The organism is Nonomuraea fastidiosa, from assembly GCF_042751225.1.
In the GTDB taxonomy this organism is placed as follows: Bacteria; Actinomycetota; Actinomycetes; order Streptosporangiales; family Streptosporangiaceae; genus Nonomuraea; species Nonomuraea fastidiosa.
The window spans coordinates 2,741,793-3,194,119 of record NZ_CP170570.1 but is presented as its reverse complement, the minus strand read 5'-3'; the positions used below and the strand labels follow the sequence as shown (position 1 = coordinate 3,194,119).

Genomic DNA, 452,327 nt, shown 5'->3' with positions numbered 1-452,327 from the left:
GTGGAGAGCACGAGGTCGAAACCAGCGTCGTGGAGTGCCTTTGTGAGGCGGCCCCCGGTGGGCAGCTCCGGCTTACCCTGATAGGTGATCTCCGGGAAGCGTGCGAGGACCCGGTCGTGAATCTCCGCTACCGTCAGCCCCGGCTGGCGCCCGTCCGGCACCCCGGGAATGAGACGTACCAGGCCCGCCTGCGTAAGCCGTAGTGCTCGCACCAGGGACAGGTCACGGGGGTAGATCTCCAATCGCGGCGTGACGGCGGCATTGCGAGAGGCCCCAGCCGCCACGGCTACCATGCGGCGTTCATCCCAGTCGATAGTGCCGGGTGGCAGCGTGATCGCGCCCAGTTCGCTCAACACCAGGGCAGCGGTCGGGAGTGTGTCGAGCCTGGCCAACCGATCGGCCGCCTTGCCGAGGCGCTGAGCATAGTCGAGCAAACCTGGTGCGGAAGGAGTGTCGGGTCCGTCCTCCTCGCCTACCTCCAGTGCCAGCAGGCCGGCGCCCAACGCCTCGTCCTTGGCAGCGCGGTTGGGCAGATGCCGGAACTGGCTGGATGCGGGGTCGAGCTGCTCGACTTCGACCACGGCACGGATGGCGGCCAATGCCAGTGCGCGGCGCCGCTCGCGCCCCTGAAGCCGAGTGCCCCGCCGTACGACCAAAGCGTCGGCGATCTCCGCGGCCGAGGCGAGACGCCCAAGATCGGCCAGCAGCTCCAGTATTTCCTCGCGGAGTGCGGCAATGACCGGAAGCTTCTTCCAGCGCAGCCGCTGAGTTTTCAGCATCTGGGGGATTCGCCCGGCGCTGAGTCCCAGCGCCTCGGCGACGTCCTTCTGTTTCGGCCAGACTCCGACGGCCGAAGGCAGCTCGCCCCGCTCGTTGGGGAGGCGCAGCAGCAGCCGCACCATCTCCACCTCGTTACCGTTGACGCCCCCCCTCTTCAGTTCGGGCACCAGGAGGGAGGCAAGGGTGTCGAGGCTGACCGAGCGGAGGGTCCGCTGCGGGAGCAGATCCACGTTTCCGCCTGCGGCCAGGCTGTCGATGAGGGCGGCTTCCGCTTGGCTGAGCCGCTGCAGCTCCTCGTCGGCCTGACGGCGGCCTTCTGGGCTCAGGGGGGAGATTGGGGCGACGCGCAACCGCTCTCCCCACTCGCGCTGGCGTCGCTGGATCTCACTGCGGGTTTTGGCGCCCAATCCGGGAGCGTTGACGAGGCCTCGCTGGCTGAAGTCGAGCAGCTCACCGACAGTGGTGATACCAAGGCCGTAGAGGAACTGTTCAGCTGCCGGGGTGAGGCCTGCTGCTGACAGGTGGGTCTCGCGAGTGGCGGCGGCGGCAAACCGATCGCGCTGCTCCGCTGCGGATACCGGCTCGGCTTCGTTGATCGTCGCCGCCGTCGAACGAGCGGCAGCGGGATGCTTGGAGGCTCGCAGAACCGGAGCAGCCTCCGCCAAGTCCAAAAAGATCTTTTTCCAGGCGTCCCGCATCGGCTTGAGTTCAGGGAAGCGCTGGGATACATCGCGATGAAGCGCCTTGCGGAAGAAGGCCGCCAGACCGTCACGTATAGCCGGGTCGAAGGCGTCGATGGCGATCGTCGGGTAAGGGTGCTCCTGCGCGTCGGTCTGCCGGGGTGAGACCTTGCCGTCCCCCCATTGGGGAAGCTCACCCGAGGCCATCTCGTGAAGGGTTACGGCCACGGCATAGCGCTCGGCATGGGCGTCGTAGACCGACCGGGTCAGCGTGCCGATGAATGGGTCGAGGTAGCCGTCAGTGCCTGCCTCGACTTCTTGGACCGGGTAGCCAGCCAGCGAGAAGTCGATCAGCACGAGCTCGCGGGTGCGGTTCGGTCGCACTCTGATCGCGATGTTGTCCGGCTTGATGTCCCGATGCCAGACGCCCTCGCCTTCCAGGAAGTCGACGGCGCCGAAGAGGTAGTCGCCGTAGGCCTCCAACTGGTCGATCTGGAGCCTCCCGCCTTCACGGAGTTGCCGCGCGACGGTCTCCTCCCTGCGGCGGCTGACGGCGCCGCCCGGTTCCGAGATGGTCCCGGGATCGCGTTCGTCGCCGACGTATTCCAGGGCGAGCGTGATGCGGCCACCGATGATCAGCGGCTCTTTCTCCACAAGTTGGATGATTCGGGAGTCGGCTCGCAGCCGTCTCATCACCTCGGCCTCGCGGATCAGCACCTCGCCGCGGCTGTCCGACAGGGACACTTTCAACACGGCTAGGCCGCCGCGAGCTTTGCCCTGGAGGTCGTGTACGAGAAAAGCGCGGCTAGTGGAACCGGTGCCCAGCCTTCTGCGCACTTCCCAGCGGCCGCCCAGGACATCACCTGAGACAGCTTCCAGCGGGTCTTTCTCCTGAGCATGAAGGTGAGCGGCGTCCGTTGGACCGGGCTCCGGCTCGGTCAGCGAATCCTCGACGCATTCCAGCATCTCCAGAAACTCGTCAACCGACGAAAGCCTCTGGCTCGGCCGGTAGGCCGTGGCCGCCTGCACCAGTTCGTCGATGTCCTGCGACAGGCCGTCGACCACCGCGCTGGGGCGTAGTCCTTCTCCTACTTCGAGCTGGGCCAGTACCTCGGCCTGGCTGGCTGCCGGCGGCTGGCCGGTGGCCAGCAAGTAGGTGATCACGCCGAGCCCGTAGACGTCCAGGGCGATGGGGTCGGGCTTCTGCGCGGTCAGTTCGGGGGCTAGGTAGGGATCGGAGCTCTCCGCCACATGCATTGTCGACAGGGCGGTGGGCGCGAATCTGGTCCCGCCTTGTGATTGCCCGCTGCTCCGATGCGCGATCTGCCAGTCGGAGATCTCCAGTCGAGGTGCAAGCCAGGCGGCCTCCTCACCGATGGCTTGACCTTCGGGCCCTCGGTTGCGGGGAATCACATGGATGGAGTGAGGAGCAAGAGCGCGGTGATGAAGGCGACTGGCATGCGCCGAGCGCATGGTCTCCGCGAGCTGCCGCACGAGACCCATGCGTGCCAGGATGTCAAGCTTGTCGCCGTACTGGACGAGGTATTCGTCCAGGCGCAGCGTGTGCGGGTGATAGTCGAAGATCAAAGCCGGGCCAGCCGAGTGCCCGGACGGGTCATACTGCTTCAGCTGGACGACCCCTGGGTGCTTGAAGCGCCGTAGGACGGCGGCCTCGCGTCGCGCCGCGTTCTCCACGGACTGGCGGATCGATGCGTCCGAACCGCGTTCACGAAGATAGATACGAACCCTCGCCAGCTCAGGTAGCTCGCTATGGCGTGCCAGGTAGTCCGCCCAGGTAGGGCCGGTGTCGAAGGACTTACGTTCGAGCAGGAAAGGACCAACCTTGTACTCAGCGTCGCTCCGTCTGATCCCGACCTTGTCCAGCGCGGTCTTGATCTCGCGCGAGTCGGTGAGGGTGATCCTTCGCTGTTCGTAGCGGGCAGGCTCCTTCAGCATCTGCACGAGCTCGTTGACCGTGTAGACGCCGTTCTGATCGTTCGGGGACAAACGCACTCGCAGGGACGAGTCCGTGAAGCAGACCGCCGCGCCAACCCAGACGCGCTTACCGTACTTGCCCAGGAGTGACGCGAGTTCCTTGGCCTTCTTGTCGGCCAGGTGATACGGGTTGCCGTGTGGCACCCGGCGGCCACTGGGTGTGGTCTGCACCCATGCGCCGTTCTCGGTGGTGACGCTGCCGTGCCAGTCCTTCAGTTCGATCAGGTGAACGCCGCCGGGGGCGACGACCAGCAGGTCGACCTCGCGGACGTGCCCCGCCTGCGCGGTGAAGGTGAAGTTGGACCAGGCTCGCCAGGGCTCGGAGTCGGGCAGCCTGTCCCGGATGGCTTCCAGGCCACGACGCTCATGGTCGAACTCAGACTCGGTGACAGTGGTCCACCGGCCTTCGAGCATGCCTTACTCCGATGTCGATGTTTCTAGCCGACCGCCCACCGGAGGCCGGATCGTCGGAGCAAAGCTTATCGGCGAGGTACGACAAAGGAGGACCTCGTGATGGCACATCCTGCCACCTTCCGCTGCCTGTCGTCTATCGGACGACGCGTGACTCCTGCTTGACCTCTGCCATGAGGGGATACTCGGATTTACCGCGTATTTTCCGACCTGCTTCTGTGCCCTTTTCTTGGAACGCTTGCCAAGCCGCTTGCGGAGTTCCTGGGGGAGACGCTCGCGGATCTGCTCCGGAACCTTCATCTCCGATTGCTGAATGCGCCCACGGGTTACGCCATCTGGCGACCTCGATCGAGGGTTTGGGGTTCGTCACCGTCAGGCTTAGTATTACAACAACACTTCGTTAATTATGATCGTGGGCTATGTCGGAGTCGGTGACTGCGCAAGATCTGCATGTCTGTCTGGCTGGCGGGCTTTGATGAGCTGTTCGCGCGGGTGGCCGGACGGTTCGGGCGGGTGGAGCCGCGCCGCCGGGCCCGGGGCTATCTTCTGGGGTTGCTGGCTCCGGTGGAGCGCAAGAACGGCTGGCAGCTGGCCGAGGCGGCGGGGGATGACGGGCCGGAAGGCATGCAGCGCTTGCTCAACTTCTACGCCTGGGACGCTGATGCCGTCCGCGATGACCTGCGGGCGTATGTGGTGGAGCAGCTGGGCGGCCCCGATGGCGTGCTGATCGTGGATGAGACCGGCTTCCTCAAGAAGGGCGACCAATCGGCGGGGGTGCAGCGCCAGTACTCCGGCACGGCCGGCCGGGTGGAGAACTGCCAGCTGGGGGTATTCCTGGCCTATGCGTCGGCGCGCGGACGAGCCTTGATCGACCGCGAGCTGTATCTGCCCAAGTCGTGGACCTGCGATCCGGTCCGGTGTGCGCGTGCCGGGATCCCGCCTGAGGTCGAGTTCGCCACCAAGCCGGCCTTGGCCCGGGCGATGCTGGCACGCGCGTTCGCGGCCGGAGTGCCGGCCCGGTGGGTGACGGCCGATGAAGCCTACGGCCAGGATTCGAAGTTCCGCCGCATGATCGAGCAACACCGGCTCGGCTATGTGGTGGCGGTACCGCGTAACCAATCCGTGGGGCTGGGGCTGGGAGGCAATATCCGCGCCGACAGCCTCCTGGCCGACATCCCCGGCCAGGCGTGGAAGCGCATGTCGGCCGGTCAGGGAGCCAAGGGGCCGCGCTGGTACGACTGGGCGGCCGGAACGCTTCACTGGGAGGCCGAGCCCGGCTTTGCCCGCTGGGTTCTCCTGCGCCGCAGCCTCACCGATCCCGACGACATCGCCTTTTACCTGTGCTACGGCCCCATCGGCACCAGCATCGACGATCTGGTCCGGGTGGCCGGCGCCCGCTGGGCGATCGAGGAATGCTTCGCCTCAGCCAAGAACGAGACCGGCCTGGATCACTATCAAGTACGGCGCTACAAAGCCTGGTACCGGCACATCACGCTGGCCATGCTCGCCCACGCCTATCTTGTCGTCACCGCTGCTCACGCCCCAAAAGCCCGAGCGGCCTGGTCCGCCTCACACCAGCAGAAATCCGTCGTCTCCTGGCACATCTGATCCACCTGACCGCCCGTCCACTCACTCACGCCTTGGCCTGGTCCCAACGCCGACGCGTCTCCCAGACGCGAGCACGCAGCAGCCACTACTGGAGACGCTGGCTCAAGAACAACGAAGTGTTGTTGTAATACTAGACCGTCGACAGCCAACGCGGCCAGGACGACGAGCAACGCGGTCCAATTCGCCGAGGTGTACGGACGGAAGAGCCGCAAGGGGTGCCACCGCACACCCGGCCCTCCTCGGAGATGAGCGGCGAACAGTGAGGCTTTTCCAACCTGACCGCGCAGTTCAGCAGAAGCGGTGCCGGGGCCGGTTGGCATGAGAAGAGGCTCTCCCGGTAAGACAGCAGTCGACCAAGATCCGATGCCTCTACCGGAGAGCCTCGTTGCTGTCTTATCGTGCCTCGATTCCGCTGTCCAATCACACCCTGGTCCGCTTGGCCGGGCTCATCCGCGCGCAACGGGCCGAACGAGGCTGCTGGTGGCGGAGGTTAGACCCGGCACAGCAAGCGCTGCTGGTCCTGGCCCATCTGCGTAACGGCGATACCTACGCACGCCTGGCCGCCGGCTTCACCATCGGCACCACCACCGCTTGGCGCTACGTGCGCGAAGCCGCAGACCTTGTGGCCGTCCTGGCCGATGACGTGCACGCCGCCATGGCACGAGCACGCCGGTTGGCCTACGCCATCTTGGACGGCACCTTAATCCCGATCGACCGCGTCGCCGACGAGCGGCCCTACTACAGCGGCAAACACAAGCGGCACGGGGTGAACGTGCAGGTTCTAGCTGATCCGGCAGGCCGGCTGGTGTGGGCCTCACCCGCGCTTCCGGGTGCCGTTCACGACGTGACCGCCGCTCGTACGGCCGGTCTGATCGACGCCCTGACCAGCGCCGGCGTCAAGACCTTCGCTGACAAGGGCTATCAAGGTGCGGGCGGCACCATCCGCACGCCGTTCAAGCGGCATCGCTACCGTCGCCGGCTGTCACGCGGGCAGCGAGAGGTCAACCGCTCCCATGCTCGCATCCGCGCCATCGGCGAGCGCGCCGTCGCGACCTTGAAGGCATGGAAGGTCCTGACCAAGCTGCGCTGCTGCCCGCATCGCGCGACCAAGCTCGTGCAAGCGATCCTCGTGCTGCAGCTCATCGAAGAGGGCCGTTACCCAGGATGAAAAAGGCTCTGTGATTGGACAGCGGAATCGAGGCACGATAAGACAGCAACGAGGCTCTCCGGTAGAGGCATCGGATCTTGGTCGACTGCTGTCTTACCGGGAGCCTCTTGTCATGCCAACCGGCCCCGGCACCGCTCCTGCTGAACTGCGCGATCAGGTTGGAAAACCCTCAGTGATCCTACGGACATCGAGTTCTTCCTGGCCCACGCCCGCATCGGCACGCCGGTGCCGGAGCTCATCGCGGTGGCCGGGCTGCGCTGGAAGGTCGAGGAGAACAACGAGGCCGGTAAGGACCTGCTCGGTCTGACCGACTACCAGGTCCGCACGTGGGTCGGCTGGCACCGGCACGTCACCACCGTCATGCTCGCCCTGGCCTTCTTGGCCGTCAGCCGCCGCCCGGCTCGAGGAGCCTGTCCCCAGCGAGCAGGCGACGTCCACCATATCCCCTGCCGACCAGGGAAAAGACCACCTGCCCCAGGAGAGGGCCGGCTGACTGCGCTGGGGTTGATCCGGCCGTCCCTGGCCGAGATCCGCCGCGTTTTCGCCCGCCTCGTCGTCCCCGCCAACAACCTGATTGACCATGTCCTGGCCTGGTCCCAATTCCGGCAAGAGCACCAAACCCGTGCTCTGATCAGCCATTACCGGCAGCGAGGCGACCCGCCACCTCAAGACCTACGAATGTAGTACAGGTCAAGGGATTCGTCGTCGCAGAGCAACCTTCTTGACTCCCGACTTGTCGTACTTTAGCCTGCTGTGCGATTGAACGGATGTATGGCAACGGGTACCCGACGTGAAACAACCGCTGGGCCGGAAGGACTGTTTGGTCGATATTTCTGCGTAGCCATGACTTGGCCGCGCCCATGTAAGTCAGACAGTCCAGCGATAGAAGGTTCAGCCGTCCAAAGAGAATACCTGTACCTGGAACGGAAGGTCGTCTCGAGCACGGCTGGCCCTGCATCGGCGGCCTAAGTCCATTCATGCATGTCGGGCCTCTGCCGGGCGATTTAATGGGAGCTCGCCGAGAAGGCGAATCACGCTGCTAGGCATACTGGCGTAAGGTGCTGCGGCCGACGAGGTGAGTGGATGGGTATTTTCCTATTCATTCGCGCTATAGGTCGGCAGCAAAAGGCTGTATGCCGCGATTGTTATGCTAGGGGAGCCACTTGCTGATCCATATACCCAGTATCCAGACCTCGTCACGCCAGGACGGCGGAGCATGACTACGAGCCATAACCATCAGGGGCTGTTCCTGGTGCTCGAAGGGGCCGACGGATCAGGTAAGAGCGCCGTGGCTACAGAGTTGGTGACCCTAGGGCGTGATGCCGGATTGGATATTCGTCGCGTCCTGCGTGGTTCGCCGCGCGGAGATGAAGCACACGCATCTTTGATTCGCACAGTAGGCCGACTATTCGCTGAAAGCGATGAAATAGGCGCGCGATGGGACTTGCTCAGTCTAGCTGCAGCCACGCAGTGCCTAGCGCTCCTGCAAACAGAGGTGGAAGATAGTGTGCTCGCCGGTGGCGTGGTCATTGCTGAGAGTTGGTGGCATAAGACACAGGTGAGGCTGGCGATAGAAGCTTCGATCTGTGGTTACTTGGACCCTTCGCAGGAACTGGCGTTCAGCACTTGGCAGCAAGGGCTCATGCCGTCCTCAACCAAGCTTTCTCAAGCCCAGCAAATGACTGTGCTGATTGACACCGATCTGGATACTCGGGTCAAATGGTATGAAGCTGGTGGCTGCGTCGAGCCGGTATACGATCCACAAGGGGTGGTCACCCGTGACCCTATCCATTTCGGCAATTTTACCGAAAGAATAGCGATAGGACTGCGCCGGCGAGCTCAGGAGGAGGGTTGGCCGACGATACGTAACGGGATAGAAAGGCAGCCTGTGGAACTTGCGAGAGAACTGATAGAGCTAATCCTTACGAGACCCATAATCGAGTGAGGCCTTGCATAGGCACGATTGAACATTGCCGATGTGCAATCGACTGCATCCGCTCGTTGGGGTACCCCGCAATTACGTTCCCGTATAAGGAAGAATAGAATGCCGTCTAAAGAATCTGGATGCTCTGAGTGAAAAAACTGGGGCCCGGTCTTCATCGAGCTGTCCTTAACCCGGCGACGCCCCAGTAGCCGGGCCTCATTGCGGCGCGTCACACCAACTCCGCGTCGCTGGGGATCGGGTGTCACCCGGCCTCAGTAGCCGGGCCTCATTGCGGCACCCAGTACGCCTGCGGCAGCACGTCCAGCACCGGCATCTGTCCCCCGGCCTCAGTGGCCGGGCTCCATTGCGGCTTGCCGACCACGACGGCCTTGGCACGTTGGATATCGTGCCACCCAACCCCAACGGCGGGCCTCATTACGGCAACGGGTGCGCGCACGACGAGAACCTTGAGGACGGGGCGTCTCTCGGGCCAGGGCGCAGCCACTGAGCTCAGAACACGCGCAGTTGTGCCCCTTGGCCCGTTCACAGATCACAGGGTGCGTCATCCGCCCTCCGCCCCATCCGGCAGGCAGTGAATTGAGCGCTTCGCTGGAAGCCCTCTTCTTTTGAATCACAAGCAGCGAAAAGCGAAATGACCACCGTAGCCAGTCCGACATATCTCTTCGGCTAAGACGGGGTCCGGTGCACACACATAGGCCCTCTGGGATATCCCCAGAGGGCCTATGTTGTAGCACTGAGGGATTAGTTACATATCGCTTGAACGGTCGAGGCTCCGGTTGAGCCGGTCAAGCGCCTTACGGGTTTCAGGACTGGGAATCTGCGTGTAGACGTCCATGGTCATCGAGATCTGCGAGTGGCGCAGGATGCGCATGGCCACGCGAGGATGAACGTCGAGGGCGGCCAGAAGCGAGGCACAGGTGTGGCGGGTGTCGTGGACGCGGATGCGCGGGACACCCGCTCGCCGGCAGTGGCTCTCAAAGGCGCGGTTGAAGTTCCGCGGCTCGATGGGTGTGCCCGTCCGCGTGGTGGGGGCCAGGTCCGAGGTCCGCAGCCCGCCTCAACGCCGCCGACGTAGCCGCCGCCCTGTCCGTAGCCTGAAAACCGTCAGCAGATGGCTCAACGGCCGCATCCCGTATCCCCGCCGGCCGTCCGACGGCTCAGCGGGCGTCGCGCATCACCTGCTCCTCGGCCTCGTCCAGCCAGCGCCGGTACCACCGCGCGAACCCCATACGCCTCCCATCGTCGTCGACGAGCGGAAAGAATCCGCCGCCGTCGGCGGTGTGGTCGCCCCACATCTGCCCCCGCGCAGGCCCGCTGACCACCAGCGACGCCCACCGGGCGCACCCGAGGTCGCCGAGATACAGCAGGCCGGTCGAATGCCGGAGGGCGTAAACGACCGCGTGGTACTGCTCCCTACGCTTCATCGGCCGCGTTGTACTCCTCGATGGACGCGGCCAGCTCGCCAGGGTCAGGGGCGGCTCGGGCGTCCAACCGTTGGCCCGCAGCGCCGCTGACCTCGGCCGGCCGTGCGAGCCTGTCGCGTACATCCGACCAGTCGGAGTGGATCGTGTCGCAACGATACAAGCGAGCCGTCAGGACGTCGGCTGGTCCTGGTGGCGCGGGTACGTGCTGCGCATCGCCCGGTAGCGGCGCGGCGTGACGCCGATGCACTGGACGAACGCGTCGCTGGCGCGGCTGCGGCTGCGCCAGCCCACCTGCCGCCCCGCCTCGGCCACGGTGAGGTCCGTCTCGCGGAGCAGCCGCGCCATCTCCTCGACCCGCAGCATCGTCAGGTACGCGAGCGGCGTCTTGCCGAAGGTCTCGGTGAAGATGCGGCACAGGTGCTTCGGCGATAAGTGGACCATGGCGGCGAGCCTGGGCAGCGTCCATGACTCGGCGATGTCGGCCCGCATCGCGTCGCGGACCTGGGCGGCCTCGGCTCTGAGGGGCGCGAAGCGGCGGTCGCGCGGCAGCGTGGGCCGGGTGGTGGCCCGCTGCGTGGGCGTGCGGCGTACAGGAGAGATCCGGATGTACGGCGCGACGACGTCGACGATCGAGAACCACAGCGCCTGCATCCGGTGGAACGTGGAGGTGTAGTCGCCGGCGATGGTGAGCGCGACGAGCTCGTCGAGCCAGGGCATCATCATGCCGGTACGCTGCTCGCCGACCCGCAGGATCTGGGCGGGCTCGCTGTAGACGGTCTCGGCGAAGCCCTGGGCGTCGAGCCGGTCCTGCAGGACTCCTGCGTACTGCCAGAAGATCTGGTCGACGAGGTAGTCGGTGTCGAGGTACACGGTGGTCGTCGTGAAGTGCCCCTCGGGGTCGCTGCCGCACAGGACGTTCGAGCCGAGGAGTACGACGTCGCCCGGCTTGACGGGCTTCTCGCCGAACTCGCTGAGCAGGATCGCCGAGCCCGACCGGGGCACGACCAGGCGGACGCAGTCGTACGCGCTGGGGCAGACCGGCTGGTGCCAGGTCTCCGTCCTAGCGATGATCGGGGAGAACTGGGGAGTCGCGTCCGGGTCGATGTCCGCCGGCTTCGGCGTGTAACCGTAGGTCGCGAGCGGGCTCACCCCTCACCCCCAGCCGGCGGGAGCGCGCCGGGGTCGGGGCGCCACACGCGCCGTGGACGGGTCCTGCAGGTCTGCGAAGCGGTACGAGCATTGTGCCAACCCCCTGTCATGAGCACGGATGTCGTCAGCGCGGACCGAACCGAGAGAGCATTCAGGATCCGAACACCAGGCTCCTGATGTAGTCGATCACCTCGTGCAGTTCCTCATAGTCGCGGACGGCCGGGTCGACGATGAGGAAGTTCCACAGCGTGGCGACGCTCGCCGTCAGCCCGAACACCACGACCGAGACGATGAGCCCCGTGAGCGCGAGGCCGGTGCCGTGGTCGCTGCGCCGCAGCCCCGCCCACGCCACCGCGACCCCGGCCGCGGCCATGAGCGCGGGCAGGAAGCCGAGCAGCGGAATCAGCAGCAAGAACGGCGAGAACACGAAGGCCGCGGCCGCCAAGCAGAGCGCCAGGACGCCATGGAACCTGGCCGAGCGCCGCCCGAGCTCCCCAGCGGGTTCCGGAATGTTCTCGTATGACATCGTCGCTCCTTCAGCACTCGTGGAAGGTCAGGTACGGGTGTCGCGGCGGTCCAGGATCGCCGTGGTGGCGGTGAGCAGGGCCGTGGTGAGGACGAGCGCGGCGGTCACGATCGAGACCACGTCGCCCCCGGTGATGGCGCCGGTGTCGCTGAAGGTGCCGGTGCCGAGCTGGGTGGCCCGGCTGATGAGCGCGTACGGGACGACGAAGATCGCCGCGTCGAGACCGGCCAGCAGCAGGACGACGGCCGCGCCCGCGCCGAGGAAGGCCACCGCGATCGGCGCGGCGAAGGAACGCATGAGCATCGACAGCCCCGACTGCAGCACGGCCACGGGCAGGCAGGCGATGATGATGAGCAGGCTGACGGCCGCGTACCGGCCGGGCGGCGGCCCGGGGATGGCGAAGACGAACGAGCCGATGACGGTCACGGTGAGGAACAGGACCGCCTGCATCGCGGCGGCGAGCACGGCCACCACGACCGCCTTCGCGGCGACGATCCGCATCGAGGACGTCGGGCCGCTCATGAGCGCGTTCCAGTTGCCGCCGCGATGCTCCACCCGCCACACCAGGGAGGCGAGGATGCCGATGCCGATGGCGAGCGGGAACAGCCCGTAGAACACGACCGACCGCAGCCACATCGTGGGCCAGCCGTCCTCGGGGCTCTCGCCGGAGACGAGCGAGTTGACCGCGCCCGCGATCACCATCGCCACGGGGAGCAGCACCACGACGGTCCAGCTCAGGGAGCGCTTGAGCTTGATGAACTCCGCGCGTACGGCACCCATGTCAGCCCTCCTTCCAGCCAGAACGGCCGGTGATGAACAGGAAGAAGGCGGCGGCGACCACCCCGAGCGCGGCGATGCTGCCGTACGCCGGCGTCATGGCCACGAGCCGCTCCCCCTCGTAACCGGCGGCGGCCGCGAGCGCGTAGTAGCCCCATGGGGTGACGTGCGCCGCGGCGGGCGGCAGCGCGGTCGCGAACACCGCGACGATCGTGCCGAGCACGCCGATGCCCAGCCCGACGAGCTGGTTGTCGATGCGGGCCGACAGCAGGATGTGCAGGGCCAGTACGACCAGGTTCGCCACCGACACCGAGGCCGTGTATCCCGCCCACAGCCCGGCGGGTACCGGGTCGGGCACGCCCAGCAGCAGCCCGGCGCCGAGCAGCAGGACGCTCTCCAGGACGGTCGCGGCGGCGACCACGATGCCGACGGCGAGGAGCTTGATCCGGCACAGGCCGCCCGGCGTGAGCCCGGACGTCTGGGACAGCAGCCAGCCGTTGCCCTGGTGCTCGATGTCCACCTGCCGGCTGGCCATGACCGCGAGCAGCAGCGGCGAGGCGAGCGGCACGGCCAGCGACATGCCCGCGAGCAGCGCCTCCCAGGAGCGGCCCGCCGCCTCGGCGAACGCCGGGCTCGTGGCGGCGCTGCCGACCGACAGGCCGACCACGATGATCACCATGACGGACGCGACCACGCCCATCCGCAGGTGCCGCATCTTGGCGAACTCGTTCGCCACGGCCGCCCACCTGTTCGCCAGGGTCCCCCACCCGTCCGCCCTGGCGAGCGCGCCCACAGCCCGCGCCTCGTTCGCCCCGGCGCGCCCGTTCACAGCCCGCCTCCACTCGTGAGGGCCATGAACACGTCCTCCAGCGACTGCTCGTCCCGCCGCACGCCGTAGATGTCCACCCCGGCCCCGACGAGGTGCGCCACCACCCGCGCGGTCACCGGGTCGCCGATGCCGCTGACGCGCACAGAGCCGCGGTCGAGGCGGCTCACCACCATGCCCTTGAGCTGCGCGTTGGCGTACTCCGGGTCCGGGGTGTCGATGAGCACGTCGGGGGTGGAGGCGGCGAGCAGCTCGTCGCGGGTGCCCTGGAAGATCAGCCGCCCGCCGTTCAGGATGCCGAGCATGGTGGCGGTCTTGTCGATCTCGCCGAGCAGGTGGCTGGAGACCATCACCGTCACCCCCGCGCCGGACAGGCGGCGGAGCAGGTCGCGGATCTCCTCGATGCCGGCCGGGTCGAGCCCGTTGGTGGGCTCGTCGAGTATCAGCAGGCGCGGCCGCCTGGCCAGGGCCATCGCGATGCCGAGGCGCTGCTTCATGCCCAGCGAGTAGTCGCGCACCTTCTTGTCGAGCTGGTCCTGCATGCGCACGGTGCGTACGGCCTCGTCGACGTACCGGTCGGGCAGGCCGAGGAGGCGCTGCACGAGCCGCATGTTCTCCCGGCCGGTGAGATGGCCGTAGCCGGGCGGCGACTCGATGAGGGAGCCGATGCAGGCGAGGAGCCCGCGCCGCGTGGCGGGGTTCATCGGCTGTCCCATGATGTGCACCTCGCCGCTGGACGGCCGGACGAGGGACAGCAGCATCTTCATGGTCGTGGACTTGCCCGATCCGTTCGGGCCGAGGAAGCCGTAGACGCAGCCAGGGGGGATGCGCAGGTTCAGGCCGTCCACCACGGTGCGGCTGCCGTACCGCTTGGTGAGCTGCTCGGTGGCGACGATGTAGGACATGGCTCAACCGTGCCTGGAAGGGCGGGCGCGGATCGTCTCGCCGCAGGCATATCTTTCGCGTATGCCTCAGGCGATAGGCGCCGTGCCGCGTATGCCTCAGGGCATAGACGCGGTCAGTGGTCGCCGGCCGTCACCAGGCCCGTCTCGTACGCCAGCACCACGGCCTGGACGCGGTCGCGCAGGCCGAGCTTGGCCAGGATGCGCCCGACGTGGATCTTGACGGTGCCCTCGGTGAGCACGAGTTCCCGCGCGATCTCGGCGTTCGACAGCCCTCGGGCGATCAGGAGTAGCACCTCGCGTTCGCGGGGCGTCAGCCCGGGCAGGCGGCTGCCCTTCCGTAGCAGGTCGGCGGGCGGCCGGCCGCGTACGAAGTGGTCGAGCAGGCGGCGGGTCGTGCTCGGCGCCACGACCGCGTCCCCGGCGTGCACGTGGGCGATCGCGGCGGCGATCTCCTCCACCGGGGTGTCCTTGAGCAGGAAGCCGCTCGCCCCGGCCTGGAGCGCCTCGTAGGCGTACTCGTCGAGGTCGAAGGTGGTGAGGATGAGCACGCGCGGGGCGTCGTCGCGGGCCCGGATGCGCCGGGTGGCCTCGACGCCGCTCATGCGCGGCATGCGTACGTCCATGAGCACGACGTCCGCCTCGACGGTCTTCAGCGCCTCGATCGCGGTGTCGCCGTCGTCCGCCTCACCGACGACCTCGATCTCCGGACGCGACTCCAGCACCATGCGGAAGCCCATCCGGATCATCTCCTGGTCATCGACCAGCAGGACGCGGATCGTCACAGTCGCCTCCGATCGGAAGTTCCGCCACCACCTCGAAGCCGCCGTCCGGCCGGGGTCCCGCGCGCAGCGTGCCGCCGTACGCCGTGACCCGCTCGCGCATCCCGACCAGGCCGTGACCGCCCGGACCCGTCTCTGGGACGCCCTCCCGAACGCCGCGGCCGTCGTCGGTGACCCGGACGCGCAGGCTCGTGTCACCGTAGTGCAGCTCCACCTCGACCTTGCCGAGCTCCGGCCCGGCATGTTTGCGTACGTTGGTCAGCGCCTCCTGAACCACCCGGTAGACGGCGAGGTCCAGGCCCGCGGAGACCTCCACCCGCCGGCCCCGCACCGCCAGCTCGACCGGCAGCCCGACCGCCTTGGACTCCTCGATCAGGTGGTCGAGGTGCGCGATGCCCGGCTGCGGGGCGTGCGAACCCGGCTCTCCGTCGCGAAGCACGCCGAGCATGCGCCGCATCTCGGCCAGCGCCGTACGTCCGGTGTCGCGTACGGCCAGCATCGCCTGCCGGGCGCGGTCCGGCTCGCTGTGCGCCTTGGCGGCCGCCCCGTCGGCCATGACCACGACGACGCTCAGGCTGTGGGAGACGATGTCGTGGATCTCCCTGGCGATCCTCGCCCGCTCCCTGGCCGCCGCGACCTTCGCCTCGGCCGCGCGCTCGCGTTCGAGCCAGCGGGCGTGCTCGCGCAGGCTGTCGATGTACGCCCGGCGGGTCTTGACCAGCGTCCCCCAGGTCCACGCCCAGATGATCACCACGACGAGCACGCCGATGTCGCCGACGCTCGTGTACCCCTGGCGCATCACCGGCACGGACGCGACCAGCAGCCACCCCACCACCGACGCGGCGGCCGGGACGGTGACCGTCCACCGCAGCCTCGTCGCGAGGTTGTAGAGGGCGAACAGCAGCATCACGTCCGCGACCAGCAGGCCCACGCCGAGCAGCACCTGCACCACGGCCGTCAGCAGGATGGCGCAGAACACGCCGAGCGGATGACGCCGCCTGGCCAGGTAGGGCGCGCACAGCGCCACGGACACGACCGCGCCGGTGCCCGGCCACAGCCCGCTGGGGACGAAACTCGCCTGAATCGGCAGGTTGTAGGTGAAGACGGCGAGCACCACGACCAGCTCCACGACCCAGGGGCGCTCCTGGAACCACGTGCCGGAAGCACCGGCCGGCGGGCGCCCGATGCCCGGGGCATCGTCGCTCGTGCTCACGCGGGCTGATGCGTCAGTCATCCGCCCTCCATCGTACGGCGGCACCCCGGACGGATCACGGGTCGCCGTGACGCCGGCTGATCGGGCTGCCCTCCCGTGCCCGGCCGCCCGCGGCCGCGATCCCGCGGCGCGGTGCGACATCCTGCGCAGGGCGAGCAGCGCCAGCGCGGTCGCAGCCGCCGCCCACAGCCCCAGTACGGCCGCCGTCTCCACCGGCCGCCACGACCCGCCGATCTCGGTGGCGGCCAGCTCGGCGGGCAGCATCGCCGACCGCATGCCGAGGCCCAGCCAGTACAGCGGGAAGAGCTGCCCGGTGACCTGCAGGTACGGCGCCTGCAGCGCCAGCGGGTAAAAGATCCCGGATACCGCCGTCATGCCCATCAGCAGCAACGAGACGAAGCTGAGCTGCCGGGGATGCCGCACCACGACGCCGAGGATCACGCCGATGGGCAGCATCGCGACGATGCCGAGCGGCAGCACCCAGCACAGGGTCACGAAGCCGCCGATCGGGTCGGGGCGCCGCCGATCTTCGTGGTCCGCCGCAGATAGTCGTCGGGCAGTAATCCCGTCATCGCGGCCTTCATGAGCGGTTTCCACTCGATCGGCGAGTCGCGTTCCTCGTATCTGACCTGGAACACGGCCTCTACCACGTGGTCGTCAAGCAGCGGCGCGTCGTACGAGACGCCGAGCGACTGGCCGACGAGTCCCATGCTCCTGGCCAGGCGGCCGGCCTGCTGCACGGTGAAGACATCGAAGTGCCTGGCCAGGCCGGTGCCGAGTGGTGTGGCCTCGGCTCCGAGCCGCCGTAATCGGTCGAGCATCGACGCCCGGGCGTCGGCCGTGAGCCAGTCCGGCAAGGAGAGCGGCACCGACCAGTCGTTGATCCTGGGCAGTTCGGGGGGCTCGACGCCGCGTGCCGCGTCGCGCACCGTGGCGAGGTACCACTGCCGGTAGGTCCGGCGGTCCATGAGCTGCCGCAGCGTGGAGAGCGGGCCGATCCCCATGGGCGCGTCCTCGGCGCGGGAGCGCGACCACGCGGTGAACGGCCTGGCGCGCATCAGGGTGTGGTTCCATGCCTTCACCCCGCGTAACAGGTGGTCGCCGCCGAGACCGTTGATGTGGATCGTCACGCCGCGCTCGACGTCGTCGGCGAGCATGTGCCTGATCCGCGGTATCGCCGCCCCGGCCTGCGTGGGCTCGTCCATGGGGATGGCCAGGTCGTACAGGCCCTCGTAGAAGCCGGGCAGGCCCTGGGCGGAGAACACGTCGTGCGTGTGCACTCCCGGCATCGCGGGCAGCGCGCGGCGCGCCCATTCGAGGTCCTCGCGGCCGCCCGGGTCGTCGGTGTAGAACGTCCGGGCGATGACTCCTTTGGGGCCTCGGGCGGCGAAGTAGCACAGCGGGGTCGAGTCGAGCCCGCCCGACAGGTCGCACGCGATATCGGCCTCGGTTTCCGTACGAACCCGGACGGCGGTCTCCAGCGCGTCGCGCAGCAGCGCGGCGCCGTCCGCTCTCGTCAGGCGCGGCTCCGGCCGGCGCCACCAGGTCCGCTGCTCGGCCTCCCGCCCGTCACGCCGAACGAGCACGTACTGCGGCCCGGGTACGGCGCTCACGCCCTGCCACATGGGCAGCCTGTCGGCGGGGTACGGCAGCCCGCGGGCCAGGCGGAGCCCCAGCGCGATCTCGTCCAGAGGCAGCCCGCAGAGTTCGCTCAGCACGTCGGCCCGGTCGCACAGGACGCGCACGCCGTCGATCATCGCGTGGAAGACCTGCCGTGTCTGCATCGCGGGGCCGTTGGCGAACAGAACGCCGTCGAGCGAGCCGAAGACGCAGAAGCTTCCGTCGAAGCGGCGGGAGATCTCGGCGAGCTCGTGCGGGGCGCGAACCCGCCGCGAGATCTCTTCGAGGTCCTCGGTACGCGCCGAGGTCGGCCCTGCGACGGCCAGCGGAACCGGCTTGCAAAAGAGGCGTGTACGTGGTGGCCGTGGAGGCGGGCGATCCGGGGCTCAGTGCCACCGGTGATCGCCTCTTCTACCGTGGCGAGCCCTTCACCGGGAAGGTCATCGCGTCCCTTTCCGACTTCACCGGCTGCGGCGGCGCAGGCGGTGGGACGACGCGGATCACCCGGCGGGCTGCGCGGCCGGGTAGTTGCGGAGCAGGCCGGCGCTGTTCAGCCGCCACACGCCGTACAGCATGGCGAGCAGGGTCAGGGCGCCCGAGCTGATGATGGCCGCCCGCGCCTCCAGGATCACGCCGGGCGTGCCGACCAGATAGCCGACGGTCACGCAGGTGTTGGCCAGCACGCGCCAGTACGCCCAGGCCCGCCCGTGCATGTCCGGCGGCACGTGGTGGTGGATGACGTTGCGCAGGCCGACGTTGTGGGCGCCGTTCCCGAAACCGCCCAGGACGAAGACGACGGCGATGACCAGGGCGACCGGGACGAGGCCCTCGACGAGCAAGGCGCCGCCCATGAGCGCCGCGCCGCCCAGCACCAGGACGAGGTGCTGCCTGCCGAGCCTGCCCCAGCCCGCGACGAGCGAGCCCGGCAGCGAGCCGAGCGCCCACGCCGACAGCAGGAAGCCGTAGAGCGTGTCGCTGCTGGTGATACTGCGCAGGTAGAAGACCCCGGCGACGCCCTCAAGGGCGGTGCAGAAGACCACGGCCGCGAGGATCGGCAGGAGCGGGCGGATGACCGGCGACCGCCACATCACCTTCATGCCGTCGAGCGCGCCCGCCATCGAGCCGCCGCCCACGGACAGACGCTGGTCCTTGCCCGCGGGCACCACGAACCAGACGACGAGCGAGACCGCCACGAACGTCACCGCGTTGAAGCCCAGCAGCCACGCGTTCCCGTACGCGGTGTGCAGCGCGCCGCCCAGGCCGGGACCCACCAGCGTGGAGAGCGACGTGGCCGCGGTGAGCCAGCTGTTGGCCTTCTCCAGCCCCGCCCGGCCGGCCACGGCGGGCAGCAGCTTGAAGCCCGCGGCCGAGGAGATCACGCCCAGCACGTTCGCCAGCGCCACCATGAGCACCCGCGCGTGGAAGAACGGGGTGGCGGCGGCCCCGGCGAACAGCGCCGCCTGGACGAGCACCGCCACCAGCCAGGCGCGCTTCGCGTCGGTCCGGTCCACGAACGCGCCGAGCAGCGGGGCGAGCAGCAGCGGCGGTACGAGCTCGGCCAGGTAGACCTCGGTGACCCACCACGACGGGCCGCTGTCGGCCGCCTCCAGCACCAGTGACAGGGTCGCCATGCCGTCGCCGAGTGTGGAGACGGTGGTGCCGGCGAGCAGCATGATCAAGGCGGCAGGGATCTCGCGCCCTGACGATCGTGGCCCGTCCTGTCGAAGCTGCGCCGGATCTTCCGGATCATTTCGCATCAGGAGCAGGACCCTAGGCTCGCCCGGCATCGCCGGGCAATCGAATTTCTCCTCCGGCTGATCTCCCGGGAAGCCCGCCGCCCGTCCGGCGCGGCCGCCGGCTCAGCTTGCTTCGAGGGCGCCGTGTGCCTCGATCGCGAGCTCCTGCCAGTCGGACCAGGTCTTGAGACGGTCGGCGTACGCCCGCTCGATCATCGGCTGGAACCCCTTGCCGAACAGCACCCGCAGCGGCGGGTTCGCGGAGTCGACGAGCTTCAGCAGCGCCTGAGCCGCGGCGGCCGGGTCGCCCGCGGGCATCTTGCCGGTCATGGCCCCGAGCCGCTGCCGCAGTCCGTCGTACGCCGGGTCGGTCGTCGCCATGTGGCCGTTGGCGAGCGGGTCGGGGTTGTTGCCGTCCCGGGTGGCGAACCCGCCGGGCTCGATGATGGTCACCTTGATCCCCTGGACCACCCACACCGGAAACCCGCCGCGCCCGCCCGGCCCACGAAGCGGACCCCACCTCCTGACGCCTGAGCCCGGCTGCGCGCGACGTTGTGACGCCTCCACCCCGTCGCGCGCATCCCCGACGCTTCATCCCGCCGCGCGCGACCCCCTCCCGGCGCGCGCGACCTCTGCGGCCTCGGCCCGGCACCGCGACGCCGCGTGAGCGGGTCAGCCCGGGTTGCGCAGGAAGCGCAGCTCGTCCATGGCGAGGTCCCAGAAGGACCGGTAGCGGCCGGCCCCGGGCTTCCACGGCGCGAGGTACCACGCCTCCCACTCGCCCTCGGCGGTGCGGACGTGCGGGTTGAGCAGGGCGGCTCCGTCGTCCCAGTACCCGATCAGCAGGGTGTCGGGCACGTACTCCCCGCGGAAGTGGATGGAGTCCTGCTCCGGCCCGTAGACGAAGTAGAGCTCGTCGGGCACGCTCCACCCGTGCTCGGGCTTGGGCGCCGCCCAGCTCTCTGCGAGCGTGGGATCGATCTCACGCAGCCAGCCCGCCTCGGCGGCGCGCAGCAGGCAGCAGTCGTCGTCCTCGCGCCAGCGTCGGCGAACAGCAGGAACTGCCGGTAGCCCGGCGGCAGCCCCACCCCCAGGCGCGCTTCGAGCTCCCGGACCTCCGCTTCGGCGGCCGGAGGATTCAGGCCGCCCGGCGTGCCGTGGGGGCGGGCGGAGAAGTGGTCGGGCCACGCGTACCGGACGGTCACCGCGCAACGATATCCCGGGTCAGCCGTCCCAGCCCGGCGGTGGGCCGAGCGGGGCCTCGTCGCTGTCCACGAGCGTGCAGGGCTCGACCGGGCCGTTCGAGATGTTCGCCCAGATGCCGGCCACGCGCTCGTCATCGGAGACGCTGAACTCCAGCACGGCCGTCTGTCCCGGCTTGACCGCGCCCGGGTCGATCTGGAAGGCCCGCTCTTCGGTCTTGGGCGGCCAGATCAGGAACGGCCGGCCGTCGGCCGGGTTCTGCGCCTCCTCGCGGGACAGGAAGGCGGTGCTGCGCGGCTGCGGCGAGCAGCGCTTGCCGCTGGGGATGTAGTCGACCACCGCGTTCACCCCCATGGACCGGAGCGTGGCCTCCAGCGGCTTGGGGTCCTTGGCCTGCTGGATGGTGATGGTGAGGGTGCCGTCGGGGTTCTTCGACACCGCGTACGCGGGCGTGCCGCCGCCGAGCGCCAGGGGAACGCCCACGGCCGCCGCGAGACCGAGGGCCAGCGCGGGGACCAGGAGAGCGGGGCGGGGCAGCCGCCTGGGGCGCGGCCTGCGGATCTCCGACATGACGAACTCCTTGAGTTGATGGTGCCGGCCGTCGGGAAGCCGCGGTTCCGCCTCGAATGGCAGCAGCTCGGCCAGCGTGTCGCGCTCGTCCGCGTTCATCGCCTCTCCTCCCGTACGGACCGGGCCACGTGTTCGTGGTCACCCGTTACCTGTCGCCGCGCGGCGGGGCGTTCCCGTTCTTCTGCGGCGAGTTTCTCCAGCTTCTTGCGCGCCCGCGACAGCCGGGACCTGACGGTGCCCACGGCGACGCCCAGCGCCTCGGCCGCCTCGGCGTGGTCGAGCCCCGACCAGACGCACAGCGCGAACACCTCCTGCTCGTGGCGGCGCAGCGCGCCGAAGGCCCGCCGGACCGCGGCCAGCCGTTCGGCGGCCTCGATGCGGCCGACGATCTCGTCGGTGAAGTCGGGGATGCGGTCGCCTCGCGGCATCCTGGCGAGCGCGTCCTCGTACCGGCGGGCCGCGCGGCGGAGGTTGCGGGCCACGTTGGTCGCGATGCCCAGCACCCATGGCCGCAGGCTGCCGCCGTCGGCGTCGATGCGGTGCCGCAGCCGCCAGGCTTCGAGAAACGTCAGCGACAGCACGTCCTCGGCGGCCGACCAGTCGCCGGTCAGGCGGAAGGCGTGGGCGAACACCGGCCTGGCCGTCTCCTCGTAGAGCGCCTCGAACGCCTCGGCATCCCCGTCCCGTATGCGGGCGCGCAGTGACATATCCACACACAAGCACTGTCCGTCCGGCGGTGGCCGTTCCCGTTGACCGCGCGAAGGCACCGCCCCTAGCATCCTGTGGGAACGATGCCACAACCCCGTTGAAAGGCGCCATGTCCTCCGTGTCCTCCGCGTCATCTCTACGCGTTCTCAACAAGGGCTGGGAGCTTCGGGGTTTCCTCGGGGACGACTGGCAGCTGCACCGCGCGCAGTTGCACGCCCGCGAGGGCGCCACCGGCGGCTGGGTGCCCGCCAGAGTGCCGGGGAGCGTGCTCGCCGACCTGCTGGCGGCCGGTGAGGTGCCGAGCCCGTACGTCGGGCGGCAGAGCATGCTGTCGGAGTGGGTGCCGCAGCGGACCTGGGTGTACCGGACGCGGCTGGTCACACCGGAGCCGGGACCCGGGCGGCGGGCGTTCCTGGAGTTCGACGGCATCGACTACGCGGCGGCCGTCTACCTCGACGGTGAGCGGATCGCGCGGCACGAGGGCACGTACGTGCCGCTCGTCGTGGAGGTCACCGGCCGCCTGGGCGGCGAGCACGCGCTGGCCGTGGTCATCGAGCCGGCGCCCGTGAGCGAGCCGCAGGTCGGCTACACGGAGAAGGTGAAGGTCCACAAAGGGCGCATGGGGTACGGCTGGGACTTCTGCCCCCGCCTCGTGCACCAGGGCCTGTGGGGCGAGGTCCGGCTGCGGACGACGGGCGCGCTGCGGCTGGCCGACGTGTGGGCCCGCCCGACACTGCACGGGAGCACCGGGAAAGTCGCCGTCCATCTCACAACGGACGGAGACGGGCAGGGCAGCGCCGAGCTGACCCTGCGTACGGCGGAAGGCGAGGTCGTCGCCACCGCCACCGCCCCACCCAGCGGCACCGCCGAGCTCACCGTCGACCACCCCCGCCGCTGGCACCTGAACGGCGACGGCGACCCCCACCTCTACACGCTCACCACGGTCCTGCGCGACACGACGGGCGAGGTCAGCGACCGGCGCGAGACCCGGATCGGCTTCCGCGACGTGCGCTTCACCCGCGACCCGGGCGCCCCCGAGGGCTCGCTGCCCTACCGCCTCACCGTGGACGGCCGCCCTGTCACCATCAAGGGCTGGAACTGGGTCCCCGCCGACGCTCTCTACGGCGCCATCGACCAGGGGAAACTCCGCCACCTCCTCACGCTGGCCCGCGACGCGGGCGTGACCATGCTGCGCGTCTGGGGCGGCGGCCTCATCGAGACCGAGGCGTTCTACGACCTGTGCGACGAGTACGGCATCCTCGTCTGGCAGGAGTTCGCCCAGTCGAGCTCGGGCATGCGGAGCCTGCCCAGCGACGACCCGGCGTTCGTGGCGAGAATGGTCGCCGAGGCCGAACGCATCGTCCCGGTGCGGCGCAACCATCCGAGCCTGGCGATCTGGTGCGGCGGCAACGAGCTGCAGCGGGCCGACGGCGTGCCGCTGACCGACGACGGCTCGCCGGTGCTGGCGGCGCTGCACGAGGTGGTGGCCAGGCTCGACCCCGGCCGCCACTGGCTGCCGACCTCACCGACGGGGCCGGTGTTCGGCAACACGCTGCAGAGCGTGCGCAGCGGCCCCGAGCACCACGACGTGCACGGCCCGTGGGAGCACCAGGGGCTCGACGACCACTACCGCCTCTACGACGAGGGCCGGGCGCTGCTGCTCAGCGAGTTCGGCGTGGAGGGGATGAGCAACCTGCGGGCGATCGAGTCGGTGGTGCCCGCGCCGGAGCGCCGCCTGCCGACCTACCGCAACCCGGTCTGGGACCACCTCGGCCGCTGGTGGAACAACGAGCCGCTGGTGCGGGCCGCGTTCGGCGGCGCGATCGAGGACCTGCGGGCGATGTCGCGGGCGAGCCAGTTCCTCCAGGCCGACGGCCTGCGCTACGCGATCGAGGCCAACCGCCGCCGCCCCGCGAGCTGCGGGGTGCTGCCGTGGCAGCTCAACGAGTCGTTCCCGAACGGCTGGTGCACGTCGTCCGTCGACTACTTCGGCGAGCCGAAGGCGGCCTACCACTACGTGCGCCGCGCGTACCGGCGGGAACACGTGTGCGCGGCGCTGCCCGCGCCCCGCGTGGACGAGCTGCGCGCGACCGTATGGGCGTGGTGGGAGGGCGGTCCCGCCGAGGTCGAGGCGCGGGTGCTCGGCCTCGACGGAGGTGTGCGCGCCGAGCGGCGCTGGACCGCCACCGTTCCGGGCGAGATCGGCGTGATCGCGTGCGCCCCGGGGGCGGGAAGCTTCCTGCTCGATCTGTCCGTACGCGGAGACACCGGCCGTACGATCACCAACCGGTACGTCCTGACCGGCGGCCCCGGCTTCGCCGACCTGCTCACGCTGCCCGAGGCGAGCGTCACCGCCGAGCTGGAGACCGGCGAGGACGCGTGGACCCTGCGGCTGCGCCACGAGTCGGGGCCCGTGGTGCCGTTCCTGCGTCTGCTCGACGACCGGCCCGCGCACGCGCCCGGCTGGGTGCGCTGGGACGACAACGCCTTCGACCTGCTGCCCGGCGAGGAACGCGTACTCCGCGCCACCTGGGACGGCGTGCCGCCGCAGGACCGCAGGATTCGGCTCGACGCGTGGAACCTCCCGCCGACGACCCTCATCGAGAAGGGCTGACGCGCAGGACCCGTACGGCCGGCCGTGCCGTCTCTGTCACCCGCCACGTGAGCGAACGGGTGGACATCGGCCGCCCGCTTCTGTCACCATTCCACTCATGATCATGCGAAAGGAGGGCGCCTCCGCCCGCGCCCGGTGAGCTACGTCCTGCAGCGGGAAGCTGCTGTCAAGCTCCGTGACCGATGGATGGGCCGCTCGCTCTCGACACGGCCCGCGGACCGCCCGGCCGCCGAGGCCGCCATCTCCGCCCTCTACCGGCACATCGGTCTGTCTCCGCCCCGATTCCACTGGGTCACCTCGCCTGCCGCCGCGTTCGCGACCGTGCCCGCCGGGCTGCCGCCGGGCCGCCTCCTTGAGCGGGTGGACGAATGGCCGCTCGCGAAACGCTTCATCGAGCTGCGCGACCGCCTGTACGGCGCGGTCCACGCCCACATCCGCGGGGGGCAGCACAAGGTGGACTGGCGGATGCGGGACGAGGTCTGCCAGCCGCTCCTGGGCACCACCAGCCGCTGCCTGCTGCCGGCCGTCCGCCGCGCACACAACGTGGGCTCGCCTACCGAGGTCTGGTACCGCACGCTGTGCGTCTCCTGGATCGCCCACTGCGACGCGCTGCGCCAGGTCGCCGGCGTCGAGCTGCCGGCAGAGCTGTCGAAACGGCTCGGCCTGTGGACCGCCGTGGCCGCCGCGTCCCACTGGTGGTGGCCGTCCGAGCACGTGTGCGTCGTCTCCGAACGTCCCGCCGAGCTGCACACCGAGGCATGGGCGCAGAACGGCGAGCGCCGCCCGCACCGCGACGACGGCCCGGCCATCCAGTACGCCGACGGCTGGGCCGTGCACGCCTGGCACGGCACCGTGGTGCCGTCCTGGGTGATCGACGATCCGACCCCAGAACGCATCTCCGCCGAGCCCAACGCCGAGGTCAGGCGCTGCGCGATCGAACGCATCGGCTGGCCCGCCTACATCGCCAAGGCCGGGCTGCGGCTGGTCGCCACCGCGCCCGATCCCGGCAACGCGGGCTCCGAGCTGCGCCTTTACGACACAGCCTTCATCGACAGGGGCCGGACCACGCGGGTGCTGCTCGCGGTCAACGGCTCGGTCGAGCGCGACGGCCACCGCAGGCAGTACGGCCTCCTCGTGCCCGGCTCCTTCGACGATCCGCTCGCCGCCGCCGGCTGGACGTACGGGCTGTCCGGCGAGCAGTACGCCCAACTCCTACGCAGAACCTGAGGTGATGTCCATGACAGTGACGCTGGCTTCGCTGGCCCGCCAGACCGGGATGACCGTGCTCGACCACCTGGAGCAGGAGATCCAGATCCCCGTGCTCGACGGCCCGCAGGCCCAGGGCGACCTCATCGTGGTGCCGCTGCGGCTGGTGTCGGCGGCGGTGCAGATTCGCGACGATCCCCGATGGCAGGCCGTACCGCCGGAAGGCATCGAGCTGCTGCGCGGCGAGGCCGGCGGCAACCCGCACACGCTGGTCGCCGAGCCGGGCAGCTGCCGCTGGACGGTGAACGTGACCGACGCCGACGGCCTGGCCATCGGCGTGTTCTCCGCCTCCGCCCCCGTCTACCTGCTGCATCCCGAGCACGGCGGCTCAGGCTGCGCGCCCGGCACGTACGTGGTGCGCCGCCAGCGCGAGCACGACGGCCACCGCCGCGCCCGGCTGGTGGCCGACTGAGGGACCGGCGCGGCAGGACCGGCTAGAGCGACCAGGCTTCGGCGAGCAGTTCGGCCGAGCGCAGCCACACCTTCCTGTCGACGGCGGAGAAGGCCACGATCAGCTCGTCGGCCCCGGTGTGCTCGGCGAACCGCTCGACGTACGCCTTGACCTCTGCGGGGTCGCCGACGGCCGAGTATTTGGTCATCTGCACGATCTGCTGCCCCGCCGGGGATTCGAGGATCATGTCCGCTTCCTCGGGCGTGAACGTGCGCCCGCGCCCGAGGAACCTGGTGACCCGCAGCCGCTTGGAGGCCAGGAACTGCTCCTGCGCCTCCTCGCTGGTGTCGGCGGCGATGACGTTGAGCGCGGCGATCACGTACGGCCGGTCGAGCTGCGCCGATGGCTTGAACTCGCGCCGGTAGAGCGCGATGGCCTCCTCCAGCGCGGCGGGCGCGAAGTGCGAGGCGAACGCGTACGGCAGGCCGAGCGCGGCGGCGAGCTGCGCGCCGAACAGCGACGACCCGAGGATGTAGAGCGGCACGTTCGTGCCCCTGCCAGGGGTGGCGTGCACGCCGGGGATGCGGGTCTCGCCGGTCAGGTAGCCCTGCAGCTCCAGCACGTCCTGCGGGAACGAGTCCGCCGACGACGGGGTGCGGCGCAGGGCGCGCATGGTCTGCTGGTCGCTGCCCGGCGCGCGGCCGAGCCCGAGGTCGATGCGGCCGGGGTGGAGGGTCTCCAGCGTGCCGAACTGCTCGGCGATGGTCAGCGGCGAGTGGTTCGGCAGCATGACGCCGCCTGCCCCGAGGCGGATCGTCCGAGTATGAGCGGCCACGTGGGCGATGAGCACGCTGGTGGCGGAGGAGGCGATGCTGTCCATGTTGTGGTGCTCGGCGTACCAGATGCGCTTGTAACCGAGCTCCTCGGCCCGCTGGGCGAGGGCCACGCTGGCGGCGAAGCTGTCGGCCGCCGTCTCGCCCTCGCCGATGTGCGCCAGATCAAGGATGGACAGCGGCAGAGCCATGAGTACGAGCCTTTCGCAGAGCGGAATCGACCTGGTCGTGGTCAACAGCCGCGCCTGCGCGGTTATTTCATCCCGTAGTGAGGGGCCCGTTGTGAGAGGGGCTTATGGGGGCCGCAATGGATGACCGCAATGAGCGGCCCGTAACGAGAGGCCGAGCCCCCGCAGGCGTCGCGCGGGGGCTCGGCGGGGTGCGCGCGCAGGCCGGAGGCGCGCGCTAGGAGGCGGTGCAGGTGAGCGCCGACGGGTCGCCCGAGCCGCCGCTCGCGATGAAGCCGAACGAGGTCGTCGCGCCGGGTGCCAGCGCGCCGTTCCAGCTCAGGTTGGTGACGCTGACCGTGCCTCCGCCTGTGGACAGGGTGCCGTTCCATAGCTGCGAGATCGTCTGGCCGCTTGGCGGCGTCCAGGAGACCTTCCAGCCGCTGATGGGCGCGTCGCCGGTGTTGGTGACCGTGATCTCGCCTTGCAGGCCGTCGTTCCACTGACTGGCCACCTTGTACGCCGCCGTGCAGCCCTCGGTGCCCGGCGTGGGCGTTTCGGTGGGGTCGGTGGTCGGCGTGATCGTGGGGTCGGGCGCGGCCATGGCCAGCTCGTACGCCCGCTGCGGCACGAACTGCCCCGCCTGGGCGATGCACCCGTCGGCCTCGCCCGGCGGCTTGACCCACAGGAAGGCGTCGATCGCGGAATCGCCCGTCTCGGTGGTGCTCCAGGTGCCGGTGGCGCGGCCTGGCGGGTCGCACCACTCGCTGCCGGACGGGCCGTTGCCGTTGCGGCTGGTGTCGATGACCGCCTTGAGCGTGGACACGCCGGTCGCGGCGATGACGCTCTTCGCGTACGAGATCAGGCCAGGTGTCGAGCGGTAGTTGGAGGTGTTGACCGCGATGCCGTCGGCGCTGTTGGCGATGTCCGCGCCGACCAGCCTGGAGGCCGCCTCCGACGCCGACAGCCAGGCGTCGTGCCCGATGTCGAAGTACACCTTGACCTGCGACGACGTGGCCTTGAGCCGCTTACCGGCGTAGGCCATCGACGCCTTCACCTCGGCCTGCTCCGAGGCGTTCATGCAGTTGGTCATGATGGCCAGGGCATCGGGTTCCAGGACGATCGTGGCCGGTCGCCCGCCGAGCCCGGCGGCGATCTGGTCGATCCAGGCGCGGTAGGCGGCGTGGTCGGGGGCGCCGCCCGCGCTCGGGCCGCCGCAGTCGCGGTTGGGCATGGCGTACACGGCCATGATGGGGATCTTCCCGGCCGCCGCCGCGGCGCCGACGTACGCGTCCACCTGGGCGCGCACGGTGTCCGGGTTGTAGGTGGCGAACCAGCGGCCCTGCGGCACGGCGGCGATCCTGTCCCTGATCACCGGCGTACGGCTGTCGTCGGGGTTGGCGGCCACCCATTTGGCGGCGTTGGTCTGAGGATCCACGTAGAAAGCGGAGTCTGCGGCCTGGGCGGTGGAGGACGAGGCGGCGATGACCGCCCCCGCCGCGGCCGTGGCGATCGCTGTGAGGAGCGCCGCCAGTGCGGGCTTTCTGCGAGACATGAACGATCTCCGTCCGTCGTGTGGGAGCGCTCCCACCGGCTTTCAGGATGGTAGGGAGCGGCCCCCGTCAGGACAAAGACCTCCGATCGCTGCCCACGCCGTCATCGCAGGTCGGCGCGGCTGCGGACGGTGAAACTTTCAACCGCCGCACGGAAAGCGCCGGCCCGGCGCTTGAGGCCGAGCCGGGGCCTGAGGCCATGTCGGGAGCTGAGGCCGGTCCGGCGCTCAGCGTCGAGCCGGGGCGTTCAGACGCCCAGGCACGCTTTGAAGACGGCGGTGAGCCGATCGACGTCGGCCGGCGTCGGCTCCTCGGGACCCAGGCGGCGGCGCGTGGCGCCGACGCCGAGCAGCACCGCGGTGGCCATGCGGGCACGGGCGTGGGCGTCGGGCCCGGACAGCCTGGCTTTCAGCGGCTCGATCACCGCGGTGATCAGGCGCTCCCTGGCCACCGCGTGCACCTCGGGGTGGCCGGCCGAGCGTTCGAGAGTGCGCAGGATGGGGCTGTCCGGCGGCCGGTGCATGCGCTCGGCGGTGTACTCGGCGAGCTTGCGCGGCAGGTCCTTCTCGTCGCCCTCGAACAGCGCGCTGAACGTCGGCTCGCCCTGCAGCACCGCGCCGAACAGGCCGGCCTTGGAACCGAAGTAGCGGCCGACCAGTGCGATGTTGGCGTCGGCCGCCGCCGCGATCATGCGTACGGTCACCTGCTCGTAGCCCTGCTCGCCGAAGAGCGTACGGGCCGCCTGCAAGATCCGCTCCCGGGTGGCCTCACGGTCGCGTGGCCTGGCCTCAGTCACCTGGGGACTCATGCCCGCACTCTACTGAACGGACACCCGACTTACCGCCCGGCTAGTAAACAGTCGTATACTCCTGGTGGATAAAAAGTACGAAGGGGATGTGGTGTTGTCTTGGTAGCGCACGCACCGGCCGCGTCCCCCGCGAAGCGGCACTACACCCACCGCGAGATCCTCGAAGTCCTGTCCGGGCTCATGCTGGCGATGCTGACCTCGATGATCTCGACTTCCGTGGTGGGCACCGCGCTGCCGACGATCGTGGGGGAGCTAGGCGGTCAGGATCAGTACTCATGGGTCGCCAGCGCGACCATGCTGACGATGACGGTCTCGACGCCGTTGTGGGGCAAGCTGTCCGACCTGTTCGGGCGCAAGCTGCTCTTCCAGACCGCTCTGGCGCTGTTCGTGGCGGCCTCGATGGTGGCCGGCATGTCGCAGAACATGGGACAGCTGATCGCCGCTCGTGCCATCCAGGGCCTCGGTGTCGGTGGGTTGTCGGCTCTGTCGCAGGTGATCCTGGGTGACATCGTCTCCCCGCGCGAGCGGGGGCGCTACTCGGGCTATATGGGCGCCGTCTTCGGCATCTCGACGGTCGCGGGGCCGTTGCTGGGCGGCTTCATCGTCGACACCGAATGGCTCGGCTGGCGCTGGTGCTTCTACGTGGTCGTGCCGTTCGCCCTGGTGTCGTTCATCGTCATCCAGAAGGTGCTCAAGCTGCCGCGGGTCAAGCGGAACACCTCGATCGACATCTGGGGCGCCACGACGATCACCGCCAGCGCGAGCGCGCTGATGCTGCTGCTGACGCTGGGCGGCAACGAGTTCGCGTGGAACTCGCCCTGGACGTACACCCTCGCCGCGATCGCCCTGCTCATGCTGGCCCTCGCGGTGCTGTCGGAGCGGACCGCGGGCAACCCGATCCTGCCGCCCCGGCTGTTCCGCAACCGGACGTTCGTGCTCACCAGCGCCGCCTCGCTGTTCGTCGGCATGGCGATGTTCGGCGCGATGATCTACCTGCCGCAGTACCTGCAGATCGTCAAGGGGCTCAGCCCGACCAACTCGGGCCTGATGACGCTGCCCATGGTCGTGGCGCTGTTCCTGTCCGGCGTGATCTCCGGGAAGATCGTCACGCAGACCGGGCGGTGGAAGATCTTCCCGGTGGCGGGCCTGCTCATCGTGGCCGTCGGCCTGTTCATGCTGTCCAAGCTGCACGTCGACTCCAGCGAATGGCTCATCGGCTTCGACGTCGCGGTGCTCGGCATCGGACTCGGCCTGTCCATGCAGATGCTCATCCTGGCCGCGCAGAACGGCTCCGAGCTGCGCGACATGGCCTCGACCACGTCCGGCGTGTCGTTCTTCCGCTCCCTGGGCGGCGCCGTCGGCGTGGCCGCGTTCGGCGCGATCCTGACCAACCGCCTCAAGGACGAGATGGCCGAGATGGTGCGGGAGGCCGGCATCAAGCTGCCCGGTGGCGGTGGCGACGTCAAGCTCGGCAGCCCCGACGCCATCCACCATCTGCCGGGGCCGATCAAGAACATCGTGCTTGAGGCGTTCACGCGGGGCCTGGAGACGGTGTTCCTGGTGGGCGTGCCGATCGCGCTGCTCGGCTTCCTCGCCACGCTCCTGCTCAAGGAGCTGCCGCTGCGCAGCACCGCCGCGCCGGCCGCCCCCGAGCCCAAGCCGCTCAGCAAGGACGACCTGGTACTGGCGGGCCTGCTGCTCGAGCTCATCGCCCAGCGCATCGAGCGGGCCAACGGCGAGCACTCCGCGCTGCTCACCGCGGTCGCCAAGATGGCGCCGCCCGACGACCGCACGGAACGCGAGCGGGCCAGGTCGGTGGCGCAGAACGTGCTGCGGCCCACCTCACGGGCCCTGATCGCGCAGGCCACGCCGCCGCAGAAAGACCTTGTCACAGGAGGAATCACGCAATGATTCGCAAGTTCGTGGGTGCCGTCACCGCGGCCCTGGCCGTCATGGCCGGGCTGTGGCTGATGCTCGCGCCCTTCGCCCTCGGCACCCAGCCGGAGGACGCCGACTGGATGAACGCCACCAAGTCGGAGTTCTTCACCGGCCTGGGCGTGGCCGTCGTGGGCGTCGTGGCCGTGATCGCGTTCGTGTCGGCCATCTACGAGGAGCTGGTGGCACGCGGCCTGGTCGTGCCCAAGCCGCGCCGCGTCGAGCCGGAGCCCGAGCCCGTGCCGGTCGCCGCGCCGCAGTCGTCGTCCGCCGAGCTCGCCACCCTGCTCGCCCCGCTCGTGGAGGCGCTGCGCGAGGACCTGAACGCCCGTAACGGCGGCGGCGAGCACCGCCAGAACGGCAAGGCTTCCCTGGTCGGAGTGGAGGAGAACCGATGAAGGCCAAGCTGGGCGTGGGCGCCCTCGTGCTGCTGTTCCTCGGCGGCCTGTGGCTCATCGCCGCCCCGTTCGCGGTCGGCTACCAGCCGCGCGGCGCCGAGTACGTCGACGCCACGGTCAACGACCTGTGGCTCGGCGGCGTCATCGCCGGGATCTCGTTCGTGTCCCTCGTGATCTACGCGGCCGACGCCCTGCGCGAGCTGGCCCGGCGCGGCAAGCACGCGGACGCCTGACGCCGGAACATGCCGTGTCCGGCAGTGATGTGGACCCGCGGTGGGAGCCCGCCTCCCGCAGGCTCCCCGAAGGGCAGTTCGAGATCGGCAAGGACGGCGCCGGTCTGCTCGTCGTGGGCTTCGACGGATCGGGCCCGAGCCGCAACGCGCTCGCGTACGCGGCCGGGCTCGCCCGCAGGGACGACGCGGTCCTGCTCATCGCCTTCGTCGAAGCGCTCAACACGGCCACGCTGTGGTTCTTCGCCGGGGCGCCCATCGTCCCCGACTCGGCGGCCGACCTGACCGAGGACCTGAGGGACGAACTGCGCGGCTGCGGGGTGCCCTGGCAGTTCGTCAGCGTGCGCGGCGACGCGGCCCGCGAGCTTGAGGCGCTGGCCGACACGTACATGGCGGACGCCATCGTGGTGGGCCGCTCCCGGTCCTCGTGGCGGGGCTCGGTGGCGGCCAAGCTCGCGAAACGCGCCAGGCGAACGGTGCTGGTAGTGCCCTGACCTGGCCTGACGTCGCATATGGTGGCGAGATGAAACGTGTTGCCGCCATGGCGTTCGTGGTGCTCGCGTCCGTTTCGTGCGCGGAGTCAGGCGCGGGGCAGCAGGCCGCCGCGCCCGCCGACCGGCCGCGCTCGTCCACGCCCGTGACCGCCACGGCAGAACAGACCGCATCGGATCGTTCCACGGCGACGCCCAGCCCGACGGCGCCGCCCCCGTTCACCTCGAAGGTCTCGCGGGTCTCCCGCGACCGTCTGCCCTACTCCTGGCGGCCCGGCTGCCCCGTCCACTACCGCGATCTGCGGCTGGTGACGCTGTCGTACTGGGGGTTCGACGGCAAGCCGCACATCGGCGAGCTGGTCGTGCGCAAGACCGTCACCGGCGACATCGAGAAGGTCTTCAAGAAGCTGTACGACCGGCGCTGGCCGATCCGCAAGATGAAGCTGGTGGACGCCTACAAGGCCGACGACTACGACTCGATCGACAACGACAACACCTCGGCCTTCAACTGCCGCCGGGCGACCGGGTCCAGCAACTGGTCGAACCACGCGTACGGGGAGGCCATCGACGTCAACCCGTTGGAGAACCCGTACGTCACCGCGAGCGGGAGCACCGCGCACCGCAACGCCAGGAAGTTCACCAAGCGCCCGATGAAGGGTAAAGGTGTCATCAACCCCGGTGATCGGGTCGTGAAGACGTTCGCCGAGGTCGGCTGGGAGTGGGGCGGCTACTGGTCGGGCGCCAAGGACTACCAGCACTTCTCCAAGGGCGGAGGCTGAGAGGATCCCCTCATGACGGCTAAGGACGGCGACGGCTGGACCGAGTGCGCCCAGGGCCACCGGCATTGGGGCGTCCACGGCGCCTCCGGGCTCCTGGTCGTCCACCACGACGATCGGGGCATTCCGTACGTGCTGCTGCAGAAGCGCTCGCTGCGCTGCCACCACGGCGGCACCTGGGGGCTGCCCGGCGGGGCGCGCGACAGCCACGAGGACGCCCTCACCACCGCGCTGCGCGAGGCCCGCGAGGAGGCCGCCCTTGGCCTTGACCGGCTCCGCGTCCAAGGCGTCTACCTCGACGACCACGGCGGGTGGGCGTTCGAGACCGTCATCGCCGAGTCGCCCGAGCTGTTGGCCGCCGCGCCGGCCAACAACGAAAGCGACGAGCTGCGCTGGCTCGCCCTGCCCGAGGTCACCGGGCGCGAGCTGCATCCCGGCTTCGCCGCCACCTGGCACGAGATCCAGGGCGCGATCAAGCCCGAGACGCTCGTGCTCGACGTGGCCAACATCGTCGGCGCGCGGGCGGAGCACGGCTGGTGGAACGACCGCCTGGGCGCGGCCACCCGGCTGCTGCGGGCCGTCTCCGGGCTGCGGCTGAGCCACCCGGTGCTGGCGCAGTGGTATCCGCGCATGGTGGCCGTCGTGGAGGGCGCGGCCAAGAGCGCGCCCGAGGTGCCGGGGATTCAGGTGGTCGCCGCCATGGGAAGCGGCGACGACGCGATCGTGGGCGTCGTACGCCGGGCCAGGCCGTGGGAGCGCGTGCTCGTCGTCACGGCCGATCGGGGGTTGCGCGAACGCGTGGCGGAGCTGGGAGCGGAGACCGTCGGGCCCAAGTGGCTGCTGTCGCAGCTACCCGCATGAGCGTCCCGCCGCGGCTGCCCGCATAGGCGCAGCCGCCCGCCTGAACGTTCATGGTTCGGCGACGGTCACGTGGTCGAAGGCGGACTTCAGGCCCGTGACGTCGAGCACCCGCCGTAAGACCCCGTGCACGCCCACGATGCCCAGCGACCCCGCCTGGGCCGCGACCCGGCGCCGGTGCTCGACCAGCACCCATAACCCGCTGGAGTCGCAGAACTCCAGACGCTCGGCATCGACCACCACCCGCACTCGGCCCTCAGCGAACAACGCGAGAAAGGTGTCCTTGAGCAGCGGCGCGGTGGACTTGTCGAGGTCGCCGGCGAGGCACACGCGCACGTCGTGGCCACCCCGCTGCACCTCGACGTCGAGATCCGCCACCACCTGAACGTACACCGCCGCCATCACAGCCGCTATCGTGGTTTCCGCACAGGAGGGTTCGCATAGTGGACGAGTGCAGCCGCCTTGAAAGCGGCCAGGTCAGCGATGGCCTCGTGGGTTCGAATCCCACACCCTCCGCTCAGTCGCGGATCCCCGCGAAACCGTCGCCTACGCTGGCGGCGAGCTGCAGGTAGGCGTCCCTGGTCGCCTCCTGCAGCCGGTCCAGGTCGATCTCCGCGCCCTCCTCCAGGTGCGGGTCGTACGGCACCCTGATCACCTCGCGGCAGCGCGCGGCGAAGTGAGCCTCCAGCTTCTTGATGTCCACCGCCGACTTCGACCGCGGCCGCACGCTGCACAGCACCACGGTGGCGTTCTTCACCAGGTCGCCGTACTGGTGCGCCTCCAGCCAGTCGAGCGTCGCCGACGCCGCTCGCGCGCCGTCCACCGACGGGGAGCTGACCAGCACGATCTGGTCGGCCATGCCCAGCACGCCGCCCATCGCCGAGTGCAGCAGGCCGGTGCCGCAGTCGGTGATGCAGATCGAGTAGAAGTTCTCCAGCACCTGGGCGACGGCCTGGTAGTCCTCGCCGCTGAACGCCTCGGAGACCGCCGGGTCGCGGTCTGAGGCCAGCACCTCGAGCCGCGACGGCGCCTGCGAGGTGAACGCCCTGATGTCGACGTACCGCTTGACCTGGTCACGCTCGTTCAGCAGGTCGCGTACGGTGGCCGAGGTCTCCAGCTCCACCTTGTCGGAGAGCGTGCCGCGGTCGGGGTTGGCGTCCACCGCGATCACGCGGTCGCCGCGCACCTGCGCCAGCGTCGCGCCCAGCCCCACCGTCGTCGTGGTCTTGCCCACGCCGCCCTTCAGGCTCAGCACCGCCACGCGGTGATGCCCGGTGGTGACCGGGGTGCGGGCGCGGGTGATCAGCTCGCGGCGGCGCCGTACCTCCGGCGGCTCGCCCGGCTTGATCCAGCCGCCGGACGCCTTGTACACCAGACGCCGCCAGCCCTTGGACGGGGCGTTGCGCCGCCCGCGCAGCAGCGTCTCCGGGTCGAGGCTGTCGGCCGTGGGACGGCCGGTCACCGGCGGCCTGGGCGGCGCGCTGAACACGGGGGCGGGCGCCGGGCGGCGGTTCTGCCGCACCTGCGGGATCTCCCGGTCGGCCGGGCGCCACTCGGGCTGCTCGGCCCACTTCGGGCGTTCTTCTGGCCGCTCGGCCCACTGCTCTTCCGGCTGGTCGCGTACCCACTGGGGGCGCTCTTCCGGCCGCTCCTGGCTCCACGACGCGGCCTCGTCACGCCGCTCCTGGCCCCAGCCCGGGGTCTCGTCCCGCTGGCTCACGCCCCACGGGGATGTTTCGTCCGGCTGAGTTCCACCCCATGTGGACGTTTCGTCCCGCTGAGGCCCGCCCCATGGGGAAGCCTCATCGCTGCGCGCCCCGCCCCACGACGGCGAGGTCTCGTCACTGGAACCGTCGCCCCACGGCGAGGCCGCTTCGGGACCGTCTGCGCCCCAGCGCGGGCCCTTGCCCTCCTCGGCCCCCTGCGGCCGGTCCTTGCCCCAGTGCGGGGTCTTCGCCGCCGGGTCCTTGCCCCACTCGAAGTGCTCCGGCTGGTCGGCCCAGGCGGCCGGCTGCTCCTGCCGCTCCTGGGGCTCGCGGGCCGGCTCGCGGGCCGGTGCGTCGGCGTCATCGGCCTGCGCGGCCTTCCCGGCCTGCGCGGCCTTCCCGGCCCTCGCGGACTCACCCGACGCGCCGGACACGCTGGATGCGCCGGACGTGCTAGACGCGCCGGACGTGCTAGACGCGCCGGACGTGCTGGACGCGCCGGACGTGCGGTCCCAGCGCGGGAGCGACTCCGCCTGCTCCCTGCTCCACTGGGAGCCCTCCTGCGCCCACTGCGGGATACCGGTGGCGGGCGTGTCGGCGTTCGGCGCGGCCGGCTCGTCCTCCGGCTCGGCGGCGTCCCAGCGGGGGCGCTCGGTGCGCGGCAGGGTTTCGGACACGTCCGAGGACCATTCCTGCCGTTCGTCGCGCGCGGCGGGCTGCTCCTCCGGCTCCTCGGACGTCTCCTTCGCCGGCTTCTCGACCGTCGTCTCCCGGGCCTTCGCCGGCTCGTCGCCGCTCTCCCGGTCGGGCGCCGCCTGCTTCTGCGGCGTCGGCGGCTCGGTGCGCGGCTGGGTGTCGGCCGCCCCCGCGTCCTTGACCGGCTCCTGGTCGCCGTCGCTCCGCGTACCGGCGGCTTCGGGCTCCGCGCGCAGCGGCTCCACGCGGACCGTGTCATTGGCGGAAGGACCGTCGTCGGGGCCGGGCCAGTCGGAGGCGGGCGGCCACGTGGCGTCCTCCGTCTTCCCCGCAGGCTGCGGCGGGGTGAACGGCAGCGCGTACGTGTCGGTGTCGTCGAGCCTCGGCAGCGGCTTGAGCGGCGCCAGGAACGGATCGTCCACGCTCGGCGCGGCACTCGCCCGGGATTCGTCCACGGCAGGGCCCGCCGGCCACTCGCCGGAGCCGCTGCGGCTCGCCGGAATGTCGTCGGCCGTCACGGAACCGCCGTACACCTCGGTCGCGGCGGAACCGCCGTACGCCTCAGCGGGGTACGCCGAGTCGACCGCCGCCCTGAACACCGGCGGCGGGGTCGTCTCCTGCTGCTGCCGCACCAGCGCCCACGGGTCCGCGGGGTACGGGGACGCGACCGGCTCGTCCACCGGAGCTGACGACGCGCTGACGGAGACAGGGGTCTCCTCCGTCTCTTTGATCGCGTCAAGCCAGGCGAGCTGTTCCTCGAGAGATTCTTCTCGATCGTGTCTTGCCACCGTGTTCCCCCTCGGGTGGGTCTAAAGGGGCAGCAAACACATTGCAGGGTAACGCCACCTGCTCCCATGCAGCCCGGCAACCCACAAGTTCTTTGCCCGGCTACCGTGGTTCGCATGCGAGCCATTGAGATCGTCAAGCCAGGCGGGCCAGAGGTGCTGGAATGGCGCGAGGTGCCGGAGCCGCACGTCGGGCCGGGAGACGTGCTGATCGACGTCACGGCGTCCGCGGTCAACCGTGCCGACGTGCTGCAGCGGCAGGGATTTTACGATCCGCCGCCCGGGTCGTCGCCGTACCCGGGGCTTGAGGTCTCCGGCGTGGTGGCCGAGGTCGGAGCCGACGTCGAGCAGTTCAAGCCGGGCGACGAGGTGTGCGCGCTGCTCGCCGGCGGCGGTTACGCCGAGCGCGTAGCCGTGCCCTGGCAGCAGGTCATGCCGGTGCCCGAACGCGTGTCGCTGCGCGAGGCCGCGGGGCTGCCCGAGGTGGCGTGCACGGTCTGGTCCAACGTCTTCATGATCGGGCGGCTGCGCAGGGGCGAGACGCTGCTCGTGCACGGCGGGGCCAGCGGCATCGGCACGTTCGCGGTGCAGCTCGCCAAGGCGCTCGGCAGCCGCGTCGTCACCACCGTCGGCTCGGCGGCCAAGGCCGACCGGGTCAGGGAGCTGGGCGCCGACGAGGTGATCAACTATCGCGAGGAGGACTTCGCCGACAAGGTCCAGGCCGACGTCATCCTCGACATCATGGGCGCGAAATACCTGGACAGGAACGTCCGTTCCCTGAAGACGGGCGGCCGGCTCGTGGTCATCGGCCTGCAGGGCGGCACCAAGGCCGAGATCAACCTCGGCGTGATGCTGGCCAAGCGGGCCACGGTCCACGCCACGACGCTGCGCGCGCGCCCCGTCGACGAGAAGGGGGCCATCGTCCGCAGCGTCGTCGAGAACGTGTGGCCCCTGGTCGGCGCGGGTGCCGTGCGTCCCGTCGTGCACGCGGAGGTGCCGATGTCCGAAGCCGCCGAAGCCCACCGAATGTTGGATTCGGGAGAGCACGTCGGCAAGATCCTGCTAGTACGGTGAGTGTTATGAATGCTGAGGACAACAACACCCCCCACGTCGTGGTGGTGGGCCCTGATTTCCAAGGTCACGGCGATGGCGGCGAAGACGATCGCTCGGTGACCAACCTGGTCGAGCAGCCCGCCAAGGTGATGCGCATCGGCAGCATGATCCGCCAGCTCCTTGAGGAGGTGCGCGCGGCTCCCCTCGACGAGGCCAGCCGCAAGCGGCTGAAGGAGATCCACGAGTCCTCCATCAAGGAGCTCGAGGACGGTCTTGCGCCGGAGCTGGTCGACGAGCTGGAGCGGCTGTCGCTCCCGTTCACCGACGACAACGGCACGCCGCCGAGCGACGCCGAGCTGCGCATCGCGCACGCCCAGCTCGTCGGCTGGCTCGAAGGGTTGTTCCACGGCATCCAGACCACGCTGTTCGCGCAGCAGATGGCCGCCCGCGCCCAGCTCGAGCAGATGCGCAGGGCGCTGCCCACCGGTGTGCCCCAGGGCGAGGAGGCACAGCGTCCGCACGGCGGCTCCGGCCCCTACCTGTAGGCCCGCTTCAGGGCCTACAGGGGCCCAGTTCTCAGGCGCAGAGTTTCGTTGGTGCGCCGAGTTTCGTTGGTGCGCCGCCCGCAGGCACGAAGCGTTATTGGGTCGCCGCCCTCAGGCACGGCGCCTGCGGGACCGGGAGCCCGTCCTCAGACATGAAGCTGCCTGCCCAGGGCACCGCAGGCGCCAAGCCTGCCCAGGGCACCGCTTTGATCGGGGCGCCACCCACAGACGTCAGATGTCAGGCGGGCGATGAGCGTCAGATGTCAGGCGCGTGTGTTGGGCCGTCAGGCGCGGGCGTTGGCCGTCAGATGTCAGGCGTGGGCTTTGGGCGTCTAGGCGTAAAGCTTCTCGATGACCTGCGCAACGCCGTCGTCGTCGTTGGTGGCGGTCACGTGATCGACCGCCGCCAGCACGAGCGGGTGCGCGTTGGCGACCGCGTACGACGTGCCTGCCCAGCTCAGCATGGGCAGGTCGTTCGGCATGTCCCCGAACGCCACCGCCTGCGACGGCTTGATCTCATGCTGCTCGGCGAGCGCCGCCAGGGCGGTCGCCTTGGTCACGCCCCGGGCGCTCATCTCGATCAAACCCCTGCGACTTGAGTGCGTCGCGGTCACCAGATGGCCGACCAGCTCGTGCACCGTCGCCTGCAGCTCGTCGGGGTCCATACGGGGGTGGAGGGCGAGCAACTTGGCGCATGGGCGGGAAGTGACCGAATCCACACGTGTCGCGTCCCGTGTCCGGTCCAACCCACCTGGGAGGAAATCCGACTCATGCGCAAAACCGGCTTCATACTCGACCGAAAATACGAGTTCAGGCACGTTCGCTCTTAGCTGAGCGACGACTTCCTCGAGTACATCGACGCTGATCAGGTGAGATTCCACTATCCGTTCGGTATGGAGGTCGTAGATCAGCGCCCCGTTAGCACAGATGGCCAGCCCACGGTGACGTACCGCACTCGCCACCCCGCCCATCCACCGCGGCGGACGCCCCGTCACGAACGCCAGGACCGCCCCCGATTCCTCGACTTTGCCGAAGGCGGCGACCGTGCGGGGAGACACGGTTCCGTCCGTACGCAACGCGGTACCGTCGAGGTCGGTGGCCACTAGCCGCGGTGAGGGATCGCTCTGCATAACAGGTTCCAGTTTGCCCGGTGATGCCGGCTGACAGAAATCTTCGTTGGGACGGGAACACCAACGCTCCAGAATGGTGTTAGATGTGATGGCGTTGTATTAGCTGATCCCGTAGTGAAAACCAGCATGACTTTGTCTGAGCCACCCCGGGGTGCTTGCTGTACGACACACCGGGACCCACGAGGTGTGGGTCCCATAGATTCACATCCTGAGGGAGAGCTTTTATGGCTCAGGGAACCGTCAAGTGGTTCAACGCCGAAAAGGGCTTCGGCTTCATCGCCCCGGACGGCGGTGCGCCGGACGTGTTCGTGCACTTCTCCGAGATCGTCGGCAACGGCTACCGCAGCCTTGAAGACGGCCAGCGGGTCGAGTTCGAGATCACGCAGGGCCAGAAGGGGCCGCAGGCCTCTCAGGTCCGTGCCATCTGACCTGTAGCAGCGAGACAGGCCGGAGTCCGCTTCCAGCGGACCCCGGCCTTTCGCTTGCCCAGGAAATCTTTCGCTCGTCCAGGGGATGACGCCGCTCCCGCCCGAGCACTCCCTACCGGTCCCCGGCACTTCCCGCTCGTCCCCTGCTCACCCAGGCACTCCCCGCCCAGCCCAGCACACTCCTTGCTCGGCCCAGGCACTCCCGCTCGGCCCAGCACACTCCTTGCTCGGCCCAGGCACTCCCGCTCGGCCCAGCACACTCCTTGCTCGGCCCAGGCACTCCCGCTCGGCCCAGGCACTTCACAACCGTCTCGTCGTCAGGTGCATGCGCAAGCAGGGCATCACCATCGACCCACCCGCCGAGAGCGCGGCGCAGATCGCCGCGATCGATCCCGGCAACTCCCGCCGCTACGGCGTCGCCGACCCGGACGCGGCCAAGACGCACGGCTATCACCTGGCCAGGCCGCCGTCTCCCGACACGACCGGCGCCTGGGCCGGCAAGCTGCCCAAACGCGCCCAGTCCCTGCTCCTGCCGAGCGCTCCTGTTCGTGCCGGGGATCCGCCCTCGTGCGCCGGGCGCTCTCTGCTCGCTGTCGGAGGTACTGGAGGTCGGTCCTCCGCTCGCATCAGAGCTCCCTGGCTCACTCCGAGGCTTGTCCACTCGTCTGCCCGCCCAGGAGCCTCTGCACCAGCGCGCCGTAACCCTCCGCCGACGCCAGAACCGCCGTGGTTTCCGCTCATGCCAGGGTGCCTCCATGCGCCGAGGCCGGCGAGCAGGGTGACCATGCCGGTGGTGGACCAGGACGCCACCGCCGGCACCGCGAGTCCTCCGCCCACGCCAAGAGCCCACCGCCCGTGCCGGGATCGCACCACCCCATGCCAGGGCATCCGCTCACGCCAGGACTTCCGCTCGCCGGGACTTCCGCTCACGCCGGGACTTCCGCTCGCGCCGGGACGTCACGCATGCCGAGCCCGCCGGCCACACCAGCACCCGACCGTTAGCGCCGGGAATCCTCCATCGGCGCCGGGAGGCCACCGCCGCGCGCACCAGGACTCCATCGCCCAGACCAGCACCCTCGCTCGCGCCCAGCACCCACCGGTGCCGGGAGCCCCCGCCGCCCGCACCAGCACGCCACCGCCCACACCGAGGCGCCAGCCCTAATGTCCGCGGTCTTCCGGTGGTGTCGGGTTGGTCACGGCTGTGACTCGACTCACATGCGCTTTGAACCGCTCCCACCGCGCAGCGGTCAATGGGGGTATGAGGTACGCGTGGTTGTGCCACCCCGTGACGGTTGCCGGGGTACTCCTCCTCCTGATCAACGACCACCTGCTCAAACCGGCCTTTCCTGGGGTCGTGACGGGCAAGCTCAGCGACGTGGCGGGGCTGGTGATGGCCCCCGCGCTGGTCGCCGTCCTGCTCACCCGCCCGGCGGCGGCCCTGGCCGCCCGCCTCCGAGCCGCCTTCCCCCGCGCGGAGCGTCGAGCCCGCACTGCCGGGCGACCTTCCGAGGCCGACCGGCGTAGCCGGGCTTTCCGGTTCGGGCGGCCGGACTCCTGGTCCAGGCAGCCGGGCCCCTGGTCCAGGCAGCCGGGCCCCTGGTCCAAGCGGCCGGGCGCGAAGCCCGAGCTGCGGTGGCTGCGGAGCGACGTGACAGCGGTCGTACTGACCGGGACGCTCTTCACGCTCGTGAAAACGACGGAGGCGGGCGCTGAGACCGCCTCCCAGGTGTGGACCTTCCTGGCGGGCCCGTCGCGCGTCCTGGCCGATCCTACGGACCTGCTGGCACTGCCGGCGCTCGTCATTTCCTGGTGGGCACGGAACCACAGCCTGCGCAGACCGCCCGCCGCCCGGTGGCGGGTCGTGGTGACGATGCCGCTCGCCATGGTGGCGGTGACCGCGACCTCCGCCATGCCGGTCCACTCGTACGCAAGCGACGTCACGGTGGACGACCGCGGCCGCCTCCTCGTCCAGACCTCGGCAGGCAGCTCGTACGTCTCGGAGGACGGCGGCATCACGTGGTCGCTCGACTCCTTCACCCAGGAGGGCAAGAAGGGGCAGAGCGCCCAATGCGTACCCAAGCAGGCGACCCGCTGCTACCGGGTCACCGACCATCGCACCGGCGTGGACCAGTCGGACGACGGCGGCACGACGTGGCGTCCGTCCTGGCGGCCGTCCGCGGACGACATCAAGCGCCTGCGCCGGCTGTACGAGGACAGCACCGACCTCGTCACCACCCTGGCCGTGCAGGAGCGCCCCGGCGGTCACGTCGTGGTCGCCGCGAGCGGGCCCGACATGGTGCTGGTCCGGGACACCTCAGGGACGTGGCGGCACGTCCCTCTGGACGGCGACCTGCCGGCGGTGCCGCTGACCACCGAGCTTCTCTGGGCGTGGCTGCTGGCGGCCTGCACGCTGCTCGGGTTCGTGGGGGCTGGGCTGCGCCGCCTCGTCCGTTCGTACCTGTGTGTGGCCGCCGTGACCTACGCCGGGTTCGCGGCGTTCGTCACCTTCAAGGTCGATCCGTCGTCCGGCCCGTCGGACGAGGTGGTCGGAATGATCATGGCCATGGGCGGACTCTACGTGACCCTGATAGGCGGCGCGAGCTGCCTCGGTCTCGCGGCCGGCGGGCGGGCGCGCGCCCTGCCCGTCTCCGTCGGCCTGCTCGGGGCGCCCTTGGTCTTCACCTCCATCTGGACGCCGTTCCAGGCCTGGTCGAGCGGGGCTTTGGCCTCGTACCAGGTCGCCACCGCCCTCGCGGCGCTCCTGGCCTCGGCCGTGCTGGTCACGAGCGTCCTCCTCGTACGGCGCGCCGCCCGGGACACCGTCCCCGCCGACGTCCTCGTACAGCCCGCCACCGGAGAACCGAACCCGCTCACGTGGCACGACGCTCAGGACGCCGAGACGCCGGGCCCTCACGTACGACGCGACACGACCCCCACCGAAGGGCAGGGGTCGTGACGGTTACTCGGACAGTGCGAGCCGCACCCAGGTAGCGGAGCGGCTCGAGCCACAGGCTTACTTGGGCGGCTCGAGGACGTCGAGCCCCACGTACGGCCGCAACGCCTTGGGTACCACCACCGAGCCGTCGGCCTGCTGGTGGTTCTCCAGGATGGCCACGATCCACCGGGTCGTGGCCAGCGTGCCGTTGAGGGTGGCCAGGTGCTTGGGCTTGCCGTCCTTGTCGCGGTAGCGGATGCCGAGCCTGCGCGCCTGGAACTCGGTGCAATTGGACGTCGAGGTCAGCTCGCGGTAGCGGCCCTGGGTCGGAATCCAGGCCTCGCAGTCGAACTTCCTCGCCGCCGACATGCCGAGGTCGCCCGCGGCCGTGTCGATGATGCGGTACGGCACCTCGATCTTGGCCAGCATCTCCTTCTCCCAGTCGAGCAGCCGCAGGTGCTCCTCGTGGGCGTCCTCGGGACGGACGTAGGAGAACATCTCGACCTTGTCGAACTGGTGCACCCGGATGATGCCCCTGGTGTCCTTACCGTACGAGCCGGCCTCGCGCCGGAAGCAGGACGACCAGCCCGCGTAACGCAGCGGCAGAGCGTCGGCGCTGAGGATCTCCTGGCCGTGGTAGCCGGCCAGCGACACCTCCGAGGTGCCGACGAGGTAAAGGTCGTCCTCGGGCAGCCGGTAGATCTCGCTGTCGTGGGCCACGGCGAAGCCCGTGCCCTGCATGGTCTCCGGCTTGACCAGCACCGGCGTGATCATCGGCGTGAACCCGGCCTCGATCGCCTGCTGCATCGCCATGTTGAGCAGGCCGAGCTGCAGCCGCGCGCCGACGCCCTTGAGGAAGTAGAACCGCGCGCCCGACACCTTGGCACCGCGCTCGGTGTCGATGGCGTCGAGCGCCTCGCCCAGGGCCAGGTGGTCCTTCGGCTCGAAGTCGAACTGCCGGGGCTCGCCGTGCGTCTCCAGCACGACGTAGTCGTCCTCGCCGCCGGGCGGCGCGCCCTCCTCGACGAGGTTGGGGATCGTACGGAGCAGCTCGTCGAGCTCGGCGCCGAGCTTCTCCGCCTCGGACTCGGCGGCCTTGACCTGGCTCGCGAGGTCTTTGGCCCGCTGGAGCAGCGCGGCCTTCTCCTCACCCTGCGCCTTGGAGACCGACTTGCCCATGCTCTTCTGCTCTGCGCGCAGAGACTCGAACGAGGTCAGCGCCGATCGGCGGCGCTCGTCGAGGTCGAGCAGCGTGTCGACGACCGAGTCGTCCTCACCGCGGGCACGCTGCGACGCCCGTAGCCGGTCAGGGTCCTCACGAAGGGTACGCAGGTCAATCACAAGGAAAGGCTACCGGCGTACGGCGCCTGACCGCCCCCGGTTATCCACCGACGCCGAGGAAACCTTCGCCCCGGCCCGCTCACCTGCCCGTTCACACGGAAATCCCGCCAGGTCGCATGCCCCGGCCAGCCGGACGCCTCAGCACTCCGGACAAGCCGCACGCCCCGGCCAGCCGGACGCCTCAGCACTCCGGACAAGCCGCACGCCCCGGCGCATTCGACGAGCCGGAGAGCCCGCGACCGCCGGCGTCAGATCTTGCCCGCCCGCACCTTCGCCAGCCACTCGGCGGCCTCGGAGAAGTCGGAGTCGGCGGTGCCGCGCTTGATCTGCGGCTTCAGCCCGTCGGCCCGCGGATAACTGCCGAGGAAGCGCACCTCACCGCAGATCCGGTGCAGGCCGGCGACGGCCTCACCGACCCGCGCGTCGGCGATGTGGCCCTCGAAGTCGAAGTGGAAGAAGTAGCGCCCGATGCCGTCGCCCGTGGGCCGGGACTCGATGCGGGTGAGGTTGACCCCGCGTACGGAGAACTCGGTCAGCATCTCCAGCAGCGCGCCCGGGTGGTCGTCGGCCAGGAAGACCACCAGCGTGGTGCGGTCGGACCCGGTCGGCTCGGGCAGCGGCCCCGGCCGTGCGACCTTGACGAACCTGGTCACCGTGTCGGACCTGTCGCCGATGTCGGAGGCCAGCTCGACCAGCCCGTAGTGCTCACCGGCGATGCGCGCGGCGATGGCCGCGTCGTACGGCGACCCCGGCAGCGCCACCTCCTGCGCCGCCGCCGCCGTCGAAGGGGCGGACACCACGACCGCGTCGGGCAGCTCGCGGGCGACGAAGGCGCGGCACTGGGTGATGGCCGCGGGATGGGTGTAGACCCGCTTGATGTGCGGGATCTCGGTGCCCGGCCGCGCCAGCAGCGAGAACTGCACCGGCAGCAGCAGCTCGGCGTTGATCACCAGCGGCTCGCCCCATGCGAACTCGTCGAGCGTCGTGGTGATGGCACCTTCGATGGAGTTTTCCAGCGGAACCACGGCGCCGTCGGCCTCGCCGGAGCGGACGGCGTTGAGCGCGGCGCTCACATTGGCGCAGGGCAGGCGTTCGGCCGTGGGGTCGAGGAGCCGCAGGGCCTCTTCGGTGAAGGTGCCTTCCGGCCCGAGATAAGCGAGCTTGGGCATGCGTCCAGGGTAGCCCCAGGCGAACGCGCCCGCGGCGGTTTCACCCCGAGGCGAATCCGCAGGTAAGAGCCCCTGCTAGAGAGTCTCGGAGATCGGAGCGGCCACCAGGGGCCCCAGGCCGAGCCTCGCCGCGCGCACCGCCTCTTCCTCCTCGGGCGACAGCGGCTCCTGCCCCTTGCCGCCGACCACGGGCCGCACATACGTACGGGTCTCGCTGCGCCCGTTGATGGACGTCAGCACGATCCCGTCACCCAGCCCGTTGATCATCGCCACCGAGAACGACAGCCGCCCCGACATCTCCGACAGCGCGTCGTACCGGCAGACGGCGACGTCCCTGATGGCCCTGAGATCGCCCCGGCCCTCGCCGAGCTGCTGCCTGACGAGCATCCGCCGGCAGTCCTCGACCGTGGCCCTGGCCTGCCGCAGCGCCGAGCAGCCGACCAGCACGCCGCTGAGTCCGGCCACGACGCCCACGATCACCCAGATGGTAACGAGCACGCCACGAAGAGTAACGGCAAAGTCAAGCGAGCCGCCGCCGTTTCGGCAGCCAATGCACGAGCAGCCACACCAGTGCCAGCGCGCCGAGCCCGAACCCGTTCTGCACGATCTTCCCCAGGACGAGGCTGACGCCCGGGATCTCCGCCGCCTTGAGCGACACCCCCCACCACGGCACCGGCACCACGTAGTACAGCCACACGCCGGCCGCCACGCGCAGCCGTACCGGGTCGGTCCCGTCGCCCACGATCGCGGCGAGCACCACGACCACCCAGGCCAGGTGGTGGATCCAGGCCACGGGCGACAGCAGCACCGCCATCAGCCCGACCAGCGCGACCGCGGTCATGTGATCGCCCGCCCGGTACGCGTCACGCGCGCCGCGGAACCCGTACCAGCCGACCCCCGCCACGATGAGCACCCACAGCACCGAGGTCAGCGCGTCCGGCCAGTAGAGCCGGATCAGCATGCCGCGGATCGACTGGTTGGTGGTGGCCGCGTTCGCGCCGAGACGCTCGGGGTCGAGCAGCGCCCCGAACCAGAAGTCCACCGCGTCCTGCGGGATCACCGCGAACGGCAGCAGCGTCAGCAGCGCGGCCGTGAAGCAGGCCATGAAGAACGTACGCCACTGCTTGGTGATCAACAGGTAGATGAGGAAGACGCCCGGTGTCAGCTTCACCGCCGTCGCGAGGCCGATCAGGAAGCCGCGGGGCCACCAGGGCCGCCGTGCCACGCAGTCGGCGACGCACAGCGCGACCAGCAGGATGTCCACCTGCCCGAACCTGACCTGGTCCCTGATCGGCATCAGGTACGTGCACATCACCATGAGCAGGGCGAACACCCACGGCGCGTACTTGCGCAGCGTCTCCCGGGTCAGCAGCGGCCGGAACGCGAACCCCACGGTCACGCCCAGCGCCACGAAGATCCCTGCCGTCCACGCCCACTGCGCGGTCTCCCACGACATTCCGGCCAGCGCCACCGCCAGCATGGCGGCGACGGGCGGGTAGGTGAACGGCAGCAGTTGCGGGGCCGGGGTGAAGTAGTCGTAGACCGGCTTGCCGTCGAGCAGCATCTGCCCGCCGGTACGGTAAACGTCCAGGTCGACCAGGCGTTGGTCGTCGGGGTTGGTGAGCCATTCGTACACCAGCGGCGCCGCGGCCGCCGCGACGAGCAGGGCCGCGATCGCCCACGCCCACCACTGCCGCCGTCTCACCCGTACCTCGCCACTTGTCACGGTGTGGCACGTTACCGTGGCTGTTGTTTGATCGAGGGGCAGACTACTGGGGGTCCGTACATGCCGAACGCCACGCCGTGCCCGGATCGGCGCGGGAAGCGGCTGAACGCGCGTGTCCGCCACCTCACGGCCCTCCTGGCCCTCGCATTCCCCTTGGCCCTCACCACCCCCGCGTCCGGCACCACCACCCCACCCGCGCTGGAGGGGCCGGCCGCCGCCCCCGAAACCCCGTCGAACACCGCCTTCCCACCCGGTTTCGAAGGGCGAGCCGCCGCGCAGGAGAGGCCGGCCACCGCCCCGGTGCCGTCAGGACCGGCGACGGCCGCCGCCGGACAGCCAGTCCCCGCCCCTGCCGACACCACGGGAGCCGCACCCACCGACACCAGCGGAACCGCACCCACCGACACCACAGAGACCACCCCCGCCGAAGCACGGCCGTCAGCCCCGCCGACCTCACCCGGCACGCTGGCCGCCACCACCGTCACCAGCGGCGACAAAGATGCGACCGCACTCCGGGGACGAGTGGCCTTGATAGGCATCCCCGGACTGGAGTGGAGCGACATCGACCAGGCCCAGACCCCCAACCTCTGGCGCCTGATGTCAGAGGGCTCATCGGCGTCGCTCTCCACCCGCACCGTGCCGCCTTCAGGCCGCGGCATCACCTGCCCCATCGCCGGCTGGCTGACGGTCTCCGCAGGCCAGCGAGCCGGTACGCCGGACGAGGGCTGCCCTGCCCCGCCCACCCCGCAGCAGAACGGCGAGGGCGCCACGATCCCCGGCTGGAACGCCCTGGCCGCCTACCAGCCGAAGACCGGGTACGCCGCCCGCATCGGCACGCTGGGCCAGATCGTCGCGGACGGAGGCGGCAAGGTGGCCGCCATCGGGCCGGGCGCCGCACTGGCCGCCGCCGACAAGTCCGGAAATATCACCAAATACGCCCCCACCCCTTCCGCGCTCGGCGACCCGGCTCCGTACAGCCTGATCGTCTTCGACGTCCCCGACCTCGCCACCGCCTGGGCGAAGCAGCCCCGCGACGAGTACGGCATCCCCACCGGCCTCCCCGTCGCCGCCCGCAAGACCGCCGCCGCCGAGGCCGATCGGCGCATCGGCGACCTGCTCGCCCTGCTCCCTCCCCGCACCACGATCCTGCTGGCCGGCATTTCCGACATCACCCCGAACGCCCACCTCCACGTCGCCATCGCCACCGGCCCCTCCCCGGACGGCTCCGCGTACCGCCACGGCTATCTCACCGCCACCTCCACCCGCCAGGACGCCCTCGTCACCATCAGCGACCTCACCGCGACCGCCATCCAGGCCCTGGGCCTGACCGCCCCCCGCGAGGTCGTCGGCCGCCCCTGGCAGTCCGGCGCCCCCGCCCCCGCAACCCCCGCCGAGGTGGTCACCGAGCTGGCGGGCGAAGACCTGGCCAGCCAAGTGCTCCGCGAGGTCCGCGGCCCGTTCTTCACCGTCCTGGTCACCGCCCAGCTCCTCTTCTACGCCCTGGCCGCCCTGACCCTCCGCCGAAGGAGGCCCGCATCGACGCGAACCACAAAGGCACGCCCAGGGCTTGAGGGGCCGAAGCGATCCCCGATCGCGCCCGAACCCACACCCCCGAGCCCGGCCCCAGCCCAGCCTTCACCCGCAGAAGCATCACAAATCGACACCCCTGGGGAGTCGCCTGGCTCTCTGAAAGCCCAGCCATCCCCTGCCGGCATCCCGGCCGACCAGGCGCGCCCCCGCCCCCAGCGCACAGACAGCACCCGGGACGAACCAGCTCCGGCCGAACCGACAGGACCAGCACAACCCACCGGCACGACCGAACCGACAAGACCAGCACAACCCACCGGCACGACCGAGCGGACCTCAACCTCGGCCACCACCGGCAACCCGGCAAGCGGCTCGAAACTCCTGAAGTCCGTCCAGGTCGTGGCCGTGGTCAGCGGAGCGATCGCCGTCTCGACGTTCCTGGCCCAGCTCATCCCCTGGTGGACGTTGCCGGTGCCCATGCTGTCGGTGATCGTCACGATCCTCGGCATCGCCGTGCTCATCACCGCCGTGGCGTTCGCCGGCCCCTGGCGCGCTCACGTGCTCGGCCCGCTGACCACCGTCGCCGCCATCACCTCCGTCGCGCTCCTCCTCGACGTCATGACCGGCTCGACGCTCCAGGTGAACGCCGTGAGCGGCTACGAGCCCGTGACCGGCGGACGCTTCTACGGCTTCAGCAACATCGCCTTCGCCATCTACTCCACCGGCACCATCCTCGGCCTGGCCGGGATCGCCCACTGGCTGCTCGGCAAGAGGATGCCGAGGGCCGTGGTCGTGACGCTGTGCGCCGCGTACGGCGGATTCGCGGTGTTCGCGGACGGATGGCCCTCCTGGGGTGCGGACTTCGGCGGCGTGCCGGCGTTCGTGATCGGCCTGGCCGTCTTCCTGATCCTGCTCTCCGGTAAGCGGGTGTCGCCGCTGCGGCTCCTGCTCGTGGGGCTGGCCGGGGCGGCGCTCGTCGGCGTGCTGTCGGTGATCGACTGGCTGCGTCCGGAGTCCCAGCGCACCCACCTCGGCGCGTTCGTCCAGCAGATCATCGACGGTGAGGCGTGGACCGTCGTCGGCCGCAAGTTCGCCGCGATGGTCGGCGTGACCGTCGGCAACTGGTCGCTGACCCTCCTCTCGCTGGTGGCGCTGGCCTTCCTCTTCCTGGTGCTGGCCCGTCCTTCGCGCTGGGGCGTCGCGGCGCTCGGCCTCACGTACCAGATGGCGCCGACGCTCAGAGCGGGCCTGTTCGGCGCCCTCGCGTGCGCGCTGATCGGCTTCCTCATGAACGACTCCGGCATCGCCATCCCCGCCATGGCCCTGACCGTCGCCGTGCCGCTCACGCTGGCCGCCTGCGTTCGCGCCCTGCAGCTCGCCACGCCCACACCACCAGCGCCACCGTCAGAGCCAGCAGCGCCCAGCCGATCTGCGGCCTGACCACCGTGCGCAGCCATTCGAGGTCTTCGGGCTGCCCTTCGACCCTGGCGGGCAGGTACGCCAGCGACAGCGCCAGCAGGTGCGCCACCACGAGCCCGTCCAGCGCGGACGCCCCCACGAGCACCAGCATCCCGAGCGCCAGCCCGTCGTACCAAGGCAGGATGTAGGGCGTCGCGAACAGGTACGCCACCACCAGCGCCATGGCCACAACCGGCGCCTCCAGCCCTCCACCCGCGGAGACCACCTCCGGCCCGGCGGCCCGAGACGACCACCCGAGAAGGCGAGGGAACGAAAGGCGGCCGGCCAACGACCCGTGCCGCCGCGAAGTCGCAGCAGAACCCTCCGACGGCTGCGAAGGCACCACGCCGTCCTGCGGAGACGAGGCCGGATCCGGCGGAAGCGCAGCAGACTGTTGCGGGAGCGCAGCGGCGTCTTGAGACGGCGGCGCGGCAAGGCCGTCCTGCGGGGGAAGAGCAACGGCGCCTTGAGAGGGCGGCGCGGCAAGGCCGTCCTGCGGGGGAAGGGCAACGGCGCCTTGGGAGGAGGCCGGAGCAGGGGCTTGCGAGGCCGGAACAGGGGTCGGCGGGGACGGAGCGAGGTGCCGTGGAAGCGGACCACCGGCGCTCGTCCATCCCGTACGTACGGCCAACCGCAGCAGCGACCAGGCGATGAGCGCGAGCACCAGCAGGGACCCGACCTGGATGGGCCCCCGATACGCGCTCCCCGTGCCCACGATGGCCTGTAGCCAGCCCTGCACGAGCTTCCAGAACGACGCGTGGGAGATCGCCTTGCTCGTACGGGTGATCGGCGCGAGGGCGTCGAGGCCGACGATGGCGTACCCGATGACCACCACCGCGACCGCGCAGCCCGCCATGAGCGCCAGGCGGCCGGGGCGGCGGCGGAGCTCCCAGGCGGGGCCGAGCGCGACGAGACCCGCGTTCACTTTGATCGCCACGCCGAGCCCGAGCAGGACCCCAGAGCTTGCGGGACGGCCTCTGGCCAGCAGGGCCGCGACCATGCACGCGATGGCGAGGGTGTCGACGTGCATGCCGGCGACGAGGTGGTAGAGCAGCAGCGGGTTGGCCGTCCACAGCAGCGCCGCTCGCAGCCGCCTGCGGGGGTCGTGCCGGGTGAAGCGGTCGATGAGCAGCCCGGTCGCGATGAACGCCGCCGCGTTGAACAGCGCCAGGACGAACATCGTCAACCGGACCGAGTCGCCGCCTATCCAGCTCGCCACCGCCTGGAGAGCCGTGGCGACCGGCCCGTAGACGCTCGGCTCCTCCCTCCAGGGCTCCTCGACGGCGTCCGCTATGGGATCGCCCGGGAGGTCCGTCGCGCCGTGTGTGTACGGGTTGAGCCCCAAGGTGACCATGCGGCCGTAAGCGGCGTAGTTGAGGTGGTCACCGGAGCCCGATGGCGGCAGGAACGCCAGAACGGCGGCCGCCACGCACCCGATGATCACCAGGGTCTTCGGGCTGGGGAACGCCCCCAGAGATCGAAGCACCCCCTTGGACGGACGCTCGGAGCTGGGAGCGGACGGTGACCCAGGGGCGGGAGTGGATGGGTGCCCGGCGGCTGGAGGGCTGTGGGAGTCGCCGCTTTCCGAAAGCGCCGGCAGGGCCGCCAGAAGCCCCAGGCCGCCCAGCGACAAGGCCGCCACCGCCAGGACGATGACGAGGTGGGGCTCAGGGGCCGCCGCCAGGGAGTAGGGCGGCTGCCAGGCAGGGCCGGTGAGCGCGGGGACCATCGCCGACGGGCCCAGGAGCCCGATGGTGATGGTCAGCAGGATCGAGGCGGCGATCGCCACCATGGCCGGCCCGGCCAACCGGCCTCGTCCCTGTCTGCGCCGCGCATCCGAAGTCACCGGGAAATTCCAGCACACCCGCAGCACGGCTCCCGCCCGCACGGCTCCGTCTGTGGATAACACCCACCCTGTGGACAACCCCCACCCCGGCAGGAGACCACGAGGGCTACGGCGGTGCGCCGCTCGCCGACAAGATCGGGGTGCCGCCGAACACGAGCGGCGCGGACCACGGGCGGTCGGACCCGCGGCAGGCTACTCGCCCGTCAGACCGTCCACAGCCTCCCGGATGAGATCCGCGTGCCCGTTATGCCGCGAATACTCCTCGATCATGTGCACCAGAATCCACCGCAGGCTGGGCGCCCGCCCGTCCGGCCACTTCCGCCGGGCGAGCTGGTCGAGCCCGCCGCCACCGGCCAGCGCCTCGTCCAGGAGCTTCCTGGAACGCTCGACGGCGTCCTCCCACAGGCTGCGGAGTTCCTCAGGGGAGTCGGAGGCGGCCGAGTTCCAGTCCCAGTCACGGTCGGCCTTCCAGTCGACCGTGCTCCACAGCGGCTGGCCCTCCCGGTCGTGCAGCATGCGGGCGAACCAGTGGTCCTCCACGTACGCGAGATGCTTGAGCATCCCCCGAGCGTCATCGTCGACGCCCCCACGGTGGCGTTCAGGCCCGCGGAGTCGAGGCCGGCGCACTTCCAGGCGAGGGTCGCGCGGTGGAACTCCAGGTAGCCCACCAGCATGCCGAGCTCGTCGCCGGCAAGGGGAGGTTCGGGACGGCCGTGCTCGTCTGTGTCGGTCATGGGCGGCAAGTGTAGGGGTTACGCCAGGCCGACCGCATTTCAACGCTTGGGACGAAGTTTGTCCAGATTTTGAACGACCACCGGCTCCCTCACCGCGAGCGCCCGCGCGACGTCACGGAGCTGGCGTGCCCGGTGGAGCTGGGAGCGCCAGTCGGTGCCGGTGGCGCGGTGGGCCATGTCGACCTCGACCTCCTTGACGCGGAACCCCTTGCGCAGCAGGTCGATCGTCAGCGCCGTCTCCACCCCGAACCCATGCGCCAGCGGGCGCGCCGCCTCGAAGGCCGCCCTGGTCAGGCAGCGCTGGCCATTGAGCGGCTGGGTGGCGTCGAACCCGGTGGCCCGGCGGATGCCCTCCTTGGACAGGCGGACGACTAACCCGTGACCGCCCAGCTTCACCCTGGTGGTGAAGACGGCGATGGTCATGTCGGCCTCGCCCGCGCGTACGGGCTCGATGAGCGGCGCGGCGGCCTGAGCGGTGTCGCCCAGATCGGCGTCGAGGAACAGCAAGTGGCGGGGGGAGTCGTCCTCATCGAGGAGGCGTACGGCCTCGGCCCCCGTCTCCATGGCGGCGGCCTTGCCGCGGTTGCGGCTGTGCCTGACGACCCGCGCGCCGGCCGCGCGCGCGATCCTGCCGGTCTGGTCGCGCGAGCCGTCGTCGACGACCACGACGAGATCGACGCCGGGCAGGGCCGCGGCGGCCTTGACGGTGGCGGCGATGCGGTCCGCCTCGTCGGCGGCCGGGATGATGACCGCCGTGTCACCGCTCATCGAGCCGCACCTCCTTCGGACGCGGCGCAGCCGCGATCGCGTTCTCTCATGATCCCTCGGTGATGAGGAACTCCTGCGGCACCTCTTCGTGCACGGTGAAGACCGAGTCGAGCCCGGTGACCTGCAGAATCTTCCGTACGGCGGGACGCGGCGCGGCGACCTCGAGCGTCCCTCCCTGCTCTTTCATCCGCTTGAGCGCCGAGAGCAGGACGTTCATCCCCGTGGAGTCGCAGAAATCCACGGCGGACATGTCGATGACCACCCGGCTAGGCCCCTCCTGCAGCAGCCGAGTGAACTCGGACTGCAGGTGGGGCGCCGTGTAGAGGTCGATTTCCCCGGTGACGGCGACGAGCGCGCACCCGGCATGTGATCGAGTCGAGACCTTGAGCTCCACATGGGCAGGCTAGCGGCGCTGAGGCTTCCGGTCACGTTGTCACGCCGATAGGGCAAGCACAGGTTTTTGTCCTCCGTTTGGGCTCCATGAAAACGGAGAGTACGCGAAGCTTGACAGCGTGACACCGGAACCGCCACCGCTTCACGGAGAGGGAGGGGCTGGGGCAGCAGCGACGAGCCCCGGATCGATGAACGCCGACGAACCCGAAGATCCTCAGCGTCAGGGCCTCCGCGAACGCCTGGAGACCATCCTCATCACCACAGAGAAGGCGACCTCATGGCAGAAGGAAGCAGGGCACCTGCGCGGCCTGGTGAACCATGAGGGCTACGTCCCCATCCGCGCCCGCCTCGCGCTCGAGGACCTGGAGTTCCTGGCCGGGGCGCGTACGGAGCTGCTCAGGTTCGCCGAGCTCGGGCTGAGGCTGCTCGACCTGCATCAGCCGCGTGATGCGGGGGGCATCACGAGCGACGCCGCGCATCCGATCCTGCGCTGCAGGAGCTGCATGTGGCGCTGGCCTTGCCCGACGTTCCGGGCGATGTCGGAGTCGTTCGGCCGCGACCTCTTGGACGGCGCCTGAAGCCGGGTGCCCGACATGCCCGAGCCGGGGTCGAACGCCCGAACCGGGCCGCGGAATGCGCCTGAGCCGGGCGAGCGTCCGGCAGGCGGGTCGCAGCGGCATCCGACGCGCCCGTGCGGTCCCGGCCTGTCGAGGGCTCAGCCGACCAGAGGGAGGCGGATTTCGAAGCGGCAGCCCGGTCCGTCGTTGACCACGCCGATCTCCCCGTCGTGCGCCTCCACGATCCCCTGCGCGATGGCCAGCCCCAGCCCGGCGCCGCCGTCGGCGGTGGGCGTACGCGCGGCCTCCCCGGAACGCCACCTCGAACACCCGCGGCAGGTCCTCCTCGGGGATCCCGCCGCAGCAGTCGCTGACCGACAGGCAGGCCATCCCCGACTCGACCGCCGCCCTCAGCACCACGGGTCGGTCGGACGGGGTGTGCCTGATGGCGTTGACCACGAGGTTGCGCAGGGCGCGTCCCAGGGCTCCGGCGTCGGCCTCCACGGGCACGGCCTCCGCGGCCTCGGCGGTGAGCACGACCCCCTTGGCCCTGGCCAGCGGCTCGGCCACGGCGAGCGTGTCGGCGACCAGGTCGGCGAGGCCGATGCGCGACCGCGACAGCCGCAGCGCCCCGGCGTGGATGCGCGACAGCTCGAACAGGTCGTCCACCATCGCCGACAGCCGCTCCACCTCCACCTTGATCTGCCGGTGGTAGCGCCTGATCGTCTCGGGGTCGGTGACCACGCCGTCCTCAAGGGCCTCGGCCATGGCGCGCATGCCGGCCAGCGGCGTACGCAGGTCGTGGCTCACCCACGCCACCAGCTCCCGCCGCGCCCCTTCCAGTGCCTGCTCCCGCGCGTACGCCTCCTCCAGCGTGTTGGCGATCGTCTGCAGTTCGGCGGGCAGCCCGCTCGGCGCGGCGAAGGGCAGGTCGCGTACGGCCGCCACCAGCCGCCTGCTCTCCTGGACCACCCGCCGGGCCAGCACGAACGCCACCCCCAGCCCCACGAGCCCGCCGACGGCCACCACGCTGAGCACGAAGTCCTTGGTGGGCCCCTCGATGATCATCATGTCGATGATCGCCACCACGCCCGCCAGCGTGGCCGCCACCGCGACCACCACGACGACGGCCATCATCACGCCGATCGACCGGGTGCGCAGCCGCCACATCAGCCAGATGCCCGCCAGCGCGATGAGCAGCCCCAGCCCGGCGGTGACCGCCATGACCATGGGCAAATCGCCAGGACGAGGCATCAGGGGCCCTCCAGGGGCTCACAGCCGGGCATCGCGGGCTCGGCGCCTCGCCGGGGCATCAGGGGCCCGTAGCCGGACATCAGGGACTCTCCAGAGGCTCGTACCGGTACCCGACACCCCACACCGTGACGATCCTCCGCGGTTCCGTCGGGTCGGGCTCGATCTTCTCCCGCAGCCGCCGTACGTGGACGGTCACGGTGGACGAGTCGCCGAACGACCACCCCCACACCTGGTTGAGCAGCGCCGCGCGGCTGAACGCCTGCCGCGGGTTGCGCATGAGGTAGGCGAGCAGGTCGAACTCGCGGGCGGTGAGCAGCACCTCGTGGCCGCGCAGCCGTACCTCGTGAGCCCCGACGTCCACCACCAGGTCGCCGTCGCGCAGTACGCCGGTGCCGCCGGTGACGGAGGCGCCGCGCGCCCGCCGCAGCACGGATTGCACGCGCAGCGCCAGCTCGCGGGGGCTGAACGGCTTGGTGACGTAGTCGTCGGCGCCGGTCTCCAGCCCCACGACCCGGTCGATCTCCTCGCCGAGCGCGGTCAGCATGATCACGGGGACCGGCCAGCGCTCCCTGAGCCGCCGGCACACCTGGAGACCGTCGATCTTGGGCAGCATGAGGTCGAGGACCATGAGGTCGGGCGGGTTGGCGAGCGCCCTGCGCAGCGCCTCGGCGCCGTCGCCGACGCACTCCACCTCGTGGCCGTTGCGCTCCAGATAGCGCGCCACGACCTCGGACACCGTGGGATCGTCGTCCACCACCAGGATGCGCGTGTTCACGCCTTCACGGTAAGGCCACCCTGCCGGAAACAGTGGGGTACGTCATGGCTTCGTAAGGGTCGCGGATCATGCCCTGAAGACGTACCGTAACTGCATGGGTAAAGTCGTGATGCTCGTTCTGGGCACCCTGCTCGGTCTCTTCGTGCTGTTCACCTTCATCCTGCCGATGCTGGTGGGCCTGATCAAGCTCGCGCTGATCATCGGGGTGATCGCCCTCATCGTGTTCGTCGCCGTCACCGTCGTCGGCAAGACCTCGCGCTCCACCTGATGCAGCTGCTGTTCGACCCGTGGCTGGTGGGGATCACCATGGTGGTGATCCTGCTGCTGGCCACGTGGGCGGCCGCGCTGCTGCCCGCCCTGCACGGGGAGCCGCTGGGCTTTCCCCTGTCCTACGCGCGCCGCACGGCCTTCCAGCGGCTGCGCGATCCAGACGCGGCCGGGCGTCCGCGTCCCCGCGCCCCTTAGGCGCGCCCCGCTTCTCGACGTGCACACGTCGGACGGGGCTTTCGGCGCTTCTCCACGCTTTCGGCGCATGTAAGCGCTTCTCGGCGCTTCTCGGCTTCCCCGCGCTCTCGGCTTTTCGGCGCTTCTCCGCGCTACTCGCCGCGTTTCCGCGCTTTCCGCGCCTTCCGCGCTTCTCCGCGCTCCGCGACCCCGTCGAGCGGGGCTTGCTCGGCATGACGAGCGAGCCCGTCGTCATCACCCCGCTGCAACGGGCCCTCTTCGCTGATGGGAAACCCGCCGAACGGAGTCCCTTCTGCCGAAAGGAAACCCGTCCAACGGGGTCCCCTTCGCTCAAAAGGAATCAGGGTTCATGATCGACTCTCTTGTCACGCTCATCATCGACGCCTCAGGCGGCAGTGCCGCGCTCGGCATCGTGCTGTTCACCCTGGCCGTACGCCTGACGCTGCTGCCGCTCAACGTCCGCCAGGCCCGTACGGCGAAGATCCGCGAACGCCTCGCCCCCAAGCTCCGCGAGCTGCGCGAGCGTCACCGGCGCGACCCCGAGCGCCTGCACAGGGAGATGACCGCCCTCTACGCCAAGGAGGGCTCGTCGCCGTTCGCCGGCATCCTGCCGTCGCTCGCCCAGCTGCCGTTCCTGTGGCTGATGTACCGGGTGGCCACGCATCCCACGGCGCTCGCCGGGCACACCCTGTTCGGGGCTCCGCTCGGGGAGCAGCTGGCCGGAGTCATCGCTCATTTCGGTCTGGTCAGCGCACCGGTTTTGGTCTTCGTATCGGTCATCGCGCTGGTCATCGTGGTGGCGTGGCTCTCCGCCCGCCAGATCAAGATCACAGAGGAGCAGCCGGAGCCGTTGAGGAGGATCATGCCGCTGCTGCCGTACGGCTCTGTGCTGGCCGCGCTCGTGCTGCCGCTGGCCGCCGGGCTCTATCTGCTCGTCTCCACGGCGTGGGCCACGGGCGAGCGCGCCGTGCTGGCTAGCCGGCCTCTCTGAGCGCCGCGACCTGCCCGTTCACCTTGTTGCTCGGTGCGGGCAGGATCGCCCACACGGTCGTGGTGTCACCGTCGTGCCTGACCCCCCAGCTCTCGGCGACGTACTCCACGATGCCGAGCCCCCGCCCCCCGAGCGAGGACAGCGTCGGCAGGCCCGCTCGGGGCTCGGTGGCCGCGCCGCCGTCGCTGACCGCCACCTCGATGTGATCGTCGCTGCACAGCCACGCCACCCGCACCATGCCCGACGGCAGCGGATGCGCGTGCCGCAGCGCGTTGCTCAGCAGCTCGCTCACCACGAGCACGGCATCGTCGATGGCCGAGGTGAAGACCCCACTGTCCTGCAGATCAGTGCTCAGACGCTGGCGGGCAACGGCAACGCTGGACGGCGCGTACGGCAGCAGCACCACGCTTGACACACCCACCTCCCCGTTCCCTGTGCCCCCCGCGGGAACACTCCCCGGTACGACCGAAATGCCCCGTTACTCGATCCCAGAAACCGCATCTCGATCACAGCTTGTACACATTGGAAGATAGATCAGCGCAACCGTGACCACCTCGTTACCGCATCGGTGTGTCGGATCCGATAGAGGAAGAGGCCCGCAGAACGAGCCGCATTCTGGTGCCCCCTCCCGGTCTCGGATGCGCGCTCACATCTCCCCCCTGTGCACGAGCGAGGCTGCGGACGATGTAGAGACCGAGCCCCACTCCACCAAACCGTCTCCGGTCGCCGCTGTCCACCTGGACGAAGCGTTCAAATATGCGTTCGCGGTCAGGAGGGGCGATTCCCACTCCCTCGTCGTCCACGACGACGACCACGTTGTCGTCCTCAGGCCAGGCCGCCACACTGATCAGCCCGCCCTTCGGCGAGTACTTGAAGGCGTTCTCCAGCAGCTGCCCCAGCAGGATGTCCGTGGCCAGCGCGTCGCCCAGCACGCGCGGCAGTCCTTCGGGGACGTCCACCTCGACCCGGTGCCGGTCCGACAGCTCGGGCAGCCCCAGCGTGGCCGCCACGATGCGCTCCCGCAGGTCGAACTCCTCGATGCGGACCTTCAGCTCGTCGGCGCCCGCCCGCGCGCCGAGCAGCAGGTGGTCCATGAGCACGCCCAGCGACTTCGCGCGCTCGGCGATCGTGTGCACGGCCGAGCGGCGGGCCTGGTCGGTCATGGCGTCCCAGCGCGAGTCGAGCGTGCTGGCGAAGCCCCGCACGATGGTGATCGGGGTGCGCAGCTCGTGGCTGGTCGTGGCCAGGAACAGGTCCTTGGCCTCCTCCAGTTCCTTGGCCGCCGTCACGTCGCGGAAGTCGACGACCACCTCGCCGGTCTCCTCGATCTGCGCGCTCACCACGTCGAGCCAGCGGCCGTTGTCGAGCTGGAAGGTGCCCTTCTCACCGGCCTTGGGCAGCGGGAACGGCGGCGGCCCCCCGATGACGGACTCCGCGGGCAGCGCTGTCAGCTCGGCGGCGGCCGGGTTCCAGCGCACCACGTTGCCCTCCTGGTCGAGCACCGCGATGCCGTCGGCGCTCGCGTCGAACACGGCCCGCTCGTGCGCCCGCTGCCGCACCGCCTCCTGGTAGGCGACCGCGTTGCCGACCGCGATGCCGGCGTGCCCGGCCAGCAGCTCCAGCAGCTCCAGCTCCAGGTGTCCGGGGGTGCGCCGGGCGAACAGGGCGTACAGGGCGCCGTACGGCCGCCCGCCCACGGCCGCGAGCCCCAAAGCGATCGTGTGCAGCCCCTTCAGCCGCGCCCACACCAGGTCGTCGAGCCCCTCGGACTGCAGCAGCACGGTCTTGCCGGTGCGTAAGAGCTTGTCCACCAGGCTCGTCCGCAGGTCGGTGGTGATGCCTCTGATCGCCTCGGGAAGCTGGTACGTGCTGACCAGCCGCAGCTTGTCACCCTCGATGAGGACGAACCCGCCCGCGTCCGCCCCGGTCAGCTCGGTCAGGCTGGCCGAGATGCGGTCGAGCACGGCGGGCAGCTCAAGCTCGGAGTTGATGTCGCCCACGACGTCGGTGAGCCGGGCGACCAGGCGGGCCCTGCGCGCCATGCGGTGCTCGGCCACCTCGTCGGCCCTGGCGGGGTGGTAGGCGCACACGTCGCCGGCCACGGCGCTGCCCAGGCGCAGGGCGCTGATGTCCACCCGCAGGTCGAGCACCCGGCCGTCGGCGTGCAGGCGCTTGGTGCGCAGCGAGACGGGCTCTCCCGTGCGTACGCGCTCGAGCACCGCGTTGTGCTCGGCGGTCAGCTCCTCAGGCACGATCGGCGCGCGGCGTCCGAGCAGCTCGTCGGCGCTCCAGCCGAACATGCGCTCGGCGGCGGCGTTCCACACCAGGACGCTCTGGTCGCGGTCGAGCGCCACGATGGCGTTGGGCGAGCTGGCGAGCGCCGCACGAGCGATCTCATCGTCACTACCGGCCCATTCGTCCCCCACCACTCCATAGTGCATGTGGCGCGGTGGGTGCGTCGGGCGATCCGTCCGATACGCTGCGGTCACGGTGATTCCCGGCAGGTGGGAGGGTGAGGGGTATGTCGAGCAACGATCTCGATGCCCTGTTGCGAGTGACCTCCAGCACCTATCGGGGCGAGACCCCACCCGACATCGCGTTCGGCACCTACGACGGCGCGGTGGGCAGGCTGGTGCTGGCGGTGACCGCCAAGGGCATCGTGGCGTGCAGCTATGAGGCGGAGAACGACGTGTTCGAGCGGGTCACGCGGCATCTGGGCCAGTTCATCGGGCCCGACTCGCGCCGGCTCGACCCGGTGCGCAGGGAGCTCGACGCGTACTTCTCCGGGCGGCTGCGCGCGTTCGCCACGCCGGTGGACCTGACCCTGGCCACGCCATTCGCGCGTACGGTGCTGCAGAAGACCATGGCGGTCCCCTACGGCACCACCACGACGATCGAGCGGATCGGGGAGAGCATCGGCAGGCCGCGCGCGCTGCGGGCGATCGGCAACGCGCTGGCCTCCAACCCCGTCTGCGTGATCGTGCCCTGCCACCGGGTGCTGCGCGAGGACGGCGAGCTCGGCGACTACCCGGGCGGCGCGGCGGCCAAGCAGCATCTGCTCAACGTCGAGCGGCGCGCGATCGCTGGATGAGCCCGATGAGCAGCGTGATCAGGGCGGCCACCAAGGCGCCGCCCAGCGCGCCGTTCATCCACGGCTCCCGTACGAAGCCGAGCGCGTCGCGCACACCGGCCCACCAGCCGTCCCACGCGGGGAAGGTCGGCGTCGAGGTGGTCAGCCAGTACGCGGCGAAGCCCAGCGCCCACGGCACCAGCATCGACCAGCGCGAGGGGGCGTCCTCGGCGGTGTTCCAGCCCTCGCCGCGGCGCAGCACGAAGTAGTCGACCGCGAGCACCGCGAACATCGGCACGAACACGGCGCCGATCACGCCGAGGAACACGCCGTAGGAGTTCACGTCCGCGAACAGCGCGATCACGATCGTGACCACGCCGATGGCGGTCGACAGGATGCGCCGGTCCACCCGCGGCATGAGGTTCTGCAGCGACATCGTGGTGGAGTAGACGTTGGCGAACGACTGGTCGGTCTCGCGCAGCACGAGGATGCCGAAGAACAGCGCGCCGAGCGGCACCGCGACGAACGGGTTGAACACCGTCGTCTGGTCGGCCAGCACGCCGTCCGCGCCCGCCAGCGCCACCGCGTAGACGCCCAGCCCCAAGCAGGCCACCTGGGCCAGCGTGTAGCCGCCGACCACGCCGGTGAACGCGGCCCGGCCCGAGCGCGAGTGCCGGGCGAAGTCGGCCGCCATCGGCACCCACGACACCGACAGCGCGATCACGTAGTCCACGGCGGCGGGGAAGGCCGTCCAGCTCCCGCCCTCGGGCGACGGGGCCTCGCGCAGGAAGAACACCGTGAACCAGATCATCGCCACGATCACGCCGACCGTGACGTAGCGGCGCAGCAGCCGGATCGAGCCGAGCGGCCAGATGGTCAGCGCCGCCGTCAGCACGCCCGCCACGATCACCCACACCTGGTACGGAACCGCCGGGAAGATCGCGCCCGCGCCCTTGGCGATCACCCAGAGCTCGAAGGCGCCCCAGCCGATCATCTGGATGATGTTCAGCACCGTGGGCACGTAGGAGATCCGGGCGCCGAACAGCCCGCGCAGCAGCACCATCGCGGGCTTGCCCGTCCGCGTGCCGGGGACGGCCGACAGGCCCACCATGGCGGTGCCGATGAGGCTGCCCACCACGGTGGCGATCAGCGCCGCCGCCAGCGTCAGCGGGGCGTTGCCCAGCGGATCGAGCAGCAGCAGGGCTCCGGAGAAGCCGAGCAGGCTGACCCCGAGATTGGCCCAGAGCGCGCCCTGATCGAGCACGCCCAGGGTCTTGGGGGCCTCTCCATCAAGGGTCAGCGGCACTTCTTCGACGCCGTGCGACATCGCACACTCCCTACGCCGGCATTACCCGGACAGGTTCAGGCGGTCGGCAGCGGATGGTTGTGCTGCCCTCTCAGCCCGGCGACCCCGAGCTCCCGCGACGATCTGTAGTTTGCGCCCCAATGATGCCTCAATGGCGACTAATTCGCCATAGTGGGCGACTTATGCCACAAAAGGCTCCTGTCCCGTCTCGCTGACCATCGGCCGCCGCGCCGCCTCCCACGACTGCATGCCGCCGCCGACGTTGACCGCCTCGCGCCCGAGCTGGTTGAGCCAGGCCGCGACCTGCAGGGAACGGCCGCCCACCCGGCACACGACGTAGATCGTGCGGTCGTCGGGGACCTCGTCCACGCGCCCCTGGATCTGCGTCATCGGGATGTGAACGGCCTGCGGCGCGTGGCCCGCCAGCCATTCCTCCTGCTCGCGGACGTCGAGCAGGTAAGCGTCTGCGGGTACGGCACTGGCCTCGATCTCAGGAACGGTCATGACTCCATCATGGCCTGCGCGAGGCGGTGCACCCGCCGCCTGTCCCGCCTACTTGAGCAGGCGGGACAGGCGGCGGTCGGCCAGCGGTTTGCCGCCGGTCTGGCAGGTCGGGCAGTACTGCAGCGAGGAGTCGGCGAACGACACCTCCCTGATCGTGTCGCCGCACACGTCGCAGGACTGCCCCGTACGGTTGTGCACCCGCAGCCCCGACTTCTTCTCCGCCTTGAGGTCCTTGGCCGCAAGGCCGCGAGCCCGCTCGACCGCGTCGCGCAGCGTCGTCACGATGGCCTCGTGCAGGTCGGCGATCTGCGCGTCGGTCAGCGTGGCGGCGATCTTGAACGGCGACATCTTCGCCGCGTGCAGCACCTCGTCGGAGTAGGCGTTGCCGATGCCGGCGATCACCTTCTGGTCGCGCAGCAGGCCCTTGATCTGGGTGCGCTTGCCGCCGATGATGCGCTTGAGCGCCTCGACGGTGAACGACTCGGCGAGCGGGTCGGGGCCGAGGGCGGCGATGCCCGGCACATCGTCCGGATTTTTCGTGACATAGACGGCTAGGCGCTTCTGCGTCCCCGCTTCCGTCAGCTCGAACCCCGGCGCCAGGCCCTCCTCGTCGGGCGCCAGCCGCACGCGTACGGCCAGCGGCCCCTTGCCGGGCCGCACCGGCTTCGCGCCCGACAGGTCGTCGCGCCAGCGCAGCCACCCCGCGCGCGCCAGGTGGATGACCAGGTGCAGCCCGTCGCAGTCGAGGTCGAGGAACTTGCCGTGCCTGGCCACGCCGGTCACGGTCAGCCCGTTGAGCGCGGTGACCGGCGGATCGAACGTCTTCAGCGCCTGGATGGCCACCACATCGACCCCCGCGATCGCGCGGCCCACCGCCCGCTCGCGCAGAAAGTGAGTGAGGGACTCCACCTCGGGAAGTTCGGGCATGCCCCCAGCGTACGTCCCGCCCGGGGCTGTCCCCGGCACGCGCGGAAAACCGTCGGTCCACGTGGTGGGGACCTTGACGCCGTACGGCTGCCCCGGCACGCGCGGAAAACCGAAGAGACCACACGGCCCTCCGGCCCCGGAACCTGAGCACGGCACCCCGGGCTTCGGCGGTTGAGGGCGGCGCCCTGAGTCCGGGACCTGAGCGCGGCGCCCTCAGCCCCGAAGCCCGGACGGGGGTGCCCGGGGTCCCGGACCTGAGCGAGGTGGTCAGTTGGAGTCGACGACGTCCTTCGGCACCGGCCGGTCTTCCTTGATCGCGTTGAACAACGCCAGCGCCTTGGGCCGGTCCCACTTCACCGCCGCGCCGCTGGGCACGGTCTCGTTGCCCCCGAACGGCACCACCGTGGTCACCGGGCTGTCGCCCATGGCCAGCCCGAGCGAGAGCATGTCGAACGCGCCCGTGCCCGTGTCGACCTCGACCGCGTCGGTGGCGCTGGCCGCCAGCGGGATCGCGGTGAACGGGTTGAACAGCACCCCGGGGCTCGCGGCCTTCTTCACGACCGCGCTGAGGAACTGCCGCTGCCGCTTGGTGCGCTCGTAGTCGGGTAGCGCGCCGCCCTTGCGGGTGCGCACGTAGCCGAGCGCCTGCGCGCCGTTGAGCGTCTGCACGCCCTTCTTCAGCTTGAGCCCGGCCTTGGGGTCGTTGACGGCGGCCCGTACGTTGATCTCGACCCCGCCGACGGCGTCGACGATGTCGACGAACCCGGCGAAACCGATCTCCATGTAGTTGTCGATGTGCACGCCGGTGGCGTTCTCGATGGTGCGCACCAGCAGCTTGGGCCCGCCGAAGGCGTAGGCCGCGTTGAGCTTGTCGCGCCCCCTGCCGGGGATGGTGACGGCGGAGTCGCGCGGCAGGCTGACCAGCGTGGGCGGGTCGTCGGTCTCGGGGATGTGCAGCAGCATCATCGAGTCCGTACGCTGCCCCGCGGCCCGCCCGGTCGCCAGCTTCTTGCGCTGGGCGGCGGTCAGGCCCTTGCGGCTGTCGGACCCGACGAGCAGCCAGTTGGTGCCCGGCGTGTCGGCGGGCCGTCCCTCGTAGTCGTCCAGCACCCCCTCGATGCCCGTCAACCGCGAGTCGATCCAGAAGTACATCCCGATGCCGGCGATCAACAGCACCACAAGCAAACCGGCGATGATCGCCAAAACGGTCTTGCCGGAGAACCGCGGGCGCGGCACCAGCCCCCAGGGCCGCCGCTCGTCGGAGCCGGAACGCGACCTGAGCGGCCTGATCGGGCTCCTGCCCGACCGCTCACGCCCGTAAATCCGCGAGGACGCCCTGCGCGGCTCGTCCTCGGCGGGACCGGGAGGCACGGGGGCGGGAAGCTTCTGTGTGGGCGCCCCTCCGGGCGGAATGCGCCCTCCAGGCGGAGTCGGCCCACCAGGCGGAGTAGGCCCTGCGGGGGGTATCCGGTGCGCCGGCGCGCCCCCAGAGCGGAGACGGCCGTCACCGGGCCGTGGTGGCAGCGGGCGGCCGTCGCCTGGCGAGCGCATTGCCCGCGTCCGGTCGTCCTCAGACACTTCGCCTCTTCCCTTCACTTGTCATCAACGCTACGTCCCAACCCCGGCAGTCAAGACCTTCCGCCAAGGATTTCCTACGGAAAAGTACGCGGAACCAGCAGAGAGTCACCGCGGAAACATAGATGCCACCCACCATCGTTACGGTTATGGACGACCCCTATCGAAAGGAAGATCGTGTCCGACTCGGACCCGTGTAGTCCCCGCCCGTGCTCGGGCACGGGTTCATCTGAGGACTCACCACGGTGAGCGCCTATCTCGGGCTGCTGGCCCTCCTGCTTCTGACCGCGGCGACCGGCTACTTCGTCGCCCAGGAATTCGCTTTCGTCGCCGCCGACCGCAGCGTCCTGCGCGAGCAGGCCGCGGCCGGCGACACCTCCGCGGAAAAGGCCCTCCAGGTCACCTCCCGGCTCTCCTTCATGCTCTCGGGCGCCCAGCTCGGCATCACGGTGACGGCCCTGCTGGTGGGCTTCCTCGCCGAGCCGGCGATCGCCGCACTCGTACGCCCCTGGCTGAGCGGCCTCGGCCTCCCCGACGCCGCGATCACCGGTGTCTCCGTGGCCACAGGCGTGTTCGTGGCCACGGTCGTGCAGATGGTGTTCGGCGAGCTGGCGCCCAAGAACCTCGGCATCGCCAGGCCGGAGCCGGTGGCCAAGTTCCTGGCCCGCTCGACGCTGGCGTACCTCGCGGTCGTGGGCCCGGTGGTCAGGCTGTTCGACTCGGCCGCCACGGGCCTGCTGAGGCGCGTCGGCATCGAGCCCGTCGAGGAGGTGGAGCACGGCGCGACCCCCGAGGAGCTGTCGCGCATCATCGCGGAGTCGACCCGGGCGGGCGAGCTGCCCGCCCGGCTCTCCGACCTCCTGGAGCGGGCCCTGGAGTTCGGCGACCGCATCGCCGAGGAGATCATGGTGCCGCGCCCCCGCGTGGTGGTGCTGCGCGCCTCACAGCCCATCTCCGACCTGTTGGACGTCATGCGCGACGGCGGACATTCCCGCTATCCGGTGGTGACCGACGACGGCGACGTGGCGGGCGTGACGGGGGTGCGCGAGCTGCTGACCACCGGCGTGGAGGACGGCACGATCGCCGCCATCACGCGCCCCGCGCTGCTGGTGCCCGACTCGCTGCCGCTGCCCGCCGTCCTCGACCGCATGCGCACGGCGCGCGACGACATCGCCTGCGTCATCGACGAGTACGGCGGCCTGGCCGGCGTCATCACGATCGAGGACCTGGCCGAGGAGCTGGTGGGCGAGCTGGTGGACGAGAACGACCCCGAGCCGCAGGGCGCCGTCGAGCACCCGGGCGGCGTCTGGGAGGTCCCCGGCCGGCTGCGCCTGGACGAGGTGGAGCGGGCGACGGGCTTCGCGCTGCCTGAGAGCGACGACTACGACACCCTGGCGGGCCTGGTGCTGGCCAGGCTGGGCCGCCTGCCCGACCCGGGCGACACGGTGACGGTGCCGGTGAGCCAGGACACCGACCCGTTCGCGGACGAGACCGAGGAGCAGTTCGCAGAGCTGACGGTCATCTCGCTCAACCGCAGGGTGCCCGAGTGGGTGCGGCTGACCCCGCTCAACAAGCACGCGGAGGCCACGCCCCGATGAGCCTCATCATCCTCAGCGTGGCCCTGCTGGCCTTCAACGCGCTCTTCGTGGCCGCCGAGTTCGCCTTCGTCTCCTCGCGCCGCCACCGGCTTGAGGAGATCGGCGCGAGCGGCAACCGCCTGGTCAGGATGGCGGCGCGCTCGGCGGCGGGCGGCAGCCGCAGGCTCTCGCTCATGCTCGCGGGCGCCCAGCTCGGCATCACCCTGTGCACGCTGGGCCTGGGCCAGGTGACGGAGCCGGCGATCGAGCACTACCTGGAGCCGGTGTTCGCGGCCGTGGGCATCCCCGAGGCGATGCGCATGCCGATCGCGCTGACGTTCTCGCTGGCCCTGGTGACGTTCCTGCACATGGTGGTGGGCGAGATGGCGCCGAAGAGCTGGGCCCTGACCCACCCGGAGCGCGCGGCCCTGCTGCTGACGTTCCCGTTCAGGGCGTTCACGACGGTGATGCGCCCGCTGCTGTCGGCGCTCAACGCCCTGACGAACGTCACTCTCCATCTCTTCGGCGTCCAGCCGAGAGACGAGCTGGCAACGACGAGAACTCCTCGCCAGCTAGCGATCCTGGTAGGGGAGTCAGGCCGCATGGGCCTGCTGGACAGGGAGGAACACGACCTTCTGACCAGGGCCCTGCGCCTGGGGGACGAGGGCATCGAGCGCCTGATGGTCCCCTTGGAGAAGGTGGTCAAGGTCAAGTCGGAGGCGACGGCAGCCGAGATCAAGAAGACGGCGGCGGGCAGCGCCCACCTGAGACTCCTGGTGGAAGGCCCTAACGGCATAGAGGGCGCCCTACACGTACGGGACGCCCTGCTGAACCCGGGGAGCAAGGCAAAGGACCTCCTCCGCAAGCTCCCCTCACTGCCCTGCACGACACAGGTGCCGGAGGCGGTAACGGCCCTACAGGAACAACGATCCCATTTGGCCCTGGTGACGAACCAGGACCAGAAAATCATCGGAATGGTGAGCCTCACCGACCTGGTGGGCGAACTCTTGGACACAAGGGCCACAAGTGTGACGTAGCTCACAAGAGAGGCAAAGGATACGACTTGGGGCTTGCAAGCACCTTGCAAGCCCCAAGTCGTACCGTGAAGCAGAAAAGAAGACCGGTTCCCCTTGCGCAGAGAGCACCCCTGAGCCAGGGTGAGCACAGCAAAACCAGAGAAGACCAAGCACCGAACCCCGAACTCCGGCCCAAAAGGCCCGCAAGCATCAACTGGGGGTCTGGTGGCGACAGCCCCCAGAAGCGAAGCGTCGGCTGGGGGTCTGGGGGCAAAGCCCCCAGGAGCGCCAGCGACCCCCTGGGGGTCCGGGGGTTACCCCCCGGGCAGACATGACGAGGGGACCCAAGGGAGCAAGCCGATCAAGGCTTGCGACCAGGGTCCCCCAGTCACCGAGTGGGCGAGGAGGGATTTGAACCCTCACGTCCTTTCGGACACACGGACCTGAACCGTGCGCGTCTGCCGTTCCGCCACCCGCCCTTGTGGGTGCGGAAAGAACAGTAGCACGGAACAGCCACTGGTACTGAACCCGGATACGATCGCATAAGACACGGGAGCGGAGGAGCTGGGCGCGGCCGCCCGACGAGCGCCTGTGACACCGTCACGTGGAACGAGCGGAGACCGGGCGCCGATGCGTCTACGGGGCCGCGATCATATGCACGGAGGAAGGGAGGTACCCGGTGGGAGTCCTTCAGCGCTTCGAGCGAAGGCTCGAAGGCCTGGTTGAGGGAGCCTTTGCGCGGGCGTTCAAATCTGACCTTCAGCCGGTCGAGGTCGCCAGCGCGGTTCAGCGGGAGATGGATGAGCGTGCGGCGATCGTCGCTCAAGGTCGCACGCTCGTGCCCAACGATTTCGTGGTGGAGCTGTCCACGACCGATGCCGAGCGGCTTGAGGTGTACGCCGACAGCATCAGCCACGAGCTGGCCAACCTCGCCAGGGAGTACGCCAAGGAGCAGGGCTACTCCTTCGTGGGACCGGTCCGGGTTCGCTTCGAGACCGCCGGCGATCTGGCTGTGGGCTTGTTCCGCATCCGGTCGGGGGTCATCCGCGGTGCGACGGTGGAGCAGGACGAGATTCGCCAGCCGGCGAGCGACCTGCCTCCGTCGAGGCCCCATGCGTTCGGCGGGCGGCCGCGGCTGCTCGTCTCCACTCAGGACGATCCGCAGGGCGACCGCTCCTACGAGCTCACCACTCCGGTGACCTTGCTCGGCAGGGGCACCGACTGCGATCTTCGTCTCGTCGATCCCGGTGTCTCGCGGCATCATGCGGAGCTGCGGGTCGAGGGCCAGAATGTGGTCCTCGTCGACCTGGGTTCGACGAACGGCACTTTCGTCAATGGCCAGCCGGTGCGCAGGATCGAGCTCCAAAACGGCACGCGAGTGACGCTGGGGCGTACGACTCTGGTGTTCCGGCGCGATTAGGGGTAGACAGACGGTCCATGTCCGAGCTCACGCTGCTGCTGATCCGGCTCGCCTTTCTGGCGGTGCTGTGGTTCTTTGTCATTGCCGCAGTCGGCGTGATCCGGACTGACTTGTTCGGTTCACGCACCGCGCCGGCGGGTGGCCGCAAGGCCATGAAGCCCGCCAAACCCGTGGCGAAGCCCAAGAGCAAGAAGGGCGAGCCACGCCAGCTCATCGTCACGGGTGGGCCTCTCCAGGGCACCACCATCAACCTCACGGAGCAGCCCATCACCATTGGCCGGGCCAATGACGCCACGCTGGTGGTCACCGACGACTACGCTTCCAGCCGGCACGCCCGGCTCTTTCCTCAGGACGGTCAATGGATCGTGGAAGATCTTGGGTCCACCAACGGCACGTATCTCGACCGTTCGAAAGTCACCCGCCCGACCCCGGTGCCGCTCGGTGTTCCGATCCGCGTCGGCAAGACAGTCATTGAATTGCGCAAATGACCATCGCACTCCGCTACGCCGCCCGCTCGGACGTCGGCCTCCTCCGCGAAGGGAACGAGGACTCGGCGTACGCTAGCGGCCGCCTGCTCGCCGTCGCCGACGGCATGGGCGGGCATGCACACGGCGAGGTGGCGAGTTCCGTCGCCATCGCCGCCATGGCCTCTCTGGAAGAGGCCCAACAGGGGGGTGACCTGCTCAACGCCATCGAGGCAGCGGTGCGCGACGCCAACCGCAGGCTGCACGAAATGGTGGGGCGGGATCCCAGCCTCAAAGGCATGGGCACGACGCTCACCGCCATGCTCTGGAACGGCACCCAGGTCGCCCTGGTCCATGTGGGCGACTCGCGGGCCTACCTCCTGAGACGTGGTGAGCTCTACCAGATCACCCATGACCACACGCTGGTGCAGCAGCTCGTCGACGACGGGCGCATCACGCCGGAAGAGGCGGCCACCCATCCGCAGCGGTCGATCCTGCTTCGCGCGCTCGACGGCAGCGGTGAGGTCGATCCCGATCTCACGCTGCGCGAGGCGCAGGTAGGCGACCGCTATCTGCTGTGTTCCGACGGCCTGTCGGGCGTGGTCAGCGCGGAGACGCTGCACGCCACGCTCACCAACATCGACGATCCTGAAGAGGTCGTCCGTCAGCTCATCGATCTGGCGAACCGGGGCGGCGGGCCTGACAACATCACGTGCGTTCTCGCCGACGTGCTGGAGATCGCCGACGATGAACAGCTGCCCGCGGAGGCCGCCATCGTCGGCGCCGCGGGGATGAACCGGCTCGACCCGACCAAGGACATCCAGCCGGGGCGAGCAGGCGCGGTGACCGCACCCCAGCCGGTGCTCTCCGGCGACGACTTCGATGAGCCGGTCGCCGAGGCCACGTCCCGGCGCTCGCGGAAGCGTCGCAGGTTGTGGCCCGTGCTGGTCACCGTGCTCGGCGTAGGCGTCGTCGGCGTGGCCGTCGGCGGCTACTTCGGTTACCAGTGGACCCAGGACCAGTTCTTCGTCGGCGCTAGGGGCGGCGAGGTGGTCGTGTTCCAGGGGGTCAAGAAGGAAGTGGGTCCCTTCCAGCTCTTCCACGTCTCCAAGCCCACTGGCCGCAAGCTCTCCCAGCTCTCCGAAGCCGATCAGGCTCTGGTCAAGGACGGCATCCCCGTCACCACCGTCGACGAAGGCATCACCAAGATCAACAGTCTGTCGTTCGCCGACGACGAAGAGGCCGACAAGGCCGAAACCGAAGATCAGCAGCCCGAGACGGAGGCGAGCGCCACTCCCACCGCGAGCGCCTCCGCCACCAAGTCCAAGACGAGACAGCAGTAGATGAGCGAAGTCGCCGTCACCCCCGTCCCGATGCCGGCCAAGCGGCGCGTGGCGCAGCTGCTCATGCTCGCGCTCGCCGTGGGCATCGTCATGGGCGCCTACGCGAACGTGGGCCTGGCCATGGACGGTCAGATCCCGGCCGGGATGCTGACGTACGGGCTGAGCCTGGGCGGCCTGATGCTGGCCGCGTACCTCGTGCTCGCGAAGTTCGCCCCGTGGGCCGACCCGCTGATCCTGCCGCTGGTGACGCTGGTCAACGGCATCGGCCTGGTGATGATCTACCGGCTGGAGAACGCCGGCATGGCCGGCGCATCCGCCACCACTCAGATCGTCATGACCGGCGCCGGTGTCGTGCTGTTCTCCGTGACGCTGCTGGTGCTGCGCGACCATCGCATGCTGCAGCGGCTGACGTACACGGCGGGGCTGGTCGGCGTGGTCCTGCTGATCTCGCCGCTGACCCCCGGGCTGGGCCAGGAGCGCAACGGCGCGCGCATCTGGATCGGGTTCGGCTCGGCCACCATCCAGCCGGCCGAGTTCGCCAAGATCGCGCTGGTCGTCTTCTTCGCCGGCTACCTGGTCGCCAAGCGCGACGTGCTGGCGCTGGCGGGCCGGCGGCTGCTCTTCATCGACCTGCCCAGGGCCCGCGACCTCGGCCCGGTTCTGATCACCTGGGCCGTCGCCATCGGCGTGCTGGTGCTGCAGAAGGACCTGGGCTCGTCGCTGCTGCTGTTCGGCGGGTTCGTGGTGATGCTCTACATCGCCACGCAGCGCACGTCGTGGGTGCTGATCGGCCTGCTGCTGTTCGTCGGCGGCGCGTTCGTCGCCGGGCAGATCTTCTCCCACGTCGGCGACCGCTTCGACGTCTGGCTCGACCCGAGCAACCCCGAGTACTACGACCGTGAGTTCGGCGGCAGCTACCAGATCATGCAGGGCCTGTTCGGGCTCGGCGCGGGCCGCATCCTGGGCACCGGGCTCGGCCAGGGACACCCCGACCTGATCCCGCTGTCGTTCTCCGACTTCATCTTCAACGCCGTCGGCGAGGAGCTCGGCCTGACCGGGCTGATGGCGATCCTGATGATCTACGCGCTGATCGTCGAACGCGGCCTGCGCACCGCGCTCGCGGCTCGCGACCCCTTCTCGAAGCTGCTCGCGGGCGGCCTGTCGTTCATCCTCGCCTGGCAGGTGTTCATCATCGTGGGGGGTGTGACGAACCTCATCCCGCTGACGGGCCTGGTCACGCCGTTCATGTCGCAGGGCGGCTCGGCGCTGCTGGCTAACTGGATCCTTATCGCGCTGCTGGTACGAACGTCAGACGCCGCCAGACGCCCCCCACCCCAGGCGATCCAGAACGAGGGACTGACGCAGGTGTTCCAGCGATGAACGGCACCCTGAAGCGAGTGGCGGTGGCCGCCCTCGCCATGTTCGCGCTCCTGATGGTGAACGTGAACTGGCTGCAGGCGGTCAAGGCCGACGAGTACGTCTCCGACGCGCGCAACCGCCGCAACTTCTTCGACCGTTACGCGATCGAGCGCGGCCGCATCACGGCGGGCGGGAAGGTGCTGGCGGAGTCCGTCGACACCGGCGACAACAACTTCCGCTTCATCAGGAAGTACCCCGACGCGAAGCTCTACGCGCACGTCACCGGCTTCTTCTCGCCGGAGAGCGCCTCGGCCATCGAGGCGGCCGAGAACAAGCTGCTCGACGGCTCCAGCGCCGACCTGCTGCTGCGCAGGAGCATCGACCTGTTCACCGGCGAGCCGACCAAAGGCGCCAACGTCGATCTCACGATCGACCCCAAGGCGCAGAAGGCGGCCTACGACGCGCTGCGCCAGAGCGGCAAGCGCGGTGCCGTGGTGGCGCTCGACCCGAAGACCGGCGGCATACTCGCGATGGTCTCGCTGCCCACGTACGACCCGACCGAGCTGTCGGGCACCGACAAGGGGACGGTGTTCAAGCGGTACGACGAGCTGGCCAAGGACAAGAGCCAGCCGCTGCTCAACCGCGCCATCGCCCAGACGTACCCGCCGGGCTCGACGTTCAAGGTCGTGACGGCGGCGGCGTACCTGGAGGACGACTCCTCGCGCGGCCCCGAGACCACGGTGCAGGCCCCGCAGCGGCTGCCGCTGCCCAACACGAACATCAGCCTGCCCAACTACGGCGGCGCGGCGTGCGGCAGCGGCCAGGTCACGCTCACCTACGCGCTGGAGCGGTCGTGCAACACGCCGTTCGGCGCGATCGGCATGGAGCTGGGCTACGACAAGATGCGGGAGCAGACCGAGAAGTTCGGCATGGGCGAGCAGATCGGCGTGCCGATGTCGGTCGCGCAGAGCGACTTCGGGCCCAAGGAGGACCAGGCGGCCGTGGCGATGGCCTCGATCGGGCAGCGCAGCAACCGCATGACGCCGCTGCAGATGGCCATGGTCGCGGCGGGCATCGCCAACGACGGGACGGTGATGAAGCCGTACCTCGTCAACAAGATCACCGACTCCAAGGGCGACACCATCGAGGAGGCCGACCCCGACGAGCTCAGCGAGGCGGTCAGCTCCGAGACGGCGGCCAAGCTGCGCGAGATGATGGTGAGCGTCGTCTCCAACGGCACCGCCAACCTCGCGCAGATTCCAGGCGTCGAAGTAGGGGGAAGACGGGCACCGCGGAGACCACCGACGGCCGGCCCCCGCACGCTTGGTTCATCAGCTTCGCGCCCGCGGACAACCCGAAGGTGGCCGTCGCGGTCATCGTCGAGTCCGGGGCGGCCAAGGTCGGGGCCGAGGCCACCGGTGGTCACACCGCCGCGCCCATCGCCAGAGCCGTGATGGAGGCGGTGCTGAACAAGTGAGTGACGGTAACCTGCTGGGTCATGCGGCTCCGTAACCGCTATCTCCTGGTCTCCCGCATCGCCACGGGCGGTATGGGGGAGGTCTGGCGTGCCCGCGACGAGCTGCTCGGGCGCGAGGTGGCGGTGAAGATCCTGCGCAGCCACATGCACGCCGACCCCACGTTCCGCGAGCGGTTCAGGAACGAGGCGCGGCTCACCGCGGCGCTGGCCGACCCGGGCGTGGCCCAGGTCTTCGACTACGGCGAGCAGAGCGACCTGGCCTACCTCGTCATGGAGCTGGTGCACGGCGAGCCGCTGTCGGCCATCCTGGGGCGCAACGGCGCGCTCGGGCCCGAGGTGACGCTCGACGTGGTGCACCAGACGGCCAAGGCGCTGCACGCGGCGCACTCGGCCGGCATCATCCACCGCGACATCAAGCCCGGCAACCTGCTGGTCACCCCCGAGGGGGCGATCAAGGTGACGGACTTCGGCATCGCGCGGGCGCTGGAGGCCGCGCCGGTGACGCAGACCGGCACCGTGCTGGGCACCGCCCAGTACGTCAGTCCCGAGCAGGCGCAGGGCCTCCCCCTGACGCCTTCGACGGACCTCTACTCGCTGGGCGTGGTGGCGTACGAGTGCCTGGCCGGGCGCACGCCGTTCCGTGCCGACAGCCAGGTGGCGATCGCGCTGCTGCACCTCAACGAGCAGCCGCCGCCGCTCGGCGCCGACGTGCCGGCCGCGGTGCGCGAGCTGGTCATGAGCCTGCTCGCCAAGGAGCCGGAGCAGCGGCCGGGGTCGGCGATCGAGGTCGCCGACCGGGCGTACGTGCTGCGCGAGTCGCTGGCCGGGGCTGTTCAGGGCCCGGCCGAGCTCAGTATGCTGACCGACCCTGCGGGCTTCCGCGTCCGCGAGCCGGCCCCTGAGGACGAGCTCGTGACCGACGACCTCCAGCCGGCCACGCTCCAGGAGGGCACGGGGAGGAAGCGGCGCAGGGGCGCGCGGACGCTGGCGCTGGTCGCCACGGCGGGCTGCGCGGCGGCGGTGGGGCTGACCGCCATCACGTTCGCCGACCCGCAGCGGCCGCAGGCCACTCCGCAGGTGGCCGAACCGACACAATCGCCTACCGTGAAGTCGACGCCGACCCGGCCAAAGCCGCGGCCGTCGAAGACGAAGACCACGCGGCGACCGCCGGTTGTTACGGTGAGGACACCGAGGCCGATACCCTCGCGGTCGGCTACGGTAAGCACGTCGGCTACTCCCACCAAGAAGCCGACGCCGAAACCACCCCCGACCACCCGGACACCCACCCCCACCCCGACCCCAACGCCCACCAGGACTCCGACAACTCCGACACCCACCACGACCAGCACCTCGCCGGACCCGGGTGAGACAAACCCGCCCAATGAGGAGACGTGACGCGCCATGGGGTCGATGATGGACACCGGCGGCCCCGCGAGCCGGCCGGTACCCAAGATGAACGGTAAGGGACAGTGCAGGAAATGACTCAGCCTCGGCTACTCGGAGGTCGCTACGAGCTCGACGGTGTCGTCGGGCGCGGCGGCATGGCCGAGGTGTATCGCGCCAGAGACATCCGGCTGGACCGCGTAGTCGCGATCAAGACCCTCCGGTCTGATCTGGCGCGAGACCATACCTTCCAGGCCCGGTTCCGCCGTGAGGCGCAGTCGGCGGCCTCACTGAACCACCCGGCCGTGGTCGCGGTCTACGACACCGGCGAAGACGTCACCGACGGCACGCCCGTGCCGTACATCGTGATGGAGTACGTCGACGGCAGGACGCTGCGCGACCTGCTGCGCCAGGACCGCCGGCTGCTGCCCGAGCGCGCCGTGGAGCTGGTCGACGGCATCCTGCGCGCGCTCGACTACAGCCACCGCGGCGGCATCGTGCACCGCGACATCAAGCCCGCCAACGTCATGATCACCCGCTCCGGCGACGTCAAGGTGATGGACTTCGGCATCGCCCGCGCGATGGCCGACTCGGCGGCCACGATGACGCAGACCGCCCAGGTGATCGGCACCGCGCAATACCTGTCGCCCGAGCAGGCGCGCGGCGAGCGGGTCGACGCGCGCAGCGACATCTACTCCACCGGCTGCGTGCTGTACGAGCTGCTGACCGGCCAGCCGCCGTTCACCGGCGACTCCCCGGTGGCGATCGCCTACCAGCACGTGCGCGAGGAGCCCATCCCGCCGTCCCAGATCGACCCCGAGATCCCGCAGTGGGCCGACGCCATCGTGCTCAAGGCCATGGCGAAGGACCCGAGCCAGCGCTACCAGAGCGCGGGCGAGATGCGGGCCGACATCCAGCGGGCGATGTCCGGCATGCCGACCGACGCCCAGACGATGGCGATGACCGGTCCCATGCACCAGGGCACCCGCATGATGACCGCGACCCAGGCGGCCACCGGCCCGGCCACCCAGCGCACCAGCGCGATCCCGCCGTACGAGTACGACGACGACGGCGGTGGCCGCGGCGGCGGTGGCCGGCGCAGGGCGTCGAGCGGAGGTGGCGGCAACAACGCGCTCAAGACCGCGCTGTGGATCATCATTCCGCTGCTCATCATCGGCGCGTTCATCACGATCGGCTACACCGTCTTCAGCGGCAAGGACACCCCGTCCGACACCAAGGTGACGATCCCGTCGCTGGTGTCGCAGGAGCGCTCGTACGCCGAGGCCGAGCTGAAGAAGCTCGGGCTGGTGCCCGACGTGGAGCTGAAGGCGAGCTCCGACGTCGAGAAGGGCGCGGTCATCGAGACCGACCCGCCGGCCGACACCCAGGTCGAGAAGGGCGCCACGGTCAAGCTGGTCGTGTCCAAGGGCCCCGAGAAGATCAAGGTGCCCGACGGCCTGGTCGGCATGTCCCAGGAGGACGCGCAGCGGGCGCTCGAAGAGGTCGGCCTGCGCGGCGTCATCAAGACCCGCAACTCCACCAAGCCGCAGGGCACGGTCATCGCGACCGACCCGAAGGCCGGTGCCGAGCTGGAGAAGGGCGGCTCCGTCACGCTCTTCGTGCCGAAGGAGATGCGCGAGGTCCCGAGCGTCATCGGGCTGACCCAGGAGGACGCGACCGCCCAGCTGAAGTCCGCGGGCTTCAAGGTCAAGGTCTCGCAGCAGCCCGCGCAGGAGCCCGAGGGCACCGTCGTGCAGCAGAACCCGGGTGAGGGCACCAAGCTGCTGCCCGGCACCACGATCACGATCACGGTGTCGACCGGTCCCCAGCAGCAGGAGGACTCCCCGCCGCCGGCCGACGACTTCCCGACGGAAGACGTCCCGAGCGACGACCAGCCGAGCGACGACTTCCCGTCGGAGGAGGAGCCGCCGGGCGACAGCCCGATCGAGGACGGCCTCGGCGGCGGCCTGCACAACCGAGGCCCGAGGCACTGACGAGAAAGCCGCCCCTTCCGCTCGGGAAGGGGCGGCTTTTCGCTGCTCATATCCGCCGCGCGGCCTGGTCCCCGCGCACGGGAGCCCCCGTGCGGCAGGAGGTCCGCACACGAGAACGCCCCCGCCGCTCGGGGGCAACGGCGGGGACGCTCACTGGTACGTCGCTCTTCGCGAGCCGTTTGTTACACGGTTTTCCGCCACTTTCCGCCACCAATTCCCCAGCAGCCGGTGGCCGTGCTCGGACAGCACCGATTCGGGGTGGAACTGGATGCCCTCGATGGGCTTCTGACGGTGCCGCAGGCCCATGATGACGCCGTCTTCGGTGCGCGCGGTCACGTCGAGCTCCGGGGGCACGGTCTCGGGCAGCACGGCCAGCGAGTGGTAGCGGGTCATGCGCACGGGCGACGGCAGGCCCTCGAACACGCCCTTGCCGTCGTGGACGATCTCGCTCGTCCTGCCGTGGAACAGCTCGGGGGCCCGCGCCACCGTGGCGCCGAAGGCGACCGCGATGGCCTGGTGGCCGAGGCAGACGCCGAGCAGGGGCAGGCCGGTCTCGGCCGCGTGGTGGACCAGCGGGACGCTGACGCCCGCCGCCTCCGGCGTGCCGGGTCCCGGGCTCACGAGCACGCCGGCGAAGCCGTCGGCGTCGTACACGCGGACGTCGTCGCGGGACCGGACGTCGCAGTCGGCGCCCAGCTCGCGCAGGTACTGCACGATCGTGTGGACGAAGCTGTCGTGGTTGTCCACGACGAGCACCCGGCTCATTTCCTCACCGTCACCTCGTCGAGCGTCACCGCCGGCTCCATCAGCGGGAACACGACGTACCAGAGTACGGCCCCCGCGAGCAGCACCAGCAGGGCGGCCGTCAGCAGCCGGACGGGCGGGCGGCCGGGCAGCTTGCGCCAGAGCCAGGCGTACACGGGTCACTCCTCTCGCGGTTCGCTGTGTTTGAGCACGCCGTAGACGATGAGCCGCTCGGCGGCGGAGTACTCGGGGTGGCAGGTGGACAGCGTGATGAACGCGCGGATGGGCCGGATGTCGGGCTTGCCGGGCACGGGGGCGAGCACCTCGACCTCGTCGGGCCGCACGATGTCCTGGGAGGTGACGCGGTAGGTGTGGCGGGCCTCGCGGGTCTCCACGATGATCTCGTCGTCGCGTTCGAGCTCGTCGATCTCGTTGAACGGGGCCGCGTACGTGGTGCGGTGGCCCGACAGCACGAAGTTGCCGACCTCGCCCGGCATCGCGCTGTCGGGGTAGTGTCCTGGCCCCTTCTTGAGCTGCTCAGCGCCGACGCCCTCGACCACCGCGTACTTGTAGTCGCGGCCCAGCTTGGGGATGCGCAGCAGCGCGAACGCCTGCCCGATGGCCGGCTGCGGCGGACGCCGCGCGCCGCTCTCCTTGGCCGCCAGCTCGCGCTGGAGCAGCAGCTGCTGCCGCTGCGTGTACGCGCCCGTCCCCCAGAGCAGGTACGCGCAGAACAGCATGAGGATCAGGCCCGCGGTGATGCTGAGCTCCCCGAGGGCCCGCAGGGCGGCCCGCATGCGCTCAGGGTAATCCGCGGCGATGCGGCCCCCTGGGATCGCCATGCGATGCGCGTGGCGACTATCCTGGGCCTCACTTCAACTACCCTTACCGAAGAGCCTGCGGACGATCCGGATGCCCAGGCCCTCAGCAGGAGTCATCCAGTGCCCAAGTCCAAAACTCGCAAGAAGGCGGTCTACACCCCGCCGCAGCGGTCGCAGCAGGTCAAGGTCAGCCCGCGCTGGCTCGCCCCCACGATGGTGGCCGCGTGGGTCATCGGCATCCTGTGGATCGCGACCTATTACGTCGCTCCTCAGGCGCCGTTCTTCAGGGACCTCCAGAACTGGAACCTGCTGATCGGGTTTGTTTTCATCATCTTCGGTGTGGTTCTTTCCACCCGCTGGCGTTAGTTCTTTCCACAGTCTTTTCCACAGCCTGGGGAAGCTCAGCCGCCGAGCATGCTGACAATCGCTGGGACGCGTACGAGCACGAGCACCACCATGAGCGCCAGCGCTCCAGCGATCGCCAGCCACTGCACCCGCGCCCTGTTGGCCTTCGGCGCGTAGACCAGCGCCAGGGCCAGGAGCGTGCCGGTGAGGAGGCCGCCCACGTGGCCGGTCCAGCTGATGCGCACACCTGAGATCGCGGGCAGCACGAACGTGATGGCCAGGTTGAGCGCGATGATCAGGCCGATGCCGCGTACGTCGAGGTTGAGCTTGCGCCCGACCACGAAGACCGCGCCGAACATGCCGAACACCGCACCCGACGCGCCCAGCGTGAGGGTGTTGAGCGGGTCGAGCCAGAGGCCGAGCACCGAGCCGCCCAGCGCGCTGATCAGGTAGAGGGCGGTGAAGCGGGCGTGGCCGAAGGCGCGCTCGAGATAGGGGCCGATGACCCAGATGGCCCAGCCGTTGAACAGGATGTGGATGACGTCCTGGTGCAGGAACGCCGCGGTGATCAGGCGGTAGTACTGGTCGAGGACGGCGACCCCGATGGGCGACATCCCCAGCTCCGCGGTGACGACGTAGGAGCCGCCCAGGAGGAAGTCGGCGGCGAGCGTTGCGAGGAAGACCAGAACGTTGAGCGCCAGGATGGCGTAGGTGACGATCGGGGTGCGCACCACGCCGCCGCCGAAGGCGGTCTTGGCCTGGCGGATGGCCTTGTTGCCCTCGGCGACGCACTCGGGGCACTGGAAGCCGACCGCGGCGTCGCGCATGCAGTCGGGGCAGATGGGGCGCTCACAACGCTGGCAGCGCACCCACGTCTCCCTCTCGGGGTGTCGGTAGCACGTGGGGACGGCTTCAGCGGGCTGCTCGGGCTGCGGGGGCTGGCTCGGCGGCTGGCTGGTCATGACCGAAGCCTAAGGCTTACGGAGGCGTGCTGCGTGAGCCTCCTGGACCGGCGGCCCCGGCGCGGCCGGAAGGGCTCTGAGAACGGCCATCCGGCCCCGCGAGGCCCGCCTCCGGTGTGCGCGCCCCCTGACGCTGCACGCCGGCGTTGCGGGCCTCCCTGCGGCCGGATGTCAGGCGGCCTGGCGCTCGATGGTGACCGACTCCAGGATGACGTCCTCGACCGGGCGGTCCCGCCCGTCGGTGCGGGTCTTGGAGATCGCGTCCACGACCTCGTTGCCCTCGATGACCTCGCCGAAGATGGTGTGCTTGCCGTTGAGGTGCGGGGTCGGCGCGACCGTGATGAAGAACTGCGAGCCGTTGGTGCCCTTGCCGAAGCGCTTGCCCGCGTTGGCCATGGCCAGCAGGTACGGGCGGTCGAAGCGCAGCTCGGGGTGGATCTCGTCGTCGAACTCGTAGCCGGGGCCGCCGATGCCCTGGCCCAGCGGGTCACCGCCCTGGATCATGAAGCCGGCGATGACCCGGTGGAAGATCGTGCCGTCGTAGTAGCGGGCGTTGCTCTTCTCGCCGGTGCCGGGGTGCGTCCAGGAACGGGTGCCCTCGGCGAGCTCCACGAAGTTGCGCACCGTCTTGGGTGCCTTGGTGGGGAAGAGCTCCACCTTGATATTGCCGTGATTGGTCTGCAGGTTCGCGATCAGCTTCTCAGCCACGAGACAGCTGCCCCCCTCTATGAACAGGGTTCGATTGTGGTGTTTTGAGGACTATGGCCGTTCGGCCTACCGAGCCATCCTCCCATGGACGGCCATGATTGAGCCGCCTTGTCCAGGGAAGGTCAGGCTCGGGGCCCCAACGACAGGGGAGGTTGTCGTGTCCCTGACAATGAAGAGACGCCGCGTGGTCATAGACGTGCCCACCACGTGGATGGGTCAAGTGAAGACCCGGGCCGCTGAAACCGGCCAGCGCCTCGCGCCGATGGCAGACCAGGCCAAGGTGGTCGCGGCGCAGCGTATCGAAGAAGCCCGTCACTGGGCGGCGCCGCGGCTGGAGTCCGCGGCGCACGGGTTCGAGCAGCAGGTCGCTCCCAAGGTCAGCTCGATGCTGACCGCCGCGGCCAAACGCATCGACCCCAAGCCGACGCCATCGCGGCGATGGCCGACGCTCGTGCTGCTGACCGGCCTCGCGGTGGGGACGATCGGTTACATGTTCTACCGCCGCAACGCTCAGCAGTGGACCGAGCACATGAAGGACTCCGCCTCCGATGCCACACGTTGGGTCAATGAGAAGGCGGACAGGGCTGCGGAGTCCGCGGACCAGGTTGCGGCCACGGTGTCCAGCAGGACGGACGAGACCTCGCACAAGACATCGTGAGCGCGTTCGTCCTGGGAAGCGCGCCCCCGTCACACGACGGGGGCGCGCTTCGCGTTACGGGCGCCGGCGTCCGGTCTACGCTCCCGGCACCCGCGACGTCGTCAAGGCTGTGATCACGTTCGCGCCGCCCGGCAAGCCGTTCGACGTGCTGTACGCCGCTGCCGCCTGTGCACCTCATGGTCGGTACCGGCTACGGCCTGGAGCAGGACTGGCGGCACGGCATGCACTGGGGTCCGGGGCCGGTCGTGCAGGGCGTGAGCGGCGCTCTTAGTCGTCGAGCCCCGCACCGCCGATCGTCTTGCAGACGAGCTCGATGGTCTCGGCGGGCTTCTCGGCCTGGGTCTCGGCGGTCTCGGACGGGGTCACGACGCGGACCTTGGCCGGGGCGTCGGCGGTGGGCTCGCCGCTCTCGGCGGCCCTGGTGGCACGGAACTTCACCCCCTCGGCCTTGCCCTCACCACTGCCCGGGGACACGACCTGCGGCTTGCCGTTCGGGTCCACCGACTCGGCGCGCTGCGGCTGCGTGATCACGCCGGACGGGTCCGCGGGCTGGGCCGGGCGGGTCTCGGCGACCGCGCCGCCGTCGGCGGGCTTCACCCTCGCCAGCTCGATCACCTTGCCGTCGGAGGTCTTACAGGTCAGCGTGCCGGCCCCTGGGACGGCGACGGAGGCCACCGAGGCCGCGACGGGCTCGGGCGGCGAGGACGGGGTCCCGGCCAGCGCGGACCCGGTCAGACCTGCGACGGTCAGCGCGACCGCCGCGCCGAGCACCGCGAAACGCCGCTTGAACATGAAGTTCTCCTCTCTCGGAAACGATCGGACGGCTCCGAGGGTGGCCGCACGGACCTGAAGTGATCCTGAAGAGAGCCCAAATGATCTTCAGGTTCGCTTTAGGTGCGCTGAGGCAGGCTGGACGGCGTGCGAGTCTTACTGGTGGAGGACGAGGAGCGGCTGGCCGACCTGATCAAGGGTGGGCTGGCGGGCGAGGGCTTCGCGGTGGACGTCGCCCACGACGGGCGCGACGGCTTGTGGCTGGCCACCGAGAACACCTACGACGTGATCATCCTGGACGTCATGCTGCCCAGGATGAACGGCTACGCCGTGTGCTCCCGGCTGCGCGAAGCCGGTAACTGGACGCCGATCATGATGCTCACCGCCAAGGACGGCGTCTACGACGAGGCCGAGGCGCTGGACAACGGGGCCGACGACTACCTGGCCAAGCCGTTCTCGTACGTGGTGCTGCTGGCCCGGCTGCGCGCGCTGGTCCGGCGCGGCGGGCGGGAGCGGCCTGTCTGCATCACCGTGGGCGACCTCGTCATCGACCCGGCGGGGCTGCGCTGCCGCCGGGGCGAGGTGGACATCGCGCTGACGCCGAAGGAGTTCGCCGTGCTGCACGCGCTCGCCCGGCGGGCCGGCGAGGTGGTCTCCAAGAGCGACCTGCTGGCCCAGGCGTGGGACTTCAGCTACGACGGCGACCCGAACATCGTGGAGGTCTACGTCAGCGCGCTGCGCCGCAAGATCGACGTGCCGTTCGGGAAGACGACGCTGATCACCGTACGCGGTGCCGGATATCGGCTGGAGGCGGCATGATCGCCCGGCGCTCCCCCGAGAACGGGCGACGCTCCCCCTGGTTCACGCGGCACTCCCCCTGGTTCGCACGGCGTCCGCGCATCACGATCCTGTCCGGGAAGCTCGCGCGCGGCCCGAAGGCGCTCTGGCGGCGGCTCTCCCCCGGCCTGTCCTCGGTGCGGGTGCGCGCGACGGCGGCGGCCACGCTCGTCGTGGCGCTCGCGCTCGGCATGGCGGCGCTGGTGCTGGTGGTGTCGCTGCGCGGCACGCTGGTCAGCAGCGCCGACGCGGAGGCGGCGAGGAGGGCCACGGCGGCGGTGCCGTACGCGCGGACGCTGGAGATCCCCGAGCACTCCACAGAGCGCATCGCCGAGCCGGACGCGAAGGCCCCGGCGGAAGAGCCCAAGCTGGTGAAGGGGGCGCAGCGGGCGGCGGTCCCGGAGGAGGGCGTGGCGGTGCGCTTCGCCGACCCCGACGTGATGGTGACCAAGGAGGACGGCGCCGCGGAGCTGGTCAGGGCCAGCGGGTACGCCGTCGCCGCCGTCGAGGTGACCACCGCCGACGGTCCCGCCACGCTGCTGTCGCGGGTCCCGCTCGACGGCGTCGAGCAGGCGCTGCGCACCGTCTACGGGGCGCTGCTGCCCGGCGTGCCGGCGCTGCTGGCGGTGGTGGCGGCGATGACCTGGCTCTCGGTGGGCCGCGCGCTGCGCCCGGTGGCCGCGATCCGCGCCAAGGTGGCCGACATCACGGCCCGTGACCTGCACCAGCGGGTGCCCGTACCGCGCTCCAAGGACGAGGTCGCGGCGCTCGCGACCACCGTGAACGGCACGCTCGACCGGCTGGAGACGGCCGTCGAGCAGCACAAGCGGTTCGTGGCTGACGCCGCGCACGAGCTGCGCAGCCCGATCGCGACGCTGCGGGCCAGGCTGGAGCTGGCCGAGCCGAGCGAGCTGACCGCCGAGGCGCTGGCCGACGTCGAACGCCTCCAGTCGCTGGCCGCCGACCTGCTCATGCTGGCCAGGCTGGACGCGGGCGAGCCGCTGCGCGCCGCCGAGCTGGACCTGGGTCAGGTGGCGGCCGAGGCGGCGCTGCGGGCCAGGCGGCGGCCCGGCGTGCGGGTGGAGCTGGACGTCGCGCCCGACGTGGTCATGTCAGGGTCGAGCGCGCATCTCGACCGCCTGGTGACGAACCTGGTCGACAACGCCGTACGCCATGCCGCCTCGACCGTGAAGGTGCGGGTCGCCGCCGAGGACGGCGCGGCGGTGCTGGTGGTGAGCGACGACGGCCCCGGCATCCCGCCGGACCAGCGCGAGGCGGTGTTCGGCCGGTTCACCCGGCTGGACGAGGCGCGGGCCAGGGACGCGGGCGGCGCGGGGCTCGGGCTGCCCATCGCCAGGGACATCGCGCACCTGCACGGCGGTTCGCTGGTGTACGACGACTCCGGCTTCGTCGCGCGCTTCCCCCTCGGCTGACCTCTGCTGACCTCTGCTGGCCTCACCTCGGCTGACCTCTGCTGACCCGGGCTGACCGCTCGGCTGACCTCAGCTGACCGAGGCGTCGAGCTGGTCGAGCTGCATGAAGGCGCGCTCGATGGCCTGGCGGGAGATCGGCTCGGGGTAGGGGAAGAGCTTGATCGAGTCGCGCAGCCCCTCCACGTGGGCCTTTCTGGCCAGGTCGGCGACCAGCGCCAGCTCCTCCTGCTGCCCCTGCACGTACGCCCGGTCCACCACCGCGCCGTGGCCGGGCACGATCACCTGCTCGGGCATCTCGGCGAGCATCGCGGCCGTGGTGACCGGCCAGTCCAGCGGGTAGGAGTCGCTGAACGCGGGCGGCGCGCCCTCCTCCACCAGGTCGCCGGCGAACAGCACACCCGCGTCCGGCACCTGCACCACGATGTCGTTGCTGCTGTGGCCGAGCCCGAAGTGCCGCAGGTGCACCATGCGCCCGCCGATGTCGAGGCTGGCCGCGGCGGCGAACGTGTGGTCCGGCGGCACGATCGTGACCTCTTCCCACTCGTCGCGCCGCTCGGGGCGGCTCTCGATCAGGTGGGCCCGCTGCTGCTCGCCGTACTGCTCGATCTCCTCGGCGCACCTGACGTGGCCCCAGATCTCGGCGGGGCCGAACGCCGCGTTGCCGAAGAAGTGGTCGAAGTGGGAGTGGGAGTTGACGATCGTCCAGGGGGCCGGGGTGATCCGCCGGACGGCCTCGACCAGGTCCGCGCCCTCACGGTGGGAGCCGCGCGTGTCCAGCACCAGGCAGTGCCCGTCGCCCACGATCAGGCCCGTGTTCACGTCGTACGACCGGTGGCGCCGTACGTAGACCCGGTCGCCGACTTCCTGCCACTGCTCGTTCATGCCACCGAACCATACTGAGCGCGCCGGGTCATGACATATGCCCCCATGAACCATCAGCCCCTCACGCCGTGCTGACCACGGTGTTGACGTCGGGCTGCACGACCGGCGTGAGGATGAGCAGCACAGGGCCGCCGGCCGTGAACGCGAGCATGATCAGGTCGATCCACCACAGCGCCAGCACGGTCATGAGCGCGAGTCCCGCCTCCCGCTTGCGCCGGTCCGGCGGCTTCGGCACGGCGATCCGGTCGACGAGGCGCAGGCGGAGGCGTTCGAAGGCGGCGACGAGCGGCACGCACAGCGCCAGCGCGGCCAGCCCGGTCGCGACGCCGAGATACGGCGTCAAGCCGAACCCGGCGGCGGTCGCCGCAACCGTGACCCCCGCCGCCGCTCCGGGGACCAGGCTGGCCAGCAGGTACGCGGCGCCGCGCCACGGCCAGGCGGAGGCGAGGAACGGCAAGGGCCGTCGGGTGAGGGCTTCCAGCGCGGTCCTGTCGAGCATTCTGCGACCGTAACCGCTGGTGCGAGGCGTGGTCAGTAGTGCTGGGTCTAGCTTTTCACCGCACGCTCAGGCCCTTTCACCGAAGGCTCAGGCCCTCGGACGCGCTTCTCAGCGCAACGCCCGCCCCTCGCAGGCGCTCCTCAGCGGAACGTCAGCCCTTCGAAGTCGCCCGAGCTCCGCCAGCGGTCGATGTAGGCGAAGTAGGCCATCGCGCCCTGCGGGTGACCGACGTTCAGCCAGGACTTCAGTCCGAGGTCGCGGCCCTCGTTGTTGTAGTAGCCGGGCGTGCAGTCGAGCGAGCCCATGATCCGCCCCTTGCCCGACAGCAGCAGCTCGATCCAGGCGTCCTCGGCCTCCCGCGTGGCCTCGACCTGGGTGTGGCCGTGCTCGATGGCGTGCTTGACGATCGCGGCGATGGTCTTGCCGGCCTCGGTGAAGTTGTGCGGGATGTTGGAGATGAGGTTCGCGCCCTGGGCCGGCTGGACGATGAAGACGTTGGGGAAGCCGTGCACGTGGATGCCGTGCAGGGTCCGCATCCCGTCGGCCCAGCGCTCCGACAGCCGCACCCCGCCGCGCCCCCTGACCTCGTAGCCGGCGCGGCGGGTGTAGTCGGTGCCGACCTCGAAGCCGGAGGCGTAGATGACGCAGTCCACCTCGTACTCGTGGCCGGCCGCCACGACGCCGCGCTCGGTGATGCGCTCGACGCCCTTGCCGTCGGTGTCGACCAGGTGGACGCCGGGCAGGTTGAACGCCTGGAGGTATTCGTCGTGGAAGCAGGGGCGCTTGCAGAGCTGGCGGTACCACGCCTTGAGCTTCCCGGCGGTCTCCGGGTCGCGGACGACGGCGTCCACGCGGGCCCTGATCTCCTCCATCTTCTCGAAGTCGGCGTCCTCGAACGCGGCCTGCACGCTCTCCGGGGTGATCTGGCCGGGCGGCAGCGCGCTGATCTTCGCGCGGAAGCGGCGGGCGATGTCGGTCCAGCCGTCCATCACCAGGTCCTCGTCGGCCAGGACGCCGGTCTGGTTGGCGGTGAAGTTCTCCAGCCAGCGCTGCTGCCAGCCGGGCGTGGCGATCGAGGCGAACCACTCGGGGTCGGTCGGCCGGTTGTCGCGTACGTCAACGGATGAGGGCGTGCGCTGGAAGACGTACAGCTCGCGGCAGGCCCTGGCGAGGTGCGGCACGCACTGCACGGCGGTCGCGCCGGTGCCGATGATCGCCACCCGCTTGTCGCCGAGCCGGTCCATGGGTGCGCCGGAGGGGTCGCCGCCGGTGTAGGCGTAGTCCCAGCGGCTGGTGTGGAACGAGTGCCCGGCGAAGTCGTCGATGCCGGGGATGCCGGGCAGCTTGGGCACGTGCAGCGGGCCGATGCCCATGGCGACGAACCGAGCGGTGAACGCGTCGCCCCGGTCGGTGCGGACGATCCAGCGGGAGCGGGCCTCGTCCCACTCCAGGTCGGTGACCTCGGTGTGGAAGAGGGCGTTGTCGTACAGGCCGTAGTGCTTGCCGATGCGGCGACAGTGTTCGAGGATCTCCGGCGCGTGCGCGTACTTCTCCGACGGCATGTGGCCGGTCTCTTCGAGCAGCGGCATGTAGACGTACGAGGCGGTGTCGCACTGCGCGCCGGGGTAGCGGTTCCAGTACCAGGTGCCGCCGAAGTCGCCGCCCTTCTCCACGATGCGCACGTCGTCGATGCCGGCCTCCTTGAGGCGCGCGCCGGTGAGCAGCCCGGCGAAGCCGCCGCCGATGAAGGCGACCGTCACGTGGTCGGTCTTGGGGGCGCGTGCCGTGACCGGGGTGTACGGGTCCTTGAGGTAGCGGGCGAAGCGGCCGGTGAGGCGGATGTACTGGTCGTTGCCGTCGGGGCGCAGCCGCTTGTCGCGCTCTTCGCGATATTTCCGGCGGAGGGCTTCCTTGTCGATCGCGGGACGGTCGGCGACGGTCATGCATCCCTCCGGCGGCGTACGGCATGTCCGGACCTCATTTTCAGAATGTCATTCGGAAATAGTCGCGGCAAGCCCGGCCCCGATGCGCTGACCAGCTTGTCCACTATTGTGTGGTCCCGGGACTCACGAGGAAGCGGATTCGTCTTGGCCCATCGCGCACTGGTCATCGCCATGTTGCCGGCGATCGGGCTGCGCGTGCTCGCCGTGCTCGGCTTCCCTCCGGCCATCCTCTTCTACGGCGACTCCTTCGCCTTCCTGCGCGAGGAGCTGACCCCCGGCACGACGCGGCCCTCCGGCTACTCCCTGCTGCTCGCGCTGCTGCGCCCCGCCCACAGCCTCACGCTGGTCACGGTCCTGCAGCACCTGCTCGTGCTGGGGCTCGCGGTCGCCCTGTACGCCCTGCTGCGCCGCCGCGGCCTGCCCGGCTGGGGCGCCACGCTGCTCGTCACCCCGCTGCTCTACGACGAGTTCATGATCCTGCTCGAGCACATGATCATGGCCGATGCGGTCTTCATCGTGCTCGTCACCGCCGCGGTCGCGCTGCTCGTCCGGCGGGTCACCCCGGCCACCGCCGCCACCGGCGGCATGCTGCTCGGCCTGGCCGGCATCACCAGGACCGTCGGGCTGCCGCTGCTCATCCTCACCGCCGCCTACCTGCTCATCCGCCGCTACGGCTGGCGCCCCCTGGTGGCGCTGCTGGTCGCCGGGGCGATCCCGCTGGGCGCGTACGCGACCTGGATGAAGGCCGAGAAGGGCGTCTTCGCGCTGACCGAGGCCGACGGGAACTTCCTGTGGTCGCGCACCATGAGCTTCGCCGACTGCGACGTCATCAAGCCGCCCGAGCGGCTGAAGGTGCTCTGCCCCGACATGCCGGTCGAGGAGCGGCCCTACCCGCCCCACTGGCTGTGGGAGGACTTCTCGCCGCTGCCGAAGGTGCCGGGCACGGCCAACCGCAACCGGCTCGCCGGTGAGTTCGCCCGCGCCGCCATCCTCGCCCAGCCGGGCGAATACCTCGGTGCCGTGCTGACCGACCTCGGGCAGCTCTTCCGGTGGGAGCGGACGGCCGTGGACGAGAAGACGCCGTACAAGTTCCCCTCGTCCGAGCGGCCCATCAGCGAGTCGGTACGGGGCGTCGCGGAGTCGTACGAGATGGGGCCCGCCGCCACCCGCGTGGTCGAGCCGTACGCCGGCTGGCTGCGCGCCTACCAGCGCTTCGGGTACGTGCCGTTCCCTGTGCTCACGCTGGTCCTGGCAGGCACCCTGGTCGCCGCGCCGCTGCGGCGGCGCTGGGACGCGCTGCTGCCCGCGCTGGCCGCGCTCGCGCTCGTCGCCTCGCCGCCGTTCCTCGCCGCCTTCGACGTCCGGTACGTGATCCCGGCCATCCCGCTGATCTGCCTGGCCGTGGGGCTGGCCTTCGGGCCGCCGACCCCGTTCCTCGCCCGCCGGCAGGCGACGGCGAGCCATGACCTCCTCAGCGCCGGGCTCCACCGGTGACGCCCTGGCCGCGATGCCGGCGGCGCCGGCCAACCCGCTGCGCCTGCGCATCTTCGCCAGGCTGAGCACCGGGCACGGCCACGATCGGGCACAGCTTACGGACGGTCGAGTGACGGCGGCTCGCCGCGAGCGCGGGCTTGCGGGGTCGGGTCGACGGTCGGCCGCGAGCGCGGGCTCAGGGGCGGTCGGGTGACGGCTGGGCGCTGAAGCGGGCGACGTAGCGGCGCTGCCAGGGCGTCTCGACGGCGTGGCGGGAGTAGTGCTCCCGCACGTACGCGACCGCCTGATCGGCGGGGACGCCGTCGATCACGGCCAGGCAGGCGAGTGCGGTGCCGGTGCGCCCGCGTCCGCCGCCGCAGGCCACCTCGACCCGCTCCGACGCGGCACGCTCCCACACCTCCCGCAGGTCGGCGGCGGCCTTACGCCGATCGGACGGCAGCCAGAAGTCCGGCCAGCGCACCCACCGCTGCTCCCACGTGGTGGGCGGCGGCTGCTTGCCGAGCAGGTAGAGGCCGAAGTCGGGCTCGGGGCCCGGCGGGAGCGGATGGCGCAGGCCACGGCCGCGCACCAGCCGCCCGGAAGGCAGGCGCAGCACGCCCGGGGCGTCGGGATCCCACGTCACGCCGCCGAGCGTAACCCGGTCCGGCCGGCCGCGACGGCGACACGGCAGGCGTTCAGCGCTGGGCGATCAGGACTCGCCGGCGAGCCAGGCGGTCGTCGCGTTCGCCCGCACCCTCCTCGGCTCACTTACCCCGTGACCACGCGACGGGGCCGCCTCCGAACCAGGGCAAACCCAGCGGAACCCCAAGTTATCTTTGAAGCGACACTGAAATTGCATCGTTCATAAACTTGTATCGTTCGCCTTTAGGTGAGTAGGTTAGTCGCCATGACCGCACCCAGGACGCCGACCGGCGCCGAGGAGCTGCGCAGCGTAGGGCTGCGGGTGACCGCCGCCCGGGTCGCGCTGCTCGAGACCGTCCGCGACGGTGACCACCTCGACGTCGAAGCCATCGCCGCCGGGGTGCGCGAGCGCGTCGGCCACATCTCGCTCCAAGCCGTCTACGAGGCGCTCAACGCCCTCACGGCCGCCGGACTCGTCCGCCGCATCGAACCGGCGGGCAGCCCGGCGAGATACGAGGGACGGGTCGGCGACAACCACCACCACGTCGTGTGCCGCGTCTGCGGCGCCGTCGCCGACGTGGACTGCGCGGTCGGACACGCGCCCTGCCTGCACGCGTCCGACGACCACGGCTTCACCATCGACGAGGCCGAGGTCATCTACTGGGGTCTGTGCCCCGACTGTTCCACAGCCACCAGCTCATGAGCATCTTGCGTCAGATAGTCCGGAGGGATTCCCATGTCTGAAAACCACGACGCGATCGTCACGGACCCGAAGCCGGAGGATGGAGGTGGCTGCCCGGTAGCCCACCGCGCACCCCACCCCACCCAGGGCGGCGGTAACCGTCAGTGGTGGCCGGACCGGCTCAACCTGAAGATCCTGGCGAAGAACCCCGCCGTGGCCAACCCCATGGGCGAGGACTTCAACTACGCCGAGGAGTTCAAGACCCTCGACCTCGCGGCGGTCAAGCGTGACATCGCCGAGGTGCTCACCACGTCGCAGGACTGGTGGCCGGCCGACTTCGGCCACTACGGGCCGTTCATCATCCGGATGGCCTGGCACAGCGCGGGCACGTACCGCATCAGCGACGGCCGCGGCGGCGCCGGCTCCGGCCAGCAGCGCTTCGCCCCGCTCAACAGCTGGCCCGACAACGCCAACCTCGACAAGGCCCGCCGCCTGCTGTGGCCGGTCAAGAAGAAGTACGGCAGGAAGCTCTCCTGGGCCGACCTGCTGATCCTCGCCGGTAACGTCGCGCTGGAGTCGATGGGCTTCAAGACCTTCGGCTTCGCCGGTGGCCGCGAGGACGTGTGGGAGCCGGAGGACGACGTCTACTGGGGCCCCGAGACCACGTGGCTCGGCGACGAGCGCTACACCGGCGACCGCGAGCTGGAGGAGCCGCTGGCCGCCGTCCAGATGGGCCTCATCTACGTCAACCCCGAGGGCCCGAACGGCAACCCCGACCCGCTGGCCGCCGCCCGCGACATCCGCGAGACGTTCCGCCGCATGGCGATGAACGACGAGGAGACGGCCGCGCTGATCGCCGGTGGTCACACGTTCGGCAAGACCCACGGCGCCGGTCCGGCCGAGAACGTCGGCCCCGACCCCGAGTCCGCGCCCCTGGAGGAGCAGGGCCTCGGCTGGCGCAACAGCTTCGGCACCGGTAAGGGCGCCGACACCATCACCTCGGGCCTTGAGGGCATCTGGACCCCGACCCCGACCAAGTGGGACAACAGCTTCCTGGAGACCCTCTACAAGTACGAGTGGGAGCTGTACAAGAGCCCGGCGGGCGCCTGGCAGTGGCGGCCGAAGGACGGCGCGGGCGAGGGCACCGTTCCGGACGCCCACGACCCGAACAAGCGCGTCCACCCGACGATGCTCACCACGGACCTGTCGCTGCGCTACGACCCGATCTACGAGCAGATCACGCGGCGCTGGCTCGACCACCCCGAGGAGTTCGCCGACGCGTTCGCGCGGGCGTGGTTCAAGCTGACCCACCGCGACATGGGCCCGGTGGCCCGCTACCTCGGCCCCGAGGTGCCGAGCGAGGTGCTGCTCTGGCAGGACCCGCTGCCCGAGCGCACCTACGAGCTGATCGACGCCGACGACATCGCCACGCTCAAGAGCCGCGTCCTCGCCTCCGGCCTGTCGGTCTCCGAGCTGGTCTCCACCGCGTGGGCATCGGCCTCGTCCTTCCGCGGCAGCGACAAGCGCGGCGGCGCCAACGGTGCCCGCATCCGCCTGCAGCCGCAGGCCGGCTGGGAGGTCAACGACCCCGACAGGCTCGCGAACGTGCTCGGCACCCTTGAGGGCATCCAGAAGGCGTTCAACGGCGAGCAGACCGGCGGCAAGCAGGTCTCGCTGGCCGACCTGATCGTGCTGGCCGGTTGCGCGGCCGTCGAGAAGGCCGCCAAGGACGCGGGCTTCGAGATCGAGGTGCCGTTCACGCCCGGCCGCGTGGACGCCACGCAGGAGCAGACGGACGTCGAGTCCTTCGCCGCCCTCGAGCCGAAGGCCGACGGCTTCCGCAACTACCTGGGCAAGGGCAACCGGCTCCCGGCCGAGTACCTGCTCATCGACCGCGCCAACCTGCTGACCCTCAGCGCCCCCGAGATGACCGTCCTGGTCGGCGGTCTGCGCGTGCTGGGCGCCAACTACCAGCAGTCGCAGCACGGCGTCTTCACCACCAGGCCCGGCACGCTGACGAACGACTTCTTCGTCAACCTGCTCGACCTGAACACCACGTGGAAGCCGACCTCCGAAGACTCCACCACCTTCGAGGGCCGCGACGCCTCCACCGGCGAGCTCAAGTGGACCGGCACCCGCGCCGACCTCGTCTTCGGCTCCAACTCGGAGCTGCGGGCGCTCGCCGAGGTGTACGCCTGCGACGACGCCCAGGAGAAGTTCGTCAAGGACTTCGTGGCCGCCTGGGACAAGGTCATGAACCTCGACCGGTTCGACCTGTCCTGATCCTCCCGGCCCGCCACCACCTGCTGAAGGAGTGGCGGGCCACCTCCGGCCCTGTCACAGGGGTTTCTTCCCGGCCCGCTGACATGGCGGGCCGAAGCTTCGGGCCCGGCGCCTTCGCGGTGGCGGGCCCTTTTCTTTCTCCGGTCCGTACCTCCGACGCGGCCCGGTCAGTACGCGACGGCGATCTTGCCGATGCCCAGCGTGGTCTGCGAGGGCAGCATGCCCGACTCGAACACCGCGCCGAGCAGCGGCAGGTTCAGCTCGGCCAGCAGTGCGGCGCGTTCCTCGCCGAGCGCCCGCCAGGGTCCGGCGGCGAGCTGGTCGGTGTGGCGCTCGACCCGGTTGCGCAGGGCGCGCCCCTCGTCGGTGGCCACGCCGTCGGCGTCGACGAGCCCACGGGCGGCCAGCCGTTCGCGGGCCGCCGCCCATTCCTGCTCGCTCCACCCCCGGCTGTCGAAGGTGGCGGCGGGCGCGGCCCCGACGGCGGCGAACGACACCAGCGCCTCGCACCCGTCGAGCCCCGCCGCCTGCAGCGCCGTCAGGTGCCCGTCGCCGCGATGCTCGCGCAGCACCGTGTACGCCTGCCACAGCCGCAGGTGCGGCTCGTCGGGCCAGGGCAGCGCCAGGTTGGCCGCGGCCAGCGGCCGGTGCGCCACGTCGGCGCTCTCCGCCGCCCTGACCGCCAGCTCGGCCGCCTCCGCGAGCGCCGCGACATCGCCGGTGAGGGCGCGGACCGTCCGATCGACCGCCCGCAGCCTGGCCTCGAGCACCTGGTCGGGGGCGGCCGTCGCCCAGATCGCCGGCACGTACTCGGCGATCATCTTCGGGCTGAAGCTGTAGTACGCGGCGGCGACCAGCCCGCGACCGGCGGCGCCCAGGGGCGCCGTGCGCCAGGCGAAGTAGCTCGGCCAGCGCGGCTCGACGGCGTAGCCCAGCGCCGCGGCCTCCTCGTACGCCTCCTTGCTGTAGTAGAGCGTGGCGTGCACCGGCTCGATCTGGTGCCACATCTGCCGGGCGAGTTGCTCGAAGGCCACAATAATCCTCACTGTCTAGATAAGGTATGCCAGTGATGGTAGAAGCATGGCGAATCACTGGTCAAGCGGAAATAGACGGTTATGTCGGGAGCAGGATCGAGCTCGCCGTACGGCTGATCAACACCCTGGCCACGCCGTTCCAGCACGGCCGCGCCGTCACGCCGCCCGCGTCGGGAGCCGACCGGCTGGCCGCCGTGCTCGCCGCTCAGCAGCACCTCACGGTCCATCCGGCCGCGAACCTGCTCACCCCCGCGGACGCCGACCGGCTGGCCGAGATCGCCGCCGAGCTGCGGCCGGTGTTCGCCGCGGGCGACGGCCTCGCCGACGCCGCCGCCGGGCTCAACGACCTCCTTGTACGCCACCACGCCGTACCCAACCTGCACGGCTCCCCCGCGAACCCGCTCGGCCTGTCCTTCCACCGCCCCGACGCCGACCCCGTGGACGCCTGGGCGGCCGACATGGGCACCGCGCTCGCCATGGTGATCGGCGTCGGCCAGGCCGCCAGGCTGGGCGCGTGCCAGGCCGGCAAGTGCACGCTGGTCTTCTTCGACACCACCCGCAACGCCTCGCGCCGCTTCTGCGACCTGTCCTGCCAGAACCGCGCCAAGGCCAGCGCCTACCGCGCCAGGCGCCGCGCCTGACCCTCACCCGCATCCCAGCCCCTGAGCAGGGCGTTCACGGTTGACAGGCCCATGTGGTGATCATGTGGAGCTTTTGTGGAGTGCCGAGCGATCGTAGCCGGGAGGCGATCACCTGCCTCGCTGCGGAACTCCGCGGCGAGCGTCGATTGGAGGAACCTGTGATCCGTATGGGCCTGCGTTACGCCAGGTACGCCGTCAGCACCTTGACGACCGCGCTGTTCCAGATCCCCGCCACCTGATCGGACAGAGCCTGCCGGTCCCTCGCGGGCCTGGCCCCATCGCGCCGTCACGATGAATCGAGGTGCCATTGCTCGCCACTGCCGCTCGACAGCTTCGTTACGCCGCCACCGTCCTTCGCGGTGGCCGCTTCGATGTGGACGCACTACGGAAGATGGTGACCGACCTCCGCCTGATGCTGGCCGAGCTGGGCGAGCCGGGTGAGGGTGCGGGCGAGTTGCCGCCGGGCGGCGGTGTCGACGATCCGGAGATCCGGCGTTCGATGGCGGACCGCCGGCTGCGGCAGGCGGTCAAGCGCGCCGCAGAGAACACCGCGTACTACCGGTTGTGGTTCAGGGAGCACGGCATCGACCCGGCCGGGGTCGGACTCGACGAGATCACGCAGGTGGCGTCCACGCCCAAGTCGGCCCTGCGGGGCGCCGGCCCCGCGTTCGTGTCGGAGCAGAGCGAGCCGGTCCTGCTGGCGCAGACCACCGGCACCACGGGCATCCCGACCATCGTCTGGTTCTCGCGGTACGAGCTTGAGCTGGCGGCGGTGCTGTCGGCGATCTCGTACCTGATCGTCGGCGACATGCGCGAGCACCACGTGGGCCTGTCGTGCATCAGCTCGCGCGCGACCGTGGGCCTGATCACGGCGCAGCGGGCGCTGAACCTGGTGGGGTCCGGCTTCATCGCGCAGGGGCTGGTCGATCCCGGCATCGCGCTCGACCGGCTGGCCACGCCGCTGCACCTGCCCCGCAAGGCCCCGTACGTCACCGACCTCTACACCGTCCCCTCCTACCTGGGAGCGCTCGTGCAGCGGGCCGAGCGGGACGGCTGGCAGAAGAAGGACTTCGGGCTGCGCCGGATCTTCACCGGCGCGGAGATCCTCACCGACGCGATGCGCGAGCGCGTACGCGAGGTGTTCGACGTGCCGGTGTCCGACGTGTACGGCATGACGGAGCTCGTCCCCACCACCGGCATGGTGTGCAGCAAGCAGCACCTGCACCTGGCCGCCGAGCAGGCCCACTTCGAGGTCCTCGACGTGGACGCGGACACCCCGGTCGCCCCTGGCGAGATCGGCGAGCTGGTGGCCACCCCGTACGCGCCGTACCGCGAGACGACGCTGCTGATCCGCTACCGCACGGGCGACCTGGTGCGCCGCCTGCCCGACGAGCCGTACGGCTGCGAGCTCGCCCTGCTCCCGGCGACGTCCCAGGTGCTCGGGCGGGCCACCGGCTACGGCGGAGGACCGACCGCCCGCGACGTCCTGGAGGTGCTGCAGCGGGTGCGCGAGGTCCCGCTGCCGACCAGGTACGCGCTGACCGGCGACCCGGTCAAGCCCGACCTGCACGTGGTGGCACCGCCCGGCGCGCTGGGCCGGATCGAGGAGCTGGCGACCGCCCGCTCGCTCCAGGTCTCCAAGATCCTGCTCGTGGACGGCGCGGACGACCTGCCCAAGCCCTGCCGGGTCCGCGCCGACCTGTACGAGCACAGCTTCGAGACGTCGCTTTCCTAGCCGCCGCTTTCCCAGCCGCCGGAGACCTCCTTCATCATGCTCACCTTCCAGAACATCGCCCTGCTCGACGTTCTCATCGCCGGGATCGTGCTGGGCGGCCTCGGCTACGTGCGGCGCTTCACCCTGCCCCGGCCGCCGGTCGGGCATTCGACCGCCTCGGACGTGCTCATCATGAGCTGCCTGGTGGTCGTCATGCCCGTCGCGTACCTCTCGCTGCCGGGTCCCGCGGTCTCCGCCATCTTCGGGCTCCTGTTACTCGCCGGCGCCCAGATGACGCTCGCGCCGCTGGCCGGCGGGCGGTGGGCGACGCTGCTCTCGCTGCTGCTCGTCGCCGCCGACGTGGCCGCGGCCGCCGCCGGGTCCGGCGGCGCGGTGCTGGTGCTGAACGCGCTGCTCATCGTGATCGCCGTCATCGGGGTGAGCAGCCTGTGGGCGCAGACCGGCATGAAGGCGGGCCACGTGGCGGCGTTCGCCACCGTGCTCGCGGTGTACGACCTGTTCGCGACCGGGCTCGGCGACCTGACCGACCGGTTTCTCGCCCAGGTGGTGGGGCAGCCGTTCGCGCCGCTGCTGGCGGTGACGGGCGGGTCGGCGCCGGTGGCGGCGGGCCTCGGCGACTGCCTGATGCTCACGCTGTGGCCGCTGGTGGCGACGAAGGCGTACGGCAAGGCGGCCGGCTGGATCGGCGCGGCCGTCGGCATCGGCCTGATCGTGCTGGTGGAGATCGGGTTCGTCACCGGCGTGCTGCGCTCGGGGATGGCGTTCCTGACCGTGCTCGGCCCGGCGATCCTCGTCCAGTACGTGATCTGGCGGCGGCTTCGCGGGGCCGAGCGGCGTACGCACGAGTGGCTCGGCCTGCCGGCGTCGGAAGTGGACACCTCCGGCCGCGTCGAGCGGCTGGCCGGCTCGCTGCGCGCCGCGCGGTCCGCGACCGGCATGCCCGCGGGCACCTGGGTGGCCGTCGCCGGCGACGACAGCGTGGTCGGTCACGGCCCGACCCCGGGCACGGCGCTGCGTGCCGCCCGCCGCGCCGGGTACGAGGGCGCACCGTTCGTCAAGCAGGTGTGATCAAGCGCCACCGTGACGTGATCAAGCCCGGCCGCCGAGCAGGCGTGACCAAGCCCGGCCGCCGGGCGGGAGTGATCAGGACCCGGCGAGCAGGGCTGCGGCCTGACCCCGCTCGGGAGCTCCGGCTTCGGCGGCGATGGCGTGCGCGCGCCGCCAGGCCGACCGTGCCGCGTCCCGGCGTCCCGTGGCGTGCAGGGCGCGGCCGAGCGTGATCAGCGTTCTGGCGCGGGCGAGCCGCTGCCCGGTCCTGCGGAAGACCAGCAGCGCCTCCTCGCAGCTCCCCTCGCTGGCGGCCGGCTCGCCCAGGTCGAGCTGCGCGTCCGCGACGGCGGCGTACGCCTTGCCCAGCGCCAGCCCGTACCCCCGGCCCGCCAGGTGCCTGGCCTGACCGGCGAAGGCCAGCGCGTCGGCGGGCGCGCCCTGGGCGCGGGCCAGCTCAGAGCGGGCGAGCAGCAGCTCCACCTGGATCGGCCGGTGGCCGGTCCGCTCCGCGATCGCCGCGGCGGCATCGAGCCGCTCGCCGGACTCGGCGACGTTCCCGAGCCGCAGGTGGGCGAGCGCCAGCCCGATGAGCGCCCGCACCTCGATCTCGGGGCTCTCGGCGCTGCGCGCCGCCTCTGCCGCGTCCGACAGGACCGGCAGCGCCTCCTCGTTCCCGCCGGCTTCCAGGTGCACGCAGGCGAGCGACTCCAGCGCCATGGCCTCCACGTACGGCGACCCGGTCTCCCGCCCGGCCGACAGCGCCTGGCCGAGCGTGGCCCTGGCGTCGTCCAGCCGTCCCAGCTCCCGCCTGACCACGCCGAGGTTCACCAGGATGACGGCTTCGAGATGGCGTTTGCCGATCTCGGCGGCCGCGACGATGGTCTCCTGATGGCGGCGCTCGGCCTCGCGCAGCCGGCCGAGGTCGAGGGAGAGCGAGGCCAGGTTGGCGAGGCTGGTCGTCTCGCCGGCCCGGTTGCCCAGCCTCCTGTCGATGGCCAGCGCACGGCGGAACCTGTCGGCGGCCTGCTCTGGCTCCCCCACCTGCGCGAGCGCCACCCCGGCGGCCCGCAGCGCCGCCGACTCGCCCGCCCGCCAGCGGGCGCGGCGCAGGAACGGCAGCGCCTCCTGGTAGGCGTCGATGGCGGCCTCCAGGTCGCCGATGCGCCACCGCACGTACCCGATGGACATCAGCGTCGCGCCCTGACCCAGGCTGTCGCGCTCGGCGCGGGCGGCCTTCAGCCCCAGCTCGGCGATGCGCAAGGACTCGGCGACCGGCCGCCGCCAGGGCAGCACGTCTCTCAGCGCGTCGGCGAGCCGCCAGGCCATGGCGTACGGGCCGTGCTCGGCCGCGCGGGCGATCAGCGCGGCGATGGTGTCCCACTCCCGGTCAAGCCAGCTCTCCGCCTCGGCCCGGTCGCCGAAGGCGAGCGGTGTCGCCTCCGTCTCGGGGCAGCCCGGCGCGGGACCGACGACGCGTACGTCCACGTGCTCGCCCGCGGCCACGATCGAGCGCAGGTAGAAGTCGAAATAGCGGGTGACGGCGCTCTCGCGCTCGTCGGGCGGGTCCTCGGCCGCCGCCCGCTCCGCCGCGTACGTCACCACCAGGTCGTGGCAGGTGTAGCGGTCGGGTCCCGCGTTCATGAGGTGGACCCGCGCCAGGTCGTCGAGCAGCCCGGCCGCCTCCCCTGTCGGGTAGCCGGACAGCGCGGCGGCGGCGGGGACCGTGATGCCGGTGTTCGGCACCAGCCCGACCAGCCGGAACAGCCGCCGAGCCCGCGGGGTGAGCGTCTCGTGGGACCTGCCGACCGCGCCGCGCACCGCCGTACGCCGGTCGCCGGCCACTTCGAGCTTCGAGAGCAGGTCATGGCCGCCCAGCTCGGCCACGTACTCGGCGAGCGTCCTGTGCGGGCCCGCCGCCACCTTCGCCGCGGCCACCCGCAGCGCCAGCGGCAGGCGTGCGCACAGCTCGGCCAGGCGGGCGGCGGCCTCCGGCTCTCTTCGAACCCGCTCCGGCCCGGCGGTCTCGGCGAGCAGTGCCACCGCCTCGTCGAGGTCGAGCACGTCCAGCGTGACCGGCGCCGCCGACTCCAGCGCCACCAGGCCGCTCAGCCGGTCGCGGCTGGTGACCAGCATCCGCGAGCCGCTGCCCGGCGGTATCAGCGCCCTGATCAGGTCGGGATCGCCGGCGTTGTCCAGCACCACGAGGACTCGCTGCCCGGCCAGGATCGACCGGTACAGGCCGATCTGGGCCTCAAGCTCCACGGGGATGTCCTTGGCGGGCCAGCCGAGCGTCTGGAGCAGGCGTGGCAGCGCCTCGGCCGCGCTCATCGGCGGCGCCTGGTCGAAACCGCGCGCGTCCAGGAAGAGCTGGCCGTCGGGGAAACGGCCGGCGACCTGGTGCGCCCAGTGCACGGCCAGCGTGGTCTTGCCGACGCCCGCACCCCCGACCACCAGGATCAGCTTCGCGGCCGACACCGCTTCCAGCCGCTCCAGCTCCGCGCGCCTGCCCACCAGGCGGCCCAGCGCGGGCGGGAGCTGGCGGGGGACGATGCGGGGGGCGGCGGCGCGTACGGGCGGGGTCAGCGTCTCGTCGCCCGCGAGGATCGCGGCGTGCAGGTCACGCAGCTCGGGGCCGGGTTCGACGCCCAGCTCGGCCGAGAGCACCGCGCGTACCCGGCCGTACATCTCCAGCGCCTCCGCCCGGCGGCCCGACCTGTGCAGCGCCAGGATGAGCTGCCGCCAGACGCGCTCGTTGAGCGAATTGGCCTGGGCGAGCGCCCGCAGCTCGCCGATCAGCTCCTCGTGCAGGCCCAGGCGTAACCGGAGGTCCGTCCAGTCGCAGCGGGCGGACAGCGCCAGCTCCTCCAGGTCGGCGACGCGCGGCAGCACGGCGCCGGTGAGCTGCGCGTCCTCGGCCGGCCTGCCGCGCCAGAGCGACAGCGCCGACCGGTACGCCTCGTGCGCCGCCCCCAGGTCGCCCGCGTCGGCGCGGCGGCGTGCCTCGGCCAGCGTGTCCTCGAAGACGAGCAGGTCGAGTTCAGTGCGGTCGAGGGGGAGCAGGTAGTGGTGATCCTGGGTGACGAGGCGGGGCGCCACCGTACGGCGCAGGCGGGTGACGTAACTGTGGATGTTGGACACCGCCGAGGCGGGCGGCTCCTCCCACAGGCAGTCGATCAGCCGCTCGATCGAGATCGGCGTGTTGGGGTAGAGCAGCAGCACGCCCAGCACCGACCGCTGCTTCCCCGGGACGTGCACCGGCCCGTCCGCCGAACGAGCCTGCACCGCACCGAGAATGCCGAACGCGGTCACTGATGACCTTTCCTCGTCGATGGTGACAGGTTGTACACCGGCCACCGCGACCGCGCAAGGCGCTCACTCCTTGACGGGAGCCGCCCTGGAGGGAAGCAGCACGGCGGTGATGACCACGGCCACCGACAGCACCGCGCCGATGGTGAACGCAAGGCGCATGCCGCCGAGGTCGGCGAGCAGGTCGGTGACGCCCGACGCCCGCAGTGCGGCGCTGCGCGCGCTCATCACCGTGACCACCAGCGCCGTGCCGATGGCCGCCGCGACCTGCTGCAGCGTGCTGAGGATCGAGCTGCCGTGGGAGTAGAGCGACGGCGGGACCGCGCCGAGCCCGAGCGTGAAGACCGGGGTGAAGGTCGCCGCCAGACTGATCGACAGCAGCGCGTGCAGCGCGAGAAGCTGCCAGTAGGGCATCGTCATCGTGATCTGGGTGAAGCCCGCGAGCGAGAGCATGATGCCGATCGCGCCCGGCACCACCAGCACCCGACCGCCGAACTTGTCGAACAACCGCCCCACGGCCGGCCCCAGCAGCCCCATCGCCAGGCCGCCCGGCATGACCAGCAGCCCGGTCTCCAGCGGGCTGAACGACCGGACGTTCTGCAGGTAGAGCGGCAGCAGCACCATCGAGCCGAGCATCGCCATGAAGGCCACCGACATCATGATCAGCGCGATCGTGTACGTGCGGTGCCGCAGCGTGCGCAGATCGACCAGCGGCACCCCGCGCCGCTGCAGCACGAGCTGGCGGACCACGAACACGGCGATGGTGGCGAGCCCGGCCGCCACGATGCCCGCGGCGACCCCGACCTCACCGCTCTCGAACCTGCTGAGCCCGTAGACCAGGCCGCCGAACCCGGCCGCCGCCGTCACCACGCTGAACCAGTCGATCGTGCTGAAGCGCGGCTCCCCGACGTTCTGCAGCTGCGCGAGACCGCGCCAGGTGACCAGCGCCGCGATCGGCAGCACCACCGCGAACAGCAGCCGCCACGACCCGAAGCCGAGGATCAACCCGGAGATCGTCGGCCCCATGGCGGGCGCCACCGAGATCGCCAGGCTGACGCTGCCCATGACCCGGCCCCTGTTGCTCTCCGGCACCACATGCATCAACGTCGTCATCAGCAGCGGCATCATCACGGCCGTGCCCGACGCCTGGATGATGCGGGCGGCCAGCAGCACCTCGAAGGCCGGCGCCACGGCGGCCAGCGCGGTGCCCAGCAGGAACAGGCCCATCGCGGTGGCATAGGCGGCCCGCGTGGACACCCGCTGCAGGAACCACCCGGTGATCGGAATGACCGCCGCCATCGTCAGCATGAACGCGGTCGACAGCCACTGCGCGGTCTGCTCGCTGATGCTCAGCGCGGTCATCAGACGCGGGATCGCGTTGATCATGATGGTCTCGTTGAGTATGACCACGAATGTGGCCAGCACCAGCAGCCGGATCACCGGCGGCGTGCGCCTTTCGGCCTTCCCGGTATGGGGTGGCGCGTCCTGCTGGTGGTCTTGCGGGGAAGTGATCACGGAGCCTCGATCCCGGTCGTCAGTCAGAAGGTGGTCAGGGGCTTCGCCTGGGGGACGGCGCCGTCACAAGCGCTCATCGTCGTCATGCACATACTGACCGGCGCCACCGACGGAACTCATCGGCCGGCGGCGCCGGTCTTCTCCACCGGCGTACAGCGACGAACAGGCAGCACAAATTCCACAATCGCGTCACGAATCCGGGCGGTGAGCTCCGCATCCGTTAGCGTCGCTTCCATGCCTCTCGCCGCGATTCCCAGCCCCTCCCAGGGTGTCTGGCATCTCGGATTCATCCCGATCCGGGCCTACGCGCTCTGCTTCATCGCGGGGATCGTCGTGGGCGCCTGGATCAGCGAACGCCGCTGGCGCGCCCGAGGCGGCCGGCCGGACACGATCACCGACATCGCCGTCCCCGCCGTCGTCTTCGGCCTGATCGGTGCCCGCCTCTACCACGTCATCACCGACTGGCAGCTCTACTTCGGCCCGCGCGCCACCAAGGAGCCCTACCAGGTGCTGTTCATCTGGGAGGGCGGGATGAGCATCTGGGGCGCGGTCGCGCTGGGTGGCGTCGGGGTGTGGCTCGCCTGCCGCCGCCGCGGCCTGTCCCTGGGCGCCGTCGCCGACACGATCGCGCCGGGCCTCGCCGTCGGCCAGGCCATCGCCCGCTGGGGCAACTGGTTCAACCAGGAGCTGTACGGCAGCCCCACGACGCTCCCGTGGGGGCTGGAGATCGACCAGGCGCACGGCGGCGAGCCCGGCGTCCTCTACCATCCGACCTTCCTGTACGAGTCGCTGTGGGACCTGGCGCTCGGCCTCGCCCTGCTGTGGGCGGGGCGGCGCTTCGAGCTCCATCACGGGAGGTTGTTCGCCGTTTACGTCGCCGGATACACGTTCGGCCGCTTCTGGATCGAAGGACTACGGATCGACCCGGTGGGCGGGGTCGATCACGCGGTGACGTTCCTGGATCTCAGGATCAACCAGTGGACGTCGCTCGTGCTGTTCGCCGGGGCGATCGTGTACGTCTGGGTGACGCGGCGCAAGGACGCGCCGGAGGTCGTCGTACCGGCGGGTAAGGCCCCCGCCCCGGCCGAGTGACCGCTGCGCCGATGGCCGGGTGGATGGGCTACAGTCGTCCGCCATGGCCGGACCGTCCCCCTCTTATCTGACCGCCACGGCGGACGCTTATGACGCCGTAGCCGACCTCTACACCGACCTCATCAGGGACTCCCTCGACGCCCTGCCGCTGGACCGGGCGATCGTGGGGGCGTTCGCGGAGCTCGTACGGGCCTCGGGCCTGCGCCGCGTCGTCGAGGCCGGCTGCGGACCCGGCCACATGACCGCGCACCTTCGTGACCTCGGCCTGGACGCGTTCGGCGTGGACCTCTCGCCCGCGTTCATCGAGATCGCCCGCAGGGACCACCCCGATCTGCGCTTCGAGCTGGGCTCGATGGGCGCGCTCGACGTGCCGGACGGCGCGCTGGGCGGCGTGCTGTCCTGGTACTCCGTCATCCACACCCCGCCTGCGGAGCTGCCGCCGTACCTCACCGAGTTCCGCCGCGTGCTGGCCCCCGGCGGCCACCTCCTGCTCGGGTTCTTCGAGTCCGAGGGCGGACCGGTGACGGAATTCGACCACAAGGTCGCCCCCGCCTACCGCTGGCCGATCGACGAGCTGGCCGGCCTGGTCGGCAAGGAGGGCTTCACCGAGGTGGGACGCATGCTGCGCGAGCCCCTGGAGGACGAACGCTTCCGCCGCGGCCACCTGCTGATGCGCGCGGTGTAGACGCAGGACCGTCACCCCCAGGCCAGATCGAGCTGCTCGGCCAGGTCATCGGCCGTGCCGCCCCTGTTGAGCAGCGCCTTGACGGCCTGGGCCTGCGCGGTCGTCGGCAGCCGCCCGCCGAGGAGGTAGGGCAGCAGGAGCCGCCGCGCGACCAGCTCGTTCGATGAAAGCCCGTACGGCCTGCGCACCACCGACACGTTGACCCGTATCGCGTGCTCGTTGCCCGGTGGGACGCCGGGCCGGTCGATCTCGATGGCGACGTACCGGAACCCGTTGGCCCGATCGCACGTGCCGCACCCGGCGGGCCCCCTGCTCAGCCTGCCGCCGCACTCCTCGCAGGTGAGCCGGTCGTAGGCGGCGTCCACCACCCGCCACAGGTGCTTGTTGGGCTCGTCGACCACCATCGCGGCGACGTCCCGCTCCTCCTGGCCGTTCAGCGCCCCGAACTCGCTCGCGACGAACGCCCGCCACCCGGACTCGACGATCTCGTCCACGATGCCCGCGCACCGCCGGCAGTCCGGCGCCCCCGCCGGCTCCCACCACCCGCACTCCCCGCATCGCCGCATACCGGAACGCTATCCACCGCCTTGTCCGCGCCTCACCCGAATATCGGGGAGTGTCGGTGCTCCCCTGTACCGTCCGCCGGATGGGCGAAACCGTGACAACCCCCCACGTCGCGCACGCGTACGTCGCTGCCGAGCCTTGAACAAGAGCGGGCACGCGCGCCAGAATCTCTTGAGACTTCAACTATCCCGGTTGAAGAGACTGGACAAGGAGAGGCATGAAGCGCACCGTCTCCGCTCTCGTCGCCGGCGTCCTCGGCGCCACGCTGTTAGGCACCGCCCCCGCATCCGCGGCCACCTCCGACGTCGACTGCGCCGCACGTGACGACTACACGTGGGTCCGCAACAGCTACGTCCCCACCAACGTCGAGCGGCCCGCGATCGACGGCCGCAGCTACAACATCGGCGGCCCCTACACGTACACGTACGAGATCTGCCTCGACATCCCCGACGAAGCCTCGAAGTTCGCCATCGAGGTGCGCATCTACAACAACGGCGCCTGGAGCACGTTCACCGACGACCGGCCGGGCGACAAGATCTTCACGTACACGCTGCCACCCGACAGCTTCTGGCAGGTCTACGGCACGCTGACCGGGCCGGCCAGCACATACCTCTACTACACCTGGTACGAGAAGCGGACCTTGTCCTGACGCGACCGGGCCACTGAGGCCGCATCCCGCCCGCAGGGATGCGGCCTGTCGCCACTCGGGGGACGTCCGTGGCGACCTCGCCTCCGCACCGGACCACCTGACTCCGGACTTTTTCCGATCTTGCATTGAAGGTGAAGATCGCGCTCAATCAGTTGAGCGTTCAACCATCACGGTTGGGGACACTGATGGAGAGTGGCATGAAGCGCATCTATTCCGGGCTGGCCGCCGCCGGCGTCCTCGGCACCGCACTCGTCGCAGGCGGCCCCGCCTCGGCGGCCACGTCGTCGATCGACTGCGCCGCGAGCGGCCCGTGGGACCAGGTTCATGAGCTGTACGTGCCCACCAACGTGGAACGGTACGGGGTCAACAACGCGGCCTGGAATGCGAACGGGCCGGAGAAGACCACGTACGAGGTCTGCCTCGACATCCCGGACGGCGAGACGTTCACCATCCGCGTGAAGGACCTGACCGACGACGAGAAGGTCGTCTTCGAAGACGACCGGCCCGGTGACAAGGCGTTCAGCTACACGATGCCACCCAACAGCTGGTGGCGGATCGACGGCACGATGACCGGGCCCGACAGCACCTTCCTCTACTACACCTGGCACCAGAGGACCGTCCGGGACTGACCCGGCAGAGCGCGACGGCGAACAGGCCGCATCCCGCCGAACGAGATGCGGCCGCCGCGGCTCTCATCCGAGAGCACGGTACTCGGGCGGCGGGTCGGCGAGCTCGGGATGGGCGACCCAGTAGCGCTCGCCGTAGATCCCGAGCATCGCCCAGTGCCACGCCTCGTCGTGGAAGACCAGGCCGCGGTACGGCTCGCCGGCCGGCTCGTACGCGTAGAACTCCCGGGCCGCCGCCTCCGCCTCGGCCTCACCGAGCCCGCCGTACCTCCGCATCACCCAGGCGTACCGGCGCCGCTCACCCTCCAGGCACGCGACGTACTCCTCCTCACTGAACGCCATGGCCGCAGACTAAGAGACGTCAGCGCGCCCGCGCCCGCCGTGGGGTCAGCTGAACTGGTGGTTGGCGCCGTTGCGCCCGTCGTTCAGCATCGTCCTGCGCAGCTCACGCGTCCGGTTGCTAATCATCTCCTCGATCTTGCTGCGTGCGGCCAGGTCGGTCGCCTTCCGCTCCACATCGATCTGCTGCCGGGCCCTGCGACGTTCCTCAGCGGTCATGTACGCGCTCAGTTCGAGCCGGCCGATCTCGGCCTCCGCCGCGAGCCGCACCTGGTGTGCGTGGACCTCTTCCCTGCGGCGATTCTCTTCGCCGACCATGCGGTCGTACGTCGTCGTCCCGCCCATGAGCTTGACGAGCACGGGCAGGCAGTCGATCAGGATCAGGAACAGCCGGAGAAGCCAGCTCGCCGCCCCGAGGTAGGTGTTGTCCCGCGTCAGTTCGTGCAGTGCTTTGAGGCGTTCGAGCAGACCGACGGGGTCGTCCGGCGACGGCATCTCGGCGAGTCTCCGCTGGATCTCCGCGTCGAGGGCCTTCTGGTACGCCTCCCCCTTGACCGGAAGAGGCTCGCGCAGCTTGTCGATCCGCGCTTCCAGTTGCCGCAGTTCGGCGGTGTTCTCCTTGAGACGGCTGTTCGCCAGATAGCGCCGGGCCTCCTCCTTCAGGCGGCGGCACCGGGGCCCTTCGCCCACTCTTCCGCTCAGCCCCGGGCCCGACCTGCCGGCGCACTCGTCACTCGCCTGGTCCACGAGCTTGGCATGGCGGCGGTTGGCCGTGTCGATGCGTTTCCGCAGCTTCTCGGCGTCTTTTTGCAGATCGGCCAGAGCGGTGAGGTCCGCCACCGGTGTCGAAGCCATGAGGCTGCTCCCCTGGCAGTCCTGCCGCTTCGGGGTGGCGGGAGGCAGGGGATTGCACTCCACCCACCAGGCTCTGCGTACGTTCCTGAGCGTCTCGCGCTGGTCTTTGACGTGCTGGACCACCGCTGTCTCGAACACCCTCAGCACCAGCGGTTCCGCGATGACGACTCCCAGGACCACGGCGACGAGCAGCCGCGGGATGAGCGTGAGGAGGCGGCGCTGCCACATGCCCGTGACGGTGGAGACCAGCCACCGGTCGAGATTGAGCACAATGAGGGCCCAGATCAGGACCGGGACGGCCAGCAGCAGATGGGAACCTCCGAGCACCTGGCTCAGCGCGAACCACATCGAAAGCCCGGCCATCACCGCGGTGCCCAGAATGACGCCGCCAACCCCCGTGTAGCGGGTGCGTTCCAGCGGCACGCGCGCCAGCAGGGCCTCGTCGACGCCGGCGAGCACCCGCAGGCGCCGGCCCACATCGACCTTGCGCAGCCAAGACCGCCGACCGACGTGCGACGGCCCTGTATGCTGTGCGGACTCAGTCATCCAGATCCTCCAGCCCTATGGACCGTGGACCGTCGGTCTCACCCCGATCGCGCCCGTCGGGTAGGGCAGGCCGTTCCTCTGACCCCGGCACCTCGTCGAAGGGCTCGAAACCGGCCATCGCCTTCATCACCTTGCTGAGCAGCTGCTGGGAGTCGATGGGGAGGAAGTCCAGCGATCCTTCGGGCAGACTGTCGAGCACCTTCTGCAGCCGCTGCAGCCGTTCCTCGTGAAGCGCGCGGCTGGCCTGGACGACATCGTTCATCATGATCTGCTCCCGGCTGATGCCGAGGGCGGTCGCCGCCTCGACCCCGCGCTGGAGAATGCTCTCGATGCGCTCGACGTCCCGGTTCTCGATCGCCGCGCGCAGCTCCGCGCTCTCGCCGCCCCACTGGATCCGCTTGAGCCCTCTTCCGTGTACGGCGACGTCGTCCGGCATGAGCAGCTCGACGTTCTCAAGCGCGATCTCCATGCCGTCGATCACCGGCGGATGGAACTCCAAGAAGGCCTGCACCCTGGAGACGACGTCGGGAGCGAGGGCGTTGACGTCCTCGATCGGGCGGGTCGCTCCGAGCTGCATCAAGGTCGAGTCTTTGCGGAGATGCCCGGCCAGGATCTCGGCGACGTCCTTCACGTGATCGGCGACGACCGTCTCCGGGTTGGTCACCCGGCATCTGAAGTTCGCCCGCACGGTGAACTTGTAGCCGAGGTCGCGTGAAGGCAGCTCGACCTCGGCGGACACGTGGCGGGCCCGCACGTCCACGACGGCGACGGAGCGCGCCTCGACGACCGCCTCCTCGGTCCCTCTTGGGTGCCCGCGCTCCGCGAACGCGTGATGGCCGCCGTGAACTTCGAAGACCAGGACCGTTCCGGCACGCGGCTGGGGCAGCTGGGCGGGATCGCGGCGGGCGAAGATCCCGAAACGTCGCTGCGACGGGGGCAGGTCCTGTTCCTCGATGATCGGATATGAGGTGCTCACGGCATGACTCCTCTTGTTCGTGTGCTGCTCGAAAGCCCTCCTCCAGCGCTCGCCGCGAGCACCGCCAGAACGAGTTCCCGCGTCCTGCCGGCGTCTTCGCGGCCTTCCCGCAACGTGTTGCCCGCGCGCTCGATCGCGCGCTTGACCAGGGGAACCGTGTTGGGCGGCAGCGACGACCACACGACCTTCCCCAAGGCCATGGCGGCGGCGCGCGCTCCGTCCTTGCCGCAGAGGGCCCGCAAGGTGCGGTAGAGGGCCTGTATCGCGTCCCTCCGGTAGTGGCCGCTGCGCAGGGCCCACGCCCAGAGAGTGCCCAGGGGCCGGGCACTGTCGGGCTCGTTCAGCAGCAGCCAGGCCGCCAGAGGATCGTCCTCGGTATCGAGCCGGACGGCGTTGAGGACCTCCAGAGCCACGGCGAGGGCCTTGCGGGCGTAGCCGGGGTCGATGGGGCCGTGCAGCTCGAGCTCGATGTGCTTGGTGAGGAGCCGTAGTGCCTGTGACGCCCCTTCCTCGCGTTCGGCGGCGCCTTGGATCAGCAGGACGAGCGCACGTATCGCCACCACGCGGATGTCGATCGCGCGCAAGGACAGGAACCACAGCCAGTCGATGCTGTCGGCCGGGTAGCGGATGGACAGGCCGCCGGCGAAGGCCAGCGCCGCGGTCATGGCACGGCGCTGGCGGCGTCGACGGCCCACCCTAAGACCGTTCTGAGGGCTATCGGGGCCAGCGTGTCATTCGCGCACATCATCGACAGCAGCAGCGTGGCCATGATCTGCTCCGACGCCGGGCCCGCGGCCCACGGTTCGAGGAACGACTCGCGCACCTCTTGGGGGTTGACGGCGGCCAGCAGCGACAGCCCTTCCGCGACCTGAGCCTGTACCTCCGGCAGGTCGTCGGCCAGGGCACGGATCCACAGCCGCAGCGGCTCCCACAGGTCGTAGCTGTAGAGCAGCATCAGCTCGGTGATGACCTGCTCACGATGGCGGGCCGCGCGGAAGACGATCCTGCGCTCTCCCGCGAGCAGGTCCGACGAGCTGTCGACGGTGATCAGCGGGTGGTCACCGCTCCACTGCGCTCGATGCTGCGGCAGGGTGTCGTCATCGTTCTGCGCGCCCGGTTCCCTGCCGCGCAGCTTGACGTCCTCCGCTATGCGCTCGAAGTCGACCAGCAGGCGTTCGAAGATCCGCTCGGGGAGGTTGTAGGCGAAGGCGAGGGCGGCGACCACGAGGACCTCGGACCGCTTGGGCTGCCTCTCGAACCACTTGGTCACCTCGCTGTCGGAGATCTCCGCGAGCACGTCGGCCGGGGATCGCCCGCCTACGGCGATCTGACGTGCGAGACCGGCGATCTGGCCGGGTGAACGAAGCTCCGCCGCGTGGGCGCGCACCTCGGCGAGCTCGTCGGTGAGGACCATGCCGCCGAGGTGGGCGTCGAACAGCGCGAGAGGCTCCGGTATCTGCCAGCGCATGTGGAAGGGCCCCGGCGCGGCGGTCGCCGGGTCACGGTGGACGGTGAGCACCAGGTGGGCGTCGGCCTCTTCAAGCGTGCGAGCGAGCGTCTCGAACTCGAAGTGCTGCAGGGCCGGCGCGATGTCGTCCGGCGTCCATCCCTGGATGACGTAGCCCCAGCCGTTCCGATAGGCGGTCTTGCTCGCCAGGTCGTCGAGGGCGCGAGCGGGTGACAGCACGATGATCTTCGTGTCCGGCCGCTTGACCCGGTTCAGGAGCGCGACCGCGCTGGTCCATTTGCCGGTGTCCTCACGGCTGACGAGCACGAGCACGCGATGCTCGCATAACTTCGCCAGAGCGTCTTCGAAGCAAGGGGGAGGCACGAAAGAGTCGAGTGCCCGCTCGATGTCGGCGGGGCCGAGTGTGCCCGTCATCGTACGCGTGGAGCGCCGGGAGGCGACGCCGAAGACGGACTGCGAGGCGTCCACCGCGTCGAAGAAGTTGTTGATGACGGTGGCGCTCTGACCGAGTGCGCCCTCGTCGAAGGCGGCTTCTTCCTTCCTGTCCTGCTGCTCGGGCTTTTGCTCGCCCTTCTCGTCGTCCTTCTTCTCGTCCTTCTTCTCGTCTTTCTCTTCGCTCTTCTCCTCGGCCTTCTGCTCGCCCTTTTGCTCGGCGGTCTCCTTCCCCTTCGACGCCTTCCCCTCCTCGGATGCAGAGCCATCCTCAGGCGTCTTGGGATCGGCCGGCTCCTTTGCCGGTGATGCTTCCGCCATCGTCACTTCCCGCTCACGCCGAAAACAGCGTTGCGCGCGTCGACGGCGCCGTAGAGATTGGTGATGACTTCGGCTTTCTGGGTCATCGCTCCGACGACGTGGCGCGGCGACGGCCCGCTCGGTTCGGGTTCCGTTTCCGCGAAAAGCGAGCTCAAGTCGGAGACGTCAATACCGGCCACGCGGATCCAGGCCGATGAAACGTACTCCTTCTCCTGGACCTGCACTTCCCGAAACTCCGAGACCGAGTACGAGGTGTGCCCTTGCCGCACCGTCTCGTCGAAGACCCGCTGCGAGAGTATGAGGGCCAGATCCACCTCTGGCCTCCTGTCCAGCAGGAGTTTCAGCGGCCGGCACGACAGGAGCCGGCTGGCCTCCACGACCGCCTGGCCGGCATAGCCATTGGCGGCGGGATAGGCCGTGCCGAAGGCCATCGCCACCCTCAGCCGCAGCCGCTCCTCCAATGGAAGGTCCGCGTTATAGTCACGAAGCTGCTTGCCCAGCTCTCTGACGTACTGGTCGATGACACTTATCTCAGGTTCACCCGCGGGCAGCACCGCGAGTTCGCCGTCACCACCCGGCTGGCGCTCCCATGCGTCCCGGTTGAGACCTGCCGCCTGCGTGGCGGCCTGCTGGATCCGGACGAACTCCGCCTGCATGGTCTCATGACGCTTGTCATTGCCGCGCCCATAGCCTTTGAGGTCGCTCGAAACCACGAGAGCACGCCCGAAAGTTGTGCTTTCCACGACCATAGACCGCCTCTCTGCCTCTGACGCGGGTATCAGTATGAGCGCTTAAGCGCGCGCAGACTACCTATTAATGGGAAGAATCCGGCGGCACAATACACCCGCGATTCCGACAGATGGGGCGTATGTGACGTTCTGCTCTAAACGCCGCCAATGCCGGCCCGGTCAGCTTGCGCGTTCCAGGTCGTGGAGCCGGGCCGGGTCCGTGATGACGTACTGGCGGTAACCCGTACGCAGCACGCCGGTTTCCTTGAGGAATCGCATGGCCTTGCTCACGGCGGCGTCCCGCGCCCCGATGAGCCGCCCCAACTCCTGCTGGGACAGATTGACGCCGAGCTCGATCCCCGCCGGAGTCTCCACCCCGTGACGCCGGGCGAGCTCCCCGATGATGCGCGCGAGCCGTACGGGGATGTCGAAGGCGGCGAAATCGAGCCGCCGCTGATTCGCCCAGTCGAGCCGGTTGGCGAGCATGGCGGCGATGGCCGTGGCGACCTGGGGCCGCTGCTTGAGGTAATTCGTGAAGGACTTCGCGGTGATGCGGAAAGCCAGAGTCGGCGTGCAGGACGTCACCGTGGCCGAGCGCTCCGTGCCGCGCAGCACGCCCATCTCCCCGATGAGATCGCCGCTGACCCGGATACCGAGGAGCGTTTCGACGCCCGTTCCCCGGTTCGCCGTCACTTTCGCGCACGCGCACATTCCCGCTCGCGTCGAGCGCAGCAGATAGACGTGATCCACGCGCGGATCACCCTGGCGAAGGAGGACATCACCCGCATCGAAGTGCTGCGGCTCGCCCAGCGCGAGAATCTCCGCCTGAGTCTGCTGGTCGAGCCCTGCCATAAACGTGCCCCTGGGCCACGGCATGACCATCACCTTCGCATGTAAGCGGTATTCGTGATGATACGGAATTCAGACACCGCCGTCTCAGTGAAGAGGTATCACCACGGCTCTCGGCGATCTCCGTAATCGTCGGAGCCGATCAGTGTCGTTCGAAGGGCCGGTGAGATGTTCCTGAGCAAGATGCGCACCGCGCGACAGGCACCGGTGCCCGCCCCTCAACCGGACCGGTCGCGTGCGGGAGTGGAGGACGCGTGGAGGGCCCTCTCGCTCGTCGTCGATCTGGTCAAGCACGCGGAGAACAAGGCGGGGTTCACTCTTGCCGCTTCAGGAGTCATCGGCGGTCTCGTTTACACGCTGATCAGGACCACTGTGCGGCCGAGCGCGCTGTTCTCGATCGCTGTCGCGATCTGCGCGCTGCTGGTGATCGGTGCCGCCTGTTGTGCCGGGCTCAGCCTCCTGCCCCGCCGCGTGAACGTGAAGACCGCCGGCCTCCTCTACTACCACCAGATCGCCAAGCGCTACCGCGACCGGCCCGATGCGTACGCCGGCGACCTGGGCGGCCTCATCCGAGATCCCGACGCGCTCACCACGGCCGTGGCCGAACAGGTGTGGGCGAACGCCCAAGTGGCCTCGCGCAAATACCGGTGGAGCAGCCTGGGCATCATCGCCATGCTCGCGGCTCTGGCGGCTCTCACGATCACGGCCGTCATCGCCGTCGTGCAAGGCACGTGAACGCGTGAGGTCGCCCAGACGCTGTACGAGATGTGGGTGGGGGCGAGCGTCAGGGCGAAGATCCATCGGGATCCCGGGCCGCTCGACAGCGCCCTCGCCGCGACGTCCCGCATCCTCCGCCTCGCCTGACGGCACCCTCCCGGCTTCCCGCCGGCTCAGGGTCCCGCATCCTCCGCCTCGCCTGACGGCACCCTCCCGGCCCCGCCGGCTCAGACGCCTGGACTCGGTCTCGGTGGAGGACTACGACGCCGTCTTCTACCCGGGCGGCACGGCCCGCTGTGGGACCTCGCCGAGGACCCCGCCTCGATCCGCCTGATCGAGAGGCCGCGGCGCTGATCACCAAGCTGGCGGCCTGAGGTTCATGCGGCTGCAGGGCGGCGACGTCCGTCGTCGTCCTCGACGTCGATTATTCGGGAAACTCACGCGGCAGTAGTTGGATATTCGCAAGATCGTCTACGGGACGTATGAAGTTCGGCGATACTCGGCGTATGGCTGAGCTGGACGAACTCGATACGGCGATCCTGCGGGAGCTCATGCGCGACGCGCGGCGTACGAACCGTGACGTCGCGGCGGCGGTCGGCGTCGCACCGACCACGGCGCTCGACCGCACTCGCTCGCTGCGCGACCGCGGCGTCATCACCGGCGCGCGGCTTGAGGTCGATCTCGCCAAGATCGGCCGGGCCGTGCAGGCGCTCGTGGCGGTCCGTGTACGCCCGCCCACGCGGGCCAACATCGAGGGCTTCCGCGAGTGGGCGGCCGGGCTGCCCGAGGTGATCGGCGTGTTCGTGACCGCGGGCAACGAGGACTTCCTGCTGCACGTGGCGGTGCCGTCCAACGATCACCTGTACGCGTTCGTCATCGACCGGCTCACCGAGAAGCCGGAGGTCGCCGACGTACGCACCTCCATCGTGTACGAGCACATCCGCAGCTCGAACCTCTTCCCCGAGAGCGAACCGCGACGAGCGGGACGCGGCACCCCGAGCCGGCGCGGCCCGCGACGCTGACCCGTGCGAGCAGCCTCAGCGGTGCTGCTTCTGCCGCTCCGCCGGATGTGCTCGGCAGGAGGCGGATGGCGAGGCATGACGGCTGACGCACACCTGGCAGCCGGCAGGGCGGGCGCTGGGTCCCGCGCGCGGTGCCCGGGGCCGCGCTGACCGCGTACGGGCCGGACGCGTCGGGCGGCAGGTGGATCGCGGCCGGCCCCGGCAGAGGGGCGCCGGCCGTACGTGTGTCGCGGCTGTACGAGCCGGTGCGGTGAGCGGCCCCTCCCGGGCCTGGACGAACGGTCAGACGGCGCCATCTGCCAGAGCAGGTAGCTATGTTCGACCCGATACCTTGTCGCGCAAGGTATCGGGTCGTACTGTGCTTGTATGACTGAGGATGCCGAGACGATGCCGGGGTCGGCCACCATCGCACGGCTCCGCCGGGAGCTCGCGCGGGGCACGACCGAGCTGGCCGTGCTGTCCGTGCTCAACGTTCGCCGCCGATACGGCTACGAGCTGATGAAGGTGCTGCGCGACGCGGGCGAGGGCGTCCTCGAGGTCAAGGAAGGCACGCTCTACCCGCTGCTGCACCGTCTTGAGGACTCCGGCCACATCGTCGCGACCTGGGAGGCCGAGGGGCGGTCCAGGCCGCGGAAGTACTACGTCATCACCGAGGACGGGCGCGCGTACCTCGCCATGCTGCGCGAGGAGTGGAGCGGCCTCGTCGACGCGATGCGCCAGCTACTCAACACCCTGGGCGAGGTACACGAATGAGCGACGTACGACAGACCATCGACGACTACACCGACAAGGTCGCCCGCCACCTCGTCGGCGCCGAACGCGACAAGGCCAGGGCGGAGCTCGGCGATCACCTGGCGGAGGCGGCGGAGGCCGGCGAGCTCTCCGAGGCGTTAGAGCGGCTCGGCACCCCGGCCGAGGCGGCGGCCTCCTTCGCCGAACTGCGCAACGCCAAGCCCGCCCGCACCGACATCCGCTTCATCGCCGTGCTGATCGACAACCTGCCGCTGGTCGGGATCTCGATCGCGCTGTTCGTACAAGGGTTGATCAGGACCATCGAGGGCGGCAGCGGGTTCACGGTGTCGTTTCCGCCCGCCACGTACTTCAGGTTCGGCGAAGGCTGTGTCGCCTTCACACCCCTGAGGTGCGGCGCGTACGACGACTCCGGCCTCGTCTACACGCTCGGCTTCCCCATCGCGCTCGCCTGGTCGATCATCGGGCTCGGGCTGATCGAGGCGCGCACCGGCATGACGCCGGGCAAGCGCCTGATGAAGCTCCGCGTCGTCACCGAGAACGGGCTGCGCATCCACCCGATCACCGGCATCGTCCGCAGGCTATGCCTGCTGCTGGGGCCGTTCGCGTGGGTGGACTGGGTCCCGGCCGTGTGGGGCGACCGGCGCCGCATCCTCGACCGCCTGACGGAGACCAAGGTCGTACCGGTGGCCGGCGGCGAGAAGTCACAGTGAACGGGCCCTTGCGCTCACGAACGGGGCGGTGGTGGCCTTGGCCACCACCGCGTATGCCGCCTCGCGGAACTCCGCGACCCGCCGCATAGGCTCGTGAACCCTGCGCAGACCCCAAGCGGCAGGCATGGACTGGGCGACAATCGGTGAATGTTCGACTTCGGAGTCCCCGGATACCGGCCGGAGTGGCTGAGCGACCGCCGGGCGATCACGGCCACGCATGGAGCGCGCCTGGCCCGCCTCACAGGACGCCGGCTGACCCGCGCCCTCCTCGCGTGGGACCTCGATGCGGACGAGTGGTTCACGAACTGCCCGATCCTGCTGAACTTCGAGGGCGAACAGGTCGAGATCAACCACTGGAAGTTCGACGAGGTCTCCATCACCTGGAACACCATCGACCCGGAACGCGGCCTGGACTGGCAGGACTTCCACCTCGAATGGCGAGACGACGCGATCGACGAGCTCACCGCGCTGGTGGGACAGCCTTGCACGGCAGTGGAACTGCTGATGCTGCTCAACAGGGACGGCGTCGAGGGCACGATCGTGTCGCTGGGCTTCGGCTTCCCGAACGGCCAGGCGACGATCTGCAACGCCCTCGACGAGAACGGCCTGGAGTTCACACCGCCCGGCGACCGCTACGCGCGATACCGGCTCGAACCGTCCGCCTCGGGAACCTTCACAGTGTCCGGCCCCGCCGGCCACCGCAGATCGCGCCACTCGCCACGCGACTCGCGCTGAATTGTCAGTGCGAGATCGTACGCTTCCCTGCCATGACCGATACTCACACCGTGTCGTTCGACCTGGGCGTTCACTACGGCCAGGCCTACCTTCTCGACGACACCGACGACGCCATGGGCTTCGAGGACTTACCCGATGACCACCCCGAGCACCCGGTCGGGATCCTTCGGGTGGACGAGGGCGGAGCCTTCCTGATCACGGGCCTGCACACCGGAAAGGTCGGCTTCACCGTGACCGTGACCGACCACGACCCGGGGCCGGACACCGAAGGTTACGAGGACATCGTGGAAGTCAGCCTCGAGTCGGAGGCCGCCGGCTGTCCCTGCACGAATGGGGCGGCGAGAACGTCCACGAACTCCCCGCGCTGCCTGCCGGGCCGGGCTGGTACCGGCTCCGCTACCACGCGAAGAACATGGACGAGGCCGCGGAGACCGACACCTCCGACGAAGTCATCGACCGTTATCTCCTCCAGATCTGGCCGCAGGACGAGTCGGAACCGCGCGTGGTCAAAAGCACGAGCAAACAGCTCGCTCACTGGCGCGCACCACAGTGACGCCCAAAAGGCGGCCTGCAAGGACTTCGGACCGCGGTGAACGCGGGGCCGGAGACGTACGACCTTGAATAGCGTTCAGCCGAGCACGGCCACCCAAGCCCGCAACGGCCTGCCCGGCTGAACGCGCAGCAGGCGTAGTCCGGTTAGGCGACAGTACGAACGGCACGGGTTCACGGTCGAGACCGAGGACGAGGCGGACGTGTTCATGCCGGCGTCAGCCGATCCAGGCCGCGCCCGGCGATTGATCACACCCTTCCCGAGGCCGCTTCACGTCTCGCCGAGAGACTTCACGTCCCATGCCAGCCGGATCGTGGGCTTGGTCTGGAGCATGACCGGCTCCCTGAAGTCTTCCTGGAACCACAGCGTCAGCCCTTCATAGCCGGACCGCTCGCGCTCAACCGACAGTCTCCCGAGACGCCGCAGCCGCCCGAGGTAGGCGATCTCCTCGCCGTCCGCGTAGAGGCTGATGTACGCCTCACTCGCCAGGGGGTCGATGGAGCAAAGGACCGATGCCGAGCCCTGGGTCAGGCGAAATGAGTGCAGGCCGACCGGCCAGTGAACGTCCTCGTACTCGCTCTCCGGCTCGTCCTCGAAGAGCCGGATCAGTTCAGCCGGCTCGGGGATCTCCATGACGGGACCCTACGGAGAGCACCCCACGGTTGCTCACCGGCCTCACGGTACTCCGGGCCGGTCCGAGCTCCCATTGACAGATGTCATGCGACACCGATGATCTCCGTCTCTACTGCGCACGCGGCCTCCACGGAAGGATGTGAGCCATGAAGAACATGAAGACCCTCCCCAACTGGAAGTTCGGCCTCCCTTGCGGCCTGGCCATTGGCACAGGGGTCGGCATGGCATCGTCCAACGTTCTCCTGGGCATCGCGATGGCCGTGTCTCTCGGCCTGGCGCTGTCGTACGGGCACGGGGCCCAGCAGACGAAGCCTTCCGCCACCCCTCGTCCGTGAACCCGAGCAGCCGCTGTCCCGCATCACCGACGTCATCGAACACCGCCACTGGACGCTGATCCTGCCGGCCGGTTCGGTGAAAGGCGTCCCGCAGAATCTTGGCGCGGCCGCAGCACCAGGTGCTCGTTCGGCGCGATGAGCGTGATGCGCAGGTCCGCATCTCCGTCCGCGCGCTCGCGTGCCAGCGCCGCGCCCGCCGCGCTCCACACGCCCGCGAAACCGCCTCCAATGATCACAACGTGTGCCATCTCGTCTCTCTCAGTCTCACCCCTGGGGATCCGGGGCGACAGGGAGACAAGACAGCGGGTTCAGATGTGACCGATGTGGGGGAACTTCTCGGGATTGACCAGTCTCCGCAACGTCGTGATCCGCCCGTCGGCGATCTCCACGGTGTCGAGCCAGATCAGTTCGCCACCGTGGTAGGTCGCCAGGGCCGGCTGCCCGTTCACCTCGATGATCTGGAACGCGTCGGGACGCCTCATCTCGATCTGCCTGACCGTCAGCAGGGCGATCCGCTCGGCGCCCTGGACCGGCCTGCGCGCGGCGGTGACCTTGCCGCCGCCGTCTGCGACATAGACGGCATCGGGGTGCAGCAGCTCGACGAGCTCAGTCATGTTTCCCGCGTCGGCGGCCGCCTTGAACGCCTTGAGCAGGCGTTCGGTCTCGGCCTTGGACGCCCGGGGCCGCTCTTTGACCGCGGCGACTCGCGCTCGCGCGCGTGAGGCGAGCTTGCGGCTGGCGGCGGGCGTGCTGCCGAGCACCTCGGCGACCCGGGCGAACGGGAAGTCGAAGACGTCGTGCAGCACGAACGCGACGCGCTCGGCTGGGGTGAGCGTCTCCATGAGCACGAGCATCGCGGTGCTCACCGACTCGTCCATGAGGACCTGAGCGGCGGCGTCGGGCCCGGTCAGCAGCGGTTCGGGGAGCCAGGGTCCGACGTAGGACTCCCGCCGGACGCGCGCCGACTTGAGCACGTTGTAGGAGGCCCGGGCGGCCAGGGTCACCAGCCAGGCCCGCAGGTCGCGTACCCCGGACAAGTCGGCGGCGGCGGCGCGCAGCCAGACCTCCTGCGTCACGTCCTCGGCCTCGGCCACGCTGCCGAGGATGCGGTAGGCCGCCCCGAACACGGCGGGCCGATGCGACCGCCAGTCGGCCTCCGCCAGCGGACCTGTCGGCTCCACCCCCGGCCTCCTGTCCTTTCCAGATCAGCGCTCGACCGCCGAGTCTAAGAGCCCGGCGCCACCTCGGCCGCCGCGACCAGGCGTATCCCCGACCAGGCACTGCCCCTGGCCGGCCTCACCGACCCCGCCGAGCCGGCGACGAAGACGAGTCCCTCGTGAACGAAACGAGGCTGACCACGCCGGCCGCATCAACAAGGGCAAATGGCGCAAGTATGCGCTCCGACGGCTTCGTCAACGCCACTGGCCGGTCGGATGCAGCGCGTGAAGCCCCTCTTGCGCCCCAGGCCGGGCACATGCCCGACCCACGGCTCGCTGTCAGAGATCCATGTTCACGATCTCCGGCACACCGGCAATACCCTGGCCGCCAGCACGGGCGCGTCCACGCCCTCGCTCGGCTCCAAGCGGCTCGACAAGCTGACCGTTCGGGACGTCCAAACCTGGCTGAACAAGCTGCGCCGCTCCTGCCTCTGCTGCGACCAGGGCAAAGACGCCGCACGCCCCGAGCATCACAGCAACCCGAAGCGGCGTCGGCGCTGCTGCGCCATTGGTAAGTGCTGTCGGTCTCTGCCCTCGGAGTGGACGGTTCACGACGCGTACATGACGCTGCGGGCCGCCCTGAGCAACGCCGTACGGGAGGAGACGTTGACCCGCAACGTCGCCGCCAACGTCAAGATGTCGGTGCCGCGCAAGCGCAAGGTCAAGCCCTGGTCCGTCGAAGAGGCACGAGCCTTCCTGGAGTCGGCACGCACGAACAACGACCCGATGTACCCGGCTTACGTCCTGGTGCTCGTCCTCGGGCTGCGTCTGGGTGAAACGCTGGGGCTGCGCTGGGAAGACGTCGATCTCGACCGGGCCGAGATGACGATCGGCTGGCAGCTCCAGCGCGTTGGGGGCAAGCTGCTACACCGCCAGACCAAAACCGACGCGTCCGACGCCACTTTGCCCTTCCCAGAGGTCGTCACGACGGCCCTCCGCGCTCGTCAACGAGCACGCGACACCGCCCGAGAAGCGGCTGGAGACGACTGGCAGGACACGGGGCTCGTCTTCACCACCGCCAGTGGCCGACCGATCGAGCCGTCCAACTTCCGGCGCAGCTTCGCGAACGCCTGCGCCAAGGCGGGAGTCCGGAAAGTTCACGTCCACGCGACTCGCAAGACCTGCGCATCCTTGCTCGTCGCCCTCGACGTCCACCCTCGCGTCGCCATGCAGATCCTTCGCCACTCACAGATCGCAGTGACCATGAACATTTACAGCGAGGTGTCTTCGGAGGAGACGCGCAAGGCACTCAAGCGCCTCGGGGATCACCTAGACCGTTGAGACCGAAGATCGTTGCTGAGGCCATCCCTCTGGGGGTGGCCTTCGCGCAATCTAGGTCCCTCACCGCAGCGATTCCCGATCCTGCTGTCACCAAGCGCTCATAAGGTCATGGCCATGGCGCATGTCGTGATTTGAGTGAAGCCCTACGAGCGAGAAAACCACAACCCGGACACAGAAGGATACAAAGATCTCTGCGGCTGGCACGGGATGACTGAGGAACGGGGTCCGTGTCCGAACGAGCCGTACGCGAGCGTGAAGCTCCGGTACGCGGACTACCAGCCAGTGCAGTCAGCCTGCGTCGAGGCTCTCAAGGAGATCTCACAGCGCTACGGCTTCCCGATCCCCCAGGAGCAGAGCGAGCGTGTCGAGGCAAGTTGATGCTGTAGCTGTATTTTGCAGCTGTACAAGATCGAAAAGGCCACCTCCCGATCATGGGAAGTGGCCTTCTACGTGCAGTGGAGCCTAGGAGATTCGAACTCCTGACTTCCTGCTTGCAAATCGGCCCGATCACCAGGAAAAACGGCTCCTACCTGCGCAGAAAGCAGTCCACAAGTGACCGCGAGTACCCCCTGTTGACCGCTCTCAATGGCACGCTAATGGCACGACGATCACGCGACCCGATCTGCCCAAGCAAGGGGCCCGCGCCCCGCCTCCTGGTCCGCCCCGTCCTCCTCGTAGCTGCCGACCCCCAGGCCGGGGACCGTCGCGTCAAGGGTCAGCGGAGCTGATCGCGCAGCGACGCCGCAGGCGCCCTTGACTCGGCGGGCACGGCCGGGATACTCGGGGCAGCAAGGAGGACAAAGGACAATCGGATTATGAGTCCGACACAGCATCGCCATCGAAACGCCCGCTGCCCTGCTGCTGAGTGGGCAATGAAACCCGAGAAGGTGAAGATCATCCCGCGTATATTCCACGATGAGTCCTATCGGCACCTTCTGTTTACAAGGTGCCCAAACGATCTCCACGGTGGTTCGTGGGCGTTCGCCACCTGGGCTAACGGCATCTTCGCTGTACGCCACCGTTCACCGGTGTTCATGATCGTCTGTTCGGGTGGCTCCCAAGGTGGCTCCCAAATCGCGTTTCCGCCCTCCCTGTAGAGCCGCCGGAGTCCGTACCGTCACCGCAGCAATGATCAACCGGACCCCGGTAACCAGCATGACGGGAAGAAGGAAGAAGAGCCAGACTCCCCATCCCTCCCGATCCGTCACCCAGGCGACCACGAGGGCAACGGCCAGGGCGACAAAAGCAAGCGACAAGTAGACGACCTCGCGTCGAGGGCTACGGGACCTCACAAGGAGAGACGCACCGACGAGGACGACTGGCATCGAATACCAGAGGATTGTCACGAGCAACACGCCGGGCTCCTCGGCTCTCACGAGCACCGTCCGTACGGTGCTCACCCGGATGGTCCCACAGCAAAGTCCGGAGATCAGCCCCATGACCGGTGAGCCAGGGTGAGGAACGAACCCTGGCTCGGCGATCGCCCCCAAGCACGTACGGCGACCAGCCATGCTGTGGCGATCGTAAGGGCTGCATTCGTGCGGCGGCGTGGCAACTTCGGTCGGCGGGTTCGGTCGGTACGGCGGGGCCGGTGTGCGGTGCCCGGCCCGGTGTCCCGCCGCCGTTCGGGACCGGCCCCCAGGCCGCACGCCCGGATGGCGGGCGGGCGGAGGGCCGGGGTACGGCGGCGCGCCGCGCCGCCGCTTGATCCCTATGAGAACAATTCGGCAATGCCCGCCACAGCCAGAGTGGTAGAACGCTCGGTGTGGAGGATCGACGGGATCGCCTGCGGGCGTTGGGTGAGCTGCTGCGGAGATTGCGCAAGCGGGCAGGGCTGACGGGCAAGGAGCTGGCGCAGCGCGCCCAGATCGCTCAGCCCACCGTCTCCCGGATCGAGACCGGCCGGCTGCTTCCCACCCCGGAGACCGTTGAGCGCCTGGTCGATGCCCTGGCACTGGATGAGAACGAGCGGGCAGAGCTGGATGGCCTGCTAGCGCGGCTGCGTGATGAGGTGTCGAGGCTCAAGGGTGGGCTCGCCGGCCGGGAGGCTGCCAACGCGGCTCGGTTGCGTGCGGCTCGGCGGGTGAGGTCGTTCCAGTCGGCCATGATCCCGGCTCTCCTCCAGACGGCCGAATATGCGCGGCTGGCGCTCGCGATCGGTCGGGATGTCGATGAGGAGGACGCGGCCAAGGCGGCGGCCGTGCGTGTGGAGTCTCAGGCGGTGTTGTTCGAGGCGGGCCGGGAGTTCGCGTTCGTGCTGACCGAGGGAGCGGTGCGGACGTGGCCGGGGTCGCCGGCGCTGATGGTGGCGCAGATCGATCGGCTGGTTCAGGTGTCCACGTTGTCGCATGTGCGGCTGGGGGTTGTGCCGTGGACGGTGGAGGCGCCGGCCTTTCCGCTGCACGGGTTCACGCTCTTTGACGACGGCGTGAGCGTGGTCGAGTCCCTGACCGGTGATCTCACGATGACGCAGGCGCATGAGGTGGCGGCACACGAGGAGACCTTCGAGCTTTTCGGCAACGCCGCCGTGTACGGGGACGAGCTGCGGGACTTTCTCGGGCAGATCGCCCAGGACATGAAGGAACTGACAACCCGCTCTCACTAAGGCGCGCATTTATACGTCTAATACCTTGAGCTTGCTGCGATGCTGCTCATACGCTGGGTGCGCGGCGGCGTATAGTCCCCTAGATACCCAGGAGTGTCCCGTGTCAGCTTGGTGCATCTCCCGCTCCTTCCTCGGGTCCACCGTTTCGATCACGGAAGCTCGGCGCTTCGTCACCACGTTCCTCAAGGGCTGGCCGGACGTCGAGACGGCCGAGCTGATCGTGAGCGAGTTGGCCACGAACGCGATACGGCACTCGGCCAGCGGACGGTTCGGCGGTCGCTTCCATGTGACCATTCGCGCCGAACGCCGCCGAGTTTGGATCGGCGTCCTGGACGAAGGTGGCCCCGGCAGACCACAAATCTTCCCCGAGTATCCCGAGCTGGAAGGCGGGCGCGGCCTGCGGATCGTCTCCGAGATGGCGACCGATTGGGGCGTGCTGGGCGACCACAGGGGCCGCACGGTCTGGGCTTCGCTGCACGAAGCGCCGCAGCCTCAGCGCCGGGACTGCTGATGTGCATCTCGCCCCACGTGGGGCTTCCGCAGCCCACCTGCAAAGCCCTCCCCTGGCGGGCGCCTCGTGATGACGGCAGGCAGAGGGTCGTCCAGTGGACATGCGACTGCCAGGAGATCGTGTACGAACTGCGCGAGGCCGCAGGTCAGGGGTTCGTCAGACGGTACGTGCGGGCCGGCAAAGGATGGCGAGTGTCCGACACGTTCCGGATGCGGACCGGCGAAGCGCACGAGGTGTGGCAGGCTCTGTTGTCAGGGCATGCTCGATGAGCCCGCGCGGGGTTCCTCGACGACGCTCAGCAATTCGGGCAGTACATCCCAAAACCGGCGAACCGCTTGAATGCGTACCGTCGAGGGGGATAGACGCCATTCTGTCTAGGGGCCTAGACTCATCGGCAATGATCCGAGGGGGACCATTGCCATCGAACGACGTGGAGCGGATCGCCGCGATCGAAGATCCGTATCAACTGCTCAGAGTCGCCACCGAGCGCCTGAACGCCGCGCAGCAGGAGGTGACCGAGCTGTCGCGTCTTCGCCGGCGGGTCATCCAGGAGTTGCACGCACAGGGCATGTCGTACGCCCAGATCGCCAAGGAAGCCGGCCTCACCCGGGGCCGCATCCACCAGATCCGCCACACCGGCCCTGCCCCTGAGGGAGCGTTCTTCGGCCAGGGGACGATCACGCTCGTCACGCCCCTCAAGCGCGAGGCCCGGCAGGCACGCCCTGTCGTGGCCGTCGAGGACGTCGCGGCGGCGAAGCGGCTGGAGGATCTGGCGCGTGGGTTCGATCTGGCCGTGGAGCTGGAGCACGTACCCCTCGGCGGCGAGATCGACCTGAACCGGCCCAACCTCGTGGTGATCTGCGGGCCACGACTCTCGACGGTCATGGGCGAGCTGTACGAGCGGGACCCGGTGCTGGAGTGGGTGAAGGAGGACGTGTGGACCCTTCACGACACCCGTACCGATGAACGCTACCGATCGGGCTCCGACGACGACCCCGCACGGCCGGTCGACTACGCCTACCTGGGACGGCTTCCTCGCCCTGACGGGGCCGGCAACGTCCTGGTCTTCACCGGCATCCACCCGCAAGGGACGCTCGGCGTGGTCCGGCTCCTGCAAACCGAGCTGACGGCGCTGTGGGGTCAGGTGGCGGACAAGCCGTTCTCGACCATCGTGGCCACGGAGTACGCCCCGGACAGCGGGGAACCCGTGAAGGTCGAACTCGCCAGTCCGCTCTACCGGCACGAAGAGGAGTGAGCATGCGCGTCGCGCTGGCCACCGAGGCGGCACCGGGACGTCCCAATGAAGACTTCGCCGCCGTGACCGCGGACGCCGCAGTCCTCCTCGACGGGGCTGGAACACCCCCAGGCTCGGAGTCCGGCTGCTCGCACGGGGTCGCGTGGTACGCGCGCACCCTCGGCTCCTCGCTGCTGGCCGCTATGACGCAGAAGCCGAACGAGACCCTGCCCGAGCTGCTGGCAGGCGAGATCAAGGCGGTCGCCGGCCTGCACGAGGACACCTGCGACCTCGCCCACCCCGGCTCGCCCTCGGCGACCGTGGTCATGCTCCGCCGTACGGACGACGCCCTCGAATGGCTCGTCCTGGCCGACTCCAGCCTGATCCTCGACACGGGCGGCACCACAGACCCGATGGTCATCTGCGACGACCGCGAAGCCCAAGTAGGCGCCCGCTACCGCAAGGCCATGGACGCCCTCGACTCCGGCACCCCCGAACACCAGAAAGCCCACCGCGAATACGTCGAGACCCTGCGCGCCCACCGCAACCGCGACGGCGGCTTCTGGGTGGCCGCGACCGATCCCCTCGCCGCCGACCAGGCCCTCACCGGGACCGTCCCCCAGGAGGCCGTGCGCACGGCGGTCCTCCTCAGCGACGGCGCATCCCGTCTCGTCGATCGCTTCCACCTCGCCACCTGGCGGCAGACCCTCGACCTGCTCGACCAAGAGGGACCGGAAGCGCTGATCAGCCGCGTACGCGCCGCCGAACACAGCGACCCCACCGGAGCCCGCTGGCCACGGGGCAAGACCTTCGACGACGCCACCGTGGTCACGCTCTCAATGCCTTGAAACAGCAGAAACCGCCACTCGATCCATAACCGCTCGGCATTTTTGAGACCGACTCCGTTTACCCCCCTAGACAGTCCGGGAACACCGTCCGTATCTTCGTTTGCATAGCCCCCTAGACAGTTCGTCGAGCAGGACACCTGCCACTGTCTAGGGGGATTGACAGAAGGGACGCCACATGGCACTCCAAGGACCGATCCCGGTCACGTTCGAAATGGTCTTCCCCCACGGCTGCTACCTGGTCGGGGAGGTCGAGCAGGTCAAGGACTTCGACGCCTCCACCAACGGCCGGTTCGTCCAGGCACGCGACAAGGCCACCGGCGAACCGGTGTGGCAGGTCGCCGTCGTGGACGCCGACCCGACGCTCAAGCCCGCGCAGAAGACGGTGGCGGTCAAGATCCTGTCGCCGGTTCAGCCGGCCTGCCCGGCTGCGGTGCCGGGGATGCCGTTCACGCCGGTCGAGTTCGACCACATCACGGTCACGCCGTACGTCAACCAGGTCGGGCGGCTGGCCTACTCCATCCGGGCCCGCGAAATGCGAGCACCGGCCCCGCGCCGTACGGCCAAGCAGGCCCCGAGCGCAACGGACGCGGCATGAGCGGGCGGCGGCAGGCTCGGCCGACGAGCGTGATCACCATCAACACCGCCGAAGGCGCGGTGGCCGAGAACCACTCCTATCAGCTCAGAACGCCGGTCCTGATCATCCGGTTCGGCACCACGCAGGTGCAGATCGCCACTGCCCAGGCGGACCGCGTCACGGCTGCGGAAGTCGAGTTCGCCCGGCAACTGGCCCGTGAAGCGAACGACTTCGCCCGCAGCGTGGAGCGGACCTTTCGCGGCCGGCGGTCGGCCTGACATCCAGCGGGGCCGCTGGAAGCGGCAACTTCCTGCGGCCCCTTGATCTCCCGGACACACCACATGCTCGGAAGGACTTCCACTCTAATGTTCAAGAAGATGCCCGGCGAAGAGTCGCAACGCATCGTCTCCACCACCCCGGACACGGCCGTCGTGTTCAAGCCGGCCGTCGTCACGACCCCGGCCTTCATCACCCTCGCCGTCTTCGTCGCCCGCCTCGTCGCAGGTCTGGCACGCACGATCTGGCGGCATCCCGTGGCGGTGGCGGTGGCCGTCGCGCCGCTCGCGCTGTGCTGGCTGTACGGCTGGAGGGCCGGCCTCCTGCTGACCGTTCCTCCGCTCACGGGCCTGGCGACGTGGGCCGTTCTCGATCGGACGTCGTTCGCCCGCCTGGTGGGCCGGCGGCTGCTGGCCTGGTGGCGACTCGTCTGGATCTACCGCCGTCTCTGGCAACCCGTCGTGATCATCTCCGGGCTCGGCAAGCACCTGCAAGGCCGCGACTACCTCCCGCGTCTCGGCAAGGTCACCTGCACCGCATGGGCCGACCTGGTCACCGTACGCATGCTGAACGGCCAGACGGTCAAGGACTGGACCGACCGCGCCGATCACCTGGCGCACGGCTTCGGCGCTCCCTCCTGCCGCGTCTCGGTTCTCAAGGCCGGTCGGCTGCTGCTCACCTTCCCGCGTCACGACCCCCTCGCCGACCCGCTGCCGGCGCTTCCCATCCCGGACCGGACGAGCGTCGGACCGGTCGAGATCGGCAAGCAGGAGAACGGCCTGCCCTGGCGGCTCAAGGTCCACGGCACGCACATCCTGGTGGCCGGCGCGACGGGTGCGGGCAAGGGCTCGATCATCTGGTCCACCATCCGAGGGCTGCTCCCGGCCGTCCAGGCGGGGCTCGTCGAGCTATGGGCGCTGGATCCGAAGCTCATGGAGCTGTCCTTCGGCCGCGACCTCTTCGGACCTCGCTACGCCGCCACCCCCGAGGCATGCGCCGACCTCCTCGAACAGGCCGTCAAGGTGATGCAGGAACGGGCCGCCCGGTTCGCCGGGGTTCAGCGCTCGCACACGCCCACGACCCAGGACCCGTTCATCCTGGTCATCGTCGATGAGGTGGCCTTCCTGACCGCCTACCAGGCCGACAAGCACCTGCGGCAACGCATCACGGCGGCGCTGGCCACGCTCACCACCCAAGGCCGCGCGGTCGGCATCGGCGTCCTGGCGGCCCTCCAGGACCCGCGCAAAGAGGTCATGAACATCCGCAACCTTTTCCCCGACAAGATCGCCCTCCGGCTGGACGAGTCCGAACAGGTGGACATGGTCCTCGGCGACGGCGCCCGCGATCGTGGCGCACTGGCCGATCAGATCTCCCCCGACCCGGCCAAGGGCGCCGGCGTCGGCTACGTCCGCCTGGAGGCCAGTCCTGACCCGATCCGGGTCCGCGCCGCCTACGTCTCCGACGACGACATCCACGCCATGGTCAGCGCCTTCGCCCGCCCGAGGGCCTTCGGCATCGACGGAAGGGAGGCCCTATGACGGATCGCTCCGTGCCCAGGGCGGTGCGGCTGACCCGGCCGCTGGCCCGGGAGGTGGTCAAGGAGGTCGCCAAGCGGTACGGCGTGTGCATCCGCCCCGTGGCCTTCCAGCGCCTCGACACCCGCACCGGCCGTACGGAGATCGTGGACGTACCCTGCGGGGCGACCCTGGAGTCCGCCTGCCCGCCGTGCGCCAAGCGCAACCGTCAGCTCCGCATGGCCCAATGCCGCGAGGGCTGGCACCTCGACCACGAACCGGCCATCACACCCAACGAGCCGGACGAGGAACAGCGCCGGCTGGTCGAGTTCCGCGCCGACGTCCACGCCCAGCAAGAGGCCGCCGGACGAGCAGGCCAGGACAGCACCGGCCTCGACATCCTCGCCGAGGGCTTGGACGAAGAGATCACCAAGGCCGGGATGCGCGGTCACGTCACCGGTCGGACCACCGGCCGCCGTGTCCGTTCCACCAGACGACGCCAGGACGCCCCGGACCTGCCCAAGCGCAAGATGGCCGCCACCACGCTGGGCCGTACCTTCACCGCACCGGACGGCCGGGTCTACCGGCCCTCGATGTTCATCACCCTGACGCTCCCGTCCTACGGCAAGGTGCGCGACGGCGTGCCCCTCGACCCGGACACCTACGACTACCGGCGCGGCGCCCGCGACGCCCTGCACTTCTCCAAGCTCATCGACCGCTTCGTGCAGAACCTGCGCCGGGTGGCCGGATACGATGTGCAGTACTTCGCCACCGTCGAGCCACAGCAACGCCTCGCCCCGCACCTGCACATGGCCATCCGCGGCACACTGCCCCGCGCCGAACTCAAGCAGATCATCGCCGCCACCTACCACCAGGTCTGGTGGCCACCCACCGACACCATCCGCTTCGAGGGAGACCACCTGCCGCTCTGGCAGGACGGGACCGGCTACCTCGACCCCGACACCGGCGAAGTCCTGCCCACCTGGGAACAGGCCCTCGACCAGCTCGACGCCGACGATGATGCCCAACCCCTCCACGTGGTCGGCTTCGGCGAACAGCACAACATCCAAAGCGTGCTCGCCGGCACGCCCGCCGCCGGCAAGTGGCTCGGCTACCTCACCAAGTACCTGACCAAGAGCCTCGCCGACCCGCTCGACGCCGCCACCGACGACCAGGCCCGCCGCGACCACGCGGCCCGGCTCGTCGAAGCCCTCCGCTTCGAGCCGTGCTCACCCACCTGCGCCAACTGGCTCCGCTACGGCATCCAGCCTAAGAACGCCAGGCCCGGCATGCAGCCCGGCCGCTGCCGTGGCAAGGCCCACAAGCCCGGACACCTCGGCTACGCCGGACGCCGCGTCCTGGTCTCGCGCAAGTGGTCCAACAAGACCCTCGCCGAACACAGGCAGGACCGCCGCACCTGGGTCCTGGAAGCCCTCGGCCACCCCGACCAGCCCACCGACCCGCACCGCTACATCTGGAAGCCCGTCCCGGCCGGCGACGCGAACGTACCGCCCCTCGCCGTACGCCTCCTCCGCTCAGTCGCCGAACGCCAACGCTGGCGAGCCCACATGAACCGGCTAGAGCAAGATCTTTCGGCAATCGGAGAGGAGGCGGCGTAGTGGACAAGCTCCTGAGGGTGGATGAGGCGGCTGAACTCCTCAGCACCACCCCGCGCTTCGTCCGGCGGCTGATCGCTGAACGGCGGATCGAGTTCGTCAAGCTCGGCCGGCTGGTGCGCATCCGGGAGTCGGCCCTGATCGCCTACGTCACCGCCGGCACCGTCGCCCCCATGAACGCGGGAGACACCCGCCGGTCGCCGGGGAGGGCCGCCTGATGGCCAAGAGGGAAGGTCGCCGACGTTTCGGCAGCATCCGTAAGTTGCCCTCCGGTCGGTTCCAGATCCGCTATCCCGGCCCTGATGGCCGGCTGCGCACCGGGACCACGACGTACCGAACGAAGACCGACGCCGACCGGGCGCTGACGCTCATCGAAGCTCAGATGATCTCGGGCGAGTGGACGGACCCGGATCGAGGCAAGGTCCGGCTCGCCGACTATGCCCGCGCCTGGATCAAGGAACGTCCGGGCCTGCGCCCCAAGACGGTGGAGCTGTACACCTGGCTGCTCGAACGCCACATCATTCCGACGCTGGGCGACGTGGCGGTCGGCAAGCTGTCCGCGCAGGCGATCCGCACGTGGCGCGCCGATCTTCTCGCGAACGGCGTCTCCGTCTCGACTGCGGCCAAGGCGTACCGCCTGCTGCGCGCCATACTGATGACGGCCGTCGAAGAGGACCAGTTGATCGCGCGCAACCCGTGCAGGATCAAGGGCGCCGACAACGAGCACACTCCCGAACGGCCCGTCCTCACCGTGCGCCAGGTCTTCGAGCTGGCCGACCGGATGGCCGACAAGCGCTTCAAGGCCCTCATCCTGCTGGCCACCTTCGCGAGCCTGCGCTGGGGTGAGGTGATTGCCCTCCGTCGTAGCTCGATCGACCTCGACGCGCGGACGGTGACGATCCGCGAACAGCTCCTCGAACTCGACAACGGCGAGATGCGCCTGTGCCCGCCCAAGTCACGCGCCGGCAGGCGCACGGTCAGCATCCCCGCAGTCATCATCCCTGTCCTCGCCGAACACCTCGCCGCGTACGTCGATGAGGCCGACGACGCCTTCGTCTTCCTCGGCAAGCGCGGGGCGTTCCTTCGGGGCAGCAACTTCCGGCGCGAGGCCAGGTGGGCGGAGGCGCTGAAGGAGATGGGACTCCAGGGCTTGCACTTCCACGATCTCCGGCACACAGGCAACACCCTCGCCGCGCAGTCCGGCGCGAGCCTTGCCGACCTCAAGGCGCGGATGGGGCATGACAGCGACCGGGCGGCGCTGATCTACCAGCACGCCACGCGCGACGCGGACCAGCGGATCGCCGACGCGCTGAGTGCCCGCGTCGCGGCCGAACAGCAGAAGATCGCCGACAGCTAATGGCACGTGGATGGCACGAACGCCCCGCACCGAGATCGGTGGCGGGGCGTTTCGCCTGGTGGAGCCTAGGAGATTCGAACTCCTGACTTCCTGCTTGCAAAGCAGGCGCTCTGCCAACTGAGCTAAGGCCCCTTCGACGAAGATAGCTTACCGGGCCGATGAAGCCACCTGCGTCGTACCGAGATCATCACTGAGGACCAACCCAGGGAAGTCCTGGATGGAGTCGAGGATGTGGGTGGCGCCGCCCTTGAGGAGGCGTTCGCGGCTGTGGACGCCCGTCATGATGCCCGCGACGATGGAGGCGCCGGCGCGCTTGCCGCAGAGCATGTCGCTCTCCGAGTCGCCGAGCACGGCGACCTGGCGTACGTCGTCGACCCCCAGGCGGAGTACGGCGTGCAGGACCATGTCGGGCCAGGGGCGGCCGCGGCCGCCGGCGTCTTCGGGGGAGATGGCAAGATCGATCTTGTCGTGCCAGCCCAGGACGCTGAGGATGCGGCTCAAGGTGGTGCGGCTGAAGCCGGTGATCAGGGCGAGCTTGATGCCGTTGCCCCGGAGCTTGTCGAGGACCTCCAGGACTCCGGGCATGGGAGTGAGACCCGCCCGCTCGATCGCCCCCTCGTAGGAGCGTTCGAACGTCAGGTTCGCCGCCTGCGCTTGCGCCTCGTTCCCCGGGAAGATGCCGCGGAACACGTCGATCTTGGGGCAGCCCCGGGACCGGTGCACGTGAACCATGGCTCTCGCGTACGCTCCGGTCCCGGGCACTATGCCCTGAGTCGCGATCGCCTCAGCGAAGGCGCGCTCGACCATGGCGATGTCACCGACCGTGGTGCCGGCCAGGTCAAGGCACACCAGCTTGATGGGGACGATGTCACTCATCGCCTCGCCGGTCGGTTAGTTCTCGCTACCGGTCGCCTCGGTCCAGAGATCGAGCTCTGCGCGGTCGGCCTGCACCTTACGCCAGATCAGCAACCCCCCAAGGGCGATCAGCGCCAGAACGAGCAGCTTCTTCACGGTGTGACCCCACTTCTTCGACGGCCTCACCTGCCGGGGTGAGACCCAACGGTTGACAAGCAGCCTAGCAAGGTATGGCTGCGCTCCCTGTGTTGTGCGCGGACCAGATGGGTGGATTAGGCAAAGGACGGGCGTTCAATCCCTGGTGAGACCGCTATAACCCGTCACCTCGTGCGCGAAGACGGCGGCCGACGATGTCGGTCATCGACCCGTACGTTCCCCGTTCGTCGTCTACGTTCACGTCCACGTCCATGCGGCCGGCATCCTGTCGTTCTCCCATAACGGGCAACAGCTCGATCATGCCAAATATGCGGCCGAGGTGCGCAGGTCTCATTCCCCTTGCTTCCCCGGCCTCGGGCCGCGAGTGGCTCGCCTCCGTCCGGCGGTGACCGCATACACGGGAGGCCAGTGGGTACGGAGGGGCTGTATGTCATGGTTCGGGGGCGTACGGACGGTGTTGACATACCCCTTGGGGGTATATTACGTTCATCCGGTAACACACCGGAATGCCCAGACCCATACCTCGGGCATACCCTAGGGGGGTACGGTGTTAGACTCGCACCATAAAAGGACAGAAGCAGAGGGAGAGCCCGCCATGAGCACCGCCACCTACACCGTCAACGGCATGACCTGCGGCCACTGCGTGAGCTCCGTCAAAGAGGAGGTCAGCGAGGTTCCCGGTGTGACCGGCGTCGAGGTGGATCTCGCCACTGGCCTGTTGACGGTCAGCAGTGACGAGCCGGTGGCGCGCGACCTGATCGCCTCCGCGGTGAAGGAAGCCGGCGACGAGCTGGTGGATCGCCCATGAACGCCGCCGTCAAGCTCGGCTCCTACGTCCTGGGCCTCGCCGTCGTCTTCGGCGGCGCCCTGGGCGTGGGCAAGCTGATGGCCCCCTCCTCCACAGCGGCCGCGAGCAGCGAAAAGGCCCCGAGCAGCCAAGAGCCCGGCCAACAGGCCCAGCAGGCCCCCAAGAGCCACGGGCATACGACCGGCGAGCGCCAAGGGGTATCGGCCGAGGCAACCTCGGCGGCCCACGAGAACACCCCCGCGAAGGGCCACGAGCAGCAGACCGGCCATACCCCCGGGGGGCTCCAGGTGTCGCAGGACGGCTACACCCTCGACCTCATCGACTCGATCTCGACGAAGAAGGCCACCGACTTCACCTTCAAGGTCATCGGCCCCGACGGCACCCCCGTGACCGACTACGAGGTGGAGCACGACAAGAAGCTGCACTTCATCGTCGTCTCCCGCGACCTGACGAGCTTCCAGCACCTCCACCCCGAGCTCTCCCCCGACGGCACCTGGTCGGTACGCCTGAAGGCGCCGAAGCCCGGCCCGTACAAGGCGTTCGCGGACTTCATCCCCAAGGGCGGCGAGAAGCTGACGCTGGGCGCCGATCTGACGGCCGCGGGCGACTACGACCCCGACCCGCTGCCGGAGGCGAGCCGCACGGCGAAGGTGGACGGCTACACGGTCAGCCTGGACGGCGACCTGGCCCCGAACACCTCGACCAAGCTCACCCTCACGGTCAGCAAGGACGGCAAGCCGGTCGAGGACCTGGAGCCCTACCTGGGCGCGTACGGCCACCTCGTGGCGCTGCGCGCGGGCGACCTGGCCTACCTGCACGTCCACCCGGAGGAGAGCGACACGGCGGGCCCCGAGATCACGTTCTACGCCGAAGCACCGAGCCGGGGCGACTACCGTCTGTTCCTGGACTTCAAGCACAAGGGCGAGGTCCGTACGGCGAGCTTCACGGCGACGGCCGGCGGCGCGCCCGCCGGACACGGCGGCGACGGCCACACCCACTGACGGACACGAGGAAGGAGAGGTGACGATGACGTCTTCCCTCACCGAAGGCAAGTCCGTCGAACTCATGATCGGCGGCATGACGTGCGCGTCCTGCGCCAACCGGATCGAGCGCAAGCTCAACAAGCTGGACGGCGTGACCGCGACGGTCAACTACGCGACGGAGAAGGCGAAGGTCACCTTCCCCGTGGATGTCGACCCGCAGGTGCTGATCGCCGAGGTGGAGAAGGCGGGTTACACGGCCGAGCTGCCACCCCCGCCCACTCCAGCCCCTGACGGACAACAGGAGCAGAAGAAGGAACGCGACCCGCTCCGCGACCGGCTGATCACCGCGATCGTGCTGTCGGTCCCGGTGGTGGCGATGGCGATGGTGCCTGCGCTGCAGTTCGAGTACTGGCAGTGGCTGTCGCTGACGCTGGCCGCGCCGGTGGTGACGTACGCGGGCTGGCCGTTCCACAAGGCCGCGTGGACGAACCTGCGGCACGGCACGGCCACGATGGACACGCTGGTCTCGCTGGGCACGCTGGCGGCGTTCGGCTGGTCGGTGTGGGCGCTGTTCTTCGGTACGGCGGGCGTGCCGGGCATGACGCACCCGTTCGAGTTCACGATCGGGCGCACCGACGGCTCGGGCACGATCTACCTGGAGACGGCGGCGGCGGTGACCGCGTTCATCCTGGCGGGCCGCTACTTCGAGTCCCGCTCGAAGCGGCGGGCGGGCGCCGCGCTGCGGGCGCTGATGGAGCTGGGCGCCAAGGACGTCGAGCTGGCCGACGGGCGCCGCGTGCCGGTCGAGCAGCTCAAGGCCGGCGACAGGTTCGTGGTCCGGCCGGGCGAGAAGATCGCCACCGACGGCGTGGTCGAGGAGGGCACCTCGGCCGTGGACGCCTCGATGCTGACGGGCGAGTCGGTGCCGGTCGAGGTGCGGCCGGGCGACCCGGTGACCGGTGCGACGGTCAACGCGGGCGGCCGGCTGCTGGTGAGGGCCACCCGGGTGGGCGCGGACACGCAGCTCGCGCAGATGGCGAAGCTGGTGGAGGAGGCGCAGACCGGCAAGGCGCAGGTGCAGCGGCTGGCCGACCGCATCTCGGGCGTCTTCGTCCCGGTGGTGATCGCGCTGGCGATCGGCACGCTCGGCTACTGGCTGGGCAGCGGTGCGGGCGCGAGCGCGGCGTTCACGGCGGCGGTCGCGGTGCTGATCATCGCCTGCCCGTGCGCGCTGGGCCTCGCCACGCCGACGGCTCTTCTGGTCGGTACGGGCCGGGGCGCCCAGATGGGCATCCTCATCAAGGGCCCCGAGGTGCTGGAGTCGACGCGCAGGATCGACACGATCGTCCTGGACAAGACGGGCACGGTCACCGAGGGCAAGATGACGCTGACCGAGGTCCACCTGGCCGAGGGCGAGTCCCGCGACGAGGTGCTGCGGCTGGCGGGAGCGCTGGAGCACGCCTCCGAGCACCCGATCGCGCGGGCGATCGCCCGCGAGGCCGGCTCGAAGGCCACCGCCGAGGACTTCACGAACATCGAGGGCCTGGGCGTCCAGGGCGTCGTGGACGGGCACGCGGTGCTCGTGGGCCGGCCGCGGCTCCTGGAGGAGTGGTCGCAGCACCTGCCGGACAACCTCGTCCGCGCCATGGAGGAGGAGCAGGCCAAGGGCCGCACCGCCGTGGCGGTCGGCTGGGACGGCAAGGCCCGCGCGGTGCTCGTGGTGGCCGACGTGATCAAGCCGACGAGCAAGGAGGCCATCGCCGAGCTCAAGGCGCTGGGACTGACCCCGGTGCTGCTGACCGGCGACAACGAGGCCGTGGCGCGTACGGTCGCCGCCGAGGTGGGCATCGACGAGGTGATCGCCGGTGTGCTGCCCGCCGGCAAGGTCGACGTGGTCAAGCGGCTGCAGTCCGAGGGCAAGGTGGTGGCCATGGCGGGCGACGGCGTCAACGACGCCGCCGCGCTGGCCCAGGCGGACCTGGGCCTGGCCATGGGCACGGGCACGGACGCCGCGATCGAGGCCGGTGACCTGACGCTCGTACGCGGCGACCTGCGGGTGGCGCCCGACGCCATCCGGCTGGCCCGGCGCACGCTAGCAACGATCAAGGGCAACCTGTTCTGGGCCTTCGCCTACAACGTGGCAGCCCTGCCGCTGGCCGCTCTGGGGCTGCTCAACCCCATGATCGCGGGTGCCGCGATGGCGTTCTCCAGCGTCTTCGTGGTCAGCAACAGCCTGCGGCTGCGCCGCTTCTCGTGACAGCGACCATCTGGCGGCCGGCGCCATCGAGGCGCCGGCCGCCACGAACGCGGCGCCGGTCAGCAGCCAGCCGAGCGTGCCGCCGCCGAGCACGACCGTGGTGAGCACGGCGGGCCCGAGCATCCTGGCCACGGCCACGCCGCTGCCGAAGAACGCCTGGTACTGGCCCTGCCGGTCGTCGGGGGCGAGCCCGAAGCCGATCTCGAAGCAGCCGGCCGCCAGCCACAGCTCGGCGATCACCTGCAAAACCGCGGCGACCAGCAGGAACGCCCACCATGACGGGCTCAGCGCGAACACCGCGCAGGCGGCGAACATGATCAGCCCCGCCCGCCGTACCGCCGCCGCGGCGTCGTGCACCCCCTTGACCCGGCGGGCCACCCGCACCTGGCAGAGCAGCACGCCGCCGGTGTTGATCAGCAGCAGCACCGAAACGACCCAGGTGGGCGCGTCGGTACGGGCGGCGATCCACAGCGGCACGACCACGCTGAGCAGCGGCATGTAGAAGAGCATCACCGCGTAGATCAGCGTGACCAGCGCGTACGGCCGGTCCCTGAGCACGGCCAGGCGGGGCCCGGCAGGAGCGGGCTGCGGACGTACGGGGGACAGGCGGAGCAGCAGGACGGCGGCGATGAGGAAGGTCGCCGCGTCCAGCCCGAACACCGCCAGATACGCCTCCCGGGTGCCCGCGTGCAGCGCGAGACCGCCGATGGCGGCGCCGAGCGCCAGGCCGCCGTTGAGCGTGGCCTGCAGCACGGCCCGTACGACGGTCCGCTCCTCGGGCGGCGCCAGGGCGGCGAGCAGCGCCTGGCGGGCGGCCGACAGTCCGGTCTGCGCGGTGCCGTACAGGCAGGCGGCCAGCACGAACAGCGGGAACGTCCGTACCAGCAGGAACGACCCGACCGCGATGGCGGTCGCGAGCGCGAGCAGCACGGCGACGCCGCGCGGCCCGCGCCGGTCGGCGAGGTGCCCGAGCGGCACGCCGGCCACCGAACCGACGCCCCAGCCGAGGGTCAGGCCGATGCCGATCTCGGTGGGCGTGAGCCCGACGACGGTGGAGAAGTAGAAGGCGGAGGTGACCAGGAAGACACCGTCGCCGATGGAGTTCGCAAGCTGCGCCTGTGCCAGGATCCGCCGATATCTCATGAGGTGTACGCCCCCTGCCTCGCGTGCCGACGCCACCATCTTGGAGCCTGGCTTGTCCCGAGATAAGCTCCGATTTCCGGCGATTTGATTGGGCCAATCATGGACGTGCACATCACCCTCGAAGGCCGCCGTGACCTGGCCGCACAGGTGTACCGGCAGCTTCTCGACGCCATACTCGACGGCCGGCTCAGATCCGGCGAACGCCTCCCTCCGACCAGGGAGCTGGCCAGGCGGCTGGAGATCTCCAGGAACACCGTCGCCCTCGCCTACGACCGGCTGGTCGCGGACGGGTTCCTGGTGGGCAGGGCGGGCGCGGGCACGTTCGTGTCGGCCGAGCCGGTCAGGGGGCGGGCCGCGCCCAAGGGCGTCGTACGGCCGCGCCCGGTCTGGCGGGACCTGCGCCTCACCCCGAGCGGCATGCCGCCCGCCCGCTACGACTTCCGCGTCGGCGTCCCCGACGCCCGCCTGTTCCCCATGGAGACCTGGCGCCGCCTGGTGGCCCGCGAGCTGCGGGCGAGCGCCGCCGGTTACGCCGACCCGGCGGGCCACGAGCCGCTGCGCGCGGCCATCTCCCGGCACATCGGGCTTAGCCGCTCCGTGCACGCCGGCCCCGACGACGTGATCGTCACGAACGGCGCACAGCAGGCGCTCGACCTCATCGGCCGCGTGCTGATCGAGCCCGGCACGGTCGTGGCCGTCGAGGAGCCCGGCTACCCGCCGGCCCGGCTGCTGTTCCGCACGCTCGGCGCCAAGGTGGCCGGCGTGCCCGTGGACGGCGAGGGCATCGACGTCACCGCGCTGCCACGCCAGGCCCGCATCGTCTACGTCACGCCGTCGCACCAGTTCCCGCTCGGCACCCCCATGTCGCTGGCCCGCCGCGCCGCCCTGCTGGCCTGGGCCGAACGCCGCCGCGCAGTGATCATCGAGGACGACTACGACAGCGAGTTCCGCTTCGGCGACCGCCCGCTCGAACCCCTCCAGAGCCTCGACCGGGCCGGCCGGGTCATCTATGTGGGCTCGTTCTCCAAGACCCTGCTGCCCATGCTCAGGGTCGGCTTCCTGGTCGCGCCCGCCTCGCTCGCGCCGGCGCTGCGCGCGGCCAGGCAGCTCACGGACTGGCACGGCGCGCTGCCCACGCAGGCCGCGCTGGCCCGCTTCATCGACGAGGGGCTGCTCTCGCGGCACATCAGGAAGGCCACCCGCGAGTACGCCGCCAGGCACGCCATGATCGCCGAGGCGCTGGACGCCGACGAGCGGCTGCTGCCGGTGCCGTCCTCGGCGGGGCTGCACCTGTGCGCCCGCCTGGCTCCGGGCGTGCGCGTACGGCCGGGGGACGGGCTCGCGGTCGAGCGGCTTGAGTCGTACTGCGGGGAGGAACCGGCGCAGCACGGCCTGGTGCTCGGCTACGGCGCGATCCCCACCGACGCCGTGGCCGCGGGCCTGCGGCTGCTCAGGTCACGGATGTCGGCGGGTCCAGAAGCGGCGGTGGCGCTCTCCTGACATCTCCGAGTCGTCGGGCGGCGCGGGTTGCTGCACGATCACCACTGTCGTCCTCGCGTGCCGGGCGCAGTACATGCTGGTCGAGGGGAGGAAGATGCGGCTGAGCAGGCCGCGCCGCCCTCGCCCGAGCACCAGCAGATCGCCCTCGCGGGCCAGGTCGACAAGGTGGTAGCCGGGGTCGCCCACCCGTCCCACCGTCGCGATCGTCAGATCGTCGGGTACGCCGCCCGCCACGTCCTCGAACACGGATGTGATCACTTCGGAGCAGCGCGCCTCCTCGCCCTGACGCACCGCATGCTGCACGGGCAGCGCCTCAGGAAAAGGATGGACGGGCGCGCGGCTGACATGCACGGCCACCAGAGCCATCCGGTGCAGCCTGGCCGCCCCGATGGCCCAGGCCAGAGCCCAACGCGCGGCCGGGGACTCGTCGACCCCAACGATCAACCGCGGGCCGCCGGGCAGTTCCTGTTCCACGGTGCCTCCTGTTGAAGTACGACCATAGTGCGCCTACCCATCGGTTACCGGGAGGTGGCAGTTTGGGAACTCCGAAGTTTCCTTTGGAACGCGGATGGGACCCCAGGTCGGCGGCATGGCGGGTGGGGAGGCGGGATCTTTAGGCGGGGTATTTGTCCTGCCTTGAGAGGAACTTTTCTCTATAGCCCTTTAGGTGTTATTTGTGCACGTTTCCGGAGGGCTTCGCGGAAGGCTTTCAGATGAGCTTCAGCAGGGTCTCGTACAGGGTGTGGCGCTCACGCTCCGGCAGCGTCCGGTACGCCTGTCCCGCCCGGCGGTTCGTGTCCGCCTCGATCTCCGCGCGCAGCGGCCCGTCCTCCAGGCGTACGATCTCGGCCGCCGACAGCCCCGCCGCCTGCCAGGCCGCGGCGTGCGCGTCGGCGCGGTGGTAACGCAGCACGGCCAGCCGGTTGAACAGCAGCAGCCCCGGCGAGGACCCCTCCGGCTCGTACGGCGGTGACACCAGCTCGAACGCCCCGCCGGGCAGCCGGTCGGCGGTGTCCAGCACGCGGCCCACCAGCTCGGCGGCCTCGGTGAGGTCGCCGCCCGCCCAGACGCGTTCGACGGCGGCCTCGTGCAGCTCGTACAGGCGGTGGATGAAGGACCTGCCGGTGTCCGTCACGCGCAGTACGCCGTCGCCGTCCTCGGCCAGCGTGCCCTGGCGGAGATGCTCCCGGATGTCGGGCTCCGGGTCGGTGTACCGGAACAGCACGGCCAGCCCGCTGCGGGTCAGCGGGCGCAGCGGAAGGCTGAACCGCAGGTCGGACAGGAGCCCTGGAGTGAAGCCCGATGCCGCGGTGAGGCCGGCCACGGCTCTGACGGCGGAGGCGTGCACGTTGACGTGGGCGGCGTTGATGACCGGGGCGATCGCCTCAGCGAACTCCGACAGCTCCTGAAATTTCGGCATCGCTCCCGATTATGCGGCGACACCCCACGCCCCCGCACCCGTTCCCAAAACCCCCAAAACGCACGAGCAGGCCGCGGCGGCTGGTTTCACGTGAATCACAATCGCCCCCTGGGGCCACCCAAAGGCCCCCACCCACGACGGCGGAACAGCCCCACCCCACACACAACCAAGGATCGACACCCGGACCGCCAACACACCCCACCCAAAAGAACCCCCACCCACGACGGCGGGACAGCCCCACCCCACACACAACCGAGGATCGGCATCCGGACCGCCAGGGTCGCGTGGAATGCTAGGGACATGGCGCTGCCGTTCCGTCTTGCCCGCACTGCGGTGTTCGCCGCGGTGTGTCTGGGGCTGGGCGTCGCGGCGCACATGCTCGGCGGCGCATCGGTGCCGCCCGCGGCCGGGGTGTGGGCGTTCGGGCTGTCGTTCGCGGCGGCGTACCCGCTGGCGGGCCGCGAGCGTTCACTGACCGTGATCCTGCCGCTGCTCGCCGGCCTGCAGGTGCTGCTGCATCTGATGTTCTCGCTCTCTCACGCGGTGCTCGCACCGGACGGACCGGCCGCCCCGCAGCTCATGGCCGCGCACCTGCACTCGGGCCTGGTGCCGAACCTCGGCATGCTCATCACCCACGGCTGGGCGGTCGCGCTGACCGCGTTGTGGCTGGCGCGCGGCGAGGCCGCGCTGTGGGCGCTGCTGCGCCGCCTGGCCGTACGGCTGCTGGTGCTGTGGCTGCCGCTGCTGGTCACGCCTTTCTCCACGCCGCTGTGCACGACCGAGCCGCCCATCCTGCGCTCGGCCGTCCTGCGGCACGTCGTCAGCCGGAGGGGTCCGCCGCGGGCCGTCGCCGCCTGACCTACGTGGTCGGGCACGACGTTCCCCTCTCCATTCAGACGACCCACCGCCCGGCAGGGTCTATTTCGGCATGCCGGGCGGAGAAAGGCACTGCCATGTTCTTCCGTCATGCCCTCGTGCTCGCGGCCGCCGCGACGGCGCTGGCCGCCTGCGGCTCCTCGGCGGAGCCCGCCGCCGCACCGAGCCCGTCCCCGTCCGACTCCGCAGTGGCGGCGACCGGCGGGCTGAGCATCACCGACCCCTGGGTCAAGACCGCCGAGAAGGGGATGACCGCCGCGTTCGGCACGCTGGTCAACAACACCGACCAGCCGATCACCATCGTGTCCGGCAGCTCGCCGCTTTCCTCGGAGATCGAACTGCACGAGGTGGTGGAGAGCGGCGGCAAGATGGTCATGCGGCCCAAGGAGGGCGGCTTCGTGGTGCCCGCGCACGGCACGCACAAGCTGGAGCCGGGCGGCGACCACATCATGCTGATGGACGTCACCGAGGAGGTGCTGCCCGGGGCGCAGATCCCGTTCACGCTGCAGGTGCAGGGCGGCGAGCCGCTGGAGTTCACCGCCGTCGGCAAGGACTTCGCCGGCGGCGAGGAGGACTACCAGCCGGGGCACAAGTGATCACCCGGCGCGGGCTGCTCACCGGGGGCGCCGTCACCGCGGCCGGCGCCCTCGCGGGCTGTGCGAGCGACACCTCCGCCCGTACTCTCGACGTCGGCTCGCTGGTGCGCGAGGTCGCGACGGGCTCGCGCACCGAGCCCTTCTACGGCCTCCACCAGGCGGGGGTGGCCACGGAGCCGCAGGCGCACGCCGTGTTCATCGGCTTCGACCTGCGTCCTGGCACCCGCAAGGAGGCCCTCGTACGGCTGCTCAAGCTGCTCACCGACGACGCCGCCCGCCTCACCCAGGGGCGGCCGGCGCTCGCCGACACCGAGCCCGAGCTGGCCGCGAACCCGGCCCGCCTGACCTGCACGTTCGGGTTCGGGCCCGGGCTGTTCGACGCGGCCGGGGCGGACTCTCCGGTGCAGCCGCTGCCGCGCTTCGCCACCGATCGGCTGGACAAGCGGTGGAGCGGGGGAGACCTGCTCGTGCAGGTGTGCGCGGACGACAACGTGACGGTCGCGCACGCCGTACGGATGATCGTCAAGGACGCGCGGTCGTTCGCCCGCGTACGGTGGACGCAGCGCGGCTTCCGCTCCGCCACCCGGCGCAACCTGATGGGCCAGATCGAGGGCACCGGCAACGCCACCGACCTCGACAGAGCCGTCTGGATCGGGCAGGGCCCGCTGGCCGGCGGCACCACGCTGGTGCTGCGCAGGATCCGCATGGCGCTGGAGACGTGGGACGCCGTCGACCGCACGGCCAGGGAGTTCACCATCGGCCGCAGGCTCGACAACGGCGCCCCGCTCACCGGCGTCGCCGAGCGCGACGAGCCCGACTTCGCCGCGAAGAACCGGCTCGGGTTCCCGGTCATCTCCGAGTACGCCCACATCAGGCGCGCTCACGTGGCCGACCCGGCGCTGCGGCTGCTGCGGCGGCCGTACAACTACGACGACGGGCTGAGCCCGGAGGGCGAACCGGACGCCGGGCTGCTGTTCGCGTCGTACCAGGCGGACATCGACCGGCAGTTCGTCCCGATCCAGCGGATGCTGGCCGAAGGCGACCTGCTCAACGAGTGGATCACCACGATCGGGTCGGCGGTCTTCGCGATTCCGCCGGGGTGCGCGGAGGGCGGCTGGATCGGCGAGTCCCTGCTGTCCTGACCGGCCCGCCGGAGGGCCCCCACGAGGGGCCCTCCTCTCGGCGGGAGGCGGCGGCTGTCCTGGCGCTTCCGCGATCTTGCCCCCGTCGTGCTCGCCGTCTACGACCAGCGCGATAAAGCAGGTGCGTGACCCGGTAGCTCGCGGCTTATCCTGTATCGCCGATCTCGACGGCGTACCGCGGGGGTGGAATCGTACGCTGATCATCAGAGATGCCGCGACCGAGGACTGGCCGCACATCTATCCCTTCTATGCCGAGATCATGGCGGCGGGGCGCACGTACCCCTACTCGGAGCGGCAGACCCTCGAAGAGGCCCGCTCCTGGTGGATGGAGCCGCCTCCGGGCAAGACCGTCGTCGCGGCCGACGACGCCGGCACGATCGTCGGCTCGGCCAAGATGGGCCCCAACCGGCCTGGCCGGGGAGCGCACGTGGCCACCGCGTCCTTCATCGTCGATCCCGCGCACCAGGGCAAGGGCGCCGGGCGGGCGCTGGGGGAGCACGTCCTCGGCTGGTGCCGCGCCGAGGGCTTCCACGGCACGTGAGGCGGAACCTTTTCCGGTCCGCGTACGTGATGGAGGTCATGCGGAGCCTTCCCTTACTCGCCCTCCCCGCCCTGCTCGCGCTGACCGCCTGCGGCGGGGGTGACACGACGACCGCCGAGCCCGTCACGTACGCGGCCGACTCCGTCACCGTCCTGGAAAGCCCCGAGCACGGGCCGCAACTGTGCAGCACGGTGGCCGAATCGTTGCCGCCCCAGTGCAGCGGGCCCGACGTCGTCGGCTGGGACTGGTCCAAGGTGCGGCACGAGAGCCACGGCGGCACCACGTGGGGCCAGTACCGCGTGGTCGGCACCTGGGACGGCGCCAAGCTCACGCTCACCGAACCGCCGGGACCGGCGACCTCGGGGCAGAAGGAGGAGCCGCGCTTCGGCTCCCCGTGCCCGGCTCCCGAGGGCGGCTGGCGGCCGGTCGATCCCGCCAAGGCCACGCAGGCCGCGCTGGAGACGACCCAGCAGCGGCTGAACGAGGCGGACGGCGTGGGCGGGGTGTGGCTGGACCAGAGCTACCTCGACGCGATCCCCGGCTACGACGAGAGCGATCCCGACATGGCGCAGAAGTACGCCAACGACCCCACCAAGCTGGTGCTGAACGTGAAGTTCACCGGCGACCTGGCCGGCCGGGAGGCGTGGATCAGGCAGACCTGGGGCGGCGCGCTCTGCGTCAGCCAGGCCCGGCGCAGCGAGGCCGAGCTGCGCGAGATCCAGGATTCCCTGAGCGGCGAGCTCGGCTCGGACTTCGTCTCGGCCTCGGTGGACATCGTGAAGGAGCAGGTCGTCGCCGGCGTCCTGGTGGCCGACGAGGAGCTGCAGCGGCGGCTCGACGACAAGTACGGCGAGGGCGTCGTACGCCTCGACGGCGTGCTGAAGCCGGTCCGCTAGCTCACTGGGGGTGCGGGCGCGCATCGCCGGGCTCGCGGCGGGCCCGGCGGTGAAGACGTACGCGCGGCTGTCGTCCAGGCGGCGGCCGGTCTTCGCGTCTACTTCAGCCCCAGCCGGAGGTCACCTCGCCCCGAACAGACGACCGCTTTGCCATGGTTCGAGGTTTTTTGATCTGTGCTACGGCACGCGCCGTCATCGCTAACGTGCTGGCGGTGAGGAACATGAGGAGATGCGCACGGGCCGTCGCCGTCGTGGGGGCGGCGGCGGCCACGGGGCTCGCTGGGATCACGGTGCCCGCACAGGCGGCCGAGAACTACGGACAGTACTCGATGTTCGGCAAGCGCCGGGCAGGCCAGCACTGGTCGGGCGGGCAGGTCGGCGGGCAGTGGGCGTGGAAGCCGCTGTCGTCGACGACGTCCGAGATCAGCTGGGGCGACCCGAAGAAGTGGCCGCCGTCGTACGCGGAGAAGTTCGTCCGTTCGGGCGACTGGCTGATGCTCGACGGGTGGCGGGACAATGGAACGTACTACAAGCTCCGCGTCACCAAGGAGCAGATCGGCGACGTCAACTGCAAGAACCTGAAGACCTTCGCCACGTCGGGGCCGCAGCACTACGTCAAGTGGACCATTCCATCCACCGGCTACTGCCTGAAGGCGTGGGGCACGATCACCGAGCAGTCCTCGGGCAAGGTCGTGGACTTCGGGCACACCCAGATCTGGTATCCGCCGGCCTCCTGCTCGAACCGCTACCTGGGCAAGCAGACCTGCATCAAGCAGTGGGAGTCCTGGTGGGACAACAACGGCAGCCCCGGTAAGCCGATCAAGCGGAAGCTCGACCGGGATCAGTACATCGCCCGCGGCAAGGGGATGGCGTTCAAGATCCACCAGTTCTACCCGAAGACGTGGAACTCGGAGGCCAAGTCGTACTGGAACTGGTGACGTGAGCACGACCCGGCGTGCCGGGCTGTGGACGCCGCCCGTGAAGCGGCGGCCTGTGCACGCCGGGTAGGGCACAGCCGATTGCGAACGCTGTACGGGGGACAGCCGGCTGTGGATATCCGGGGGGGGAGACGGCCAGTACACATCACACAAAGTCGGACCCCGCGCAGACAGCGCGGGCGAGCTCGGACTTCGCACCCACAGTCGCGAGGCGCCACCCCCAGCGCCCGGCTGACCGGCCTGTTCACCGACTACGGCAAGGGGCGGACACCAGGTGGACAGGGCCGCCTGTGGACACCGGGTAGGCACGGCCTGCCGTGGACGCCGGGGCGACCGGCCGTTGCACATCGAGACGAGGACGACCGGCCGTGGACGCCGGGGCAGGAACGACCGGCCGTTGCACACGGGGGCGGACGACCGGCCGTGGACACGTAGGGACGGTCGGGTGTGACTCCGGTGAAGGACGGCCGCCTGTGAACGTCACACAGGGGAGCGGCTGCCTGTGGATGCCGGCCACCGGATGCCGAGCTGTGGCGGCCGCAGAGAGCGTATGGCGCGGAGAGCGTATGGCGCTGGGAGCGTATGGCGCGGTGAGCACCATCGCGCACAACGCCGGCGCTGGAGGCACTGAGCTGAGCTGGGGGCGGTGGGGTGTGGATGGCGGGCCGGGAACGCTCTGCGGGGACTCGGTCTCGGCCCGCCGTCCATTGGCTTGAGGGGGGCGACAGGAGCGACGTTCATCCACAGGGTGAGGGGTGCGGTGGACGGCGGCGGAACCCGCCCGGACGCCCTGGGCACAAGGGGTGATTTGGAACGTTATGTACCGGCGACTTTTTCAGTGTGGTATGGCCGGTCCTGGGCACTCTGGGTCGTCCGGTCGAGGCCGTACCGGTGACCTAGAACACACACCTGACCTGGGGAAATGTGGATAACCGCTGGTGAGCGCGGGGCTGCGGGACCGGCGGCGGGGACGGCGCCGAACGAGGGTGCGGGCAAGGGCGGCGAACGCGGGCGCGACGGGCTGTGGATGAGGCTCTCGCACGGGGGTGCGAAAACGGGTTATCCACAAGAGTCATTGGTTATCCACAGCTTGTGAGTCACCGGCTTCCTGACGGTCGCGGACGGCCATGATGCCCGTCAGGAGGTGCGGCGACGATGTTGCTGAGCGAGGACGGCGGCGTCCCCAGGAAGGTCACGGGCGGCCAGGCCGACGGCCACCCGATCACGCAGTTCGGCCGGCTTGTGATCGTCGTACTTGAACTTGGCCCGTACGTCGGTCACCCGCAGCCGCAGGCCACGCAGGCCGGAGAGCTGCCTGTGGTACGGCCCGGAGTCGGCCGCCACCTCCCCGTGGTCGCCGTCGGGCTGGTGGTGGGCGAGCTGGCGGCGCAGGATGTCGGCCTTGCCCTCCTTGTCGTCCACGATCTCGGCCTCGCAGATGAGCTGCACGGAGGCGTAATAGCTGGTGGGCACGCCCGTCTCGGGGGAGTCCGACCGCCAGCCTGTGGGGATGTAGGCGTAGTCGTCGTAGACGCTGACGACCGCCACCGGGTTGGCCTCAAGGGCGGGCCAGATCGGGTTGGGGCGGGCCAGGTGGAGCAGCACCTGATCGTGCCCGTCGTACAGGAAGTGGGTCGGCACCACCACCGGGGGCGCGCCGTCCACACCGTTGGCGGCGATCTGCCCGAAATCGCGCGTACGCAGCCACGTGCGCCACTCGTCGTCGGTCCTGGCCGCGTCCCAAGGGTGGATCAGCATGCGAACCTCTTTGTACTAGTACATAATGAGCATTGTGCCAGAAACATATCTGATCGCCGGTTCGACGGCCAGCGAGATAGCGGCCGGGGTCGAGGTCGCCGTGTCCGAAGGGCGGCTGCCGCCTGGGGCCACGCTCCCCCGGTGCGCGAGGTGGCGGCCATGGCGGGTGTCAGCCCCGGCACGGCGGCGGCCGCTTACCGCCTGCTGCGCGAGCGCGGCATCATCGAGACCGCCGGTCGGCGCGGCACCCGGGTCAGGGCGCGGCCGGCGAGCACGTTCAGGGAGGAGATCCGCGTCGAGGTGCCGCCGGGGGTGCGCGACCTGTCCCAGGGCAACCCCGACGCCCGCCTGCTGCCGTCGCTGCACGACGCTCTTGCCGCCGCCGCGCGGGCGCACGAGGAGCGGCCCGCCATGTACGGCACCGGCGACGACGACGAGCTCATGGCGCTGGCCGCTGAGCGGCTGCGCGCCGACGGGGTGCCGCCGGGACCGCTGGCCGTCACCTCGGGCACCCCCGATGCCGTCGAACGCGTGCTCGCCGGTCAGCTCCGGCCCGGCGACGCCATCGCCGTCGAAGACCCGGGCTGGACGGCGCTGCTCGACCTCGTCGCCGTGCTCGGGCTGCGGCCGGTGCCGGTGCGGGTGGACGACGACGGGCCGCTGCCCGACGAGCTGCGGCGGGCGTTGCGTGCGGGCGTACGCGCGGTGGTGGTCACCGCGCGAGCACAGAACCCGACGGGCGCCGCCGTGACGGCCGAACGGGCGGCGGAGCTGCGCGCGGTGCTAGGGGCGTCCCCTGAGGTGCTGCTGATCGAGGACGACCACGGCTCGGGCTTCGTGGACGTGCCGCTGCACCCGCTGGCCGGGGCCACGTCGCGGTGGGTGCTCCTCCGGTCGACCGCGAAGGCGTTCGGCCCCGACCTGCGCCTCGCCCTGGTCACCGGCGACCCCGTCACGCTGGCCCGGCTACGTGGACGGCAGCGCCTGGCCGCCGGCTGGGTGAGCCACCTGCTGCAGCGTACGGTCGCCCACCTCTGGCGCACCGGCGCGGTGGACCCGGCGGCGGTGGCGGCCTCGTACGGGCGACGGCGCGACGGCCTGGTCACCGCGCTCGCCCGGCGCGGCATCCGCGCCCACGGCCGCACCGGCCTGAACGTGTGGATCCCGGTGGCCGACGAGTCCACCGCCCTCACCCGGCTGCTGGCCCGCGGCTGGGCCTGCGCCCCCGGCGCCCGCAACCGCATCGCCACCCCGCCCGCCCTACGCCTCACGGTCTCAACGCTGGACGTGGAGGACCTGGAGCCCTTGGCCGACGCCCTGGCCACCGCCCTCACCCCCACCACCTCCGGCCGCTACGGCTAGCTAACCTGGGGTGCCGCGCGACCACCCCGCACGGAGCACAACCGCCCCCAGGGGCCGCGCAACCCCCCGCACGGAGCACAACCGCCTCCGCACCACCGCCCACGTACGACCGCCCCGAAAACCCGCACGCTCCCACCACCGCAAGGGCCTGCACCCGGGGCGGCGTCTCCGGCCGCCCTAAGCGCCCACGCGGGCGGGCCGACGCAGCGTCAACGACTGGAATCGCTGCTTACCCGCCCCCACCACGTGAAAATCCACAACCTCGAACAACCGCCGCCCGAACTCCTGCAGCTCCTCATCACCCCGGAACGAGAAGAACCGGGGCGGCTCATGGTCGTCCCCGTCGTAGGGCCCCTCACCCAGCAGCGCGCCCCCGCCGTAAACCCCGAAGAAGAACACCCCGCCGGGCCGCAGCAGCCCGCGCACGGCCTCCAGCACCGCCGGCAGGTCGCTGTCGGGCACGTGCAGCAGGCAGTTCATCGCGTACACCGCGTCGAACGACTCGGGCGCGAAGTCGAGGTGCAGGAAGTCCATGACAAACGCCTCAAGGCCCTTCTCACGGCACCGCGCCACCATGGCGGGGGACAGGTCCACGGCGACGACGTCCAGGCCGCTCTCCTTGAAGTACAGGCTGTCCTGGCCGGTGCCCACGCCGATCTCCAGCAACCGCCGCCCGTCACCGGACCGCACCAGATCGAGAAACGCCGATCGCAAAGGAAGCACGTGGGCGGACGACAGGTGATGCTCGTCAGATTCGACCCGGGGAAACGTGGTCACCCGGCCAGTCACGCAGAAAACCGAAAAGGCCACTTCCGATGCTTGGAAATGGCCTTCGAACTGGGTGGGGCTACCTGGACTTGAACCAGGGACCTCTTCCTTATCAGGGAAGCGCTCTAACCGACTGAGCTATAGCCCCGCTCGCACCCCGAACGTTATCGCATCCGCCTCCCGGAGGCGAACCGTTCGTTCGGGACGAGGTAAAGCTTACCGTGTCCGGCGGGCTGCTCGCACCGTACGGGCGGGCCGCACGGCGCGAGCAGCCGGAATCACTCGGCCTCGCTGAAGGTCACCTCGACACCGCCCACCAGGTCGGAGGCGATGTTGTAGATGACCGCACCCAGAGTGGCCAGTGCCGTGATCAGGACGACGTTGACCGCCCCGATCAGGGCCGTGTAGCCGAGGATGCGTACGGGCTCGAACCAGGAGGCGATGTCGATCGGGATGGAGCTCTGGCCCTGCTCGCCCTTGCCGAGCTGGTTGACCAGGTCGACGATCGAGTCGAACACACCCAGGCCCGACAGCACGCCGTACAGCACGGCGACCGCCACGAAGAGCACCACGAAGCAGACCAGGGAGACCACGAAGCTGAACTTCATGGCCGACCACGGCTCGATGCGGCGCAGGACCAGGTGGGCCTTACGAGGAAGCCGGCCCGAGGAGGCGGACGACTTCTTCTTGCTGCTGGACGTGTCGGGGCCGGCGGGGCCTCCGTGGCCAGCGACGGGCGCAGGCGCACGGTGTCGTTGCTCTCCGTCTGCGGGCCTGCAGGCGGCGCAGAGGGGCTCATGGAGCCCGCCGCGTGCGGCTGGGGCTCCTGGCCCGGCCTGGGTCTGCCCTGCGCGGGCGAGGTGTCCTTACCGTCGTCCGCCCTGTGGGAGATCTCGTTGTCTGTGGGCTTCTTCGGCTGTTGTCCGTTACCCGAAGCCGCCGTGGTCCTGGCGGTGCCACCCTGGGCGCTCATGGGTTACTCTCCTCCCCCGTCTTCCTCATTCTCGACCGAAGTCTCCCTGGACTCCGCGTTGCGGGCGAGGGCCACCACGCTGTCGCCTTCAGCGAGATTCATCAATCGCACTCCCATGGTCTGGCGGCCGGACTGCTTGATCTCACCGGCGCTCGTCCGGATCACGCCGCCTGCGGACGTGATCGCGAAGACCTCGTCCTCTGGGTTGACCATGACGGCTCCGACCAGCTTGCCACGAGATGCAACGATCTTCGCAGTAAGCACGCCTCGACCGCCACGTCCTTGGACCGGATACTGCTCCACTGGCGTCCGTTTTGCGTACCCGCCCTCGGTGGCGATAAGCACGTCTTGACCGTCGGCGATCCGATTCATGGAGAGAAGTTCGTCGCCTTCGAGGAACCTCATGCCGATGACGCCGCTGGTCGCGCGTCCCATGGGACGCAGCGTCTCGTCGGAGGCGGTGAACCGGATGGACTGCGCGCCCTTGGAGACGAGCAGCAGGTCGTCGGTCTCGTCGATGAGCAGGGCTCCGATGACCTCGTCGTCCTCGCGCAGGTTGATCGCGATCAGACCGCCCGACCTGGGGGAGTCGTACTCGGACAGGCGGGTCTTCTTGACCAGCCCGCTGCGGGTGCCGAGGACGAGGTACGGCGCGACGTTGTAGTCACGCAGGTCGAGGACCTCCATGACGGTCTCGTCGGGCTGCATGGCGAGCAGGTTCGCCAGGTGCATGCCGCGCGCGTCGCGGCCGGCGTCGGGCAGCTCGTACGCCTTCACCCGGTACACCCGGCCCTTGTTGGTGAAGAAGAGCAGCCAGTGGTGGGTGGTGGTGACGAAGAAGTGGTCGACGATGTCGTCCTGGCGCAGCTGAGCGCCGCGCACGCCCTTACCGCCGCGCTTCTGCGCGCGGTACATGTCGGTACGGGTGCGCTTGGCGTAGCCGCCCCGGGTGATGGTGACGACGACCTCTTCCTCGGCGATGAGGTCCTCGATCGACATGTCGCCGTCGTAGGCGATGATCTCGGTCTTGCGGTCGTCGCCGTAGCGGCCGACCAGCTCGGCCAGCTCCTCGTTGATGATCTCGCGCTGCCGGGTCTCGCTGGCCAGGATCGCGTTGTACTCGGCGATCTGCGCCATCAGGGCGTCGTACTCGTCCTGGATGGCCTGCCGCTCCAGGGCGGCCAGCTTGCGCAGCTGCATGTCGAGGATGGCCTGCGCCTGGACCTCGTCGATCTCCAGCAGCTCCATCAGGCCCTGCTGTGCGGCGGAGGCGGACTCGGAGGCCCGGATGAGGGCGATGACGTCGTCGAGCCGGTTGAGCGCCTTGAGCAGGGCGCGCAGGATGTGGGCCCGCTCCTCGGCCTTGCGCAGCAGGTAGCGCGTCCGGCGGACGATGACCTCGATCTGGTGGGCGACGTAGTGGCGGATGAACTGGTCGAGGCGCAGCGTACGGGGCACGCCGTCGACCAGCGCCAGCATGTTGGCGCCGAAGGTGTCCTGGAGCTGGGTGTGCTTGTACAGGTTGTTGAGCACGACCTTGGCGACCGCGTCGCGTTTGAGCACGATGACCAGCCGCTGGCCGACCCGCGAGGAGCTCTCGTCGCGGACGTCGGCGATGCCGGTCAGCTTGCCCTCGCGCACCAGCTCGGCGATCTTCAGCGCCAGGTTGTCGGGGTTGACCTGGTACGGCAGCTCGGTGACGACCAGCGCCTGCCGCCCCTTGTCCTCCTCGACCTCGACCACGGCCCGCATGGTGATGGAGCCGCGGCCGGTGCGGTAGGCGTCTTCGATGCCCCGCCGGCCCACGATGAGCGCGCCGGTCGGGAAGTCGGGCCCCTTGACCAGCTTGATCGCGGCTTCGAGCAGCTCTTCGTCGGTGGCCTCGGGGTGCTCGAGCGCCCACTTGACCGCCGCGGCGACCTCGCGCAGGTTGTGCGGCGGGATGTTGGTGGCCATGCCGACGGCGATGCCGCCCGAGCCGTTGACCAGCAGCTGCGGGAAGCGGGACGGCAGGACGTCGGGCTCCTGCGACTTGCCGTCGTAGTTGGGGCGGAAGTCGACGGTCTCCTTGTCGATGTCCCGCAGCATCTCCATGGCGATGGGCGCGAGCTTGCACTCGGTGTAGCGCATCGCCGCCGCCGGGTCGTTGCCCGGCGAGCCGAAGTTGCCCTGCCCGTCGACCAGCGGGTAGCGCAGCGACCACGGCTGCGCCAGGCGTACCAGCGCGTCGTAGATCGAGGTGTCGCCGTGCGGGTGGTAGGTACCCATCACGTCGCCGACGACGCGGGCGCACTTGAAGTAGCCGCGGTCGGGACGGTAGCCGCCGTCGTACATCGCGTAGAGCACGCGGCGATGCACCGGCTTGAGACCGTCGCGTACGTCCGGCAGCGCCCTGGACACGATGACAGACATCGCGTAGTCCATGTAGCTGCGCTGCATCTCGGACTGGATGTCCACCGGCTCGATGCGATCGGCCGGGGGAGTGGTATTCACGTCCGTCACAGGTAAAGGTCCTTCTGACTAAACATCGAGGAAGCGCACGTCGCGGGCGTTGCGGATGATGAAGTCACGCCGCGCTTCGACGTCCTCGCCCATCAGCACGCTGAACAGGTCGTCGGCCTGGGCCGCGTCGTCCAGCGTGACGAGACGCAGCAGCCGGGTCTCCGGGTTCATCGTGGTCTCCCAGAGCTGGCCCGCGTTCATCTCACCCAGACCCTTGAAGCGCTGGACGTTGTCCCGCGGCCTGGGGTCGGGCTTGCCGTTGGCGATGCCCTCGGCGATGATCGCGTCCCGCTCGGCGTCGGAGTAGGCGTAGGAGGCCTCCTCGCCCTTGCGGTCCCACTTGATCTTGTAGAGCGGCGGGCAGGACAGGTAGACGTGCCCGGCCTCGATCAGCGGCCGCATGAAGCGGAAGAGCAGCGTCAGCAGCAGCGTGTTGATGTGCTGGCCGTCGACGTCGGCGTCGGCCATGAGGATGACCTTGTGGTACCGCAGCTTGCTGATGTCGAACTCGTCGTGCACGCCGGTGCCCAGCGCCGTGATCAGCGCCTGGACCTCGTTGTTCTTCAGGACCTTGTCGATCCGCGCCTTCTCGACGTTGAGGATCTTGCCGCGGATGGGCAGGATCGCCTGGTAGCGCGAGTCGCGGCCGCCCTTGGCCGAGCCGCCGGCCGAGTCGCCCTCGACGATGAACAGCTCGCACTTTTCGGGGTCGTTCCACTGGCAGTCGGCCAGCTTGCCGGGCAGCCCGCTGCCCTGCTCCAGCAGCGACTTGCGCCTGGTCAGGTCGCGCGCCTGGCGCGCGGCGATACGGGCGCGCGAGGCCTGCAGCGACTTGTTGATGATGTCTTTGGCCTCACCGGGGTTGCGCTCGAACCAGTCGCGGATGTGGTCGTTGCACGCCTTCTGTACGAACGACTTCGCCTCGGTGTTGCCGAGCTTGGTCTTGGTCTGCCCCTCGAACTGCGGGTCGGACAGCTTGACCGAGATGATCGCGGTCAGGCCCTCGCGGACGTCCTCACCGGTGAGGTTGTCGTCCTTGCCCTCCTTGAGGAACTTCTGCTCACGCGCGTAGCGGTTGACGATGGAGGTCAGTGCCGCGCGGAAGCCCTCCTCGTGGGTGCCGCCCTCGGCGGTGTTGATGGTGTTGGCGAACGTGTAGACCGACTCGGTGAAGGAGTTGTTCCACTGCATCGCGATCTCGACCGCGATGCCGTCGCCCTCCTCCTCGAAGTAGATGATCGACGCGTGCGCCGGCTCCTTCTTGGAGTTGAGGTGCTTGACGAAGTCGGCCAGACCGCCCTCGTAGTAGTACTCCACCCGCTTGGGCTCGCCGTTGATGTGGTCGGGCCGCTCGTCGGTGAAGGTGATCTTGAGGCCCTTGTTGAGGAAGGCCATCTCCTGGAAGCGGCGCGAAAGCGTCTCGAAGTTCCAGGTCGTGGTCTCGAAGACGTCGGGGTCGGGCCAGAACGTGATCGACGTGCCGGTCTCGTCGGTCTCCTCGCCCTTGGCCAGCGGGGCCAGGGGCTTGGCCATCTCGTAGCGCTGGCGCCAGTAGTGGCCGTTCTGCTTGACCTCGACGTCCATGGCCGTGGACAGCGCGTTGACGACCGCGGAGCCGACGCCGTGCAGACCGCCGGAGACCGCGTAGGACTGGCTGTCGAACTTGCCGCCCGCGTGCAGCGTGGTCAGCACGAGCTCGACCGCGGAGATCCCCTCGACCGGGTGGATGCCCGTGGGGATGCCTCGGCCGTTGTCGACCACGCGTACGCCGTTGTCGGGAAGCAGTGTGATGTCGATCCTGTCGGCGTAGCCGGCGAGTGCCTCGTCCACCGCGTTGTCGACGATCTCGTAGACGAGGTGATGCAGGCCGCGCTCACCGGTGGAGCCGATATACATACCCGGGCGCTTGCGAACCGCCTCAAGCCCCTCGAGTACGGTGATTGAGCTAGCGTCGTAGGACAACTGCGAAATCCTCCTGCCGCGGACACGCGGCGGGGGAGGCGATCAACTCGTGAAGCTGCCCCTGCCGTGCCCGTCACCGTCGTGAGTGCCCCGATGCGCGGTCACCCAGGGGAGTCGGCTTGCTGCCGGGGTGACACGCAAGCGGACGTGTCCGGAATCCTTTTTCATTCTACCGCTTCCGGCGGGCCAAGGTGGCAATGAACGCGCCTGTGGTGCTCTCTAGCTCGTTTTGCCCCCAGGCAAGCATCCCCCCTCCGGAAAGGGGGCTTATCGCGTCTGCGGCTTTCTGGCCGCTCCGGGCGCCCAACCCGGACAGCCGGATTGCACCCGCCTGGAGGTCACCCATAGGTGTCGCGCGGACCTCGACTTCCGGTCACCCGCAATCCACCTGAAGGACGCGGAGCGTTCTGCGGGCCCTTGACCTTGACCCGCGTGACCGTGCCGTCGCCGAGCTCCTCGTTGAGCCTGCGTACGAGCGTGCGGGCGAGCAGCCGCACCTGCGTGGCCCAGGCCGTGGAGTCGGCCACGATGACCACCTCGCCGTCGTCGAACGACTCGGGCTTGGTGTGCGCGGCCAGGTCGGGGCCCACGATCTCGGGCCAGCGGCCGAAAACCCCGCCGACCGCGGCGTTGCGCTCCCAGCCGCGATCGGCGAGCAGCTCGGCGATCGCGCGTCCGAAAAGCTGAGGGTCGCCGCTCTCCCTGCGCGGGCCCTTCGCCTTGCGCCTGGGCTCGCGCCGGGGGAGCTGGCCGCGCTTGGCGGCGTCGGCCTTGGCCTGGGCGAGCTTCTCCCTGGCCAGCGCCACCCCCCTGGCGGTGGCGTTCTCGCCGCGCTCACTGCGCTCGCCGTTCTCGCGGGGCCGCTGGTCAGCGGACACGTGTGACACTCCCCTCTGCGACATCGAATCTGCCGCCAGAAAGCTCCGCGGGCACGTCGTCGGGCACCGCCGCGGTGATGAGCACCTGCTCGGCCGGGGCCACGAACTCGGCCAGGCGGCGCCTGCGCTGGCTGTCGAGCTCGGCGAACACGTCGTCGAGGATCAGCACGGGGTCGCCGCCGTCGGCCCGCAGCAGGTCGTAGGCCGCGAGCCGGAGCGCGAGCGCGAACGACCACGACTCTCCATGGCTGGCGTAGCCGCGCGCGGGCAGATCGCCGAGCCCGAGTATCAGGTCGTCGCGGTGGGGACCGACGAGCGTGACCCCGCGTTCGAGCTCGGCCTGGCGGACCTCCAATAGCCGCTCGCGCAGGCGCTCTTCAAGGGTTTTCCCCAAGTCTGTGGATAACGTCTGTGTATCGAAAGATCCCCGCTCAGCGGGGCCTTCCGCCTCGCCGGACGCCCCCGCGTCATCCCCACCTGTGGACAACGTGCTGCGGTAGGCGAGCGTCGCGGGTGCGCTCGACGGGGCCAGCGTCGCGTACGCGTGCGCCACCCGCGGCCGCAGCTCCTCGATCAGCTCGAGCCGCCCGCGCAAAAGCTCCGCGCCGTGCCTGGCGAGGTGGGCGTCCCACACCTCCAGCGTGCTCAGCACGTCGCCGGCGCCGGCCGCCGCGAACGCGGCCTCGCTCTCCCGCCGCCTGGCGCTCCGCGAGCCCCTGCGGGCCTGCGCGGCGGTGCGCAGCAGCGCGCCGCGCTGCTTCAGCACCCGGTCGTAGTCGGCGCGCACGCCGGCGAACCTCGGCGTCCTGGCCACCAGCAGCTCGTCGAGGAAGCGGCGGCGCTCGGACGGGTCGCCCTTGGCCAGCGCCAGGTCCTCAGGCGCGAACAGCACCGTGCGCAGCAGGCCCACGACGTCGCGGGCCCTGGACACGGGCGAACGGTTGAGCCTGGCGCGATTGGCCCGCCCGGGATTGATCTCCAGCTCGACCAGCGCCCGCCGGTCGTCACGCTGGATGGCGCAGCGCACGATCGCCCGCGTCGCGCCCTGGCGCACCAGCGGCGCGTCGCTCGCGACCCGGTGGCTGGATTGCGTCGCGACGTAGCCGAGCGCCTCGACCAGGTTGGTCTTGCCCTGGCCGTTGGGTCCGACGAACGCCGTGACGCCCGGCTCCAGGCCGAGCTCCACGGACGCGTAGGACCGGAAGTCGGTCAGCGAGAGGTGGGCGACATGCACCCCACGAAGGGTAGTGCGCCTCGACGGCCGCCGGGGTCACCGGCATGCGGCCTGTGGAAAACCGTTAGCGATCGGTCTCGCGCGGCGGCGCGACGTCGGCGCCGGGGGAGTCGGCCCCCTTGCCGGTGCTGCCCTCCGCCGAGGTGATGGCGTGGCCACCGAACTGGTTGCGCAGCGCCGCGACCACCTTCATCGCCGGCGAGTCGTCCTGGCGGGAGGCGAACCTGGCGTACAGGGCGGCGGTGATGACCGGCAGCGGGACGGCGTGGTCCACAGCCGCCTGCACCGTCCACCGGCCCTCGCCGGAGTCCTGTGCATAACCGCGCAGCTGCTCCAGGTGCTCGTCGTCCTCAAGCGCCCGCACCAGCAGGTCGAGCAGCCAGGAACGGATCACGGTGCCGGTGCGCCAGCTCCGGAAGGAGCCCTTGACGTCCTTGACGACGTCGGACGCCTCGAGCAGCTCCCAGCCCTCGGCGAACGCCTGCATCATGCCGTACTCGATGCCGTTGTGGACCATCTTCGCGAAGTGGCCCGCGCCGACGTCGCCGGCGTGCACGAAGCCGTCCTCGCCCTCGGGCTTGAGCGTGTCAAAGATCGGCATGAGCCGCTCGATGTGGGCCTTGTCGCCGCCGCACATGAGCGCGTAGCCGTTCTGCAGGCCCCAGACGCCGCCGCTGACGCCGCAGTCGACGAAGCCGATGCCCTTGGCCGCCAGCTCGCCCGCGTGCTTCTGGTCGTCGGCGTAGTGGCTGTTGCCGCCGTCGATGACGAGGTCCCCCGCGTCGAGCAGCTTGCCGAGCTCGTCGACGGTCGACTGCGTGGGCCTGCCCGCCGGCACCATCACCCAGACGGCTCGCGGCGCCTGCAGGCGCTCGACCAGCTCTTTGAGGCTGCCGACGTCACTGATGGCCGGGTCGCGGTCGTAGCCGATGACCTCATGACCGCCGCGGCGCAGGCGCTCGGCCATGTTGCCGCCCATCTTGCCCAGTCCGACCATGCCGATCTGCATGTTGTCTACCCCCTTGTCAGGCTTCCATCATCCCTGATGGCCGGTTCAGCCTGACAGCCGGATGGGCATGATCAAGTAACGGTAGTCAGTGCCGCCGCCGTCCTCCACAGGCTTGCCCCCGGTGAGGATAGCGGGCTTCGTGGACGTGGTCATCTGCAGCCTGGCCACATCGGAGTCGATGGCGCCGAGGCCCTCCAGCAGGAACTGGTGGTTGAAGGCGATGTTCATCTCCTCGCCCTCGTAGTCCACAGGCAGCGCCTCGACGGCCTGCGCCTCGTCGCCGCTGCCCGCCTCCAGCACGACCTCGCCGCTCTTGAACGCCAGGCGCACCGGCGTGTTGCGCTCGGCGACCAGGGCAACGCGCTTGACCGCCTCGACGAACGGGCCTGTGGACAGATCGGCGCGCGCGGAGAACTCGGTCGGCAGCAGCGAGCGGTACTTGGGGAACTCGGGGTCGAGCAGGCGGGTCGTGGTGCGGCGGCCGGCGCTGGAGAAGCCGATCATGCCCTCGCCGGTGCCGCCCGCGGAGCTGAGCGCGATCTCGACCTCGGCGCCGGTCGCGCCGAGCGCCTTGGCGGTGTCGGCGAGCGTCTTGCCGGGGATCATCGCGACGGCCGAGAAGTCGGGCTGTCCCGGCTGCCACTTCAGCTCGCGTACGGCCAGGCGGTAGCGGTCGGTCGCGGCGAGCGTCACCGTGTCGCCCTCGATCTCCATGCGTACGCCGGTGAGCATCGGCAGCGTGTCGTCGCGGCCGGCGGCGACGGCGACCTGGCTGACGGCGGAGGCGAACACGTCGGCGCCGACCCGCCCGGCGGCCGGGGGCATCGACGGGAGGGTGGGGTAGTCCTCCACAGGCATGGTGAGGAGTGTGAACCGGGCGCTGCCGCAGGTGACGACCGCCTTGGCGCCGTCCACCACGAAGTCCACAGGCTGTGCGGGAAGGGCGCGGGTGATCTCGGCGAGCAGCTTGCCGGAGACCAGGACGACGCCCGGCTCGCCGGTGTGCAGTTCGAGCGTGACCTCCGCCGAGACCTCGTAGTCGAAGCCGGACAGCTTCAGCCGCTGCTCCTCGGTGACCTCCAGGCGCATGCCGGCGAGAACGGGCACCGACGGGCGCGCCGGGAGGCTGCGTGCCGTCCATGCCACCGCCTCAGCGAGGACGTCTCGCTCGATTCGGAACATCACGGTGATCAGCCTCCTGGGTTCGTCGTTGATTGAAGGATCTCAAGGATCCACCCTCCCGGCCTCGCGCTCCGGGAGAACCCCTCTATGGGTCTTTGAGTTTCTTAGTTAGAGAGATAAGAGGTCATCACATTAGGGGCTGTGGAAACTGGGGACAACCGGCGTCCTTGCTGGTCAGCGCCCTTGTTTTTATCCACCGTGGGTGTGGGCGGCGCCTGGGGAGAACTCGCGCGCCTGGGGACGACGAAACTTCGCCCACAGGCCGTCCCCAGATCTTGGTGCCGTCATCCACGGCTGAGGCGGGGTTATCCACGAGGTTTCCACAGGTTATCCACGGGGTAATAAGGCCCCTTCTGGAGCCCCAGATCGACTGTTCACAGCCTGTCCACACGTTGTCCACTGGTAGTCCCCAGGTTCTCCCCAGGATGTCCCCAGCACTGTCCCCAACCGTTGTGGACGGATTTTTCCCAGCATTTGCGGGCAATCGGCCGCCCCGATTTTGCGTTTTCGCTGGTCCACAGCGTTTTCCACAGGCTGTGTACGACGTCACGACCCACGCTGTGTCTGCTTGATCCGCATTGTGAGCTCGTTGACCTGGTTGTACATCGAGCGGCGCTCGGCGATCAGCGAGCGGATCTTGCGTTCGGCGTGCATTACCGTGGTGTGGTCGCGGCCGCCGAACTGCTGGCCGATCTTCGGCAGCGACAGCTCGGTCAGCTCGCGGGCAAGGTACATGGCGATCTGCCGGGCGTTGACGAGCGCCCGGCTGCGCGAGGTGCCGCACAGGTCGTCGATGCTGATGCCGAAGTACTGAGCGGTCTCGCTCATGATCGAGGCGATCGTGATCTCGTTGTCGGACTCCGACGTGATGAGATCCTTCAGCACGACCTCGGCGAGCTGCAGGTCCACACCCTGCCTGTTGAGGCTGGCGAACGCGGTGACCCGGATCAGCGCGCCCTCCAGCTCGCGGATGTTGGTGGAGATGCGGCTGGCGATGTACTCCAGCACCTCGGGCGGCGCGGCCAGGCCCTCCTGGATGGCCTTCTTCCTGAGGATCGCGATGCGGGTCTCCAGCTCGGGCGGCTGGACGTCGGTGATCAGGCCCCACTCGAACCGGTTGCGCAGCCGGTCCTCCAGCGTGATGAGCTGCTTCGGCGCGCGGTCGCTGGAGATGACGATCTGCTTGTTGGCGTTGTGGAGCGTGTTGAAGGTGTGGAAGAACTCCTCCTGCGTCTGCTCCTTGCCCTCCAGGAACTGGATGTCGTCCACAAGCAGGATGTCGATCGCGCGGTAGCGGCCGCGGAACCCGTCGGCCTTGTGGTCGCGGATGCTGTTGATGAAGTCGTTGGTGAACTCCTCGGAGCTCACGTATCTGACGCGGGCGCCGTCGTACAGGCTCTGCGCGTAGTGGCCGATCGCGTGCAGCAGGTGCGTCTTGCCCAGCCCCGAGTCGCCATAGATGAAGAGCGGGTTGTACGCCTTCGCCGGCGATTCGGCGACCGCGACGGCGGCGGCGTGCGCGAAACGGTTGCTGGCGCCGATGACGAAAGTCTCGAATGTGTACTTCTGGTTGAGCCGGGCTGTTTCGCTGGGTTTGCTGCTCTTCGCCTCCCAGCGGTTCTGCGTCAGGTTCTGCGCCGGCTCCGCGGGCTTCTCCACGGGCGGCGTGTAGGACTGGCCCTGTTCAAAACCGAAGCTCTGCTGTGGATATTCGGTGGATATCTGCTGCTGCTCGGGCTGCGGCGAATAGTACTGTGGCGGCTCGGAAGGCTGGTTGTGCTGCGGCTGCGCGGGCTGTGCATAACGCGGCTGGCTCTCCACACCCTGGGGATAACCCTGACCCCCAGGCTGTTGATGAGCGTCACCTGACGGCTGCTCGGGCGCCGTCGTGTCGATCATCACGGCCAGCCGCATGGTCCGGCCGAGCTCCTGCGACAGCGCATGGGCCACCAGCGGGCGCAGCTTGCCCTCGATGAGGTCCTTGAGGAAGTCGTTGGGGACGCCGAGCACGATCGTGTCGTTGGCCAGCGCGATCGGGCGCACCATCGACAGCCACGTGCGCTGCTGGATGGGCACGTTCTCGTTGAGGAAGTTGCCCAGTGCCCTCGCCCATACCGTGCCGAGGTCGACACCGTTCACGATGCGGTTCCCCCTCCTCTCAGTCGCGGCCCCCCGCGATCGGTTATCCACATGCCACAGCCGATCACGATGATCGACGACTCCTTCGTCCACACGCGGCCGGCGGGCGTCCCGCCCACGCACTCCACAGGAGATCCACAGGCTGTCCACAGGCTTTGAGCGGCCCGGAAGGGCTGACAGTAGCTTTGTGCACAGCTGTGTTCAAGACGTTGTCCACAGCCTAGTGGCACCTGAGTGCACATACTGTGGACGTGGGGGCGGCGGTGGAAAAGTGGCCTGTGGATCAGTGGATAACCGCGTCCGGTTTGACCTGCGGGCGCCTTCCCTCGTAACGTACGACGGTCGGCTTGTCACGCGACGGCTATTTCGCGTGCCCTCGCTTCCCTGGCAGGCCATCCATGTGTGTTAGGCGCCCGTGCGGCGCACCATCAAGCCTGGAGCCCACCCGTGAGCAAGCGTACTTTCCAGCCGAACAACCGTCGCCGCGCGAAGACCCACGGCTTCCGGCTGCGCATGCGCACCCGGGCCGGTCGCGCCATCCTCGCCGCTCGCCGCCGCAAGGGCCGCGAGAGGCTGTCGGCCTGACCGTCCCGCGCGACGACAGCCCGCCGGCGCATCACGCCGGCGGGCGTTAGACGTATACGGTGCTGTCCCGTCAATCCCGCATGCGACGCGGGGAGGAGTTCGAGGCTGCGGTCAGGCGCGGCAAGCGCGCTGGGCGCCCCACCCTGGTGGTGCATTTCACCACTTCTGGGGAAGAGCCACCCCTTGTGGGTTTCGTGGTGAGTAAGGCCGTCGGGGGCGCGGTGACCCGAAACAAGGTCAAACGACGGCTCCGACACCTGATGCGGGACCGACTCCACCGGCTGCCGCGAGGTAGCCTGCTTGTGGTACGCGCCAATCCACCGGCCGCGTCCGCGCGATTCGAGCAACTGGCCGCCGAACTCGACGTCGCGCTGGATCGTTTGCTCAGGCGGCGCGAGTCCTCGACGGGTGGACGGAAATGACGGAGCAACCGCAAGGGGTCGCGGTGCCGAGCCTCGCCGCTCGCGCACTCATCCTCCCCATCCGGTTCTATCGGGCGTTCATCAGCCCGCTGCTCGGTCCACGCTGCCGGTTCTACCCCTCGTGCAGCGCATACGGGCTCGAAGCGATTGCCGTACATGGAGCACTGCGCGGCATTTGGCTGACTGTCCGGCGCATCGGGCGGTGCCATCCATTTCATCCCGGAGGTATAGACCCGGTGCCCCCACGCCCGGTCCCGTCCCACGAAACGCAAGGGAGATAGCTCGGTGGAGCTGTCCTGGCTCAACTGGCTGTACACAGCCGTCGCCCAAGTCATCACCTGGATCCATACCGGGTACAGCACGTTCCTCGACCCCAACAGCGGTCTGACCTGGGCGCTGACCATCATCACGCTGACCATCTGCATGAGGATCCTGATCTTCCCGCTGTTCCTCAAGCAGATGCGATCTTCGCGGAAGATGCAGGAGCTGGCGCCGAAAGTTCAGGAGCTCCGCAAGCGCTACAAGAACGACAAGCAGCGCCTGAACCAGGAGGTCATGGCGCTCTACCAGGGGGCGGGGGCCAACCCCCTGGGCGGCTGTCTGCCGATCCTGGCGCAGTTCCCGATCTTCATCTCCATGTTCACCGTGCTCCGCGCGATCGCGGCCGACGAGGCCAAGTTCGGGATGACGCAGGAGCTGGTCGACAGCGCCAAGCAGGCGCTCATCATCGGCGCGCCGCTGCCCGCCACGTTCTTCGAGGCTCCCGCCATCAGCGAGAAGGTCGTCATCGGCTGCTTCGTGGCGATCAGCTCGCTGACCACCTTCCTCACCGTCCGGCAGAGCGTCACCCGCTCCATGGCCCAGATGCCGGACAACCCCATGGCGCAGCAGCAGAAGATCCTCATGTACATCTCGCCGCTGTTCGCCTTCTTCAGCCTGAACTTCCCGCTCGGTCTGATCCTCTACTGGGTCACCACCAACGTGTGGACGCTCGGTCAGCAGCACTGGTTCTACAGCCGGCACCCCATGCCGCAGTACGACGCCAAGGGCAACCCCATCCCGGTCCAGCCCAAGCCCGGCCTGATCGCAAAGCTGCGCAAGACCACGCCGGAAGAACAGGCCCCTCCGCCCCCTCCGCAGCCTAAGATCATCAGGCAGCAGCCGAGCAGGCAACCCCGTAGCAAGCGCACCGGCAGCAAGAAGTCGTGAACACGAAGGAGAGGCCGGCCATGACCGAGGCCGAGCAGGAGAAGGCTCCTGATCTCACTCTGCTGGAGCAGGAAGGCGAGATCGCTGCCGACTACGTCGAGGGCCTTCTCGACATCGCCGACATCGACGGCGACATCGACATGGACGTCGAGGGCGACCGCGCGCTCGTCTCCGTCGTCGGGATCAAGAGCACCGAACTCGTGGGCCCCGGGGGAGAGGTGCTCGAAGCGTTGCAGGAGCTGACCCGCCTGGCCGTGCACCGGCAGACGGGCGAGCGCTCCAAGCTCATGCTGGACGTCGCCGGCTACCGCGAGCGGCGGCGGGCCGAGCTGACCAAGCTGGGCACCGAGATCGCCAACCAGGTCAAGGACCGCGGCGAGCCCAAGTCGCTGCAGCCGATGACGCCGTTCGAACGCAAGATCGTCCACGACGCGGTGGCGGCCGCGGGGCTGCGCAGCGAGTCGGAGGGCGAGGAGCCGAACCGGTACGTGGTGGTTCTGCCCGCCTGAGCGGCGGATTCGGCTCTCGGGCGGTGACCTCGGTCGCCTCCTCGGCGGCTTCGGCCGTACGAACCGGACCTTGACGAACCGGACTCCGTCGGATCGACCTTCGACGGAGTGGACTTCGATGGATCGCTGTCACGGACCGTTTTGACGGACCGCTTTGACGGGTCGGCCGCGGGTGTGGCCGGCCCGTTCGGCTGTCAGGACCAGACGGCGAGTCCTTCCGCTACCTGACCACCTGACCACCTGACCGACGACATCCAACGGCAGCCGACCGGACCATGGCTGCCGACAGGGGCCGACGGCGGACGACGGCAACCGACGGGCCGACCGCGGACGACGGCAACCGACGGGCCGACCGCGGACGACGGCAACCGACGGGCCGACCGCGGACGACGGCAACCGACCTGTCCCCGGACCAGCGGATGAGCTTGATCGGAACCGGACCCGCCGACGCATCGGTCCCATATGCCGCTTCCCGAGTGCCGCTTCCCGGGGGGCAGTCCTTTTCCCCGGTACGCTTCCTCAGGGCGCGTCCCCACCCCCGGTACACCGACATTTCCCCCTTTATCGGCCTGCGCGGTGTTGCGCTGACGGCGTGCTCACAGGCCACCTTCACCAAGGCCCGCTAGGCTTCCCTTGTGATCTCACCCCGTAGCCTTGGGTGGAGACCGGATCCGTCGCCGCGGCCTAAGCGCGCCCGGCGACCATCACCCCGATCACGGGCCACGAGCCCCAGAAAGGCCACCTACCAGTGAGCGATGAGCTTCCGGAGCCGCCGGAGATAGCGAGGGACGTCTTCGCGGGGGAGGCCTGGGATCGCGCCATCACGTTCGCAGACCTGCTGGCGGGTCCCGGTGTCGTCCGCGGGCTGCTGGGTCCGCGGGAGGTGCCCCGGATCTGGGATCGCCACATGCTCAACTGCGCCGTCGTAGCCGAGGCGGTGCCGCCGGATGTGCGGCTGGTGGACATCGGCTCCGGCGCCGGCCTGCCCGGTGTGGTGCTCGCCATCGTCCGGCCGGACATCACGGTGACGCTGCTGGAGCCGCTGCTGCGCCGTACCGTGTTCCTTGAGGAGTGCGTCGAAGCGCTCAAGCTCGACAACGTCGAGGTGCTGCGCGGCCGGGCGGAAGAGCTGGCGGGCAAGCGCGTGTTCGACGTGGCCAGCGCCCGTGCGGTGGCGCCGCTCGATCGGCTGCTCAAGTGGGCGATGCCGCTGCTCCGCGAGGGCGGCGAGCTGATCGCCATGAAGGGCGAGCGCGCCGCCGGCGAGCTGGCCGAGGCACAGGAGCAATTGCGCGCCGTCGGCGCCCGAACGGCCGAGCTCGTCACGGTCGGGCGCGGTAAGGTCGAGCCGCCTGCAACATTGGTTCGGGTGGTAGCGGGTCGCCCGCCGGAGCGAGCCAGGCGGCGACGAAGGAGGTGACGGTTGTGCCAGTCGCGTCAAGTGGTCTTGGCTGGCCGGACGGCCCTCCGTCTCAGAGTCCAACCGGGGTTGGCTGGCCCGAAATGGGCGTGTCGCGACAGCAAATTCCCGGCACCGGCACACCAGTGGTTGAAAGGATGGCCATCGTGACCCAGACCCCCCTGAACCCCGGTGATTCGCCGTTGGTACGAGAGGCGCTCAGCTCAGTGGTTTCACGTGAAACATCTGCAACCCCGACGGCCGCCCAGACTGGCGAGGCATCTGGCGATGGCGACGGCGGCTGGCCGCGTCCGCCCAAGACCCGAGTGATCGCAGTGGCCAACCAGAAGGGCGGCGTGGGCAAGACGACCACCTCGGTCAACATCGCCGCCGCCCTGTCGATGCACGGCCAGCGGGTCCTCGTGGTCGACCTCGACCCGCAAGGCAACGCCTCCACCGCGCTGGCGACGGAGCATCGTGGTGACGTCCCGGACGTTTACCAGGTGCTCGTGGACGACCTGCCGATGGCGGAGATCGTCAAGCAGGTGCCCGACATGCCCAACCTGTATTGCGCTCCCGCCACCATCGACCTGGCCGGTGCGGAGATCGAGCTGGTGTCCTTGGTAGCCAGGGAGGCGCGGCTGCGGCGGGCGCTGGCGGCGTACGATGCGATCAAGTTCGACTACATCGTGATCGACTGCCCGCCCTCCCTCGGTCTCCTCACCGTCAACGCGCTGGTGGCGGCCGACGAGGTGCTGATCCCGATTCAGTGCGAGTACTACGCGCTGGAGGGCCTCGGGCAGCTGCTGCGGAACGTGGACCTGATCAAGGCTCACCTGAACCCGACGCTGCGGCTCTCGACGATCGTGCTGACCATGTACGACGGGCGTACGCGGCTCGCGTCCCAGGTGGCCGAGGAAGTGCGGGCGCACTTCGGGGACACGGTGCTGAACACGGTGATCCCGAGGAGCGTGCGGCTGTCGGAGGCGCCCAGCTATGGGCAGTCGGTGATGACGTACGACCCGGGGTCGAGCGGGGCGATGGCGTACATGGATGCGGCCCGCGAGATCGCCCACCGCGCCACGGTCTCCTGACCACCTCCTCTGCCTTTTCCGGGCCCTTCTCGGCTCCGGACACCACTTACCCCGGGATCACGGTTTGCGTGCGGCGCGGGGTGCAGGAGCGCCTGCGCTCAGGGCTGAGCTGGGTGCGCCCTTGCTGGGTGCGCCACCGCGGGAAGCGTCGGGCGCGGGGAGCGTCGGGCGCCGGGGGCGTCCCGCCGTGGAATCATTGTGTCGTTCCGCGGGGTCGGGTTTCCGCGCGGGGATCTTCGAGCCGTGCCTCCTAGGGCCGCGGGGCTTTTGCCGTCTAGGCGTGGCTCCGCGCAGAGCAAACTCCGAGATCGGAGCTTTCGTATCACGCCGCCCGTGTAGCCATCGGCCCGTGTAGCCATCGGCCTGCGCGGCGATGGGCCCGTGCGGCGATGGTCCTGCGAGGGGATGGGTCCCGTACGAGGATGGGCCCTGCACGAGAATGGGCCCTGCACGAGAATGGGTCCCGCGCGAGGATGGGCCCCGCGCGAGGATGGGCCCGTGCGGCGATGGGCCCCGCACAGGGATGGGACCGCGCGGCAAGCGAACCCGGCACCGGGAGCTTCGACGCTGGAAGCTTCGGCCCTTGAGCGGTAGAGGACCCGTACGAAGCAGGCGCAGGGTAGCCATGTCGCGCGCCGACCCAGTGGTCACCGCCGGCACCGAATGGCTCTCTCGCACCGAGACGGCTCAGAGGCCGGGCGGGCCGAGGCGGCTCGGAGGCCGGGCGGGCCGGGATGGCGGGTTGAAAGCAGGGTGCAAAACGCGGATGGGCTGGGGCTCAGTCACGGGTTGGGCAGGTTTGTGACCGTGTCGGTGTAAATCCAACCGGACGGTGTGTGGCGAGGGGGCACTCGGTCCGGTCCACAACGGTAACCTCTCCTGGAGTGACCGGAATCGACCGGGTGGATGAGGAGACGCAGTGAGCCAGCAGCGGCGGGGATTGGGCAAGGGACTCGGGGCGCTCATCCCGACCGGTCCCATCGTTGACGGCACGGGGGCGGCGCCGGCCCCGGCCAACGGGTCGACGGGGGAGACGGGTCCCAAGCCGATTGCGGGGGCGTACTTCAAGGAGATCGCGCTCGAGGCGATCGTTCCTAACCCTCGGCAGCCGCGTGAGGTCTTCGATGAGGAGCGCCTGGAGGATCTGGCGACCTCCATCCGTGAGGTTGGGCTGCTCCAGCCGATTGTGGTGCGCTCGGTCGGCGGTGGTCAGTATGAGCTGATCATGGGGGAGCGGCGTTGGCGTGCGTGTAAGAAGGTCGGCCTTGACCCGGTGCCGGCGATCGTACGCAACACCCAGGACAACGACCTGTTGCGGGATGCGCTGATCGAAAACCTTCAGCGTGAGCAGCTGAACCCGCTCGAAGAGGCGGCGGCGTACCAGCAGCTTCTTGACGATTTTCAGGCGACGCACGATCAGTTGGCGAAGAAGATCGGCCGCTCGCGCTCTCACATCACCAACACCTTGCGTCTGCTGAACCTGCCTCCTGACGTACAGCTGAAGGTCGCCGCCGGGACGATCAGCGCCGGGCATGCGCGGGCGCTCCTCGGACTCGACGACCCGGAGGAGCAGATCCAGCTCGCCAAGCGGATCGTGGCGGAGCTGCTATCGGTACGGGCGGTCGAGGAGATCGTCGCCATGGGTAGTTCAAAGGCGGCCAAGAAGGCGCTACGCGACCGGAAGGCACCCAAGCCCACCGCCCCCGGACTCACCCACCTCGCCGACCGCCTCTCCGACCACTTCGAAACCAAGGTGAAGGTGGACCTGGGGCGGCGGAAGGGACGGATCGTGGTGGAGTTCGCGACGATCGACGACCTGGAGCGCATCATCGGCACCATGGCGCCGGAGGCAATCCAGGCGATGCGAGAAGCCGAGGACTGATTTCCGCACTTCCGAGCTCCCGCACTCCCGAGTTCTCGAGCTCTCGGGTTCCCGGGCTCTCGAGCTCCTGAGCTCCCGAGTTCTCGAGCTCTCGGGCTCTCGGGTTCCCGGGCTCTCGGGTTCCCGAGTTCCCGGGCTCTCGGGTTCCCGGGTTCCCTGCTCCCGTGCTTCTCAGCTCTCGTGGCTGATGAGCTCTCGCGCCTGAGCTTCAGCTTCGGCCGCTCGCCCGCACCTCGGCCGCTCGCCCGCGCCGCCAAGCCTCTCGCGCCGCGTGGTTCGGTTTCTCGCGCCGCGCGCTCCGGTCTTTCGCGCTGCGTAGTCTGGTTTCTCGCGCTGCGCCGTCCGGTCTTTCGCGCCGTAAGTTCGGTCTTTCGACAGAACCCAGCGGGTGAGCTGAGGTTCCGCCACGGTGACGACGGCTGGCGCGACTTAGCGCGGTCGGGCGTTCAGACGGTCTGGTGGCTGGTGTCGACCCGCCGAAGTCGGCGCGGCCGAGGGACGCAGCTGACCGTCCTTGAACAGCCGGCCGCCCGCCCTGATTAGCGTGCCGCCCGCCCGGTCGCTGTGGTGCACAGGAGCCTGGAACCAGGAGCCTGGAACCAGGATCCGGGCACGGTGGACGGGCGGCGCTCACTCACCACGCCCACCGCTCAGGCCCAGGTGTCCGCCGCTCAGACCAGTCGCCCGCTGCTCGGGCTAGTCGCCCGCTGCTCGGGCTAGTCGTCCGCTGCTCGGGTCGGTCGTCCGCTGCTCGGGTCGGTCGTCCGTCGCTCGGGTCGGCTGTCCGTCGCTCGGGTCGGCTGTCCGTCGCTCGGATCGGTCGTCCGCCGCGCAGGTCCAGCCGCCCGCCGTCGCCTGTCGTTTGGTCCAGTCGCTCACCGTTGCCGGTGACGGATGCTCGCTACAAGCGCGGCGGCGGTCGGGCTGGGGGAGCGGACGGTGGATCGGCGTCGAGGTGCGGCGGTTGGGCGCGGTTCGGCGTTTCGAGAGCCAGACGATTTCGTGGCGCAGGTGGCGGCTCGGCCGTGACGGCGCTGACGCGTCGCTCCGGGGCAGGCGATCTCATGGCACTGATAGCGGCGCGCCCCGTGACGGTCTTGATGCGCTGTGGCTCGCGACAGTGTTGATGCAGCGTTACGGGGAGGAGATCGCGTGGCTGGCTGGTAGCGACCCGGCTGCGGGGGTGGTGTCATGCTTCGCTGTCCGTGACGGTGCTCGTGCTGTGACTGCCCCTTCTGCACGGGCCGGCCGAGGCGGCTACCTGATTGAAGTCGGGCTGCGCCAATGCGGGATCGGCTGGGGAAACTGGGTGACCGGTCGTGGTGTTAGTTCGGCGCTTTTCCTGGTTTGCTTGGGAGCGCCGCGAGTTACGCGGAGATGTAGGGCATCTTCTGGCGAGCTGAAGGGACTAGCGGCGTAGGAACGGATCTGCGGGTGGGGGACGTGAGTCCGAAGTGGCTCAGGGAAGTCTCGACCGAGTAATAGCGACTCGGGCCGCGCGTCTCGCGTGGGGGCGACTCGAGTCGCAGGATGGGGGCACGCGCGGTGGTGCGGTTGGTGATCGGCGTGCGGCTAGTGGGCGGGCGAGCCTTCGATGTTTCACGTGAAACGTCACGCCAGCGGCGGGCCCTGTGTGCCCGCGTAGGCCTACGTGCACGCGCGGGTTGCCGGCGCGAGGTTTCCTGCGGAACGAGTCCCCGTTGGGAGTCGCTGCGCGCGTGGGCTACGCGTTCGATGTTTCACGTGAAACAACTCAGCTCGCAGAGGACGGCGGTGGCGCTCGTGCTGGAGCTCGGTGGCGATTTCGTCGGTCGGATGCCGGGCGGCAGGCCGTCCGTTCAAGCGTGAGGAACTGGCAACGCGCGAGAAGCGGCGGGCGCCGGAAGGCGTCGATGCGTACGTGAGGGTGGGCGTCGCAAGGCGGCGAGGCGTAGGAAGCGGCGGGTGTAGCAGGGCGGCGAGGCGTAGGAAGCGGTGGGCAACCGGAAGACGATGAGGCATTAGAAGCGGGGGTGCCGAAAGGCCACGAGGCGTTAAAAGGTGGCGGCACGCGAGGTGGCAGGTGCAAGTAGTGGGCCCGCAAGGTGCTGAAGCGCTGCGACTGTGGTGAGGCACGGAGAGGCGTTGCGCCACGGCAAGGCCCAGCGCACGGCGAGGCGCTGTGGCCATGGTGAGGTGCGGCGAGGTGCTGCACCATGGCGAGGCCCAGCACACGGCGAGGCGCCGCACACGGCGAGGCTCCGCACACGGCGAGGTGCTGTTGCGCGGTGGGGTGTTGCGGCGCGGTGAGGCGGGGGAGGCGCTGTAGCGCGGTAGGGTGTTGCGGCGCGGTGAGGCGGGGGAGGCGCTGCGGCGTGGTGAGGTGCTGTGGCGCGGCGTGAGGTGCGGAGGCGGCTTGGCGGTACGCGTCCTCGTCGAGGGCGAGGCTTCGCTAGACAGGGTGTTTCACGTGAAACCGTTGTCGTGATGCTGGAGGTCCTCGGTCAGGTGACTGGTGCGTTCGCCTCGGAGGGCGTGATGACGCTCGACGTGACGCGCTCGACGCGATGCGGTCCCACGCCCTGCTGTTGAGTGGACGCTGGCGGCGGCGGGGTGTCTGGCGAGGCTGTGGGTGCTGGAGGCCAGCACTCCAGAGGACGGGACGGGGAAGTGCGCCTCCGTGTTTCACGTGAAACACGGAGGCGGCCGTTTGGTCGCTCGGCGACTCGGAAACCCGTCGCAGCCGCGCGCCCGCAGCGGTCGTTGGCAAGGGGCGCCTGGGCCGCGTCAGCCGTCCAGCGCCTTGCCGGGCTCGCCGGTGGTCGGCGCGCGATGTTTCACGTGAAACCAGGGGAGTGCGTCTGCGGGGGAGTAGGCGGGCGAGGCAGTGTGAGAGTTAGCGCGTGGGTTACGCGGTGGCCGCCTTGCGGATGTCGTCCAGGAAGTCGTCTACGTGTTCCGGGGTGGTGTCGAAGGCGGTCATCCAGCGGACCGTGCCGGTGGTCTCGTCCCAGAAGTGGAACAGGTAGCGCTGCTGGAGAGTGTCCGCGACTGCCTTCGGGAGGGTGGCGAAGACGGCGTTGCTCTGCACCGGGTACGCCAGCGAGACACCGGGGATGTCCGTCAGTCCAGCGGCCAGGCGGTCGGCCATCTGGTTCGCGTGGGCGGCATTCCGGCGCCACAGGTCGTCCGTAAGGAGCGCCGTGAGTTGAGCGGAGATGTAGCGCATCTTCGAGGCGAGCTGAAGGGACTGGCGGCGCAGGAACGGGATGGCGTGAGACAGTGACGAGTCGAGCACCACCACGGCCTCAGCCGCGAGCGCGCCATTCTTGGTGCCGCCGAAGCTGAACACGTCCACGCCCACATCGGTCGTGATCGCCTTGAGGTCACAGCCGAGGTACGCGGCGGCGTTGGCGAGGCGGGCACCGTCGACATGGAGGCGCAGGCCGTGCTCGTGAGCCTTTTCCGCGAGGGCGGCGATCTCGGCGGGGGAGTAGCAGGTGCCGAGTTCTGTCACCTGGGAGATGGAGACGACGGTGGGCTGCGGCTCGTGGTGGCTGCCGACGCCGCCCAGGCGGGACTCGATGTCGGCCGGACGGAGCTTGCCGTCCTCGGTCGGGACCGTCAGGAGTTTCACGCCGAGCAGACGTTCCGTCGCACCTGTCTCGTGGGTGGCGATGTGGGCGCTGTCGGCGCAGATGATGCCGTCGTAGCGGCCGAGCATGGGAGCCAGGCCGACCATGTTGGCGCCCGCTCCGTTGAGGACGGCGAAGCCCTGCGCGTCCGGGCCGAACACCTCCTTGATCTTCTCCTCGAATATCGCCGTCCACTTGTCGTCGCCGTAGGCGGGTGCGTCTCCGTCGTTCGCGGCGGCCATGGCTTCGAGGATCGTCGGATGCACGCCCGCGTGGTTGTCGCTGGCGAAGCTCTTGGGGTACGTGGAATCGAACAGCACACGGTAAGGCTACTGATCCGGGTTTCGGGTGCTGTCACGCTCGCGCGCGTATCGCCCACACCGAGGTGTCCCGTTCTGCTCTCGGCTGGCTTCGGGGGTGCGGCGCGTCGGTGTCGCCGGTTGGGCGTCGTGTCGGCTCGGAGTCGTGCATCGTGCTGGACGTTGCATCGTGCTCGGTTCGGGGAGCGGCGTGCGCCCCGCTGGACGTCGCGCCGCGTTCGGTTCGGGGACGTGTGTCGCGCTGGACGCTGTAGCGCGGCTCGGGTTGGGGCGTGTGTCCTGCTGGACGTTGTAGCGCGCTTGGAAGGGGGCGGCGTGTGTCGTGCTGCTTCTGGTGGTGTCAGGCGGTCCGTCCTGTGCCGGGTCGCCAGGCAAGTTCGCTCCTCCGTGGATTGGTGGTGGGGGACGCGGTGGGGTGGTGCGGTGGGCGCGACGTTGCGACGGTGCGGGCCGTTGGCGCCGTGCGGGTGGCATGGCGGGGCGATCTGGCAAGCCAACGTGACGGGGTGGCGGAGGTGTGGCGCGTTGGTGGGCGAGGCGGGGCGGCGGTGCGGCAGAGTAGCGCGGTGGGCCGCCCCCGCCCCCCTAGCGGTGGGCCGCGCCCTAGCGGGCCGAGCGGGCGGCGGCGATGCGGAGGAGGGTGTGGCAGAGCTCGCCCAGGTCTTGCCCGGCGGCCTCGGCGGACATCGGCAGGAGGGACGTCTCCGTCATGCCCGGCGCCACGTTCACCTCAAGGAAGTACGGCACGCCGTCGGCGTCCACGATCAGGTCCGTACGGGAGATGTCGCGGAGCCCGAGTGCCGTGTGCGCGGTCACCGCGGTTTCGGCGCATGCCGCGGCGGCCTGGGCGGACAGGCGGGCCGGGGCGAAGAACTCGGTGTGGCCGGCGGTGTAGCGGGCGGCGTAGTCGTAGACGCCTTCGTCGGGGACGATCTCCACGGCGGGCAGCGCCACCGGCCCCTCGCCGAGGTCGACGACGGAGACCGCCACCTCGACGCCCTCGACGTACCGCTCGATGAGCGCCGTGTCGCCGTACGCGAAGCAGCCGACCATGGCGGCGGGCAGTTCCTCGGCCGTACGGACGAAGGAGGCGCCGAGGGCCGAGCCGCCGCGCGCGGGCTTGACGAACAGCGGCAGTCCGAGACGCTCCACGATGCGGCCGAGCACCACGGTGGCGCCGAGGTCGTGGAAGGTCTCCTTGGGGAGGGTGACGGACTCGGGAGTGCGCAGCCCGACGGAGCGCACGACGGCCTTGGCGGTGGGCTTGTCGAAGGCCACCCGGCATGCGTCGGGGTCGGCGCCGACGTATGGCACGTCGAGCAGCTCCAGCACGGAACGGATCGCGCCGTCCTCGCCGGCCCCGCCGTGGAGGGTGACGAACACGGCGTCCGGCGGGTCGGCCAGGATCGAGGGTACGAGCGAGGCGTCGGTGTCACGGGTCTCCACGGAGATGCCCGTGGCCCGCAGCACCTCGCTCACCCGGCGGCCTGAGCGCAGGGACACTTCCCGCTCGTAGGAGAGACCTCCGGCCAGCACGAGCACGTGGCCCAGATCGCTCATCACTTCTCCTCCGCTGACGACACGCTGTCCAACCGTACCGGCGCTGGGGATCAGGTGTGTACGTGAGGTGCTATGTGGGGCGATCCCATCCCATCTCAGCCGATCGGAAGGGGATCTCTTGGCGCTGGGATGAGAATGCCGAAAGGAGAACGGGAGGGCCGCCCGCCCTCCCGTCACGCCGCGTCCTGCGCGGTGCCCTCCGGCACCGGAGATGCGCGCTGAGGATCAGGTGCTTCCCCGGTTCCGGAGATGCGCGTTGAGTATCAGGTGCTTCCCCGGTTCCGGAGACGCGCGCTGAGGATCAGGTGCTCTCTCGGTTCCGTAGAGGCGCCCCTGAGAGCCGGGCGCCTCTACGGGCGAGGGGGCTAGGCCAGGTCGGGGCCGGGTGTGTCGACGCCCTGGTGGTCACGCGTGGACCCCGTGCCGAACGTGTCCCGCAGCTGCATCTCCTGCTCGATCACCCCGGCCAGCCGCCGCACGCCTTCGCGGATGCGGTCGGGCTCGGGGTAGCAGTAGGACAGCCGCATGTGGCGGGCGCCGCTGCCGTCGGAGTAGAACCCGGTGCCGGGCACGAACGCGACCCGCTCGGCCACGGCCCGCGGCAGGATCGCCTTAGAGTCGAGTCCTTCGGGCAGGGTGGCCCACACGAAGAAGCCGCCTCCGGGACGCGTCCACGTCACCTCGGGCGGCATCAGCGATTCGAGCGCGTCGAGCATCGCGTCGCGGCGTTCGCGGTAGAGCTCGCGGAAGGACTTGATCTGCTCGCGCCACGGCTGCGTGGCCAGGTATTGGCCGACCGCGAGCTGCGTGAACGACGAGTGCGACAGCACCGCCGACTCCATCGCGAGGATGAGCTTGTCGCGTATGGCGTGCGGCGCGAGCGCCCAGCCGACGCGGAAGCCCGGGGCCAGCGTCTTGGAGAACGAGCCGAGGTAGACGACGCCGTCGGGGTTGTCGGCGCGCAGCGCGCGCAGCGGCTCGCCGTCGAAGCCGAGCAGTCCGTACGGGTTGTCCTCGATGACCAGGATCCCGGCCCGCTGGCAGATGTCGAGCACCTGCTGGCGGCGGGCGATGTTGAGCGTGACGCCGGCCGGGTTCTGGAAGGTCGGGATGGTGTACAGGAACTTGACGGGCGCGCCCGCGGTCTCCAGCGCGTAGATCGTCTGGGCCAGCGATTCGGGCACGATGCCCTGATCGTCCATAGCGATGTGGACGACTTTGGCCTGGTACGCGGCGAACGTGCCGAGGGCACCCACGTACGAGGGCCCTTCGGCGAGCACCACGTCGCCAGGGTCGATGAAGATCCGGGTGATGAGGTCGAGGGCCTGCTGCGACCCGACGGTGACGACGACGTCGTTCGGCCCGGCGTTGATCCCCTCCAGCTTCATGACCTCGCAGATCTGCTCGCGCAGGTGCGGGTCACCCTGGCCGGAGCCGTACTGCAGCGCGACGGGGCCGCGCCGGGTGACGAGGTCGGCGACCAGCTCGCCGACCATGTCGAGGGGGAGCGCCGTGACGTACGGCATGCCGCCGGCGAGCGAGACCACCTCGGGCCTCGACGCGACGGCGAAAAGAGCTCGGATCTCGGAGGCGACCATCCCGGTAGCTCGCGCGGCGTACCGATCGACGTAGGCGTCGATGCGCGACCCTTGGGTCGCGGGTGTCTGACCGTGATCCAGCTCTTCTGTCACGGCCCACCTCCTAAGTGTCGTATATCGGACTGAAATACCAGATTACGCCAGACGGACATGTCGCCCGTGACCGGGCTGGACCGTCGTGGTGTCCGCTGACGACATCTGTACTGGGCTACGATGCCACCTGTGGACGCGGTTTTCGCGCGCTTTTCCGGGTCAACGATAGGAGCGGTAGTTGTCGCGCCGGCTGGTCAACATAACCCTGGACAATCTTGATGATCTGCCTCGCCGCTGCCGGCGGTGCGTGTTCTGGGAGCTGGATCCCGTCAACGGGGAGCGGGCGCTCGACGCCGGCGACCCGGCGCTGGAGAAGGAGGCGTGGCTGTCCAGCACGCTGCTGGAATGGGGCAGCTGCGGCAAGATCGTGTACGTCGACGGGGTGCCGGCCGGGTTCGTCCTCTACAGCCCGCCCCTTTACAGCCCGCGTTCGGTGGCCTTTCCGACCTCGCCGGTCAGCGCCGACGCGGTGCTGCTGATGACGGCCCACATCATTCCCGAGTTCTCAGGTGGCGGGCTCGGCCGCATGCTGATCCAGGGCGTGGCCAAAGACCTGACGCGGCGCGGGGTGAAAGCCATTGAAGCTTTCGGGGACTTGAAGTGGGAAGAGCCTAGTTGCGTAGTTCCAGCGGATTACTTGCTTTCTGTGGGGTTTAAGACGGTGCGTCCGCATTTGCGTTTCCCGCGGTTGCGGCTGGAACTGAAGACCGCCGTCTCGTGGCGTGAGGACGTCGAGGTGGCCCTCGAACGCCTTCTGGGCCATATGAGTCCGGAACGGGCTCTCCGTCCCGTCTGACGGCCCTCACAGCCCCGCAGAAGCCCCCGGCGGCGGTTGACCGTCCTCGGTCCTGGCCTCGCCTGACGCGGCCCCGTGACGTCCGACGCGGGCCCTCGCATGGGAAAGCCCCTCGCGGTTGACGACCACGAGGGGCTTTCGGCAGGGCGCAACGCGTCCCCCGAGCGGCGGACCACCGCCGAGAGCCGGCTGATGATGCCCTCGAGCTCGCGCAGCAGCATGGCCTTCGGCTTGGCGCCGATGATCTGCTTGACGACCTGGCCGTTCTTGTAGACGTTCATCGTGGGGATCTGGAGCACACCGAACTGGCGCGGAACCTCGGGGTTCTCGTCGATGTTCAGCTTGACGATCTCCAGCTTGTCGCCGTGCTCCTTGGAGATCTCCTCGAGGATGGGCGCGACCTGACGGCACGGGCCGCACCACTCGGCCCAGAAGTCGACCAGGACGGGCTTGTCGCTCTTGAGGACCTCGGACTCGAAGTTGGCGTCGGTGACAGCCTTCACGGTGCGCTCCTTACTTCTCGTTGTTGGCCAGCCAGCGCTCGGAGTCGAGCGAGGCGGCACAGCCGGTGCCGGCCGCGGTGATGGCCTGGCGGTAGGTGTGGTCGACGACGTCGCCGGCGGCGAACACGCCCTCGATGTTGGTGGCAGTGGAGGGGTGGGCGACCTTGATGTAGCCGTTCTCGTCGAGGTCGATCTGGCCCTTGACCAGCTCGGTGCGCGGCTCGTGGCCGATCGCGATGAACAGCGCGTCGGTCGCCAGCTCGCTCTCCTCGCCCGACTTGACGTTGCGCAGCTTGACCGCCTCGACCTTGGCGTCGCCGATCACGTCGGAGACCTCGGAGTCCCAGACGAAGCGGATCTTGTCGTTGGCGAACGCGCGGTCCTGCATGATCTTGCTGGCCCGCAGCGTGTCGCGGCGGTGCACCACCGTCACCATGCGACCGAACCTCGTCAGGAAGTTGGCCTCCTCCATCGCGGTGTCGCCACCGCCGACGACCACGATGTCCTTGTTGCGGAAGAAGAACCCGTCACAGGTCGCACACCAGGACACGCCGTGACCGGAGAGCCGCTTCTCGCTGTCCAGGCCGAGCTCGCGGTAGCGGGAGCCCATGGCCAGGATGACCGACTTGGCGTAGTAGGTGTCGGTGTGGGTCTTGATCACCTTGGGGTTGGCCCGCAGATCGACCTCGACGACGTCGTCCGCGATCAGCTCAGCACCGAACCGCTCGGCCTGCTTGCGCATGTTGTCCATCAGGTCGGGGCCCATGATGCCGTCGGGGAACCCGGGGAAGTTCTCCACATCGGTGGTGTTCATCAGCGCGCCGCCCGCGGTGACGGAGCCCTCGAAGACAAGCGGCTTGAGCTCGGCACGAGCGGAGTAGACGGCCGCCGTGTAACCGGCAGGGCCGGAACCAATGATGATCACGTTACGAACGTCGCTCAACGCTCCACGCCTTCCTCGTCTGTCGATGCCACCGGCGACAACAGATCCTAGGCCGCAGTGATTCCCGCCCCACCCCACAACGCCGGTGCAAACGAAAGAGCCCGCGAACTGCGGGCTCTGACATGGGGTCACGCGGCCAGGACGGTGAAACGACGCCGAGTGTCGCGGCCGGGCCCGCGAGCGGGGCCCGGCCGGACCTCAGGTCTACCAGCGGCCCAGTGCGGGCTTGCGCAGGTTCTTGCAGTTGAACGGATCGACGACGTCGATGCGGATCCTCTTGGTCGCCTGGTTCTTCCAGCTCGCGACCACCAGCGCCTCCTGGCCGTTGTACTGGCCCTGGTCCACGGCGAAGACGTCGAGCTTGGAGCGGTTGGAGACCGCGGCGACGCACTTGCTGACCTTGTCGGCGTCGTTGGAGTCGCCGTGCAGCGCAGGAGCCGGAGCCAGGAAGCCCTCAAGAGGCAGGCGCAGCTCGGGGTCGCTGTAGTTGTGGTCGCTGTTGGTCAGCGCGTAGCCCCGAGCCGACGGGGTCGCACGGATCGCGCTCCGCGTGGGCTCCGCGGCGGACGTCTGCGGCGGCAGCGCCACGGGCGCGGGCTCGGCGGGCGTCTGCCCGCCCGCGGCGAGCAGGCTCGTGCCCGCCACCACCGTGCCGGCCACGACGGCTGCGGCCGCGGCCGCGACCGCGGGCACCGCCCAGCGGCGCCGCCGGATCGACCGGCTCTTGGCCGGGACGATCGTGCCGTCGTCGGCGACCACGCCGAGCCGGACCGGCTCAGGGGCACCGGCGGGTTCGTCCCGCGCGGGCTCAGCGGTCTCCTCGAGCCGCGCGGGCTCAGGAGCCTTCTCCAGCCGTACGGGCTCGGAGACCTCCTCAAGCCGGGCAGGCTCGGGAACGAGCCGCACGGGCTCGGAGACCTCCGCCGGGCGCTCCCACGGGGCGTCCCGCATGAGCTCATCCCAGTCCGGTGGTTCCGCGAGGCCGACACCTCCGGCGCGCCGGGACTCCGCCTCGGCGGCGAGCGCCTTGTCGATGCGCAGTGCGACACCCATCGGCATGGCCGGTGTGGGCGTCGCGGCCAGCACCTCGCGAACCGCCGCCAGGTCAGCCAGTAGCTCCCCGCAGGGGTCGCAGACCGCGAGATGCCCGCGGACCTGGCGTGCCGTGTCGGCGTCCAGGAGACCCTCGGCCAAATCGGCGAGAGTGTCCAGATCGTAGTGCGTATCACCCGTCACGAAGTTCTGCTCCCTTCGCGGATGAGACGCGATTGAGGGTGGTTCGGTTCCGCAGATGCGAAAGAATTGGGGCAAGTTTCGCGCGCCCTCGGGCGCACCGGCTCTTCACCGTGCCACTCGGCACTTGCAGCACTTGAGCTGCGTCTTCGACTGAGTAGCCCATCATGTCCACCAGCACGAGCGCGGCCCGCTGGTCGGCGGGCAGCAGTTTCAGCGCGGCCGAAACCTCCATCGACACCTCGCGCTCGACGGTCTGGTCGGGCAGCGGGGTCTCGCGCTCCGCCGCCTCGATCAGCTCGTCGTCGGCGACGGGCCGTACGGATTTACGGCGCATCCTGTCAAGGCAGGCGTTGACCACGATGCGGTGCAGCCAGGTGGTGACGGCCGCTTCGCCGCGAAACGTGGCGGCCTTGCGATAGGCAGAGACGAAGGCGTCCTGCACGGCGTCGGCGGCCTCGTCGGGGTCGCCGAGCGTGCGCAGGGCGACCGCCCACATGCGGTCGCGGTGTCTCTTGACGATTTCGCTGAAGGCGCGTGGATCCCCGTTGATATGTGCGGCCAGCAGCTCGGCGTCTGTGAGCGCCTGCTGCTCCGCTGCTGAGGGTGTCTCGGGTGGGGAGTTCACAAGAGAGATTCCTGATTATGCCGATCCGGGAGAGTGCACCACTACCTCATAGATGGTGCCATGAAAAGTGCCCGCATCCGTCGGAACGCGCGTAAACCAGATCAAAACGTACTGGCCGGTTACCGGTTGTTCCGGGGCGAGGGTGGTCTTACCTGCGGCGTTCTTCTTCGTGGCCACCGTCTTGAGCGCACTGAGCTCGGGCGCGTCGCCCACCTTCAGCTCGACGGTCGCGCCCGGCGCGTCGGACAGCGTAGCGACCACGTCGCTGATCTGCAGGGACTTGCCCATGTCGAGCAACAGGCCCACACCGTCCTTGAGGCGGCCCAGGTCGGCGCTGGTGTAGGTCTCGGTCTTCCACAACGTGCTCGGCTTGCCGTCGATGGCAAGCTTGGCCAGGTCGGGCTTCTCGTCGCCGTCGCCGAGCGGGTCGAAGCCCTGAGCCTTCTCCGGCTTGACCGCCTGCACCTGCACGGTCTGCGACGGCGACGCCGAGGGGCTGGCGCTGGCCGTCGGGGACGTCGCCGGGCTGCCCAGGCTGCGGCCGATCGTCCACGCGCCCACGCCGACGGCGGCGATCACGAGCAGCACCACGAGCGTCATCAGCACGCGGTTGAGCTTGCTGCCGCCACCGCCCGCCGGGCGGTACTGCGGCACCGGCGGCAGGGGAGGAGGCGGGGCGGCCTGCTGCCGATGCGCGATGTCGAGGCCCTCGGTGTGGGTGGCGGCGGCCACCGCCGGGGTCGAGGGGTAGGTGATGGGGATCGGCATCGGCCTGGCGACGTCGGCCAGCGCGTCGGCCACCTCGGCGGGGCTGGCGAGCGCGCCCTGGCCCCTGCGCGACTCCGGCAGGCAGGCGCGCACGGTGACCGTGTCGAGGTAGCTGGGCACGCCCGCGGTGACCTGGCGGGGCGTGCAGAAGTGGCCGTCGGTCATCGGGGCGGCGGGCAGGCCGCCCTCCTCCTCGTCGCCCGGCCAGTGGCCGGTCAGGCCCGCGTACAGCAGGCGGCCGAGCCCTTCGGCGTCGTCGAGCGCGGGCTGGTCGGTGGTCAGGCCGTACATGGCGGCGTCGACGGCCACGCCGAGCACCTTGACCGTGTTGCCGGTCGTCCACACCAGGTGGGACGGGCGCAGGCACAGGTGGTAGAGGTGCGCCTCGTGGGCGTGCGCGAGCGCCTCGGCGGCCTCGGCGACCAGCCCGGCGGCGCGCTCGGGCTCCAGCGGGCCACCCGCGAGCAGGTCGGTCAGCGACTCGCCGGTGACCCACTCGCTGACGACGTAGGCGTGCTTGTCGTCCTCGGCCGCGTCGAAGACCTGGGTCAGGCGCGGATCGGTCAGCCGGCTCGCCGCGCGGGCGGCCGTGACGACCTCGTGGACGCGCGGGAAGTCGGGCGCGAACGTGTGGACGGCGACGGGACGGGCGAGGATCTCGTCGATGGCCTTCCACAGGGTGGCGCCGTCGGACTCGCTGACGCGGTCCTCCAGCCGAAAACGCTCGGCGAGACGGGTGCCGGGTGCGACGGCCGACGTGCTGCTCACTGGCTCACTCCGCTTGGCCGATCGGGCGTGCTCATGGTCTGACTCACCTGCGTGGTCGTGTCCCACGAAGGCACGCTATGCCGGGTGGATCCGCCCACGCCCCTCCTGCTTCCATTCGCGCGTGTCGGCCTCCATGGTAGTGCCGAGGAGATTCCGCCCGCGTTCTTTACCGACCTACCCGCCTTGCGACCATCCCAACGATCGAGTTGACCTCTGGGATGCGCATTCTGTGGGCTACGCCGAGATAGAGCAACAGCCCCAGGCCGCCGCCGACCGCCAGGACGATCACGGAGTTGAGGAAGTCGAGGCCGCCGAAGGCGGTCGTGATCACCCAGACCGTCGCGAGCGCCAGCACGGCGGTGGGCAGCGCCGCGAGGTACATCCTGGTCATCGCCATGCCGATGGCCCAGCCGTCGAGGCCCCGCACCCGGCGGGCGGCCAGCCACCACGCGAGGACCGCGCCCAGCGCGTACGCCACCGCGTACGCCAGCGCCAGCCCCATCACCGCGTACCGGGGCGGCAGCACCAGGTGGGCGATCACCATGAGCAGCGCGTTCGTCGCGGTCGTGCCGGCCCCGATGAAGACGGGGGTGCGGGTGTCGCCGAAGCTGTAGAAGACCCGCAAAAGCAGCTGGAAGATCGCGAACGGCATCAGCGCGAGCCCGTAGACCTGCAGCACGTTGCCGATGTAGACGGCGTCGGCAACGGAGTTGGCGCCGTGGCCGTAGATCGGCACGGTGATCGCCGGCCCGACCACCATGAGCAGCAGCGACACCGGCACCATCAGCGCGCAGACCAGCCGCACGCTCGACCCGAACTCGGCCCGCACGTCGTCGAACCGGCCGTCGGCCACGGCCCGGCTCATCCTGGGCAGCATGGCGGTGATCACGGAGACGCCGATCACGCCGTACGGTAGCTGGAAGAGCTGGAACGCCAGCGTGTACGGGCTGATGCCGTGCCCCTCGACCACGTCACCGGCGGCGCTGGCCAGGTTGGTGGTCAGCATGAAGCCGGCCTGGGTGACGACGACGTAGCCGATCGTCCAGACGCCGGCCTTGGCCATCTCGCCGAGCCGGGCGTTGCGCAGGTCGAAGCGGGGCACGAACTGAAAGCCCGCCCGCCGCAGCGCCACGATCAGCACCGACGCCTGGGCGACGATGCCCGCCGTGGTGCCGAGGCCGAGCAGCGCCAGGTCGGCGTTGGTGACGGCCGCGACGTCGTCGCCGGAGCCGACCGCCGCGTAGAGCGCGAACACGCAGATGACGACCAGGTTGTTGACGACCGGGGCCCACATGGGGGCGCCGAAGCGGTCACGGGTGTTGAGAATGGCGCCGGCCACCGCGCCCACGCCGAAGAAGGCGAGCTGCGGCAGGATGAACCTGGCCAGCATGACCGCGACCTCGAACTCCCTGCTGCCCGGGTCCCAGACCGTGTAGAGGTCGATGAGCAGCGGCGCGGCCAGCACGGCCAGCGCGGCGACCGCGGCCAGCGCGACGGTGGCGAGCGTCAGCAGCCGCTGCTCGTAGGCCCGTCCGCCGTCGGCGTCGTGCTGCTGGGCCCGGACGATCATCGGCACGATCACGCTGCTCAGCACGCCGAGCAGCAGCAGGTCGAGGATGCTGTACGGGATCGCGTACGCGGCGTTGTAGGCGTCGCCCAGCGCCTTGGTGCCGATGGCGTAGGCCAGCACCATGGTCCGTACGAAACCGGTGACCCTGGACACCATGGTGCCCGCCGCCATGATGGCGCCGGCCCGCAGCATGCGGCTCATACGGTCTCACTCTCCCGGGTCTTGGCACGTGCGAGCTTCCGTTCGGACCTGCGCCGCAGCAGCCGCGTCACGACGGCGGCGAGCATCACGGTCAGTGCCGCGCCCACGATGACCAGGGCGATGCCGGTGTAGCCGGTGGTGCGGATCGTCAGCCGCTGCGGCTTGCCGTAGGGCTGGCCGTCGGCGGTCTTGAGCTGCACCGTCACCGTGGCGTCTCCGCTGGTGTCGGGGGTGGCGTTCATCGTCACCTGGAACGTGGTGCTCTGGCCGCTGCCGATCGTCCGCGTCTCCTGCGTGAGGCTGACCTGCAGCAGCTCGGGATTGTCGGACTTGACGTCGATGTACAGGGCGATGGGGCGGCCCATGTCGTTCTTGACGCTGATGGGCACCACGCCGTTGCTGCCCGCGAGGGTGCGCGGCCCGCCCACGCCGAAGATCTGCACCTTGTCGGTGGTCTTGGTGACGGCGGTGCTGACCATCTTCGCCGCGCCGCGGGCGGTGCGGGTCCTGTCGCGCCAGGCCGAGGAGGTCAGGCGCAGCACGGCGGAGTCGTAGGCGGACGGAGCGCGGTCCGTGGTGACGCTGGAGAGCAGCTGCGCCATGCGCCACGACTTCTTGACGGAGCCGAGGTACTTGCCGGACAGCTCCTGCTTGCGGTCCTGATCGGTGTAGGTCAGCCCGGCCCGCGGCACGGACGTCTTGGCCGGCTTGAGCGACTCCAGCGTGGTGAGCTGCAGCCAGGGCAGCCGCCCCGCGGTCTTGATGAGCGAGGTGACGAGCGACGGGTTGGGGTCCCAGCGCCGGGAGGGGGCGATGACCAGCGACCTCGGCTTGGTCTGGCCCGGCTCGGTGGCGATCACCGCGGTCTCGGCGATGAACCGCTGCCTGGTCAGCGCCTGCGACGTGGGCGCGGCCGGCTCGAACAGCCGGCTCAGCCCGGGGTCGGCGACCAGCGCCTTCACCGGGCCGTTGACCGAGTCGAGCGTCGCGGCGGCGTCGGGCGTGATGGCGACCGCCTGCTGCGGCGGGAGATTCTTGGCGTCGAGCAGCACGGTGTCGACGCCGCTGACCGCGAGCAGGTCGAGCGCGTCGAGGTCGAGCACGCCGCCGGCCGGCCAGTTGAGGTTGGTCTTGGCCTTGGTGCTGAGCAGCTGCTGTGCCTTCTGCCCGCCGAGCTGGATGGCTCTGGCGGTCTGCGCGTCGAGCCCCTGGTGCGCGAGCGCGGCGACGTCGGGATCGGCGTACGGGAGCGCGATCACCGGCGAGGCGGCGAGCGAGGTGCGCATGCTCGTCAGCCACTGCGAGGCGGCGGCGCTCGGCGGCTGCGACCGCTTGCCGCCCTTCGTCCTGACCTCGTAGCCCTGGGTCATCGCGTGGAGATCGTCGAGCAGCGCGGGATCGACCACCCAGGTGACGCTGCTCGGCACGGACTGCGCGATGCGCAGCAGGTCGGCCAGGCGGCCACGGCCCGACAGCGCCTGGTTCAGCTTGTCGTCGAGAAAGAGCGGACCCTTGCCGGGCGCCTCCGGATCCTCGTCGGTGGCTCTGCGCGGCTGGTCGATGATGGGCAGCGCGATGGCCAGCTTGTTGCGCGGCGGCCGCGGCTCGGTGGGCGGCGCGTACGTCAGGAACGTGCGCTGCGCGCTGATCGGCACACTCCACTGGGCGACGTCGACCGCGATGGGGTAGACGCCGAACTCGCGCAGGCCGAGCTGCGCGGGCGTGGCGGTGATCTCCCAGCGCGCGGTGGCGCCCGCGTTGAGCGGCTCGAGGTTCTGGAACGAGTTGCGCGTGGAGACGTTGACCGGGAGCGTCGCGTTGTCCTGGCTGGACTGGTAGGCGGCCAGCGAGGCACGGTCGGTGAAGCGCTGCGCGCTGTAGCGCAGGCGCACCTGCAAGCCGGACATCGCCGCGCCGGTGTCGTTGCGCACGGTGCCGGTGATCTTGATGACGTCGGTCAGGCTCCTGGGCACCTCGGGCGTGATCGAGGCGATGGACACGGCGAGGGTCTGCCGCCTGACCTCCGTCACGGCGGGCGTCACGGCAGCCTCACCGGGCGTGACCGCCAGCGTGGGGGAGAGCAACGCGGCGGACAGCGCGGCGAGTAGCGTGGCCTTACGGATCACGCCGAGGCCCGGGCGGGACGAGGACGACACACGCCCGCAATGGTACGGGCTCAGTGCCGTCCCGCGACCGCCGCACGCGGTCCTCGGTGGCGCGCGCCCCGTAGATCCACCATCTTTCCCGGCAGGACGGCCAGCAGGTCGAGCGCCCTCATGGCGAGCGCGGTATGCCGCTCACCGGTGGGCGTGTAAAGGAGCTCACGATCCTCGCGGATCCGGTCGTCGATGAGCATCGGCAGCGAGGCGGGCAGCAGCAGCGGGCACACGAGCCCGTGCGCGTAGTCGGTGGCGGCGTTGACCACGTGGGCGGGCGCGGGACGCACCTGGCGGGCGCCGAGCAGACCGCCGACCACGCCGGGTCTCGGCGGCGCGGAGACGGGGGTGGTGACGGCGATGACGACCTCGCTGCCGACCCTGGTCGTGACCTCGAGCACGGTGACCATCAGGCAGCGCCCGGCCGCCGCGTAGACCGTCTCCGGCAGCTCTTCGGCGCAAGTCATGGGACGCGGAAGGCGTACGATCTCATGATGGACCTGGTGTGCGAGGAGCCAGCGGTGGAGCGCGAGGGCGTCCTTCATATAGTCCTCCTTGCCTGGTTCACGTGCCCCCGACGGTCCCAAGACCGACGGTAACCCGGACCTGGTGTGGCTCGGGGGATATGTTCCGGAAGCGCACAAGAAGGCCGATCTCAGTTTGTCCGACGCAACTCTGACCGAAAGCCAGCAGCAGGCCATGAACGACCTGTTCCGCAAGATCGCCCCCGTGGCCGACGAGCTCGGCCGCCTGTTCGCCGCCCAGGGCCACGAGCTCGCCCTCGTCGGCGGGCCCGTACGCGACCTTTTGCTCGGGCGCAGCGGCAACGACCTCGACCTGACCACCGACGCGCGCCCTGAGCGGGTGCTGGAGATCGTCAGAGACTGGGCCGACGCCGTGTGGACGATCGGTATCGAGTTCGGCACGGTAGGCCTGCGCAAGGGCAACCGGCTGATCGAGATCACGACGTACCGCAGCGAGTCCTACGACCCCAAGTCGCGCAAGCCCGACGTCATCTACGGCGACACCCTCGAAGGGGACTTGGAGCGGCGCGACTTCGCGGTCAACGCGATGGCGGTGCGGCTGCCGTCGCACGAGTTCGTCGACCCCTTCGGCGGCATGCACGACCTGCGGGCGCGCCTGCTGCGCACGCCGGGCACCCCGGAGCAGTCGTTCGGCGACGACCCGCTGCGCATGCTGCGCGCGGCCAGGTTCAGCTCCCAGCTCGGCTTCACCGTCGATCGTGCGGCGGTGGCGGCGATGACCGCGATGGCCGACCGCATCGAGATCGTCTCGGCCGAGCGCATCCGCGACGAGCTCGACAAGCTGATTCTCGGCGCCCGCCCGCGCGACGGCCTGCGCCTGCTGGTCGACACCGGGCTGGCCGCCCACGTGCTGCCCGAGCTGCCCAAGCTGCGGCTGGAGATCGACGAGCATCACCGGCACAAGGACGTCTACGAGCACACACTGACCGTGCTCGACCAGGCCATCGCGCAGGAGGAGGACGGCCCCGACCGCATCCTGCGCTGGGCGGCGCTCATGCACGACGTCGGCAAGCCCAAGACGCGCCGCCACGAGCCGGGCGGGCGGGTGTCGTTCCACCACCACGAGGTGGTCGGGGCGCAGATGACGAAGAAGCGCCTGACCGAGCTGCGCTTTCCGAAGGACGTCGTCGCCGACGTCTCCCGCCTGGTGGAGCTGCACCTGCGCTTTCACGGCTACGGCACGGGGGAGTGGACCGACAGCGCCGTGCGCCGCTACGTCCGCGACGCCGGCCACCTGCTCACCCGGCTGCACAAGCTGACCAGGGCCGACTGCACCACCCGCAACAAGCGCAAGGCGGCGGCGCTCTCGCGCACCTACGACCACCTGGAGGAGCGCATCGCCAGGCTGGCCGAGGAGGAGGAGCTGGCCAAGATCCGCCCCGAGCTCGACGGCAACGAGATCCAGCGGGTGCTCGGCATCGGGCCGGGCCCGGTGGTGGGCAAGGCCTACAAGTTCCTGCTCGACCTCAGGCTCGACAAGGGCGTGATCGGCAAGGAGGCCGCCACCGAGGCGCTGCTGGAGTGGGCGCGGTCAACCGACCTCGGAGCGCGCTGACGCGGTGACCATCCGGTAGGCGAGCGCCGCCAGCGGGTAGCCGAGCGAGATGATCGCGACGGCGGCGTACGACTTGCCGTCCGGCGGCAGGATCGCCGCCGACAGGGCCGCGGCGAGCACGTACATGCCGTTGAAGAGCATGTCGTAGATGGAGAAGGCGCGGCCCCTGTAGATGTCCTCCACGTCGCGCTGGACGGTGGTGTCGGCGCAGATCTTCACGCTCTGCCCGGCCAGCCCCAGCACGAACCCGGCGATCGGCAGCCCCCACTCCTGGAACGGCAGCACCAGCGCCGCGGTCAGCACCCCGGCCGAGACCAGCGCGATCTGCACCCAGCGCTCGATGCCGAACCACTCGGTCGTGTACGGCGTGACGACGACCGCGATCGCGGTGCCGACGCCGGCGGCGACCACCACCAGGCTGATCCCGCGCAGCGCGGCCTCGGCGTCGCCGTCGGTGAAGTAGTAGCGGTAGAGGATGATGCCGAGCGCGGTGCACATGCCGAACAGGAAGCGGTGTGTGGCCATCGCGCCCAGCGTCGCGGCGGCCACCCGGTGGTGCAGCAGGTGGCGGGCGCCGTCGATGAGGCCGGTGACGACGTTACGCAGCTCCTGGCGGGCCTGCGGCCGGTCGGGGTCGGGCCACGGGCCGAGCAGGTCGCGGTCCATCGTCCGCGCGACCAGGGCGCTCAGCGCGAACACCACGCCGGAGGTGACGAGCAGCAGCGCCACGCCCTTGTCATCGCCGCCGAAGATCTCGCGCAGCAGGAAACCGACGCCCGCGCCGACGAACGTGACGACCGTGCCCGAGGTGGGGACGACCGCGTTGGCCGAGATCAGCCGCTCCGGCGGCACCACGTGCGGCAGCGACGCGCCGAGCGCGGCCAGGAAGAACCGGTTGACTCCGAGCACGGCCAGCGCGGCCGCGTAGAAGGCGGGGTCGGGCACGTCGGAGGCCACCAGGGCGGCGGCGACGAGCAGCAGCGCGCCGCGCACGAACGGCGCCACCATGAGGATCTGCCGCCGCGACCACCGGTCGATGAAGACGCCGACGAAGGGTCCGAGCACGCTGTACGGCAGCAGCAGCACCGCCAGCCCGGCCGCCACCTCGATGGCGGTCGTCTGGTTCTCGGGGCTGAAGAAGGCGAACCCGGTCACCCCGAACTGGAAGATGCCGTCGGAGAACTGCGAGACCAGCCGGGTGCCGAACAGCCGCCTGAAGTCCCTGCCCCGCAGAACCGTGCGGAGATCGGCGACGAAAGACACGCCGTCAGCCTAGCCCGCGCCTGCCGGCCGGGTTTATGGGGTTCCAAGTGGTACTCATGATCACGTACGCTTCAAAGCGTGACGAGCGAGGAACACGTCGTGCTGGTCGACCGCGACGGTCACGCGCTGGGCACCGCGCCCAAGTCGTCGGTGCACGGCCGCGAGACCCCCCTGCATCTTGCCTTCTCCAGCTACGTCTTCGACTCGGACGGCCGGGTGCTGCTCACCAGGAGGGCCGATCACAAGCTGACCTGGCCCAGCGTCTGGACCAACAGCTGCTGCGGCCATCCCCTGCCGGGCGAGCCGCTCGACCGCGCGGTGGTGCGCCGGCTGTCGTACGAGCTGGGCCTGGTCGTCGAGAGCGCAGACCTCATGCTGCCCTCCTTCTCCTACCGGGCGGTGATGGCCAACGGCATCGTCGAGCACGAGCTCTGCCCGGTCTACCGGGTCACGGTCGACGCGCCCGTCACGCCGAACCCCGACGAGGTGGGGGAGACGTGCTGGATGCCGTGGAAGGAGTTCGCCGAGGGCGCCCAGAACGGCCTGCTGGCGATCTCGCCGTGGTGCAGGGAGCAGGTGCCGCTGCTGGTGGAGCTGGGCGCCGACCCGCTCGCCTGGCAGCCGGCCAGCCCTGAGGGCCTGCCGCCCGCCGCCAGGGGCTGAGCACGCGGCAGTCAAGCCGATCGGGCCTGAATGCCCGGGTGGCGCCGCGGGCCGGGGCCGTACATGGAGCGGCGCCGCGCCCCTCGATGTGAGGGGTCACGGCGCCGTCGGGAGCGTGTGACGGGTCAGCGCTCGACCTCGCCCCTGATGAACTTCTCGACGTACTCGCGGGCCTCGTCGTCGGAGTACTGCTGCGGCGGCGACTTCATGAAGTAGGAGGACGCCGACAAGATCGGACCGCCGATGCCCCGGTCGAGGGCGATCTTGGCGGCGCGCACGGCGTCGATGATGATGCCGGCGGAGTTCGGGGAGTCCCAGACCTCCAGCTTGTACTCCAGGTTGAGCGGCGTGTCGCCGAAGGAGCGGCCCTCCAGACGGACGTAGGCCCACTTGCGGTCGTCCAGCCACGGCACGTGGTCGGACGGGCCGATGTGGACGTCGGCCTTGGCCATCTCGTGCGGGATCTGCGAGGTGACCGACTGCGTCTTGGAGATCTTCTTCGACTGGAGGCGGGTGCGCTCCAGCATGTTCATGAAGTCCATGTTGCCGCCGAAGTTGAGCTGGTACGTGCGCAGCAGCTCGACCCCGCGGTCCTCGAAGAGCTTGGCCAGCACGCGGTGCGTGATGGTGGCGCCGACCTGCGACTTGATGTCGTCGCCGACGATCGGCACGCCCGCCTCGGTGAACTTCTCCGCCCACTCGGGGTCGGAGGCGATGAAGACCGGCAGCGCGTTGACGAAGGCCACCCCGGCGTCGATGGCGCACTGCGCGTAGAAGCGGTCGGCCTCCTCGGAGCCCACCGGCAGGTACGACACCAGCACGTCGACCTTGTTGTCGCGCAACACCTGGACCACGTCCACCGGGTCCTCGTCGGACTCCTCGATGATCTCGCGGTAGTACTCGCCAAGGCCGTCGAAGGTGTGACCGCGCTGCACGGTGACCCCGGTCGGGGGCACGTCACAGATCTTGATCGTGTTGTTCTCGCTCGCGACGATCGCCTCGGACAGGTCGCGGCCGACCTTCTTGGCGTCCACGTCGAACGCGGCGACGAACTCGATGTCACCCACGTGGTAGTCGCCGAACTTCACGTGCATCAGGCCCGGGACTCGCGTGCCCGGATCCGCGTCCTTGTAGTAGTGAACGCCCTGGACCAGTGACGACGCGCAGTTGCCGACGCCGACAATGGCCACGCGAACCGAACCCATCGCACTCGCTCCCTTACTCATCAGTTGACGTGGTATCTCTCTCGGGCCCGCCTTCCGACGAGGCCCGACGCTCAGTTGCGATCAGCTCGTTCAGCCAGCGCACCTCGCGCTCGACGGACTCGAGTCCGTGGCGTTGCAGCTCGAGCGTGTAGCTGTCGAGTCGCTCCCTGGTGCGTGCCAGCGCGGTGCGCACCGCGTCGAGTCGCTCCAAAAGACGGCTGCGACGGCCTTCGAGAATGCGCAGGCGCACCTCGGCCTCCGTGTGCCGGAAGAACGCGAAGTGCACGCCGAAGCTCTCGTCCTCCCAGGCGGACGGCCCGGCTTGGGTGAGCAGCTCCTGCAGCCGTTCCTTGCCCTCGGCCGTCAGCTTGTAGACGATCTTCGATCTGCCGCCGACGATCGTGGAAGGAGCCGGCTGCTCCTCGGCGATGAGGCCCTGAGCGAGAAGCGATCGCAGACAGGGGTACAGCGACCCGTAGGAGAACGCACGGAACATCCCCAGCAGGGCGTTGAGCCGTTTGCGCAGCTCGTAGCCGTGGAGCGGCGTCTCGTGCAGCGACCCGAGCACGGCCAGTTCCAGCACCCTGCCCTGTCCGCTGGCCACTGGAACCGCCCCCTCTCGCGTCGATGTATCGAGCCGATACATCACGAGGATACGTCGCGGCGCTATATCGCGGCAATCGGCGAATCGCCAAGTCGTTGGGATCAAGCTCGGAAACGCCGTAGTGTGGCGCTCATGCGGTCGCAGAGAGGGGTGGTGGATTACGGCCTGGCGAAAAGGGCGGTGGTCCGCTCCCTTCGCGCCGGCCGGTCGTCGCGCCGCGACGTCTGTGACGCGCAGCCCTACCTCCTTCGCGCCGCCCGCCACTTCGGCGAGCCGACCGAACGCCCCTGCCCGGTCTGCGAGAGCAGGAACGTCACCGAGGTGACCTTCGTCTATGGCGATGCGCTCGGACGGCATGCCGGTCAGGCAAAGGTCGCGGCAGAACTCGCCGCAATGGCCCATGATTACGATGAGTTCCGGGCGTACGTTGTCGAGGTCTGCCAAGGTTGTTCCTGGAATCACCTGACGGTTTCGTACGTCCTCGGGAACGGACCGCCTGACCTCGTCGATCAAGCGTGAAACCCGAGGGCGGCGAGCAGCCTCACGCCCGACCGCCGTTTTGTTCCGAACAAGGTTGCGAGGACGTGTGAGTAACAGCATGAATGAGGGGACGGCACGCCCGGGAAGGCGCCGTCGCTCCAGCTCATCCCGTTCTGTGCCCCCGGGTTCTCCTCCGCAAACCGGCGAGCCGGGTTGGAGTGCTGCGCAGCAGCCGCGTCGTCCTGAAGCCGCCTATGAGCAGACCGGCGCCATGGCCGCGCCGTCGTTCGACGACGACCCTCCGCCACCCAGACGGGCGAGGGCCGATTACGCCCGTGAGCGTGGTGAGCGCCCCCAGCGGGGCGGATATGAACGGCGTGGCGACTATGCGCACGCGCGCGGCGACGAACGGCGTGGCGACTACGCGCACGCGCGCGGCGACGAACGGCGCGGCGACTACGCGCACGCGCGCGGCGACTTCGCGCAGGAGCGCGGCGACCGGCCGCCGGCGCGTTCCCGCGCCCGCCACGACACGCGCGCGGCGAGCCACGAGGAGACGATCGTCAGCGACGGCCCCCGGCGCTCGCGCCGCCGCGGCTCCTCCGGCCCGCCGTCGGAGCCGCCCGAGCCGCCGGTCAAAAGAGGCGGCGGCGGTCGCGGCGGCTGGCGCAGGTTCCTGCCGAGCTGGAAGATGGTCGTGGCCGGCGTCGTGGTGCTCGCGGCCGGCGTCTTCGGCATGATCATGGTGGCGTACGCCAACACGCCCGTGCCCGACGAGGCTCAGGCCCAGGCGATCGCCGAGCAGAGCACCATCTACTACCGCGACGGCAAGAGGCCGATCGCCACGCTCGGCTTCAAGCGTGAGAGCGTCCCGATCACCGAGATGGCCGACACCGTCAAGGACGCCGCCATCGCGATCGAGAACAAGACGTTCTGGGAAGACTCCGGCATCTCCATCACCGGCATGATCCGCTCGCTGTGGAGCACGGTCAGCGGCCAGCAGCTCCAGGGCGCCTCGACGATCACCCAGCAGATGGCCCGTAACTACTACGACGGCCTCAGCCAGGAAGTGTCGATCAAGCGTAAGGTCATGGAGATCATGGTCGCGGTCAAGCTCGACGAGGAGCTGACCAAGGAACAGATCCTCCAGAACTACCTCAACACCATCAACTTCGGCCGCGCCTACGGCGTCGAGGCCGCCGCGAAGGCGTACTTCCCCGGCAAGAACGTCCACGCCAAGAACCTCACCCCCGAGCAGGGCGCCTACCTCGCCGCGCGCATCCAGCGGCCGAGCTGGGACCACGACGCGCCCGCGCTCAAGGCGCGCTGGAAGACCGTCATCCAGTACATGGCGGAGCAGTGGCCCGAGAAGTACGGGAACCTGCCGAAGACCGCGAAGTTCCCCAAGACCCGGGCGAAGGTGTCCGACAACGAGATGGGCGGGCTCAGGGGCTACATGGTCGAGCAGGTGCTGAAGGAGCTCGAGGGCCGCGGCCTGACCCGCGACAAGGTCAGGAGCGGTGGCTTCAAGATCATCTCCACCTTCGACAGAAAGCTCATGCTGCATGCGAAGACCGCGGTCAAGGAGACGATGAAGGCCTACAACATGTCCACGGAGTTCCACGCCGGCCTGGCCGCGGTGAACCCGAAGAACGGACGCGTGCTGGCCTTCTACGGTGGCGACGACTTCGTCACCGACCCGTGGAACGAGCCCTTCCAGTCGACCAAGCAGGCCGCGTCGGCGTTCAAGCCGTACGTGCTGGCGGCCTGGCTGCAGGCGGGCTACTCGCTCAAGAGCTACGTGCCGGGCAACGAGACGGTGCCCAAGGAACTGCCGGGCCAGCAAGTGGGCGGCTTCAGGAACAGCCACAACGTGGGCACCGCCGTCGATGTGATCAAGGCCACGGCGCAGTCGGTGAACACGGCGTACGTGTCGATGGCCTACGCGCTGCCCAACAAGCTCGACGACGTCAAGAACCTCGTCAAGGAAGCCGGCTTCAACGAAAAGCGCATGGATCAGGACGTCGAGGAGCACCAGTACCAGTTCGCCATCGGCAGCGCTCTGGTGACGCCGGTGGAGCAGGCGGCCGGCTACTCCATCTTCGCCAACGGCGGCAAGTACACCCCCTACCACGTGGTGCAGCAGGTCAAGGACCGCGACGGCAAGGTCGTCTACCCTGAGATGGCCCCGAGCAAGCGGGTCATCGACGAGGACGTCGCCGCGGACGCGACGGTCGCCATGCAGGAGGTGCTCAAGTCCGGCACCGCCGCCGGCAAGGGCCTCGGCGCCCGCCCGGCGGCCGGCAAGACCGGCACCAACAACGACGAGAAGGAAGCCTGGTTCGTCGGCTACACGCCGCAGATCTCCACGGCGGTCGGCTTCTACCGCGAGCAGTGCGTGACGAAGACCGGCAAGGTCGTCCCGCCCGAGCACTCCAACTGCCCGATCTACCGCAAGGGCAGCAAGAAGTACGGCCCGAACAACCCGTACACCAGGGTCAAGGAGGTCTCCCTGGGCTTCGAAGGCGCGGGCCCGCCCACGATCGTCTGGCAGAAGTTCATGCAGCTCGCCCACGAGGGCCTGCCGATCGAGAAGTTCCCCGAGCGGGCCGAGGTCGGCACGCCGGAGAACATCGTGCCGAGCCCGACGCCCACGCCGACCCCGACGCCCGAGGCCGACGACGAGCCGCTCGACACCGGCGACCCGTTCGGCGACCAGAACCAGGACTGCCTGGTCAACTGCGACGTCGACGAGGGCCCGACCCTCCCCGAGGGCGACGTCGACACCGGGATGGACGACAGCGACCAGCTCGGCCTGCCCGACAGCGACGTGGACACCGCAGGGGGCGGGGCGGTGCCGCACGCCAGGCCGAGCGGCGCCCGGCCCGCACCCGCCAGGCACGAGGACCAGTGACGCGGCCGGTGACGCAGCCAGCGACCGAGGCACGCGCCCCGTGGGTGGCGCGTGCCGTGCCGTACCTGCCCCTGGGGCTCATCGCGGCCCTGGGGGCGAGCCTCGCGTACGTGGTGCGCCTGCCGTGCCGTACGGGCGGCTGGAACGACCAGGTCACCACGTACACGAACTTCTGCTACACCGACATCTACCCCCTGTACTTCGACCGCGCCCTCGACAGGGAGAACCCCTACTTCGCCGCGGTGCCGTTCGACAAGCAGGTCGAATACCCGGTGGTGCTGGGCGAGGTCATGCAGGTCATGAGCTGGATCGCCCGCGCGCTGTCCCCCGACACGGTCACCCAGGCGGTGCGCTTCTACGACCTGACCGTGATCCTGCTCGGCCTCTGCCTGGTGGGCGGGGTGCTGCTCATGGCGGCGGTGGCCGGCCCGCTCAGGCGCTGGGACCCCCTCTGGTACGCGATCTCCCCGGCCGTGGTGCTGGCCGCGTACATCAACTGGGACCTGGTCGCCGGCGTGCTGTCCATGGGCATGCTGCTGGCGTGGAAGCGCGAGCGGCAGGTGCTCGCCGGCGTGCTGCTCGGGCTCGCGATCGCGACGAAGTTCTATCCGCTGATGTTCGTCGGCGCGCTGTTCCTGCTGGCGTGGCGCTCCGGCCGATGGCGGCCGTTCCTGGAGACGCTGGGCGCGGCGGCGGCGGCCTGGCTCCTCGTCAACCTGCCCTTCATGATCTTCGCGTGGGACGGCTGGCGCCGCTTCTACGTCTTCTCCCAGGAGCGCGGGGTCGACTGGGGCTCGCCGTGGCTGTTCTTCCAGACCAAGGGCTGGCCGATCCTCGGCGATACCGACGTGAGCACGCTCGGCATGCTCTCCCTGGCCATTCTGTGCCTGGGCATCGCGGTGCTGACGCTGGCCGCGCCGCGCCGGCCCCGGCTGGCTCAGATCTGCTTCCTCGCGCTGGCCGCGTTCATGATGACCAACAAGGTCTGGTCGCCGCAGTTCGTGCTGTGGCTGGTGCCGTTCGCGGTGCTGGCCAGGCCCAACTGGAAGCCGCTCGCGCTGTGGCAGCTCGCCGAGGTGTGGTACTTCGTGGCGATCTGGCTCTACCTGCTCTCGCAGCCGCCGCTGGGGCGTGAGGACCTGGGCATCGGCGACGACACGTACTTCACCGCCGTGTGGGGGCGGATCATCACCATCGCCATCATGATGGCGTTCGTCGTGCGCGACATTCTCAAGCCCGACAAGGACGTGGTGCGCGCGGCGGGAGCCGACGACCAGACGGGCGGCGTGTTCGACGGCGCCCCTGACCGGTTCACCTTGGCGTCCCTGGTCAGATGATCACGCGGTCTGCCGCACGGGACGCGCTGCTGCTCTGGTTCGGCTCGCGTGCCGGGCTGCTGGTGGCCACCCTGCTCGGCACCACCCTGGCCGGATACGCCGACAAGTGGCGCAAGTGGGACACCACGCTGTTCGTCACCATCGCCGAGTACGGCTACGACGGCGAGCCCGGCAGGCCGCCCGACGACGGCCTGCCCGCGTTCTTCCCCGGGCTGCCGATGGCGCTGCGGCTGGTGCACCTCGTCGTGCCCGACTGGGCGGCGGCCGGGCTGCTGGTCTCGCTGGTCTCCGGCGCGGTCGCCATGGTGGCGCTGGCCCGGCTCGCCGAGGTCGAGGGCGCCCCTGGGTGGATGGCGGTGCTGGGACTGCTGGCCTTCCCCATGGCGGTGTTCCTGGCCGCCGGCTACAGCGAGTCGCTCTTCCTGGCCTTCGCGATCCCGGCCTGGCTGGCCGCCCGCCAGGGCCGCTGGCCGGCGGCGGCACTGCTGGCGGCGGGCGCGTCGTGCGTGCGCATCACCGGGTTGTTCCTCGCCGTGGCGCTCGTCGTGGAGTACGTGGTGCGCAGGGAGCCGGTGCGCCGGGCCGCCTGGCTGGCGGTGCCGTTCCTGCCGCTGGCGGCGTACTCGTTCTACCAGTACCGCAGGACCGGCGACTGGCTGGCGTGGAAGCACGCGCAGGAGGCCGGCTGGGGGCGCGACTTCGCCTGGCCGTGGGAGGCGTGGCGGACGACCTGGCGCTCGGCGATGGGCTCCGACGACTTCGCGGTGGCGTTCCGCATGGAGATCGCCGGAGCCGTGGTGGTCGTGGCCGCGCTCATCTGGCTGCTCGTGCTGCGCAGGTGGAGCGAGGCGGTGTACGCGGGCGGGCAGGCGGCGGCGCTGATGACGTCGGCGTACTACCTGTCGATCCCGCGCTCGCTGCTGCTGTGGTTCCCGCTGTGGGTGCTGCTCGCCCGGGTGTCGGCCCGCCGCCCCTGGCTGATGGCGCTCTACGTGTTGATCTCTGGGCCGTTGATGCTGGTCAACACGGCCAGATTCCTCAGCGGCGCGTGGGCGGGCTGATCTTCTTACCCACTTTCTTCTCTGGGTAATCCAGGGAAGTTATCCACAGCCTGTGTGTATTCGCTGAAGGTTTTTCCTCAGGAACGTTCGCTAGAGGTTCTTCCTCAGGAACGCGATGTCCTCGGCCTGGCCCTCGCGCGGCGTCTCCACCACGATCGGCGCGCCCGCCGCCCGGCACACCGCCAGGATCAGCTCGGGGTCGATCTTGCCCTGGCCGATGTTGGCGTGGCGGTCCGCGCCGGAGCCGAAGTCGTCGCGCGAGTCGTTGCAGTGGACGAGGTCGATGCGGCCGGTGATGGCCTTGACCCGCTCGACCACGTCGACCAGCTCCTCGCCGCCCGCGTGCGCGTGGCAGGTGTCGAGGCAGAAGCCCACGTCGAACCCGTCGAGCGCGTCCCACAGCCGCGCGATGCGCTCCAGCTTGCGCGCCATCGCGTTGCCGCCGCCCGCGGTGTTCTCGATCAGCACGGGGATCGGGCACTCCATGCGCTCGAACACCTTGCGCCAGTTGTCGAAGCCCGCCTGCGGGTCGTCGTTCTTGTTGACGTGGCCGCCGTGCACGACCAGGCCCTTGGCGCCGAGGCTCGCCGCCGCCTTGAGGTGCTGCTCCAGCAGCTTGCGGCTGGGGATCCTGATGCGGTTGTTGGTCGTCGCCACGTTGATCAGGTACGGGGCGTGGATGTAGATGTCGACGCCCTCGACCGGCTTGGCGGGCAGCACCGGCTTGTCGTAGCCCTGCGGGTCGCCGAGGAAGAACTGCACCACCTCGGCCCCCACCTCGGCGCCCCTGGCGGCGGGATCGTCCTGATCGACGTGAGCTCCGATTCGCACCATGCGGTAAGGCTATCCGCCGCCCGAGCGGGAGGCGGCCGGGTTTGGCCGGTGTGCCCCAGGGCAGCCGGGAGGCCCCCGACACGAGGAGTCCCCCATGAGCCGCTGGCGCTTACGCGCGCTGATCGTCGCCGTCTACGTCGTCGTCGGCCTTTACGTCGCCTGGGTCCACGACTACATTACGCCGGGACTGCTGAGGGACGTCGCCGAGGCGCTGCTCGCGGTCTTCCTGTGGTTCCTGGTGCTCCTCGGCATCGACCTGCACATCGGTTGATCTCGGCCGTTTCCCTACAGAGCAGATCGTTTCTCTACAGAGCAGATACGGAACGGCCCCGGAGCGCGTACGCCCGGGGCCGTCCGCTCGTGCGCGCGGGGTCAGGGGTTCGGGAGGAAGCCGCCGTGAGCGATGCCGAGCGCGGCTCCCACGAACGACCCGACGAGACCCACCACGTTGAGCGAGCGCTGCGGCGTGGTCGCCGAGATGTACTGCGAGTACAGGCCCACGCCGAAACCGAGCGTGCCGAACCACGACGAGATCACGTGCGCCGAGGGCCAGAACGTCGCGACGAATGCCACCACGCCGCACACGAGCGTGATGATCGCGAAGGTGTTCTCGGCGCGATGCGGACGTCCGTCGGTGTTGAGCGTGAACCTGAAGCGCTCCCTGTCGGAGGGCTGAAGCACTTGTGGCACAGCCACCACCCCCTTGGTTTCCATAGGGCCTTCCCATCGAGCAGCGGCTGGTAACCTGGGGCACGCTGCGCTGCGACGGGTGACTCGTCGCCCCGGGGTGCCGAAAGGGGCCCGCCGGGCTCAGGCGTCAGCGTCCTCCTGTCACGGCAGAGCGTCGTGACCGCAAAAGTCCAGAGGAGGTAGGAGTCCGCATGCGTCGTTACGAAGTAATGGTCATCCTGGACCCTTCGCTCGATGAGCGCACCGTCGCTCCGTCCCTCGACCAGTTCCTCTCCGTGGTCCGCAACGACGGCGGCACCGTGGAGAAGGTCGACGTGTGGGGTCGCCGCCGGCTCGCGTACGACATCGACAAGAAGTCCGAGGGCATTTACGCCGTCATCGACCTGTCCGCGAACCCCGCGACGGTCAAGGAGCTCGACCGCCAGCTCAACCTCAACGAGGGTGTCCTGCGCACCAAGGTCCTGCGTCCGGACGTGCACTAACCTCCGGTTTTTTGTCGGGGAAGCCCCGTACTCTGAGCCGTAACCCAAGCGAAGGCGTGCAGGAAGGCGAGCGCTAGCCATGGCAGCAGGCGACACCGTAATCACCATCGTCGGCAACCTCGTCGACGACCCGGAGCTGCGCTTCACCCCGACGGGGCAAGCGGTGGCTCGATTCCGCATCGCGTCCACTCCGCGGTACATGGATCGGCAGACCAACGAGTGGAAGGATGGCGAAAGCCTCTTTCTGACCTGCAACGTCTGGCGGCAGGCGGCGGAGAACGTCGCCGAGAGCCTTCAGCGCGGCATGCGGGTCATCGTGCAGGGGCGGCTCAAGCAACGGTCCTACGAGACCAAGGAAGGCGAGAAGCGCACGGTCTACGAGGTCGAGGTCGACGAGGTCGGCCCGTCCCTGCGTAACGCGACCGCCAAGGTCAACCGCACCTCCCGTCAGGGCGGCGGCGGCTTCGGCGGCGGTCCGGTCGATGACCCCTGGGCCTCCGCGACGCCCGCCCCGCCTCAGGGCGGCGGCTACCAGGGCGGTGGCGGCGGCTTCGGCGGCCCGCAGGGCGGCGGTGGCTTCGGCGGCGGCAACGACTTCAGCGACGAACCGCCTTTCTAAACCTGTCCACAAGCCCGAGTCCATTCCCGCTTTGACGGCGGGGCTCTGAAAGGAGCACCACGATGGCTAAGCCGGCACTGCGCAAGCCGAAGAAGAAGGTTTGCCTGTTCTGCCACGACAAGATCTCCTACGTCGACTACAAGGACACGGCCCTGCTGCGGAAGTTCATCTCCGACCGCGGCAAGATCCGTGCGCGCCGGGTGACGGGCAACTGCACCCAGCACCAGCGCGACGTGGCGACGGCGATCAAGAATGCCCGTGAGGTGGCCCTGCTGCCTTACACGAGCACGGCGCGCTAAGGGAGGTTCGTCGACATGAAGCTCATCCTCACCAACGAGGTCTCCGGCCTCGGCACCCCCGGCGACGTCGTGGAGGTCAAGGACGGCTACGGCCGTAACTACCTCATCCCGCGCGGCTACGCCATGCGCTGGACGCGCGGCGCCGAGAAGCAGATCGAGGCCATCCGCAAGGCGCGCGACGCGCGCGAGATCCGCGACCTCGGCACCGCCAAGGAGGTCGCCGGCCAGCTCGGCGCGCTGCGCGTGCGCCTGGCCACCCGTGCCGGTGAGTCGGGCCGGCTGTTCGGCTCGGTCACCTCGGGCGACATCGTCGAGGCCGTCAAGGCCGCCGGCGGTCCCGAGCTCGACCGCCGCCGCATCGAGATCCCCAACCCGATCAAGAGCGTCGGCTCCCACCGGGTGACGGTCAAGCTCCACCCGGAGGTCTCCGCGTCGGTCGACGTCGAGGTCGTCGCGGGCTGACCTTCAGCAAGCAGCGGGCCCCCTTCTCAGGGGGCCCTTCTGTTTTCCCACCCTTCTTCGTACGAACGGCTCCCGCCCCGCACCACTCGCCCCCGCGCCACTCGCCCCCGCGCCACTCGCCCCCGCACCACTCGCCCCCGCACCACTCGGCCCCGCGCCGGTCTTACCGCGCCGCTCGATCTCCGCGCGCTGGCCCGGCCGCTTTGAGGCCCGGCCCACGCCACCTCGCGCCACCTCACGTCACCCGCGATCCTGCGTGTCACGTTCGCGATGCCGTGCGTCACCCCCGATGCCGCGGGGTCCGGTCTTGTGCCGGTCGGCTGCGGGGCGGTGGGGTGCCGGGATTGGGGTGGTGGGCGGCACCCTGGGGGCGGATTTCCGATACGAGCAGCGTAGAATCGCCTCGATCTTTCGCACGTTCCCCCTGGAGGCAGAGGCCATGGCCCGTCCCTCGATGCTGCTCGCACTCGGAGCACTGGCGGCGGCGACCGTCGCGTGCGCCCCGGTCGACGACACGGCGAGCGTCGCGGCCCCCACCACCTCCACCGCGTGCACCAAGGACCAGCTCGCGCTGAAGACGCCGGGCAAGCTCACCATCGGCACCGACAAGCCCGCCTATGAGCCGTGGTTCAAGGACGACGACCCGAGCAACGGGCAGGGCTTCGAGAGCGCGGTCGCGTTCGCGGTGGCGGGGGAGCTGGGCTTCGACCGCGACGAGGTGCAGTGGACGACGGTCAAGTTCGACAACGCGTACGCGCCGGGCGAGAAGACCTTCGACTTCGACATCAACCAGGTCTCGATCACCCCGGAGCGGGCCCAGGCGGTCGACTTCAGTAAGGGCTACTACACGGTCAAGCAGGCCGTGGTGGCGGCCGAGGACGGCAAGTTCGCCAAGGCGAAGAGCCTGGCCGAGCTGAAGGACGCGAAGATCGGCGTACAGGTCGGGACGACCTCGTTCAACGCGGTCAAGAACGTCATCAAGCCGTCCGCGGACCCGAACGTCTACAACGACCAGATCGACGTCGTGAACGCGCTGAAGAACAAGCAGGTGGACGCGGTCGTGGTGGACCTGCCGACGGCGTTCTACGTCACCGCCGCGCAGGTGGAGAACTCCACGATCGTCGGCCAGTTCGGCTCGTCGGGCGACACGCCTGAGGAGTTCGGCCTGGTCATGGCCAAGGGCAGCGCGCTCAAGCCGTGCGTGGACAAGGCCATCGACGCGCTGAAGTCCAAGGGCGACCTGGCCAAGATCGAGGAGCAGTGGCTGGGCTCGGCGGCGGGCGCGCCCGAGCTGAAATGAGCGAGTGGGTCAAGTCTGAGCGGCAGGTCGAGCGGGAGCGTGTCCGCAGGTCGCACGGCCGCCGCTCGGCCTCGATCGCGACGGCGTCGACGGTCGTCTTCCTGGTGCTGGTGGTCTGGGGCGTCACCAGCTCGCCCGGCTGGCCGGCCGTGCGCAGGACGTTCTTCGACGGTGAGCAGTTCGTCGCGGCGATACCCGACGTGCTGAGCGGGTTCGTGCTCAACATCAAGATCTTCCTGATCGCCGAGGTGCTGGTCCTGGTGATCGGGCTCCTGGTCGCGCTGGCCAGGGGCATCACCGCGCCCGCGTTCTTCCCGATCAGGATGCTGGCCACGCTCTACACCGACGTGTTCAGGGGCGTGCCGACGATCCTCGTCATCTACCTGATCGGGTTCGGACTGCCGGCGCTGCGGCTGCAGGGCATCCCGACGGACCTCGCGACGCTGGGCATCATCGCGCTGACGCTCTCGTACGGCGCGTACGTGGCCGAGGTGTTCAGGGCGGGCATCGAGTCGGTGCACCCGAGCCAGATCGCGGCGGCGCGCTCGCTGGGGCTGAGCCACGCCAAGACGATGAGGTTCGTGGTCGTGCCGCAGGCCACCCGCCGGGTCATCCCGCCGCTGCTCAACGACTTCGCCTCGTTGCAGAAGGACTCGGCGCTGGTGGCCACGATCGGGCCGCTGGAGGCGCTCAGGCAGGCGCAGATCCACAGCGCCCAGAGCTTCAACTACACGCCCTACCTGGTGGCGGCCCTGCTGTTCATCCTGCTCACGATCCCCATGGCCAGGTTCACCGACCATCTGGCCGCACGCACCCGCAGGAGGCGCGGCGCATGAGCGTCCTGACGATCGAGGGCGTGTGGAAGCACTTCCGCGGCAACAGCGTGCTGCGTGGCATCGACCTGGAGGTGGCGCCGCACGAGGTGGTGAGCCTCATCGGCGCGTCCGGTTCCGGCAAGTCCACGCTGCTGCGCTGCATCAACCTGCTGGAGACGGTGGACGACGGCGCCATCTACCTCGACGGCGACGAGATCACCGACCCCCGGGTGGACGCCGACCAGGTGCGCAAGCGGCTCGGCATGGTGTTCCAGGCGTTCAACCTGTTCCCGCACATGACCGTGCTCGACAACGTCACGCTCGCGCCCCGGCAGGTGCACGGCGTGGCCAAGGCGCAGGCCGAGGAGCAGGCGCATGAGCTGCTGAAACGCTTCGGGCTGGCCGACAAGGCCCGCGCCTACCCCGACCAGCTCTCCGGCGGCCAGCAGCAGCGTGTGGCCATCATCAGGGCGCTGGCCACGCAGCCCAGGCTGATGCTGCTCGACGAGGTCACCTCGGCGCTCGACCCGCAGCTCGTGGTCGAGGTGCTGGGGATCATCAGGGAGCTCAAGGAGTCGGGCATGACGATGATCCTCACGACGCACGAGATGTCGTTCTGCCGGGACATCTCCGACACCGTGTGCTTCCTGGACGGCGGCGTGCTCCTGGAGAAGGGCCCGCCGGAGAAGATCTTCAGCGAGCCCGAGCATCCGCGGACGCGCGAGTTCCTGCGCAGCGTGCTGGAGTCGGGCCGGTTCTAGCGGCGGTGGCGGCCGCCGTGGGCGGGCCTCAACGGCTCGGTGCGCGGGCGGGCGAGGAGGCTGTTGCGGCGGCCGTACACGAGGTAGACGAGCAGGCCGAAGGCCATCCACAGCACGAACCACGCCCAGGTGAGCAGGCGCAGGTTGACCATCAGCCAGAGCGTGGCGAACAGCGACAGCGCGGGCAGCAGCGGCGCGAGCGGCACCCGGAAGCCGCGCTCCAGGTCCGGCATGCGGCGGCGCATCACGATCACGCCGGCCGCCACGAATGCGAACGCGAACAGCGTCCCCATCACCACGAGCTCGCGCAGCGGCACCACGGGGACGAACTCCGCCAGCACGATCGCGATGAGCCCGATGACCAGCGTCACCCGTGACGGCGTGTGGTAGCGGCGGCTGACCTTGGCCAGCCCGCGCGGGATCAGCCCGTCGCGCGCCATCGAGAACAGCACCCGCGTCTGTCCCACGATCAGCACGAGGATCACGGTGGTGAGCCCGAGCACCGCTCCCGCGTCGATGACGTGGGCCATCCAGCCGAGCCCCGCCGCCTGGAACGCGCTGGCCAGCGGCGCCTCCTCGGAGATCTTGGTGTACGGCACCATGCCGACCATGACCAGGCCGACCGCGATGTAGATGACGGTGGTGATGACCAGGCTGCGGATCATGCCTTTGGGCACGGCCTCGCGCGGGTTCACGGTCTCCTCGGCCGAGGTGGCGACGATGTCGAACCCGACGTACGCGAACGCGATCGCCGAGGCCGCGGCGAAGATGCCGAACCAGCCGAACGCCTGCCCCTCCCCGATGAGGGTCTCCAGCACGGTGGCGGGCGGGGTGTCGAGGGTCTTGGGCGGTACGACGAAGCCGCCGAAGTTGGCCGGGTCGATGTGCGGCAGGCCGACGGCGATGACCGCGCCGATGGCCAGCAGCTTCGCCGCCACCATGATCCACAGTGCCCGCAGCCCCACCCGCGCCCCCAGCGCCACAATGCCGGTGAGCAGCACGAGGATGACGAACACGAGGATGTCCTGGACCAGCTCGGCGTTCGGGACGCGGATGCCGAAGTTGCCGATCGCGCCGACCGCGATCGCGCCCCACGCCCTGGCCACCAGCGCGGCGGCGAGCTGTAGCTCCAGGATCAGCGCCCAGCCGATGATCCACGCCCAGACCTCGCCGAAGATGACGTACGTGAACGTGTAGGCGCTGCCCGACGTCGGCATCGTCGAGGCCAGCTCCGCGTAGCACAGGCAGGCCAGCATGCAGGCGATGCCGGCGATCATGAAGGACAGGATCACGCCGGGGCCCGCCGTGGTCGCGGCCTGCTCACCGGCGATGCTGAAGATGCCCGCGCCGATCATCACGCCGAGTCCGAGCACGACCAGGTCGGCCGGCCGGTACACCTCGGCAAGGCTGTGCCGGGCGCCCGTACGCAGTCCGGTGGCCTCAGAAGGCGGCAGTCTTCGCAGAATCGTGGACAAAGCACACCCCGCTCAGGGAATGCGCCTACTCTGCTCCACCCCTTCGGTAACAGCAAGCACAATCCGGTTACGCGCCGGTTACCAGCCAGGCGGTGCCGGCCGCGCGGCGTACGAGGGTGACCAGGCGTGCCACCATCCACACGCCGAGCGCACACCACAGTGCGACCACACCGATCCCCGAGGCCAGCAGGGCGGCCGGCAGGTACGCCAGCGTCGTCCACACCCCGGCCCACGCCAGGTAGCGCTGGTCGCCCGCGCCTATGAGCACGCCGTCGAGCACGAACACGATCCCGCAGATCGGCTGGAAGAGCGCCACCGGCCACAGCAGGTCGAGCAGCAGCCCGGCCACCGCGGGCTCGGCGTCGAACAGCCCCGGCACCAGCGGTCTTGCCGCGATCACCAGCAGGCCGAGCAGCGCGCCCGACCACAGGCCCCACTGGACCATGCGGCGAGTGGCGTCCCTGGTGGCCGGCACGTCGCCGGCGCCCAGCGAGCGTCCGGTGATGGCCTGCCCGGCGATCGCGATGGCGTCGAGGGCGAACGCGAGCAGCGTCCAGACCTGTGTGGCCAGCGCGTACGCGGCCAGCTCGGCCTCGCCCATCCTGGTGGCGATCGCGGTGGCGGCGAGCAGCACGATGCGCAGGCATACGGTACGGATGAACAGGGCGACGCCCGCCGTGCCCGCCTGCCTGATCCCCTGGAATGACGGGGTGAGCGGGGTGTGGTGCCGCAGCGCGCCGCGCGCGACGACGACGAGGTAGACGGCCGCGCCCCCGCTCTGCGCGATCACCGTGCCCCACGCCGACCCCGCGATGCCCCAGCCGAGCCCCAGCACGAACCAGGCGTTCAGCGCGGCGTTCGCGGCGAACGACCCCACGGCCACCACCAGCGGCGTCACCGTGTCCTGCAGGCCGCGCAGCACGCCGGTGCCGGCAAGCACGACCAGCATCGCGGGCGTGCCGAGCAGGCTGATCCGCAGGTACGTCACCGCCTGCGCGGCCTGCGTACCGCTCGCGCCGAACCAGCTCACGATCTCCGGCGCGAGCGGCCAGCACGCCGCGATCAGCGCCACGCCGAGGCCGATGGCCAGCCAGATGCCGTCCACACCGCTGCGCATGGCCCGCGCGTGCTCGCCCGCGCCGGTCTGCCGCGCCACCTGCGCGGTCGTGCCGTAGGCGAGGAAGACGCACAGGTTCACCAGCGTCGTCAGTACGGTGCCCGCCACGCCCAGAGCGCCGACCGCCGTGGTGCCCAGGCCGTGGCCGACGATGGCATAGTCGGCGAGCAGGAAGAGCGGTTCGGCGACGAGTGCGCCGAACGCGGGCACGGCGAGTCGGAGAATCTCCCGGTCTCTGGATGTAATGGGCATTTGTCCATTATGGACATTACACGGCGTGTGAGGCCAACTTTCTTTTCTCCACAGCCAGTGGACACCGTTCGCCCTGCTCAGAGGGGCTTCGGTGGATATCTGAAACAGTTATCCCCAGCCCCGTCCACAGGCCGTTCACATCCTCAGGCCAGTCGTACACAGGTTGACCACAGGGTTGTCCACAGGCCACGTTGCCGAGCGACCCGGACTCCGCGAAACTGTCACACCGGTCGACTACAAGTGGGGGTGGTGCGACCACCTGCGAGTTGCACGAGGGGGCGCGGTGAGCATTGACGACGAGGCCGTCGGCGGTCCTGGATTCGAGCGCACACCTCCTCACAACATCGAGGCGGAGCAGTCGGTCCTGGGCGGCATGCTGCTGTCGAAGGACGCCATCGCCGACGTCGTGGAGATCCTGCGCTCCGACGACTTCTATCGTCCGGCTCATCAGATCATCTACGACGTCATCACCGAGCTGTACGGCCGGGGCGAGCCCGCCGACGCCGTCACCGTCTTCGACGAGCTGCAAAAGCGCGGCGAGATGGCCCGAGTGGGCGGCGCGGCCTACCTTCACACGCTGACCGCCGTCGTCCCCACGGCCGCCAACGCCGGCTACTACGCCAAGATCGTCCGGGAGCAGGCCGTCCTGCGCCGCCTCATCGAGGCCGGCACCCGCATCGTCTCCTACGGCTACGGCGGCCAGAACGAAGAGGTCGACGACCTCGTCGACCGTGCCCAGGCGGAGATCTACAAGGTCACCGAGCGGCGCACCTCCGAGGACTACGCGCCGCTGTCGGAGATCATGCCCGGCGCGCTCGACGAGCTGGAGGCCATCGGCAGCCGCGGCGGCCAGATGGTCGGTGTCCCCACCGGCTTCGCCGACCTCGACCAGCTCACCAACGGCCTGCACCCCGGCCAGATGATCGTCGTCGCCGCGCGGCCCGCCATCGGCAAGGCCCTCGCGCTCGACACGCCGCTGCCCACCCCGTCGGGCTGGACGACGATGGGCGAGGTCCAGGTGGGCGACCTGCTCATCGGCGCCGACGGGCGGCCCACCACGGTCGTCGCGGCCACCGAGGTGTTGCACGGGCGGCCCTGTTACGAGGTGGAGTTCAGCGACGGCACGGTGATCGTGGCCGACGCGCTCCACCAGTGGCTCACCGCCGATGACGGGGGCCGGCTCGGGTCCGTACGACGGAGGAGATCGCCGCCACCGTGCACACCGGCCACTCCGTCGCCAACACCCGCCCCCTGGAGCTGCCGGATCGCGACCTGCCGACGCCCCCGTACGAGCTGGGCACCCACCTCGCCACGGCCTTCGGCGCCTCCGGCGCGAAGATCGCTCCGGGCGCCTCCGGCGTGGATGCCGCTCTGGATGCCTCCGGCGCGGAGACCGCTCCGGGCGTTTTCGGCGCCTGTGGCGCGTTTGGCGCGTGTGGCGCGGACGGCGGTTCGCTGGGCGCGCAGGCCCAGGCGGAGCCGTGCGGGCGCATTCCCGGGGCGTACCTGCGGGCGTCGGAGGAGCAGCGCAGGGCGCTCCTGGCGGGCCTGCTCGACGCCGCCGCCACCATCGACGACACCGGCACGATCCGGCTCACCCTCGCCGACGCCGACCTGGCCGGTGACGTCCGCGAGCTGATCCACGGCCTGGGCTACTCGGTGTCCGCAGACGAGGCAGGCACCGGCCACACGATCACGTTCACGCCGCCTGACAAGGTGTTCCGGCGCAGCGACGCCAACGTCCACATCGACACCGCCGCCGATACCCTCCACCGCACGATCACCGGCGTCCGCCCGGTGCCGTCGGTGCCGGTGCGGTGCGTGGAGGTCGACAACGCCGACCACCTCTATCTCGCCGGCCGTACGCTGATCCCCACCCACAACTCCACGCTCGGCCTCGACTTCGCCAGGTCCGCGGCGATCAAGCACGGCATGACCACGGTCATCTTCTCGCTGGAGATGTCCCGCAACGAGATCGTCATGCGCCTGCTCTCCGCCGAGGCCCGCGTCGCGCTCCACCACATGCGCTCCGGCATGATGGGCGACGAAGACTGGACCCGCCTGGCCCGCAGGATGAGCGAGGTGGCCGAGGCGCCGCTGTTCATCGACGACTCGCCCAACATGTCGATGATGGAGATCCGCGCCAAGTGCCGCCGCCTCAAGCAGCGCAACGACCTGCGGTTCGTGGTCATCGACTACCTCCAGCTGATGAGCTCGCCGAAGAAGGTCGAAAGCCGCCAGAACGAGGTCTCCGAGATCTCGCGTGCCATCAAGCTGCTGGCCAAGGAGCTGGAGGTGCCGGTCATCGCGATCTCCCAGCTCAACCGAGGCCCCGAGCAGCGCACCGACAAGCGCCCACAGGTGAGCGACCTTCGCGAATCGGGATCGATCGAACAGGACGCCGACATGGTCATCCTGTTGCACCGGGAGGACGCGTACGAGCCGGAGTCGCCGCGGGCGGGTGAGGCGGACCTGATCGTGGCCAAGCACCGTAACGGTCCCACGGCCACGGTGACGGTCGCCTTCCAGGGCCACTACAGCCGATTCGTGGACATGGCCCAGCACTGACGCCCGCGCTTCGAGCGCGGCGAAGGGGGCGCACACGCGAGCGGCCCGCTTCTTACGCCGGGCGTTCTGTGACGGAACAGACAATCCGCTCAGGAATGGCCGATGATCGCTTCGGTGCTCTACGAGATGACCGAAGCGAAGGGAAGCAAGCCATGACCATCCTTGTCGCCTACGACGGCTCGGCCGACGCCCGCGCCGCGATCGAGTTCGCCGCCAAGCACCTCACCGCCGAGCCCACGGTCATCGTCACCGTCTGGGAGCCGCTGCTCGTTCAGCTCAAGAAGTTTCCGCTGGCCGTGAGCTCCATCGACACCAGCACCGAGGACGAGGCGCACGCCCAGGCGGAGCACCACGCCAAGGAGGGCGCCGAGCTGGCCATCGCGTCCGGGCTCACCGACGTCACCTACCGGGCGGTGGCCGACCACGACTCCATCTGGAAGACGATCGTGGACGTGGCCGACGAGATCGACGCCTCGCTGATCGTCACCGGCTCGCGCGGTCTGGCCGGTGTGCGGTCGGTGCTGCTGGGCAGCGTCTCCAACCACGTGCTGCATCACGCGCACCGGCCGACCCTCATCGTTCCGCCCGCCAAGAAGGCGTAGCCGAAGCCAAGGCTCAGGACGCCGTGTCGCAGCAGGGCCGGCGCTGGGGCGGTGGGCAGATCCGGGTGTCGATGCGCCGCGCGCCGGGCCCCTCGTCGCCCAGCCGGTCGTACGGGTTGGCGACCGGGCACCGGTCGAGCGACAGGCAGCCGCACCCGATGCAGTCGGTGAGGTCGTCGCGCAGCCGCTGGAGCTGCTCGATGCGGTCGTCCAGCTCGCTGCGCCAGGCGGCCGACAGCCTGGCCCAGTCCTCGCGGGTGGGGGTGCGTTCGTCGGGAAGCTCGCTGAGCGCGTCCTTGATGACCTTGAGCGGGATGCCGATGCGCTGCGCCAGCCTGATGAACGCGACCCTGCGCAGGGTGTCGCGCGTGTAACGTCGCTGGTTGCCGGCGGTGCGGCGGCTGCTGATGAGGCCCTTGCTCTCGTAGAAGTGCAGGGCGGAGACCGCGACGCCGCTACGTTCGGCGAGCTGCCCGACGGTCAGCTCCTTGGTGTTCCAGGCGACCTTCGACATACCTCGACATTACTTCAGGGACTGCGGGCCGGACCCCCGTAGGGTGGTCGCCATGACGGACACGATCCCCACTGAGTTCGAGGTGCTCGACGAGCGCATGGCCGCGGTCGGCGGCGACACGACTATCGAGATCCTGTACAGGGGCACCCGCTGGGGCGAGGGGCCGGTCTACTTCCCGGCCGGCCGGTTCCTGGTCTGGAGCGACATCCCCAACGACCGCATGCTGCGCTGGGACGAGATGACCGGCGCGGTGGGCCCGTTCCGGCGGCCGTCCCATTACGTCAACGGCAACACGCTCGACCGCGAGGGCCGGCTGATCTCCTGCGAGCAGGGCCCGCGCAGGGTCACCCGCACCGAGCACGACGGCTCCGTCACGGTGATCGCCGACCGGTGGCAGGGCAAGCGCTTCAACAGCCCCAACGACGTCGTCGTACGCTCCGACGGCTCCATCTGGTTCACCGACCCCCCGTACGGCATCCTCAGCGACTACGAGGGCGTGGCCGCCGAGCCGGAGATCGACGGCTGCCACGTCTACCGGGCCGACCCGGTGACGGGCGAGGTGCGGATCGTGGCCGACGACTTCGACCGGCCCAACGGGCTCGCGTTCTCGCCGGACGAGCGGCTGCTGTACGTGGCCGACACCAGGCGCAGGCACATCCGCGTGTTCGAGGTGCGGGACGACGGCACGCTCGGCGGCGGCAAGGAGTTCGCCGCAGGAGGCGAGCAGGACTCGTACGACGGCATGCGGCTCGACAACAAGGGCCGCGTGTGGACGGCGGCCGGCAAGGCGGTGCTCTGCTACGACCCCGACGGCACCCTGCTCGGCCGGTTGAAGCTGCCCGAGCCGGCCGCGAACCTGGTGTTCGGCGGGCTCAAGCGCAACCACCTGTTCATCGCGGCGGCGACCTCGCTGTACTCGCTGCTGACCAACGTCACGGGAGCGCGCCCGGTGTGGGCCACCGGACGCTGACCCGCCCCGCCGCGCCCCTGCTCCGGCGGGTGCGCGGCTCACTCCCATCGGAACAGCCGTACGGCCAGGCCCCCGAAGACGATCAGCCCCGCGCCCACCACCACCAGGTGGAGGAGCTGCGGCGCCTGTCCCGCCCAGCAGTCCCTGAGCGCCTGGGCGAACGGCCCGGCAACCGAGTAGTCGCTGATCATGCGCAGCACGTCCGGCATGACGTCGCGCGGCACCCACATCCCGGCGATGAACATCAGCGGGAACATCACGGCCGACCCGATGCCGGGCGCGACCTTGGCGTTCGGCGCGAGCGAGGCGATGACCAGCCCCATGGCGAGCAGCGCGGCGGTGCCGAGCAGGAACACCAGCACGAACCACCCCATGTGGCGCGGCGCCGCCGAGCCGAACACCAGCGCCCCCGTGAGGATCAGCAGTGTCGTGGTGACGATCCCGATCCCGAGGTTGATCAGCAGCTGTACGCCGAGCAGCCGCCCAGGCCCGACCGGCGTGGTGGACATCCGCCTGAGCACGCCCTGCTCCCGGTAGGTGACCAGGGTCGCGGGCAGCGCGCTGCACGACAGCGTGAGCAGCGACAGCAGCGTCATCATGCTCGGCCACTGGGCGTCCACGAACCGCTCGCCGCCCGCGTCCGCCCGGGTGAAGTCGGGGATGCTGAGCCCCAGCACGACCAGCAGCGCGAGCGGCAGCAGGACCGTGAACAGCAGCAGCGGCCACTCGCGCAGGTGCAGCTTGGTCTCCGTGACGAGCAGCTTCATGACAGCTTCCTTCCGGTCAGCGCGAGGAACGCGTCGTCCAGCGTGGCCTGCTCGATCCGCAGGTCTCCCGGGACGACCTGGTGGTGCGCCAGGGCGAGGGTGACGGCGGGCGCGAGGTTGCCCGAGCCGGTGACGACGACCTGCTCGCCGCTCCTCGACACCTCGCGCACCTCGGGCAGCGCCAGCAGCAGCGCGTCGTCGACCGGCGCGGACGGCCGGAACCGCAGCCGCTGCTCGCCGCCCACCTGCGCGATGAGCCCCGCTGGGGTGTCGGTGGCGACGACCCGGCCCGCGTCGATGAGCGCGATGCGGTCGCAGAGCCGTTCGGCCTCCTCCATGAAGTGCGTGACCAGCACGATCGTCACGCCGGACGTGCGTACCTGCTCGATCAGCTCCCAGGTGTCCCTGCGGGCCTGCGGGTCGAGCCCGGTCGTCAGCTCGTCCAGCACGGCCACGCGCGGCCGGCCCACCAGGGCCAGCGCCACCGAGAGCCGCTGCCGCTGACCGCCGGACAGCTTCTTGAACGCGGTGTCGCGCTTGGGACCGAGGTCGACCCGCTCAAGCAGCTCACGCCAGTCGGCCGGGTCGGGGTAGAAGGAGGCGTACAGGTCGAGCGCCTCCCACACCTTGATCTTCTCCGGCAGCGCGGCGCTCTGGATCTGCATGCCCAGCACGCGGCGCAGCTCGTCGCGGTCGGTCGCCGGGTCGAGCCCGGCCACGCGTACGGTGCCGCCGTCGCGCTCGCGCAGCCCGGCGACGCACTCGACGGTCGTGGTCTTGCCGGCGCCGTTGGGGCCGAGGATGCCGAAGATCTCGCCCTCGGCCACCTCGAACGACACGTCGGCTACCGCGAGGTGGTTGGGGTACTGCTTGCGCAGGTTCCTGACCTCGATGACTTTCATGCCATCGACGCTAGGAACGCGACCTCACGCGCGGAATCTCGCTAGATGCCCGGCAAGGGTGTACCTAGGTGCAGTGTGGCGACCCCGCCCGCTGTCGCAGACTGATGTCATGCTCAACAGGTACGGCCACGTCGCCGCGCTGCTGGCGCTCGGTGCCGTGCAGGTGCCCATGATCGTGGCGAGCGGCGTGCTGCTGCTGTTGTCGTTCGCGCTCGGCATGGTCTTCCTGTTCCCGCCGCAGGTGATGATGGTCAGGCGGATGGCCGAGCTGCACCGGCGGCTGGTCACTCGGCATGCCGGCATCGCCGTCGAGTCGCCCTACCTGCCGCCGCCCCCGCCTCCGGTGCCGCAGGCCGACGGCATGTACCGCTCCGATCGCACGCTCTACAAGACCCCTCGCGTGCCCGCGTGGAACAACCGGTGGCGGTGGCTGGTCAGCGACCCCGGCACGTGGCGCGACCAGAGCTGGCTGCTGCTCGACCCGCTGGTCAAGGTGCTGCTGCTGCCGGCGCTGCTGCTGGTTCCCGGTCGCGGCCTGCGTCTGTACGCCCGCTGGTGCCGGCTGCTGCTCGGCGCCACCGCCGCCAGCCGCCTGGCGGCCCAGGTCGGCCACCTCAGGCGCACCCGCAATCTGGCCGCCGACTCGCAGGCGGCCGAGATGCGCAGGATCGAGCGCGACCTGCACGACGGCACGCAGGCCAGGCTGGTCGCCATCGGCATGACGCTGGGCGCGGTCGAGCAGCTCGTGGACACCGACCCGGCCGCGGCCAAGGCGCTGCTCGCCAAGGCCAGGGAGGCGTCGTCGGAGACGCTCACCGAGCTGCGCCGGGTCATCCGCGGCATCCACCCGCCGGTGCTGGCCGAGCGCGGCCTGGCCGACGCCGTACGCGCGCTCGCCATGGACAGCCCGCTGCACGTCACCGTCGACGTGGACCTGCCGAAGCGGGCCGAGCCGCCGGTGGAGGCGGCGGTCTACTTCGCGATCAGCGAGCTGCTGTCCAACGCCGCCCGGCACGGCGGCGCGCAGGAGGCCACCGTGGACATCAGCGCCCACGGCCCCCACCTGCGCGTCACGGTCATGGACGACGGCATGGGCGGCGCGGACCCGTCCAAGGGCAGCGGCCTGGCCGGCATCGAGCGGCGGCTGGCGGCGTTCGACGGCGTGCTCGCCGTGCACAGCCCGCCCGGCGGCCCGACCACGGTCACCATGGACCTGCCCCACGTGCTGCCGGAGCCCGAGAGCGCGACCCGCAAGATGCCCAGGTGGAAGATGATCGTCGTCGGGCTCCTCTGGGCCACGGCCTGGTGCCCCACCTTCCCGCAGGGCGTGGTGGCCGCCATCTTCAAGATCTTCGACATCGATGAGAAGGCGTGGTTCCTCGCCCTTTACCTGCCGCCGCAGTGGCAATGGCCGACGATCATCGGCATGATCGTGCTAGGTGTCGTCATGCACGTCATGGCCATTCGCATCCCCGCCGCTCACGACAACCAGCGCTTCCTGCTTTACTCCAAGCCGCTCAATCCCTGGATTCCATGAACCGCGTTCTCGTCGCAGAAGACCTCTACCTGCTGAGGGACGGCCTCGTCCACCTGCTCCAGGCCCACGGCTTCACCGTCGTCGCCGCTGTCGAGAGCGGGCCAGAGCTGCTCAAGGGCCTGCTCGAACTGCGTCCAGACGTCTCCATCGTCGACGTACGGCTGCCGCCCACCCACACCGACGAGGGCCTGCAGGCCGCGCTCGCGGCCCGGCGGCAGGTGCCCGGCCTGCCCATCCTCGTGCTGTCCCAGCACGTCGAGCAGCTCTACGCCCGCGAGCTCCTCGCCGACGGCTCCGGTGGGATCGGCTATCTGCTGAAGGATCGCGTCTTCAACGCCGAGCAGTTCATCGACGCCGTACGCCGGGTCGCCGCCGGCGGCACCGCCATGGACCCCGAGGTGATCGCCAAGCTGCTGGCCAAGAACTCCAAGCGGCAGCCGCTCGACCACCTCACGCCGCGCGAGCGCGAAGTGCTGGAGGCCATGGCCGAAGGACGCTCCAATGCGGCGATCTCCCAGCGGCTCTACCTGAGCGAGAGCGCCGTGGCCAAGCACACGGCCTCCATCTTCGCCAAGCTCGGCCTGGCCCCGTCGGACGACGACAACCGCCGCGTGCTCGCCGTACTGGCCTACCTCAACAGCCGCTGACCACCCTGCCTGCACGCCTTCCACCGCCGCCGATCCCGTCGCACCGAGTCGCCGGCGGGACGAGCCGGCGCGCCTCCCGCCTCCTTCGACCTCAGCCCGCACGGACCTGCAGGTCCTCGCTGTGCTCGTGTGCTTCGGGGGCCTTTCGGGCCGGGCGCACCTCTACTTCCCTTTGGTCCTCGGCCGTGGGGGAGCTGTAGGCCGTCGCTGTGCTCGTGTGCCTCGGGGGCCGCTTCGGACCGGGGCGGAGTTGTCGGTTGCAGGGGGCCGCCACCCCCACTTCCCCTCTGGTCCTCAGCCCTTAGGACCTGCAGGTCGTCGCCACGCTCGCGTATCTCAGGGGCTACTCAGACCCGGGCGGAGTTGTCGGTGGCACCGGCTATTTTCATAGGGCAGGTGGCGGCGAAGAAGAGGTGGTATGAGGTGAAAATCCGGGTTAACCGCGATGTTCTGGCAGATGCTGTGGCATGGGCGGCCCGCATTCTTCCGAGCCGCCCCGTGGTGCCCGTCCTGTCCGGGCTGCTGCTGGAGGCGACGGACGACCTCCTGACGCTGTCCGCGTTCGACTACGACGTCTCGGCGCGCGCCGAGGTCGACGCCCACGTGTCCGAGGCGGGCCGGGTGCTCATCCCCGGCAAGCTGCTGGCCGAAATCACCCGCAGCCTGCCCGCCGACGACGTCGAGCTGGTCACCGAGGGCACGGAGGCGGTGCTGACCTGCGGCAGCGCGGAGTTCGGCCTCATCACGATGCCGGTCGAAGACTTCCCGTCGCTGCCCGCCATGCCGCCGGCCATCGGCGCGATCGGCGGTGGCGTGTTCGCCTCCGCGGTCGGCCAGGTGGCTCCGGCCGCGAGCCGCGACGACACGCTGCCCATGCTCACCGGCATCAGGGTCGATATCGAGGGTGAGTCGGTGACCATGGCGGCGACCGACCGTTACCGCATCGCCGCCCGCGACTTCACCTGGCGTCCCGCAGCCCCCGGCGTCGCGGTGTCGGCGATGGTGCCCGCCCGGGTGCTGGTCGAGGTGGCCAAGTCGCTGCGCGGCGGCGAGGTCTCCGTGGCGATGGGCGACGGGGTGGCCGGGTTCGAGAGCGTCGGGCGCAGGACCACCGTGCGGCTGCTCGACGAGCAGTTCATCGACTACCGCTCCCGGCTGACCACCGACTGGTCGATCAGGGCCGACGTCCCGGTGGCGACGTTCGTCAACGCGGTCAAGCGGGTGGCGCTGGTGGCCGAGCGCAACACCGCGGTGCGGCTGTCGTTCAGCCAGGGGCAGGTGCTGGTCCAGGCGAGCGGCGGCGACATCGGGCGCGGCGCCGAGGTGGTGCCGTGCGAGCTGCGCGGCGACGACATCCAGATCGCGTTCCAGTCGCAGTTCCTGCTCGACGGGCTCACCGGCATCGAGACCGAGCTGGCCCGCATCAACCTCGAATCGCCCACCAGGCCCGCGCTGATCCAGGACGTGCCGGGCGACGCCAACCCGGCGTTCCGCTACCTCGTCATGTCCCTGCGTCAGGTGTGAGAGCGGCCTGTGTCCCCGCGTCGGCCATGGTCGCCGTCTGACGTGCGGCGACCAGCCGGAAGACGCGCTTGAACTCCGCGTACGCCTCCTCGCCCACGGCCCGCGCGTGTGCCGCCTCCATGGCGGCGAGGATGGCGTCCGAGCGGGCGATGAGGTCGCGCCCCTTGCCGGTGGGCACGATCAGCTTGGCACGCCGGTCGGCGGGGTCGCGTCGCCGTTCCACGTAACCGAGCTCGACCAGCTCGTCCACGAGCGTGCCGATGACCTGCTTGTGCCGGCCCGAGCGGGCGGCCAGGTCCGTCGCCCGGGTGCCGGAGTCGTCGAGATAGGCCAGCACGGCGCCGTGGCGGGGCCGCAGCTTGTCATGCCCCTGCACGGCCAGCTCGGCGAACAGGGCGCGCTGCAGCGCGAACAGCGTGCGCCCGGCCAGCATCCCGAGATCGGGATCCTCGTGCGCACGCCGGCTTCTGTCCATGTGCGCCATCGCCCGGCAGCTTCCGCCCGTGCGAACGGCTCAGGACTCGGATTCGGACTCGGTGAGCGCGATGAGGATGTGCTCCATGCAGGCGTGCCCGGCCCGCTCGGCCGCCGTCGCGTCGCCGGCCGCGATGGCCCTGGCGATGGCGTCGTGCGGGATGTAGCTCTTGTTCAGCGACGTGCCCGCGGCCGTGATGCTGGCCCGCAGTGCCGCCGAGAAGTCCTCGTACAGGTCGATGAGAACGAGGTTGTGCGTGGCGTGCGCGACCGCCATGTGGAAGGCCAGGTCGGCCTCGACGAAGAAGTCGGGGTCGTCGAGCTGCCAGGCCCGCTCCCGCTCGGCCAGCGCCTCCTCGATGCGCCGGATGTCCTCATCCGTGCGCCGGGTGGCGGCCAGGCGGGCCGACTCGACCTCGAGCGCACGGCGTACCTCGAGGATCTCCAGCTGCTCGGCCTGGCGCAGCCGCCGCAGCATCGCGCCGGACAGCTCGCTCGTCGCGCGCACGTAAGTGCCGTCGCCCTGACGGCACTCGAGCAGCCCGGCGTGTGTGAGGGCGCGTACGGCCTCCCGGACGGTGTTGCGGCCCACCCCGAGTTGCTCGGCGAGCGCGGTCTCGGTCGGGATCTTGCCGTTCATCGGCCACGACCCTGAGGTGATCTGCTCTTTCAGCTGCTCGATCACCTGATCGACGAGCGAAGCCCGCTGCGCCGTACGCAGACTCACAGTCCGCCTCCTCCGGGGAAACCAATCATCCTATGAGTCAATGACTGGTAGACCCTCATTATTCCAGACTCACTAGGCCAATCTGGAAGCTCCCGGAGGTTCAGCGAGAAACTGTGGCGTCAATCGTCACCCCTGCCATGGCGGAGCGAACTCCGGCAGCTTCAAGGGCTTTACGATATGCGGCCGTCTGCAGTGCCTTGGACTCGCCCCTGCCATAAAGGTCGCCCAGCTCACGCCAGCACCGTGCGGCCTGGCGATCCGAGCCGAACACCGGCCGGTTGAGCGTGTCGAGCAGCTCGTGCGCGGTGCTCAGATGCGCGGTCGCGTCGCCGTCCTGCTCGAACGCCACGGTGGCCAGCACCAGGTGCGCCTCGGCCGCGGTGGTGCCCGAGCCGTCGTGCTCGAGCCCGGACGCCTTGACGGCCAGCTCGCCCGCGCCCATGAAGTCGCCGGCGCGCAGCTTCACCCGCGCGTGGACGATCAGGCTCTCGCCGTATTCGCGTACGGTGGACGGGAACACCGAGAACGCCCTGACGGCCTCGCCGGCCAGCCGCTCGGCCTCCTCGATCGGGCCCGCGCCCATCCTGGCCCAGTGCATCGCCGTGCGGGCCAGCAGCAGCGCGATGCGGTTCTCCCTGCCCGCCATGATCGCGTCGTCGGCGAGGCTGACGGCGAGCGCCGAGTCCTCACCGGCCGCCGCGGCCGCGCTGGCGTGCCACAACGCCTTGATCTCGGCGGAACGGTCCACAACCTCTGGGACACCCGCGGTGTCGAGCACCCGCTTGACGTACGCGAGCGCGGGGGAGTCGGTCTCGCTCTCGCCGCGCGCCTCGATCAGCGCGGCGGCCAGCTCGACGGCCACCTCGCCCTGCGTGATCTGCAGCCGCTCGGCCTGCCCCAGCGCCACGGCCGCCAGGTCGCGCGCCCGCAGCCGGTCGCCGGCCTGCTGGTAGCAGCGGCTCAGCGCGATGGTGATCGGCAGGTCCGCCAGCCGCTCGGGGTGCGCCGCCGCCTCCCTGCGCAGCCGTTCGAACGCCTCAACAGCCTGACCCAGACGGCCCTGCGCCTCGAGAGCGCGCGCCCGGCCGAACCGCGCCTGCGCGGTCAGCATGGCGTTCTCCTCGTCCGCGGCCTTCACGATGTCCGTGAAGCGGTCCGCCGCGGTGGCCGGGTCGCCATGCTGCAGCTCGAGCTCGGCATGACGGAGCCCGAGCTCGGTGTCGATGCGCTGGCGGGGCTCGATCCCATGCAGGAGGAACTCCGTCGTGCATCCCAGCCGCTCGGCCAGGAGCCGGGCAACCACAGGAGTCGGCGTACGCTTACCCGACTCAATGAGCGAGACATAACTGTCCGACAGGTCGGGTCCGGCCAGCTGGGCCTGAGACATCCGCCTGTTCAGCCGCAATCCGCGGACGCGGTCACCGATGGTTCCCTGACTCGGCATCTCATCTCTCAAGGCGGGGAAGGGTCAACAACACGCAATGATTGCATGAAGTAGCTGAATCTGGTATCCCCGCGTGAAATTTTGCCACGTCGAGATTAATCGTCCCCGTCGTCCTTGCCGGGGAAAAGCATCTGGCAGACCTCAAGGTAGAGAGTCTCCGGATACGGAATGTATTCGACCGTTGACAGAGCCTGGTCCTGACCAGCGGATTCGAGGATGAACTCACCGTAACCGAGCATGCGCCCCAGTAGAGATCTTTGGAAGCTCATGTCGGTGACCTTGCCCAAAGGCATCATCGCGACCTTGCGCGTGATCAGCCCGGTGGTGAGCAGCATTCGTTTGGACGTCACCACAAAGTAATCGACCGACCACTCGGCGACTTTCCAAACGAAGCGGATCAGCAGCAACAGCCATAGCCACCACACGACGACCAGCGCCGTGCCGCCCGCCTCGCCGCCGCCGAAGAACCGGCTGAGGAGCCCGGCGACGATGAGGCCGCCGAGCACCTCGGCGACCGGGCGCAGCAGAATGGCGGGATGCCGCCGCACCATGATGACCGATTGTTCCTGGGGGAGGAGGTAGCGGTTGACCGACGATGGAGCAGAGTCCCCGTGGGTCACAAGTCTCATGAGAGGCTGTTCACGAATTGGGCCAGCGAGTCGGCCGCGTTGAACACCGTGTCGAACGCTCCCTTCACCGCATCCGCGGCGTCAGCTGGTCGCGCGAACAGGTAGTACGCGACAAATGCGATACCACCGTATGTGAGGACCTTTTTGACCTGCACCGTCGCCTCCGTGCCACTTACCCACTCCACCCGCCCTCTACATTACCCACCCGGGTGCCCGGGTAAAGGTGACTTGGCGGGTTGATTTTGATCTTGCTTAGCCGCGCTCGCTGGCCACCAGGGCCAGCACGTGTAGGTGTTTGCGTGCGATGCGCTCCACGAGGCTCGGATGTGCGTAGCCGGTGACCTCCAGCGCGCCGTAGTGCGCCGCTTCCACGCAGCGCGTTACGGTGGTCGCGGAGTGTATGCCGGCGAACTCGTCGCACAACATCGACTCCACGTCGGCGTACGGAGTCGGGTCCGCCTCGGTGTGATCGCTCATCGTGCCCCCACGCGCATGCGGAAGTTGCCTTCCGGTTCTCTTCGTACCCACACAACCACAGTATGTAACGAAGTGATGACGTGTCGTGACGGGTCATGGACTTTTCCGAGGAGAACTTTCCCGCCCCGGCACGTCGAGGGGCGGCCGGGACGGGCCGCCGGACCGGAAGCGCGCGAACGGAGACGGGGCATCGCGAGGCCGACGGATACTCCGTCGGAGCCCGGAGCCCGGAGCCCGGAGCCCGGAGCCCGGAGCCCGGAGCCCGGAGCCCGGAGCCCGGAGCCCGGGAGCCGTCATGGTGTGGGGCCCGGGCTTGGGCGCCGATCGTCAGACGACGCCGTAGAGGCGGTCGCCGGCGTCACCGAGCCCCGGCACGATGTACCCGTTCTCGTTGAGCCGTTCGTCCAGCGCCGCCGTGACCACGCGGATCGGCTTGCCGGAGTTGGCGAACACCTTGTCCATGTACGCCAGCCCCTCGGGCGCCGCCAGCAGGCAGATCGCGGTGACGTCGACCGCGCCCCTGTCGAACAGGAACTGCACCGCCGCCGCCAGCGTGCCGCCGGTGGCCAGCATCGGGTCGACGACGTAGCACTGCCGCCCCGACAGGTCGTCGGGCAGCCGCGTCGCGTACGTCTCCGCCTGCAGCGTCGACTCGTTGCGGATCATGCCGAGGAACCCGACCTCGGCCGTGGGCAGCAGCCTCGTCATGCCGTCGAGCATGCCGAGCCCGGCCCGCAGAATGGGCACGACCAGCGGGTACGGCTTCGCCATCCGCACCCCCTTGGCCTGGGCCACCGGAGTCTGCACGGTGACCTCGCTGACCCGAACGTCGCGGGTGGCCTCGTAAGCGAGCAGCGTCACCAGCTCGTCCGCGAGCCTGCGGAAAGTGGGCGAGTCGGTGCGGACATCACGCAGCGTGGTGAGCTTGTGGGCCACGAGCGGATGATCGACGACGAGGGTCTCCATGGCACCCAACGGTATCTCCTGGACAACCCTGCTATCGACCCCTCGCCCGGCCCTGGAAGATCACGTCACGGGTGGTGTACGAGCTGCGCGGGCGTCGCCCTCCGTCCCTCTTCCATTGAAGACGGGTCGGTCTGAAGACGGGTGGGGCGCGTCAGAGCCCGGCGCCGGGGGCGCGGGCGTCGCTCCCCGTCACCAGGGGTCAGGGCGGTCGTGGTCGGCGAGCCGTGAGCGGGCGCCGGATCGTACGGGCGTCGCCTTCGTACTTCTTCCTCAAGGACCAGGACCGTCGCGCCCGGGTGAGGGGCGAGCGGGGCGGCAGGGGGTCCGGATGCCGCTGCCTCCCCGAAGGCCGGGGCTGCCTTCCGGCGAAGGCCGGGGCTCCCCTTCCGAAGGCCGGGGTGCGAACGGGACATTGGGGACGCGCGGGGATCACATCTTTGGTTTTGATCACAATTTGGTCGGAGAGCCACACGCCCGGTGGCCGGGTCTGGAACGATTGGGTCCCGGTGATATCTGTCGTGTCAGAGGTCGGGTGGGGATGGCGATGACAGACGAAGACGCTCTCGACTTCGCCATCGTGGTTTACCGCGAGGACGACTGCTGGCAGGCCGAGCTCCTGCCGGTCTCGCTCACGTCCGATCTGAAGGGGCTCATCCACGCCCTGAAGCAGCAGCCGAGCGAGAGCGGCACGATCGGGCTTGTCGCCGTGGGCGACGAGTTCTTCGTGGCGCTGCGGGTGCTGGGCGACCGGGTGGACGTGTTCCTGTCCGACATCGCCGCCTCGTGGGACTTCCCCCTGGCCCGTCAGGTTCTCGACTACCTCGACATCCCCGTGCCGGACGAGGAGGAGCTGGACGAGATCCTGCAGGACGAGGAGACCGTGCTCCCCGCCGGAGATCTGTCGATCTTCGCCGATCTCGGGTTGGACGAGATGGAGCTGGGCATCCTCTCCGGCGACATTGACCTGCTTCCCGAAGATGTGCTGTCCAGCATCGCCGCGCGGCTCGGGTTCTCTGAGCCGTTCGAGCGTGCCATCGAATCAGTCTTCGGCTGACCCCCTGGAGCGCGGACATGGCGTCCAACACCTTTTCTGCGGCCTTCGTCAGGACCTCCGACGGCTGGAGCGGTGCCGAGGTCGATCTCGGGGACGTCGAGATCGTCGACGACTTCGGTGACGCCGTCACGGAGGCGCTGGGTCTCACCGGCGACGAGCTCGCCCTGCTGTGCGTCGAGGTCGAGGACGAATGGTTCGCCATCGCCCGCTATCAGGGCATCGAGGAGCCCCGGGTGTTCCTCTCCGACGTGCACTCGATCGTCTCCGACCGCCTCGGCGAGCTGTTCGCCGAGTTCGCGGGGGTGGCGCCCGACAAGGAGGGCAACGGGCTCGGCGTGCGCCCTGCCGGCGACTTCGAGCTGCTCAGCGACCTCGGCGTGAGCGCCGACGAGCTGCTCGAGCTGAGCATGGAGGAGGGCATGCTGCCTGCCGACATCCTGTCGGTGATCGCCGAGCGGCTGTCCTTCGCCGACGAGCTCGACCGGTTGCGGTGACGTACGAGGACGCGATGCGTCTGGCCCTGGCGGAGGCGGATGCGGCCGCCGCCAGGGGTGAGATCCCGGTCGGCGCCGTCGTGCTCGACGAGCGCGGCGAGGTGCTGGCCGCGGCGGGCAACGACCGCGAGTCCACCGCCGACCCCACGGCGCACGCCGAGGTGCTCGCGCTGCGCAAGGCCGCCGCGCTGCGCGGTGAGTGGCGGCTGGGCGGCTGCACGCTCGTGGTGACGCTGGAGCCGTGCACGATGTGCGCGGGCGCCGCCGTGCTGGCCCGGGTGGATCGGATCGTGTACGGCGCCACGGACGAGAAGGGCGGCGCCGTGGGATCGCTCTGGGACGTCGTCCGCGACCGCCGGCTCAACCATCGGCCCGAGGTCGTCATGGGAGTACTCGCAGCTGAGTGCGGTGCGGCGCTAAAGCGGTTCTTCGCCACTCGCAGGATCCGGTAAGGTTATGCGCGGTGGTGTCGCCTAGTGGCCGAGGGCGCACGCCTCGAAAGCGTGTGATGGGGCAACTCATCCGTGGGTTCAAATCCCACCACCACCGCCATCGCCGAAGGGCCTCCGAGATCTCGGGGGCCCTTTCGCATGTTCGCCGGCGTTCGCCCATCCGCCTGCGTTCGCTCGTTCGCCTGCGTTCGCTTGTCGGAGCTCGCGCCGCCCGGCGACAACCGTAACCGTATTCACCGGCGGTTCATCGCGGAAAAATGATGTTGGCCGGAAAAACAAAGAGGGGGCCGCGCGAATCTCACGGCTCCCCTCTTTGAAATCCTTTCTCAGTTGGGCAGCTCAAGGACCCTGGCGTGCAGGATCGATCGTTGGTGCAGTGCCGCCCGCAACGCTCGGTGCAGGCCGTCCTCCAGATAGAGCTCGCCCTGCCACTGCACCACGTGCGGGAAGAGGTCCCCGTAGAACGTGGAGTCGGCCGCGAGTAGCGAGTGCAGGTCCAGCATGGCCTTCGTGGTGATCAACGAGTCGAGCCGGACCTGCCGTGGAGGGATCTGGGCCCAATCGCGGTTGGTCAGACCGTGGTTGGGATAAGGGCGTCCGTCGCCGACTTGCTTGAAGATCACCCCCCGATTTTAGGAGAGATTCCGATTCCTCGCGTTGTCCGGCCACATCACCCCAGCGTTCCGAGGGCGCAGTCGGCCGGTGATCCGTTTTCGTATCCGCGCGTGAACGCGGCGACGCGCTGCCGCGAGCTGCCGTGCGTGAACGATTCGGGATCGATTCTTCCGGTGGTGCGTTGCTGGATCCTGTCGTCGCCGACCGCGGCCGCGGCGTCGAGCGCTTCGGCGATCTCGGCGGAGGTGAAGGGCTGCTCGTAGAAGCCGGTTTCGATCGCGTTGCGCGCCCAGACGCCGGCGTAGCAGTCGGCCTGGAGCTCGACGGCGACGGAGCTGCCGGCGTCGAGGGCGCCGAGAAGTTTCTGTACGTGGTGTCCGTACTCGTGGGCGATCACGTACGCCTGGGCGAAAGGCCCGCCTTTGGCGCCGAACTGCGAGCGGAGCTGGTCGAAGAAGCCGAGGTCGAGGTAGACGCGCTGGTCGCCGGGGCAGTAGAAGGGGCCGACGGACGAGCTGGCCGAGCCGCAGGCGGTTCTCAACCGCCCCGAGTACAGCACGGTCTTCGCCGGTCGATATCCCGAAATCTCCTTCTTCCAGTAGTCCTGGATGCTATTGACCACGCCCACCACCCGGCACTTCTCCGACTGGTCGGCGTCCCTGCCCGTCTGGCACTGCGCCGTCAGGTTGGCGGGAGGCCGCCCGTGGCCGGGCTCGGGTGTGTCGCCGACGTTGTTCAGCACTAACACCAGCACCAGGACGATCAGGCCGACGATGCCGCCGCCCCCGAAGATGATGCCGCCGGGGAAACCGGAGAACCCGGAGAAGCCGCCACCGCCGACGTCCCCGTAGTCCTCCACCTGCGACGCGTCGAGATCCGCCTGGTCTCTGAAGTCCATGCTGACATCCCTTCTCGGGGTATTGCCCGCATGACAGATTGCCCCGAACCGTGACAGACGTATCGCAGTGGGGGTCAGATACGCCCGGAGAAGGTGTCGCAGCGGTTGGGGTCGCCGGTCTCGTACCCGGTGCTGAACCAGCGCTCGCGCTGCTCCGACGTGCCGTGCGTGAACGCGTCGGGCGTCACCCGGCCCTGGGAGCGCCGCTGGATGCTGTCGTCGCCGACGGCCGCCGCCGCGCTGAGCGCCTGCTGGATGTCGCTCTGGGAGAACGGCTGCTCGTAGAAGCCGGTCTTGACCGCGTTGCGCGCCCAGACGCCGGCGTAGCAGTCGGCCTGGAGCTCAAGGCGCACCGACGGGCTGTCGGCGCCCGGGCGGTTGTCGCGGCCCACCTTGTCCATGGTGCCGAGGAGGTTCTGTACGTGGTGTCCGTACTCGTGGGCGATCACGTACGCCTGGGCGAAAGGCCCGCCCTCGGCGCCGAAGTCGCGCTGGAGCGTGTCGAAGAAGGTCAGGTCCAGGTAGACCCTGCGGTCGGCCGGGCAGTAGAACGGCCCCACGGCGGAGTCGGCCGCGCCGCAGCCCGTCCGGACCGCTCTGGTGAACAGCACGGTCTTGGCCGGCCGGTATCCCGAGATCTGCCCCTTCCAGTAGTCCTGGATGCTGTTGACCGTTCCGACCACCCGGCAGTCCTCCGACTGGTCGGCGTCGGCGCCGGTCCTGCAGCGTTCGGCCAGGTTGCCGGTCGCGGGCGCGCTGGGCTGCCGGCCGCCGCCCTGGACACCCGGATCGCCCTGCTCGCCCGGGTCTCCGGTGAAGGGCGTCGGGATGAGGCCGAACAGGAACATCGCGGCCACCGCCAGGATCAGCAGCAGGCAGCCGCCGCCCTTGCCGCCGATCGGCAACATGCAGCCGCCCGGCATCCCGCCGAGCCCGCCGCCTCTGCCGGGGCGCCGGCCCGACGCTCGTGCGTCCTCGACCTGGGACGGGTCGAGCGGTTTGTCGTCGTCGAACTGCATCGAAGCCTCCGACCGCAGTTCTCCCCCGTAGCGTGACGATTACGCTACGCTACGAAAATTCCTGGGACTTCCGTGATATGTCCGGGTAATCTGCCTTTATGACGGCTGGGTTGATCGGCATCGCGCTGGTCTCGCTGGGCATGGTGCTCACGCCGGGGCCCAACATGATCTATCTGGTGTCACGTTCGCTCACCCAAGGTCGCCGATCAGGGCTGATCTCGCTGACCGGGGTGTTCCTCGGGTTCACGACGTACCTCATCGCCACCTGCCTGGGGCTGACGGCCATCTTCGCGTACGTGCCCGCCGCGTACACCGCGCTCAAGATCGCCGGGGCGGCGTACCTGCTCTGGCTGGCCTGGAACGCCATCAAGCCGGGCGGCGTCTCCGCCTTCGAGCCGCGCGAGCTGCCCGCCGAAAGCTCCGGCAGGCTGTTCTCGATGGGCCTGCTGACCTGCCTGCTCAACCCCAAGATCGCCATCCTGTACATGTCGCTGCTGCCGCAGTTCGTCGACCCGTCGATGGGCCACGTCCTGCTGCAGAGCCTCGCGCTCGGCTCGGTACAGGTCGCCATCGGCACCCTGGTCAACGGCCTGATCGTCATCTCCGCCGGCAGCCTCGCCGCCTTCCTGGCCCGCCGCCCGGTCTGGCTCCGCATCCAGCGCTACCTCACCGGCACGGTGCTCGGCGTCTTCGCCGTCTCCATGGCCACCGACCGCTCCAAGGCCCTCGTGACCCCCTGACCCCGGCTCAGGCGTCGAGTGGCGGGGGCCTGGCCGATGCCGAGCGGCCACGTTCGCAAGCGCACGTCGGAACCGCTACGACGGGTCAGGCACTCGATGGCGGGCTCGCCCTCAGCCGCGTCTCCTCACGGATCTCGCGGAGGTGCGTGCCACGGCGTTGACGGTGAGGACGGACAGGGCTTTCACACGTCGAGTACGGCGCGCAGCCGGTCGGCGTAGGCGCGGCGGCGTTCGGCGGGGAGCCACTCGGGCTGCGGCGGCGTGCGGTAGAGGTCGTCGCCGGGTAGCGGGGGAACAGGTGCTGGTGGAAGTGCCAGACGCTCTGGCCGCCCGCGGGCTCGTTGTGCCGGCGGGTGGAGACGCCCGCGCACTCGTACGCGGTGCGCATGGCACGGGCGAGCAGCCGGGTCGCGTCGAAGATCGCATGGCCGTCGGCGCTGGGGAGGTCGTAGATGTTCTCGCGGTGGGCGACCGGAATGATCAGCAGGTGTCCCGGGTTGCGCGGCCACCACTGGGGACGGACCATCGCGTACACCCGCTCGTCGCGATAGACCACGTCGGGCTCGCGGTCCGGGGTGAGTGGCAGAACGGGCAGTGGTAATCGGCGGGTGCGTGGTCGTGCACGGGGGTGCCTCCGGGGATCAGGCGGGTGGGGCCAGGCCGATGATGTGCGCCGCGAGCTCGCGGGCCTGCCGCTCCTCGTGTTCGCGTCCGTGAAACGGGTTCGGCGAGGAGGTGGCTGCGGCTCCCGAGGTAGGGGGAGCGAGGAAGTGGGCCGGATCGTGACGTCCTCGCGCCCCCTGGAGTAGCGAGCGAGGGGCTGGGCGCGATCGGGACGCTCTCGCCGGCGGGCCGTTCCCCGGGGTGGGGGAGCGACTTCCCCCTGCGGAGGGAACCCGGCCGGGCCGCGGCCGGAGAAGCTGGCAATCATGAGAACGACATCCGAAGCCCACGTACCAGCACTGTCCGCGCCCCCGAGCCGGCGCACCATCTGGGCCGGCCGCACCATGATCCTGATCGCGCTGCTGCACACCGCCGTATTCGTCCCTCTCGCCCCCTGGGCGAGCTGGCTCGCCGGAGACCTCCGCGGCCCTGCCGCGGACAGCGCATCGGTGGCGACCTTCTGGGCGCTGCCCGGCGGCTTCGTCGTGGTGCTGGCGCTGCTGGGGCTCCTGGTAGCGCGGGCGGGGCGGCAAGGACAGCGCATGCCCGCGTACGTCGGCTGGGTGATCCTCGCCTGGGGAGCGATGGCCGTCAGCCTGATCGGGCCGAGCGGTTTCCTCTTCATCGTCGTCCCGGCCGGGCTGCTCATCGCCGCGGACATCACCGCCAGGCGCCACCCCCGCACGTCCTCCTGAGCGCGTCCGGCCTACCGAACATGGCGATCAGGAAGGTCGACGGCGCGCTTCGCCGACGGGCGAGGAGGGAGACGCACCCGACGGGCGAGGGGGGAGACGGACCCTCCGGGAAGACCCAAACGCCGGAGGGGGTGCGCCGTGATCACGGCGCACCCCCTCTGTGCTGGCGGAGGATGGGGGATTTGAACCCCCGATAGGTTGCCCTATACACGCTTTCCAAGCGTGCGCCCTCGGCCACTAGGCGAATCCTCCGCCGACGAGCTTACCGGACTTCCGAGGGTGCCAAGACCACCTTTTTCGGCGGGACGGGTTCCCGCAGGGTGGAGCGAGCACTGCGGCATCCGGCTAGACTGTTCACGGACCCCTCGCGCGGCGTCATCCTGTGAACCTCCCCAGGGCCGGAAGGCAGCAAGGATAAGCGGGCTCTGGCGGGTGTGCGGGGGGTCTCTTCGTTGAGAGCCCCCTCGAAGGCGGGATGGTCGCATGAGCCTTGCGCTTTACCGCAAGTACCGACCCGGGACCTTCGCCGAGGTCAAGGGTCAGGAGCACGTCACTGACCCGCTGCGGCAGGCGTTGCGTACCGGCCGCATCAACCACGCTTATCTCTTCAGCGGCCCCCGAGGGTGCGGCAAGACCTCCAGCGCGCGCATTCTGGCGCGTTCGCTCAACTGCGAGCAGGGCCCGACCCCCGATCCGTGCGGCGAGTGCGAATCGTGCGTCGCGCTCGCTCCCACCGGCCCAGGCCACCTCGACGTCATCGAGATCGACGCCGCCTCGCACGGTGGCGTCGACGACGCGCGCGACCTGCGCGAGCGGGCCTTCTTCGCCCCCGTCTCCGCGCGCTACAAGATCTACATCATCGACGAGGCGCACATGGTGACCCGCGAGGGTTTCAACGCGCTGCTCAAGCTCGTCGAGGAGCCCCCGCCCCACCTGAAGTTCATCTTCGCGACGACGGAGCCGGAAAAGGTCATCGGCACCATCAAGTCGCGTACGCACCACTACCCGTTCAGGCTCATGCCGCCCGCGACGCTCAGGGGGCTGCTGGAGGAGATCCTCACCTCCGAGAACGTCCCCTTCGAGCCCGCCGCGCTGCCCCTCGTCGTGCGCGCGGGTGCGGGCTCCGCGCGTGACTCCCTGTCGATCCTCGACCAGCTCCTCGCCGGGGCCGACGACGACGGCATCACGTACGCCAAGGCCGTCTCCCTGCTCGGCTACACCGACGGCGACCTGCTCGACGAGGTCGTCAACGCGTTCGCGGCCCGCGACGGCGGCCGGGTCTTCCACACGGTCAACCGGGTCATCGAGGGCGGCCACGACCCCCGCCGCTTCGCCTCCGACCTGCTCGAACGCTTCCGCGACCTGGTGATCCTGGCGAACGTCCCGGAGGCGGCCACCAGCGGCCTGCTCGACCGTCCCGCCGACGAGCTCGAACGCCTGGTCCAGCAGGCCAACTCCATGGGCCCCGCCGAGCTGACCCGGGCCGCCGAGGTCTTCAACGCGGGGCTCACCGAGATGCGCGGTGCCACCTCGCCGCGCCTGTTGCTCGAACTCATGTGCGCGCGTGTGCTGCTGCCCGGGGCCGACCAGGGCGAGGCGGCGCTGCTCGCGCGTATCGAGCGGCTTGAGCGTGGCGGCGCCGTCGCCCAGATGGCGGCCCGCGCCGCCGCCCCGGCCGCGCCACCCGCTCCCGCCGTTCCCGCTGCTCAGCCTGTTTCCGGTACGTCCGGCGCCGCCGGGGCGGGTGCCCCGGCTCAGGCGACCGGTGGGGGTGCGCCGACTGGGGGGATGACGTCAAGCGGCCCGGCGGCCGGTGGCTCAGCGGCCGGGGGCACGACGGGCACGCCCGCTGGTCCCGCACAGGCCCCTGCCGCCTCCTCCAACGACGACTGGCCCGAGCCCGTCCGCCCTGGATCGGGCGCGGCGCCCGCTGCGGCCGCTCTGTCGAGTGCCGCCGCCTCCGGGCCGTCCGCCGGTACGCGTCCGGCCGCCGGCGCTCCCGCCCCGGCTCCCGGTGGTGGCGGTGGGGCCGGGGCCATTCAGTCGCAGTGGCCCGCCGTACTGGCCGCGCTCAAGCAGCGCAGCATCGTCGTCTGGGCCAACGTGAGCACCAACGCCCAGGTGGTCGGCGTGGAGGGCAACCTCGTCACGCTCGGCTTCACCCAGGTCGGCGCGATGAAGAACTTCACCGGCGGCGGCAAGGACGCCGTGGTGGCCGCCGCGCTGGGCGACGTGCTCGGCGGCACGTGGCGGGTCGAGGCGGTGGTCGGGGGCTCCTCGGCGCCGCAGCCGCCCCGTGGCCCCGCCCGTCCGCCGTCGCACGGCGGTCCTCAGGGCGGTCCCCAGGGGAGCGGCGGCGTGCCCGCGCCTGGCGGCGCTCCGAACTCCCCCGGCGGCGGCCCGGTGTCCGGAAACGGCTCCGGTGGTCCGGCGTCCGGCAATGGGTCCGGTGGTCCGGCGTCCGGGAACGGGTCCGGCGGTCCGGCCGACGGCGGGCACGGGCCGGGCGCGCAGGGGCGTGGCGGCGTACAGGACGTTCAAGGGGCGGCCGGTTCGCCGGGGTCCGCGGGCGCGGCTCAGGGGGCGCAGGGCCCCTCGGGTTCCCGGGGACGTACGGCCTCGCATGGTTCCTCCGCCCACGAGGACCGGGGCGGACAGGACTCCGACCAGCCTCCGGCCGGCCCGGCAGGGGACGCGGCGGCCCGTCCGGGGGGTGCGGCAGCTCGTCCGGCGGGGGGTGCCGCCCGTCCGACCACGGACGAGTCCTGGCCCGACGCCCCCGACGACGACTCGGACTTCGGCCCGCCGCCGGGGCCTGACCTGGCGCAGACCGTACCGGCCGGGCAGCGCGCCTCCACGGGCCCGGGCAGCGGGCTGGCCGCCGCCCGCTCGGCCGCCCAGGCCGCGGCCAAGGCGGGCCCCCGCGTCCCGTCCGCGAGGGGCGGCGCGTCCGCCTGGCCCGACACGATCCCCGGCCGCGACCCCAAGCCCGCCGACTCCGACGACGTCGACCCGCTGAACGACGCCGACGCCGACGTGTCCGCCATCTCCGGCATGGCTCTGCTGGAACGCGAGCTGGGCGCCAAGGTGATCGGCGAGATCGACCACGCCTGACCTGGCCCGCCCGGCTCGCACGGGTGGCGCGATCGGTCGCACGGGCGGCGCGAGCGGCCGGATCTCACGCCGGCGGGCACGCCTTCCTTCGGTCAAGCGCGCGTGCCTCTGCCTCCCAGACGGTGACGCGGGCGGCTCTTCGGGACTGATGCGGGCAGCTCTCTGTTAAGGCACAGCTGCGGGGGGCCATGCATGCCGGGGCGGCTTCCTGGCCGGCGACGGTAAGCGGTCGAGGGGGATACAACTCGGCTGCTGGAGGTCTGCGATCGCGAGGGGCGGAGCGCCTTCGGAGGCGCGCGGGCGGTGGCACTGTGGCTGTTGGGGCTGCGCAAGCCGGGAACGGGTGAGCGGACGGCTCGGTGGAGGCCGTCACCGGGGTCAGCCGAGGAGGCGGGAGCGGGCGGCGGCGCTGCGGGGGTCGGTGGACGGAAGGGCGGCGAGGCGTTCGAGGACCTCGTAGTCGCCGCGGCCGTTGCACGTCTGCGCGTACGCCCAAAGATCATCAGGCGTGCCGTGACGCAGCAGGCAGGCGCGGACCTGCGCTTCGAGTTCGTCGCGTTCGCGGCGGATCTCGGGCGACTCGGAGCGGGGCAGCAGCGGGCCGGGGTAGGAGCGGGCGAGGGTGGCGGGGTCGCCGGCGGGCAGGAGGCGGCGCAGGGCGAGGAAGTCGGCGTCGATGGGGCAGGTCAGCCGGTACGGCTTGGCCGCGATGGCGTTGCCGAGCTGGGAGCGCAGCCGGTGGATCTCGGCCCGGATGGTGACGGGGTTGCCGTAGTCGCCGTACAGGTGGAAGGAGAGCTGCTCGGCGGTGAGGCCGTGGGGGTGGAGCGCGAGGAGGGTGAGGATCTCGGCGTGCCGCAGTGACAGGGGGCGCTCGCGGTCGCCGTAGACGGCGGTGGGCGGGCGTTCGCCGAGGAAGGACAGCCTGAGGAGGGGCGGGGCGGCGGGCGGCGACGGGCGCAGGAGGTAGCCGTCGGAGAAGGGTTCGAGTAGGGCGACGCGGCCGTCGCGCAGGATCATGCGCCTGCCGGCGAAGTGGGCGGGGCGTCCGTCGAGGTGGACGCGTTCGCCGAGGGAGCCCGCGGGGTCGCCGGAGATGACGCGGCCGGTGGCGGAGAGCAGGATGCCGGGCTTGCCGCGCAGGGACTCGTAGCGGCGGCGCAGGCGCTCGTCGCGTTCGTGCATGCGCAGGGCGAGCTGGGTCTCGGCGAGCTTGGCGGTGGTGGCGACGAGGGCGACGGTGGCGGGGTGGAGGCTGCGGGAGGTGCCGCTGACGTCGACGCAGCCGATGATGCGGCCGGAGTCGGGGTCGGTGATGGGGGCGGCGCTGCAGGACCAGACGTGCAGTACGCGCATGAGGTGCTCTTCCGAGAAGACGTGCACGGGCCGCCCGGTGGCGAGCGCGGTGCCGATGCCGTTGGTGCCGACGCGATGCTCGCTCCACTGGTGGCCGTCGGCGAGCCCGATGCCGTCGGCGCGGGACATGGTGGTGTGGTTGCCCTCGCGCCACAGGACCCGCCCGTCACCGTCGGTGACGATCATGACGTGGCCGCTCTCCTCGGCGAGGCCCGACAGGGTCTGGGCGAGCAGCGGGAGCAGGGGCTGGAGCGGATGGTCATCGCGGACGTCCCTGATGCGGGAGGGGTCGATGACGAGAGGGGCGCTGGTGCCCTCCAGGCCGATGCCGGCGTCGAGGGAGCGCATCCACGAGGCCTTGATGAGGTGGCGGGGCGCCTGGGGACAGCTCTCGCCCGCCGCGACGGCCTCGTGCGCCCCCCGCAGCAGGCGGGAGTACGCGTCGAGATGGGGGTAACTCATCGGTCACTCCAAGTAGTCAGAAAGAGCATCCGCCTTGGGGCGGGCGAGCGCAAGTCGTTCAGGGGGGATTGCGGAGAGTGATTGAACGAGCGCAACGTGTGTGCAACGTTGTGCTCGTTAGCGTCCTTGCCCAACGCGTCGGCGTGGTGCGGCCGCTCCGTCGGCGTGGTGGCCGGGTCTCGGACGCTGGAGGGGGGCCGAGATCCGGCCAGAACACGCCGACATACGAAGGAGCGGCCATAACACGCCGGCGCCCGAAGAAGGGGGCCATAACGCGCCGGCGTCCGGCCAACGGCCGGAAACGCGACGGAAACGGGGGACGAGGGCAGTACGAGGGCCAGGTCAGAACGGTGCTCGCGCAGCGCAAAAGCCCGCCATGGGCGGCATCGGGGGAAGAGATGGTCGTCCCGTGCGGATAACCGGCGACGAAACTAGGGGACACCCCAGTACATGACGCCGCTCAAACACCGTAGGCTCGTGGCAGTCACGAACGCGGAGCCACGAGGAGCGCACGACGGTGAACCCAGGGGATGTCAACCTGCAGCAGCTGCTGGAGCAGGCCCAGCTCATGCAGCAGCAGCTCGTGAGCGCCCAGCAGGAGCTCAACGACGCGCAGATCGAGGGCTCATCAGGCGGCGGCATGGTCAAAGCCGTCGTCAACGGCTCGGGCGAGCTGCTGGAACTCAAGATCGACCCGAGCGTGATCGACGCGGGCGATCCGCAGGACACCGCGGACACGATCGCCGACCTGGTGATCGCCGCCGTCCGCGACGCCGTACGCGCGGCCGCCGACCTGCAGCAGGAGAAGCTCGGCCCGCTGGCCCAAGGTCTGGGTGGCGGCGGTCTCGGACAGCTGCCAGGGTTCTAGGCATGTACGAAGGGGTCGTCCAGAACCTGATCGACGAGCTGGGGCTGCTGCCCGGCGTCGGTCCCAAGAGCGCGCAGCGGATCGCGTTCCACCTGCTGGCGGCCGATCCAGCCGACGTCAAACGGCTGGCGCACGCGTTGCTGGAGGTCAAGGAGAAGGTGCGCTTCTGCCGGGTCTGCGGGAACGTGGCCTCGGAGGAGGAGTGCCGCATCTGCCGCGACGCCCGGCGCGACACGCACGTCATCTGCGTGGTCGAGGAGCCGAAGGACGTCGTGGCCATCGAGAAGACGCGCGAGTTCCGGGGCACCTACCACGTGCTGGGCGGTGCGATCAGCCCCATCGACGGGGTCGGCCCCGACGACCTGCGCATCCGCGAGCTCATGACGCGCCTGGCCGACGGCCGGGTGACCGAGCTCATCCTCGCCACCGACCCCAATCTGGAGGGCGAGGCGACGGCTACCTACCTCGCCCGTCTGGTCAAGCCGATGGGCGTCAAAGTGACACGACTGGCCAGCGGTCTGCCTGTGGGCGGTGATCTCGAATACGCCGACGAGGTCACTTTGGGCCGCGCGTTCGAAGGACGGAGGCTGCTGGATGTCTGACCAGTGGAGTGACCTGGCCGACGAGATCTCCGCGCACGCGCAGAACTACGTGGACGGCCTGACCAGGGTGGCGGGCGGCGAGGGCGGCGACGCCATCTGGTCGATCCTGCTGGTGGAGGTCGCCCAGGTGAGCCTGGCGGGCGCCAAGCTGGGGGCCAACCGCGACGTGATCCTGTCGGGCAACTACGAGCCGCCGATGAGCGAGGACCCCGACATCGACGGCGTGCGCACGGCCCTGGCGGAGCGGCTTGAGGCGGTCGACGACTACGTGGAGGTGTTCGACCCGTATAAGGACACCACCGTCACGCCGTACCGGCTCTCCGACGACCTGACCGCCGTCGCGGCCGACCTCATTCACGGGCTGCGCCACTACCACGCCGGCCGCAAGCACGAGGCGCTGTGGTGGTGGCAGTTCTCCTACTTCAACACGTGGGGCAACCACGCGGGCGCGGCGATGCGGGCATTGCAGGCCCTTGCCGCGCATTCCCGGCTCGACGTGGCAGAGGAGAAGACTTCGGTCTGATCATCCACATACTGGTACGACCCAGTCGGTCCACGAGACGCCCCCGATAGACTGGCAGCTCACAGTCCAAACCGGGAGACTCTCGTGGCGCTCGTTGTGCAAAAGTACGGTGGTTCGTCCGTCGCCGACGCGTCCTGCATCAAGCGGGTCGCGCAGCGGATCGTCGCGACGAAGAAGGGCAACGACGTGGTCGTGATCGTCTCCGCCATGGGCGACACGACGGACGAGCTGCTCGACCTGGCCGAGCAGGTGTCGCCGCTGCCTCCGGCACGCGAGCTCGACATGCTGCTGACCTCGGGCGAGCGCATCTCGATGGCGCTGCTGGCGATGGCGATCGCCAACCTCGGCCACGAGGCTCGCTCGTTCACCGGCTCGCAGGCAGGCGTGATCACCGACTCCACGCACGGCAAGGCGCGCATCATCGACGTGACGCCGAGCCGCATCAGGGAGGCGATCGACCAGGGCCACATCGCGATCGTGGCCGGGTTCCAGGGCGTCTCGCAGGACACCAAGGACATCACCACGCTCGGCAGAGGCGGCTCCGACACCACGGCCGTGGCGCTGGCGGCGGCGCTCGAAGCCGACGTCTGCGAGATCTACACCGACGTCGACGGTGTTTTCACCGCCGACCCGCGCATCGTCCCCGCGGCGCGCAAGATCCCCAAGATCTCGTACGACGAGATGATGGAGATGGCGGCCTGCGGCGCGAAGATCCTGCACCTGCGATGCGTCGAGTACGCTCGCCGCTTCAACCTGCCGATCCACGTACGCAGCTCGTTCAGCACCAAGGAAGGCACGTGGGTCGTAGCCGACCCTTACAACGAAGGAACCGAGATGGAGCAGCCGATCATCTCCGGCGTGGCGCACGACCGGAGCGAGGCCAAGATCACTGTTGTCGGCGTGCCCGACAAGGTCGGTGAGGCTGCCACGATCTTCAAAACGCTGGCCGACGCCGAGATCAACATTGACATGATCGTGCAGAACGTCTCGGCCGCGGCCACGGGCCGCACCGACATCTCCTTCACGCTCCCCACGGCCGACAGCCAGACGGCCCTCGCGGCGCTGAAGAAGATCCAGCCCCAGATCGGTTTCGAGTCGTTGCTGTTCGACGACCAGATCGGGAAGGTGTCGCTGGTCGGCGCGGGCATGCGCTCGCACCCCGGCGTCACCGCGACGTTCTTCGCCGCCCTCGCCGACGCGGGGGTCAACATCGAGATGATCTCTACCTCGGAGATCCGCATCTCAGTGGTCGTCGGGCAGGACGGTGTCGACGCGGCCGTGGCGGCCGCGCACCGCGCCTTCGACCTCGACGCCGACCAGGTCGAAGCCGTGGTGTACGGAGGTACAGGACGATGAGCAAGAGGCCCAATCTCGCACTGATCGGCGCGACCGGCGCCGTGGGCACCGTCATGCGCGACATCGTGTCGACGCGTGAGGACATCTGGGGCGAGATCCGTCTCGTCGCCTCGGCCCGCTCGGCGGGCAAGGTGCTGAAGGTGCGCGGCGAGGACGTCGTGGTGCAGGCGCTCGCGCCCGAGGTGTTCGACGGCATCGACATCGCCATCTTCGACGTCCCCGACGAGGTGTCGGCCGTGTGGGTGCCGATCGCGGCCGAGCGCGGCGCGATCGCCATCGACAAGTCGGGCACGTTCCGCATGGAGCCCGACGTGCCGCTGGTGGTGCCCGAGGTCAACCCGCAGGACGCGCGGCAGCGTCCGCGGAACATCATCTCGACCCCCAACTGCACGACGCTGTCGATGATGGCCGCCATGGGCGCGCTGCACGCCGAGTTCACGCTCAAGGAGCTGGTCGTCGCCTCCTACCAGGCGGTGTCCGGGGCCGGCGTGGCCGGTTCCGCGCGGCTGTACGACGAGGTCGAGGCGCTGGCCGGCGACCGTACGATCGGGCAGGCCGCGGGCGACGTGCGCAAGGCCCTGGCCAACAAGCTGCCGGCCGAGTCGCCGTTCCCCGCGCCCATCGCGTTCAACGTGGTGCCGTGGGCCGGCTCCGACAAGGGCGACGGCTGGGCCTCCGAGGAGCTGAAGCTCCGCAACGAGTCCCGCAAGATCCTCGGCATCCCCGACCTGAAGGTCTCCGCGACCTGCGTCCGCGTCCCGGTGGTCACGACGCACTCGCTGGCCGTGCACGCGCGCTTCGAGCGCGAGATCACGGTCGCCGATGCGCGTCGCGTCCTGGAGGCGGCGCCGACGGTGGTCGTCATGGACGATCCGGCCAACGGCGTCTTCCCGACGCCCGTCGACGTGGTGGGCACCGACCCCACCTACGTCGGCCGCATCCGCCAGGCGATCGACTTCCCCAACACGCTCGACCTGTTCGTCTGCGGTGACAACCTGCGCAAGGGCGCGGCGCTCAACGCGGCGGAGATCGCCGAGCTGGTGGCGGCCGAGCTGACCTGACACGTCGGATGACGTGACCCGGTGTGGCGCCGTACGTTCGCGTGCGGCGTCACATCTTTTTGTGCGCGGTGTTCCCCGGCTTCGTCGCCGGGGCCGGGGTGCGGGTGACCCTGCCGGTCGCGGCCTGCCGAGGCGTGGCGCGCTGTCAGTGGTGCTGCCAACCGCTCCGTCTGTCGGCCGGTCGGCTCCGTCCGCCGTGGTTCTGCCGGCCGGGGGCTCGCGTACGCGGCCCTGGACGGCCGTGGCCCTGTCACCGGAAGAGGATGTCCCAGTGGTCGCCCTCGTCGGCGAAGACCGCGCCGTCGCCCTTGTAGAGCCGCGCTCCGTCGCTGCGGATGCCGGCCTTGTCGTAGTGCCGGTGAATGTGCCGGTCGATGCAGGAGTTGTGTGCGATGTCGAGCTTGTAGCCGTTGCCGTGGCTGTAGACGCCGGGCGCGTGGCCGTGCTCGGTGCCGCCGGTCACCAGGATCGGGCAGCCGCTCTTCTGCTTCAGCTCGATGATCTTGGCGATGGTGCCGGTCCTGATGCGGTCGAGCGACGTGCAGTGACGCAGGTGCTTGCTGGTGCAGTGGCCGGTGGACTTGGTCCGCAGCCCGGCGTACCTGAGCCAGCTCGCGGCGGTGGTGTGCGACATGGTCACCGCCGCCCTCCTGGGCAGGACCCGCGCCAGGTCGACCTGAGCGTGCCTGTGAGCGGCGTGCGCGCGCGTCCTGGGCATCTCGGCCACCCGGGAGCGTACGCGCTCCTTCTTCGCTTTCCTGGCCCCGGGACGCGCCTTCGTCTTGGCCTTGGGCGCGGCCGGCTCCGCCTTGGTCCGCGCCGGCTGGGCCTTGGTCTGTGCCGGGCGGGTCGTGACCGCGTCCACCGCGGCCGGCCGTCCCTGGATCACGGCGTCGGGGGCGGCGTCGGGGGCGGCGTCGGAGGCGGCGTCGGAGGAGGACCCCCAGAAGTCGTCCTGCGCGCTGTCGTCCCACGACGGCCACTCGCCGGCCTCACTGAGCCGGGCGCGGGCCTCGATGAGCCGCTTGTGCGCCCACCTGGCGGCGACGCGCGGACCGATCTCGTACGCGTCCGCGAGCGTCAGCAGCGCCGGGCCGTGCTCCCATCCGCCGGACCCGTACAGGCTGCCCGGTGCCGGCACCCATTCGGGGCGGGTGGCGGCCGAGGCAGCGGAGGCCAGCGCGATTATGGTGATCTGAATGCCGAGGAGCGCGACTATCAGGAGCCGCACTGTTCCACGTATCCACATGTCGATGCCTTTTCGCGGAAATAGCCCTTCCGCCTGAAACGACAATCCCACCATTCACTGGAGATAACTCATGCCGCGGACGCAACTTTGCCTTGTGGCGGCGATCACCGTGCGGCTCCATGACCTAACCGCGTACGACGACGTAAAGTGACGAACGTGTCCGAAGCCCGAAACAGAGGAGCGGAGAGCACTCGAGAGGTCATCGTCGAGACGGCCTTGCGACTGTTCAGGGAGCGCGGCTTCGAAGCGACCACCATGCGGGCCATCGCGGCCGAAGCCGGTGTGTCCGTGGGCAACGCTTACTACTACTTCGACAGCAAGGAAGCGTTGATCCAGGCTTATTACGACCGCGCGCAGGCCGAGCACGAAGCCGCGTGCAGGGAGTTCCTGGCCACAGAGGAGTCGTTCGCGGCCAGGTTGAGCGGAGTGTTGCGGGAGTGGGTGCGGGTTTCCGAGCCGTACCACGAGTTCGCCGTGAAGTTCTTCAAGCACGCGGCCGAGCCGACCAATCCGCTCAGCCCGTTCAGCAAGCAGTCGTCGCCCGCGCGTGAGGCGTCGATCGCCATTTACCGGGAGGTCGTCGAGGGTTCGCGCGACAAGATGAACGCGGAGTTGCGCGAGGAGCTGCCCGAGCTGCTCTGGCTGCTGTCGATGGGCATGGTGCTGTTCTGGGTGCACGACACCTCGCCGGGATGTGCGCGCACGTACCGGCTCATCGAGGTGACGGTGCCGCTGGTGGACCGGCTGGTCGGGCTGTCGCACCTGCCGGGGCTGCGGGGGATCACCAAGGACTTCATCGCGGCGGTGCACGAACTCCGGGCCTAGGGCTACATACCGAGCGGTTGGTATGGTCCTCCTGTCAGCCGAATGGGAGGCCGTGCATGACGCAGAACTGGGGCATGACGATCCCCTTCTACGACCGCTCGCTGTCCAGGGCCCAGGACCTCGTCGCCGAGCTGCCCGCGCTCGGCTACACCGACGTGTGGTCGGCGGAGGTCAACGGCGCCGACGGGTTCGTGCCGCTGGCGCTGGCGGCGCAGTGGGCGCCGCAGGTGCGGCTGGGCAGCGCCATCGTGCCCGTCTCGACGCGCGGCCCAGGGCTGCTCGCCATGTCCGCGGCCACGCTGGCCGACCTCGCGCCGGGACGGTTCGTGCTGGGCATCGGGGCGTCGTCGCCGGCGATCGTCGAGCGGTGGAACGCCGGCACGTTCACCAAGCCGTACGGGCGCACCCGCGACACGCTGCGCTTTTTGAAAAAGGCGCTGGCGGGGGAGAAGGTTTCGGAGAGCTACGAGACGTTCGAGGTGAAGGGCTTCAAGCTGGAACGCGCGCCCAAGACGCCCCCGAAGATCGTGCTGGCCGCGCTGCGCCCCCGCATGCTGCACCTGGCCGCCGAGGAGGCCGACGGCGCCATCACCAACTGGCTCTCGCCCGATGACGTGCGCAAGGTCCGCGCCAAGATCGGCGCAGGCACCGAGCTGATCGCCCGCCTGTTCGTCTGCGTGGACGACGACGCCGAGCGGGTCCGCCAGACCGCCAAGCGGATGCTCGCGGGTTACCTGACCGTCCCCGTGTACGCCGCCTTCCACGACTGGCTGGGCCGCGGCGAGGCGCTGCGGCCGATGCACGAGGCGTGGGCAGCGGGCGACCGGCAGGCCGCGCTCAAGGCCATCCCCGACGAGGTGGTGGACGATCTCATCGTGCACGGTGACGCCGCCACCTGCCGGGCCCGCATCAAGGAGTACGTGGCGAACGGCCTCGACACGCCGGTACTCGCGCCCCTGCCCGGCCCGATGCCCATCGACCAGGCGGTGCGCGAGCTGGCGCCGGAGGCGTAGCCGGATGAAGGAGTTACTGCGACTGGACGCGGTCGGCCAGGCCCAGGCGGTCAGGGACGGCCAGGTGTCGGCGCGGGAGCTCGTCGAGGCCGCGATCGCGCGCATCGAGGAGGCCGACGGCGAGCTGAACGCGGTCATCCACCGCCGCTTCGAGCGCGCGCTCGCCGAGATCGACGCCATCCCGGCGGACGCGCCCTTCCGCGGGGTGCCGATCCTGCTGAAGGACCTGGGCTGGCGGGAGGCGGGCGAGCCGTACAGCGCGGGCTCGAACGTACGCGACGAGGCCGAGGACGCCCCCGACGCGTACGGGGTGGTGCGGCTGCGCGAGGCCGGGTTCGTGCTGCTCGGGCGGACGAACACGCCCGAGTTCGGCACCACGATCACGACGGAGCCGGTGGCGTTCGGGCCGACGCGCAACCCGTACGACGCGGCGTACTCGGCGGGCGGGTCGAGCGGCGGTTCCGCGGCGGCGGTGGCGGCCGGGATGGTCGCTCTGGCCACGGCGAGCGACGGCGGCGGGTCGATCAGGGTGCCCGCCTCGATGTGCGGACTGGTGGGCCTCAAGCCGTCGCGTGGGCGGGTCAGCCACGGGCCCGCGCTCGGCGAGAGCTGGAACGGGTTCGCCTGCCCCGGCTTCGTCACCAGGACCGTACGCGACACCGCGGCGGCGCTCGACGTCGTCTCCGGCATGGAGCCGGGCGACCCGTACGACGCCCCGCCGCTGCCCGGCAGGCTCGCCGACGAGGTGGGCCGCGACCCCGGGCGGCTGCGCGTCGGCTTCCTCACCGCGCACCCGCGCGGCGACGTACCCGAGGATCCCGAGCTGACGGCGGCGGTCACAGGGGCCGCAGCGCTGCTGGAGACACTCGGCCACGACGTCACGGAGGGCGGTCCCGCCGCCCTCGCCGATCCCGAGTTCCCCCGGCACTTCGCCGCGATCGTCTCCGACAACGTGGCCGCGCTCGTCGCCGGGCTCGGCGCGTGGCGGGGCAGGCCGGTCGAGCCGGACGAGCTGGAACCGCGCAACGCCGCCATGGTCGCGGCCGCCCGCGAGCGCAGCGCCGCCGATCACCTGCTGTCCGCGCAGTGGATGGACCGCTTCCGCCGCCGGATGGCCTCCTGGTGGAGCTCCGGATACGACCTGCTGCTCATGCCGTCGATGGGGACGGCGCCGTTCAGGCTGGGCTGGATCCCGCCCGACGACTTCACCACCGCGTCAAGCCGCACCCTGTCCGTCGTCGCCTACACCGGGCCGATGAACGCGACCGGCCAGCCGGCGATCTCGCTGCCCCTGCACAGGACCGCGTCGGGGCTGCCGGTGGGCGTCCAGCTCGTGGCCGCCGCCGGCCGCGAGGACCTCCTCGTACGGGTGGCCGCCCAGATCGAGCAGGCCAGGCCGTTCGAGCACCCCTGCCTGCCCTGAGCCGTGAGGGGGTCAGGAACCCCTGGCCGTTCCGACGCGTTATGTCGTGAGAAGCCGGGGGTAGGGGGTTGCACATGATGGCGAAGGCAGCACGGGCGGCTGCGGCGTGGCGGACCTACCGCGAGGTGACCAGGCCGGGCACGCCGCCACTGATGACCAGGGTCCGGGCGATCCCGCGGATGCTCGGCGCGGTCATGCGGGGGCGCTACGCCGGCCTGGGCAAGGGCAAGCTCGCCCTGATGGGGCTCGGCGTGGTCTACCTCATCTCGCCGGTCGACGTCATCCCCGACTTCCTCATGCTGATCGGGGTGGCCGACGACTTCGGCGTGTTCCTGTGGCTGATGGCCTCGCTGCTCGGCGAGAGCGGACGCTACGTCGAGCACGAGCGCGCCGTCATCCAGGGGCAGGTCGAGGAGGACCTCATCCAGGGCCGGATGGCGGACGACGTCATCTGAGGCCGGGTCGAGGAGGCTTAGATCTCCTCCATCCGCAGCCACGCACGCGACGGCAGCGGGTGGCCGAACAACCGGGCGGCGTTGCCGTAGGCGACCCTGGCGATGTCGGCCGGTGGGAGCGTTCCGAGATTGCGGGCCACCGACTTCTGCGTGTCCGGCCACGTGGAGTCGGAGTGGGGATAGCCGCTCTCCTGGAGCACGTGGTCGAGCCCGACCGCGAGGCGAACACCCGACAGCGCGTGGTCGTCGAGCGTGCCGAAGAAGAAGTTGCGGCGCAGCACCTCGCTGGGCTTGAGCCCGCCGTCCCATGACGTCTCGCCCGCCACCGGGTGGTCGAGGGCGTAGTCGGCGCGCTCGGCCAGCATCGGCAGCCAGCCCACGCCGCCTTCGACGATGAGGATGCGCAGCGCGGGGAAGCGCAGCGGCAGACCGGACCAGAGCCAGTCGGCGCAGGCGAACATCGCGCTCGTCGGCATGAGCGTGGTGATGGCCTCGATGGGCGTGTCGGGCGACGGCACAGGCGACCAGGAGGAGTCTCCGGCGTGCAGGCAGACGACGGTGCCGGTCTCCTCGCACGCGGCGAAGAACGGGTCCCAGTGGCCGGTGTGGATCGACGGCAGCCGCAGCCTGGTGGGGAACTCGGGGAACACCACCGCCTTGAAGCCCCTGGCCGCGTTGGCCCTGATCTCCTTGGCCGCGATGTCGGGGTCGGGCAGCCACGGGAGCTGCAGGCCGATGATGCGCTCGGGGTAGGTGCCGGCCCAGACCTCGATGTGCCAATCGTTCCACGCCCTGACCAGGGCGAGGCCGAGCTCCTGGTCACGGGTCCTGGCGAACGGCATGCCGGCCTGCTGGGCGAGCATGCCGGGGAAACACAGCGCCGCCCAGATGCCGGCGGTGTCCATGTCCTTGATGCGGGCCTCGATGTCGTGGCAGCCGGGGCGCATGTTCTCGAACCGCACCGGGTCGAGCGTCCACTGCTCGCGCGGCAGGCCGGCGCCCACGTCGATGCCGGCGCACGGGTAGGTGGCGCCGCCGTAGCGCCACACTTGGTGACCGGACTCCGTCTCCACGACCTTGGGCGCGACTTCGGCGTATTTCTCCGGCAGGCGCCCTTCGAACAGGTCGGGCGGCTCGATCAGGTGATCGTCTGCGGAGATGATCACGTAGTCGCGCCGCCTGGGGTCAGGGTCGGGGAGCAGCGGCGTAGTCACGCACGTAACCGTACGACGGCGGCATAACGTCGAACAAGCTGCGACGTATCCGTTGGGTCTCTGCGCACAATCGCCGGCCCGGGAGCGCCGGGACGGGGATGGCGGGCGATCCCCCGCCGACCAGGCCCGTCCGGCGTGGCGAGCAGGCACCGCATGTCTCTACCCAGGCATTTTCTGCGTAGTCAGGACGTGAGTTCGGAAATCTGCCGCCGTCTTGACGGGAAAGCTGGAGCACCGGCGTGACGTATCTCTCTATGGCGAGAAATTTCGGGACTGCTCCGCTAGTTGGCGCCGGTCTTCGTCTCAGGGGCCGCCGCTTGTCCGGCCGGCTCGTCCGGCCGCTTCCCGGATGACTCGCCGGTCGGCTCGTTCGACGGCTTCCCGGTCGGCTCGCCCGGCGACTCCTCCGGCTGCTTGGCGCGGCGCTCGGCCACTTCGCGCCGGATCAGCAGCACCCAGCCACCGATCGCGATGCCGATGAACAGCCACCACTGGACGCCGTAGGCGAGGTTGAGCCCCCCTCCCGAGCCGACGTCGGGCTCCGGTACGGGCGCGGGCGCCGTGGCCGGGGCCGGCTGCTGCTCGATCAGCTCGACGTAGCCGCCCACCAGCCGGTACGGCAGCCCCTTGCCGATGGCGTCGGCGTTGATCAGCAGCACCTGGCCCGGCGGCAGCCCGCCGCGGTCGCGGATGCCGCTGTTCTCCTCGGTCTCGCTCGGCCGCAGCCGCCCGGTCACCGTGACCTGCCCGGAGGGCGGTGCGGGCACATCGGGCGCGGTGTCGGCGGTGGCGCCCGCGGGCACCCAGCCGCGGTTGACGATGACGGCCGTGCCGGGGCCCGTGACCAGCGGGGTCAGTACGTAGAAGCCGTTGCGGCCCTCCTGGGGGCGGCGGCGTACGACGAGGCCGTGCGCGGTGTCGTACGTGCCGGTGACCGTCACCTTCCTGAACCGGTCGTCCTGCTTGACCTGCTGCCCCGGCGCGGCGAGCCGGTCGATCGGCACGGGCGGGGCCTCGATGTTGGCGGTGACCCGCTCGCTGTTGGCGGAGCGCTCTTCGAACCTGCCGAACTGCCACCGCCCGAGCAGCACGAAAGCGGGGATGACCAGCAGCACCACGACGTGGAGCACGAGCCATCGAGGCGTCAGCAGGAACCGGTACACGCCTTCAAGACTAGGCACCGGCACCAGTGGTGCCGAACTCAGGCGGTTTCCAGGTGGGCGCCCCTGCCCGGGATCGGGGTGACCTCGCGCGGCCCGCCCACCTCGTGGCCCTCGGCGCAGCGGAAGCGCAGCTCGATGGGGGCGCCGCAGTCGCGGTGGGTGAGCACTACCGGTGGGCCGTCCTCGCCGGCCAGGTATTTGTCGCCCCAATGCATGAGGGCGACGAGCAAGGGATAGAGGTCGCGGCCCTTGTCGGTGAGCCGGTATTCGTCGCGCTGCCGCTGACCGGGCTCGCGGTAGGGCACCTTGCGCAGCAGGCCCTCGCCGACCAGCCGGGCCAGGCGGGCGCTGAGCACCTGGCGGGGCGCGCCGGTCATGGCCTGCATGTCGGCGAACCGCCGTACGCCGCTGAACGCCTCGCGCAGCACCAGGAAGGTCCATTTCTCCCCGACGATCTCCAGGGTGCGCTCGATCGAGCAATTGTCCACCCGGAAATCCATGCGATAAGGCATGTTCATTTTTGCAGTATACCTGAGTTCAATTGACAGACTCAGCTTCGACGGGCAGGCTGAGTCTATGCAACGAACTCAGCTCCGTCCGGTGCGTCCCGACGATGAGGAGCGGATCAGGCGGTTCCTCGCCGGGCTCTCGCTGCACACGCAGACGCTGCGCTTCTTCACCGGTGTCTCGGCCCCGTCCGCCGCGCTCGTACGGGCGCTGCTGGCCGCGGACGAGCACCGCGAGGCCCTCGTCGCCACCGACGACCGCGGCGAGATCGTCGCGCACGCCATGAGCTTCCGCGGCGGCGGGTACGCCGACGTCGAGATCGCCGTCGTCGTCGCCGACGCCTGGCAGGGCCGCGGGCTCGGCACCAGGCTCGTGGACGAGCTGCTGTCCAGGGCCGCGCTGCGCGGCGCGCGTACGGTGGGCATGGACGTCATGGGGGAGAACCGGCGCGTGCTGCGACTCATCCGCCGCCTCTGGCCGGACGCCGTGATGCGGGTACAATCCGGTACGGTCGAAGTGACCGCTATGATCGGTCAGCCCGGCCTATTTGCGGAACAACGTTCTGGTGCCACACCATTGACAGTGTGAAGAGTGTCAAGAACGGACGCGACGGCCGCACCAGGATCATCGAGGGCGCCCTCCGCCGTTTCAGCCAGGACGGCGTGTCCGCCACCACCCTGGCCAGCCTCCGCGAGGAAAGCGGCGTCAGCGTCGGCAGCTTCTACCACCACTTCGCCAGCAAGGAGCACGTCTTCGGCGTGCTGTACGGCGAGATCCTCGACGCTTACCAGAAGGAATTCCTCGCCGAGCTGGTCCGCCACGACGACGCCAAAGCCGGCATCGAGGCGATCGTGGCCTTCCACATGCGCTGGGCCGGCGAGCATCCCGAGAAGGCCCGGCTGCTCATCAGCGAGCGCCCGCCGCGCAAGCACGAGCCGGGCGGCGCCGAGGTGGCCGAGGCGCGGCGCGCGTTCTTCAAGCAGGTCTCCGACTGGTGGCGGCCGCACATGAAGAACGGGCTCCTGCGGCCCGTGCACGCCACCATGTGCTACGTGCTGTGGCTCGGTCCCGCGCAGGAGATGTGCCGGCTGTGGTTCGCGGGGGCGCACACGCCGACCGAGGAAGAGATCAAGGACCTGGGCGAGGCGGCCTGGCAGAGCCTCCGCCAGCGCTCCTGAACCGTTCCTGCTCCATGCGGGGTCGCGCCGCGAAGGGTCCGGCATGCGGGTGAGGGTCAGGTACGGCGTACCGGCTCCGTCGCAGGCGGGGCCGCGGTGCAGGCGGGACGCCGTATTGGAACGTGCCAGATCGAGCGGTCGAGAGTGATGTCGAGGCGCATGTCGCGCCGCCTCCGGCGCAGCCCTGGCACGCGTACGCGGTCGTGCACGTCGAACCTGCCGCCGCTCGGATAGCCGAAACCCAGCTCGCCCGGCAGCACCCGCATGTCGTCACGGTTGCCGCAGCGCGGGCAGGTCCATGAGACGAGGTCCAAGCCGCGGTCGTAGTCGGAGCAGGCGCTGAAGTACTCGTCGGGCCGGAACGTCGCATCACAAGCCAGGCAGGGCAGCAGCATGGGCCTGCTCCAGGGGGTGGTAAGTGCTTGCCTCTCCAGAGATATCGCGAGTCCCTTGTCCCACGCTTGCAGAACGCTTGACCTCAAAGTAACAGTGTGAACACTGTCGGTGTCGATTCATGTGGATGTGTCCACGGTGAAAGGATGGTCAGGTGGAACGACTGCGCCATCATCTCCTCGACACCGGTTACACGATCGACGGCGTTCGCGAGCGCCTGGGCGACACCGCCGCATCGGCACTCGCCCGCGAGGAGCTGATACCGGCCCTGCGCGCCACCGCCGACGGAGACCCGCTCGGCACGCTGATCAGGCTGTGGTGGCTGGGCGTTCCCGTGCCGGCCAAGAGCGTCGCGCCGGAGGTGCTCGAATCGGGGCTGGTCGCGGCCGACGGCGATCAGGTCACCGCGACCGTGCACCTGCAGCCGTGGGAGACCGGCGGCTACCTCGTCTCCGACAGGAAGGTACGTCCCGGCGACCCCGCGCTGCGGCCCGACCACGTGGTCGGCGCCGGGGGAGCGTCGGCCAACCTGGCCCAGCTCGTCACCCGCCGCCCGGTGGGCAGCGCGCTCGACCTCGGCACCGGCTGCGGGGTGCAAGTGCTGCACCTCGCCGGGCGGGCGGAGCGCATCACCGCCACCGACGTCAACCCGCGCGCGATCGAGCTGGCCCGGCTGAGCTGGAAGCTGTCGGGGATCTCCGAGGTGGACGCGCGGGTGGGCTCGATGTACGAGCCGGTCGAGGGCGAGCGGTTCGACCTGGTGGTGAGCAACCCGCCGTTCGTGATCGCGCCGCGGCGCGCGGGACGGCTGACCTACCGCGAGTCGGGCGCGTCCGGCGACGACTTCTGCCGCGACCTCATCCGCCGCACGCCCGCCTTCCTCAACCCCGGCGGCCAGGCGCATTTCCTGGCCAACTGGCTGCACGTCGCGGGCGAGGACTGGTGTGACCGGGTGGGCGGCTGGCTGCGCGAGACCGGCTGCGACGCCTGGGTGGTGCAGCGCGACGTGCAGGACCCGGCCGAGTACGTCGAGCTGTGGCTGCGCGACGCGGCCGAGCAGGGCACCCCCGCCTACGCCGAGCACTACGACCGCTGGCTCGCCTGGTTCGAGGAGCAGCGGGTCGAGGGCGTCGGGTTCGGCTGGATCACGATGCGCAACTCCGGCACGCTCGACCCCGTCGTACGCGTCGAGCACCTGGCGCACCAGGTAGCGCTTCCTGTCGGCGACTACGTGGACGGGGTGATCGACGCGATCGCGTCGGCGCACCGGGCCCAGGGCCTTGAGTCGGCGAAGCTGCGCACCGCCGACGGCCTGCTGGACGAGCGCATCGGCCTGCCGGGCGCGGAGGACCCGATGAAGATCGTGCTGCGCCAGACGCAGGGGCTGCGCCGCAGCAGGGAGGTCGGCACGGTGGAGGCCGCGCTGGCCGGCGTGTGCGACGGCGAGCTCGCGCTGGGGCCGCTGCTCAACGTGATCGCCGAGCTGGTCGGAGACGGCGAGATCCCGAACGCCGACGCGCTCAGGCCGCTCATCGCCGAGGGGTACTTCCTGCTTTGATCCGGCGTTGATTCGACGTTGACCCCGGGGGTGGAGGCTCTGGGGCATGGCACGGGCCTGGGGGGTTCGAGGGCCGTGTCAGGTCCGGCCGGTCGTCTTAGTGAGGCGGCAGGCCGCCGCGCGGAGCATCCGGATGACCGGGCCCCCTAGCGACGCGTGATGGCCGGAGATGGCCGGCCGGGCTGAACTCCATCGATCACGAGCTTCTTCGTGGCACCCCTAAGGACAGCCTTGATCAACCATGTGTGGATGACACGTCTGGACGACGAGCTGTACTCAGGACTCGACGACGGAATCGGCGCCGCTCCTGAAGCCGGGCTTGTCCGGAACATCGGTGGGGACATCGGGAGGGAAGCTGTCGAGCATGGCCTTCAGATCGCCGGCCTCGGGCGCGCCGAGCCGGGTGAAGATCTCGAAGGCTCGGCGTAGGCAGTCGCGGCTGCGCGGGATGTTGCCGAGGCCGCGCAGCGCCTTGCCGAGCACGGTGAGCGACAGCGCCTCGCCGTACGGGTGGCCGATGTCACGGGAGACCACCAGGGCCTCCTCCGCGTGGCGCACGGCCTCGGGGTAGCGCTCGGCGGCGATGAACGTCTCGGCCAGGCGGGAGCACACCCGCTGCTCCCAGACGCGCTGCTTGCTGGCGCGGAAGAAGGCCAGGCACTCGGCGTGGTGATGGACGGCCTCGGTGAGCCGGCCGACCCGCGACAGGACGATGCCGAGGTGGTAGCGGGCGCGGGCGGTGCCGGCCCCGAGCCCATCTCGGTGAAGATGGCCAGTCCCTTCTCCGCCGCGGCGATCGCGTCGTCGGGGCGGCCGAGACCCAGGTGATCGCGGGCGGAGTAGCTGAGCACCAGCGCCTCGCCGGCCGGTACGTCGTTGTCGCGGTAGAAGCGCATCGCCTCGTCGAAGAACGCCAGCGCCTCGGTGTGGCGGCGCTGCCTGCCGACGACGACGGCCAGCGCGTTGAGCACCTCGCCGGTGACGATCTTCTCTTTGCGGGCGACCGACAGCTCGTGGACGACCCTGAAGTGCTCTTCGGCCTCCTTGAGCCGGTTGGCGGCGAACAGCACCCGGCCGAGCACGTACCTGGCGCGCAGCTCGCTGCCCTGGTCGCCGTTCTTCAGCGCGGCGGCGAGCACGGCGCGGGTGCTCTGGTCGAACTCGCGCGTGTGGGTGCCCGACTCCAGCAGCGGCTCCATGGCCACCAGCAGGTCGGCGGCGGGCAGCAGGTCCTCTTCCGTGCGCGCGCAGGCGGCGGTCTGGTGGATGGTGGCGAACAGCGAGTCGCCCTCGGCGATGAGCCAGGCCACCGCCTCGTCCACGGTGCTGAACGTGCGGCCGGTGCCGATCACGACGAGGTTGGCCGAGATCATGCTGCCCTCGTACGCCAGCGCGTGCGCCGACTGCGCCGAGGCCAGGTAGAAGCCGAGCAGGCGGCGCAGGGCCAGCGAGCGGTCCTCGGGGCGCTCGGTGCGTTCCAGCTCCCGACGGGCGAAGAGCTTGAGCAGGTCGTGGAAGCGGTAGCGGCCGGGGGCGGGCGCTTCGAGCAGGCTCGCGTCCACGAGCGATTCGAGCACCTCCTCCGTCTCCAGCGCGTCGGAGGCCAGCACGGCGGCGGCCGCCCCCGCGGAGATGTGGGGGCCGTTCGACAGCGACAGCAGCCGGAACGCGCGGGCCTGCACGGGGGTGAGCTGCCCGTAGCCGAGCGCGAACGTCGCCTCCACGGCGAGGTTGCCCACCCGCAGCTCGTCGAGGCGGCGCTGCTCGTCGGCCAGCCTGGGCACCAGCGAGGCCACCGTCCACGAGGGGCGCGCGGCCAGGCGGGCGGCCACGATGCGGACGGCGAGCGGCAGGAAGCCGCAGGCGGCGACCACGTCCATGGCGGCGCCGTGCTCGGCCGAGACGCGCTCGGCGCCCGCGACGGCGGAGAAGAGCTGCAGCGCCTCGTCCGGCTCCATGACGTCGAGGTCGATGAGCCGGGCGCCGGGCAGGTCGGCGAGCTTGCCCCGGCTGGTGACGATGGCCGCGCAGCCCGGCGAGCCCGGCAGCAGCGGGCTGACCTGGCCGGCGTCGCGGGCGTTGTCGAGCAGCACGAGGATGCGGCGCTCGGCCAGGATCGAGCGGTAGAGCGCGGAACGTTCCGCAAGACCGTCGGGGATGACGTCCGGCGGGATGCCGAGCGCGCGCAGGAACCCGCCGAGCGCCGACTCCGGCGCGGTCGGCTCGTCGCTGTAGCCGCGCAGGTCGGCGTAGAGCTGCCCGTCGGGGAAGACGTCGGTGAGCAGGTGCGCGACGTGTACGGCGAGCGTGGTCTTGCCGACGCCGCCGATGCCCGAGATGGCCGCGACCGGCACGCCCTCGGCCGCCGACTGGGCCGAGAGCATCGTCCGCAGGCGTATCGCGACCTCCTTGCGTCCGGTGAAGTCGTTGACGGCGGCGGGGAGCTGTGCGGGCCTGGGCAGCTCGGGCGCGGCGGGCTGATCGTCCTCGGCGGCGGGCGGCTCCTCGGCGGTGACCGCCTCCGCGCCGGGCCTGACGGGAGCGGCGAGTGTGGGGTCGGCGGCGAGTATGCGCTGGTGCAGCGAGGTCAGCTCAGGGCCGGGCTCGATGCCCAGCTCGTCGATGAGCGCCTCGCGGGTCTCGGTGAAGACGTTGAGCGCGTCGCCCTGCCGGCCGCAGCGGTAGTAGGCGAGCATGAGCTGGGCGCGCAGGCGCTCGCGCAGTGGGTGCTCGGCGGTCAGCGCGATCAGCTCAGAGACGATCTTGGCGTGCTCGCCCAGCTCCAGGTCCACGTCCATGAGGGTCTCGATGACGCTGATGCGCCGCTCGATCAGGCGGTCGCGCTGGTGCTCGGCGTACGGGCCGACGGTGCCGGCCAGCGGCTCGCCCTCGAACAGGTCGAGCGCCTCGCGCAGCTCGCGGGCGGCCTCGGCGAGCCGGCCCGCCTTGCGCGCCTTCTCGGCCAGCGCGACCAGGCGCTCGAAGCGGGTCAGGTCGAGCGAGTCCTCCGGCAGGCGCAGCGCGTAGCCCCCTCCGATGGAGGTCAGCAGCTCGGGGCGGGAGCGGGCGGGCCTGCCTGGTTCGAGCACCGTGCGCAGGCGTGAGACGTACGTGCGCAGCGCTCCGAGTGCGCGCGGCGGGGCCTCCTCGCCCCAGACGGCGTCGATCATCTCCTGAGGGGTGACGGCGTGGCCCTCGCGCAGCAGCAGCATGCCGAGGATGGAACGCTGCAGCGGAGTGCCGAGGTCGAGTTCCTGGCCGTCATGCCAGGCGCGGACAGGACCGAGCACGGCGAACCGCAGCCCGCCTTCGCCGCTCTGACCAGCCATGCCGTTCGTCTCCCAGCCAGCGAGATGATTTGTTGCCAAATGATAAGTCCATCGTTCTTTGACCACCTAGATCCAGACAGATCCGTTCATTCGCCCGTTGATCCGTCGTCAATCAGGTGTTGAACTCGCCCCTGAATGCTGAGAACCGGTGACGCGGGCACGCATCGCGGGGGCGTGTGTCTTACAGAGTGCGGGCAGGGCCGGAAAAATACCGGCCCCGCCCGGAAATTTCGGGCGGGGCCATGGGCGGACGGTTTCAGGCTGCCTCGACCAGACCGAGCCTCGTGCGCAGCCGGTCGCGCACGGCCGGCCATTCAGAGTTCAGGATCGAGTAGAAGGCGGTATCTCGGACCGTATTGTCGGCGCCCCGGCTGTCCGCTCGCCGCACCCCGTCGAAGTGTGCGCCGAGGGCCTCGATGGCGGCCCGGGATCTGGTGTTGCGTACGTCGGCCTTCAGCGTGATGCGGTGGACGTTCCAGTCGTCGAAGGCGTGCGAGAGCAGCAGGTATTTGCTCTCCCGGTTGACCCCGGTGCCCTGGGCGCTCGCGCCCAGCCAGGTGTAACCGATGTCCGCCACGGACGGGATGTCGCCCACCGCACCTCGCGTACCCGGTGGCCAGGGCATGGGGCCCTGCCAGTACTCCAGGTTCATGAGACGGGTGGCACCGACCACGCGGTCGGTGTTGAGCCACCGGATGGCGAAGGGCAAAGAGCGGCCCTCCGCCTGCTCAGCCATGGCCGCCTCCACGTAGGAGACCACCTCGTCCCTGCCGTTCGGGACGCGAGTGAAGGCGTAAGTGGAACGGTCTTCACTCGCCGCGGCGACCAGGTCATCGACCGCCGCGAGGCTGAGAGGCTCCAGGCGCACGAAGCGCCCGGACAGGGTGACAAGAGCGGGCATGAGCACATGATGGAGGCTGGTGGGCACCCCTGTGACCAGGCTTTCGCGCAGGAACTTTCCGCCGCTGTGACGGCCATGGTGTTTCCGCAGGTCAGAGGCCCCTTTTGGGGGAGGGTAAACCCGCTCTTGGGGAAAGATTCGCCTAACCGTGACATGGGGCGGTGACGAACGCCGGATGCGGCCGGCTCACCGCGCCGTGACGGACCAGGGCCAGCTCTTTCAGCCCCGTCGACAGGAAGTCGAGATTGTCGGCTATCCACGGCAGCCGGAGCGGGTCCGGGCTGTGCAGAGCGGCCTCACGCTGCTCGGCGGTGTCGCCGTAGAGCAGGCTCACCGCGACGCGCACGCGGGCGGCCGAGGGGTCGTCGCCGAACGCGTGACCCGGCAGGACGCCGATGCCGTGGTTCTCCAGCAGGATCTTGGTGATCTCGGCGGAGCCGCCGAGCCTGAGGTGGCCGAGGTCGGGATAGAGGTAGAAGCCGCCCTGCGGGACGGGCGCCTCGGCGCCGATCTCCGCGAAGCGCTCGTGCACGGCCCTCGCCAGCGTGCCGTGCAGGCGGCGGCTGCGGGCGATGCGCTCGGTCAGCTCGGGCGGGTCGCTGAAGGCGTAGGTCGCGGCCTCCTGGACCGGCGCAGCGGGGGCGGACCAGATCTCGCTGGCCACCGCGAGCAGGTTCCTGCGCAGGGCGCCGTTCTCCGGCAGCCGGGCCACGCCGATCCGCCAGCCGCCCAGCGCGAGGCTCTTGCTCAGTCCGGTCGTGATGATCGTGCGCTCGGGCGCCAGCTCCGCCGGGGAGGTGTAGGTCAGGCCGGGCTCGTGCACGAGGTCGCGGTAGATCTCGTCGGAGATGATCGTCAGGTCGAGCTCGCGGGCGACCTGGGCCAGGCGGGCCACCGTCTCGGGAGTGGCCAGCCGGCCGGTCGGGTTGTCGGGCAGCGTCACCAGCACCGAGCTGACGGTCCTGCCGCGCGACCTGGCGCTGCGCACCTCGGCCGCCACCACGTCGGGATCGGGCACACCGCCCTCTCCCGGTGGTGCGGGCACCAGGATGGGACGCGATCCCACGAGGTCGGCCTGCGCGGCGTAGCTCACCCAGCTGGGCACGGGCAGAACGATGTCACCGCCGATCGCCAGCAGCAGGCCGTACAGCAGCGACTTGCTGCCGGGGCCGCAGACGACCATGTCGGAGTCGGTGGTCAGCCCCCGTCGTGTCCAGTAGCCCGCCGCCGCGGCGCGCAGTCCGGACGCCCCCGCGACCGGCCCGTAGCCGTTGCGTTCTGATGCGGCGGCCAGCTTGTCGCGCAGCGCCGGGTGGACGGGCAGACCTGCCTCGCCGAAGGCCAGGTGCAGCACGCGTTCCCCGGCGCGCCGTCTTCGTTCGATGTCCTCGTTGGCCGCCAGAGTGGCGGACAGGGTCACGGTCATGTTTGTCACGTTCCCAGGGTGATTGGATGAAGGCATCAGCACAAGCGAGGCTTTTCGTGGGTAGGCATAAGGAAGTCTGATGCTCGAATTGAGACGTTTGGTCCTGATCTGCGAGTTCGCTAGGAAGGGCAGCATCGCGGCGGCGGCGGAGTCGCTGGGCTACAGTCCATCGGCCGTCTCCCAGCAGCTGGCCGCGCTCGAACGCGAGACCGGCACCGCCCTCATCGACAGGACCGCGCGCAGCGCCGAGCTGACCGACGCGGGCCGCCGCCTCGTCATGCACGCCGAGCGCATCCTGTCGATGGTCGAGGAGGCCGAGTCCGACCTGTCCGCCCACGCGGGCAAGCCGGCCGGGCGGGTCGTCGTCACCGCCTTCCCCACCGCCGCGGTGGCGTTCGCGCCCGCGCTCGCCCGCTCCTTGCGCCGCCACACCGAGCTGACGTTGCGGCTCGGTCAGAGCAGGTCGGGGCGGGGCCTGCGCGAGGTGCAGTCGGGCGAGGTGGACATCGCGCTCGTGGACGACTGGTACGGCCGCGTCCGCGACAGCGACAGCCTGCGCGTCTTCCCGCTGCTGCACGACCCGCTCGTGCTCGTCGTGCCGCGCAAGCACCGCCTGGCCGACCCCGACGTGCCCGTTGACCTGCGCGAGCTGCGCGATGAGCCGTGGATGGCCACGCCGGACGGTGAGCCCTCGCGTCTGGCCGTGGACCGGTTGCTCGTCGACGTGGGCGGCACCAGGCCGAGCCCGTGGGAGTTCGAAGGTCTCGGGACCATCCTGTCGCTCGTCGCCAAGGGCATCGGCATCGCCGCCGTACCCGCGCTCGCTTTGGCCGCCGGGGTGCGGGGGCTGGCCGTGCGGCAGTTCCCCGGCAACCCGGTGGGCCGCGACGTGCACGCCGTCGCCCGCGGCTCCAGCGTGCACCGGCCGTCGGTGTCGGTGACGCTGCGGGCCATCCACGTGGCCGCCCGCCTGATCGCCGCCGACCTTGAGCCGGTCAGCCTGGCCGAGCGCTCCCGCACCGACCAGCCGCCGCTCGACGGGCTCGACGTCCGCGTGAGCTCGGCCAAGCACGTGGCCGGGCGGCAGTTCGGCGAGTGACCCTCGATCGTTCGGTCCGCCTGGGGCGCGCGATCGCGGTAGCGTCTGCGGCCATGGCGCCTACGTACGAGATCGAGCGACTCCTGCTCTCCCAGCCAAGCACGCGCACGGTCGCGGGCGTCGACGAGGTGGGCCGCGGCGCCTGGGCCGGGCCCGTCCTGGTCTGCGCGGTCGTCACCGACCTGTCAGAGCCGCCCGCCGGGCTCACGGACTCCAAGCAGATCTCCGAGGCCAAGCGCGGGCCGCTGGCCGCCGAGCTGGCCGAATGGGCCGCCGGCGTCGGCTACGGCGAGGCGAGCCACCGCGAGATCGACACGCTCGGCATGACCGAGGCGCTGCGCCGGGCGGCGCGCAGGGCGCTCGAGGCCCTGCCGGTACGCCCCGACGCGGTGATCCTCGACGGCAAGCACGACTACATCGGAGCGCCGTGGCCGGTGCGGCTCGAGGTCAAGGGGGACGCGGCCAGCATCTCGGTCGCCGCGGCCTCCGTCCTCGCCAAGGTGCGGCGCGACGCCTACATGGCCTCGCTCGGCTGCGACGAGTACGGCTTCGCGGAGAACGCGGGCTACCCCTCGCCCGCGCATCAGGAGGCGCTGGCACGGCTGGGACCCACCCAGCACCACCGGCTCTCCTGGTCATACCTTGACGAGCTGCCCCAATGGCGGCATTTGAAGCATCACCGCGACCCGCTCGTCGGAGAAGGCCAGGTCAGCCTCTTCGGCTGAGGGGTCCGCGCGCCGGCTCTCCGGCTGAGTGTTCGCCCGGGGTGGGCCGAGCGTTCGCGTGAGGTGGAGCGGGCGCCGGCGGCGCGTGGTGTGCGGAGCGTTTTCGCGGTGCGTGGGTCCGCTCCGGGTGTGAGGCGCCCTGCTGGGGTGAGATGCGTTCCGGGTGTTCGCCCGGCGTGGGCAGGTGTCGCTGCGCGGGGCGGGTGTGGGCGGGCTCCGCATGTCGGCCCGCATACGCGCCCTGGCATCGGTCATCATTCCGAGCATGCGGATCGGGATCTTTGTCGTCGCGGGGCTGTTCCCCGGGCGGGAGGCCGGGCGGGTGCTGGCCGACGCCGTCGAGTGGATCGTCGCGGCGGAGGAGGCGGGGTTCGACGACGCGTGGATCGCCGAGCACCACTTCATGCCGTACGGCGTGTGCCCGTCGCCCACCACGCTGGCCGCCGTCGCGGCGGGACGTACCAGCCGCATCGGGCTGGGCACGGCCGTGAGCGTGCTGTCCACGCAGCATCCCGTGGCGCTCGCCGAGCAGGCGGCGGTGCTGCACCACCTGTCGGGCGGGCGGTTCACGCTCGGCGTCGGCAGGGGCGGGCCGTGGGTGGACCTCGAGGTGTTCGGCACCGGACTCGAACGGTTCGAGCGGGGCTTCGGCGAGTCGCTCGACCTGCTGCTCGCCGCCCTGTCGGATGGGCGGGTCTCGGCGGACGGCGAGTTCTTCCGCTTCCGCGAGGTGACGATGGTGCCGCAGGCGCGGATGCGGCCGGTCGTCGCCTGCACCTCTGAGCCGACCGTGCGGCTGGCGGCCGAGCGCGGGCTGCCCATGCTGCTCGGGCTGCACATCGGAGACGACGAGAAGGCCGCCATGGTCGAGCGCTACCGCGCCTTCGGCGGGCCGCCGGTCGAGCACGTGGCGGCGGGGGTGGCGTACGTGGCCGACTCGACGATCGGGGCGGCGCACGAGCTCATGCGTACGATGCCGGCCTGGCTGGGGCCCGGCCTCGCCGGATACGAGCCGGTGGACGATCGGCCACGGCCGCACCGCGACGTGGACGACTACGTCGAACTGCTCACGAAGATCCACCCGGTCGGGTCGCCCAAGCACTGCGCCGACACCCTGCGCCGGACCTCGGAACGCACCGGCATCGAGCACTTCGTGCTGCTGGTGGAAGGGCTCGGCGAGCACCGGCGGACGCTGGAGAACATCAGCCGGTTCGGCGCCGAGGTGCTGCCGCTGCTCCGCGACCATTGACCGCGGACGCGGCTCGCTCCGCCTCTGTGCGGCTTGCACCGCCCTTTGCGCGGCTTGCACCGCCCTCTGTGCGGCTCGCACCGCCCGCTGTCCGGCCGCTTCGTTTCCGAGCGGTGTGGCGCGCGGGCCGCCGGCCGGCGAGCCGGGGAGCCGGCTCGCCGGAGGAAGCTCAGCAGTCGACGAGCTCCGGTTTCTGGTTGAGGATCTGCGCGCGCGGGGTGACGAAGTCGGCCAGCGCCTTCGTGGCCGTCGGGTCGAAGACGGCGACCCGGTGGCAGTTCTGGAAGGCCAGGCGCACGCCGTAGTGGCGCTCAAGCGCGCCGCGCATCGAGTCGCTCGCCATGCAGCGCAGGAGCTGGCCGCGTGCCTCTTCCGACGGCGGCGGCACCTGGTTGTCGGCGAACTCGGCCCCGCTCTGCTCACGCTGCTTGACCAGGTCGCTGATCAGCGACCACGCGTACGGCAGCGAGTCGCGGACGCAGGCGAGGAACGCCTCGTCGTCCACCTCACCGGCTTTGGCCTGGTCGAGCAGATCGTTCGGAACGGTCAGCGACATGCTGTCTCCTCTCGGATGGGCTCAAATCGGACGTTAGATCGCTGGAGCGGGCATGCTCCAGAGCCTTGACCGGCACAGTCATGTGGTCGTGGGGCCGTAGACGAAGTCGGGGTCGATCTGCTCGGCCAGGTCGCGGCCGGTGCGGGCGTTGCCCCACGCCTCGGCGTTGCGCAGGTGGAACTCGATGGTCTGGCGGCCGAACTTCGCCCAGTCTTTCTGCTGCTCGTCGAGGGTCTTGCGGAGCAGCGCGAGCGCGTCGGCGTTGGCCGGCTCGAGGTCGTCGAGAGTGAAGTGGCGGCCCTGCTCCAGCGCGCGGACGGCGGCGGAGTGCTCCATCCAGGTAAGGAGATCGTCACCTACGTGCTCGCGCAGGAACTCGACGTCGGACTCGTTGTGCACCTTGTTGCCGACCACGGCCAGGGCGACGTCGTACTGGGCCGCGTAGTCGCGGTATTGGCGGTAGACGCTGACGCCCTGCCGGGTCGGCTCGGCCACCAGGAACGTCAGGTCGAAGCGGGTGAACAGGCCCGAGGCGAAGGAGTCGGCGCCCGCCGTCATGTCGACGACGACGTACTCGCCGGGGCCATCGATCAGGTGGTTGAGCAGCAGCTCGACGGCGCCGACCTTGGAGTGGTAGCAGGCCACGCCCAGGTCGTCCTCGCTGAACGGGCCGGTGGCGAGCAGGCGCACGCCGTCGGGGGTGGTCAGGCCGTAGGGGTCGGTGAGCAGGTCTTCGAAGTCGAGCAGGGTGGAGCCGCGGCCCGGAGGGGTGGTCTTGACCATGGCGTCGGCGGACGGGATGCGGGGGTTGGTGCCGCGCAGCCGGTCTTTGATCTCGGTGAGGTGGGCGCCCAGCGGCTCGGGCTGGCGGTCCAGGCCGAGCACCAGGGCGAGGTGCTGGTTGATGTCGGCGTCCATGGCGACCACCGGGGCGCCCTGACCTGCCACGTGCCTGGCGAACAGGGCAGAGATCGTCGTCTTGCCGCTTCCGCCCTTTCCGACGAACGCCACTCTCACGGGATGCTCCAAGAATGATGATGAAAACCGTTTCCAGTTGCGGTGGTCATCATCATGCCACAGCGCGTGAAGGTTGAGAGCCCTTTTTCGGCTGCGCCGGGCGAGTGGCGGGCGAGTGGCCGAGTGCGTCGCTGGGGGTTGTGGGGGTACGCGGCTTATCGGCGGGGACGTGCTGCTCGCCAGCGGGCGCGCGGGCTGCTCACCGGCGGACGTGGGCAGCTCGTCGTCGGACGCAGGCTGCTCACCGGCGGGCACGGCGTCTCACTGGCGGGCACGGCGCGTCTCGCCGGCGGGCACGGGCGTCTTGCCGGCGGGTGCGGCGCGCCACGCCGGCGGTGGTAGCGCGCCTTATCGGCGGGCCGGGGCGTGAGGGCGCCCGCTGGCGGCGATGTGCCATCGCCGGCGGCGATCTGCCATCGCCGGCGGGCCGGGGCGCTCGCCCGTCCGAAGGCGCTCACCGGTCCGAGCCTGCAACCGGCCGGAGTGGCTCACCGGTCCGAGCCTGCAACCGGCCGGAGTGGCTCACCGGTCCGAGCCTGCAACCGGCCGGAGTGGCTCACCGGTCCGAGCCTGCAACCGGCCGGAGGGGCCCACCGGTCCGAGCTTGCAGTGGCCCAAGGCGCTCGCCTGCCTGAGCCGCGCAGTGGCCCCACTCGCTCTTGGTGCGAGACGCGTGGCGGTGGGGTGGTGGGCTTTCGCCGACGCGCTCACCGGGGCCCGTGGCTCGCCGGGGCCCGGGACTCACCAGAGCCCCAGGGGCTCATCGGCGATCGGGGAGGGCCTACTGGCAGGCGGTGTCCAGGGTGAGGGGGTCGTCCTGGGCGGGGGTGGTGGTGGCGGTGGGGGCGTGGGCGGTCGCGGTCGTGGTCGAGGCGGGCGGGTCGAGCGCTTCCTTGACCTTGCGGCGGATGAGGTACCAGTCCGGGTACGCGGTGTTGATCAGCGGCGGCACGAAGCTCAGGCTGCGGATCTTGGCGTTCTTGACCTTGCCGGCCAGGTCGATGACGGCGGGCAGCAGGTCCTGGGGGAGGTCGGTGGAGATGGCGCGCTTGGTGGCGGCGGCGAGGCGTTCGAAGCTGTTCAGCACCGTCACCGGGTCGGCCTGCTTGGCGACGGCGTTGAGCAGGCACTTCTGGCGGCCCATGCGGACGTAGTCGTCGCTGTCGGTGCGCGAGCGGCCGAACCAGAGCGCCTCCTGGCCGGAGAGCTTGCGGGTGCCGGCGGGCAGCAGGCCCTCGCGGTACTTGCCGTACACGATGGGGGCCTTGATCGTGACCTGCACGCCGCCCATGGCGTCGATGATCTCGGCGAAGCCCTTCATGTCCACCATGGCGTAGTAGCTCACCGGGATGCCGAGGATGTCGCTGACAGTGGCCTTCAAAAGGGTGGATCCGCGCTTGCCCGCCGCCACGCCGGGCACCATCTCGGGGTGATCCTCGGCGTACTGGTAGATCTCGTTGAGCAGCCCCGGCGTGTCTGGGCCGCTGCCGGTGAAGCCGTACGGGAAGAGGTCCCTGGCCGGGCCGGCGGGCAGCGGCACCCGCTGCAGGTTGCGCGGCAGGCCGAACAGCACGGTGGCGCCGGTCTCCACGTCCACGCTGGCCACGGTGATGCTGTCGGTACGCACCCCCGGACGCCCCGGCGCGGCGTCACCGCCGAGCAGCAGGAAGTTGACCCGCTCCGCACCGTTCCACGGGTCCTGGGCGAGCACGGGCGCGGTGGTGCTGCTGGGCGTGAAGAGCGTGTTGACGACGTCGCGGGACAGGTAGGCGAGGCGGGTGGCGTACACGGTGGGCGCGAGGATGAGCGCGCACAGCGCGACCGTCAGCGTGGTGCTGAAGAAGCGGCCGACGGTGTCGGAGCGCTCGGGCCGGACGAGGAGCCACGACCACACGATCACGCCGGTCCAGGCCAGGGCGATCACCGCGACCCCGGCGGTGAGCCAGGACAGCCAGTAGGGCTGCACGGCCAGCGAGAGCAGGTGGGTGCTGAACGCGGTGAACACGGTCAGCACGCCGGCCAGCATCAGCACGTACGCGGCCATCAGCGCCAGCCCTGTTCTGCGGCGCTCCACGGCGAGGTGGGCGACGCCCCACAGCAGTGTCGAGGCCACCGTCAGCGCGAGGCTCGCGCCGAGTCCGAAGCGTCGATTTGCTCCCGTCATGCCTGGTCAAACCCCCATAGACGGCCCATCCCAGCAACGGTAGTAATGCTCCGCTCCGGGCCCTTGGCGCGAAAGGGAAGAGTTGCTTCAAATACCAGTCAAGCGAAACTTGAGATATAACTTGAGTGTGCGCAAGCGACACGGTCGTTACGGTTTCGACGCGCCGTGGCCCCTGGTGGGCCTCTTCCTGGGCGCGATCTTGTTGCTGGCCCTCGCGGTGATCTCGTTCGTCGTCGACGTCGCCGCCGCGGGCGTCGCGTTCACCTTCGGCGGGCTTTACACGCTGGCCAGCGCGTTCAGCTACCTCTACACGACCAGGCGCGGCAAGTTCGCGGTCTGGGACGAGGAGCTGCGGCGGCTGCGCGGCGACGAACGGGTGCTCGACCTCGGCTGCGGCCGGGGCGCGGTGCTGCTGACGGCCGCCAGACGGCTGACCGACGGCGGCCGGGCGACCGGCGTCGACCTGTGGCTCTCGAAGGACCAGACGGGCAACACCGAGGCCGCGGCCAGGGCCAACGCCGAGGCGGAAGGCGTCGCCGACCGGGTGGACCTGGTCACCGGCGACCTGCGCGACCTGCCCTTTCGCGACGACGGCTTCGACGTCGTGCTCTCCGGCCTGGCGCTGCACAACATCCCGTCGGCCGAGGGCCGCGCGCAGGCCGTGCGCGAGGCGTACCGGGTGCTGCGGCCCGGCGGGCTCATGCTGCTCGCCGACTTCCAGCACGCCCCCGACTACGAGCAGACGCTGCGCGACCTCGGCGTGATCGACGTGCGGCGGCGCGATGCCGGGTGGCGCTACTGGTACGGCGGTCCCTGGTTCGCCACCACGATCGTCGAGGCCAGGAAGCCGACCGGATAGAAATTCCGCTCACCGGGTAGCGACGTGACCTTATGAGCGACGTTGAAACCGGCACCATCACCACGAAGGTGCCCGCCCGGCTTGATCGGCTGCCATGGTCCCGCTGGCATTGGATGATCGTCATCGGCCTCGGCACCGTGTGGATCCTCGACGGGCTCGAGGTCACGATCGTCGGTAACCTCTCGGCGCGGCTCGCCACGCCAGGCAGCGGCCTCGACATCACACAGGCGCAGGTGGCGGGTACGGCGGCCGCGCTCTACGTCGCGGGCGCGTGCTCGGGAGCGTTGTTCTTCGGCTGGCTGACCGACAGGTTCGGCCGCAAGAAGCTGTTCATCATCACGCTGGTCGTCTATCTGGTGGCGACGCTGCTGACCGCGCTCTCCTTCAGCGCGTGGTGGTTCTTCCTGTTCCGGTTCATCACGGGGTTCGGCATCGGCGGCGAGTACGCGGCCATCAACTCCGCCATCGACGAACTGATCCCGAGCCGGCATCGAGGTCGCATCGACATCATCATCAACGGCAGCTACTGGCTCGGTGCGGCGGGCGGCGCGCTGCTGACCGTGCCGCTGCTCAACGACCTGCCGGTCAACATCGGGTGGCGGGTCGCGTTCGGTCTGGGCGTGGTGCTGGGTCTGGCCATCCTTCTGGTACGCCGCAACGTGCCGGAGAGCCCGCGCTGGCTGTTCATCCACGGCAGGGACCGCGAGGCCGAACAGCTCGTCGACGACGTCGAGCGCCAGATCGGCCGGGACGACCTGCCGGAGCCCGACAAGGCGATGACCATCCACCAGCGCAAGTCGATCGGGTTCGTCCGGATCGCGCACACCATGGTCGCGCTCTACCCCAAGCGCACGGTGCTGGGGCTGTCGCTCTTCATCGGGCAGGCGTTCCTCTACAACGCCATCACCTTCGGGTACGCGCAGATCCTGTCCACGTTCTTCGGCATCGACACCTACACGGGTTACTACTTCGCGGTCATCGCGCTCGGCAACTTCTTCGGCCCGCTGCTGCTCGGCCACCTCTTCGACACGATCGGCAGGATTCCGATGATCTCGGCCACGTACATCGGGTCGGGGGTGCTGCTGCTGGGCACGGCGTGGCTGTTCAACGAGGGCGCGCTGACGGCGGTGACGCTGACTGCGTGCTGGTCGGTGGTGCTGTTCGTGGCCTCGGCGGGGGCGAGCTCGGCGTACCTGACGGTCAGCGAGATCTTCCCCATGGAGACCAGGGCCATGGCCATCGCGTTCTTCTTCGCCATCGGTACGGCGGCGGGCGGCATCGCCGGTCCGCTGGTGTTCTCCTCGCTGGTGGAGAGCGGGGTGCCGGGGGACACGGCGCTGGCGTTCACCATCGGCGCGCTGATCATGATCGCGGGCGGGCTCGTGGAGCTGTTCCTGGGCGTGAAGGCGGAACGCAAGGGGCTGGAGGACATCGCCGCGCCGCTCTCGGCCGCGGAGACCACGAAGGCCGTCTGACGGCGGGGATGGTCGGCACGGCGGGTGTGGTGGTGCGGTTCGTGTGACGGCGGGTGTGGTGGTGCGGTTCGTGCGACGGCGGGCGCGGTGGCGCGGGCGGCGTGTGAGCGGGGTGTCGTCGCGCGTGGCCGTTTCCCGGCGAAATAGGGGATGCTGGACATCGGTTTCGCCGGGTGTGGGAGGGCAGCGCGTGAAGGGGGAGCTCTACCTCGTGGTCTGCGCCGCGGGCGCGGCCTCCGAGGTCGGCAGGTTCGTCGGCATGGCGCAGGACGACGGCTGGGAGGTGCAGGTCGTGGCCACGCCGTCGGCGCTCGACTTCATCGACGTGCCGGCCCTCGAACGCCAGACCGGGCGGCCCGTGCGCAGCCGCTACCGCAAGCCGCACGAACCCAAGCCGCCCAGGGCCGACGCGTTCGTGGTGGCGCCCGCCACGTACAACACGATCAACAAGTTCGCGCAGGGCATCGCGGACACGTACGCGCTGGGCGTGCTGGCAGAGGCGCCTGGGCTGGGCCGGCCGGTGGTGGTGCTGCCGTTCGTCAACGAGGCGCTGTCGTCGCGCACCGCGTACCGGCGCAGCGTCCGCGACCTGCAGGCCGACGGCGTACGCTTCGTCCTCGACCGCGACGGCGACCCGTGGGAGCGGGCACTGGCCGAGCTGCGCGCGGCGACGTCCGGCTCGGCGAAGGGATGACCATGGGACCGGCCGAGCGGGTGACGCGGTGGCGCTACTACGGCGGCGCGAGTGCGCTCATCGTCGAGATCATCACGAGGGACGCGGCGGCGATCGGGCCCAGGCCGTCGGCAACGGCGGTCAGCGGCTGCTCCTCGTACCCGATGAGCGGCTCGTGGTGGCGATGACGGCGGGGGAGTACGACCGCGCGCACACCAGCGCGGTGGCCGCCCTGGACGCCGTGCTCGGCCGATAGACCGGCCGCCGCTCTCCGCGCGACCCGCCGGGTCAGAGCGGCAGGTGGGCGGTGGCGGAGCGGAAGGCGGTGACGGCCGCTCTGATGGCCGGGTGCTCGCCGTTCCCGCGTCTGAAGGCCGCGAGCGTGCGGCGGCCGAGCGGCAGAGGGGTGAGCCGGACGCCCTCCGGCGGCGCGGTGGCCGCGAGGTGCGGCACGAGCGCGACCCCCTGACCCGCGGCGGCGAAGGCGAGCACGGTGTCGAAGTCGTCGATGTGATGCCGGACGATCGGCTCGAACCCGGCCGCCTGGCAGGCCCTGATCGCCATCAGGTGGCAGAGCGTGCCGGGCTTGCCGGTGATCCAGGGGTCGTCGCGGGCGGCGGCGATCGACGGCCGGTCGGTGAGGTACATCGGCTCGCTGAACAGCGGCTCCGTCTCGATGGACGCGTCGGTGACGGGCGGGACGAAGTCGTACTCGTGCACGAGCGCCACGTCCAGCTCCCCGGCCCGCAGCGCGGCCGAGACGTCGGCGGGGTCGATCTCCGACACCATCGGCTCAAGGCCCGGGTGCGAGCCGGTCAGGTCGGCGAGCGCGGGCGGCAGCAGCACACGGGCCGCCGTGGGGAACGCGCCGATGCGCAGCGGACCCAGGGGCCCGCCGCGGGCGGCGGCGAGCGCGGCGGAGGCGCGTTCGAGCTGCTCAAGCACGGCCTGCGCATGCTCGACCAGCAGGTGACCCGCGGGCGTCAGCGTCACCGTGCGCCCGGTGCGCTCGAGCAGCGGCACCCCCGCCTCCCGTTCGAGCGCGCTGAGCTGCTGGGAGACGGCCGACGGCGTGAACGTGACCGCCTCGGCGACGGCGGCGATCGTGCCGCGCCTGGCCAGCTCGCGGAGAAGGTGCAGCTTGCGAGGATCGAGCATAAGTTCAGCTTAAGCTCGAACGAAGAAATCCGTGCTGGACCTAACGTATGGCGGGGCGGCACGCTCGAAGCATGCTGACCGGAATCCACGTACCGCTGATCACTCCCTTCGACGCCGCCGGCGCGGTGGCCGTGGACGCCATCGAGAAGCTCGGCCGCCACGTGCTCGACGAGGGCGCGTCCGGGCTGGTCGCGCTCGGCACCACCGGTGAGGTCGCGGCGCTCGACCAGGACGAGCGGGCGCGGGTGATCGAGGCGTGCGCGCGGGTCTGCGCCGAGCGGGAGGTCCCGCTGACGGTGGGCGTCACCGGCAACGACACCCGCGGCACGGCGGCGGCCCTGCGCGCGCTGCCCTCCGGGGTGAGCGCGGCGCTGGTGACCGTGCCGTACTTCCTGCGGCCCGGCGAGCGCGGCGTCATCGCGCACTTCGAGGCGCTGGCCGAGGAGTCGCCGGTGCCGCTGGTGATCTACCACATCCCGTACCGGACCGGGCAGGCCGTGAGCGCGGCCACGCTGCGGCGGCTCGCCGCGCACCCGAACATCGCGGGGGTGAAGTACGCGACGGGCGGCGTCGATCAGGACGCCGTCGATCTGCTGGGCGACGTGCCCGAGGGCTTCGCCGTGCTGGGCGGCGACGACGCGGTCATCTCGCCGATGCTGGCGCTCGGCGCGGTGGGCGGCATCCTGGCCTCCGCGCACCTGGAGACCAGGAGCTTCGCCGACCTGGTGACCGCCTGGCACACCCGGGACGTGGCACGGGCCCGCGACCTCGGGCGGCGGCTGGCCCGGCTGTCGGCGGCGCTGTTCGCCGAGCCCAACCCGACCGTCATCAAGGGCGTGCTGCACGCCCGCGGGCTCATCCCGACGCCGGACGTCCGCCTCCCGCTCGTGCCCGCAAGCCAGGAGGCGGTCACCCGCGCCGCCTCCATCCGGCTCTGACCACCTCAGCCAGGGGGCGGCACAGGCTTTCCCTCCGGTTCTGGCCGCCTCCCACCAGGGGGAGGACATCCGGCGCTTCCCCGGTTCGGGGGCGGCGGTCCTGCCACGCCGCCCCCGAACGCCGTACAGAGGTGAGGCCGTTCCGCCTGCCTGGCCGCGCGAAGCGCGAGGCCCTTCAGCGGTTCGAGCGCTCGATCGCCGAGCCGACCTCGCCCACACGGTCGGCGAGCAGGCCGAGCGCGCCGACCGCGCGCACCATCGGGTCGTCCTCGGCCCCGCCCAGCGCCTTGTCCCGCAGGTACGCGGCCTTGACCGCCGCCCAACGCTCCGCCTGAGCGGGGGTCAGCCGGCCGCGCAGCTCGGCCAGCTTGAGCAGGTTGGCCTCGGCGTCGGCGGTCAGCGTCTGCGCCTCGCCCAGATAGTGATCGTCGATCAGCGCTTCCAGCTCGGCATCGTTCATCGCGGGCACGATGCGCTCGGCCATCTTGTTCATGTTCCGGTACGACCCCTGCAGCCGATACGGCGGCTCCGTACGCGCCGAGTCCGCCTGGGCCGCCGAGGCGATGTAGGCCCGGTTGTTGGCCAGCACCACCTCCTGGACCCGGATCAGCTTGCCCAGCACGTCCAGGATCCGTTCCAGCTCGGGCTTGGTGTACGGGTGCTTGAGCTGGTCCGGCTGGACGGTGGTGTCGCCCTTGGCCAGGCGTACCAGCAGCTCGACGTCGGACCGGTCGCGGCCGGAGAGCGGCGTGAGCACCGGGTTGGAGGTCAGCGCGTTGTCGATGTAGCTGAGCGCGAACAGCTCCTCCCGCCCGGTGAGCACGTCGCCCAGGTTCCACACGTCGGCCCGGTTGGCGAGCATGTCGGGGATCTGGAAGCGCTTGCCCGACTCGGTGTACGGGTTGCCGGCCATGACCACCGCGAACCGCTTGCCGCGCAGGTCGTACGTCTTCGTGCGCCCGTTCCAGACGCCCTCGATGCGGCGCTGGGCGTCGCACAGCGAGATGAACTTCTGCAGCAGCTCGGGCGAGGTGTGCTGGATGTCGTCCAGGTAGAGCAGGGTGTTGTTGCCCGTCTCCAAGGCGAACGAGATCTTCTCGACCTCCTGCCTGGCCGTGGCGTCGGGCGCGTCGGCCGGGTCGAGCGAGGTCACCTCGTGGCCCAGCGCGGGGCCGTTGACCTTGACGAAGACCAGGCCGAGGCGGCTGGCCACGTACTCCATCAGCGTGGTCTTGCCGTAGCCGGGCGGCGAGATGAGCAGCAGCAGGCCGTTCTGGTCCGTACGTTTGCCCGCCCCGGCCGCCCCGAGCTGCTTGGCCAGGTTGTCGCCGATGAGCGGCAGGTAGACCTCGTCGAGCAGCCGGTTGCGGACGAAGGCGCTCATCACCTTCGGCTTGTACTCGTCGAGGCGCAGGCGGCGGCGCTCGGCCTCGACCAGCTCGCTCCTGCGCCGCTGGTAGGCGCGGAAGGCCGGCACCCGCTCGGCCGCGAACCGCCGCACGCGCGGCAGGATCTCGTCCAGCCGCAGGTCGAGCGAGCGGTCCTTGATGCGCGGGTGGGTGCCGAGCAGGCCGTGCACGGTCTCGGCCGTGGTGGCGCTGGAGTCGTGGCGGGGCAGGTCGCACAGCAGCACCGCGACCGCCTCGGGCAGCTCGGGCCCCTTGCGGTACGCGCTCAGCCAGGCGTCGGCGAGCTGGAGGCGTTCCGGCAGCGGAAGCGTCTTCAGATCGTCGTCGAACTCGCGGCTCTTGGCCGGGCCGAGCGCGTCACGGAACCCTTCGAGCAGGTCCCGCGCCGCCTTCCCGGTGACGAAGCCGGCGGGAGTGCCGCCCAGCTCCTCCACCAGGTACTCGCCCGCGAGCGGCGCGAGCCCGGACGGCCAGGAGGGGGCCGTCTGCTCGATGAAGCGGGCGATCGCCGCGCCCAGCTCCCCGGCCAGCTCGGCGACCGCCGCCGAGGGGCCGAACAGCTCCCTGGCGCGCACCAGCGACGCGGCCCGGGTGGCCAATGTTTTACGTGAAACCTCGTCCGTCCCGAAGGCCCAGAAGAGCTGCGCCGCCGCCCGTACGTCCGCCGGATAGCGCAGCAGCCCCGCCCCGTCGCGGAGCCGGACCAGCGTGTCGAGGATGAGCGTGGCGTCGTGGTCGTGGACGCCGCGCTCGTATCCCTCGTCGTAGCGCGACTCGGCGGCGCGCCTGACGACGTCGGCGAGCGGCGCGCCCGGCGTGACCTCGTCGAGCAGGGAGACCGCGAGGTACTCCGCCCGGTACACCTCCGGCGTCTCCGACACCAGCGTCTGCTCCCAGAACGGCCGGGTGTCGGCGAACGAGTCGGGCACCGGCGCCCGGTAGTCGGTGCCGGTGATCGCGAAGTGCATCGAGCCGTCGTGCGGCACGAGCGTCAGGTCGATCGGCTGGGTGTTGACCGCGAAGCGGTGGTGGCCGAGCCGCAGCGTCTCGCCGCCGTCGTCGTACAGGTCGAGGCGGTCGCGCAGGGCCCGGCCCGCCTCCTGCTGCGCGGCCTTGACCCGGCCCTCCAGCTCCTCGGCCCGTACGGCGTCGCCCAGCTCGCGCAGCTCGGCTGCGGCCGAGCGGACCTTGGCCACCATCGGGTCGGTGGCGAAGTAGGTGTTGACCTCGTCCAGCGAAGCGAGCGAGCCGAGCCGCCTGCTGACGCCCGACAGCACCCGCTCGGCGGAGGCGAAGACCCGGTCGGCGCGCCTGGCCAGCTCGTCGAGCTGGGTCTGCTTGCGCGCGGAGAACGCCTCGTAGACGTCCTCGCGCTTGGCGGCGAGCTGCGCGGCGAAGTCGTCGAACTCGCCGAAGCGCGTCTCCAGGTTCTCGATCTGCAGCATCAGCCGGCCGAGCTGCTCGTCGCACTTGGCGGGCGTGTCGGCCATCGCGAGCGCGCCGGTGACGGCCTGCCCGAGCAGCGCGAACTCGGCGGCGAACGCGGCCCTGCCCTCCGCGCCGAGCAGCTCGCGACGGCGGCCGTCGAGCACGGCCCTGGCCCGGTTCACGCCGCCGAGCACCTCGGCGATGCGGCTCAGGATCGAGGTGCGCACGGTCGCGTCGGCGATGTCCAGCGACCCGACGACCTCGGTGACGACCTCAAGCCCCTCGGCCTGCTCGGCGAGCCGGTCGGCGACGGGCGCGGCCTCGGCGGCGGTCTCGATGGCGGCGGCCTCGGCGGCCAGGCGTTCCACGGCGGCGTGGTACTCGGTGAAGGCGTCCTCGCCGGACAGGAAGGCGACGGCCCGCCGACCGGTGTCGTCCACCGCCTCGGCGACGGCCTCCGACAGCCGGTCGAGCGCGGCCAGGTCGATGTAACGGGTCTCGCGCAGCGTCACCAGGTGGCCCTGGGCGCGGCGCAGCGTGGCCAGCAGCGTCACCCAGGCGTCGGCGGTGGCCGGGTCGTCGGCCTGCGCGCGGCGGACGAGCCGGGCGGTCTCCTCCTCGGCCGCCGCCAGCGTGCGCGCGGCCTCGCGGGTGAGCTGCTCGACGTTCTCGTACTCGTCGAGCACCTGCTCGGCGGTGGCGCGGACGTCGGTGAGCGGCCCGAGCAGGCCGTGCTCGCCCAGCCAGTGGTAGGAGTCGAACGCCCGTGTGCAGGCCGCGATCAGCCCCTCGAACGTGCCGGCCGACGGCGCCATCTCCTCGACCATCCGCGCCACCGACAGGCAGTCGGAGATGCCGCGCACCAGCTCGGCGTTGCCGATGCGCTCCAGGGGGCCGGTGCCGGCGGGCTGGGCGGCGGCGTACGTGTCGGACACGTACGGCGTCTGCCACACCTGCATGGGGTGCACCCGCGTCGGCTCGTCGGAGGTGGCGCGGAAGACCACCATCGTGCCGTCGTCGAACAGCGAGTACCCGTGGCAGACGATGGGGGTGGCCACCTCCTTCCTGATCACGTTGTACGGCAGCAGCAGCGAGCGCCCGTCGCCCCTGGCGTGGAAGACGTACAGGACGTCCTCGCCGTTGGGTGAGCGCACCACGCGCTCGAACTCCAGGTCCGTGACGTCGGTGTCGAACGTCTTGCTGACCCCGGTGGCCAGGTAGTAGCCGCCGGGGAAGATCAGCCCCTGGTCCTCGGGCAGCCGCTGGCACGCCTGCCCGATGCCGTCGAGCCGCTCGACGGCCTTGGTGCGGGTGTTGAACACCAGGTAGCGCCAGTCGGGCTCCTTGTACGGCCGGATCCGCATGAGGATGAGCGGCCCGACGCGGGCGTACTCGACGTCGGCGTCGCCGAGGCTCTGCAGCGGCTCGGCCACGGGCTCGGCGTAGATGCCCGCCCCGGTCTCCGTGTTGTCCTCGATCTTGATGGTGAGGTCGCCGCCGACGGTCTCGACGAACACCTCGCCCTCGATCGAGATGTGCGGGTGGCGGCCGAGCACGTGGTCGTCGCGGGTGGTGGCGATCCACTCGAAGTCGTGGGACGGCGGGAACACGTGGTCCCGCTCGCCCCGGTTGTCCAGGTACTTCGGTACTCCGTGCTCGTCGACCGCCCAGCGCAGCACCCGCGTGTCGCCGGGTCCGGTCATGAACACCGCGAGCAGCTTGCCCTCGACCCGCCTGAGCTGCTGCAGCCGGGTCTCCTTGTAGTACCGGTACAGCTCGGCGAAGTCCTTCTTGAACGCCGGGTCCTCCAGCGCCGCCAGCCGGTCGGTGTCGAAGCGGAAGGCGTCGCCGTCCCTGGAGAAGCGGTGCACGGCGAACACGTCGGACACCGTCGTCTCCGGCTTGAGCCCGATGAACACGTTGTAGCCGAAGAGCATCACGTCGCCCAGGGAGACGATGTCCCTGGGGACGCAGTTGTGCTCCGTACGGATGCGCTCGGTGCCGAGCAGGCGCAGCTCCGTGCCGCCGAACACCTTCAGCCGCTCGTCGTTGAGCCTGGCCGCCGCCTCGGCGAGCGCCTTGGCCTGAGCCTGGAGGCGGTTCCTCAGCACCTCGTAGGTGCCCGCCTCCAGGCTCGTTTCGAGCGAGCTCACTTGGCGCCGGCCGGCACGGACACCGGCGAGGCGGCCGCCACCGAGACCGGCGAGTCCGCCACGCCCAGCCTGCGGGCGGTCTCCAGCAGCTCATGCAGGGCCGACGACTGCGGGCCGCCGTTCTGGATGAGCCGCATGAGCAGGGCCGAGACGGTGACGTTCTTGAGGTCTTCCGTGCTCACGCCGCCGATCACGTTCGCCAGGTCCTGCGCGAAGCTCGCCTCGCCGTTGACGTACGGCGCGGCGATGGCGTCGGCCAGCTTGGAGTGGTTCACGAACCCGTCCACGGCCTTGCCCGCGGTGATCGAGCCGACCACCTTGTCGAAGAACATCGTGTCGCCGCCGACGATGTCGATGTTGGCCTTGGACAGCCCGGCCGCGAGCACGCTGGCCTGCGACTCGGCGACCTGCCGGGTGACGTCGATGTGCTTGAGCCGGATCTCCTTGTCGGCCTCCAGCCGCAGGCGGTACTCCTCGTGGGCGCGGCTCGCCTCGTCCAGCGCGGCCATCGCGGCGGCCTTCTCGGTCAGACCCTCGGCCTCGGCCTTCAGCTTCTCGCCCACGGCAGCGGCGGCGGCATGCGCCATCGCCTGCTCGCCCTCGGCCTGGGCCTTGAGCCGCTCGCCCTCGACCAGCGCCATCGCCCTGGCGCCCTCGGCCTCGGCGGCCAGCCGCTCCTTCAGCGCCAGCGCCTCGGCGCGGCCCACCTTCTCGATGGCCTCGGCGTCGCGCTCCTTGACCTGCACCTCGGCCAGGCCCGCCGCGGCGGCCTCGGCCTGCAGGCCCTCGGCCAGCCGGATCTTGGCGCGCGCCTCCAGGTCGGCGGCCTGCTGCCGGGCCTCGGCGAGCACCAGCTCCTCGCGGGCCTTGAACTTGGACGCGGCCTCGGCGGCTTCTGCGGCCTTGATGTCCTTGACCAGGTTTTCCTGGGCCTCGGCCTCGGCGGCGATGATGACCTGCTGGCGGGTGCGCTCGGCCTCCTCGACCACGCGCAGCCGCTTGATGGCCTCCTCCTGCTCGGCCACGGTCTTGTCCACCGCGATGCGCTCGCGGATGACCTCGGCGATCGAGCGCTTCTCGGTCTCGATCTCCTTGTCCTTGGCGATGCGCGACAGCTCGGTCTCCCGCTCGCGGGCGATGACCTCCAGCATGCGGTCCTTCTCGATGCGCTCGGACTCGATGGCGATGACCCGCTCGCGGTTCTTCTCGGCGACGGCGATCTCGCGGGCGCGGTTCTCGTTCGCGATGCCGAGCTGCTCGTCGGTCTTCAGGTGCGCGGTCTGGGCGCGCAGCCGCTCCTCGGCCTGGACGCGGGCGATCTCCGCCTCCTCGCGGGCCTTGACGGTCTCGATCTCCCTGCGCTGCTTCATCTCCGCGTCGGCCTGGCGGCGCTCCAGCTCCAGGATCGCCTCGCGGGCGTCCACGTTCTGGCGGGTGATCTCCTTCTCCTCGTTGCGCTGGTACTCGTTGGTCCGCACGTGCTCGATCGCCGTCAGCTCGGTGATCTTGCGGATGCCCTGCGCGTCGAGGATGTTGTTCTTGTCGAGCTGGTGCAGCGCGGTCTGCTCCAGGTAGTCGATCGCGGCGTCCTCAAGGCTGTAGCCGTTGAGGTCGGTGCCGATCAGCCGGACGATTTCGTCGCGGAACTCGTCGCGCTTGGTGTAGAGGTCGACGAAGTCGAGCTGCTTGCCCGCGGTCTTCAGCGCCTCGGAGAACTTCGCGTTGAACAGCTCCTGCAGCGTGGACTCGTCGCTGGCGCGGGCGGTGCCGATGGCCTGCGCGACCTTGATCACGTCTTCGGCGGTCTTGTTCACGCGGACGAAGAATGTGATCTTGATGTCGGCTCTGATGTTGTCGCGGCAGATCAGGCCCTCGCGGCCGGTGCGTTCGATCTCGATGGTCTTGACCGAGATGTCCATGACCTCGGCCTTATGGATGACCGGAAGGACCACCGCGCCGGTGAACGTCACATCGACCTTATTGATCTTCGACACGATGAGTGCCTTGCCCTGCTCGACCTTGCGGAAAAGGCGGCCGATCACGAGCAGCAGGCCGATCACGATGACGAGGATGACGGCGAGGAAAACGCCGAAACCGGTGGAGATGACGTCCATCAGTGCTCACTTTCGTACGGCATGACCAAGAAGAACTCGCCGTCTTTGTCGTAGTCGAAGATCAGTGCGTGCTCGCCGCGGGACAGGCGGTCGGCGCCGGTCGTGCGCACCTGCACGACCGCGGAAGAGCCGTCGGCGGCGGTGACCTCGGCCTGGCCGAAGTCCGGAGTGGCGGTGCCGGTGCGGATCACGCACATCTGGCCCACGAAGTCGCTGCGCGAGCGCGTCTCCCCTTGCGGGAAGAGCGCTCGCAAGGGTTTCAGCAGCGTACGTATGGCGAGCCAGGCCACGGCCAAGGCGGCGAAGGGAACGGCCACGAGCAGGCCGCCGCTCGTCACCGTGGCGCCGATCAAGCACAGCAGCCAGGCGAGCGCGACGAAGAGCGACAGCGCGACACCGGCGGGAACGCCCCCGAATCCCAGCCATGCGGCGTCGTCTTCAAGCTCGAAGAGACCGGTGATGACGGCCAGCCAATAGGCGATGACCACCACGAGAAGGAAAGTGAAAATGACAGTCGGAAAAGCCAGCGAGATGTGGATGAAGTCGGTCATGCAGCCTCGGTATCGCCCCGTCCCCCGTGTGTGTCCAGTCGGACTATATCTACATAAAGTACGAGTAAAGGGAAAAGTTCCCCACTCGAGATCGGGTTGACCTCAAGCGCTCTTGAGGTTGCAGCCTGGTCGGCATGAGCGAGGTCATGAGGGCGGCCGCCTTCAGCGAACCAGGCGGCCCGGAAGTGCTGAAGGTCATGGAGCTGCCCGCCCCGCAGGCGGGGCCGGGCGAGGTCAGGGTGCGTGTGCGGGCCGCCGGAGTGCAGCCGTTCGACACGGCCGTCCGGCAGGGGTTCCTGCCCGCGTACATGGAGTACGTTCCTTATCCGCGCATCCCCGGCAACGAGTTCGCCGGCGTGATCGACCAGGTGGGGACCGGGGTGACCGGCCTGTCGGCGGGTGACGAGGTGCTCGGGTTCAGCGCGTTGCGTTCTTACGCCGAGTACGTCGTGGTGCCGGCCGCCAACGTCGCCGCCAAGCCCGCCGAGGTGCCGTGGGAGGTGGCCGGCGGGCTCACCGCGGGCGTGCAGACGGCCGAGCTGGCGCTCGACGACATCGGGTTGGGCGCGGGAGACACGCTGCTGGTGCACGCCGCCGCCGGGGCCGTGGGCACCGCCGCCGTGCAGATCGCCAGGCGGCGCGGCGCCACCGTCATCGGCACCGCCCGCGAGGCCAACCACGACTACCTGCGCTCGCTGGGGGCCATCCCCGTCACGTACGGCGACGGCCTCGCCGACCGGGTGCGCGCGCTCGCGCCCGGCGGGGTGTCCGCCGCACTCGACGGGGCCGGCGGGCACGCTCTGGACGTCTCCCTAGAGCTGGTCGCCGACCGGCAGCGCATCGTCACGCTGGCCGAACACGGCAAGGCCGACGCGCTGGGGGTGCGGCTGGTGCGCGGCGAACGCTCAGCCGAGCGGCTCGGCCGGTACGCGCGCCTGTACGCGGCCGGGGAGTTCGCCTGGCCGGTGCGGTGGACGTACCGGCTGGAGGAGGCCGCGGAGGCGCACCGCGAGGTGGAGGGCCGCCACGGCGCCGGCAAGGTCGTCCTGACCATCTGACGCCCTCCCGCGACTGCTCGCGAACCCGTGAGGCGGGTCTCGGACCGGCGGTCGGCGGGGCGGTTTCGGCCGGGTGCCTGCTTCTGGTCGCTCGCCGGTCACCAACGGGTGTGCACGGCTTCGGCGATCGTGAGCTGGACGTCGTCCAGTTCGCGCGCGCCTTCGCGGACCAGCCAGAGGCAGTTCTGCAGCACCCGGCCGAGCGTCCAGCCGGCCGCCCTGCGGCGGTCGAGGCCGAGCCCGTCGGTCATCAGGTCGAAGCGCCGCAGCACCGCCCGGCGCGCGTCGCCGGTGGCCACGGCCTCGTCCCAGCGGTTCCACAGGGCGGGCAGCAGCTCGAAGCCGGGGTCGCCGGCCAGCGGCTTCGGGTCGATGGCGAGCCACGGCTCCCGCTCGGCCGCCAGCACGTTCGCGTAGTGCAGGTCCCAGTGCAGGAGCCGGTCGCGGTGGCCGCCCGCCAGCTCGGGGATCAGCTCGGCGACCGCGGCGGCGCAACGACGCAGCCAGTGGCGGTCGCGCTCGCGCGGCAGCTCCGCCACGGCCCTGTCCGCCTCCGCGAGCATTCGCCGCGCGATGTCCTCCAGCCGCCGCAGCCCGTGGGGTGCGGGGTTCGCCACGCCCGCGCCGCTTCCAGAACCGGCCTCGTCGCCCTCGGACGGGGGAGGCGGGTCCGTGGGCATGGTGCTGCCGGACGCGGGCCGGCCGGGTACCGGGTGGCTGGGTGCGGGCTGGCCGGGCGCGGGACGGCCGGGTGCGGGGCGGCCTGGGCCGGGCGCGGGACGGCTGGGTGCGGGCTGTGGGGCGGGGTGGGCGGAGAGGCGGCGGAGGAGGGCGGTCAGGACCTCGAGGGCGGCCATGACGTCGGGGACGGCCTCCAGCGACCGGTCCGCCTCCAGGCGTTCGAGCAGCAGGGTGCCGGTGGCGGGGTCAGCGTCGAGCAGGCGTACGGAGCCGTCGCCCGCCCACGTGCGCAGCGCCAGCCCTTCGTGCGCGGTCTCCTCGGTGACAGGCTGGAGCTTGAGCGCCGCCCGCGTGCCGTCGGCCCGCACCACGGGCAGCACGAGCGCCACGATGCCGTGGCTCGGCTCACCGTCGGGCCGCAGCTCCCACTCGTCCAGGAAGCGCTCGGCGAGCGCGGGCAGCGCGGCGACCCAGGCCGGCCCCGCGTCCTCCGCGTGGCGCAGGTGAGAGGCGGTCAGGGCCGGGGGCACCGTGATCCTCATGGCCCCAGTCTGCCAAGAAGTCCGTCACGGCTGCGCGGCCTGCGCTCCTGTCTGCCAAGAAGCACGGGACGCCGCCTGGGCCGTGCCCTGGCGGCGCCAAAGCACCAGGGTCAGTAGTGCCAGGGGAAGGGGGACCAGTCGGGCCGGCGCTTCTCCAGGAACGCGTCGCGGCCTTCGGCCGCCTCCTCCGTCATGTACGCCAGCCGCGTCGCCTCACCGGCGAACACCTGCTGCCCCACGAGCCCGTCGTCGACGGCGTTGAAGGCGAACTTGAGCATGCGCTGCGCGGTCGGCGACTTGCCGTTGATCTTGCGGGCCCACTCCAGCGCGGTCGTCTCCAGCTCGGCGTGCGGCACGACGGCGTTGACCATGCCCATGCGGTGGGCGTCGGCCGCGGTGTAGGTCTCGCCGAGGAAGAAGATCTCGCGGGCGAACTTCTGCCCGACCTGCCGCGCCAGGTACGCCGAGCCGAACCCGCCGTCGAAGCTCGCCACGTCGGCGTCGGTCTGCTTGAAGCGGGCGTGTTCGGCGCTGGCGATGGTGAGGTCGGCGACGACGTGCAGGCTGTGCCCGCCGCCGGCGGCCCATCCGGGCACGACGCAGATGACGACCTTCGGCATGAACCTGATGAGCCGCTGCACTTCAAGGATGTGCAGGCGGCCGGTGGAGGGGGTGCCGTCGGCGTACTGGTAGCCGTCCTTGCCTCTGATGCGCTGGTCGCCGCCGGAGCAGAAGGCCCAGCCGCCGTCCTTGGGCGAGGGGCCGTTGCCGGTGAGCAGCACGCAGCCGACGTCGGTGGTCTGCCGGGCGTGGTCGAGCGCGCGGTAGAGCTCGTCGACGGTCTGCGGCCTGAAGGCGTTGCGGACCTCGGGGCGGTTGAACGCGACGCGCACGGTGCCCTGATCGACGGCCCGGTGGTAGGTGATGTCGGTGAAGTCGAATCCCTCGACCGGCTGCCACGCCTTGGGATCGAACAGCTCGGAGACCATGGCCGAGAGCCTAACCGATCTGCTTTTGCGCCCATTCGGCCCACTCCTGCTGGCTGCGGGCGAGGCGGTGGCCGTATTCGAGGACGAGGCGGCCGTACACGGAGAGGTTGTCGGTGCCGTTCTCGACGAGGCCGCGGATGCTCTCGATGTGTTCGAGCTGCTTGCGCGCGAGTTCGGCCTGGCCGCTCAGGTACGCCTTGGCCTCTTCGGGTGAGACGCGCCCGAGGAAGAAGACGCGCAGCAGCATGTCGCTGCGCAGCACCCGCGCCGGCGGGACCTCGGTGAGCCAGTGGCGCAGCTCGGCGAGACCCTTCTCGGTGATCGTGTACTCCTTGCGCCCGCGCGGGCCCTCGGCCGTGACGTCCACCAGGCCCGCTTCCGCCAGCTTGCCGAGCTCGGAGTAGAGCTGGCTCTGCGTGGCCGGCCAGACGTTGGCGAGCGACAGGTCGAACAGCTTCATCAGGTCGTATCCGCTCGCGGAACCCTCGGAGAGCAGCCCCAGCACGGCATGTCGAAGACTCATATTCCTATGTTGACATATCGGACTTGGAAGTTCTACTTTCGACATGTCACTCTTGGAACGTCATCGGGAGCATCACCCATGCGCGGACTGCTCGGTTTCCTGCCCTGGATCGTCTACGCGTTCGTCGCGACCGGCGACGAGTGGCGCTGGGGCGCCATCACCGGCCTCGTCATCGCCGTCGTCCTCGTGGTCATCGACCGGCGATCGGGCAAGGCATGGGATGAGATGGTGATCGAAAGCAGCGCGGTGGTCTTCTTCGCCTGCCTCACCGCGCTCTCGCTTGCGGACCCGCACTCCCCCCTCACGCCGTACGGGCCCGCGCTGGTCAATGTCTGGCTGGCCGGCACCGCCTGGGGCTCGCTGGCCATCCGCAAGCCGTTCACTTTGGGCATCGCGCGTACGAGGGCGCCCAGAGAGGTGTGGGACCACCCGCGCTTCTACCGGCTCAACGCGGTGCTCACCGCGGTCTGGGCGGTGGCCTTCACCGCCGCCGCCATCGCCCTGACCCTGGTGCTGCGCGCCTCCCTTCACGCGACGGCGCTGGTCATCGCCATCAAGGTGCTGTCGTTCGTGGTGCCCGCCGCCTTCACCGCGTGGTACCCCGGCCACGTGCGGCGGGCGTACGCCGAGTGATGCCTGCTAGGTGACCTCGGCGCGCAGCTCCGCAAGCAGCTCGCCCTGATCGGCCAGCATGTCGGTGAGGATGCGCCGCGCGGCGTTCAGCAGATCGGCGAGCTCGGGCGTGGCCAGCGTGTAGACCACCGTGCTGCCCTCGCGGATCGCGCTGACGATGCCGGCTCTGCGCAGGACCGCGAGCTGCTGCGACAGGCTTGAGGCCTCGATGTCGATCTGCGCCAGCAGATCCCTGACGGGTAGCGGCCCGTTCTGGAGTAGCTCCAACACTCGGATGCGAGCGGGGTGGCCGAGCGTCCGGAAGAAGTCGGCCTTGGCCTGGTAGACCTCCACGTGCATATTGCCAGACTAATCCAGCGCAGTTGCATAATTCTTCAAGTCGCTATGTTGTTGGATAGCATGACAGCGGGGACTAGGGAGGCGCCATGGGCCGAGGAAGAGCCAAGGCGAAGCAGACGAAGGTCGCTCGCCAGCTGAAGTACGCGCACCACAACATCGACTACGACCGGCTTCGCGAGGAGCTGGGCGCCGACACGCGACGCGAGGAGATCTACCCGCCTACGACGTCGGAGCAGGAGCCCGAGCGCGGGCGCTGACCGGGCCGGCCTCGCGGGGCGCCGGGGCCCCCACGCTCCGGCGGGCCCCATGAGGGCCCCGTCCACCGGTCAGGTGGCGCAGGTGTCGTGCGTGGCGTCGAAGCCCTTGAGCGCTTCCGCGTCGTTCGCCCGCAGGGGCTTGAGCCCCTGCCAGTCGTCACCGATGACCAGCACCAGCCTGCTGGTACGCGCCGCCGCCAGCTCGCGCGGCCGGCTCTTCAGCAGGTCTTTCGTGAGCGTCGGCACTCGTGTCGCGCCGTTGGGCCCGTAGAGCACGGTGGTCGCCTGCTGCGGCTTGCGGGCGGTGTCGCCGATCTTGGCGATGTGATACCCGCGCTGTTCGAGTGCGGCGGCCACCTCGGTGGCCAGGCCCGTGCGCCAGGTGCCGTTGCGCAGCTCCACCTGGATCTTCGAGCGGGCCACCTTCTCCTGGCCGCCCTTGACGCCTTCGACGCTCTCGTCCTTGGCGACGATCTGGAACAACTTCCGCGCCTGGGGCTGCACCCACTCCACCCGGCCAGGGTGGGTCAATGAGTAGTGCCACGGCGTGGTGATGAAGCGGATCTTGCCGACGTCGATGCCTTGGAGGCTGGTGGCGAGATCCTTCATGACGCCGATGGTCAGGCCGCGGTCGGTGGTGACCGCCTTGGTGCCGGCGTCGAGGACGGAGAGCAGCCTGGCGGGGTTGCTGAGCGTGTCGCCGCTCAGCACCTTCTTCACCATCGACGCGATGAACATCTGCTGCCGCTGGATGCGCCCGATGTCGGAGCCGTCGCCGAGGCTGTAGCGGGCGCGCACGTAGCCGAGCGCCTTCTCGCCGTTGAGGGTCTGGCGGCCCGCGGGCAGGCGCAGCAGCGCCTTCTTGTCGTCGATCGGCTCGGGCAGGCACACCTCCACGCCGCCGACGGCGTCGACGATGCCCTTGAAGCCGGTGAAGTCGACCTTCACGAAGTGGTCGATGTGGATGTGGGTGAGCGACTCGATCGTCTTCCACGTGCAGCCGATGCCGCCGGAGTTGAACGACTCGTTGATCATGCCGATGTGCGCCCGCTGACCGGGGAAGGAGCCGGTGGCCCGGCAGTCGGGGAGCTGCACGAGCGAGTCGCGCGGGAAGCTGATCACCATCGCGTTGTCGCGCCGCGACGACACGTGGACCAGCATGATCGTGTCGGTGCGCTCGCCCGCGACGCGGCCGTACTTCGCGTTCTTGCCGTCGCGCTGGTCGGAGCCGACGACCAGGAGGTTCATCGCGGTCGTGGCGACCTTCGGCGGGCGGGTGGCGCCGAGGTCGTCGGCGGTGATGTCGGTGTGCTTGACGTTGCCGGTCAACCGGGCGAACACGCCCACGGCGACGCCGACGACGAGGAGCACGACGACCACGGAGATGATGATCACCCAGCGCAGCCAGTGGCGGCGCGGCGGGAGGCGGTGGCCGGACGGCGGCGCGTCGGCAAGAGCCCTGCTCACGTGACTTCCCCCTACGACCGGGGCCGAGGGTGGCGCCCGTGGCCAAGAGCCTCGCCGTACAGATCTCGGCCGGTGAACAGAGCCAGAGTGTACTCAGTCGGGCACGCTCATGCGCAGGGAAACGGTGCCTCGCAGGTCGAGCCAGGCCGTGCCGGGGCCGCGTACCAGCCTGAGCATCACTTCGTCGCAGCCGGGGCAGCGGCCGACCAGCCCGGGGTCGGGGCCGTAGACGCGCAGCGAGGCGATCGGCCCTTCCAGGCCGCAGCTCGCGCAGCGGCCGGTGGCGGAGACCGCGTCCACCGCGAAGATCTCGCCGAGCGGGCCGGCCAGCGCGTTGCCGTCGAGGTGTTCCGCCGTCATGTCAGCCTCCGGTGGGACCGAATCGTTCGGTTCTGATGCGCTCGGGGGCGTGGCCGAGCGCGAGCAGCAGGTCGGCCGCCGTCTCCACGAACCCGGTCGGCCCGCACACGAAGCAGTCGGGCTCGAACGTGGCCGGCCAGCCGCCCTCGGCCAGGTCGTCCAGCATGATGCGGCGTGGCGGCCGGGACGAGCCGTCGGGGGCCGAGCGGGTGTAGAGGTAGGTGACGTCGAGCCCGGGGTCGGGGGTGCGCAGCTCGTCGGCGTAGTAGCGGCGGCCGGGCTCGCGCAGCGAGTACACCAGGCGGAACGGCACGCGGCTGCCCGCCTGCCGGCGCGCCCTGATCATCGCCATCAGCGGCACCACGCCCGCCCCGCCGCCGACCAGCAGCACCGGCGGCTTGCTGTCGGTACGCCAGACGAACCAGCCGCCCACCGGGCCGCGCACCTCGATCTGGTCTCCGACCTCCATGACCTCGGCCAGGTACGGCGACACCTCGCCGTCGGGCACGCTCTCCACCGTCAGCTCGATGACGTCGCCGTCGGCCGGTGCGGCCAGCGAGTAGCTGCGCTGGGCGGTGTAGCCGTCCTCGGCCGTCAGGCGCACGTCCACGTGCTGGCCCGCCAGGTGCCCTGGCCAGCCGGGCACCCGCAGGCGCAGCGTGCGCGCTGTGGGGGTCTCCTGCCTGGCGGCGACCAGTTCGGCCGGCCGCCAGGTGAGCCTGCGGCGCATCAGTCGCCCTCGTAGCGCTGCTCGCGCCAGGGGTTGCCGTAGTTGTGGTAGCCCGCGGTCTCCCAGAAGCCCGGCCAGTCCTCGTTGAGCAGGCGGATGCCGCGTACCCACTTGGCGGACTTCCAGAAGTACAGGTGCGGCACGAGCAGCCGGGCGGGCCCGCCGTGCTGGGGCGCCAGCTCCTCGCCGCCGTAGCGGTGCACGATCCACGCCTTGCCGTCGAGCAGGTCGTCGACCGGCAGGTTCGTGGTGTAGCCGCCGTAGGAGTAGACGAGGGCGTATTCGGCGGCCGACTCGACGTCCTCGAAGAGCACGTCCAGCGACACGCCCTGCCACTCGGTGTCCAGTTTCGACCACCGGGTGACGCAGTGGATGTCCGCGGTGGGCGTCTCCTGGGGGAGCGCCATGAACTCCGCCCAGGTCCAGCGGTGGGTCCGCCCGTCCTCGGTGTCGATGGCGAACTCCCACCGGTCGAGCGGGACCCGCGGTGTCGGGCCCGCCGACAGCACCGGGAAGTCCTCGACAAGGTACTGGCCCGGCGGCAGCCGATCGCTGTCGTTCCTGCGTCTGCCGGTGAAACCGCGCGAAATGATGGCCACGTCGCCTCCCTCGCCATTTCACCACGAACTACCCCGATAGCCACTGCCGACTCGCCCGTTCGTTCATGGCGGCGGGTCGGGCAGGCGGTCGGAGCGCGGCCAGACGTACGGGAGGTCGTCCGGCTCGTGGTCGCCGAAGACCGGGCGGTAGAAGCCGGGGTCCTTGCGCAGCAGCGCCGAGCGGTGGCTGAGGTGCAGCGCCTCGTCGCCGAGCCAGGGCGGCAGCTCGCCGGCCGCCGCGAGCTCGCTCTGATCGCGTACGCCCGGCCTGCCCAGATGTGCGGCCAGCTCCGTGGTCATCGTGCCCGCGCACGTGTCGGGGCGGTCCAGGGAGCACCAGCGCACGCACACCTCAAGGCCGTAGCGGACGAGGGCCTCCTCGTAACCGGCCCACATCTTGACGACGGGGTGGTGCCGCCAGCCGTACCCGGGGACGGTGAGGGCGCGCAGCACCTGGAGCGCCTCGACGCGCTGCTTGCCGAGACGGAGCGGGTCGAGGACCGCCGCCGATGCCGCGAAATCCGGATAAGGCAGGAATGTTTGCATCGGTCCGTCCCCCCGCTGACGTGCTCCTTCTCGCGGATCGTATAGACCGGCCGCCGCCCGGCGCTCACAATCAGGCCATGGGAGACGCCTATGTCGGCGCTCGGACGCCGCGACGGGAAGACGCCAGGCTACTGACAGGAAAGGGACGATACGTCGGCACGGTGCGCCTGCCCGGCGCGCTCCACGCGTACGTGCTGCGCAGCCCCATCGCCCACGGCCGGTTCCTCGGCTGCGACGCCAAGGCGGTCAGGGCCGTCGAGGGGGTGATCGACGTCATCACCCCAGAAGAGGCCGCCGGCCTGCGCCTGCCCTGCGTCAGCGTGTCGCCGGGGCAGCGGCTCACCTCCTATCCGGTGCTCGACGACACGATCAGGTACGCGGGCCAGCCGCTCGCCGTCGTCGTCGCCCGCACGCCCGAGGCCGCGAGGGACGCGGCCGACCTGCTGGATCCGCACCTCGACGAGCTGCCCGCCGTCGTCGGCGTCGAACGCGCCATCGCCGAGGACGCGCCCGCGATCTATCCGGAGCTCGGCGGGAACGTGGCCGCCGACTTCACCGTGGGCGACGCGGACTGCGCGGCCGTCATCGACGGGGCCGAGCACGTGGTCGAGATGACGTTCAGGATGGGCAGGGTCTCGCCGTACCCGATGGAGCCGCGCGGCGTGGTGGCCTCCTACGACGGCGATGAGCTGACCGTCCACTGCTCGTCGCAGGCGCCCCACCACGTACGCGAGCACCTGGCCGACGCGTTCGGCATGGCACACGACCGGATCAGGGTGATCAGCCGCGACATCGGCGGCGGGTTCGGCGGCAAGGAGCACGTCTACCCCGACGAGGCGCTGATCTGCCTGGCCGCGATGCGCACCGGCCGCCCGGTGGCCTGGACGGAGCAGCCAGGCGACCGGGTGGTGGCCACGCTGCCCGCCCGGCAGGCCGTGCACCGGGCGCGGCTCGCGCTCGACGGCGACGGGCGCTTCCTCGCCATGGACGTGGACGTGCTCGGCGACCTCGGCGCCCACCCGTCGAACGTGGGCTGCTCGACGTTCGCGGTGACCGCCACGCTGCTGCCGGGCCCGTACCGGTTCGACCGGTTCGCCGTGCGGGTGCGCGGTGTCGTCACGACGACCACGCCCACCGGCTCCTACCGCGGCTTCGGCCAGCCCGAGGCCACCCTGACCAGGGAGCGGCTCATCGACGAGGCGGCGCGCAGGCTCGGCATCGACCGGATCGAGCTGCGGCTGCGCAACATGTACCGGCCGGAGGAGCTGCCCTGCACGACCCGGGTGTTCCAGGCGTACGACTCCGGCGACTACCCGCGCGCCCTGCGCACGCTCAAGGACATGGTCCGCCCGGTCGCCAAGGACGACGGGCGCAGGCGCGGCATCGGCTACTCCTGCCACGTCGAGTCCACCGGCATGGGGCCGTCGATGGACATGAAGGCGATCGGCATGCTGGCCGGCGGCTACGAGAGCGCCGTGCTGCGCATGGAGCAGGACGCCTCCGTGGTCGTCTCATCCGGTGTCGTCTCCATCGGCCAGGGCATCGAGACGACGCTCGCCCAGCTCGCCGCCGACCGTATGGGCGTGCCCATCGAGTCCGTACGCGTGGTGCTCGGCGACACGGCATCGACCCCGTACTCGTCGATCGGGTCGGTCGCCAGCCGCTCGCTGCCGGTCGGCGGCGGCGCGCTCACGCAGGCGGCCGACCGGCTGCGCGGCAAGCTGCTCGCCATCGCCGCGCACCGCCTGGAGGCGGCGGCCGAGGACCTGGAGATCGCCGACGGCTCGGTGCGGGTGAAGGGCGACCCGCGGGCATCGGTGCCGCTGAAGGAGCTGGCCACCTCGGCGTGGCGCGGCTGGGACCTGCCCGACGGCATGCAGCCCGGCCTGGAGGAGCGGGTCAGCTACGACCCGCCCGGCTACACGTTCGCGTACGGGGCGCACGCGGCGGCCGTGGCCGTCGATCCGGAGACCGGGGCCGTCGAGGTCGAGGGCTACTGGGTGGTCAACGACTCCGGCGTGCTGGTCAACCCCACCGTCGTCGAAGGGCAGCTGCGCGGCGCCGTGGCCCAGGGCATCGGGCAGGCGCTCACCGAGGAGATCGTCTACACCGACGAGGGCCAGCCGATCACCGAGTACCTGCTGCCGACCACGCGCGAGGTGCCCGACATCGAGATCACGATGCTGGAGACGCCCTCGCCGGTGACGCCGGGCGGCATGAAGGGCGCCGGAGAGGCGGGGACGATCGGGCCGCCCGCGGCCATCGCCAACGCGGTCGCCGACGCGCTCCCCGAGATCGCCGGGTCGGTCACGCAGGTGCCGCTCACCCCGCAGACCGTCTGGTCCCTGCTTCAGGACGCTCGCGGTACGTCCGAGTAGTGGGCGCGCGCCCGGGGGATGCGCTGCCGGCCCGGGCGCGGCCTGGAATGTTAGCCGGGGCCGGGCACGGATGTCAGATCGGGGCCTGGCTTTGAGACGTCAGGCCAGGTCAGGCTTCGGTTGACAGACCGCGGCCGGGGTCGTGTGTCCCGTCCGGCCGAGTTGGATGTCAGGCCGGGGCCGGGGTCGTGTGTCCGGTCGGGCCGGGCTCAGGTGTCAGGCCGGGGCCGGGCCGCCGGTGAGGTCCTCCAGGGCCTTGCCCGACTCCGACAGCGCCTGCTCCAGCGCCTGCCGGCCGGCGGGCTTGTGCTCGGCCTCGGGCCGCTTGCGGCGCTTGGCGGCGTCGTTCTTGGGTGCGTTGCGGTCTGCACTGCTCATGCGGGTGTCCGTACCCGGCCGCGTACGGCCGTGCGCGGCGGCGGGCGAAACCCTGCCGAATTCTCCCCGAATCTTTGACCCGTTCGGGCCTTTCGTGCGTACAGGTTTCGACGGCCGTGTACGTCGACCCCTAGGCAGGTCCTCTTGTTGAGCGAAACGCGCCGCCCTTCAGCACCGGAAGGACCGGAAGGACCGGAAGCGCACAGACCGGAAAGACCGGAAAGAGACGCCATGACCAGGCTGCGATCGACTCGCCGGAGCCGTAAGCAGTACGCCTGGCCGCTGCCCGAGGACGCACGGACGGCAGGCCACGCCCGGGCTCTCATGCGAGAACGACTGACGGAACTCGCCCTCCCACCCGACCTGGTTGACGACGCCGTGCTCATGGTGAGCGAGCTGGTCACCAACGCCCTCATGTACGGAGACGACCCGTACGAGCTGCTGCTGCACGTGGACGCCAAGGAGATCATGTGCGCCGTCGTGGACGGCAGCCCGCTGCTGCCCGCCCAGGCCCCGCACGACCTCGCCGCCGAGCACGGTCGCGGCCTGCGCATCGTGGCCCGCCTCTCCGACGGCTTCTACGGCTGCCACCCCCAGCGTTACGCCACCCGGCCCGACCTGGTCGGCAAGGCCACCTGGTTCGCGATCCCGCGCGAGGGCACGGCGGGCAACGTCGTGCCGCTCAGAGCGGGCCTTTGACCCGCCTGCGTGATAATCGGGGGGTGTCGCGGCCTTCGAGGCGTTCGTTACTGCGGTTCGGCGGCGTGGCCGTGGCCGGGACGATCGGGGCGCTCGCGCCCGCGCGGGCGGCGTACACGCCGGACACCGCGTTCGTGCTGCTGCGCCGCCGCCGGCGGGAGGTGACGGCGGGGCCGCCCCACGACCCGGAGGCCCGCCCCTACCGCGCGCTGGGCCGGGCCGCCGCCCGCCACCTCGCCACCATGGACCCCCGCTCGTCCTCGCTCTGGGGTCCCCGGCGTGTGGCCGCGCTGTGGGGGGTGACGGCAGGGGCGGCAGCGGATGAGGGCGCGGGTGTGTGGCAGGAACTCGCATGATCCGTGACCAGGGCGCGCCTTACCATCGCGGGAGGGGCTGACGAGCGGAGCGTCCGATGGAGCCGTTGACCTTCGAAAGCCGTGATCTCGGCCAGACCGAGGAGTTCCTCAGCAGGGCGTACGCCAAGATGCGCATCGGATCCGACGTGGCCAGCCCGCGCACCCGCGTCTCGCGCCGCGTCATGGGGGCGGTGATCGCCGACCGCCTGGAGTTCGACTACGACATGAGCTACGCGGTGAACCCGCTCGGCAGGGTCTGCCTGCTCCTCGTCGAGTCGGGCAGCATCGTCAACCGGGTCGCGGGCGAAGACGAGGACGTCTTCGTGCCGGGCGACGCGGTGCTGCTCAGCCCCCCTGACCGGCCCTACAGCGGGCGGCTCCGCCGCGCCGGCTACAGCATCGTCATGTTCGACACCGGGCTGCTCCAGCAGGTGGCGGCCACGCTGCCCGGCCGCCGGGCCGAGCAGATCCGCCTGCTCGGGCACCGTCCCGTCTCGGCCTCGGCCGCGCGGCACCTGCGCCGCACGATCGCGTACGTACGCGACGACGTCCTGTCGGACCCCGACCTGGCCGCGGAGCCGCTCGTCGCCGCCGGTGCCGGGCAGTTACTCGCCGCCACCGTGCTCGCCGCCCTGCCCAGCAACGCCGCCCTGCCCAGCAACGCCGCCCTGCCCGGCGACGAGGCCGCCGCCGATCGCCGCGACGCCCACACCCAGACGCTCCGCCGCGCCGTCGCGTTCATCGAGGAGCACGCCGACGCGCCGCTCGGCATCGCGGAGATCGCCGCCGCCGCCCGCGTCAGCCCGCGCGCCCTCCAGTACGCCTTCCGCCGCCACCTGAACACCACCCCGCTCGGCTACCTGCGCCGCGTGCGCCTCGCCAGGGCCCACGACGAGCTGCGCGCCGGCGACCCCGCCACCCTCACCGTCGCCGCGGTCGCCGCCCGCTGGGGCTTCTTCCACCCCGGCCGCTTCGCCTCCTCGTACCGGGCCGCGTACGGCTGCGCGCCCAGCGAGACCCTGAACGCCTGAGCTTTCGCTCCGTGACCCGCCCCGCTTCGCTCCACGTGCTGACCGGCCCCTGACTAGGGACGAAAGTGGACCGAAGACGCACCGCGCCGAGCACGCACGCCGACCACCACGGAGCTTGAGCTGGAACGCAACCCGCCCCGACACCATCGACCCCGGCCCGCCGCCTCGCCCCATGCCGCACCGCCATGTCGTCGCCCCTGAGCTACACCCGCCGCGACCTGCCCGGCGGCCTTCTCATCGCCGTGCGGGGCGAACTCGACTCCACCAACGAGCGCGGCCTTGAGTCGTACGTCCACGAGCACCTCCGCCCCGGCGACGACCTGATCCTGGACGTGGGCGGCGTGACCTTCATCGACAGCCATGGGCTCTACCTGCTGCTCCGGCTCGACGCCGCCGTCCGCGACCAGGGCGGCGCGCTCCGCTTGGCCGCCGTCCAGGCCGCGCCCGCGCGGGTGCTGCGCATCAGCGGCGTCGGCCAGGCGCTCGACATCCGCCCCGACGTTCAGGCGGCCGTCCAGGGCATGCGCGGCGAGCACGCGAACGGCCCCGCCGCCCGTGCCGACCGCCGCTCGACATGACATCTGTCATCCGGCTTCCATGATTGCGGCCTCTACCGTGCTGATCGGCCGCGCGGCCACGATGGTGACATGACGAAGGGCGACAAGACCTCCCCCAACTGGACGCTCGGACTGGCCACCGGCCTGACCATCGGCGTCGCCTTCGGCGCCACCGTTGACAACCCCTGGCTGGCGATCGCGATGTCGCTGTTCTTCTCGGTCGCGTTCGCACACGCCCTGGCCAGACCCGAGAGCGATTCCTGAGGACGTACGACGGGCCCCGGGGCCGAGGCGCTGAGACCACGCGCACAGGCGGCCGGCGGCGCAGGCGGTCCGCGGGCGCCGGTCTCCCACGGTGGTCCGTGGGCGTCGGAACAGGCGGCCAGCGGGCGTCGGCCTCCTGCGGTGGCCGTTCCCGGGGGCCAGGAATGCCCTCATAGCAGGTAATTTCTCGGGAAGACCGCCCTGTCCCGGCACCGGGTGCGGGCGGCGGGCGGCCTAGCGTCGGCGGCATGAAGATCGACGTGGTGCTGCCGTGCCTGAACGAGGCGGCGGCCCTCTCGTGGGTGCTCGGGCGCATGCCGGACGGCTTCCACCCGATCGTGGTGGACAACGGCTCGACCGACGGGTCCGCGCGGATCGCCGCCGAGCTGGGTGCGACGGTGGTGACCGAGCCCAGGCGCGGGTTCGGGGCCGCCTGCCACGCCGGGCTTGAGGCGGCGGCCTCCGACGTCGTGTGCTTCATGGACGCCGACGCCTCGCTCGACCCCGCCCAGCTACCCCGGGTGTCCGATCCGGTGACGGCGGGGGAGCGCGACCTGATGCTGGGCCGCCGCATCCTGGCGCCCGGCGCCTCCTGGCCACTGCACGCCCGGCTCGGCAACGCCGTGCTCGCCGGGGTGCTGCGCCGCCGTACCGGGGTTCCGCTGCGCGACCTGGGGCCGATGCGGGCGGCGCGGCGCGTACCGCTGCTCGGACTGGGACTGATCGACCGGCGCTTCGGCTACCCGCTGGAGATGGTGCTGCGCGCCGGGGCGGCGGGCTGGCGCATCGGCGAGATCGACGTCGACTACCTGCCGCGCCGGGGCAAATCCAAGGTGACCGGCACGGTACGCGGCACGCTGCGCGCGGTCGGCGACATGCGCCGCGTCATGACCCGCCAAGGCCGGGCCGCGTGACCGCCCCGCCGCTCCCCGCCGCACCCGGCGGGCAGGTGATCGTGATCGCCAAGGAGCCCGTTCCAGGCAGGGTGAAGACCCGGCTTGTGCCGCCGCTCACCCCCGAGGAGGCCGCCGCGCTGGCAGGCGCCGCGCTGGAGGACACGTTGCGGACCGTCGCCGAGGTGCCCGCCGCGGGGCGGGTGCTGGCGCTCGACGGCGCGCCGGGGCCGTGGCTGCCCGCCGGGTTCACCGTGCTGCCGCAGCGCGGGGACGGGCTGGACGAGCGGCTGGCGGCGGCGTTCGAGGACGCGCACCGGCTGCGGCCCGGCCCCATGGTGCTCATCGGCATGGACACCCCGCAGGTCGCTCCGGGCATGCTGGCCGACGCGCTGGCCCGGCTCGGCCGGTACGACGCGGTGTTCGGCCCCGCGACCGACGGCGGCTTCTGGCTGCTCGGGCTGCGCATCCCCGCCACCGCGCTGCTGCTCGGCGTACCGATGTCGGACCCCAGCACGGGCGAGATCCAGCTGCGCAGGCTGAAGGAGGCCGGGATGAGCGTCGCGCTGATGCCGTGCCTGACCGATGTGGACACCATGGCGGACGCGATCGAGGTGGCGAGGCTGGCCCCGGGCTCCCGCTACGCCGCCGCCCTCGCGGGAACGGGAGCGCGACGATGACGGCGATCCTGGTGACCGGCTCGGCCGGGTTCATCGGCGGTCACGTGGTGGCGGCGCTGGAGGCGCGCGGCCACGAAGTGATCGGCTTCGACCTGCGTACGGGCGACGACGTGCGCGACGCCGCCAGGCTCGATCAGGTGCTGCCCGGCGTCGGCGCGGTCGTCCACCAGGCGGCCAAGGTGGGGCTCGGCGTGGACGTCGCCGACCTGCCCGACTACGCCTCGATCAACGTGTACGGCACGGCGGTCCTGCTCGCCGCGATGGCCAGGCACGGCGTGGAGCGGCTGGTGCTGGCCTCGTCGATGGTGGTCTACGGGGAGGGCGCCTACGACTGCGCCAGGCACGGCCGGGTACGCCCGGGCCCGCGCTCGGCCGACGATCTGGCGCGGGGGCTCTTCGAGCCGCGCTGCCCGGAGTGCGGCGATCAGGTGGTGCTCGCCGAGATCGGCGAGGACGCCCCGCTGGACCCGCGCAACGCGTACGCGACGACCAAGCTCGCCCAGGAGCACCTGGCCGCCAACTGGGCCCGCGAGACCGGCGGCACGGCGGTGGCCTTGCGGTACCACAACGTGTACGGGCCGGGGATGCCGCGCGACACGCCGTACTCGGGGGTGGCGGCGATCTTCCGGTCGGCGCTGGAGGCGGGTCGCGCGCCGCGCGTCTTCGAGGACGGCGGGCAGACGCGCGACTTCGTGCACGTACGGGACGTCGCCGACGCCAACGCCCTCGCGCTGGCCGCAGGGACGCCCGGCACGCTGGCCGCGTACAACGTCGCGAGCGGCACCCCGCACACCGTCGGCGACCTGGCCGAGGCGCTCGCGGCCGAACGCGGCGGGCCCGCCCCGGTCGTCACCGGCGAGTACCGGCTGGGCGATGTCCGCCACATCGTGGCCAGCTCGCGCCGTGCGGCGGCCGAGCTGGGCTTCCAGGCGCGCATCGGCTTCGCGGAAGGCATCAAGGAGTTCGCCACCGCCTCCTTGGCCTGACCACCATGCTCACCCCCACCCCGCCGCGCGACGGAAACCGTCCGAAGCCGCCCGTCCACCGGCCGGGCCGGGTGTCCGGGTGTGCTGCCGTCGCGTGGGTGCTGCTGGCCGGCCTGGTCGGCGCGCTGGTGCTGACGGTCACGGCGGGGTCGCTCACCGGGGACTTCTCGGCGCTGATCCGCTGGTACGCGGTGTCGTGGGTGCTGTTCGGCGCCGCCGTGTGGGCGCTACGGCGGGTGCCGTACAGGCAGGCGGTGTTCCTGCTGCTCGCGGGAGCCGTCGCGGTGCCGGCGACCGGGCTGCTCGCGCCCCCGACGACCAGTACCGACTCCTATCGATACGTCTGGGACGGCCGGGTGCAGGCGGCGGGGGTCTCCCCGTACGAGCACGCCCCCGGCGATCCCGCGCTGGCGGGGCTGCGCGACCCCTGGCTGTTCCCGACCGGCGCGGCCTGCCATCACCCGTACCGGTACCCCGTCCACGACCCCGAGGGGTGCACGCGCATCAACCGCCCGGCCGTGCACACGATCTACCCGCCGCTGGCGGAGGCGTACTTCCTGGTCGTGCACCTGCTCTCGCCCGAAGAGAGCCGATACAAGCCGCTCCAGGTGGGTGGCGCGCTGCTGGCGCTGGCGACGTCGCTGGTGCTGCTGCGGGCGCTACGCCGCAGCAGGCGTGGCCCGGTCCTGGCGGCCTGCTGGGCGTGGTGCCCGGCGGTGCCGCTGGAAGCGGTCAGCAACGCCCACGCCGACGTCCTGGCCGTGCTGCTCGCCGTCCTCGGCCTGACGGTCGTCGCCCGGCGCGGGGCGGGCGGCGGGGCGCTGCTCGGCGCGGCGATCGCGGTCAAGTTCCTGCCCGCGCTCGCGGTGCCGGGCGCGCTGTCCGGCCTGCTCTCTCGCCGAGCGCCTATGCGGGATGCGGCGGCGGTGCTCGGGGCCGCCGCGCTGGTCGTCGGGATCGCCTATCTGCCGTACGCGCTCGCGACCGGCGCTGGCTCCGTGCTCGGCTACCTGTTCGGCTACCTCGACGAGGAGGGGTACGCCGCGTCCGGCGGCGGACGGTACGCGCTGCTGCGCCTGGCCGTGCCGGACGCGGCGGCCGGGCCGGTGGCGCTCGCGGCCGTCGCGGTCACGGCGCTGTTCGTGCTCCGCCGCGGCGACCCCGAACGGCCGTGGCGCGGGGCGCTGACGGTGACCGGGGCGGCGTTCCTTGCGTTCACGCCGGGCTACCCCTGGTACGCCCTGCTGCTGGTGGCGCTGGTCGCGCTCGACGGGCGGTGGGAGTGGCTGGGCGTCCCGGTCGCGAGCACGGCCGCGTACCTCGGGGTCGATGACGGTACGGCGGCGTACGCGGTGGCGGCGGGTGTGGCGTTGGCGGGGGCCGCCGTGCGTGCGGCCGGCAGCCGGTCATGAAGCAGCAGGTGGTCAGGACAGGGCCGCGAACCAGCGGCGTGCCACGCTCCACTGCTCCACGTGCGGAAACCCGCACCGCGTAGCAAGAGACTCGATGTCGTCGGCGGAGACGGTGGCCCAGCTGAACCATTCACCGGTACGGCCGTCGTGGCGCAGCCGTACCCGGTCGATGGAGCTCTTGGTGCCGGGCGGGCACAGCTCGGTCAGTACGGTCCCGCCGGGCTTGACGAGCTGCCGCAGGCGGCGCAGCAGTGCGACGGGGTCGCCGCCGATGCCGATGTTGCCGTCGGTCAGCAGGGCTTCGGCCCAGCGTCCTGCACCCGGGATCGGGTCGAAGACGCAGCGTTGCAGGGCCAGGCCGCCGGCTCGCAGGGTGAGCTCGACGGCGAGCGGGGTGACGTCGATACCGAGCGCGAAGATGCCGCGCCGGGTGAGCGCCACGGTCAGCCGGCCGGGCCCCGAGCCGACGTCGAGGGTGGGGCCGCCGCAGCGGGCCAGGATGCACTCGTCGCCTTCGATGGGCCGCAGCCACCGCTGGGCGGCGAGCGGCGTGACGCGGCCGTCGGCGTATTCGACCTCCACGTATCCGCCGCGCAGGCCCTGCTCGTAAAGGGCGCCGATCATGCCGGCACGCCCTTTCCACGGCCCGGCCGGCCGGCTGGTAGGGGTGCGCCGCTCGGTGATCCGGCAGTTCCGCGGTTCTCGCCCGTGGTCACGGTCTCGCGGTCTCGCCCGGCGGCCGGTAGCAGCCGACCGCTCAACGATCCGGCCGTCCCGCGGCCCGCCGCCGCACCACGTAGAGCAGCCCGGAGGCGGCGAAGAGCACCAGGGTGACGAGCAGCCACCGCATCAGGTAGGGGGCGGTGCTCAGCCCGGCGGCCGAGCGGTAGTTCGCCTCTGCCCCGCCCAGGATGAGCGGGAACCACACCAGCAGAAGCAGCAGCGACAGCGCGGCGGGCACCCGTACGTGGTTGATCCAGCGGCGGCCGCGCAGCACGCCGTCGGCGGCCGTGTAGAGCGGCCACATCACGAGGTCGTGCAGGACGATGGCGCCGACGAACCAGACGGTGAAGCCCAGCAGGATGCCCGCATCCACCACCCGCGTCAAGGCATAGCCCGCCACGGTGAAGCAGGCCGCGAGCCCCAGGAGGTGCCAGGGGCGCGCGCCGTACGCGCGCCGCCACAGGCCCGGCCCGCTCACCGCTGCTCCCGGAAGAAGTCGAGCCTGTGCACCCACTTGGTGGTGTGCACGCCGGGCAGGTTCGGCGCCATGATCCGGGCGGGGAAGCCGTGGTCGAGCGACAGGTCGGCGCCGTTGACCCGCAGCGCGAGCAGCGAGCGCGGGTCGGCCACCTGCCGGGCGTTGAGCGATGCCGCGCCGAAGTAGCCCACCCGCTGCACAGACGTGGCCGTGACCCCGACCGTGCCCGGCGCGTAGCCGGCCAGCGCGGCGAGGTCGGCCAGCCGTACGCCCGTCCACTCCTGTTCGGTGGACCAGCCCTCCACGCAGGCGATGGGCAGCGCGTACGTGTGCGGCGGCATCGCCAGCAGCTCGGCCCTGGTCAGCACCACCGTCCTGGGCCCGGCGACGGTCAGCCGCCACGCGTCACCGGTGTCGGCCGCGGTCACGCCGAGGCTGGCCGCCGTCTTGTTGATCTGGAAGTCGTTCGGGCCAGGACCGTAGTCGCGGCCGCGCGGGGCGAGCAGCGCGGTACGGCGCAGCGGCCCGTCCAGCGTCTGCCCCACCGACAGCCCGAACATCAGCGCCGAGCCGCCGCCGACGAAGGCGAGCAGGCCGCGCCGCGACATCGTGGGCGCGGCCGGGTGTGTGGCCACCAGACCGTCGGGGTCGGGCGGCTCAGGCCGCGTGCCGTCCAGTCCGGTACGCAGCTCGCGCAGGAAGTCCCTGGACCGCAGCGCCCGCACGGCCTTGGGCAGCTTCAGCGCGACGTGCACGGCGAGCGCCGCCAGGAAGATCCAGGCGCCGTAGAAGTGCGCCGGATAGAACGAGAACGGGAAAACGTAGAAGAGCTGGATGTTCAGGATCCCGGTGACGAACTGGAAGACCGCCCCGCCCACCAGCAGCACCAGGCTGAGCCGCTCCACGGCCTGCGCGACCGACCGCGCAGGCGGCCAGTCGAACAGCTTCGGGATCACCGACCAGAGCTTGGCCAGCAGCACCGGCACCAGCGTCAGCCCCAGAATGACGTGGGCGCCCTGGGTGACCCGGTAGAGCCAGGCGGGGTCCGCCGGCCACTCGAAGAGGTAGAAGCCCAGCAGCCCCTTGCCCGGCGTGGTGTCGTTGCCCGGCAGGCGGGGCTCGTACGCGGCGTACGACAGCAACCCGGTGATCGCGACGACGGCCAGGCCGACCAGCAGCACCATGCCGAAGACCGCTGTGAGCCACGGGCCGCGCAGCGGGCTGCGCCAGAAGCCGGGGCGGAACGGCCCGGGAGGGCCCGCCCGCCACCACCGCTCGAGCGTCTTTCTCCCGAAGGCGGGTCCAGGCGGCTTGTCAGGCACTGGTACCCCCCGGAAAAGCGTCGTCGCCTCGTGCTGGTGTCCTTACCGCGAGTAGCGTCTGTGATGCCCGGCCTCGGTAAACATTGCGGCAGGCTGTCCCTTTCACACCTTCCTGGTGACACGCTTGTTGACATAGTGCAACGTTCTGATTGCACACCGTAGACGGCTCGCGGAGTGCCGGACCCCGCCGGGTGGCCGTCTGAAAGCCTGCAACTGCCGGGCAACCCCGAGACGAACCGGCCGGAGGGCGACATGAACGAGGCCACCGCGCGTCTGCTGTTCGCGGCCGTGGAGCGGCTGGAGGCGGACATCGCGGCCCTGGAGTGCCCGGCCATGGTCGCCATCGAGGGCAGGGGCAGGCTGCTGCTGAGCGCCTACGACTACCTGCGCGACGTCCGTGCGGCGCAGGCGTTCGAGGTCATGGCGGCCGAGCGGGCGCTCGCGCTCGGTGCGGACCGCTGGGTGCTGACCGTGCCGCAGGTGTGGCTGTTCCAGCCGCCCGGCACGATCGCCGTCCGCCCGCTCGGCGGCGGCCCGCTGCGCGAGGGCGAGCATGAGGCCATCACGTGGATGAGCTTCGACCGTGCCGACGGCATCGACTACGGCCGGGTCGCGTACGTACGCCGCCCCAAGGGCGAGCCCGTCTTCGACGACCCGGAGATGTTCGACGTCGGGGTCACTCCCACCGGCACGATGCCCGGGTTCACGCTGCTCCAGCGCTATTTGGCGGCCGGATGAACCTGTCTTCGCGCGCTATCCGGCGGCCTGCCGGCCCCTGCTCCCAGCCCTAGGTAGAACGTTCGGTCTTGACGGTGCAGCACCCTTAGGTGCATGATGCAAAAGATAGAACGTTCGGTCTACCTCTGAAGGAACGTCATGAGCGAGACTCTGTACACCGGCATCGCCACCTCCACCGGCGACGGCAGGGCGGGAGGGCAGGCGAGGACCAGCGACGGCCTGCTCGACGTTTCCCTGGCCATCCCGAAGGAGATGGGCGGCCCCGGCGGCGCCACCAACCCCGAGCAGCTCTTCGCGGCCGGCTGGGCCTCCTGCTTCCACTCGGCGCTCAAGGCCGTCGCCGCCCAGCGCAAGACGCCCGTCACCGACTCGGCCGTCATCGCCGAGGTGCAGGTGCACCCCACCCCGGAGGGCGGATTCACGCTCAGCGCCGCCCTGCACGCCGAGCTGTCCGGCGTCTCACAGGAGGCGGCCGACGAGCTCGTCGAGGCCGCCCACGCCATCTGCCCTTACTCCAACGCCACGCGCGGCAACATCCCGGTCACGGTGGACGCGACCGTCGCATGAAGCCGGCGGCCGGGCCGTCCATGGACCCTCGGCCCGGCCGCCTCCCGCGCTGAAACACCATCTGAAAGGAACACCGTGACCACCGTCGACACCCCCACCACCCGCGGGATCGCGCAGGCGCTGCGCAGGCTCTACTTCGTGCGGTTCGCGTTCCAGCTCATCTGGGCCGGCCTGATCTTCGCCACCGCCGCGCAGCTCGGGCCGCTCGGCATCGCGCTCGTCGTCATCTACCCGCTGTTCGACGTCGCGGCGGCCATCGTGGACGCCCGCTCGTCCAAGGCCGGGGGCACTCCTTACGGCCTGTACGCCAACATCGCCATCAGCACCCTGGCCGCCATCGGCCTGGCCGTCGCGAGCGGCAACGGCGTCCCCGGCATCCTCGTCGTGTGGGGCGCCTGGGCCATCGTCGCCGGGCTCGTCCAGCTCGTCGTGGCCGTCGTACGGCGCAAGATGGGCGGCCAGTGGGCCATGATCCTCAGCGGCGGCATCTCCGTCCTGGCCGGCGGCTCGTTCATCATGGGCGCCTCCGCCCCGAACCCGATGCTGACCAACATCGCCGGCTACGCCGTGCTCGGCGGCATCTTCTTCCTCATCTCCGCCCTGCGGCTCGGCCGCGCCGCCAAGGGGGCGTGACGTGGACGCGTACGACGTCATCGTCATCGGCGCGGGACCCGTCGTACCCCACGGTCAGCGAGGTGTGGCTGCGGCTGCTCGAAGCCTATGGCCGCTGAACGTCCTCGCCCCGGCTCGGTGGAGGAGCCGGGGCAAGGACGCGGGGTGAGGATGCGGCTTGCTGCGGAACGAGCCGGGGCCAGGGCCGGGCGCCAGGACCAGCGCCAGGGCGCGGGTCAGGAGGCGGGCTGCGGCGCGACCCCGACCTCCCAGAGCCGGGCGAAGTTCGCCGCGTACGCCGCGACCACGCCCCGCTCGGAGAGCTCGACCATCGCCTCGTCGTTACGCCGCAGCGAGGTGGCGTTGAAGTTGTGGCTGCCGGTCATCACCCACCCCTTGCCCGAACCGGGCCCGGTCGAGTCGGTGACCACCATGTACTTCGAGTGGATCCGCCCGGCGGGCGTCGAGCCGTCCAGCGCCCGCCGCTCGATGCCGGCGGCGTCCAGCGCGGCCTTCACCGAGTCGTCGGCGAGGCCGTGCACCACGCGCACCTGGCAGCCCGCGGCCTTCAGCTTCGCCAGCTCGTCGACGATGGCGAGGCGGGTGCCGTCCCACTCGGACTGGCCGATCTCGACCCGGGTGCGTCCCTTGCTCTTGCAGCCGACCTCGGCGAGCCGCTGCGCGATCGGGTCGCGGTCGGCCACCGGGTAGAACTGCGCGGTGATCTTGCCCGCGGGCCCGCCGGCGACGACCGTGGTGTCGTAGTCGGGGTTCTGCACCTCGGCGGCGAGGTCGTCGAAGTACTTCGCGTAGCCCTGGAACAGCTCGCGGTTGCCGGGCAGCACGACCAGGTTGTTCCAGTAGCTGGTGGAGTTGACGTCGGTGATGTTGTTGGACGCCTGGACGACGACGTCGCGCTTGCCGCCGGTCTCCGAGAACAGCGTGAACTTGTTGTGCATGCCCTTGGTGCCCTGGCAGGAGGAGGTGTTCCCCTCCGGGCTCAGGTGGCTGCACACGTGCACCCACGACGTGGCCGACTTGTCGGTGCCGAGCGTGCCGATGAGCTGCTGGGCTGCGGGGTTGTCGATCTGGTAGCCGTCGATGACCATGCGCACCTCGACGCCGCGGCGGTAGGCGTCGAGCAGCACGGCCACGTAGTCGGCCCCGGCGTCGCCCGAGATGACGAACTCGGCGATCTCGATCGACGACCCGGCGGGAGCCTGCTTGATCAGCGAGCAGAGGCGCTCGACGACCGCGGTGGGGGTGCCCGCGACGGGGTCGTTGAAGGCGGCGCCGGTCTCGACCGGCACGGTCTCGGCGTTGCGGCAGGCGCTGCGGGCCGGCTCGGGCAGCGCGGCCTGCGCCGCCGGGCTGAGCAGCAACTGCCCGGACAGGGTCACCGCGGCGGCGAGCCCGGCGACCAGGGCGGGGTGCGGGGAACGGTTACGAGGCATGGAGTCTCTCCAATGCTGGGGGGTGGCTGGACGGGCGCAGGCGGGGTCGGCCCACGGACACCTGGGAGGATTCCGCCGGAACTCAGCCGACGGACGTCTGGGAGAAGTCCGGCGGTAGTCAATCGACGGACGTCTGGGAGAAGTCGGGCGGGAGTCGGCCGACGGGCGTCTGGGGGAAGTCGGGCGGGAGTCGGCCGACGGGCGTCTGGGAGAGATCCGGTGGGTCAGCCCACGGACACCTTCGAGAAGTCCGGACGTCCGCTGGCCGGCATCTCCAGTCCCTTGACGTCGTCGCGGACCGCGTAGTTGTTCTTGAGGTCCACCGGGTAGAGGCCGACCGCGTCATCCCAAATGATCTTGGCGGCCTGGGCGTACAGGTCCTTACGCTCGTTCTGGTCCAGCGACTCGCGGGCCTTGACGAGGATCTTGTCGAGGTCCTTGTTGCAGTAGCCCATCCGCTTGGCGTCGCAGTTGTAGAGGCGGTTGATCGTGAAGTCGGCGTCGCCGGTGCCGGTGGCGTTGGTCTGCAGGTTCATGTCCCAGTTGAGGGAGTTGAGGTCCTTCAGCCAGGTCGCCCGCTCCTTCTCCTGCGGCTGCACCTTGATGCCGACCTTCTCCCACGCCGAGATGAACGCCTGCGCCATGGGCCGGATGTTCGGCCCGCCCTCCAGCGGCCACTGGATCGTGGTGGTGATGCCCTGCGGGTAGCCGGCCTCGGCCAGCAGCTTCTTCGCCCGCTCAGGGTCGTACGCGTACGGCTCAAGCTGGGTCGCCCCGAAGACCGCCTGCGTGACCGGCGCCTGGCCGACCGTGCCGAGGTCGCCGAACAGGTCGCCGACGATGCTCTTGACGTCGATGGCGTGCAGCATGGCCTGGCGCACCTTGACGTCGTCGAACGGCTTGTTGTTCTGGTTGAACCACAGGAAGTAGTAGTTGTAGCTGGGGCCGGTGCCGTAGACGATGCCCGGCACGTCCTTCACCTCGGCCACCTGGTCCGGCGGGATCGAGGCCAGCACGTCCACCTCGTCGTTGTTGAGCGCGGTGATGCGGGCGGAGACCTCGGGCATGTTGAGGATCTCCAGCTTGTCCACCTTGGCCTTGTCGCCCCAGTACTGGTCGTTGCGGGTCAGCACCACCTTGTCGTCGGGGCTGAACGACTCGAACATGAACGGCCCGGTGCCGATCGGCTTCTGCCAGTACGCGTCGTCGTTGACCTTGTCGCCCTTGCCGATGAAGACCAGCGACAGCGTGCTCGGCAGCGTGCCGAGCGGCGACGAGGTGCGGAACGTCACCGTGTGGTCGTCGGTGGCCTGGATCTCCTCGATGCCGGTGAGCAGCGGGGCGAGCGACCCCTTGAGGCCGATCAGCCGCTCCACCGACCCCTTGACGTCCTTGGCGGTGAACGGCGTCCCGTCGGTGAACGTCACGCCCTCGCGCAGGTGGAACACCCAGGTCTTGTCGTCGGGGCTCTCCCACGACGTGGCCAGCTTCGGCTGCGGCTGACCGTCCACCATGACGGTGAGCGTCTCAAGGCTCTGCTGGACGGTGGTCTGCACCGCCTCCTCGGCCGGGTACTGCTGCACGTCCAGCGAGACGGGGAAGAGCTGCGGCGCGTAGCGCAGCACCTTCTCCCCGCCGCCGGAGTCACCGGATCCGCCGGAGCCGCCGCAGGCCGTGAGGCCCAGCACCAGAGCGGCTGCGACGAGACAGCCCATGGCCCGGGATCGTGAGATCATGCCTCTCTCTCCTTCATTCGTTCTTGCTGGTGCCGCGGCTGCTCACGCCGTCGCGGGGGGTGTCAAAGTGAAGGTCGCCGCCACGGGCTTGTGATCGGACGGCGCGTTCCCCGCCGAGAAGAACTCGACGACCTCGCTGGCCCGGGTGACGACGGGGCCGCGGGAGAAGATCCAGTCGATGGCCTTCGACGGCGACATGAGCGGGGAGAGACGCGTTCCGCGTTCGGCGGTGAACGGCAGCGGCGACACGGGGTGGGTGACCGGCGAGGTGCGCCCGAGCGCGGTGAACGAGTCGAGGAAGCCGCCGTTGCCGAGCGCCCACAGCGGCTGCCCGATGTCGTTGATGTCCACCGTGAACAGGCAGGCCGCGTCACCGGCGATCTCGTTCAGCGCCTCCACCACCCGCTCGGCCTGCCCGGCGCGCAGGTTGCGGCGGTCGGCCCGCTCCTGCGGGTGGCCCGGCCAGGTCAGGTGCGCGGTGGAGAACACCAGCGGCTGCGCGCTGCCGGTCCTCGGCCGCAGCCGCACCCAGAACAGCCCGGCGTGCTCGGCGAGGATGCCGACGTCGCGGAAGCCGTACTCGACGAGCTCGAACAGCTCCTCACGCCACCACAGGTTGCTCTGCGTGCCCCACCCGGGAAAGTCGTCGTGCACGCGCGCGTGCCCCGGCAGCATCTCGTCCACCACGGCGCGCGAGCGGGGGCGCAGCTCCTGCGTGGCCAGCAGGTCGGGCGGCCGGGTGGCGAACAGGTCGCGGATCGCCGGTTCTCGCTGCTCCAGGTGCGCGTCGCCCCACAGGTTGTAGGTCATCGCAACGAAGGTGAACGATCCGGTCAGCATGCTGAGAGGTCCTTCCGATTCAGTCGGTACGCGTGGCGTCCGCCGCCCACGCGGTCGGCGCGTTGTACTCGACCACCGCGTTGCCCCGCTCGCCCCGGTAGTCGATCACCGTTACGGAGGTGTTCACCGGCGGGGAGAAGGCGAGGTGGCCTGGCTCGGGCAGGCCGAGCGCGGCGGCCGCGGCCACCCGGATCGGCCCGCCGTGGCAGAACACCATGACGCTCTTGCCGGGACCCGCCTGCTCTGCGATGTCGACGAGCGCGGCCCACACGCGCCTGCGCATGTCGGTGAACGTCTCGCCGCCGCCGCGCCGCGGATCGCCGCCCCGCGCGGCCTCGGCGAGCACGTCGGGGTACGCCGCGGCGATCTCCGTGAACGTGCGGCCGACCCAGTCGCCGATGTCGGCCTCGCGCAGCCGGGGATCCCGCTCGGCCGCGCCGCCGGCGAGGCGCAGGAACGCCTGCGCGGTGTCCCAGGCGCGCGGCAGGTCGCTGGAGACGACCAGGTCGGGCCTGCCGAAGCGGGCCTTGAGCACTTTCGCCGCCGTCTCGGCCTGCTCGATCCCGGTGGCGGTGAGCCCCGAGTCGGCCTGTCCCTGGTAGCGCTCCTCGACGTTCCACAGCGACTCGCCGTGCCGGACGAGGATCAGCCTGGTCGCGCCGCTCATCGGGCACCCGCCGGGGTCGCGGGCAGCTCGGGGAAGTGGCAGGCCGAGACGTGCTCGCCCAGCCGGTTGGTGAGCGCCGGCTCCTCCGTGGCGCAGCGGTCCTGCGCCTTCCAGCACCGCGTACGGAAGCGGCACCCGGACGGCGGCGACACCGGCGACGGGATGTCGCCCTTGAGGATGATCTGCTCGCGCGGTGGCCCCGCCCACGGCCGGGTCACCGGCACCGCCGACAGCAGCGCCTGCGTGTACGGGTGCTCGGGCGCCTCGAAGATCTGCTCCGTGGTGCCCTGCTCCACCACCTTGCCGAGGTACATCACCGCGACCTCGTCGCTGATGTGCCGCACCACCGACAGGTCGTGGGCGATGAACAGGTAGCTCAGCCCCATCTCCTCCTGCAGGTCGACGAGCAGGTTGAGCACCTGCGCCTGCACCGAGACGTCCAGCGCCGACACCGCCTCGTCGCAGATCACCAGGCGGGGCCGCAGCGCGAGCGCCCGCGCGATGCCGACCCGCTGGCGCTGGCCGCCGGAGAACTGGTGCGGGTAGCGGTCGGCGTGGTCGGGGTTCAGCCCGACCCTGGCCAGCAGCTCCCGCGCCTCGGACGCCCACTTCTCGCGGGGCAGCACACCGGGGTTGACCAGCCACGCCTCGCTGATGATCTGCTCGACCGTGAGCCGGGGGTTCAGCGACGCGTACGGATCCTGGAAGATCATCTGGATCTGCCTGCGCACCTGCCGCAGCTCGTCGCCCGGCAGCTTCAGCAGGTCCTGGCCGTCGAAGAGCACCTGGCCCGACTCGGCGGGCGCGAGCCCGATGATCGTGCGCGCCAGCGTCGTCTTGCCCGAGCCCGACTCGCCGACCAGGCCGAGCGTGCGGCCCTTGGGCAGGTCGAACGAGACGCCCGACACCGCGTGCACGGCGCCGATCTTGCGGCGCAGCAGCGCGGAGCGTACGGGGAAGCTGGTGTGCAGGTCTTTGACCGACAGCAGAGGCTCAGCCGGTGACGACATCGGTGACGACCTCCTTCGCGTGGTGGCAGGCGGCCCGGTGAGAGGCGGGACGCTCGGGCAGCGGCAGCAGCTCGGGACGTTCGGCGGCGCAGACGTCGGTGGCGTACCGGCAGCGGGGGCGGAACGGGCAGCCCGACGGCAGCCGGGTGAGGTCGGGCGGCGACCCCTTGATGGGCGTCAGGCGCTCGCGCGGGCCGTTCAGCTCGGGGATCGAGGCCATCAGGCCCTGCGTGTACGGATGCCCGGTGCGCTCGTAGACCTCCCGCAGGTCGCCGGTCTCCACCACCCGCCCGGCGTACATGAGCTGCACCCGGTCGGCGACGCCGGCCACCACGCCGAGGTCGTGGCTGATGAGGATCATCGCCATCCTGTGCTCGGCCTTCAGCTCGGCGAGCAGCGCCATGACCTGCGCCTGGACGGTGACGTCGAGAGCGGTGGTGGGCTCGTCGGCGATGAGCACGCGCGGCTTCAGCGCGATCGCCATCGCGATCATCACGCGCTGCCGCATGCCGCCGGAGAACTGGTGCGGGTAGTCGTCCACCCTGCGGTCGGCGGCCGGGATGCCCACCCGGTCCATCAGCTCGATCGCCTTGCGCCGCGCCTCGGCGCGGGACAGGCCCTGGCGGCGCCGGAACAGCTCGCCGATCTGCGCGCCGACGCGGAAGACCGGGTTGAGCGAGCTCAGCGGGTCCTGGAACACCATGGCCAGGTCGGTGCCGTTGAGCTTGCGGGTCTCCGAGCGCGGCAGCGCCAGCAGGTCGCGGCCCTTGTACAGGATGCGGCCTCCGGCGATCTGGCCGGCGGGGCGCGGCACGAGACCCATCAACGCCTGGGCGGTGACGCTCTTGCCGCTGCCGGTCTCGCCCAGGATGGCCAGCGTCTCGCCCTCGGCGAGGTCGAAGCTGACCTTGTCGACGGCGGTGATCGTGCCCGCCCGGGTGCGGAAGCGTACGGTCAGGTCCTGCACCGACAGCAATGGGTCGGCCATCACATGCTCCTCAGCCGCGGGTCGAACCGGTCGCGCAGGGCGTCGCCGAGCACACCGAAGCTGATCACCAGGGCGGCGAGGGCGATGCCGGGGATCGTGGAGATCCACCACGCGTTGGACAGGTAGTCCCGGCCGTTGGCGATGGTCATGCCCCAGCTCGGCGTGCTGGCCGGGGTGCCGAGGCCGAGGAAGCTCAGTGACGCCTCGGCCAGGATCACGTGGCCGAGCTCCACGGTCGCGACCACCAGGATCGGCGCGATCATGGACGGCAGGATGCTGCGCGTCAGCAGGTGCCAGGTGCGCGCGCCGAGCGTGCGGGTGGCGTCGACGAAGTCCCTGTTCTTCAGCCCGAGCACCTGGCTTCTTGTCACCCGGGCGAACGTCACCCAGTTGGAGATGGACAACACGATCACGACGTTCACCACGCTCGGCCCGAGTATCGCCGCGATGAAGATGGCGAGCAGGATCGACGGGAACGTGAGCTGGATGTCGGCCAGCCGCATGAGCACCATGTCCAGCCAGCCGCCGAAATAGCCCGCGGCGATGCCGGCGGCCACGCCGATGAGCCCGGCCAGCACCAGCGTCGCCACGCCGACGGTGATCGACACCCGCGCGCCCTGCATCATCTGGGCGAGGATGTCCTGGCCGACCTGGTCGGTGCCGAAGACGGCGACCTGCCCGTTCGCCAGCGTGGTGCCCGGCGGTTTCAGCCGGGAGCCGAGGTCGGTGGCCACCGCGTCGTACTTCAGCAGGATCGGGCCGAAGATGGCGGCGAGCACGTAGAGGCCGATCACCGACAGCGAGACGATGATGCGCAGCCGCCCGATCTTCACCCGGGTCTTGCTCTGCTTCGGTTCGCCGCCGGCGGCTCGGCCGGGTCCATCACGGTCACCGCCTCGCCTGGCAGCACCTGGTCCATTGGCCTGTCCATGGTCACCGTCCCAGCCGGATGCGCGGGTCGAGGTAGCCGTACAGGACGTCCACGATCAGGTTGATCAGGACGAACCCGCCGGCGATCAGCAGGATCGCGGCCTGCACGACGTTGTAGTCGCGGGCCGAGATGGAGTCGATGAGCAGCCGCCCGACGCCGGGCCAGGAGAACACCGTCTCGACGATCACCGCGCCGCCGAGCAGCTTGCCGAACTCCAGGCCGGCCACGGTCACGATCGGGATGATCGCGTTGCGGATGGCGTGCAGGAAGATGACCACTCGCTCCGGCAGGCCCTTGGCCCGCGCGGTCTGGATGTAGTTCTCGTGCACGACGTCGAGCAGGCCGCTGCGGGTCAGCCGGATCTGGATCGCGATCAGCGGCAGCGCGAGCGTGACGCCCGGCATGATCAGCCGGTCGAACCCGCCGTGGCCGCCGCTTGCGAAGATGTGCAGCTGCCGTGCGAAGACCAGGATGAACATGATGCCGATCCAGAACGACGGCATCGACTGCGCGAGCAGCGCGAACACCGAGACGATGCGGTCGGCCAGGCGGTTGACCCGCAGCGCGCCGACCACGCCGAGCGCGATGCCCAGCACCAGGCCGATCACCATCGCGACGACGGCGAGCTGCAGGGTGAGCGGGAACCGGTCGAGCACCAGGCCCATCGCGTCGGCGTGGTAGCGGTAGGAGTCGCCGAAGTCGAACCGCACCACGTCGGCCAAGTAGATCCCGTACTGCACGAGCAGCGGCTGGTTGAGCCCCATCTGCTCGCGCAGCTGCTCGATCTCGTCGGGGGTGGCGTCGGAGCCGAGGATGAGCAGGGCCGGGTCGCCGGGAACCAACCGCAGCACCAGGAACACGATGGTCACGGCGCCCCACAGCACGAACGCGGCGAACAGCGAGCGCCGGATGAGGTACGCGGTCATGGCCGGCCCGCTCGCTGTCGGTGGGCTTCCCGTTTCAGCATCGACAGGCAACTCCAGATAGAGCCATGACGCCGTCGGCGCATGGCGGGATTTTCGGGGGCTTGAGGGGATCGGCCGGCGGGCGGCCGGCCGATCTTGAGAGAGGGACGAATACGGGGGGAGGGGGCGGCGGGGCACCGGCCGGCGGTGTGGCCGGAGTGTTTCCTGCCGGGAACATTAACGTTAATGCGATTGCTGGCTGATGCTAGGATGACCGGCCCCGACCGTCAAGGGTCCGTCCCCCGTCTTCTGCCGCTCCAGCGCTCGCGTACGGCCTCTGGCGATGCATACTACCTGCGCAAACGTGCGGTGGTAACAGTTCGTCACCGCTACGCTGTGAGGGTCTCGGGCCACGTGGGGTGGCCACCCAAGGGTTGACCGCCGCGCAACATTAACGTTAACGTCCGACTGCGACCGCATGACTCACTCCGGTCGATCGGTCGGGCGTAGGCATTCGCGACTCTTTTGTGCCAAGACCTTTTCAGGAGCATTCGGCGATGACCACGACGGAGCGGCCCGACCTGGCCGCAGAACTTCGTACTGCCATTTTGTCGGCAGACCCGAGACTGTCGAAGTTTTCCCCGCTTCGACGCATTCTCGCGTACGACGACTTCAATTCGGGGACCCACGGCTGGACCGAGTTGCTGGGCAACTACAACGGCAACGGCGACCTGTCCACCGTGGACGACCACATGCGGGACTTCCGGCCCCCGCAGCTGTCCAACTGCACGTTCTTCGACATCGGCAGCCACGGCGCGATGACCGGCTCGTACGCGCTGAAGCTGGCCACCCGGCCGTACACGGGGCACACCGCCACCGCCATCAGGCGGCTCACCATGAGCGGGCGCGGCCTGCTGCAGATCGAGGCGTACTTCACGTACAAGGCCGAGGCCACCATCGACGGCAGCGCGAGCGACGAGTTCGGCGACGTCACCTGGGACGGCAACCTGCACCCGTCGGAGGCGCAGTTCGGCTGCTTCACCGTGGCCACCGACCTGTGCGGCGACGGCGGCCTGCGCTATCACACGGTGGCCCGCTACATGAACACGTCGCTGGACAACAAGCTCAAGCGCCAGTGGATGTATCCGATCGTGCCGGAGCCGACGCCGCGCGAGCACCTCGAAGGAAAGATCAAGCTGGAGTACGGCGCCGACTTCACCGCGCCCAACCCCGAAGACTGGCATCCGTTCGGTGAACCGCAGGAGCTCTGCTACAACGAGGTGCCGACGAAGGTCAACTGGCATTACCTGCGCTGGGTCATCGACACCGAAGCACGACGTAACGTCGAGTTGCAGGTCAACGATCGCATCATGGACATGTCGGACGTTCCGGTGCCGCCGTACAAGGAGCGCTACGACTCCCTGGAGAACCTGCTGAATTTCTACTTCTCAGTACGGACCCACTCGACGGTCCGCAACTTCCTCTTCCTTGACTCGGTACTCATTTCCACGGAGTGGTGACGTAATGCGGCAGGTGCAGACGGCGGTCCTCGAACGGGACACGACGTTCGATTCCGACTTCGCCACGGAGCCGTACGAAGTGGCCTGGGCCGGCGAGGCGCGGTTCTTCATCCACACGCTCGCCACCTCCGGCCAGGACACCGAGGTGCGGCTGGTCACCCAGATCTCGCCGGACGGCCTGACCTGGTGCGACCTCGACGGCAAGGAACATGTCATCAACGGACCCGGTTTGGTGACATGGCCGGTAGATCATTTCGGACAATGGTTGCGGTTGCGCGGCACGGTGACGGGCACCGACCCGTCCGCCAAACTGCGCATCTATCTCACGGTCAAGAGCTGAGAGCGACCGCGGAAACCGACCAGAGGGGGCATGCGAATGGCTGGGGCTCGACGTCATACCTTGCGGGACATCGCCGCGACGTTGAACCTTTCCGTCAACACCGTCTCGCGTGCCCTCTCCGGCAAGGACGGCATAGGTGAGGAGACCAGGGCCCGGGTACGGGCCGAGGCCGAGCGGGTCGGCTACGTCCCCAACTCCATGGCGCGCTCGCTCGTCCTGGGCTCGGCGATGACCTTCGGCCTCGCCATCACCAACCCGTCCAACCCCTTCTACGCGCAGCTCATCTCCACCATCGAGACCCGCGCCCGCTCCCACGGCTACTCGCTGCTGCTCACGGTCACCGAGGAGTCGGAAGAGCACGAGATGCGCGCCGCCGAGTCGCTGCTGCGCTCGTCGGTGAGCGGCTCGATCGTCGTGCCCGTGCAGTCCGGGACCGAGGCGTGGCGGCGGCTCGGCTCCGTGGGCGTGCCGACCGTGCTGATCAACCGTGATCTGCCCGACCTCGGCTACCGCTTCGTCGGCACCGACAACGAGCTCGGCGGCTACCGCGCCACCTCCCACGCGATCGAACGCGGCGCCCGCTCGATCGTGGTGCTGGAAGAAGATCTGCCGATCACCACGATCGACCACCGCATCGCCGGCTTCCGCCGCGCCATGGCCGAGGCCGGGCTGCCGGTGCCGCGCGGCAGCATCATGCGGGTCCCCACCCGCCGCCACGAGCAGGCCGCGCTGCCTTGGCAGCCGCAGCAGGCGTACCAGGTGGCCCGCCGCATGCTGCGCAGGACCCGGCTGCCCGACGCGGTCGTGGCCGGCAACGACTACTTCGCACTCGGCCTCTACCGGGCGCTGGAAGAGCACGGGCTGAAGGTGCCCGACGACATGATGGTGATCGGGTTCGGCGACCACCCGTTCTCCGCCTTCCTGTCGCCGCCGCTGACCACGGTGCGGCTGCCCGCAGAGGAGATCGGCACCATCGCGGTGGACCTGCTGCTCGAGGAGATCTCGGGTACGCCCATCGCCCGCCCGCTCAAGCAGCTCATCGCCCCCACGCTGGTGGAACGCGGCTCGACCCAGCGGAGCTGACGGCCGTCTCGGGCCGGTGAGGCGCTGCGCTCGCTGGGGACGTCAGGCGGCGCTGGGAGCCGTCCTCCCTCAGCGAGGCTCAGACAGTCCAGCTCGATGACGCCCAGTCGGGGGTGGACGAGCCGCTTGCGGTCGGAACGGCGCGGAGATCGTCGCCGACCGCACCGTCCCGCTGGCGGACGCCGCGTCGGCGTACGATCACGTCGCCCGGGGCCACGCGAAGGGCAAGGTCATCGTCCGGCCGTAACGCGGGAGCCGAGGCTGGTGCTGCTCGCCGTTCTGCTCACTGTGCTCGGTCTGTACGGCCTGCGCCGCCGCGACCTGGGCGCATCCTGAGCGCGACGATCACCGCGAGGACGGCGATCGCGGCCATGGCCAGGAAGGCATCGGAGTAGGCGGCGGCCGCGTCCCCGGCGTGCAGCGGGTTGAGCGCGTCCGCACCGGCCTGCTGCCGCGCCGTCACCAGCACGCCGAGAACGGCGGGACCCGCGCCCGCGCCGAGGAACTGGGCTCCCTGCAGGATCCCGAGGCCGGCTCCGGCCTGCTCGGGCGGCAGCGCCCGCGCGGCCGCGCTGATCATCGGGGTCAGCACGAAGAAGAAGCCGACGCTGAGCCCGAGTATCCCGACCCCGGCGGGCACCATCACCACGGCCCCCGCACCCGGCTGGAGACCCTTCACATCGACCACGAGCAGCGGCCATCGTCGATCCCGGAGAATTTGATCATGAAGCTTCCCTTACCGCCGCGAACGCTCTCAGCCGCCCTCCTGGTCGTCGTCGCAGCTTGCTCGACCGAGCCGGCGCCTCCTCAAGAGCGCCGGGTGACGAGCGCGAAGGACCTCGTCCTCCCGCTGGACGCCTACGACCTGAACGCGGTCGAGCGTTCGGTCGTCCAAACCGCGCGTTACCACCTGATCGAGCGCTGCCTGTCGCGCTACGGCCTGCCGTTCAAACCCCACGACACCCGGCCGGTCACCTATCCCAAGAACGCCTCCTACCTCGGCTGGCTCGGCGCGAAGCAGGTCGGCACGTACGGCTACAGCGGCCCGCGCGGTCAGCTCGCGGAGGTCGCGGCGGCCGTGGACGGAATCCGCGGCTACCTGATCCCGCCGAGCCAGGACGCGGTGCAGACCGGAACGGTGAAGAGATTCCGCGGCAAGCCCGTGCCGCCCGAGGGGTGCGACGGGGAGGCGCAGCGCAGGCTCAACGGCGACGCCCCGGGCCCCGACGGCGTCGCGCCCGCCAAGCCGCACATCTACAAGCAGCTCTACGTCTACATGGACGACGCAGCGGAGATCGCGTACCAGGACGAACGCATCAAGGCCGCGAACGCCGCGTGGAGCGCCTGCATGCGCGAGGCCGGCCACCGCTACGCCATGCCCGCCGAAGCGGAGGCGGACCCGCGCTGGGCGAGCAGGCGTGACACCGAGCCGCCGACGAAGGACGAGCTCAGCACGGCCGTCGCCGACGAGCGCTGCCGCCTTCAGGTGAATTACAGCGGCGCCCGGCTCGCCGCGTACGCCGACGCCCAGCGGGCGGTCATCGCGCGGCACAAGCAGGAGGTCGAACGCCTGGCGACCCTCCAGCGCACCCGGTACGCCAATGCCCAGAAGGTGCTGGACTCCGCGTGACGCGGGTCAGGCGTACTGCAGGTCGGCCTTGACGATGCGCCCGCCGCCGACGGTGAAGTCGTAGTGGGCGCGCCAGCCGTCCGAGCCCGCCGGAGCCCAGTACACGAGCAGCTTCTGACCGTCGGCCCGCTGCTCGGCGACCTCGATGACCCGCAGCGACCCGCCGATCACCTCGCGGTCGGCCCATGCGCGGATGGCGTCGTGGCCCTTGATGCTGCGGGAGACGTCCACGATCTCGCCGTCCGGCGCGAAGGACGCGACGAGGGCGGCCAGGTCCTTGGCGTTAACGGCGTCCACGTACGCCTGCGCCTCCGGCACCACCTGCCCAGAGGCGGACGTGGCGACGGTGGGGGATGGCTCGATGGCCGCGCCGGCACCGCAGGCGGCGACCATCAGAAGAGGTACGCAAACCAGCAGCACCGCCCACCACCTGAGTGCCGGAAAAGAGGGTATCGGTCGGGCGATCATGGCCCCGATGATGCGACCGCACACTCGCACACGTCCAAGACCTGTAGCCATAACCAAGAGCTATGGCGTCGGGCACTTGCGGCCACAGCCGCCTGCGGGCCGGATAACCCGAGGACACGAGCTGCGCCCTTCTGCCGGGGAGATCCGGTCCGGTTCATCCTGCATCCCTTGGCGATCTCTCCGCAGCAGCGGTGGCCTCTTCATCGGCCTCGGGGCGGGAGTTATCGTGAAGGCGGTGCAAAGCCAGGTGTGGCGGTGACAGCCCGCCGGTTTCTCCCGTCGGAGGAACGATCCGGTGTGATTCCGGAGCCATGCGGTGATACCCCGCCCCCTTCTCGGACTCCGATGATCGGGTCCCTGACGCCATCGGGCCGCGAGCGCGGCCGGACACCAGCGTGAAAGGGGAAGGGCATGTTCACCGGCAGAATCCACGAGATCGGCGTGATCGAGTCCGTCGGCGCGAACGACGTCGTCATCAGGGCGCCCAAGTGCGCGGGACGGCTGGCGCCCGGCGGGTCGCTGAGCGTGGCGGGGATCCGCCTGACCGCCGAGCACGTCGAGGGCGAGCTGATCAGGATGTCGGTCAGCACCGAGACCCGCCGCCGCACGACGTTCGACGAGATGCCGGAGCCCGGGCGGCGGGTGAACCTGGAGACGCCGCTGACCGTCGGCGACCCGCTGGACGGGCATCTGGTGCAGGGGCACGTCGACGGCGTCGGCAAGGTCGTACGCGCCGACGAGGATCCCGGGCTGGGGCGGCGGCTGTGGATCCGGCCGCCGGACCGGTTCATGGCCAAGGTCATGGCGAAGGGCTCGATCGCGGTGGACGGCGTGAGCCTGACCGTGGCCGAGGTCGTCAAGGACCGCTTCTCGGTGGCGCTGATCCCGTCCACGCTCGCCGGGACGACGCTGGCCGAGCTGTCCGTGGGCGACCGGGTCAACCTGGAGTCGGACATGGTGGGCAGGCTGGCGGCCGCGCCCGCCACGGCGAGCGCGCACGTCGCCAAGGCGGTCGCCGCGCTGGGCTGGGCCGGGCACCTGTCGGGCCGGGTCGGGGTGGAGAAGGCGGTACGCCAGATCGCCGCGGGCGGCGCGGTCATGGTGTGGGACCCCGCCCGCGAGGCCGAGGGCGACGTGATCTTCGCGGGGGCGGGCCTGCGCCCGGCGGCGTTCACGTTCCTGCTGACCGAGGTGTACGGCTACCCGTGCGTGCCCTGCGCGCCGGAGGTGCTGGAACGGCTGGAGATCCCGGCGCTGGACGGCCCGGGTGACCGCCACGGCACGGCCTTCCACGCGCCGGTGGACCTGGCCGCCTCCACCGGCACCGGGGTCAGCGCCGCCGAGCGCGCCGCGACCGTACGGCAGCTCGCCCGCCCCGACGCCACGCCCGCCGACTTCGTCACGCCGGGCCACGTCATCCCGATCGCGTCCAGGCCGGGCCTGCTGCGCGAGCGCGCCGGGCACACCGAGTCGACCGTCGCCCTGTGCCTGGCCGCGGGCCTGCCGCCGGTGGGCGTGTGCTGCGAGGTGATGCGCCCGGACGGCGTCATGGCCGGGGCGGCGGACCTGGAGGCGTCCGCGCTGCGCTGGGGCCTGCCGCTCGTCGACATCGACGACCTCCGCACGTGGCTGTGAGGCGGTCCGCGAGGCAAGGCGGTGGCCAAATCCTGTTGGGGTGGAGCGGGCGTTCGGAACGCAAGCCCCGATTCCCGCCCGGATGGATCACCAAGAACCGCTAAGTGAGGACTGCACCTAGGGGAGTGGCTCACCTACTTGTCCCAGGTCGGCGTGGCTATACCGAGAAGAGTCACATACGACCAGGGGAAGCAAGGGGGCCACTCCCGTGGAGGCGAACGACATCGACGCCGTGCCCGGTTTCCGGGCCGCGCTGGCGGTGGCGGACTCCGTCCTGTACGAGGGCTACCTGCTCTATCCCTATCGCCGTTCATCGCCGAAGAACCAGGTCAGGTGGCAGTTCGGCGTGCTGCTGCCGGAGTCGTGGGCGAGGGCGCACGACCTTGAGGGCGGCGGTGTGGCGGGTTCGGCGGAGTCGTGGTGGCAGCAGACGGAGTGCCTGCTCGTCGCGCCCGCCGGCGCCACCGTACGGGGCCGGCTCCGGTTCCTGCAGCTGCGCCGCCGCACGCCCGAGGAGCGGCTGCCGGGCGGCGGCCACCGGGCGGCCGACCGGGTCGGCGACGTGCTGGGCTTCGACGAGGGGGTGCCGCGCGAGCTCGACGTCGCGGCGTCCGTGGCGGAGCTGCTGGCCGGCGAGAAGCTGCTCAACCTCAAGATTCCGGGCTCGGAGACGGTCAGCCCGCTGCCCGGCGGCGAAGGGCGTACGCGGTGGCGCGAGTGGCCGCTGAGCACCCGGGTGACGCTCTCGCTGACGCCGTGCAAGGTGACCGCGGACGCGCCGCTGCGCGCGGGGGAGAGCCTGTTCAAGCTCCGCGTACGCACCGAGAACGCCACCCTGGGCCCGCCGCGGGACGCGCCCAGGGACGAGGCGCTGCCGCACGCCCTGATCGCCTGCCACACGCTGCTCACCGTGCCGGGCGGCCGGTTCGTCTCGCTGCTCGACCCGCCCGGCTGGGCGTGCGAGGCGGCCGGCAAGTGCGTGAACGCGCAGACGTACCCGGTGCTGAGCGGCGAGCAGGTGGTGCTGTCGTCGCCGATCCTGCTCTACGACAACCCGCGCGTCGCCCCGGAGAGCCCCGGCGACCTGCACGACGCGACCGAGATCGACGAGATCCTGTCGCTGCGCACGCTGACGCTCACCGACGCCGAGAAGCGGGAGGCGCGCGCAACCGACCCGCGCGCCGCCGCCATCATCGACCGGGTCGAGGCGATGACCCCGGAGGACCTGGCCCGCCTGCACGGCACGATCAGGGACCCGCAGAGCCCCGCGCCCTCGTGGCACCCGGAGGCGCACAGCGACACCGTCGAAGTGGCGGGCAAGGTCGTGCGCAGGGGCAGCAGGGTGCGGCTGCGGCCCAGGCTGCGCGGCTCTGATCCGCAGGACATGTTCCTCGACGGCAGGACCGCCCTGGTGGAGGCGGTGCTGCAGGACGTCGATGGCGCCCCCCACCTCGCGGTGACGCTGGAGGACGACCCGGCGGCCGAGCTGAACCAGTGGTACGGCCGCTACCGCTACTTCTCGCCCGACGAGACCGAGCCGCTGGACGGTGAGCCCGCATGAACCGGGTGCTGGTGGCCGGGATCGGCAACGTCTTCCTGGGCGACGACGGGTTCGGCGTCGAGGTGGTCCGGCGCATGGATCCCATGGCCGTGCCGGCGTCGGTACGGGTGGCCGACTACGGCATCCGCGGCGTCCACCTGGCTTACGAGCTGCTCGGCGGCGCGTACGACACGCTGATCATGGTGGACGCGGTCGAGATCGACGGACCGCCCGGCACCGTGGCCGTCCTGGAGATCGACGACGAGCCCGTCCCCGAAACGTCGCCGCCCGTGAACGGGCACGGCATGCATCCCCAGGCGGTGCTCGACCTGCTCGCCAGGCTGGGCGGCCGGGTGCCCAGAGTGCTGCTGGTGGGCTGCCGCCCCCAGACCATCGACGAGGTCATGGGCCTGTCGGAGCCCGTCGCCGCCGCCGTCGAAGGCGCGGTCGCGGCGGTGACGGCACTGGCGTGTGACGAGGCCCACCGACGAGCCGACCCACCAGCCGACCCAGCAGCCGACCCAGCAGCCGACCCAGCAGCCGACAGGGAGCGCGCCGATGCATGAGACGGGAATGTGCGACGAGATCGTCCAGGCGCTGCTGCGCAGGGCGGAGGGACGGCGGGTGGCCGCGGCACGCGTCCGCGTCTCGTTCGCCGGGCACCGCGCCGACCCGGAGGTGGTCGAGCAGGGCTTCCGCGTGGCCGCGGCCGGTACGCCGGCCGAGGACGCGCGGATCGAGCTGATCATCGAGCCGCCCGCGGTGAGCTGCGGCGGCTGCGGCGCGCGTACGCCCGCGACCGACGCGCTCGCGCTCGTCGCCTGCCCGCGCTGCGGCGGCGTGGACGTCGAGCTCGCGGCCGACGCCGGGGTCGTCGTCGAGTCGATCACCTACCAGCAGGACGCCAGCGAGGTGCGCGCATGACACAGACGCAGCAGCAGGGCGGCACGACCGCCGGCTACGACGAGATGCACATCCTGTGGATATCCGAGGGCATGAGCTGCGACGGTGACACCGTCTCGATCACCGCGGCGACGCAGCCCGCGATCGAGGACGTGGTCAACGGCAACATTCCCGGCCTGCCCAAGGTCCACCTGCACAACAAGGTGCTGTCGCCGAGCCTCGGCGGCGAGGACTACCTGGCGCCGTTCAGGGCCGCCGCGCGCGGCGAGCTGGAGCCGTTCATCCTCGTCATCGAGGGCTCGGTGCCCAACGAGAAGATCAACGGCGACGGCTACTGGACGTCGTTCGGCAACGACCCGGAGACCGGCCAGCCGCTCACCCTGAACACCTGGATCGACCGGCTCGCCCCGCGCGCGTGGGCGGTGGTCGCCATCGGCACCTGCGCCACGTACGGCGGCATCCACGCGATGGCCGGCAACCCGACGGGCTGCATGGGCCTGGCCGACTACCTCGGCTGGGACTTCCGCTCGACCGGCGGGCTGCCGATCGTGAACGTCCCCGGCTGCCCGGTTCAGCCGGACAACTTCATGGAGACCCTGACCTGGGTGCTCTACCACGCCGCGGGCAGCGCGCCGCCGCCCCCGCTCGACGAGATGCTGCGGCCCCAGTGGCTGTTCGGCAAGACCGTCCACGAGGGCTGCGACCGGGCCGCCTACTACGAGCAGGCCGACTTCGCCCGCGACTACAACTCGCCCAAGTGCCAGGTGAAGATCGGCTGCTGGGGCCCGGTGGTCAACTGCAACGTGCCCAAGCGCGGGTGGATGCGGGGGATCGGCGGCTGCCCGAACGTGGGCGGCATCTGCATCGCCTGCACCATGCCGGGCTTCCCGGACAAGTTCATGCCGTTCATGGACGAGCCGCCCGGCGGCCACCTGTCGTCGGTCCTGATCAAGCCGTACGGGGCGTTCGTCCGCAGGATGCGCGGCCTCACCAACCACACCGTCAACAGAGAGCCCCGGTGGCGGCACAACCGTGAGGCGCTGACCAGCGGATACAACCCGCGCTGGCGCCCGTAGAGCCGCCGGCGAGCACGAGGAAGGAAAGCACGGCCGATGGCCATCGAGCAGCAGGAGAAAGCAGCGCACAAGCCGGGGACGCTCGTCGACATGTCCTGGGACCCGATCACCAGGATCATCGGCAACCTCGGCATCTACACCAAGATCGACTTCGAGAACCAGCGCGTGGTGGAGTGCCACAGCACGTCCTCGCTGTTCCGCGGCTACTCGGTGTTCATGAAGGGCAAGGACCCGCGGGACGCCGGGTTCATCACCAGCCGCATCTGCGGCATCTGCGGCGACAACCACACGACGTGCTCGGTCTACGCGCAGAACATGGCGTACGGGATCAAGACCCCGAAGCTCGCCGAGTGGATCATCAACCTCGGCGAGGCCGCCGAGTACATGTTCGACCACACGCTCTTCCAGGACAACCTGGTCTTCGTCGACTTCTGCGAGGCTATGGTCAAGGGCACCAACCCGAGCGTGCTGCAGCGGGCCGAGACCACCGACGCGCCGAACGCCGGCATCCACGGCAGGCGCACGATCGCCGACATCATGCGGGCGTTCAACCCGTTCGAGGGCGAGGCGTACAAGGAGGCGCTGACCGTCAGCCGCGTCACGCGCGAGATGTTCTGCCTGATGGAGGGCAGGCACGTGCACCCGTCGACGGTCTATCCGGGCGGCGTCGGCACGATGCCGTCGCCGTCAGTCTTCACCGACTACCTGTCGCGGCTGATGAACATCATCGACTTCATCAAGAAGGCCGTGGCGCTCAACGACGACGTCTTCGACTTCTTCTACCAGGCGCTGCCCGGCTACGAGGAGGTCGGCCGGCGCCGGGTGCTGCTCGGCTGCTGGGGCGCCTTCCAGGACCCCGACGTGGTCGACTACCGCTACGACACGATGAACGAGTGGGGCAAGGCGATGTACGTCACCCCCGGCATCGTCGTGGACGGCGAGCTCATCACGACCAACCTCGTCGACATCAACCTCGGCATCCGCATCCTGCTCGGCAGCTCCTACTACGAGGACTGGGTGAACGAGGAGCCGTTCGTCACCCACGACCCGCTCGGCAACCCGGTGGACATGCGCCACCCGTGGAACCAGACCACGCTGCCCGCCCCGCAGAAGCGGGACTTCGACGGCAAGTACAGCTGGGTGATGAGCCCGCGCTGGTTCGACCAGCGCACCGGCGACCACCTGGCGCTGGACACCGGCGGCGGGCCGTTCGCGCGGCTCTACACCACCGCGCTGGCCGGGCTGGTGGACACGCCGTATGTGAAGTCGACCGGCTCCAGCGTGCAGATCAACCTGCCGAAGGGGCCCGAGCTGCCCGAGGTCACGCTGGAGTGGCGGATCCCGCAGTGGTCCAACGCCATCGAGCGCAACCGCGCCCGCGTCTATTTCGTCGCGTACGCCGCCGCCATGGCCGTGTACTTCATCGAGCGGGCGATGCAGCGGGTGCGCAGCGGCGACACCAAGGTGTTCCAGGACTTCGACGTGCCGGACCAGGCCATCGGCGTGGGCTTCCACGAGGCGGTGCGCGGCGTGCTCTCGCACCACCTGGTGATCGAGAAGGGCAAGATCGCCAACTATCACCCGTACCCGCCGACGCCGTGGAACGGCAGCCCGCGCGACCACTACGGCACGCCGGGCCCGTACGAGGACGCCGTCCAGGACATGCCGATCTTCGAGGAGAACGGGCCCGAGAACTTCAAGGGCGTGGACATCATGCGGGCGGTGCGCAGCTTCGACCCGTGCCTGCCCTGCGGTGTCCACATGTACCTCGGCAAGGGGCGTACGGTGCGCAAGCTGCACTCGCCGATGTTCGGCGGCGGGCATGACTGAGCAGCGGCCGGAGAGGCTGGACGAGCGGGCCGTCGCCGGGCGGCTGGAGCTGCTCGAGGAGCTGCTGAACGAGCTGGAGTCGGCCCAGGGGCCCACCGCCGAGCTGGCGCTCGACGCGATCGCCACGCTCGCCGGGGTGTACGGGGAGGCGCTCGCCCGCGTCGTGGACCGGGTCACCGCGGCCTCGCCCGAGCTGGGCGCGTCGCTGGCTGATGACGTGCTGCTCGCGCACCTGTTCGTGCTGCACGGGGTGACCGTGGGTCAGGGTTCTGCGGGGGAGCGGGAGACGGCGTTCATCCCGCTCGACGCGCTCGCCCGCCGCCCCGCCGCCTCTGAGACAGGCCCGCTCGCCCGCCGCCCCGCCGCCTCTGAGACAGGCCCGCTCGCCCGCCACCCCGCCGCCTCCTCAGGGACGGCCCCATGAGCGGTCCCGCTCCCGGCCTCACGCCCGGCGTAGCGCCCGGCCTCCAATCCGGCTGCACGTCCGGTCCCGCGACCGCGCTCGGGCGGGTGATGGAGCGGCCGGTAGCCCGCAGGCGGGCCGCCGAGCCATGCGAGCTGTGCGGCGAGCCGCTGCCCGGCGAGCACGCCCACCTGCTGGAGGAGCGCAAGGACCTGCTGCTGTGCGCCTGCCGCGCCTGCGCGCTGCTGTTCGAGCATGGAGAGGGCGCGCCGGGGCGGTTCCTGCTGGTGCCCGATCGGCGGCTGCGCCTGGCCGGGCCGTCGCCGTCCGAGCTGGGCGTGCCCGTGGGCCTGGCGTTCTTCGTCCGCGGCTCCGGCGGCACGGTGGTCGCGCACTACCCGAGCCCGGCCGGCGCCACCCGCTGGGAGGTGGAGGCCGACGCCTGGGACCGGCTCGCGAGCCGCCACGCGGAGCTGGCGTCGATGCGCCCGGCGGTGGAGGCGTTCCTGGTCGCGATGGTGCGCGGCATGGACGAGCGCTGGCTGGTGCCGATCGACGACTGCCACCGGCTCGTCGCGCTGGTCCGCCGCGAGTGGACGGGCATGTCCGGCGGGCAGCGCCTCTGGGACCGCATCGCGGCCTTCTTCGCGGAACTCGATGAAGCCGTACCCGACCGATGAGGAGGACGACATGGCACGCATTCGCGTAGGCGAGCCCGACGTGCAGCCCGACACGCCCTCGCACGTCAAAGGCGTGCGGCAGGGCAACGCGACGGGCAACTACCGCCGCCAGCGCGGCCACCGCAAGGACGGCACCGCCGACGCGCGGCGCTCCACGGGCGTACGCCCACGCAAGGAGAACCCGATCGTGTCGGGCATGCCGAACCTCTCACCCAGCTAGCGCGAGAGGAGGTGAAAGGCCGACATGCGGCAGCTAGGCAAGTGGCTGGCCCTGTTCGCAGGGGCCGCGATCATCACGATGGTCTGGCGGGAACTGCCCGCCATCAAGCGCTACATCACCATGCGACGGATGTGAAAGGAAACGAGGCGGCCGATGTGCCTGGGCATTCCCGGCGAGATCGTCGAACTCATCCCCGGACAGCCCGAACTCGCCAAGGTCGAGGTCGCGGGCGTCCGCCGGGTCATCAACGTCGGGTTGGTCGACCAGGACGGCATACGTCCCGGCGAATGGGTGCTCGTGCACGTCGGCTTCGCCATGTCCAAGATCGACGAGCGGGAGGCGGCGGCCACGCTGGAGCTCCTGCGCGGTCTCGGGCAGGCGTACACCGATGAGCTCGAAGCGCTCGCGGAATCCGACATCACCTGAGAGGCGGGACAGTGCGGTTCGTCGATGAGTACCGCGACGCCGGCGAGGCCAGGAGGCTGGCCGCGCGCATCCGGGACCTGTGCGAGCCCGGACGGCGCTACACCTTCATGGAGGTGTGCGGCGGTCACACGCACACGATCTACAAGCACGGGCTAGAGGACTACCTGCCCGAGTCGGTGTCGCTGGTGCACGGCCCCGGCTGCCCGGTCTGCGTCATCCCGATGGGACGGGTGGACGACGCGATCGCCATCGCCCGAGAGCCCGGCGTGATCATGACGTCGTTCGGCGACATGATGCGGGTGCCCGGCGGGCAGGGCTCGTTCTTCGACGCCAAGGCCGCGGGCGCGGACGTCCGCATGGTGTACTCGCCGCTGGACGCGCTCAAGATCGCCCGGCAGAACCCGGACCGCACGGTCGTCTTCATGGCCATCGGGTTCGAGACCACCGCGCCGTCCACGGCGATGACCGTGCTGCGCGCCGAGGCCGAGGGCATCGGCAACTTCGCGGTCTTCTGCAACCACGTGACGATCATCCCGGCGATCAAGGCCATCCTGGACTCGCCGGACCTGCGCCTCGACGGCTTCATCGGGCCGGGCCACGTCTCCACGGTCATCGGCTGCCGGCCGTACGAGTTCATCGCCCGCGACTACGGCAGGCCGCTGGTGTGCGCGGGGTTCGAGCCGCTCGACGTGCTGCAGTCGGTGTACATGCTGCTGCAACAGCTCGCCGACGGCCGGGCCGAGGTGGAGAACCAGTACACGCGGGTGGTGCCGTGGGACGGCAACCGGCGGGCGCTGTCGGCCATCTCCCGGGTGATGGAGCTGCGGCCGCACTTCGAGTGGCGCGGGCTGGGCTTCATCGCGAACTCCGCGCTGCGGATGCGGGAGGCGTACGCGCGCTACGACGCCGAGACGCGTTTCTCCGTGCCTGGCGTACGGGTGGCCGACCCCAAGGCGTGCCAGTGCGGCGAGGTGCTGAAGGGCGTGCTGAAGCCGTGGGAGTGCAAGGTGTTCGGCACCGCCTGCACGCCGGAGACGCCCATCGGCACCTGCATGGTGTCGTCGGAGGGCGCCTGCGCCGCGTACTACAACTTCGGCCGCTTCACCCGCAGGCGCGAGCCCGTGCCGGTGACCCTGGGGAGCCGCACATGAGCGACAGGGTCCCCACCACGGCGGCGTGGGCCGAACGGGCGCTGGCCGAGTCCGGCCGTCACGAGCCCGCCTCCCGCGAGGAGCAAGTCCTCGAACGGATCGAACGTGCCCGCAACCGCAAGCCGAAGATCACCGAGGAGCGGGTGACGCTGGCGCACGGCGCGGGCGGCAAGGCGTCAAGGACGCTGATCGAGGCCGTCTTCGTGGACGCCTTCAGCAACCCGGCGCTGCGGCCGCTGGACGACGGCGCGACGCTCGACCTCGGCACCGGCCGGCTGGTGTTCACGACCGACGCGTACGTGGTCTCCCCGCTGTTCTTCCCCGGCGGCGACATCGGCGATCTCGCGGTCAACGGCACCGTCAACGACCTGGCGGTCTGCGGGGCCAGGCCGATGGCGCTGTCGGCGGCGTTCGTCCTGGAGGAGGGCTTCCCGATCGCCGACCTGCGCAGGATCGCCGCCTCGATGGCCGCCGCCGCCGAGCGGGCCGGGGTGCGGGTGGTCACCGGCGACACCAAGGTGGTCCAGCGCGGCAAGGCCGACGGCTGCTACGTCACCACGGCCGGCGTCGGCGTGCTCGATCGGCCGGTCACGCTGGGCGAGCCGCAGGTCAGGCCGGGCGACGCGGTGATCGTGTCGGGGCCGATCGGCGAGCACGGCATCACCGTCATGATCGCCAGGGGCGACCTGGACATCGAGGCGGACCTGACCTCCGACACCGCGCCCGTGCACGACGCCGTCGCGGCGCTGCTCGACGCGGTACCGGTGCGGATGGTGCGCGACGCCACCAGGGGCGGGGTCGCGACCGTGCTGAACGAGGTCGCGCGCGGCGCGGGCGTGGCCGTGACGGTGGACGAGCGCGCCGTTCCCGTCCGCCCGATCGTGAGCGGCGCCTGCGAGCTGCTCGGCCTTGACCCGCTGTACGTGGCGTGCGAGGGCAGGTTCGTGGCCGTGGTGGACGGCGAGCACGCCGAGGCCGCGGTGGCGGCACTGCATGCTCACCCGGTGTGCGAGGGCGCGGCGGTGGTGGGCTCGATCGAGCCCGGACCGGCCGGGATGGTGCTGCTCAACACCGCCTTCGGCGGCACCAGGATCGTGGACATGCTGGTCGGCGACCCGCTGCCGCGCATCTGCTGACGCTGTAAGAGAAGACTCGCTGACGCCGTACAAGAAGACTCGCTGGGCCGTACGGGAGATCCGCTGTGGCCGTACGGGAAGATCAACGGCGGTCGTCGGCCGCGGCGACGACCGCCTGCCCGAGCGCGATGCCGCCGTCGCCCGGCGGCACCCGGGAGTGCGTCAGCACCCGGAAGCGCGCGCGTTCCAGGCCCGACACCATGGCCTCAAGCAGCACCATGTTCTGGAAGACACCGCCGGACAGCGCCACCGTGCGCAGCCCGGTCTCCTCGCCCAGCACCTCGACCGCGCGCACCACCGCATCGGCCAGCCCGCGATGGAAGCGCGCGGCGATCCGCCCCGCGTCCACCCCCGCCGCGGCGTCCTCGGCCGCCGCCGCGACCAGGTCGCCCGCCGCGATGACCAGAGGGTCGCCCGCCACCAGCCGGACGGGGTACGCGCCCCGCTCCCCGGCGTCCACCCTGGCCTCAAGCTCGGCGGCCGCCTGCCCCTCGTACCCGATCACGTCGCAGACGCCCGCGACCGCCGCGACCGCGTCGAACAGCCGCCCGGCGCTGGAGGTGAGCGGCGCGTTCAACCCCGTTCGCGCCATCTGGACGACCGCCGGCCACAGGTCCCGATGCCGCTCGGTCAACGCCGGGACATTCCCGTGCACGCGGTCGAGCCAGGCCGCCGCCATCCGCCACGGCTGCCGCACCGCCGCCGCGCCGCCCGGCATCGGCACCGTCTCCAGATGCCCCGCCCGCCGGAAGGAGGCGAGGTCGGCGACCAGCAGCTCGCCGCCCCACAGCGTGCCGTCGGTGCCCAGGCCGAGCCCGTCGAACGCCACCCCGATGACCGGCCCGCCGTGACCGTGCTCGGCCAGGCAGGAGGCGATGTGCGCGTGATGGTGCTGCACGCCGACCAGGTCCACGGCCTCGCGCTCGCGGGCGTACGCGGTGGACAGGTACTCCGGGTGCAGGTCGTGGGCGACCACGGCGGGGCGTACGCCGAAGAGCCGGCAGAAGCGCTCGACGCCCTCGGTGAAGCAGCGCAGCGTCTCGTAGCTCTCCAGGTCGCCGATGTGCTGCGACAGGAACGCCTGGTTCCCCTTGGCCACGCAGAAGGTGTTCTTGAGCTGGGCGCCGCAGGCCAGCACGTGGCGGGGGAAGCGCCAGGGCACGGCGATGGGGGCGGGCGCGTACCCTCTGGACCGGCGCAACGTCAGCGCGCGCCCGCGGAAGGCGCGCACCAGGGAGTCGTCCGCGGGGGCCTCGATGCGCCGGTCGTGCACGAGGAAGCCGTCGGCCACGCCCGCCAGCCGCCGCAGCGCCTCCTCGTCGCGGTAGGCGATCGGCTCGTCGGTGAGGTTGCCGCTGGTCAGCACGTACGGCGCGGACAGGCGGTCGGAGAGCAGGTGGTGCAGCGGCGTGTACGGCAGCATCACCCCGAGATCCCGCGCCCCCGGCGCCACCGCGTCGGCCACCGGCGCACCGGGGCGGCGCGGAGCCAGCACGATCGGGCGGCTCGTGCCGGTGAGCAGCCGCTCGGCCGCCTGGTCCAGGTGGATCAGCGTCCCCGCCGCCGCGACGTCCGCCGCCATCACCGCGAACGGCCGCCGCTCGCGGCGCTTGCGTGCCCGCAGCGCGGCCACGGCGGCCTCGTCGGCGGCGAGCACGGCGAGGTGGTAGCCGCCCAGCCCCTTGACCGCCACGACCCGCCCCGACTCCAGCCACCGGGCCGCCACCTCGATCGGGTCGCCGTCCACCGGCCGGCCGTCCGCGTCGAGGGCGCGCAGCGCGGGACCGCACGCGGGGCAGCACACCGGCTGGGCATGGAAGCGCCGGTCGGCGGGGTCGGCGTACTCGCGCGCGCAGGCGGCGCACATCGCGAAGCCGGCCATCGTCGTCGCGCACCGGTCGTACGGCACGCCGGTGACGATGGTGAAGCGCGGCCCGCAGTCGGTGCAGTTGGCGAACGCGTACCGGTAGCGGCGGTCACCGGGGTCGCGCAGCTCGCGCAGGCAGGCGGCGCACGTCCCCGCGTCCGGCGACACCAGCGCCACGCCCGCAGCGGGCCCCGCGCCGGACAGGGAACGCCGGCTGGGCACGATGCGGAAACCCGGCTCTCCGACGGGCTCGGCGGGCTCCACTCGTACGCGCTCGACCTGGGCGAGCGGCGGCGCCTTGCCGGTCAGCCCGGCGGTGAACGCCTCCAGCACGCCGGGCTCGCCCTCGGCCTCGATGAACACCCCGCCCGGGTCGTTGCCGACGAACCCCGACACCCCGTACGTACCGGCCAGACCGCACACGAACGGCCGGAACCCCACGCCCTGTACCAGCCCCTCGACCCGCACCCGGATGCGGCGCGTCCTCGCCTCGGACATCGGCCGTCACGTCTCGCCGGTCAGCACCCGCTGGGTCAGCTCCCACAGCACGTGGCAGAGGGTGATCTGCGCCTCCTGGATGCGGTGCACGGACGCCGACGGCACCACGAACAGGTACGACACCCGGTCGTCCTGCGCCATCGGCCCGCCGTCGTACCCGGCCAGGCCGACGGTGAGCATGCCGAGCCTGGACGCCTGCGCCATCGCGTTGAGCACGTTGGCCGAGCCGCCGCTGGTGGACAGCCCCATGGCCACGTCGCCGCGGCGGCCAAGCGCGGCGAGCTGCCGGGCGAAGACCAGCTCGTACCCGACGTCGTTCGACAGCGCCGTGAGCAGCGCGACGTCCTGGGCCAGCGGGATCGCGGCGACCGCGCGCCTTCGTGCCGGTGGTGCGGTGAAGAGCTGCGCGATCGCCTGGGCGTCGGTGCTGCTGCCGCCGTTGCCGAACGCGAACAGCCGCCCGCCCGCCTCGAACGCCGCCGCCATCGCCCGCGCGCACGCCACCAGCCGCTCGCCGTGCAGATCGATGAGCGACCTGCGCAGCTCGACGATCTCGGCGGCCTTTCTCCGCGTGGACGCGCACAGGTCCGCGACGACGGCCTCCCGATCGGTGGGCGCGGGCGCGAGGAACGGATAAAGCGCCTCGATCCCGCCGGGCTCGCCGACCGTGCTCACGGCCGCCTCCTCGCGATGGCCTCCTTGGCGTGCACGAGCACGACGTCGCCGGGCCGCGCGTCCACCAGCGCCACGCTGACCTCCTCCTCGGTCCCCGCCTCTGTCTCGACCAGCGCCAGGTCGTCGCCGAGCAGCCGCAGCACGCGCACCGGCACGGCCACGTCGGAGCAGGTGACGCAGACCTCGTCGCCGCAGTGGCCCGTCATCGTCGGCTCGGGAGGCCGGTCGGCCGGTCCCGTGCGCTCGGCCGGCTCCGTCATCGGGCCGCCTCCAGCTCGTAGAAGACGTGCACCAGCTCCCACAGCACGTGATAGATCGTCATGTGCACCTCTTTGACGATCAGCGGGTCGTCGGAGTGTACGGCGAGCACGTGGTCCGCCTCGGGATCCGCCTGCCCGCCGGTGAGCGCCACCGTGAGCAGCCCCAGCTCGCGCGCCGCCGCCAGCCCTTCGCGTACGGCGGCGCAGTCGCCATCCGCCGAGAGGCCGAGCGCGATGTCGCGCGGCCCGGCCAGCAGTCTGAGCTGGGCGGCGAAGATCTCGTCCAGGCTCCGGGTGCGGGCGATCTCCGTGGTCACGGCCATGTCGGTGGCCAGGGAGACGGCGGGCAGCGCCGGCTTGCCCACGACGACCGGATGCGCGAACTCGACGGCGACGTGCTGCGCGTCCGCCACCGACCCGCCGGTGCCGAACACCAGCAGCGTGCCGCCGTCGCGGAACCGCTCCGCCATCTCCTGGCAGGCGCGGACGATCCGCTCGGAGTCCTCGCCGAGGGCGGTGGCCGGTGCGGTCCGCCGCTCGATCGCGGCGGACACGGCGGTCATGGCGATCATGTCAGGGGCCGTGCCCACGACGCCTCCTCCCACTCTTCGCGTCCGGCAGGGGAACGCTCGGAAAGCTCGGGGCCGCCCGCTTCGCCGCTGATCCGCGTCCACCTGTCCAGGCAGGTCTCCAGCAGCCCGCGTACCTCGGTCAGCCGCCGCATCCACGCCTGCAGCTCGGCCATGCCGCCGGTGGTCAGCTCGTAGCGCCTGCGCGCGGGGCCCGCCTCCGATGCGACCCAGTCGGAGGCCAGGTGGCCGGCGCGTTCGAGCGAGCGCAGCGCGCGATAGACCTGGCCGGGCTCGGCGTCGGACGCCCCCAGCCGGGCCAGCCGTTCGATCAGGTCGTACCCGTGACCCGGCCGCTCGCAGATGAGCAGCAGCAGGAACGGAGCGAGCAGACCGCGGACGTCACTGCCCGACATCGTCCCCCTCCTTCGCCACGGTCGTCAGGACAGGACGCTAGGCCGCCGCACGCCACGGGCAGGGGCGGCGCGTCCGGCGTTTGCCCGGATCTTCGCCGTACGCAGGCCGAGAATTGCCCAGCGGCTCAGGATCCCCCGCAGGCCGAGGGACAGAACCGCACCTCGGGGAAGCGCGGCGACGGCTCGTCCAGGAGCGGCTGCGGCCTCCCCTTCAGGTGCCGGTCGAGGAACGCGGCCACGTACGTACGGGTGATCTCGGCGGCGCGGGCGGCGGGCAGGACGGCGGCGGGTTCGACGCCGAGCGCGTCGCCCAGCAGCGGCGCGTCCGTGAACGACGCGTGCTCGGCCCCGGTCACCACGAGCCACCGCTTCCACCCGCCCAGCAGCTTCCAGTCGCGATCCCACGAGGTGTCGCGGCCCCCTGAGGCGTGCTGCGGCGAGCCCAGGAACATGAACGGCCGGGAGAAGCCCTTGGGGATCCTGGCGTAGGTGGTGCCGTCCATGTCGATCCCGGCACGTACCCGGGAGTCCTTCGCCATGGCGGCCAGAGCGCTCGCGCCGCCGATCGACTGCCCGACCATGGCGATCCTGGAGCGGTCGATCCGTTCTCCGCCCTTCCACGCCGTGGGGAGCCGGTCGAGCACGAAGGAGACGTCGGCCGCCCGGCCCGCCACCACGCCCGTGCCGAAGCCGGGGTCGGTGTCGCTGTCGCAGGCCAGGCATTCGGCGATGCGCCCGTCGGCGAGTGTCGTGGCGTGGCTCTCGTACGCGTGGTCGATGCCGGCCACCACGTACCCGCGGGCGGCCAGGTCCTCGGCGAGCGAGGTGAGCGTGCTGACCGGGTTGGTGAAGCCGGGGGAGAGCACGACCAGCGGCAGCCGCCTGCCCGCGGGCCGGGCGTTCTCGATGGCGTGGGTGCGGGTCCCGCTCAGCAGGTCCGCCGGCACGCCCGCGATCCGCCTGCCCTTGAGCAGCAGCTCCGCCTCCTTCCGCGTCATGTACGGCGCGCGCCGCCCGTCACCGCGCTCGGCCGGGTACCACAGGGTGACCTTCAGCTCCCTGGCCTCGGCGTCGAGGTTCCACGGGTCGGGGCGGGAGGCGTCCTTGAGATGCAGGACCGTGCTGCCGACCGGATGCCCGCCGGTGGGGGCGGGCAGTTCGGCGGGTGCGCTCGGAGCGGTCGGCCGGGCGGCGGATCGGGGCGGCGCGGGCCCAGAGCAGGCGGACACGGCGAGCACGGCGAGCACAGCGAGCACGGCCGGTCCGGCCGGCAGACGTCTCATCGGGAGGTCCTCTCACTCGTGCAGCAAGGTCAGGGCCTTGTCCAGGGCGGGGTCGCGCCCGGCGGCCGCGTCCTGCGGGGTCAGGGGCACGTGGTGGTCGGGGGCCACGCCGACCTTGTCGATCACCTCGCGGTTCGGGCCCAGGTGATGCCTGCTGGGGAAGGCGAGCGTGGTGTTGTCGCGCAGCAGGTAGCTCTGCGCAGGGCCGGAGATGGCCCCGGCAGTCCTGGTGCCGACCAGCGTGCCCGCGCGCAGGTCCTTGATCGCTGAGCTGAAGTGCTCGCACGCCGACGCACAGCCGCGGTCGGTGAGCACCGCAAGCGGCAGCCCGACCGGCTCCACGGTGTCGTCGGTACGCGAGGCCGAGCACGCGCCGTCCACCGTGCACTGGTAGGCGGTGACCTTGCCGTGCACGAACGCGCTCACCAGCCGGACCGCCTCCACGGGGCTGCCGCCGCCGTTGCCCCGCAGGTCCAGCACGACGCCGTGCAGCGTTCTGCCCTCGCGCAGCCTGGCGATCGCCCGCAGCACCCGGTCGGCGGAGTCGGGGGCGAACCCGCGCATCCGCACGTAGGCGACGTCGCCGTCCACCAGCTTCGACCGCACCACCTGCAGGTCGGCCGGGTCCTGCGGGAACAGGCCGGGCTTGAGCGTCACGCTCCAGCGGCGGCCGGTGCTCGGCCGGTGCAGCCGCAGCCGGACCGGCCGCGCGTCCGGATACCGCGGATACAGCCCGGCGATCGCAGGGCCGGCCTTGCCGTCGATGAAGGGCGCCGAGTCGTTGACCGACTCGATGACGTCGCCGGGACGCAGCCCCGCCTTCCGCGCCGCGCCGCCCAGTACGGCGGTGACGAACAGCGGGGGCACGGCGGTCTCCGCGCTGCCGGTCGCCTGGGGGCGGGTGACGTTCGCTTCGAGGCCCAGGCCGTAGCCGTCGCCGTCGTAGGCGTCGGGCGGACGTTCGACGCCGTGCGTCCAGCGGGCGTGATCGTCCCCGAGCGCGGCCACGATGGCCTCCAGGGTGACGACCGCCAGCCGGTCGCGGAGGTCGTCCGGCACCTGGCCGGTGACCCTTCTGTAGGTGGTCTCGAAGGCGGTCCAGTCGGCTTTCCTGTCGCCGGTCAGCGCCGGCATGGTGGCGTCGGGCACGTCGCGCCCGTTCCGGATGATCTCCTGCGTCAGCGCGGCGAACCCGGCGGTCAGCAGCGTGCGCGCGTCCAGGGTGGCACCGGCGTAGTAGTTGCCGAGGATGCAGAAGTACGCCTGCTCGATCACGTCGATCGTGGTGGCCGTCTCCGGCCCCGGCTGTCCTTGGGGCGGCGCGCAGACCGTACCGGAAGCCGCGTTCGCGTGGCTGCGGGGCGGCGCGGGAGTCGTGCAGGCCATCGCGAGCAGGAGCGCGAGCCCGGCCGTTGCGGTTCTGACGGCGGTCATGACGTACGCCTGCGGACCCACCGGAAGGCCCACCAGGTCAGGCCGAGCGTGAGCAGGGCGTAGATGCCCGTCTCGATCCACTGGAACGGCCAGAAGCGCTCAAGCGGCTGGTACGTCGCCCGCTGCCGGTAGCCGAGCCGGTTGATCTCGGCCATGCAGGTGCCGGCCACCGGAGATCCCCCCGGCGCGCAGGGCCCCGAGGTCGTGGAGACCGGGACGGCCGCCTCGCCGCCGTCGGAGATCGTCCGTCCCGACGGGTCGATCAGCTCGTTCGACAGCACCCAGGCGCCCGCCTGCCCCGGCACGGCCGACCTCAGCAGGACCCGCACGGGCCCGCCGCCCCCGCGCTGGATGGCGAGGCTGTCCACGTTCTCCAGGCCGAGCTCCGAGGTCGCCACGGCCGGGGGCATCAGGTGCGGGCGGACCAGCAGCGGCATGCCGAGCTGGAGCGCGGCGAAGACGGCCAGCGTGAGCGCCATGGCGGGCAGCGTCCGGCGCGCCATCATGCCGGCCGTCGTGCCCAGGACGAACGCGAACGCCGCGTACCCCATCGGCGCGATGCCGCGCGCCCCGAACACCAGCGGAGCCATCAGCGCCAGGTTCTCCGATGCCGACTCGTCCAGAGGACCCGACCACCAGGTCACCATGAGCCCGCACAGACCGGCGGCGGCCACCGCGATCAGGCCGGTGAGCCCGAGCTTGACCGCCAGCCAGCGGCGGCGGGTGATGCTCTGGTTCCACACCAGCAGATGCGTGCCCGCCTCCAGCTCGCGGGCCACCAGCGGCGCACCCCAGAACAGCCCGATCAGCGCCGGCAGCACCAGCACTACGAGGCTCACCGCCAGGAACTCCAGCTCGTACGAGCCGAAGAACTCGTTGTAGAAGTCGGCGCAGGTGCCCTGACGGGTGCACTCGGCGATCCCGGAGGCGTAGCGGCCGGCCAGGCCGGGGCCGGTCGCGACCAGGACGGCGGCGAGCACCGCGAGCGCGGCGGCCGTCACCGCGACCGAGCCGCGCAGTTGCCGCCAGGTCAGCCAGATCATCACCGCACCTCCAGCGCTGCGGGCCGGTGGCCGCTCGCCTGCTCGTCCATGTAGGCGAGGACGAGGTCCTCCAGGCCGAGCCGGGTGACCGTCCACGCGGGGTCGAGGACCGGGTCTTCGGTGCGGATCACGTACGTGCTCTGCCGCTCGGTGTGCCGCGCCGAGACCACGTCCTGGCCTGCGGGCAGCCGGCCGGGATCGCGGCGCGGCCCGGTGATCCGGAAATGGGTGGCCAGCAGCTCATCGACCTCCCCGGCCACCCGCACCCGCGAGCCTGCCAGCACGATCAGGTAGTCGCAGATGCGTTCAAGATCGGAGACCAGGTGCGAGGAGAGCACCACGCTGAACCGCTGCTCGGCCGCGGCCTCCATCAGGCCCTGCAGGAACTCGCGGCGGGCCAGCGGATCGAGCGCGGCCACGGGCTCGTCCAGGATCAGCAGGTCGGGCCGCTTGGCCAGGCCCAACGTGAGCGCGAGCTGCGCGCGCTGGCCGCCCGACAGCCTGCCCGCCCGATGCGCGGGGTCGAGACCGAGCCGCGCCACCCGCTCCCGCGCCAGCTCCTGATCCCAGCGTGGATTGAGCCTGGCACCGAGCCGCAGATGATCCTCGACGGTCAGGCCCCCGTAGACCGGGGTGTCCTGGGCCACGAACCCCACCCTGGCCAGCTGCGCCGGCGTGCTCGCCGGCCGGCCGCCGAGCACCGAGATCGCGCCCGCCGACGGTTCGAGCTGCCCGCAGGCCAGCTTCAGCAGCGTGGACTTGCCGGCCCCGTTGGGGCCCACCAGCCCGACGACGTGTCCGGCGGGGACGTCGAGTGTGCAGTCGCGCAGCGCCCAGCGCCTGCCGTACCTCCTGCCCAGGCCCTGGGCTCGCAGAACGGAAGTCACGCCATGTCCTCCTGTACGCCGGTGGTGCGGATGGCCGACTTTCTCCATTCATCTAATGTCCTAGTACATTAGACCGCTCAGCGTCAGAGGCGCATAAAAGAAAGAAGGGCTGAGGTGCACCACCTCAGCCCTTGGAAACCCGCTTACTCGGACGGCCGGGACCCACGACCTCTGGAGAGAGGTCCGCCCGCCTGGCACGCCATCGGAAGCGCTGGACTCGGCCAGGGCAGCCCGGGGCGGAGTCCGTCCCAGGGCTGATCGCGTCCGGTCAGCCTTCGGAAGCCGTGCGCTCGTACGCGGCCTCGCGGGTCTGCGCCGCGCGCACGCGCGACACGTCGAGCTTCGTCGACCGGTCGAACCGGTAGATGCCGTTCTCCTCCTGGAACACGTCGGTGAGCTGCGTGTAGCAGTAGCCGAACATGTCAGGGTCGTCGAGCAGCACCCCGGTCAGCCCGGCGAAGCGCTCGTGGAACTCCTCCTCGGTCCGCACCCGCTGGCCGTAGCCCCAGGAGGTCGAGCGGTCGGCGGCCTGCTCGGTGCCGGCGAGCTCGGGGTTCCACCAGATGCCGCCGTACTCGCTGACGAAGTACGGCTGCCCCCGGTACGGCACCGAGATCGGCCGGCCCTCGATGTCGTTGACGTACGGCTGGTCCTTGCTCAGGCCGCTGAGCTGCTCGGCGAACGCCTCGGGCTCCTGCTCGTAGTTGTGGGAGTCGTACACGTCGGTCTCGGGCACCCGGTGGCTGTAGCCGGAGGCGTCGATGACCGGGCGCGTGGGGTCGGCGAGCTTGGTCGCGAGGAACATGCCGCGCGTGACGTCGTCGAGGTGGGTGAGGTGGTCGTGGATCACCTGGCCGGTCTCGTTGAGCGGGCACCAGCCGATGATCGACGGGTGCGACACGTCGCGCTCCAGCACTTCGAGCCACTGGGTGACGAACGAGGCGGTGTGCTTGTGCTCGCCCTCGGCGTGGGAGCCCCAGTCGCCGAACTCGCCCCACACCAGGTAGCCGAGGCGGTCGGCGTGGTAGAGGAAGCGCTCCTCGAAGACCTTCTGGTGCAGCCGCGCGCCGTTGAACCCGGCCGCGAGGCTCAGCTCGATGTCGCGCAGCAGGGCCTCGTCGCTGGGCGCGGTCATGAGGCCGTCGGGGTAGTAGCCCTGGTCGAGCACGAGCCGCTGGAAGACGGGCTTGCCGTTGATGAGCAGCCGCTTGCCGTCGATCGACACCGAGCGCAGGCCCGCGTAGCTGTCCACGGCGTCGATGACCGCGCCGGCGGCGTCGAGCAGCTCGATCTTCACGTCGTAGAGGAACCCGTCGCCCGGCTCCCACAGCCGTACCCGGCCGGCGGGCAGCTCCAGCCGTACGGTGGGGGAGAGGTCGATGTCGGCGCGCACGGTGCCGGCGACGACCACGCCGTCCGGGTCGGAGACCGTGACGCGCACGGAGTTGCCCGGCCGGTTGGCCGACAGCGGGGCCACGACGGTGAACGCCGAGCCGGCGACGTCCGGCGTGATCCGGGGGCGGCGCAGGTGCACGTCGGGCACCGGCTCCAGCCACACGGTCTGCCAGATCCCGGTCGTGCGGGTGTAGAGGCACTCGTAGTTGTGGTAGCGGGTGGACTGCTTGCCGCGCGCCTGCGGGCCGTGACGGGAGTCGCGGGCGCGCACGACGATCGTGGCCTCCTCGCCTGGCCGCGCCACGCCCGACAGGTCGGCGGTGAAGGGGGAGAAGCCGCCGCGGTGGCGCACCACCTCCACGCCGTTCACCCACACCGTGGCGTCATGGTCGACCGCGCCGAAGTGCAGCAGCGTGCGGCGTCCTGCCCACTCGGCGGGGATCGTCACCGTCCGGCGGTACCACACGGCGGGCATGAAGTCGGTGTTCCCGATGCCGGACAGCTCCGACTCGGGCGCGTACGGCACGGTGATCGTCCCGGCGAGGTCGCGCTCGCGCAATCCGCGCTCCAGCCCGGTGTCGCCGGCGTCGATCTCGAACTGCCAGGGGCCGTTCAGATTGAGCCAGTCCGGGCGGACCATCTGCGGGCGCGGGTATTCCGCGCGGGGGACGTCGGGGGCAACGGAACTCGGCATCTGGCAACCTCGGCAATCCCGGCACGCGGGCGGATCAGGCCTTTTACTACGTAGCAAAGAGGTCTTTTGCTACGTAGCAAAGTGTGCCACACTCCCTCCAACCGGAGTCAACATCCGGTCACCCCGAGCTGTGAGGGCGGCCGGATTTTCGCGAGGAACCACGTATGAACGAGTGGACCCATTCCCGCCTCTCCCGGCGCAGAATGCTGCAAGCCGCAGGAATTACCGCACTTCTGGCCGGCTGTGGCACGGGGATCGCCGGCCGGGATCCCCGGGAAATCGTCTTCTGGCACCTGCTCGGCGGCGGAGACGGCGAACGCATGGCCGAGATCCTGACCGGTATCGACAACAGCTGGGACGCCGCCCGCATCAAACCGGTCGTCCTCGCCTGGGGGCCTCCCTACTACACCAAACTCTCCATGGCCGCGGCCGGCGGGCGCGCCCCCGACCTCGCGATCGTGCACATGTCGCGGCTCGCCGGCTTCGCCCCGGGCGGCCTGCTCGACCCTTGGGACCTCAACCGGCTGGCCCGCTACGGGATCACCGAGCAGACGTTCACCGCCTCGGCCTGGCAGAGCTCCATCGTCAACGGCAAGGTCTACGCGATCGCGCTGGATTCGCACGCGTTCATCTCGTTCTACAACGCCACCCTGGCGAAGAAGGCCGGCGTGCTGGACTCGCAGGGCAAGCTGCCGGAGATCAAGAGCCTGGACGACCTGAAGCGGCTCGGCAAAGAGTTCAAGCGGGTCACCGGCAAGCCGTACGGCATCGCGTACGGATATCTCGGTGACGGTAGCCAGCTCTGGCGACTTTTCTGGACTTTCTACTCGATGCACGGCGCCACGTTCGACCTGCAGGGCGACCGCTTCACGTACGACGCCGAGGCGTTCGGCGACTCCATCGAGACCATGCGCAAACTCGTGGACGGCGAGGTCGCCTCCAGGAGCGCCGAGGGCGGGACCGCCAACTCCTCCTTCATCAACGGCGAGTCCGGTCTCATCTTCTCCGGGGTGTGGGACCTGCCGCAGTTCCAGAAGGCGGACTTCGAGCTCGGCGCGATGCCGATCCCGAACCTGTTCGGCACCGGGATCAAGGCGGCCTGGGGCGACTCGCACACGTTCGTGCTTCCGCACCAGTCGCAGCCCGACGAGGCCAAACGCGAGCTGGCCTATGAGGCGGTGGCGAGAATCCTCAAGGCATCGCTGCCGTGGGGCGGCGCCGGGCACACGCCCGCCTACCTGCCCGTCGTCAACAGCCCCGAGTTCAAGACGATGCGGCCCAACAGCGACTACGCCGAGACCGCGTCGTACCTGAAGTACGACCCGCCGTCGTCGTTCACCGGAGGCGGCTCCGGCTTCCAGAACCAGTTCGGCAACTCGTTCCAGAACGTGATGCTCGGCCAGACCTCGGTCAAGGACGCCATCGCCGACTTCGCCGAGCGCGTCAATGTCCTCATGTCCAAGGCGGTGCAGCGATGACGTCGATCACTTTGCCCAAGGGCGCCGTCGCCGACGCCTCCAAGACCGCCACGAAGGTCGCGCGGAGCAAGGTCGGGCTGCTCTGGGTGGCTCCGTTCTTCGTGTTCTTCGTGCTCTTCCTGGTCTGGCCCACCGTCTACGGCTTCTGGATGAGCTTCACGAACCGGGACCTCGCCGCGGGCGGGCAGCCGGACATCGTCGGGCTCTCCAACTACGCCGAGGCGCTCACCGACCCGATGGTGTGGAAGACGTTCGGCAATACGGTGCTGTTCACCGTGCTCACCACGATCCCGCTGGTGGTGGTGGCGCTCGCCGCCGCGCTGCTGGTCAACATGGGGCTGCCGGGGCAGTGGGTGTGGCGGATGTCGTTCTTCCTGCCGTACCTGCTGGCCTCGACCGTGGTCAGCAAGTTCTGGGGCTGGCTCTACAACCCCGAGCTCGGGCTGATCAACACCGTGCTCGGCCGGCTGGGGTTCGAGAACCAGGCGTGGCTGCAGGATCCGGACACCGCCATGCCGGCGATCGCGGCCACCACGACCTGGTGGACGCTGGGCTTCAACTTCCTGCTCTACCTGGCCGCGCTGCAGAACATCCCCGCCACCGTCTACGAGGCGGCCGCGATCGACGGGGCGGGCAAGTGGCGGCAGCTCTTCTCCATCACGCTGCCGCTGCTGCGCAACATCACCGGGCTGATCCTGGTGCTCCAGGTGCTGGCCTCGCTCAAGGTCTTCGACCAGATCTACCAGATGACCGGCGGCGGGCCCGACGACTCGACCCGCTCGATCCTGATGTACATCTTCGACTCGGGCTTCACCGGCTACCGGCTCGGCTACGCCTCGGCGATCTCGTACGTCTTCTTCGCCATCATCCTCGTCCTGTCGCTGCTCCAGCTGCGGTTCGCCCGGAGGTCCGACTCATGAAAAGCAGCAACGCCGGGCGCGTCGTGGCCTTCGTGGTCCTCGCGCTGTTCAGCCTCCTGATGCTGACGCCGTTCCTGTGGGCGGTGAACACCTCGTTCAAGTCGGAGGCCGACGCGAGCGCCGCGCCCGTGACGATCCTGCCCGAGCACGGCTACACCTTCGAGATCTACTCCTACATCTTCCGGCTCGGCGAGATCCCCACCTGGATGATCAACAGCCTCATCGTGGCGACCGGCGTCACGCTCATCACGCTGGTGATCTCCACAATGGCCGGCTACGCCTTCTCCCGGCTGGACTTCACCGGGCGGAAGCTCCTGCTCGGCGTCACCGTCGCGTCGATCATGATCCCGGGCACGATCTTCATCGTGCCGCTGTTCGACGAGATGCTGGCCTTCAACATGGTGGACACGTACTGGGGGATCATCCTGCCGCAGGTGGTCGCGCCGGTCATGGTGTTCGTGCTCAAGCGCTTCTTCGACAGCATCCCGCGGGAGCTGGAGGACGCCGCCCGGGTCGACGGGGCCGGGTCGGTCCGCATCTTCCTCAGCATCGTGCTGCCGCTGTCGCGGCCGATCATCGCGGCGGTGTCGATCTTCACATTCGTCGGCGCGTGGAACAACTTCCTATGGCCGTACATCGTGGCGAACGATCCCGACCTCATGACCCTGCCGGTCGGCCTGCAGACCGTCACCACCGGCTACGGCGTCGTCTTCGCGCAGAACATGGCGGGCGCGGTCATGGCCGCGCTGCCGCTCATCGTGGTGTTCCTGTTCTTCCAGCGGCAGATCATCAGGGGCATCGCCACCACCGGCCTCGGCGGCCAGTAGACCGGCTCACCGGCTGGACTCGCGCACCTGGAGGCTGAAGTCGACCGTGACGCGCGAGCCCAGCCCGCTGGGCTTGCCGGTGATCTGCTCGTGCAGCATGGCCACCGCGTTGGAGGCCAGCGCCTCCACGTCGGGGGCCACGGACGTCAGCGACGGCGTCGAGTAGCGGGCCTCCTCGACGTCGTCGAAGCCGACCACCGCGACGTCCTCCGGCACCCGCACGCCGCGCTCGGCGAGCGCGCGGAGCGCGCCGAGCGCCAGCGAGTCGTTCATCGCGAAGATCGCATCCGGCATGGGCAGGCCCGCGCTCAGGTGCTCCTCCACCGCCTGCCAGGCCCACCTTACGGCTCCAGTCGCCGCCCACCAGCAGCTCGTCCGGCACCTCCAGGCCCGCCTCGGCGAGCCCGTCGAGGAAGCCCTGGACGCGCATCCGGGCCGTGATGTGCACGTGCGGCCGGTAGCCGAGCACCATCGGCCGCCGCCGCCCGCCGGCCACCAAGTGCCGGGCCACCGCGAGCGAGGCCTCCCGGTTGGGGATCCCGACGTGGTGGATCGGACCCTCCAGCACCTCGTCGCCCACCAGCACGATCGGGTAGCCGGGGCGGCGCCGGCGGCCGTCGCCCGGCCGCAGCGCCACGGCCGACATGATCGCGCCGTCGGTGAGCTGGTTGAGCTCGCCGCTCAGCACCTTCAGCTCGCGCTCGCGGTCGGACTCGGTCAGCTCGATCAGCACCGTGTAGCCGAGCGGCTCGGCCGCGCGCACGACCTGCTCGGCCAGCTCGGCGAAATAGCGCGCGCGGAACTCGGGCACGACGAGCGCGATCAGCCCCGTACGGGCCGCGCGAAGGCTGCGCGCCGCCGCGTTGGGCACGTAGCCGAGCGCCTCCATGGCAGCCAGGACGCGCTGGCGCGTCTCCGGGCGGACGTAGGGGTAGTTGTTGACCACGTTGGAGACCGTGCGCTGGGAGACCCCCGCGGCGCGAGCCACGTCGTGCATGCTGACGGCCATCAGCGCCGCGCTCTGCCCGAAGTGGTTGCCATGGCGCTCATCGTAGTGTCGGCAACCGGACGTTCCCATCGATTATTCGCCGACCCCAACGCCTCATGACACCGGCCGCCCCGTGCTGTCCGCCGCCACCGGGCGGAGCCCGTTCGAGGCGTCCACTTGGCACCCGCGAAGAGACCGCTTGCTGAAAGACCGTCAGTTCGGCCGCCGAGACCCACGACTCTGGAGAGAGGTCCGCCCGCCTGACCCGCTGTCAGAAGCACTGGACTCGGCCAGGGAAGCGAGAATGTGGAGCTTCTCGGCGCTCTCACTGCCCTCATCGGCGTAGTAGAGGACGAGGAGCACCCCATCGACCGGCAGCTTCTCGCGATGCAGATGGAGCGTGCCGACCATCGGATGGTTCACCACGGCGGTGCCGCCTTCGAGGCGTCGCACGTCGTGGCGGGCCCACAGCGTACGGAAACGAGCGCTGGCCAGCGAGAGCTCGCCGACGAGCTCCACCACGCGCGCGTCGTCGGTGTCCTCCCCGATCGACTGGCGGAACGCCCCCACGAACTCCTCGGTGGCCCTTTCCCAGTCGGCGTGGAACTCGCGCTCCTCGGGATCCAGCAGCAGGGACCGCAGCCGGTTCTCACCCGGCCTCAACCGCGGTGACAGGGCGAGGGCGAGCGCGTTGGAGGCGAGGACGTCGTACGCGCGGCCCTCGATGAACGCCGGCACCCCGATGGTGGCGAGCAGGTGATGCAGCCGGGCGGGCACCCGTTCGGCCCGCCGGCGCCGCGGGGCCGCCGGCCGCGGCGGCGCGGCCAGGTCGAGCAGGTACTGCTGCTCCACCTCGTCGAGATGGAGGACGCGCGCCAGCGCCGTGAGGACCTGGACGGACGGATGCTTGTCGCGCCCGCGCTCCAGCCGCATGTAGTAGTCGGCGCTGATCCCGGCCAGCATCGCGACCTCCTCGCGCCGCAGCCCGGGCACCCGGCGGTTGGGCCCGGCCGGGATGCCGGCCCGCTCCGGCGTGACGAGCGCCCGCCGGGCACGCAGGTACTCGCCGAGCCGGTTGGCCTTCTCCCCGTCCATGACGTTCAGGCTAGCGAGCGGCGCCCGGCGGAGAGGGGGCCCTGCCTGACCCCAGGAACACCAGGGTCCTTCCGCGCTCGCGCACCCGCGACGACCGTGGGAAGCAGATCGGACACCAGGAAAGAGGTCAAGCCATGGACATCAGCGGCCGTACCGTCTTCATCGCGGGAGGCACGTACGGGATCGGGCGCGGGCTGGCGCAGCGCTTCATCGACGCCGGCAGCACCGTCGTCGTCGGCGGGCGCGACATCGACCGGGTCGAGGGCGTCGAGGCCGTACGGATCGACGTGACCGACCCCGCCTCCATCGCCGCCGCCCGCGACGAGGTGCTCGCCAAGCACCCCGACCTCGACGTGCTCGTCACCATGGCGGGCGTCATGCTCGCCGAGGACCTCCGCGACCCGGCCCACATCGCTCAGGCCGAGACCACGATCGCGGTCAACCTCCTCGGCACCATCCGGGTCATCGACGCCTTCACCCCGCACCTCCTCGGCCGCGGCGCCGGGGACATCATCACCGTCACCTCCGGCATCGCGTTCATGCCGTTCCCCCTGATGCCGACGTACGGCGCCACCAAGGCCGGCGTGCACTCGTACACCGAGTCCCTGCGCGCCCAGCTCGCCGGCACCGGCATCCACGTCACCGAGCTCATCCCGCCCGCCGTCGCCACCTCCGACCAGCAGGCCAAGCTCAACCCCGCCGCGCTCCCCCTCGACGGCTACCTCGACGAGGCCGTCGGCCTGCTCACCCAGAACCCGACCCCGAACGAGATCATCGTCGAGCGCGCCCTGCCCCTGCGCTGGGCCGAACGGGACGGCACCTACGCCGAGCTCCTCGCCCGCCGCTCCGAATCCCTCAAGAACCTCCCCGGCCGCTGACCCCAGCACCGGGCGGTGCCGACCGGCGTCATACGGCGGGACGAACGAGCGACCTGCCGTGCCGGGCGGAGTGTGGCCCTTGCATGATGGGACCATGCCGATCACCCAGCATTTCGCTAACGGTATGTACGGCGCGGTCGTCATCGACCCGCCCGGCCTGCCGATGGTCGATCGCGAGCACCTCCAAGCCCAGGGCGGCAGGCCAGGGCACCATACCGAGGTGAGCGTGTCATGACGTGGTGGACGGTGGTGCGTTTCCTGCACGTGCTCGGAGCCGCGCTCTGGGTCGGCGGGCAGCTGGCGGTGTCGCTGGTCGTGCTGCCGCTGGCGCGCCGCATGCTGGACGGTGAGCGGCGCGGACAGGTCATGACCGCTGTCGGGCGGCGTTTCGGGCTGCTCACCGCCGCCGTGTTCCTGCCCGTTCAGCTGGCCACGGGCGTGGCGATCGCCTGGCACCACGGCGTCACCTGGGCTTCGCTGGCCGAGCCCGGTTACGGGCGGATTCTCGCCGCCAAGCTGCTGCTGTTCTGCGTCGTCATGGCCGCGGCCGGGGTGCACGGGTGGGCGTCCGGGGCGGGGCGGCCCACACTGGCGCGGGTCATGGCGGTGGGCTCGCTGGTGGGGTCGGTCGGCGTCGTTCTGCTGGCCACCGCGCTGCCCGGCACATGATCTCGCTATAGGGACTGCTGTCCGGCCCGCTTGATCCCGCTTTAGGGACTTTCGACCCTGCGATGACCGACGTTCGCCTGGTGAGCGAGCCCGGCCTCGTCCGTAGCTTGGACCCCGGCCCACCGGGCCTCCGTAGTCCATCTGCGTTGGGGGTTTCATGCTGTCCGCGGAATCTGCGGCGATCGTCCGTGCCACGCTGCCCGTCGTCGGTGCCTCGCTCGACGCCATCACCGCGCGTTTCTACGAGACGATGTTCGCCGAACGGCCGGAGCTGCTCGACGGCCTGTTCAACCGGGGCAACCAGGCGAACGGCGAGCAGCGCAGGGCCCTGGCGGGGTCCATCGCCGCGTTCGCGACACATCTGCTCGATCATCCGGACGAGCGCCCCGACGAGCTGCTTTCGCGCATCGCGCACAAGCACGCCGCCGTGGGCGTCACCGACGACCAGTACGTGATCGTGCACAAGTACCTGTTTGCCGCGATCGCCCACGTATTGGGCGATGCCGTCACCCCGGAGGTCGCGGCGGCGTGGGACGAGGTGTACTGGCTGATGGCCGGGGCGCTGATCGCCCAGGAGGCCAGGATCTACGCGGCGGCGGGCGCGCGTAACGGCGACACGTGGCGGCAGTGGCGGGTGGTCGCCCGCCGGGAGGAGACGCCGCACGTGGCCTCCTTCCTGCTGCGTCCGCTCGGCGACGCGCCCGTTCCGCCCGCGCGTCCCGGCCAGTACGTCAGCGTCCGGGTACGCATGCCCGACGGCGTCCACCAGCTGCGCCAGTACACCCTGTCCAGCGCGGGCGAGCTGCGCAGGATCACCGTCAAGCGGGTGACCGGCGACCCCGCCGGCGAGGTGTCGACGCTGCTGCACGAGACCGTACGCCCGGGTGACGAGCTGACCCTGTCCGCGCCGTTCGGCGACGTCACCCTGGACGACGGCGACGCGCCCCTGGTGCTGGCCTCGGCGGGCATCGGCGCCACGCCGATCGTGGCGATGCTCCAGCACCTGGCCGCCACCGGCTCGGACCGCCGCGTCCTGCTGCTGCACGCCGACCGCTCACCGGCCGAGCACGCGCTCCGCGAGGACATGGCGAACCTCGCCGACGATCGCATCTTCTGGTACGAACGAGGCGCCGCAGCTCCCGACCGCGACGGCCTGATGGACCTGTCGGACGTCGAGATCCCCGAGGGCGCGATCGCCTACCTGTGCGGGCCGCTGCCGTTCATGCGCGATGTGCGCGGCCAGCTGCTGAAGGCCGGGGTGGCAGCACGCGACATCAAGTACGAGGTCTTCGGCCCGGACCTCTGGCTGGCCGCCGCCTGACGCCCCGGTCTATGGCCGGCCCCCGCGTGATCCCCGCCTGGCCTGGCCCGGCCTGGCCTGGCCCGGCCTGGCCCGGCTCCGGCGAGCGAGCAAGCGGCTTTCTCGCCGGGGGAGCGGGCCGATGACGTCGGCCAGGCCGTCGGTGCGGGCGCCGTCGGCAGCGCGAACGTGCGTTCGGTGAGCGATGCCGGCGCCGTCACCGCTGCTGCCGGCACTACTCCACAATGGCCAACTTCGTCGAGGAACTTGTCAGAAAAGGGCACTTGGCCGCGCTCGTCACACGGCACGAACCTTCCGTCATAGCTCTTCGGGAAGGAGAAGGAATGGACGGGCGCACTACCGGTTCCCCAGGTTCGGCCTCCCGCTTGGCCGGCTCCCTCGGCAAACGCCACCTCAGCATGATCGCGATCGCCGGCGTGATCGGAGCGGGCCTCTTCGTGGGCAGCGGGGCCGCCATCAGCCAGGCCGGCCCCGGCGTTCTGGTGTCCTATGCCGCCGCCGGCCTGCTCGTGGTGCTGGTCATGCGGATGCTCGGCGAGATGGCGGCCGCCAACCCCGACACCGGCTCGTTCTCCGCGTACGCCGAACGGGCGATCGGCCCTTGGGCCGGTTTCTCGATCGGTTGGCTGTACTGGTGGTTCTGGGTGGTCGTGCTCGGCGTGGAGGCCACGGCGGGCGCGGCGATCGTGCACCGCTGGCTGCCCGGGGTGCCGCAGTGGGGGTGGGCGCTCCTGCTCATGGTCGCGCTGACCGTCACCAACCTGGTCTCCGTCCGCTCGTACGGCGAGTTCGAGTTCTGGTTCGCCTCCATCAAGGTCGCCGCGATCACGGTGTTCCTGCTGGTCGGCGTGGTGGCGATCGCGGGACTGCTGCCCGGCTTCCCCGCGCCGGGCCTGTCGAACCTCACCGGGCACCAGGGCTTCTTCCCGAACGGACCGGGGCACGTGTTCGCCGCGATGCTCGTCGTGGTCTTCTCCTTCTTCGGCGCAGAGATCGCCACGGTCGCCGCGGGCGAGTCGGCCCACCCCGAGCAGGCGGTGCGCTCCGCGGTGCGTTCGGTGGTGTGGCGGATCCTGGTGTTCTACCTGGGCTCCATCGCGGTCGTGGTCACGCTGCTGCCCTGGAACGACGCGAGCGTGGTCAAGAGCCCGTACGTCGCGGTGCTGGACCGGATCGGGCTGCCGGCGGCCGGCGTGGTGATGGACGCGATCGTGCTGACCTCCGTGCTGTCGTGCCTGAACTCCGCGCTCTACACCGCCTCGCGGATGGCCTACTCGCTGGCGGTGCGCGGGGACGCGCCCAAGGCCTTCGGCAGGCTGTCGAACGCGAAGGTGCCGGTCGTGGCCGTGCTCGCGTCGACCGTCGTGGGGTTCGTCACGGTGTTCTTCAACTACGTGTCGCCCGACACGGTGTTCCTGTTCCTCACCAACTCCTCCGGCGCCGTCGCGGTGTTCGTCTGGCTGGTGATCGCGTTCTCCCAGCTGCGGATGCGCCGGGTGCTGGAGCGTGAGACCTCGGACAAGCTGACCCTGCGCATGTGGGGCTATCCGTACCTGACCTGGGCGTCGATCGCGGGCATGATCGCCCTGCTGCTCGGCATGCTCTTCGACGAAGGGAACCGGTCGCAGCTCGCGATCAGCGTGGCCGTGGCCGTCATCGTCGTAGGCGTCGGCGTCTGGCGCCAGCGCGCGGGACGGCGCGTGACGGTCGCGGAGGCCCTCGCCCCGGACGCCGCCGTGGCCGACCGATCCACCGCCCGCTGACCAGGAACGACCGGCGTGCGTCCTCCCCGCACGCCGGTCGTTTCCATGCGCGCCCGATTTCACGGCTGCTGCGGTCGCGGCGCGCATGCACAGAAACCCCGCCTGTCAGGCCGTCGGTCAGGCACGGCCCGACCGGCCGCGCCCGCCGCGAGGCCGGTTCTCGCGGTCAGTTCCCGTGCGGGCCGGGGGCGCTGCTGCCCGTGTAGGACGGGGAGGTCGGACACGAGCCGCGCGAGCGCGGGTCCTCCTCGTAGCGGCGCCGGTGCAGCGCGGCGATCTTCTCCGCGATCTCCGGGTCCTCGTCGTCGGTGACGTCGAACGAGACGAAGTTCTCGACCAGCGGGAGACCGATCTCGTCGGTGTGGCGGTGCGCGGGGTGCTTCAGGTACGCCCAGTAGCCGTCCAGGTCCTTGAGCACGAAGGTTGCGCCCCACGTGTACGCGCCGCCGACGTCGCGGCCGACCACGAACGAGACGACCTCCGGGATGACCCGCCCCTGGTTGCGCAGGCTGTCCAGCGCGGCCTCGACCTTGTCGGCGGGGGCGTCGGGGCGCAGCGTCAGGCGGATGGTGTGGTAGATCACCGGATTTCCTTTCCTCGGTGGCAACGACGGATCGTGACCGCGGCGGCGAGGACGCCCGCGAAGGCCACGAGCCCGGTCAAGGTGAAGGCGCCCGCGATGCCGGACACCTCGATCAGGGGTTGTGCGGCGAGCGGCGAGAGGAACTGCCCGAGGAACACGGAGGCGACGAGTCCGCTGAGGACCCGGCCGCGGCCTTCGGGCGGCGCCAGCTCGGTGAGCCGCAGGTTCAGGTTCGGTACGGCGAGCCCCACCCCGGTGCCGCCGACGAGCAGGCCCGCGACGACCAACGGGGTCGTGCCCGCGGTGCCGATGACCAGCCAACCGGCGGCCAGCAGGGCGACGCTCGCGGCGGTGATGGCCGCGCCGCCCAGCCGGCGGCGGGCCCGCGCCCGCGCACCCGGCGGGCGGGCGCGGGCGCGGTGCGCTGTTCGCGCACGGCGAGCATCGCGAACGGCACGATGACGACGGACACCGCATAGAGCCACGACGGCGCGCGGAAGTCCACCTCCGCCAGCAGCCCTGCGAGGGCGGCCGAGCCGGTGGCGATGGTGCTGGCGACCCGCCACGGGCTCGACGACCTGCCCGGCGTCGAGCTGACCGGCCTCACCGACGACGACGCGCAACGGCTGCGGCCGGGTGGACGAGGCCAGGCCCATGATCGAGGCGTTCACCGCCGAGGCCACCGCGAGCGGCACCGGGCAGACGATCGCCAACGCCAACTGGGCGGCGGCGGTCCTCGACAACGGCCTCGCCGACTACCCGGCGGCACTCGCCGCCGCCAGGGCGGCCACCCGCCACGGCGACCTGTTCGTCACCGCGATCGCCCTGCCCGAACTGGTGGAGGCGGCGACCCGCAGCGGCGATCACGAGACGGCCAGGGCGGCGCTGGCCTCGCTCACCGAGCGCACGGAAGGCAGCGCCACACCGTGGGCGCTGGGGGTCGGCGCCTATGCCCGTGCGCTGGTCACCGGTGACGAGTCCGACCATCGCGCGGCGCTCGACCACCTCGGGGCGACCAGGCTCGCCCCGTACCTGGCCAGGGCGCACCTGCTCTACGGGGAATGGCTGCGCCGCCAGGGCAGGAAACGGGACGCGCGCACGCAGCTGCGTACCGCCCGCGAGCGGCTGGCGGACATCGGCATGACCGCCTTCGCCGACCGCGCCACCGCTGAACTGCGCGCGGCGGGCGAGGTCGTCCGCGGCCGCACGACGGGCGACATCGACGATCTCACCGCTCAGGAGACGCACATCGCCCGCCTGGTCGCGGGCGGCGCCACGTCCAAGGAGGTCGCGGGGCGGCTGTTCATCAGCCCGCGCACCGTCGACGCCCACCTGCGCAACATCTTCCACAAGCTCGGCATCACATCCCGCCGCCAGCTCAGGGAGCTGCCCGGACTGCGGTGACCACACCCGAGCCTTGGGCGCGGCCGGCCACCTTAGGCTCTTCATCCCGATACGGGGAAGTAGCCGCGCTTGCTCACAGGCACCCACCTCGCCCTTAGCCGGCAGAATCGCTCAATTGCACCGTTATGTCGTCCTATGCGAATTTTGGCCGCAAAGTGTTCGGTCAGAAGCGCTAGTAGGCACACATTGTGGCATGCATTGCTAATATCATTCCCCGTATGGATCGCACGCCGGCGGCGGGCGAGGGCTGTTTGCTCCGGCCGCACGTGTGCCGGTGCGGAGCGCATGACGGCCGAGGGATATGCGGCGGCATGAATGCGTCGTCGCGATTGGCGCATGCCCATGAATAATGATCACCTGTTCTCCCAAGCGTGGCCTCGCCTTCATTTGTCAGGCCGGTGATCGGGAAAGGGGCGGAGGTGCTGACTGATAAAAAGAAAGACGGTCATAAGCGCAGATTCGCGAGTTGGTGGAATCGTAAAACGCAGGCTGAGATCTGGACCATCATCGCCGGCGTAGTGGCTCTTGTGACCGTTATACCCCCTATATGGGGTCCAGACGAGTCGCCCACCACCGCTTCCTCGGCGACTCCGAGCCCGGGTCCTTCGGTCCTCTACGAAGGCGGGCTCCGCTTAGACGGTGACAGCAAAGATCTCGATGCCAGCCCGCCGGCATCACGACCCGACGTCAACGACATATGGTGGGTGGAAAAGCGCTACGAACTCGATCTGTACGACAACGGTCTTGTGGCTCTCTGGCGAGGGGCAGGCAAGCCGGGCTATGAGGAATGCTACGACGCCGCTTATGCCGAGGGCTCTAAGGAACTGGCAGTAAGCGTTGGACGGTGGTATTGCATCAAGACGGTGGAGTCACATTTCGGTGCCTTCTTCGTAGAAGAGGTCGGCAAGACGGTCAGGGGACGACTAACGGTCTGGGAGAAGTCTTGACGATCTCCGCTCGGTGACGACTCGGTTCACTGCTGCCGTCACGGTCAGGACGATCAGGCCCCACGTCATGATGACGGCTGAAGGCGCAGGAGCCTATCCTCCATGGGCGCGGGACGCTCGAGCCACTGCCGTGCGCACAGCCGCCCGGCAACCGCCTGGTGATCGACGGCTGGCACCGCATTCACCGTGCCCTCGACCTCGGCTTGGAGCAATTGCCGGCGATCCTGCTGGACCCGGGAGACGAACGCGCCTACCGCCTACGCGGCGGCGACATCTGACAGTGCTGCGCGCGCGGGGGCGGGGCCAGTCATGGCTGGCCCCGCCCCCGACTATTTATCACTGCCGGCCAAGCGCAACCGTCAGCTCCGCATGGCCCAATGCCGCGAGGGCTGGCACCTCGACCACGAACCGGCCAGCACCCCGAACGAGCCGGACGAGGAGCAGCGTCGGCTGGTCGAGTTCCGCGCCGACGTCCACGCCCAGCAAGAGGCCGCCGGACGAGCAGGCCAGGACAGCACCGGCCTCGACATCCTCGCCGAGGGCTTGGACGAAGAGATCACCAAGGCCGGGATGCGCGGTCACGTCACCGGTCGGACCACCGGCCGCCGCGTCCGCTCCACCAGACGACGCCAGGACGCCCCGGACCTGCCCAAGCGCAAGATGGCCGCCACCACGCTGGGCCGCACCTTCACCGCACCGGACGGCCGGGTCTACCGGCCCTCGATGTTCATCACCCTGACGCTCCCGTCCTACGGCAAGGTCCGCGACGGCGTACCCCTCGACCCGGACACCTACGACTACCGCCGCGCCGCCCGCGACGCCCTGCACTTCTCCAAGCTCATCGACCGCTTCGTGCAGAACCTGCGCCGCGTGGCCGGATACGACGTGCAGTACTTCGCCACCGTCGAGCCACAGCAACGCCTCGCCCCGCACCTGCACATGGCCATCCGCGGCACACTGCCCCGCGCCGAACTCAAGCAGATCATCGCCGCCACCTACCACCAGGTCTGGTGGCCACCCACCGACACCATCCGCTTCGAGGGAGACCACCTGCCGCTCTGGCAGGACGGGACCGGCTACCTCGACCCCGACACCGGCGAAGTCCTGCCCACCTGGGAACAGGCCCTCGACCAGCTCGACGCCGACGATGATGCCCAACCCCTCCACGTGGTCGGCTTCGGCGAACAGCACAACATCCAAAGCGTGCTCGCCGGCACGCCCGCCGCCGGCAAGTGGCTCGGCTACCTCACCAAGTACCTGACCAAGAGCCTCGCCGACCCGCTCGACGCCGCCACCGACGACCAGGCCCGCCGCGACCACGCGGCCCGGCTCGTCGAAGCCCTCCGCTTCGAGCCGTGCTCACCCACCTGCGCCAACTGGCTCCGCTACGGCATCCAGCCTAAGAACGCCAGGCCCGGCATGCAGCCCGGCCGCTGCCGTGGCAAGGCCCACAAGCCCGGACACCTCGGCTACGCCGGACGCCGCGTCCTGGTCTCGCGCAAGTGGTCCAACAAGACCCTCGCCGAGCACAGGCAGGACCGCCGCACCTGGGTCCTGGAAGCCCTCGGCCACCCCGACCAGCCCACCGACCCGCACCGCTACATCTGGAAGCCCGTCCCGGCCGGCGACGCGAACGTACCGCCCCTCGCCGTACGCCTCCTCCGCACCGTCGCCGAACGCCAACGCTGGCGAGCCCACATGAACCGGCTAGAGCAAGATCTTTCGGCAATGGGAGGGGAGGTGGCGGCATGAGGGGTGGGGGAGAGCTGGAAGTCGTCCTTCCCGCGCATGATCCTCACCTGACTCCCGGCGCGGCGATGGAGCTGCTTGCCATTCTGATGGAAGCGAGTCCTGAGCCGTTCAGCGGCCTTCTGGCCGACGCGGCGTGAAGGAGGACCATGAGCGCTACCCGCTTCGCCTTCTACGGCCGAGTCTCGACTGAGGACAACCAGGACCCGGAATCCTCGCGGGCCTGGCAGCTCACTCGTTCCCGGGCGCTCATCGAGCCCAGAGGGGGCGTGATCGTCGCCGAGTTCTTCGATGTGGACAAGTCACGCTCGATTCCCTGGCAGCGCCGTCCGCAGGCTTCGGCACTGTTGACCGAGCTGCGCAACCCGGATCGGGACTTCCAGGCTGTGGTGATCGGCGAGCCGCATCGGGCGTTCTACGGCAACCAGTACGGGCTGACTTTCCCGCTCTTCGAGCACTTCGGGGTCCCACTGTGGGTGCCCGAGGTCGGTGGTCCGATCGACTCGTCCAACGAAGCGCACGACCTGGTGATGAGTGTGTTCGGCGGGATGAGCAAGGGGGAGCGCAACCGGATCAAGATCCGCGTTCGTACCGCCATGTCGGCTCAGGCTCAGGTCGAAGGGCGTTTTCTGGGTGGGCGTCCGCCGTACGGCTACCGTCTGGTGGACGCCGGCCCGCATCCCAATCCGGCCAAGGCGGCTGATGGCCGGCGGATGCACCGTCTCGAACTCGATCCCTTCGCCTCGGCGGTGGTCGCCCGGATCTTCGCCGACTTTCTGGCGGGCTATGGGCTGTTCGCCATCGCCGAGAGGCTGACGCGTGAAGGGATCCTCTGCCCCTCCGCTCACGACCCGGCGCGGAACCGCCACAGCTCCGGCGTGGCCTGGTCCAAGGGGGCCGTGCGCGCGATTCTGACGAACCCCCGCTACACGGGCTACCAGGTTTGGAACCGGCAGCGAAAGGACGAGGTCCTGATCGACATCGATGACGTCGGGCTCGGCCACACCACCAAGCTTCGATGGAATCCCCAGGACAAGTGGATCTGGTCCGATGCGCCTGCGCACCCGCCCATCGTGAGCCGCGAGGACTTCGAGGCGGTGCAGGAGGCGCTGGCGAGCCGGGGCCACCGCTACACGGACAAGACAGTCAGGCGGTCTCGGCATTACTACCAGCTCCGCAGTCTGCTGCGCTGCGGCATCTGCGGGCGCAGGATGCAGGGGGAGTGGAACAACGAGATGCCGTACTACCGGTGTCGCTTCCCGCAGGAATACGCGCTGGCCAATCACGTCACACATCCGCGCAACGTCTACGTCCGTGAGCGCGACATCACCCCGAAGCTTGAGCAGTGGCTCGCGCGGCTGTTCACGCCGTGGAACATCGAACGGACGCTGGACCAGATGGTCGGGGCCCATGGAGGCCCGGCGCCGGCGGCTCAGGAGAGCGAACTGCTCAAGCGGCAGCTCGCTGAGAGTGATCGGAAGCTCGGGCAGCACCGCGCGGCTCTGGAGGCGGGTGCTGATCCGGTGATCGTCGCCGGGTGGATGCGGGAGGAGCAGTCGCACCGGAGCGAGCTGGAGCGTCGGCTACGGCGCCTGCCGGCGGCCCGGAGCGCCCGCATGGATCGGGACGCTCTCGCGGCGTCCCTGCGCAAGCTGGGCGACCTGGTGGACGTTCTCCGTGACGCGAGGCCGTCCCGCAAGGCGAAGATATACGCCGAACTCGGTCTGGAACTGACCTACTACCCGTCACAACGAAAAGTCCTGGTTGCTGTTACCAGCAACCAGGACTCCATCGGGTCAGAGTGCGTGTCCGAGGTCGGTCTTGAACCGATCGACTATCTTTTGGGCAGTTGTGACAGCCCGTGGCTGGACATCTCGTGACTGGGGCGGATGTCCAGTCCGGTGCGCAAGCTTTGCGGCCGAGCCGAGCCGTTAACCGCACAGCGCCCGTGGGAGGCGCACGCGGTCAGGCCGTCGCAGTATCGCCACGAAGGTCGTGCCCACGCCGGACAAGATCCAGTGCCACGCGGCTGGCCCGTGTTGAGATCCGCCCCGACGCCTGAGCGATCGTCCGGACGCGTCTCCAGTACCACGTCGTTGGCCCCAAACCCATGCCAGTAAGGCGGCCGGGAGCCGGTGACTGTAACACCGACCCCGGCCTGCGACCCAGCAACCTGACTGAACCAGGAGCCAGGCCATGAGGCCCAACCTTTCCACACCCACCGTCACGACGGAAACGCAACCCATCGACGAGGTTCCGCCGCCCCTCCTTCGACGCTTCGTCTCCAACCTCTTGCTCTCACGCCGTACGCGCCTCGCGCCGGACACTGAAATGCCCATCGACCCTGGCACAGGCCGGTCGGAGATCGGGTCATCCTCGGCTTCGCGGTGGCCGTCCTGCTGGCGGTCGCCGGCGCGGCGGCGTACGTCTCGTACCACCACTTCTACGCCCTGGCCATCGCCCTGGGGGAGCGGCACGACATGGCCGTCCTCTACCCGGCGATGTCCGACGGCGTGATCGTCATGGCCTCGATCGTGATGGTCTACTGCTCGCGTCGCCGGATGCGTGTGCCAGTCCTGGCGTGGGTCACTCTCGCCCTGGGAGGCGCGGTGACGCTGGCGGCGAACGTGGCGCACGGCTGGTCGGGCGGGCTGGGGTCGCGCCTGGTCAGCGCCCTGGCGCCGCTCGCGTTCGGGGCCGCGTACGAACTGCTGATGTGGATCGTCCGCAACAACCGCCGCCCCTCTCAGGAGACCTCCCCGGACACGCACGTGTGCCAGCCCACCGAGACTGTGATCGAGGTGGAACGTCAGGTGCCAGTGGTGCCTGCCGACCGGTTCGAGGCGGCGCGGCTGGCCTACCTCGACAGCCTCGGTGAAGGCAGGCAGCGCCTCGGCCGTCGCCCGCTGATGAACCGGTGGGGGCTGGAGCAGCGCGAAGCGGAGGAGATCATCGCGGAGGTGGAGCGGGAACGAGCACAGGCCGCCGAAGCGAAAGGGCCGCAGAGGTCGGACGCTCAGGGTGCGGTGCCACCGAGCGACACGTATGAGGAGGACGCGGCGTGAAGGGCATCCTCATCTTCCAGGACCTGTGCCGTCTCGCTGCGTACAGGACCCAGGCCGTAGAGATCGTCACCGAACCGCGCGCCATGTATGCCGAGATTCCTGGATCGCTGGTCACCGGACCGGAGGTGAAGGCGTTCCCGTGATGGAGGACATGCACGACGGCATCACCACCGCCCTCCAGGACGAGACCTCGCCACTCACCTCCATCACCGAACCGAAGCAGACCCCGGACGAGAACGACGTTCTTGAGGGCACCGTCGTCCTGGTCGATCAGCCACATCGGTCTGGCCCTGCCGATCTGCTCGCCGAGCTGGCTGCGCGCCGGCAGGAGCGGTCGGCGCTGGTGCCGGTGTGGCTGAGGTCGCGGGCGGACGCCTTGCAGGTGCTGAGGTGGCAGGCCGAGGACACCGGCTACGTGTTCACCTATCACCTGCTGCGCACACCGAAGTACGCGGCCAAGCTCCTGGCCCGGTCCCCGGCAGGCGTCTGGCGGGCGCTCGCCGGGCTGGTGCGCTGGTTGTTCGATCTGGAAGGCCACCCGGTCCGCCGGGCGGCCGTGGCGAAGGAGCAGGCCGCGGAATACCTGGCGCTCTCCAAGCAGCGCGACAGCCGGGTCAAGGCGCGGCTGCGGACGCTCCTCACCGGCGCCATCGCGCTGCTGCTCGTGGGCACCGTGGTGACGTTGGTAGCACCGGCCTGGGTCCACTGGGCCACCGTCGGTCTCCTCATCGCAGTCCTCGGCGCGGTCGGGTCTCCCGCCGACAAGCCGCTCTTGGACCGGGCAATCGTGCCCACTCACGTGCGCAAGCTCACCAGTGACCAGGTGCTGGACGCGCTCGGCTCACTCGGCATCTCGGCCATCAACCAGGCGCTGGGCAAGAAGGGACGCGGGATCACCTTCCCGGCCCCGATCATGCGTGACGGGCCGGGCTGGCGGGCCGAGGTCGATCTCCCGCTCGGCGTGACGGTGGCGGAGGTACTGGAGAAGCGCGACAAGCTCGCCTCTGGCCTGCGCCGCGCCCTCGGGTGCGTGTGGCCCGAACCGGTGTCCGAGGAGCACCCTGGTCGGCTGGTGCTGTGGGTGGGAGACGTCGAGATGCGCAAGGCCAGGCAGCCGGCCTGGCCGCTGTTGAAGTCTGGGCAGGTCAGCCTGTTCGAGCCGGTCCCGTACGGCAACGACCAGCGCGGCCGGCCGATCTCGATCCTGCTCATGTTCGCCAACGTGCTCATCGGCTCCATGCCGCGCTACGGCAAGACGTTCGCGCTGCGGGTGCTGCTGCTGGCCTGCGCCCTGGACCCGCTGGCCGAGCTGCGGCTGTTCGAGTTGAAGGGCACCGGCGACCTATCGGCGCTGGAGAAGGTGGCCCACCACTACGCCAAGGGCGCCACCGACTCCGCCAAGGCCGCCTGCGTCGCCTCGCTCGCCGAGGTGTACGCCGAGCTGGACCGGCGCGCCGAGGTCATCGACGGCCTGCCCCGCCACCAAGCACCCGAGTTCAAGGTCACACCCGAACTGGCGGCCCGGCGCGATCTCGGCCTGCATCCGATGGTGGTGGCGATCGACGAGTGCCAGGAGCTGTTCACCGACGACGAGTACGGCGAGGAGGCCGCCAAGTACGCCACCGCGATCATCAAGCGCGGCCCGGCCCTCGGCATCATCTTCGATCCTGACCACCCAACGGCCGGACAAGGACAGCCTGCCCAAGGCCATCTCGGCGAACGCGGGCATCCGGATCTGCCTGCGGGTGATGGGCTGGCAGGAGAACGACATGATCCTTGGCACCGGCATGCACCAGGCCGGGGTCAAGGCCACCATGTTCACCCTCAACGACAAGGGCATCTCCTGGGCCGTCGGCATCGCCGAGGACCCGCTCATCGTCCGCTCCGCCTACCTGGACGGCCCCACCTCCGAGCTGATCGCCGAGCGAGCCCTTCACCTCCGCCAGGCGGCCGGAACACTGTCCGGGCAGGCGATCGGCCAGGAAGGGCCGCAGCGGGTCTCCTACGACCTGCTTCCCGACATCCTGACCGTGACTACAGCCAAGGAAGAAAAGATCTGGAACAGCATCGTCGTGGACCGGCTGGCCGACTTCCGGCCGGACGCCTACGGCCAGTGGGCTGACCTGGAGGACGACGCCAAGACCGCCACACTGACCGCCCGCTTGAAGGAGTACGGGGTTCGCACGGAGGACACGTGGGGCCGCGACTCCGCCGGTAAGGGCCGCAACCGCAAGGGTTTTATTCGCACCGACGTGGTCGGGGCACTAGGCAGGCGAAAATCTAGCCAAGCTTGAGCCTCATCATGATGAACGCCCTTGGAGTCGCTTCCGAGGGCGTTCGCAGGAGGCCGCTAGAACGCTAGGTACCAGGTCACTGTGGGCGTGATCCGCGAGCGGACCCGCTAGGCCTAGTACTCCAGCCGCATTTAGTGATCGATGATTCGTCGCTGTCGCTGGTAATGGCAGCGGCGGGCGCGGGCTTGATGCCGACGTCGCCACTGTGACCAGCGGATTCGATGACTGGCAGGGTGCCGGGGCTGGGCAAGATGAGCATGCAGACGCCGGATCTCGTTGACGGTAAGCGGGATCAGCTCGCCGGAATCGTCACCGTTCGCACCCTCAAGCTGTGATCGTCCCTGTCGGCAGGGCCCCCTGTGTGGCCAGGCCCGAGAAAGCCTCGCCCTGCTGAGCGCCCGTTGCGCCGGGTGGGCCGGCGGCGAGGAAAGCCAGGTGAGCGTGAGCGACCATGGCCAACGTGACGTGCCGATACCAGGCCAGGTGCTTGCGGACCTGGTAATGGTCCAGGCCGACCTCGTTCTTGGTGGCCTGGAAGCATTCCTCCACGCTCCACCGCGATCCCGCCACTCGCACCAGCTCCGGCAGCGCGACCGGGCCGGTGGCCCAGCAGGTGTAGAACGCCAGCTCGCCGGAATCAGTGATGGAGCGGCGGGCCAGCAGCCACTCGGCCGGGCCGAGCGGGATCCACGCCCAGTCGTAGTAGCGGTGGCCCTTGGCACCCTGGCCGCAGGAGTAACGCTGCCACGCCTGCTCCTCCAGCGCGGCGAAGACCTCATCGGCACGCATCTTCCGGCCGGCCAGCACGATCGGGTGGTCACAGGAGACAGCGAACACGTAGCTCAAACCCCGGCTGCGGCACCGCTCACGCAACACGGGGTTGTCGCCGTAGCCCTCATCCGCGGTGAGCCAGGCGAAGGTGAGCAGCGGATCGTCGGCGGCCCGCTCGATCATCCTCCAGGCCAGCTCCGGTTTGGTCGCGAACTCCACCTGCTCCGGGATGCCGGCGTCGGTGCGCCGCTCGGGTGCGGTGAACCAGGAAGCGGGCAGATACAGTTCCCGGTCGATCAGCACCCGTTGCCGGCCGGGGTGCAGGTAGGAGGCGAACACTCCGACCTGACAGTTGGTGATCTTTCCGGCCGTGCCGGTGTACTGGCGCTGCACCCCGGCCGAGCGGCGGCCCTTCTTCTCGAACCCGGTGTCGTCGACCACCAGCACCCCGTCCAGGCACCCGAGCCGCTCGGCGACCTGGGCCCGCAGTGCATCCCGGACCGCATCGACGTCCCAGCGGGCGTGGTTGAGCAGTCGTTGCATCCCGTCGGGTGTCGCGTCTCCGGCGAACTCGGCCAGGGACCAGCCGTTCTTGCGTTCCAGCGAACTCAGCAGGCCCAGCAGGTAACCACGCGCTCTGATCCGCGGCTCACGCCGGCCGAAGAACGGTGCCACTACCTGCGCGAACAGGTCATCGAACGCATCGGCCCATACACGCGGGTCGATTTCGGCTACCGTGGCTGCCACGGCCACCGCCGATCATCTGGATTCCACACACCCACATGATCACTGCGGTGGCCGTCTCACGTCTCAGCCTCGACCAGATCGAGATCTCGAAGTGCGGCTGGAGTACTAGCGGCATATCCGCTAGCAGACCATTCGCCGTCGAATCCTCATTCGGCAGAACGACATTCAGTGGTTTGCGTTCCGGCGCTCTGGAACGTGCGCCTCCATGCATCTGACAAGAACGGGTGTGGCGATCGTCACGACTGCAAACTCGCCACTTCATCACAGGTTCAGTGAAACAGCATGGTCACTGCTAGATACAAGCCAAGCCGCATTTCAAGCGGGTGGCCTGTTGCCGATACTCCAAGCAACTATTGAACTCAGCTTAACTTTCCAGGGCATGGGCCCCTGTTCGCCAGCGCCAGCGGTGAAATATCCATCTTTTATATACAAATAATGTTCGGTATGATCAATCATTTCTCCTTCTGATGTGAGGTGGCCTGTGGTGCCGAACAGTCCCTTAAGAATTGCGTGCGCGGACGCGCCTGCCTCGCCAGCCTCTGCAATGCTGGCAAACCACTCACTGTGCCACTGGGCGGAGCTGACGAGGAGGCCGCGAAGCAGACCTCCCGGCATCACCAACAGAACACCTATCGACCCCTGCGTGACATTAACTACCGCTTCCAGGCTTATTAGGGTAGAATCGCCCCCGCTCCTGCCTCGCGGCATCGGGAAGTCCTGGCTTTCGTTGCTCCACAGGTCCTTTTCTGGCTGGTCTGTCATGGAATCTCCTCTTCCCTAGAGGCGTAGCATACGGCAAAGGATGATTGAGATGAAACCGTCAATAGTCGGCTTGGTGGATGCCGGCTTCCTCGTCAAATCGGCATCCATGGCTCAAGGTTTCCGTGGGTGAAGTGCACATCGAGGGCGAGGAATTGGTGTCATGGTTTTCGATGTCCGCCGCCCGTATGGGCTGTGGCCTCTTGCGCTGCTATTGGTACGACGGCGTGTACCCAGAGGGCGCGCCGCTTCGACACCGTCAGCGTGCCGAGCTAGATAAGCTTGAGGAGTGCCCGGGAATACAGCTCAGGCTCGGCCACTTGCAGGCCGTGCCCTTTGAACATAAAGAGCAACTGAGATCCGCCGCGCGCGCGGCCGAGGTCGACTATAGCCATCTCATGAGCCATTTCAAGCTTGAGACTCGGTACGCTCAAAAAGGCGTAGATACGCTAATGGTCCTCGACATGCTTCGTTTCGTTCAGCAAGGAATGACCAAAAGAATTATCCTTGTCGCTGGAGATCGAGACCTTGCGGAGGTGGTGCGAGAAGTGCAAAACATGGGTGCAACTGTACTTCTTGCCTACCCAAAAGGCGCGCCAGTGGCCGGGGAGCTCGCTAGCTTGGCGGATGAGAGGATTGTCTGGAGCGCAGATGTTTTAGGCCGCCTTACTACGCGTCGCAACGATCGACTGGCAGAGCTAATTGCTAAGGTCCACAATGAAACTAAATTGCTTGCCGATGGAGCTCAAACTCCCGAGCTCTAGGATGATCCCCGGTTGGCCAGTCTACGTACGGTAGTGGCATCTGGACGCCGCCTCGGCTCACACGATGTGTGCATGGCGTCAGATGGGTCGGTGAGCGCCGCCATCCCAGTAGAGCCGCACCAGTGGGATCGATCATGCATGGAGGGTTGACGGACGCACCCCAGCAGTGTCTTCTCATGGAGAAACTTCCCGAAAGCTTCTCGAAGGAGTGGCACGATGAGGGTCAAGTATCTGGGATCAGGGTCTGGAGAGGGCGGCTCCCCGACGCTCTTCGCCACCGATCGGGGCACCATCCTCGTCCAGGGCTACATCGTCACCGACCCTCAGGCCCTCTCCGACATCGGTGAGATCCCGGACGGCGAGACGGTGGTGGAGATCACGCGGGACATCCTCCGGTTCGCGGATGAGCCGCTGACCACCGACCCTCGGAACAACCGTCAGCGCGCCACCTCCACAGAAGGCCAGGAGGCGCTTTGACCCTGATCAGCGGGCCGGCGTTCGTGGATCTCTTCCGTACGTTTGCTCACACCGCCCGCAGGCTGGAGACCCGAGAGCGGTACGACTCGCCCAGTGAACGCGAACCGTTGCGCCGCTTCCTGGAGGGTGAGCCGGAAGACCTGGCCTGGTTCCAGAACTGGCTGGGCATCGTCGGCAAGGCAACCGAGGAAGGCAAGATCTTCCAGCGCGTCCGGGTCGTCTCGCTCCCGCTCAGCGACTACAGCAGGTTCGGGCTCGACCTCTCACGCCACACCGTGGCGGCCGGCGAGGACATCCGGTACCTCGACCGCAGTCAGGCCGCCGGCCTTCCTGAGCGGGACTTCTGGGTGTTCGACTCGTCCCGGGTCGCGCTGCTGCACTTCACGGACGACGACCAGCTGCTCGGCGCGGAGATCATCACCGATCCCGCAGTGGTCGTGGAGTGCGCCGCCGCGCTGGACGACGCCGTTCACCGTTCCCTCTCACGCGAAGAGTTCGTGGCACGACTGCCGGATGACTACAAGATCAGGTAAGAATCGGGGCGTGACCAGCGTCCATCAGGCCCGGCAAGCACTTGGGGCCAGGCTCCGCGAGCTGCGGAACGCCGCCGGCTTGACCGGCCGTCAGCTCGCGGAGCTACTCGCATGGCCGCACTCGAAGGTGTCGAAGCTGGAGACCGGCAGGCAGACGCCCAGCGACGCCGACATCGGTTCGTGGGCCGAGGCGACCGGCGCTACCGAGGAAGAGCGGCTCGCCTTACTGGCCTCGCTCCATACCCTCGAATCGCGTCACGCCGAGTGGCAGCGTGTCCTGCGGGGAGGCATGAGCCACCACCAGAACGAGTGGGGCGATGCCGAACGGCGTGCCGGCCTGCTGCGTGTCTTCGAGCCGGTCTACGTCCCCGGGCTGCTGCAGACGGCGGAGTATGCCCGTGCGCGCATGGCCGAAGCGATCGCCATGCACAATCTGCCGAACGACATCGAGGAAGCCATGCAGGCGCGCATGACGCGCCAGCAGATCCTTTACGACCCGGGCAAACGCTTCCAGTTCGTGGTCACGGAGGCCGCTCTGAGGTATCGGCTGTGCGCGCCCGAAGTGATGGTGCCGCAGCTCGACCGGCTGGTGGCCGCTTCGACCCTGCCGAACGTCCGGCTCGGCGTCATCGGCTTCGGCACCACCTATGTGACGGCCCCCAAGCATGGGTTCTGGATCTTCGACAACGACCTCGTCATGGTCGAGACGTTCACCGCCGAGCTCCATCTCGCCCAGCCGCCGGAGATCGAGCAGTACGCCCGGGTGTTCCGCTCTCTGGCCGGGATGGCGTCCTACGGACAAGCCGCCAGGGCCCTGATCACGAACGTCATGGAGGACCTGTCGCGGTTGTTGCTGGCCGACGAAACCGAGCCCGAGGAGTAGCGCCAAGTTTCTCGGCTTCTTGGATTCGGAGGGAGTTGCTGAAACTCCGAGAAACTTGCTAGGCCCTCTCGTCAGCCTCATGCCACGCTCACGGCGACACCTCAGCCCGTACCCGTGGGAGGCAGCTCATGAGCGCACGTTACGTCCCTCTGCTGCCTGCCGAGGCCGTGGCGGCGCTGCCCGAGCGCGCCCGTGACGTCGTCGAATACCGCAAGTCCGGGTTGTCCCTCAACCACATCCAGGGCTGCCCGCTCGGCTGCGCGTACTGCATCCGCCACACCTACGGGCTCTGGGACGCCCGTCTGCCGCAGGCCCTCATGAGCGACGCCGAGGCGGTCGAACAGCTCGTCAGCCATCGGTACTTCCGGCCGCACGACACCCCGCTGCAGGTCTTCAACCGGGCCACCGACCCGTTCCTGCCGGGCGTCCGCGAGCATCTGTTCGCCGTCCTGGAGGACCTCGACAGCCGCGAACTCACCAACCACGTGCTCGTGATCACCCGTGCTCGCATGAACGTCGGCGATTGCGAGCGGCTGAACGCGCTACGGCACCTGAAGGTGACGCTGCTGTTCACGTACTCGGGGATCGGCGACAAGAGGATCGAGCCGCACCCCGCGCAGACCGTCGTGAACTCCATGCGGCTCGCCACGACCCACGCCGCGCGCCGGTACCGGACGATCTTCTACTGGCGGCCCTTGGTGCCCGGACTGAACGACACCACCGCTCATCTGGCGCGGGCCGCGGTTCTGTCCGGATGGGCCGATGCCACGGTGTTCACCGGCCTGTTCTACCGGGACGAGATCGCGGACTACTACCGCGCCAACGGCCTGCCCGAGCCCTACCAGGAGACCGCCCGCCGCAAGATCGTCCCTGAGACGCTGGAAAGACGCATCCTCGCGCGCTTCGAGCGCCGGCCGTCCGGCGCGCCGCCGTTGTTCAGGAAGACCTCGTGCGCTGTCTCGTACGTCCACGGCCTGCCGGACTACAACGGCCACTACGGCATCAACGAGCTCTGCGACATCTGTCCGGCCGCGCAACTGGACAAGTGTGCCCGAGCGCACCAGGTCCCCACCGCGCCCCAGCTCCACGAGGCCGCCGCCTGCCTGCCCGAAGCGGCCCACATGCACGTCACCGAAGTCACAGAACGGGCGGCCCACGTGGAGGGCCTCCCGTCCGAGCAGCCGCGGTACTACCTCCAGCACCGGCTCGCCTTCCAGATCCATGACGCCGCCCACCCGCATCACCAGCGGCGACACGGCCGAGCCGACCTCGGATGGGAGAGCGCGAATGGCTGACCAGAACGCCCCATGGACAGCGTTCCGCTACGCCGTCGCGGACATCGAGGGTAACGGGCAGCGCCCTCCCGACCTGGTGGAGCTGGCCATCGTGCTGATCGACGACGGCGTCATCGGAGCTCCACTGACCTGGCTGGTCAAGCCACCCAGCCCCATCACTCCGCTGGCCCGCCGCATTCACGGCATCTCCAACGAGCAGGTGGCCTCCGCTCCGCCGGCCGCCGAATATGCCGCGGAGATCGGCGCCATCCTGGAGGACACCATCTTCGTGGCGCACAACGCCCACGTGGACCTCGGCGTGCTGACGCGGGAACTGCGCGGCTTCCAGCCCGCCATCGTCATCGACACGCTGAAGCTGGCCCGGCACAGGTTGCCCGGCCGGTCCTCGTACAAGCTGAGCTTGCTCGCCGAGGAGCTCAAGCTCGCCACGGACATGCCCGCCGGCTCGAAGCCGCACCGCGCGGCCTACGACGCTCTCGCCTGTGCCCGCCTGCTCGCTCATCTCGCTGACGGTGCGGAGCTGACCGACCTCCTGAACGACGCGAAGACGACCTCTTGCGAAGGACCGACCGATGACGCAGCTCCGACCCTTTTCTGACCATCGATGCGGCTTGTTCGTGAGCATCGACGGGCCCTCGGGCGCCGGTAAGTCGACCATCGTCGCCCACCTCTCCCAGCTTCTGGTGGCCGACGGCGAGCACGTTCACACCACCGCCGAACCGTCCAACGGCGTGCTCGGGAAGATCGCCCGCGAGATGACCGAGACCATCACCGGCCCCGCGCTGGCCTGTCTCTACGCCGCCGACCGCTACCACCACCTCGAAACCGAGATCCAGCCCCACCTGGACGCCGGCGAGGTCGTCCTCTGCGACAGGTACGTGCCTTCGGCCCTGGTCATGCAGCGGTTCGACGGAGTGGACCCGGTCTTCCTGTGGAGCCTGAACTCCCTTGCCGAACGCCCGGACTTAGCGGTGGTCCTGGAAGGCCCGCCCGAGCTGATCGCCGCACGGCTGGCGGAGCGAGGAGCGCACAACCGGTTCCAACTGACTCCCCGATCCAGCCATGCTGAGGCGCACTTCTACCGGCAGGCGTGTGACCGGCTCATCCAGGCCGGATACGACGTCCTACGCGTCGATGTCGGCACGGATGCCCACCAGATCGCCGTCACGATCAGGAACAGGCTCAGGGCGTTCTTCGCCGTATCGGACGATCAACCGCCGAAGACGGCCGCATGGTGACCATCTCCCCCTCTTCCCCGGAAACAGGCGAGATCCTCATGACCGACACCCCTCTCACGCCGCCACCCGGTGACAGCTTCAACCCGGCCGAGGCCGTGCCCGCCCGTACCTACGCCGCGCTGCGCGGAGCGGGCAAGGAGGCGTTCGCCCGTGACCGCGAAGCCGTGGACGAGCTCCGAAGGACGATCCACGAGAAGGTCGACGAGGTGGCCCAGGAGAACGCCGCCGCGTTGGTCCGGGTTGTCCGCCATCTCGCGGGCCGGGGCTACACCCAGTTCGCCGACTTGGGATGCGGCAAGCCCGTTCAAGGCATGGACGCTCTCGGCTTGCCGGACCTGTACGACGTCGCCGCCGGCGTGAATCCTGACGTGCGCTGGCTCGCCCTGGACTCCGACCAACTGGTTGTCACCACCTGCCGGGCACTACTGCGCGGACCCGGTATCAGCGTGGTGCAGCAGGACCTGCGTCAGAGCGCCAAGGTGCTCGACGCCATGGGCTCGCATCTCTGGCTGAGCAAGCCCGTCGTGGTCATCCTGGGCGCGGTGCTGCACTTCCTGACCGACGAAGAGTGCACCGACCTCAGGTTCGCCTTGCGCGCCCGTCTCGCGCCCCGGAGCCTGGTCGTCCTGACGCACGTGACCGGGGACGGCTTGGATCCGGCCAACGTCGAGCGAGGCCGAGCGGCCTACGAGAAGCTGCACGGCGGCGTCCCGATCTACGTTCGCAGCGAGTCCCAGGTCATGGGTCTCGTGCGGGACTTCTCCGTTCGGGACCCAGGCGTGGTCCGGACGATCGACTTCATGCCGGAGGAGGGCGGACGTGCTCCTCTGCGCGATGCCCCGCACTTCCTCATGGTGATGGCGGAACGCAAGGACAAATGACGGCAATATCCGGCACCACCCTGTACGGCAGGAGGATTCCATGTTGACCGGCAAGGCCGAACCCGCCGCGGAAGCAGCGAGGAGGCAGGTGGCGGAACTGCAGCGCCGTGCCCGGGGCTGGTTCTACCTCATGTACTCCCCTTACTGGCGCCGCCACATCGCCATTTACATGGGCGAATGCGATCACGGCATCATCCTCCAAGCGAACAGTCCGGACGAGCTCTGGCACCTCATGAACGGCGTGGCGCCGCCTGGCTGGCAGACAGAAGGGCTACCACACCTTTCTAGGAGAAGCGTGCTTCCCAGCCCTCAGAGGGGGCGCGGGTGATGAAACGAGACGTGGCCGAGCAGGCCGTCGGGGGTGTTAGGCCGCGTCTTGGCGCGGCCGGTCCAGGGCTACTCACGCCTGACCGACCGCGCACTCCGGCGCGGGTTTCGATAGAGCACGGTTGGAACCCGCGCCGCCTACAACTCGCAGTCCCACGGTGGAGCCCCTGGCCGCCGGGGGCTGCGAGCCCCAACTCTCAACCGCCATCGTTACTGCCCCTCCACGGTCCAAGACAGTCAGGCCAGGGCGGAGAGAGCAGACGATGGCGAATGCCGACCGACGGGAGTTGGTTGAAGACGACCCCGCGTTCACGTGGGAGCCGTACAGGCCGAGCGGGGTGCTCCGGGTCACGCACACCTCGTGTTGCGGCATGTACGAGTTCGCCTCCGGGGGCGGCACCTTCTTCGTCCTGCGCCACGTCGGTGGTGCCCGCTACGAGGAGACCGGCAGAGGCCGCTACCCCATCGCCCTCGCCGCCTACATCGCCCTGGTCAAACAGCATCATGCCGACCATCGCGGCCGAGGGGAACGCCCGGAGCCGGACACCTACCTCGCGCGAGAGGGACGGCGCGGCTAATCCCGCGGCGATCCCACAACCACCACGATCGACCAGTTGCCCATCACGACCACGAAGAGGGGATTAACCCGTGACCACCGACAACGACGCCCAGAAGGCCGCCACGCTGCGCAACGACATGGCGACCGCCGTGGCCGCCACCTGCGCCGAATGGGGCTTCCCGCTCCCGGTGCGGGTCGAGGCCGCGCTCCGTACGGCTCCCCGCCACCTCTTCGCCCCCGAAGTGTCGCTGGAGGCCGCCTACGCGGTGGAGCCCGTGGAGGTGAAGCGCGACGAGCACGGCGTGCTCATCTCCACCATGTCTTCGCCCGACATCCAGGCCATGCAGCTCGTCCAGGCCGACATCCAGCCGGGGATGCGCGTGCTGGAGGTCGGATCAGGGGGATACTTCGCGTCGCTGCTGGCGGAACTGGTGGGACCCACCGGCCACGTCACGACCATGGACATCGATCCCGTGGTGACCAGCCGGGCCGCCACCTGCCTGATCGCCGCCAGGTACCCAGGCGTGCAGGTCGTGACCGGCGACGCCGAGTACGGCTGGAAGGCCAATGCCCCGTACGACCGCATCATGATCACGGTGGGGGCGTGGGACGTGCCACCGGCGTGGCGCGACCAACTCGCCGACGGCGGCAGGATCGTGCTCCCGTTGCGGATGAAGGGCGTCAGCCGCTCGCTGGCCCTCCAGCGCACGAACGACCACCTCGCCGCCCTCTCGGCGGGAATCTGCGGCTTCGTCCCCATGCAGGGCGCCAGCCGGCACGACGAGCACCTGTGGCTGCTCAACGGCGAGAAGGTCGGCCTGAGGTTCGACGACGGCAACCTGTCCGACCCGAGCAGGCTCGACGGCGTGCTGGCCGGCGAACCAACTGCGGACTGGTCCGGGGTGACCGTGGCCCGGTCCGAGCCACTCGGCGACCTGCCCCTTTGGCTGGCCACAACGCTGCCCGGCTTCTGCAACCTCACCGTGGCGGCATCCGGCGACGAGGAGCCCGGCATCGCGGTCGAGCGGGGCGGGCGATGGTTCCCCTACGCGACGGTCGAGGACGACTCCTTCGCCTACCTGTCCGTGCGGCCGGCGGGCAAGAGCCACGTCGAGCTGGGCGCGCACGGCTACGGACCCCACGGCGGTGAAGTCGCCCAGGCCATCGTCGAGCAGGTCCGCGTCTGGAACCGCGACCACCGCGGCCATCCCGGCCCGGAGTTCTCGGTCTGGCCGAACGGCCGCCCCGCCGGGATGCCGCCCACGACCTTGGTCATCCCCAAGCAGCACACGCACGTCGCGATCTCCTGGCCGGAGGCGTAACACCGCACCTCTGCCCAGGTGGGTAACCGAACCCGACACAGATGAAGGAGGAGGCTCATGCCCCCCATCGCCACAGCGACCGCTCCGACGCCCGTCGTCGAGGACCCCTGGGACCTCGACATGCGAGTGGTCGAGGCCAGCATCCCCATCCCCAAGATGTTGTGCTCCACCGGCGACGGCTGCGGCTCCAGCTGCTCGACGAGCGCCTGCACCACCAACGTCGCCGACCCTTCCTGACCGCGTGAACTGCTGCCGGCGCCACACCCGAGGGCGCCGGCGGCACCCACCATCCCCCTCTCGATCTGACGGCGGAGAGCCCGATGGGATCATCCCTGCTGTTCCGGCCCACTGGCCTGGCGCTGGCCCGGGTGACCACCTACCCCGGCGACCTGGAACTGCCCGAACTGCTCGACTCAGGAGAACCGGCCGATTCCACGTGGCTGACCCGCATCTGGGCCCGGCCCGACGTGCGCGCCGCCATCACGGTGGCCACCCCTCAGCTGGCCGAGCAGACCAGCCAGGCACTCACCAGCGGCGACCCAGCGCGCCAGACGCGCATCAGCATGGCGGTCGCGTCCTACCTGCTGCGCTGGCAGCGGCGTGCCGTCCCCTTCGGCCTGTTCGCCGGCGTCGCACCGGTGGAAGTCGGCCGCACGGTCACCGCGGCGATCGGGACACAGCATCAGGTCGTGCTGCGTGCCGACGCGCAGTGGCTGAACGCCCTCGTCGATCACCTGGAGGCGCACCCCGCTGCGCTGCCGCGCCTGCGGGTGACCACCAACAGCATGATCATGGTTCGCGGGGGTCGGGCCGTCATCCCCGCCCGCCCCGGTGACGGCACAGATCCAGGCCCCTCCCGGGAGGTGTCCATCCGGCACCTGCCACCCATCCGGAAGGCACTGGCCGCGGCCACTACGCCCATCGCGTTCCGCGAGCTGGCCGATCAGCTCACGGCCGAGTTCCCAGGCACACCACCCGGCACCGTCGCCGCCACCCTGACCGCCTTGGTCCACCAAGGCTTCCTGCTGACCAGCCTGCGCCCGCCCTCAACCATCCAGGACGGCCTGCTCTTCGTCCTCGACCAGCTCCGCGCCGCCGCCGGCGACGCGCCCGATCTGGCACCCACGCTGACGGCTCTCGTCGACCTCCACCGCGACCTGTCCGCCCGCCGTGCCATCGTGGACCTGGCCGACATCGCGCCCCTCACCACTCGCATGCGCGCTCTGTGCACCGGCGGCGATCGCATGCTCGCCGCCGACACGGCAGCCGATGCCACGATCGCCCTGCCCCGGGCCGTGCTCGACGAGGCCGCCAAGGCCGCCTCAGTGCTGTTGCGGCTGACCAGCCGCCCGTTCGGTGCGGAGGTGTGGCGCGACTACCACCTGCGCTTCCGCCGCCACTACGGCCCAGGGGCGGCGGTCCCAGTACGGGAGCTGCTCGCCGACTCCGGGCTCGGCATGCCGGCGGGATTCCTCGGCTCCTCCTACGGGCGGCCAGCTCGTGCCATGCCCGACCGTGACGCCAAGCTCCTGGCTCTGGTGCAGGAGGCCACCGTGGACGGCCGCGACGAGATCGTGCTGAGCGAGCAGGACATCTCGTCGCTGACGGTCGCCGACGACCCGGCTGAGATGGTCATCCCGCGCCGCGTCGAGCTGGGATTCGAGCTGCACGCCGAGACCGCCCATCTGCTGGAGCGCGGCCGGTTCCGGCTGTGGGTGTACGCCACGCCCCGGCCGCAGAGCAGCATGGCCGGCCGGTTCGCTCACCTGCTTCCGCAACCGGCTGTGGAGCAGCTCATCGCCTCCTACGAACCCCCGGACGAAGAGGTCGCGACCGCGCAGCTGTCATTCTCGCCGCGACTGCGCAGCACCGAGAACGTCGTCCGCGTACCGCAACTCCTGCCCGCCGTGATCCCCCTGACCGAACATCCCGCGCCCGGCACGCCGGTGATCGGCCTCGACGACCTGGCCGTGACCGCCGACTCCACCCCGATGTACCTGGTGCGGCTCTCCACCGGCCAGCGCGTCGTACCCCAGGCGCTGCACGCCTTGGAGGCATCCGCCCACACCCCCGCACTGGCGCGGTTCCTGACCGGGGTGGCGACGGCTCGCCACGCGATCTACGGGCCCATCGACTTCGGCGTGGCGAGGCTGCTGCCGTACCTGCCCAGGATCCGCTACGGCCGCACCGTGCTGGCAGCGGCCCGCTGGATCCTGCCCGCCTCCGCGCTGGCCGGACCGCGCGAGCCGCTGCCGTTGTGGGAGAAGGCCCTGAGCGACTGGCGGGATCGCTGGCGGGTGCCGTCCGCGGTCGTCCTGCACCAGAACGGGCAGCGGCTTCCCCTCGACCTGGACAGCCGCCTCGACTGCGTGCTGCTGCGCCGCAGCCTCAACCGAGCGGACCGGGTGGAGCTGCACGAGGCGTCCCGCGCGCCAGAGGCGTGGGTCGGCCGCCCCTGCGAGTTCCTGGTCGTCCTGACCGCCAATGAGTCAGCCGGTCGGCTGCCGCGGGCCCCCGCAGTCGTGCAGCGTCCCACCGCGACGGTGATGCCGGGTGCCGGCGACCTCATCCACGCCCGGTTGCTCGGCCACCCCGACCGCTACAACGAGATCCTCACCCATCACGTGGGCTATCTCCTGGAGTCCCTCGGCCCGCTGCGATGGTGGTTCCGCCGCTACCGCGACACCCCCCGGCCCGACAGCATCCAGGAACTCTGGCTCTACCTTCAGCTCACCGACGCCGGCCAGTACAGCACGGCGGCCTCGCATCTGGCCGACTTCGCGTCCGACCTGCAATCGCAGGACCTGCTCGCCACCTTGTCTCTGCACGCCTATCAGCCGCAGACCGGCCGATACGGCCCCGGCAAGGCGATGGCCGCCGCGCACCGAGTAGCCGCCGCGGACTCCGTCGTGGCGCTGGCTCAGATCACGATGGCAGGCTTCGCCAAGCTTCCCGGCCAGGCCATCGCTGCGGCGTCGATGGCCGACCTCGCCGCCAGCCTGGCCACGTCGAATGAGGGGTACGGGTGGTTGGTCAACCAGTTGCCCCGGCAGTACGGCGAGCTCGACCGGACGCTGCAGGACACGACGCTGCGCCTGGCCGACGCCCTCAACGACGACCAAGCCCTACGCGCCCACCCGGGCGGCACCGCCGTAGCCGACGCGTGGGCTCTGCGGCGGGCTGCGCTGCACGACTACCACGTCCAACTCGGCCGCCACGACTACCTGCCGATCACCGTGCTGCGATCCCTGCTGCACGACCACCACGTCCGCGCCCTCGGCGTCGATCCCACCACCGAGGCCGTCACCAACCGGCTGGCCCGCGCCGCCGCCCTACGCCTCCTGACCATGAACAAGGAGGCAATGTCGTGACCGGGCCCGGGGCGCAATCCCTGGCGAACGGCACGGCCGGGATGGCGTTGCTGCACATCGAGCGAGCCCATGTCGGCACGGAGAGCTGGCACTCCGCACACGCCTGGATCAAGCAGGCCACCAGCGGAGAGATCACTTCCGCCGATCACGCCGGCCTCTACTACGGGGCCCCCGCCGTCAGCTTCCTTCTACACGCCGCCCAGGCCGACGGCAGTGAGCGTTACCACCGTCCGATCAAGACAATCGACAGCTACGTGACCCGGCTCGCCGAACGGCGCCTCGCTCAGGCGACCGCCCGAGCCGACCGGGGCGATCCGGCGACGTTCCATGAGTACGACCTGTTCTACGGGCTGACCGGGATCGCCGCACTGCTGCTGCGCCATTCACCCGACGCCGACATCTTGCCGCCGATCCTGCGCCACCTGATCAGGCTTACCCATCCCACCAGCGACGGGCTGCCCGGCTGGTGGGTCGCCCATGACCCCGACCGCATCAAGCCCACCCCTGGCGGTCACGCCAATCTCGGCATGGCCCATGGTGCTGCCGGCCTGCTCGCCCTGCTGTCCATCACGACGCGCCAAGGGGTGGCCGTTGACGGGCAGTCCGAGGCGATCGACCGCCTCTGCGCGTGGTTCGACCGATGGCGCCAAGACGGCCGGACCGGACCGTGGTGGCCCCAATGGATCACACTCCCCGAGCTGGCCGACGGCCGCCTCCGCCAGCCCGGCCCGCCACGCCCGTCCTGGTGTTACGGCACGCCGGGAATCGCCCGCGCCCTCCAACTGGCCGGCCTCGCCCTTGACGACGTCGCCCGCCAGCAGCAGGCGGAGCACGCCCTGGCCGCTTGCCTCAACGACCCCGCCCAGCTTCGGCACCTCACCGGTCCCGGGCTCTGCCACGGCGTCGCCGGCGTCTACCAAACCGCGTGGCGAGCCGCCCGCGACGCCCGCACCCCTTCGATCAACGCACGCCTGCCCTTCCTGGCCGGCCTGCTCAACCAGCACGCCGTCACCACGAAGAACGACGGCAGCCTGCTCAACGGCGCCGCCGGACTCGCCTTGGCCCTGCACACCTCCGCCCACCAAACGCCCCCGCACTCCGGATGGGACTCATGCCTGCTCCTCACGTGACACCCACGCGCCCGTTCTCACCACGCAGGATGGCCGAGGCCGTGCAAGCGGTCCTGTCCGGCACCGCTGTCGAGGTCGCCGCAGCCGCCATCAGCGCCAGGCCCGAAACCATCAACGACGCCGTCGAGACTTACAAGATTGCCGGATACCAGGCGTTGGAGGCCGGCGTCGCCGACCACGGCTGGTATAGCGTCCGCACCGAGTGGTCCGACTGGGAAAGTGCCGAGCAGGCCGCCGTGACGGAGCTCGGCCCGCGCTTGGACCGCTTCCAGGACCGCAAACTGATCAGCGGATGGTGGTTCATCCGCAAGCACCCGTGCTGGCGAATCCGGCTACGCCCGCTCGACGGGGTCGCCGACGACGCGAAGAGCGCCATCAACACCGCGCTCAACGAGCTGACCAGATTCAGCGTGCTCTCCCGATGGTGGCCGGTCGTCTACGAGCCCGAAGACGCCTCGTTCGGCGGACCAGTCGGCACCGAGATCGCCCACGCTCTGTTCTGTGCTGACAGCCGCCACACCCTCGCCTACCTCAGGCAACCGCCGCCAGGTGTCGGCCGCAAGGAAGTGACGATGCTGCTGTCCACCACACTGCTGAGCGCGGCCGGCCTGGACCAGTTCGAGCGCGGCAACCTGTGGAACAGCGTCGCCGAACTACGCCCCCTCCCCACCGACACACCCCCGGGTCGGCTGAAGGCCATGGCCGACCGCATCCGCCCGCTGATCGCCTCCGACATCGCCTCCACCACCCCCGCCGGGGCATGCGCGTTCGCTACGCCCTGGGCGGCCGTCTACCGTGAAGCCGGCAAGCAGCTCGGCGAGGCCTCGGGGGCCGGTCACCTGGACCGGGGCATCCGCCACGTCCTCACCCATATGGTCATCTTCAACTGGAACCGTCTCGGCCTGCCCGCCTCCGCGCAAGCCGTCCTCAGCCGCGCCGCACGTGAGGCCGTCCTGCCCACCCAGGACTCGGCATGACGGCGAACGAGATCGCCCAGCTCGTCCGCTGGTTCCCGCTGGTCGATCGCCCCCGCCCCACGTACCCGCCCCTCGCCGCGCGGGCGGCTGAAGTACGTACTCTCGCTGGCAACATCGAGCACACCACCGACCCGCTCCTCGGCGCCGCCCGAACACTCAACCGAGCCGCCCTGATCGCCAGCGACTGCGGCCTACCGGAACTGGCGCGAGAGCTGTGCTGGCGGCAGATCAACCCCTACCGAAATGCCGGCCGCCTCACCGTCCCGCAGGCCATGCACATGCTCGAACCCGTCGTGAACCTGGCTCGACTACGCCTACGAGCGCGCGACGCAGAGGCGGCATGGGCCTCGCTCAGCACCCTCCATCACGCCCTCAAGACCAACACTCATGCCGTCATCGAAGGCTGGCCGCTGCCCACCCGAGATCTGATCGGCAGCTCGGAGGAGTACCAAGAGCTACGCATCTGGACGTGGCGCATCTACCTCTCCGAAGGCACCCGCGCCCTCGTACGTCTCGGCCGCTGGCGCGCAGCGCTCACCCACATCGAACAGAACAAGGGCATCGGCCTGCATCTGATGGACGGCCGCCAGGTACAAATCGTCAACGCCTGCCTCGCCGGAAACTCGAACGCCGCCCAAACCGTGCTGGACCACAGCACCATCACCCAGGCTTGGGAAGCCCAGGTCTCCGCGTGCCTGGCGGTGCTGTGCCGCCTCGCCGGAGACCAGAACACAGACTGGGAGACCGGCCGGATGATCGAACGGTACCTCGCCGGCGTGCCAGAGCCAGGACACGGCGTCTACCGCACCCGCCTGGGCCTGGCCGTCATCGATCTCGCTGCCTGCGCCGCTCCCGCTCGAGTGCGTCCGGCGTACGCTCGCCTCGTCAATGAAGCCCTGGGCTCCGCAGATGGCTACGTGGCTCGGGAGGTGGTCGCCCACCACTGGTGCAGAACGCACCTCAGCCACACCGAAGAGAAGTCGCTCACCTCCATGGTGGAGACCACCGGGCTCGGACTCGGCACCATCCCGGTCCCACTCATGGCCGACCTTCACAAGGCTGCACAAACGAGCGAGATAGCGATAGAGCGCGCCTTGAACAACACGTCGGCTTTGGCCGACCAGCGCGTGTCTGGGTCGTAGGGTGAGGCCAGCCGGTGTCTGCCGGGCGGCAGCCCCACGCCGCCGTCGCGCAGGGGCCGCCGCCGTTCGACCACCTCCCGTCCGCGGGCGTCAACAGTCCGGACGAAGTTTTGGATCAACATCACGCGCAACGCCTACACCGCAGGCAGTTCCCGCAGCCAGGCGGGGGAGAACGGCGCGTAGAGAGCCGTGCAGAGCGCGTACCCGTCAGCGCCGTAGGCCCGTGCGAGCTGCTCCTGCGCGGTCTTGGAGACCGGCAGCCGCCAGGAGTCGACTCGTGACTGATACCGACCCGCCTAGTCCGGCACCTCCAGCACCTGTTCCACCCAGCCGGGCGCGGCTGCGGCGAGGGCTTCCAGAGCGGCCCGCACGCATTCGCCGGCCAGCTCCACCCGGTTCAGGTCCCGCACCGCCGAGATCACGTGTGTGGTATCAGGGCGCTGTTTCCCGCCCGCTTTCACCAATACCCTGGCCTGCAGCGTCCCCAGCAACAGGTCCAGGACTTGCTCCTCAAGCCCATGGGCGATCACCCGGGACCGGAACTCACTCAGCACACTCGCATCGAACCCCGGATCGTCCAGCTTCAGCCCCAGCGCGTACTTCCACGACAGATCTGTCCGGACCGCTTCAGCAGCCCGCTGATCGGTCAGGTTCTCCACCCCGTTGCAGCACCGTGATCAACGCCAGGCGGCCCGGAGACCAGCCCGGCCTCCTCCGTCCCGAACGCGGCTACGAACTGCTCGGCGAACAACTCACCCAGCTCATCTCGCACCCGAACCGGTAACGGCATCTCCCGCCGGCTTATACATCGCTCGGATGGCCTCAGTCACCAATGGCGACTTGAGTCACAAAAAGCAGGCCAACCGCTCCCACGTCAGGATTTGCGGCCCCGGCGAACGCCGAATGCCCAGCCGAAGAGCTGGAGGAAGTTACGCTGCAGCCCGTCCTAGACTAGGCCAGCCACCTCTGCAAGGCCAACGCTGTCCTTCAGAACCACCGCGTCGCGCAGGCCGCATAGAGATGAGAAGAGTTCACTGCGCACCTGGGTCCGCCAGGCCCAGATCGACGAGGAGAGCCAGGCCCATGGCAAGCAGGGGTTCCTCCCTTACTTGCGCCAGAATCTTCTTAGGAAGAGTCGCACAATAATCACGATGGCCAAAACCGCCATGGCTAGAACCAGAAGCTCGTTCCATCCCATTCCTAGCATTGGCACCTCCAGTGGCATACGCGACAAGAGTGGGAAGAGAATCTCTTCCCACTCTCAATCCACGCTAGATTCTATTGCCTAGATCGGGAATGACATGCATACGCGCCCGATCCGGACGCCTTCCTCGTACCAGCCTAGGCAGACCGTGCGAGCGCTGTTCGGGTACTGCTTCCTGACGGTGAAGTTGAACTCCATCACTGGCCCTGCGTGGCAGTTGATGGAGTGTTGCTCCTGATAGTCGATCAGCGAGCCGCTGGTGTCGTAGACATAATACCTGCCGCTCGGCTGGCACATTGCGCCCAGCGCCGTGCGTCGAACATACGCGCCCTGTACATAGCGAGCGGTGCCGATAGCTGCGCCGCACACGGTACCGCCGGATGCGCCCGTGCAGCCGCTGGCGTCGAGCGTTCCGTTGAGGGGTGGTGGCTCTGTCTCGCAGGGATCCCCGATTCGGCAGATGGGCTCTGAGGCCGACGACGGGGAGCTCAGCACGCTTGCCCCAGCGGGGCTTACGCTCATAATGAGCATGAGGCCGGCGCTGAGGAAGGCGGTAAGTAAGTTGAGCCATGTGCGGCGTGCGCCTGAATTCTTTCTTTCCATAGAGCTGATCCTCCTTGAAACTAAGGCGATCTCCAGTGTGGGCAGCTCTAAGGAGCGCTCGGGGTGTCGTAGGTCAAGTAGAAGCACACACGAGCCAGGCGCGTGCCGCTCTCGAACCATGACACACAGGCGGTGTCACCAGTCGGGAAGTTGCGCTGGGTCCACACAGGGTCGAACCACGCTCTGAGGGAACAGCCTGAATGGCGCGAAGTGTATTGGCCGTAGATGGACGACCCGCTGGAATTGTAAACCGCGAGATGTCCTTGGTAGTCACAGACTTGGATGGCCGGTGCCGGCTGACGCGTTGCGAAGAAGTAGTCGATGTACTTGTCGTACCCGAAAATTCCACCGCAGAAGTAGCCGTTGCCGGTGGAGACGACCACACATGCCTGAGCATCCTGGGTCGTTATGCTCGGCGCGGGCGGTGGTGTGGTGACACACGACTCGCCGACTTTGCAGCCATCGCCGGGCTCCATACTGCGAAGGCGGAGTAGGTGAGAATCAGGCCGGGAACCGACTGCTGGTGTAGTGGGGGATGAGGCTGGGGCGTCCGCCGCGGCTGCTGGGCTAACCAGCAACCCGCCGATTCCGGCCACCAGCGCTAGCAGGATGGCCACCTGCACTGCTAAGCGATTGCGGGACATGCGGAGTACACTCTCCTTACGCGGTTGCGTGCCGCACGGACGGTGATTACCCCGCCAAGGATTCCCCGTTCGTGCGGCTTATCCTGTCTTACGGATGATCGAAGACCGAACCTGGGGATTCAAGTCTTGACTTGCCTGAATGTCTCTTGTAAACGGCAACTGGCATTTCCTGTTGTGGTGGAGCCATGTAGAAGGAATCTAGTTTGAGCCACTCATGTGCGGCAATCTCGGGTAGCTACATGATGTTGTGATCCTTCAACGAAGAGTCATGCATGGCCGTCTGATGTGAGCGTTGTGTGGAAGGCGGGTTGTGTGGCCTGGACTATTCAGCCGGTATTTACTGGCTCTTCGAAGTTGAGCGGGGTTGAGGTGTCCGCGGCCCGCGGTCGATGAACGAATGAGTGACCACCCGCCCATGGGATCTGCCCATGGGCGGGCCGGTGGTGTGTGTTGCGGTGGTATAGGCGGCGCTGGTGCTGCGACCAGGCGTCCTGTCCGCGTCAGACGTTCACCGAGCAGGTGCCGCAGATCCCCGCACGGTCCCGGCTGACGCGGCGATTACGCCAGGCCGCCGGTGACGGTGGGCGGACGGTGATGCAAGCGGCGCGAGACCATAGGCTGTCGTGGTCTCTCGTGGCCTGTCGTGTCGGCGACGTTCACCGAGCACGCTCTGGGGTGCTGCCCGCCCAGCCCGGATCGATCGTCGTGCTGGGCATTGACGAGGTGCGCCGCGGTCGGCCCCGCTGGGTACCGGAGGAGGCCGCCGGCACCTGGACGACCGCAGGCGACCGGTGACTTGTCGGCTTCGTGGACCTGCCCGGGGATCAAGGGCTGCTCGGCCAGGTCGAAGGCCGTACCATCGCCGCCGTCACCGGCCGGCTCGCCCAGCGTGAGGCACCCTGACGGCGACAGGTGCTCTTCGTCGCGATCAACATGTGCACCATCTTCAAGGCCGCCGTGGGACAGGCACTGCTCCATGCCACGCTGGTAATCGACCACTTTTACGTCGTGCAGTTGGCCAACCAGGCCCTGACCGAGGTCCGCGCCGCGTCACCGTCCAGGTCCGCGGGCGGCGCGGTCGATAGGGCAACCGCGAATGGGAGCTGCGCAACCGGCTGACCCGCTCCGCGGCCCGGATGCACGGCCGCCAACTCGATCCGATGGTCGATGACCTGCAAGCCCTGCCCGCTCGACCCGGCCGGTTGATCCTGGCCGCCCGGAACGCCAAGGAAGACCTACTGGACCTGCTCTCCCTGGCCCGCACCCACCCCGATCGCCATGTGATCGCCGACCGGCTGTTCCGCTTCTACGACCGCTGCGCCGCCTCCGGCCTGCCCGAACTCCACCGCCTGGCCACCACCATCGAGACCTGGTGGCCCGAGATCCTGGCCTTTCTCCGCACCGCCATCACCAACGCCGGAGCCGAAGGCACCAACCGCGTCATCAAACCACCGCCCGCGATGCCTACGGCTTCCGCAACCCCGGAAACCAACGGCTACGCACCGATGCGGGCCGCACCACACCGGGGGCAGCACCGGGCGCGTTCATCGGTGGTGGCCAGGTGCACCACCGGCCCATCCTGCGCCCCGTTTACCTGCGGCGACGACCCCCGTGACGGCCACCCCGCCCAGGCCGAGCAGTAGCGTCGTATCGTTGACCATGCTCGTGGCTTGTCTGACGTGATCTTCTTGCCTCGACAACAAGAAGAACCACCGACAGCCACGAGCTCTCTCCCAAGCCCCCCCTCGCCCGCCCAGAGCTCAAACCCTGATCAAGTTCGAAGAGTCCTGATGCCGCACGCTGCAATATGCCCTGTGTGTAGGAAGATTCTTCTTCCTACACACAGGGCCCTTTTATAGGCGTCTGAGGCCGCAGCGCACGCCACCGCGGCCACGCCCAACACGATCTGGAGCCACGTCGTTGGAACCGCAACGTAGAGCCGACGCTGAACAGCACCGCCGTGCCCGCGAGGAGCACCAACAAACGACGGTCGCAACCCGGATCGGTTTTCTCGCCGTCGCCGAGCCCTACCTCCCATGCGACGAAGCGTACGCCGCGTCCTTGGCAGTCCGGAGGCGTGTTCTCCGCTACCACTCGTATGAGCCGCCGGCCCTACTCGCCGAAGCCCAGCCCCCGACAACCCCGGCGGATACTGCCGAGAATGATGACCGTGGATGCGCTGCCGCACAGCGCCGCGGTGAGCCCACGGGGGCGATACGAGACCCTGAGCGCGATCCCATGGCCCTCAATGAGGCTGCCACGCTGGCGGCGATCGGTGGTTATGCGACCGCAACCGCAGCCCCACTCAGCAGCCGTCTTGAACACCATAGTTCCTGATGAGAGCGCAACCAGCTCAACATGGCTCCTACTTTAAATCCTGCAAACTCTCTATTAGTATCTGACAGGCTGCATTTACTATGAAATATCTATCCAGTCAGGAAGTGGACCGAAGGTATCTGCGATACTTCTGGGACTCACCTGCGCCACGGATCCCAGATCGTTGTCCCGTCCGGATGAACCTTGCACCGTCCGGACTTACCTTGCCATCGGCCATGCGACGTCCGGAGTAACCCTGCACACGAAGGGATGATGAGGCCACATCATGGGACGAACCGCCACCCGGCCAAAGGGCTCGCAACTTCGTGTGCACGCTGCTGCCGTTCGAGAACGCGGGACGGGTCTGACCAAGGGATATGTCTCCGACAGCCGAAGGAGCGGGCATGCGAACAAGACGCAGGATGAGCACAACCGCGCAGATCGCAGCAGGGGGCAGCCTCCTGATGTTCTGGCTCAACGGCATACTGGCCGCTCTACTCGCCCTGATCGGGCTAGTTCTCGCGCTCATCGAGATGAGAAGGAACGCCGACCACTCCACCCACCTGCGGTGGGTGGTAGCGATCTGCCTGATCACCCTCGCAGTCGTGGCGATTCGATGGCACCTCTCCACTCCAATGGAATTCGTCATCGACCCGACGCCACGACCAGGCGATCCCATTCCCGAGCCTGCGGACTAGGCGAACCTCCAGGGCCCCATGGCCCGCAGAGGGAGGAGGGCGCACCGAGAATGCAGAGTTACTCCGGACCGAGGTGGCGACCATCGTTTGGAATCACCTGACATCTCGCAAGTCGGAAGCTAGCCAGGACGACAAGTAGGCCGGGACGAGACAATCGTCGCCGCTGCCTCCCATGTTCAGACGGGGGATCAGATGGCTTGGGTCAGCGCGTTGGGCCCCTGCATGGAGCAGGTGGAATACCGATTACAGGAAGGTGCTGGCTGCGGCTTACCCCATACCGGTGAGCGCGGCGGGGAAGCCCAGGAGGAGCCGGATGGACAGCTGGGCTACCGGCTGGACGGCGAGTGCAATTTGGTGTGGATCGGTGAGGGCCTGCGAGAGTTCGGCATCGTCCCGGGTACGCCGCTGACGGCTGATCAGCACGACAAGGCGCGGGCGTTGATGGACGGCAGGGATCCGAACACCGGCAAGCAGCTGATGGCGGCCAAGCACGTGGTGGACCGGCGCGGCAAGCTGCCCGCGGCGCCACTCCGGGTGGCGTTGGAAGAAGCTGCAACCGAACGAGGCACCACTGTCGAAGGTCTACTTGCAGCTCGCCCGGCGATGGTCAAGCGTGCGGCACAGATGGCATGCGGTATCGCCCGGGAAGGGGAGGCACACCTCGTACGCATGGACGATCTCGACCGGCTGGCCTTCGCCGCAGGCATCGATCTGGCCGACGTGTATGAGCCGGAGGAGTTGGCGTACGCGCGCAAGTGGCGTGATGCACGGGTCCGTATCGGCAACCGCGGCTATGACCTGACCCTGGACCTGCCCAAGAGCGTCTCGGTGCTGCACGGGCTGGCCGGCCCGCGTTTCGCGGCGGAGCTGGAGGCCGTCTTCGCCAAGGTGGTCTTCGAGACCGCAGCCGCGGTTGAGCAGTGGGCCGGGTACGGCCAGCGGGGCCATCAAGGCGACGGCCGTCTGGCCGAACAGATGGCCACGTCAGGGCTGATCGGCTGGGTGATGGTGCACCGTACCGCGCGCCCGGTCGGCTCGGCGTCGCCCGACCCGCATCTGCACGTGCACTTCGTCATCGCCAACCTGGTGCGCGGGCTGGATGGGAAATGGTCAGCGGTCGCAGCCGGTGGACGGGACCTGTACCGCCATGCGCATGCCGCGGACGCTTATCTCAAGGCCCGCATGCGCCGGACGCTGATCGAAGACTACGGAATCTCCTGCACTCGAAACCCGGAGACGAGCGCGTGGGAGATCGCGGCTCTCCCGGCCGAGGTGCGGACGCTGTTCTCCAAACGTGACGGTCAGATCAAGCAGGTGCTGGCTAAGCTCGGCATCTCCGTCGGCGACGCCTCCCGCGCGACGCGCAAGGTGGCCTCGACGCAAAGCCGCCAGCGCAAGACCGACGCCACCGAGGCCGAGCTGCGCGCCGACTGGCGCACCCAGGCCGCGGCAGCCGGATACGACGCTCCCACGCTCGTCTCCGCCTGCCGTAGTGGTGCGCGGTTACCCGTGCGCCCTTCTCCGGAGGAGATCGCGGCGTGGATCTGGCGGCCGGAAGGCGGACTGACCGCGCGTCGCAAGGAGGTCACCCGGGCCGATGTGCTAGCCGCGGTCCTCGATGCACTTCCCGATGGCGTGGCGGACCTGGCCGAAGTCGAGGCCCTCACCGATCACGTGCTGGGACTGAGTCCGGCAGTACGCCTGTCCGATGCCGGCGCCCGGCACATGTCCAACGCCGCCCGCTACACGTCCACCGACATCCTGCAGGCCGAGCAGGCGCTGCTGTCCACAGTGCGCCGCCGCTACGACCGGGGCGTGGCCGCGCTCGACGCCGACACCGTCCGCCTGTCGCTGGACACCTTCCAAGTGGGTCACCACCTGACCTTCACCGACGAGCAGCGCGCCGTGCTGGAACGCATCCTGCGTGCCGGACACGGGGTTGAGGCGGTCATCGGTGTTCCCGGGGCGGGCAAGACGACGCTGATGGCCGCGGCACGCGTGGCGTACGAGAGTCGCGGCCTGGTCGTGCGGGGCGCGGCCACCGCGGCGGTGGCAGCCGCCACGTTGCGTGCGGAAGCGGGCATCGACACCGACACGGTCGCCACCTGGTTGCTGCGCATCCGCACCGGGGCGGGGCTGGCCGGGGTGGACGTGCTGGTGGTCGACGAGGCGGCCATGGTCGATGACCGCCAGCTCGCCACGCTGCTCGCCGACGCCGAACGGCACGGCACCAAGGTGGTGCTCCTCGGGGATCCCAAGCAGCTGCGCGCGATCGGCGTGGGCGGTGGCTTCGCCGCCATCCACCGCCAGGTGGACGGGCTGGTGCTGCGGCACAACCGCCGCCAGCGCGATCCCCTGGAACGTCGGGCGCTGGAGCTGTTCCGCGCCGGTCAACACCGACAGGCCCTGCACACCTGGGCGGCCGGCGGACGCGTATGCGCCGAGGCCGGCGCCGATGACACGATGGCGCGTCTGATCGCCGACTGGGCGACTGCCCGGCAGCCGTACCGGAGCGCCGAAGGACCGGCCGTACATGACGAGCTGGCCGACCTGCTGGTGCTCGCAGGAACCAACGACGCCGTCAACCGGCTCAACCTGGCCGCCCGAGCGATCCGCCGCGAACTGGGCGAGTTGTCCGGCCCCGAGCGCATCTACCACCTGGCCGGTGGAGCCACCATCGCCTTGGCGGTCGGGGACCACGTACGGGTGCGCAAGAACGACTACCGCGCACGGCGCGGCGAAGGCCCCGTGGATGTACTCAACGGCTACCGCGGCTGCGTCACCGCCATCGACCCGCGCCGCGGCGTACAGGTCGAATGGCGCCGGACCGGTGCGGACGGACCGACCCTGTCACGGGAATGGGTGAGCCCTGCCTACATCGCGGCCGGCGGCCTGTCGTACGGCACCGCGATGACCGTGGCCTCCGCCCAGGGCCTGACCAGCCAGTACAGCCTCGTCTACGGGCTGGGCGCGGACGTGCACACCCTCTATACGGGCATGAGCCGAGACCGGCACAACGCCCGCCTGTACCTACCTCGCGAACTCCTGGAAAGCGAAGCCGACCAGCTCCGCCATGGCCCTGTACGCGGCCCGGCCGACGAACTACAGCGGGCCCTGGCCGCCTACGCCCTCACCCTCTACGGCGACCGCGCCGACCGCCTCCTGACCCCCGAGCCCGATCCCATCGCGCACACGGTCCGGCCCCAAGATGCCGAGCTTGCTCGCGCCCGCGCCGAGCTCCGGGCCGCCGAGCGCGAGGCTGATCTCGCCGTACAGCGTGCCCGTACCCAGCAGTTGCTTCTCGGCTCCCCGTCCGGCCTCGAGCTGGTCAGTGATGCCGAGCTGCAGCAGCGCATGAGCCGGCTCGGTGAACGGTTCACCACTCTGGCAGCTGATGCCGAAGGGATCGAACAGAACGTTCACCGCCTGGCTGCCGAGGGCGGAGGGCGCTGCGAAAGCCGCCTGCTCTCCCAGCGAGACACCTTGGAGAAGCAAGTCCGTCAGATCGAGACGGCGGAAACCGCGGCCCTGAGGCTCCGGCAGGCCCGCCAGGCCGTCACCGAGGCCCGCCAGCGCCAGGCTGAGCTACGCCGACGACAGCGCGCCGCCGAGCGCGAGCTGGACAGCCTGCGCCCGTGGCACCGAACTCGCCGCCACGACCTGAAAGCCACCCTCGCCGATCTCCACGCCGCCCACGAGCGCATCACCCATGAGTTGACGTCACTCCGCGCCCAAGGCCCGGCGCTGGACGAGGCAGCCCGCCAGACCGCCGCACAGGCCCCACCCGCCGGCACCTGGCAACAGGTACGACGCCGCCACGCTGAGCTGACACGCACCCTTGACAGAGAACTACACGCCGCGAGACAACGCGACGTCTCTCTTGCCGAGATGCGCGCCCGTGAACACCGGCAAGCCCGAGCCGCCGCCCAGCGCGAACTCACCGCCATCCAAAACGAGATCATGCGCCGATTCGATCTCCCTCCCGACCAGCGCGACCTCGAACAGCTGATCCGAGCCGAACACACGGACGTCCGGGAAAGAACAGACCAGCGCATCCCGAACGGCCCGGACCGGCGACCTCCTGGGCAGGCATACCAGCCGCCCCGCCACCACTCCAGCAACGAATCCACTCACAGACGTGGCCTGAGCAGGTAGAGAGAAGAAGCTGACTCGGCCCGGTGACACCTCGGCCCTCCTCGCAGCCCGATTATGACCGTCGCTCGCCGCGCCTCCAGGTAGTCGGCCCTCGCTGCGCTCGGTCCGCTCCACCTGGACCCGCGGCTTCTCGACGGCTGCGGGCAACTGCCGAGGAGGACCGCAGGTGAGGTACGAGAGCGGCACCCAAGTTGGCCTTCAGCACCGTTGAGCAGAGGGCGTGAAGGTAGTCAGCGGCCTTCAAGGTCCTTCACCCGGGCCTCCAGCGTTTTCATGCGCTCGGTCAGCTGTCGCACATCGCTGATGAGCTGCTGCAGATCGGGAGAGGGCTCAGGCTCGCCGGGAGTCTTGACCACATATGTGCCGCGGGTCGATTGGGTGCTGATCACGCCTTCGCGCGCAAGTTCGTCCAACGCCCGGCGGATGGTCTCCACGGCGACGCTGTAGCGCTGGGCGAGTTGCCGCCGCGCGGGCAGCCGCTCGCCCACTTTGAGGCGGCCTGCTGCTACCTCTTGTCGCAGGTCATCCGCGATCTGGAGGTAGGCAGGTCGAGGATTGCTGAAGTCAGGCACCGGCACGACACCAAGGCTAGGTGTTCTGCGTGTACCAGGAAAGAGGTGTTGAGCTAGATCTAGACTGAACTAGTACAGTGATGGTTAGCTAGCTTTCGTCCGCTCAGATCCGGGAGGTGGTGTCGTCTTACGCCTGCTGCATGCCGCGAGGTGCCGCCCAGATTTTGGCGAGACGGATCCATTGCCGTCCAAGGCGGTCTGAATCCGGAAAAGAATGCGCTGACGTGCGGAAAGTCGCGGCCGAGGCAAGCTTTGTCACGGTCCCGCGAAGGTCTTGCAGAGCGTCGGAGTAGTAGCCTCAAATCCTTGACAGGCCAGTCAACATTCCGTAAAGCGCCGTTGTTTCCTATAGTTGGTACACCTGGTCTTGATGTGACCCAAATAACACGCGGGGGGACGTTGGAAGCGATCGAGGCCGGAGACGCGGGGAGACGCGATCTCGGGCACGCACCTGGTCGACGGACGCGAGGTCCATGATGTCGACCTTGTTCTGATCCACTGACAGGGGAGAGCCCGGCGCCGCAAAGCTTGCAGGCGCTGAGGCACCGGGCCTCCCGCCAGACCCACTCGAAAGGAGTCGGTCGTGTTCAGCATGCCATCGAACGCAAGCGCAGACACCTTGGGGGTGCCTTGGTCGCTTGTGCATCGGCTGCTGACTCTGATCACCACTCTGACGGCCAGAGCGCAACTTGACAAGTTCTTCGCGACTGGAGTCAGGGAGTGAAAGAGACGGTTCGGCTGTCAGCAGACGGCCCTCACGACGACGAATACACGTGCGAGGTCGCCGCGGCCTTGTCCGAGGCGGTCCGCGTACTCAACCATGCCACGCTCTCTCACGCGGGCGTCTCCTATCCGGCCACGGTCAACGACGTGCTCGGCAAGGTCAGCGTTGCCGCTGCTCGGCTGGATCAACTGCTGAGGCAGCTCGGTGAGGCGTTGCAGCGCATGCAGGCATCAGGACAACTGGGCGACGACTGTGGAGACCCTGCTGGGCGTCTTGACAAGGCTTTGTCAGAACTGACTCTGGCTCAGGAGATGGCACGCGATCTTGCGATGCACATCGACTGCGCTTTCAACACCACCGCCACCCTGCACCTCACAGGGGCCGGTGAGAGTTAGCGGTCGCTTCCGGGCTTTCCGGAACCGGCTGGACGCTTCGTCTGCAGCGACAGGTCAACGACGGCCTCCCGAGCCTGCAGCAGCAATCCGACGTTCGGATCTTGCTCCGAACCCTACAGATGAACACAAGAGACGAGAGATGAGTCACGAAGCAGTTAAGTGGGCGCACAACCTTGCGCCCATTCCGATGGATTCCAACGGTAAGCCCAACGCCTCGTGCGCCGCTGTCTTGGTCGGGCTGGCCATTCATGCCGGCCCCGACGGGAAGGGCGCATTCCCCAGCACCAGGACGCTTGTGCGCTACACCCGCCGGTGCGAGCGCACCGTACGTACGGCACTCGACCGCCTGGAGGCCGACCAGATCATCCGAAAAGGTGACCCGGCCATCGTGGCCGCCCACATCAAGCGGGGTGATCGACGCCCGCAAGTCTGGGACCTTGCGATGGAGCGCGTGCGTACCGATCTGGATGCTGAAGACCTCAAGGCCCTGGAGACCATGTTCCCCGGCGTCACCGCTCGCGTTGAGGCGGCGAAGGCCGCCGCCGCCGAAGCACCTGTGGACAACGCCGACGCACAGGCTGTGGACAACCAGGAAGGCGGGGCGCAGCTCTCGCACCCCGTCGCCTCCACGGGGTGCAACCGACGTGGCGACGAGGTGCAACCGGTGCAGCTACGGGGTGCAGCCGCTGCACCGGAACTCTCCACTGAACCAAGCGATGAACCACCACCGCCCGCACGGGCCAGCATCGACGCCGGCACACCTGTGGACAACCGAGGGGCGGGCGGTGCGGATCTCGGCAGCCATCAGCAAGCCACCGCCACGCCGGTCGAGTTGTTCTTGGCCAAGCTCGGCCCCGACTGGCCGCTGTCCAAGGGGCAGCTTCGCCGCCTCCTCCCCGTCGTCACCAGGGCAATCGCAGCCGGCTGGGATCCCACCGTTCTCGCCGAGTACGTAGGAGCCAACACCACTGGAGTGCGCAGCCCGTACGCCGTTCTGACATCTCGCCTGGGCGACCTCCCTGATCCGCCCAGTAGGTCCCGCCGGACATATCCGAATGAGCGAACTGTGGCCGAGGCGACGACGAGTGCGGTGTGCATCCACGGCGACCCACGGCCCCGTGCGTGCGCTCTGTGCCGCCATGGCATCGCGCTGGAGGAAACCGCATGAGGATGCACAGAGCTGCTCTTCCAGAGCGCCCAGTGGTTTCAAGCGACCCCGACGCCAGTACCGCCAAGCACGTCGCCGGGGCCGCACTCCTGCCGTCAGCAACGAACGTATAGGAGCACCCCCATCATGAAGGCATCCACCCGTCGTACCCAACCGACTCCCCACGTTGTCTTGCCGAGCGGACCTCCCCGCCTCACGCCTGGCGCCGCTTCGGAACTGCTCGCCATCCTGTTAGAGGCCCATCATCACCTCCAGACCAGCCACCCGGACGCGGCCTGAGGAACCCATGAACACGATCCCCTTCGCCTTCTACGGCCGGGTCTCCACTGAGGACAACCAGGACCCCCAGTCCTCACGGGCCTGGCAGATCACCCGCTCCCGCGCGCTCATCGAGCCGCGCGGGGGCGTGATCGTCGCCGAGTTCTTCGACATCGACAAGTCCCGTTCGATTCCTTGGCAGCGCCGCCCGCACGCGGCGGCGCTGCTCGCCGAGCTGCGTAACCCCGATCGAGGCTTCGGCGCGGTGGTGATCGGCGAGCCACACCGAGCCTTCTACGGCAACCAGTACAGCCTCACCTACCCAGTCTTCGAGCACTTCGGAGTCCAGCTCTGGGTGCCCGAGGTGGGCGGCCCCATCGACCCGGCCAACGAGGCCCATGACCTGGTCATGAGCGTGTTCGGCGGCATGAGCAAGGGCGAGCGCAATCGCATCAAGATCCGCGTGCGCAGTGCCATGTCCGCCCAAGCTCAGATGGAAGGCCGCTTCCTCGGTGGCCGGCCACCCTACGGCTACCGGCTGGCCGATGCCGGGCCCCACCCCAACCCCGCCAAGGCCGCCGACGGCAAGCGTGCTCACCGACTGGAACTCGATCCCGCCGCCGCGCCCGTGGTGGAAGAGATCTTCGCCGCCTTCCTCGACGGCTACGGCCTGTTCGCCATAGCCGAGAGGCTTACCCGCAACGGGGTCCCGAGCCCGTCGGCGCACGACCCGGCCCGGAACCGTCACCGCTCCGGCATCGCCTGGTCCAAGAGCGCGGTGCGTGCCATCTTGACCAATCCTCGTTACGTGGGCCATCAGGTGTGGAACCGGCAGGGTAAGCACGAGGTCCTCATGAACGTGGATGACGTGAGCCTGGGCCACACCACGAGACTCAGGTGGAACGACAAGGAGGACTGGGTCTGGTCGGAACAGGTCGTTCATCCGCCGATCGTGTCCAAGGAGGACTTCGACGCCGTTCAGACGACGCTGGCCGGGCGGGGCAACCGCCACACGGACAAGACCCGCAAGCGCACCCCGAAGCCGTACCAGCTTCGAGGGCTGCTGTACTGCGGCATCTGCGACCGCAGGATGCAGGGCCAATGGGTCAACGACGCGCCCTACTACCGCTGCGCCTTCCCGGAGGAGTACGCCCTGGCCAACCGCGTCATGCATCCCCGCAACGTCTATCTACGGGAAGACCGTGTGGTCCCGCGACTCGACCGCTGGCTCGGCCGGCTGTTCGCGCCGCACCGAGTCGATCAGACTCTCGACCTTCTGGTTGCCGCGCAGGATCTGGCCCCGCCCGAGGCCCAAGCCCTCGTCGTGGCACGCCGTCAGATCGCCGAGTGCGATCGCAAGCTCGCCCAGCATCGCGCGGCCCTTGAGTCGGGCGCAGACCCGGCTCTGGTCACCGGCTGGATTCAGGAGGAGCTCGCTCGTAAGAAAGCGGCCCAGCAACGGCTGAGCAACGCGCACGTGCGGCCTCAGAAGCGGCTGGGACGCGATGAGCTGGCGGAGATCACACACAGACTCGGAGACATGGTGCGAGTGCTCTCGAACGCCGACCCGCTCCGCAAGGCGAAAATCTACGCGGAGATCGGCCTGCGGCTGACCTACCATCCCTCAAAACAGAAAGTCCTGGTCACGTCTGCTCGTGACCAGGACCCCATAGTGCACCGGTACGTGTCCGAGGGGGGACTTGAACCCCCATGCCCATCACTGGGCACTAGCACCTCAAGCTAGCGCGTCTGCCTATTCCGCCACCCGGACTTGGTGCCTGCACGCGGGACCGTCATCTCGCGTCGGCTCCGTAAGGTTAGCAAACTCTGAGCACTGCGTCATACCGAGAAAGCGCGGGCGCGCCGGCATGGGGTGAACGGGGTCTCCGGATGGGGGTTTCGTGGGGCGTGCAGGAGGGGGTTGGGGTGGTTCGCGTGGGTCTGCGTACGGGGGAGTTGAGGATTTTCTGGCCGTCGGCTGAAAAGTGCTTGCGGCAACCTTGGGTACTGCTACGGTTACGGACCGTTGAGGGGTGAGTCCACGGACCGGCCTCACGATGTGGGGCCGGTTCTGGAGCTTGGAGGGCACTATGACGCGCGTGGCGGAACGGCCGGCGGGGGCTGCGGCCCCGGCTGCCCGCCGCCCGCGTGTCGCCGTACCGACGCAGGGCGTGACCATCGACCGGGCGGACCGGATGGCGCGGTTCGCGGCCGGCGCCCGGCGTATCGCCCTTCGGGCAGCCGCCACCGGGGCCCTCGTGGCCGTCGGGTGGCTGTTCGCCGTTCTGTTCGGCATGCTCACCGCCGCTCCGGCGGCCGCGGACTCCACCGCGGCGACAGAAGCGGCATCTCAAGCTTCGGAGGCCGGCTCTCCCGGTGAGACCGCGTCCCAAGCTCATCACTCGCTCATCAGCCCCGATGGCGTGACGGCGTCCGACAACGCCGAGGCCATGGCGGGGCGCACGGTCGACGGCCTCAACAGCCAGCGGGATCCTGGTCTGCCGTCACCGTCCGACGCCAACAAGATCCTGAGCACCGATGGTCTGGTGCCCAACGGCGGTGGTAACGGGCCGTTCGGCCCGGTTTCAGGGGACGTCGCGAGGTCCGTTTTCGACCCGCGGCTCGAGGCCGGTCGCGCACCTCTGGCGCGCCTGCTTCCCCCGTCGTCCGCACAGCGGCGGACGACCCTTCTTTCTCACCTGACTGATCCCGCGTAGGTCCGGGGCGCGGGCCGGCATCGAGCCCGGCCGCCCCCGGACGGCGAGGCGCGCGGCTTTCCGGATCCGGAGCCGGCGCTGCTTCCAGGTACGAACGCGGCGGCGAAGCGTGGCGACTCGATCCGACAGCGCCATCACGCACGGCCACGACGTGTCCGTCACGTCCTGACATGCCGGACGCCGCCCGCGGGTGACATCAACGTCAGTTCACACCGGTTCGCGGAGCCCATGGGCTCTCCCGCTGCACGCGGTCACAACGCGTGAAACGTACGGCACAGGGACAAACCAGAACGCTGTGCCAGGCCCCGGGCGAGGCCGCGAGACCGATCAAGTACATCCCCCCAAAATCACTAGGAGCATTCTCATGCGTACGTGGGCGAAGGCATCGAGCCCTGCGGCTCTGCTGGCCGTGGCCGTCATGTCGTTCGGCGGCGGCACCGCGCTCGCCGACACCTCCGGCAACGGGTCCGTCGGCGGCGGCAACCAGGTCGATCTGCCGATCTCCCTGCCGATCGACATCAGCGGCAACTCGATCGCGGCCATCGGCAAGTCGGAGGCCACCTCGCGGGGCGGCGCCGAGGTCGTCGACACCCGCCGCGGCGGCATCCCCAACAAGACGTCGGGCAACGGCAGCGTGCTGGGCGGCAACCAGGTCAACGCGCCGATCAGCGTCCCCATCAACGCCTGCGGCAACGCCGTCTCCCTGATCGGCAAGTCCGACGCCGGCTGCCAGGGCGGGTCCTCGGTCCGCACCTCCGGCAAGGGCGGGGCCGGCGGCAACCGTACGTCGGGTGACGGCAGCGTCCTCGGCGGCAACCAGATCACCGCGCCCATCTCGGCCCCGATCAACGCCTGCGGCAACGCGGTGGCGATCTTCGGCGACGCGACCGCGGGCTGCAAGGGCGGCGCGACCGTGCACAACACCGGCAAGGGTGCGGGCGGCAACCGTACGTCGGGCAACGGCAGCGTCCTCGGCGGCAACCAGGTGGTGGCGCCCATCAGTGTGCCGATCACCATCTGCGGCAACTCGGTCGCGGCGGTGGGCCGGGCGTTCGCCGGCTGCCAGGGCGGCTCGTCCGTCACCAACAACGGCGGGCCCGGCAAGCGCTACCACGTGCGGCACCACAAGCCCGGCTCGACGGGCAACGACACCGACGGGCGCTTCGGGGTCGGCAGCGGCAACCAGGTCATCGCGCCGATCACCCTGCCGATCGACGTCTGCGGCAACGCCGTGGGCAACGCGGCGGCCGGGTGCCGCGGCGGGGCCACGGTCCACCAGTCGGGCTCCGGCGGCGGCAACCGTACGTCCGGCAGGGGCGGCGTGCTGAGCGGCAACCAGGTCGTGGCGCCGGTCACCGCGCCCATCAACGTCTGCGGCAACGCGGTGGCGGTGATCGGGCAGGCGTTCGCCGGGTGCAAGGGCGGCGCGACAGCGAAGACCCCGTTGAAGGGCGCGGGCGGCAACCGTACGTCCGGGGCGGGCGGCGTGCTGTCCGGCAACCAGGTCGTGGCGCCGATCACGGCCCCGATCAACGCCTGCGGCAACGCGGCCGCCGTGGTCGGCCTGTCGCGGGCCGGCTGCCAGGGCGGCGCGTCGGTGTACCAGTCGGGCAAGGGGGCGGGCGGCAACCGCACCTCGGGCGCGGGCGGCGTGCTGAGCGGCAACCAGGTGGTCGCGCCGATCACCGCTCCGGTCAACGTCTGCGGCAACGCGGCCGCGGTCCTCGGTGACGCGGCTGCCGGGTGCCTCGGCGGCTCGCGGGTCGGCAAGCCCGTTCACCACGGGCCCAGCAAGTTCGGCCACTTCGGGCGTACCACCACGAAAGTCGCGGCCACCAAGGGCGGCGGGCTGCTGCCCGTCGCGCCCGCTCTGCCGGTGCTGGGCGGCGGCCAGGAGGTCGGAGCCGCGGCGGCCGGGCTGACCAAGCACCTGCCCGCCACCGACGTCACCAAGCACCTTCCCGGCGCGGGCGACCTGAGCGGGTTCACGCAGCACGTCGAGGGCGTCGGCAACGTCAGGGAGGCCACCGGGCCCGCCAAGGGCGTCACCACGCAGCTCCCGGTCGTCGACGACATCTCCAAGACCCTCGGCCTGCCCGCGCTCCCCGAGCTGCCCGGCCTGACCCAGGCCCCGGCCACGCCGCCGAAGCGGACCGCCACCCCGCCGAAGCGCAGGGTCCACCACGCGGCCGCCGCCGACAGCAAGAGTCGCGCTTCGTCCGCCGACCGCAAGCGCCGTACCGCTTCGTCGAGCCCGATCTCGGCACTCTCTCCGGCGACCGACCTGGTCGCCTCCACCCGGCCGGCAGCGCCGTCACTTCGGCCACCCGCAGCCTGCCGATCGGCGACATCGGCCTCATGAGCGCCGAGCAGCCTGCGGCGTCACCGGAATGAACAGCGGTTCCCTGCTCGCCCTCGCGTTCGGCGGCATGCTGGCCGCCGCCGCGACGCTGTTCGCTTCCGCCCGCCGGTTCCGGTTCGGCCGTAAGTAGTCGTAAGTAACAGAAAGGAGGCTCTTATCTGAGGTACTTCGAGGTTCACCGACTACCTTGATGCACTTTGCCCGTTCCGGGGGCGCGGCCCGGGACGGGCAAAGCCATGCCCGCAGGGTGCCGGCCAGGGCGGGCAAAGTCACCCCCCCGCGAGGTGCCGCCTGACGCGGGCGAAGGCGTGTTCGCGGGTGTCGGCAAGGATGGGGAAGGCGTGCTCGCGGGTGTCGGCCGAGGGGGGCGAAGGGGTCCCGGCCGAGGTGGGCGAAGGGGTGCCGGCCGAGGTGGGCGAAGGGGTGCCGGCCGAGGTGGGCACAGGGGTGCCCGCGGCGTGCCGCCCGAGGTCGCCCGCAAAGGGGCTGCTCGGACGGGCGAGAACGTCCGTGACGAGCAGCGACGGGTTCGTCACGTACAAGACGCCCGTGCCGGGCGGGGTCAGGCCCGCAGCGTGCTCCGGACGCGCATGATCTTCCTGCGCAGACGTACGTGGCGGCTGCCGTCAGGGTGCACTCGGACGCGCGCGAGCTCCCACTGCCCGTACTCGGCGTGTTCGGTCAGCAGCTGACGTGCTGCTTCGCGAGTGAGATCGCGCGGAATGAAGATATCCATGTAGGAGTAGTCGAGCACAACGATTAGTCTCCATGTGAGTCAGGGCGCCATGCCGCTCGATGGGCCTTATTCTGCGTGCTTGTGGGTGGACCCGGAAGCTAGTGGGTAGCCCCGGGGGAAGGAAAATTCCGCGAGTCGGGTTACCTTTCAGTCTGTGCCGACTCCCGGCAGGGGGATTTTGCAAGCGAACAGCGAGGTAGGAAGCAGCGTGCCAGCCAAGAACGGCAGCGCCGGTGGAACACGCCTGGTGATCGTCGAGTCGCCCGCCAAGGCGAAGACGATCGCCGGGTACCTGGGGCGCGGCTACATCGTCGAATCGAGCATCGGTCACATCCGCGACCTGCCGGAGAAGGCCGATGACATCCCCGACAAGTACAAGAGGGCGCCCTGGGCACGCCTCGGCGTGAACGTCGAGCAGGGGTTCGAGCCGCTGTACGTCGTCAACCCCGACAAGCGTTCGCAGGTGGCCAAGCTGCGGCAGCTGCTCAAGGACGCCGACGAGCTCTACCTCGCCACTGACGAAGACCGCGAGGGCGAGGCCATCGCCTGGCACCTGCGCGAGGTGCTCAAGCCGAAGGTCCCCGTCCACCGCATGGTCTTCCACGAGATCACCCCTCAGGCCATCCGGGAGGCCGTGGCCAACCCGCGCGACCTCAACCTCCGCCTGGTCGACGCCCAGGAGACGCGCCGCATCCTCGACCGGCTCTACGGCTACGAGGTCAGCCCCGTGCTGTGGAAGAAGGTCAAGCCGAAGCTGTCGGCGGGCCGGGTGCAGTCGGTGGCGACGCGGCTGGTCGTGGAGCGCGAGCGCGAGCGCATCGCGTTCACCCCTGCCCACTACTGGGACCTGCAGGCGCTGTTCGACACCGGCAAGGCCGAGGAGCGGCCGCGCGACTTCACCGCCACGCTGACCACCGTCGACGGCAGGCGGGTGGCCCAGGGCCGCGACTTCGCCAGCACCGGGCAGCTCAAGGGCGGCGCCGACGTGCTGCACCTGTCGGAGCAGGCCGCGGGCGAGCTGGCCGGGCGGCTGTCCGGAGCCTCGTTCACGGTCAAGACGGTCGAGCGCAAGCCGTACACGCGTAAGCCGTACGCGCCTTTCCGGACGACCACATTGCAGCAGGAGGCCAGCCGGAAGCTGGGCTTCTCCGCGAAGTACACGATGCAGGTGGCGCAGCGGCTGTACGAGAACGGCTTCATCACCTACATGCGTACCGACAGCATCACGCTGTCGGAGACGGCGGTGGCCGCCGCGCGGTCGCAGGCGCTCAAGCTGTACGGCCCCGACTACGTGTCCGCCAAGCCGCGCGTCTACTCCAGCAAGGTCAAGAGCGCCCAGGAGGCGCATGAGGCGATCAGGCCCGCCGGCGAGGAGTTCCGCACGCCGGGCGAGACCGGTCTTTCCGGCGACATGTTCCGGCTGTACGAGCTGATCTGGCAGCGTACGGTCTCGTCGCAGATGAAGGACGCGGTCGGTGAGTCGATCAGCGTGAAGGTGGGCGGCAGGTCGTCGTCCGGGGAGGACGTCGAGTTCAGCGCGTCCGGCCGGACCATCACGTTCTACGGGTTCCTGAAGGCGTACGTCGAGGGCGCCGACGACCCGTCGACCGACCGCGACGACTCCGAGAAGCGGCTGCCCAACCTGGAGGAGGGCGACCCGCTCAGCGTGACCCGCCTCGACGTGGCCGGCCACTCCACCAAGCCGCCCGCGCGCTACACCGAGGCGTCGCTGGTCAAGGAGCTGGAGGACCGCGAGATCGGGCGGCCGTCCACGTACGCCTCGATCATCGGCACGATTCTCGACCGGGGCTACGTCTTCAAGAAGGGCACGGCGCTGGTGCCGTCGTTCCTGGCGTTCGCCGTGGTCAATCTGCTGGAGCGGCATTTCGGCAACCTGGTCGACTACGACTTCACCGCCGAAATGGAGAAGGTGCTCGACGACATCGCCAACGACCGGGCCGAGCGGGTGCCCGAGCTGCGGCGTTTCTATTACGGCTCCGACGGCGACGAGGGCCTGAAGGAGATGGTCACCGACCTCGGCGAGATCGACGCCAAGGAGATCAGCTCCTTCCCGATCAAGGGCACCGACATCGTGCTGCGGGTCGGCCGTTACGGCCCCTACCTCGAACGCAACGGCGCCAGGGTCAACGTCCCCGAGGACATGACGCCCGACGAGCTGACGGCGGAGAAGGCCGAGGAGCTGTTCTCGCGGCCGACCGGCGACCGTGAGCTCGGGCACGACCCGGTGACCGGTCACCTGATCGTGGCCAAGGACGGGCGCTACGGGCCTTACGTGACGGAGGTCCTGCCGGAGCCGCCCGCCGACGAGGACGCGCCCAAGCGGCGTACGAAGAAGGCCGACGCGCCCAAGCCCCGTACGTCGTCGCTGTTCAAGTCGATGTCCCTGGACACGATCACCCTGGAGGACGCGCTCAAGCTGCTGTCGATCCCGCGGGTCGTCGGCGAGCTGGAGGGCGAGGAGGTCGTGGCGCACAACGGGAAGTTCGGCCCGTACCTGAAGAAGGGCACCGACTCCCGCTCGCTCGCCTCGGAAGAGGAGCTGCTGACGGTCACGATCGAGCAGGCCAAGGAGCTGTTCGCGCAGCCCAAGCAGCGCGGCAGGGGGCGGGCCGCGGCGGCGGCGCCGCTGCGCGAGCTGGGCGACGACCCCAACTCGAAGAAGCCCGTGGTGGTCAAGGAGGGGCGTTTCGGCCCTTACGTGACCGACGGCGAGACCAACGCGTCCCTGCGCAAGGGCGACACGGTCGAGGACATCACCATCGAGCGTGCCGCCGAGCTGCTGGCCGAGCGGCGTGAGCGGGCGCCCGCGCCGAAGAAGACCACGCGCAAGACGACCGCGAAGAAGACCACGGCGAAGAAGACGGCGACCAAGTCATAACGTCAGATTCCCGGCGGTCATCGCGCGGTGGCCGCCGGACGTAGCATCGTCAGTGTGTTCGTCCTGATCTTCGTGGGCGGCGTGCTGCTCGCGCACTTCTACCTATGGCACCGGCTCGTCCGGGGCACCACCGGGCCCGGCCGGCTGCGCAAGGCGCTGACGTTGACGCTGGCGCTGCTGCTCGCGGTCCTCGTAGGGACGTTCCTGGGCACCCGCCTGGGGATTGAGAGCTGGATCGCCTGGGCCGGATACGTCTGGCTCGCGGTGATGTTCTACCTCGTGATCATCCTGGCGGTCCTGGAGATCCCGCGGGCCATCGTGGGGACGGTGCTGCGCAGGAGGGTCGCCTCGCGCGCCCCCGCGCCCGAGCCCGAGCCGGCCGCCGTGCCCGAGCTGGTCGGGGCGGCGCCCGCCGCGGGAGCCGTGGAGGCTCCGCAGGAGGAGGCCGAGCGTCCGGCGTCCGGCGACATGAGCAGGCGGCTCTTCCTCGGGCGGGCCACCGCCGCGATCGCCGGGGTCAGCGCGGTCGGCACGGTCGCGTACGGCATGACGAGCGCGCTCGGCGACCCCGTGATCGAACCGGTCAAGATCACTCTGCCGAAGCTCGACCCGCGGCTGAACGGCCTGCGGTTCGCCGTGGTCAGCGACATCCACCTCGGGCCGCTGACCGGGATCGGGCACACCGAGCGCATCGTCCGCATGATCAACGGACTTGAGGCCGACGTGGTGGCGATCGTGGGCGACCTGGTGGACGGCTCGGTGGCCCGGCTCGGCCGGCTGGCGCGGCCCTTGAAGGACCTGGAGTCCCGATACGGGGCCTTTTTCGTGACCGGCAACCACGAGTACTTCGCGCCCGAGGGGCCGGAGGAGTGGATCGAGGAGCTGGGCGAGCTGGGCGTTCGCTCGCTGCGTAACGAGCGGGTGGAGATCAGGCATCAGGGGGCCGTGCTCGACCTGGCCGGCGTCAACGACGTCGGCGGCGCCTCCAGCGGCGACGGCCCCGACTTCGCCAAGGCGCTCGGCGGGCGCGAGGAGGGGCGCTCCACGGTGCTGCTCGCGCACCAGCCGATCCAGGTGGCGCAGGCCGCCCGCCACGGGGTCGACCTGCAGCTCTCCGGCCACACCCACGGCGGGCAGATCGCGCCGTTCAACCTGGTCGTGGGGCTGCAGCAGCCGGTGGTCTCGGGCCTTGCCACGGTGGACGGCGTACAGGTGTACGTCACGCGCGGCGCCGGGTTCTGGGGCCCGCCGGTACGCGTGGGCGCGCCGCCGGAGATCAGTCTGGTGGAATTGCGGAGCTGACTTCGGGTAATGAAGTGGTCACGTGACGCTCTGATGGCGTAGAGTATCCGCGCGGATACTCACGGAGGGCGGTCATGGCATCTTCCCCGGTGGAGCGGGCGTTGCGGCAGGAGGTCGCCTCCTGGGCCAGGCGCGGCGGGCAGCTGTTCAAGCAGGCCAGGCGGGCCGCGAGCCTCAACCAGGCGGCGCTGGCCAGCGTGAGCGGCACCTCGCGCACCACGTTGTCGGCCTATGAGCACGGCAGGAAGTCGCCGACGCTGGAGACCGCGGGGCGCATTCTCGACGCCGCCGGGTTCGAGCTGGTGCTGCAGGCGAAGGTCGAGTGCTCGGCCCGCACGACGAGTGACGGGCGCACGTTCCACGTGCCCACCCGCCTGCGGCGGCTGCCCGTGGCGGCGGCGCTGGGCGTCGTGCGCGTCGGCGGGCGGGCCTACGATCTGGCCGACCGTGACGAGCGGCGGGCCGCCTACACCGCGCTGCTGTGCGAGGGCGGGCCAGATGAGCTGCTCGGCCATATCGACGCGGTGCTGCTGATCGATCTGTGGGACGAGCTGGTCCTGCCCGAGGAGATCGCCGCGGCCTGGCGGCCGGTGGTGGAAGCGGCGCGGCACGAGGCCGGAGTGGCGCACCAATGACGCTTTCTGGGGCCTATTCGGGGTGTGTCCCCTGCGCCCGGCTATGCCGACGTATTACCCTCAGCCACGGACGACCGGGGAGATCCGGGCCGTCTTTTGACCACACCCTTCCGGTCGACACCTGGATACGCTGAAATCATGATTGCCCCTGGCCGGAGCCGCCCGGCCCACGTGCTGGCCAATGCGCCGTTCCGACGGCTCTGGACGGCCATGTCGGTGTGCAGCCTGGGCGACTGGCTCAACCTGCTGGCACTGACCGCCCTCGCGGGCAACCTCACCCAGGGTGACTACCGCGTGCAGTCGCTGGCCGTCGGCGGCGTCTTCGTCGCCAAGATGCTGCCCGCGGTGCTGCTCGGGCCGCTCGCCGGGGTCTTCGCCGACCGGTTCGACCGGCGGCTGACGATGTTCGCGGCCGACCTGCTCAGGTTCGCGGTCGTGCTGTCGATCCCGTTCGTCAACGCCTACCAGTGGGTCATCGTCGCGACCGTCCTGGTCGAGTGCATCAACCTGTTCTGGGTGCCGGCCAAGGACGCCACGGTGCCCAACCTCGTGCCCAAGGCGCAGCTCGAGTCGGCCAACCGGCTCAACCTGCTGGTCACCTACGGCACCGCACCGGTCGCCGCCATGCTCTTCGCGGCGCTGTCGGTGGCGGGCGACCTCATCGGCGGCCTGCTGCCGTTCCTGCCGGGCCACGGCGCGACCAGCATGGCGCTCATCGCCAACGCCTGCGCCTACCTCGTCTCGGCCGTCCTCATCTTCACGCTGCGCGACATCCCCAAGCGTGACGGGGCGATCTCCACGCCGTCGGTGCTCAAGCAGATCGTCGAGGGCTGGCGGTTCGTGGGCGGTAACCGCGTGGTGCGCGGGCTGATCATCGGCATGCTGGGCGCGTTCGCGGCGGGCGGCGCCGTGGTCGGCGTGGCCAAGATCTACGTCGAGGCGCTGGGCGGCGGCGACGCCGCTTACGGCGTGGTGTTCGGCGCCGTCTTCACCGGCATGGCGCTGGGCATGTTCTTCGGGCTCAGGCTGCTGCGCGAGCTGTCGCGGCGGCGGCTGTTCGGGCTGGCCATCACGGTCGCGGGCCTGGTGCTGGTCGCGATCGCGCTGGTGCACAACCTCGTCATCGTGGTCATGCTGACCGTGCTGCTCGGGGCGTGCGCGGGCATCGCCTGGATCATCGGCTACACGCTGATCGGGCTCGAGGTCGAAGACGCGCTGCGCGGGCGCACGTTCGCGTTCCTGCAGTCCACGGCCCGGGTGACGCTGCTGTTCGTGGTGGCCGTGGCCAACCCGCTGGCGGCGCTGTTCGGAGTCCACGTCATCGGCATGGGGCAGTTCAGCTACCGCTTCGACGGCACCAACCTCGTGCTGGTGATCGCCGGTGCGCTGGCGATGGTGGTCGGGGTGCTGGCGCTGCGTCACATGGACGACAGGAAGGGCGTCCCGCTCGCCGCCGACCTGATCGCGGCGGTGCGCGGCCAGCGCTACCCGGCCCAGGCGGCCGAGCAGGTGCCGGGGCTGTTCATCGCGTTCGAGGGCGGCGAGGGCTCGGGCAAGACCACCCAGGCGCGGGTGATCGCCATCTGGCTGCGCGACCAGGGCTACGACGTCGTGCAGACGCGCGAGCCCGGCGCTACCAAGATCGGCATGCGGCTGCGGGCCATCCTGCTCGACGCCGCCGAGCGCGGCCTGTCGGCGCGGGCCGAGGCGCTGCTGTACGCCGCCGACCGGGCCGAGCACGTCGAGAAGGTGATCAGGCCGGCGCTCTACCGGGGCTCGCTCGTGGTGACCGACCGCTACGTCGACTCCTCGCTGGCGTACCAGGGGGCGGGGCGCACCCTCGACCCCGAAGACGTCTCCAAGCTCAACGCCTGGGCGACCGGCGGGCTGGTGCCCCACCTGACCGTCCTCATCGACACCCCGCCCGAGGTGGGCCTGGCCCGGCTGGGCGGTGCCGCCGATCGCATCGAGTCCGAGCCGCTGGAGTTCCACGAGCGCGTACGCAAGGAGTTCCGCGCGCTGGCGGCGGCGTCCCCCGACCGCTACCTCGTGGTCGACGGCACGCTGCCGCAGGAGACGATCACCCGGCAGATCCAGGACCGCATCAGGGAGATCCTGCCCGACCCGGTTCCTCGCGAGTCCGAGGACGCCACGGGCACCATGCCCGCCATCCGCGACTGGTGAGCCACGCTCTGACCCGCCGCCCGTGGCCTCGCCACCAGGTGCGCAGCCACAGCAGTTCGGGCGCTACGACGAGGACCAGCACGACGAGCGCCTCGGCCATGGCCAGGGGATCGTCCGCGTGCAGCAGGTGTTGCGCCGCCTGCGCGATCAGCGTGCCCAGCAAGGGCAGCATCACCAGCGCGGCCAGCGCCAGGCAGGCGAGGGTTCCGGCGGCCTGGAGCAGCGCGTAGCAGCGCACGGCGGCCCGTTCGCGGGGCGGCAGCCCGTTCAGCGTGCCGCGCCTGCCGCGCGTCAGGGCGAGCATGTACGCGCGGCCGTCGCCGTACAGGTTCCGGCAGCCGGTGAGGTCCTGCAGCAGGAAGTACAGGTCGGTACGCGTGAACACCAGGAGCTGGTAGGCCACGCGGGCGAGCTGGATGAGGATGATCCACGCGGCGAGCGGATGTGGTCCGGCGACGTACGTCCAGGTCAGAGCCGCGCCGCAGATGGCGAGGTCGAGGGCGATGCCGGAGAGGTAGACGGTGACGCGGACCCGGGTGGGGGCCGCCCACACGCCGGAGACGTCGGTCTGGGCGACCAGGAACTGCAGGCGCGTTCCGAGGCTCATCCGCGCGGGCACGCCCGCCGCGCGCGCGGTGACCAGGTGCGCCAGCTCGTGCAGCCCGGTCGTCAGCCACGCGAGGACCGTCCACGACAGCAGCACTAAGGCGCCGTGGCCGGTCCAGAGCGCCGTCTGCAGGTCGGGGAAGACGGCGGGCCGGGCGATGAGGCAGGCGATGCCCGCGCAGATCGGTGCGAGCAGGGCCAGGTGGAGTGCGGGGTGCAGGGCCCAGCGCAGGTGCCGGGGCTCGAGCCGGGGAAAGGTCGGCCGGAGCGGCGGCGGGCTCGCGACCGGGCGTCCGTCGATCTCCGCGACCAGGCCCGCCTCCGACAGATCGGCCACGAAGTCCGCCACGTCGAGATCGGCGCCCGCTTCCGTCAGCAGGCGGGCCCGTACCTGATCGACGCTCAGCCCGTCCTGCAGCAGCCGGATCGCCCGCATGCCCTCCTCGGGCACGACGACGAAGTCGCCGGAGTCGACGCGCCCGACGATCCACTCCGCGCCGTCCTGGCGGACGCCGAGAGGGTGGAAGGCGACGATCAAGCGCGCCTCGTCCTGGCGCAATAGGCACGCAGGTCCTCGCCCTCGTCGAACAGGGACGCAAGGACCGGAATGCAGGGCTCGATGACCTCAGGGTCGGTGATCTTGCGGGCGCCGGTGTGCCGTCCCTTCTCGTCGTACAGCACTTCGTACAGCACGGTCGGGTTGAACAGCACGAGCTCGGGGACCGGGCCGGCGGCCTCGTACGGGCGCACCGCGGAGACCGTCACCACCCGGTTGTTCTCGCCTTCCTCGGCGCGTATCGCCAGCACCTCCAGCTCCCAGCGGAGGTATCGGCTGAGCGGCTCCTCCACCACTCTGATACGCCGGAAGTCCATTCGGTCGGGATTGTCGGCGCGGAAACCGGGGCGCATCTGGTCCGCCAGTTTCATCGAGCGTTCCCAGTCGCCCTCCAGCATCGCCTTATAGCTGGGGAGATCCCCCTCGTCGAAATGCTGGGCGCGTTCGAGCTTCCACACGATTCCGGCGGCGGCCTCGAACTCCTTGCCGAAGTCGGTCCCGTACTCGGCCGCGTCCATGGTGGTCGCGGGTGCGGTTCGTACGCGGCTCAGCACATCACTCATCAAAGCCTCCGAAAGTGCGGGCAGGTCGCCCTGCCCGCAGGTGGATCAGTTGGAGTTGCCGTGACTCGGCGTCCACGTGGTCGGCTCGATCTTCTCCAGCCGGCGGACGACGATCTTCTTCTTGCGCGGCTTCTGCTCGTGCTGCGGTTCCTGCGCGGATGTGTTGCTCATGACACTCCTTGTCGAATCGCAGTGAAGAAGGGCAGTTTTAGATTCCCCTCTTTTTCGCTATCGATCAAGAACAGAATTCGCAGCCGGGTAATGACGGATTGTGTGCGTACACATGCCCGTTCGGATCCAATAGCGCCACACCGTGGAAATAGCCGGGTGGTGCGGGCAAGATCCCGGTGATGAGCGCCAGCACGTCATGGGCGACCAGTTGCCCGGAAAGCCCGGCCGACGCGGCCATCACACCCGGCCAGGCGTAGTCCGCGCCGGGCTGCGGCGGGATGCCGGCGCGGACGCATTCGTAACAGGGGCCGCCGGGACCGAAGACCCCCACGCTGACGAGGGGGCCGTTGTATCCGCCGCTGACCCAGGGGATGCCCTTGCGCGCGCAGACCCGGTTCGCCCAGGTCTGGATGCCGCCCGGCTCGCGCGGGTGATCCGCGCACAGCGCGAGGACGTCGAACCCGTCGACCAGCCGATCCAGATCATCGGGGCCGGCCACCGTGGCGCTCTCCCCGGTGATCTCGATGTCGGAGTTGAGCCGGCGCAGCCTGTCCAGCGCCACCTCGACCTTGGGACGCCCGATGTCCGCCTCGGTGTAGAGCAACTGCCGGTTGAGGTTGGACAGCTCCACGACGTCCGGATCGACCAGGTGCAGCCGGCCCACGCCGGAGGCGGCCAGCGACCAGGCCACATGGCCGCCCGTACCGCCGAGGCCGATGACCAGCACCCGCGCGGCCTTGATCCGCAGCTGCGGCTCCCAGCCGTGGTCGCGCGGGGTGAGGTCGATCCAGCGATAGAAGTCCCTGCTCCGGCTGTAGCGTTCCTTCTCCCGTTCGCTCAGCTCCGCGCAGGGGCCCGGGTCGGCCTCCTCCACATGGCCGGAGGACAGCAGCGTGGCGACGATGTCGCCGGCCTCCTCGGGGGTCAGCTCGGTGAAGCGCTTGGCGAGCTCGGCGGTGATCTCGTCGGTGGGGCGCGTGCCGTCCATGAGCGTCAGCGCGGCCCAGGCCCAGCCGTCGGGGTCCTCGATCTCCGAGGCGATGCCGTACATGACGCCGCCGAGGCGGATGGTGCCGTCGGATGAGCGGCTCGGGGCGTGCTCGGGTTTGACGCGAGGGAAGCGCACTGTTCCGATGGTCGGCAACCGCCGGCCGGAGGTCAAGATCGGGTCGAGCGTACGCACGTGGCGGGCGGCGGCGGCGACTAGCCTTGGGCCGTGACGGTTTTCGATGACCTCGTGGGGCAGGACCAGGCGATCGCCGTGCTGTCGCGGGCCGCGGCCGCGGCCGGAGAGGTCGTCGCGGGCGGGCGCGGCGCGGGCATGACGCACGCCTGGCTGTTCACCGGCCCGCCGGGCGCCGGACGCGAGGACGCCGCGCGCGCCTTCGCCGCCGCCCTGCTCTGCCCCGACGGCGGCTGCGGCCACTGCGAGCAGTGCCACCAGGTGCTCATCGGCTCGCATCCCGACCTGGAGTCCGTACGTCCCGAAGGGCTGTCGTACAGCGTCAAGCAGACCCGCGAGCTGATCCTGCGCGCGGCCGGCGCGCCCACGCAGGGGCGGTGGCGGGTCATCCTGTTCGAGGACGCCGACCGGGCCACGGAGTCGGCCGCGAACGCGCTGCTCAAGGCCATCGAGGAGCCGCCGCCGCGTACGGTGTGGCTGCTCTGCGCGCCCGCACCCGACGACCTGATGATCACCATCAGGTCCCGCTGCCGCCTGGTGAACCTCGTCACGCCCACCACCGAGGCCGTCGCCCACGTACTGGCCACCCGCGACAACGTGCCCTGGGAGACCGCCAGATTCGCCGCCAGGGCCGCACAGGGCCACATCAGCCGCGCCCGTGCGCTGGCGCTCGACGAGGGCGTCAGGAAGCGGCGTGAGGCCGTACTCGGCATCCCGCGCACGCTCACCGGCGTCGGCGAGTGCATCGCCGCGGCCGAACGCCTCGTGAAGACCGCCGAGGAGGAGGCCGCCGCCGCCACGGCCGCGCTCAACGAGAGCGAGACGGCCGAGCTGCGCAAGCTGTACGGCGAGGGATCATCAGGCAAGGGGCTCAACCGCGGGCTGGTCCGCGGCGGGGCCGGGGCGCTGAAGGAGCTGGAGGACCGGCAGAAGTCGCGCGCCACCCGCATCAAGCGCGACTCGCTCGACGCCGCCCTGCTGGAGCTCGTGTCGTTCTACCGGGACGTGCTGGCCATGCAGCTCGGGGCGACGGAGGTCGAGCTGGCCAACGACGACCTGCGCTTCGACCTCGACCAGCTCGCCAAGTCGTCCACGCCGGAGGAGACGCTGCGGCGCATCGACGCGATCATGCAGTGCCGTGAACGGCTGGCGGCCAGCGTCAACCCGCAGATGGCCGTCGAGGCGATGATGCTCGCCCTGCGCTGAAAATACTCGCGTGACCGGAGCAGCAGATGAGCCGGTCAGGCGTCTCTGTTGCGTGGAAACCGAACTGCTCACCCGGCAGGAAGACCTGTCGCGGCGCCGGGCCGACGTCGCCTCGATCTTCGCCGAGCACCACGTCGGCCTCGTCCGGCTGGCCCTCATCATGGTCGGCGACCAGGCGAGCGCCGAAGACGTCGTGCAGGAGGCGTTCGAGCGCACGTGCGCCCGCCGCGGCCGGCTGCGCGACGACGGCAAGCTGCTCGCCTACGTGCGGTCCGCGGTGCTCAACGGGTGCCGATCGGTCCTGCGGCGGCGGGCCACGGTGTTCAGGAAGACGCCGCCGTACGATCCGCCCGTCTGGTCGGCGGAGAGCGCCGCGCTGCTGGGGGAGGAGCGCCGGGCGGTCCTGCTCGCGCTGCGCGGGCTGCCCGGCAGGCAGCGCGAGGCGCTCACGCTGCGCTACTACTTCGATCTCACAGACCAGGAGATCGCCGAGACGATGAAGATCAGTGCGAGCACCGTGCGGTCCACGGTCGCGCGAGGGTTGGCGGCTCTCGGCCGGGCTCTCGGGGAGGACTCATGAACAGCCCTATCGAACAACGGTTGCGCGAGGCCCTGGAAGAGGCCGGGGCGGCGCTCGACCCCCACACCCTTCGGCCCCTGCGCACTCCCGAGCGGCGGCGGGTGCGGGTGGATCTGCGGCTGGTGGGCGTGGCGGCGGCCGCGGTGGCGATCGCGGGCGCGGCGACCGCCGTGGCGCTGGGCACCGGCGGCGACGAGCACGTGGCGGCGGTGGAGCCCGCGCAGAGCGAGGCGGCCGAGATGGTCGTCTTCCTGTGCACGAAGTCGGCGAAGAGGCCGCCCTGCCGCGGGCAGGAGGCCACCCCGGCGCAGGTCGAGGCCATCGAGACCGCGTTGCGGAGGCTTCCTCAGGTCAACGAGCTGTCCTTCGAGGACCAGGCGGCGGCCTATGAGCGGTTCAAGAAGAGCTTCGCGGGCGACACCGCGATGCTCGGCGCGGTCAAGGCCGAGGACCTGCCGGCGGCGTACCGGCTGAAGATCAAGAAGGGCGGGGACCGGAAGCAGGTGGAGGACGCCGTCATCTCGCTGGCGGGGCTCGCCGGGATCGTGAACCACGCTTCGCCGGAGGTCACCCGGCAGCCGACCGCTGAAGAGACCAGGTGGCAGATCACCGCCTTCCTGTGCCAGCGGGGTTCGCGCGAGTCCGCATGCGGCTCGGGACCCGCCAAGGCCGTGACGGCCGCGCAGAGGCAGGCGATCGAGCGGCTGATCCGCCGGATGCCGCAGGTGGCGGAGTACGTCTATGAGAGCAAGGAGGCGGCGTACGCGAAGTTCAAGAAGACGTTCGCCGACGATGCGGCCCTCAGGCGCCACACGGCGGTGGAGGACATGCCGGAGTCGTTCAGGATCGCGCTGAAGGATGAGAGGAAGGGGGCCGAGGTGATCGAGAAGCTGGAGCGGCAGCCCGGGGTGGCGGAGGTGGTGTACCAGCGGTGTGTGGCGGAGCGGCGGGCGCTGTACGTCGACTTCGGCCTGGAGCTCCCTGCGGGGAGGGTGTGCTCCTGAGGCGGCCGAGACGGTCGGCCGGCGGGACGGCGGCCTTGGGCAAGGCGGCGGAATAAGGAGCTCGGCCGGGGGTGGCCTTCCAGGCATGCGCACGTAGTGTGGCGGGGAAGGCCGTAAGTGACCGACCCCGAGGCCGTCAGGAGGCGAGCTCGAGCCCATGGGAATGATCATGGCCGTGAGCTTCACCCGCTACGGGAGGCTCTACTACCTCGATCCCGGCGATCGCACGTACAAGGTGGGCGACAAAGTCCTCGTACCGACCAACGCGGGGCCCGAGGTGGCGGAGTGCGTCTGGGCGCCGCAGTACACGAGCGAGGACATCGAGGGCCTGCCGGTGTGCGCCGGACCGGCCGGCGAAGAGCACCTGTCACGTGACGAGTCGAACAAGCGGCGCCGAGCCGAGGCCCGTAGCGTGTCCAAGCGGCTGATCAAACGGCACTCGCTGCCGATGAAGGTCGTCGGCGTCGACTACCTCGACAAGGACAACGTCTACACGGTCTACTTCTCGGCGCCGCACCGGGTCGACTTCCGCGCCCTCGTTCGCGACCTGGCCCGCAACCTCCGGGCCCGGGTCGAGCTGCGCCAGATCGGCCCCCGTGACGAGGCCCGTCTCCAGGGCGGCATCGGCCCCTGCGGCCGCGACCTGTGCTGCGCGACCTTCCTCAAGGACTTCGAGCCGGTCTCCGTACGCATGGCCAAAGACCAGGACCTCCCGGTCAACCCGCTGCGGATCGCCGGCGCGTGCGGGCGCCTCATGTGCTGCCTCAAGTACGAACACCCCCTCTACCAGGAGTTCCGCGCCACAGCCCCACGCACGGGCACGAGTGTGGAGACGCCCGAGGGGCCCGGCACGGTGGTGGGGCACAACGTGCCCTCCGACTCGGTCGTGGTCCGCCTCAACGACGGCGGGAGGCGGTGCTCGTGCTCCCGTGCGAGCGTGTGCGGGCCCCGGAAGGCGTACGACTCGGCGTACGGGGGCGGCGGGGAGCCGGGAGGCGCGAACTAGACCGCAGGCGGCCCATGGGCGCGAGCGGCCTCGGGGCACGGACAGCGTGCCCCGAGGCTCGGCGGAGTGACCCGACCCGGGCCGTGGGTGGCGCGAACCCGGGTGCTTTGCGGGGATCGGAGATCGATGGGAGCGAGAACCCCTCAGGCTCCTGTAGACTCTTTCACGCTGCACGGCAGATGCCGCCTTAGCTCAGTCGGCCAGAGCACTTCACTCGTAATGAAGGGGTCTGGGGTTCGAATCCCCAAGGCGGCTCCCAGTTGAAAGGGCCTCTCGCGATCGTCGCGGGAGGCCCTTTGCTAACGCCCTCGTTCACCGCAGGTCGCTGCATGTTCCTGCATGACCTCACGCGAGCCGAACTGATCGGCTCTGGTGGCTCATTCGGGAGGGCGGGTTCGCGTCTGGCTTGATGAACGGCTCACTTGCTGTCATCAAGCCTTTGGTATCCAGGCTGACGGTCTCTGTGCATCCTGCGTACGGCATGGCCGAAGGTTGACGCGTGGGACAGGCCGAGTGGCGACCAGGTGCTAAGGACAAGGTGTTCCACGGGCCAGGCACGCCGACTTGACGTCTAGATCGTCGTAAGCAGCGTCAGCTTGCGCTCTCGTGCAGGGCGGTGCGTCTACTGCCGGCCTTGGCCACGCCGATCTTCGCGGCATTGAGGGCGAGCATGACCGGGGGTAATAGGGCGTCATCGTCCGCCCCGGTGCCGAAGGTCCCGTGCTAGATGTACTTGGTCATGAACTTGGTGTCAGTCGGCTGATGGGTGGCTGGCCGCCGAGGTGTGTGCGGTGCTGGTTGCTGGTGTAGGGCCGGCGGTAGGCCCATTCGGTGGCCAGCGTGCGGTTGAAGCGTTCGGCTTTGCCGTTGGTCCAGGGGCAGTGCGGGCGTGAGAACTTCTGGCGGGCGCCCAGTTCGGCGCAGGCTTGCTGGAAGGCGCGGCTGCTGCGGTAGTTCTTGGCGTTGTCGGTCAGGATCTGGCGGATGCGGTCGATGCCGTGGGCGGCGAAGAAGGCGGCGGCGCGGGTCAGAAAGGCGGCGCAGGTGGTGCCCTTTTCGTCGGTGAGGACTTCGGCGTAGGCCAGGCGACTGTGGTCGTCGACGGCGGTGTGCAGGTAGTCGTAGCCGATGCCGCGGCCGCGGACCTGCTCGCTACGGCCATGCGCGCGCCAGCCGCCGCCGTCGGGGATGCGGCCGAGTTTCTTGACGTCCAGGTGAATCATGTCGCCGGGCGCGGCGTGCTCGTAGCGGTTGGCGCTTTTGCGGTGGGCGCGGATGGGGGTGCCGGTGAGGGGGCGCAGGCGGCCGGAGCGGCACGCCGTGGCGGCGCAGGATGCGGGTGACGGTTCTGGCCGGTACGCCGGTGACCCGGGCGATGTGGTCGGGGCCGGAGCGCAGCTGGGCACGGGCGGTGAGCACCCGCTGTTCGGTGGCGGCGGGGGTGCGGCGGGGGCAAAAGCGGGGGCCGCTGCGCCGCTCGTGCAGCCCGTCCCAGCCCTCGGTCCGGAACCGGCGCACCCATCGGTGTCCGCATTGCCGGGAGATACCGAGTTCGGCGGCGACATGCGCTACCGGCCGGCCGTCGAACACGACACGGCGAATCAGCAGGCATCTGCCATGAAACGTCAGCCGCGCGTTAGCGTGACCCATCAAGACCTCCGGGTGGTGGTGAAGCGGCAAACTCCACTACGCCCGGAGGTCTTCTGCGTGATCAACTACCTGCGACCGCGTGTCACCAAGACCTTGGCCAAGTACAGCTAGACGCATGCGCCGATGCCAGTGTGCTTGATGTCGTCTAATGTCGGTTTGATCTCGGCCGGCAACGGCTGACAAGTTCGAGGCTCCTTCGCGCTTCGTTCGTGTTCCTTGGGTCGTAGTTCCGCTTGCTGTCGTTCTTGTACGCGATTGGCAATGCCGAACCGTAATTCCTCTCTTGCGGATGGGTTGACGGTGGTAGGTTACTGGTGTGGAGTATGTCCGGACTGCGCTCTATCTCGACTTTGACAATGTCTTCACCGGCATGTTCAACTTGGATCCAGAGGTGGCTATCCAGTTCGCGAGCGATCCGGGCGCTTGGCTTCGCCGTCTGTCTACGACATCCACTACGGATGCTTCACGACGCTGGCTGATTCTGCGTTGTTACCTGAATCCATCCGGATGGGTGAACCATCGCGACCCGGATGGGAAGGCGGAGCGGCTGTACTTCTCTCGGTTCAGGCCGTCGTTCGTTCGCGCCGGCTTCGAGGTGATCGACTGTCCGCGTTACAGCGCTACGAAGAACGGCGCCGATATCAGGATTGTCATCGATGCCGTTGATGCACTGTCGGCCGACACTTTATATGAGGAGTTCGTCATCGCCTCCGGTGACTCCGATATGGCGCCTCTACTGCAACGACTGCGTCGCGCAGACCGGCGCACAGTGATCGTGTCACCGGCAGATGCCGCCGAGGCGTTCACCTCAATCGCCGATCAAGTCCTGGGCAGTCGGCAGCTGCTGGCGCTGGTTTCGGGTGAACATGTTGACTTCGATGACGATGCGGACATGACCGCGGACACCGAGGGTGAGGACTGCGACGGTGGGGTCACGCATTCCGATGGCGTGTCGGTCGACCACGATGAGGCGTACATGTCGTTCCGCTCGAAGGTCCTCAGGGAGTATAACGAGGCGCCCGCGCCGATAAACATGGCTACTCTAGCGGGGCAGCTGCGCAGCGAGCTGGGTGACGTGATCGCTCACACCGACTGGTTTGGTCATGGCGGGTTCGCTCGAGCGGTGGAAAGTCTCAATCTGCCCAACCTATGTATGTCGCAGCACTATTTGTGGGACAAGATCCGTCACACGCCCCCTGATGCCGTAGGGCAGGTTGTCGCTCTGCCGGAGCCTGTCGAGCGCTTGACCGAACTATTCAGCCTGCCTCGGCTGCCATCTGGGTGGTGGCCGGCCATATATCAAACGCTTTCCGCCTACGCCCATTCCCATCAGTTCAATCTCGCTCATTGTATTAGCTGGTCGCGCGACCAGCTTCAGACTCAAGGACTTGCTGTAAGCCGCAAGGTCATCGAAGTCGTCCTGCATGGCACGGCAAATGGTGGTTGCCCTCTGTATCGCCAACCTTCGCCAACTGAAGTGGAGATCGGCATGGCGTTTGTGAAGAGCATGCTCAGCCGGGCCGATCAGGTGGGATTGGCCTTCACGTACGAAGAAGAAGCAGCAGTTCGGGCCTGGCTGGGGGCGCAGTTGGAGGACAATGCCGGGGGTGCTAGCTGAGCCGTCACCTCGACCGCGGCGTTTCTGCTGAGGTAGACACCATGGCGGCGACACGCGCTCCGGATGAGAGGTCGATTGTTCGCCGAGCATGGGTGGTCGCGAAGGTTTGGGGTGTGGGGCCGCAGGTTGAGGTGAGTCGGCGGGTGTTCGCCCAGATCGCTCGGCAGTCTTTGCCGTTCGCTACGCCGCTGATCCTGGTGTGCGTGAGCGGGACGGGATTGTGGTGACGTTAGAGCGGGAGCTTTCCGGGGTTCCGGTGCAGGCTGAGTCTTTCGCATGGCTTCGCCGGTTGGAGCCGGGCTTGTGGATACGCGGTTGGCGGGGGCGGGTGAGGCGAGCATGATGGCGGGAAAGGGGGTGCGGCAGGGGTGAACGATCGGGGGCGCTGGATCGTTCTCGTACCAAATGGGTCGGTGTCATGGGGAAGGGGGCATGCGTCCGTGTCAGGGATCTTCTGGGCCTTTGTTCTCTGCTTGAGGCGCCTGCTGCGCTTATTCCGGTGATTCGGTCGCCAGTAGTCCGGTGATCCGGCCGGCGACGGCTGCCCAGGAAAGCCGGTGGCGGTGGGGATCGTGGGGCGGGACGATGTGCCGGTGGCGGCGCGAATCGGGATGCGTCCCGTCACGTCGGCCGAGGCTGGCGGGCGGGTGGCTGGAGCGGGTCATGCGGGCAAAGGCGGCCGGTGTGAGTGAGGCGGAGGCTTCGAGCGGGGCTGGTCCGGTCGGTGGTGGCGGGGGTTCTGTAAGTAGCGCGGGGGTTGCCGGTGGGCGGCGGTTTGCGGGGCGGGACCGGCTGGCCGGGCTGGTACGTGAGGTGTTCGGCCCCGGAACCCGGCTCGACGGGGTGGAGCGGTTGCGGGGTGGGACCAGGAAAGGGGTCTATCGGCTGACGTTCGGTCGGGGGCCCAGTGCTGTTCTTTACTCCTGGGCGGTTGAAGAGAACTTCTGGGGTGATGAAGGGGGGCCTTCGGGGCTGCAGACCTTTCTCGCGGCTCATCAGGAGTTCAGTGCGCTGGGCGTGCGGGTGCCGCGGCTGCTGTTCGCCGACGGGAGCGGGCGGCACTACCCGGGTGAGGTGGCGGTGATTGAGGATGTGCGCGGTGGCACGCTTGAGGAGCGGCTTCGAAGGAACGACCTCAGAGGTCTGAGCCCGCTGGCGGCTTACCTCGAAACGATGGCGGGGCGGCGGTCGGCGGGGCTCGGCAGGGTCGGGCAGGTCGAGGCGGGGGTGTGCCCGGATGTCGTGCTGGGGTGGGCGGTCAAGGATCTGGCGGAGGCGGCGGGACGGGTCGAGGCCATCAGGCGGGAGCGGGACGCGTTCGAGGAGCTGCTGCGGGAGATGGCGGCCGGCATCGAGCCGCGTACGGAACACGCGCTGATCCACGGCGAGCTGGGGCCCGACCACGTGCTGATGGACGACGGCGGCGAGCCGGTGCTCATCGACATCGACGGGGCGAAGTTCTTCGACGTCGAGTGGGAGCACGTCTTCCTGCGGCTCAGGTTCGGGGAGCACTACCCGCGGCTGCGGATCGAAGGGCTGGACGAGGCCAGAATGCGCTTCTACCGGCTGGCCCAGAGCCTGGCGCTGGTGGCCGGGCCGTTGCGGCTGCTCGATGGGGACTTCCCGGATCGGGAGGCGATGATGGCGATCGTCCGGCACCACATCGGGCAGGCGCTCGGCTTCGTACGGGGTGGGTGACAGACCTTGCGCAGGTGGGCAATCCTCCAATAGGAAGGTTTCCTGGCTGATAAGCGGGAGTTGAGGCGGTTGCGTACGGTCTTAGCGGTCCTCGGGCTCCTGCTCATCACGGCCTGCGGCCAGCGGAAGGACGAGCCGCCGGTGAACGCCGACGACGTGATGTTCGTCCAGATGATGGTGCAGCACCATCGGCAGGGCATCGAGATCGCCCAGATCGGCGCGGCGCAGGCGACCGACCCCGAGATCAAGACGCTGACCTCGGCCATCGTGGCCACACAGCGGGACGAGGTCGAGATGCTGAAACGCTGGCTGCGCGACTGGGACCAGCCGGTCACGCCGCCGAGCAGCGCCCACGACCACCACGGCGGCATGCCGGAGACCGACGCCAAGCGCATCCAGGCGCTGAAGGTGTCGAAGAACTTCGAGTACGACCTGCTCAACCTGCTCATCGCCCACCAGGACGACGCCGTGCAGATGGCCTCGGCCGAGGTGGCGGGCGGGGCCCACCCCGAGGTGCAGAAGTGGGCGGCCCAGGTGCAGAGCTCCCGTAAGGGGCAGATCGATCTGATGCTCAAGCTGCTCAAGAGTTAGGCCGCCCCGCTGCTCGCTGGGCGCCGCGGTTGCTCTTCCGGGCTCTCGCGCGTCCCCGGCTCGCCTGCGGACCGGGGGTTCGGCGGGTCGTCGTGTGCGGGGTGGTCCGGGGAGAACCTGCTCGGAGCGGTACGGGCCTCACATGGCGATCTGTGACGAATCGATATCCCTCATAGACGCCACACCCGAAAAGTGATTAGATCACTTGATATGTCCGAGGTAACGCGGCCCTCGCTTTCCGACGCTCTCACCGAGCGCATGCTGGAGCTCATCCGTACGGGCGGGCACCGGCCCGGCGACAGGCTGCCCTCGACCAGGGAGCTCTCCCAGCGCTTCGCCGTCACGACTCCGACGTTGCGCGAGGCGCTGCGCAGGCTCGAGGCCACCGGGGCCATCGAGATGCGGCACGGTTCCGGCATCTACGTCGGAGCCGCCATAGAGCGGCTGGTGCTGCCCAATCCGAACATGCGTGAGATGCACGCCCCTCAGCTCCTGGACCTGCTCGGCGCGCGGATCGTCATCGAGCCGCCGCTGGCGGCGATGGCCGCCGAGCACGCCGGCGAGGAGGAGATCGCGGCGCTCAGGCAGGTGCTCGACGAGGCGGGCAGGCATCTGCGGGGCGAGGACGCCGAGTTGCACGAGGCGAACATGACCTTCCACCGGGCGACCGCCCGGATGGCGGGCAACAGCGTCCTGCATGAGGTGGTCGACTCGCTGCTGACCGTGCACGGCCCGGAGCAGCGCGAGATCCTGCATCTCTTCGACGACCGGCGCCGCGACTACGAGGAGCACCTGGCGATCCTGGGGGCCATCGAAGCTCGCGACGCGGCGCAGGCCGAGGAGCGGATGCGGGCCCACCTGGTCGATGTGAAGACCGTTATCGAGCACAGGTTGCAATCCCCCCGATGAGAACCAAGGAGGCCGGCCCATGTTCCGGTCACGTGTGGCCACGCTCGGCGTGGCGGCGCTCGTCCTGGCCGCCTGCGGTGGCAACGGCGCCGGCGAGCAGCAGAAGAAGACGGAGCTGACCCTCTACAACGACAAGGGCGCGTGGTCGAAGTACTTCGACGAGATGGGCGCGCTGTCCAAGCAGAAGATCGGCCTGGGCATGAAGCCGACGGGCTACACGGACTCGGCGCAGTACCAGGCGTTCATCAAGGCGTCGTTCCGCACGAACGTCAAGCCCGACCTGTTCACCTGGCAGACCGGGGGGATGCTGGAGGAGATCGTCAAGCAGAAGCAGGTGGCCGACACCTCGGCCATCTGGCAGGAGGCGATCAAGGCGGGTGACCTGTCGGAGGACCTGCTGCCGTACTACACGGTCGGCGGCAAGCAGTACTGCGTGCCGATGAACGTCGCCTACTGGGGGATGTTCTACAACAAGAAGATCTTCGACAAGTACGACCTGAAGCCGCCGCAGACGTGGGACGAGCTGGTCCAGATCGCCGAGACCTTGAAGAAGAACGGGGTCAAGGCGTTCTACCACACCAGCGTGCTGTTCTCGTTCGTCTGGTTCGAGCAGCTCCTGGCCGGCACCGACCCCGACCTGTACGACCGGCTCTCCACCGGCAAGGCGAAGTACACCGACCCGGGCGTGGTGCAGGTGATGGAGCGGTGGAAGCAGCTCATCGACGCCGGATATTTCATTAATCCGGGGGATAAGACGGACCCGGGCGACGTCCTGAAGAACGGCAAGGCCGCGATGGTCACGTTCGGCACCTGGTTCAACACCAGCATGACCAGCCGCGACATGAAGGCCGGCACGGACTACGACTTCTTCGTCATCCCGAACGTCAACCCGTCGCTGCCGAAGACGTCGATGATCTTCGAGAGCGGCCCGCTGTGCTCGCTCGCCAAGGCGGCCGACCCCGAGGCCAGCATGAAGTACCTCAAGTGGTGGACCACCGCCGAGGCGCAGGAGAAGTGGGCCAAGAGCCGCGGTGACGTCAGCGCCAACCCGAAGGTGACGATCGACGACAAGGCGCTCGGCACGGTCACCAAGGACGCGGGCAGCGGCAAGTACCGCCTGGTCAACCGCTACTTCGAGGCGACGCCGCCGCCCATTCTGAACGCCGCGCTCGACGGGTTCGGCAAGTTCGTCACCGAGCCGGACTCGTACATGGAGGTCCTGCAGACCATCCAGAAGGCCGCCGACGAGTACTGGAGCACGCACCAGTGAGTGCGGCCCCAACTCAGGTGAAAGCCCCGCTGCTCGGCCGGTTCAGGCATGGGTACGTGGCGCCCGCCGCCCTCCTGGTCGCGGTGCTGCTGTACGCGCCGTTCCTGTGGACCGCGTACCTGAGCCTGACCCGCTACGACGGCCTTGAGCCGCCCGCCTGGACCGGCCTGGCCAACTTCGGCAAGCTCTTCGCGGACACCGCGCTGCTGACCTCGACCCGCAACACGCTGATCTGGGTGATCGGCACGATGGTGCTGCCGGTCGGGCTCGGGCTGCTGGTCGCGGTGCTGTCGTACGACATCAAGGGCGGCGCGTGGTTCCGGGCGCCGTTCATGCTGCCGTACGCGCTCAGCGGCGCCGGCCTGGCCATGGTGTGGAGCCCGATCCTGTCCCACGGCGGCATCGCGAACGTGCTGCTCGGCGTGGACACGGCGTTTTTGCAGGACGCGCCGGTGAACACGCTCGCGATGCTCGCGGTCTGGACCTGGCAGCAGCTCGGCGTGAACACGCTGCTGTTCGTCGTGGGCCTGCAGTCGATCCCGAAGGAGCCGATCGAGGCGGCGCGGCTGGACGGCGCGTCCGGCTGGCGGCTGTTCCGGCACGTGATCTGGCCGCTCATGCGGCCGCTGACGGCGGTCGTGGTGGGTCTCGCGCTGGTGGCGAGCCTGAAGACGTTCGACATCGTCTGGGTGCTGACGCAGGGCGGTCCTGGACGCAACTCCGAGACGCTCGCGGTGACCATGTACAAGGAGACGTTCGTGGCCAGCGACTACGGCTACGGCTCGGCGGTGGCGGTGATGCTGACCGTCGTGACGGGGCTGGCCTCCTACCTGTATCTGCGCAGGCAGGTGACGGCCACGTGATCCGCCGTGCCGTGCTCGTCGCGCTCGGGCTGATCTGGCTCGGGCCGACGTACCTGCTGCTCGTCAACGCCGCGCGGCCGTCCGATGCGTACGACCCGGCCGGCGCGTGGCTGCCCTCGGGCGACTTCGCCCTGTTCGACAACGTCGCGACGGCGCTGGAGAGCGCGAACCTGACGCCGAGCCTGGCCAGCACCGCGCTCTACAGCGTGCTCTCGCCGCTGCTCGGCGTGCTGATCGGCGCGCTGGCGGGCTACACGATCGTGGTGCTGCGGCTGCGGCACGGGTTCTGGTGGTTCCTGCTGATCTTCGGCGGCACCGTGTTCCCCTCGCAGATGCTGCTGGTGCCGCTCTTCGTCGGCTACAGCGACGCCGGCCTGTACGACAGCCGCCTCGGCATGCTCCTCATCTACACCGCGATCAACGTGCCACTGGCCGCGTTCGTGCTGCGCAACTTCTACAGCGGGGTGGCGTTCTCGATCTTCGAGGCGGCCCGCATGGACGGCGCCTCGACGTGGCGCATCTTCTGGCGCATCTACCTGCCGATCTCGTTCACGGCGCTGACGGCGGTGTTCATCCTCGAGTTCACCTTCATCTGGAACGACCTCATCTTCGGCCTGACCCTGACCCAGACCGAAGAGGTCAGGCCGGTCATGACCGCCATCGCGGGTCTCATGACCGACGTGTACGCCGGCACCCCGGTCCCGGTCGGCCTGGCCGCCGGGCTCGTGGTCTCGCTGCCGACCGTGGTGTTGTTCCTGGCAACCCAGCGCCTCTTCGCCAGGGGCCTGTCTCTAGGGAGTGTGCAATGACCAGCCGGTTGCTCCAGCGCAGCCTGGGGAGTCCCGACTACGACGGGATCAGGCAGGCGCTGCGAGACGACACCTCGACGCCTGTGATCAGCGTGCGCGGGCTGGAGGTCCGGGTCGCGGTGCTGCCGCTGTTCACCCACGACGGACGCCAGGCGGTCCGGGTCTCCAGCACCGAGCCGCTGACCCACGTGCTGGTGGGCGTGGACAGCGCGACGGGCCGCGATGTGACGCTGCTGGTGCCGGAGGTGGACGCGCCGCGCGAGTTCACGCTGGAGTGCCGCGACGACGCGGGCGTCGTGGGCAGCGCGCGGATCACGGTGACGCCGCAGCGCAAGTGGAACGTGTTCGTGGTGCATCACTCGCACCTCGACATCGGCTACACCGACCCGCAGGGCACGGTGCTGCGCCACCACCTCGACTACCTGGACGCGGCCGTACGGCTGGCGCAGGAGAGCGCGTCCTGGCCGGACGACGCGCGCTTCCGCTGGACGGTCGAGTCGTCGATGCCGGCGCTGCGCTGGCTGGAGGCCAGGCCGAAGGAGATGGTGGACGCCTTCGCCGAGCTGGCCAGGTCGGGGCAGATCGAGGTGACGGCGCTGCCGTTCCAGCTGCACACCGAGGCGTGCTCGACCGAGGAGCTGCACCGGCAGCTCCGCTTCACCGCCCAGTTGGAGCGCCGCTACGGCTTCGCCACGAAGTCGGCCATGCACACCGACGTGCCGGGCGCGGTCGTGGGCCTGGTGGACGCGCTCAGCCAGGCCGGGGTGCGCTACCTCGCCGCCGCGCACAACTGGGCCGGGCGGTCGGTGCCGTACCTGCACGGCGGTGACAAGCTGACCAGGCCGTTCCGCTGGCGGGCGCCGAGCGGCAACGAGATCCTCGTGTGGTTCACCGACACGCCGCACGGCATGGCGTACATGGAGGGCAACACGGTCGGGCTGACCGACTCCTACGAGCTGGCCGACGACCTGCTGCCGCGCTACCTGTCGGCGCTGGCGACGCGCGGCTACCCGTACGGGCCCGGCACGTTCGGCTGGCAGGGGCCCGACGCGCCGAAGGAGCCGTACGAGCTGGACGTGCTGCACCTGCGGGTGCAGGGCGCGCACGCCGACAACGCGGGCCCGTCGATCGTGCCGGCCACGATCGCGCGGCGGTGGAACGAGCAGTGGGCCTACCCGCGGCTGCGCAGCGCGGTCAACAGCGACTTCTTCGAGTTCGTCGAGGAGCGCTACCACGACCGGCTGGCGGTGCACGAGGGCGACTGGACCGACTGGTGGGCCGACGGGCTCGGCTCGGGGGCGCGCCCGCTGGGCTACGTGCGCAGGGCGCAGTCGGCGCTGCGGGTGGCCGAGACGCTGCACACGCTGGCCGGGGTGGACGCGACGGAGCGCATCGACGCGGCGTACGACAAGGTCGCGCTGTTCAACGAGCACACCTGGGGCGCGGCGAACCCGTGGGAGGACGCCGAGGAGGGCGGCGACTCGGGCGGCCTGCAGTGGACGCGCAAGTCGTCCGGCGCGTACGACGCCCAGGACGACGCCTCCGACCTGCTGCACGCGGCGACCAGGCGGTTCGGCGCGGCGCTCTCGGACGCGGGCGCGGAGGATGACACACGCGGCGCGCTGGCCTCGTTCGCCGTCTTCAGCCCGGCCACGTGGGCGCGGACCGACGTCGTGCGCGCGTTCCTGCCGAGGGACGTGGTGGGCACGGAGGTGCCGATCGCGATCGTGGACGCCAGGACGGGTGAGCGGCTGCCGCACCACGAGGAGCCGGTGGACCCGGCGGACTGGCCGACCCGGCCGATCGGGCGGCACGTGCACGCGGTGGTGAAGGACGTGCCGGGCTACGGCTACGTACGGCTCGACGTCGTCCCCGGCGAGACGCAGGCCCCCGAGCCGGTCGAGCTGGACGAGAGCGGCGTGATCGAGAACGAGTTCTACCGCGTGGCGTACGACGTGCGCGAGGGCTACATCGGCTCGATCTTCGACAAGCGGGCCGGCCGCGAGCTGGTCAACGGCGACGCGGCGGCCGGCTTCGGCCAGTACGTCTACGACCAGTACGCCACCGCACCGCACTTCAACCACCTGTCGGGCCACGTCGGCGCGCACGACCGCACGCTGCTCGGCAACCGGTCGATCGGCGAGCACGCGCGGATCACCGAGGCGAAGCGCACGGCGGTGGGCGAGCGGCTGGTCGTGGAGCTGCGCGGCAAGGGCGTGGACTGGATCCGCACCACGATCGAGCTGCACAACGGCGTGCCCAGGCTGGATCTGACCTATCAGCTCGCCAAGCAGGGCACCGCGGCCAAGGAGGCGGTGTTCCTCGCGTTCCCGTTCGCCGCGGGCAAGGCCACGGCCTGGGAGCTGACCGGCGGCGTCGGCGGCCCCGACGTGCCGCGGGTGCCGGGCTCGGCCGAGTACATGCTGCCGATCAGGCACTGGATCGCCTTCGAAGACCCCGGGCTGACCATCGCCTGGGCCACGCTGGAGGCGCCGCTGGTGCAGCTCGGCACCATCCACATGCCGTACGCGCCGTTCCCGCCGACGCTGGAGCAGGAGGACGGCACGGTCTACTCGTGGGCGCTCAACAACATCTGGGACACCAACTTCCCCGCGCAGCAGCAGGGCGAGACGACGTTCCGGTACGCGGTCACGTCCGAGAGCGGCGCGAACGGGCGGCGGCTCGGCGCGGCGGCGGCCGCGGGCCTGTGCGAGCCCTTCGTGGGCGCGCTGATCACCGGCGGCCCGCAGGCGTCGGAGACGTACGTGACAGTTGACCATCCCGACGTGCTGGTCACGTCGGTGGGCTGGGACGGCGTGCGGCTGCAGTCGCTGGCCGCCGAGCCGGTCGAGACGAAGGTGACGATGCCGGGACAGGAGCCGGTCGAGGTGCGGCTGCCCGCCTGCGGGGTGGCCGTGGTCAGGGGGACGCGTCAGTGAAGATCGTCGACATCCGGGCCACGACGGTGGCCGTGCCTCTGGAGGCGCCGCTGCGGCACAGCAACGGCGCGCACTGGGGGCGCTTCGTCCGGACGATCGTCGAGGTCGAGGCCGACAACGGGCTGGTCGGGCTGGGCGAGATGGGCGGCGGCGGGGAGAGCGCGGAGTCGGCGTTCCGCGCGCTGGTGCCGTACCTGAAGGGGCACGACCCGTTCCAGCTCGAAGCGCTGCGCTTCAAGGTCGCAAACCCGACGGCCTCGCTCTACAACAACCGCACGCAGCTCCTCGCCGCGATCGAGTTCGCCTGCCTCGACCTGGTCGGGCAGCGGCTCGGGGTGCCGGTCTGCGACCTGCTCGGCGGGCGTATCAGAGACCGGGTGCCGTTCGCGTCGTACCTGTTCTTCCGGTACGCCTCCGACGCCCACGCCGAGATCCGCACCCCTGACCAGCTCGTGGAGCACACGAGGCGGCTGAAGGAGCGGCACGGGTTCACCGTGCACAAGCTCAAGGGCGGCGTGTTCCCGCCGGACTACGAGCTGGAGTGCTACCGCGCGCTGGCCGAGACCTTCCCCGGCGACCGGCTCAGGTACGACCCCAACGCGGTGCTGTCGGTGGCCGAGGGCCTGCGCTTCGGCAAGGCCATCGAGGGCCTGAACAACGACTACCTGGAGGACCCGGTCTGGGGGCTCGAAGGGCTGCGGGCCGTGCGCGAGCGGGTGAGCGTGCCGCTGGCGACGAACACGGTCGTGGTGAACTTCGAGCAGCTCGCCTCCAACGTGCTGCGCAGGAGCGCCGACGTGGTGCTGCTGGACACGACGTTCTGGGGCGGCATCAGGCCGTGCGTGAAGGCGGCGGGGGTGTGCGAGACGTTCCAGATCGGGGTGGCCGTGCACTCCTCGGGTGAGCTGGGCATCCAGCTCGCGACGATGCTGCACCTGGGCGCGGTGCTGCCGAACCTCACGTACGCGGCCGACGCCCACTACCACCAGCTCAGGGACGACGTGATCGAGGGTGGGAGGATGGCGTACTCGGAGGGCGCCATCGCCGTGCCGGACGGCCCGGGTCTGGGGGTGCGGCTCGACCGCGACAAGGTGGAGCGGTACGCCGAGCTCTACCGCGAGCTGGGCGGCTACCCCTACGACCGCGACCCCGGGCGTCCCGGCTGGTACGCCACGGTCCCCAACGAGAGGTTCGCGGACCCGACGGTGGAAATCGCACCATAATGGGGCGATATGTCTGAAGAGTCGAAGCCTGCCGCCCCCGCCGACAACCTCGTCACCTCCTCCCACACGCTGCCGACCGGCGAGTCGTACACCGCCACCGCCGGCACGCTGGTGCTGCGCGAGGAGGTGACCACCGACGGCACGTTCGAGGGCCTGCGCCCCAAGGCCGAGGTGTTCGTCACCGCCTACACCCTCGACGGCGCCGACCCCGGCAGCAGGCCGGTGACCTTCGCCTTCAACGGCGGGCCCGGCTCGTCCAGCGTGTGGCTGCACCTGGGCGTGCTCGGGCCGCGCAGGGTCGTCATGGGCGACGCCGGTGCGCTGCTGCCGCCCCCGTACGGGCTGGTGGACAACGAGGAGAGCCTGCTGCGGGTGAGCGACCTGGTCTTCATCGACCCGGTCTCCACCGGCTACTCGCGGGCCGCCCAGGGGGAGAAGGCGGAGCCGTACCACGGCTTCACCGGAGACCTGGAGTCGGTCGGCGAGGTGATCAGGCTCTGGACCACCAGGAACGCGCGGTGGATGTCGCCGAAGTTCCTGGCCGGCGAGTCGTACGGCACCGTGCGGGCCGCCGGTCTCGCCGAGCACCTGCAGTCGCGCTACGGCATGTACCTCAACGGCGTCATCCTGATCTCCTCGGTGCTCGACTTCATCACCGGCGAGTTCAACGACGGCAACGACCTGGCCTACGCGCTCTACCTGCCGACGTACGCGGCCATCGCCCACTACCACGGCCTGCACGGCGACCGGCCGCTCGCCGACGTGCTGCGCGAGGCCGAGGAGTACGCCGACCGCGACTACCTGTGGGTGCTGGCCCGCGGCAACCGGCTCACCCCGGAGGAGCGCGCCGCCGCGGTCGCCAAGATCGCCCGGCTGACCGGGCTGAGCGAGGACTACGTCGACCGGGTGAACCTGCGCATCGAGCACATCAGGTTCTTCACCGAGGTGCTGCGCCACCGGCGGCAGGTCGTCGGCAGGCTCGACGGCCGCTTCACCGGCTGGGACCCCGACGCCGGCCGCGAGCACTTCGCCGCCGACCCCAGCATGGACGCGATCATGGGTCCTTACAGCGCGGCGCTCAACCACTACCTGCGCACCGAGCTGGGCTACGCCAGCGACCTGCCGTACGAGGTGCTCACCTCGCGGGTGCGGCCGTGGTCGTACAAGGAGTTCGAAAACGCGCACGTGCAGGTGGTCTCCCGGCTCGGGGCGGCCATGCGGGCCAACCCGCACCTGCGCGTCCACGTGGCCTGCGGCTACCACGACGGCGCCACCCCGTACTACGCCGCCGAGCACACCTTCGCCCACCTGCCCGTGCCGCCCGAGCTGACCGGCAACATCGAGTTCAAGTACTACGAGGCCGGCCACATGATGTACGTGCACGAGCCCAGCAGGCTCGCCCAGTCAGCCGACCTCGCGGCGTTCGTCCTCGGCGAGCAGGCGTGAGGCCTTCGCCAGGCGCTGCTCCAGGTTCTGGCGGAGGGCGGCGAACCTGTCGGGGTTGTCGCGGATGAGGGCCCGCTGCAGCTCGGCATCGGCCGCGTACCAGGCCGCGACCAGGCCCGACGCCCACTTGCACCGGGTGTCGGCGGTCGCGGTGCGCCGCTCCTCGTCCGTCACCGCCGTGGGCTCGTCGAGGTTCCAGCGGCTGTCGCCGATGGCCGCCTCGGGCGACGGATAGGAGTGGCCGGCCTGCTTCATGCACGACTGCCAGCGCTTGACCGCCGCCGTCACCGACGGGTGCTTGGCGGCCTGTTCGAGCGTGAGCGAGTCCTGCAGCGCGAGCCACGGCCAGTCCGCCTTGCGCGCGCCCTCCTCCAGGGCGAGCGTGGCGCGGTCGAGGCAGCCGCGGTCGGCCGCGGTGCCGTACAGGCGGTGCCGGGCGCGTTTGGGCAGCTTGCCAGGCCCAGGCGCCGGTCGTGTCGGGAGACGGCGGCCTGGCCAGGTGATAGCCGTGCGTCTTGGCCGCGTCCGGGTCGGCGACGCCGTAGCGGCGGGAGTTGCCGGGATCGATCGCGGCGATCTGCGCCGCGCTCTCGGCGGGTGGGTCGATGGTGATGCCCTGCTTGCGCATGCACCTGACGACGAGACGGTTGTGGGCGTTGCCCAGCGTGGCCCGCTGCTCGGGAGTGGTCTTGTACGCGTCGAACGGGAGCACCAGGTGCGACACCGAGGTGACGCCCTTGGCGGGCGCGGGCGGTGCCGCCGGCTTCTCGACGCCGCAGGCCGCGGCGGCCGTCGCCAGCACCAGCGTGCTCGCGAGGAGTCCGCGGCAGCCGGTTTCCGAGGGCCAAGCCCGGAAACCGGCACTCCCTGTCTTACTCAGCGGCACCAGATGTCGATCGCGCTGGCGCGGTCGTTGCCGATGGCGTTGTTCGCCAGGTAACCGTCGTTCGAGTTGTGGGTGAACGTGCTGTGCGCGCCGGTGTAGCCGGGGTGCTGCCACAGCGTGGCGCTGCAGCCGATGCGGTTGCGAATCGAGCTGGTGTCGTTGTCCATGCTCGTCCAGGAGTTGCTGAAGTCCCAGTTGAGCCAGTTGTTGTCGGCGAAGTTGGAGTCGTCAGAGACGAAGTCCCGCCAGTGGTCGACCTGGCCGCGGTTGTAGTCGTAGCCCGCGTACAGGCAGACGCGACCGCCGTAGCAGGTCGAGCGGGGGCTGGCCGCCGCCGCGGCGGCCGGGGCGACCACGGTGAACAGCGTGGCCGCGGCGATGAGACCGGCGGCCTTCTTGGTGAGCCTCACAGGTTTCTCTCCGATCAGTGAGTCGTTTTCGGCCTGGAACCCGACAGGCGGCGAATCGCCCGCGAGCCGCGTTGACCCCCGCGCGATCGCTTGAAGGCTCCGCGCCCGTGCAGGGTCGCGGGCCCGGCCCGCCGCACTCACTGCTATCAAGGCCCCGCACAACGCTTTCACGGCGTTGGCAGAAGACTTGGCCCTCGTGGAGGAACCCGTGGCCTGCGCTCGACCTATTCGGGAAGCGTCGGCTACTGGGCCGGCTACTCGGGGAGGCTACTCGGGCCGGCTACTCGGGGAGGCCGGCTACTCGGGGAGCGCTGCCGGGTTCTGCGCGAGCAGCCCGCCGTCCACCCGGTGCTCCGCGCCGGTCACGAACGACGAGCGCGGCCCCGCCAGGAACGCCACCACCTCGGCCACCTCCTCAGGACGGCCCACCCGGCCCAGCGGGTGGCTCTTGCCCCACTGCGCGACCTGCTCCTCCTGCGACAGCTCGCCCCGCCACAGGTCGGCCGCCCAGCGCAGCATCGGCGTGTCCACCGAGCCGGGGCAGACCGCGTTCACCCGGACGCCGTCGCGGGCGTGGTCCAGCGCCATGGCCTTGACCAGCCCGTTCAGCGCGGCCTTGCTCGCCGTGTACGCCGCCACCTGCGCCTGCGAGGCGAACGCCTGCACCGACGACACCACCACGATCGACCCGCCGCCCCTCGCGCGGAGCTGCGGCATCGCGGCCTTGCAGGTCAGGTAGACGCCCTTGAGGTTGATGTCGAGGACCTCGTCCCAGACCTCCTCTGGGGTGTCCTCGACCGTGCCGTAGCGCTGCACGCCCGCGCAGGTGACCACGATGTCGAGACCGCCGTACCTGGAGACCGCGAGGTCCACCAGGCCGCGCATGTCATCGGCGCTGCGCACGTCGGCGACCCGGCCGGTGACGCGCTCGCCGTCCCGCTCGGCCTCCTTGTCCACGCCGCAGTACACCACCGACGCGCCGCCGGCCGCGAGCCGCTCGACCACCGCCCGCCCGATGCCCATCGAACCGCCGGTGACCAGCGCCACCTTGCCGTCGAACTCGCTCATGCCACGACCTCCGCGCGCAACCTCAGCACCTTCGTCTCGTACGGCTCCAGCACCAGGGCCGTGCCGTTCTCCACGGCGGTGGCCAGGCCGTTGGTCGGCATGCCGGCGAACGGCTCGAGGCCGACCGTGTACGCCTCACCCCACCAGGGGTACCCGGTGGTGGCCCCGAACTCCTGCCACATCCACAAGTACGGCAGGAGCGCGGCGTCCCACTCCACCCGGAAGCCGATCTCACCGGTGATCTCGTACCAGCCTTCGGAGAAGCCGGTCAGGTAGACGATGTCGCTCGGCGTGCCGGGCTCGGGCACCACGCTCAGGTCCAGGTCGCCGCCGCCCTCGGCGGGCACGACCGGCCACTGCCACGGCCCGCCGGGCTTGACCCGCCGGCCGCCGGGCGCGATCGGGACGTCGTGCGGGATCACGGTGACGCCGTCGGGCAGCCGGATCCGCGCTCCCGGGTGCAGGAACGGCCGGCCGAACACGATGTGCTGGCCCCACATGGCGTGCAACCGCTGCCCCGACTCGTTGGTGGCGGACGCCTCGATCTCCAGCGCGGCCGCGCCGTACCGCAGCCGCAGCACCTTCTCCATCCGGTACGGCAGCCGCCGCGTCCGCACGCCGAGCCGTACCGCGACCTCCTCGGGGGAGTCGGCGACCACCTCGCACTCCCAGGGCAGCGCGAACACCTCGCCGTGCTGGGCCAGCCGCGCGCCCCGGTACTCGCTGGGCGCGCCGCCGTTGGGGAAGACGTCCTGCCAGCCGCCCTCGTAGTAGTCGGCGAACGGCGCGACGTCGTCGGGCGCGCCCTGAAAGTGCTCGCGCGGGTCGCGCAGGCCGCGCGGGGTGAGCCAGACGAGGTCGGTGTCGGTGGGCTTGTGCAGGAACTCGATGACGTCGCCGCCCTTGTCGGGCAGCACGGTCACGCGCAGCCGCTCGTTCTCCAGCGTGACCGCGCGCATTCCCTCGATCGTGCCCTGTCGCAGGCGGGCCGCCCAGTTGCGCCTCACGTGAACGTCACATCCAGGAATCGGGGGCGGTAGATGGAGACGTCGTCGTAGTGGTCGGTGTTGACGAAGCTGTTGACGTTGTACGACACCACGAGCCCCGGCCCGTCGATCTCCGGGTGGGCGTGGGCGTTGTAGGTGAAGATGTTCCCGCCGGTCTCGGGGGTCGTGTAGACGTGCTGCTTGCCGGTGAAGGGGCCGGCGGGGGAGCAGGCGGAGTACGCGACGATGGTGGGGTTGAGCGGCTCGGTCGTGTCATGCGTGATCAGGACATATCCCGATCCGACCTTGCTGACGCTGTACTCGTTCGCCACACCCTCCATGATCCGCGCGGAGTCGGCCTCGTCGGGCGACCAGCCGCCGTCGGCCGTGCGGTACTCCCACGGCCCGAGCAGGCTGTTCCCCTTGACCCTGGCGATGTGCATGTACTTAGGCGAGCCGTGGTCCTCGACCCCGTAGACGTAGGTGTAGCCGCCGTCCCTGAGGATGCCCGACGCCCAGGACACGCCGTTGCCGCTGGGCAGGTCGTGCACGCTCAGCGGGCGATCGAGCCGCCCAGGGGAGAAGCGCGCGACCACGTTGCGGTGCCAGCGCCAGTCCCAGGCGCCGGGGCCGAAGCGCTCGTACTCCTGGTAGGTGACCTCCACGACGCCGCCGGCCAGCGTCGCGTCGCCGGCCCAGTACCAGTGGTCCTCGTCGCGCGGCGGCATCACGGCCTTGGGCGCGTCCGGCGTGCCGCCGTGGATGGTGGACAGGCGGCCGTCGCGCTCGACGGCGAACGTGTTGTTGAGGAACACGGTCGTGCCGCCCTCCTCGACCACCGGCGGCCGGGTGCCGTCCGGGTTGACCTTGCCGAGGAACGTGTCGGAGAAGATCCACAGCTCGCGGCCGCCGGGCAGCTTCAGCGAGTAGGTGCCGTCGGCGCCCGTCCAGTCGTCCAGGCGGTTGTTGTCGTTGCCGTAGTTGGTGAACAGGCTGGTCAGGCGGAGGTTGGGGGTGGCGCCCGCGACCGTGGGCGCGCAGGCGGCGCTCGCCTTCGCGGTCTGTGCGGGGGCCTGCTGCTGTGCGGTGGGTACGGGTTTCGGCGGGGCGGCCCAGGCGGGCTGGGGTACGGCGGTGAAGCCGAGCAACGCGATGGCGAGGGGGGCGAGGGCTGAGCGGAATCGCGTCATGACCGGTCCTAGGGGGAGGGGAGTTCCCTACAGTTCTAGTCATTAGATCACTTGGTGTCCAGGGGTGAAGTGAGGTCTTCGGGCGGCCTGCTCTTGCGGTTTCATGCGGGTTTGCGGGCCGGAAAACCGAATGACCGCCTGGCTGCCCGGCCGCTACCCTGCCCGGGTGGGTCACGTGGAAGTAGCGCATCTGACGTACGTGCTGCCGGACGGGCGGCCGCTGCTCAACGACGTCTCCTTCCGCATCGGCGAGGGCGTCAAGGCGGCGCTCGTCGGCCCCAACGGCGCCGGCAAGACCACGCTCATGCGCCTCATCGCCGGCGACCTGCAGCCGGTCGAGGGCGGCGTGGCGAGCTCCGGTGGCCTGGGCGTGATGCGGCAGTTCATCGGCAGCGTGCGCGACGGCAGCACCGTACGCGACCTGCTGCTCGGCGTCGCGCCGCCGGCCGTGCGGGAGGCGGCGGAGCGGCTCGACGAGGCCGAGCTGGCCATGATGGAGCGCGACGACGAGAAGACCCAGCTCCGCTACGCCCAGGCCATCGGCGACTACACCGACGCGGGCGGCTACGACATCGAGGTGCTCTGGGACACCTGCACGGTCGCCGCGCTCGGCCTGCCGTACGAGCGGGTCAAATACCGCGACGTGGCCACGCTGTCGGGCGGCGAGCAAAAGCGCCTGGTCCTGGAGGCGCTGCTGCGCGGCCCCGACCAGACCCTGCTGCTCGACGAGCCCGACAACTACCTCGACGTGCCCGGCAAGGAGTGGCTGGAGCGGCAGCTCAAGGAGACGCCCAAGACCGTCCTGCTGGTCAGCCACGACCGGCAGCTCCTCGCCAACGCGGCCGAGCGCATCATCACCGTCGAGTCGGGCAACATCTGGATCCACGGCGGCGGCTTCGCCACGTACGCCGAGGCGCGCAAGGCCCGCAACGAGCGCCTCGACGAGCTGCGCAGGCGCTGGGACGAAGAGCACGCCAAGCTCAAGGCCCTGGTCAACATGCTCAAGAACAAGGCGCGCTACAACGACGGCATGGCGCCCGCGTACCACGCCGCCCAGACCAGGCTGCGCAAGTTCGAGGAGGCGGGGCCGCCCGAGGTCGCGCCGAGCGAGCAGCGCATCTCGATGCGGCTGCGCGGCGGGCGTACCGGCAAGCGCGCGGTGATCTGCGAGCAGCTCGAGCTGACCGGCCTGATGCGCCCGTTCGACCTGGAGGTCTGGTACTCCGAGCGGGTCGCCGTGCTCGGCTCCAACGGCTCCGGCAAGTCCCACTTCCTGCGCCTGCTGGCCGGCGAGCCGGTCGCGCACAAGGGCGTGGCCAGGCTGGGCGCGCGCGTGGTGCCCGGCCACTTCGCCCAGACCCACGCCCGTCCTGACCTGCTCGGCCGTACGCCGGTCGAGATCGTCATGACCGAGCACGGCAAGCTCAAGAACGAGGCGATGAAGGCGCTGGCCCGCTACGAGCTGGCAGGCCGCGTCGCCGAGCAGCGCTTCGAGACGCTGTCGGGCGGCCAGCAGGCCCGGCTGCAGATCCTGCTCCTGGAGCTGTCGGGCGCCACGCTGCTGCTGCTCGACGAGCCGACCGACAATCTCGACCTGGCCAGCGCCGAGGCGCTGCAGGCGGGACTCGACGCGTTCGAGGGCACGGTGCTCGCGGTCACCCACGACCGCTGGTTCGCCGCCGACTTCGACCGCTACCTCGTCTTCGGCTCCGACGGCACGGTCTACGAGTCGCCCGAGCCGGTCTGGGACGAGACCAGGGTGGTGCGCCCGCGCTGACCGCGCTGGACCAGGGGGCGGCAAAGAGTTGGTACGGCTGGCGCGTGTCCGGTGACGGGCGTGCCCATGACCGGGTTATCACGGCAAAGTGATCCCGCGTAGCCGAACCGTCAGCCTCCTCGCACTCGGGGCGATCTGCCTCGCCGGGTGCGCGAGCGAGGAACGTCCCGTCAAGCCGCAGCTCAAGCCGCTCGCGCTCAAAGAGCAGGTCTCGAACATCGTCAAGTCCGCCGACGGCTACGCCGTCAACTGGGCGGGCGTGCTGACCAACGCCAACCCGTGGCACTTCGGCGAGCACGTGGTGGCCACCATCGTCGGCCACGACGCCAAGGGCGCCGAGGTGCTGAAGCTGGACCAGCCGCTCGACGCGGTGCCGCCGGGCGGCTCGCTGGCGTTCACCGGGCAGGCGCCCACCTCGGTGAAGCCGGCGAAGGTGACGATCCAGTACCGCCCGGCGCAGTGGCGGCAGGCGGCGCGGATTCCTTCGGCGTTCCAGCGCTTCCCGATCAGCCGGGTGCAGACATTGCCGCAAAAAGACGGCTCTTACCTCATTACCGGATATGTCGATAATCCATATCAAATGCCGGTGAGCAGCCTGGTGGTGACCGCGATGTTGCGCGACAAATCCGGCAAGCTGCTCGGCGGCGGTGACACGTTCGTGGACGACGTGAAACCGGGCAGCCCGCCGCGTTTCGTGCTGTCGGTGCTCGGGCTGCCCAAGAACGCCAAGGTCGCCACGACCGAGGTCACCGCCAGGACCTGGGGGTCTACCGGGCGTCCGTACGAGGAGCTGGCGCTGGCCGGGGCGCGGCCGATGCACACCGTCAAGCCGACGACCGAGCCGTTCGCGGTGGACAGGAGCACTGCGGTCGTGTCCGAACTCAAGCAGTGATTTCCGCAAATTTCGGGCGGAAATGGCTTACAGCGGGAAATTTCCGTACGGGATTCCGCCCGCTCTCCGACAAGAACCGGCGATAAGCCCGGAAGTGGTGGAACTACTAGTTACGGATCCATTACCTTCGGTCACATGACTGACCGCGTCCTGGTGGAAGCACTCCGCGCCCGCGATCCAGGGGCGATCGCCGCGCTCTACGACGCGTACGCGGAGAGCGTCTACCGCTACTGCTGGTCCCTGCTGCTGAGCGCCGAGAGCGCTCAGGTGGCTCTCCGCGACACGCTGATCGCCGCCGAGGCGCACGCCGGCGCCCTGGCCGACCCCGACAGGCTCCGTACCTGGCTGCTCGCGCTGGCCAGGGCCGAGTGCCTGCGCCGCAGGGCCGCCGAATCGCCCGACGCCGGCGAGAGCCTCGCCGAGGCGCCGCAGCTCGACGACCCCGCCGACGCCGACCTGCGCGTCATGGCGTGGCACGCCGTACGCGGCCTGCCCGCGCCCGAACGCGAGGTGCTGGAGCTCGTCCACCGCCATCGGCTGCCCGGGCCCGAGCTCGCGCAGGTGCTCTCGCTGCCCATACGCCAGGTCGAGCTGCTGCACGAGCGGGCCCGCGAGAGCCTGGGCGACGCGATCACCGCCGAGGTGCTGGCGAGGAAGGGGCCCTACGACTGCCCCCGCCGGGCCCGCATCCTGTCCGGCTTCTCCGGCGAACTGACCGCCGAAATGCGCGAGCACCTGGTCCGCCACCTGCCGCGCTGCGAGGTCTGCTCGCCGCACCGGGGCCGCGAGGTCTCCGTCGCCAAGGTCTACGAGCTGCTGCCCGAGCCCGCGCTGCCCGAGACATTGCGCGTTCGGGTGATGAGCTGCTTCGCCGACCCCGAAATGCTGCCCTACCGCCGCTACGTCGCCCGCCGCACCGCCGTGCTCGGCGCCGCCGGGTTTCCCCTTCCCGCCGCGCACCACGTTCGGCGGTGGCCTCAGGCGGTGGCGGGCGCGCTGGCGGCGGTCGCGACCGTGGTGGCGATAGCGGTCATCTTCCAGCACATCGGACGCGAGAACGGCGGCGTGACCGGCGTCGCCACGGCCGCCTTCCCCGCCACCGGCGAGCCGCCCGGCATCCGCCTGCCCTGGCAGGCCGACCCCGAGGACGTACCGCTGGCCGTCATGCCCATCCTCGACGGCACCGCCACGCACCCCCTCGGCGTCACCGGCTCGCCCATCCAACCGCCCCCCGCCGTTCCGATGACCACCACCCCGACCACGCACCCGGTGCCGTCATCCCCCCATGGCGAGCCCGCACCGCCGTCGGAGCATCCGGTCCCACAGCCGACCAGCCCCGCCTCACCTCCCGTAACGCTCCCGCCCCAGCCCCCGACCCACCTCACCCCACCCGCGGGCTCTCCGTCCACGCAGCCTTCGCAGAACCAGCCGACGAGACACCCCCACACAAAGCACCCCCACACGCAGCACCCCCACACGCAGCACCCCCACACCGAACGCCCGCACACCAAGCACCCACCCCGCCCTCACCCATGGCCACCTCACACCCGTACTCCCACCCCGACTCCCACAGCGACCGTCACGGAGACGCCCACGCAAACCCCCACACCCCCTCCGATCACCCCCACTGAGGCCCCGGCCATCACCGCCACACCGGATAACCGCAGCTGACCCTGCGCCTGCGCCTGTGCACCCGCCGCCCGTGCGGCCTCACCCCTCGAAGGCTTCGCAGTCGCCTCCCGGGGCGTCGCTCGGCGCTTGGCGTTTCCCCGACCGGCCTGAGCCCGTTCGCTCCTCTCCGACCTCAGCTCCGTACGACCCGCGCCTTCGCGCGAAGGACCTCAGCCCCGTACGACCCGCGCCTTCGTGAAGGACCTCGGTCGCGCGCGGCCGAGTGGCGGTTCGCCTGCCCACCCCTTTCGCTGCCGACGCCGGCCCCGTGCCGTACGCAGGTCCGCACTCTCACGAAGAAGCTCGGCCGGCGCGTCCGGGGGCGGCTTGACCCCTCTCGCCAACCCCGGGCCCGCGCCGGCAGATCACCGTTTGGCCAGTGGTTCGGAAAGGGGCAGGTGAGGCTCGGTAGAGTCACGTTACGTGTGTTAACCCAGGGGAATCGTGCGCATAGAGTAACCAACGGTTTCAGGGGGACCTATGCGCGCATTCCGGGCCGGGCTCCTCGTTGCCTGCCTGCTCGCCACCTGTCCGCCGTGCCCGCCGGCCGTGGCCGAACCCAGAGGGCCGTCCGCCCGGGACGTCAAGAAGGCCCGCCAGCTCGTACGCCACCGCTCACACCAGCTCAGCAAGACCACGGCGGCCCTGGTCACCGCCCAGTCGCGGCTGGACCGGCTGGCGGCGGAGGTGGAGCGCCTGGTGGAGGCGTACAACGGGGAGATGGTCCGGCTGCACCGGGCCGAGCAGGCGCACCAGCAGGCCACGGCCCGGCTGGCGGCCGCTGACGCGGAGGTGGAGCGGGCCCGCCAGGACGTCGCGCTGCTCGCCGCCGAGAGCTACGGCGGTCTGGGGACGGTCAAGCCGTACATGGCCATGCTGGCCGACCGGGGCGGCACGGAGGGGTTCCTGCACCGGGCGAGCGTCCTCGGCTACCTGGAGGAGGAGCAGGCGGCCGTCATGCGGCGGCTGCGCGACGCCCAGGAGGTGGCCACGATCCTCAGGACGCAGGCCGCCCGCGCCCACGCCGAGCGGCTGGCGGCGGCGGAGAGCGTACGGAAAGCGAAGATCGCCGCCGAGAAGGCGGTGGCGCGGCAACGGCGCGAGACCAAAGAGCTGATGGCCCGCAAGACGACCCTGCAGCGCAAGGTGAACGCCGCCCGCGCCCGCGCCCGGCTGCTGGCCAGGCGGCGGAACGCGGCGCTGTCAGGGCTCGTCAGAGGTGGTTCGAGGCTGGGGGACGTGGCCGCGAACTGGGCGCTCACCCAGCTCGGCAAACCGTACGTGTGGGCCGCCGCGGGCCCCGACACCTATGACTGCTCGGGGCTGACGATGCGGGCCTGGGAGAAGGCGGGCGTGCGGCTCGACCACTGGACGGGCACCCAGTGGACCTCGGGCCCGCACGTGCCGCTCGACCAGCTGCGCCGCGGCGACCTGCTGTTCTTCGCCCACGTCAGCGGCGACCCCTCGACCATCCACCACGTCGGCATCTACGTCGGCCGCGGCCAGATGGTGCACGCGCCGCAGACCGGCGACGTCGTGCGGGTGGCCTCGATCTGGCGCGGGGACCTGGTGGGCGCCACCAGGCCCCGCTGATGAGGGTCAGTGGTGGCCTTGCTCCTTGGCCCGGCGGAACGAGCGCTCGATCTCGGCCTCGGCCTCGATGCGGCCCACCCAGTTGGCGCCTTCGACCGACTTGCCCGGCTCCAGGTCCTTATAGACCTCGAAGAAGTGCTGGATCTCCAGCCGGTCGAACTCCGAGACGTGGTGGATGTCCTGGATGTGATGCATGCGGGGGTCGGTGGACGGCACGCACAGCACCTTGTCGTCACCGCCCTTCTCGTCGGTCATCCGGAACATCCCCACCGCCCGGCACGTGATGTAGCACCCCGGGAACGTCGGCTCCTGGAGCAGCACCAGCGCGTCGAGCGGGTCGCCGTCCTCGCCGAGGGTGTTCTCGATGAAGCCGTAGTCGGCGGGGTACTGCGTGGAGGTGAACAGCAGCCGGTCAAGCCTGATCTTGCCGGTCTCGTGGTCCACTTCGTACTTGTTCCGTTGTCCCTTGGGAATCTCAACGACAACGTCGAACTCCACCGCGGTTCCTCCGCTCAGGCCCCCGGGCACCCCCGGCTGGGCGTTAATGTCTCGTAAGCGAACACAGGAGAGAGGGCAGGCGACGTGGCGCGGCGTGACCGGTTGGTGATGCTGACCACCCTCGCCGTGCTCCAGGTCCTGACGATCGTCATCGGCGTCTACGCGATAGCGACCGACTTCAACCTGAGCGCGCTGACGAGCGGGTCCGCTTCGACCGATCCGACGGCGTCGCCGGCGGAAGGCTCTCCACCCGTCCCCGTGGTCACCGCGGGGCCTGTGCTGGCCCAGCTTTCGGCGAAGTCAGGAGACGGACCTCTCCCGACTAAGGGTACTTTGACGAAGCAGTTGGCCAGCGCGCTGGGTGACGATGCGCTCGGCGAACGCGTGGGTGCGGCCGTCATCGACACCGCCACGGGCGAGCAGCTTTTCGCCTCCGGCGCCGACACTCCCATCACCCCCGCGTCCACCACCAAGGTCATCACCACTACGGCGGCCCTGGCCTCACTCGGGCCCGACGCCCGGCTGTCCACCCGCGTCGTCCAGGGGTCGAAGCCCGGCGCCATCGTCCTGGTCGGCGGCGGCGACCCCCTGCTCGCCGGTCCCCGCGCCAAGCAATCCGGCTACCCCAAGCAGGCCAGCCTGAACACCCTCGCCGCCCGTACCGCCGCCACGCTCAAGGCGCAGGGTGTGCGCAAGGTCACGCTCTTCTACGACAGCACCCTGTTCACCGGCACCCCCAAGGCGCCCGGCTGGAAGCCCAACTACATCCCCGACGGCGAGGTCGCCCCCGTACACGCCCTCATGATCGACGAGGGCCGCCAGAACCCGGGCATGCGCGCCCCCCGGGTACAGAACCCGCCCCAGTACGCCGCCGACGCCTTCCGCGGGCTCCTCGCCAGGCACGGCATCTCGGTCGCCAAGTCCGTACGCCCGGCGAAAGCCCCCGCGGGCGCCGCCGAGCTGGGCCGCGTCGACTCCGCGCCCCTCTACGCGCTCGTCGAGCACACGCTCACCCGCAGCGACAACGACCTCGCAGAGGCCCTCATGCGGCACGTCGCCATCAAGGAGGGCCAGGAGGCGTCGTTCGCCGGCGGCGCCAAGGCCGTGCTCGCCGTGCTCCAGCGCCTCGGGATCGCCCAGAACGTCTCGCTCTCCGACGGCAGCGGCCTGTCCATCCGCAACCGCATCAGCCCCAACGCCCTCGCCAAGGCCATCGCCCTGGCCGGCTCGCCCCAGCACCCCGAGCTGCGCGCCGTCACCACCGGCATGCCCATCGCCGGCTTCTCCGGTACGCTCGGCAACGGCCGGCGCTTCGTCGACAGCCGCAGCAAGGACCAGGTCGGGCTCGTACGCGCCAAGACCGGCACGCTCAACCACGTCAACACCCTGGCCGGGCTCGCCACCACCAAGGACGGGCGGCTGGTCACCTACGCCTTCATGGCCGACCAGGTGCCGGTCAACGCCGAGCCCGTGCTCGACCGGCTGGCGGCCATCGTCGCACGTTCCTGAGCCGGTCCTTCGCACGTTCCTGAGCCGGTCCTTCGCGGGGCGGACGAGAAACACGTACCGTGGACGTTATGCAGGTGATCGACTGGGATCTGGCCGTCACGACCGGCACGCGCCTCGTGCGCCCCGGCCCTCAAGTGAGCCGGGAGGAGGCCAGGCAGGCCGTCACCGAGCTCCGCACCCTGTCGCGCGAGGCCGAAGGCCACGTCCGGCAGTTCACCAAGATCCACACGGAGACCGCGCCACGACCGGCGACCATCGTCGACCGGCCCGGCTGGATCAGGGCCAACGTCGAAGGCTTCCGTGTGGTGCTCGAGCCGCTGACCCAGCGCATGGGCAACTCCGAGAACCAGCCGCCGGCCATCGTCAGCGCCGTCGGCTCCCGCATCACGGGCGTCGAGGTCGGGGCGGTCCTCGCCTTCCTCGCCTCCCGCGTGCTCGGGCAGTACGAGCTGTTCCTGCCGCCCGACCCCACCGGGCAGGAGCCCGCGGGGCGGCTCACGCTCGTCGCGCCCAACATCGTCCACGCCGAGCGCGAGATGGGCGTCAACCCCCACGACTTCCGCCTGTGGGTGTGCCTGCACGAAGAGACCCACCGCGTGCAGTTCACCGGCGTGCCCTGGTTGCGCGAATACGTGCGCTCGCAGATGACGGAGTTCCTGCTCGCCTCCGACCTCGACCTGCCCACGCTGCTCGAACGCCTCCGCAACGCCGCCGACACCGTGGCCGACGTCGTACGCGGCGGCGAGGGCAACCTCATCGACGCCATCCAGTCGCCGGGGCAGAAGGAGATCCTCGACCGGCTCACGGCCGTGATGACCCTCGTGGAGGGGCACGGCGACTACGTCATGGACGCGGTCGGGCCGTCCGTGGTGCCGTCGGTGGCCGAGATCCGCTCGAAGTTCGCGCAGCGCCGCGAGGGCGGCTCCCGCCTCGACCGCACCGTCCGGCGGCTGCTGGGGATCGAGGTCAAAATGAAGCAGTACGCGGAGGGCTCCGCCTTCGTCCGTACTGTGGTGGACCGGGTGGGGATGGACGGCTTCAACAAGGTCTGGACGTCCCCCGAAACCCTTCCGACCACCCCGGAGATCGCCGACCCCACGGCCTGGATCAACCGCGTGATAGGCACCGACACCCCGGCCCTTCCCGCCTGACCCGGGGCTCGCCCGCCTCAGTGGAGGAAAACGCCTGCGGCTTGCGGGCGGTGACCCGCACAGGGGAGGCGGTACGCGGGCTTCCGCGGTGACACCTTCGGGCTGGAGCGGCGACGGCTTCGGCAGCTGAGTCGCCGTCGGGCACGCACGCTTTGGGCTCGCTCTGCTCCGTCAGGGCTGACCCATCCGAGCGCCGCGCGCGGGGCGGGAGAATGGGGGCGTGGGTCCGCATCCGGCTGTTGCCGACGTTCGCAGGGCCGTGCGGGAGGCGTTGGCCGATGTGCCGCACGGCGCGCTGGTTCTCGTGGCCTGTAGCGGCGGGGCCGACTCGCTGGCGCTGGCGGCGGCGACGGGGTTCGTGGCGCCGCGCATGAAGCTGAGAGCCGGGCTGGTGACCGTTGATCATCAGCTCCAGGAAGGCTCGGGAGAGCGGGCCGCGGAGGTGGTGGCGCTCGGCGCGAAGCTGGGGCTGGAGCCGGCGGAGGCGATCGCCGTGACGGTCGGTACGAACGGCGGCCCGGAGGCGGCGGCCAGGGAGGCGAGGTACGCGGCGCTGGCGGAGGCGGCCGACCGGCTGGCGGCGGAGGCGGTGCTGCTCGGCCACACCCGCGACGACCAGGCGGAGACGGTGCTGCTGGGCCTGGCCAGGGGCAGCGGTACGCGCAGCCTGTCGGGGATGGCGGCCGTGACGGGACGCTACCGCCGCCCGTTCCTGGGCATCCCGCGGAAAACGACGAGAGCTGCCTGCGAGGCGCTCGGCCTGACCCCCTGGGACGACCCGCACAACGAGGATCCCAGGTTCACGAGGGTGCGGGTCCGCAGGAGGGTGCTGCCGGTCCTGGAGGAGGAGCTGGGCCCGGGGGTGGCGGAGGCGCTCGCGCGGACGGCCGCGCTGGCCCGGGAGGACGCGGACGCGCTCGACGCGTGGGCGGACACGGCGTACGGAAATTGCGCTCTTAGCGATATCGGCGGGTCGGTACGGCTGGAGGTGGCGGAGCTGGAGAAGCTGCCCGACGCCGTCAGGCGGCGGGTGGTGCGCAGGGCGGCGATCGCGGCGGGAGCGCCGTCCGGCGCGCTTTCGGCCACCCACGTGCTGGCCGTGGACCGGCTCATCACGCACTGGCGCGGGCAGAAAGCGGTGGACCTGCCCGGGGGTCTGTCGGCCGTGCGGCGGTATGGCACCCTGATATTCGCCATCAGTCCCATCCCGTAAGGAACCACAGGTGGACGCTGCCGACATGGGCAATGACCTGGAAAAGGTACTCATTCCCGAGGACGAGCTCCAGGCGAAGATCAAAGAACTCGCGGCCCGCATAGATGAGGATTACGCGGGCAAGGAAGTGCTGCTCGTTGGCGTGCTCAAGGGCGCGGTCATGGTCATGGCCGACCTGGCCAGAGCGTTGCACGTGCCGGTGCAGATGGACTGGATGGCGGTGTCGTCGTACGGGGCGGGCACCAAGTCGTCCGGCGTCGTACGCGTGCTGAAAGACCTTGACACTGACATCATGAACCGCCATGTGCTGATCGTCGAGGACATCATCGACTCGGGCCTGACCCTGCACTGGCTGCTGGAAAACCTGAAGTCGCGCAATCCGGCGTCGCTGGAGATCTGCGCCGCGCTGCGGAAACCCGACGCGGTCAAGGTGCCGATCGACGTCAAATACGTCGGCTTCGACATTCCCAGCGAGTTCGTCATCGGTTATGGGCTCGACTACGCGGAGCGATACCGCAACCTGCCGTTCATCGGCACCCTCGCTCCGCACGTATATCGATAACGGATAGGGCCCTCCGTTCCGGCAATGGCCGGGAACATGGCGCAACCTGACGTACGTTGATAGGGCAAGGCCGGTGTAGCGGGCGGGGTCCCTCCGTGCGCTTCGCCGGTGTACCTTCAGACTCCGGGAGGGTGACCCCGTGTCCCCTTCGGGTAGTCAGAAGTCGCGGTGTCGGATGCCGCGGCCCCGGGCGTGCCCGGGGTTCCAGGCCATGGTCAGGAAGGGACGGGCCCGCAAGGGGTTCCGCATCGGATGGATCTCAAGCGATTTACACGTGGGCCACTGCTGTGGATCCTGGGCATCGTCGTGCTGCTCCTCCTCGTCACCCAGCTCTGGAGTGGCGGTGGAAATTACAAGTCGGCCGACACGTCCTTGGTTCTTCAGCAGATTCGCGCCGGAAACGTCAGCAACGCCAAGATCGTCGACAAGGACAACCGGATCGAGGTGAAGCTCATCAACCCGGTCGCGGTTGAGCCGGGCGGCACTCCGACCAACCTCATCCAGTCCGACTGGGTCACCGGCTACGGCAGCAAGCTGACCGACGAGCTGCAGGCCCAGGTCGACGCCGGCAAGACCAAGAGCTTCACGACCGAGGTGCCGCAGGAGAACGTCCTGCTGAGCCTGCTGGTCAGCTTCCTGCCGATCGTCATCATCGTGCTGATCTTCCTGTTCATCATGAACCAGATGCAGGGCGGCGGCTCGCGGGTGATGAACTTCGGCAAGTCGAAGGCGAAGCTCATCACGAAAGACACCCCCAAGACCACGTTCGCCGATGTCGCGGGTGCGGATGAGGCCATCGAGGAGCTGCAGGAGATCAAGGAGTTCCTGCAGGCCCCGGCGAAGTTCCAGGCGATCGGCGCCAAGATCCCCAAGGGCGTGCTGCTCTACGGCCCGCCCGGCACCGGTAAGACCCTGCTGGCCCGCGCGGTCGCCGGTGAGGCCGGGGTGCCGTTCTACTCGATCTCGGGTTCCGACTTCGTCGAGATGTTCGTCGGTGTCGGCGCCTCCCGCGTGCGCGACCTGTTCGAGCAGGCGAAGGCCAACGCCCCCGCGATCATCTTCATCGACGAGATCGACGCCGTCGGCCGCCACCGCGGCGCCGGCCTGGGCGGCGGTCACGACGAGCGCGAGCAGACGCTCAACCAGCTCCTCGTCGAGATGGACGGCTTCGACGTCAAGGGCGGCGTGATCCTCATCGCCGCGACCAACAGGCCCGACATCCTCGACCCCGCGCTGCTGCGTCCCGGCCGTTTCGACCGGCAGGTCACGGTCGACCGCCCCGACCTGGAGGGCCGCAAGGGCATCCTCAAGGTCCACGGCCGCGGCAAGCCGTTCGCGCCCGACGTCGACCTCGACGTCATCGCGCGCCGCACGCCCGGGTTCACCGGCGCCGACCTGGCCAACGTGATCAACGAGGCGGCCCTGCTCACCGCACGGGCCGACCAGAAGCTGATCACGATGGACGTCCTCGAGGAGTCGATCGACCGCGTCATGGCAGGGCCCGAGCGTAAGAGCCGGGTCATGTCCGACAAGGAAAAGAAGATGATCGCCTACCACGAGGGCGGTCACGCGCTGGTGGCGCACGCGCTGCCCAACTCCGACCCGGTGCACAAGATCACGATCCTGTCCCGCGGCCGGGCGCTCGGTTACACGATGACGCTGCCGATGGAGGACAAGTTCCTGGCCACCAGGTCGGAGATGATGGACCAGCTCGCGATGCTGCTGGGCGGCCGCGCGGCGGAGGAGCTCGTCTTCCACGAGCCCACCACCGGCGCCTCCAACGACATCGAGAAGGCCACGGCCGTCGCCCGCCGCATGGTGACCGAGTACGGCATGAGCGAGCAGCTCGGCGCCCGTAAGTTCGGCACCGGCCAGGCGGAGGTGTTCCTGGGCCGCGAGATGGGCCACGAGCGCGACTACTCCGAGAAGATCGCCTCCACGATCGACGAGGAGGTCCGCCGGATGATCGAGACGGCGCACGACCAGGCGTGGGACATCCTGGTCGAATACCGCGACGTGCTCGACAACCTGGTGCTGGAGCTCATGGAGAAGGAGACCCTCTCCCGTGAGCAGGTGCTGGAGATCTTCGCCCCCGTGGTGGTCAAGGAGCACCGCCCGTCCTACGCCGGCTACGGCAAGCGGCTGCCCTCCGACCGGCCGCCCATCCTGACCCCGAAGGAGCAGTCGGCCAACGGCTCGCTCACCACGGGCGGTCAGAAGGACGCGCTGCCCTCGGGGGACAGTACGTCGTGACGCAGCACGCCGTTGACCTCGGGCGGATCGAGAAGGCCGTTCGGGAGATCCTCTACGCCATCGGCGAGGACCCCGACCGCGACGGCCTGATCGAGACGCCCGCCAGGGTCGCCCGCGCGATGGCCGAGCAGTATTCCGGGCTCGGCCAGACGCCGGAGGACGTGCTCAACAAGGTGTTCGACGTCGATCACGACGAGATGGTGCTCGTACGCGACATCGAGGTCTACTCGACCTGCGAGCACCACCTCGTCCCGTTCCACGGCCTGGCCCACGTCGGCTACATCCCCAACGAGAAGGGCCAGGTCACGGGGCTGTCGAAGCTGGCCAGGCTGGTCGACGTGTTCGCCCGCAGGCCGCAGGTGCAGGAGCGGATGACCTCGCAGATCGCCGACGCGCTCATGCGGGTGCTGGAGCCGCGCGGGGTCATCGTGGTCGTGGAGTGCGAGCACCTGTGCATGACGATGCGCGGCGTGCGCAAGCCGGGCGCCAAGACCGTCACATCGGCCGTGCGCGGCGACTTCCGTACCAGTGACAAGACCCGGTCCGAGGCCATGGCGCTCATCCTTGGGCGCTGATCTGCTCGCGCGCGGCGAACGAGGTACCCACGATGTCAGCAGGTGCGAAGAAGCGCCTAGGCTTGGCCCATGACTAGCGTGCCCATCAGCGTGCCGGGAGGTGCGGAGCGGTGCCTCGTCATGGGTGTGGTCAACGTGACGCCCGACTCCTTCTCCGACGGCGGCAAGTGGTTCGACCCTGACGCCGCCATCCAGCACGGCTTCGACCTGGTGCGCGAGGGCGCCGACATCGTCGACGTGGGCGGCGAGTCCACCCGTCCGGGCGCGGCCAGGGTGTCGCAGGAGGAGGAGCTGGCCCGGGTGGTCCCGGTGATCCGGGAGCTGGCCGCCGGCGGGGTGGTGGTCAGCGTCGACACCATGCGCGCCGAGGTCGCGAAGGCGGCCGTGGAGGCGGGGGCGCGGCTGGTCAACGACGTGAGCGGCGGCCTCGCCGACCCGGAGATGCCGCGCGTGGTGGCCGCGACCGGCGTCGCCTACGTGGTCATGCACTGGCGTGGCCACAGCCATGACATGGACAGCCGCGCCATCTACACCGACGTGGTGACGGAGGTGCGCGAAGAGCTGAGCAAGCGGGTCGATCTGGTGCTGGCCGAGGGCGTGACGGAGGAGCAGATCGTGCTCGACCCGGGTCTCGGGTTCGCCAAGAACGCCGAGCACAACTGGGCGCTGCTGGCCGGCATCCCGCACCTGGCCGAGCTGGGTTTCCCGCTGCTCATCGGGGCTTCACGCAAGCGGTTCCTGGGGCGCCTGCTGGCCGATCCCGACGGCACGCCCAGGCCGTTCAGCCGCTGCGACGACGCCACGCTGGCAGTGACCGCGCTGGCCGCCCAGGCCGGAGCCTGGTGCGTACGCGTGCACGAGGTAGGTCCCAACGCCGATGCCGTGCGCGTGGCCGCCGCATGGAAGAGAGCCGGAGCAGGCACATGAGCAGCGTCGACACCGCCGCCGTCGAGACGGTCAACCAGGAGTTCTACGCCGCCATCGAAAGCGGCGACCTGGACAAGATGACCGAGATCTGGGCCGAGGACACCGCCGACGACCAGGTGAGCTGCGTCCACCCGGGCTGGACCCTGCTGACGGGCCGGTCCGAGGTGCTGCGGTCGTGGGCCCTGATCATGGCCAACACCACCTACATCCAGTTCGTGCTGACCGACGTCAACACCACCGTGCTGGGCGATGTGGCCGTCCTGACCTGCGTGGAGAACATCCTGACCGCGGGAGAGGAGGGCGAGGCGAGCTTCGCCGCGGGCAAGGTGGTGGCGAGCAACGTCTACATCCGCACCCCGCAGGGCTGGCGGTTGTGGATGCACCACGGGTCGCCGGTGCTGCAGGCCGACGACGACGATGAGGAGGAAGGCGAGCTTGAGCGCTGACCGCATCACCCTCAAGGGCCTGCGCGCCAGGGGGAGGCACGGCGTGCTCGCTGCGGAGCGTGATTTGGGGCAGGAGTTCGTCGTGGACGCCACCCTGTACCTCGACACCGCGCCGGCGGCGGCGGGCGACGACCTCACCAAGACCGTTCACTACGGGGAGCTCGCGCAGGAGCTGGCCGCGGTGGTGGAGGGCGAGCCGGTCGCGCTGATCGAGACGCTCGCGCAGCGCCTGGCGGACGTGTGCCTGGCCAACGAGCTGGTGCACAAGGTCGAGGTGAGCGTGCACAAACCGGCGGCGCCGATCCCGCTGCCGTTCGACGACGTGATCGTGACCATCGAGCGGAGCCGCGCATGAAGGTGGTGCTCTCACTCGGCAGCAACCTGGGGCGCAGGTTCACGACCCTCCAGGGGGCGCTGGACACCCTGTTCGACGCCCCTGGGCTGGAGTTCGTCAAGGCGTCCCCGGTCTACGAGACCGACCCCGTGGGCGGCCCAGGCGGGCAGCGGCCGTACCTCAACGCGATCGTCATCGCGGAGACCACGCTGGAGCCGCGCACGCTCCTTGAGCGGGCGCTGAGCGTGGAGAACGCGTTCGGCCGCGAGCGCCTTGAGCGCTGGGGCCCGCGTACCCTCGACATCGACCTGATCGTGGTGGGCGACGTCGTCTCCGACGACCCCGAGCTGACGCTGCCGCATCCCCGGGCGCACGAGCGGGCGTTCGTGCTGGTGCCGTGGGCGGCCGCCGACCCCGAGGGGGAGCTGCCCGGCAAGGGCACGGTGGCCGGGCTGCTCGAAGGGCTCGATCGGCGGGGCGTGCGCCTGCGTGAGGATCTCAAGCTGCAGAGGCCCGATTGAAGCCAACGTCTCCTGGTCCCCTCGTCGGCATTTTGATCATCGTCGCCCTGGCGACCTGGGCGGCGATCATGATGGGCGACTACGGCGGGTGGCCGGTGCTGCCGTGGACCGCGATTCCCACGCTGCTGCTGCTGGCGCTCGGCGAGGGCTACAGCGGCTGGGCCACCAAGGCCAGGATCGCGCGCAAGCCCGGCACCAAGCCGGTCGAGCCGCTCGCGGTGGCCCGCCTTGCGGCGCTGGCCAAGGCGTCGGCGTACGCGGGCGCGGTCTTCGGCGGCATCTTCGCCGGCTTCGCGCTGCACACCGTGCAGCTCCTCGACCGCGAGACGCCGCGCGGTGAGTTCTTCATCGCGACGGGCTCGCTCGTGTCGTGCGTACTGCTCGTCTGCGCCGCGCTTTACCTGGAGCACTGCTGCAAGGTGCCGAAGAAGCCCGAGGACGAGCAGCCGCGCGACTAGCGCTCGCCGGGCTGGCCCTCCTCGATGGCCCGCTGCGCGGCGGCGAGGCGGTCGTGCCACATCTCGCGCTGCAGCAGGCGCAGCGCGCGGCGCAGCACGTCGCTGGGCCGCTCACCTTCCCGCAACGCGGTACGGATGATCCGCTCGTCTTCGGCGTTGGCCCGGAAGGCGATCTCAGCCATGCCTTGAGCTTATGGACCCGCCGACGGCCTTGTCCTGCGTTTGACGGACGGGCGCGCGGCGGCGGCCGAAGAGGTAGATGACGGGGGCGGTGCAGATCAGCGGGCCGATGACGGCGAGCGGGCGTTCGAGCCACCACACGAGGTCGGGCGGTATCCGGTCGCCGAGGGTACCGAACAGCCACCACGACAGGCCGAGCGAGATGGCCATGCCGGTGGTGTGGAAGAGGAACAGCGGCAGCGAGTAGCGGTTGATGAACTCGTTGAGCCGCCGCCAGCGCGGACGCTCCAGCACCCGCTCCATGGCGGGGCGCAGCACCTCGACCAGCCCGATCTGGAACAGCAGCAGCGCGACGATGACGAACGTGGGCGGCGCCATGTTCGACCACTTGTCGCCCGGCACGCCCACCATCGAGCCCGGGTAGATGCCGGAGTACACCAGCCCGAACAGCGCGAAGAAGCCGGTCCACAGCAGCGCGGCGTCGTAACGCCTGGGCAGCTCCACGACCCGGTCGTAGAAGAAGCCCGCCTGGTGCGCCAGCCCCCACACGACGATCATGTTGAGCCAGCCGACCCAGTCGAGGTCGTAGCGGAAGCGCAGCACGTCCACCACGAGGGCGGTGCCGCCGAGCCAGATCAGCGCGAGCACGTCGTAGCGGCGGTGCAGCCACAGCGCGACCGGCAGCAGCGCGATGAGCACGAGATAGACGGCGAGGAACCACAGCGGGCTGAGCACCAGCAGCACCACCCGCCACATCCAGTCCACTTCGAAGGTGTACGTCACCATCGCCCCGATGACGACCCACACCCCGGACAGAAACAGCGCGGGTAAGGCGAGCGCGCGGATGCGGCGCAGCACGAACGCGCCGATGCCGACGCCGCGCTCCTTGGCCCGGTGCCAGGACAGCAGGTGCACGTGGCCGCCGACGTAGAAGAACAGCGGCAGCACCTGCAGCAGCCAGGTGAGGATCCACAGGCCCGAGGTGAAGCCGAGCGGGCTGGTGGGTTCGGGGCCGGACGGCTTCCATTCGAGGATGGTGAACGCCCAGTGCCACACCACCACCACGACCAGGCTGATCGCGCGGAGCCAGTCGATGTACTTGTCGCGTTGCCGCCCTGTCACTGCCGCCCTGTCACTTGTCGATGTCACCCACGACGAAGAACATCGAGCCGAGGATGGCGACCATGTCGGCGACCACGTGTCCCGGCAGCATCTCCCTCAGCACCTGGATGTTGTTGTACGACGCCGAGCGCAGCTTGAGCCGCCACGGCGTCTTGTCGCCCCTCGAGACCAGGTAGTAGCCGTTGATGCCGAGCGGGTTCTCCGTCCACGCGTACGTGTGGCCCTCCGGCACCTTCAGCACCTTCGGCAGCCGCTGGTTGATCGGCCCCGGCGGCAGCTCGCGCAGCCGCTCGACGCACGCGTCCGCCAGGTCGAGCGAGACCTTGAGCTGGTCGAACAGCACCTCGAAGCGCGCGTGGCAGTCGCCCGCGCCGCGCGTGACGACCTTCACCGGCAGCTCGCCATAGGCCAGGTACGGATCGTCGCGCCGCAGGTCGAAGTCCACTCCGGAGGCGCGGGCGATGGGGCCGCTGACGCCGTACTGCATGATCTGCTCGCGCGTCAGCACCCCCACCCCCTTGGTACGGGCGATGAAGATCTCGTTGTGCAGGATGAGGTTCTCGATGTCCGGCACCCGGCGGCGGGTCTCGGCGACGGCCGCCGACACCCGATCCAGCCAGCCCAGCGGCAGGTCCTCCTTCAGGCCGCCGACCCGGTTGAACATGTAGTGCATGCGCCCGCCGGAGATCTCCTCCATGACCGCCTGGATGCGCTCACGCTCGTTGAACGCGTAGAACAGCGGCGTCATCGCGCCCAGCTCCAGCGGGTAGGAGCCGAGGAACATCAGGTGGTTGAGCACGCGGTTGAGCTCGGCCAGCAGCGTACGGGCCCAGACGGCGCGCACGGGCGGCTCCATGCCGAGCATGCGTTCGGCGGCGATGACCACGCCCAGCTCGTTCGCGAAGCCCGACAGCCAGTCGTGCCGGTTGGCGAGCATGATGATCTGACGGTAGTCGCGCACCTCGAACAGCTTCTCCGCGCCGCGGTGCATGTAGCCGACGATCGGCTCGGCGGCGGTGATGCGCTCGCCGTCGAGCGTCAGCCGCAGCCGCAGCACGCCGTGGGTGGACGGGTGCTGCGGACCGATGTTGAGGATCATGTCCTCGGTGGCCAGCTCTTTAGCTCCCGCGCCGATTCCGACCACACGTTCCGTCATACGGCCATGCTCCCACCGTCGTCACCGGTGATCCAGCAGGGGGGTTGGTCAAGAGATGGTATGCGATGGCATCCCGTAGGCGGACACGGGGAGGAATAGCTGGAACGGGGGAGAAGGACCATGAAGAGAGTTCTCTTCGATATCGCGGCCCTGATCGCGCGCATCGTGACCGGCGTGATCTTCGTCGCGCACGGATGGCAGAAGTGGCAGGGCGGGCACGCCGCGATCGCGGCGGGATTCGGCGAGATGGGCATCCCGATGCCCGAGCTTGCCGCGGGCTACGCCATGGTCGTCGAGCTCATCGGTGGGGTGCTGCTCATCCTCGGGGCGTTGGTCCGGCCGGTGGCGCTGCTGCTGCTGATCAACATGATCGGCGCGGTCGTCTTCGCGCACTCGGGCAAGGGCCTCTTCGTGGACGAAGGCGGCTGGGAGCTCGCGGGGGCGCTCGCCGCGCTCTGCCTGTTGTTCGTCGCGCTGGGCGGCGGGCGCATCGGCATCGACGGCATCTTCGGCCGCATGTGGCGCAAGCGGCACGAACGCGCGGACGAGGACTTGGCGTCCCAGCAGACGGGCCGGAGCGGCGCCACCTCTGCGGGCTATGGCGCGGGCGGGCCGACCACGCCCGCCAGGTCCGCCACCACCGAGCAGCCGGAGGTGCCTCGGCAGCAGACGGCGCCCCACCACGAGCCTGGTGGGTCCCGGCAGGACCGGGCGAGCCGGCTCAGCGACGACGACATGCGGGAGATCGACTCCCTGGTCGCCGACGAGCCGCCCCAGCACCGCAAGCCGCCGAACCGCTGACTCGCCGAACCGCCGACCTGCCGACCTGCCGACCCGGCGACCCGGCGACCCGGCGACCTGCCGAACCGCCTGACCCGGCGAACTACCGACCCGGCGACCCGCTGACCCGGTGGCCGCCGAGCCGCGCTTCCGGTCTGCGCGTCTGCGGGCTCACGTCCGGAATGAGCGCCCGAGAACCCGGGCGCACGGTCAGCGGGAGACCAGGTCGCGCAGGGCCGACACGAGCCGGTCCACGTGCTCCTGCGTGGTGCCGATGCCGATCGAGGCCCGTACGGCGGAGGCGGTGCCGTCCTCGCAGCCCCCGTCGGAGGCGCCCAGCAGGTGGCGGACGAACGGGTGCGCGCAGAACTTCCCGTCGCGCACCCCGATGCCGTACTCGCCGGACAGCACCTCGGCCACCTCCCGCGCCGAGTAGCCGTCCACGGTGAACGACACGATGCCGACCCGGGGGTGGTCGGGGCCCCACAGCGACAGCTCGCGCACCCCGTCGATCGAGGCCAGCCCGGCGCGCAGCCGGGCGAGCAGCCGCTCCTCCTCGCGGACCAGCTCCGTCCAGCCGGTCGCGGTCAGCGCGTCGCAGGCCGCGGCCAGCGCGATGGCGCCCAGCACGTTGGGGGTGCCGGCCTCGTGGCGCGGCTCGGGGTCGTCGTGCCACTCGACGCTCTCGCCGACCGAGCGCACCGCGCCGCCGCCCTTCAGGTACGGCTCGCCAGCGGCCAGCCAGTCCCGCCGCCCGACCAGCGCGCCCGCGCCGAACGGCGCGTACAGCTTGTGGCCTGAGAAGGCGATGTAGTCGAGGTCGAGCGCGGTGAGGTTGAGCTTCCTGTGCGGTACGTACTGCGCCGCGTCCACGAAGATCCGCGCGCCGTGCCGGTGCGCGATGTGGGCCAGGGCCGCGATGGGCCACAGCTCGCCGGTGACGTTGGATGCGGCGGTGACGACGAGCAGCTTGGGCCCGTCGATGGCGGCCAGCGTCTCGTCGGCGGCGCGGACCGCCTCGCCGGGGAAGGCGGGCGGCGCCAGCCGGACGGCGTTCGGCCAGGGCAGGAGCGAGGCGTGGTGCTCGGTGTCGAAGACGACCGTGGTGCAGCCCTCGGGCAGGCAGCCGGCCAGCAGGTTCGTGGCGTCGGTGGTGTTGCGGGTGAAGATCACCGCGTCGTCGGGGCGGGCGCCGACGAAGGCGCGTACGGTGTGGCGGGCCTGCTCGTAGCGGGCGGTGGTGAGCTGCGATGCGTAGCCCGCGCCGCGGTGGACGCTGGAGTAAGCCGGAAGCGCGGCGGTGACGGCGGCGCTGACCGGCTCGAGACAGGGGGCGCTGGCGGCGTAGTCGAGGTTGGCGTATCCGACCAGGCGGCCGCCCTTGACCGGCACCTCGAGGTCGGCGCCCAGGACGGCGGGGATCGGCCGGCGCTGCTGCGTGGCGGTGGCGGAGCTCTCCTCAGCGGTGGCGGCGCGGCCGGAGTTGAAGATCGTCAGAGTGGACACGGCAAACCTCCTTGGGGACCATCGGGCCCCTGGAAGCAGCCACGGAGCCCGCGCTTGCCCGCCACACCTCGTGACGGACCAGGTCTTCACCCGGGGCACCCCGCCGCGGACGCGAGGGTTGCCGGCCAGCTAGCCGGGGCTTGACGCTGGCGCTCATGACCTACGGGCTGAACTATAACCGACGGCCCGGCAGAAATCGCAAGGGCGAACTTATGTGACCTCCGACTCGTTGCTACCGGATATCCGACAGCTCCCGAGTCATGGAGGTACCCGATGCTCGACTGGGTGGCCGACCCGCAGATCTGGATCGGCTTCTTAACCCTGGTCGCCCTGGAGATCGTGCTGGGGATCGACAACATCATCTTCATCTCCATCCTCGCCGGGAAGCTGCCGCCCGAGCGGCGCGACCGCGCCCGGGTGCTCGGCCTCGGCGCGGCCCTGGTGAGCCGGTTGCTCCTGCTGCTCGGCCTGTCGTGGGTGGTGCGGCTCACCGATCCGCTGTTCGCCGTCTTCGGCCATGAGATCTCCGGACGCGACCTGATCCTGCTGCTCGGTGGCCTGTTCCTGCTCGGCAAGAGCGTCACCGAGATCCACCACAACATGGAGGCACCGCACGAGGAGGAGGGCGGCAAGAAGGTCGCGGCCACCTCGTTCGCCTCCGTGATCCTGCAGATCATGGTGCTGGACATCGTCTTCTCGCTCGACTCGGTGATCACTGCGGTCGGCATGGTCGACGAGCTGGGCGTGATGATCGCGGCCGTCATCGTGGCGGTGGCCGTGATGCTCTTCGCGTCCGGGCCGATCAGCCGGTTCGTCGACAGCCACCCCACGATCAAGATGCTGGCGCTGGCGTTCCTGGTGCTCATCGGCGTGATGCTCGTCGCCGAGGGTCTCGACCAGCACATCCCGAAGGGTTACATCTACTTCGCGATGGCGTTCTCTGTCGTGGTGGAGCTGCTCAACATCCGGGTACGGAGCAGGCACGCGAAGAAGGAGCAGGTCACTCCTAAGATGAAATAGTGGGCTTTGATCCTTGGAATCCGGATTTCGTAGCGCACCCCTACGGGGTCTACGACGAGTTGCGGCGCGAGTCGCCCGTGACGTACTTCGAGCCGACCAATCAGTGGCTCATCGCGCGGCACGCCGACGTGAACGCGCTGCTCAGAGACCGCCGGCTGGGCCGCTCGTACCTGCACGTGGCGACCCACGAGGAGTTCGGCAGGCCGCCGGAGCCGGAGTTCCAGGAGCCGTTCTGGCGCGTGATCAGGGCGGGCATGCTCGACGTGGAACCGCCGGTGCACACGAGGCTGCGCCGGTTGGTCTCCAAGGCGTTCACGCCGCGCATGGTCGAGTCGCTGCGGCCCCGCGTCAGATCCATCGCGCGTGAGCTGGTGGACGCGTACGTGGAGAAGGGCGGCGGCGACCTCATCGCCGAGGTCGCCGAGCCGCTGCCGGTCACCGTCATCGCGGAGATGCTCGGCATCCCCGAGAGCGACCGCCACCTGCTGCGCCCCTGGTCGGCCGACATCTGCGGCATGTACGAGCTCAACCCCACCCTGGAGGCCCAGCACACCGCCGTACGCGCGGCGTCGGAGTTCGCCGACTACCTCAAGGCCCTGGCCGCCGAGCGCCGCGCCGCTCCCGGCGACGACCTCATCAGCGCGCTCACCCAGATCGACGAGCTGACCGAGGACGAGCTGGTCGGCACCTGCGTGCTGCTGCTCAACGCCGGTCACGAGGCCACCGTGAACGTCACGGGCAACGGCTGGTGGTCGCTGTTCCGCAACCCCGGCGAGCTGGCCAGGCTGCGGGCCGATCGCTCGCTGCTGCCCACCGCCGTCGAGGAGCTGCTGCGGTGGGACACGCCGTTGCAGATGTTCGAGCGGTGGGTGCTCGAGGACATCGAGGTGCACGGCGTACGCATCCCGCGCGGCTCCGAGGTGGCCCTGCTGTTCGGCTCGGCCAACCGCGACCCCGAGGTGTTCGACGACCCTGACCGGCTCGATGTGGGGCGCGCCGACAACCCGCACATCTCGTTCGGGGCCGGCATCCACTTCTGCCTGGGCGCGCCGCTGGCCAGGATCGAGCTGGCCGAGTCGTTCGGCGCGCTGCTCGACCGCACGGCCGAGCTGGAGCTGCGTGAAGAGCCCGAGTGGAAGCCCGGGTACGTCATCCGCGGCCTGCGCGCACTCCAACTCACCGCCATCCCCGCCTGAGCACCCCGCTTCAGCCGCCCGCCCCTCCGCCACCCCGCACCCCTGCCGGCCCATGCGCCTGCCGGCCGGGCCGCCTCCTGTCCCGTGCGCCTGCCGGCCCAGCCGTCGGCCACCCCAGTGTCGGTCGGTCACCCGACCGTCGCCTGGATGGCCACCGGGCTCAGGCGCGGCTCACACGGGGGGCGCCTCGCCAGGCGTGCGCGGCGGGCGGCGCGTGCGGCACCGGTGGGCAGCGGGCAGCGAGCGAGCGACGCGTGGCGGGCGAAGCGGTCATTTGCGCCTCGAAAAGGGCGGGTTCACTTGGTCTGGCTGAGCCAGCCGAAGCCGCCGAGGCCGGTCGCCTCCAGCAGCTCGCCCTCTTCGGAGGCGCGTGCCAGGGCGCGGAGGTAGCCGCGCGGGTCGGTGCGGGCCAGCTCAAGGGGCGGGCGCGCGCCGGTCAGCCCCAGCTCGCGCAGCGCCTCGCGCTGTGTGGACAAGGTTGTGGATATCGCGCCGGCCCGCCGCCCGGCCTCGGCGCACGCGTCGAGTGCTACGTGTGCGGTGATGTCGCAGCTCCCGTCGGGTACGGGGGTCACGACCGACCCGTCCCGGTATCCGGTCAGCGTTCCACAAGGTGGACGGTTATCCACAGGATGTGCATAATCGATGGCGATCGCCCTGCCCCTGGTGAGGCGTACGAGGACGGAGGCCCACGCCTCGTCGCGCGGCCTGCCGATCTCGGCCCGCGTGCCCACCCGGGTCAGCGGCCACCACCGGTCGAGCCACTCGCGGTCGGCGGGATGCGGCGGGTCGCCCAGGCGCTCCTCGCCCGTGGAGACGTTCACCATCACCACCCGCGGCCCTCGCGAGGTCTGCTCGACCACGTCGAGCGGTACGTTGTCGAGCCACTCGTTGGCGATGGCCAGCCCGGTGACGGCGTCCGGCAGGCTCCTGGACCAGACGATCTCCTCGGGCAGGTCGTCGGGCCGCGGCGACAGGTCCACGGCCGTGACCCGCAGCCGGTCGCGCAGCCCAGGCTCGGCGCGTTCGAGCACGCGGGTCACCAGCACGCCCTCACCCGCCCCGATGTCGACCAGGTCGAGCACGTCGGGCTTGCCCAGCTCGGCGTCCACTTCCGCGAGCAGCGTGAGCACCGCCTCGGCGAAGGCCGCGGACGCGCTGACCGAGGTGCGGAAATGGCCTGAGGGGCGTTCGCGGAGGTAGAAGCCCTCCTCGCCGTACAGCGCGCGCTCGGTCGCGGCGCGCCAGGTGAGCCACATGTCTGGACTATCTCATGACTTACATTGGAGACGCACTGTCATCGAATGACTACGAGACGTTGCGAAGTTGCGGTAGCGTTTACCTGTTGTCACTGAGTGATTGCGCTGCGCCAACCCCCAAGTGGTGTGGCCTTTCACTCGCCGAACCAGCACCCGCGGTATGACGCCGCGAAAGAGAGGAGCCCTCGTGCTGAAGAAGATCTTGGTCGCAACCGGAGCCGTCGCCATGCTCTCGCTGGCCGCCCCGGCGCACGCCGACATCACCAACGGCACCGGCGGCGTTATCTCCGGCAACCAGCTCCACGTCCCGATCGTCGCCCCCATCAACGTCTGCGGCAACGCGATCGCCGTCATCGGCTTCGCGAGTGCGGGCTGCAAGGGCGGCGCCAACGCCTACGCGCCCAGCCACCACTGAGCGACATGGATGAGCCCGGGCCGGTGTAGGCCGGCCCGGTCCTTATCCCGGCGGATCAGTCGGCGGTCGACCCGCCGGCGCACTCCCAAGGGGTCATACACAGTCGCGGGCGTCGGGTCCTGAAGGACTCGGCGCCCGCTGCCATTGCGATGGCCCCTCTCCTCATCTCTTCCGACAGGGGGTGCACCGTTTTGTCTGCCCTTGCCCCTTTTGTCGTTAACTCAACGCGCGGCAAAACACCGGTCACACTCGCCGCTCCGCGAGACGGTTACGCTGGTCGGCAGTGCCATCACGTTGGTCAGGGGTGAGACGTCATGGACGCAGGGGACCGCCCGGCACGGCTGGCCGTCGGCGTGCTGGGCGCCGGCAAGGTGGGTTCCGCCCTCGGCGCGGCGCTCGCGCAGGCAGGCCATCGGGTGGTGGCCGCCAGCGGCGTTTCCGACCGTTCCCAGCGGTGGGCCGCCGAGCGGCTCGGCGTCTCGCCGTCCAGGCCCGACGAGGTGGTGGCGGCCGCCCAGCTCGTCCTGCTGACGGTGCCCGACGACGCGCTGCCCGACCTGGTCGGCGGGCTGGCCAGCACGGGCGCCGACCTGCGGGGCAAGATGCTCGTCCACACCAGCGGCGCGTACGGGCTGTCGGTGCTCGACCCGGCGGCCGAAGCGGGCGCGCTGCCGCTGGCGCTGCACCCGGTGATGACGTTCACCGGCCGCGACGACGACCTCAACAAGCTCACCGGCATCTCCTACGGTGTCACCGCGCCCGACGTACTGCGTCCCGTCGCCGAGGCGCTGGTGATCGAGATGGGCGGCGAGCCGGTCTGGATCGCCGACAGCGACCGCCCGCTCTACCACGCGGCCCTGGCCGGGGCCGCCAACCACATGGTCACGCTCATCGCCGAGTCGTCCGACCTGCTGCGCCGCATCGGGGTCGAGCACCCCGGCAGGATGCTGGGGCCGCTGCTCGGTGCCGCGCTCGACAACGTGCTGCGGCTCGGCATCGCGGGGCTGACGGGTCCGGTCGTCCGCGGCGACGCCGGCACCGTACGCAAACATGTCGACGCGCTCATCCTGGCCGCGCCCGAGGCGGCGGACGCCTACATCGCGCTGGCCAGGCTCACCGCGGACAGGGCGCTGGCCGCGGGGCTGCTCAAGCCGGAGGAGGCGGAGCGGCTGCTCGACGCGCTCGGGGGCAATATATGGACCTGACCGTAGCGTTCGGAGGGCACTTATGGAGCTGATCGTCGCCAGAAACCGGGAAGAGCTGGTCAAGGCACGGCGTAGTGGCACGGTGGCGCTGGTGCCCACCATGGGCGCGCTCCACGAGGGGCACAGGTCGCTGATCAGGCTGGCCCGGGTGCGCGCCGATCAGGTCGTGGTCAGCATTTTCGTCAATCCTCTACAGTTCGGCCCTAACGAGGATTTTTCGCGTTATCCCCGTACATTTGATGCCGATCTGGACGTGTGCCGGGCCGAGGGCGTCGACGTCGTCTTCCACCCCTCCGCCGAGGAGATGTACGCCCCCGACCGCCAGGTCAGCGTCTCCGCCGGCGAGATGGGCCGCATCGTCGAGGGCGCCGCGCGTCCCGGCCACTTCGACGGCGTGCTCACGGTCGTGCTCAAGCTGTTCAACCTCGTGCAGCCCGACCTCGCGGTCTTCGGGCAGAAGGACGCCCAGCAGCTCGCGCTCATCCGGCGCATGGTCGCCGACCTCGACCTGCCGATCGAGATCCTCGGCGCCCCCACCGTACGCGAGCCCGACGGCCTGGCCATGTCCAGCCGCAACCGCTACCTGTCCGACGAGGACCGGCAGGTGGCGCTGACGCTGTCGCGGGCGCTGCGGGCCGGTGCCGCCCGGCTCACCCCCGCCGAGATCCGCGCCGAGGCGCGCAAGGTGCTCGACGAGGCCGGGCCCGCGCTCGACGTCGATTACCTCGCGCTGGTCGATCCGGCCACGTTCGTCGAGGTCGGCGACGACTACGAGGGCCTGGCCGTGCTCGCGGTGGCCGCCAGGGTCGGCACCACCCGGCTCATCGACAACGTCACGCTCACCCTCAACCCGCGAACCACCACTCCCGCCTGACCGAAACGACGGCCGCTGAACACGGGCGCGGCGCGAGGGCCACGCAGCCCGCCACCGGAGCGCGCCGCGCCCGCCTTCCGCGCCGCCCGCCTGCCCGTCTGGGGAGCGCCGCGCCTGCCTTCCGCCCGCCCGTCTGTCCGTCTGGGGAGCGCCGCGCCTGCCTTCCGCGCCGCCCGCCTGCCCACCTGAGAAGTGCCGCGCCCGCCTGCGCACCCCGGGGCATGGCCACGCCGAGCCAGGCGTTATCGTCATAGTGACGAAATCGCCTCAGTGAGGAGACCCCCATGAGTGCACCGGCGATTCCCCTGCGTCTGACCGCGCCCAGCCCCGGCTGGACCGTGGACGCGGACGTGGTCGTCGTGGGCTCCGGCATCGCGGGCCTGACCGTGGCCCTGCACTACGCCGAGCTGGAGCCGGAGGCCAAGGTTCTGGTCGTCACCAAGGACCAGCTGTCGTCCGGCTCGACCCGCTGGGCGCAGGGCGGCATCGCGGCCGTGCTCGATCCGCGTGACACCCCCGATGAGCACCTGAACGACACGCTGGTCGCCGGTGTGGGGCTGTGCGACGTACGGGCGGTGCGCACGCTCGTCACCGAGGGCCCGGGAGCGCTGCGGCGGCTGATGGAGCGCGGCGCCCGCTTCGACCGCACCCCCGAAGGCGAGCTCCAGCTCACCAGGGAGGGCGGGCACCGGCGGCGCAGGATCGTGCACGCGGGCGGCGACGCCACGGGCGCCGAGGTGCAGCGGGCCCTCGTCGAGGCGGTGCGCGCGGCCTCGATCGAGGTGATCGAGCACGCCCTGGTGCTCGACCTGCTCAAGGACGCCCAGGGTCGGGCCAGGGGAGTGACCCTGCACGTCATGGGCGAGGGCGCGCGCGACGGCGTGGGCGCGGTGCACGCCAGGGCGGTGGTGCTGGCCACCGGCGGCATGGGCCAGGTCTACGCGGTCACCACCAACCCGGTCGTCTCCACCGGCGACGGCGTGGCGCTCGCGCTGCGGGCCGGCGCCGTGGTGCGCGACATCGAGTTCGTGCAGTTCCACCCCACGGTGCTGTGGCTGGGCGAGGGCTCGACCGGGCAGCAGCCGCTGATCTCCGAGGCGGTCAGGGGCGAGGGCGCGTACCTCATCGACCACGAGGGCGAACGGTTCATGACGGGCGTGCACGAGCTGGCCGACCTCGCGCCGCGCGACGTCGTGGCCAAGGCCATCATGCGCAAGATGCGCGAGAGCGGGCGCGAGCACGTCTACCTCGACGGCCGCCACCTCGGCCGCGAGACCTGGGAGTCGCGCTTCCCCACCATCTACGCGGTCTGCCGCGAGCACGGCATCGACCCGGCGAGCGAGCCCATCCCGGTCGCGCCCGCCGCGCACTACGCGAGCGGCGGCGTCCGTACGGACCTGCGCGGCCGTACCTCCATCGAGGGCCTGTACGCCTGCGGCGAGGTCGCCTGCACGGGCGTGCACGGCGCGAACCGGCTGGCCTCCAACTCGCTGCTCGAAGGGCTGGTCTTCGCCGAGCGCATCGCCGAGGACATCCACGCCTCGCGCCCGTCGCCCGGCGACCCGGTGCCGGGCACCGGCCACGAGGGCCTGGTGGACCCGCGGGTCAGGCCGCGGATCCAGGCCCACATGAGCAACGGCGCGGGCGTGCTGCGCAGCCGCGACTCGCTGCTGCAGACCGCGCGGGCGCTGCGCGACGCCCGCTGGACGCCGGTCGCGGTGCCGCCGTGCACCGAGTCGTGGGAGGCCACGAATCTGCTCACGGTGGCCACCGTGCTCACCGGCGCGGCGGCGGCCAGGCTGGAGACGCGCGGCTCGCACTGGCGCGAGGACCACGAGGTGCGCGACGACAACGAGTGGCTGGGCCACCTGGACGTGACCCTGACCGAGGAGGGGCTTCGCATGACGTACACGCCGCATGGGGACGCGATGCCGGCGCGCCTGGCGCAGGAGCTGACGGCGGCCGGGCTGGACCCGGCCGAGGTGGACGCGCTGATCGGCCGCGCGCTCGACGAGGACCTGCAGGAGGCCGGCGACGTGACGAGCCTGGCCACGATCCCGGCCGGCCGGCGGGCGGTGGCCGACGTGGTGGCGCGCAAGGACGGCGTGGTCGCGGGGCTCGCGGTGGCCGAGGCGGTGTTCGTCCGGCTGGGCGCGGTACGGGCCGAGCGGGCGGCCAAGGACGGCGAGCGGGTCAAGGCGGGCGACGTGCTGATGACGCTGGAGGGTCCCGTACGCGGGCTGCTGACGGCCGAGCGCACCGCGCTCAACCTGCTCACCCACCTGTCCGGCGTGGCCACGCTGACCGCCCGCTGGGTCGAGGCGATCCGCGGCACGGGCGCCCGGGTGCGCGACAGCCGCAAGACGCTGCCGGGGGTGCGGGCGCTGGAGAAGTACGCGGTGCGCTGCGGCGGCGGCGTCAACCACCGGATGTCGCTGTCGGACGCGGCGCTGATCAAGGACAACCACGTGGTGGCGGCAGGAGGCGTGGCCGAGGCGTTCAGGGCGGTCAGGGAGCGGTATCCGGACCTGCCGATCGAGGTGGAGATCGACCGGCTCGACCAGCTCGAACCGGTGCTCGACGAGGGGGCCGAGCTGATCCTGCTCGACAACTTCACGGTCGAGGACACGGCGCGTGCCGTACAAGTCGTGAAAAATCGGGCGAAAAATAGGGTTGCTCTTGAAGCGAGCGGGGGATTGACCTTGGAATCGGCCCGTGATGTGGCGGACACTGGCGTCGACTACCTTGCGGTGGGCGCGCTAACGCACTCAGCGCCGGCCCTGGACATCGCACTTGATCTGCGGGGGTAATTGATGCTGCTCACGATCGACGTCGGCAACACGCACACGGTGTTGGGGTTGTTCGAGGGCGAGGACGTCATCGAGCATTGGCGGCTCGCCACCGACGCCCGGCGCACCGCCGACGAGATCGCGGTCGTACTCCAAGGTTTGCTGGCCCAGTCGCCGCTGCTGAAAGGGGCCGACGTCGACGGCATCGCCATCTGTTCCACCGTGCCGAGCGTGCTGAACGAGATGCGCGAGATGTGCCGCCGCTACTACGGCGACGTGACCGCGGTGATCGTGGAGCCGGGCATCCGCACCGGGGTGCCCGTACGCATGGACAACCCCAAAGAGGTCGGCAGCGACCGCATCGTGAACGCGCTGGCCGCCATCGACCAGTACGGCGGCCCCTGCATCATCGTCGACTTCGGCACCGCCACCTCGTTCGACGCGGTCTCCGCCAAGGGCGAGTACGTCGGCGCGGTCACCGCGCCCGGCATCGAGATCTCCGTCGACGCCCTGGCGGCGGCCGGGGCGCAGCTCCACAAGGTCGAGCTGGTCAGGCCGCGCTCGGTCATCGCCAAGAACACGGTGGAGGCGCTGCAGGCCGGCATCATCTACGGCTTCGCCGGCCAGGTGGACGGCATCGTCGAGCGCATGGCCGCCGAGCTCGCCGACGACCCCGACGACGTCACCGTGGTGGCCACCGGCGGCCACGCGGCGCTCGTGGTGGGCGAGTCGCGCTCGATCGACGTGCACGAGCCGTGGCTGACCCTCATCGGGCTGCGGCTGATCTACCACAGGAACGCCGGCTGAGCGCGTACGCAAGGAAAAGCGGCCCTCCGCCGAGTGCGGAGGGCCGCTCGCTTGCCGGTTGATGTCAGCCCCTGGCGCTGAAGATGTAGTCCCAGTTGCCGCACCGCGTCGGCCACGCGCGGCGCTCGGGGCCCGCCTGGCAGACCTTCACCCGCACGCCCGAGACGTCGAAGACGCGGAAGCGGATGAGCTTGGAGTTCGGGTAGCCGCAGTACTTGTCGGTGTAGACCGTGTCCCAGCCGCCGCGGAACTCGCGGGCCTGGAAGGTCACCCACGCGCACTTGCCGCCCCGGCGGTAGCTGCGGGCGTCGCGGTCGTACAGGCGGCCCCGGACGACGGCCGTGTTGTCGCGCCGGCCGTCCCAGTTGACCCGGATGGTGCCCTCGGCCTTGGCCAGCCTGTTGCTCGAGTAGGTGCTGAACGACTCGACGCTGTCGCGAGGGCCGAACGAGGACGCCTGGGCGGCGGTGGGAAGTGACAGGGCCAGCGTGGTCGTCGCAGCCGCGGCCAGGAGCCCTGTGGCGATCTTCTTGAACATCTTCTCTCCTTGAGCTCCCCTTGGGCCGATTCCCTACCGGCTCCCCCCTGAGCTCGTAAGAAAGATGTAAAGCAGGGCTCTTGCAGAGGATCTACAGTGCGCCGACCAGCACTTGCAGAGGATCTACATCAGGCCGACGAGCCTTTCAGTTCGCCATATCCCCTACCCTTTGATGGTGTGAGCGACGAACTTCCCGAGCAGATGCGCATCCGGAGGGAGAAGCTCGACCGCCTTCGCAGCGAGGGCGTCGACCCTTACCCGGTGAACTTCCCACGTACGGCGACCAACGCCGAGGTCAGGGAGAAATACCAGGGCCTGGAGCCCGACACCTCGACCGGTGACAAGGTCGCGGTCGCGGGGCGCGTCATGCTCAGCCGCGTGGGAGGCAAGCTCTGCTTCGCCACCCTGCGCGACGGCAGCGGCGATCTGCAGGTCATGATCTCGCTCGACAAGGTGGGCGAGGAGTCGCTGGCCAAGTGGAAGCGCGACGTCGACCTGGGCGACCACGTCGGCGTGATCGGTGAGGTCATCACCTCGCGCAGA

General features: G+C 70.0%; 422 protein-coding genes, 8 tRNA genes, 1 other RNA gene, 14 pseudogenes and 2 riboswitches (2 of these 447 cut by a window edge). Of the genes and pseudogenes, 251 read left to right on the top strand and 194 right to left on the bottom strand.

The annotated features are described in order from the left end of the window. Window positions 1-3,869: the 5' portion of a BREX system serine/threonine kinase PglW gene (gene pglW, locus ACFMQL_RS14600; protein WP_378785895.1), read on the bottom strand. It extends 724 nt beyond the left edge of the window; the window shows 3,869 of its 4,593 coding nt (coding positions 1-3,869); it begins with the start codon at window positions 3,867-3,869; its stop codon lies beyond the left edge, outside the window. A gap of 447 nt (window positions 3,870-4,316) precedes the next feature. Between pglW and ACFMQL_RS14595 the strand changes: the two are divergent. The 4 genes and pseudogenes from ACFMQL_RS14595 to ACFMQL_RS14580 all read left to right on the top strand — a co-directional run bounded on the left by ACFMQL_RS14595 (window position 4,317) and on the right by ACFMQL_RS14580 (window position 8,587). Further along, a pseudogene (locus ACFMQL_RS14595) lies at window positions 4,317-5,602 on the top strand (IS701 family transposase). Between the two features lie 257 nt (window positions 5,603-5,859). After that, a complete protein-coding gene (locus tag ACFMQL_RS14590; protein ID WP_378785894.1) occupies window positions 5,860-6,642 on the top strand; it encodes a transposase family protein in 783 nt (260 codons plus the stop codon). A 225-nt stretch (window positions 6,643-6,867) separates the two neighbouring features. After that, window positions 6,868-7,326, top strand: a complete 459-nt coding sequence (locus ACFMQL_RS14585) for a hypothetical protein (RefSeq protein ID WP_378785893.1) — start codon at window positions 6,868-6,870, stop codon at window positions 7,324-7,326. 532 nt (window positions 7,327-7,858) lie between these two features. Beyond that, window positions 7,859-8,587 (top strand): hypothetical protein, encoded by a 729-nt coding sequence (locus ACFMQL_RS14580; RefSeq protein ID WP_378785892.1) that lies wholly within the window; start codon window positions 7,859-7,861, stop codon window positions 8,585-8,587. 745 nt (window positions 8,588-9,332) lie between these two features. Here ACFMQL_RS14580 and ACFMQL_RS14575 read toward each other — a convergent pair. The 15 genes from ACFMQL_RS14575 to ACFMQL_RS14505 all read right to left on the bottom strand — a co-directional run bounded on the left by ACFMQL_RS14575 (window position 9,333) and on the right by ACFMQL_RS14505 (window position 22,022). Further along, entirely contained in the window at window positions 9,333-9,623 is a 291-nt protein-coding gene (locus ACFMQL_RS14575) for a tyrosine-type recombinase/integrase (RefSeq protein ID WP_364063224.1), read from the bottom strand. Between the two features lie 121 nt (window positions 9,624-9,744). Continuing rightward, on the bottom strand, window positions 9,745-10,011 hold the full coding sequence (locus ACFMQL_RS14570) for a hypothetical protein (RefSeq protein ID WP_378785891.1): 267 nt from the start codon (window positions 10,009-10,011) through the stop codon (window positions 9,745-9,747). Between the two features lie 168 nt (window positions 10,012-10,179). Next, complete coding sequence (locus ACFMQL_RS14565; RefSeq protein WP_364061732.1) at window positions 10,180-11,160, bottom strand: AraC family transcriptional regulator; 981 nt, start codon at window positions 11,158-11,160, stop codon at window positions 10,180-10,182. A 151-nt stretch (window positions 11,161-11,311) separates the two neighbouring features. Continuing rightward, entirely contained in the window at window positions 11,312-11,686 is a 375-nt protein-coding gene (locus tag ACFMQL_RS14560; RefSeq protein WP_364061729.1) for a hypothetical protein, read from the bottom strand. A gap of 27 nt (window positions 11,687-11,713) precedes the next feature. Beyond that, window positions 11,714-12,466, bottom strand: a complete 753-nt coding sequence (locus ACFMQL_RS14555; protein WP_364061726.1) for an ABC transporter permease — start codon at window positions 12,464-12,466, stop codon at window positions 11,714-11,716. A gap of 1 nt (window position 12,467) precedes the next feature. Continuing rightward, window positions 12,468-13,292 carry an ABC transporter permease gene (locus ACFMQL_RS14550; protein WP_378785890.1) on the bottom strand — a complete coding sequence of 275 codons (825 nt, stop codon included), beginning with the start codon at window positions 13,290-13,292 and terminating at the stop codon, window positions 12,468-12,470. Next, entirely contained in the window at window positions 13,289-14,194 is a 906-nt protein-coding gene (locus tag ACFMQL_RS14545) for an ABC transporter ATP-binding protein (RefSeq protein ID WP_378785889.1), read from the bottom strand. The genes ACFMQL_RS14550 and ACFMQL_RS14545 overlap by 4 nt, the downstream gene beginning before the upstream one ends. Window positions 14,195-14,307: 113 nt before the next feature. Further along, complete coding sequence (locus ACFMQL_RS14540; protein ID WP_364063221.1) at window positions 14,308-14,940, bottom strand: response regulator transcription factor; 633 nt, start codon at window positions 14,938-14,940, stop codon at window positions 14,308-14,310. Between the two features lie 7 nt (window positions 14,941-14,947). Continuing rightward, entirely contained in the window at window positions 14,948-16,681 is a 1,734-nt protein-coding gene (locus ACFMQL_RS14535; protein WP_378785888.1) for a histidine kinase, read from the bottom strand. Continuing rightward, window positions 16,678-17,970 (bottom strand): asparagine synthase-related protein, encoded by a 1,293-nt coding sequence (locus tag ACFMQL_RS14530; protein WP_378785887.1) that lies wholly within the window; start codon window positions 17,968-17,970, stop codon window positions 16,678-16,680. Before ACFMQL_RS14530 ends, ACFMQL_RS14535 begins: the two co-directional genes overlap by 4 nt. A gap of 336 nt (window positions 17,971-18,306) precedes the next feature. Then, on the bottom strand, window positions 18,307-19,479 hold the full coding sequence (locus ACFMQL_RS14525) for an MFS transporter (protein ID WP_378790159.1): 1,173 nt from the start codon (window positions 19,477-19,479) through the stop codon (window positions 18,307-18,309). A gap of 186 nt (window positions 19,480-19,665) precedes the next feature. Beyond that, window positions 19,666-19,995 carry a hypothetical protein gene (locus tag ACFMQL_RS14520; protein WP_364061693.1) on the bottom strand — a complete coding sequence of 110 codons (330 nt, stop codon included), beginning with the start codon at window positions 19,993-19,995 and terminating at the stop codon, window positions 19,666-19,668. A 219-nt stretch (window positions 19,996-20,214) separates the two neighbouring features. Next, the gene (locus tag ACFMQL_RS14515; protein ID WP_364061690.1) at window positions 20,215-20,466 is read right to left on the bottom strand and encodes a hypothetical protein; all 252 of its coding nucleotides are present in this window, start codon (window positions 20,464-20,466) and stop codon (window positions 20,215-20,217) included. Between the two features lie 300 nt (window positions 20,467-20,766). Beyond that, window positions 20,767-21,414, bottom strand: a complete 648-nt coding sequence (locus ACFMQL_RS14510) for a hypothetical protein (protein ID WP_378785886.1) — start codon at window positions 21,412-21,414, stop codon at window positions 20,767-20,769. Continuing rightward, a complete protein-coding gene (locus ACFMQL_RS14505; RefSeq protein WP_364063215.1) occupies window positions 21,411-22,022 on the bottom strand; it encodes an RNA polymerase sigma factor in 612 nt (203 codons plus the stop codon). The genes ACFMQL_RS14510 and ACFMQL_RS14505 overlap by 4 nt, the downstream gene beginning before the upstream one ends. Window positions 22,023-22,132: 110 nt before the next feature. Here ACFMQL_RS14505 and ACFMQL_RS14500 point away from each other — a divergent pair, with 110 nt between their 5' ends. The 3 genes from ACFMQL_RS14500 to ACFMQL_RS14490 all read left to right on the top strand — a co-directional run bounded on the left by ACFMQL_RS14500 (window position 22,133) and on the right by ACFMQL_RS14490 (window position 26,315). Beyond that, entirely contained in the window at window positions 22,133-24,637 is a 2,505-nt protein-coding gene (locus ACFMQL_RS14500) for a glycoside hydrolase family 2 TIM barrel-domain containing protein (RefSeq protein WP_378785885.1), read from the top strand. A 186-nt stretch (window positions 24,638-24,823) separates the two neighbouring features. After that, on the top strand, window positions 24,824-25,864 hold the full coding sequence (locus ACFMQL_RS14495; RefSeq protein ID WP_364061682.1) for a DUF6745 domain-containing protein: 1,041 nt from the start codon (window positions 24,824-24,826) through the stop codon (window positions 25,862-25,864). A 10-nt stretch (window positions 25,865-25,874) separates the two neighbouring features. After that, entirely contained in the window at window positions 25,875-26,315 is a 441-nt protein-coding gene (locus ACFMQL_RS14490; RefSeq protein ID WP_364061679.1) for a hypothetical protein, read from the top strand. 22 nt (window positions 26,316-26,337) lie between these two features. On the opposite strand, the gene ACFMQL_RS14485 is transcribed toward ACFMQL_RS14490, so the two are convergent. The 3 genes from ACFMQL_RS14485 to ACFMQL_RS14475 all read right to left on the bottom strand — a co-directional run bounded on the left by ACFMQL_RS14485 (window position 26,338) and on the right by ACFMQL_RS14475 (window position 29,655). Continuing rightward, window positions 26,338-27,318, bottom strand: a complete 981-nt coding sequence (locus tag ACFMQL_RS14485) for an LLM class flavin-dependent oxidoreductase (RefSeq protein WP_364061676.1) — start codon at window positions 27,316-27,318, stop codon at window positions 26,338-26,340. Window positions 27,319-27,532: 214 nt separating this feature from the next. After that, window positions 27,533-28,849 (bottom strand): glycoside hydrolase family 6 protein, encoded by a 1,317-nt coding sequence (locus ACFMQL_RS14480; protein WP_378785884.1) that lies wholly within the window; start codon window positions 28,847-28,849, stop codon window positions 27,533-27,535. Between the two features lie 245 nt (window positions 28,850-29,094). After that, window positions 29,095-29,655, bottom strand: a complete 561-nt coding sequence (locus ACFMQL_RS14475) for a TetR family transcriptional regulator (protein ID WP_364061670.1) — start codon at window positions 29,653-29,655, stop codon at window positions 29,095-29,097. A gap of 99 nt (window positions 29,656-29,754) precedes the next feature. Between ACFMQL_RS14475 and ACFMQL_RS14470 the strand changes: the two genes are divergently transcribed. From ACFMQL_RS14470 to ACFMQL_RS14445, 6 genes are read left to right on the top strand one after another with little or no spacing between them, the layout of a single operon-like run. Beyond that, window positions 29,755-31,566: an MDR family MFS transporter gene (locus tag ACFMQL_RS14470; protein WP_378785883.1), complete on the top strand. Its 1,812-nt coding sequence runs from the start codon at window positions 29,755-29,757 to the stop codon at window positions 31,564-31,566. Next, window positions 31,563-31,988, top strand: a complete 426-nt coding sequence (locus tag ACFMQL_RS14465; protein WP_378785882.1) for a hypothetical protein — start codon at window positions 31,563-31,565, stop codon at window positions 31,986-31,988. The genes ACFMQL_RS14470 and ACFMQL_RS14465 overlap by 4 nt, the downstream gene beginning before the upstream one ends. Further along, window positions 31,985-32,221, top strand: coding sequence for a hypothetical protein (locus ACFMQL_RS14460; RefSeq protein WP_364061661.1), 237 nt, complete (start codon window positions 31,985-31,987; stop codon window positions 32,219-32,221). The genes ACFMQL_RS14465 and ACFMQL_RS14460 overlap by 4 nt, the downstream gene beginning before the upstream one ends. Before the next feature lie 14 nt (window positions 32,222-32,235). Next, complete coding sequence (locus ACFMQL_RS14455; RefSeq protein WP_378785881.1) at window positions 32,236-32,712, top strand: universal stress protein; 477 nt, start codon at window positions 32,236-32,238, stop codon at window positions 32,710-32,712. Between the two features lie 29 nt (window positions 32,713-32,741). Beyond that, window positions 32,742-33,488, top strand: coding sequence for a M15 family metallopeptidase (locus ACFMQL_RS14450; protein WP_364061655.1), 747 nt, complete (start codon window positions 32,742-32,744; stop codon window positions 33,486-33,488). Window positions 33,489-33,500: 12 nt separating this feature from the next. Next, window positions 33,501-34,346 carry an NUDIX domain-containing protein gene (locus ACFMQL_RS14445; RefSeq protein WP_364061652.1) on the top strand — a complete coding sequence of 282 codons (846 nt, stop codon included), beginning with the start codon at window positions 33,501-33,503 and terminating at the stop codon, window positions 34,344-34,346. 48 nt (window positions 34,347-34,394) lie between these two features. Here the strand turns inward: ACFMQL_RS14445 and ACFMQL_RS14440 are convergent, their stop codons facing one another. Further along, window positions 34,395-34,745 carry an STAS domain-containing protein gene (locus ACFMQL_RS14440; RefSeq protein ID WP_378790158.1) on the bottom strand — a complete coding sequence of 117 codons (351 nt, stop codon included), beginning with the start codon at window positions 34,743-34,745 and terminating at the stop codon, window positions 34,395-34,397. A gap of 27 nt (window positions 34,746-34,772) precedes the next feature. Between ACFMQL_RS14440 and ACFMQL_RS14435 the strand changes: the two genes are divergently transcribed. Beyond that, a tRNA-Ser gene (locus ACFMQL_RS14435) sits at window positions 34,773-34,859 on the top strand. A gap of 1 nt (window position 34,860) precedes the next feature. Here ACFMQL_RS14435 and ACFMQL_RS14430 read toward each other — a convergent pair. Next, entirely contained in the window at window positions 34,861-37,533 is a 2,673-nt protein-coding gene (locus tag ACFMQL_RS14430) for an AAA family ATPase (protein ID WP_364061646.1), read from the bottom strand. 114 nt (window positions 37,534-37,647) lie between these two features. Here ACFMQL_RS14430 and ACFMQL_RS14425 point away from each other — a divergent pair, with 114 nt between their 5' ends. Further along, window positions 37,648-38,604: an NAD(P)H-quinone oxidoreductase gene (locus ACFMQL_RS14425; protein WP_364061643.1), complete on the top strand. Its 957-nt coding sequence runs from the start codon at window positions 37,648-37,650 to the stop codon at window positions 38,602-38,604. Window positions 38,605-38,609: 5 nt separating this feature from the next. Further along, window positions 38,610-39,128 carry a bacterial proteasome activator family protein gene (locus tag ACFMQL_RS14420; protein WP_364061640.1) on the top strand — a complete coding sequence of 173 codons (519 nt, stop codon included), beginning with the start codon at window positions 38,610-38,612 and terminating at the stop codon, window positions 39,126-39,128. Between the two features lie 332 nt (window positions 39,129-39,460). Here the strand turns inward: ACFMQL_RS14420 and ACFMQL_RS14415 are convergent, their stop codons facing one another. Next, window positions 39,461-40,231 carry an HAD family hydrolase gene (locus ACFMQL_RS14415; RefSeq protein ID WP_364061637.1) on the bottom strand — a complete coding sequence of 257 codons (771 nt, stop codon included), beginning with the start codon at window positions 40,229-40,231 and terminating at the stop codon, window positions 39,461-39,463. A 251-nt stretch (window positions 40,232-40,482) separates the two neighbouring features. Here ACFMQL_RS14415 and ACFMQL_RS14410 point away from each other — a divergent pair, with 251 nt between their 5' ends. Further along, window positions 40,483-40,686 (top strand): cold-shock protein, encoded by a 204-nt coding sequence (locus tag ACFMQL_RS14410; protein WP_043619750.1) that lies wholly within the window; start codon window positions 40,483-40,485, stop codon window positions 40,684-40,686. Window positions 40,687-41,971: 1,285 nt separating this feature from the next. Continuing rightward, a complete protein-coding gene (locus tag ACFMQL_RS14405) occupies window positions 41,972-43,642 on the top strand; it encodes a hypothetical protein (RefSeq protein WP_378785880.1) in 1,671 nt (556 codons plus the stop codon). Window positions 43,643-43,699: 57 nt separating this feature from the next. Here the strand turns inward: ACFMQL_RS14405 and serS are convergent, their stop codons facing one another. From serS to ACFMQL_RS14385, 4 genes are all read right to left on the bottom strand, one after another. Continuing rightward, window positions 43,700-44,962 carry a serine--tRNA ligase gene (serS, locus tag ACFMQL_RS14400; protein WP_364061631.1) on the bottom strand — a complete coding sequence of 421 codons (1,263 nt, stop codon included), beginning with the start codon at window positions 44,960-44,962 and terminating at the stop codon, window positions 43,700-43,702. Window positions 44,963-45,210: 248 nt separating this feature from the next. Next, the gene (gene pheA, locus ACFMQL_RS14395) at window positions 45,211-46,131 is read right to left on the bottom strand and encodes a prephenate dehydratase (protein WP_364061628.1); all 921 of its coding nucleotides are present in this window, start codon (window positions 46,129-46,131) and stop codon (window positions 45,211-45,213) included. A 75-nt stretch (window positions 46,132-46,206) separates the two neighbouring features. Next, entirely contained in the window at window positions 46,207-46,629 is a 423-nt protein-coding gene (locus tag ACFMQL_RS14390) for a DUF4446 family protein (protein ID WP_364061625.1), read from the bottom strand. A 22-nt stretch (window positions 46,630-46,651) separates the two neighbouring features. Then, on the bottom strand, window positions 46,652-47,857 hold the full coding sequence (locus ACFMQL_RS14385) for a glycosyltransferase 87 family protein (RefSeq protein ID WP_378785879.1): 1,206 nt from the start codon (window positions 47,855-47,857) through the stop codon (window positions 46,652-46,654). Window positions 47,858-48,010: 153 nt separating this feature from the next. On the opposite strand from ACFMQL_RS14385, the gene ACFMQL_RS14380 reads away from it, so the two are divergent. Continuing rightward, the gene (locus tag ACFMQL_RS14380) at window positions 48,011-50,824 is read left to right on the top strand and encodes a hypothetical protein (RefSeq protein ID WP_378785878.1); all 2,814 of its coding nucleotides are present in this window, start codon (window positions 48,011-48,013) and stop codon (window positions 50,822-50,824) included. Here the strand turns inward: ACFMQL_RS14380 and mptB are convergent. The 4 genes from mptB to ACFMQL_RS14360 form a co-directional block, all read right to left on the bottom strand. Further along, complete coding sequence (gene mptB / locus ACFMQL_RS14375) at window positions 50,727-52,649, bottom strand: polyprenol phosphomannose-dependent alpha 1,6 mannosyltransferase MptB (protein WP_378785877.1); 1,923 nt, start codon at window positions 52,647-52,649, stop codon at window positions 50,727-50,729. The genes ACFMQL_RS14380 and mptB overlap by 98 nt on opposite strands. Window positions 52,650-52,880: 231 nt before the next feature. Next, a complete protein-coding gene (locus tag ACFMQL_RS14370; RefSeq protein WP_378785876.1) occupies window positions 52,881-53,249 on the bottom strand; it encodes a DUF664 domain-containing protein in 369 nt (122 codons plus the stop codon). A gap of 212 nt (window positions 53,250-53,461) precedes the next feature. Continuing rightward, window positions 53,462-54,190: a glycosyltransferase gene (locus ACFMQL_RS14365; RefSeq protein ID WP_364061610.1), complete on the bottom strand. Its 729-nt coding sequence runs from the start codon at window positions 54,188-54,190 to the stop codon at window positions 53,462-53,464. Between the two features lie 46 nt (window positions 54,191-54,236). Beyond that, window positions 54,237-54,584: an STAS domain-containing protein gene (locus ACFMQL_RS14360; RefSeq protein WP_345393493.1), complete on the bottom strand. Its 348-nt coding sequence runs from the start codon at window positions 54,582-54,584 to the stop codon at window positions 54,237-54,239. 187 nt (window positions 54,585-54,771) lie between these two features. Between ACFMQL_RS14360 and ACFMQL_RS14355 the strand changes: the two genes are divergently transcribed. Continuing rightward, window positions 54,772-55,161, top strand: a complete 390-nt coding sequence (locus ACFMQL_RS14355) for a hypothetical protein (protein WP_364061607.1) — start codon at window positions 54,772-54,774, stop codon at window positions 55,159-55,161. A 137-nt stretch (window positions 55,162-55,298) separates the two neighbouring features. Here ACFMQL_RS14355 and ACFMQL_RS14350 read toward each other — a convergent pair. Both ACFMQL_RS14350 and ACFMQL_RS14345 read right to left on the bottom strand, forming a co-directional pair. Beyond that, window positions 55,299-55,917: pseudogene (locus ACFMQL_RS14350) on the bottom strand (sensor histidine kinase). Window positions 55,918-56,473: 556 nt separating this feature from the next. Further along, the gene (locus tag ACFMQL_RS14345; RefSeq protein ID WP_378785875.1) at window positions 56,474-57,169 is read right to left on the bottom strand and encodes a response regulator transcription factor; all 696 of its coding nucleotides are present in this window, start codon (window positions 57,167-57,169) and stop codon (window positions 56,474-56,476) included. A gap of 94 nt (window positions 57,170-57,263) precedes the next feature. On the opposite strand from ACFMQL_RS14345, the gene ACFMQL_RS14340 reads away from it, so the two are divergent. The 3 genes from ACFMQL_RS14340 to ACFMQL_RS14330 all read left to right on the top strand — a co-directional run bounded on the left by ACFMQL_RS14340 (window position 57,264) and on the right by ACFMQL_RS14330 (window position 58,625). Further along, window positions 57,264-57,437: a hypothetical protein gene (locus tag ACFMQL_RS14340; RefSeq protein ID WP_364061598.1), complete on the top strand. Its 174-nt coding sequence runs from the start codon at window positions 57,264-57,266 to the stop codon at window positions 57,435-57,437. Beyond that, window positions 57,437-57,634, top strand: coding sequence for a DUF6412 domain-containing protein (locus tag ACFMQL_RS14335; protein ID WP_378785874.1), 198 nt, complete (start codon window positions 57,437-57,439; stop codon window positions 57,632-57,634). The genes ACFMQL_RS14340 and ACFMQL_RS14335 overlap by 1 nt, the downstream gene beginning before the upstream one ends. A 349-nt stretch (window positions 57,635-57,983) precedes the next feature. Beyond that, window positions 57,984-58,625 carry a membrane protein insertase YidC gene (locus ACFMQL_RS14330; RefSeq protein ID WP_364061592.1) on the top strand — a complete coding sequence of 214 codons (642 nt, stop codon included), beginning with the start codon at window positions 57,984-57,986 and terminating at the stop codon, window positions 58,623-58,625. On the opposite strand, the gene ACFMQL_RS14325 is transcribed toward ACFMQL_RS14330, so the two are convergent. Both ACFMQL_RS14325 and ACFMQL_RS14320 read right to left on the bottom strand, forming a co-directional pair. Then, a complete protein-coding gene (locus ACFMQL_RS14325) occupies window positions 58,609-59,040 on the bottom strand; it encodes an ATP-binding protein (RefSeq protein WP_378785873.1) in 432 nt (143 codons plus the stop codon). The genes ACFMQL_RS14330 and ACFMQL_RS14325 overlap by 17 nt on opposite strands. A gap of 142 nt (window positions 59,041-59,182) precedes the next feature. Further along, complete coding sequence (locus ACFMQL_RS14320; RefSeq protein ID WP_378785872.1) at window positions 59,183-61,066, bottom strand: PAS domain S-box protein; 1,884 nt, start codon at window positions 61,064-61,066, stop codon at window positions 59,183-59,185. A gap of 80 nt (window positions 61,067-61,146) precedes the next feature. On the opposite strand from ACFMQL_RS14320, the gene ACFMQL_RS14315 reads away from it, so the two are divergent. Then, entirely contained in the window at window positions 61,147-61,716 is a 570-nt protein-coding gene (locus ACFMQL_RS14315) for a methylated-DNA--[protein]-cysteine S-methyltransferase (RefSeq protein WP_364061583.1), read from the top strand. Here ACFMQL_RS14315 and ACFMQL_RS14310 read toward each other — a convergent pair. From ACFMQL_RS14310 to ACFMQL_RS14295, 4 genes are all read right to left on the bottom strand, one after another. After that, entirely contained in the window at window positions 61,685-63,022 is a 1,338-nt protein-coding gene (locus tag ACFMQL_RS14310; protein ID WP_364061580.1) for a cytosine permease, read from the bottom strand. The two genes, ACFMQL_RS14315 and ACFMQL_RS14310, sit on opposite strands and share 32 nt — an antisense overlap. Beyond that, window positions 63,012-63,128, bottom strand: a riboswitch (TPP riboswitch). Its footprint overlaps the gene before it by 11 nt. A gap of 53 nt (window positions 63,129-63,181) precedes the next feature. Next, window positions 63,182-63,505: a rhodanese-like domain-containing protein gene (locus ACFMQL_RS14305; RefSeq protein ID WP_364061577.1), complete on the bottom strand. Its 324-nt coding sequence runs from the start codon at window positions 63,503-63,505 to the stop codon at window positions 63,182-63,184. A gap of 48 nt (window positions 63,506-63,553) precedes the next feature. Beyond that, a complete protein-coding gene (locus ACFMQL_RS14300; RefSeq protein WP_364061574.1) occupies window positions 63,554-64,432 on the bottom strand; it encodes a DNA-formamidopyrimidine glycosylase family protein in 879 nt (292 codons plus the stop codon). A gap of 267 nt (window positions 64,433-64,699) precedes the next feature. Continuing rightward, window positions 64,700-65,803, bottom strand: a complete 1,104-nt coding sequence (locus ACFMQL_RS14295) for an LCP family protein (RefSeq protein ID WP_378785871.1) — start codon at window positions 65,801-65,803, stop codon at window positions 64,700-64,702. Window positions 65,804-66,252: 449 nt separating this feature from the next. Between ACFMQL_RS14295 and ACFMQL_RS14290 the strand changes: the two genes are divergently transcribed. After that, window positions 66,253-67,605 (top strand): hemolysin family protein, encoded by a 1,353-nt coding sequence (locus tag ACFMQL_RS14290; RefSeq protein ID WP_364061568.1) that lies wholly within the window; start codon window positions 66,253-66,255, stop codon window positions 67,603-67,605. Beyond that, the gene (locus tag ACFMQL_RS14285) at window positions 67,602-68,621 is read left to right on the top strand and encodes a hemolysin family protein (RefSeq protein WP_364061565.1); all 1,020 of its coding nucleotides are present in this window, start codon (window positions 67,602-67,604) and stop codon (window positions 68,619-68,621) included. The genes ACFMQL_RS14290 and ACFMQL_RS14285 overlap by 4 nt, the downstream gene beginning before the upstream one ends. A 375-nt stretch (window positions 68,622-68,996) precedes the next feature. Here the strand turns inward: ACFMQL_RS14285 and ACFMQL_RS14280 are convergent. After that, window positions 68,997-69,079: transfer RNA gene (locus tag ACFMQL_RS14280), tRNA-Leu, on the bottom strand. Between the two features lie 200 nt (window positions 69,080-69,279). On the opposite strand from ACFMQL_RS14280, the gene ACFMQL_RS14275 reads away from it, so the two are divergent. The 7 genes and pseudogenes from ACFMQL_RS14275 to pknB all read left to right on the top strand — a co-directional run bounded on the left by ACFMQL_RS14275 (window position 69,280) and on the right by pknB (window position 78,040). Then, window positions 69,280-70,020 (top strand): DUF3662 and FHA domain-containing protein, encoded by a 741-nt coding sequence (locus tag ACFMQL_RS14275; RefSeq protein WP_345393439.1) that lies wholly within the window; start codon window positions 69,280-69,282, stop codon window positions 70,018-70,020. A gap of 17 nt (window positions 70,021-70,037) precedes the next feature. Further along, entirely contained in the window at window positions 70,038-70,508 is a 471-nt protein-coding gene (locus ACFMQL_RS14270; RefSeq protein WP_345393437.1) for an FHA domain-containing protein, read from the top strand. Beyond that, entirely contained in the window at window positions 70,505-71,827 is a 1,323-nt protein-coding gene (locus tag ACFMQL_RS14265; protein WP_364061560.1) for a Stp1/IreP family PP2C-type Ser/Thr phosphatase, read from the top strand. Before ACFMQL_RS14270 ends, ACFMQL_RS14265 begins: the two co-directional genes overlap by 4 nt. Further along, window positions 71,828-73,207 (top strand): FtsW/RodA/SpoVE family cell cycle protein, encoded by a 1,380-nt coding sequence (locus ACFMQL_RS14260; RefSeq protein ID WP_364061557.1) that lies wholly within the window; start codon window positions 71,828-71,830, stop codon window positions 73,205-73,207. It abuts the gene before it with no gap. Next, window positions 73,204-74,663 (top strand): annotated as a pseudogene (locus ACFMQL_RS14255) (peptidoglycan D,D-transpeptidase FtsI family protein). The gene ACFMQL_RS14260 and the pseudogene ACFMQL_RS14255 overlap by 4 nt, the downstream one beginning before the upstream one ends. Window positions 74,664-74,684: 21 nt before the next feature. After that, window positions 74,685-76,058, top strand: coding sequence for a serine/threonine-protein kinase (locus tag ACFMQL_RS14250; RefSeq protein WP_378785870.1), 1,374 nt, complete (start codon window positions 74,685-74,687; stop codon window positions 76,056-76,058). Window positions 76,059-76,141: 83 nt separating this feature from the next. Next, on the top strand, window positions 76,142-78,040 hold the full coding sequence (gene pknB / locus ACFMQL_RS14245) for a Stk1 family PASTA domain-containing Ser/Thr kinase (protein ID WP_364061548.1): 1,899 nt from the start codon (window positions 76,142-76,144) through the stop codon (window positions 78,038-78,040). Window positions 78,041-78,190: 150 nt separating this feature from the next. Here pknB and ACFMQL_RS14240 read toward each other — a convergent pair whose 3' ends face one another. The 3 genes from ACFMQL_RS14240 to ACFMQL_RS14230 are packed head-to-tail and all read right to left on the bottom strand — an operon-like array spanning window position 78,191 to window position 79,581. Beyond that, window positions 78,191-78,805 carry a gamma-glutamyl-gamma-aminobutyrate hydrolase family protein gene (locus tag ACFMQL_RS14240; protein ID WP_364061545.1) on the bottom strand — a complete coding sequence of 205 codons (615 nt, stop codon included), beginning with the start codon at window positions 78,803-78,805 and terminating at the stop codon, window positions 78,191-78,193. Then, the gene (locus ACFMQL_RS14235; RefSeq protein ID WP_364061542.1) at window positions 78,802-78,960 is read right to left on the bottom strand and encodes a hypothetical protein; all 159 of its coding nucleotides are present in this window, start codon (window positions 78,958-78,960) and stop codon (window positions 78,802-78,804) included. The genes ACFMQL_RS14240 and ACFMQL_RS14235 overlap by 4 nt, the downstream gene beginning before the upstream one ends. A 3-nt stretch (window positions 78,961-78,963) precedes the next feature. Further along, the gene (locus tag ACFMQL_RS14230; RefSeq protein ID WP_364061539.1) at window positions 78,964-79,581 is read right to left on the bottom strand and encodes a class E sortase; all 618 of its coding nucleotides are present in this window, start codon (window positions 79,579-79,581) and stop codon (window positions 78,964-78,966) included. 144 nt (window positions 79,582-79,725) lie between these two features. On the opposite strand from ACFMQL_RS14230, the gene ACFMQL_RS14225 reads away from it, so the two are divergent. After that, window positions 79,726-79,971 carry a cell division protein CrgA gene (locus ACFMQL_RS14225; RefSeq protein WP_364061536.1) on the top strand — a complete coding sequence of 82 codons (246 nt, stop codon included), beginning with the start codon at window positions 79,726-79,728 and terminating at the stop codon, window positions 79,969-79,971. Window positions 79,972-80,006: 35 nt separating this feature from the next. Here ACFMQL_RS14225 and ACFMQL_RS14220 read toward each other — a convergent pair whose 3' ends face one another. Beyond that, entirely contained in the window at window positions 80,007-80,912 is a 906-nt protein-coding gene (locus ACFMQL_RS14220) for a rhomboid family intramembrane serine protease (RefSeq protein WP_364061533.1), read from the bottom strand. Between the two features lie 171 nt (window positions 80,913-81,083). Then, entirely contained in the window at window positions 81,084-81,620 is a 537-nt protein-coding gene (locus tag ACFMQL_RS14215) for a peptidylprolyl isomerase (RefSeq protein ID WP_364061530.1), read from the bottom strand. 184 nt (window positions 81,621-81,804) lie between these two features. Here ACFMQL_RS14215 and ACFMQL_RS14210 point away from each other — a divergent pair, with 184 nt between their 5' ends. Further along, window positions 81,805-82,278, top strand: coding sequence for a YtxH domain-containing protein (locus ACFMQL_RS14210; protein ID WP_364061527.1), 474 nt, complete (start codon window positions 81,805-81,807; stop codon window positions 82,276-82,278). Between the two features lie 267 nt (window positions 82,279-82,545). Here the strand turns inward: ACFMQL_RS14210 and ACFMQL_RS14205 are convergent, their stop codons facing one another. After that, window positions 82,546-83,070 carry a hypothetical protein gene (locus ACFMQL_RS14205; protein WP_364061524.1) on the bottom strand — a complete coding sequence of 175 codons (525 nt, stop codon included), beginning with the start codon at window positions 83,068-83,070 and terminating at the stop codon, window positions 82,546-82,548. A gap of 126 nt (window positions 83,071-83,196) precedes the next feature. On the opposite strand from ACFMQL_RS14205, the gene ACFMQL_RS14200 reads away from it, so the two are divergent. Further along, window positions 83,197-83,868: a response regulator transcription factor gene (locus tag ACFMQL_RS14200; RefSeq protein ID WP_378785869.1), complete on the top strand. Its 672-nt coding sequence runs from the start codon at window positions 83,197-83,199 to the stop codon at window positions 83,866-83,868. After that, a complete protein-coding gene (locus ACFMQL_RS14195; protein ID WP_378785868.1) occupies window positions 83,865-85,319 on the top strand; it encodes a sensor histidine kinase in 1,455 nt (484 codons plus the stop codon). The genes ACFMQL_RS14200 and ACFMQL_RS14195 overlap by 4 nt, the downstream gene beginning before the upstream one ends. A gap of 69 nt (window positions 85,320-85,388) precedes the next feature. Here the strand turns inward: ACFMQL_RS14195 and ACFMQL_RS14190 are convergent, their stop codons facing one another. The 3 genes from ACFMQL_RS14190 to ACFMQL_RS14180 form a co-directional block, all read right to left on the bottom strand. Further along, window positions 85,389-86,201, bottom strand: a complete 813-nt coding sequence (locus ACFMQL_RS14190; protein ID WP_364061515.1) for an MBL fold metallo-hydrolase — start codon at window positions 86,199-86,201, stop codon at window positions 85,389-85,391. Between the two features lie 61 nt (window positions 86,202-86,262). Further along, a complete protein-coding gene (locus ACFMQL_RS14185; protein ID WP_364061512.1) occupies window positions 86,263-86,700 on the bottom strand; it encodes a hypothetical protein in 438 nt (145 codons plus the stop codon). A 140-nt stretch (window positions 86,701-86,840) separates the two neighbouring features. Beyond that, the gene (locus ACFMQL_RS14180) at window positions 86,841-88,643 is read right to left on the bottom strand and encodes a flavin-containing monooxygenase (RefSeq protein WP_378785867.1); all 1,803 of its coding nucleotides are present in this window, start codon (window positions 88,641-88,643) and stop codon (window positions 86,841-86,843) included. A gap of 144 nt (window positions 88,644-88,787) precedes the next feature. Here ACFMQL_RS14180 and ACFMQL_RS14175 point away from each other — a divergent pair, with 144 nt between their 5' ends. Beyond that, a complete protein-coding gene (locus ACFMQL_RS14175; protein WP_378785866.1) occupies window positions 88,788-90,137 on the top strand; it encodes a hypothetical protein in 1,350 nt (449 codons plus the stop codon). Between the two features lie 175 nt (window positions 90,138-90,312). Here the strand turns inward: ACFMQL_RS14175 and ACFMQL_RS14170 are convergent, their stop codons facing one another. Beyond that, complete coding sequence (locus ACFMQL_RS14170; RefSeq protein WP_378785865.1) at window positions 90,313-90,759, bottom strand: protein-tyrosine phosphatase family protein; 447 nt, start codon at window positions 90,757-90,759, stop codon at window positions 90,313-90,315. A gap of 264 nt (window positions 90,760-91,023) precedes the next feature. On the opposite strand from ACFMQL_RS14170, the gene ACFMQL_RS14165 reads away from it, so the two are divergent. Together ACFMQL_RS14165 and katG are read left to right on the top strand one after the other, a co-directional pair. Then, entirely contained in the window at window positions 91,024-91,461 is a 438-nt protein-coding gene (locus tag ACFMQL_RS14165; protein WP_364061500.1) for a Fur family transcriptional regulator, read from the top strand. A gap of 33 nt (window positions 91,462-91,494) precedes the next feature. After that, window positions 91,495-93,723: a catalase/peroxidase HPI gene (katG, locus tag ACFMQL_RS14160; protein WP_364061497.1), complete on the top strand. Its 2,229-nt coding sequence runs from the start codon at window positions 91,495-91,497 to the stop codon at window positions 93,721-93,723. Window positions 93,724-93,890: 167 nt separating this feature from the next. On the opposite strand, the gene ACFMQL_RS14155 is transcribed toward katG, so the two are convergent. Then, window positions 93,891-94,757 (bottom strand): hypothetical protein, encoded by an 867-nt coding sequence (locus tag ACFMQL_RS14155; RefSeq protein WP_364061494.1) that lies wholly within the window; start codon window positions 94,755-94,757, stop codon window positions 93,891-93,893. 35 nt (window positions 94,758-94,792) lie between these two features. Between ACFMQL_RS14155 and ACFMQL_RS14150 the strand changes: the two genes are divergently transcribed. The 3 genes from ACFMQL_RS14150 to ACFMQL_RS14140 all read left to right on the top strand — a co-directional run bounded on the left by ACFMQL_RS14150 (window position 94,793) and on the right by ACFMQL_RS14140 (window position 98,201). Beyond that, on the top strand, window positions 94,793-95,398 hold the full coding sequence (locus ACFMQL_RS14150) for a CGNR zinc finger domain-containing protein (RefSeq protein WP_364063213.1): 606 nt from the start codon (window positions 94,793-94,795) through the stop codon (window positions 95,396-95,398). Window positions 95,399-95,789: 391 nt separating this feature from the next. Then, on the top strand, window positions 95,790-97,133 hold the full coding sequence (locus ACFMQL_RS14145; protein ID WP_364061491.1) for an AMP-binding protein: 1,344 nt from the start codon (window positions 95,790-95,792) through the stop codon (window positions 97,131-97,133). 36 nt (window positions 97,134-97,169) lie between these two features. Next, complete coding sequence (locus tag ACFMQL_RS14140; protein ID WP_364061488.1) at window positions 97,170-98,201, top strand: DUF5678 domain-containing protein; 1,032 nt, start codon at window positions 97,170-97,172, stop codon at window positions 98,199-98,201. 75 nt (window positions 98,202-98,276) lie between these two features. Here the strand turns inward: ACFMQL_RS14140 and ACFMQL_RS14135 are convergent, their stop codons facing one another. Together ACFMQL_RS14135 and ACFMQL_RS14130 are read right to left on the bottom strand one after the other, a co-directional pair. Further along, entirely contained in the window at window positions 98,277-101,465 is a 3,189-nt protein-coding gene (locus ACFMQL_RS14135) for a BTAD domain-containing putative transcriptional regulator (protein ID WP_364061485.1), read from the bottom strand. 90 nt (window positions 101,466-101,555) lie between these two features. Further along, window positions 101,556-103,004 (bottom strand): MDR family MFS transporter, encoded by a 1,449-nt coding sequence (locus ACFMQL_RS14130; protein ID WP_364061482.1) that lies wholly within the window; start codon window positions 103,002-103,004, stop codon window positions 101,556-101,558. 234 nt (window positions 103,005-103,238) lie between these two features. Here ACFMQL_RS14130 and lgt point away from each other — a divergent pair, with 234 nt between their 5' ends. Together lgt and ACFMQL_RS14120 are read left to right on the top strand one after the other, a co-directional pair. Beyond that, window positions 103,239-104,096, top strand: a complete 858-nt coding sequence (gene lgt / locus ACFMQL_RS14125) for a prolipoprotein diacylglyceryl transferase (RefSeq protein WP_364061479.1) — start codon at window positions 103,239-103,241, stop codon at window positions 104,094-104,096. A gap of 43 nt (window positions 104,097-104,139) precedes the next feature. Next, on the top strand, window positions 104,140-104,781 hold the full coding sequence (locus ACFMQL_RS14120) for a class I SAM-dependent methyltransferase (protein ID WP_364061476.1): 642 nt from the start codon (window positions 104,140-104,142) through the stop codon (window positions 104,779-104,781). 11 nt (window positions 104,782-104,792) lie between these two features. Here the strand turns inward: ACFMQL_RS14120 and ACFMQL_RS14115 are convergent, their stop codons facing one another. Further along, window positions 104,793-105,347, bottom strand: coding sequence for a hypothetical protein (locus ACFMQL_RS14115; RefSeq protein WP_378785864.1), 555 nt, complete (start codon window positions 105,345-105,347; stop codon window positions 104,793-104,795). A 215-nt stretch (window positions 105,348-105,562) separates the two neighbouring features. Between ACFMQL_RS14115 and ACFMQL_RS14110 the strand changes: the two genes are divergently transcribed. Together ACFMQL_RS14110 and ACFMQL_RS14105 are read left to right on the top strand one after the other, a co-directional pair. Then, window positions 105,563-105,994 (top strand): hypothetical protein, encoded by a 432-nt coding sequence (locus ACFMQL_RS14110; RefSeq protein WP_364061470.1) that lies wholly within the window; start codon window positions 105,563-105,565, stop codon window positions 105,992-105,994. A 197-nt stretch (window positions 105,995-106,191) separates the two neighbouring features. Further along, window positions 106,192-106,623, top strand: coding sequence for a hypothetical protein (locus ACFMQL_RS14105; protein ID WP_364061467.1), 432 nt, complete (start codon window positions 106,192-106,194; stop codon window positions 106,621-106,623). A 63-nt stretch (window positions 106,624-106,686) separates the two neighbouring features. Here the strand turns inward: ACFMQL_RS14105 and ACFMQL_RS14100 are convergent, their stop codons facing one another. The 7 genes from ACFMQL_RS14100 to ACFMQL_RS14070 form a co-directional block, all read right to left on the bottom strand. Then, on the bottom strand, window positions 106,687-106,962 hold the full coding sequence (locus ACFMQL_RS14100) for a hypothetical protein (protein WP_364061464.1): 276 nt from the start codon (window positions 106,960-106,962) through the stop codon (window positions 106,687-106,689). A 45-nt stretch (window positions 106,963-107,007) separates the two neighbouring features. Next, window positions 107,008-108,273 (bottom strand): DUF4407 domain-containing protein, encoded by a 1,266-nt coding sequence (locus ACFMQL_RS14095; RefSeq protein WP_378785863.1) that lies wholly within the window; start codon window positions 108,271-108,273, stop codon window positions 107,008-107,010. Between the two features lie 79 nt (window positions 108,274-108,352). Then, window positions 108,353-109,336: a hypothetical protein gene (locus ACFMQL_RS14090; RefSeq protein WP_364061458.1), complete on the bottom strand. Its 984-nt coding sequence runs from the start codon at window positions 109,334-109,336 to the stop codon at window positions 108,353-108,355. Continuing rightward, on the bottom strand, window positions 109,333-110,001 hold the full coding sequence (locus ACFMQL_RS14085; RefSeq protein ID WP_378785862.1) for a hypothetical protein: 669 nt from the start codon (window positions 109,999-110,001) through the stop codon (window positions 109,333-109,335). Before ACFMQL_RS14085 ends, ACFMQL_RS14090 begins: the two co-directional genes overlap by 4 nt. Further along, on the bottom strand, window positions 109,998-111,557 hold the full coding sequence (locus ACFMQL_RS14080; RefSeq protein WP_378785861.1) for a hypothetical protein: 1,560 nt from the start codon (window positions 111,555-111,557) through the stop codon (window positions 109,998-110,000). The genes ACFMQL_RS14085 and ACFMQL_RS14080 overlap by 4 nt, the downstream gene beginning before the upstream one ends. A gap of 2 nt (window positions 111,558-111,559) precedes the next feature. Further along, window positions 111,560-112,306, bottom strand: coding sequence for a hypothetical protein (locus ACFMQL_RS14075; RefSeq protein ID WP_378785860.1), 747 nt, complete (start codon window positions 112,304-112,306; stop codon window positions 111,560-111,562). A gap of 159 nt (window positions 112,307-112,465) precedes the next feature. Next, a complete protein-coding gene (locus ACFMQL_RS14070) occupies window positions 112,466-113,137 on the bottom strand; it encodes a Crp/Fnr family transcriptional regulator (RefSeq protein WP_364061449.1) in 672 nt (223 codons plus the stop codon). A 240-nt stretch (window positions 113,138-113,377) separates the two neighbouring features. Between ACFMQL_RS14070 and ACFMQL_RS14065 the strand changes: the two genes are divergently transcribed. The 6 genes from ACFMQL_RS14065 (at window position 113,378) to ACFMQL_RS14040 (ending at window position 117,664) form a co-directional block, all read left to right on the top strand. After that, complete coding sequence (locus tag ACFMQL_RS14065; protein WP_364061446.1) at window positions 113,378-113,869, top strand: Pycsar system effector family protein; 492 nt, start codon at window positions 113,378-113,380, stop codon at window positions 113,867-113,869. A gap of 488 nt (window positions 113,870-114,357) precedes the next feature. Then, window positions 114,358-114,873 (top strand): Lrp/AsnC family transcriptional regulator, encoded by a 516-nt coding sequence (locus tag ACFMQL_RS14060; RefSeq protein ID WP_364061443.1) that lies wholly within the window; start codon window positions 114,358-114,360, stop codon window positions 114,871-114,873. Window positions 114,874-115,239: 366 nt separating this feature from the next. Then, complete coding sequence (locus ACFMQL_RS14055) at window positions 115,240-115,626, top strand: PadR family transcriptional regulator (RefSeq protein ID WP_364061440.1); 387 nt, start codon at window positions 115,240-115,242, stop codon at window positions 115,624-115,626. Continuing rightward, window positions 115,623-116,336: an RDD family protein gene (locus tag ACFMQL_RS14050; protein WP_364061437.1), complete on the top strand. Its 714-nt coding sequence runs from the start codon at window positions 115,623-115,625 to the stop codon at window positions 116,334-116,336. The genes ACFMQL_RS14055 and ACFMQL_RS14050 overlap by 4 nt, the downstream gene beginning before the upstream one ends. Window positions 116,337-116,483: 147 nt before the next feature. Next, a complete protein-coding gene (locus ACFMQL_RS14045) occupies window positions 116,484-117,071 on the top strand; it encodes a hypothetical protein (protein WP_364061434.1) in 588 nt (195 codons plus the stop codon). 50 nt (window positions 117,072-117,121) lie between these two features. Next, window positions 117,122-117,664 carry a hypothetical protein gene (locus ACFMQL_RS14040; RefSeq protein ID WP_378785859.1) on the top strand — a complete coding sequence of 181 codons (543 nt, stop codon included), beginning with the start codon at window positions 117,122-117,124 and terminating at the stop codon, window positions 117,662-117,664. Window positions 117,665-117,891: 227 nt separating this feature from the next. On the opposite strand, the gene ACFMQL_RS14035 is transcribed toward ACFMQL_RS14040, so the two are convergent. Then, window positions 117,892-118,254, bottom strand: a complete 363-nt coding sequence (locus tag ACFMQL_RS14035; protein ID WP_378785858.1) for a hypothetical protein — start codon at window positions 118,252-118,254, stop codon at window positions 117,892-117,894. A 146-nt stretch (window positions 118,255-118,400) separates the two neighbouring features. Between ACFMQL_RS14035 and ACFMQL_RS14030 the strand changes: the two genes are divergently transcribed. Then, the gene (locus tag ACFMQL_RS14030; RefSeq protein WP_364061425.1) at window positions 118,401-118,589 is read left to right on the top strand and encodes a hypothetical protein; all 189 of its coding nucleotides are present in this window, start codon (window positions 118,401-118,403) and stop codon (window positions 118,587-118,589) included. Between the two features lie 308 nt (window positions 118,590-118,897). Here ACFMQL_RS14030 and sigJ read toward each other — a convergent pair whose 3' ends face one another. Further along, window positions 118,898-119,770, bottom strand: coding sequence for an RNA polymerase sigma factor SigJ (sigJ, locus tag ACFMQL_RS14025; protein ID WP_364064723.1), 873 nt, complete (start codon window positions 119,768-119,770; stop codon window positions 118,898-118,900). Between the two features lie 261 nt (window positions 119,771-120,031). Between sigJ and xerC the strand changes: the two genes are divergently transcribed. From xerC to ACFMQL_RS13965, 12 genes are all read left to right on the top strand, one after another. Continuing rightward, a complete protein-coding gene (gene xerC / locus ACFMQL_RS14020; protein WP_378785857.1) occupies window positions 120,032-121,087 on the top strand; it encodes a tyrosine recombinase XerC in 1,056 nt (351 codons plus the stop codon). Between the two features lie 135 nt (window positions 121,088-121,222). Next, a complete protein-coding gene (locus ACFMQL_RS14015) occupies window positions 121,223-121,465 on the top strand; it encodes a hypothetical protein (RefSeq protein ID WP_378785856.1) in 243 nt (80 codons plus the stop codon). 1,387 nt (window positions 121,466-122,852) lie between these two features. After that, window positions 122,853-123,692, top strand: coding sequence for a helix-turn-helix transcriptional regulator (locus tag ACFMQL_RS14010; RefSeq protein WP_364064708.1), 840 nt, complete (start codon window positions 122,853-122,855; stop codon window positions 123,690-123,692). 100 nt (window positions 123,693-123,792) lie between these two features. After that, the gene (locus ACFMQL_RS14005) at window positions 123,793-124,203 is read left to right on the top strand and encodes an ATP-binding protein (protein WP_364064705.1); all 411 of its coding nucleotides are present in this window, start codon (window positions 123,793-123,795) and stop codon (window positions 124,201-124,203) included. Window positions 124,204-124,618: 415 nt separating this feature from the next. After that, complete coding sequence (locus ACFMQL_RS14000; RefSeq protein WP_364064702.1) at window positions 124,619-125,458, top strand: sigma factor-like helix-turn-helix DNA-binding protein; 840 nt, start codon at window positions 124,619-124,621, stop codon at window positions 125,456-125,458. Window positions 125,459-125,460: 2 nt separating this feature from the next. Then, a complete protein-coding gene (locus ACFMQL_RS13995; RefSeq protein ID WP_364064700.1) occupies window positions 125,461-126,285 on the top strand; it encodes a protein phosphatase 2C domain-containing protein in 825 nt (274 codons plus the stop codon). A gap of 175 nt (window positions 126,286-126,460) precedes the next feature. Further along, complete coding sequence (locus ACFMQL_RS13990) at window positions 126,461-126,880, top strand: plasmid replication, integration and excision activator (protein WP_364064697.1); 420 nt, start codon at window positions 126,461-126,463, stop codon at window positions 126,878-126,880. A 29-nt stretch (window positions 126,881-126,909) separates the two neighbouring features. After that, a complete protein-coding gene (locus tag ACFMQL_RS13985; RefSeq protein WP_364064694.1) occupies window positions 126,910-127,137 on the top strand; it encodes a hypothetical protein in 228 nt (75 codons plus the stop codon). An 87-nt stretch (window positions 127,138-127,224) separates the two neighbouring features. Then, window positions 127,225-128,673, top strand: a complete 1,449-nt coding sequence (locus tag ACFMQL_RS13980; RefSeq protein ID WP_378785855.1) for an FtsK/SpoIIIE domain-containing protein — start codon at window positions 127,225-127,227, stop codon at window positions 128,671-128,673. Beyond that, the gene (locus tag ACFMQL_RS13975) at window positions 128,670-130,268 is read left to right on the top strand and encodes a replication initiator (protein WP_378785854.1); all 1,599 of its coding nucleotides are present in this window, start codon (window positions 128,670-128,672) and stop codon (window positions 130,266-130,268) included. Before ACFMQL_RS13980 ends, ACFMQL_RS13975 begins: the two co-directional genes overlap by 4 nt. Continuing rightward, window positions 130,268-130,483, top strand: a complete 216-nt coding sequence (locus ACFMQL_RS13970) for an excisionase family DNA-binding protein (protein WP_378785853.1) — start codon at window positions 130,268-130,270, stop codon at window positions 130,481-130,483. Before ACFMQL_RS13975 ends, ACFMQL_RS13970 begins: the two co-directional genes overlap by 1 nt. Then, on the top strand, window positions 130,483-131,622 hold the full coding sequence (locus tag ACFMQL_RS13965; RefSeq protein ID WP_378785852.1) for a tyrosine-type recombinase/integrase: 1,140 nt from the start codon (window positions 130,483-130,485) through the stop codon (window positions 131,620-131,622). The genes ACFMQL_RS13970 and ACFMQL_RS13965 overlap by 1 nt, the downstream gene beginning before the upstream one ends. A gap of 56 nt (window positions 131,623-131,678) precedes the next feature. Here the strand turns inward: ACFMQL_RS13965 and ACFMQL_RS13960 are convergent. The 3 genes from ACFMQL_RS13960 to ACFMQL_RS13950 form a co-directional block, all read right to left on the bottom strand. After that, window positions 131,679-131,754, bottom strand: a tRNA-Ala gene (locus ACFMQL_RS13960). Between the two features lie 15 nt (window positions 131,755-131,769). Then, a complete protein-coding gene (locus ACFMQL_RS13955) occupies window positions 131,770-132,498 on the bottom strand; it encodes an HAD-IA family hydrolase (protein WP_364064679.1) in 729 nt (242 codons plus the stop codon). Between the two features lie 15 nt (window positions 132,499-132,513). Then, a complete protein-coding gene (locus tag ACFMQL_RS13950; RefSeq protein ID WP_020542320.1) occupies window positions 132,514-132,633 on the bottom strand; it encodes a DLW-39 family protein in 120 nt (39 codons plus the stop codon). A 595-nt stretch (window positions 132,634-133,228) separates the two neighbouring features. Here ACFMQL_RS13950 and ACFMQL_RS13945 point away from each other — a divergent pair. The 3 genes from ACFMQL_RS13945 to ACFMQL_RS13935 are packed head-to-tail and all read left to right on the top strand — an operon-like array spanning window position 133,229 to window position 136,681. Beyond that, complete coding sequence (locus tag ACFMQL_RS13945; RefSeq protein ID WP_378785851.1) at window positions 133,229-133,441, top strand: heavy-metal-associated domain-containing protein; 213 nt, start codon at window positions 133,229-133,231, stop codon at window positions 133,439-133,441. Beyond that, window positions 133,438-134,442 carry a hypothetical protein gene (locus ACFMQL_RS13940; protein WP_364064673.1) on the top strand — a complete coding sequence of 335 codons (1,005 nt, stop codon included), beginning with the start codon at window positions 133,438-133,440 and terminating at the stop codon, window positions 134,440-134,442. The genes ACFMQL_RS13945 and ACFMQL_RS13940 overlap by 4 nt, the downstream gene beginning before the upstream one ends. A gap of 25 nt (window positions 134,443-134,467) precedes the next feature. Then, entirely contained in the window at window positions 134,468-136,681 is a 2,214-nt protein-coding gene (locus tag ACFMQL_RS13935) for a heavy metal translocating P-type ATPase (protein WP_364064670.1), read from the top strand. A gap of 411 nt (window positions 136,682-137,092) precedes the next feature. Here the strand turns inward: ACFMQL_RS13935 and ACFMQL_RS13930 are convergent. After that, window positions 137,093-137,824: pseudogene (locus ACFMQL_RS13930) on the bottom strand (MFS transporter); the annotation flags it as partial. Between the two features lie 99 nt (window positions 137,825-137,923). Between ACFMQL_RS13930 and ACFMQL_RS13925 the strand changes: the two are divergent. Beyond that, window positions 137,924-139,324: a PLP-dependent aminotransferase family protein gene (locus ACFMQL_RS13925; RefSeq protein WP_378785850.1), complete on the top strand. Its 1,401-nt coding sequence runs from the start codon at window positions 137,924-137,926 to the stop codon at window positions 139,322-139,324. Here the strand turns inward: ACFMQL_RS13925 and ACFMQL_RS13920 are convergent. Further along, window positions 139,280-139,798, bottom strand: coding sequence for a universal stress protein (locus ACFMQL_RS13920; protein ID WP_364064664.1), 519 nt, complete (start codon window positions 139,796-139,798; stop codon window positions 139,280-139,282). The two genes, ACFMQL_RS13925 and ACFMQL_RS13920, sit on opposite strands and share 45 nt — an antisense overlap. Window positions 139,799-140,033: 235 nt before the next feature. After that, window positions 140,034-140,744, bottom strand: a complete 711-nt coding sequence (locus tag ACFMQL_RS13915; protein ID WP_364064661.1) for a hypothetical protein — start codon at window positions 140,742-140,744, stop codon at window positions 140,034-140,036. Between the two features lie 300 nt (window positions 140,745-141,044). Here ACFMQL_RS13915 and ACFMQL_RS13910 point away from each other — a divergent pair, with 300 nt between their 5' ends. The 6 genes from ACFMQL_RS13910 (at window position 141,045) to ACFMQL_RS13885 (ending at window position 145,733) form a co-directional block, all read left to right on the top strand. Next, complete coding sequence (locus tag ACFMQL_RS13910; protein WP_364064658.1) at window positions 141,045-141,602, top strand: MFS transporter; 558 nt, start codon at window positions 141,045-141,047, stop codon at window positions 141,600-141,602. Between the two features lie 95 nt (window positions 141,603-141,697). Continuing rightward, window positions 141,698-142,216 (top strand): copper chaperone PCu(A)C, encoded by a 519-nt coding sequence (locus ACFMQL_RS13905; RefSeq protein WP_364064655.1) that lies wholly within the window; start codon window positions 141,698-141,700, stop codon window positions 142,214-142,216. After that, window positions 142,213-143,358 (top strand): Dyp-type peroxidase, encoded by a 1,146-nt coding sequence (locus ACFMQL_RS13900; protein ID WP_364064653.1) that lies wholly within the window; start codon window positions 142,213-142,215, stop codon window positions 143,356-143,358. Before ACFMQL_RS13905 ends, ACFMQL_RS13900 begins: the two co-directional genes overlap by 4 nt. 259 nt (window positions 143,359-143,617) lie before the next feature. Continuing rightward, window positions 143,618-143,899, top strand: coding sequence for a GNAT family N-acetyltransferase (locus tag ACFMQL_RS13895; RefSeq protein WP_378785849.1), 282 nt, complete (start codon window positions 143,618-143,620; stop codon window positions 143,897-143,899). 38 nt (window positions 143,900-143,937) lie between these two features. Then, window positions 143,938-144,795, top strand: a complete 858-nt coding sequence (locus tag ACFMQL_RS13890; protein WP_378785848.1) for a hypothetical protein — start codon at window positions 143,938-143,940, stop codon at window positions 144,793-144,795. 221 nt (window positions 144,796-145,016) lie between these two features. Beyond that, entirely contained in the window at window positions 145,017-145,733 is a 717-nt protein-coding gene (locus ACFMQL_RS13885; RefSeq protein WP_364064646.1) for a hypothetical protein, read from the top strand. A gap of 1,137 nt (window positions 145,734-146,870) precedes the next feature. On the opposite strand, the gene ACFMQL_RS13880 is transcribed toward ACFMQL_RS13885, so the two are convergent. Then, complete coding sequence (locus ACFMQL_RS13880) at window positions 146,871-147,491, bottom strand: FMN-binding negative transcriptional regulator (protein ID WP_378785847.1); 621 nt, start codon at window positions 147,489-147,491, stop codon at window positions 146,871-146,873. 159 nt (window positions 147,492-147,650) lie between these two features. On the opposite strand from ACFMQL_RS13880, the gene ACFMQL_RS13875 reads away from it, so the two are divergent. After that, window positions 147,651-148,853 carry an aminotransferase class I/II-fold pyridoxal phosphate-dependent enzyme gene (locus ACFMQL_RS13875; protein ID WP_378785846.1) on the top strand — a complete coding sequence of 401 codons (1,203 nt, stop codon included), beginning with the start codon at window positions 147,651-147,653 and terminating at the stop codon, window positions 148,851-148,853. 177 nt (window positions 148,854-149,030) lie between these two features. On the opposite strand, the gene ACFMQL_RS13870 is transcribed toward ACFMQL_RS13875, so the two are convergent. From ACFMQL_RS13870 to dnaA, 10 genes and pseudogenes are all read right to left on the bottom strand, one after another. After that, window positions 149,031-149,630 carry a class I SAM-dependent methyltransferase gene (locus tag ACFMQL_RS13870; protein ID WP_378785845.1) on the bottom strand — a complete coding sequence of 200 codons (600 nt, stop codon included), beginning with the start codon at window positions 149,628-149,630 and terminating at the stop codon, window positions 149,031-149,033. Window positions 149,631-149,695: 65 nt separating this feature from the next. Continuing rightward, a tRNA-Ile gene (locus ACFMQL_RS13865) sits at window positions 149,696-149,769 on the bottom strand. Window positions 149,770-149,899: 130 nt separating this feature from the next. Continuing rightward, a pseudogene (locus ACFMQL_RS13860) lies at window positions 149,900-150,274 on the bottom strand (DUF3566 domain-containing protein); the annotation flags it as partial. A gap of 323 nt (window positions 150,275-150,597) precedes the next feature. Further along, window positions 150,598-153,096: a DNA gyrase subunit A gene (gyrA, locus tag ACFMQL_RS13855; RefSeq protein WP_364064633.1), complete on the bottom strand. Its 2,499-nt coding sequence runs from the start codon at window positions 153,094-153,096 to the stop codon at window positions 150,598-150,600. Window positions 153,097-153,114: 18 nt separating this feature from the next. Then, on the bottom strand, window positions 153,115-155,058 hold the full coding sequence (gene gyrB, locus ACFMQL_RS13850; RefSeq protein ID WP_364064631.1) for a DNA topoisomerase (ATP-hydrolyzing) subunit B: 1,944 nt from the start codon (window positions 155,056-155,058) through the stop codon (window positions 153,115-153,117). A 338-nt stretch (window positions 155,059-155,396) separates the two neighbouring features. Continuing rightward, the gene (locus tag ACFMQL_RS13845; protein ID WP_378785844.1) at window positions 155,397-155,936 is read right to left on the bottom strand and encodes a DUF721 domain-containing protein; all 540 of its coding nucleotides are present in this window, start codon (window positions 155,934-155,936) and stop codon (window positions 155,397-155,399) included. Next, the gene (gene recF / locus ACFMQL_RS13840) at window positions 155,926-157,170 is read right to left on the bottom strand and encodes a DNA replication/repair protein RecF (protein WP_364064626.1); all 1,245 of its coding nucleotides are present in this window, start codon (window positions 157,168-157,170) and stop codon (window positions 155,926-155,928) included. The genes ACFMQL_RS13845 and recF overlap by 11 nt, the downstream gene beginning before the upstream one ends. Window positions 157,171-157,234: 64 nt before the next feature. Beyond that, window positions 157,235-158,179, bottom strand: a complete 945-nt coding sequence (gene gnd, locus ACFMQL_RS13835; protein ID WP_378785843.1) for a phosphogluconate dehydrogenase (NAD(+)-dependent, decarboxylating) — start codon at window positions 158,177-158,179, stop codon at window positions 157,235-157,237. Between the two features lie 45 nt (window positions 158,180-158,224). Further along, window positions 158,225-159,364 carry a DNA polymerase III subunit beta gene (dnaN, locus tag ACFMQL_RS13830; RefSeq protein ID WP_364064621.1) on the bottom strand — a complete coding sequence of 380 codons (1,140 nt, stop codon included), beginning with the start codon at window positions 159,362-159,364 and terminating at the stop codon, window positions 158,225-158,227. Window positions 159,365-159,907: 543 nt separating this feature from the next. After that, window positions 159,908-161,500, bottom strand: coding sequence for a chromosomal replication initiator protein DnaA (gene dnaA / locus ACFMQL_RS13825; RefSeq protein ID WP_378785842.1), 1,593 nt, complete (start codon window positions 161,498-161,500; stop codon window positions 159,908-159,910). 447 nt (window positions 161,501-161,947) lie between these two features. Between dnaA and rpmH the strand changes: the two genes are divergently transcribed. From rpmH to ACFMQL_RS13785, 8 genes are all read left to right on the top strand, one after another. After that, window positions 161,948-162,085, top strand: a complete 138-nt coding sequence (gene rpmH, locus ACFMQL_RS13820; protein ID WP_364064619.1) for a 50S ribosomal protein L34 — start codon at window positions 161,948-161,950, stop codon at window positions 162,083-162,085. A gap of 59 nt (window positions 162,086-162,144) precedes the next feature. After that, window positions 162,145-162,507, top strand: a complete 363-nt coding sequence (gene rnpA, locus ACFMQL_RS13815) for a ribonuclease P protein component (RefSeq protein ID WP_364064616.1) — start codon at window positions 162,145-162,147, stop codon at window positions 162,505-162,507. Continuing rightward, window positions 162,504-162,788: a membrane protein insertion efficiency factor YidD gene (gene yidD / locus ACFMQL_RS13810; RefSeq protein WP_364064614.1), complete on the top strand. Its 285-nt coding sequence runs from the start codon at window positions 162,504-162,506 to the stop codon at window positions 162,786-162,788. The genes rnpA and yidD overlap by 4 nt, the downstream gene beginning before the upstream one ends. A 4-nt stretch (window positions 162,789-162,792) precedes the next feature. Next, window positions 162,793-163,716, top strand: a complete 924-nt coding sequence (yidC, locus tag ACFMQL_RS13805; RefSeq protein ID WP_364064612.1) for a membrane protein insertase YidC — start codon at window positions 162,793-162,795, stop codon at window positions 163,714-163,716. Window positions 163,717-163,736: 20 nt separating this feature from the next. Continuing rightward, a complete protein-coding gene (locus tag ACFMQL_RS13800) occupies window positions 163,737-164,225 on the top strand; it encodes a R3H domain-containing nucleic acid-binding protein (protein WP_364064764.1) in 489 nt (162 codons plus the stop codon). A 748-nt stretch (window positions 164,226-164,973) separates the two neighbouring features. Continuing rightward, window positions 164,974-165,645 carry a 16S rRNA (guanine(527)-N(7))-methyltransferase RsmG gene (gene rsmG, locus ACFMQL_RS13795; RefSeq protein WP_364064609.1) on the top strand — a complete coding sequence of 224 codons (672 nt, stop codon included), beginning with the start codon at window positions 164,974-164,976 and terminating at the stop codon, window positions 165,643-165,645. Between the two features lie 137 nt (window positions 165,646-165,782). Continuing rightward, the gene (locus tag ACFMQL_RS13790) at window positions 165,783-166,718 is read left to right on the top strand and encodes a ParA family protein (protein ID WP_364064607.1); all 936 of its coding nucleotides are present in this window, start codon (window positions 165,783-165,785) and stop codon (window positions 166,716-166,718) included. Window positions 166,719-167,637: 919 nt separating this feature from the next. Next, a complete protein-coding gene (locus ACFMQL_RS13785) occupies window positions 167,638-168,600 on the top strand; it encodes a ParB/RepB/Spo0J family partition protein (RefSeq protein ID WP_378785841.1) in 963 nt (320 codons plus the stop codon). 2,887 nt (window positions 168,601-171,487) lie between these two features. Here the strand turns inward: ACFMQL_RS13785 and ACFMQL_RS13780 are convergent. The 3 genes from ACFMQL_RS13780 to ACFMQL_RS13770 form a co-directional block, all read right to left on the bottom strand. Next, window positions 171,488-172,534, bottom strand: a complete 1,047-nt coding sequence (locus ACFMQL_RS13780; RefSeq protein ID WP_378785840.1) for a threonine aldolase family protein — start codon at window positions 172,532-172,534, stop codon at window positions 171,488-171,490. A gap of 603 nt (window positions 172,535-173,137) precedes the next feature. Beyond that, window positions 173,138-174,094: a D-alanine--D-alanine ligase gene (locus tag ACFMQL_RS13775; protein ID WP_364064600.1), complete on the bottom strand. Its 957-nt coding sequence runs from the start codon at window positions 174,092-174,094 to the stop codon at window positions 173,138-173,140. A 365-nt stretch (window positions 174,095-174,459) separates the two neighbouring features. After that, window positions 174,460-175,785 carry a PLP-dependent aminotransferase family protein gene (locus ACFMQL_RS13770; protein WP_378785839.1) on the bottom strand — a complete coding sequence of 442 codons (1,326 nt, stop codon included), beginning with the start codon at window positions 175,783-175,785 and terminating at the stop codon, window positions 174,460-174,462. A 178-nt stretch (window positions 175,786-175,963) separates the two neighbouring features. On the opposite strand from ACFMQL_RS13770, the gene ACFMQL_RS13765 reads away from it, so the two are divergent. Continuing rightward, entirely contained in the window at window positions 175,964-176,581 is a 618-nt protein-coding gene (locus ACFMQL_RS13765) for a GNAT family N-acetyltransferase (RefSeq protein ID WP_364064598.1), read from the top strand. 191 nt (window positions 176,582-176,772) lie between these two features. On the opposite strand, the pseudogene trxA reads toward ACFMQL_RS13765, so the two are convergent. The 8 genes and pseudogenes from trxA to ACFMQL_RS13725 all read right to left on the bottom strand — a co-directional run. Further along, window positions 176,773-177,084 (bottom strand): annotated as a pseudogene (gene trxA, locus ACFMQL_RS13760) (thioredoxin); the annotation flags it as partial. Between the two features lie 10 nt (window positions 177,085-177,094). Beyond that, window positions 177,095-178,027 (bottom strand): thioredoxin-disulfide reductase, encoded by a 933-nt coding sequence (trxB, locus tag ACFMQL_RS13755; protein WP_364064593.1) that lies wholly within the window; start codon window positions 178,025-178,027, stop codon window positions 177,095-177,097. A gap of 204 nt (window positions 178,028-178,231) precedes the next feature. Beyond that, a complete protein-coding gene (locus ACFMQL_RS13750) occupies window positions 178,232-179,263 on the bottom strand; it encodes a hypothetical protein (protein ID WP_364064591.1) in 1,032 nt (343 codons plus the stop codon). After that, window positions 179,253-179,888 carry an RNA polymerase sigma factor SigM gene (sigM, locus tag ACFMQL_RS13745; RefSeq protein ID WP_378785838.1) on the bottom strand — a complete coding sequence of 212 codons (636 nt, stop codon included), beginning with the start codon at window positions 179,886-179,888 and terminating at the stop codon, window positions 179,253-179,255. Before sigM ends, ACFMQL_RS13750 begins: the two co-directional genes overlap by 11 nt. A 15-nt stretch (window positions 179,889-179,903) precedes the next feature. Beyond that, complete coding sequence (locus ACFMQL_RS13740) at window positions 179,904-181,424, bottom strand: protein kinase family protein (protein WP_364064586.1); 1,521 nt, start codon at window positions 181,422-181,424, stop codon at window positions 179,904-179,906. Window positions 181,425-181,590: 166 nt separating this feature from the next. Continuing rightward, window positions 181,591-183,195: a murein biosynthesis integral membrane protein MurJ gene (gene murJ / locus ACFMQL_RS13735; protein WP_364064584.1), complete on the bottom strand. Its 1,605-nt coding sequence runs from the start codon at window positions 183,193-183,195 to the stop codon at window positions 181,591-181,593. Beyond that, complete coding sequence (locus ACFMQL_RS13730; protein WP_364064582.1) at window positions 183,192-185,351, bottom strand: Bbp16 family capsid cement protein; 2,160 nt, start codon at window positions 185,349-185,351, stop codon at window positions 183,192-183,194. The genes murJ and ACFMQL_RS13730 overlap by 4 nt, the downstream gene beginning before the upstream one ends. Before the next feature lie 20 nt (window positions 185,352-185,371). Beyond that, on the bottom strand, window positions 185,372-185,896 hold the full coding sequence (locus ACFMQL_RS13725; RefSeq protein WP_364064579.1) for a YbaK/EbsC family protein: 525 nt from the start codon (window positions 185,894-185,896) through the stop codon (window positions 185,372-185,374). A 154-nt stretch (window positions 185,897-186,050) separates the two neighbouring features. Between ACFMQL_RS13725 and ACFMQL_RS13720 the strand changes: the two genes are divergently transcribed. After that, a complete protein-coding gene (locus ACFMQL_RS13720) occupies window positions 186,051-187,451 on the top strand; it encodes a CCA tRNA nucleotidyltransferase (protein WP_364064758.1) in 1,401 nt (466 codons plus the stop codon). On the opposite strand, the gene ACFMQL_RS13715 is transcribed toward ACFMQL_RS13720, so the two are convergent. Then, window positions 187,428-188,714 (bottom strand): MFS transporter, encoded by a 1,287-nt coding sequence (locus ACFMQL_RS13715; RefSeq protein ID WP_364064577.1) that lies wholly within the window; start codon window positions 188,712-188,714, stop codon window positions 187,428-187,430. The genes ACFMQL_RS13720 and ACFMQL_RS13715 overlap by 24 nt on opposite strands. A 78-nt stretch (window positions 188,715-188,792) precedes the next feature. Here ACFMQL_RS13715 and idi point away from each other — a divergent pair, with 78 nt between their 5' ends. Further along, window positions 188,793-189,377, top strand: coding sequence for an isopentenyl-diphosphate Delta-isomerase (gene idi, locus ACFMQL_RS13710; RefSeq protein ID WP_364064575.1), 585 nt, complete (start codon window positions 188,793-188,795; stop codon window positions 189,375-189,377). Window positions 189,378-189,502: 125 nt separating this feature from the next. Here the strand turns inward: idi and ACFMQL_RS13705 are convergent, their stop codons facing one another. Together ACFMQL_RS13705 and ACFMQL_RS13700 are read right to left on the bottom strand one after the other, a co-directional pair. After that, window positions 189,503-190,582 (bottom strand): inositol-3-phosphate synthase, encoded by a 1,080-nt coding sequence (locus tag ACFMQL_RS13705; protein ID WP_378785837.1) that lies wholly within the window; start codon window positions 190,580-190,582, stop codon window positions 189,503-189,505. A gap of 13 nt (window positions 190,583-190,595) precedes the next feature. Next, a complete protein-coding gene (locus tag ACFMQL_RS13700) occupies window positions 190,596-191,186 on the bottom strand; it encodes a PadR family transcriptional regulator (RefSeq protein WP_364064570.1) in 591 nt (196 codons plus the stop codon). Between the two features lie 132 nt (window positions 191,187-191,318). Here ACFMQL_RS13700 and ACFMQL_RS13695 point away from each other — a divergent pair, with 132 nt between their 5' ends. From ACFMQL_RS13695 to ACFMQL_RS13680, 4 genes are all read left to right on the top strand, one after another. Continuing rightward, window positions 191,319-191,705, top strand: coding sequence for a DUF5318 family protein (locus tag ACFMQL_RS13695; RefSeq protein WP_364064568.1), 387 nt, complete (start codon window positions 191,319-191,321; stop codon window positions 191,703-191,705). Between the two features lie 232 nt (window positions 191,706-191,937). After that, window positions 191,938-194,580 (top strand): transglycosylase domain-containing protein, encoded by a 2,643-nt coding sequence (locus tag ACFMQL_RS13690; protein WP_364064566.1) that lies wholly within the window; start codon window positions 191,938-191,940, stop codon window positions 194,578-194,580. 8 nt (window positions 194,581-194,588) lie between these two features. Continuing rightward, window positions 194,589-195,917, top strand: coding sequence for a glycosyltransferase 87 family protein (locus ACFMQL_RS13685; protein ID WP_364064563.1), 1,329 nt, complete (start codon window positions 194,589-194,591; stop codon window positions 195,915-195,917). Beyond that, a complete protein-coding gene (locus tag ACFMQL_RS13680; RefSeq protein ID WP_364064561.1) occupies window positions 195,914-196,978 on the top strand; it encodes a mannosyltransferase family protein in 1,065 nt (354 codons plus the stop codon). Before ACFMQL_RS13685 ends, ACFMQL_RS13680 begins: the two co-directional genes overlap by 4 nt. A 90-nt stretch (window positions 196,979-197,068) precedes the next feature. Here ACFMQL_RS13680 and ACFMQL_RS13675 read toward each other — a convergent pair whose 3' ends face one another. Then, a complete protein-coding gene (locus ACFMQL_RS13675; RefSeq protein ID WP_364064559.1) occupies window positions 197,069-197,812 on the bottom strand; it encodes a deoxyribonuclease IV in 744 nt (247 codons plus the stop codon). Window positions 197,813-197,906: 94 nt separating this feature from the next. On the opposite strand from ACFMQL_RS13675, the gene ACFMQL_RS13670 reads away from it, so the two are divergent. After that, window positions 197,907-198,083, top strand: a complete 177-nt coding sequence (locus ACFMQL_RS13670; protein WP_364064556.1) for a hypothetical protein — start codon at window positions 197,907-197,909, stop codon at window positions 198,081-198,083. 101 nt (window positions 198,084-198,184) lie between these two features. On the opposite strand, the gene ACFMQL_RS13665 is transcribed toward ACFMQL_RS13670, so the two are convergent. After that, window positions 198,185-198,502, bottom strand: coding sequence for a hypothetical protein (locus ACFMQL_RS13665; protein ID WP_364064554.1), 318 nt, complete (start codon window positions 198,500-198,502; stop codon window positions 198,185-198,187). A 191-nt stretch (window positions 198,503-198,693) separates the two neighbouring features. On the opposite strand from ACFMQL_RS13665, the gene rpsF reads away from it, so the two are divergent. From rpsF to ACFMQL_RS13630, 7 genes are all read left to right on the top strand, one after another. Further along, the gene (rpsF, locus tag ACFMQL_RS13660) at window positions 198,694-198,984 is read left to right on the top strand and encodes a 30S ribosomal protein S6 (RefSeq protein ID WP_364064552.1); all 291 of its coding nucleotides are present in this window, start codon (window positions 198,694-198,696) and stop codon (window positions 198,982-198,984) included. Between the two features lie 79 nt (window positions 198,985-199,063). Then, window positions 199,064-199,603 (top strand): single-stranded DNA-binding protein, encoded by a 540-nt coding sequence (locus ACFMQL_RS13655; RefSeq protein ID WP_364064549.1) that lies wholly within the window; start codon window positions 199,064-199,066, stop codon window positions 199,601-199,603. Window positions 199,604-199,665: 62 nt separating this feature from the next. Continuing rightward, the gene (gene rpsR / locus ACFMQL_RS13650) at window positions 199,666-199,902 is read left to right on the top strand and encodes a 30S ribosomal protein S18 (RefSeq protein WP_020543048.1); all 237 of its coding nucleotides are present in this window, start codon (window positions 199,666-199,668) and stop codon (window positions 199,900-199,902) included. A 15-nt stretch (window positions 199,903-199,917) separates the two neighbouring features. Then, complete coding sequence (gene rplI, locus ACFMQL_RS13645; protein ID WP_364064547.1) at window positions 199,918-200,364, top strand: 50S ribosomal protein L9; 447 nt, start codon at window positions 199,918-199,920, stop codon at window positions 200,362-200,364. A 439-nt stretch (window positions 200,365-200,803) separates the two neighbouring features. Further along, a complete protein-coding gene (locus ACFMQL_RS13640) occupies window positions 200,804-201,664 on the top strand; it encodes an ABC transporter substrate-binding protein (RefSeq protein WP_364064544.1) in 861 nt (286 codons plus the stop codon). Continuing rightward, the gene (locus tag ACFMQL_RS13635; RefSeq protein WP_364064541.1) at window positions 201,661-202,500 is read left to right on the top strand and encodes an amino acid ABC transporter permease; all 840 of its coding nucleotides are present in this window, start codon (window positions 201,661-201,663) and stop codon (window positions 202,498-202,500) included. Before ACFMQL_RS13640 ends, ACFMQL_RS13635 begins: the two co-directional genes overlap by 4 nt. Then, the gene (locus tag ACFMQL_RS13630; protein WP_364064538.1) at window positions 202,497-203,240 is read left to right on the top strand and encodes an amino acid ABC transporter ATP-binding protein; all 744 of its coding nucleotides are present in this window, start codon (window positions 202,497-202,499) and stop codon (window positions 203,238-203,240) included. The genes ACFMQL_RS13635 and ACFMQL_RS13630 overlap by 4 nt, the downstream gene beginning before the upstream one ends. On the opposite strand, the gene ACFMQL_RS13625 is transcribed toward ACFMQL_RS13630, so the two are convergent. Both ACFMQL_RS13625 and ACFMQL_RS13620 read right to left on the bottom strand, forming a co-directional pair. Next, window positions 203,237-204,637 (bottom strand): APC family permease, encoded by a 1,401-nt coding sequence (locus ACFMQL_RS13625; RefSeq protein WP_378785836.1) that lies wholly within the window; start codon window positions 204,635-204,637, stop codon window positions 203,237-203,239. The genes ACFMQL_RS13630 and ACFMQL_RS13625 overlap by 4 nt on opposite strands. A gap of 145 nt (window positions 204,638-204,782) precedes the next feature. After that, entirely contained in the window at window positions 204,783-206,084 is a 1,302-nt protein-coding gene (locus ACFMQL_RS13620) for an MATE family efflux transporter (RefSeq protein ID WP_364064532.1), read from the bottom strand. 283 nt (window positions 206,085-206,367) lie between these two features. Between ACFMQL_RS13620 and dnaB the strand changes: the two are divergent. Both dnaB and ACFMQL_RS13610 read left to right on the top strand, forming a co-directional pair. Continuing rightward, window positions 206,368-208,652: pseudogene (gene dnaB / locus ACFMQL_RS13615) on the top strand (replicative DNA helicase). A gap of 152 nt (window positions 208,653-208,804) precedes the next feature. Beyond that, complete coding sequence (locus tag ACFMQL_RS13610; protein WP_364064526.1) at window positions 208,805-209,254, top strand: universal stress protein; 450 nt, start codon at window positions 208,805-208,807, stop codon at window positions 209,252-209,254. Between the two features lie 13 nt (window positions 209,255-209,267). Here the strand turns inward: ACFMQL_RS13610 and soxR are convergent, their stop codons facing one another. After that, window positions 209,268-209,768: a redox-sensitive transcriptional activator SoxR gene (soxR, locus tag ACFMQL_RS13605; protein WP_364064523.1), complete on the bottom strand. Its 501-nt coding sequence runs from the start codon at window positions 209,766-209,768 to the stop codon at window positions 209,268-209,270. 52 nt (window positions 209,769-209,820) lie between these two features. Here soxR and ACFMQL_RS13600 point away from each other — a divergent pair, with 52 nt between their 5' ends. After that, complete coding sequence (locus tag ACFMQL_RS13600) at window positions 209,821-210,738, top strand: SMP-30/gluconolactonase/LRE family protein (protein WP_378785835.1); 918 nt, start codon at window positions 209,821-209,823, stop codon at window positions 210,736-210,738. A gap of 38 nt (window positions 210,739-210,776) precedes the next feature. Here the strand turns inward: ACFMQL_RS13600 and ACFMQL_RS13595 are convergent, their stop codons facing one another. After that, window positions 210,777-211,505 (bottom strand): ABC transporter permease, encoded by a 729-nt coding sequence (locus tag ACFMQL_RS13595; RefSeq protein WP_378785834.1) that lies wholly within the window; start codon window positions 211,503-211,505, stop codon window positions 210,777-210,779. After that, entirely contained in the window at window positions 211,502-212,407 is a 906-nt protein-coding gene (locus ACFMQL_RS13590; protein WP_378785833.1) for an ABC transporter ATP-binding protein, read from the bottom strand. Before ACFMQL_RS13590 ends, ACFMQL_RS13595 begins: the two co-directional genes overlap by 4 nt. Before the next feature lie 109 nt (window positions 212,408-212,516). On the opposite strand from ACFMQL_RS13590, the gene ACFMQL_RS13585 reads away from it, so the two are divergent. The 3 genes from ACFMQL_RS13585 to dnaN (ACFMQL_RS13575) all read left to right on the top strand — a co-directional run bounded on the left by ACFMQL_RS13585 (window position 212,517) and on the right by dnaN (ACFMQL_RS13575) (window position 216,115). Continuing rightward, complete coding sequence (locus tag ACFMQL_RS13585; RefSeq protein ID WP_364064515.1) at window positions 212,517-213,944, top strand: histidine kinase; 1,428 nt, start codon at window positions 212,517-212,519, stop codon at window positions 213,942-213,944. Beyond that, on the top strand, window positions 213,941-214,591 hold the full coding sequence (locus ACFMQL_RS13580) for a response regulator transcription factor (protein WP_364064512.1): 651 nt from the start codon (window positions 213,941-213,943) through the stop codon (window positions 214,589-214,591). The genes ACFMQL_RS13585 and ACFMQL_RS13580 overlap by 4 nt, the downstream gene beginning before the upstream one ends. Before the next feature lie 423 nt (window positions 214,592-215,014). Beyond that, window positions 215,015-216,115 (top strand): DNA polymerase III subunit beta, encoded by a 1,101-nt coding sequence (dnaN, locus tag ACFMQL_RS13575; RefSeq protein WP_364064509.1) that lies wholly within the window; start codon window positions 215,015-215,017, stop codon window positions 216,113-216,115. On the opposite strand, the gene ACFMQL_RS13570 is transcribed toward dnaN (ACFMQL_RS13575), so the two are convergent. The 7 genes from ACFMQL_RS13570 to upp all read right to left on the bottom strand — a co-directional run bounded on the left by ACFMQL_RS13570 (window position 216,093) and on the right by upp (window position 220,832). Then, complete coding sequence (locus tag ACFMQL_RS13570) at window positions 216,093-216,590, bottom strand: MarR family winged helix-turn-helix transcriptional regulator (protein WP_364064506.1); 498 nt, start codon at window positions 216,588-216,590, stop codon at window positions 216,093-216,095. The two genes, dnaN (ACFMQL_RS13575) and ACFMQL_RS13570, sit on opposite strands and share 23 nt — an antisense overlap. 39 nt (window positions 216,591-216,629) lie before the next feature. Beyond that, entirely contained in the window at window positions 216,630-217,316 is a 687-nt protein-coding gene (locus ACFMQL_RS13565; protein WP_364064503.1) for a FadR/GntR family transcriptional regulator, read from the bottom strand. 100 nt (window positions 217,317-217,416) lie between these two features. Beyond that, entirely contained in the window at window positions 217,417-218,760 is a 1,344-nt protein-coding gene (locus ACFMQL_RS13560) for a helix-turn-helix transcriptional regulator (protein WP_364064501.1), read from the bottom strand. Between the two features lie 95 nt (window positions 218,761-218,855). Next, the gene (locus tag ACFMQL_RS13555; RefSeq protein WP_364064499.1) at window positions 218,856-219,389 is read right to left on the bottom strand and encodes a PH domain-containing protein; all 534 of its coding nucleotides are present in this window, start codon (window positions 219,387-219,389) and stop codon (window positions 218,856-218,858) included. Further along, entirely contained in the window at window positions 219,386-219,544 is a 159-nt protein-coding gene (locus tag ACFMQL_RS13550) for a hypothetical protein (RefSeq protein WP_355417480.1), read from the bottom strand. The genes ACFMQL_RS13555 and ACFMQL_RS13550 overlap by 4 nt, the downstream gene beginning before the upstream one ends. 97 nt (window positions 219,545-219,641) lie before the next feature. Next, complete coding sequence (locus tag ACFMQL_RS13545; protein ID WP_364064496.1) at window positions 219,642-219,866, bottom strand: hypothetical protein; 225 nt, start codon at window positions 219,864-219,866, stop codon at window positions 219,642-219,644. A gap of 327 nt (window positions 219,867-220,193) precedes the next feature. Further along, complete coding sequence (gene upp, locus ACFMQL_RS13540) at window positions 220,194-220,832, bottom strand: uracil phosphoribosyltransferase (protein ID WP_364064493.1); 639 nt, start codon at window positions 220,830-220,832, stop codon at window positions 220,194-220,196. Window positions 220,833-221,370: 538 nt separating this feature from the next. Between upp and ACFMQL_RS13535 the strand changes: the two genes are divergently transcribed. From ACFMQL_RS13535 to ACFMQL_RS13520, 4 genes are all read left to right on the top strand, one after another. After that, window positions 221,371-221,886: a tRNA adenosine deaminase-associated protein gene (locus ACFMQL_RS13535; protein ID WP_378785832.1), complete on the top strand. Its 516-nt coding sequence runs from the start codon at window positions 221,371-221,373 to the stop codon at window positions 221,884-221,886. Between the two features lie 17 nt (window positions 221,887-221,903). Then, window positions 221,904-222,380, top strand: a complete 477-nt coding sequence (locus ACFMQL_RS13530; protein ID WP_364064488.1) for a tRNA adenosine deaminase-associated protein — start codon at window positions 221,904-221,906, stop codon at window positions 222,378-222,380. A 14-nt stretch (window positions 222,381-222,394) separates the two neighbouring features. Further along, window positions 222,395-222,832 carry a tRNA adenosine(34) deaminase TadA gene (gene tadA / locus ACFMQL_RS13525; RefSeq protein ID WP_364064486.1) on the top strand — a complete coding sequence of 146 codons (438 nt, stop codon included), beginning with the start codon at window positions 222,395-222,397 and terminating at the stop codon, window positions 222,830-222,832. A gap of 10 nt (window positions 222,833-222,842) precedes the next feature. Beyond that, window positions 222,843-222,932, top strand: a tRNA-Ser gene (locus tag ACFMQL_RS13520). A 226-nt stretch (window positions 222,933-223,158) separates the two neighbouring features. On the opposite strand, the gene ACFMQL_RS13515 is transcribed toward ACFMQL_RS13520, so the two are convergent. The 3 genes from ACFMQL_RS13515 to ACFMQL_RS13505 all read right to left on the bottom strand — a co-directional run bounded on the left by ACFMQL_RS13515 (window position 223,159) and on the right by ACFMQL_RS13505 (window position 225,364). Continuing rightward, entirely contained in the window at window positions 223,159-223,455 is a 297-nt protein-coding gene (locus ACFMQL_RS13515; RefSeq protein ID WP_364064483.1) for a type II toxin-antitoxin system VapB family antitoxin, read from the bottom strand. A gap of 47 nt (window positions 223,456-223,502) precedes the next feature. Next, complete coding sequence (locus ACFMQL_RS13510; RefSeq protein WP_378785831.1) at window positions 223,503-224,345, bottom strand: neutral zinc metallopeptidase; 843 nt, start codon at window positions 224,343-224,345, stop codon at window positions 223,503-223,505. A gap of 74 nt (window positions 224,346-224,419) precedes the next feature. Next, the gene (locus tag ACFMQL_RS13505; RefSeq protein WP_364064478.1) at window positions 224,420-225,364 is read right to left on the bottom strand and encodes a neutral zinc metallopeptidase; all 945 of its coding nucleotides are present in this window, start codon (window positions 225,362-225,364) and stop codon (window positions 224,420-224,422) included. A gap of 98 nt (window positions 225,365-225,462) precedes the next feature. Here ACFMQL_RS13505 and ACFMQL_RS13500 point away from each other — a divergent pair, with 98 nt between their 5' ends. Further along, on the top strand, window positions 225,463-226,104 hold the full coding sequence (locus tag ACFMQL_RS13500; protein WP_364064475.1) for a LysE family translocator: 642 nt from the start codon (window positions 225,463-225,465) through the stop codon (window positions 226,102-226,104). An 85-nt stretch (window positions 226,105-226,189) separates the two neighbouring features. Here ACFMQL_RS13500 and ACFMQL_RS13495 read toward each other — a convergent pair whose 3' ends face one another. After that, entirely contained in the window at window positions 226,190-226,660 is a 471-nt protein-coding gene (locus ACFMQL_RS13495) for an HIT family protein (RefSeq protein WP_378785830.1), read from the bottom strand. 373 nt (window positions 226,661-227,033) lie between these two features. Here ACFMQL_RS13495 and ACFMQL_RS13490 point away from each other — a divergent pair, with 373 nt between their 5' ends. Next, on the top strand, window positions 227,034-227,462 hold the full coding sequence (locus ACFMQL_RS13490; protein WP_378785829.1) for a DUF6463 family protein: 429 nt from the start codon (window positions 227,034-227,036) through the stop codon (window positions 227,460-227,462). Between the two features lie 164 nt (window positions 227,463-227,626). Here the strand turns inward: ACFMQL_RS13490 and ACFMQL_RS13485 are convergent. Beyond that, window positions 227,627-227,714, bottom strand: a tRNA-Ser gene (locus ACFMQL_RS13485). A 104-nt stretch (window positions 227,715-227,818) separates the two neighbouring features. Between ACFMQL_RS13485 and ffs the strand changes: the two genes are divergently transcribed. Next, window positions 227,819-227,914: signal recognition particle sRNA small type (gene ffs / locus ACFMQL_RS13480), an RNA gene on the top strand. 31 nt (window positions 227,915-227,945) lie between these two features. Then, the gene (locus ACFMQL_RS13475) at window positions 227,946-230,576 is read left to right on the top strand and encodes a DNA polymerase III subunit gamma and tau (RefSeq protein WP_378785828.1); all 2,631 of its coding nucleotides are present in this window, start codon (window positions 227,946-227,948) and stop codon (window positions 230,574-230,576) included. A 378-nt stretch (window positions 230,577-230,954) separates the two neighbouring features. Here ACFMQL_RS13475 and ACFMQL_RS13470 read toward each other — a convergent pair whose 3' ends face one another. Then, window positions 230,955-232,394, bottom strand: a complete 1,440-nt coding sequence (locus ACFMQL_RS13470; RefSeq protein WP_378785827.1) for a GAF domain-containing protein — start codon at window positions 232,392-232,394, stop codon at window positions 230,955-230,957. Window positions 232,395-232,911: 517 nt separating this feature from the next. Between ACFMQL_RS13470 and ACFMQL_RS13465 the strand changes: the two genes are divergently transcribed. The 5 genes from ACFMQL_RS13465 (at window position 232,912) to ACFMQL_RS13445 (ending at window position 236,804) form a co-directional block, all read left to right on the top strand. Next, window positions 232,912-233,262 carry a YbaB/EbfC family nucleoid-associated protein gene (locus tag ACFMQL_RS13465; protein ID WP_364064462.1) on the top strand — a complete coding sequence of 117 codons (351 nt, stop codon included), beginning with the start codon at window positions 232,912-232,914 and terminating at the stop codon, window positions 233,260-233,262. Window positions 233,263-233,264: 2 nt separating this feature from the next. Then, window positions 233,265-233,864: a recombination mediator RecR gene (recR, locus tag ACFMQL_RS13460; RefSeq protein WP_101787599.1), complete on the top strand. Its 600-nt coding sequence runs from the start codon at window positions 233,265-233,267 to the stop codon at window positions 233,862-233,864. Continuing rightward, complete coding sequence (locus ACFMQL_RS13455) at window positions 233,857-234,387, top strand: DUF5063 domain-containing protein (protein ID WP_364064459.1); 531 nt, start codon at window positions 233,857-233,859, stop codon at window positions 234,385-234,387. Before recR ends, ACFMQL_RS13455 begins: the two co-directional genes overlap by 8 nt. 84 nt (window positions 234,388-234,471) lie before the next feature. Then, complete coding sequence (locus ACFMQL_RS13450; protein ID WP_378785826.1) at window positions 234,472-235,743, top strand: aspartate kinase; 1,272 nt, start codon at window positions 234,472-234,474, stop codon at window positions 235,741-235,743. After that, the gene (locus tag ACFMQL_RS13445) at window positions 235,740-236,804 is read left to right on the top strand and encodes an aspartate-semialdehyde dehydrogenase (RefSeq protein WP_364064453.1); all 1,065 of its coding nucleotides are present in this window, start codon (window positions 235,740-235,742) and stop codon (window positions 236,802-236,804) included. The genes ACFMQL_RS13450 and ACFMQL_RS13445 overlap by 4 nt, the downstream gene beginning before the upstream one ends. A 250-nt stretch (window positions 236,805-237,054) precedes the next feature. On the opposite strand, the gene ACFMQL_RS13440 is transcribed toward ACFMQL_RS13445, so the two are convergent. Further along, window positions 237,055-238,035 carry a hypothetical protein gene (locus ACFMQL_RS13440; RefSeq protein ID WP_378785825.1) on the bottom strand — a complete coding sequence of 327 codons (981 nt, stop codon included), beginning with the start codon at window positions 238,033-238,035 and terminating at the stop codon, window positions 237,055-237,057. A gap of 174 nt (window positions 238,036-238,209) precedes the next feature. Here ACFMQL_RS13440 and ACFMQL_RS13435 point away from each other — a divergent pair, with 174 nt between their 5' ends. The 4 genes from ACFMQL_RS13435 to ACFMQL_RS13420 all read left to right on the top strand — a co-directional run bounded on the left by ACFMQL_RS13435 (window position 238,210) and on the right by ACFMQL_RS13420 (window position 241,769). Continuing rightward, a complete protein-coding gene (locus ACFMQL_RS13435) occupies window positions 238,210-238,878 on the top strand; it encodes a TetR family transcriptional regulator (RefSeq protein ID WP_364064447.1) in 669 nt (222 codons plus the stop codon). 56 nt (window positions 238,879-238,934) lie between these two features. Then, the gene (locus tag ACFMQL_RS13430; RefSeq protein WP_378785824.1) at window positions 238,935-239,891 is read left to right on the top strand and encodes an LLM class F420-dependent oxidoreductase; all 957 of its coding nucleotides are present in this window, start codon (window positions 238,935-238,937) and stop codon (window positions 239,889-239,891) included. A gap of 4 nt (window positions 239,892-239,895) precedes the next feature. Further along, entirely contained in the window at window positions 239,896-241,314 is a 1,419-nt protein-coding gene (locus ACFMQL_RS13425; RefSeq protein WP_364064441.1) for an amidase, read from the top strand. A 74-nt stretch (window positions 241,315-241,388) separates the two neighbouring features. Next, window positions 241,389-241,769, top strand: a complete 381-nt coding sequence (locus ACFMQL_RS13420; protein ID WP_364064438.1) for a YkvA family protein — start codon at window positions 241,389-241,391, stop codon at window positions 241,767-241,769. Window positions 241,770-241,786: 17 nt separating this feature from the next. Here the strand turns inward: ACFMQL_RS13420 and ACFMQL_RS13415 are convergent, their stop codons facing one another. The 3 genes from ACFMQL_RS13415 to ACFMQL_RS13405 all read right to left on the bottom strand — a co-directional run bounded on the left by ACFMQL_RS13415 (window position 241,787) and on the right by ACFMQL_RS13405 (window position 244,664). Beyond that, on the bottom strand, window positions 241,787-242,983 hold the full coding sequence (locus tag ACFMQL_RS13415) for an amidohydrolase family protein (RefSeq protein WP_364064435.1): 1,197 nt from the start codon (window positions 242,981-242,983) through the stop codon (window positions 241,787-241,789). 281 nt (window positions 242,984-243,264) lie between these two features. Continuing rightward, window positions 243,265-244,146 (bottom strand): SURF1 family protein, encoded by an 882-nt coding sequence (locus ACFMQL_RS13410; RefSeq protein WP_378785823.1) that lies wholly within the window; start codon window positions 244,144-244,146, stop codon window positions 243,265-243,267. Window positions 244,147-244,184: 38 nt separating this feature from the next. After that, a complete protein-coding gene (locus ACFMQL_RS13405; protein ID WP_364064429.1) occupies window positions 244,185-244,664 on the bottom strand; it encodes a helix-turn-helix domain-containing protein in 480 nt (159 codons plus the stop codon). An 82-nt stretch (window positions 244,665-244,746) separates the two neighbouring features. On the opposite strand from ACFMQL_RS13405, the gene ACFMQL_RS13400 reads away from it, so the two are divergent. Together ACFMQL_RS13400 and ACFMQL_RS13395 are read left to right on the top strand one after the other, a co-directional pair. Then, complete coding sequence (locus tag ACFMQL_RS13400) at window positions 244,747-245,241, top strand: GNAT family N-acetyltransferase (protein WP_378785822.1); 495 nt, start codon at window positions 244,747-244,749, stop codon at window positions 245,239-245,241. After that, complete coding sequence (locus ACFMQL_RS13395) at window positions 245,238-245,831, top strand: TetR/AcrR family transcriptional regulator (RefSeq protein WP_364064423.1); 594 nt, start codon at window positions 245,238-245,240, stop codon at window positions 245,829-245,831. Before ACFMQL_RS13400 ends, ACFMQL_RS13395 begins: the two co-directional genes overlap by 4 nt. 56 nt (window positions 245,832-245,887) lie before the next feature. On the opposite strand, the gene ACFMQL_RS13390 is transcribed toward ACFMQL_RS13395, so the two are convergent. Next, entirely contained in the window at window positions 245,888-246,226 is a 339-nt protein-coding gene (locus tag ACFMQL_RS13390) for a hypothetical protein (protein WP_364064421.1), read from the bottom strand. Window positions 246,227-246,378: 152 nt separating this feature from the next. On the opposite strand from ACFMQL_RS13390, the gene ACFMQL_RS13385 reads away from it, so the two are divergent. Next, on the top strand, window positions 246,379-247,782 hold the full coding sequence (locus tag ACFMQL_RS13385; protein ID WP_364064419.1) for a methyltransferase: 1,404 nt from the start codon (window positions 246,379-246,381) through the stop codon (window positions 247,780-247,782). 276 nt (window positions 247,783-248,058) lie between these two features. Here ACFMQL_RS13385 and ACFMQL_RS13380 read toward each other — a convergent pair whose 3' ends face one another. From ACFMQL_RS13380 to ACFMQL_RS13365, 4 genes and pseudogenes are all read right to left on the bottom strand, one after another. Continuing rightward, entirely contained in the window at window positions 248,059-248,490 is a 432-nt protein-coding gene (locus ACFMQL_RS13380) for a tetratricopeptide repeat protein (protein WP_378790157.1), read from the bottom strand. A 113-nt stretch (window positions 248,491-248,603) separates the two neighbouring features. Then, a pseudogene (locus ACFMQL_RS13375) lies at window positions 248,604-250,994 on the bottom strand (BTAD domain-containing putative transcriptional regulator); the annotation flags it as partial. A gap of 373 nt (window positions 250,995-251,367) precedes the next feature. Further along, window positions 251,368-252,012 carry a GNAT family protein gene (locus ACFMQL_RS13370; protein WP_364064414.1) on the bottom strand — a complete coding sequence of 215 codons (645 nt, stop codon included), beginning with the start codon at window positions 252,010-252,012 and terminating at the stop codon, window positions 251,368-251,370. Window positions 252,013-252,154: 142 nt separating this feature from the next. After that, window positions 252,155-253,438 carry a pyridoxal phosphate-dependent aminotransferase gene (locus ACFMQL_RS13365; RefSeq protein WP_378785821.1) on the bottom strand — a complete coding sequence of 428 codons (1,284 nt, stop codon included), beginning with the start codon at window positions 253,436-253,438 and terminating at the stop codon, window positions 252,155-252,157. A 79-nt stretch (window positions 253,439-253,517) separates the two neighbouring features. On the opposite strand from ACFMQL_RS13365, the gene ACFMQL_RS13360 reads away from it, so the two are divergent. From ACFMQL_RS13360 to ACFMQL_RS13350, 3 genes are all read left to right on the top strand, one after another. Then, window positions 253,518-254,537, top strand: a complete 1,020-nt coding sequence (locus tag ACFMQL_RS13360; RefSeq protein WP_364064408.1) for a LysR family transcriptional regulator — start codon at window positions 253,518-253,520, stop codon at window positions 254,535-254,537. A gap of 32 nt (window positions 254,538-254,569) precedes the next feature. Beyond that, window positions 254,570-255,262: a ribonuclease HII gene (locus ACFMQL_RS13355; protein ID WP_364064755.1), complete on the top strand. Its 693-nt coding sequence runs from the start codon at window positions 254,570-254,572 to the stop codon at window positions 255,260-255,262. Between the two features lie 265 nt (window positions 255,263-255,527). Beyond that, window positions 255,528-256,511 carry an LLM class flavin-dependent oxidoreductase gene (locus ACFMQL_RS13350; protein WP_364064405.1) on the top strand — a complete coding sequence of 328 codons (984 nt, stop codon included), beginning with the start codon at window positions 255,528-255,530 and terminating at the stop codon, window positions 256,509-256,511. Between the two features lie 169 nt (window positions 256,512-256,680). Here the strand turns inward: ACFMQL_RS13350 and ACFMQL_RS13345 are convergent, their stop codons facing one another. From ACFMQL_RS13345 to ACFMQL_RS13335, 3 genes are all read right to left on the bottom strand, one after another. Continuing rightward, entirely contained in the window at window positions 256,681-257,067 is a 387-nt protein-coding gene (locus ACFMQL_RS13345; RefSeq protein ID WP_364064403.1) for an SCO5389 family protein, read from the bottom strand. A gap of 78 nt (window positions 257,068-257,145) precedes the next feature. Next, a complete protein-coding gene (locus ACFMQL_RS13340) occupies window positions 257,146-258,084 on the bottom strand; it encodes an ATP-binding protein (protein ID WP_364064402.1) in 939 nt (312 codons plus the stop codon). 781 nt (window positions 258,085-258,865) lie between these two features. Then, window positions 258,866-260,248: an LCP family protein gene (locus ACFMQL_RS13335; protein WP_364064399.1), complete on the bottom strand. Its 1,383-nt coding sequence runs from the start codon at window positions 260,246-260,248 to the stop codon at window positions 258,866-258,868. 127 nt (window positions 260,249-260,375) lie between these two features. Between ACFMQL_RS13335 and ACFMQL_RS13330 the strand changes: the two genes are divergently transcribed. From ACFMQL_RS13330 to ACFMQL_RS13315, 4 genes are all read left to right on the top strand, one after another. Next, window positions 260,376-261,107 (top strand): class I SAM-dependent methyltransferase, encoded by a 732-nt coding sequence (locus tag ACFMQL_RS13330; protein WP_364064397.1) that lies wholly within the window; start codon window positions 260,376-260,378, stop codon window positions 261,105-261,107. Between the two features lie 32 nt (window positions 261,108-261,139). Further along, entirely contained in the window at window positions 261,140-262,582 is a 1,443-nt protein-coding gene (locus tag ACFMQL_RS13325; RefSeq protein WP_364064395.1) for an MFS transporter, read from the top strand. Between the two features lie 190 nt (window positions 262,583-262,772). Next, complete coding sequence (locus ACFMQL_RS13320; protein ID WP_364064392.1) at window positions 262,773-263,276, top strand: flavoprotein; 504 nt, start codon at window positions 262,773-262,775, stop codon at window positions 263,274-263,276. 28 nt (window positions 263,277-263,304) lie between these two features. Then, entirely contained in the window at window positions 263,305-263,511 is a 207-nt protein-coding gene (locus ACFMQL_RS13315) for a hypothetical protein (protein ID WP_378785820.1), read from the top strand. A 32-nt stretch (window positions 263,512-263,543) separates the two neighbouring features. Here the strand turns inward: ACFMQL_RS13315 and ACFMQL_RS13310 are convergent, their stop codons facing one another. Continuing rightward, a complete protein-coding gene (locus ACFMQL_RS13310) occupies window positions 263,544-264,413 on the bottom strand; it encodes a LysR family transcriptional regulator (RefSeq protein ID WP_378785819.1) in 870 nt (289 codons plus the stop codon). A 71-nt stretch (window positions 264,414-264,484) separates the two neighbouring features. Here ACFMQL_RS13310 and dapA point away from each other — a divergent pair, with 71 nt between their 5' ends. After that, window positions 264,485-265,351, top strand: a complete 867-nt coding sequence (gene dapA, locus ACFMQL_RS13305) for a 4-hydroxy-tetrahydrodipicolinate synthase (protein WP_378785818.1) — start codon at window positions 264,485-264,487, stop codon at window positions 265,349-265,351. 175 nt (window positions 265,352-265,526) lie between these two features. Here the strand turns inward: dapA and ACFMQL_RS13300 are convergent, their stop codons facing one another. Genes ACFMQL_RS13300 through ACFMQL_RS13290 form a run of 3 tightly spaced genes read right to left on the bottom strand, consistent with a single transcriptional unit; the run spans window position 265,527 to window position 273,006 of the window. Beyond that, window positions 265,527-270,341 carry a DNA repair ATPase gene (locus ACFMQL_RS13300; RefSeq protein WP_378785817.1) on the bottom strand — a complete coding sequence of 1,605 codons (4,815 nt, stop codon included), beginning with the start codon at window positions 270,339-270,341 and terminating at the stop codon, window positions 265,527-265,529. Beyond that, complete coding sequence (locus ACFMQL_RS13295) at window positions 270,338-272,455, bottom strand: SPFH domain-containing protein (protein WP_378785816.1); 2,118 nt, start codon at window positions 272,453-272,455, stop codon at window positions 270,338-270,340. The genes ACFMQL_RS13300 and ACFMQL_RS13295 overlap by 4 nt, the downstream gene beginning before the upstream one ends. Further along, complete coding sequence (locus ACFMQL_RS13290) at window positions 272,455-273,006, bottom strand: hypothetical protein (RefSeq protein ID WP_378785815.1); 552 nt, start codon at window positions 273,004-273,006, stop codon at window positions 272,455-272,457. Before ACFMQL_RS13290 ends, ACFMQL_RS13295 begins: the two co-directional genes overlap by 1 nt. Window positions 273,007-273,140: 134 nt before the next feature. Between ACFMQL_RS13290 and ACFMQL_RS13285 the strand changes: the two genes are divergently transcribed. Then, complete coding sequence (locus ACFMQL_RS13285) at window positions 273,141-274,064, top strand: NADP-dependent oxidoreductase (protein ID WP_378785814.1); 924 nt, start codon at window positions 273,141-273,143, stop codon at window positions 274,062-274,064. A 98-nt stretch (window positions 274,065-274,162) separates the two neighbouring features. On the opposite strand, the pseudogene ACFMQL_RS13280 reads toward ACFMQL_RS13285, so the two are convergent. From ACFMQL_RS13280 to ACFMQL_RS13265, 4 genes and pseudogenes are all read right to left on the bottom strand, one after another. Then, window positions 274,163-274,681: pseudogene (locus ACFMQL_RS13280) on the bottom strand (aminoglycoside phosphotransferase family protein); the annotation flags it as partial. 198 nt (window positions 274,682-274,879) lie between these two features. Beyond that, window positions 274,880-275,287: pseudogene (locus ACFMQL_RS13275) on the bottom strand (aminoglycoside phosphotransferase family protein); the annotation flags it as partial. Between the two features lie 110 nt (window positions 275,288-275,397). Next, window positions 275,398-276,276 carry a 1,4-dihydroxy-2-naphthoyl-CoA synthase gene (locus tag ACFMQL_RS13270; protein WP_364064369.1) on the bottom strand — a complete coding sequence of 293 codons (879 nt, stop codon included), beginning with the start codon at window positions 276,274-276,276 and terminating at the stop codon, window positions 275,398-275,400. 10 nt (window positions 276,277-276,286) lie between these two features. Continuing rightward, entirely contained in the window at window positions 276,287-276,799 is a 513-nt protein-coding gene (locus ACFMQL_RS13265) for a PadR family transcriptional regulator (RefSeq protein ID WP_378785813.1), read from the bottom strand. 78 nt (window positions 276,800-276,877) lie between these two features. Here ACFMQL_RS13265 and ACFMQL_RS13260 point away from each other — a divergent pair, with 78 nt between their 5' ends. Further along, window positions 276,878-277,432, top strand: a complete 555-nt coding sequence (locus ACFMQL_RS13260) for a hypothetical protein (protein WP_364064363.1) — start codon at window positions 276,878-276,880, stop codon at window positions 277,430-277,432. Window positions 277,433-277,438: 6 nt separating this feature from the next. Here ACFMQL_RS13260 and ACFMQL_RS13255 read toward each other — a convergent pair whose 3' ends face one another. Continuing rightward, on the bottom strand, window positions 277,439-277,771 hold the full coding sequence (locus ACFMQL_RS13255; protein WP_364064360.1) for a metalloregulator ArsR/SmtB family transcription factor: 333 nt from the start codon (window positions 277,769-277,771) through the stop codon (window positions 277,439-277,441). An 86-nt stretch (window positions 277,772-277,857) separates the two neighbouring features. Here ACFMQL_RS13255 and ACFMQL_RS13250 point away from each other — a divergent pair, with 86 nt between their 5' ends. Then, on the top strand, window positions 277,858-278,028 hold the full coding sequence (locus tag ACFMQL_RS13250; RefSeq protein WP_364064357.1) for a DUF3073 domain-containing protein: 171 nt from the start codon (window positions 277,858-277,860) through the stop codon (window positions 278,026-278,028). Between the two features lie 69 nt (window positions 278,029-278,097). On the opposite strand, the gene ACFMQL_RS13245 is transcribed toward ACFMQL_RS13250, so the two are convergent. The 5 genes from ACFMQL_RS13245 to ACFMQL_RS13225 all read right to left on the bottom strand — a co-directional run bounded on the left by ACFMQL_RS13245 (window position 278,098) and on the right by ACFMQL_RS13225 (window position 281,730). Further along, window positions 278,098-279,495, bottom strand: a complete 1,398-nt coding sequence (locus tag ACFMQL_RS13245) for an LCP family protein (protein ID WP_378785812.1) — start codon at window positions 279,493-279,495, stop codon at window positions 278,098-278,100. Window positions 279,496-279,588: 93 nt separating this feature from the next. Continuing rightward, complete coding sequence (locus tag ACFMQL_RS13240) at window positions 279,589-279,855, bottom strand: DUF6510 family protein (RefSeq protein ID WP_364064352.1); 267 nt, start codon at window positions 279,853-279,855, stop codon at window positions 279,589-279,591. Window position 279,856: 1 nt separating this feature from the next. Further along, window positions 279,857-280,585, bottom strand: coding sequence for a ferredoxin reductase (locus ACFMQL_RS13235; RefSeq protein WP_378785811.1), 729 nt, complete (start codon window positions 280,583-280,585; stop codon window positions 279,857-279,859). Continuing rightward, window positions 280,585-281,184, bottom strand: a complete 600-nt coding sequence (locus tag ACFMQL_RS13230) for a sulfite oxidase-like oxidoreductase (protein ID WP_378785810.1) — start codon at window positions 281,182-281,184, stop codon at window positions 280,585-280,587. Before ACFMQL_RS13230 ends, ACFMQL_RS13235 begins: the two co-directional genes overlap by 1 nt. A gap of 63 nt (window positions 281,185-281,247) precedes the next feature. After that, the gene (locus tag ACFMQL_RS13225; RefSeq protein ID WP_364064344.1) at window positions 281,248-281,730 is read right to left on the bottom strand and encodes an MSMEG_6728 family protein; all 483 of its coding nucleotides are present in this window, start codon (window positions 281,728-281,730) and stop codon (window positions 281,248-281,250) included. 77 nt (window positions 281,731-281,807) lie between these two features. Here ACFMQL_RS13225 and ACFMQL_RS13220 point away from each other — a divergent pair, with 77 nt between their 5' ends. Beyond that, window positions 281,808-284,108 carry a xanthine dehydrogenase family protein molybdopterin-binding subunit gene (locus tag ACFMQL_RS13220; RefSeq protein WP_378785809.1) on the top strand — a complete coding sequence of 767 codons (2,301 nt, stop codon included), beginning with the start codon at window positions 281,808-281,810 and terminating at the stop codon, window positions 284,106-284,108. A gap of 216 nt (window positions 284,109-284,324) precedes the next feature. On the opposite strand, the gene ACFMQL_RS13215 is transcribed toward ACFMQL_RS13220, so the two are convergent. After that, on the bottom strand, window positions 284,325-284,486 hold the full coding sequence (locus ACFMQL_RS13215; protein ID WP_364064338.1) for a hypothetical protein: 162 nt from the start codon (window positions 284,484-284,486) through the stop codon (window positions 284,325-284,327). Between the two features lie 231 nt (window positions 284,487-284,717). On the opposite strand from ACFMQL_RS13215, the gene ACFMQL_RS13210 reads away from it, so the two are divergent. The 9 genes from ACFMQL_RS13210 (at window position 284,718) to ACFMQL_RS13170 (ending at window position 291,364) form a co-directional block, all read left to right on the top strand. Beyond that, window positions 284,718-285,185, top strand: coding sequence for an ATP-binding protein (locus ACFMQL_RS13210; RefSeq protein ID WP_364064335.1), 468 nt, complete (start codon window positions 284,718-284,720; stop codon window positions 285,183-285,185). A 23-nt stretch (window positions 285,186-285,208) separates the two neighbouring features. Beyond that, complete coding sequence (locus tag ACFMQL_RS13205; RefSeq protein ID WP_364064332.1) at window positions 285,209-285,541, top strand: hypothetical protein; 333 nt, start codon at window positions 285,209-285,211, stop codon at window positions 285,539-285,541. 56 nt (window positions 285,542-285,597) lie between these two features. Further along, a complete protein-coding gene (locus tag ACFMQL_RS13200; RefSeq protein ID WP_378785808.1) occupies window positions 285,598-286,572 on the top strand; it encodes a helix-turn-helix transcriptional regulator in 975 nt (324 codons plus the stop codon). 185 nt (window positions 286,573-286,757) lie between these two features. Continuing rightward, window positions 286,758-287,150: an STAS domain-containing protein gene (locus tag ACFMQL_RS13195; protein ID WP_364064326.1), complete on the top strand. Its 393-nt coding sequence runs from the start codon at window positions 286,758-286,760 to the stop codon at window positions 287,148-287,150. A gap of 69 nt (window positions 287,151-287,219) precedes the next feature. Continuing rightward, on the top strand, window positions 287,220-287,393 hold the full coding sequence (locus ACFMQL_RS13190; protein WP_364064323.1) for a hypothetical protein: 174 nt from the start codon (window positions 287,220-287,222) through the stop codon (window positions 287,391-287,393). 248 nt (window positions 287,394-287,641) lie between these two features. Next, window positions 287,642-288,307, top strand: a complete 666-nt coding sequence (locus ACFMQL_RS13185; protein ID WP_364064320.1) for a glycosyltransferase family 2 protein — start codon at window positions 287,642-287,644, stop codon at window positions 288,305-288,307. Beyond that, window positions 288,304-288,966: a TIGR04282 family arsenosugar biosynthesis glycosyltransferase gene (locus ACFMQL_RS13180; RefSeq protein ID WP_364064317.1), complete on the top strand. Its 663-nt coding sequence runs from the start codon at window positions 288,304-288,306 to the stop codon at window positions 288,964-288,966. The genes ACFMQL_RS13185 and ACFMQL_RS13180 overlap by 4 nt, the downstream gene beginning before the upstream one ends. After that, a complete protein-coding gene (locus ACFMQL_RS13175; RefSeq protein WP_364064314.1) occupies window positions 288,963-289,952 on the top strand; it encodes an NAD-dependent epimerase/dehydratase family protein in 990 nt (329 codons plus the stop codon). The genes ACFMQL_RS13180 and ACFMQL_RS13175 overlap by 4 nt, the downstream gene beginning before the upstream one ends. 5 nt (window positions 289,953-289,957) lie before the next feature. Further along, window positions 289,958-291,364 (top strand): glycosyltransferase 87 family protein, encoded by a 1,407-nt coding sequence (locus ACFMQL_RS13170; RefSeq protein WP_378785807.1) that lies wholly within the window; start codon window positions 289,958-289,960, stop codon window positions 291,362-291,364. A gap of 12 nt (window positions 291,365-291,376) precedes the next feature. Here the strand turns inward: ACFMQL_RS13170 and ACFMQL_RS13165 are convergent, their stop codons facing one another. The 3 genes from ACFMQL_RS13165 to ACFMQL_RS13155 form a co-directional block, all read right to left on the bottom strand. Continuing rightward, window positions 291,377-291,988 (bottom strand): SAM-dependent methyltransferase, encoded by a 612-nt coding sequence (locus ACFMQL_RS13165; RefSeq protein WP_378785806.1) that lies wholly within the window; start codon window positions 291,986-291,988, stop codon window positions 291,377-291,379. A gap of 133 nt (window positions 291,989-292,121) precedes the next feature. Further along, complete coding sequence (locus tag ACFMQL_RS13160; RefSeq protein WP_378785805.1) at window positions 292,122-292,565, bottom strand: hypothetical protein; 444 nt, start codon at window positions 292,563-292,565, stop codon at window positions 292,122-292,124. Continuing rightward, the gene (locus ACFMQL_RS13155; RefSeq protein WP_378785804.1) at window positions 292,562-293,887 is read right to left on the bottom strand and encodes a molybdopterin-dependent oxidoreductase; all 1,326 of its coding nucleotides are present in this window, start codon (window positions 293,885-293,887) and stop codon (window positions 292,562-292,564) included. Before ACFMQL_RS13155 ends, ACFMQL_RS13160 begins: the two co-directional genes overlap by 4 nt. Window positions 293,888-294,139: 252 nt before the next feature. Between ACFMQL_RS13155 and ACFMQL_RS13150 the strand changes: the two genes are divergently transcribed. The 3 genes from ACFMQL_RS13150 to ACFMQL_RS13140 all read left to right on the top strand — a co-directional run bounded on the left by ACFMQL_RS13150 (window position 294,140) and on the right by ACFMQL_RS13140 (window position 295,825). After that, window positions 294,140-294,625 (top strand): hypothetical protein, encoded by a 486-nt coding sequence (locus ACFMQL_RS13150; protein WP_364064299.1) that lies wholly within the window; start codon window positions 294,140-294,142, stop codon window positions 294,623-294,625. Window positions 294,626-294,763: 138 nt separating this feature from the next. Then, complete coding sequence (locus ACFMQL_RS13145; protein ID WP_364064296.1) at window positions 294,764-295,192, top strand: organic hydroperoxide resistance protein; 429 nt, start codon at window positions 294,764-294,766, stop codon at window positions 295,190-295,192. 75 nt (window positions 295,193-295,267) lie between these two features. Continuing rightward, window positions 295,268-295,825 (top strand): hypothetical protein, encoded by a 558-nt coding sequence (locus tag ACFMQL_RS13140; protein ID WP_364064293.1) that lies wholly within the window; start codon window positions 295,268-295,270, stop codon window positions 295,823-295,825. 215 nt (window positions 295,826-296,040) lie between these two features. Here ACFMQL_RS13140 and ACFMQL_RS13135 read toward each other — a convergent pair whose 3' ends face one another. The 8 genes from ACFMQL_RS13135 to nikB all read right to left on the bottom strand — a co-directional run bounded on the left by ACFMQL_RS13135 (window position 296,041) and on the right by nikB (window position 304,356). Continuing rightward, entirely contained in the window at window positions 296,041-297,258 is a 1,218-nt protein-coding gene (locus tag ACFMQL_RS13135) for a phosphatidylserine/phosphatidylglycerophosphate/cardiolipin synthase family protein (RefSeq protein ID WP_378785803.1), read from the bottom strand. A gap of 224 nt (window positions 297,259-297,482) precedes the next feature. Then, the gene (locus ACFMQL_RS13130) at window positions 297,483-298,994 is read right to left on the bottom strand and encodes an ABC transporter substrate-binding protein (protein WP_378785802.1); all 1,512 of its coding nucleotides are present in this window, start codon (window positions 298,992-298,994) and stop codon (window positions 297,483-297,485) included. Window positions 298,995-299,036: 42 nt separating this feature from the next. Beyond that, entirely contained in the window at window positions 299,037-299,834 is a 798-nt protein-coding gene (locus ACFMQL_RS13125; protein WP_378785801.1) for an endonuclease/exonuclease/phosphatase family protein, read from the bottom strand. A gap of 19 nt (window positions 299,835-299,853) precedes the next feature. Next, complete coding sequence (locus ACFMQL_RS13120) at window positions 299,854-300,501, bottom strand: histidine phosphatase family protein (protein WP_364064284.1); 648 nt, start codon at window positions 300,499-300,501, stop codon at window positions 299,854-299,856. Then, entirely contained in the window at window positions 300,498-301,511 is a 1,014-nt protein-coding gene (locus ACFMQL_RS13115; protein WP_364064281.1) for a dipeptide ABC transporter ATP-binding protein, read from the bottom strand. Before ACFMQL_RS13115 ends, ACFMQL_RS13120 begins: the two co-directional genes overlap by 4 nt. Continuing rightward, window positions 301,495-302,499 carry an ABC transporter ATP-binding protein gene (locus ACFMQL_RS13110; RefSeq protein WP_364064278.1) on the bottom strand — a complete coding sequence of 335 codons (1,005 nt, stop codon included), beginning with the start codon at window positions 302,497-302,499 and terminating at the stop codon, window positions 301,495-301,497. Before ACFMQL_RS13110 ends, ACFMQL_RS13115 begins: the two co-directional genes overlap by 17 nt. Further along, complete coding sequence (locus tag ACFMQL_RS13105; RefSeq protein WP_378785800.1) at window positions 302,499-303,332, bottom strand: ABC transporter permease; 834 nt, start codon at window positions 303,330-303,332, stop codon at window positions 302,499-302,501. The genes ACFMQL_RS13110 and ACFMQL_RS13105 overlap by 1 nt, the downstream gene beginning before the upstream one ends. 100 nt (window positions 303,333-303,432) lie before the next feature. Beyond that, window positions 303,433-304,356, bottom strand: a complete 924-nt coding sequence (gene nikB / locus ACFMQL_RS13100; protein ID WP_364064272.1) for a nickel ABC transporter permease — start codon at window positions 304,354-304,356, stop codon at window positions 303,433-303,435. A gap of 536 nt (window positions 304,357-304,892) precedes the next feature. Here nikB and ACFMQL_RS13095 point away from each other — a divergent pair. The 4 genes from ACFMQL_RS13095 to ACFMQL_RS13080 all read left to right on the top strand — a co-directional run bounded on the left by ACFMQL_RS13095 (window position 304,893) and on the right by ACFMQL_RS13080 (window position 307,525). Then, the gene (locus ACFMQL_RS13095) at window positions 304,893-305,855 is read left to right on the top strand and encodes a DUF6772 family protein (RefSeq protein ID WP_364064269.1); all 963 of its coding nucleotides are present in this window, start codon (window positions 304,893-304,895) and stop codon (window positions 305,853-305,855) included. A gap of 4 nt (window positions 305,856-305,859) precedes the next feature. Further along, window positions 305,860-306,195, top strand: coding sequence for a hypothetical protein (locus ACFMQL_RS13090; RefSeq protein WP_364064267.1), 336 nt, complete (start codon window positions 305,860-305,862; stop codon window positions 306,193-306,195). A gap of 30 nt (window positions 306,196-306,225) precedes the next feature. Next, window positions 306,226-307,278, top strand: a complete 1,053-nt coding sequence (locus ACFMQL_RS13085) for a LacI family DNA-binding transcriptional regulator (protein ID WP_364064264.1) — start codon at window positions 306,226-306,228, stop codon at window positions 307,276-307,278. Window positions 307,279-307,426: 148 nt separating this feature from the next. Next, window positions 307,427-307,525: a zinc-binding dehydrogenase gene (locus tag ACFMQL_RS13080; RefSeq protein WP_364064753.1), complete on the top strand. Its 99-nt coding sequence runs from the start codon at window positions 307,427-307,429 to the stop codon at window positions 307,523-307,525. A gap of 36 nt (window positions 307,526-307,561) precedes the next feature. On the opposite strand, the gene ACFMQL_RS13075 is transcribed toward ACFMQL_RS13080, so the two are convergent. Continuing rightward, the gene (locus ACFMQL_RS13075; RefSeq protein ID WP_364064261.1) at window positions 307,562-307,966 is read right to left on the bottom strand and encodes a hypothetical protein; all 405 of its coding nucleotides are present in this window, start codon (window positions 307,964-307,966) and stop codon (window positions 307,562-307,564) included. A 132-nt stretch (window positions 307,967-308,098) separates the two neighbouring features. On the opposite strand from ACFMQL_RS13075, the gene ACFMQL_RS13070 reads away from it, so the two are divergent. Beyond that, window positions 308,099-308,908, top strand: a complete 810-nt coding sequence (locus tag ACFMQL_RS13070) for a hypothetical protein (protein ID WP_364064259.1) — start codon at window positions 308,099-308,101, stop codon at window positions 308,906-308,908. Window positions 308,909-308,914: 6 nt separating this feature from the next. Here the strand turns inward: ACFMQL_RS13070 and ACFMQL_RS13065 are convergent, their stop codons facing one another. Beyond that, window positions 308,915-309,328: a nuclear transport factor 2 family protein gene (locus ACFMQL_RS13065; RefSeq protein ID WP_364064257.1), complete on the bottom strand. Its 414-nt coding sequence runs from the start codon at window positions 309,326-309,328 to the stop codon at window positions 308,915-308,917. Window positions 309,329-309,787: 459 nt separating this feature from the next. On the opposite strand from ACFMQL_RS13065, the gene ACFMQL_RS13060 reads away from it, so the two are divergent. From ACFMQL_RS13060 to hypE, 13 genes are all read left to right on the top strand, one after another. Continuing rightward, complete coding sequence (locus ACFMQL_RS13060; protein WP_364064254.1) at window positions 309,788-311,011, top strand: riboflavin synthase; 1,224 nt, start codon at window positions 309,788-309,790, stop codon at window positions 311,009-311,011. A 208-nt stretch (window positions 311,012-311,219) separates the two neighbouring features. After that, entirely contained in the window at window positions 311,220-312,572 is a 1,353-nt protein-coding gene (locus ACFMQL_RS13055; protein WP_378785799.1) for a hypothetical protein, read from the top strand. Then, the gene (locus tag ACFMQL_RS13050) at window positions 312,569-313,117 is read left to right on the top strand and encodes a hydrogenase maturation protease (protein WP_378785798.1); all 549 of its coding nucleotides are present in this window, start codon (window positions 312,569-312,571) and stop codon (window positions 313,115-313,117) included. Before ACFMQL_RS13055 ends, ACFMQL_RS13050 begins: the two co-directional genes overlap by 4 nt. Further along, entirely contained in the window at window positions 313,023-313,475 is a 453-nt protein-coding gene (locus ACFMQL_RS13045) for a hydrogenase/urease maturation nickel metallochaperone HypA (protein WP_378785797.1), read from the top strand. Before ACFMQL_RS13050 ends, ACFMQL_RS13045 begins: the two co-directional genes overlap by 95 nt. Beyond that, a complete protein-coding gene (locus tag ACFMQL_RS13040; RefSeq protein WP_364064243.1) occupies window positions 313,472-314,530 on the top strand; it encodes a hydrogenase expression protein HypE in 1,059 nt (352 codons plus the stop codon). The genes ACFMQL_RS13045 and ACFMQL_RS13040 overlap by 4 nt, the downstream gene beginning before the upstream one ends. Window positions 314,531-314,566: 36 nt before the next feature. Next, entirely contained in the window at window positions 314,567-316,360 is a 1,794-nt protein-coding gene (locus ACFMQL_RS13035; RefSeq protein ID WP_378785796.1) for a nickel-dependent hydrogenase large subunit, read from the top strand. Then, complete coding sequence (locus ACFMQL_RS13030; RefSeq protein WP_378785795.1) at window positions 316,353-316,784, top strand: hypothetical protein; 432 nt, start codon at window positions 316,353-316,355, stop codon at window positions 316,782-316,784. Before ACFMQL_RS13035 ends, ACFMQL_RS13030 begins: the two co-directional genes overlap by 8 nt. Further along, entirely contained in the window at window positions 316,781-317,443 is a 663-nt protein-coding gene (locus ACFMQL_RS13025; protein ID WP_378785794.1) for a DUF5947 family protein, read from the top strand. Before ACFMQL_RS13030 ends, ACFMQL_RS13025 begins: the two co-directional genes overlap by 4 nt. 10 nt (window positions 317,444-317,453) lie before the next feature. Further along, window positions 317,454-317,663, top strand: coding sequence for a hypothetical protein (locus ACFMQL_RS13020; RefSeq protein WP_364064231.1), 210 nt, complete (start codon window positions 317,454-317,456; stop codon window positions 317,661-317,663). 24 nt (window positions 317,664-317,687) lie between these two features. Further along, a complete protein-coding gene (locus tag ACFMQL_RS13015) occupies window positions 317,688-317,798 on the top strand; it encodes a DUF6893 family small protein (protein WP_378785793.1) in 111 nt (36 codons plus the stop codon). Window positions 317,799-317,816: 18 nt separating this feature from the next. Continuing rightward, window positions 317,817-318,089, top strand: coding sequence for a HypC/HybG/HupF family hydrogenase formation chaperone (locus ACFMQL_RS13010; protein WP_364064228.1), 273 nt, complete (start codon window positions 317,817-317,819; stop codon window positions 318,087-318,089). Window positions 318,090-318,100: 11 nt separating this feature from the next. Then, a complete protein-coding gene (gene hypD, locus ACFMQL_RS13005) occupies window positions 318,101-319,240 on the top strand; it encodes a hydrogenase formation protein HypD (protein ID WP_364064226.1) in 1,140 nt (379 codons plus the stop codon). After that, on the top strand, window positions 319,237-320,376 hold the full coding sequence (gene hypE, locus ACFMQL_RS13000) for a hydrogenase expression/formation protein HypE (RefSeq protein ID WP_364064223.1): 1,140 nt from the start codon (window positions 319,237-319,239) through the stop codon (window positions 320,374-320,376). Before hypD ends, hypE begins: the two co-directional genes overlap by 4 nt. An 82-nt stretch (window positions 320,377-320,458) precedes the next feature. Here the strand turns inward: hypE and hypF are convergent, their stop codons facing one another. The 10 genes from hypF to ACFMQL_RS12950 form a co-directional block, all read right to left on the bottom strand. Further along, window positions 320,459-322,741 (bottom strand): carbamoyltransferase HypF, encoded by a 2,283-nt coding sequence (hypF, locus tag ACFMQL_RS12995; RefSeq protein ID WP_378785792.1) that lies wholly within the window; start codon window positions 322,739-322,741, stop codon window positions 320,459-320,461. 6 nt (window positions 322,742-322,747) lie between these two features. Further along, complete coding sequence (locus ACFMQL_RS12990) at window positions 322,748-323,416, bottom strand: SIS domain-containing protein (protein ID WP_378785791.1); 669 nt, start codon at window positions 323,414-323,416, stop codon at window positions 322,748-322,750. After that, the gene (locus ACFMQL_RS12985) at window positions 323,413-323,676 is read right to left on the bottom strand and encodes a HypC/HybG/HupF family hydrogenase formation chaperone (protein WP_364064214.1); all 264 of its coding nucleotides are present in this window, start codon (window positions 323,674-323,676) and stop codon (window positions 323,413-323,415) included. Before ACFMQL_RS12985 ends, ACFMQL_RS12990 begins: the two co-directional genes overlap by 4 nt. After that, window positions 323,673-324,266, bottom strand: a complete 594-nt coding sequence (locus ACFMQL_RS12980; protein ID WP_364064211.1) for an SIS domain-containing protein — start codon at window positions 324,264-324,266, stop codon at window positions 323,673-323,675. Before ACFMQL_RS12980 ends, ACFMQL_RS12985 begins: the two co-directional genes overlap by 4 nt. Then, window positions 324,245-324,661, bottom strand: a complete 417-nt coding sequence (locus tag ACFMQL_RS12975; protein ID WP_364064209.1) for a helix-turn-helix transcriptional regulator — start codon at window positions 324,659-324,661, stop codon at window positions 324,245-324,247. The genes ACFMQL_RS12980 and ACFMQL_RS12975 overlap by 22 nt, the downstream gene beginning before the upstream one ends. A gap of 125 nt (window positions 324,662-324,786) precedes the next feature. Further along, window positions 324,787-325,944 carry an alpha/beta hydrolase gene (locus ACFMQL_RS12970; RefSeq protein WP_364064206.1) on the bottom strand — a complete coding sequence of 386 codons (1,158 nt, stop codon included), beginning with the start codon at window positions 325,942-325,944 and terminating at the stop codon, window positions 324,787-324,789. A gap of 12 nt (window positions 325,945-325,956) precedes the next feature. Continuing rightward, window positions 325,957-327,378 carry a S41 family peptidase gene (locus ACFMQL_RS12965; protein WP_378785790.1) on the bottom strand — a complete coding sequence of 474 codons (1,422 nt, stop codon included), beginning with the start codon at window positions 327,376-327,378 and terminating at the stop codon, window positions 325,957-325,959. Then, the gene (locus ACFMQL_RS12960) at window positions 327,375-328,421 is read right to left on the bottom strand and encodes an ABC transporter permease (RefSeq protein ID WP_364064202.1); all 1,047 of its coding nucleotides are present in this window, start codon (window positions 328,419-328,421) and stop codon (window positions 327,375-327,377) included. Before ACFMQL_RS12960 ends, ACFMQL_RS12965 begins: the two co-directional genes overlap by 4 nt. Further along, the gene (locus ACFMQL_RS12955; RefSeq protein ID WP_378785789.1) at window positions 328,421-329,308 is read right to left on the bottom strand and encodes an ABC transporter ATP-binding protein; all 888 of its coding nucleotides are present in this window, start codon (window positions 329,306-329,308) and stop codon (window positions 328,421-328,423) included. Before ACFMQL_RS12955 ends, ACFMQL_RS12960 begins: the two co-directional genes overlap by 1 nt. 268 nt (window positions 329,309-329,576) lie before the next feature. Then, window positions 329,577-331,397, bottom strand: a complete 1,821-nt coding sequence (locus ACFMQL_RS12950; RefSeq protein WP_378785788.1) for a glycoside hydrolase family 2 protein — start codon at window positions 331,395-331,397, stop codon at window positions 329,577-329,579. 320 nt (window positions 331,398-331,717) lie between these two features. On the opposite strand from ACFMQL_RS12950, the gene ACFMQL_RS12945 reads away from it, so the two are divergent. From ACFMQL_RS12945 to ACFMQL_RS12935, 3 genes are read left to right on the top strand one after another with little or no spacing between them, the layout of a single operon-like run. Next, window positions 331,718-332,875: an extracellular solute-binding protein gene (locus ACFMQL_RS12945; RefSeq protein WP_364064192.1), complete on the top strand. Its 1,158-nt coding sequence runs from the start codon at window positions 331,718-331,720 to the stop codon at window positions 332,873-332,875. After that, a complete protein-coding gene (locus tag ACFMQL_RS12940; RefSeq protein ID WP_378785787.1) occupies window positions 332,872-333,795 on the top strand; it encodes a carbohydrate ABC transporter permease in 924 nt (307 codons plus the stop codon). Before ACFMQL_RS12945 ends, ACFMQL_RS12940 begins: the two co-directional genes overlap by 4 nt. Continuing rightward, a complete protein-coding gene (locus ACFMQL_RS12935; RefSeq protein WP_364064186.1) occupies window positions 333,792-334,622 on the top strand; it encodes a carbohydrate ABC transporter permease in 831 nt (276 codons plus the stop codon). The genes ACFMQL_RS12940 and ACFMQL_RS12935 overlap by 4 nt, the downstream gene beginning before the upstream one ends. Window positions 334,623-334,628: 6 nt before the next feature. Here ACFMQL_RS12935 and ACFMQL_RS12930 read toward each other — a convergent pair. The 3 genes and pseudogenes from ACFMQL_RS12930 to ACFMQL_RS12920 form a co-directional block, all read right to left on the bottom strand. Beyond that, window positions 334,629-334,970 (bottom strand): annotated as a pseudogene (locus ACFMQL_RS12930) (substrate-binding domain-containing protein); the annotation flags it as partial. A gap of 61 nt (window positions 334,971-335,031) precedes the next feature. Further along, window positions 335,032-335,619 (bottom strand): annotated as a pseudogene (locus ACFMQL_RS12925) (LacI family DNA-binding transcriptional regulator); the annotation flags it as partial. Window positions 335,620-335,823: 204 nt separating this feature from the next. Next, on the bottom strand, window positions 335,824-336,705 hold the full coding sequence (locus tag ACFMQL_RS12920; protein WP_364064180.1) for a helix-turn-helix transcriptional regulator: 882 nt from the start codon (window positions 336,703-336,705) through the stop codon (window positions 335,824-335,826). Between the two features lie 134 nt (window positions 336,706-336,839). On the opposite strand from ACFMQL_RS12920, the gene ACFMQL_RS12915 reads away from it, so the two are divergent. The 5 genes from ACFMQL_RS12915 to ACFMQL_RS12895 all read left to right on the top strand — a co-directional run bounded on the left by ACFMQL_RS12915 (window position 336,840) and on the right by ACFMQL_RS12895 (window position 341,336). After that, entirely contained in the window at window positions 336,840-337,583 is a 744-nt protein-coding gene (locus tag ACFMQL_RS12915; RefSeq protein WP_364064177.1) for an SDR family NAD(P)-dependent oxidoreductase, read from the top strand. 94 nt (window positions 337,584-337,677) lie between these two features. Beyond that, a complete protein-coding gene (locus ACFMQL_RS12910; RefSeq protein ID WP_378785786.1) occupies window positions 337,678-337,818 on the top strand; it encodes a hypothetical protein in 141 nt (46 codons plus the stop codon). Further along, the gene (locus ACFMQL_RS12905; RefSeq protein ID WP_364064172.1) at window positions 337,815-338,252 is read left to right on the top strand and encodes a hypothetical protein; all 438 of its coding nucleotides are present in this window, start codon (window positions 337,815-337,817) and stop codon (window positions 338,250-338,252) included. Before ACFMQL_RS12910 ends, ACFMQL_RS12905 begins: the two co-directional genes overlap by 4 nt. A gap of 157 nt (window positions 338,253-338,409) precedes the next feature. Continuing rightward, complete coding sequence (locus tag ACFMQL_RS12900) at window positions 338,410-339,573, top strand: globin domain-containing protein (protein WP_378785785.1); 1,164 nt, start codon at window positions 338,410-338,412, stop codon at window positions 339,571-339,573. A gap of 323 nt (window positions 339,574-339,896) precedes the next feature. Continuing rightward, entirely contained in the window at window positions 339,897-341,336 is a 1,440-nt protein-coding gene (locus tag ACFMQL_RS12895) for an amino acid permease (RefSeq protein ID WP_364064166.1), read from the top strand. 166 nt (window positions 341,337-341,502) lie between these two features. Here the strand turns inward: ACFMQL_RS12895 and ACFMQL_RS12890 are convergent, their stop codons facing one another. Beyond that, window positions 341,503-341,919 (bottom strand): Dabb family protein, encoded by a 417-nt coding sequence (locus tag ACFMQL_RS12890; RefSeq protein WP_364064163.1) that lies wholly within the window; start codon window positions 341,917-341,919, stop codon window positions 341,503-341,505. Continuing rightward, a complete protein-coding gene (locus tag ACFMQL_RS12885) occupies window positions 341,916-342,542 on the bottom strand; it encodes an MFS transporter (protein ID WP_378785784.1) in 627 nt (208 codons plus the stop codon). Before ACFMQL_RS12885 ends, ACFMQL_RS12890 begins: the two co-directional genes overlap by 4 nt. Before the next feature lie 31 nt (window positions 342,543-342,573). On the opposite strand from ACFMQL_RS12885, the gene ACFMQL_RS12880 reads away from it, so the two are divergent. The 7 genes from ACFMQL_RS12880 (at window position 342,574) to ACFMQL_RS12850 (ending at window position 351,206) form a co-directional block, all read left to right on the top strand. After that, window positions 342,574-343,323: a LuxR C-terminal-related transcriptional regulator gene (locus ACFMQL_RS12880; RefSeq protein WP_378785783.1), complete on the top strand. Its 750-nt coding sequence runs from the start codon at window positions 342,574-342,576 to the stop codon at window positions 343,321-343,323. Between the two features lie 419 nt (window positions 343,324-343,742). After that, window positions 343,743-344,270, top strand: a complete 528-nt coding sequence (locus tag ACFMQL_RS12875) for a hypothetical protein (RefSeq protein ID WP_378785782.1) — start codon at window positions 343,743-343,745, stop codon at window positions 344,268-344,270. Window positions 344,271-344,579: 309 nt separating this feature from the next. Continuing rightward, window positions 344,580-346,022: a replication initiator gene (locus ACFMQL_RS12870; protein WP_378785781.1), complete on the top strand. Its 1,443-nt coding sequence runs from the start codon at window positions 344,580-344,582 to the stop codon at window positions 346,020-346,022. Between the two features lie 146 nt (window positions 346,023-346,168). Then, entirely contained in the window at window positions 346,169-347,899 is a 1,731-nt protein-coding gene (locus ACFMQL_RS12865) for a recombinase family protein (protein WP_378785780.1), read from the top strand. Between the two features lie 507 nt (window positions 347,900-348,406). Then, window positions 348,407-349,084 (top strand): DUF2637 domain-containing protein, encoded by a 678-nt coding sequence (locus ACFMQL_RS12860; RefSeq protein ID WP_378785779.1) that lies wholly within the window; start codon window positions 348,407-348,409, stop codon window positions 349,082-349,084. After that, window positions 349,081-349,227 carry a hypothetical protein gene (locus tag ACFMQL_RS12855; RefSeq protein WP_378785778.1) on the top strand — a complete coding sequence of 49 codons (147 nt, stop codon included), beginning with the start codon at window positions 349,081-349,083 and terminating at the stop codon, window positions 349,225-349,227. Before ACFMQL_RS12860 ends, ACFMQL_RS12855 begins: the two co-directional genes overlap by 4 nt. Continuing rightward, window positions 349,227-351,206, top strand: a complete 1,980-nt coding sequence (locus tag ACFMQL_RS12850) for a hypothetical protein (RefSeq protein ID WP_378785777.1) — start codon at window positions 349,227-349,229, stop codon at window positions 351,204-351,206. The genes ACFMQL_RS12855 and ACFMQL_RS12850 overlap by 1 nt, the downstream gene beginning before the upstream one ends. Before the next feature lie 496 nt (window positions 351,207-351,702). On the opposite strand, the gene ACFMQL_RS12845 is transcribed toward ACFMQL_RS12850, so the two are convergent. Continuing rightward, entirely contained in the window at window positions 351,703-352,839 is a 1,137-nt protein-coding gene (locus tag ACFMQL_RS12845; protein ID WP_364070935.1) for an IS701 family transposase, read from the bottom strand. Between the two features lie 372 nt (window positions 352,840-353,211). Next, complete coding sequence (locus ACFMQL_RS12840; RefSeq protein ID WP_378785776.1) at window positions 353,212-353,658, bottom strand: hypothetical protein; 447 nt, start codon at window positions 353,656-353,658, stop codon at window positions 353,212-353,214. A 122-nt stretch (window positions 353,659-353,780) separates the two neighbouring features. Between ACFMQL_RS12840 and ACFMQL_RS12835 the strand changes: the two genes are divergently transcribed. The 16 genes from ACFMQL_RS12835 to ACFMQL_RS12760 all read left to right on the top strand — a co-directional run bounded on the left by ACFMQL_RS12835 (window position 353,781) and on the right by ACFMQL_RS12760 (window position 368,554). Beyond that, on the top strand, window positions 353,781-354,419 hold the full coding sequence (locus tag ACFMQL_RS12835; protein ID WP_378785775.1) for an NYN domain-containing protein: 639 nt from the start codon (window positions 353,781-353,783) through the stop codon (window positions 354,417-354,419). 216 nt (window positions 354,420-354,635) lie between these two features. Next, a complete protein-coding gene (locus ACFMQL_RS12830; RefSeq protein WP_378785774.1) occupies window positions 354,636-354,896 on the top strand; it encodes a hypothetical protein in 261 nt (86 codons plus the stop codon). Next, on the top strand, window positions 354,893-355,429 hold the full coding sequence (locus tag ACFMQL_RS12825) for a DUF6879 family protein (protein WP_378785773.1): 537 nt from the start codon (window positions 354,893-354,895) through the stop codon (window positions 355,427-355,429). Before ACFMQL_RS12830 ends, ACFMQL_RS12825 begins: the two co-directional genes overlap by 4 nt. After that, window positions 355,410-356,312 (top strand): helix-turn-helix domain-containing protein, encoded by a 903-nt coding sequence (locus tag ACFMQL_RS12820; RefSeq protein ID WP_378785772.1) that lies wholly within the window; start codon window positions 355,410-355,412, stop codon window positions 356,310-356,312. The genes ACFMQL_RS12825 and ACFMQL_RS12820 overlap by 20 nt, the downstream gene beginning before the upstream one ends. Window positions 356,313-356,440: 128 nt before the next feature. Continuing rightward, a complete protein-coding gene (locus tag ACFMQL_RS12815) occupies window positions 356,441-357,607 on the top strand; it encodes a hypothetical protein (protein WP_378785771.1) in 1,167 nt (388 codons plus the stop codon). Next, window positions 357,600-358,205 carry an exonuclease domain-containing protein gene (locus ACFMQL_RS12810; RefSeq protein ID WP_378785770.1) on the top strand — a complete coding sequence of 202 codons (606 nt, stop codon included), beginning with the start codon at window positions 357,600-357,602 and terminating at the stop codon, window positions 358,203-358,205. The genes ACFMQL_RS12815 and ACFMQL_RS12810 overlap by 8 nt, the downstream gene beginning before the upstream one ends. A 19-nt stretch (window positions 358,206-358,224) precedes the next feature. Then, window positions 358,225-358,845 carry a dTMP kinase gene (gene tmk, locus ACFMQL_RS12805; protein ID WP_378785769.1) on the top strand — a complete coding sequence of 207 codons (621 nt, stop codon included), beginning with the start codon at window positions 358,225-358,227 and terminating at the stop codon, window positions 358,843-358,845. Beyond that, window positions 358,839-359,726, top strand: coding sequence for an SAM-dependent methyltransferase (locus ACFMQL_RS12800; RefSeq protein WP_378785768.1), 888 nt, complete (start codon window positions 358,839-358,841; stop codon window positions 359,724-359,726). The genes tmk (ACFMQL_RS12805) and ACFMQL_RS12800 overlap by 7 nt, the downstream gene beginning before the upstream one ends. A gap of 40 nt (window positions 359,727-359,766) precedes the next feature. After that, a complete protein-coding gene (locus tag ACFMQL_RS12795) occupies window positions 359,767-360,054 on the top strand; it encodes a hypothetical protein (protein WP_080039348.1) in 288 nt (95 codons plus the stop codon). A gap of 286 nt (window positions 360,055-360,340) precedes the next feature. Further along, window positions 360,341-360,631, top strand: a complete 291-nt coding sequence (locus tag ACFMQL_RS12790) for a hypothetical protein (RefSeq protein WP_378785767.1) — start codon at window positions 360,341-360,343, stop codon at window positions 360,629-360,631. Window positions 360,632-360,701: 70 nt separating this feature from the next. After that, window positions 360,702-361,934 carry a methyltransferase, FxLD system gene (gene fxlM, locus ACFMQL_RS12785; RefSeq protein ID WP_378785766.1) on the top strand — a complete coding sequence of 411 codons (1,233 nt, stop codon included), beginning with the start codon at window positions 360,702-360,704 and terminating at the stop codon, window positions 361,932-361,934. Window positions 361,935-361,991: 57 nt separating this feature from the next. Continuing rightward, the gene (locus tag ACFMQL_RS12780) at window positions 361,992-362,171 is read left to right on the top strand and encodes an FxLD family lanthipeptide (RefSeq protein ID WP_378785765.1); all 180 of its coding nucleotides are present in this window, start codon (window positions 361,992-361,994) and stop codon (window positions 362,169-362,171) included. An 83-nt stretch (window positions 362,172-362,254) separates the two neighbouring features. Then, window positions 362,255-365,305, top strand: a complete 3,051-nt coding sequence (locus tag ACFMQL_RS12775) for a lantibiotic dehydratase (RefSeq protein WP_378785764.1) — start codon at window positions 362,255-362,257, stop codon at window positions 365,303-365,305. Further along, the gene (locus tag ACFMQL_RS12770; RefSeq protein WP_378785763.1) at window positions 365,302-366,435 is read left to right on the top strand and encodes a lanthionine synthetase C family protein; all 1,134 of its coding nucleotides are present in this window, start codon (window positions 365,302-365,304) and stop codon (window positions 366,433-366,435) included. Before ACFMQL_RS12775 ends, ACFMQL_RS12770 begins: the two co-directional genes overlap by 4 nt. Before the next feature lie 29 nt (window positions 366,436-366,464). Beyond that, window positions 366,465-367,412 (top strand): thiopeptide-type bacteriocin biosynthesis protein, encoded by a 948-nt coding sequence (locus tag ACFMQL_RS12765; RefSeq protein ID WP_378785762.1) that lies wholly within the window; start codon window positions 366,465-366,467, stop codon window positions 367,410-367,412. Then, window positions 367,409-368,554: a hypothetical protein gene (locus ACFMQL_RS12760; RefSeq protein ID WP_378785761.1), complete on the top strand. Its 1,146-nt coding sequence runs from the start codon at window positions 367,409-367,411 to the stop codon at window positions 368,552-368,554. Before ACFMQL_RS12765 ends, ACFMQL_RS12760 begins: the two co-directional genes overlap by 4 nt. Before the next feature lie 296 nt (window positions 368,555-368,850). Here the strand turns inward: ACFMQL_RS12760 and ACFMQL_RS12755 are convergent, their stop codons facing one another. Next, window positions 368,851-369,213, bottom strand: coding sequence for a transposase (locus ACFMQL_RS12755; protein WP_378785760.1), 363 nt, complete (start codon window positions 369,211-369,213; stop codon window positions 368,851-368,853). A gap of 626 nt (window positions 369,214-369,839) precedes the next feature. Further along, on the bottom strand, window positions 369,840-370,361 hold the full coding sequence (locus ACFMQL_RS12750; protein WP_378785759.1) for a hypothetical protein: 522 nt from the start codon (window positions 370,359-370,361) through the stop codon (window positions 369,840-369,842). 1,556 nt (window positions 370,362-371,917) lie between these two features. On the opposite strand from ACFMQL_RS12750, the gene ACFMQL_RS12745 reads away from it, so the two are divergent. The 4 genes from ACFMQL_RS12745 (at window position 371,918) to mobF (ending at window position 378,174) form a co-directional block, all read left to right on the top strand. Beyond that, window positions 371,918-372,124, top strand: coding sequence for a transposase (locus ACFMQL_RS12745; RefSeq protein ID WP_378785758.1), 207 nt, complete (start codon window positions 371,918-371,920; stop codon window positions 372,122-372,124). A gap of 41 nt (window positions 372,125-372,165) precedes the next feature. Continuing rightward, a complete protein-coding gene (locus ACFMQL_RS12740; protein ID WP_378785757.1) occupies window positions 372,166-372,648 on the top strand; it encodes a transposase in 483 nt (160 codons plus the stop codon). Between the two features lie 1,077 nt (window positions 372,649-373,725). Further along, on the top strand, window positions 373,726-374,019 hold the full coding sequence (locus ACFMQL_RS12735) for a hypothetical protein (protein ID WP_378785756.1): 294 nt from the start codon (window positions 373,726-373,728) through the stop codon (window positions 374,017-374,019). A gap of 222 nt (window positions 374,020-374,241) precedes the next feature. Next, window positions 374,242-378,174 carry a MobF family relaxase gene (gene mobF / locus ACFMQL_RS12730; protein ID WP_378785755.1) on the top strand — a complete coding sequence of 1,311 codons (3,933 nt, stop codon included), beginning with the start codon at window positions 374,242-374,244 and terminating at the stop codon, window positions 378,172-378,174. A gap of 230 nt (window positions 378,175-378,404) precedes the next feature. On the opposite strand, the gene ACFMQL_RS12725 is transcribed toward mobF, so the two are convergent. After that, window positions 378,405-378,752, bottom strand: a complete 348-nt coding sequence (locus ACFMQL_RS12725) for a GntR family transcriptional regulator (protein WP_378785754.1) — start codon at window positions 378,750-378,752, stop codon at window positions 378,405-378,407. A gap of 714 nt (window positions 378,753-379,466) precedes the next feature. Between ACFMQL_RS12725 and ACFMQL_RS12720 the strand changes: the two genes are divergently transcribed. The 3 genes and pseudogenes from ACFMQL_RS12720 to ACFMQL_RS12710 form a co-directional block, all read left to right on the top strand. Beyond that, window positions 379,467-379,865, top strand: a complete 399-nt coding sequence (locus ACFMQL_RS12720; protein WP_378785753.1) for a hypothetical protein — start codon at window positions 379,467-379,469, stop codon at window positions 379,863-379,865. 187 nt (window positions 379,866-380,052) lie between these two features. After that, on the top strand, window positions 380,053-381,033 hold the full coding sequence (locus ACFMQL_RS12715) for a helix-turn-helix domain-containing protein (RefSeq protein WP_378785752.1): 981 nt from the start codon (window positions 380,053-380,055) through the stop codon (window positions 381,031-381,033). Between the two features lie 286 nt (window positions 381,034-381,319). Beyond that, window positions 381,320-382,432: pseudogene (locus ACFMQL_RS12710) on the top strand (recombinase family protein); the annotation flags it as partial. Window positions 382,433-382,480: 48 nt separating this feature from the next. Here ACFMQL_RS12710 and ACFMQL_RS12705 read toward each other — a convergent pair. Then, the gene (locus ACFMQL_RS12705) at window positions 382,481-382,663 is read right to left on the bottom strand and encodes a hypothetical protein (RefSeq protein ID WP_378785751.1); all 183 of its coding nucleotides are present in this window, start codon (window positions 382,661-382,663) and stop codon (window positions 382,481-382,483) included. A 313-nt stretch (window positions 382,664-382,976) separates the two neighbouring features. Beyond that, a tRNA-Leu gene (locus ACFMQL_RS12700) sits at window positions 382,977-383,062 on the bottom strand. Window positions 383,063-383,462: 400 nt separating this feature from the next. On the opposite strand from ACFMQL_RS12700, the gene ACFMQL_RS12695 reads away from it, so the two are divergent. Further along, entirely contained in the window at window positions 383,463-384,008 is a 546-nt protein-coding gene (locus ACFMQL_RS12695; protein WP_378785750.1) for a hypothetical protein, read from the top strand. Window positions 384,009-384,372: 364 nt separating this feature from the next. After that, window positions 384,373-386,370 carry a chaplin family protein gene (locus ACFMQL_RS12690; protein ID WP_378785749.1) on the top strand — a complete coding sequence of 666 codons (1,998 nt, stop codon included), beginning with the start codon at window positions 384,373-384,375 and terminating at the stop codon, window positions 386,368-386,370. A 269-nt stretch (window positions 386,371-386,639) separates the two neighbouring features. Here the strand turns inward: ACFMQL_RS12690 and ACFMQL_RS12685 are convergent, their stop codons facing one another. Next, window positions 386,640-386,906 (bottom strand): hypothetical protein, encoded by a 267-nt coding sequence (locus ACFMQL_RS12685; protein WP_364064137.1) that lies wholly within the window; start codon window positions 386,904-386,906, stop codon window positions 386,640-386,642. Between the two features lie 26 nt (window positions 386,907-386,932). Next, entirely contained in the window at window positions 386,933-387,106 is a 174-nt protein-coding gene (locus tag ACFMQL_RS12680; RefSeq protein ID WP_378790156.1) for a DUF5703 family protein, read from the bottom strand. A 208-nt stretch (window positions 387,107-387,314) separates the two neighbouring features. Between ACFMQL_RS12680 and topA the strand changes: the two genes are divergently transcribed. The 4 genes from topA to tmk (ACFMQL_RS12660) all read left to right on the top strand — a co-directional run bounded on the left by topA (window position 387,315) and on the right by tmk (ACFMQL_RS12660) (window position 394,126). Then, window positions 387,315-390,005 carry a type I DNA topoisomerase gene (topA, locus tag ACFMQL_RS12675; RefSeq protein WP_378785748.1) on the top strand — a complete coding sequence of 897 codons (2,691 nt, stop codon included), beginning with the start codon at window positions 387,315-387,317 and terminating at the stop codon, window positions 390,003-390,005. A 54-nt stretch (window positions 390,006-390,059) separates the two neighbouring features. Then, window positions 390,060-391,307, top strand: a complete 1,248-nt coding sequence (locus ACFMQL_RS12670) for a metallophosphoesterase (RefSeq protein WP_378785747.1) — start codon at window positions 390,060-390,062, stop codon at window positions 391,305-391,307. A gap of 74 nt (window positions 391,308-391,381) precedes the next feature. Then, window positions 391,382-391,942: a helix-turn-helix transcriptional regulator gene (locus ACFMQL_RS12665; protein ID WP_378785746.1), complete on the top strand. Its 561-nt coding sequence runs from the start codon at window positions 391,382-391,384 to the stop codon at window positions 391,940-391,942. Between the two features lie 138 nt (window positions 391,943-392,080). Next, complete coding sequence (tmk, locus tag ACFMQL_RS12660; RefSeq protein WP_364064127.1) at window positions 392,081-394,126, top strand: dTMP kinase; 2,046 nt, start codon at window positions 392,081-392,083, stop codon at window positions 394,124-394,126. On the opposite strand, the gene ACFMQL_RS12655 is transcribed toward tmk (ACFMQL_RS12660), so the two are convergent. The 4 genes from ACFMQL_RS12655 to ACFMQL_RS12640 form a co-directional block, all read right to left on the bottom strand. Further along, a complete protein-coding gene (locus tag ACFMQL_RS12655; protein ID WP_364064125.1) occupies window positions 394,047-395,270 on the bottom strand; it encodes a hypothetical protein in 1,224 nt (407 codons plus the stop codon). The two genes, tmk (ACFMQL_RS12660) and ACFMQL_RS12655, sit on opposite strands and share 80 nt — an antisense overlap. Beyond that, a complete protein-coding gene (locus ACFMQL_RS12650; protein ID WP_364064122.1) occupies window positions 395,267-395,851 on the bottom strand; it encodes a DUF6879 family protein in 585 nt (194 codons plus the stop codon). Before ACFMQL_RS12650 ends, ACFMQL_RS12655 begins: the two co-directional genes overlap by 4 nt. 45 nt (window positions 395,852-395,896) lie before the next feature. Further along, window positions 395,897-396,022 (bottom strand): hypothetical protein, encoded by a 126-nt coding sequence (locus ACFMQL_RS12645; RefSeq protein ID WP_364064120.1) that lies wholly within the window; start codon window positions 396,020-396,022, stop codon window positions 395,897-395,899. A 64-nt stretch (window positions 396,023-396,086) separates the two neighbouring features. Continuing rightward, on the bottom strand, window positions 396,087-397,148 hold the full coding sequence (locus tag ACFMQL_RS12640) for a ThiF family adenylyltransferase (protein ID WP_364064118.1): 1,062 nt from the start codon (window positions 397,146-397,148) through the stop codon (window positions 396,087-396,089). A 90-nt stretch (window positions 397,149-397,238) separates the two neighbouring features. Here ACFMQL_RS12640 and ACFMQL_RS12635 point away from each other — a divergent pair, with 90 nt between their 5' ends. The 5 genes from ACFMQL_RS12635 to ACFMQL_RS12615 all read left to right on the top strand — a co-directional run bounded on the left by ACFMQL_RS12635 (window position 397,239) and on the right by ACFMQL_RS12615 (window position 401,256). Further along, window positions 397,239-398,411, top strand: a complete 1,173-nt coding sequence (locus ACFMQL_RS12635; RefSeq protein WP_364064115.1) for a DNA polymerase III subunit delta' — start codon at window positions 397,239-397,241, stop codon at window positions 398,409-398,411. Between the two features lie 52 nt (window positions 398,412-398,463). Next, window positions 398,464-398,991 (top strand): SigE family RNA polymerase sigma factor, encoded by a 528-nt coding sequence (locus ACFMQL_RS12630; RefSeq protein ID WP_364064113.1) that lies wholly within the window; start codon window positions 398,464-398,466, stop codon window positions 398,989-398,991. After that, entirely contained in the window at window positions 398,988-399,995 is a 1,008-nt protein-coding gene (locus ACFMQL_RS12625) for a permease-like cell division protein FtsX (RefSeq protein ID WP_378785745.1), read from the top strand. The genes ACFMQL_RS12630 and ACFMQL_RS12625 overlap by 4 nt, the downstream gene beginning before the upstream one ends. Before the next feature lie 163 nt (window positions 399,996-400,158). Next, window positions 400,159-401,001 (top strand): regulatory iron-sulfur-containing complex subunit RicT, encoded by an 843-nt coding sequence (locus ACFMQL_RS12620; RefSeq protein ID WP_364064750.1) that lies wholly within the window; start codon window positions 400,159-400,161, stop codon window positions 400,999-401,001. Window positions 401,002-401,182: 181 nt separating this feature from the next. Further along, window positions 401,183-401,256 (top strand) — tRNA-Thr (locus ACFMQL_RS12615). Between the two features lie 482 nt (window positions 401,257-401,738). On the opposite strand, the pseudogene ACFMQL_RS12610 reads toward ACFMQL_RS12615, so the two are convergent. Then, window positions 401,739-402,651, bottom strand: a pseudogene (locus ACFMQL_RS12610) (IS481 family transposase). 316 nt (window positions 402,652-402,967) lie between these two features. On the opposite strand from ACFMQL_RS12610, the gene ACFMQL_RS12605 reads away from it, so the two are divergent. The 10 genes from ACFMQL_RS12605 to ACFMQL_RS12560 all read left to right on the top strand — a co-directional run bounded on the left by ACFMQL_RS12605 (window position 402,968) and on the right by ACFMQL_RS12560 (window position 416,017). Further along, window positions 402,968-404,269: an NYN domain-containing protein gene (locus ACFMQL_RS12605; protein WP_364064109.1), complete on the top strand. Its 1,302-nt coding sequence runs from the start codon at window positions 402,968-402,970 to the stop codon at window positions 404,267-404,269. A gap of 585 nt (window positions 404,270-404,854) precedes the next feature. Then, window positions 404,855-405,967, top strand: a complete 1,113-nt coding sequence (locus tag ACFMQL_RS12600) for a phosphotransferase family protein (protein ID WP_378790155.1) — start codon at window positions 404,855-404,857, stop codon at window positions 405,965-405,967. Between the two features lie 69 nt (window positions 405,968-406,036). After that, a complete protein-coding gene (locus tag ACFMQL_RS12595; protein WP_364064103.1) occupies window positions 406,037-406,558 on the top strand; it encodes a DUF305 domain-containing protein in 522 nt (173 codons plus the stop codon). A 210-nt stretch (window positions 406,559-406,768) separates the two neighbouring features. Further along, a complete protein-coding gene (locus tag ACFMQL_RS12590; RefSeq protein ID WP_364064100.1) occupies window positions 406,769-407,467 on the top strand; it encodes a FadR/GntR family transcriptional regulator in 699 nt (232 codons plus the stop codon). Window positions 407,468-407,486: 19 nt separating this feature from the next. Further along, window positions 407,487-408,737 carry an ABC transporter substrate-binding protein gene (locus ACFMQL_RS12585; RefSeq protein WP_378785744.1) on the top strand — a complete coding sequence of 417 codons (1,251 nt, stop codon included), beginning with the start codon at window positions 407,487-407,489 and terminating at the stop codon, window positions 408,735-408,737. Window positions 408,738-408,754: 17 nt separating this feature from the next. Beyond that, window positions 408,755-409,600 carry a carbohydrate ABC transporter permease gene (locus tag ACFMQL_RS12580; protein WP_378785743.1) on the top strand — a complete coding sequence of 282 codons (846 nt, stop codon included), beginning with the start codon at window positions 408,755-408,757 and terminating at the stop codon, window positions 409,598-409,600. Continuing rightward, a complete protein-coding gene (locus ACFMQL_RS12575) occupies window positions 409,597-410,409 on the top strand; it encodes a carbohydrate ABC transporter permease (RefSeq protein WP_364064091.1) in 813 nt (270 codons plus the stop codon). Before ACFMQL_RS12580 ends, ACFMQL_RS12575 begins: the two co-directional genes overlap by 4 nt. Continuing rightward, on the top strand, window positions 410,406-413,348 hold the full coding sequence (locus tag ACFMQL_RS12570) for a glycoside hydrolase family 38 C-terminal domain-containing protein (protein ID WP_378785742.1): 2,943 nt from the start codon (window positions 410,406-410,408) through the stop codon (window positions 413,346-413,348). The genes ACFMQL_RS12575 and ACFMQL_RS12570 overlap by 4 nt, the downstream gene beginning before the upstream one ends. Continuing rightward, window positions 413,345-414,571, top strand: a complete 1,227-nt coding sequence (locus tag ACFMQL_RS12565) for an enolase C-terminal domain-like protein (RefSeq protein WP_364064086.1) — start codon at window positions 413,345-413,347, stop codon at window positions 414,569-414,571. The genes ACFMQL_RS12570 and ACFMQL_RS12565 overlap by 4 nt, the downstream gene beginning before the upstream one ends. Window positions 414,572-414,580: 9 nt before the next feature. After that, entirely contained in the window at window positions 414,581-416,017 is a 1,437-nt protein-coding gene (locus tag ACFMQL_RS12560; protein WP_364064084.1) for a peptidase S10, read from the top strand. On the opposite strand, the gene ACFMQL_RS12555 is transcribed toward ACFMQL_RS12560, so the two are convergent. From ACFMQL_RS12555 to ACFMQL_RS12535, 5 genes are all read right to left on the bottom strand, one after another. Continuing rightward, a complete protein-coding gene (locus ACFMQL_RS12555) occupies window positions 415,976-416,305 on the bottom strand; it encodes a hypothetical protein (RefSeq protein ID WP_378785741.1) in 330 nt (109 codons plus the stop codon). The two genes, ACFMQL_RS12560 and ACFMQL_RS12555, sit on opposite strands and share 42 nt — an antisense overlap. Before the next feature lie 588 nt (window positions 416,306-416,893). Next, a complete protein-coding gene (locus ACFMQL_RS12550; RefSeq protein WP_364064079.1) occupies window positions 416,894-417,313 on the bottom strand; it encodes a peptidase inhibitor family I36 protein in 420 nt (139 codons plus the stop codon). Window positions 417,314-417,610: 297 nt separating this feature from the next. Further along, a complete protein-coding gene (locus ACFMQL_RS12545) occupies window positions 417,611-418,381 on the bottom strand; it encodes an SDR family oxidoreductase (protein WP_364064077.1) in 771 nt (256 codons plus the stop codon). Further along, entirely contained in the window at window positions 418,378-419,340 is a 963-nt protein-coding gene (locus ACFMQL_RS12540) for a DUF4432 family protein (protein ID WP_364064074.1), read from the bottom strand. The genes ACFMQL_RS12545 and ACFMQL_RS12540 overlap by 4 nt, the downstream gene beginning before the upstream one ends. A 44-nt stretch (window positions 419,341-419,384) precedes the next feature. Then, the gene (locus ACFMQL_RS12535; protein ID WP_364064071.1) at window positions 419,385-420,557 is read right to left on the bottom strand and encodes a DUF4185 domain-containing protein; all 1,173 of its coding nucleotides are present in this window, start codon (window positions 420,555-420,557) and stop codon (window positions 419,385-419,387) included. Window positions 420,558-420,723: 166 nt separating this feature from the next. On the opposite strand from ACFMQL_RS12535, the gene ACFMQL_RS12530 reads away from it, so the two are divergent. The 4 genes from ACFMQL_RS12530 to ACFMQL_RS12515 all read left to right on the top strand — a co-directional run bounded on the left by ACFMQL_RS12530 (window position 420,724) and on the right by ACFMQL_RS12515 (window position 426,490). After that, entirely contained in the window at window positions 420,724-422,334 is a 1,611-nt protein-coding gene (locus ACFMQL_RS12530) for an ABC-F family ATP-binding cassette domain-containing protein (protein WP_378785740.1), read from the top strand. Between the two features lie 88 nt (window positions 422,335-422,422). Next, complete coding sequence (locus tag ACFMQL_RS12525; RefSeq protein ID WP_364064065.1) at window positions 422,423-423,226, top strand: hypothetical protein; 804 nt, start codon at window positions 422,423-422,425, stop codon at window positions 423,224-423,226. A gap of 135 nt (window positions 423,227-423,361) precedes the next feature. After that, on the top strand, window positions 423,362-424,897 hold the full coding sequence (locus tag ACFMQL_RS12520) for an RNA polymerase sigma factor (protein WP_378785739.1): 1,536 nt from the start codon (window positions 423,362-423,364) through the stop codon (window positions 424,895-424,897). Window positions 424,898-425,446: 549 nt separating this feature from the next. Beyond that, a complete protein-coding gene (locus tag ACFMQL_RS12515) occupies window positions 425,447-426,490 on the top strand; it encodes a C40 family peptidase (protein ID WP_364064059.1) in 1,044 nt (347 codons plus the stop codon). A 6-nt stretch (window positions 426,491-426,496) separates the two neighbouring features. Here the strand turns inward: ACFMQL_RS12515 and ACFMQL_RS12510 are convergent, their stop codons facing one another. Continuing rightward, window positions 426,497-426,988: an inorganic diphosphatase gene (locus tag ACFMQL_RS12510; protein WP_364064056.1), complete on the bottom strand. Its 492-nt coding sequence runs from the start codon at window positions 426,986-426,988 to the stop codon at window positions 426,497-426,499. A 333-nt stretch (window positions 426,989-427,321) separates the two neighbouring features. Here ACFMQL_RS12510 and dacB point away from each other — a divergent pair, with 333 nt between their 5' ends. The 11 genes from dacB (at window position 427,322) to ACFMQL_RS12455 (ending at window position 436,937) form a co-directional block, all read left to right on the top strand. Continuing rightward, window positions 427,322-428,497: a D-alanyl-D-alanine carboxypeptidase/D-alanyl-D-alanine-endopeptidase gene (dacB, locus tag ACFMQL_RS12505; protein WP_364064053.1), complete on the top strand. Its 1,176-nt coding sequence runs from the start codon at window positions 427,322-427,324 to the stop codon at window positions 428,495-428,497. Window positions 428,498-428,565: 68 nt separating this feature from the next. After that, window positions 428,566-429,648 carry a zinc-dependent metalloprotease gene (locus ACFMQL_RS12500; RefSeq protein ID WP_364064050.1) on the top strand — a complete coding sequence of 361 codons (1,083 nt, stop codon included), beginning with the start codon at window positions 428,566-428,568 and terminating at the stop codon, window positions 429,646-429,648. 220 nt (window positions 429,649-429,868) lie between these two features. Next, the gene (gene tilS / locus ACFMQL_RS12495) at window positions 429,869-430,861 is read left to right on the top strand and encodes a tRNA lysidine(34) synthetase TilS (RefSeq protein ID WP_378785738.1); all 993 of its coding nucleotides are present in this window, start codon (window positions 429,869-429,871) and stop codon (window positions 430,859-430,861) included. Between the two features lie 10 nt (window positions 430,862-430,871). Further along, window positions 430,872-431,423 carry a hypoxanthine phosphoribosyltransferase gene (gene hpt, locus ACFMQL_RS12490; protein ID WP_364064046.1) on the top strand — a complete coding sequence of 184 codons (552 nt, stop codon included), beginning with the start codon at window positions 430,872-430,874 and terminating at the stop codon, window positions 431,421-431,423. Between the two features lie 252 nt (window positions 431,424-431,675). Continuing rightward, window positions 431,676-433,676, top strand: a complete 2,001-nt coding sequence (gene ftsH / locus ACFMQL_RS12485) for an ATP-dependent zinc metalloprotease FtsH (protein WP_364064043.1) — start codon at window positions 431,676-431,678, stop codon at window positions 433,674-433,676. Beyond that, complete coding sequence (gene folE / locus ACFMQL_RS12480; protein ID WP_364064041.1) at window positions 433,673-434,251, top strand: GTP cyclohydrolase I FolE; 579 nt, start codon at window positions 433,673-433,675, stop codon at window positions 434,249-434,251. The genes ftsH and folE overlap by 4 nt, the downstream gene beginning before the upstream one ends. A gap of 120 nt (window positions 434,252-434,371) precedes the next feature. Further along, window positions 434,372-435,178 carry a dihydropteroate synthase gene (gene folP, locus ACFMQL_RS12475; RefSeq protein ID WP_378790154.1) on the top strand — a complete coding sequence of 269 codons (807 nt, stop codon included), beginning with the start codon at window positions 434,372-434,374 and terminating at the stop codon, window positions 435,176-435,178. After that, window positions 435,175-435,624, top strand: a complete 450-nt coding sequence (locus ACFMQL_RS12470; protein WP_364064036.1) for a nuclear transport factor 2 family protein — start codon at window positions 435,175-435,177, stop codon at window positions 435,622-435,624. Before folP ends, ACFMQL_RS12470 begins: the two co-directional genes overlap by 4 nt. Then, window positions 435,614-435,979: a dihydroneopterin aldolase gene (folB, locus tag ACFMQL_RS12465; protein WP_364064034.1), complete on the top strand. Its 366-nt coding sequence runs from the start codon at window positions 435,614-435,616 to the stop codon at window positions 435,977-435,979. The genes ACFMQL_RS12470 and folB overlap by 11 nt, the downstream gene beginning before the upstream one ends. Further along, window positions 435,976-436,479 (top strand): 2-amino-4-hydroxy-6-hydroxymethyldihydropteridine diphosphokinase, encoded by a 504-nt coding sequence (gene folK / locus ACFMQL_RS12460; RefSeq protein WP_364064031.1) that lies wholly within the window; start codon window positions 435,976-435,978, stop codon window positions 436,477-436,479. The genes folB and folK overlap by 4 nt, the downstream gene beginning before the upstream one ends. A 32-nt stretch (window positions 436,480-436,511) precedes the next feature. Beyond that, window positions 436,512-436,937, top strand: a complete 426-nt coding sequence (locus ACFMQL_RS12455; protein WP_364064028.1) for a DUF3180 domain-containing protein — start codon at window positions 436,512-436,514, stop codon at window positions 436,935-436,937. On the opposite strand, the gene ACFMQL_RS12450 is transcribed toward ACFMQL_RS12455, so the two are convergent. Genes ACFMQL_RS12450 through ACFMQL_RS12440 form a run of 3 tightly spaced genes read right to left on the bottom strand, consistent with a single transcriptional unit; the run spans window position 436,934 to window position 439,395 of the window. After that, window positions 436,934-437,119 carry a hypothetical protein gene (locus ACFMQL_RS12450; protein ID WP_364064025.1) on the bottom strand — a complete coding sequence of 62 codons (186 nt, stop codon included), beginning with the start codon at window positions 437,117-437,119 and terminating at the stop codon, window positions 436,934-436,936. The two genes, ACFMQL_RS12455 and ACFMQL_RS12450, sit on opposite strands and share 4 nt — an antisense overlap. Then, a complete protein-coding gene (locus ACFMQL_RS12445; RefSeq protein WP_364064022.1) occupies window positions 437,112-438,239 on the bottom strand; it encodes an acyltransferase in 1,128 nt (375 codons plus the stop codon). The genes ACFMQL_RS12450 and ACFMQL_RS12445 overlap by 8 nt, the downstream gene beginning before the upstream one ends. Before the next feature lie 10 nt (window positions 438,240-438,249). Beyond that, window positions 438,250-439,395 carry an NADH-quinone oxidoreductase subunit D gene (locus tag ACFMQL_RS12440; protein WP_364064020.1) on the bottom strand — a complete coding sequence of 382 codons (1,146 nt, stop codon included), beginning with the start codon at window positions 439,393-439,395 and terminating at the stop codon, window positions 438,250-438,252. Window positions 439,396-439,515: 120 nt separating this feature from the next. On the opposite strand from ACFMQL_RS12440, the gene ACFMQL_RS12435 reads away from it, so the two are divergent. Continuing rightward, window positions 439,516-440,196 (top strand): DoxX family protein, encoded by a 681-nt coding sequence (locus ACFMQL_RS12435; protein WP_364064017.1) that lies wholly within the window; start codon window positions 439,516-439,518, stop codon window positions 440,194-440,196. 189 nt (window positions 440,197-440,385) lie between these two features. On the opposite strand, the gene ACFMQL_RS12430 is transcribed toward ACFMQL_RS12435, so the two are convergent. Then, entirely contained in the window at window positions 440,386-441,681 is a 1,296-nt protein-coding gene (locus ACFMQL_RS12430) for an aminotransferase class V-fold PLP-dependent enzyme (protein WP_378785737.1), read from the bottom strand. 45 nt (window positions 441,682-441,726) lie between these two features. Further along, a riboswitch (SAM riboswitch) is annotated at window positions 441,727-441,842 on the bottom strand. Between the two features lie 112 nt (window positions 441,843-441,954). Between ACFMQL_RS12430 and ACFMQL_RS12425 the strand changes: the two genes are divergently transcribed. Together ACFMQL_RS12425 and ACFMQL_RS12420 are read left to right on the top strand one after the other, a co-directional pair. After that, window positions 441,955-442,701: a TerC family protein gene (locus tag ACFMQL_RS12425; protein ID WP_364064014.1), complete on the top strand. Its 747-nt coding sequence runs from the start codon at window positions 441,955-441,957 to the stop codon at window positions 442,699-442,701. Further along, a complete protein-coding gene (locus ACFMQL_RS12420) occupies window positions 442,701-443,897 on the top strand; it encodes a cytochrome P450 (protein WP_378785736.1) in 1,197 nt (398 codons plus the stop codon). The genes ACFMQL_RS12425 and ACFMQL_RS12420 overlap by 1 nt, the downstream gene beginning before the upstream one ends. A 296-nt stretch (window positions 443,898-444,193) precedes the next feature. Here ACFMQL_RS12420 and ACFMQL_RS12415 read toward each other — a convergent pair whose 3' ends face one another. Next, window positions 444,194-445,156: an SAM-dependent methyltransferase gene (locus ACFMQL_RS12415; protein WP_364064009.1), complete on the bottom strand. Its 963-nt coding sequence runs from the start codon at window positions 445,154-445,156 to the stop codon at window positions 444,194-444,196. A 187-nt stretch (window positions 445,157-445,343) separates the two neighbouring features. On the opposite strand from ACFMQL_RS12415, the gene ACFMQL_RS12410 reads away from it, so the two are divergent. From ACFMQL_RS12410 to ACFMQL_RS12390, 5 genes are all read left to right on the top strand, one after another. Then, window positions 445,344-445,571 carry a chaplin family protein gene (locus tag ACFMQL_RS12410; protein ID WP_364064006.1) on the top strand — a complete coding sequence of 76 codons (228 nt, stop codon included), beginning with the start codon at window positions 445,344-445,346 and terminating at the stop codon, window positions 445,569-445,571. A gap of 314 nt (window positions 445,572-445,885) precedes the next feature. Beyond that, a complete protein-coding gene (locus ACFMQL_RS12405; protein WP_364064004.1) occupies window positions 445,886-446,776 on the top strand; it encodes a DUF2520 domain-containing protein in 891 nt (296 codons plus the stop codon). 22 nt (window positions 446,777-446,798) lie between these two features. After that, complete coding sequence (gene panC, locus ACFMQL_RS12400) at window positions 446,799-447,650, top strand: pantoate--beta-alanine ligase (protein ID WP_364064001.1); 852 nt, start codon at window positions 446,799-446,801, stop codon at window positions 447,648-447,650. Window positions 447,651-447,934: 284 nt separating this feature from the next. Beyond that, on the top strand, window positions 447,935-450,460 hold the full coding sequence (locus tag ACFMQL_RS12395; protein WP_378785735.1) for an L-aspartate oxidase: 2,526 nt from the start codon (window positions 447,935-447,937) through the stop codon (window positions 450,458-450,460). Between the two features lie 3 nt (window positions 450,461-450,463). Beyond that, on the top strand, window positions 450,464-451,246 hold the full coding sequence (locus ACFMQL_RS12390) for a type III pantothenate kinase (RefSeq protein WP_364063997.1): 783 nt from the start codon (window positions 450,464-450,466) through the stop codon (window positions 451,244-451,246). Window positions 451,247-451,310: 64 nt separating this feature from the next. Here ACFMQL_RS12390 and ACFMQL_RS12385 read toward each other — a convergent pair whose 3' ends face one another. After that, window positions 451,311-451,784, bottom strand: a complete 474-nt coding sequence (locus tag ACFMQL_RS12385) for a hypothetical protein (protein WP_378785734.1) — start codon at window positions 451,782-451,784, stop codon at window positions 451,311-451,313. Between the two features lie 177 nt (window positions 451,785-451,961). Here ACFMQL_RS12385 and lysX point away from each other — a divergent pair, with 177 nt between their 5' ends. Further along, a protein-coding gene (gene lysX / locus ACFMQL_RS12380) for a bifunctional lysylphosphatidylglycerol synthetase/lysine--tRNA ligase LysX (RefSeq protein ID WP_364063992.1) crosses the window boundary here: on the top strand, window positions 451,962-452,327 show its 5' end (the start). Its footprint extends 1,116 nt past the window's final position; only the first 366 of its 1,482 coding nucleotides appear in the window; its start codon is at window positions 451,962-451,964; its stop codon lies off the right edge, out of view.

What these genes read in the sequence shown, in the direction of transcription:
- ACFMQL_RS13875 (WP_378785846.1), top strand. Translation starts at nt 147,651, where the DNA reads ATGGCGGGTGTCAGCCCCGGCACGGCGGCGGCCGCTTACCGCCTGCTG.
- ACFMQL_RS13130 (WP_378785802.1), bottom strand. Translation starts at nt 298,994, where the DNA reads ATGATCTCACGATCCCGGGCCATGGGCTGTCTCGTCGCAGCCGCTCTG.
- pknB (WP_364061548.1), top strand. Translation starts at nt 76,142, where the DNA reads ATGACTCAGCCTCGGCTACTCGGAGGTCGCTACGAGCTCGACGGTGTC.
- ACFMQL_RS13600 (WP_378785835.1), top strand. Translation starts at nt 209,821, where the DNA reads ATGACGGACACGATCCCCACTGAGTTCGAGGTGCTCGACGAGCGCATG.
- ACFMQL_RS14370 (WP_378785876.1), bottom strand. Translation starts at nt 53,249, where the DNA reads ATGCTCAAGCATCTCGCGTACGTGGAGGACCACTGGTTCGCCCGCATG.
- ACFMQL_RS13325 (WP_364064395.1), top strand. Translation starts at nt 261,140, where the DNA reads ATGAGCGACGTTGAAACCGGCACCATCACCACGAAGGTGCCCGCCCGG.
- ACFMQL_RS13405 (WP_364064429.1), bottom strand. Translation starts at nt 244,664, where the DNA reads ATGAACATGCCTTATCGCATGGATTTCCGGGTGGACAATTGCTCGATC.
- ACFMQL_RS14410 (WP_043619750.1), top strand. Translation starts at nt 40,483, where the DNA reads ATGGCTCAGGGAACCGTCAAGTGGTTCAACGCCGAAAAGGGCTTCGGC.
- lgt (WP_364061479.1), top strand. Translation starts at nt 103,239, where the DNA reads ATGCCTCTCGCCGCGATTCCCAGCCCCTCCCAGGGTGTCTGGCATCTC.
- ACFMQL_RS14105 (WP_364061467.1), top strand. Translation starts at nt 106,192, where the DNA reads ATGAAGCGCATCTATTCCGGGCTGGCCGCCGCCGGCGTCCTCGGCACC.
- ACFMQL_RS14495 (WP_364061682.1), top strand. Translation starts at nt 24,824, where the DNA reads ATGGGCCGCTCGCTCTCGACACGGCCCGCGGACCGCCCGGCCGCCGAG.
- ACFMQL_RS13365 (WP_378785821.1), bottom strand. Translation starts at nt 253,438, where the DNA reads ATGACCGTGACCCTGTCCGCCACTCTGGCGGCCAACGAGGACATCGAA.
- ACFMQL_RS14525 (WP_378790159.1), bottom strand. Translation starts at nt 19,479, where the DNA reads ATGCTGCTCGCCGGCACCACCGTCTCCACACTCGGCGACGGCATGGCG.
- ACFMQL_RS13705 (WP_378785837.1), bottom strand. Translation starts at nt 190,582, where the DNA reads ATGGGTTCGGTTCGCGTGGCCATTGTCGGCGTCGGCAACTGCGCGTCG.
- ftsH (WP_364064043.1), top strand. Translation starts at nt 431,676, where the DNA reads ATGGATCTCAAGCGATTTACACGTGGGCCACTGCTGTGGATCCTGGGC.
- ACFMQL_RS13390 (WP_364064421.1), bottom strand. Translation starts at nt 246,226, where the DNA reads ATGCTGCTGCCCTGCCTGGCTTGTGATGCGACGTTCCGGCCCGACGAG.
- ACFMQL_RS12865 (WP_378785780.1), top strand. Translation starts at nt 346,169, where the DNA reads ATGAGCGCTACCCGCTTCGCCTTCTACGGCCGAGTCTCGACTGAGGAC.
- rplI (WP_364064547.1), top strand. Translation starts at nt 199,918, where the DNA reads ATGAAGCTCATCCTCACCAACGAGGTCTCCGGCCTCGGCACCCCCGGC.
- ACFMQL_RS14050 (WP_364061437.1), top strand. Translation starts at nt 115,623, where the DNA reads ATGAGCGACGTACGACAGACCATCGACGACTACACCGACAAGGTCGCC.
- ACFMQL_RS12540 (WP_364064074.1), bottom strand. Translation starts at nt 419,340, where the DNA reads ATGCGCGCGGTCACGCTGGAGAACGAGCGGCTGCGCGTGACCGTGCTG.
- pheA (WP_364061628.1), bottom strand. Translation starts at nt 46,131, where the DNA reads ATGCCCAAGCTCGCTTATCTCGGGCCGGAAGGCACCTTCACCGAAGAG.
- ACFMQL_RS12500 (WP_364064050.1), top strand. Translation starts at nt 428,566, where the DNA reads ATGCAGGTGATCGACTGGGATCTGGCCGTCACGACCGGCACGCGCCTC.
- ACFMQL_RS13595 (WP_378785834.1), bottom strand. Translation starts at nt 211,505, where the DNA reads ATGAAGCTGCTCGTCACGGAGACCAAGCTGCACCTGCGCGAGTGGCCG.
- ACFMQL_RS12440 (WP_364064020.1), bottom strand. Translation starts at nt 439,395, where the DNA reads ATGACGGAACGTGTGGTCGGAATCGGCGCGGGAGCTAAAGAGCTGGCC.
- ACFMQL_RS14530 (WP_378785887.1), bottom strand. Translation starts at nt 17,970, where the DNA reads ATGCAGACACGGCAGGTCTTCCACGCGATGATCGACGGCGTGCGCGTC.
- ACFMQL_RS12870 (WP_378785781.1), top strand. Translation starts at nt 344,580, where the DNA reads ATGGCTGGCCCCGCCCCCGACTATTTATCACTGCCGGCCAAGCGCAAC.
- ACFMQL_RS12585 (WP_378785744.1), top strand. Translation starts at nt 407,487, where the DNA reads ATGTTCCGGTCACGTGTGGCCACGCTCGGCGTGGCGGCGCTCGTCCTG.
- ACFMQL_RS13945 (WP_378785851.1), top strand. Translation starts at nt 133,229, where the DNA reads ATGAGCACCGCCACCTACACCGTCAACGGCATGACCTGCGGCCACTGC.
- ACFMQL_RS12645 (WP_364064120.1), bottom strand. Translation starts at nt 396,022, where the DNA reads ATGAGCAACACATCCGCGCAGGAACCGCAGCACGAGCAGAAGCCGCGC.
- ACFMQL_RS13620 (WP_364064532.1), bottom strand. Translation starts at nt 206,084, where the DNA reads ATGCCCATTACATCCAGAGACCGGGAGATTCTCCGACTCGCCGTGCCC.
- ACFMQL_RS12415 (WP_364064009.1), bottom strand. Translation starts at nt 445,156, where the DNA reads ATGTGGCTCACCTGGCGCGCCGCGACCGAGCGCGCGCTGTACGGCGAG.
- ACFMQL_RS14555 (WP_364061726.1), bottom strand. Translation starts at nt 12,466, where the DNA reads ATGGGTGCCGTACGCGCGGAGTTCATCAAGCTCAAGCGCTCCCTGAGC.
- ACFMQL_RS13165 (WP_378785806.1), bottom strand. Translation starts at nt 291,988, where the DNA reads ATGATCGGCGCCCTTTACGAGCAGGGCCTGCGCGGCGGATACGTGGAG.
- ACFMQL_RS12560 (WP_364064084.1), top strand. Translation starts at nt 414,581, where the DNA reads ATGTCTGAAGAGTCGAAGCCTGCCGCCCCCGCCGACAACCTCGTCACC.
- ACFMQL_RS13425 (WP_364064441.1), top strand. Translation starts at nt 239,896, where the DNA reads ATGAAGGAGTTACTGCGACTGGACGCGGTCGGCCAGGCCCAGGCGGTC.
- ACFMQL_RS13675 (WP_364064559.1), bottom strand. Translation starts at nt 197,812, where the DNA reads ATGGTGCGAATCGGAGCTCACGTCGATCAGGACGATCCCGCCGCCAGG.
- ACFMQL_RS14260 (WP_364061557.1), top strand. Translation starts at nt 71,828, where the DNA reads ATGAGCGAAGTCGCCGTCACCCCCGTCCCGATGCCGGCCAAGCGGCGC.
- ACFMQL_RS14115 (WP_378785864.1), bottom strand. Translation starts at nt 105,347, where the DNA reads ATGCGGCGATGCGGGGAGTGCGGGTGGTGGGAGCCGGCGGGGGCGCCG.
- ACFMQL_RS12970 (WP_364064206.1), bottom strand. Translation starts at nt 325,944, where the DNA reads ATGAGACGTCTGCCGGCCGGACCGGCCGTGCTCGCTGTGCTCGCCGTG.
- ACFMQL_RS14100 (WP_364061464.1), bottom strand. Translation starts at nt 106,962, where the DNA reads ATGGCGTTCAGTGAGGAGGAGTACGTCGCGTGCCTGGAGGGTGAGCGG.
- ACFMQL_RS12390 (WP_364063997.1), top strand. Translation starts at nt 450,464, where the DNA reads ATGCTGCTCACGATCGACGTCGGCAACACGCACACGGTGTTGGGGTTG.
- ACFMQL_RS14185 (WP_364061512.1), bottom strand. Translation starts at nt 86,700, where the DNA reads ATGCTCGACAGGACCGCGCTGGAAGCCCTCACCCGACGGCCCTTGCCG.
- ACFMQL_RS14180 (WP_378785867.1), bottom strand. Translation starts at nt 88,643, where the DNA reads ATGACCGTCGCCGACCGTCCCGCGATCGACAAGGAAGCCCTCCGCCGG.
- ACFMQL_RS14450 (WP_364061655.1), top strand. Translation starts at nt 32,742, where the DNA reads ATGAAACGTGTTGCCGCCATGGCGTTCGTGGTGCTCGCGTCCGTTTCG.
- recR (WP_101787599.1), top strand. Translation starts at nt 233,265, where the DNA reads ATGTACGAAGGGGTCGTCCAGAACCTGATCGACGAGCTGGGGCTGCTG.
- ACFMQL_RS13040 (WP_364064243.1), top strand. Translation starts at nt 313,472, where the DNA reads ATGACACAGACGCAGCAGCAGGGCGGCACGACCGCCGGCTACGACGAG.
- ACFMQL_RS13270 (WP_364064369.1), bottom strand. Translation starts at nt 276,276, where the DNA reads ATGGTCTCCGAGCTGTTCGATCCCAAGGCGTGGCAGCCGGTCGAGGGA.
- ACFMQL_RS12425 (WP_364064014.1), top strand. Translation starts at nt 441,955, where the DNA reads ATGCTCGACTGGGTGGCCGACCCGCAGATCTGGATCGGCTTCTTAACC.
- ACFMQL_RS12975 (WP_364064209.1), bottom strand. Translation starts at nt 324,661, where the DNA reads ATGTCGGGCAGTGACGTCCGCGGTCTGCTCGCTCCGTTCCTGCTGCTG.
- ACFMQL_RS14510 (WP_378785886.1), bottom strand. Translation starts at nt 21,414, where the DNA reads ATGAACGCGGACGAGCGCGACACGCTGGCCGAGCTGCTGCCATTCGAG.
- ACFMQL_RS12915 (WP_364064177.1), top strand. Translation starts at nt 336,840, where the DNA reads ATGGACATCAGCGGCCGTACCGTCTTCATCGCGGGAGGCACGTACGGG.
- gnd (WP_378785843.1), bottom strand. Translation starts at nt 158,179, where the DNA reads ATGCAGATCGGCATGGTCGGACTGGGCAAGATGGGCGGCAACATGGCC.
- ACFMQL_RS13125 (WP_378785801.1), bottom strand. Translation starts at nt 299,834, where the DNA reads ATGCTGACCGGATCGTTCACCTTCGTTGCGATGACCTACAACCTGTGG.
- ACFMQL_RS12795 (WP_080039348.1), top strand. Translation starts at nt 359,767, where the DNA reads ATGTTGACCGGCAAGGCCGAACCCGCCGCGGAAGCAGCGAGGAGGCAG.
- folK (WP_364064031.1), top strand. Translation starts at nt 435,976, where the DNA reads ATGAAGGTGGTGCTCTCACTCGGCAGCAACCTGGGGCGCAGGTTCACG.
- ACFMQL_RS13670 (WP_364064556.1), top strand. Translation starts at nt 197,907, where the DNA reads ATGAGCCGCTGGCGCTTACGCGCGCTGATCGTCGCCGTCTACGTCGTC.
- ACFMQL_RS12780 (WP_378785765.1), top strand. Translation starts at nt 361,992, where the DNA reads ATGCCCCCCATCGCCACAGCGACCGCTCCGACGCCCGTCGTCGAGGAC.
- ACFMQL_RS13975 (WP_378785854.1), top strand. Translation starts at nt 128,670, where the DNA reads ATGACGGATCGCTCCGTGCCCAGGGCGGTGCGGCTGACCCGGCCGCTG.
- ACFMQL_RS14240 (WP_364061545.1), bottom strand. Translation starts at nt 78,805, where the DNA reads ATGAGCCGGGTGCTCGTCGTGGACAACCACGACAGCTTCGTCCACACG.
- ACFMQL_RS13430 (WP_378785824.1), top strand. Translation starts at nt 238,935, where the DNA reads ATGACGCAGAACTGGGGCATGACGATCCCCTTCTACGACCGCTCGCTG.
- ACFMQL_RS12705 (WP_378785751.1), bottom strand. Translation starts at nt 382,663, where the DNA reads ATGCTGGGCGAGCTTGCGATCGCACTCGGCGATCTGACGGCGTGCCAC.
- ACFMQL_RS13175 (WP_364064314.1), top strand. Translation starts at nt 288,963, where the DNA reads ATGACGGCGATCCTGGTGACCGGCTCGGCCGGGTTCATCGGCGGTCAC.
- hypF (WP_378785792.1), bottom strand. Translation starts at nt 322,741, where the DNA reads ATGTCCGAGGCGAGGACGCGCCGCATCCGGGTGCGGGTCGAGGGGCTG.
- ACFMQL_RS12600 (WP_378790155.1), top strand. Translation starts at nt 404,855, where the DNA reads ATGTGCCGGTGGCGGCGCGAATCGGGATGCGTCCCGTCACGTCGGCCG.
- ACFMQL_RS13225 (WP_364064344.1), bottom strand. Translation starts at nt 281,730, where the DNA reads ATGCAAACATTCCTGCCTTATCCGGATTTCGCGGCATCGGCGGCGGTC.
- ACFMQL_RS13455 (WP_364064459.1), top strand. Translation starts at nt 233,857, where the DNA reads ATGTCTGACCAGTGGAGTGACCTGGCCGACGAGATCTCCGCGCACGCG.
- ACFMQL_RS13095 (WP_364064269.1), top strand. Translation starts at nt 304,893, where the DNA reads ATGACCACGACGGAGCGGCCCGACCTGGCCGCAGAACTTCGTACTGCC.
- ACFMQL_RS14425 (WP_364061643.1), top strand. Translation starts at nt 37,648, where the DNA reads ATGCGAGCCATTGAGATCGTCAAGCCAGGCGGGCCAGAGGTGCTGGAA.
- ACFMQL_RS12535 (WP_364064071.1), bottom strand. Translation starts at nt 420,557, where the DNA reads ATGACGCGATTCCGCTCAGCCCTCGCCCCCCTCGCCATCGCGTTGCTC.
- ACFMQL_RS12650 (WP_364064122.1), bottom strand. Translation starts at nt 395,851, where the DNA reads ATGAGTGATGTGCTGAGCCGCGTACGAACCGCACCCGCGACCACCATG.
- ACFMQL_RS14220 (WP_364061533.1), bottom strand. Translation starts at nt 80,912, where the DNA reads ATGACCAGCCAGCCGCCGAGCCAGCCCCCGCAGCCCGAGCAGCCCGCT.
- ACFMQL_RS13445 (WP_364064453.1), top strand. Translation starts at nt 235,740, where the DNA reads ATGAGCAAGAGGCCCAATCTCGCACTGATCGGCGCGACCGGCGCCGTG.
- ACFMQL_RS13910 (WP_364064658.1), top strand. Translation starts at nt 141,045, where the DNA reads ATGGCGCTGCCGTTCCGTCTTGCCCGCACTGCGGTGTTCGCCGCGGTG.
- ACFMQL_RS12905 (WP_364064172.1), top strand. Translation starts at nt 337,815, where the DNA reads ATGACGTGGTGGACGGTGGTGCGTTTCCTGCACGTGCTCGGAGCCGCG.
- ACFMQL_RS13200 (WP_378785808.1), top strand. Translation starts at nt 285,598, where the DNA reads ATGGAGCCGTTGACCTTCGAAAGCCGTGATCTCGGCCAGACCGAGGAG.
- ACFMQL_RS13170 (WP_378785807.1), top strand. Translation starts at nt 289,958, where the DNA reads ATGCTCACCCCCACCCCGCCGCGCGACGGAAACCGTCCGAAGCCGCCC.
- ACFMQL_RS12775 (WP_378785764.1), top strand. Translation starts at nt 362,255, where the DNA reads ATGGGATCATCCCTGCTGTTCCGGCCCACTGGCCTGGCGCTGGCCCGG.
- ACFMQL_RS14305 (WP_364061577.1), bottom strand. Translation starts at nt 63,505, where the DNA reads ATGACCGTTCCTGAGATCGAGGCCAGTGCCGTACCCGCAGACGCTTAC.
- ACFMQL_RS13345 (WP_364064403.1), bottom strand. Translation starts at nt 257,067, where the DNA reads ATGTCGCTGACCGTTCCGAACGATCTGCTCGACCAGGCCAAAGCCGGT.
- ACFMQL_RS14570 (WP_378785891.1), bottom strand. Translation starts at nt 10,011, where the DNA reads ATGAAGCGTAGGGAGCAGTACCACGCGGTCGTTTACGCCCTCCGGCAT.
- ACFMQL_RS14490 (WP_364061679.1), top strand. Translation starts at nt 25,875, where the DNA reads ATGACAGTGACGCTGGCTTCGCTGGCCCGCCAGACCGGGATGACCGTG.
- ACFMQL_RS14330 (WP_364061592.1), top strand. Translation starts at nt 57,984, where the DNA reads ATGATCGACTCTCTTGTCACGCTCATCATCGACGCCTCAGGCGGCAGT.
- ACFMQL_RS13295 (WP_378785816.1), bottom strand. Translation starts at nt 272,455, where the DNA reads ATGGACGTCATCTCCACCGGTTTCGGCGTTTTCCTCGCCGTCATCCTC.
- ACFMQL_RS13250 (WP_364064357.1), top strand. Translation starts at nt 277,858, where the DNA reads ATGGGCCGAGGAAGAGCCAAGGCGAAGCAGACGAAGGTCGCTCGCCAG.
- ACFMQL_RS14085 (WP_378785862.1), bottom strand. Translation starts at nt 110,001, where the DNA reads ATGACCGCGGCGCTGGCCTTCGCCGGCGGCCTGTCCATCCGCTACCCG.
- ACFMQL_RS14340 (WP_364061598.1), top strand. Translation starts at nt 57,264, where the DNA reads ATGGGTAAAGTCGTGATGCTCGTTCTGGGCACCCTGCTCGGTCTCTTC.
- ACFMQL_RS12570 (WP_378785742.1), top strand. Translation starts at nt 410,406, where the DNA reads ATGACCAGCCGGTTGCTCCAGCGCAGCCTGGGGAGTCCCGACTACGAC.
- ACFMQL_RS14150 (WP_364063213.1), top strand. Translation starts at nt 94,793, where the DNA reads ATGGTAGAAGCATGGCGAATCACTGGTCAAGCGGAAATAGACGGTTAT.
- ACFMQL_RS13880 (WP_378785847.1), bottom strand. Translation starts at nt 147,491, where the DNA reads ATGCTGATCCACCCTTGGGACGCGGCCAGGACCGACGACGAGTGGCGC.
- ACFMQL_RS14270 (WP_345393437.1), top strand. Translation starts at nt 70,038, where the DNA reads ATGTCCGAGCTCACGCTGCTGCTGATCCGGCTCGCCTTTCTGGCGGTG.
- ACFMQL_RS12385 (WP_378785734.1), bottom strand. Translation starts at nt 451,784, where the DNA reads ATGTTCAAGAAGATCGCCACAGGGCTCCTGGCCGCGGCTGCGACGACC.
- ACFMQL_RS13980 (WP_378785855.1), top strand. Translation starts at nt 127,225, where the DNA reads ATGTTCAAGAAGATGCCCGGCGAAGAGTCGCAACGCATCGTCTCCACC.
- ACFMQL_RS13085 (WP_364064264.1), top strand. Translation starts at nt 306,226, where the DNA reads ATGCGAATGGCTGGGGCTCGACGTCATACCTTGCGGGACATCGCCGCG.
- ACFMQL_RS13510 (WP_378785831.1), bottom strand. Translation starts at nt 224,345, where the DNA reads ATGGACTTCAGAGACCAGGCGGATCTCGACGCGTCGCAGGTGGAGGAC.
- ACFMQL_RS14480 (WP_378785884.1), bottom strand. Translation starts at nt 28,849, where the DNA reads ATGTCTCGCAGAAAGCCCGCACTGGCGGCGCTCCTCACAGCGATCGCC.
- ACFMQL_RS12760 (WP_378785761.1), top strand. Translation starts at nt 367,409, where the DNA reads ATGACGGCGAACGAGATCGCCCAGCTCGTCCGCTGGTTCCCGCTGGTC.
- ACFMQL_RS13570 (WP_364064506.1), bottom strand. Translation starts at nt 216,590, where the DNA reads ATGGACAGAAGCCGGCGTGCGCACGAGGATCCCGATCTCGGGATGCTG.
- ACFMQL_RS13640 (WP_364064544.1), top strand. Translation starts at nt 200,804, where the DNA reads ATGGCCCGTCCCTCGATGCTGCTCGCACTCGGAGCACTGGCGGCGGCG.
- ACFMQL_RS13475 (WP_378785828.1), top strand. Translation starts at nt 227,946, where the DNA reads ATGAGCCTTGCGCTTTACCGCAAGTACCGACCCGGGACCTTCGCCGAG.
- ACFMQL_RS14190 (WP_364061515.1), bottom strand. Translation starts at nt 86,201, where the DNA reads ATGAACGAGCAGTGGCAGGAAGTCGGCGACCGGGTCTACGTACGGCGC.
- ACFMQL_RS13585 (WP_364064515.1), top strand. Translation starts at nt 212,517, where the DNA reads ATGCTCAACAGGTACGGCCACGTCGCCGCGCTGCTGGCGCTCGGTGCC.
- ACFMQL_RS12940 (WP_378785787.1), top strand. Translation starts at nt 332,872, where the DNA reads ATGACGTCGATCACTTTGCCCAAGGGCGCCGTCGCCGACGCCTCCAAG.
- ACFMQL_RS13060 (WP_364064254.1), top strand. Translation starts at nt 309,788, where the DNA reads ATGTTCACCGGCAGAATCCACGAGATCGGCGTGATCGAGTCCGTCGGC.
- ACFMQL_RS12665 (WP_378785746.1), top strand. Translation starts at nt 391,382, where the DNA reads ATGGCATCTTCCCCGGTGGAGCGGGCGTTGCGGCAGGAGGTCGCCTCC.
- ACFMQL_RS14560 (WP_364061729.1), bottom strand. Translation starts at nt 11,686, where the DNA reads ATGTCATACGAGAACATTCCGGAACCCGCTGGGGAGCTCGGGCGGCGC.
- ACFMQL_RS13925 (WP_378785850.1), top strand. Translation starts at nt 137,924, where the DNA reads ATGGACGTGCACATCACCCTCGAAGGCCGCCGTGACCTGGCCGCACAG.
- ACFMQL_RS14045 (WP_364061434.1), top strand. Translation starts at nt 116,484, where the DNA reads ATGTTCGACTTCGGAGTCCCCGGATACCGGCCGGAGTGGCTGAGCGAC.
- ACFMQL_RS12830 (WP_378785774.1), top strand. Translation starts at nt 354,636, where the DNA reads ATGAGGGTCAAGTATCTGGGATCAGGGTCTGGAGAGGGCGGCTCCCCG.
- ACFMQL_RS14310 (WP_364061580.1), bottom strand. Translation starts at nt 63,022, where the DNA reads ATGTCGCACGGCGTCGAAGAAGTGCCGCTGACCCTTGATGGAGAGGCC.
- ACFMQL_RS14250 (WP_378785870.1), top strand. Translation starts at nt 74,685, where the DNA reads ATGCGGCTCCGTAACCGCTATCTCCTGGTCTCCCGCATCGCCACGGGC.
- ACFMQL_RS14500 (WP_378785885.1), top strand. Translation starts at nt 22,133, where the DNA reads ATGTCCTCCGTGTCCTCCGCGTCATCTCTACGCGTTCTCAACAAGGGC.
- ACFMQL_RS14075 (WP_378785860.1), bottom strand. Translation starts at nt 112,306, where the DNA reads ATGGTCGTGGAAAGCACAACTTTCGGGCGTGCTCTCGTGGTTTCGAGC.
- ACFMQL_RS14205 (WP_364061524.1), bottom strand. Translation starts at nt 83,070, where the DNA reads ATGTTCAAGCGGCGTTTCGCGGTGCTCGGCGCGGCGGTCGCGCTGACC.
- ACFMQL_RS14145 (WP_364061491.1), top strand. Translation starts at nt 95,790, where the DNA reads ATGGTGACCGACCTCCGCCTGATGCTGGCCGAGCTGGGCGAGCCGGGT.
- ACFMQL_RS13195 (WP_364064326.1), top strand. Translation starts at nt 286,758, where the DNA reads ATGTCGTCGCCCCTGAGCTACACCCGCCGCGACCTGCCCGGCGGCCTT.
- ACFMQL_RS13635 (WP_364064541.1), top strand. Translation starts at nt 201,661, where the DNA reads ATGAGCGAGTGGGTCAAGTCTGAGCGGCAGGTCGAGCGGGAGCGTGTC.
- ACFMQL_RS12985 (WP_364064214.1), bottom strand. Translation starts at nt 323,676, where the DNA reads ATGACGGAGCCGGCCGAGCGCACGGGACCGGCCGACCGGCCTCCCGAG.
- ACFMQL_RS13020 (WP_364064231.1), top strand. Translation starts at nt 317,454, where the DNA reads ATGGCACGCATTCGCGTAGGCGAGCCCGACGTGCAGCCCGACACGCCC.
- ACFMQL_RS14545 (WP_378785889.1), bottom strand. Translation starts at nt 14,194, where the DNA reads ATGTCCTACATCGTCGCCACCGAGCAGCTCACCAAGCGGTACGGCAGC.
- ACFMQL_RS13090 (WP_364064267.1), top strand. Translation starts at nt 305,860, where the DNA reads ATGCGGCAGGTGCAGACGGCGGTCCTCGAACGGGACACGACGTTCGAT.
- ACFMQL_RS12900 (WP_378785785.1), top strand. Translation starts at nt 338,410, where the DNA reads ATGCTGTCCGCGGAATCTGCGGCGATCGTCCGTGCCACGCTGCCCGTC.
- tadA (WP_364064486.1), top strand. Translation starts at nt 222,395, where the DNA reads ATGCGTCTGGCCCTGGCGGAGGCGGATGCGGCCGCCGCCAGGGGTGAG.
- ACFMQL_RS13915 (WP_364064661.1), bottom strand. Translation starts at nt 140,744, where the DNA reads ATGCCGAAATTTCAGGAGCTGTCGGAGTTCGCTGAGGCGATCGCCCCG.
- ACFMQL_RS12965 (WP_378785790.1), bottom strand. Translation starts at nt 327,378, where the DNA reads ATGACCGCCGTCAGAACCGCAACGGCCGGGCTCGCGCTCCTGCTCGCG.
- ACFMQL_RS12895 (WP_364064166.1), top strand. Translation starts at nt 339,897, where the DNA reads ATGGACGGGCGCACTACCGGTTCCCCAGGTTCGGCCTCCCGCTTGGCC.
- ACFMQL_RS13535 (WP_378785832.1), top strand. Translation starts at nt 221,371, where the DNA reads ATGGCGATGACAGACGAAGACGCTCTCGACTTCGCCATCGTGGTTTAC.
- ACFMQL_RS13015 (WP_378785793.1), top strand. Translation starts at nt 317,688, where the DNA reads ATGCGGCAGCTAGGCAAGTGGCTGGCCCTGTTCGCAGGGGCCGCGATC.
- ACFMQL_RS13240 (WP_364064352.1), bottom strand. Translation starts at nt 279,855, where the DNA reads ATGACGGCGGAACACCTCGACGGCAACGCGCTGGCCGGCCCGCTCGGC.
- ACFMQL_RS14460 (WP_364061661.1), top strand. Translation starts at nt 31,985, where the DNA reads ATGAAGGCCAAGCTGGGCGTGGGCGCCCTCGTGCTGCTGTTCCTCGGC.
- nikB (WP_364064272.1), bottom strand. Translation starts at nt 304,356, where the DNA reads ATGACCGCGTACCTCATCCGGCGCTCGCTGTTCGCCGCGTTCGTGCTG.
- ACFMQL_RS13940 (WP_364064673.1), top strand. Translation starts at nt 133,438, where the DNA reads ATGAACGCCGCCGTCAAGCTCGGCTCCTACGTCCTGGGCCTCGCCGTC.
- ACFMQL_RS13110 (WP_364064278.1), bottom strand. Translation starts at nt 302,499, where the DNA reads ATGGCCGACCCATTGCTGTCGGTGCAGGACCTGACCGTACGCTTCCGC.
- ACFMQL_RS14320 (WP_378785872.1), bottom strand. Translation starts at nt 61,066, where the DNA reads ATGCACTATGGAGTGGTGGGGGACGAATGGGCCGGTAGTGACGATGAG.
- ACFMQL_RS13895 (WP_378785849.1), top strand. Translation starts at nt 143,618, where the DNA reads ATGGCGGCGGGGCGCACGTACCCCTACTCGGAGCGGCAGACCCTCGAA.
- ACFMQL_RS12850 (WP_378785777.1), top strand. Translation starts at nt 349,227, where the DNA reads ATGGAGGACATGCACGACGGCATCACCACCGCCCTCCAGGACGAGACC.
- ACFMQL_RS13655 (WP_364064549.1), top strand. Translation starts at nt 199,064, where the DNA reads ATGGCAGCAGGCGACACCGTAATCACCATCGTCGGCAACCTCGTCGAC.
- ACFMQL_RS12820 (WP_378785772.1), top strand. Translation starts at nt 355,410, where the DNA reads ATGACTACAAGATCAGGTAAGAATCGGGGCGTGACCAGCGTCCATCAG.
- ACFMQL_RS13630 (WP_364064538.1), top strand. Translation starts at nt 202,497, where the DNA reads ATGAGCGTCCTGACGATCGAGGGCGTGTGGAAGCACTTCCGCGGCAAC.
- ACFMQL_RS14265 (WP_364061560.1), top strand. Translation starts at nt 70,505, where the DNA reads ATGACCATCGCACTCCGCTACGCCGCCCGCTCGGACGTCGGCCTCCTC.
- ACFMQL_RS14440 (WP_378790158.1), bottom strand. Translation starts at nt 34,745, where the DNA reads ATGGCGGCGGTGTACGTTCAGGTGGTGGCGGATCTCGACGTCGAGGTG.
- ACFMQL_RS14445 (WP_364061652.1), top strand. Translation starts at nt 33,501, where the DNA reads ATGACGGCTAAGGACGGCGACGGCTGGACCGAGTGCGCCCAGGGCCAC.
- rpsF (WP_364064552.1), top strand. Translation starts at nt 198,694, where the DNA reads ATGCGTCGTTACGAAGTAATGGTCATCCTGGACCCTTCGCTCGATGAG.
- ACFMQL_RS14060 (WP_364061443.1), top strand. Translation starts at nt 114,358, where the DNA reads ATGGCTGAGCTGGACGAACTCGATACGGCGATCCTGCGGGAGCTCATG.
- ACFMQL_RS13720 (WP_364064758.1), top strand. Translation starts at nt 186,051, where the DNA reads ATGAACGACCTGTTCCGCAAGATCGCCCCCGTGGCCGACGAGCTCGGC.
- ACFMQL_RS12950 (WP_378785788.1), bottom strand. Translation starts at nt 331,397, where the DNA reads ATGCCGAGTTCCGTTGCCCCCGACGTCCCCCGCGCGGAATACCCGCGC.
- ACFMQL_RS13590 (WP_378785833.1), bottom strand. Translation starts at nt 212,407, where the DNA reads ATGAAAGTCATCGAGGTCAGGAACCTGCGCAAGCAGTACCCCAACCAC.
- ACFMQL_RS13235 (WP_378785811.1), bottom strand. Translation starts at nt 280,585, where the DNA reads ATGCGCCGCAGGCTCACCTGGCGGCCGGCCGAACTGGTCGCCGCCAGG.
- ACFMQL_RS13560 (WP_364064501.1), bottom strand. Translation starts at nt 218,760, where the DNA reads ATGCCGAGTCAGGGAACCATCGGTGACCGCGTCCGCGGATTGCGGCTG.
- ACFMQL_RS14355 (WP_364061607.1), top strand. Translation starts at nt 54,772, where the DNA reads ATGAACGCCGACGAACCCGAAGATCCTCAGCGTCAGGGCCTCCGCGAA.
- ACFMQL_RS13800 (WP_364064764.1), top strand. Translation starts at nt 163,737, where the DNA reads ATGACCGAGGCCGAGCAGGAGAAGGCTCCTGATCTCACTCTGCTGGAG.
- ACFMQL_RS12910 (WP_378785786.1), top strand. Translation starts at nt 337,678, where the DNA reads ATGCCGATCACCCAGCATTTCGCTAACGGTATGTACGGCGCGGTCGTC.
- ACFMQL_RS12450 (WP_364064025.1), bottom strand. Translation starts at nt 437,119, where the DNA reads ATGGCTGAGATCGCCTTCCGGGCCAACGCCGAAGACGAGCGGATCATC.
- ACFMQL_RS14070 (WP_364061449.1), bottom strand. Translation starts at nt 113,137, where the DNA reads ATGGCAGGGCTCGACCAGCAGACTCAGGCGGAGATTCTCGCGCTGGGC.
- ACFMQL_RS13990 (WP_364064697.1), top strand. Translation starts at nt 126,461, where the DNA reads ATGGCACTCCAAGGACCGATCCCGGTCACGTTCGAAATGGTCTTCCCC.
- ACFMQL_RS12920 (WP_364064180.1), bottom strand. Translation starts at nt 336,705, where the DNA reads ATGGACGGGGAGAAGGCCAACCGGCTCGGCGAGTACCTGCGTGCCCGG.
- ACFMQL_RS13115 (WP_364064281.1), bottom strand. Translation starts at nt 301,511, where the DNA reads ATGTCGTCACCGGCTGAGCCTCTGCTGTCGGTCAAAGACCTGCACACC.
- ACFMQL_RS13885 (WP_364064646.1), top strand. Translation starts at nt 145,017, where the DNA reads ATGAGGAGATGCGCACGGGCCGTCGCCGTCGTGGGGGCGGCGGCGGCC.
- ACFMQL_RS13265 (WP_378785813.1), bottom strand. Translation starts at nt 276,799, where the DNA reads ATGAGTCTTCGACATGCCGTGCTGGGGCTGCTCTCCGAGGGTTCCGCG.
- ACFMQL_RS13370 (WP_364064414.1), bottom strand. Translation starts at nt 252,012, where the DNA reads ATGCCCGCTCTTGTCACCCTGTCCGGGCGCTTCGTGCGCCTGGAGCCT.
- ACFMQL_RS14285 (WP_364061565.1), top strand. Translation starts at nt 67,602, where the DNA reads ATGAGCCTCATCATCCTCAGCGTGGCCCTGCTGGCCTTCAACGCGCTC.
- ACFMQL_RS14165 (WP_364061500.1), top strand. Translation starts at nt 91,024, where the DNA reads ATGACCGCACCCAGGACGCCGACCGGCGCCGAGGAGCTGCGCAGCGTA.
- ACFMQL_RS13470 (WP_378785827.1), bottom strand. Translation starts at nt 232,394, where the DNA reads ATGAGTTACCCCCATCTCGACGCGTACTCCCGCCTGCTGCGGGGGGCG.
- ACFMQL_RS13335 (WP_364064399.1), bottom strand. Translation starts at nt 260,248, where the DNA reads ATGACGGGAGCAAATCGACGCTTCGGACTCGGCGCGAGCCTCGCGCTG.
- ACFMQL_RS13120 (WP_364064284.1), bottom strand. Translation starts at nt 300,501, where the DNA reads ATGAGCGGCGCGACCAGGCTGATCCTCGTCCGGCACGGCGAGTCGCTG.
- rpsR (WP_020543048.1), top strand. Translation starts at nt 199,666, where the DNA reads ATGGCTAAGCCGGCACTGCGCAAGCCGAAGAAGAAGGTTTGCCTGTTC.
- ACFMQL_RS13220 (WP_378785809.1), top strand. Translation starts at nt 281,808, where the DNA reads ATGGGAGACGCCTATGTCGGCGCTCGGACGCCGCGACGGGAAGACGCC.
- ACFMQL_RS12750 (WP_378785759.1), bottom strand. Translation starts at nt 370,361, where the DNA reads ATGGAAAGAAAGAATTCAGGCGCACGCCGCACATGGCTCAACTTACTT.
- panC (WP_364064001.1), top strand. Translation starts at nt 446,799, where the DNA reads ATGGAGCTGATCGTCGCCAGAAACCGGGAAGAGCTGGTCAAGGCACGG.
- ACFMQL_RS13290 (WP_378785815.1), bottom strand. Translation starts at nt 273,006, where the DNA reads ATGACCGACTTCATCCACATCTCGCTGGCTTTTCCGACTGTCATTTTC.
- ACFMQL_RS14465 (WP_378785882.1), top strand. Translation starts at nt 31,563, where the DNA reads ATGATTCGCAAGTTCGTGGGTGCCGTCACCGCGGCCCTGGCCGTCATG.
- ACFMQL_RS12620 (WP_364064750.1), top strand. Translation starts at nt 400,159, where the DNA reads ATGATCATGGCCGTGAGCTTCACCCGCTACGGGAGGCTCTACTACCTC.
- ACFMQL_RS14505 (WP_364063215.1), bottom strand. Translation starts at nt 22,022, where the DNA reads ATGTCACTGCGCGCCCGCATACGGGACGGGGATGCCGAGGCGTTCGAG.
- ACFMQL_RS13050 (WP_378785798.1), top strand. Translation starts at nt 312,569, where the DNA reads ATGAACCGGGTGCTGGTGGCCGGGATCGGCAACGTCTTCCTGGGCGAC.
- ACFMQL_RS14055 (WP_364061440.1), top strand. Translation starts at nt 115,240, where the DNA reads ATGACTGAGGATGCCGAGACGATGCCGGGGTCGGCCACCATCGCACGG.
- ACFMQL_RS12470 (WP_364064036.1), top strand. Translation starts at nt 435,175, where the DNA reads ATGAGCAGCGTCGACACCGCCGCCGTCGAGACGGTCAACCAGGAGTTC.
- ACFMQL_RS13255 (WP_364064360.1), bottom strand. Translation starts at nt 277,771, where the DNA reads ATGCACGTGGAGGTCTACCAGGCCAAGGCCGACTTCTTCCGGACGCTC.
- ACFMQL_RS12435 (WP_364064017.1), top strand. Translation starts at nt 439,516, where the DNA reads ATGAAGAGAGTTCTCTTCGATATCGCGGCCCTGATCGCGCGCATCGTG.
- upp (WP_364064493.1), bottom strand. Translation starts at nt 220,832, where the DNA reads ATGGAGACCCTCGTCGTCGATCATCCGCTCGTGGCCCACAAGCTCACC.
- katG (WP_364061497.1), top strand. Translation starts at nt 91,495, where the DNA reads ATGTCTGAAAACCACGACGCGATCGTCACGGACCCGAAGCCGGAGGAT.
- mobF (WP_378785755.1), top strand. Translation starts at nt 374,242, where the DNA reads ATGGAGCAGGTGGAATACCGATTACAGGAAGGTGCTGGCTGCGGCTTA.
- ACFMQL_RS13490 (WP_378785829.1), top strand. Translation starts at nt 227,034, where the DNA reads ATGAGAACGACATCCGAAGCCCACGTACCAGCACTGTCCGCGCCCCCG.
- ACFMQL_RS13190 (WP_364064323.1), top strand. Translation starts at nt 287,220, where the DNA reads ATGACGAAGGGCGACAAGACCTCCCCCAACTGGACGCTCGGACTGGCC.
- ACFMQL_RS13145 (WP_364064296.1), top strand. Translation starts at nt 294,764, where the DNA reads ATGAGCGAGACTCTGTACACCGGCATCGCCACCTCCACCGGCGACGGC.
- ACFMQL_RS13210 (WP_364064335.1), top strand. Translation starts at nt 284,718, where the DNA reads ATGACCAGGCTGCGATCGACTCGCCGGAGCCGTAAGCAGTACGCCTGG.
- ACFMQL_RS13790 (WP_364064607.1), top strand. Translation starts at nt 165,783, where the DNA reads ATGGCCATCGTGACCCAGACCCCCCTGAACCCCGGTGATTCGCCGTTG.
- ACFMQL_RS12765 (WP_378785762.1), top strand. Translation starts at nt 366,465, where the DNA reads ATGGCCGAGGCCGTGCAAGCGGTCCTGTCCGGCACCGCTGTCGAGGTC.
- tmk (WP_364064127.1), top strand. Translation starts at nt 392,081, where the DNA reads ATGATTGCCCCTGGCCGGAGCCGCCCGGCCCACGTGCTGGCCAATGCG.
- ACFMQL_RS14580 (WP_378785892.1), top strand. Translation starts at nt 7,859, where the DNA reads ATGACTACGAGCCATAACCATCAGGGGCTGTTCCTGGTGCTCGAAGGG.
- ACFMQL_RS13010 (WP_364064228.1), top strand. Translation starts at nt 317,817, where the DNA reads ATGTGCCTGGGCATTCCCGGCGAGATCGTCGAACTCATCCCCGGACAG.
- ACFMQL_RS14420 (WP_364061640.1), top strand. Translation starts at nt 38,610, where the DNA reads ATGAATGCTGAGGACAACAACACCCCCCACGTCGTGGTGGTGGGCCCT.
- ACFMQL_RS12625 (WP_378785745.1), top strand. Translation starts at nt 398,988, where the DNA reads ATGAACAGCCCTATCGAACAACGGTTGCGCGAGGCCCTGGAAGAGGCC.
- ACFMQL_RS14300 (WP_364061574.1), bottom strand. Translation starts at nt 64,432, where the DNA reads ATGCCCGAACTTCCCGAGGTGGAGTCCCTCACTCACTTTCTGCGCGAG.
- ACFMQL_RS12680 (WP_378790156.1), bottom strand. Translation starts at nt 387,106, where the DNA reads ATGGATATCTTCATTCCGCGCGATCTCACTCGCGAAGCAGCACGTCAG.
- ACFMQL_RS13035 (WP_378785796.1), top strand. Translation starts at nt 314,567, where the DNA reads ATGGCCATCGAGCAGCAGGAGAAAGCAGCGCACAAGCCGGGGACGCTC.
- ACFMQL_RS14475 (WP_364061670.1), bottom strand. Translation starts at nt 29,655, where the DNA reads ATGAGTCCCCAGGTGACTGAGGCCAGGCCACGCGACCGTGAGGCCACC.
- ACFMQL_RS14540 (WP_364063221.1), bottom strand. Translation starts at nt 14,940, where the DNA reads ATGATCCGGATGGGCTTCCGCATGGTGCTGGAGTCGCGTCCGGAGATC.
- ACFMQL_RS12520 (WP_378785739.1), top strand. Translation starts at nt 423,362, where the DNA reads ATGACTGACCGCGTCCTGGTGGAAGCACTCCGCGCCCGCGATCCAGGG.
- soxR (WP_364064523.1), bottom strand. Translation starts at nt 209,768, where the DNA reads ATGTCGAAGGTCGCCTGGAACACCAAGGAGCTGACCGTCGGGCAGCTC.
- ACFMQL_RS14335 (WP_378785874.1), top strand. Translation starts at nt 57,437, where the DNA reads ATGCAGCTGCTGTTCGACCCGTGGCTGGTGGGGATCACCATGGTGGTG.
- ACFMQL_RS13695 (WP_364064568.1), top strand. Translation starts at nt 191,319, where the DNA reads ATGCGGTCGCAGAGAGGGGTGGTGGATTACGGCCTGGCGAAAAGGGCG.
- ACFMQL_RS13905 (WP_364064655.1), top strand. Translation starts at nt 141,698, where the DNA reads ATGTTCTTCCGTCATGCCCTCGTGCTCGCGGCCGCCGCGACGGCGCTG.
- ACFMQL_RS13610 (WP_364064526.1), top strand. Translation starts at nt 208,805, where the DNA reads ATGACCATCCTTGTCGCCTACGACGGCTCGGCCGACGCCCGCGCCGCG.
- ACFMQL_RS13185 (WP_364064320.1), top strand. Translation starts at nt 287,642, where the DNA reads ATGAAGATCGACGTGGTGCTGCCGTGCCTGAACGAGGCGGCGGCCCTC.
- ACFMQL_RS14315 (WP_364061583.1), top strand. Translation starts at nt 61,147, where the DNA reads ATGTCGAGCAACGATCTCGATGCCCTGTTGCGAGTGACCTCCAGCACC.
- ACFMQL_RS12810 (WP_378785770.1), top strand. Translation starts at nt 357,600, where the DNA reads ATGGCTGACCAGAACGCCCCATGGACAGCGTTCCGCTACGCCGTCGCG.
- ACFMQL_RS13360 (WP_364064408.1), top strand. Translation starts at nt 253,518, where the DNA reads ATGCTCGAATTGAGACGTTTGGTCCTGATCTGCGAGTTCGCTAGGAAG.
- ACFMQL_RS12935 (WP_364064186.1), top strand. Translation starts at nt 333,792, where the DNA reads ATGAAAAGCAGCAACGCCGGGCGCGTCGTGGCCTTCGTGGTCCTCGCG.
- ACFMQL_RS13420 (WP_364064438.1), top strand. Translation starts at nt 241,389, where the DNA reads ATGATGGCGAAGGCAGCACGGGCGGCTGCGGCGTGGCGGACCTACCGC.
- ACFMQL_RS13680 (WP_364064561.1), top strand. Translation starts at nt 195,914, where the DNA reads ATGATCACGCGGTCTGCCGCACGGGACGCGCTGCTGCTCTGGTTCGGC.
- ACFMQL_RS14120 (WP_364061476.1), top strand. Translation starts at nt 104,140, where the DNA reads ATGGCCGGACCGTCCCCCTCTTATCTGACCGCCACGGCGGACGCTTAT.
- ACFMQL_RS13555 (WP_364064499.1), bottom strand. Translation starts at nt 219,389, where the DNA reads ATGAGACTTGTGACCCACGGGGACTCTGCTCCATCGTCGGTCAACCGC.
- ACFMQL_RS13530 (WP_364064488.1), top strand. Translation starts at nt 221,904, where the DNA reads ATGGCGTCCAACACCTTTTCTGCGGCCTTCGTCAGGACCTCCGACGGC.
- ACFMQL_RS13690 (WP_364064566.1), top strand. Translation starts at nt 191,938, where the DNA reads ATGGCCGCGCCGTCGTTCGACGACGACCCTCCGCCACCCAGACGGGCG.
- ACFMQL_RS12945 (WP_364064192.1), top strand. Translation starts at nt 331,718, where the DNA reads ATGGCCGAGATCCTGACCGGTATCGACAACAGCTGGGACGCCGCCCGC.
- ACFMQL_RS12405 (WP_364064004.1), top strand. Translation starts at nt 445,886, where the DNA reads ATGGACGCAGGGGACCGCCCGGCACGGCTGGCCGTCGGCGTGCTGGGC.
- murJ (WP_364064584.1), bottom strand. Translation starts at nt 183,195, where the DNA reads ATGAGCCGCATGCTGCGGGCCGGCGCCATCATGGCGGCGGGCACCATG.
- ACFMQL_RS12740 (WP_378785757.1), top strand. Translation starts at nt 372,166, where the DNA reads ATGGTCGATGACCTGCAAGCCCTGCCCGCTCGACCCGGCCGGTTGATC.
- ACFMQL_RS13500 (WP_364064475.1), top strand. Translation starts at nt 225,463, where the DNA reads ATGACGGCTGGGTTGATCGGCATCGCGCTGGTCTCGCTGGGCATGGTG.
- ACFMQL_RS13135 (WP_378785803.1), bottom strand. Translation starts at nt 297,258, where the DNA reads ATGCCTCGTAACCGTTCCCCGCACCCCGCCCTGGTCGCCGGGCTCGCC.
- ACFMQL_RS13030 (WP_378785795.1), top strand. Translation starts at nt 316,353, where the DNA reads ATGACTGAGCAGCGGCCGGAGAGGCTGGACGAGCGGGCCGTCGCCGGG.
- ACFMQL_RS14230 (WP_364061539.1), bottom strand. Translation starts at nt 79,581, where the DNA reads ATGCGGGCCGCCCTGCGGGCCCTCGGGGAGCTCAGCATCACCGCGGGC.
- ACFMQL_RS13775 (WP_364064600.1), bottom strand. Translation starts at nt 174,094, where the DNA reads ATGAGCGATCTGGGCCACGTGCTCGTGCTGGCCGGAGGTCTCTCCTAC.
- ACFMQL_RS14195 (WP_378785868.1), top strand. Translation starts at nt 83,865, where the DNA reads ATGATCGCCCGGCGCTCCCCCGAGAACGGGCGACGCTCCCCCTGGTTC.
- dapA (WP_378785818.1), top strand. Translation starts at nt 264,485, where the DNA reads ATGCTGACCGGAATCCACGTACCGCTGATCACTCCCTTCGACGCCGCC.
- ACFMQL_RS13150 (WP_364064299.1), top strand. Translation starts at nt 294,140, where the DNA reads ATGAACGAGGCCACCGCGCGTCTGCTGTTCGCGGCCGTGGAGCGGCTG.
- ACFMQL_RS12690 (WP_378785749.1), top strand. Translation starts at nt 384,373, where the DNA reads ATGCGTACGTGGGCGAAGGCATCGAGCCCTGCGGCTCTGCTGGCCGTG.
- ACFMQL_RS14110 (WP_364061470.1), top strand. Translation starts at nt 105,563, where the DNA reads ATGAAGCGCACCGTCTCCGCTCTCGTCGCCGGCGTCCTCGGCGCCACG.
- ACFMQL_RS12880 (WP_378785783.1), top strand. Translation starts at nt 342,574, where the DNA reads ATGATCGAGGCGTTCACCGCCGAGGCCACCGCGAGCGGCACCGGGCAG.
- ACFMQL_RS12960 (WP_364064202.1), bottom strand. Translation starts at nt 328,421, where the DNA reads ATGATCTGGCTGACCTGGCGGCAACTGCGCGGCTCGGTCGCGGTGACG.
- ACFMQL_RS12590 (WP_364064100.1), top strand. Translation starts at nt 406,769, where the DNA reads ATGTCCGAGGTAACGCGGCCCTCGCTTTCCGACGCTCTCACCGAGCGC.
- ACFMQL_RS12815 (WP_378785771.1), top strand. Translation starts at nt 356,441, where the DNA reads ATGAGCGCACGTTACGTCCCTCTGCTGCCTGCCGAGGCCGTGGCGGCG.
- ACFMQL_RS13955 (WP_364064679.1), bottom strand. Translation starts at nt 132,498, where the DNA reads ATGAGTGACATCGTCCCCATCAAGCTGGTGTGCCTTGACCTGGCCGGC.
- ACFMQL_RS13310 (WP_378785819.1), bottom strand. Translation starts at nt 264,413, where the DNA reads ATGCTCGATCCTCGCAAGCTGCACCTTCTCCGCGAGCTGGCCAGGCGC.
- ACFMQL_RS14030 (WP_364061425.1), top strand. Translation starts at nt 118,401, where the DNA reads ATGAAGAACATGAAGACCCTCCCCAACTGGAAGTTCGGCCTCCCTTGC.
- ACFMQL_RS13995 (WP_364064700.1), top strand. Translation starts at nt 125,461, where the DNA reads ATGCGCGTCGCGCTGGCCACCGAGGCGGCACCGGGACGTCCCAATGAA.
- ACFMQL_RS13260 (WP_364064363.1), top strand. Translation starts at nt 276,878, where the DNA reads ATGCGCGGACTGCTCGGTTTCCTGCCCTGGATCGTCTACGCGTTCGTC.
- ACFMQL_RS14080 (WP_378785861.1), bottom strand. Translation starts at nt 111,557, where the DNA reads ATGGCGGAAGCATCACCGGCAAAGGAGCCGGCCGATCCCAAGACGCCT.
- ACFMQL_RS13285 (WP_378785814.1), top strand. Translation starts at nt 273,141, where the DNA reads ATGAGCGAGGTCATGAGGGCGGCCGCCTTCAGCGAACCAGGCGGCCCG.
- ACFMQL_RS12715 (WP_378785752.1), top strand. Translation starts at nt 380,053, where the DNA reads ATGGATTCCAACGGTAAGCCCAACGCCTCGTGCGCCGCTGTCTTGGTC.
- folP (WP_378790154.1), top strand. Translation starts at nt 434,372, where the DNA reads ATGGGTGTGGTCAACGTGACGCCCGACTCCTTCTCCGACGGCGGCAAG.
- ACFMQL_RS13965 (WP_378785852.1), top strand. Translation starts at nt 130,483, where the DNA reads ATGGCCAAGAGGGAAGGTCGCCGACGTTTCGGCAGCATCCGTAAGTTG.
- ACFMQL_RS13215 (WP_364064338.1), bottom strand. Translation starts at nt 284,486, where the DNA reads ATGAGCAGTGCAGACCGCAACGCACCCAAGAACGACGCCGCCAAGCGC.
- ACFMQL_RS14365 (WP_364061610.1), bottom strand. Translation starts at nt 54,190, where the DNA reads ATGAGCGGTGACACGGCGGTCATCATCCCGGCCGCCGACGAGGCGGAC.
- ACFMQL_RS12545 (WP_364064077.1), bottom strand. Translation starts at nt 418,381, where the DNA reads ATGAGCGAGTTCGACGGCAAGGTGGCGCTGGTCACCGGCGGTTCGATG.
- ACFMQL_RS12840 (WP_378785776.1), bottom strand. Translation starts at nt 353,658, where the DNA reads ATGACAGACCAGCCAGAAAAGGACCTGTGGAGCAACGAAAGCCAGGAC.
- ACFMQL_RS14485 (WP_364061676.1), bottom strand. Translation starts at nt 27,318, where the DNA reads ATGGCTCTGCCGCTGTCCATCCTTGATCTGGCGCACATCGGCGAGGGC.
- ACFMQL_RS13025 (WP_378785794.1), top strand. Translation starts at nt 316,781, where the DNA reads ATGAGCGGTCCCGCTCCCGGCCTCACGCCCGGCGTAGCGCCCGGCCTC.
- hypE (WP_364064223.1), top strand. Translation starts at nt 319,237, where the DNA reads ATGAGCGACAGGGTCCCCACCACGGCGGCGTGGGCCGAACGGGCGCTG.
- ACFMQL_RS12735 (WP_378785756.1), top strand. Translation starts at nt 373,726, where the DNA reads ATGCGAACAAGACGCAGGATGAGCACAACCGCGCAGATCGCAGCAGGG.
- ACFMQL_RS13935 (WP_364064670.1), top strand. Translation starts at nt 134,468, where the DNA reads ATGACGTCTTCCCTCACCGAAGGCAAGTCCGTCGAACTCATGATCGGC.
- ACFMQL_RS12800 (WP_378785768.1), top strand. Translation starts at nt 358,839, where the DNA reads ATGGTGACCATCTCCCCCTCTTCCCCGGAAACAGGCGAGATCCTCATG.
- ACFMQL_RS14035 (WP_378785858.1), bottom strand. Translation starts at nt 118,254, where the DNA reads ATGGAGATCCCCGAGCCGGCTGAACTGATCCGGCTCTTCGAGGACGAG.
- ACFMQL_RS13890 (WP_378785848.1), top strand. Translation starts at nt 143,938, where the DNA reads ATGCGGAGCCTTCCCTTACTCGCCCTCCCCGCCCTGCTCGCGCTGACC.
- ACFMQL_RS12395 (WP_378785735.1), top strand. Translation starts at nt 447,935, where the DNA reads ATGAGTGCACCGGCGATTCCCCTGCGTCTGACCGCGCCCAGCCCCGGC.
- ACFMQL_RS13725 (WP_364064579.1), bottom strand. Translation starts at nt 185,896, where the DNA reads ATGAAGGACGCCCTCGCGCTCCACCGCTGGCTCCTCGCACACCAGGTC.
- ACFMQL_RS14140 (WP_364061488.1), top strand. Translation starts at nt 97,170, where the DNA reads ATGCTCACCTTCCAGAACATCGCCCTGCTCGACGTTCTCATCGCCGGG.
- ACFMQL_RS13505 (WP_364064478.1), bottom strand. Translation starts at nt 225,364, where the DNA reads ATGCAGTTCGACGACGACAAACCGCTCGACCCGTCCCAGGTCGAGGAC.
- yidD (WP_364064614.1), top strand. Translation starts at nt 162,504, where the DNA reads ATGACGGAGCAACCGCAAGGGGTCGCGGTGCCGAGCCTCGCCGCTCGC.
- ACFMQL_RS13580 (WP_364064512.1), top strand. Translation starts at nt 213,941, where the DNA reads ATGAACCGCGTTCTCGTCGCAGAAGACCTCTACCTGCTGAGGGACGGC.
- ACFMQL_RS13545 (WP_364064496.1), bottom strand. Translation starts at nt 219,866, where the DNA reads ATGAGCGATCACACCGAGGCGGACCCGACTCCGTACGCCGACGTGGAG.
- ACFMQL_RS13350 (WP_364064405.1), top strand. Translation starts at nt 255,528, where the DNA reads ATGCGGATCGGGATCTTTGTCGTCGCGGGGCTGTTCCCCGGGCGGGAG.